Annotated in this window: 447 protein-coding genes, 1 tRNA gene, 25 pseudogenes and 1 riboswitch (2 of these 474 cut by a window edge); of the genes and pseudogenes, 272 read left to right on the top strand and 201 right to left on the bottom strand. The window is 65.5% G+C overall.

Going from position 1 to position 448,498, the window contains the following annotated elements; genetic code table 11:
* The 7 genes in view from KF941_RS08195 to hypE are tightly spaced (at most 15 nt apart) and all read left to right on the top strand, a layout consistent with a single transcriptional unit that may run on beyond the window.
* A protein-coding gene (locus KF941_RS08195; RefSeq protein ID WP_214273075.1) for a hydrogenase expression/formation protein HupK crosses the window boundary here: on the top strand, positions 1-271 show its end. 632 nt of this gene lie to the left of the window's left edge; the window shows 271 of its 903 coding nt (coding positions 633-903); the start codon falls outside the window, past its left edge; it ends in the stop codon at positions 269-271.
* Entirely contained in the window at positions 264-605 is a 342-nt protein-coding gene (hypA, locus tag KF941_RS08190) for a hydrogenase maturation nickel metallochaperone HypA (RefSeq protein ID WP_104494084.1), read from the top strand. Before KF941_RS08195 ends, hypA begins: the two co-directional genes overlap by 8 nt.
* Positions 605-1,528, top strand: a complete 924-nt coding sequence (gene hypB / locus KF941_RS08185) for a hydrogenase nickel incorporation protein HypB (RefSeq protein WP_028714002.1) — start codon at positions 605-607, stop codon at positions 1,526-1,528. The genes hypA and hypB overlap by 1 nt, the downstream gene beginning before the upstream one ends.
* A 3-nt stretch (positions 1,529-1,531) precedes the next feature.
* On the top strand, positions 1,532-3,013 hold the full coding sequence (locus KF941_RS08180; protein ID WP_028714001.1) for a sigma-54 dependent transcriptional regulator: 1,482 nt from the start codon (positions 1,532-1,534) through the stop codon (positions 3,011-3,013).
* A 2-nt stretch (positions 3,014-3,015) separates the two neighbouring features.
* Complete coding sequence (gene hypC, locus KF941_RS08175; protein WP_028714000.1) at positions 3,016-3,300, top strand: HypC/HybG/HupF family hydrogenase formation chaperone; 285 nt, start codon at positions 3,016-3,018, stop codon at positions 3,298-3,300.
* Positions 3,297-4,433, top strand: coding sequence for a hydrogenase formation protein HypD (gene hypD, locus KF941_RS08170; RefSeq protein ID WP_214273074.1), 1,137 nt, complete (start codon positions 3,297-3,299; stop codon positions 4,431-4,433). Before hypC ends, hypD begins: the two co-directional genes overlap by 4 nt.
* Before the next feature lie 15 nt (positions 4,434-4,448).
* On the top strand, positions 4,449-5,504 hold the full coding sequence (gene hypE / locus KF941_RS08165; protein WP_104494082.1) for a hydrogenase expression/formation protein HypE: 1,056 nt from the start codon (positions 4,449-4,451) through the stop codon (positions 5,502-5,504).
* A gap of 147 nt (positions 5,505-5,651) precedes the next feature.
* On the opposite strand, the pseudogene KF941_RS08160 reads toward hypE, so the two are convergent.
* The 3 genes and pseudogenes from KF941_RS08160 to KF941_RS08150 form a co-directional block, all read right to left on the bottom strand.
* Positions 5,652-6,724 (bottom strand): annotated as a pseudogene (locus KF941_RS08160) (IS3 family transposase); the annotation flags it as partial.
* A gap of 54 nt (positions 6,725-6,778) precedes the next feature.
* Positions 6,779-7,711 carry an IS5 family transposase gene (locus KF941_RS08155; RefSeq protein WP_214273073.1) on the bottom strand — a complete coding sequence of 311 codons (933 nt, stop codon included), beginning with the start codon at positions 7,709-7,711 and terminating at the stop codon, positions 6,779-6,781.
* Between the two features lie 185 nt (positions 7,712-7,896).
* Complete coding sequence (locus KF941_RS08150) at positions 7,897-8,541, bottom strand: ceramidase domain-containing protein (RefSeq protein WP_104494149.1); 645 nt, start codon at positions 8,539-8,541, stop codon at positions 7,897-7,899.
* A gap of 468 nt (positions 8,542-9,009) precedes the next feature.
* Between KF941_RS08150 and drt3a the strand changes: the two genes are divergently transcribed.
* Together drt3a and drt3b are read left to right on the top strand one after the other, a co-directional pair.
* Positions 9,010-10,515, top strand: a complete 1,506-nt coding sequence (drt3a, locus tag KF941_RS08145) for an antiviral reverse transcriptase Drt3a (protein ID WP_214273072.1) — start codon at positions 9,010-9,012, stop codon at positions 10,513-10,515.
* The gene (gene drt3b, locus KF941_RS08140; RefSeq protein ID WP_214273071.1) at positions 10,508-12,577 is read left to right on the top strand and encodes an antiviral reverse transcriptase Drt3b; all 2,070 of its coding nucleotides are present in this window, start codon (positions 10,508-10,510) and stop codon (positions 12,575-12,577) included. Before drt3a ends, drt3b begins: the two co-directional genes overlap by 8 nt.
* Before the next feature lie 357 nt (positions 12,578-12,934).
* Here the strand turns inward: drt3b and KF941_RS08135 are convergent, their stop codons facing one another.
* The 8 genes and pseudogenes from KF941_RS08135 to KF941_RS08105 all read right to left on the bottom strand — a co-directional run bounded on the left by KF941_RS08135 (position 12,935) and on the right by KF941_RS08105 (position 19,665).
* Positions 12,935-13,618, bottom strand: coding sequence for a UPF0149 family protein (locus KF941_RS08135; RefSeq protein ID WP_073061664.1), 684 nt, complete (start codon positions 13,616-13,618; stop codon positions 12,935-12,937).
* A 517-nt stretch (positions 13,619-14,135) separates the two neighbouring features.
* Complete coding sequence (gene chrA / locus KF941_RS08130) at positions 14,136-15,500, bottom strand: chromate transporter (protein ID WP_028713995.1); 1,365 nt, start codon at positions 15,498-15,500, stop codon at positions 14,136-14,138.
* Entirely contained in the window at positions 15,497-16,342 is an 846-nt protein-coding gene (locus KF941_RS08125; RefSeq protein WP_104494148.1) for a chromate resistance protein ChrB domain-containing protein, read from the bottom strand. Before KF941_RS08125 ends, chrA (KF941_RS08130) begins: the two co-directional genes overlap by 4 nt.
* Before the next feature lie 224 nt (positions 16,343-16,566).
* Positions 16,567-17,274, bottom strand: coding sequence for an arsenical resistance protein ArsH (gene arsH / locus KF941_RS08120; RefSeq protein WP_214273070.1), 708 nt, complete (start codon positions 17,272-17,274; stop codon positions 16,567-16,569).
* On the bottom strand, positions 17,271-18,344 hold the full coding sequence (gene arsB / locus KF941_RS08115) for an ACR3 family arsenite efflux transporter (protein WP_214273673.1): 1,074 nt from the start codon (positions 18,342-18,344) through the stop codon (positions 17,271-17,273). The genes arsH and arsB overlap by 4 nt, the downstream gene beginning before the upstream one ends.
* A gap of 12 nt (positions 18,345-18,356) precedes the next feature.
* On the bottom strand, positions 18,357-18,782 hold the full coding sequence (gene arsC, locus KF941_RS27925; protein ID WP_240540385.1) for an arsenate reductase (glutaredoxin): 426 nt from the start codon (positions 18,780-18,782) through the stop codon (positions 18,357-18,359).
* 30 nt (positions 18,783-18,812) lie between these two features.
* A pseudogene (locus tag KF941_RS27920) lies at positions 18,813-19,310 on the bottom strand (arsenate reductase ArsC); the annotation flags it as partial.
* Positions 19,303-19,665, bottom strand: coding sequence for a metalloregulator ArsR/SmtB family transcription factor (locus KF941_RS08105; protein WP_036749225.1), 363 nt, complete (start codon positions 19,663-19,665; stop codon positions 19,303-19,305). The gene KF941_RS08105 and the pseudogene KF941_RS27920, both read right to left, overlap by 8 nt.
* Positions 19,666-20,379: 714 nt before the next feature.
* Here KF941_RS08105 and KF941_RS08100 point away from each other — a divergent pair.
* From KF941_RS08100 to KF941_RS08050, 11 genes are all read left to right on the top strand, one after another.
* Positions 20,380-20,577, top strand: a complete 198-nt coding sequence (locus tag KF941_RS08100; protein ID WP_010400443.1) for a hypothetical protein — start codon at positions 20,380-20,382, stop codon at positions 20,575-20,577.
* 121 nt (positions 20,578-20,698) lie between these two features.
* Entirely contained in the window at positions 20,699-20,947 is a 249-nt protein-coding gene (locus KF941_RS08095) for a hypothetical protein (RefSeq protein ID WP_017998452.1), read from the top strand.
* A gap of 433 nt (positions 20,948-21,380) precedes the next feature.
* Complete coding sequence (locus KF941_RS08090) at positions 21,381-21,740, top strand: hypothetical protein (protein ID WP_010400439.1); 360 nt, start codon at positions 21,381-21,383, stop codon at positions 21,738-21,740.
* A 256-nt stretch (positions 21,741-21,996) separates the two neighbouring features.
* Positions 21,997-22,203 carry a cold-shock protein gene (locus tag KF941_RS08085; protein ID WP_028713990.1) on the top strand — a complete coding sequence of 69 codons (207 nt, stop codon included), beginning with the start codon at positions 21,997-21,999 and terminating at the stop codon, positions 22,201-22,203.
* 117 nt (positions 22,204-22,320) lie between these two features.
* Positions 22,321-22,611 (top strand): DUF982 domain-containing protein, encoded by a 291-nt coding sequence (locus tag KF941_RS08080; protein WP_010400435.1) that lies wholly within the window; start codon positions 22,321-22,323, stop codon positions 22,609-22,611.
* A gap of 552 nt (positions 22,612-23,163) precedes the next feature.
* Entirely contained in the window at positions 23,164-23,370 is a 207-nt protein-coding gene (locus KF941_RS08075; RefSeq protein WP_011749411.1) for a cold-shock protein, read from the top strand.
* Positions 23,371-23,424: 54 nt separating this feature from the next.
* Positions 23,425-23,625 (top strand): hypothetical protein, encoded by a 201-nt coding sequence (locus tag KF941_RS08070; RefSeq protein WP_011749412.1) that lies wholly within the window; start codon positions 23,425-23,427, stop codon positions 23,623-23,625.
* 387 nt (positions 23,626-24,012) lie between these two features.
* Positions 24,013-24,489, top strand: coding sequence for an Hsp20 family protein (locus KF941_RS08065; RefSeq protein WP_028713989.1), 477 nt, complete (start codon positions 24,013-24,015; stop codon positions 24,487-24,489).
* 83 nt (positions 24,490-24,572) lie between these two features.
* On the top strand, positions 24,573-25,076 hold the full coding sequence (locus KF941_RS08060; RefSeq protein WP_104494144.1) for an Hsp20/alpha crystallin family protein: 504 nt from the start codon (positions 24,573-24,575) through the stop codon (positions 25,074-25,076).
* A 102-nt stretch (positions 25,077-25,178) separates the two neighbouring features.
* Positions 25,179-25,544: an SPW repeat protein gene (locus KF941_RS08055; RefSeq protein ID WP_017998447.1), complete on the top strand. Its 366-nt coding sequence runs from the start codon at positions 25,179-25,181 to the stop codon at positions 25,542-25,544.
* Positions 25,545-25,642: 98 nt separating this feature from the next.
* Positions 25,643-27,019: a DegQ family serine endoprotease gene (locus KF941_RS08050; RefSeq protein ID WP_214273068.1), complete on the top strand. Its 1,377-nt coding sequence runs from the start codon at positions 25,643-25,645 to the stop codon at positions 27,017-27,019.
* Between the two features lie 97 nt (positions 27,020-27,116).
* Here the strand turns inward: KF941_RS08050 and KF941_RS08045 are convergent, their stop codons facing one another.
* The 3 genes from KF941_RS08045 to KF941_RS08035 all read right to left on the bottom strand — a co-directional run bounded on the left by KF941_RS08045 (position 27,117) and on the right by KF941_RS08035 (position 29,140).
* Complete coding sequence (locus tag KF941_RS08045; protein ID WP_214273067.1) at positions 27,117-27,908, bottom strand: phytanoyl-CoA dioxygenase family protein; 792 nt, start codon at positions 27,906-27,908, stop codon at positions 27,117-27,119.
* Between the two features lie 309 nt (positions 27,909-28,217).
* On the bottom strand, positions 28,218-28,904 hold the full coding sequence (locus KF941_RS08040; RefSeq protein ID WP_214273066.1) for a DUF899 family protein: 687 nt from the start codon (positions 28,902-28,904) through the stop codon (positions 28,218-28,220).
* A 2-nt stretch (positions 28,905-28,906) separates the two neighbouring features.
* Positions 28,907-29,140 (bottom strand): hypothetical protein, encoded by a 234-nt coding sequence (locus KF941_RS08035; RefSeq protein ID WP_214273065.1) that lies wholly within the window; start codon positions 29,138-29,140, stop codon positions 28,907-28,909.
* Between the two features lie 59 nt (positions 29,141-29,199).
* On the opposite strand from KF941_RS08035, the gene KF941_RS08030 reads away from it, so the two are divergent.
* From KF941_RS08030 to KF941_RS07970, 13 genes are all read left to right on the top strand, one after another.
* On the top strand, positions 29,200-30,426 hold the full coding sequence (locus KF941_RS08030) for a helix-turn-helix domain-containing protein (RefSeq protein WP_214273064.1): 1,227 nt from the start codon (positions 29,200-29,202) through the stop codon (positions 30,424-30,426).
* A gap of 9 nt (positions 30,427-30,435) precedes the next feature.
* Positions 30,436-31,077 (top strand): PQQ-binding-like beta-propeller repeat protein, encoded by a 642-nt coding sequence (locus KF941_RS08025; protein ID WP_214273063.1) that lies wholly within the window; start codon positions 30,436-30,438, stop codon positions 31,075-31,077.
* Between the two features lie 108 nt (positions 31,078-31,185).
* Entirely contained in the window at positions 31,186-31,593 is a 408-nt protein-coding gene (locus tag KF941_RS08020; protein WP_214273062.1) for a cupin domain-containing protein, read from the top strand.
* A 4-nt stretch (positions 31,594-31,597) separates the two neighbouring features.
* Positions 31,598-32,443: an aminoglycoside 3-N-acetyltransferase gene (aac(3), locus tag KF941_RS08015; protein WP_214273061.1), complete on the top strand. Its 846-nt coding sequence runs from the start codon at positions 31,598-31,600 to the stop codon at positions 32,441-32,443.
* 33 nt (positions 32,444-32,476) lie between these two features.
* On the top strand, positions 32,477-32,887 hold the full coding sequence (locus KF941_RS08010) for a VOC family protein (RefSeq protein WP_214273060.1): 411 nt from the start codon (positions 32,477-32,479) through the stop codon (positions 32,885-32,887).
* Positions 32,845-33,327, top strand: coding sequence for a class I SAM-dependent methyltransferase (locus KF941_RS08005; RefSeq protein WP_346428978.1), 483 nt, complete (start codon positions 32,845-32,847; stop codon positions 33,325-33,327). Before KF941_RS08010 ends, KF941_RS08005 begins: the two co-directional genes overlap by 43 nt.
* 90 nt (positions 33,328-33,417) lie before the next feature.
* Positions 33,418-33,735: an H-NS histone family protein gene (locus KF941_RS08000; RefSeq protein WP_214273059.1), complete on the top strand. Its 318-nt coding sequence runs from the start codon at positions 33,418-33,420 to the stop codon at positions 33,733-33,735.
* Between the two features lie 13 nt (positions 33,736-33,748).
* Positions 33,749-34,366: a plasmid pRiA4b ORF-3 family protein gene (locus tag KF941_RS07995; RefSeq protein ID WP_214273058.1), complete on the top strand. Its 618-nt coding sequence runs from the start codon at positions 33,749-33,751 to the stop codon at positions 34,364-34,366.
* 75 nt (positions 34,367-34,441) lie between these two features.
* A complete protein-coding gene (locus tag KF941_RS07990) occupies positions 34,442-34,810 on the top strand; it encodes a hypothetical protein (protein ID WP_214273057.1) in 369 nt (122 codons plus the stop codon).
* Positions 34,807-35,160: a DUF2200 domain-containing protein gene (locus KF941_RS07985; RefSeq protein WP_214273056.1), complete on the top strand. Its 354-nt coding sequence runs from the start codon at positions 34,807-34,809 to the stop codon at positions 35,158-35,160. Before KF941_RS07990 ends, KF941_RS07985 begins: the two co-directional genes overlap by 4 nt.
* A gap of 241 nt (positions 35,161-35,401) precedes the next feature.
* The gene (locus KF941_RS07980; protein WP_214273055.1) at positions 35,402-35,818 is read left to right on the top strand and encodes a hypothetical protein; all 417 of its coding nucleotides are present in this window, start codon (positions 35,402-35,404) and stop codon (positions 35,816-35,818) included.
* 532 nt (positions 35,819-36,350) lie between these two features.
* Positions 36,351-37,028: a DNA methyltransferase gene (locus tag KF941_RS07975; RefSeq protein WP_214273054.1), complete on the top strand. Its 678-nt coding sequence runs from the start codon at positions 36,351-36,353 to the stop codon at positions 37,026-37,028.
* 71 nt (positions 37,029-37,099) lie between these two features.
* Positions 37,100-37,390 carry a hypothetical protein gene (locus KF941_RS07970; protein ID WP_214273053.1) on the top strand — a complete coding sequence of 97 codons (291 nt, stop codon included), beginning with the start codon at positions 37,100-37,102 and terminating at the stop codon, positions 37,388-37,390.
* Between the two features lie 298 nt (positions 37,391-37,688).
* Here the strand turns inward: KF941_RS07970 and KF941_RS07965 are convergent, their stop codons facing one another.
* Positions 37,689-38,786 (bottom strand): DUF4062 domain-containing protein, encoded by a 1,098-nt coding sequence (locus tag KF941_RS07965; protein WP_214273052.1) that lies wholly within the window; start codon positions 38,784-38,786, stop codon positions 37,689-37,691.
* 1 nt (position 38,787) lies between these two features.
* The gene (locus KF941_RS07960; protein ID WP_214273051.1) at positions 38,788-39,543 is read right to left on the bottom strand and encodes a DUF4145 domain-containing protein; all 756 of its coding nucleotides are present in this window, start codon (positions 39,541-39,543) and stop codon (positions 38,788-38,790) included.
* A gap of 853 nt (positions 39,544-40,396) precedes the next feature.
* Between KF941_RS07960 and KF941_RS07955 the strand changes: the two genes are divergently transcribed.
* The 3 genes from KF941_RS07955 to KF941_RS07945 all read left to right on the top strand — a co-directional run bounded on the left by KF941_RS07955 (position 40,397) and on the right by KF941_RS07945 (position 41,812).
* A complete protein-coding gene (locus KF941_RS07955; RefSeq protein WP_214273050.1) occupies positions 40,397-40,804 on the top strand; it encodes a single-stranded DNA-binding protein in 408 nt (135 codons plus the stop codon).
* Between the two features lie 502 nt (positions 40,805-41,306).
* Positions 41,307-41,510, top strand: coding sequence for a hypothetical protein (locus tag KF941_RS07950; protein WP_214273049.1), 204 nt, complete (start codon positions 41,307-41,309; stop codon positions 41,508-41,510).
* A gap of 35 nt (positions 41,511-41,545) precedes the next feature.
* A complete protein-coding gene (locus KF941_RS07945; protein WP_214273048.1) occupies positions 41,546-41,812 on the top strand; it encodes a hypothetical protein in 267 nt (88 codons plus the stop codon).
* Positions 41,813-41,921: 109 nt separating this feature from the next.
* Here the strand turns inward: KF941_RS07945 and KF941_RS07940 are convergent, their stop codons facing one another.
* A complete protein-coding gene (locus tag KF941_RS07940) occupies positions 41,922-42,293 on the bottom strand; it encodes a helix-turn-helix transcriptional regulator (RefSeq protein ID WP_240540263.1) in 372 nt (123 codons plus the stop codon).
* A gap of 208 nt (positions 42,294-42,501) precedes the next feature.
* Here KF941_RS07940 and KF941_RS07935 point away from each other — a divergent pair, with 208 nt between their 5' ends.
* The 4 genes and pseudogenes from KF941_RS07935 to KF941_RS07925 all read left to right on the top strand — a co-directional run bounded on the left by KF941_RS07935 (position 42,502) and on the right by KF941_RS07925 (position 44,588).
* Positions 42,502-42,681, top strand: a complete 180-nt coding sequence (locus KF941_RS07935) for a DUF2285 domain-containing protein (RefSeq protein ID WP_240540383.1) — start codon at positions 42,502-42,504, stop codon at positions 42,679-42,681.
* 124 nt (positions 42,682-42,805) lie between these two features.
* Positions 42,806-43,114, top strand: coding sequence for a DUF6499 domain-containing protein (locus KF941_RS27915; protein WP_346428977.1), 309 nt, complete (start codon positions 42,806-42,808; stop codon positions 43,112-43,114).
* Positions 43,032-43,586 carry a DUF2285 domain-containing protein gene (locus tag KF941_RS07930; protein ID WP_346428976.1) on the top strand — a complete coding sequence of 185 codons (555 nt, stop codon included), beginning with the start codon at positions 43,032-43,034 and terminating at the stop codon, positions 43,584-43,586. The genes KF941_RS27915 and KF941_RS07930 overlap by 83 nt, the downstream gene beginning before the upstream one ends.
* 103 nt (positions 43,587-43,689) lie before the next feature.
* Positions 43,690-44,588 (top strand): annotated as a pseudogene (locus KF941_RS07925) (DMT family transporter).
* A gap of 183 nt (positions 44,589-44,771) precedes the next feature.
* Here KF941_RS07925 and KF941_RS07920 read toward each other — a convergent pair.
* Positions 44,772-45,170 (bottom strand): PIN domain-containing protein, encoded by a 399-nt coding sequence (locus tag KF941_RS07920; protein WP_214273047.1) that lies wholly within the window; start codon positions 45,168-45,170, stop codon positions 44,772-44,774.
* Positions 45,167-45,406: an AbrB/MazE/SpoVT family DNA-binding domain-containing protein gene (locus KF941_RS07915; protein WP_214273046.1), complete on the bottom strand. Its 240-nt coding sequence runs from the start codon at positions 45,404-45,406 to the stop codon at positions 45,167-45,169. Before KF941_RS07915 ends, KF941_RS07920 begins: the two co-directional genes overlap by 4 nt.
* Before the next feature lie 203 nt (positions 45,407-45,609).
* On the opposite strand from KF941_RS07915, the gene KF941_RS07910 reads away from it, so the two are divergent.
* From KF941_RS07910 to KF941_RS07875, 8 genes are all read left to right on the top strand, one after another.
* Positions 45,610-45,891: a helix-turn-helix domain-containing protein gene (locus KF941_RS07910; protein WP_214273045.1), complete on the top strand. Its 282-nt coding sequence runs from the start codon at positions 45,610-45,612 to the stop codon at positions 45,889-45,891.
* 10 nt (positions 45,892-45,901) lie between these two features.
* On the top strand, positions 45,902-47,014 hold the full coding sequence (locus KF941_RS07905) for a replication initiator protein A (RefSeq protein ID WP_240540261.1): 1,113 nt from the start codon (positions 45,902-45,904) through the stop codon (positions 47,012-47,014).
* 136 nt (positions 47,015-47,150) lie between these two features.
* Positions 47,151-47,666: a DUF2840 domain-containing protein gene (locus KF941_RS07900; protein ID WP_214273043.1), complete on the top strand. Its 516-nt coding sequence runs from the start codon at positions 47,151-47,153 to the stop codon at positions 47,664-47,666.
* Entirely contained in the window at positions 47,663-49,105 is a 1,443-nt protein-coding gene (locus KF941_RS07895; protein WP_214273042.1) for a DNA cytosine methyltransferase, read from the top strand. Before KF941_RS07900 ends, KF941_RS07895 begins: the two co-directional genes overlap by 4 nt.
* Complete coding sequence (locus tag KF941_RS07890) at positions 49,102-49,701, top strand: S26 family signal peptidase (protein WP_214273041.1); 600 nt, start codon at positions 49,102-49,104, stop codon at positions 49,699-49,701. The genes KF941_RS07895 and KF941_RS07890 overlap by 4 nt, the downstream gene beginning before the upstream one ends.
* Position 49,702: 1 nt before the next feature.
* Positions 49,703-50,038: a DUF736 domain-containing protein gene (locus KF941_RS07885; protein ID WP_214273040.1), complete on the top strand. Its 336-nt coding sequence runs from the start codon at positions 49,703-49,705 to the stop codon at positions 50,036-50,038.
* Positions 50,039-50,041: 3 nt separating this feature from the next.
* Positions 50,042-50,824, top strand: coding sequence for a lytic transglycosylase domain-containing protein (locus tag KF941_RS07880; protein WP_214273039.1), 783 nt, complete (start codon positions 50,042-50,044; stop codon positions 50,822-50,824).
* A 49-nt stretch (positions 50,825-50,873) separates the two neighbouring features.
* Positions 50,874-51,455 carry a hypothetical protein gene (locus KF941_RS07875; RefSeq protein ID WP_214273038.1) on the top strand — a complete coding sequence of 194 codons (582 nt, stop codon included), beginning with the start codon at positions 50,874-50,876 and terminating at the stop codon, positions 51,453-51,455.
* A 116-nt stretch (positions 51,456-51,571) separates the two neighbouring features.
* On the opposite strand, the gene KF941_RS07870 is transcribed toward KF941_RS07875, so the two are convergent.
* Entirely contained in the window at positions 51,572-51,919 is a 348-nt protein-coding gene (locus KF941_RS07870; RefSeq protein ID WP_214273037.1) for a DUF1801 domain-containing protein, read from the bottom strand.
* A 499-nt stretch (positions 51,920-52,418) separates the two neighbouring features.
* Between KF941_RS07870 and KF941_RS07865 the strand changes: the two genes are divergently transcribed.
* Genes KF941_RS07865 through KF941_RS07855 form a run of 3 tightly spaced genes read left to right on the top strand, consistent with a single transcriptional unit; the run spans position 52,419 to position 56,708 of the window.
* On the top strand, positions 52,419-54,212 hold the full coding sequence (locus KF941_RS07865) for a DUF3363 domain-containing protein (RefSeq protein ID WP_017998410.1): 1,794 nt from the start codon (positions 52,419-52,421) through the stop codon (positions 54,210-54,212).
* 32 nt (positions 54,213-54,244) lie between these two features.
* Entirely contained in the window at positions 54,245-56,245 is a 2,001-nt protein-coding gene (locus tag KF941_RS07860) for a conjugal transfer protein TraG (RefSeq protein ID WP_017998409.1), read from the top strand.
* Between the two features lie 13 nt (positions 56,246-56,258).
* On the top strand, positions 56,259-56,708 hold the full coding sequence (locus KF941_RS07855) for a CopG family transcriptional regulator (RefSeq protein ID WP_017998408.1): 450 nt from the start codon (positions 56,259-56,261) through the stop codon (positions 56,706-56,708).
* A 183-nt stretch (positions 56,709-56,891) separates the two neighbouring features.
* Here KF941_RS07855 and KF941_RS07850 read toward each other — a convergent pair whose 3' ends face one another.
* The 3 genes from KF941_RS07850 to KF941_RS07840 form a co-directional block, all read right to left on the bottom strand.
* Complete coding sequence (locus KF941_RS07850; protein WP_072462940.1) at positions 56,892-57,269, bottom strand: hypothetical protein; 378 nt, start codon at positions 57,267-57,269, stop codon at positions 56,892-56,894.
* A gap of 336 nt (positions 57,270-57,605) precedes the next feature.
* The gene (locus KF941_RS07845; RefSeq protein ID WP_072462939.1) at positions 57,606-58,031 is read right to left on the bottom strand and encodes a type II toxin-antitoxin system VapC family toxin; all 426 of its coding nucleotides are present in this window, start codon (positions 58,029-58,031) and stop codon (positions 57,606-57,608) included.
* The gene (locus tag KF941_RS07840; RefSeq protein WP_072462938.1) at positions 58,028-58,291 is read right to left on the bottom strand and encodes a plasmid stabilization protein; all 264 of its coding nucleotides are present in this window, start codon (positions 58,289-58,291) and stop codon (positions 58,028-58,030) included. The genes KF941_RS07845 and KF941_RS07840 overlap by 4 nt, the downstream gene beginning before the upstream one ends.
* A 278-nt stretch (positions 58,292-58,569) precedes the next feature.
* On the opposite strand from KF941_RS07840, the gene trbB (KF941_RS07835) reads away from it, so the two are divergent.
* Genes trbB (KF941_RS07835) through KF941_RS07785 form a run of 11 tightly spaced genes read left to right on the top strand, consistent with a single transcriptional unit; the run spans position 58,570 to position 68,403 of the window.
* Entirely contained in the window at positions 58,570-59,574 is a 1,005-nt protein-coding gene (gene trbB, locus KF941_RS07835; RefSeq protein WP_114536907.1) for a P-type conjugative transfer ATPase TrbB, read from the top strand.
* A complete protein-coding gene (locus KF941_RS07830; protein WP_072462936.1) occupies positions 59,571-59,903 on the top strand; it encodes a TrbC/VirB2 family protein in 333 nt (110 codons plus the stop codon). The genes trbB (KF941_RS07835) and KF941_RS07830 overlap by 4 nt, the downstream gene beginning before the upstream one ends.
* Positions 59,903-60,184: a VirB3 family type IV secretion system protein gene (locus KF941_RS07825; protein ID WP_072462935.1), complete on the top strand. Its 282-nt coding sequence runs from the start codon at positions 59,903-59,905 to the stop codon at positions 60,182-60,184. The genes KF941_RS07830 and KF941_RS07825 overlap by 1 nt, the downstream gene beginning before the upstream one ends.
* A gap of 12 nt (positions 60,185-60,196) precedes the next feature.
* Positions 60,197-62,827, top strand: coding sequence for a conjugal transfer protein TrbE (gene trbE / locus KF941_RS07820; RefSeq protein WP_214273036.1), 2,631 nt, complete (start codon positions 60,197-60,199; stop codon positions 62,825-62,827).
* Positions 62,824-63,609: a P-type conjugative transfer protein TrbJ gene (trbJ, locus tag KF941_RS07815; protein WP_181820543.1), complete on the top strand. Its 786-nt coding sequence runs from the start codon at positions 62,824-62,826 to the stop codon at positions 63,607-63,609. Before trbE (KF941_RS07820) ends, trbJ (KF941_RS07815) begins: the two co-directional genes overlap by 4 nt.
* Positions 63,610-63,629: 20 nt before the next feature.
* On the top strand, positions 63,630-63,926 hold the full coding sequence (gene trbK-alt, locus KF941_RS07810; protein WP_114536904.1) for a putative entry exclusion protein TrbK-alt: 297 nt from the start codon (positions 63,630-63,632) through the stop codon (positions 63,924-63,926).
* Between the two features lie 6 nt (positions 63,927-63,932).
* On the top strand, positions 63,933-65,258 hold the full coding sequence (gene trbL, locus KF941_RS07805) for a P-type conjugative transfer protein TrbL (RefSeq protein ID WP_072462931.1): 1,326 nt from the start codon (positions 63,933-63,935) through the stop codon (positions 65,256-65,258).
* Positions 65,255-65,944 (top strand): conjugal transfer protein TrbF, encoded by a 690-nt coding sequence (trbF, locus tag KF941_RS07800; RefSeq protein WP_114536903.1) that lies wholly within the window; start codon positions 65,255-65,257, stop codon positions 65,942-65,944. The genes trbL (KF941_RS07805) and trbF (KF941_RS07800) overlap by 4 nt, the downstream gene beginning before the upstream one ends.
* 20 nt (positions 65,945-65,964) lie before the next feature.
* On the top strand, positions 65,965-66,987 hold the full coding sequence (gene trbG / locus KF941_RS07795; RefSeq protein WP_072462929.1) for a P-type conjugative transfer protein TrbG: 1,023 nt from the start codon (positions 65,965-65,967) through the stop codon (positions 66,985-66,987).
* Entirely contained in the window at positions 66,987-68,147 is a 1,161-nt protein-coding gene (locus tag KF941_RS07790) for a TrbI/VirB10 family protein (protein WP_114536902.1), read from the top strand. The genes trbG (KF941_RS07795) and KF941_RS07790 overlap by 1 nt, the downstream gene beginning before the upstream one ends.
* A gap of 4 nt (positions 68,148-68,151) precedes the next feature.
* Positions 68,152-68,403 (top strand): DUF2274 domain-containing protein, encoded by a 252-nt coding sequence (locus KF941_RS07785; RefSeq protein WP_114536901.1) that lies wholly within the window; start codon positions 68,152-68,154, stop codon positions 68,401-68,403.
* A 4-nt stretch (positions 68,404-68,407) separates the two neighbouring features.
* Here the strand turns inward: KF941_RS07785 and KF941_RS07780 are convergent, their stop codons facing one another.
* Genes KF941_RS07780 through KF941_RS07770 form a run of 3 tightly spaced genes read right to left on the bottom strand, consistent with a single transcriptional unit; the run spans position 68,408 to position 71,146 of the window.
* Positions 68,408-69,325, bottom strand: coding sequence for a LysR family transcriptional regulator (locus KF941_RS07780; RefSeq protein ID WP_114536900.1), 918 nt, complete (start codon positions 69,323-69,325; stop codon positions 68,408-68,410).
* Between the two features lie 13 nt (positions 69,326-69,338).
* Entirely contained in the window at positions 69,339-70,115 is a 777-nt protein-coding gene (locus KF941_RS07775; RefSeq protein WP_114536899.1) for an enoyl-CoA hydratase-related protein, read from the bottom strand.
* A gap of 8 nt (positions 70,116-70,123) precedes the next feature.
* Entirely contained in the window at positions 70,124-71,146 is a 1,023-nt protein-coding gene (locus KF941_RS07770) for a zinc-binding dehydrogenase (RefSeq protein WP_114536898.1), read from the bottom strand.
* A 167-nt stretch (positions 71,147-71,313) separates the two neighbouring features.
* Between KF941_RS07770 and KF941_RS07765 the strand changes: the two genes are divergently transcribed.
* A complete protein-coding gene (locus tag KF941_RS07765; protein WP_114536897.1) occupies positions 71,314-72,480 on the top strand; it encodes an acyl-CoA dehydrogenase family protein in 1,167 nt (388 codons plus the stop codon).
* Positions 72,481-72,498: 18 nt separating this feature from the next.
* Here the strand turns inward: KF941_RS07765 and KF941_RS07760 are convergent, their stop codons facing one another.
* Entirely contained in the window at positions 72,499-72,924 is a 426-nt protein-coding gene (locus KF941_RS07760) for a MarR family transcriptional regulator (RefSeq protein ID WP_231486884.1), read from the bottom strand.
* A 163-nt stretch (positions 72,925-73,087) separates the two neighbouring features.
* Here KF941_RS07760 and KF941_RS07755 point away from each other — a divergent pair, with 163 nt between their 5' ends.
* The 17 genes from KF941_RS07755 (at position 73,088) to KF941_RS07675 (ending at position 91,276) form a co-directional block, all read left to right on the top strand.
* Positions 73,088-73,990, top strand: a complete 903-nt coding sequence (locus KF941_RS07755; RefSeq protein ID WP_309473605.1) for an SDR family NAD(P)-dependent oxidoreductase — start codon at positions 73,088-73,090, stop codon at positions 73,988-73,990.
* Between the two features lie 11 nt (positions 73,991-74,001).
* Positions 74,002-74,784 carry a 2-ketocyclohexanecarboxyl-CoA hydrolase gene (gene badI, locus KF941_RS07750; protein WP_024845471.1) on the top strand — a complete coding sequence of 261 codons (783 nt, stop codon included), beginning with the start codon at positions 74,002-74,004 and terminating at the stop codon, positions 74,782-74,784.
* Between the two features lie 34 nt (positions 74,785-74,818).
* The gene (locus KF941_RS07745) at positions 74,819-76,042 is read left to right on the top strand and encodes an ABC transporter substrate-binding protein (RefSeq protein ID WP_214273035.1); all 1,224 of its coding nucleotides are present in this window, start codon (positions 74,819-74,821) and stop codon (positions 76,040-76,042) included.
* A 60-nt stretch (positions 76,043-76,102) separates the two neighbouring features.
* Complete coding sequence (locus KF941_RS07740) at positions 76,103-76,975, top strand: branched-chain amino acid ABC transporter permease (RefSeq protein ID WP_167521706.1); 873 nt, start codon at positions 76,103-76,105, stop codon at positions 76,973-76,975.
* Complete coding sequence (locus KF941_RS07735; protein WP_214273034.1) at positions 76,972-77,943, top strand: branched-chain amino acid ABC transporter permease; 972 nt, start codon at positions 76,972-76,974, stop codon at positions 77,941-77,943. The genes KF941_RS07740 and KF941_RS07735 overlap by 4 nt, the downstream gene beginning before the upstream one ends.
* Positions 77,943-78,689, top strand: a complete 747-nt coding sequence (locus KF941_RS07730; protein WP_181820541.1) for an ATP-binding cassette domain-containing protein — start codon at positions 77,943-77,945, stop codon at positions 78,687-78,689. Before KF941_RS07735 ends, KF941_RS07730 begins: the two co-directional genes overlap by 1 nt.
* The gene (locus KF941_RS07725; protein ID WP_114536894.1) at positions 78,689-79,402 is read left to right on the top strand and encodes an ABC transporter ATP-binding protein; all 714 of its coding nucleotides are present in this window, start codon (positions 78,689-78,691) and stop codon (positions 79,400-79,402) included. Before KF941_RS07730 ends, KF941_RS07725 begins: the two co-directional genes overlap by 1 nt.
* An 8-nt stretch (positions 79,403-79,410) precedes the next feature.
* Positions 79,411-80,568: a cyclohexanecarboxyl-CoA dehydrogenase gene (gene aliB, locus KF941_RS07720; RefSeq protein WP_214273033.1), complete on the top strand. Its 1,158-nt coding sequence runs from the start codon at positions 79,411-79,413 to the stop codon at positions 80,566-80,568.
* 28 nt (positions 80,569-80,596) lie between these two features.
* Positions 80,597-82,252, top strand: coding sequence for a cyclohexanecarboxylate-CoA ligase (aliA, locus tag KF941_RS07715; RefSeq protein ID WP_114536892.1), 1,656 nt, complete (start codon positions 80,597-80,599; stop codon positions 82,250-82,252).
* Entirely contained in the window at positions 82,249-83,013 is a 765-nt protein-coding gene (locus tag KF941_RS07710) for an SDR family NAD(P)-dependent oxidoreductase (RefSeq protein ID WP_114536891.1), read from the top strand. Before aliA ends, KF941_RS07710 begins: the two co-directional genes overlap by 4 nt.
* Positions 83,014-83,022: 9 nt before the next feature.
* The gene (locus KF941_RS07705) at positions 83,023-85,071 is read left to right on the top strand and encodes a 3-hydroxyacyl-CoA dehydrogenase NAD-binding domain-containing protein (protein ID WP_114536890.1); all 2,049 of its coding nucleotides are present in this window, start codon (positions 83,023-83,025) and stop codon (positions 85,069-85,071) included.
* 7 nt (positions 85,072-85,078) lie between these two features.
* Positions 85,079-86,281 (top strand): 3-oxoadipyl-CoA thiolase, encoded by a 1,203-nt coding sequence (gene pcaF, locus KF941_RS07700; protein WP_114536889.1) that lies wholly within the window; start codon positions 85,079-85,081, stop codon positions 86,279-86,281.
* A 17-nt stretch (positions 86,282-86,298) separates the two neighbouring features.
* Positions 86,299-87,519, top strand: a complete 1,221-nt coding sequence (locus KF941_RS07695; protein WP_114536888.1) for an acyl-CoA dehydrogenase — start codon at positions 86,299-86,301, stop codon at positions 87,517-87,519.
* Between the two features lie 12 nt (positions 87,520-87,531).
* On the top strand, positions 87,532-88,290 hold the full coding sequence (locus tag KF941_RS07690) for an electron transfer flavoprotein subunit beta/FixA family protein (protein ID WP_214273032.1): 759 nt from the start codon (positions 87,532-87,534) through the stop codon (positions 88,288-88,290).
* On the top strand, positions 88,290-89,216 hold the full coding sequence (locus KF941_RS07685; protein ID WP_214273031.1) for an FAD-binding protein: 927 nt from the start codon (positions 88,290-88,292) through the stop codon (positions 89,214-89,216). Before KF941_RS07690 ends, KF941_RS07685 begins: the two co-directional genes overlap by 1 nt.
* An 84-nt stretch (positions 89,217-89,300) precedes the next feature.
* The gene (locus KF941_RS07680) at positions 89,301-90,962 is read left to right on the top strand and encodes an electron transfer flavoprotein-ubiquinone oxidoreductase (RefSeq protein WP_114536886.1); all 1,662 of its coding nucleotides are present in this window, start codon (positions 89,301-89,303) and stop codon (positions 90,960-90,962) included.
* An 8-nt stretch (positions 90,963-90,970) separates the two neighbouring features.
* Positions 90,971-91,276, top strand: coding sequence for a hypothetical protein (locus KF941_RS07675; protein WP_214273030.1), 306 nt, complete (start codon positions 90,971-90,973; stop codon positions 91,274-91,276).
* Positions 91,277-91,348: 72 nt separating this feature from the next.
* Here KF941_RS07675 and KF941_RS07670 read toward each other — a convergent pair whose 3' ends face one another.
* Positions 91,349-92,548, bottom strand: a complete 1,200-nt coding sequence (locus tag KF941_RS07670; RefSeq protein WP_080620383.1) for an IS701 family transposase — start codon at positions 92,546-92,548, stop codon at positions 91,349-91,351.
* 134 nt (positions 92,549-92,682) lie between these two features.
* On the opposite strand from KF941_RS07670, the gene KF941_RS07665 reads away from it, so the two are divergent.
* Positions 92,683-93,440 (top strand): IS5-like element ISPso2 family transposase gene (locus KF941_RS07665; RefSeq protein WP_101754952.1). Its coding sequence is split into 2 segments (ribosomal slippage): positions 92,683-93,007 and positions 93,007-93,440, totalling 759 coding nucleotides; the frame shifts between segments, so codons are not numbered across the junction.
* 154 nt (positions 93,441-93,594) lie between these two features.
* On the opposite strand, the pseudogene KF941_RS07660 reads toward KF941_RS07665, so the two are convergent.
* A pseudogene (locus KF941_RS07660) lies at positions 93,595-94,794 on the bottom strand (IS701 family transposase); the annotation flags it as partial.
* 145 nt (positions 94,795-94,939) lie between these two features.
* A pseudogene (locus tag KF941_RS07655) lies at positions 94,940-95,780 on the bottom strand (IS5 family transposase); the annotation flags it as partial.
* A 380-nt stretch (positions 95,781-96,160) separates the two neighbouring features.
* Between KF941_RS07655 and KF941_RS07650 the strand changes: the two are divergent.
* Together KF941_RS07650 and KF941_RS07645 are read left to right on the top strand one after the other, a co-directional pair.
* A complete protein-coding gene (locus KF941_RS07650; RefSeq protein WP_214273029.1) occupies positions 96,161-96,577 on the top strand; it encodes a CopG family transcriptional regulator in 417 nt (138 codons plus the stop codon).
* A 57-nt stretch (positions 96,578-96,634) separates the two neighbouring features.
* Positions 96,635-97,693 carry a PHB depolymerase family esterase gene (locus KF941_RS07645; protein ID WP_240540381.1) on the top strand — a complete coding sequence of 353 codons (1,059 nt, stop codon included), beginning with the start codon at positions 96,635-96,637 and terminating at the stop codon, positions 97,691-97,693.
* Between the two features lie 167 nt (positions 97,694-97,860).
* Here KF941_RS07645 and KF941_RS07640 read toward each other — a convergent pair whose 3' ends face one another.
* Together KF941_RS07640 and KF941_RS07635 are read right to left on the bottom strand one after the other, a co-directional pair.
* Complete coding sequence (locus tag KF941_RS07640) at positions 97,861-98,517, bottom strand: hemolysin III family protein (protein ID WP_346428975.1); 657 nt, start codon at positions 98,515-98,517, stop codon at positions 97,861-97,863.
* A gap of 177 nt (positions 98,518-98,694) precedes the next feature.
* Positions 98,695-99,426, bottom strand: coding sequence for a Crp/Fnr family transcriptional regulator (locus tag KF941_RS07635; RefSeq protein ID WP_214273026.1), 732 nt, complete (start codon positions 99,424-99,426; stop codon positions 98,695-98,697).
* Between the two features lie 161 nt (positions 99,427-99,587).
* Here KF941_RS07635 and KF941_RS07630 point away from each other — a divergent pair, with 161 nt between their 5' ends.
* Positions 99,588-99,821, top strand: coding sequence for a hypothetical protein (locus tag KF941_RS07630; RefSeq protein ID WP_214273670.1), 234 nt, complete (start codon positions 99,588-99,590; stop codon positions 99,819-99,821).
* A 10-nt stretch (positions 99,822-99,831) separates the two neighbouring features.
* On the opposite strand, the gene KF941_RS07625 is transcribed toward KF941_RS07630, so the two are convergent.
* Positions 99,832-99,987, bottom strand: coding sequence for a DUF3309 family protein (locus KF941_RS07625; protein ID WP_214273025.1), 156 nt, complete (start codon positions 99,985-99,987; stop codon positions 99,832-99,834).
* Between the two features lie 973 nt (positions 99,988-100,960).
* Here KF941_RS07625 and KF941_RS07620 point away from each other — a divergent pair.
* From KF941_RS07620 to KF941_RS07610, 3 genes are all read left to right on the top strand, one after another.
* Positions 100,961-101,824: a transglutaminase family protein gene (locus tag KF941_RS07620; protein ID WP_214273024.1), complete on the top strand. Its 864-nt coding sequence runs from the start codon at positions 100,961-100,963 to the stop codon at positions 101,822-101,824.
* A gap of 160 nt (positions 101,825-101,984) precedes the next feature.
* A complete protein-coding gene (nhaA, locus tag KF941_RS07615) occupies positions 101,985-103,259 on the top strand; it encodes a Na+/H+ antiporter NhaA (RefSeq protein WP_240540259.1) in 1,275 nt (424 codons plus the stop codon).
* A 175-nt stretch (positions 103,260-103,434) separates the two neighbouring features.
* Positions 103,435-104,301, top strand: a complete 867-nt coding sequence (locus KF941_RS07610; RefSeq protein ID WP_214273022.1) for a transglutaminase family protein — start codon at positions 103,435-103,437, stop codon at positions 104,299-104,301.
* 169 nt (positions 104,302-104,470) lie between these two features.
* On the opposite strand, the gene KF941_RS07605 is transcribed toward KF941_RS07610, so the two are convergent.
* The 3 genes from KF941_RS07605 to KF941_RS07595 all read right to left on the bottom strand — a co-directional run bounded on the left by KF941_RS07605 (position 104,471) and on the right by KF941_RS07595 (position 108,064).
* On the bottom strand, positions 104,471-104,617 hold the full coding sequence (locus tag KF941_RS07605) for a hypothetical protein (RefSeq protein ID WP_214273021.1): 147 nt from the start codon (positions 104,615-104,617) through the stop codon (positions 104,471-104,473).
* 825 nt (positions 104,618-105,442) lie between these two features.
* On the bottom strand, positions 105,443-106,969 hold the full coding sequence (locus tag KF941_RS07600; protein ID WP_214273020.1) for an aldehyde dehydrogenase (NADP(+)): 1,527 nt from the start codon (positions 106,967-106,969) through the stop codon (positions 105,443-105,445).
* Between the two features lie 84 nt (positions 106,970-107,053).
* Complete coding sequence (locus tag KF941_RS07595; RefSeq protein ID WP_214273019.1) at positions 107,054-108,064, bottom strand: ABC transporter substrate-binding protein; 1,011 nt, start codon at positions 108,062-108,064, stop codon at positions 107,054-107,056.
* 416 nt (positions 108,065-108,480) lie between these two features.
* Here KF941_RS07595 and KF941_RS07590 point away from each other — a divergent pair, with 416 nt between their 5' ends.
* The 4 genes from KF941_RS07590 to KF941_RS07575 all read left to right on the top strand — a co-directional run bounded on the left by KF941_RS07590 (position 108,481) and on the right by KF941_RS07575 (position 113,287).
* A complete protein-coding gene (locus KF941_RS07590) occupies positions 108,481-109,512 on the top strand; it encodes a tripartite tricarboxylate transporter substrate-binding protein (RefSeq protein WP_011749529.1) in 1,032 nt (343 codons plus the stop codon).
* Positions 109,513-109,622: 110 nt separating this feature from the next.
* Positions 109,623-110,525, top strand: a complete 903-nt coding sequence (locus tag KF941_RS07585; protein ID WP_049792393.1) for an amidohydrolase family protein — start codon at positions 109,623-109,625, stop codon at positions 110,523-110,525.
* Positions 110,526-110,561: 36 nt separating this feature from the next.
* The gene (locus tag KF941_RS07580) at positions 110,562-112,592 is read left to right on the top strand and encodes a tripartite tricarboxylate transporter permease (protein WP_011749531.1); all 2,031 of its coding nucleotides are present in this window, start codon (positions 110,562-110,564) and stop codon (positions 112,590-112,592) included.
* Between the two features lie 164 nt (positions 112,593-112,756).
* On the top strand, positions 112,757-113,287 hold the full coding sequence (locus KF941_RS07575) for a hypothetical protein (RefSeq protein WP_028717420.1): 531 nt from the start codon (positions 112,757-112,759) through the stop codon (positions 113,285-113,287).
* An 18-nt stretch (positions 113,288-113,305) separates the two neighbouring features.
* Here KF941_RS07575 and KF941_RS07570 read toward each other — a convergent pair whose 3' ends face one another.
* Positions 113,306-114,511 carry an MFS transporter gene (locus KF941_RS07570; RefSeq protein ID WP_214273018.1) on the bottom strand — a complete coding sequence of 402 codons (1,206 nt, stop codon included), beginning with the start codon at positions 114,509-114,511 and terminating at the stop codon, positions 113,306-113,308.
* A 278-nt stretch (positions 114,512-114,789) separates the two neighbouring features.
* Here KF941_RS07570 and KF941_RS07565 point away from each other — a divergent pair, with 278 nt between their 5' ends.
* On the top strand, positions 114,790-116,055 hold the full coding sequence (locus KF941_RS07565) for a LysR family transcriptional regulator (RefSeq protein ID WP_011749534.1): 1,266 nt from the start codon (positions 114,790-114,792) through the stop codon (positions 116,053-116,055).
* 50 nt (positions 116,056-116,105) lie between these two features.
* Here KF941_RS07565 and KF941_RS07560 read toward each other — a convergent pair whose 3' ends face one another.
* The gene (locus tag KF941_RS07560) at positions 116,106-116,957 is read right to left on the bottom strand and encodes an aldolase/citrate lyase family protein (RefSeq protein ID WP_011749535.1); all 852 of its coding nucleotides are present in this window, start codon (positions 116,955-116,957) and stop codon (positions 116,106-116,108) included.
* A gap of 26 nt (positions 116,958-116,983) precedes the next feature.
* Positions 116,984-117,958, bottom strand: a complete 975-nt coding sequence (locus KF941_RS07555) for a PhnD/SsuA/transferrin family substrate-binding protein (RefSeq protein WP_011749536.1) — start codon at positions 117,956-117,958, stop codon at positions 116,984-116,986.
* 252 nt (positions 117,959-118,210) lie between these two features.
* On the opposite strand from KF941_RS07555, the gene KF941_RS07550 reads away from it, so the two are divergent.
* The 5 genes from KF941_RS07550 (at position 118,211) to KF941_RS07530 (ending at position 124,148) form a co-directional block, all read left to right on the top strand.
* Entirely contained in the window at positions 118,211-119,242 is a 1,032-nt protein-coding gene (locus KF941_RS07550; protein WP_214273017.1) for an amidohydrolase family protein, read from the top strand.
* Positions 119,239-120,918 (top strand): thiamine pyrophosphate-binding protein, encoded by a 1,680-nt coding sequence (locus KF941_RS07545; protein ID WP_214273016.1) that lies wholly within the window; start codon positions 119,239-119,241, stop codon positions 120,916-120,918. The genes KF941_RS07550 and KF941_RS07545 overlap by 4 nt, the downstream gene beginning before the upstream one ends.
* Positions 120,919-121,168: 250 nt before the next feature.
* Positions 121,169-122,050 carry an amidohydrolase family protein gene (locus KF941_RS07540; protein ID WP_011749540.1) on the top strand — a complete coding sequence of 294 codons (882 nt, stop codon included), beginning with the start codon at positions 121,169-121,171 and terminating at the stop codon, positions 122,048-122,050.
* On the top strand, positions 122,047-122,964 hold the full coding sequence (locus KF941_RS07535) for a hypothetical protein (protein ID WP_011749541.1): 918 nt from the start codon (positions 122,047-122,049) through the stop codon (positions 122,962-122,964). The genes KF941_RS07540 and KF941_RS07535 overlap by 4 nt, the downstream gene beginning before the upstream one ends.
* A 242-nt stretch (positions 122,965-123,206) precedes the next feature.
* Entirely contained in the window at positions 123,207-124,148 is a 942-nt protein-coding gene (locus tag KF941_RS07530; RefSeq protein WP_036698964.1) for a porin, read from the top strand.
* A gap of 35 nt (positions 124,149-124,183) precedes the next feature.
* On the opposite strand, the pseudogene KF941_RS07525 reads toward KF941_RS07530, so the two are convergent.
* From KF941_RS07525 to KF941_RS07510, 4 genes and pseudogenes are all read right to left on the bottom strand, one after another.
* Positions 124,184-124,279, bottom strand: a pseudogene (locus KF941_RS07525) (IS5/IS1182 family transposase); the annotation flags it as partial.
* Positions 124,276-125,043 (bottom strand): annotated as a pseudogene (locus KF941_RS07520) (ISNCY family transposase); the annotation flags it as partial. The pseudogenes KF941_RS07525 and KF941_RS07520, both read right to left, overlap by 4 nt.
* Before the next feature lie 351 nt (positions 125,044-125,394).
* Positions 125,395-127,251 (bottom strand): recombinase family protein, encoded by a 1,857-nt coding sequence (locus KF941_RS07515; RefSeq protein ID WP_214273015.1) that lies wholly within the window; start codon positions 127,249-127,251, stop codon positions 125,395-125,397.
* 15 nt (positions 127,252-127,266) lie between these two features.
* Positions 127,267-127,410 (bottom strand): hypothetical protein, encoded by a 144-nt coding sequence (locus tag KF941_RS07510; protein ID WP_214273014.1) that lies wholly within the window; start codon positions 127,408-127,410, stop codon positions 127,267-127,269.
* 622 nt (positions 127,411-128,032) lie between these two features.
* On the opposite strand from KF941_RS07510, the gene KF941_RS07505 reads away from it, so the two are divergent.
* Together KF941_RS07505 and KF941_RS07500 are read left to right on the top strand one after the other, a co-directional pair.
* Complete coding sequence (locus tag KF941_RS07505; RefSeq protein ID WP_214273013.1) at positions 128,033-129,586, top strand: AAA family ATPase; 1,554 nt, start codon at positions 128,033-128,035, stop codon at positions 129,584-129,586.
* Complete coding sequence (locus KF941_RS07500; RefSeq protein ID WP_214273012.1) at positions 129,586-130,434, top strand: HNH endonuclease; 849 nt, start codon at positions 129,586-129,588, stop codon at positions 130,432-130,434. The genes KF941_RS07505 and KF941_RS07500 overlap by 1 nt, the downstream gene beginning before the upstream one ends.
* A 195-nt stretch (positions 130,435-130,629) precedes the next feature.
* Here KF941_RS07500 and KF941_RS07495 read toward each other — a convergent pair whose 3' ends face one another.
* From KF941_RS07495 to KF941_RS07470, 6 genes are all read right to left on the bottom strand, one after another.
* Entirely contained in the window at positions 130,630-131,415 is a 786-nt protein-coding gene (locus KF941_RS07495; protein ID WP_214273011.1) for a hypothetical protein, read from the bottom strand.
* The gene (locus KF941_RS07490) at positions 131,412-134,477 is read right to left on the bottom strand and encodes an N-6 DNA methylase (RefSeq protein WP_214273010.1); all 3,066 of its coding nucleotides are present in this window, start codon (positions 134,475-134,477) and stop codon (positions 131,412-131,414) included. The genes KF941_RS07495 and KF941_RS07490 overlap by 4 nt, the downstream gene beginning before the upstream one ends.
* Positions 134,477-134,932, bottom strand: a complete 456-nt coding sequence (locus tag KF941_RS07485) for a hypothetical protein (protein ID WP_214273009.1) — start codon at positions 134,930-134,932, stop codon at positions 134,477-134,479. The genes KF941_RS07490 and KF941_RS07485 overlap by 1 nt, the downstream gene beginning before the upstream one ends.
* A gap of 535 nt (positions 134,933-135,467) precedes the next feature.
* Complete coding sequence (locus KF941_RS07480; RefSeq protein ID WP_214273008.1) at positions 135,468-136,388, bottom strand: hypothetical protein; 921 nt, start codon at positions 136,386-136,388, stop codon at positions 135,468-135,470.
* Positions 136,273-137,070 carry a hypothetical protein gene (locus KF941_RS07475; protein WP_214273007.1) on the bottom strand — a complete coding sequence of 266 codons (798 nt, stop codon included), beginning with the start codon at positions 137,068-137,070 and terminating at the stop codon, positions 136,273-136,275. Before KF941_RS07475 ends, KF941_RS07480 begins: the two co-directional genes overlap by 116 nt.
* A gap of 627 nt (positions 137,071-137,697) precedes the next feature.
* Positions 137,698-137,883, bottom strand: coding sequence for a hypothetical protein (locus KF941_RS07470; protein WP_214273006.1), 186 nt, complete (start codon positions 137,881-137,883; stop codon positions 137,698-137,700).
* A gap of 366 nt (positions 137,884-138,249) precedes the next feature.
* On the opposite strand from KF941_RS07470, the gene KF941_RS07465 reads away from it, so the two are divergent.
* The 9 genes and pseudogenes from KF941_RS07465 to KF941_RS07430 all read left to right on the top strand — a co-directional run bounded on the left by KF941_RS07465 (position 138,250) and on the right by KF941_RS07430 (position 143,316).
* Positions 138,250-138,699: a DCC1-like thiol-disulfide oxidoreductase family protein gene (locus KF941_RS07465; protein ID WP_214273005.1), complete on the top strand. Its 450-nt coding sequence runs from the start codon at positions 138,250-138,252 to the stop codon at positions 138,697-138,699.
* 7 nt (positions 138,700-138,706) lie between these two features.
* Positions 138,707-139,906 (top strand): crosslink repair DNA glycosylase YcaQ family protein, encoded by a 1,200-nt coding sequence (locus KF941_RS07460; protein ID WP_214273004.1) that lies wholly within the window; start codon positions 138,707-138,709, stop codon positions 139,904-139,906.
* An 85-nt stretch (positions 139,907-139,991) separates the two neighbouring features.
* Entirely contained in the window at positions 139,992-140,300 is a 309-nt protein-coding gene (locus KF941_RS07455; protein WP_346428993.1) for an alcohol dehydrogenase catalytic domain-containing protein, read from the top strand.
* Positions 140,251-140,382, top strand: a pseudogene (locus KF941_RS27910) (AEC family transporter); the annotation flags it as partial. The gene KF941_RS07455 and the pseudogene KF941_RS27910, both read left to right, overlap by 50 nt.
* A 106-nt stretch (positions 140,383-140,488) precedes the next feature.
* Positions 140,489-140,845 (top strand): hypothetical protein, encoded by a 357-nt coding sequence (locus tag KF941_RS07450; protein WP_214273003.1) that lies wholly within the window; start codon positions 140,489-140,491, stop codon positions 140,843-140,845.
* A 757-nt stretch (positions 140,846-141,602) separates the two neighbouring features.
* Complete coding sequence (locus tag KF941_RS07445) at positions 141,603-142,013, top strand: single-stranded DNA-binding protein (RefSeq protein WP_214273002.1); 411 nt, start codon at positions 141,603-141,605, stop codon at positions 142,011-142,013.
* A gap of 544 nt (positions 142,014-142,557) precedes the next feature.
* Positions 142,558-142,761, top strand: coding sequence for a hypothetical protein (locus KF941_RS07440; protein ID WP_214273001.1), 204 nt, complete (start codon positions 142,558-142,560; stop codon positions 142,759-142,761).
* A 36-nt stretch (positions 142,762-142,797) separates the two neighbouring features.
* Positions 142,798-142,998, top strand: a complete 201-nt coding sequence (locus tag KF941_RS07435; protein ID WP_214273000.1) for a hypothetical protein — start codon at positions 142,798-142,800, stop codon at positions 142,996-142,998.
* A 105-nt stretch (positions 142,999-143,103) separates the two neighbouring features.
* The gene (locus KF941_RS07430; RefSeq protein ID WP_214272999.1) at positions 143,104-143,316 is read left to right on the top strand and encodes a hypothetical protein; all 213 of its coding nucleotides are present in this window, start codon (positions 143,104-143,106) and stop codon (positions 143,314-143,316) included.
* A gap of 20 nt (positions 143,317-143,336) precedes the next feature.
* Here KF941_RS07430 and KF941_RS07425 read toward each other — a convergent pair whose 3' ends face one another.
* The 4 genes from KF941_RS07425 to KF941_RS07410 form a co-directional block, all read right to left on the bottom strand.
* On the bottom strand, positions 143,337-143,786 hold the full coding sequence (locus KF941_RS07425; protein WP_240540258.1) for a DUF2285 domain-containing protein: 450 nt from the start codon (positions 143,784-143,786) through the stop codon (positions 143,337-143,339).
* 94 nt (positions 143,787-143,880) lie between these two features.
* Positions 143,881-144,147: a DUF6499 domain-containing protein gene (locus KF941_RS07420; RefSeq protein WP_214272998.1), complete on the bottom strand. Its 267-nt coding sequence runs from the start codon at positions 144,145-144,147 to the stop codon at positions 143,881-143,883.
* A gap of 146 nt (positions 144,148-144,293) precedes the next feature.
* Entirely contained in the window at positions 144,294-144,557 is a 264-nt protein-coding gene (locus KF941_RS07415) for a DUF2285 domain-containing protein (RefSeq protein ID WP_214272997.1), read from the bottom strand.
* Between the two features lie 185 nt (positions 144,558-144,742).
* Positions 144,743-144,958 (bottom strand): helix-turn-helix transcriptional regulator, encoded by a 216-nt coding sequence (locus tag KF941_RS07410; protein ID WP_041530016.1) that lies wholly within the window; start codon positions 144,956-144,958, stop codon positions 144,743-144,745.
* A 212-nt stretch (positions 144,959-145,170) separates the two neighbouring features.
* On the opposite strand from KF941_RS07410, the gene KF941_RS07405 reads away from it, so the two are divergent.
* From KF941_RS07405 to KF941_RS07355, 11 genes are all read left to right on the top strand, one after another.
* Positions 145,171-145,452 (top strand): helix-turn-helix domain-containing protein, encoded by a 282-nt coding sequence (locus KF941_RS07405; protein WP_214272996.1) that lies wholly within the window; start codon positions 145,171-145,173, stop codon positions 145,450-145,452.
* Complete coding sequence (locus KF941_RS07400; RefSeq protein WP_214272995.1) at positions 145,449-146,318, top strand: replication initiator protein A; 870 nt, start codon at positions 145,449-145,451, stop codon at positions 146,316-146,318. The genes KF941_RS07405 and KF941_RS07400 overlap by 4 nt, the downstream gene beginning before the upstream one ends.
* A gap of 240 nt (positions 146,319-146,558) precedes the next feature.
* Positions 146,559-147,059, top strand: a complete 501-nt coding sequence (locus KF941_RS07395; RefSeq protein WP_214272994.1) for a DUF2840 domain-containing protein — start codon at positions 146,559-146,561, stop codon at positions 147,057-147,059.
* Entirely contained in the window at positions 147,056-148,438 is a 1,383-nt protein-coding gene (locus KF941_RS07390; RefSeq protein WP_214272993.1) for a DNA cytosine methyltransferase, read from the top strand. The genes KF941_RS07395 and KF941_RS07390 overlap by 4 nt, the downstream gene beginning before the upstream one ends.
* Positions 148,435-149,037: a S26 family signal peptidase gene (locus tag KF941_RS07385; RefSeq protein ID WP_214272992.1), complete on the top strand. Its 603-nt coding sequence runs from the start codon at positions 148,435-148,437 to the stop codon at positions 149,035-149,037. Before KF941_RS07390 ends, KF941_RS07385 begins: the two co-directional genes overlap by 4 nt.
* Positions 149,037-149,372 (top strand): DUF736 domain-containing protein, encoded by a 336-nt coding sequence (locus tag KF941_RS07380; RefSeq protein WP_214273668.1) that lies wholly within the window; start codon positions 149,037-149,039, stop codon positions 149,370-149,372. Before KF941_RS07385 ends, KF941_RS07380 begins: the two co-directional genes overlap by 1 nt.
* A gap of 3 nt (positions 149,373-149,375) precedes the next feature.
* On the top strand, positions 149,376-149,858 hold the full coding sequence (locus KF941_RS07375; RefSeq protein WP_214272991.1) for a lytic transglycosylase domain-containing protein: 483 nt from the start codon (positions 149,376-149,378) through the stop codon (positions 149,856-149,858).
* Positions 149,859-149,907: 49 nt separating this feature from the next.
* Positions 149,908-150,489: a hypothetical protein gene (locus KF941_RS07370; RefSeq protein ID WP_214272990.1), complete on the top strand. Its 582-nt coding sequence runs from the start codon at positions 149,908-149,910 to the stop codon at positions 150,487-150,489.
* Between the two features lie 243 nt (positions 150,490-150,732).
* Entirely contained in the window at positions 150,733-152,469 is a 1,737-nt protein-coding gene (locus KF941_RS07365; protein WP_214272989.1) for a VirD2 family relaxase/mobilization nuclease, read from the top strand.
* A gap of 68 nt (positions 152,470-152,537) precedes the next feature.
* Positions 152,538-152,789 carry a type II toxin-antitoxin system Phd/YefM family antitoxin gene (locus tag KF941_RS07360; protein ID WP_214272988.1) on the top strand — a complete coding sequence of 84 codons (252 nt, stop codon included), beginning with the start codon at positions 152,538-152,540 and terminating at the stop codon, positions 152,787-152,789.
* Between the two features lie 3 nt (positions 152,790-152,792).
* The gene (locus KF941_RS07355; RefSeq protein ID WP_214272987.1) at positions 152,793-153,227 is read left to right on the top strand and encodes a PIN domain-containing protein; all 435 of its coding nucleotides are present in this window, start codon (positions 152,793-152,795) and stop codon (positions 153,225-153,227) included.
* Between the two features lie 263 nt (positions 153,228-153,490).
* On the opposite strand, the gene KF941_RS07350 is transcribed toward KF941_RS07355, so the two are convergent.
* Both KF941_RS07350 and KF941_RS07345 read right to left on the bottom strand, forming a co-directional pair.
* Positions 153,491-154,519, bottom strand: coding sequence for a methionine synthase (locus KF941_RS07350; RefSeq protein WP_214272986.1), 1,029 nt, complete (start codon positions 154,517-154,519; stop codon positions 153,491-153,493).
* 28 nt (positions 154,520-154,547) lie between these two features.
* Positions 154,548-155,528: a DUF1852 domain-containing protein gene (locus KF941_RS07345; RefSeq protein WP_214272985.1), complete on the bottom strand. Its 981-nt coding sequence runs from the start codon at positions 155,526-155,528 to the stop codon at positions 154,548-154,550.
* A gap of 126 nt (positions 155,529-155,654) precedes the next feature.
* Positions 155,655-155,855, bottom strand: a riboswitch (cobalamin riboswitch).
* 399 nt (positions 155,856-156,254) lie between these two features.
* Between KF941_RS07345 and KF941_RS07340 the strand changes: the two genes are divergently transcribed.
* Positions 156,255-158,279, top strand: a complete 2,025-nt coding sequence (locus KF941_RS07340) for a conjugal transfer protein TraG (RefSeq protein ID WP_214272984.1) — start codon at positions 156,255-156,257, stop codon at positions 158,277-158,279.
* Between the two features lie 3 nt (positions 158,280-158,282).
* Entirely contained in the window at positions 158,283-158,702 is a 420-nt protein-coding gene (locus KF941_RS07335; protein WP_214272983.1) for a ribbon-helix-helix protein, CopG family, read from the top strand.
* Between the two features lie 37 nt (positions 158,703-158,739).
* Here the strand turns inward: KF941_RS07335 and KF941_RS07330 are convergent, their stop codons facing one another.
* The 21 genes from KF941_RS07330 to KF941_RS07230 form a co-directional block, all read right to left on the bottom strand.
* Positions 158,740-159,048 (bottom strand): type II toxin-antitoxin system RelE/ParE family toxin, encoded by a 309-nt coding sequence (locus KF941_RS07330; RefSeq protein WP_214272982.1) that lies wholly within the window; start codon positions 159,046-159,048, stop codon positions 158,740-158,742.
* Positions 159,045-159,314: a CopG family ribbon-helix-helix protein gene (locus KF941_RS07325; RefSeq protein WP_214272981.1), complete on the bottom strand. Its 270-nt coding sequence runs from the start codon at positions 159,312-159,314 to the stop codon at positions 159,045-159,047. Before KF941_RS07325 ends, KF941_RS07330 begins: the two co-directional genes overlap by 4 nt.
* 162 nt (positions 159,315-159,476) lie before the next feature.
* Entirely contained in the window at positions 159,477-159,728 is a 252-nt protein-coding gene (locus KF941_RS07320) for a DUF2274 domain-containing protein (protein ID WP_214272980.1), read from the bottom strand.
* A 4-nt stretch (positions 159,729-159,732) separates the two neighbouring features.
* Positions 159,733-160,905: a TrbI/VirB10 family protein gene (locus tag KF941_RS07315; protein ID WP_214272979.1), complete on the bottom strand. Its 1,173-nt coding sequence runs from the start codon at positions 160,903-160,905 to the stop codon at positions 159,733-159,735.
* Entirely contained in the window at positions 160,902-161,861 is a 960-nt protein-coding gene (gene trbG, locus KF941_RS07310; protein WP_214273667.1) for a P-type conjugative transfer protein TrbG, read from the bottom strand. The genes KF941_RS07315 and trbG (KF941_RS07310) overlap by 4 nt, the downstream gene beginning before the upstream one ends.
* Positions 161,862-161,917: 56 nt before the next feature.
* Positions 161,918-162,607: a conjugal transfer protein TrbF gene (gene trbF / locus KF941_RS07305; protein ID WP_214272978.1), complete on the bottom strand. Its 690-nt coding sequence runs from the start codon at positions 162,605-162,607 to the stop codon at positions 161,918-161,920.
* Positions 162,604-163,929: a P-type conjugative transfer protein TrbL gene (gene trbL / locus KF941_RS07300; RefSeq protein ID WP_214272977.1), complete on the bottom strand. Its 1,326-nt coding sequence runs from the start codon at positions 163,927-163,929 to the stop codon at positions 162,604-162,606. Before trbL (KF941_RS07300) ends, trbF (KF941_RS07305) begins: the two co-directional genes overlap by 4 nt.
* Before the next feature lie 6 nt (positions 163,930-163,935).
* The gene (gene trbK-alt / locus KF941_RS07295) at positions 163,936-164,223 is read right to left on the bottom strand and encodes a putative entry exclusion protein TrbK-alt (RefSeq protein ID WP_214272976.1); all 288 of its coding nucleotides are present in this window, start codon (positions 164,221-164,223) and stop codon (positions 163,936-163,938) included.
* Between the two features lie 20 nt (positions 164,224-164,243).
* Entirely contained in the window at positions 164,244-165,014 is a 771-nt protein-coding gene (gene trbJ, locus KF941_RS07290; protein ID WP_214272975.1) for a P-type conjugative transfer protein TrbJ, read from the bottom strand.
* Positions 165,011-167,521 carry a conjugal transfer protein TrbE gene (trbE, locus tag KF941_RS07285; RefSeq protein WP_214272974.1) on the bottom strand — a complete coding sequence of 837 codons (2,511 nt, stop codon included), beginning with the start codon at positions 167,519-167,521 and terminating at the stop codon, positions 165,011-165,013. Before trbE (KF941_RS07285) ends, trbJ (KF941_RS07290) begins: the two co-directional genes overlap by 4 nt.
* A gap of 9 nt (positions 167,522-167,530) precedes the next feature.
* Positions 167,531-167,812 (bottom strand): VirB3 family type IV secretion system protein, encoded by a 282-nt coding sequence (locus KF941_RS07280; RefSeq protein ID WP_214272973.1) that lies wholly within the window; start codon positions 167,810-167,812, stop codon positions 167,531-167,533.
* The gene (locus KF941_RS07275; protein WP_214272972.1) at positions 167,812-168,144 is read right to left on the bottom strand and encodes a TrbC/VirB2 family protein; all 333 of its coding nucleotides are present in this window, start codon (positions 168,142-168,144) and stop codon (positions 167,812-167,814) included. Before KF941_RS07275 ends, KF941_RS07280 begins: the two co-directional genes overlap by 1 nt.
* Positions 168,141-169,124 carry a P-type conjugative transfer ATPase TrbB gene (gene trbB, locus KF941_RS07270; protein ID WP_214272971.1) on the bottom strand — a complete coding sequence of 328 codons (984 nt, stop codon included), beginning with the start codon at positions 169,122-169,124 and terminating at the stop codon, positions 168,141-168,143. Before trbB (KF941_RS07270) ends, KF941_RS07275 begins: the two co-directional genes overlap by 4 nt.
* Positions 169,125-169,325: 201 nt before the next feature.
* Positions 169,326-170,306, bottom strand: a complete 981-nt coding sequence (locus KF941_RS07265) for a formylglycine-generating enzyme family protein (protein ID WP_214272970.1) — start codon at positions 170,304-170,306, stop codon at positions 169,326-169,328.
* Positions 170,307-170,319: 13 nt separating this feature from the next.
* Complete coding sequence (locus KF941_RS07260) at positions 170,320-172,089, bottom strand: chloride channel protein (RefSeq protein ID WP_214272969.1); 1,770 nt, start codon at positions 172,087-172,089, stop codon at positions 170,320-170,322.
* Positions 172,090-172,104: 15 nt separating this feature from the next.
* Positions 172,105-172,875 carry an L-iditol 2-dehydrogenase gene (locus KF941_RS07255; protein ID WP_214272968.1) on the bottom strand — a complete coding sequence of 257 codons (771 nt, stop codon included), beginning with the start codon at positions 172,873-172,875 and terminating at the stop codon, positions 172,105-172,107.
* Positions 172,876-173,010: 135 nt separating this feature from the next.
* The gene (locus tag KF941_RS07250; protein WP_214272967.1) at positions 173,011-174,027 is read right to left on the bottom strand and encodes an ATP-binding cassette domain-containing protein; all 1,017 of its coding nucleotides are present in this window, start codon (positions 174,025-174,027) and stop codon (positions 173,011-173,013) included.
* A 13-nt stretch (positions 174,028-174,040) separates the two neighbouring features.
* Positions 174,041-175,504 carry a sulfatase-like hydrolase/transferase gene (locus tag KF941_RS07245; RefSeq protein ID WP_214272966.1) on the bottom strand — a complete coding sequence of 488 codons (1,464 nt, stop codon included), beginning with the start codon at positions 175,502-175,504 and terminating at the stop codon, positions 174,041-174,043.
* 105 nt (positions 175,505-175,609) lie between these two features.
* The gene (locus KF941_RS07240) at positions 175,610-176,935 is read right to left on the bottom strand and encodes a sugar ABC transporter substrate-binding protein (protein ID WP_072462323.1); all 1,326 of its coding nucleotides are present in this window, start codon (positions 176,933-176,935) and stop codon (positions 175,610-175,612) included.
* Positions 176,936-176,969: 34 nt separating this feature from the next.
* Complete coding sequence (locus KF941_RS07235; RefSeq protein ID WP_214272965.1) at positions 176,970-177,788, bottom strand: carbohydrate ABC transporter permease; 819 nt, start codon at positions 177,786-177,788, stop codon at positions 176,970-176,972.
* The gene (locus tag KF941_RS07230) at positions 177,788-178,546 is read right to left on the bottom strand and encodes a sugar ABC transporter permease (protein WP_214272964.1); all 759 of its coding nucleotides are present in this window, start codon (positions 178,544-178,546) and stop codon (positions 177,788-177,790) included. Before KF941_RS07230 ends, KF941_RS07235 begins: the two co-directional genes overlap by 1 nt.
* Before the next feature lie 236 nt (positions 178,547-178,782).
* Between KF941_RS07230 and KF941_RS07225 the strand changes: the two genes are divergently transcribed.
* Entirely contained in the window at positions 178,783-179,682 is a 900-nt protein-coding gene (locus tag KF941_RS07225) for a LysR family transcriptional regulator (protein ID WP_072462320.1), read from the top strand.
* 97 nt (positions 179,683-179,779) lie between these two features.
* On the opposite strand, the gene KF941_RS07220 is transcribed toward KF941_RS07225, so the two are convergent.
* The 11 genes and pseudogenes from KF941_RS07220 to KF941_RS07170 form a co-directional block, all read right to left on the bottom strand.
* Positions 179,780-180,217, bottom strand: coding sequence for a CopG family transcriptional regulator (locus tag KF941_RS07220; protein ID WP_214272963.1), 438 nt, complete (start codon positions 180,215-180,217; stop codon positions 179,780-179,782).
* A gap of 9 nt (positions 180,218-180,226) precedes the next feature.
* Positions 180,227-182,215: pseudogene (locus tag KF941_RS07215) on the bottom strand (conjugal transfer protein TraG).
* Between the two features lie 25 nt (positions 182,216-182,240).
* Positions 182,241-183,980, bottom strand: coding sequence for a VirD2 family relaxase/mobilization nuclease (locus KF941_RS07210; protein ID WP_214272962.1), 1,740 nt, complete (start codon positions 183,978-183,980; stop codon positions 182,241-182,243).
* A gap of 244 nt (positions 183,981-184,224) precedes the next feature.
* Positions 184,225-184,806, bottom strand: a complete 582-nt coding sequence (locus KF941_RS07205) for a hypothetical protein (protein WP_214272961.1) — start codon at positions 184,804-184,806, stop codon at positions 184,225-184,227.
* A gap of 46 nt (positions 184,807-184,852) precedes the next feature.
* Entirely contained in the window at positions 184,853-185,650 is a 798-nt protein-coding gene (locus KF941_RS07200; protein ID WP_214272960.1) for a lytic transglycosylase domain-containing protein, read from the bottom strand.
* A gap of 3 nt (positions 185,651-185,653) precedes the next feature.
* Positions 185,654-185,989 carry a DUF736 domain-containing protein gene (locus KF941_RS07195; protein WP_214272959.1) on the bottom strand — a complete coding sequence of 112 codons (336 nt, stop codon included), beginning with the start codon at positions 185,987-185,989 and terminating at the stop codon, positions 185,654-185,656.
* Position 185,990: 1 nt separating this feature from the next.
* Complete coding sequence (locus KF941_RS07190; RefSeq protein ID WP_214272958.1) at positions 185,991-186,590, bottom strand: S26 family signal peptidase; 600 nt, start codon at positions 186,588-186,590, stop codon at positions 185,991-185,993.
* Positions 186,587-188,086, bottom strand: coding sequence for a DNA cytosine methyltransferase (locus KF941_RS07185; RefSeq protein ID WP_214272957.1), 1,500 nt, complete (start codon positions 188,084-188,086; stop codon positions 186,587-186,589). Before KF941_RS07185 ends, KF941_RS07190 begins: the two co-directional genes overlap by 4 nt.
* On the bottom strand, positions 188,083-188,676 hold the full coding sequence (locus tag KF941_RS07180) for a DUF2840 domain-containing protein (RefSeq protein ID WP_240540257.1): 594 nt from the start codon (positions 188,674-188,676) through the stop codon (positions 188,083-188,085). Before KF941_RS07180 ends, KF941_RS07185 begins: the two co-directional genes overlap by 4 nt.
* Positions 188,677-188,922: 246 nt before the next feature.
* Positions 188,923-190,047, bottom strand: coding sequence for a replication initiator protein A (locus tag KF941_RS07175; RefSeq protein WP_214272956.1), 1,125 nt, complete (start codon positions 190,045-190,047; stop codon positions 188,923-188,925).
* A 5-nt stretch (positions 190,048-190,052) separates the two neighbouring features.
* Positions 190,053-190,334, bottom strand: a complete 282-nt coding sequence (locus KF941_RS07170) for a helix-turn-helix domain-containing protein (RefSeq protein ID WP_214272955.1) — start codon at positions 190,332-190,334, stop codon at positions 190,053-190,055.
* A 314-nt stretch (positions 190,335-190,648) separates the two neighbouring features.
* On the opposite strand from KF941_RS07170, the gene KF941_RS07165 reads away from it, so the two are divergent.
* Positions 190,649-190,975, top strand: a complete 327-nt coding sequence (locus KF941_RS07165; RefSeq protein WP_214272954.1) for a hypothetical protein — start codon at positions 190,649-190,651, stop codon at positions 190,973-190,975.
* Here the strand turns inward: KF941_RS07165 and KF941_RS07160 are convergent.
* Together KF941_RS07160 and KF941_RS07155 are read right to left on the bottom strand one after the other, a co-directional pair.
* Positions 190,962-191,528, bottom strand: coding sequence for a DUF2285 domain-containing protein (locus tag KF941_RS07160; protein ID WP_214272953.1), 567 nt, complete (start codon positions 191,526-191,528; stop codon positions 190,962-190,964). The two genes, KF941_RS07165 and KF941_RS07160, sit on opposite strands and share 14 nt — an antisense overlap.
* A 350-nt stretch (positions 191,529-191,878) precedes the next feature.
* Positions 191,879-192,139, bottom strand: coding sequence for a DUF2285 domain-containing protein (locus KF941_RS07155; protein WP_214272952.1), 261 nt, complete (start codon positions 192,137-192,139; stop codon positions 191,879-191,881).
* 501 nt (positions 192,140-192,640) lie between these two features.
* Here KF941_RS07155 and KF941_RS07150 point away from each other — a divergent pair.
* Positions 192,641-192,928: a DUF2285 domain-containing protein gene (locus KF941_RS07150; protein WP_214272951.1), complete on the top strand. Its 288-nt coding sequence runs from the start codon at positions 192,641-192,643 to the stop codon at positions 192,926-192,928.
* 67 nt (positions 192,929-192,995) lie between these two features.
* Here the strand turns inward: KF941_RS07150 and KF941_RS07145 are convergent, their stop codons facing one another.
* The 9 genes from KF941_RS07145 to KF941_RS07105 all read right to left on the bottom strand — a co-directional run bounded on the left by KF941_RS07145 (position 192,996) and on the right by KF941_RS07105 (position 198,551).
* A complete protein-coding gene (locus KF941_RS07145) occupies positions 192,996-193,262 on the bottom strand; it encodes a hypothetical protein (protein ID WP_214272950.1) in 267 nt (88 codons plus the stop codon).
* 82 nt (positions 193,263-193,344) lie between these two features.
* A complete protein-coding gene (locus KF941_RS07140) occupies positions 193,345-193,557 on the bottom strand; it encodes a hypothetical protein (RefSeq protein ID WP_214272949.1) in 213 nt (70 codons plus the stop codon).
* A gap of 101 nt (positions 193,558-193,658) precedes the next feature.
* Positions 193,659-193,859, bottom strand: a complete 201-nt coding sequence (locus tag KF941_RS07135; protein ID WP_214272948.1) for a hypothetical protein — start codon at positions 193,857-193,859, stop codon at positions 193,659-193,661.
* 97 nt (positions 193,860-193,956) lie between these two features.
* On the bottom strand, positions 193,957-194,160 hold the full coding sequence (locus tag KF941_RS07130) for a hypothetical protein (RefSeq protein ID WP_214272947.1): 204 nt from the start codon (positions 194,158-194,160) through the stop codon (positions 193,957-193,959).
* A gap of 547 nt (positions 194,161-194,707) precedes the next feature.
* Positions 194,708-195,118 (bottom strand): single-stranded DNA-binding protein, encoded by a 411-nt coding sequence (locus tag KF941_RS07125; RefSeq protein WP_214272946.1) that lies wholly within the window; start codon positions 195,116-195,118, stop codon positions 194,708-194,710.
* 768 nt (positions 195,119-195,886) lie between these two features.
* Positions 195,887-196,489, bottom strand: coding sequence for a hypothetical protein (locus tag KF941_RS07120; RefSeq protein ID WP_214272945.1), 603 nt, complete (start codon positions 196,487-196,489; stop codon positions 195,887-195,889).
* Between the two features lie 95 nt (positions 196,490-196,584).
* Positions 196,585-197,004 (bottom strand): hypothetical protein, encoded by a 420-nt coding sequence (locus tag KF941_RS07115; RefSeq protein WP_214272944.1) that lies wholly within the window; start codon positions 197,002-197,004, stop codon positions 196,585-196,587.
* Positions 197,005-197,509: 505 nt separating this feature from the next.
* Positions 197,510-197,800, bottom strand: a complete 291-nt coding sequence (locus KF941_RS07110; RefSeq protein ID WP_214272943.1) for a hypothetical protein — start codon at positions 197,798-197,800, stop codon at positions 197,510-197,512.
* A gap of 73 nt (positions 197,801-197,873) precedes the next feature.
* The gene (locus KF941_RS07105) at positions 197,874-198,551 is read right to left on the bottom strand and encodes a DNA methyltransferase (RefSeq protein ID WP_214272942.1); all 678 of its coding nucleotides are present in this window, start codon (positions 198,549-198,551) and stop codon (positions 197,874-197,876) included.
* Positions 198,552-199,493: 942 nt separating this feature from the next.
* Between KF941_RS07105 and KF941_RS07100 the strand changes: the two genes are divergently transcribed.
* Positions 199,494-200,798, top strand: coding sequence for a hypothetical protein (locus tag KF941_RS07100; RefSeq protein ID WP_214272941.1), 1,305 nt, complete (start codon positions 199,494-199,496; stop codon positions 200,796-200,798).
* On the opposite strand, the gene KF941_RS07095 is transcribed toward KF941_RS07100, so the two are convergent.
* Together KF941_RS07095 and KF941_RS07090 are read right to left on the bottom strand one after the other, a co-directional pair.
* Positions 200,795-201,259: a GIY-YIG nuclease family protein gene (locus tag KF941_RS07095; RefSeq protein WP_214272940.1), complete on the bottom strand. Its 465-nt coding sequence runs from the start codon at positions 201,257-201,259 to the stop codon at positions 200,795-200,797. The two genes, KF941_RS07100 and KF941_RS07095, sit on opposite strands and share 4 nt — an antisense overlap.
* Before the next feature lie 21 nt (positions 201,260-201,280).
* Positions 201,281-202,189 (bottom strand): HNH endonuclease, encoded by a 909-nt coding sequence (locus KF941_RS07090; protein WP_240540375.1) that lies wholly within the window; start codon positions 202,187-202,189, stop codon positions 201,281-201,283.
* Between the two features lie 482 nt (positions 202,190-202,671).
* Between KF941_RS07090 and KF941_RS07085 the strand changes: the two genes are divergently transcribed.
* Positions 202,672-204,393: an AAA family ATPase gene (locus KF941_RS07085; protein WP_214272938.1), complete on the top strand. Its 1,722-nt coding sequence runs from the start codon at positions 202,672-202,674 to the stop codon at positions 204,391-204,393.
* Entirely contained in the window at positions 204,393-205,211 is an 819-nt protein-coding gene (locus KF941_RS07080) for a hypothetical protein (RefSeq protein ID WP_214272937.1), read from the top strand. The genes KF941_RS07085 and KF941_RS07080 overlap by 1 nt, the downstream gene beginning before the upstream one ends.
* A 318-nt stretch (positions 205,212-205,529) precedes the next feature.
* Here the strand turns inward: KF941_RS07080 and KF941_RS07075 are convergent, their stop codons facing one another.
* Positions 205,530-206,360, bottom strand: a complete 831-nt coding sequence (locus KF941_RS07075) for a hypothetical protein (RefSeq protein ID WP_214272936.1) — start codon at positions 206,358-206,360, stop codon at positions 205,530-205,532.
* Positions 206,361-206,735: 375 nt separating this feature from the next.
* Here KF941_RS07075 and KF941_RS07070 point away from each other — a divergent pair, with 375 nt between their 5' ends.
* The 3 genes from KF941_RS07070 (at position 206,736) to KF941_RS07065 (ending at position 207,574) form a co-directional block, all read left to right on the top strand.
* On the top strand, positions 206,736-206,930 hold the full coding sequence (locus KF941_RS07070) for a DUF1127 domain-containing protein (protein ID WP_214272935.1): 195 nt from the start codon (positions 206,736-206,738) through the stop codon (positions 206,928-206,930).
* 78 nt (positions 206,931-207,008) lie between these two features.
* Positions 207,009-207,179, top strand: coding sequence for a hypothetical protein (locus KF941_RS28325; RefSeq protein WP_346428973.1), 171 nt, complete (start codon positions 207,009-207,011; stop codon positions 207,177-207,179).
* 71 nt (positions 207,180-207,250) lie between these two features.
* On the top strand, positions 207,251-207,574 hold the full coding sequence (locus KF941_RS07065) for a hypothetical protein (protein WP_240540256.1): 324 nt from the start codon (positions 207,251-207,253) through the stop codon (positions 207,572-207,574).
* Positions 207,575-207,683: 109 nt separating this feature from the next.
* On the opposite strand, the gene KF941_RS07060 is transcribed toward KF941_RS07065, so the two are convergent.
* A complete protein-coding gene (locus KF941_RS07060; protein WP_214272933.1) occupies positions 207,684-208,001 on the bottom strand; it encodes an H-NS histone family protein in 318 nt (105 codons plus the stop codon).
* A gap of 188 nt (positions 208,002-208,189) precedes the next feature.
* Between KF941_RS07060 and KF941_RS07055 the strand changes: the two genes are divergently transcribed.
* Positions 208,190-208,426 (top strand): DUF6429 family protein, encoded by a 237-nt coding sequence (locus tag KF941_RS07055; protein ID WP_214272932.1) that lies wholly within the window; start codon positions 208,190-208,192, stop codon positions 208,424-208,426.
* 144 nt (positions 208,427-208,570) lie between these two features.
* Here the strand turns inward: KF941_RS07055 and KF941_RS27905 are convergent, their stop codons facing one another.
* The 3 genes from KF941_RS27905 to blaOXA form a co-directional block, all read right to left on the bottom strand.
* Positions 208,571-209,089 carry an N-acetyltransferase family protein gene (locus KF941_RS27905; protein ID WP_346428992.1) on the bottom strand — a complete coding sequence of 173 codons (519 nt, stop codon included), beginning with the start codon at positions 209,087-209,089 and terminating at the stop codon, positions 208,571-208,573.
* The gene (locus KF941_RS28535) at positions 208,975-210,069 is read right to left on the bottom strand and encodes a LysR family transcriptional regulator (RefSeq protein ID WP_214272931.1); all 1,095 of its coding nucleotides are present in this window, start codon (positions 210,067-210,069) and stop codon (positions 208,975-208,977) included. The genes KF941_RS27905 and KF941_RS28535 overlap by 115 nt, the downstream gene beginning before the upstream one ends.
* Positions 210,070-210,131: 62 nt before the next feature.
* Complete coding sequence (blaOXA, locus tag KF941_RS07045; protein ID WP_214272930.1) at positions 210,132-210,938, bottom strand: class D beta-lactamase; 807 nt, start codon at positions 210,936-210,938, stop codon at positions 210,132-210,134.
* Between the two features lie 414 nt (positions 210,939-211,352).
* Between blaOXA and KF941_RS07040 the strand changes: the two genes are divergently transcribed.
* Both KF941_RS07040 and KF941_RS07035 read left to right on the top strand, forming a co-directional pair.
* Positions 211,353-211,790 carry a YbaY family lipoprotein gene (locus tag KF941_RS07040; protein ID WP_214272929.1) on the top strand — a complete coding sequence of 146 codons (438 nt, stop codon included), beginning with the start codon at positions 211,353-211,355 and terminating at the stop codon, positions 211,788-211,790.
* A 236-nt stretch (positions 211,791-212,026) separates the two neighbouring features.
* A complete protein-coding gene (locus KF941_RS07035) occupies positions 212,027-212,323 on the top strand; it encodes an I78 family peptidase inhibitor (RefSeq protein WP_214272928.1) in 297 nt (98 codons plus the stop codon).
* Between the two features lie 273 nt (positions 212,324-212,596).
* Here the strand turns inward: KF941_RS07035 and KF941_RS07030 are convergent, their stop codons facing one another.
* A complete protein-coding gene (locus KF941_RS07030) occupies positions 212,597-212,986 on the bottom strand; it encodes a cupin domain-containing protein (RefSeq protein ID WP_214272927.1) in 390 nt (129 codons plus the stop codon).
* A gap of 120 nt (positions 212,987-213,106) precedes the next feature.
* Between KF941_RS07030 and KF941_RS07025 the strand changes: the two genes are divergently transcribed.
* Positions 213,107-213,730, top strand: coding sequence for a TetR/AcrR family transcriptional regulator (locus KF941_RS07025; protein WP_214272926.1), 624 nt, complete (start codon positions 213,107-213,109; stop codon positions 213,728-213,730).
* Positions 213,731-213,833: 103 nt separating this feature from the next.
* Here the strand turns inward: KF941_RS07025 and KF941_RS07020 are convergent, their stop codons facing one another.
* The gene (locus KF941_RS07020; protein ID WP_214272925.1) at positions 213,834-214,532 is read right to left on the bottom strand and encodes a helix-turn-helix domain-containing protein; all 699 of its coding nucleotides are present in this window, start codon (positions 214,530-214,532) and stop codon (positions 213,834-213,836) included.
* 119 nt (positions 214,533-214,651) lie between these two features.
* On the opposite strand from KF941_RS07020, the gene KF941_RS07015 reads away from it, so the two are divergent.
* From KF941_RS07015 to KF941_RS07005, 3 genes are all read left to right on the top strand, one after another.
* Positions 214,652-215,920, top strand: a complete 1,269-nt coding sequence (locus KF941_RS07015) for an MFS transporter (protein WP_214272924.1) — start codon at positions 214,652-214,654, stop codon at positions 215,918-215,920.
* A gap of 333 nt (positions 215,921-216,253) precedes the next feature.
* Positions 216,254-218,428 (top strand): hypothetical protein, encoded by a 2,175-nt coding sequence (locus tag KF941_RS07010; RefSeq protein ID WP_214272923.1) that lies wholly within the window; start codon positions 216,254-216,256, stop codon positions 218,426-218,428.
* Between the two features lie 263 nt (positions 218,429-218,691).
* Complete coding sequence (locus tag KF941_RS07005; RefSeq protein WP_214272922.1) at positions 218,692-219,420, top strand: ATP-binding protein; 729 nt, start codon at positions 218,692-218,694, stop codon at positions 219,418-219,420.
* On the opposite strand, the gene KF941_RS07000 is transcribed toward KF941_RS07005, so the two are convergent.
* Positions 219,404-220,161, bottom strand: a protein-coding gene (locus tag KF941_RS07000; protein ID WP_114669439.1) for an IS5-like element IS1248A family transposase whose coding sequence is annotated in 2 segments (ribosomal slippage) — positions 219,404-219,840 and positions 219,840-220,161 — 759 coding nt in all. Because the reading frame shifts where the segments join, the coding sequence is not laid out codon by codon here. The two genes, KF941_RS07005 and KF941_RS07000, sit on opposite strands and share 17 nt — an antisense overlap.
* A gap of 147 nt (positions 220,162-220,308) precedes the next feature.
* On the opposite strand from KF941_RS07000, the gene KF941_RS06995 reads away from it, so the two are divergent.
* Entirely contained in the window at positions 220,309-221,535 is a 1,227-nt protein-coding gene (locus KF941_RS06995; protein WP_214272921.1) for a hypothetical protein, read from the top strand.
* A gap of 19 nt (positions 221,536-221,554) precedes the next feature.
* Here KF941_RS06995 and KF941_RS28530 read toward each other — a convergent pair whose 3' ends face one another.
* From KF941_RS28530 to KF941_RS06970, 5 genes are all read right to left on the bottom strand, one after another.
* The gene (locus KF941_RS28530) at positions 221,555-222,349 is read right to left on the bottom strand and encodes a hypothetical protein (RefSeq protein WP_214272920.1); all 795 of its coding nucleotides are present in this window, start codon (positions 222,347-222,349) and stop codon (positions 221,555-221,557) included.
* A 55-nt stretch (positions 222,350-222,404) separates the two neighbouring features.
* Positions 222,405-223,271, bottom strand: coding sequence for a hypothetical protein (locus tag KF941_RS06985; protein WP_214272919.1), 867 nt, complete (start codon positions 223,269-223,271; stop codon positions 222,405-222,407).
* Positions 223,272-223,596: 325 nt separating this feature from the next.
* Positions 223,597-224,907: a HipA domain-containing protein gene (locus tag KF941_RS06980; RefSeq protein ID WP_214272918.1), complete on the bottom strand. Its 1,311-nt coding sequence runs from the start codon at positions 224,905-224,907 to the stop codon at positions 223,597-223,599.
* On the bottom strand, positions 224,904-225,197 hold the full coding sequence (locus KF941_RS06975) for a helix-turn-helix transcriptional regulator (RefSeq protein ID WP_214272917.1): 294 nt from the start codon (positions 225,195-225,197) through the stop codon (positions 224,904-224,906). Before KF941_RS06975 ends, KF941_RS06980 begins: the two co-directional genes overlap by 4 nt.
* A gap of 447 nt (positions 225,198-225,644) precedes the next feature.
* Entirely contained in the window at positions 225,645-226,385 is a 741-nt protein-coding gene (locus KF941_RS06970) for a zinc ribbon domain-containing protein (RefSeq protein ID WP_240540373.1), read from the bottom strand.
* A 170-nt stretch (positions 226,386-226,555) separates the two neighbouring features.
* Here KF941_RS06970 and KF941_RS06965 point away from each other — a divergent pair.
* Positions 226,556-227,439 (top strand): annotated as a pseudogene (locus KF941_RS06965) (transposase); the annotation flags it as partial.
* A gap of 33 nt (positions 227,440-227,472) precedes the next feature.
* On the opposite strand, the gene KF941_RS06960 reads toward KF941_RS06965, so the two are convergent.
* Complete coding sequence (locus KF941_RS06960) at positions 227,473-228,834, bottom strand: transposase (RefSeq protein WP_214272908.1); 1,362 nt, start codon at positions 228,832-228,834, stop codon at positions 227,473-227,475.
* 84 nt (positions 228,835-228,918) lie between these two features.
* Here KF941_RS06960 and KF941_RS06955 point away from each other — a divergent pair.
* The 3 genes and pseudogenes from KF941_RS06955 to KF941_RS06950 all read left to right on the top strand — a co-directional run.
* A pseudogene (locus KF941_RS06955) lies at positions 228,919-229,269 on the top strand (integrase core domain-containing protein); the annotation flags it as partial.
* 165 nt (positions 229,270-229,434) lie between these two features.
* The gene (locus KF941_RS28310; RefSeq protein ID WP_276315847.1) at positions 229,435-229,557 is read left to right on the top strand and encodes a hypothetical protein; all 123 of its coding nucleotides are present in this window, start codon (positions 229,435-229,437) and stop codon (positions 229,555-229,557) included.
* 11 nt (positions 229,558-229,568) lie between these two features.
* Positions 229,569-230,297, top strand: a complete 729-nt coding sequence (locus tag KF941_RS06950) for an aspartate/glutamate racemase family protein (protein WP_036761204.1) — start codon at positions 229,569-229,571, stop codon at positions 230,295-230,297.
* 507 nt (positions 230,298-230,804) lie between these two features.
* Here the strand turns inward: KF941_RS06950 and KF941_RS06945 are convergent.
* From KF941_RS06945 to KF941_RS06935, 3 genes are all read right to left on the bottom strand, one after another.
* Positions 230,805-232,226: an alanine/glycine:cation symporter family protein gene (locus KF941_RS06945; RefSeq protein ID WP_036761195.1), complete on the bottom strand. Its 1,422-nt coding sequence runs from the start codon at positions 232,224-232,226 to the stop codon at positions 230,805-230,807.
* Positions 232,227-232,381: 155 nt separating this feature from the next.
* Positions 232,382-234,448, bottom strand: coding sequence for a TRAP transporter permease (locus KF941_RS06940; RefSeq protein WP_214272916.1), 2,067 nt, complete (start codon positions 234,446-234,448; stop codon positions 232,382-232,384).
* Positions 234,449-234,531: 83 nt separating this feature from the next.
* A complete protein-coding gene (locus tag KF941_RS06935; RefSeq protein WP_036761200.1) occupies positions 234,532-235,533 on the bottom strand; it encodes a TAXI family TRAP transporter solute-binding subunit in 1,002 nt (333 codons plus the stop codon).
* 254 nt (positions 235,534-235,787) lie between these two features.
* On the opposite strand from KF941_RS06935, the pseudogene KF941_RS06930 reads away from it, so the two are divergent.
* Both KF941_RS06930 and KF941_RS06925 read left to right on the top strand, forming a co-directional pair.
* Positions 235,788-237,062 (top strand): annotated as a pseudogene (locus KF941_RS06930) (inorganic phosphate transporter); the annotation flags it as partial.
* Positions 237,063-237,389: 327 nt separating this feature from the next.
* Complete coding sequence (locus KF941_RS06925) at positions 237,390-238,853, top strand: sodium:alanine symporter family protein (RefSeq protein WP_072463941.1); 1,464 nt, start codon at positions 237,390-237,392, stop codon at positions 238,851-238,853.
* A 570-nt stretch (positions 238,854-239,423) separates the two neighbouring features.
* Here KF941_RS06925 and KF941_RS06920 read toward each other — a convergent pair.
* Complete coding sequence (locus KF941_RS06920) at positions 239,424-240,308, bottom strand: MurR/RpiR family transcriptional regulator (protein ID WP_036760996.1); 885 nt, start codon at positions 240,306-240,308, stop codon at positions 239,424-239,426.
* 121 nt (positions 240,309-240,429) lie between these two features.
* On the opposite strand from KF941_RS06920, the gene KF941_RS06915 reads away from it, so the two are divergent.
* The 14 genes from KF941_RS06915 (at position 240,430) to KF941_RS06850 (ending at position 257,355) form a co-directional block, all read left to right on the top strand.
* Positions 240,430-241,170 (top strand): N-formylglutamate amidohydrolase, encoded by a 741-nt coding sequence (locus KF941_RS06915; RefSeq protein ID WP_214272915.1) that lies wholly within the window; start codon positions 240,430-240,432, stop codon positions 241,168-241,170.
* Positions 241,170-241,706 carry a TRAP transporter small permease subunit gene (locus KF941_RS06910; RefSeq protein ID WP_036761001.1) on the top strand — a complete coding sequence of 179 codons (537 nt, stop codon included), beginning with the start codon at positions 241,170-241,172 and terminating at the stop codon, positions 241,704-241,706. Before KF941_RS06915 ends, KF941_RS06910 begins: the two co-directional genes overlap by 1 nt.
* Positions 241,703-243,028 carry a TRAP transporter large permease subunit gene (locus KF941_RS06905; RefSeq protein WP_036761004.1) on the top strand — a complete coding sequence of 442 codons (1,326 nt, stop codon included), beginning with the start codon at positions 241,703-241,705 and terminating at the stop codon, positions 243,026-243,028. Before KF941_RS06910 ends, KF941_RS06905 begins: the two co-directional genes overlap by 4 nt.
* A 23-nt stretch (positions 243,029-243,051) precedes the next feature.
* Entirely contained in the window at positions 243,052-244,092 is a 1,041-nt protein-coding gene (locus KF941_RS06900) for a TRAP transporter substrate-binding protein (protein ID WP_036761014.1), read from the top strand.
* 53 nt (positions 244,093-244,145) lie between these two features.
* Positions 244,146-245,507: a glutamine synthetase family protein gene (locus tag KF941_RS06895; protein WP_214272914.1), complete on the top strand. Its 1,362-nt coding sequence runs from the start codon at positions 244,146-244,148 to the stop codon at positions 245,505-245,507.
* A gap of 37 nt (positions 245,508-245,544) precedes the next feature.
* The gene (locus KF941_RS06890; protein WP_214272913.1) at positions 245,545-246,933 is read left to right on the top strand and encodes an aldehyde dehydrogenase family protein; all 1,389 of its coding nucleotides are present in this window, start codon (positions 245,545-245,547) and stop codon (positions 246,931-246,933) included.
* Positions 246,930-248,075 (top strand): iron-containing alcohol dehydrogenase, encoded by a 1,146-nt coding sequence (locus KF941_RS06885; protein WP_214272912.1) that lies wholly within the window; start codon positions 246,930-246,932, stop codon positions 248,073-248,075. The genes KF941_RS06890 and KF941_RS06885 overlap by 4 nt, the downstream gene beginning before the upstream one ends.
* Positions 248,076-248,485: 410 nt before the next feature.
* Positions 248,486-250,447 (top strand): acetate--CoA ligase, encoded by a 1,962-nt coding sequence (gene acs / locus KF941_RS06880; RefSeq protein ID WP_214272911.1) that lies wholly within the window; start codon positions 248,486-248,488, stop codon positions 250,445-250,447.
* 108 nt (positions 250,448-250,555) lie between these two features.
* The gene (locus tag KF941_RS06875) at positions 250,556-250,813 is read left to right on the top strand and encodes a DUF4212 domain-containing protein (RefSeq protein ID WP_036760348.1); all 258 of its coding nucleotides are present in this window, start codon (positions 250,556-250,558) and stop codon (positions 250,811-250,813) included.
* 10 nt (positions 250,814-250,823) lie between these two features.
* Positions 250,824-252,635, top strand: a complete 1,812-nt coding sequence (locus KF941_RS06870) for a sodium:solute symporter family protein (RefSeq protein ID WP_214272910.1) — start codon at positions 250,824-250,826, stop codon at positions 252,633-252,635.
* Between the two features lie 59 nt (positions 252,636-252,694).
* The gene (locus KF941_RS06865) at positions 252,695-254,506 is read left to right on the top strand and encodes a DUF294 nucleotidyltransferase-like domain-containing protein (RefSeq protein WP_036760344.1); all 1,812 of its coding nucleotides are present in this window, start codon (positions 252,695-252,697) and stop codon (positions 254,504-254,506) included.
* Between the two features lie 7 nt (positions 254,507-254,513).
* A complete protein-coding gene (locus tag KF941_RS06860) occupies positions 254,514-255,011 on the top strand; it encodes a hypothetical protein (RefSeq protein WP_036760342.1) in 498 nt (165 codons plus the stop codon).
* The gene (locus KF941_RS06855) at positions 255,011-255,382 is read left to right on the top strand and encodes a response regulator (RefSeq protein WP_036760340.1); all 372 of its coding nucleotides are present in this window, start codon (positions 255,011-255,013) and stop codon (positions 255,380-255,382) included. The genes KF941_RS06860 and KF941_RS06855 overlap by 1 nt, the downstream gene beginning before the upstream one ends.
* A complete protein-coding gene (locus KF941_RS06850) occupies positions 255,376-257,355 on the top strand; it encodes a 3'-5' exonuclease (protein WP_214272909.1) in 1,980 nt (659 codons plus the stop codon). The genes KF941_RS06855 and KF941_RS06850 overlap by 7 nt, the downstream gene beginning before the upstream one ends.
* A 1,068-nt stretch (positions 257,356-258,423) precedes the next feature.
* Here the strand turns inward: KF941_RS06850 and KF941_RS06840 are convergent.
* Positions 258,424-258,564, bottom strand: a pseudogene (locus KF941_RS06840) (integrase core domain-containing protein); the annotation flags it as partial.
* Between the two features lie 84 nt (positions 258,565-258,648).
* Between KF941_RS06840 and KF941_RS06835 the strand changes: the two are divergent.
* The gene (locus KF941_RS06835) at positions 258,649-260,010 is read left to right on the top strand and encodes a transposase (protein WP_214272908.1); all 1,362 of its coding nucleotides are present in this window, start codon (positions 258,649-258,651) and stop codon (positions 260,008-260,010) included.
* A gap of 32 nt (positions 260,011-260,042) precedes the next feature.
* On the opposite strand, the pseudogene KF941_RS06830 reads toward KF941_RS06835, so the two are convergent.
* A pseudogene (locus tag KF941_RS06830) lies at positions 260,043-260,174 on the bottom strand (IS3 family transposase); the annotation flags it as partial.
* Between KF941_RS06830 and KF941_RS06825 the strand changes: the two are divergent.
* The 22 genes and pseudogenes from KF941_RS06825 to KF941_RS06725 all read left to right on the top strand — a co-directional run bounded on the left by KF941_RS06825 (position 260,149) and on the right by KF941_RS06725 (position 279,958).
* The gene (locus tag KF941_RS06825; RefSeq protein WP_346428991.1) at positions 260,149-260,661 is read left to right on the top strand and encodes a DUF2840 domain-containing protein; all 513 of its coding nucleotides are present in this window, start codon (positions 260,149-260,151) and stop codon (positions 260,659-260,661) included. The pseudogene KF941_RS06830 and the gene KF941_RS06825 overlap by 26 nt on opposite strands.
* Positions 260,658-261,203, top strand: a complete 546-nt coding sequence (locus KF941_RS06820) for a S26 family signal peptidase (protein ID WP_072464204.1) — start codon at positions 260,658-260,660, stop codon at positions 261,201-261,203. The genes KF941_RS06825 and KF941_RS06820 overlap by 4 nt, the downstream gene beginning before the upstream one ends.
* 36 nt (positions 261,204-261,239) lie before the next feature.
* On the top strand, positions 261,240-261,353 hold the full coding sequence (locus tag KF941_RS06815) for a DUF736 family protein (RefSeq protein WP_072464205.1): 114 nt from the start codon (positions 261,240-261,242) through the stop codon (positions 261,351-261,353).
* A gap of 32 nt (positions 261,354-261,385) precedes the next feature.
* The gene (locus tag KF941_RS06810; RefSeq protein WP_214272906.1) at positions 261,386-262,618 is read left to right on the top strand and encodes a DUF3363 domain-containing protein; all 1,233 of its coding nucleotides are present in this window, start codon (positions 261,386-261,388) and stop codon (positions 262,616-262,618) included.
* A gap of 309 nt (positions 262,619-262,927) precedes the next feature.
* Positions 262,928-263,449 carry a sigma-70 family RNA polymerase sigma factor gene (locus KF941_RS06805; protein WP_214272905.1) on the top strand — a complete coding sequence of 174 codons (522 nt, stop codon included), beginning with the start codon at positions 262,928-262,930 and terminating at the stop codon, positions 263,447-263,449.
* Positions 263,450-263,571: 122 nt separating this feature from the next.
* Positions 263,572-264,534, top strand: a complete 963-nt coding sequence (locus KF941_RS06800; RefSeq protein ID WP_214272904.1) for a FecR family protein — start codon at positions 263,572-263,574, stop codon at positions 264,532-264,534.
* A 189-nt stretch (positions 264,535-264,723) separates the two neighbouring features.
* Positions 264,724-267,210, top strand: coding sequence for a TonB-dependent receptor (locus KF941_RS06795; protein ID WP_214272903.1), 2,487 nt, complete (start codon positions 264,724-264,726; stop codon positions 267,208-267,210).
* A 143-nt stretch (positions 267,211-267,353) separates the two neighbouring features.
* Positions 267,354-268,529: a hypothetical protein gene (locus tag KF941_RS06790; protein ID WP_214272902.1), complete on the top strand. Its 1,176-nt coding sequence runs from the start codon at positions 267,354-267,356 to the stop codon at positions 268,527-268,529.
* Positions 268,530-268,799: 270 nt separating this feature from the next.
* Positions 268,800-269,990 carry an efflux RND transporter periplasmic adaptor subunit gene (locus tag KF941_RS06785; RefSeq protein WP_214272901.1) on the top strand — a complete coding sequence of 397 codons (1,191 nt, stop codon included), beginning with the start codon at positions 268,800-268,802 and terminating at the stop codon, positions 269,988-269,990.
* Positions 269,987-271,930 (top strand): ABC transporter permease, encoded by a 1,944-nt coding sequence (locus tag KF941_RS06780; protein ID WP_214272900.1) that lies wholly within the window; start codon positions 269,987-269,989, stop codon positions 271,928-271,930. Before KF941_RS06785 ends, KF941_RS06780 begins: the two co-directional genes overlap by 4 nt.
* A gap of 187 nt (positions 271,931-272,117) precedes the next feature.
* Positions 272,118-272,963: a LysR family transcriptional regulator gene (locus tag KF941_RS06775; RefSeq protein WP_240540254.1), complete on the top strand. Its 846-nt coding sequence runs from the start codon at positions 272,118-272,120 to the stop codon at positions 272,961-272,963.
* Between the two features lie 7 nt (positions 272,964-272,970).
* Positions 272,971-273,261, top strand: coding sequence for a DUF4167 domain-containing protein (locus KF941_RS06770; RefSeq protein WP_214272899.1), 291 nt, complete (start codon positions 272,971-272,973; stop codon positions 273,259-273,261).
* A 250-nt stretch (positions 273,262-273,511) separates the two neighbouring features.
* Positions 273,512-274,705, top strand: coding sequence for an FAD-dependent oxidoreductase (locus KF941_RS06765; RefSeq protein WP_214272898.1), 1,194 nt, complete (start codon positions 273,512-273,514; stop codon positions 274,703-274,705).
* A complete protein-coding gene (locus tag KF941_RS06760; protein WP_036757573.1) occupies positions 274,692-275,015 on the top strand; it encodes a DUF3817 domain-containing protein in 324 nt (107 codons plus the stop codon). Before KF941_RS06765 ends, KF941_RS06760 begins: the two co-directional genes overlap by 14 nt.
* On the top strand, positions 275,012-275,398 hold the full coding sequence (locus tag KF941_RS06755; RefSeq protein ID WP_036757570.1) for a YbaN family protein: 387 nt from the start codon (positions 275,012-275,014) through the stop codon (positions 275,396-275,398). The genes KF941_RS06760 and KF941_RS06755 overlap by 4 nt, the downstream gene beginning before the upstream one ends.
* Before the next feature lie 151 nt (positions 275,399-275,549).
* On the top strand, positions 275,550-277,538 hold the full coding sequence (locus tag KF941_RS06750; protein ID WP_214272897.1) for a conjugal transfer protein TraG: 1,989 nt from the start codon (positions 275,550-275,552) through the stop codon (positions 277,536-277,538).
* Between the two features lie 10 nt (positions 277,539-277,548).
* Entirely contained in the window at positions 277,549-278,043 is a 495-nt protein-coding gene (locus tag KF941_RS06745) for a CopG family transcriptional regulator (protein ID WP_214272896.1), read from the top strand.
* Positions 278,044-278,056: 13 nt separating this feature from the next.
* Positions 278,057-278,299: a DUF4160 domain-containing protein gene (locus KF941_RS06740; protein WP_214272895.1), complete on the top strand. Its 243-nt coding sequence runs from the start codon at positions 278,057-278,059 to the stop codon at positions 278,297-278,299.
* Positions 278,287-278,691 (top strand): DUF2442 domain-containing protein, encoded by a 405-nt coding sequence (locus KF941_RS06735; protein WP_036757567.1) that lies wholly within the window; start codon positions 278,287-278,289, stop codon positions 278,689-278,691. Before KF941_RS06740 ends, KF941_RS06735 begins: the two co-directional genes overlap by 13 nt.
* A 14-nt stretch (positions 278,692-278,705) precedes the next feature.
* On the top strand, positions 278,706-279,335 hold the full coding sequence (locus KF941_RS06730) for an NAD(P)H-binding protein (RefSeq protein ID WP_214272894.1): 630 nt from the start codon (positions 278,706-278,708) through the stop codon (positions 279,333-279,335).
* Positions 279,336-279,516: 181 nt separating this feature from the next.
* Positions 279,517-279,735, top strand: a pseudogene (locus KF941_RS27895) (P-type conjugative transfer ATPase TrbB); the annotation flags it as partial.
* A gap of 58 nt (positions 279,736-279,793) precedes the next feature.
* On the top strand, positions 279,794-279,958 hold the full coding sequence (locus KF941_RS06725) for a hypothetical protein (protein ID WP_208861634.1): 165 nt from the start codon (positions 279,794-279,796) through the stop codon (positions 279,956-279,958).
* 596 nt (positions 279,959-280,554) lie between these two features.
* Here the strand turns inward: KF941_RS06725 and KF941_RS06720 are convergent.
* Positions 280,555-281,358, bottom strand: a complete 804-nt coding sequence (locus KF941_RS06720; protein ID WP_214272893.1) for a hypothetical protein — start codon at positions 281,356-281,358, stop codon at positions 280,555-280,557.
* Between the two features lie 67 nt (positions 281,359-281,425).
* On the opposite strand from KF941_RS06720, the gene KF941_RS06715 reads away from it, so the two are divergent.
* On the top strand, positions 281,426-281,794 hold the full coding sequence (locus tag KF941_RS06715) for a hypothetical protein (RefSeq protein WP_214272892.1): 369 nt from the start codon (positions 281,426-281,428) through the stop codon (positions 281,792-281,794).
* A 169-nt stretch (positions 281,795-281,963) separates the two neighbouring features.
* Complete coding sequence (locus KF941_RS06705; protein ID WP_214272890.1) at positions 281,964-282,368, top strand: hypothetical protein; 405 nt, start codon at positions 281,964-281,966, stop codon at positions 282,366-282,368.
* Positions 282,369-282,531: 163 nt separating this feature from the next.
* Here KF941_RS06705 and chrA (KF941_RS06700) read toward each other — a convergent pair whose 3' ends face one another.
* The 10 genes and pseudogenes from chrA (KF941_RS06700) to KF941_RS06660 form a co-directional block, all read right to left on the bottom strand.
* Positions 282,532-283,731: a chromate efflux transporter gene (chrA, locus tag KF941_RS06700; RefSeq protein ID WP_214272889.1), complete on the bottom strand. Its 1,200-nt coding sequence runs from the start codon at positions 283,729-283,731 to the stop codon at positions 282,532-282,534.
* A 77-nt stretch (positions 283,732-283,808) separates the two neighbouring features.
* Positions 283,809-284,457, bottom strand: a pseudogene (locus KF941_RS06695) (IS5 family transposase); the annotation flags it as partial.
* Positions 284,458-284,632: 175 nt separating this feature from the next.
* Positions 284,633-284,920: a hypothetical protein gene (locus KF941_RS06690; RefSeq protein ID WP_214272888.1), complete on the bottom strand. Its 288-nt coding sequence runs from the start codon at positions 284,918-284,920 to the stop codon at positions 284,633-284,635.
* Positions 284,921-285,044: 124 nt separating this feature from the next.
* A complete protein-coding gene (locus tag KF941_RS28305) occupies positions 285,045-285,167 on the bottom strand; it encodes a hypothetical protein (RefSeq protein ID WP_276315846.1) in 123 nt (40 codons plus the stop codon).
* Positions 285,168-285,267: 100 nt separating this feature from the next.
* Complete coding sequence (locus tag KF941_RS06685) at positions 285,268-285,756, bottom strand: VOC family protein (RefSeq protein ID WP_214272887.1); 489 nt, start codon at positions 285,754-285,756, stop codon at positions 285,268-285,270.
* Between the two features lie 107 nt (positions 285,757-285,863).
* A complete protein-coding gene (locus tag KF941_RS06680; RefSeq protein ID WP_114536737.1) occupies positions 285,864-286,307 on the bottom strand; it encodes an SRPBCC family protein in 444 nt (147 codons plus the stop codon).
* A 1-nt stretch (position 286,308) separates the two neighbouring features.
* Positions 286,309-286,944 carry a TetR/AcrR family transcriptional regulator gene (locus tag KF941_RS06675; RefSeq protein ID WP_214272886.1) on the bottom strand — a complete coding sequence of 212 codons (636 nt, stop codon included), beginning with the start codon at positions 286,942-286,944 and terminating at the stop codon, positions 286,309-286,311.
* Between the two features lie 206 nt (positions 286,945-287,150).
* Entirely contained in the window at positions 287,151-287,375 is a 225-nt protein-coding gene (locus KF941_RS06670; RefSeq protein ID WP_214272885.1) for a hypothetical protein, read from the bottom strand.
* A gap of 14 nt (positions 287,376-287,389) precedes the next feature.
* Positions 287,390-287,584 carry a DUF1127 domain-containing protein gene (locus tag KF941_RS06665; protein ID WP_036757600.1) on the bottom strand — a complete coding sequence of 65 codons (195 nt, stop codon included), beginning with the start codon at positions 287,582-287,584 and terminating at the stop codon, positions 287,390-287,392.
* Positions 287,585-287,856: 272 nt separating this feature from the next.
* The gene (locus KF941_RS06660) at positions 287,857-288,555 is read right to left on the bottom strand and encodes a helix-turn-helix domain-containing protein (protein WP_214272884.1); all 699 of its coding nucleotides are present in this window, start codon (positions 288,553-288,555) and stop codon (positions 287,857-287,859) included.
* Between the two features lie 119 nt (positions 288,556-288,674).
* Here KF941_RS06660 and KF941_RS06655 point away from each other — a divergent pair, with 119 nt between their 5' ends.
* The 3 genes from KF941_RS06655 (at position 288,675) to KF941_RS06645 (ending at position 290,506) form a co-directional block, all read left to right on the top strand.
* Complete coding sequence (locus tag KF941_RS06655; protein ID WP_214272883.1) at positions 288,675-289,052, top strand: hypothetical protein; 378 nt, start codon at positions 288,675-288,677, stop codon at positions 289,050-289,052.
* On the top strand, positions 289,049-289,942 hold the full coding sequence (locus tag KF941_RS06650; RefSeq protein ID WP_214272882.1) for an MFS transporter: 894 nt from the start codon (positions 289,049-289,051) through the stop codon (positions 289,940-289,942). Before KF941_RS06655 ends, KF941_RS06650 begins: the two co-directional genes overlap by 4 nt.
* Positions 289,943-290,227: 285 nt before the next feature.
* Positions 290,228-290,506, top strand: a complete 279-nt coding sequence (locus KF941_RS06645; RefSeq protein ID WP_116222551.1) for an SH3 domain-containing protein — start codon at positions 290,228-290,230, stop codon at positions 290,504-290,506.
* A 315-nt stretch (positions 290,507-290,821) separates the two neighbouring features.
* On the opposite strand, the gene KF941_RS06640 is transcribed toward KF941_RS06645, so the two are convergent.
* Positions 290,822-291,313, bottom strand: a complete 492-nt coding sequence (locus KF941_RS06640; protein WP_036757551.1) for a hypothetical protein — start codon at positions 291,311-291,313, stop codon at positions 290,822-290,824.
* A 905-nt stretch (positions 291,314-292,218) separates the two neighbouring features.
* Between KF941_RS06640 and KF941_RS06625 the strand changes: the two genes are divergently transcribed.
* Both KF941_RS06625 and KF941_RS06620 read left to right on the top strand, forming a co-directional pair.
* Entirely contained in the window at positions 292,219-293,883 is a 1,665-nt protein-coding gene (locus tag KF941_RS06625; protein ID WP_214272879.1) for a thiamine pyrophosphate-dependent enzyme, read from the top strand.
* On the top strand, positions 293,843-294,163 hold the full coding sequence (locus tag KF941_RS06620; protein WP_214272878.1) for a transketolase C-terminal domain-containing protein: 321 nt from the start codon (positions 293,843-293,845) through the stop codon (positions 294,161-294,163). Before KF941_RS06625 ends, KF941_RS06620 begins: the two co-directional genes overlap by 41 nt.
* Before the next feature lie 117 nt (positions 294,164-294,280).
* Here the strand turns inward: KF941_RS06620 and KF941_RS06615 are convergent, their stop codons facing one another.
* The 5 genes from KF941_RS06615 to KF941_RS06595 form a co-directional block, all read right to left on the bottom strand.
* Positions 294,281-294,670: an NAD(P)-binding domain-containing protein gene (locus KF941_RS06615; protein WP_072463103.1), complete on the bottom strand. Its 390-nt coding sequence runs from the start codon at positions 294,668-294,670 to the stop codon at positions 294,281-294,283.
* 75 nt (positions 294,671-294,745) lie between these two features.
* The gene (locus KF941_RS06610) at positions 294,746-296,494 is read right to left on the bottom strand and encodes an iron ABC transporter permease (RefSeq protein ID WP_214272877.1); all 1,749 of its coding nucleotides are present in this window, start codon (positions 296,492-296,494) and stop codon (positions 294,746-294,748) included.
* Positions 296,495-296,496: 2 nt separating this feature from the next.
* Positions 296,497-297,588: an ABC transporter ATP-binding protein gene (locus KF941_RS06605; protein ID WP_214272876.1), complete on the bottom strand. Its 1,092-nt coding sequence runs from the start codon at positions 297,586-297,588 to the stop codon at positions 296,497-296,499.
* Positions 297,589-297,699: 111 nt separating this feature from the next.
* Complete coding sequence (locus KF941_RS06600) at positions 297,700-298,806, bottom strand: ABC transporter substrate-binding protein (protein WP_084197207.1); 1,107 nt, start codon at positions 298,804-298,806, stop codon at positions 297,700-297,702.
* 190 nt (positions 298,807-298,996) lie between these two features.
* The gene (locus tag KF941_RS06595; protein ID WP_208021395.1) at positions 298,997-299,878 is read right to left on the bottom strand and encodes a fumarylacetoacetate hydrolase family protein; all 882 of its coding nucleotides are present in this window, start codon (positions 299,876-299,878) and stop codon (positions 298,997-298,999) included.
* On the opposite strand from KF941_RS06595, the gene KF941_RS06590 reads away from it, so the two are divergent.
* Positions 299,877-301,511, top strand: coding sequence for an FAD-dependent oxidoreductase (locus tag KF941_RS06590; protein WP_214272875.1), 1,635 nt, complete (start codon positions 299,877-299,879; stop codon positions 301,509-301,511). The genes KF941_RS06595 and KF941_RS06590 overlap by 2 nt on opposite strands.
* Positions 301,512-301,591: 80 nt before the next feature.
* Here KF941_RS06590 and KF941_RS06585 read toward each other — a convergent pair whose 3' ends face one another.
* Both KF941_RS06585 and KF941_RS06580 read right to left on the bottom strand, forming a co-directional pair.
* Positions 301,592-302,371, bottom strand: coding sequence for a glucose 1-dehydrogenase (locus KF941_RS06585; protein ID WP_214272874.1), 780 nt, complete (start codon positions 302,369-302,371; stop codon positions 301,592-301,594).
* An 83-nt stretch (positions 302,372-302,454) separates the two neighbouring features.
* On the bottom strand, positions 302,455-303,846 hold the full coding sequence (locus KF941_RS06580) for an FAD-dependent oxidoreductase (protein ID WP_240540367.1): 1,392 nt from the start codon (positions 303,844-303,846) through the stop codon (positions 302,455-302,457).
* A gap of 146 nt (positions 303,847-303,992) precedes the next feature.
* Here KF941_RS06580 and KF941_RS06575 point away from each other — a divergent pair, with 146 nt between their 5' ends.
* The 3 genes from KF941_RS06575 to KF941_RS06565 all read left to right on the top strand — a co-directional run bounded on the left by KF941_RS06575 (position 303,993) and on the right by KF941_RS06565 (position 307,744).
* Positions 303,993-304,937, top strand: coding sequence for a 2-dehydropantoate 2-reductase (locus tag KF941_RS06575; RefSeq protein ID WP_214272872.1), 945 nt, complete (start codon positions 303,993-303,995; stop codon positions 304,935-304,937).
* Positions 304,938-305,222: 285 nt separating this feature from the next.
* On the top strand, positions 305,223-305,894 hold the full coding sequence (locus tag KF941_RS06570) for an FCD domain-containing protein (protein WP_036757535.1): 672 nt from the start codon (positions 305,223-305,225) through the stop codon (positions 305,892-305,894).
* A 239-nt stretch (positions 305,895-306,133) separates the two neighbouring features.
* Positions 306,134-307,744 carry an FAD-dependent monooxygenase gene (locus KF941_RS06565; protein WP_214272871.1) on the top strand — a complete coding sequence of 537 codons (1,611 nt, stop codon included), beginning with the start codon at positions 306,134-306,136 and terminating at the stop codon, positions 307,742-307,744.
* A gap of 167 nt (positions 307,745-307,911) precedes the next feature.
* Here the strand turns inward: KF941_RS06565 and KF941_RS06560 are convergent, their stop codons facing one another.
* From KF941_RS06560 to KF941_RS06550, 3 genes are read right to left on the bottom strand one after another with little or no spacing between them, the layout of a single operon-like run.
* Positions 307,912-308,838, bottom strand: a complete 927-nt coding sequence (locus tag KF941_RS06560) for a 3-keto-5-aminohexanoate cleavage protein (RefSeq protein ID WP_214272870.1) — start codon at positions 308,836-308,838, stop codon at positions 307,912-307,914.
* 16 nt (positions 308,839-308,854) lie between these two features.
* On the bottom strand, positions 308,855-309,718 hold the full coding sequence (locus KF941_RS06555; protein ID WP_036757527.1) for a fumarylacetoacetate hydrolase family protein: 864 nt from the start codon (positions 309,716-309,718) through the stop codon (positions 308,855-308,857).
* A 37-nt stretch (positions 309,719-309,755) separates the two neighbouring features.
* Positions 309,756-310,652, bottom strand: a complete 897-nt coding sequence (locus tag KF941_RS06550; protein WP_036757525.1) for a VOC family protein — start codon at positions 310,650-310,652, stop codon at positions 309,756-309,758.
* Positions 310,653-311,450: 798 nt separating this feature from the next.
* Between KF941_RS06550 and KF941_RS06545 the strand changes: the two genes are divergently transcribed.
* The 3 genes and pseudogenes from KF941_RS06545 to KF941_RS06535 all read left to right on the top strand — a co-directional run bounded on the left by KF941_RS06545 (position 311,451) and on the right by KF941_RS06535 (position 314,399).
* Positions 311,451-311,771: a hypothetical protein gene (locus KF941_RS06545; protein WP_240540253.1), complete on the top strand. Its 321-nt coding sequence runs from the start codon at positions 311,451-311,453 to the stop codon at positions 311,769-311,771.
* Positions 311,772-311,820: 49 nt separating this feature from the next.
* Positions 311,821-312,402: a hypothetical protein gene (locus KF941_RS06540; RefSeq protein ID WP_214272869.1), complete on the top strand. Its 582-nt coding sequence runs from the start codon at positions 311,821-311,823 to the stop codon at positions 312,400-312,402.
* Positions 312,403-312,650: 248 nt separating this feature from the next.
* A pseudogene (locus KF941_RS06535) lies at positions 312,651-314,399 on the top strand (DUF3363 domain-containing protein).
* A gap of 6 nt (positions 314,400-314,405) precedes the next feature.
* On the opposite strand, the gene KF941_RS06530 reads toward KF941_RS06535, so the two are convergent.
* The 4 genes from KF941_RS06530 to KF941_RS06515 form a co-directional block, all read right to left on the bottom strand.
* Positions 314,406-314,735, bottom strand: a complete 330-nt coding sequence (locus KF941_RS06530) for a hypothetical protein (RefSeq protein ID WP_036757520.1) — start codon at positions 314,733-314,735, stop codon at positions 314,406-314,408.
* A 75-nt stretch (positions 314,736-314,810) separates the two neighbouring features.
* Positions 314,811-315,344 carry an isochorismatase family protein gene (locus KF941_RS06525; protein ID WP_214272868.1) on the bottom strand — a complete coding sequence of 178 codons (534 nt, stop codon included), beginning with the start codon at positions 315,342-315,344 and terminating at the stop codon, positions 314,811-314,813.
* Between the two features lie 3 nt (positions 315,345-315,347).
* Positions 315,348-315,713 (bottom strand): type II toxin-antitoxin system VapC family toxin, encoded by a 366-nt coding sequence (locus KF941_RS06520; protein ID WP_214272867.1) that lies wholly within the window; start codon positions 315,711-315,713, stop codon positions 315,348-315,350.
* Entirely contained in the window at positions 315,710-315,904 is a 195-nt protein-coding gene (locus tag KF941_RS06515; RefSeq protein ID WP_072463131.1) for a type II toxin-antitoxin system VapB family antitoxin, read from the bottom strand. The genes KF941_RS06520 and KF941_RS06515 overlap by 4 nt, the downstream gene beginning before the upstream one ends.
* Positions 315,905-316,110: 206 nt before the next feature.
* On the opposite strand from KF941_RS06515, the pseudogene traG reads away from it, so the two are divergent.
* The 10 genes and pseudogenes from traG to KF941_RS06465 form a co-directional block, all read left to right on the top strand.
* A pseudogene (traG, locus tag KF941_RS06510) lies at positions 316,111-317,274 on the top strand (IncP-type conjugal transfer protein TraG); the annotation flags it as partial.
* A 26-nt stretch (positions 317,275-317,300) separates the two neighbouring features.
* Positions 317,301-317,738: pseudogene (locus KF941_RS06505) on the top strand (TonB-dependent receptor); the annotation flags it as partial.
* Between the two features lie 11 nt (positions 317,739-317,749).
* Positions 317,750-318,313: an ABC transporter ATP-binding protein gene (locus KF941_RS06500; RefSeq protein ID WP_240540252.1), complete on the top strand. Its 564-nt coding sequence runs from the start codon at positions 317,750-317,752 to the stop codon at positions 318,311-318,313.
* Between the two features lie 2 nt (positions 318,314-318,315).
* A complete protein-coding gene (locus KF941_RS06495) occupies positions 318,316-318,558 on the top strand; it encodes a hypothetical protein (protein WP_214272866.1) in 243 nt (80 codons plus the stop codon).
* A gap of 6 nt (positions 318,559-318,564) precedes the next feature.
* On the top strand, positions 318,565-319,353 hold the full coding sequence (locus KF941_RS06490) for an ABC transporter substrate-binding protein (protein WP_214272865.1): 789 nt from the start codon (positions 318,565-318,567) through the stop codon (positions 319,351-319,353).
* 424 nt (positions 319,354-319,777) lie between these two features.
* Positions 319,778-320,767 (top strand): iron ABC transporter permease, encoded by a 990-nt coding sequence (locus KF941_RS06485; protein ID WP_346428971.1) that lies wholly within the window; start codon positions 319,778-319,780, stop codon positions 320,765-320,767.
* Positions 320,764-321,567: an ABC transporter ATP-binding protein gene (locus KF941_RS06480; protein WP_214272863.1), complete on the top strand. Its 804-nt coding sequence runs from the start codon at positions 320,764-320,766 to the stop codon at positions 321,565-321,567. Before KF941_RS06485 ends, KF941_RS06480 begins: the two co-directional genes overlap by 4 nt.
* Entirely contained in the window at positions 321,557-322,564 is a 1,008-nt protein-coding gene (locus tag KF941_RS06475; protein WP_214272862.1) for an ABC transporter substrate-binding protein, read from the top strand. Before KF941_RS06480 ends, KF941_RS06475 begins: the two co-directional genes overlap by 11 nt.
* Before the next feature lie 62 nt (positions 322,565-322,626).
* Positions 322,627-323,418 carry a DUF364 domain-containing protein gene (locus KF941_RS06470; RefSeq protein ID WP_214272861.1) on the top strand — a complete coding sequence of 264 codons (792 nt, stop codon included), beginning with the start codon at positions 322,627-322,629 and terminating at the stop codon, positions 323,416-323,418.
* Positions 323,419-323,443: 25 nt separating this feature from the next.
* Positions 323,444-323,686, top strand: coding sequence for a hypothetical protein (locus KF941_RS06465; protein WP_214272860.1), 243 nt, complete (start codon positions 323,444-323,446; stop codon positions 323,684-323,686).
* A gap of 19 nt (positions 323,687-323,705) precedes the next feature.
* Here KF941_RS06465 and KF941_RS28295 read toward each other — a convergent pair whose 3' ends face one another.
* Positions 323,706-324,062, bottom strand: a complete 357-nt coding sequence (locus KF941_RS28295; protein ID WP_276315845.1) for an HPP family protein — start codon at positions 324,060-324,062, stop codon at positions 323,706-323,708.
* A gap of 157 nt (positions 324,063-324,219) precedes the next feature.
* Here KF941_RS28295 and KF941_RS06455 point away from each other — a divergent pair, with 157 nt between their 5' ends.
* On the top strand, positions 324,220-325,038 hold the full coding sequence (locus tag KF941_RS06455) for an arginase family protein (protein WP_214272859.1): 819 nt from the start codon (positions 324,220-324,222) through the stop codon (positions 325,036-325,038).
* Positions 325,039-325,045: 7 nt separating this feature from the next.
* Here KF941_RS06455 and KF941_RS06450 read toward each other — a convergent pair whose 3' ends face one another.
* From KF941_RS06450 to KF941_RS06390, 12 genes are all read right to left on the bottom strand, one after another.
* The gene (locus KF941_RS06450) at positions 325,046-325,465 is read right to left on the bottom strand and encodes an NUDIX domain-containing protein (protein WP_214272858.1); all 420 of its coding nucleotides are present in this window, start codon (positions 325,463-325,465) and stop codon (positions 325,046-325,048) included.
* A 121-nt stretch (positions 325,466-325,586) separates the two neighbouring features.
* Positions 325,587-326,366, bottom strand: a complete 780-nt coding sequence (locus KF941_RS06445) for an ABC transporter ATP-binding protein (protein ID WP_214272857.1) — start codon at positions 326,364-326,366, stop codon at positions 325,587-325,589.
* The gene (locus KF941_RS06440) at positions 326,353-327,171 is read right to left on the bottom strand and encodes an ABC transporter permease subunit (RefSeq protein ID WP_214272856.1); all 819 of its coding nucleotides are present in this window, start codon (positions 327,169-327,171) and stop codon (positions 326,353-326,355) included. Before KF941_RS06440 ends, KF941_RS06445 begins: the two co-directional genes overlap by 14 nt.
* 1 nt (position 327,172) lies before the next feature.
* Positions 327,173-328,144 carry an aliphatic sulfonate ABC transporter substrate-binding protein gene (locus KF941_RS06435; RefSeq protein WP_214272855.1) on the bottom strand — a complete coding sequence of 324 codons (972 nt, stop codon included), beginning with the start codon at positions 328,142-328,144 and terminating at the stop codon, positions 327,173-327,175.
* Between the two features lie 12 nt (positions 328,145-328,156).
* Positions 328,157-328,741: an NAD(P)H-dependent oxidoreductase gene (locus KF941_RS06430; protein ID WP_214272854.1), complete on the bottom strand. Its 585-nt coding sequence runs from the start codon at positions 328,739-328,741 to the stop codon at positions 328,157-328,159.
* A 32-nt stretch (positions 328,742-328,773) separates the two neighbouring features.
* Positions 328,774-329,235, bottom strand: coding sequence for a hypothetical protein (locus KF941_RS06425; RefSeq protein WP_214272853.1), 462 nt, complete (start codon positions 329,233-329,235; stop codon positions 328,774-328,776).
* A gap of 4 nt (positions 329,236-329,239) precedes the next feature.
* Entirely contained in the window at positions 329,240-330,403 is a 1,164-nt protein-coding gene (ssuD, locus tag KF941_RS06420) for an FMNH2-dependent alkanesulfonate monooxygenase (protein ID WP_346428990.1), read from the bottom strand.
* A gap of 502 nt (positions 330,404-330,905) precedes the next feature.
* Complete coding sequence (locus KF941_RS06415; protein WP_214272851.1) at positions 330,906-332,285, bottom strand: ABC transporter ATP-binding protein; 1,380 nt, start codon at positions 332,283-332,285, stop codon at positions 330,906-330,908.
* Positions 332,282-333,025, bottom strand: a complete 744-nt coding sequence (locus tag KF941_RS06410) for an energy-coupling factor transporter transmembrane component T (RefSeq protein WP_214272850.1) — start codon at positions 333,023-333,025, stop codon at positions 332,282-332,284. The genes KF941_RS06415 and KF941_RS06410 overlap by 4 nt, the downstream gene beginning before the upstream one ends.
* 6 nt (positions 333,026-333,031) lie before the next feature.
* Positions 333,032-333,610 (bottom strand): ECF transporter S component, encoded by a 579-nt coding sequence (locus KF941_RS06405; protein WP_214272849.1) that lies wholly within the window; start codon positions 333,608-333,610, stop codon positions 333,032-333,034.
* 25 nt (positions 333,611-333,635) lie between these two features.
* Positions 333,636-334,049: a DUF296 domain-containing protein gene (locus tag KF941_RS06400; RefSeq protein WP_214272848.1), complete on the bottom strand. Its 414-nt coding sequence runs from the start codon at positions 334,047-334,049 to the stop codon at positions 333,636-333,638.
* A gap of 852 nt (positions 334,050-334,901) precedes the next feature.
* On the bottom strand, positions 334,902-336,077 hold the full coding sequence (locus tag KF941_RS06390) for an MFS transporter (protein ID WP_214272846.1): 1,176 nt from the start codon (positions 336,075-336,077) through the stop codon (positions 334,902-334,904).
* A 420-nt stretch (positions 336,078-336,497) separates the two neighbouring features.
* On the opposite strand from KF941_RS06390, the pseudogene KF941_RS06380 reads away from it, so the two are divergent.
* A pseudogene (locus tag KF941_RS06380) lies at positions 336,498-337,502 on the top strand (AIR synthase related protein); the annotation flags it as partial.
* Between the two features lie 475 nt (positions 337,503-337,977).
* Here KF941_RS06380 and KF941_RS06375 read toward each other — a convergent pair.
* Positions 337,978-339,160: pseudogene (locus tag KF941_RS06375) on the bottom strand (IS110 family transposase).
* A 215-nt stretch (positions 339,161-339,375) separates the two neighbouring features.
* Here KF941_RS06375 and KF941_RS06370 point away from each other — a divergent pair.
* A complete protein-coding gene (locus tag KF941_RS06370; protein ID WP_214272845.1) occupies positions 339,376-339,618 on the top strand; it encodes an SDR family oxidoreductase in 243 nt (80 codons plus the stop codon).
* A 500-nt stretch (positions 339,619-340,118) separates the two neighbouring features.
* Positions 340,119-340,847 carry a YceI family protein gene (locus KF941_RS06365; protein WP_214272844.1) on the top strand — a complete coding sequence of 243 codons (729 nt, stop codon included), beginning with the start codon at positions 340,119-340,121 and terminating at the stop codon, positions 340,845-340,847.
* A gap of 375 nt (positions 340,848-341,222) precedes the next feature.
* On the opposite strand, the gene KF941_RS06360 is transcribed toward KF941_RS06365, so the two are convergent.
* From KF941_RS06360 to KF941_RS06330, 8 genes are all read right to left on the bottom strand, one after another.
* Positions 341,223-341,447 carry a hypothetical protein gene (locus KF941_RS06360; RefSeq protein WP_214272843.1) on the bottom strand — a complete coding sequence of 75 codons (225 nt, stop codon included), beginning with the start codon at positions 341,445-341,447 and terminating at the stop codon, positions 341,223-341,225.
* Between the two features lie 8 nt (positions 341,448-341,455).
* Entirely contained in the window at positions 341,456-342,838 is a 1,383-nt protein-coding gene (locus KF941_RS06355) for an SDR family oxidoreductase (protein WP_214272842.1), read from the bottom strand.
* Positions 342,839-342,868: 30 nt separating this feature from the next.
* Complete coding sequence (locus KF941_RS06350) at positions 342,869-343,645, bottom strand: hypothetical protein (protein WP_214272841.1); 777 nt, start codon at positions 343,643-343,645, stop codon at positions 342,869-342,871.
* A gap of 179 nt (positions 343,646-343,824) precedes the next feature.
* Positions 343,825-344,553: a LysR substrate-binding domain-containing protein gene (locus KF941_RS06345; RefSeq protein ID WP_346428970.1), complete on the bottom strand. Its 729-nt coding sequence runs from the start codon at positions 344,551-344,553 to the stop codon at positions 343,825-343,827.
* A gap of 23 nt (positions 344,554-344,576) precedes the next feature.
* A complete protein-coding gene (locus KF941_RS28525) occupies positions 344,577-344,756 on the bottom strand; it encodes a LysR family transcriptional regulator (protein ID WP_346428969.1) in 180 nt (59 codons plus the stop codon).
* 284 nt (positions 344,757-345,040) lie between these two features.
* Complete coding sequence (locus KF941_RS06340) at positions 345,041-345,715, bottom strand: DUF1028 domain-containing protein (protein WP_214272840.1); 675 nt, start codon at positions 345,713-345,715, stop codon at positions 345,041-345,043.
* Positions 345,716-345,719: 4 nt separating this feature from the next.
* Positions 345,720-346,136, bottom strand: a complete 417-nt coding sequence (locus KF941_RS06335; RefSeq protein ID WP_036760737.1) for a RidA family protein — start codon at positions 346,134-346,136, stop codon at positions 345,720-345,722.
* A 94-nt stretch (positions 346,137-346,230) separates the two neighbouring features.
* The gene (locus tag KF941_RS06330) at positions 346,231-347,502 is read right to left on the bottom strand and encodes an NAD(P)/FAD-dependent oxidoreductase (protein ID WP_214272839.1); all 1,272 of its coding nucleotides are present in this window, start codon (positions 347,500-347,502) and stop codon (positions 346,231-346,233) included.
* A 238-nt stretch (positions 347,503-347,740) separates the two neighbouring features.
* Between KF941_RS06330 and argE the strand changes: the two genes are divergently transcribed.
* From argE to KF941_RS06300, 6 genes are all read left to right on the top strand, one after another.
* On the top strand, positions 347,741-348,895 hold the full coding sequence (argE, locus tag KF941_RS06325) for an acetylornithine deacetylase (RefSeq protein WP_214272838.1): 1,155 nt from the start codon (positions 347,741-347,743) through the stop codon (positions 348,893-348,895).
* Positions 348,896-349,113: 218 nt separating this feature from the next.
* Positions 349,114-350,250: an ABC transporter ATP-binding protein gene (locus KF941_RS06320; protein ID WP_214272837.1), complete on the top strand. Its 1,137-nt coding sequence runs from the start codon at positions 349,114-349,116 to the stop codon at positions 350,248-350,250.
* Positions 350,251-350,341: 91 nt separating this feature from the next.
* Entirely contained in the window at positions 350,342-351,412 is a 1,071-nt protein-coding gene (locus KF941_RS06315; RefSeq protein WP_214272836.1) for an ABC transporter substrate-binding protein, read from the top strand.
* 107 nt (positions 351,413-351,519) lie between these two features.
* Positions 351,520-352,812 carry an ABC transporter permease gene (locus KF941_RS06310; protein ID WP_214272835.1) on the top strand — a complete coding sequence of 431 codons (1,293 nt, stop codon included), beginning with the start codon at positions 351,520-351,522 and terminating at the stop codon, positions 352,810-352,812.
* 5 nt (positions 352,813-352,817) lie between these two features.
* Positions 352,818-353,771 carry an ABC transporter permease gene (locus tag KF941_RS06305; protein ID WP_116222912.1) on the top strand — a complete coding sequence of 318 codons (954 nt, stop codon included), beginning with the start codon at positions 352,818-352,820 and terminating at the stop codon, positions 353,769-353,771.
* Between the two features lie 38 nt (positions 353,772-353,809).
* Positions 353,810-355,015 carry an FAD-dependent oxidoreductase gene (locus KF941_RS06300; RefSeq protein ID WP_214272834.1) on the top strand — a complete coding sequence of 402 codons (1,206 nt, stop codon included), beginning with the start codon at positions 353,810-353,812 and terminating at the stop codon, positions 355,013-355,015.
* 27 nt (positions 355,016-355,042) lie between these two features.
* Here KF941_RS06300 and KF941_RS06295 read toward each other — a convergent pair whose 3' ends face one another.
* Entirely contained in the window at positions 355,043-355,963 is a 921-nt protein-coding gene (locus tag KF941_RS06295) for a LysR family transcriptional regulator (protein ID WP_214272833.1), read from the bottom strand.
* A gap of 132 nt (positions 355,964-356,095) precedes the next feature.
* On the opposite strand from KF941_RS06295, the gene KF941_RS06290 reads away from it, so the two are divergent.
* From KF941_RS06290 to KF941_RS27885, 5 genes are read left to right on the top strand one after another with little or no spacing between them, the layout of a single operon-like run.
* Positions 356,096-357,250: an SRPBCC family protein gene (locus tag KF941_RS06290; protein WP_114536304.1), complete on the top strand. Its 1,155-nt coding sequence runs from the start codon at positions 356,096-356,098 to the stop codon at positions 357,248-357,250.
* 4 nt (positions 357,251-357,254) lie between these two features.
* On the top strand, positions 357,255-358,412 hold the full coding sequence (locus KF941_RS06285) for an aromatic ring-hydroxylating dioxygenase subunit alpha (RefSeq protein ID WP_240540249.1): 1,158 nt from the start codon (positions 357,255-357,257) through the stop codon (positions 358,410-358,412).
* Between the two features lie 37 nt (positions 358,413-358,449).
* The gene (locus tag KF941_RS06280) at positions 358,450-358,806 is read left to right on the top strand and encodes a 2Fe-2S iron-sulfur cluster-binding protein (RefSeq protein ID WP_214272832.1); all 357 of its coding nucleotides are present in this window, start codon (positions 358,450-358,452) and stop codon (positions 358,804-358,806) included.
* A 55-nt stretch (positions 358,807-358,861) separates the two neighbouring features.
* Positions 358,862-359,431, top strand: coding sequence for a hypothetical protein (locus KF941_RS27890; RefSeq protein ID WP_240540248.1), 570 nt, complete (start codon positions 358,862-358,864; stop codon positions 359,429-359,431).
* Positions 359,371-359,799, top strand: coding sequence for a recombinase family protein (locus KF941_RS27885; protein ID WP_346428968.1), 429 nt, complete (start codon positions 359,371-359,373; stop codon positions 359,797-359,799). Before KF941_RS27890 ends, KF941_RS27885 begins: the two co-directional genes overlap by 61 nt.
* Positions 359,800-360,372: 573 nt before the next feature.
* Here KF941_RS27885 and KF941_RS06265 read toward each other — a convergent pair.
* The gene (locus tag KF941_RS06265) at positions 360,373-361,419 is read right to left on the bottom strand and encodes a substrate-binding domain-containing protein (protein WP_214272831.1); all 1,047 of its coding nucleotides are present in this window, start codon (positions 361,417-361,419) and stop codon (positions 360,373-360,375) included.
* 147 nt (positions 361,420-361,566) lie between these two features.
* Between KF941_RS06265 and KF941_RS06260 the strand changes: the two genes are divergently transcribed.
* The 5 genes from KF941_RS06260 to ugpC all read left to right on the top strand — a co-directional run bounded on the left by KF941_RS06260 (position 361,567) and on the right by ugpC (position 367,276).
* Positions 361,567-362,841 (top strand): extracellular solute-binding protein, encoded by a 1,275-nt coding sequence (locus KF941_RS06260; protein ID WP_114536307.1) that lies wholly within the window; start codon positions 361,567-361,569, stop codon positions 362,839-362,841.
* A gap of 62 nt (positions 362,842-362,903) precedes the next feature.
* Complete coding sequence (locus tag KF941_RS06255; RefSeq protein WP_036758345.1) at positions 362,904-363,836, top strand: sugar ABC transporter permease; 933 nt, start codon at positions 362,904-362,906, stop codon at positions 363,834-363,836.
* Between the two features lies 1 nt (position 363,837).
* Positions 363,838-364,683, top strand: coding sequence for a carbohydrate ABC transporter permease (locus KF941_RS06250; protein WP_214272830.1), 846 nt, complete (start codon positions 363,838-363,840; stop codon positions 364,681-364,683).
* 2 nt (positions 364,684-364,685) lie between these two features.
* Positions 364,686-366,182 (top strand): argininosuccinate lyase, encoded by a 1,497-nt coding sequence (gene argH / locus KF941_RS06245; protein ID WP_214272829.1) that lies wholly within the window; start codon positions 364,686-364,688, stop codon positions 366,180-366,182.
* A complete protein-coding gene (ugpC, locus tag KF941_RS06240; RefSeq protein WP_214273663.1) occupies positions 366,182-367,276 on the top strand; it encodes a sn-glycerol-3-phosphate ABC transporter ATP-binding protein UgpC in 1,095 nt (364 codons plus the stop codon). Before argH (KF941_RS06245) ends, ugpC begins: the two co-directional genes overlap by 1 nt.
* Positions 367,277-367,416: 140 nt before the next feature.
* Here the strand turns inward: ugpC and KF941_RS06235 are convergent, their stop codons facing one another.
* Genes KF941_RS06235 through KF941_RS06225 form a run of 3 tightly spaced genes read right to left on the bottom strand, consistent with a single transcriptional unit; the run spans position 367,417 to position 370,609 of the window.
* Positions 367,417-368,799: a tripartite tricarboxylate transporter permease gene (locus KF941_RS06235; RefSeq protein WP_114536310.1), complete on the bottom strand. Its 1,383-nt coding sequence runs from the start codon at positions 368,797-368,799 to the stop codon at positions 367,417-367,419.
* A 1-nt stretch (position 368,800) separates the two neighbouring features.
* The gene (locus tag KF941_RS06230) at positions 368,801-369,259 is read right to left on the bottom strand and encodes a hypothetical protein (protein WP_036758353.1); all 459 of its coding nucleotides are present in this window, start codon (positions 369,257-369,259) and stop codon (positions 368,801-368,803) included.
* 57 nt (positions 369,260-369,316) lie between these two features.
* Complete coding sequence (locus tag KF941_RS06225) at positions 369,317-370,609, bottom strand: hydroxymethylglutaryl-CoA reductase, degradative (RefSeq protein WP_214272828.1); 1,293 nt, start codon at positions 370,607-370,609, stop codon at positions 369,317-369,319.
* A 153-nt stretch (positions 370,610-370,762) separates the two neighbouring features.
* Here KF941_RS06225 and KF941_RS06220 point away from each other — a divergent pair, with 153 nt between their 5' ends.
* Positions 370,763-372,136 (top strand): PLP-dependent aminotransferase family protein, encoded by a 1,374-nt coding sequence (locus tag KF941_RS06220; protein ID WP_214272827.1) that lies wholly within the window; start codon positions 370,763-370,765, stop codon positions 372,134-372,136.
* Positions 372,137-372,189: 53 nt separating this feature from the next.
* Positions 372,190-372,657 carry a hypothetical protein gene (locus KF941_RS06215; protein ID WP_346428967.1) on the top strand — a complete coding sequence of 156 codons (468 nt, stop codon included), beginning with the start codon at positions 372,190-372,192 and terminating at the stop codon, positions 372,655-372,657.
* On the opposite strand, the gene KF941_RS06210 is transcribed toward KF941_RS06215, so the two are convergent.
* From KF941_RS06210 to KF941_RS06200, 3 genes and pseudogenes are all read right to left on the bottom strand, one after another.
* On the bottom strand, positions 372,641-373,564 hold the full coding sequence (locus tag KF941_RS06210; RefSeq protein ID WP_214272826.1) for a BCCT family transporter: 924 nt from the start codon (positions 373,562-373,564) through the stop codon (positions 372,641-372,643). The genes KF941_RS06215 and KF941_RS06210 overlap by 17 nt on opposite strands.
* A gap of 40 nt (positions 373,565-373,604) precedes the next feature.
* Positions 373,605-374,621: a membrane dipeptidase gene (locus KF941_RS06205; RefSeq protein ID WP_214272825.1), complete on the bottom strand. Its 1,017-nt coding sequence runs from the start codon at positions 374,619-374,621 to the stop codon at positions 373,605-373,607.
* A pseudogene (locus KF941_RS06200) lies at positions 374,618-376,058 on the bottom strand (aldehyde dehydrogenase family protein). The gene KF941_RS06205 and the pseudogene KF941_RS06200 overlap by 4 nt, the downstream one beginning before the upstream one ends.
* 113 nt (positions 376,059-376,171) lie before the next feature.
* Here KF941_RS06200 and KF941_RS06195 point away from each other — a divergent pair.
* Entirely contained in the window at positions 376,172-377,002 is an 831-nt protein-coding gene (locus KF941_RS06195) for a LysR family transcriptional regulator (RefSeq protein ID WP_214272824.1), read from the top strand.
* A gap of 290 nt (positions 377,003-377,292) precedes the next feature.
* Entirely contained in the window at positions 377,293-377,901 is a 609-nt protein-coding gene (locus tag KF941_RS06190; RefSeq protein ID WP_346428966.1) for an NAD(P)H-binding protein, read from the top strand.
* 155 nt (positions 377,902-378,056) lie between these two features.
* On the opposite strand, the gene KF941_RS06185 is transcribed toward KF941_RS06190, so the two are convergent.
* Together KF941_RS06185 and KF941_RS06180 are read right to left on the bottom strand one after the other, a co-directional pair.
* Positions 378,057-379,451, bottom strand: a complete 1,395-nt coding sequence (locus KF941_RS06185) for an HlyD family type I secretion periplasmic adaptor subunit (RefSeq protein WP_214272823.1) — start codon at positions 379,449-379,451, stop codon at positions 378,057-378,059.
* Positions 379,448-381,190, bottom strand: coding sequence for a type I secretion system permease/ATPase (locus KF941_RS06180; protein WP_036758360.1), 1,743 nt, complete (start codon positions 381,188-381,190; stop codon positions 379,448-379,450). Before KF941_RS06180 ends, KF941_RS06185 begins: the two co-directional genes overlap by 4 nt.
* A 160-nt stretch (positions 381,191-381,350) precedes the next feature.
* On the opposite strand from KF941_RS06180, the gene KF941_RS06175 reads away from it, so the two are divergent.
* Together KF941_RS06175 and KF941_RS06170 are read left to right on the top strand one after the other, a co-directional pair.
* Entirely contained in the window at positions 381,351-382,079 is a 729-nt protein-coding gene (locus tag KF941_RS06175) for a VacJ family lipoprotein (RefSeq protein WP_072461899.1), read from the top strand.
* Positions 382,069-382,665, top strand: coding sequence for an ABC transporter substrate-binding protein (locus tag KF941_RS06170; protein ID WP_072461900.1), 597 nt, complete (start codon positions 382,069-382,071; stop codon positions 382,663-382,665). The genes KF941_RS06175 and KF941_RS06170 overlap by 11 nt, the downstream gene beginning before the upstream one ends.
* Positions 382,666-382,811: 146 nt before the next feature.
* Here KF941_RS06170 and KF941_RS06165 read toward each other — a convergent pair whose 3' ends face one another.
* Positions 382,812-385,142: a PBP1A family penicillin-binding protein gene (locus KF941_RS06165; protein WP_072461901.1), complete on the bottom strand. Its 2,331-nt coding sequence runs from the start codon at positions 385,140-385,142 to the stop codon at positions 382,812-382,814.
* A 256-nt stretch (positions 385,143-385,398) separates the two neighbouring features.
* On the opposite strand from KF941_RS06165, the gene KF941_RS06160 reads away from it, so the two are divergent.
* A complete protein-coding gene (locus KF941_RS06160; RefSeq protein WP_083539081.1) occupies positions 385,399-386,847 on the top strand; it encodes an ammonium transporter in 1,449 nt (482 codons plus the stop codon).
* A 70-nt stretch (positions 386,848-386,917) separates the two neighbouring features.
* Here KF941_RS06160 and KF941_RS06155 read toward each other — a convergent pair whose 3' ends face one another.
* The gene (locus KF941_RS06155; protein WP_036758418.1) at positions 386,918-387,919 is read right to left on the bottom strand and encodes a polyprenyl synthetase family protein; all 1,002 of its coding nucleotides are present in this window, start codon (positions 387,917-387,919) and stop codon (positions 386,918-386,920) included.
* 75 nt (positions 387,920-387,994) lie between these two features.
* On the opposite strand from KF941_RS06155, the gene KF941_RS06150 reads away from it, so the two are divergent.
* The 3 genes from KF941_RS06150 to KF941_RS06140 are packed head-to-tail and all read left to right on the top strand — an operon-like array spanning position 387,995 to position 389,181.
* Positions 387,995-388,207, top strand: coding sequence for a DUF2007 domain-containing protein (locus KF941_RS06150; RefSeq protein ID WP_024845043.1), 213 nt, complete (start codon positions 387,995-387,997; stop codon positions 388,205-388,207).
* Complete coding sequence (locus tag KF941_RS06145; RefSeq protein WP_214272822.1) at positions 388,200-388,958, top strand: methyltransferase domain-containing protein; 759 nt, start codon at positions 388,200-388,202, stop codon at positions 388,956-388,958. The genes KF941_RS06150 and KF941_RS06145 overlap by 8 nt, the downstream gene beginning before the upstream one ends.
* 58 nt (positions 388,959-389,016) lie before the next feature.
* Positions 389,017-389,181 carry a YdcH family protein gene (locus KF941_RS06140; RefSeq protein WP_072461905.1) on the top strand — a complete coding sequence of 55 codons (165 nt, stop codon included), beginning with the start codon at positions 389,017-389,019 and terminating at the stop codon, positions 389,179-389,181.
* 99 nt (positions 389,182-389,280) lie between these two features.
* Here KF941_RS06140 and KF941_RS06135 read toward each other — a convergent pair whose 3' ends face one another.
* From KF941_RS06135 to KF941_RS06125, 3 genes are all read right to left on the bottom strand, one after another.
* Complete coding sequence (locus KF941_RS06135; protein WP_214272821.1) at positions 389,281-390,006, bottom strand: beta-ketoacyl-ACP reductase; 726 nt, start codon at positions 390,004-390,006, stop codon at positions 389,281-389,283.
* Positions 390,007-390,092: 86 nt separating this feature from the next.
* Entirely contained in the window at positions 390,093-391,268 is a 1,176-nt protein-coding gene (locus KF941_RS06130) for an acetyl-CoA C-acetyltransferase (RefSeq protein WP_214272820.1), read from the bottom strand.
* Between the two features lie 289 nt (positions 391,269-391,557).
* Entirely contained in the window at positions 391,558-392,385 is an 828-nt protein-coding gene (locus tag KF941_RS06125; RefSeq protein WP_214272819.1) for an EAL domain-containing protein, read from the bottom strand.
* Between the two features lie 92 nt (positions 392,386-392,477).
* Here KF941_RS06125 and KF941_RS06120 point away from each other — a divergent pair, with 92 nt between their 5' ends.
* Positions 392,478-393,062, top strand: a complete 585-nt coding sequence (locus tag KF941_RS06120) for a DNA-3-methyladenine glycosylase I (protein WP_036758380.1) — start codon at positions 392,478-392,480, stop codon at positions 393,060-393,062.
* On the opposite strand, the gene KF941_RS06115 is transcribed toward KF941_RS06120, so the two are convergent.
* Positions 393,040-393,594: a TlpA disulfide reductase family protein gene (locus KF941_RS06115; protein WP_072461908.1), complete on the bottom strand. Its 555-nt coding sequence runs from the start codon at positions 393,592-393,594 to the stop codon at positions 393,040-393,042. The genes KF941_RS06120 and KF941_RS06115 overlap by 23 nt on opposite strands.
* Positions 393,595-393,616: 22 nt before the next feature.
* Between KF941_RS06115 and argH (KF941_RS06110) the strand changes: the two genes are divergently transcribed.
* From argH (KF941_RS06110) to KF941_RS06090, 5 genes are all read left to right on the top strand, one after another.
* Positions 393,617-395,026 carry an argininosuccinate lyase gene (argH, locus tag KF941_RS06110; protein ID WP_072461909.1) on the top strand — a complete coding sequence of 470 codons (1,410 nt, stop codon included), beginning with the start codon at positions 393,617-393,619 and terminating at the stop codon, positions 395,024-395,026.
* The gene (locus tag KF941_RS06105; protein ID WP_166435577.1) at positions 395,023-395,190 is read left to right on the top strand and encodes a hypothetical protein; all 168 of its coding nucleotides are present in this window, start codon (positions 395,023-395,025) and stop codon (positions 395,188-395,190) included. Before argH (KF941_RS06110) ends, KF941_RS06105 begins: the two co-directional genes overlap by 4 nt.
* Positions 395,171-395,446: a DUF2834 domain-containing protein gene (locus tag KF941_RS06100; RefSeq protein ID WP_036758391.1), complete on the top strand. Its 276-nt coding sequence runs from the start codon at positions 395,171-395,173 to the stop codon at positions 395,444-395,446. Before KF941_RS06105 ends, KF941_RS06100 begins: the two co-directional genes overlap by 20 nt.
* On the top strand, positions 395,446-396,711 hold the full coding sequence (lysA, locus tag KF941_RS06095; RefSeq protein WP_214272818.1) for a diaminopimelate decarboxylase: 1,266 nt from the start codon (positions 395,446-395,448) through the stop codon (positions 396,709-396,711). Before KF941_RS06100 ends, lysA begins: the two co-directional genes overlap by 1 nt.
* A 90-nt stretch (positions 396,712-396,801) precedes the next feature.
* Entirely contained in the window at positions 396,802-399,315 is a 2,514-nt protein-coding gene (locus tag KF941_RS06090; RefSeq protein ID WP_214272817.1) for a DUF4175 family protein, read from the top strand.
* 55 nt (positions 399,316-399,370) lie between these two features.
* On the opposite strand, the gene KF941_RS06085 is transcribed toward KF941_RS06090, so the two are convergent.
* On the bottom strand, positions 399,371-400,354 hold the full coding sequence (locus KF941_RS06085; RefSeq protein ID WP_214272816.1) for a zinc-ribbon domain-containing protein: 984 nt from the start codon (positions 400,352-400,354) through the stop codon (positions 399,371-399,373).
* Between the two features lie 124 nt (positions 400,355-400,478).
* Between KF941_RS06085 and KF941_RS06080 the strand changes: the two genes are divergently transcribed.
* From KF941_RS06080 to KF941_RS06060, 5 genes are all read left to right on the top strand, one after another.
* The gene (locus KF941_RS06080; protein ID WP_036760710.1) at positions 400,479-401,153 is read left to right on the top strand and encodes an ATP-binding cassette domain-containing protein; all 675 of its coding nucleotides are present in this window, start codon (positions 400,479-400,481) and stop codon (positions 401,151-401,153) included.
* Positions 401,150-402,079, top strand: coding sequence for a cell division protein FtsX (locus KF941_RS06075; protein WP_072461914.1), 930 nt, complete (start codon positions 401,150-401,152; stop codon positions 402,077-402,079). The genes KF941_RS06080 and KF941_RS06075 overlap by 4 nt, the downstream gene beginning before the upstream one ends.
* A complete protein-coding gene (locus tag KF941_RS06070; protein ID WP_036760708.1) occupies positions 402,079-402,843 on the top strand; it encodes a lysophospholipid acyltransferase family protein in 765 nt (254 codons plus the stop codon). Before KF941_RS06075 ends, KF941_RS06070 begins: the two co-directional genes overlap by 1 nt.
* 106 nt (positions 402,844-402,949) lie before the next feature.
* Positions 402,950-403,879 (top strand): ABC transporter ATP-binding protein, encoded by a 930-nt coding sequence (locus KF941_RS06065; protein WP_036760705.1) that lies wholly within the window; start codon positions 402,950-402,952, stop codon positions 403,877-403,879.
* The gene (locus KF941_RS06060) at positions 403,876-404,637 is read left to right on the top strand and encodes an ABC transporter permease (protein ID WP_036760703.1); all 762 of its coding nucleotides are present in this window, start codon (positions 403,876-403,878) and stop codon (positions 404,635-404,637) included. The genes KF941_RS06065 and KF941_RS06060 overlap by 4 nt, the downstream gene beginning before the upstream one ends.
* 4 nt (positions 404,638-404,641) lie before the next feature.
* Here the strand turns inward: KF941_RS06060 and KF941_RS06055 are convergent, their stop codons facing one another.
* Together KF941_RS06055 and KF941_RS06050 are read right to left on the bottom strand one after the other, a co-directional pair.
* Positions 404,642-404,950, bottom strand: a complete 309-nt coding sequence (locus KF941_RS06055; RefSeq protein ID WP_214272815.1) for a hypothetical protein — start codon at positions 404,948-404,950, stop codon at positions 404,642-404,644.
* A gap of 48 nt (positions 404,951-404,998) precedes the next feature.
* Positions 404,999-405,472 (bottom strand): hypothetical protein, encoded by a 474-nt coding sequence (locus tag KF941_RS06050; RefSeq protein WP_214272814.1) that lies wholly within the window; start codon positions 405,470-405,472, stop codon positions 404,999-405,001.
* Between the two features lie 91 nt (positions 405,473-405,563).
* Here KF941_RS06050 and rimO point away from each other — a divergent pair, with 91 nt between their 5' ends.
* From rimO to ettA, 3 genes are all read left to right on the top strand, one after another.
* Positions 405,564-406,940, top strand: coding sequence for a 30S ribosomal protein S12 methylthiotransferase RimO (gene rimO, locus KF941_RS06045; RefSeq protein ID WP_214273661.1), 1,377 nt, complete (start codon positions 405,564-405,566; stop codon positions 406,938-406,940).
* Positions 406,941-407,015: 75 nt separating this feature from the next.
* The gene (locus KF941_RS06040; RefSeq protein ID WP_240540246.1) at positions 407,016-407,876 is read left to right on the top strand and encodes a sulfotransferase; all 861 of its coding nucleotides are present in this window, start codon (positions 407,016-407,018) and stop codon (positions 407,874-407,876) included.
* Positions 407,877-407,949: 73 nt separating this feature from the next.
* Complete coding sequence (gene ettA / locus KF941_RS06035) at positions 407,950-409,605, top strand: energy-dependent translational throttle protein EttA (protein ID WP_214272813.1); 1,656 nt, start codon at positions 407,950-407,952, stop codon at positions 409,603-409,605.
* 47 nt (positions 409,606-409,652) lie between these two features.
* On the opposite strand, the gene KF941_RS06030 is transcribed toward ettA, so the two are convergent.
* The 4 genes from KF941_RS06030 to lysM form a co-directional block, all read right to left on the bottom strand.
* Complete coding sequence (locus KF941_RS06030; protein ID WP_072461963.1) at positions 409,653-410,471, bottom strand: glycosyltransferase; 819 nt, start codon at positions 410,469-410,471, stop codon at positions 409,653-409,655.
* A gap of 8 nt (positions 410,472-410,479) precedes the next feature.
* Positions 410,480-411,550, bottom strand: a complete 1,071-nt coding sequence (locus KF941_RS06025; protein ID WP_214272812.1) for a glycosyltransferase 61 family protein — start codon at positions 411,548-411,550, stop codon at positions 410,480-410,482.
* A gap of 170 nt (positions 411,551-411,720) precedes the next feature.
* A complete protein-coding gene (locus KF941_RS06020; protein WP_214272811.1) occupies positions 411,721-413,607 on the bottom strand; it encodes an acyl-CoA synthetase in 1,887 nt (628 codons plus the stop codon).
* Positions 413,608-413,746: 139 nt separating this feature from the next.
* On the bottom strand, positions 413,747-414,241 hold the full coding sequence (gene lysM / locus KF941_RS06015) for a peptidoglycan-binding protein LysM (protein WP_214272810.1): 495 nt from the start codon (positions 414,239-414,241) through the stop codon (positions 413,747-413,749).
* Positions 414,242-414,376: 135 nt separating this feature from the next.
* Between lysM and KF941_RS06010 the strand changes: the two genes are divergently transcribed.
* Positions 414,377-414,916 carry a CAP domain-containing protein gene (locus tag KF941_RS06010; protein WP_240540245.1) on the top strand — a complete coding sequence of 180 codons (540 nt, stop codon included), beginning with the start codon at positions 414,377-414,379 and terminating at the stop codon, positions 414,914-414,916.
* 138 nt (positions 414,917-415,054) lie between these two features.
* Here the strand turns inward: KF941_RS06010 and KF941_RS06005 are convergent, their stop codons facing one another.
* Genes KF941_RS06005 through tsaD form a run of 5 tightly spaced genes read right to left on the bottom strand, consistent with a single transcriptional unit; the run spans position 415,055 to position 419,607 of the window.
* Positions 415,055-416,857 (bottom strand): ABC transporter transmembrane domain-containing protein, encoded by a 1,803-nt coding sequence (locus KF941_RS06005; RefSeq protein ID WP_114535735.1) that lies wholly within the window; start codon positions 416,855-416,857, stop codon positions 415,055-415,057.
* A 41-nt stretch (positions 416,858-416,898) separates the two neighbouring features.
* Positions 416,899-417,324 carry an EVE domain-containing protein gene (locus KF941_RS06000; RefSeq protein ID WP_036756762.1) on the bottom strand — a complete coding sequence of 142 codons (426 nt, stop codon included), beginning with the start codon at positions 417,322-417,324 and terminating at the stop codon, positions 416,899-416,901.
* Positions 417,324-417,599, bottom strand: a complete 276-nt coding sequence (locus KF941_RS05995) for a YciI family protein (RefSeq protein ID WP_214272809.1) — start codon at positions 417,597-417,599, stop codon at positions 417,324-417,326. The genes KF941_RS06000 and KF941_RS05995 overlap by 1 nt, the downstream gene beginning before the upstream one ends.
* Positions 417,596-418,540, bottom strand: coding sequence for an NAD(P)H-dependent glycerol-3-phosphate dehydrogenase (locus KF941_RS05990; protein ID WP_036756759.1), 945 nt, complete (start codon positions 418,538-418,540; stop codon positions 417,596-417,598). The genes KF941_RS05995 and KF941_RS05990 overlap by 4 nt, the downstream gene beginning before the upstream one ends.
* Positions 418,537-419,607: a tRNA (adenosine(37)-N6)-threonylcarbamoyltransferase complex transferase subunit TsaD gene (tsaD, locus tag KF941_RS05985; RefSeq protein ID WP_214272808.1), complete on the bottom strand. Its 1,071-nt coding sequence runs from the start codon at positions 419,605-419,607 to the stop codon at positions 418,537-418,539. Before tsaD ends, KF941_RS05990 begins: the two co-directional genes overlap by 4 nt.
* Before the next feature lie 64 nt (positions 419,608-419,671).
* Here tsaD and KF941_RS05980 point away from each other — a divergent pair, with 64 nt between their 5' ends.
* From KF941_RS05980 to zapE, 9 genes are all read left to right on the top strand, one after another.
* Complete coding sequence (locus tag KF941_RS05980) at positions 419,672-420,346, top strand: uroporphyrinogen-III synthase (protein ID WP_214272807.1); 675 nt, start codon at positions 419,672-419,674, stop codon at positions 420,344-420,346.
* 128 nt (positions 420,347-420,474) lie between these two features.
* Positions 420,475-421,941: a hypothetical protein gene (locus KF941_RS05975; protein WP_214272806.1), complete on the top strand. Its 1,467-nt coding sequence runs from the start codon at positions 420,475-420,477 to the stop codon at positions 421,939-421,941.
* A 10-nt stretch (positions 421,942-421,951) separates the two neighbouring features.
* Positions 421,952-423,694 (top strand): heme biosynthesis HemY N-terminal domain-containing protein, encoded by a 1,743-nt coding sequence (locus KF941_RS05970; protein ID WP_240540243.1) that lies wholly within the window; start codon positions 421,952-421,954, stop codon positions 423,692-423,694.
* Positions 423,695-423,746: 52 nt separating this feature from the next.
* Positions 423,747-423,822, top strand: a tRNA-Thr gene (locus KF941_RS05965).
* Positions 423,823-424,033: 211 nt separating this feature from the next.
* On the top strand, positions 424,034-425,515 hold the full coding sequence (locus KF941_RS27880; protein ID WP_240540242.1) for a hypothetical protein: 1,482 nt from the start codon (positions 424,034-424,036) through the stop codon (positions 425,513-425,515).
* A gap of 193 nt (positions 425,516-425,708) precedes the next feature.
* Positions 425,709-427,019, top strand: coding sequence for an MFS transporter (locus KF941_RS05955; protein WP_214272804.1), 1,311 nt, complete (start codon positions 425,709-425,711; stop codon positions 427,017-427,019).
* A gap of 49 nt (positions 427,020-427,068) precedes the next feature.
* Positions 427,069-428,100 carry a hypothetical protein gene (locus KF941_RS05950; protein WP_214272803.1) on the top strand — a complete coding sequence of 344 codons (1,032 nt, stop codon included), beginning with the start codon at positions 427,069-427,071 and terminating at the stop codon, positions 428,098-428,100.
* Between the two features lie 411 nt (positions 428,101-428,511).
* Positions 428,512-429,117, top strand: coding sequence for a DUF6778 family protein (locus KF941_RS05945; protein WP_214272802.1), 606 nt, complete (start codon positions 428,512-428,514; stop codon positions 429,115-429,117).
* A gap of 71 nt (positions 429,118-429,188) precedes the next feature.
* On the top strand, positions 429,189-430,289 hold the full coding sequence (zapE, locus tag KF941_RS05940; protein ID WP_036756733.1) for a cell division protein ZapE: 1,101 nt from the start codon (positions 429,189-429,191) through the stop codon (positions 430,287-430,289).
* Here zapE and KF941_RS05935 read toward each other — a convergent pair.
* The gene (locus KF941_RS05935) at positions 430,286-431,773 is read right to left on the bottom strand and encodes a PLP-dependent aminotransferase family protein (RefSeq protein WP_214272801.1); all 1,488 of its coding nucleotides are present in this window, start codon (positions 431,771-431,773) and stop codon (positions 430,286-430,288) included. The genes zapE and KF941_RS05935 overlap by 4 nt on opposite strands.
* A 62-nt stretch (positions 431,774-431,835) precedes the next feature.
* Positions 431,836-433,215 carry a hypotaurine--pyruvate aminotransferase Tpa gene (gene tpa / locus KF941_RS05930; RefSeq protein ID WP_214272800.1) on the bottom strand — a complete coding sequence of 460 codons (1,380 nt, stop codon included), beginning with the start codon at positions 433,213-433,215 and terminating at the stop codon, positions 431,836-431,838.
* Between the two features lie 334 nt (positions 433,216-433,549).
* Here tpa and KF941_RS05925 point away from each other — a divergent pair, with 334 nt between their 5' ends.
* The 10 genes and pseudogenes from KF941_RS05925 to KF941_RS27860 all read left to right on the top strand — a co-directional run bounded on the left by KF941_RS05925 (position 433,550) and on the right by KF941_RS27860 (position 441,470).
* Positions 433,550-434,761, top strand: coding sequence for an ABC transporter substrate-binding protein (locus KF941_RS05925; RefSeq protein WP_116171105.1), 1,212 nt, complete (start codon positions 433,550-433,552; stop codon positions 434,759-434,761).
* Positions 434,762-434,825: 64 nt separating this feature from the next.
* Positions 434,826-435,680: a branched-chain amino acid ABC transporter permease gene (locus tag KF941_RS05920; protein WP_036756728.1), complete on the top strand. Its 855-nt coding sequence runs from the start codon at positions 434,826-434,828 to the stop codon at positions 435,678-435,680.
* A 2-nt stretch (positions 435,681-435,682) separates the two neighbouring features.
* Entirely contained in the window at positions 435,683-436,654 is a 972-nt protein-coding gene (locus KF941_RS05915) for a branched-chain amino acid ABC transporter permease (protein WP_240540241.1), read from the top strand.
* A 1-nt stretch (position 436,655) separates the two neighbouring features.
* Positions 436,656-437,423, top strand: a complete 768-nt coding sequence (locus KF941_RS05910; protein ID WP_036756714.1) for an ABC transporter ATP-binding protein — start codon at positions 436,656-436,658, stop codon at positions 437,421-437,423.
* On the top strand, positions 437,420-438,124 hold the full coding sequence (locus KF941_RS05905) for an ABC transporter ATP-binding protein (protein WP_214272799.1): 705 nt from the start codon (positions 437,420-437,422) through the stop codon (positions 438,122-438,124). Before KF941_RS05910 ends, KF941_RS05905 begins: the two co-directional genes overlap by 4 nt.
* Positions 438,125-438,135: 11 nt before the next feature.
* Positions 438,136-439,395: a Zn-dependent hydrolase gene (locus KF941_RS05900; protein WP_240540240.1), complete on the top strand. Its 1,260-nt coding sequence runs from the start codon at positions 438,136-438,138 to the stop codon at positions 439,393-439,395.
* Positions 439,392-439,907: pseudogene (locus KF941_RS27875) on the top strand (M81 family metallopeptidase); the annotation flags it as partial. The gene KF941_RS05900 and the pseudogene KF941_RS27875, both read left to right, overlap by 4 nt.
* Before the next feature lie 407 nt (positions 439,908-440,314).
* Positions 440,315-440,563, top strand: a complete 249-nt coding sequence (locus KF941_RS27870) for an MlrC C-terminal domain-containing protein (protein WP_346428965.1) — start codon at positions 440,315-440,317, stop codon at positions 440,561-440,563.
* Between the two features lie 201 nt (positions 440,564-440,764).
* Positions 440,765-440,905 carry a hypothetical protein gene (locus KF941_RS27865; protein ID WP_240540239.1) on the top strand — a complete coding sequence of 47 codons (141 nt, stop codon included), beginning with the start codon at positions 440,765-440,767 and terminating at the stop codon, positions 440,903-440,905.
* 256 nt (positions 440,906-441,161) lie between these two features.
* Complete coding sequence (locus KF941_RS27860) at positions 441,162-441,470, top strand: FCD domain-containing protein (protein ID WP_346428964.1); 309 nt, start codon at positions 441,162-441,164, stop codon at positions 441,468-441,470.
* A gap of 73 nt (positions 441,471-441,543) precedes the next feature.
* On the opposite strand, the gene ssb is transcribed toward KF941_RS27860, so the two are convergent.
* Positions 441,544-442,065: a single-stranded DNA-binding protein gene (ssb, locus tag KF941_RS05885; RefSeq protein ID WP_036756706.1), complete on the bottom strand. Its 522-nt coding sequence runs from the start codon at positions 442,063-442,065 to the stop codon at positions 441,544-441,546.
* Positions 442,066-442,272: 207 nt separating this feature from the next.
* Here ssb and KF941_RS05880 point away from each other — a divergent pair, with 207 nt between their 5' ends.
* Positions 442,273-442,920: a lytic transglycosylase domain-containing protein gene (locus KF941_RS05880; protein ID WP_036756703.1), complete on the top strand. Its 648-nt coding sequence runs from the start codon at positions 442,273-442,275 to the stop codon at positions 442,918-442,920.
* 56 nt (positions 442,921-442,976) lie between these two features.
* On the opposite strand, the gene KF941_RS05875 is transcribed toward KF941_RS05880, so the two are convergent.
* Both KF941_RS05875 and hemB read right to left on the bottom strand, forming a co-directional pair.
* Positions 442,977-443,549, bottom strand: coding sequence for a YSC84-related protein (locus KF941_RS05875; RefSeq protein ID WP_214272797.1), 573 nt, complete (start codon positions 443,547-443,549; stop codon positions 442,977-442,979).
* 70 nt (positions 443,550-443,619) lie between these two features.
* Positions 443,620-444,588 (bottom strand): annotated as a pseudogene (gene hemB, locus KF941_RS05870) (porphobilinogen synthase).
* A gap of 151 nt (positions 444,589-444,739) precedes the next feature.
* Between hemB and KF941_RS05865 the strand changes: the two are divergent.
* A complete protein-coding gene (locus tag KF941_RS05865; protein ID WP_072461940.1) occupies positions 444,740-445,306 on the top strand; it encodes a hypothetical protein in 567 nt (188 codons plus the stop codon).
* A 42-nt stretch (positions 445,307-445,348) separates the two neighbouring features.
* Positions 445,349-448,498: pseudogene (mfd, locus tag KF941_RS05860) on the top strand (transcription-repair coupling factor); it runs 317 nt beyond the window's last position.

Raw genomic sequence — 448,498 nt, 5'->3', positions numbered from 1 at the left:
CGGGGCTTTCCCGCCGCCCCGCCGGATGGCACAAGGGGCGGCGCTGGTGCCCTGTTCGCGTGGTCTCTGCGCGCTTGAACTGCGCGCGGCCGGCGGCATCGTGACCCGCTTTTCGCGCCGCACACCCACCGATCACCTGCTGATGCCGGGCGGGCTGCTGGCGGCCAGCCTTGCGACACTTCCGCCGCACAAGGCGGATCGGGCGCCTTTGCTTGCCATGATCCTTGATCCCTGTATCCCTCTGCATCTGGAGGCCGGACCCCATGCATGAGATGTCGCTTTGCGAAGGGATCCGCGGCATTGTCGAGGATCAGGCCCGCCGCCACGGTTTTTCCCGCGTGACCCGGATGCGGCTGGAAGTCGGGCGCTTTGCCGGGGTGGAAAAGGCCGCGCTGAGCTTTGCCTTTGACGTGGTCATGCGCGGCAGCCCGGCCGAGGGCGCGGCCCTGGAAATGATCGACCTGCCGGGCCGGGCAATGTGTTTCGACTGTGCCGAACAGGTGGAATTGGACGACCGCCTGTCGCCCTGCCCCCTCTGTGGCGGTGGCAGGCTGATGCCCGAGACGGGGGACGAAATGCGGATCAGGGATATGGAGGTGATCTGATGTGTGGGATTTGCGGTTGCGGCAGCACGGTGACGGTGGACGGGCGCGAGATCAGCCATGACGAGGCACACCGGCTGGGCCTGGCCCATGAGCACGCGCAGGATCACAGCCATGGCCACGGGCACAGCCATGCCGCGAATGGTCACGCGCATGACCATGGTTCCGGCGATCACCACCACCATCATCATCACGACCATGCGCCGGGCCATGGTCACCATCACGACTACGGCGCGGGCGCGGCGGGTCTGTCGGTGCCGGGCCTGACCCAGCAGCGGCTGATCGAGGTCGAGACCTCGCTTCTGGCCCGCAATGACGGGTTGGCTGCGGGCAACCGGCGGGTGCTTTCGGCGCTGCGAGCCTTTGCGGTCAACCTTGTCTCATCGCCCGGTTCGGGCAAGACCACGTTGCTGTGCCGGACCATCTCGATGCTGGAAGGCCAACCGCTGGCGGTGATCGAGGGCGACCAGCAGACCGAGAACGATGCCGACCGGATCCGCGCCACCGGCGCGCGGGCGGTGCAGGTCAATACCGGCAAGGGCTGCCATCTGGATGCGCAGATGGTGGGCGGTGCGATGGATGCGCTGCGGCTGGAACCGGCCTCGCTGCTGTTCATCGAAAATGTCGGCAATCTGGTCTGCCCCGCGGCTTTTGATCTGGGCGAGGATGCCAAGGTCGCGATCCTGTCGGTGACCGAGGGTGAAGACAAGCCCTTGAAATACCCGGATATGTTTACGGCCGCAAGGCTTGCCATCCTGAACAAGATCGACCTTGCCCCCCATTGCGATGCCGATCCCGAGGTCTATGAGGCCAATCTGCGGCGGGTGAACCCCGGCATAGACATCCTGCGCCTTTCGGCCCGCACCGGCGAGGGGATGCAGGCCTGGATCGACTGGCTGCGCGCCGGTCTGGCGACAAAGGCCTGAGCCATGCCCACGCCGCGCCCCTTTGTCCTGCTGGTGGATGACGAGCCGCATTCGCTTTCGGCGATGCGCATGGCGCTTGAGGATGAGTTCGAAATCCTGACCGCCCCGGACGCCGCCGCCGCCGCCCGGCTGATGGAAGAGGAATGGGTGCAGGTGGTGGTCTGCGACCAGCGGATGCCCGGCCAGACCGGGGTGGAGTTCCTGACCGGGCTGCGCGAGCGCTGGCCGGAAACGGTGCGGCTTCTGATAACTGGCTATACCGATCCGTCGGCCATCGTCGATGCGATCAATCTCGCCGGCATCCATCAGTTTATCGCCAAGCCATGGCATCCCGACCAGTTGCTGATGGCGGTGCGCAATGCGGCGCAACTTTTCCATCTCGCGCGCGAGAATGAACGTCTGGCGCTGGAAATGCGCCGTCTTGCCTCGACCTCCGAGAGCCGGCTGGAAAAGCGGCGGCGGGCGCTGCGTCAGGAGCAGGGCTTCGACAGCGTGCTGCGTGCGCCCAACTCGCCGATGAACGGCACCGTTGACGCGGCTCGGCAATGTGCGGCCTTCGATGTCCCGGTGCTGCTGACGGGCGAGCAGGGCACGGGCAAGGAACAGCTTGCGCAGGCGATGCATCTGGCCTCACTCAGGGCTGACCGGCCCTTTTACGCGCTGGATCTGACCGGAATGCCCGATGAACTGGTCATGATCGAACTGCTGGGCGCGCGGCGCGGGGCGGTGGCTGGAGGAACCAGCCGGATCGGCCTGATTCAAAAGGCGGATCGCGGGACGCTTTATCTGTCGGGGATCGAGACCATCACGCCCGAATTGCAGCTTGTGCTTTTGCGGATCCTGTCGGGGCGCGGCTTCACGCCGGTCGGCGGGCAAGAGACGCTGACCAGCAACCTGCGCCTGATCGCCGGGGCCGGCACGGATTTGGCGGCGCTGGTGGCCGAAGGGCGATTCCGTCCCGACCTCTATTACGCTTTGGCGGTGGCCGAGATTGCGGTGCCGCCCCTGCGCGCGCGACGCAGCGATATCGCCATGCTGGCCCAGCACATTCTGGCCGAACTGGCTGCCCGCCACGGCAAGCCGGTGCATGGTTTTGACGGACGCGCGCTGGAGTTTCTGGAGAACTATGACTGGCTTGGCAATTTGCGCGAGTTGTCGAATGAGATCACCCGGATGCTGATCCTTGCGCAAGACAGCGTTCTGGGTGCCGATTTGATCTCTCGCCGGATCCTTCAGGGGCCGCCGGGTGAAGACGGCGCCGGCCGCCTGACCCAAGCGGTGCTTGTCGGAGACGGCAGCCTGAAAGAGCGGGTCGAACTGATCGAAATGCGCATCCTGCGCGAGACGCTGACCCGCCACCGCTGGAACAAAAGCCGCGCGGCGGCCGAACTGGGTGTGTCGCGGGTGGGCCTGCGCGCCAAGCTGGACCGCTATGGCGTCAAGGATCCGGCCGAGCGTCATGCCACCCCGGAAGAGGAGGAATAGCCATGTGTCTGGGAATCCCGGGCCGCATCACAGCCATGACCGATCCTGCGAGGATGATGGCCGTGGCCGAGATCTCGGGTGTGCGCCGCGAGGTCAATATCGCCTGCGTGGCCGAAGGGCTGCCTGAGGGGTTGATCGGCCGATGGGTGCTGATCCATGTCGGTTTCGCCATGAGCCTGATCGACGAGGACGAGGCGGCGCGCACGCTGGCCGCGTTGCATGAACTGGGCGAGGCGCAAGAGGCGCTTGAACAGATGGCCGAAGCCGACCGGGAGATGGCACGATGAAATTTGCCTCGGAATTCCGCGATCCCAAGGCAGCGCGCGCGTTGCTGGCCGCGATTGCATGCCGCGCCGACCAGATCGGCGCCAGCCGCGAAAAGCCGGTGCATATCATGGAGATCTGCGGCGGCCACACCCATTCGATCTTTCGCTATGGTCTGGACAAGCTGGTGCATGAGGGCGTGGAATTCATCCACGGCCCCGGTTGTCCGGTCTGCGTTCTGCCGCGTGCGCGGATCGACGAATCCATCCAGATCGCCAGGCGTCCGGTCGTCATCTTCACCACCTTTGGCGATGCGATGCGGGTGCCGGGCCGGTCGCAATCGCTGTTGCAGGCGCGGGCGGCGGGGGCGGATATCCGCATGGTCTATTCGCCGCTGGATGCCCTGGCTCTGGCCCGGAAATACCCCGAACGCGACGTGGTGTTCTTTGGTCTGGGCTTCGAGACGACGACTCCTTCGACTGCGCTGGCCATCCAGCAGGCCGCGCGGGAAGGGTTGGGCAATTTCAGCGTCTTCTGCAACCATATCACCGTGCCCGAACCCATCCACGCCCTGCTGAAGGATCCGCATATGGTGCTGGACGGGTTCATCGGGCCGGGTCATGTCTCGATGGTCATCGGGGTGCATCCCTATGATTTCATTGCCCGGGATTTCCAGAAACCGCTTGTCGTCGCAGGGTTCGAGCCGACCGATCTTCTGCAATCGGTGCTGATGGTGCTGGACCAGATTGCCGAAGGGCGCGCCGAGGTCGAAAACCAATATGCCCGCGTGGTCCCCGATGAGGGCAATCCGGTCAGTCTGGCCGCCATTGCCGATGTCTATGAACGGCGCCCCAGCTTTGAATGGCGTGGCCTCGGCGAGATCGACGCCAGCGGATTGCGCATCCGCCCGAAATACGCAGCCTTCGACGCCGAGGAAAAATTCGGCATCGGCTATGCGGTGGCGCGCAACCCGGCGCCGGAACCCGAGGGCTGCGCCTGTGGTGCGGTCATGGCGGGGCGGCTCAAACCGACGGCCTGCCCGCATTTTGGCAAGGGCTGCACACCGGACATGCCGCTGGGGGCGCTGATGGTCAGCTCGGAAGGGGCTTGCGCGGCCTATTGGCAATATGGCGGCGCACGGGTCGCAGCGGAATAGGAGGCGGGCCAGACCATGAACGCAATTGCTTTCGGAGCGCTGCGCGACAGCCATGTGACCCTGTCGCATGGCGGTGGCGGCAAGGCGATGGCCGATCTGATCGAAACCGTCTTTTTTCCCGCCTTCGGCCCCGGATCGGGCGAGGATCAGGCGCGGCTGACGGCGGATGCGCTGTGTGAACCCGGTGCGCGGCTGGCCTTGACCACCGACAGTTTCGTGGTCACGCCGCTGGAATTTCCCGGCGGGGATATCGGCAAGCTGGCGGTCTGCGGCACGGTGAACGATCTGGCCGTCGGCGGGGCGCGGCCGCTGTGGCTGTCGGCGGCGTTCATTATCGAGGAAGGCTGCGAGATCGCGCTGTTGCAGCGCGTGGTCGCCTCGATGGCGCGCGAGGCGGTGCTGGCGGGGGTGCGGATCGTGACCGGCGACACCAAGGTCGTCGGGCGCGGATCGGCGGACGGGCTGTTCGTCACCACCTCGGGCGTTGGCGTGATCCCGGCGGGGCGCGATCTGGCTGCGGCGCGGATCAGGCCGGGCGATGTCGTGCTGGTCAATGGCGTGCTGGGCGATCACGGCGCGGCCATTCTGGCGGCGCGCGGCGATCTGGCGCTGTCGACGGATCTGGTCTCGGACTGTCAGGGGCTTGGGCATCTGATGGAGGCGGTGCTGGCCGCCGCCCCCGGCACCCGCGCCGCCCGCGATGCGACCCGCGGAGGGCTTGCCGCGGCGCTGAATGAAATGGCGCTGGCGGCAGGATGCGGCATCGAGATCAGGGAAGATGCGCTGCCCCTGCGCCCCGAGGTGCGCGGGGTCTGCGAGATTCTTGGCCTTGATCCGCTCTATCTGGCCAATGAGGGAACCATGGTCCTGTTCGTGCCCGAGGCCGAGGCTGAGGCCGCGCTAACCGCGATGCGTTCCCGCCCCGAAGGGCAGGGCGCCGCAATCATCGGCCGCGCTGTGGCCGCATCCGAGGGAGGCGCCCATACGGCCCGTGTGCAGATGGTGACCTCCTTCGGCGGGCGCCGCATCGTCGACCGCCTTGTGGGCGAACAGCTGCCGCGGATCTGCTGAAACGGACCCTTGCCGCCTTTGCGTGACCTCAGCAGTCCGAATGGGGCAAGCGCGGCCTCGGTGCCTCATTTGATCGGGCATGGGCGTCAGTCGCGACCTTGCCGTAGGCTTTGGTCTACGGGGGCGGGGTGACCTGCCCCTGAACTTTCATCCAGCCGCGACCGGAGCCCGGTTAGTGTTTACGCCAATTGGCGCAGGTTGAGCAATCGCCCAACGCGCGGAGCTTTCATCTCGCGCAGCGGGGCGGGCGATTGCGGCGGTCAGGGTCCGCGCGTAGTCAGCCGGGGCCTGGTAGTCCAAGGCCGAGTGCGGGCGTTCGGTGTTGTAGTCGGCAGCCCAGGCGGCGATCACGATACGGGCATGGGCCAGGTTGCGGAACATGGTCTCGTTGAGCAGCTCGTCCCGCATCCGCCCGTTGAAACTTTCCACAAATCCGTTCTGCATCGGCTTGCCCGGGGCGATGTAATGCCACTCAATGTCGCGATCGGCGGCAAAGGTTAAGATCGCGTTACTGGTCAGTTCGGTGCCGTTGTCAGAGACGATCATCCCGGGCTTTCCGCGGCGTTCGATCAGGGCGGCCAGTTCTCGCGCCACGCGCCGCCCCGAGATTGAGGTGTCCGGGATCGCCGCCAAACATTCCCGGGTCACGTCATCGACGATGTTCAGCACCCGGAATCTTCGCCCGCAATCGAACTGGTCATGGACGAAATCCAGCGACCAGCGTGCATTGGGCCGCGCCTCGACCAGGATAGGGGCCCGTGTTCCGACCGCCTTGCGCCGCGCCTTCCGCTTGCGCACCGTCAGCCCTTCTTCGCGGTAGAGCCGATAGATCCGATTGATCCCCGAGGGCTCGCCCTCGCGGCGCAGCAATACGAACAAGCGCCGGTAACCGAACCGCCGGCGCTCGTTGGCCAAGTCCCGCAACCGACCGCGTAACGCCGTATCCGGCGCGCGTCGGGATCGATAGCGGATCATCATTCGATCCGCGCCGACGATGTGACAGGCCCGCCGTTCCGAGAGGCCATGCTCGGCCCGAAGATACGCAACGGCTTCACGCTTCACGGCGGGCCCTACCACTTTTTTGCAACCAGGTCCTTCATCGCCACCAGATCCAGCATCTGCTCGGCCAGCAGCTTCTTCAGCTTGGCGTTCTCATCCTCGAGCCCCTTCAGCCGCTTCGCCTCCGACACCGTCATGCCGCCGAACTTGGCCTTCCAGTTGGCTCTGTTGCACAAATCGGCTTAAGGCCGAGGTTCCCCTTTCCCCGGACGGACTTATCCCACAGCTTCCGTGACGGGTATTCCGAGCGCGGTGTAGCCGTTCAGGACGGCGATGCGGACCTGGAGTTCGGCGACCTGTCGGTCGAAGTCCCGTGCCATGAGCCGCTGGCCCAGCAACTTGATACAATGCATCTTTGTCTCGACGCGGCTTCGGCGGTGGTATCCACTCCATCGTCGCCAGAGCGCGCGGCCCAGGTATTTCGCCGCGCGCAGGGCCTCATTTCGGGCTACGGCTCCGGCGGTGATCGTCTTCCAGGGCTTCGCGTTCTTGCGGGGCGGGATGACGGCATGGGCACCGCGATCTGCAATCGCATCGTGGCATTTGCGCGTGTCGTAGGCGCCATCAGCCGTAACGCTACCGATTTCCTGGTCCTGCGGGATTTGGTCGAGAAGGTGGGGTAGGATGGGCGCATCACCGATGTGGCTCCCGGTGACTTCGACGGCCCGGATCTCCAACGTTTCTTCATCGATCCCAAGGTGGAGCTTGCGCCAGACGCGCCGTTTCGGGCCGCCATGCTTGCGTGCGTGCCACTCGCCTTCACCTTCGACCTTGATCCCGGTGCTGTCGACCAGCAGGTGCAACGGCCCCTTGGAGCCGCGGTAGGGGATGTTCACGGCCAAGGTCTTCTGGCGGCGAGATAGCGTGCTGAAGTCGGGCACCGTCCAGTTCAGGCCGACCAGCCGTAGCAGGCTCTCGACGAACCCGGTCGTCTGCCGGAGCGCCATGCCGAACAGCACTTTCATCGAGAGGCACGTCTGGATAGCGGCATCGCTGTAGGTCTGCTGGCGGCCACGCCTGCCTGTCGGCGCGGCATCCCAGCTCATCTCGGGGTCAAACCAGATCGTCAGCGAGCCCCGGCGCTTGAGTGCTTCATTGTAGGCTGGCCAGTTCCTGGTCTTGTAGGTCGGGGGTATGGGTCTGCTCATGCATCCCAGCTACCACCCTGGATTCGCGAGATGAATCCCTCACGCGATTTGTGCAACAGAGCCATAAGCAATGGAAATCGCTGTGGAATAATCGGTGGTGAATGGCATGGGCCGGGATGCGGCAGGGCAGGGTGGCGTAAGGCAGCGGGTTCCGGCGTCGCGCAATGACTTGCCGGAATCCGGGATCAGCGCGACCGATGCCGGCGCCAGACCTCGATCATCCAGCCCAGCATCAGCGCATTGAGGACATGCCACAGGAAATGCGTGCCGAAGGGCAGGGCATCGCAGAGAGGCTGATCCAGCGTGCGGAAGATCAGCGAGACGATCAGGATCCCGGCGCCGATGGCGAGGCCGCGCGCCGTCTCGGGCAGGCGTTTGCGCAGCAGAGCCGCATAGATCAGGATCAGAAGCGGCACCGGCGCATAGCTTGCCGAGGAGCGGAGGCCGGGGATCGTCGAGAACAGAGGCACCGTCGCGGCGGCATAGGGGATGAAGCCCGCCGTCACCAGGGCGGCGAGGCACGGGCGCGCTCCGAAATAGTCGCGGGTGGCGGCGAAGACATAGAGCAGGATGAAGGCGACGATGGGCAGCACATCCATCAGCCCGGTCAACCGGTTCGCGTGGGTGTGGAACAGCCAGGAGCCGATGCCGATCACGAACAGCGCCGCCGCCAGCACCCGGCCCATCGCCATCTCCGGCCCCCTCAGCCGCGGCCACAGGACCAGGGCGGCGATCAGGAAGGCCAGGTTTGTCACCGCATTGATCGGCTCGGACCAGTATTCGGGACGGGTCCGTTCGCAATAGGCGTCAACAGGGGCAAGCCAGGTCATCGGAATCCTCCCGGACAAAGGTCAGGATGCAGCTGTGCGGGGCGCAGTGCCCGCGAGGCCGGGGCGATATCCGTGATCATCCATTGTCGTCCATCCAGGCTCATCGTCCCCGTGCAGGATACGGACCCAGGCGAAGGAAGGTAAGTGCTCCGCTGTTGTGAAGGTGGATCGCCGCACTGGGCGGAAAGCGGTCTGACAGCAGTGCGGCGTCGCAGGTGCGGCGAACTTAAGAAAGCAGACACCCATGCGTTACGCAGCGGTCACCCCGCGCTGGTGCCTGCAACGGGGCGGAAAGCGGACGTGCGGCAGCGCCGTAGGGCGATCGCGGCATAGGAGCAGCCGTTCGGGCGAACCGCGCCGAGATTACAGTCGATTCCGCCCCGAGGGGCGGAAAGCGGTCGTTTGCGGTGCCTTACGCGAATGACCGGAATGCGGCCGTTCCCTGCACTTCCGGTTCTGAATGCAAAAATGGATCAAGCTGCCGTTCGTTTGCGCCGCAGCAGATGTCAGCAGGAGCCAAAGAGCCCGACCATCGCGGTCTTGAATCCGCTTCCCGAAACCCGCAACTGTGGGATAACCACCTTCACGAACACTAGCGGAGCCGAACCCCAGGATGTCACTGTAACAATGCTCGATCAAATGTTTACAGCGGAGAACTTCCGTCGCATCTATGACGCCGAGAACCGCAAGGGTTTCGACCTGGCGAGCCGTTACTTCCCTTCGCTCGAACCGCTCACCCTCGCTGTCCGCGACAAGGTGCAGGATATCCGCGACCACCGCGCCAATCAGGCGAGCATGACGGCAGATGTGTTCGAGGCAACCTTACTCGACCTGAAAAAGAAGCTGGCAGACGCGAAAGCGGAAAAATCAACCGCCGTCGATGCGCTGATGGACGAAATCAGCCAGAAGGTACTCAAACCCACCTTTAAAATCGATCTGTCCAAAAAGGATGGCCCGAACGGGAAGCCGGTTTTCTGCATCGACGCCGAACCTGAATCTTTCTTCGTCATTAAGCAGCTCCAGCGCAACATCAACCGTATCTACGGCGTGAAGCAAGCGAACCGGCATGACCTTGTCTGTCAGGTTCGCGATATGCTGAGCGGTACTTTTCCCTTTGAGTTGGTCCGAACCGATATTTCTTCATTCTACGAGAGTATCGACAGGAAAAGACTGCTCGAAAAGCTCGACAGCGACCAGCTGCTAAGCCCGGCGTCGAAGAAGTACATTAAGCAGGTCCTGATTTCGTATGGCGTAAAGTCCGGCACCGCCGCCGGCGTGCCACGCGGGGTCGGCATCAGTGCCTACCTCGCCGAATTTTACCTGCGCCCCGTAGATAACGCCATCCGGGCGATCCCCGGCTTGGTTCTCTATTGCCGCTTCGTTGATGATATCGTGGCTGTTTTCGCGCGGCCCCCAGCAGGCAACAGCCTCGGTTCCTATAAGGATCGGATCATCGACATCTTCGGCCAGTACGCGCTGACGCACAATGCGGCGAAGACAAGTGAATTCGCCTGCCTGGGCCCGCACCCACAGGTCTTCGAGTACCTCGGCTACAAATTCACCATTGCCGCCGGAAAGTGCGAGATCGGTCCCAGCACTGCAAAGGTGGACAAATATCGCGAGCGCATGAAAGCGGCGTTTGAGGAGTATTGGCTGGAGCGCTCGCTGCGCACGAGGCGCGCCTACCGAGAGCTTATCTGGCGCATCAAATTCCTGACCGGCAACACGCGGCTGTCAAACAGCAAGTCGCAGGCTGCTACTGGCATATATTACAACAACTCGATTGCAACTGATATGACCAGCTTCGATCAGCTTGACCTGGAACTGAAGGCGCTCATCGCGACCCTGCATAGTAGTAGCCTCCAAAAGAAGTTGAAGAAGCTCAAATTTACCACTGGATTCGAGCAGCGTCGGTATCATCATTTCAGCGCGCGGGAATTGCAGACAATCGTGAGGGCTTGGAAGCATGCCTAAGCGCCGCGTCTCCCTAACGCACCGTAAACAACGCTCGATCCTCACGGATATGCTGCCGTTCGAGGTGCCCCCGACGTTTTCCAACCGGGGCTATTATCGCTTCCTGCGCGATAACAGCGTCGAGATTGAAAAAGACCAATTGTGCTGGGTTTGCAAGACGGACGCGCTCGACCGCACGATGCAACTTCTGTTTGGCATTAAGGCCGGAACGCCCATCACTGTTGAAGTCGTAACCGAATGGGGTAAGGAGAAGGTCAGACGATCGGTGCCCTACAACAAGTGCAAAATGGCGACGATCCCGTTTAACTTCCGGGTTGCACATAATTTGGACGGTCGTACCTTGAGCGTCGTCCATCCGCGAAATCAGGTGGCGGTAGCAAGCTTCTACGCGAACCATAGCGCGCTGATTATCTACTACACATCGGTAAGCGAATTTTCGATCCGCCGCCCGGTGTCAGTGTCACGCTATGCCTATTTCAAGGACAAGCTGCATGAAGAGCGGCTGGATTCCGTGGCGGGGCTGGAAGAGGAGGATCGCGAGTACGAGCAACTCGGCTCCTATTTCGTTTATCAGAAATACCGGAACATCCATCGCTTCTTCGAATCCTACCAATACCACCGCAGCGAGAAAAAATACGATGCGATGGTGCAGATCGATGTCAGCAAGTGCTTTGACAGCATCTATACGCACTCACTGCCTTGGGCAGTGCTGGGTAAGGATCAAACAAAATTTAAGCTGGATGCGTCAAAGCGCACCTTTGGAGGGCGCTTTGACGCCGTCATGCAGGATCTGAATCACAAAGAGACCAACGGCATCGTCATCGGCCCCGAGTTTTCGCGGATTTTTGCCGAGATCATCTTACAATCGGTCGATGCCGAGCTGCTGCGGCAGTTGGCAAAGGCCAACCTCCGCCACAAGGTGGATTACGAGATTTTCCGGTACGTCGACGACTTCTTCATTTTCTACAACGACGAGTCCACGCAGCTCAAGGTTTTCGAGACGGTTCAGGAGATACTCAAGGGTAAGAAGCTCAGCATCAACACCGCGAAAATCAAGCATTACAAGAAGCCCATCATCACCGAAATCACGATCGCCAAGGAGAGAATTTCTGCGCTTCTCAACGAAGAAATCAACCCGGCCTGTGAGGAAGAGCGGCTGGCCGATTCCGCCAAACCGCCCGGGAAAAAGCTGGTCTGCAGCATCAATGCGAACCGGTTGACCATCCGCTACAAGGCCGCGATCAAGGAAGCCGGCGTGACCTACGGCGAGCTGCTGAATTACACGTTCGCGATCATCGAAAACAAAATCGAGAAGCTCTTCAAGGCCTACGTTGAGAGCGACAAAACGGATCGGGACCGCAAGCGTCTGGCAAATGCTTTGCTGGCAATCATGGAATTTGCCTTCTTCGCCTATTCCGCGAGCCCGAAGGTCAATCACACTATTCGCATCTGTCGGATGATCGCAACCTCTGTGGACTTCGTCCATGCACAGGGGTTGCCCTACGAGCAGAAACACCTGCTTTTTAAGTACGTCCACGACAACGTGATGCACCAGCTCGAGAAAAACACGATGAGCCAGCATCGCGAGGTGGAAAGCCTCTACCTGCTGATATCGCTTTCGCAGATCGGGCGGGAGTATTGGCTACCTGTCTCCGTGCTGCTGCGGCATTTCCTTATCGAGGAAGAGAAGGGAACCGGCAACTACATCCGGCCATCCGGATTCATGAATCATTTCTCGATCACGATTCTGCTTTCCTATATCAAGCACAAGGTCAGGTACGCGAAGCTTAAAGCCTTCATCGAAGCGGAGATCCTAGCCAAGCTCCAATATATGAAAGTGCATTGCCCAGAAGACGCCGAGACCCTGATCATGCTACTCGATCTCATCATTTGCCCCTACATCAGCAGCCCTACCAAAGATGCCATCGGCACGATCTTCGGGCTGGATGCCGCCGGTCTGACCGCCGTTCAGGCGACCAACGACCACTGGTTCACAGCCTGGGGCGACAAATTCGACCTCGGCAAAGAGCTGGACGCCAAGCGCAGCCGTGAGGTATACTAAGGACGGCGCTCCGCTCTACCCTTAATGGCTGTTGGCAGCTCACACACAAGCGCCCACCTATCCTCTGTATTAATCGGGGGCCGGGTAATGGGACGGTCGGAGCGGGCCGTTTCCCGACCCATCATCATCGACCACTACCAAGAGCCCGTTGTGACCTTCCTCAGCAGTTTGAGATTGGTCACTTGGCCGAGATCGTTGATCATTGGGACGGTGGGGAGCTGCTTGCCCTTCAGGTTGCCGACAGCTTTCGATGTCAGCTTCAGCATCCCCGAACGACAAAAATGGGCGCGCGTTGCGGACATCGATCATAACGAACTCGAATGACCGGTAAGGGCCGTGAGAGACTTGGGCGATCGGTCAGTTCCGACCGCAACATTGCTTGTATTTGCGGCCCGACCCACAGGAGCATGGGTCGTTCCGCCCGGGCCGGGGACCGGCGTTGAACGGCATCTCGGAACGATTTGCGGGCTCCATGCGGGAAAGCTCGGGACGAGACTGATAGAGTATCGTCGCAACGCAGTTCGGGATCAGATTGGGTGCTTCAAGGTCGATTTCGTCGATCTCCTCATCCGTGAACTTGCTGTGGCCAGTGTATATTTCCTGAAGCGCCATCAAGAAGATCATCGTCGTCCGCGTCTCTTCGTCGGCCTGAGCGAGCAGTCGATCCCAAGCATCCGGTCTTAGCCCCATAGCGCGAGTGAAGCCATCGATCCAAGGCTCCCACATCACCTCATCACTGTTGGGGTCAACCTCGTAGATGGGTTCGATCCAAGGTGAGCGGGTCATCGCCTCCGCAACCGAGTTGTAGTGAGCCATGACCGCACCGACCGTGGCTTCGGCGGTTTTCTGATCGGGAAAATTTGCCTCACCTGTCTCTCCCCAGACATGGGACATCCATTCCGAGGGCGGGATCATATCCGGGCAGGCAAGAACACCGACTACATAGCCATCAAGTTCACTGAGCGTCATGGGCATGTTCTCGATGGGCAGCGCATGCAACAGCGCGCTGAGACGCTCGAGTTCCTGATCGGACTGGTCCATAAATACCTCCCGGTGTTGCTCGGAATTTTTTACTCTGCGCGACGCCAACCCGCAATCCGCGCGAAGCCTGCTTCAAGCTCGGACAGGAAGATTGCTGCAGGCACCCCGAATGTCCGCAGTGGTGAAGCCGCGACGTAGCATCAGATCGTCGCGCCAACGTCTGCAAAGGGCCGACCTTGCCTGTCCGGGGGCAGATCGCCCGGCTCAGCCGAACCTGCCACTTGCTGTCCCGCAGCATGTTGCTCGAGAGTCCATTGCTGCCGTTGGAACTGATCCGGCGCATGTGATCGGCCCTGGAGTTCCGTCCACTGTTCCCAGGTGTGGTCAACCCGCTGTACTCGCTACCGAGCTACAAGTCGGCGTCACGTTGCCCGTTACCATGCCGCCCGACCCTCCCCAGGTGATGCGAACCAGGGCAGGCACCACCATCAACTGACCGCGGGCGACCTGCATCCACCCTGGCATCGCGGATGGCCGGGTTTCTTCAGGGTTCGGGCAACGGCCTCGCCATCCGCCGTCAGATCGCCCCGGCCAGGTGCAGGCCGAGGCCAACCAGCGCCGCACCACCAAGCACGCGGCCGATGCCGAGCTTCAGACGGAACACCGCGAGGATCGCCAGCGCCGAAAGGGCCATCGCCCAGCCATCCAGTGTTTCCAGCACCGGAACGCTGGTCGAGACCGGCCCCCAGTCGAAAGGCTCGACCTCGCGCCAGACCACATGGATCGCGAACCATATCGCGAGATTGAGGATTACCCCCACGACCGCCGCCGTGACCGAAGCCAGCGCCGCCGCGAGCGCCCGGTTTTCCCGCAGCCCTTCCATGAACGGTGCCCCGAGCAGAATCCAGGCGAAGCAGGGCGCGAAGGTCACCCATGTCGTCAGGATGCCCCCAAGCGTTGCCGCCAGCAGCGGCATGGCCCATCCGGCCTCGCGCATTGCCCCCATGAAGCCGATGAATTGCAGCACCTTGATCAGCGGTCCCGGCATGGTTTCGGCCATGCCGAGACCGTCGAGCATCTCGCCCGGCTGCAGCCAGCCATAGCTGCCGACCGCCTCCTGCGCGACCCAGGCCAGCACGGCATAGGCCCCGCCGAAGGACAGCACCGCGAGTTTCGAGAAATAGAGCGCGATGTCGGTAAAGACGCTGCCCGGTACCAGGGCGACCAGCAGCAGCACCGGCAACAGCCAGAGCGCGACCGCCGCCCATCCCGCGCGAAAGGCGTTTCTGCGCGCCGAGGGCGGAAGATCAAGCTCTTCGCCAAGGATCGTGTCGGCGTCGCTGACATGTGCGCCACCTGTCGAGCCATGTCCGCCGCCGCCCCGGAAGGCAGCAATCCCGGCCTTTGTCCCCATCCAGCCGATGGTTGCCGCCAGCGCCACGATCACCGGGAAGGGTGCATCGAACAGGAAGATGGCCAGGAAGGACGCGGCGGCCAGGCCGAGCATGACCTTGTTCTTCAGGGCACGTTTGCCGATGCGGAACACCGCTTGCAGAACGATCGCCAGCACGGCGGCCTTCAGCCCGAAGAACAGCGCGGTCACAACCGGCACGTCGCCATAGACCGCGTAGACCCAGCTCAGCACCATCATGGCGATGAAGCCCGGCAGGACGAACAGCATCCCCGCGATCAGCGCGCCGCGCACGCCGTGCATCAGCCAGCCGATATAGGTCGCCATCTGCTGCGCCTCGGGTCCAGGCAGCAACATGCAGAAGTTCAGGGTATGGAGGAATCGCGCATCTCCGAGCCACTTGCGCTCCTCGACCAGTATCCGGTGCATCACCGCGATCTGGCCGGCCGGCCCGCCGAAACTCAGCGCGGCGATCCTGGCCCAGACCCCGGTGGCCTGACCCAGCGTTGGAAATCCATCACCCCGTTTCATGTCGCGCCCCGGCCCGGACCCCTGGCGTTGGCGGGCCAGTTGTGGATCTCGTCCGTGGCATCGCGCGCCCAACGGTAGAAGGCGTCATAGAGCTGCAATCCGGCATCGAGTTGCTCCAGATCGTCGGAATACATCCGCGACAGGCCCAGGGACGCCGCAAGCAGGCCCGCCGCTTCGGGGGCGAGGTCCAGGCGGGCGGTATCCGCGCCGCGCACGATCAACGCCAGCCGGTCGAGCGCCGGGATGCTCAACCGGGTTTCCTTCAGCAGCGCGTCGAAGGTGCAATCCTCGCCGCGATGGCTCCAGAACACGCCTTCGACATCGAAGGGCATGGCGCCGAACCGCTCGGCCACTGCGGGCACCTCGGCCGGGGCGACGAACAGAAACACCGCCCGTGGATCGATGAAGCGCCGGATCAGCCAGGGGCAGGCGATGCGATCGATCTTGGGCCGCGCCCGTGTCACCCACAGGCTGCGGCCCTGCGGATCATGGCCGGTGATCTTCGTGGTCGTGACGAGTGGCAGGCCGGCGGCGAGCCATGCCGCCATGCCTCCCTCCAGATACTCGGCTGCGACCCCTTCATGGCGCAGCCAGGCGGCGACGCCCTGACTGCGCCCGTATCCCTCGGCGCAAAGGACCACCACCGGACCGTCCAGGCTGCGGGCCAGCTCCGAAAGCGCTGCAGGGGCGATTTCATTCTCAGCCAGCCATCGGGCAGAGGGGATGAGACGAGGTTCGGTGTCTCTCGCATCCGCCCGGCGCAGGTCGAGGACGACGGGGCATCGTGCGGTGCCGATCAGCTTGGCGAGCTTGTCGCAGGTTATGGCGTCAGGCGCAGGCATCTGCGTTCCCTCCATTGAGTGAGTCGTCGGAATGGAACGCGAACTTCGGCTGGCGCCTCGTGGGGCGTCGCAAGACCCCATGCCGGAAAATTCCGACGACGACGATGGAATGTCAAGACGGTTACCCGGTTCAGACCCGGTTCAGACCCGGTTCGGTCGCCCTTCACGGCGCGATCCGGGTGCGTCTCGCGATCGCTCCCACCCGATATCGGGCCTCTCCGGCCTCATGTCGCAGCCTTGAGGTTTACCCGTTCCTCGAGCTTTGCGGCCGCTTCCTTGCGCTCGCTGTAGCGGTCGGTCAGGAAGGCCGAGAGGTCGCGGGTCAGCAGGGTGAACTTCACCAGCTCCTCCATCACGTCGACGATGCGGTCGTAATAGCTCGACGGCCGCATGCGCCCGGCCTCGTCGAACTCCTGCCATGCCCTGGCGACCGAGGACTGGTTCGGGATCGTCAGCATCCGCATCCAGCGGCCCAGCACCCGCATCTGATTCACCGCGTTGAAGCTTTGCGAGCCGCCCGAGACCTGCATCACCGCCAGCGTGCGGCCCTGCGTCGGACGGATCGCTCCCATCGACAGCGGAATCCAGTCGATCTGCGCCTTCATCACCCCGGTCATCGCGCCGTGGCGTTCCGGGCTGGTCCAGACCTGGCCCTCGGACCACAGGCACAGGTCGCGCAGCTCCTGCACCTTGGGATGCGACGGTTCGGCATCCTCGGGCAGCGGCAGGCCGTTGGCGTGGAACACCCGCGTCTCGCAGCCGAAATGCCGCAGCAGGCGCTCGGCCTCCAGCGTGGCGAAGGGGCTGTAGGAGCGTTCGCGCAACGAGCCGTAGAGCAGCAGGATGCGCGGCGGATGCGTCGCGCGGGGGATGGCTGGGATCGCGGGCGCGCGCAGGCAGTCGGGCGACAGGTTCGGCAGGTCGGGGATCATGCGCGGGCCTCTTGCGGGGTTGCTTCGGGAAACCAACGGCGGCCCAGCCACAGGGCGGCGTTGACCAGAAGGATCAGCACCGGCACCTCGACCAGCGGGCCGATCACGGTGGCGAAGGCCACGGGCGAGGCGAGGCCGTAGGCGGCGATGGCGACGGCAATGGCCAGCTCGAAGTTATTGCCGGCGGCGGTGAAGGCGATGGCGGTGCTGCGCGGATAATCCCTGGCGATCAGCCGGCCCATGGCAAAGCTGACCAGGAACTGGATGGCGAAATACAGCACCAGCGGCACGGCGATCCTGACGGTGTCGAGCGGTAGGCGCACGACATCGCCGCCCTTCAGGCTGAACATCGCGACGATGGTGAACAGCAGCGCGGCCAGCGTGATCGGGCTGATCCTCGGCAGGAAGACGTTTTGATACCACTCCTCGCCCCGGCGCCGGATCAGCACACGCCGGGTCAGGAAACCGGCGGCGAAGGGGATGCCCAGGTAGATCAGCACCGCCTCCGTCACCGTCCGGAAGCCCACCTCGATCACGCTGCCCTCCAGCCCGAACAAGGGCGGCAGCACGGTCAGGAACAGCCAGGCATAGGTCGAGAAGAATAGGATCTGGAAGATCGCGTTGAAGGCCACCAGCCCGGCGACATATTGCCCGTCGCCGCGCGCCAGCTGGTTCCAGACCAGCACCATGGCGATGCAGCGCGCCAAGCCGATCAGGATCAGCCCGGTCATGTATTCGGGATGATCGCGCAGGAAGATCACCGCTAAGGCGAACATCAGCACCGGCCCGATCACCCAGTTCTGCACCAGCGACAGCACCAGCACGCGCTTGTCGGCAAAGACCCGGGGCAGGTCCTCGTAGCGGACCTTCGCCAGCGGCGGATACATCATCAGGATCAGCCCGATGGCGATGGGAATGTTGGTCGAGCCCACCGCCATGGCGTGCAGCGCATCCGGCAGGCCGGAGAACAGCGTGCCCAGCAGGATGCCGAGCGCCATGGCCGCGAAGATCCAGAGCGTCAGGTAGCGGTCGAGAAAGGAAAGCCGGCGGGCCGGGCTGTCGGGGGTCATCATCTGTTCCTTTCAGGCCGGGCGGATACGGTTGCCTTGGGCATCCACGACTGACTCGCCGTCTTCCTTGCTGAAGGCGGCGCGCTGCGGCGGCAGCAGCTCCAGCACCTGCTCCGAGGGCCGGCAGAGCCGCACGCCCCTGGGGCTGACCACGATGGGGCGGTTGATCAGCACCGGATGCGCCAGCATCGCCTCGATCAGCGCGGCGTCGGTCAGCGCCGGGTCGTCCAGGCCAAGCTCGGCATAGGGCGTGCCCTTCTGGCGCAGCAGCTCGCGCGGCGCGATGCCCATGCGGGCGATCAGCCGCTCCAGCATCGCGCGCGAGGGCGGCGTCTTGAGATATTCCACCACATGCGGCTCGATCCCGGCATTGCGGATCATGGCCAGGACGTTGCGCGAGGTGCCGCAGTCGGGGTTGTGATAGATCACGACGTCCATGCCGTCCGCCGCCCCGTTCGCGCCTTCGGAGCGTCCGATCTCGTGCAGCCTGGAGACGAGGCTGGCGCGATCGAGGGTGCCGATCGGCAGGGCGGCAAAGGTTTGGATGCGCGCCTTCATGTAGCGCAGCGTCTCGATGAAGGCCATGTCGCGCTGCAACTCGCTGCCGGTCGCGGCTGCCGGGTCTGGAAGGCCCCAATGCGCCGTCATCGGCTGGCCCGGCCAATAGGGACAGGCCTCGCCCGCCGCGTCGTCGCAAACGGTGAAGACGAAATCCATCACCGGCGCGTCGGGCCCGGCGAATTCGTCCCAGCTTTTCGAGCGCAGCCCTTCGGTCGGGTAATGGTAGTTCTGCAGGATCTTCAGGGTCCGCGGATGCACCTCTCCCTTCGGCTGGCTGCCGGCCGAGAAGGCGCGGAACCGCTCGCCGCCCTCCTTGCGCAGCACGCTTTCGGCGATGATCGAGCGGGCGGAGTTGCCGGTGCAGAGAAACAGCACGTTGAAGACACGAGGCGAGGCGTCAGCCATGCAGGGCATCCTTGCTGGGTTCACAGGAACAGGACAGCGCGGCCGCGACCGGCGCGCAGATATCCGGGTGGCCGTCGCAGCAATCGCGCATCAGGAATGCGATCAGCCCGGCCAATGTCGCAAAGACGGCGCTGTAGATGATGAAGCGCCCCTCGCGCCGGGACCGGATCAGCCCGGCATGTTCGAGGTGGGTCAGGTGAAATGACAGCCGCGAGGTGCTGGCGCCCCCCAGGGCCTCGCCGATCGCCCCGGCCGCCATGCCCTCCGGCCCGGCCTTGACCAGCAGCCGGACGATGCGCAGCCGGGTTTCCTGCGACAGGGCCGCGAAGCCGGCAAGGGCGCGTTGCTCCTCCATCGAATCGACCCCTCAAGATATGTTGAGACAATGAAGGTGAGACCTGATGCTGTCAAGCCAGCAGGTGCGTCTCGACGACGGCTGTTCGGGGAATCCGCGGAAGGTCAACCTTGAAGCGGACGCAGTTCAGCATCTGTAAAGTCTCGTTACCCATGTCCTGGACGCGCGGAGGAAATAGCTGACGTGACATCATCGTATCTCGAGGGCGCGGACCCCGACGGTCGGTAACGACGCTGGCGGCGCTTTAGGTGCCACCAGACCGGCGCAACATTCTTTCCAGCCATATGACCAGCTTGCACGATAGTTTCGATCCGGAGGGCGCAATTCCACCCCTTCGACCCCATGTCTTGTTCATCCGAGCGGGATCTCCGGGCGGTGCCATGGAGGACCCCATTGTGGGCACCGGCCCAAAGAACGACACTCTGGACCCGAGGGACACCCGTCAGGGCCAGCAGGGCGAGCTGCCGGAAGCCCCGCAGCAGGGCGACAACGATCCGAAAGACGACCCCATGCGGAAGCCTGCTGACCACAGATGACGGCCGGCTGCCATTCGAAAGGCGAAGCGGGCGGAAACCTGCGGACCCCCGATCTTCCGGTAAATTGCCGCACCAAGGCGTGGTCCAAATCTGCGCTGGTATGCGGCATTCAAAAGCTGGAAGGTGAAGCGGCGGATCCAGGTCCGCCGTTTTCGCTCGTCCAGATAGCGAGGTTTCCATGACCAAACGTGTTGCCCTGACCGACGCGCTCACCGGAGCTACCGAAATCTTTGCTCAGCCGCCGTGGCATCTTGAGGGGATCCGCCATTTCCAGAATGGGGATCTGGTGAAGCTCGTCCATGACGACGGAACAACCCGGCTCATTCCGATCAGATCCTGCACGTCCGGGCTGTTCGAGCGGTTCCGGGACTGGTGACGCGACACGCGCCAGCCATGCTGACGGTCAAGCCGGCCGATACCGCTGCAAAACGGGTATCCGGTCTTCGTCCTTTGGGGCAACCAGCAATCGCCTGACACGAGTCGCCAGGCAGCAACCGATGGAAGGCAGGAAGGTGGCAATCGAAAGCCCGGATCAATACGAAGCCGCCATAGAGCACCTGCTGCAAATGCTCTTTCTGGCCACCGAGCGGCCCGGCCTGCTCATGACGACGGATCTGCGGGAACACCTCGCTCTCGCCGCCCAGAAGCGCGACAGGCACGGAGATTTCGGCGCAGCGCGATTGCTGATCGAATGGGCCGACCGGATCGACGCGGCAGCGGAAAGAACCGATCCCGCGCCTGAATAGGAATCGCAAAAGCCGACCGACGCAAAACTCGTCGTAACGGCCATCGACTGCGCTGACCTCATCCTGCCGTTGCAGAACCGCCTCGTCGTCACCGAGATTTCTTTCTCGGGCTTTCCGGAGGTTGGTCGATAGGCGCATGTCTCCTATGGCCTGCAGCCCCCTGACACCCCATATCAGCCGTGCCTGTTCGAATTTTTTCGTCCGGCAACAGGGAGACCCAGACCGTGGATTCCGCAGACATCGCCAGCACCCCCGAGAAACGACCCGAGCCGCAGCATGATGCAGGAGTGCGCCGGCGTCGGAAAAGGGACGGGAACGAGCGCGGCATGCCGGTTCGTGCTGCGAGCGGCATGGACGATCCGACGACCGATCAGGCGTGATCGATGGGCCGGCAGGCCCAAGAGGAGCGACCGCATAAAGGGAGGGGGCGAAAATGGTCTCATTGGTCGAGAACAGCGACAGAGATATCAAGGAACGGCTGAGCGATATCGAGCTCCGCTTGAGCGAGCTGGAACTGCAGGGCCTCCAGGGCGGGGTCTATTCCAACCCCGGCGGCAAGGAGCAGAGCCTGAGGGATGTCCTGGCCTGGCTGGAGCGGATGACCCCGGTGGTGCGCCGGCTCTACTGGGCGATCAAGGAGGCGGCTCCCCAATTCGATGGGCCGGACAGAAAGGCGCTCGACCAGGCCGTGGGCGCGCTCGATGCATGGCAATCCGCCCATTCGCGGCTGCATGAGACGATAGCGGAAACGAACGCCCGGGAACTGGACGGCAAGGAACAGGGCGAAAGCTGAGGTTTGGAGTCTGCGGTAAAAACGGCCTTTTCGGAATTTTCCGCCGATGCGGGTCGCAAATTCTTTCCTTGCCGAACAACGGGTAATGGGCCGAGATCGCATGATCCCCGGAATTTCCTCGTAAACTCAGCCGGCATGACCTATATAGGATCTGCATCTCTTGTTTTCGGACCCTGTTCCTTGCGGCTCAGCTTCGATCTTCAGCTTTGCCGAGCCGCTGCGCTGTGTGAGCGGTATTTTTGAAAGGAACAGCACGATGGCCAATGGCACCGTGAAATGGTTCAACTCCAATAAAGGCTTCGGCTTCATTGCCCCGGAAGCGGGCTCGAAGGATGTCTTCATCCATATTTCCGCGCTCGAGCGCGCCGGTATCCATCATCTGAACGATGGCCAGGCGATCGCCTATGATATCGAGCGTGACCGCAATGGCCGGGAATCGGCAACGAATCTCGTTCTCTCCTGAGAGCAGCGCCGAAGGGTAATACAGGCGGGGTCGGCTTCATGCCGTCTCCGCTTTTCCTTGAGGAGGGTGGGCATGCGTTGCCCGCCATTCCGACCGTTCCGACAGAAAAGTTTCATTATGGAAATTCACTGGGGTACGCCCCTTTCATTCGTCATTTCGTCTGCCGGCGAAGTGCAGAAGTTCAGCACGATCGAGCAGGCGAGATACTGGCTCCGCAGGAGGTGGCCGGTTTCCAATACGGCCCAGCACCATGCGCTGGAGCAGCTGGATGCCGCCCTGCACTGCCTTGTATCGGTGGGATCGGCGCGACGGGCTTTCATCGCTGCTGCAAAAGCTGCCGGTTTCGTGCCCGAAACCTCGATCGCACAATCCGCACGTCCCTTGTCCGCTTGCATGGCGACGATCTGAGACCGGGGTTGGTCCTGCTATGGCGGTGCCTGTGCGGGAATGGAAATGCTCCGCAGAGTGACCAGCCGAAAGCCAGCTGGTCGATCCTGAACAGGCTGTGGGGCCTCGGCCAAGAGCTATCGCAAGAAAGATAAGCTACCGGGACTTTCGAGTGCCTCGGATATTCCGATGCCCTTGGCGTACAAGCGCAACCCTGCGCTTAGTAGGTATACGCTATAGGTGCGTCCGAAGATGGGGGCAGAAGATAATGTCCCACCATTCTCATGGTCGGGTTCCAGTCGAAAATTCTCAGATCAATCGGTTTTCGAGCGATTCCGGGAATTTTTGTCTGGCCAAGTGGAAAATAGCCAGGTTTGGCTCCATTGATTCAGGCATCGGACAAATGCGATGCAAGAATGTTTTGCTTTATCCGGCGCGAAGGCGCATACAGGGGGCGCTACGTTGATTCTCTCTGCATCCTGTCTCCTTTCGGCTTCGGTCTGCTTTTGAACTGAACTGACCGGGCCGGGTTGCTGCATTCCGCGAGCGACAAATCCACAAGGAGATATCACGATGGCCAATGGCACCGTGAAATGGTTCAACGCCGCCAAGGGCTTCGGCTTCATCGCGCCCGAGCATGGCGGCAAGGACGTGTTTCTGCACATCTCGGCCCTCGAGCGGGCCGGGCTTAACAGCGTTGCGGATGGTCAGGCCGTGACCTTCGAAATCGAGTCGGGCCGCGATGGTCGCGAATCGGCCAGCAGGCTGGCGCTCGCCTGATCCTGTCGAACAGCCTGGCCATCTGGCCGGGCTGAACCCCTTCGGGAGACCCGTATGTTGGCCAAGGCGAGAAACCTTTTCCGCGACCCTGCGCCCCTGACGGCGATGGATCGCACCACTTCCGAGGCGAAGCTCATCGTCGATGAACAGGCCCGCAAGAGGAGCGAGCTGACGGCATCCCTCAAGGCTGCACGGTTGGCGAAAGAGGCGGCAGACGCCGCCACCGGCGTGCCTGCGAAAAAACGCAAGAAATAGCGGATGCGCGGGGGCACCTGCTTTCTTCGCTGTAACGCCGACTCTCACTACCGCCGAAACGCTGCGCGAAGATGTCTCGATCCATTTCCCATGATTCCGATTGGACGGGATGCAGGGGATATTCATCTTTTTTTAGGCCAGCGCTAGCCGGCTTGACGGCGGACAGTCTCCCGCGCTTTTCCTGTGCCTTTTATCAGCCAGACAGGGGCTTTCCGGGCGCACGAAAGAGGCCGCATTCGCGGTGCTTTCACCCCCTTGAACCGCCATTTCCGCGCCCTAAATCGTGGATCGCCGGAAGCCTCTGACGGGTCCGGCATGCCGGGGCGGATGCGATGGCACCGCACGGTGAAAGACTTGTATCCATGTTGCTCAACGGAGGATGTGGCTATGAGAACCACTTTCGACTTTTCCCCTCTCTACCGGTCGAGCATCGGTTTCGACCGGATGCTGAACGCGCTGGAAGCGGCAAGCCGGGTCGGGACGGTCGACAACTGGCCGCCCTATGACATCGCCAGGACCGGCGAGGACGATTATCGCATCACCATGGCGGTGGCGGGCTTCTCGCCCGACGAGCTGGCCATCACGCAGGAACGGACCGTTCTGACGGTGACCGGCCGCAAGGCTGGCGAGGACAAGGGCGAGTATCTGCATCGCGGCATTGCCGAGCGGAGCTTCCGCCGGCGCTTCCAACTCGCCGATCATGTGAAGGTGACCGGCGCCGAGCTGCTGAACGGGCTGCTGACGATCGAGCTGCGGCACGAGATCCCCGAAGAGATGAAGCCGCGCCGGATCGAGATCGCCCCGGCCAAGGCCCTGCCCAAATCCCAGCCGCAGCAGGTCGAGACCGGCAAGCAGGCCGCCTGAGGCCCTGTCACCGCACGATCCCTGCCGGCCGCCGGGCAGCGCCCGGCGTCTCCGGCAACCTGTTGCCATGAAGGAGGAAAATCATGAATGTCCGAGATCTGATCCCCTGGAACCGCAATGGCGGCAACCAGCTTCCCACCGCCTTCCGCGACGGCGACCGCGATCCCTTCCTGTCGCTGCATCGCGAGGTGAACCGGCTGTTCGACGACGTCTTCCGCGGCTTCGGCCTGCCCGCGGTCGGCACGGTCCCTGCCTTTGGCGGCGGCTGGCCGAGCGTCGAGATCTCCGACAACGAGAAGGAGATCAGGGTGACGGCCGAGGTGCCGGGCCTTGAGGAGAAGGACATCGAAGTCCTGCTGGATGACGGCGTGCTGACGCTGAAGGGCGAGAAACGCTCGGAGGTCGAGGATAAGGACCGGCAATTCTCGGAACGCTTTTACGGCCGTTTCGAGCGCCGTATCCCGCTGGGCGCCGAGATCCGCGAGGACGAGGTCGATGCGCATTTCAGGAACGGCGTGCTGACCGTGACCCTGCCCAAGACGGAAAAGGCGCAGTCGCAGGTCAAGCGCATCGCCATCAAGGGCTGAGCCATCGCGGCGGCGACAACCGCCGCCGCCGCATCCAGCCTTCCCCCGCAGGGGAAGGTCCATTGACGGGATCACCAAGCAACCGACAAGGAGGAGTGAACGATGCTGAAATCCCTGTCTCTTGATCGCCGGACGGCATTCGACATCGCCAATGTCGTTGCCGGTCTCGGTCTTCTGCTGTCGCCCTGGTATCTCGGCTTCGCGGCCGAGACCGCCGCGGCGTGGAACGCCTGGCTCGTCGGGGCCGCGATGACGCTGATCGCGCTGGCCGCGCTCTTCGCGTTCCACAGGCTTGAGGAATGGGCCAATGTCGCCCTTGGCCTCTGGGCGGTGATCGCGCCCTGGGTCCTGGGCTTCGCGACCCTCGCGGCGGCGATGTGGGTGCATGTGATCGCCGGTCTGGTCGTCGCGATCCTGGCGGGCGTCAGCCTGTGGTCGGGCGACGACCGGCCCTATTCGACAGCGTGACGTCCCGAACGGCCCGGCAACCCGCCGGGCCGTTTTCTTGTTCTCCGTCTGGTCTCGGGCGAGAAAGGAAATCACCACCGATCAAACGGAGATTGCCGATGTCGATGAAAATCCCCCGACTGCGCGCGGCCGTCATCACGCTGTGCACGATCCTGGCGCTGGTCGCGCCGTCCCCGGCGGCTGTCGGGCAGCCCATGCCCGAGGCTGGGGGCGGTATTCCCACCATCGCCCCGATGCTGTCGCGCGTGACCCCGGCGGTGGTCAATATCGCGGTGGTCTCGGAAACCCCGGCAGTATCGAACCCGCTTTACAACGATCCCTATTTCCGCCGCTTCTTCGATCTTCGCGACCCGCCGATGCGGCGGCAGATGAGCGCCGGCTCCGGCGTGATCGTCGATGCCGAAAACGGCTATGTGCTGACCAACCATCACGTCGTCGCCGAGGCCAGCGCGATCAGCGTCACCCTGAAGGACGGGCGCCAGTTCCGGGCCGAGCTCGTCGGCGCCGACCAAGCCACGGAAATCGCCCTGCTGCGGATCGAGGCCGAGGATCTGGTCGCGCTGGAGATCGGCGATTCCGACCGCCTTCAGGTCGGCGATTTCGTCGCCGCCATCGGCAACCCCTTCGGCCTGGGCCAGACGGTGACCTCGGGCATCGTCAGCGCGCTGGGGCGCAGCGGCATCAGCCGCGAGGGATACGAGGATTTCATCCAGACCGACGCCTCGATCAATCCGGGCAATTCGGGCGGCGCGCTGGTGACGCTGGACGGCCGGCTGGTCGGCATCAACACCGCCATCCTGACCCCGGCAGGGGGCAATATCGGCATCGGCTTCGCGGTGCCCAGCAACATGGCCGTCGCGGTGATGCAGCAGCTGATCGAGCACGGCGAGGTGCGGCGCGGCAGGCTGGGCATCGGCATGCACGATCTGACGCCCGACCTGGCCGAGGCGCTGGAGCTGGGCGGCATCCACGGCGCGGTGATCGCGAATGTCGAGCCCGGCTCGCCCGCCGAGAAGGCGGGGTTGAAGGCGGGGGACGTGGTGACCGCTGTCGACGGCGCCCCGGTGCAGGGCGCCACGCATCTGCGCAACCGGCTGGGCCTGACGCCCGTCGGCAGCACCATCCGCCTGACGGTCAGGCGCGAGGGGGATGCGCGGGAGGTCGCCCTGACCATCACCGCCGATGCGACCTCCTCCGGTGATTTCGCCGGCACGCCGCTGGATGGCGCCCGGCTGCGCAACGCCTCGGCGGAGGAGGCGCGCCGGGCGGGCAGTGCCGGGATCATGGTCGACAGCGTCGAGCCGGACAGCCTTGCGGCCTGGATCGGCCTGCGCCGCGGCGACATGATCGTCGCCGTCAACCGGACGCCGGTTTCCTCGGTCGCGGATTTGCGTGGCATGCTTGCCGGCCGCCGAGCCGTCGCGGCGCTGGAACTGATCCGCGACGGCAGCCGTCTTTTCATCGTCGCAAGGTGAACGACGGCGGCGGCATGGAGAGGGCCAGGAAGACGCAGGGTGTTGTCACCGATGCCTGGGCGTCGCTCATCTGACGCAGCCCCGGACCCTGCCGGTTTCAGAATGCCAGCCCGCAGGCCCTGCGGATGGCGATCTGGACGGGCGAGGGCGGCAAGGCCGGGTCGAACTCGCCCTTGGGCAGCAAGGGCGGCTGGGCCATGAAGCGGGGTCTTGTCCCCCGGTGCGGCTGTGCGGCATGGACCAGGAACGGATGGCACAGATAGACCGTGCCCGCCGCGCCGGTCGCCAGCACCTCGGGGCAGGTCTCGGTCGAGGCATAGCCGTTCGCCGACAATTGCCGTAGCGTCGCGCCTGCCGCCCCATGGGGCAGCAACTCGCGGGCAATGGCCATATGCGAGCCCTGCCTGATCCGGGTCGGTGCATCGCCGGGCCCGACATCCGAGAACAGGAACAGCATCAGCAACGCGCGGCCACTGCTTTTGACATTGACCCGCCACTCCATGAAATCCGGGCTGTCGCCGAAGCTCATGTCCACATGCCAGCCATCGTCGCCGGGGGCGATGGGCGAGGGGAAGCGGATCGGGAAGCTGCCGAGGCCCTGCGGCGCAAGCCAGCGCCCCGGCCCGGCAAGCTGGTCATAGGCCCGGTGCAGCAGCGGGGTGTTGGCGGCCTGGACGAAGGCGGGCGTGGACATCGCTGCGATCCGGATGACGGGTCGCGTCCAGCCCTCGGGCCGGTCGGGCGAGAGGCCCGCAGCTGCCCATAACTCGTCCCGGCATTGCCGGGCGAGGTCGGTGGGGAAGGCGCCGTCGATCCTGACGAAGCCGTCCTCGATGAAGCTCTGGACCTGACACTCGGTCAGGCCGGTGGGTTCGGGATTGGTCATCATGCATTCTCCGCTTGGCGCCCCAATCGCGGGCGCCGTGTCGATCTGATGGTGCGAAAGCGCCGGCGGCAGGGCCGGTCAGATCAGCGGGAAGAATGTAGACATGAACATCATGGTCGGAATTTAAGGCGGGCAGCCGGGGGCTGCAAGCCATGTTCCCTGGCCGCTTGCGACCTGTTTTCCCTGCTCGCGGTTATCGAGGGGCATTCATTGCCCGGCCAGCAGGCACCCCAGCCCATCGTCAGGACAGATGCCCTGATATCGTCCAGAGCGCCGGGAAGTGATCGCCCGCGCTGATCCTCTGCGTCCGGCTCAGTATTCGTCATGCAGCCTGAGCCAGCTCATGGCGCCGTTTTCATTGCGGCCCTTGGGGGTGAGGTCCAGCCAGTTGAACGCGCCCATCAGCAATTCCACGCCGCGGTGATAGGTGGAATAGCTGTGGAAGAGGGCGCCGTCCTGCCGCACGAAGATGCTGACCCCGAACATGTCCGGGCTCCTTTCGATCACCGTCCCGTAGTTGTAGATCGCCCGGCCGGCCGCGCGATCCTCCTCGGTGAACGAGACGCCGAAATCGTAGTTGAAATCGCCGTCTCCCGAGGACAGCCAGGGAAAGCGCCAGCCCATCCGCCGCCGGACCTCCTCGATCCGTCGGACCGGCGCGCGCGAGACGGCGGCGAAGGCCAGGTCGGCCTGCTCAAAATGCTGGCGGGCGGCATCCACATGATCGGCGACGAAGGCGCAGCCCGAGCAGATATGCTCCGATCCCGGCGCCAGCATGAAGTGATAGACGGCGAGCTGGCTGCGGGTCCCGAACAGATCGCCCAGCGTCACCTCGCCGTCGGGACCGTCGAAGCGATAGGGCTTGTCGATGCGGACCCAGGGCATCCTCCGCCGCTCGGCCCGCAGCGCGTCGAGCTGGTGGGTCATGTCGCGTTCGCGGGCCAGCAGCGCCTTGCGGGCCTCCAGCCATGCATCGCGGGAAACGATGGCTTGGGTCATGGTCAGTCTCCTTTCCGGGTTGGGTCTTGGCCTGCCATCAGCCGCAACCAGGGCGGCAGGTGGAACAGGCTCATCAGCAGATACATCATGGTCATGCCGTACAGCGGCAGCGGACCGGGCCCGGACAGGCAGAGCGCGGGCGAGGCCGCCGTGATCCAGGCCATGACGGCGAAGCAGGGCGCCGCCGCAAGGGCCAGCCAGCCTGCCGCGCCGGGCTTTCCCGTGGGCGTTGTCATTCCGGGCCTCCCGTCCGATGCTTTGCAGCAACGACTCTAGGACGGGGCGGCATCCGGGCGTGAGTAACAAGCATGACGGGATTGCGGCGGCTGCGCAGGCGCTGGCGGCGGGGGATGCGCTGACGGCGCTGAAACGGGTCGCCTTGCGCGACGATCCGCCCGCGCTGGCGCTGCGCGGCATCGCCATGGCGCAGCTGGGCGATCTCGACCGGGCGCGGGACCTGCTGCGCCGCGCCGCGCGAGGGTTGGGTGCCGATCCCCTGGACCGTGCCCGCTGCCGGCTGGCCGCGGCGGAAATCGCGCTGGTCACGCGCGACCTGGGCGGTCTGGAGCAGGCGCTTGGCGCGGCGCGATTGGCGCTTGCGGCGCAAGGCGACTGGGCGAACGCCGCCCATGCCGGTTACCTGCAGGCCCGGCTGCTGCTGCTGACCGGGCGTCTCGATCAGGCCGAGGCGGTGCTTGAGGGGCTGGATGCCGCCGCGCTGCCCCCGGCGTCGCGCCCCGGCTGCTGGCTGGTCGCCGCCGGCATCGCCATGCGGCGCATCCGGGCCGGGGAAGCACGGGCCGCTCTGGATTGGGCCGCCCGTGCCGCGCAGCAGACGGGCATCGCCGCATTGGCCGCCGAGGTCGCGCAGGCGCGCGCCGTCTTCGACGCCCCGGCCGGGCGGCTGATCGAAAGCGGGCGCGAGACCCTGCTGGACCTGTCCGGGGTCGAGGCGCTGCTCGGCTCGGACATGCTGCTGGTCGATGCCTGCCGCAACCTGCTGCGCGGTGGGGCGACGGCGGTACCGCTGGCCGGGCGGCCGGTGCTGATGGCGCTGCTGCGCGCCCTGGCCGAGGCCTGGCCCGGCGACGTGCCGCGCGAAACCCTGCTCGCGCGTGCCTTTCGCGCCCGCCAGGCCGACGAGTCGCATCGCGCAAGGCTGCGGGTCGAGATCGGGCGGCTGCGCGGGTACCTCGCCCCGCTGGCCGGGATCAGGGCGACCGGCCGGGGCTTCGTGCTGGAGCCTTGCCGCGGGCGCCGGATCGCCGTGCTGGCCCCGCCGGTCGAGGGTGACCATGCCGGGCTGCTGGCCCTGCTGGCCGATGGCGAGGCCTGGTCGAGCTCGGCGCTGGCCCTGGCGCTGGATGTCAGCCCGCGCAGCGTGCAGCGCGGGCTCAAGGCGCTGGAGCGGGCCGGCAGGGTGGAATGGCTGGGCCACGGCCGCGCCCGGCGCTGGATCGCGCGGAGCGTGCCGGGCTTCCCGACAAGCTTGTTACTCCCGGCGCCCGTGCCGATGCGCTAGGATGGCCCCATGAAACGCATGGCCGAAATCATCCGCGAATACGGCCCCTTTCCGGGGATCGAGGAGGTGCATGGCGTCAGTTTCGACGGAAGGCAGGTCTGGTTCGCCAGCGGCGAGCGGCTGCACGCGCTGGACCCCGACAGCGGCGAGCTGCTGGGCGCGCTGGAGATCCCCGCCGATGCCGGCACGGCCTTCGACGGCCGGCATCTGTTCCAGATTGCCGGGCCGGTCATCCGCAAGATCGACCCGGAGAGCGGCGAGGTCCTGGCGACCATTCCCGCGCCGGAGGGCGGCAATTCCGGGCTGGCCTGGGCCGAGGGCTCGCTCTGGGTCGGCCAGCATCGCGGGCGGCGCATCCACCAGGTCGATCCCGAGACCGGCAAGGTGCTGCGCAGCATCGACTGCGACCGCTTCGTCACTGGCGTCACCTGGGCCGACGGCGCGCTCTGGCACGGCACCTGGCAGGGCGAGGAAAGCGACATCCGGCGCATCGACCCCGCCACCGGCGCAGTGCTGGAACGGCTGGAGATGCCGCCGGGCACCGGGGTCTCGGGGTTGGAATCGGATGGCGGCGCCCGGTTCTTCTGCGGCGGCGGCAGCAGCGGCAAGTTGAGGGTCGTTCTGCGCAAGGCGGATCAGGACGCGACATAGGGCCTTCGGTTCTTGCTGCGCAAACCGGCCCCTCGCTCGGAACCTGACAGCGGGGCCTCGGCGGGCTATGCTGTCGGGGTCCTTTCCATCAGCCACCGGGAGGCAGCGATGAGCGACGAACACGCGGGCAAGGGCGTTCTGCACCTGCCGCCAGGTGCGGGACGGCGCTACGTCCTCGGCCGGATGACGGCGGTGTTCAAGGCCGATGAGGATGAGACGGCTGCGCGCTACAGCGTCTCGGAATGGTGGCTGGAGCCCGGCGCCGACGGTCCGGGCGCGCATGCGCATGAAGTGAATGACGAGATCTTCTACGTGATCGCCGGCACGGTCAGCTTCCTTGCCGGGGAGGACTGGCTGGACGCGCCGCAAGGGACGTTCCTGCGCATCCCCGCCGGCGTGACGCATGACTTCAGGAACCGCACCGCCGAGCGTGTCGGTCTGCTGAACGTCTTCATCCCCGGCGGGTTCGAGCGCGACATGCCCGCCATCACCGACTGGTTCCGGGACAATCCGTAGGGTCATGCGCGGCAAGGCCACGATCACGGCGGATCTTCGGCGGCTTGGCTTGCAGCCGGGCGATCTGGTGATGGTCCACGCCTCGCTGAAGGCGCTCGGCCCGGTCGAGGGCGGCGCGGCCGGGGTTGCCCAGGCGCTCATGGATGCCGTGGGGCCGGGCGGCACGGTGATGGGATATGCCTCCTGGGACCGCTCGCCCTATGAGGAGACCCTGAACGGTGCCCGCATGGACGAGGACCTGCGCCGCGACTGGCCCGCCTTCGATCCCCGGACCGCCGGGACATATCGCGGCTTCGGCCTGCTGAACCAGTTTCTTGCGGCGCTGCCGGCGGCCCGGCGCAGCGCCCACCCGGATGCCTCGATGGTCGCGGTCGGCCCGCTGGCCCAAACCTTGGTCGAACCGCACCGGCTGGGCCAGGCCCTGGGCGAGGGCTCGCCGCTGGAACGCTTCGTGCGCCTTGGCGGCAAGACCCTGCTGCTGGGCGCGCCGCTCGATGCCGTGACCGTGCTGCATTATGCCGAGGCCATCGCCGATATCCCCGGCAAGCGCCGCGTGAGTTATGAGATGCCGATGCTGGGCCCGGATGGCCGGACCATCTGGGAAGCGGCCACGGATTTCGACTCGAACGGCATCCTCGATTGCTTTGCGGCCGAGGGCCAGCCGGATGCGGTCGAGACCATCGCCCGCGCCTATGTCGAGGCGGGCCGGCACCGCGAGGGCATGGTCGGCGCAGCACGCTGCCATCTGTTCGACGCGCAGGATATCGTCGCCTTCGGGGTTGAGTGGCTTGAGCGGCAGTTCGGATCGGCGCTGCATCCGCGGTCACGCCGAGACGGCCGAGACATTTGACCGGGCATGGCCCCAATCTGACAGGAGGAACGCATGATGGAAGCTCCGCGCATCTACCCGACCTTCCGCTTCCGCGACGCGGCGGCGATGATCGAATGGCTGGAAAGGGCCTTCGGCTTCACCACCCACGCGAAATACATGGATGGCGACAAGGTCGCCCATGCCGAACTGGCCTTCGGCTCGTCCATGATCATGTGCGGCGACGACAAGGACGACGCCTATGGCGAGATGGTGGGCCGGCTCTCGGGGCAGGGCGGCAAGTCGCTCTATATCGTCGTGGACGATGTGGACGCGATGTTCGCCCGCGCCCAGGCCGCCGGCGCGGCGATCGAGGAAGGGCTGACCTACCGCGACTATGGCAGCCGCGAATTCATCTGCCGCGACCCCGAGGGCAACCTGTGGTGCTTCGGCACCTGGTGGCCGAAGGTGACCGACAAGGACTGAACATCATGGTCCAGCGGATTTCGAACCGCATCGCATCCTTCGTCGACGCCCTGCCGCTGGTGCCGGGCCTGAGGGTGCTCGAGATCGGCTGCGGGCCGGGGGTGGCCGCCCGCGAGGTCTCCCGCCGTGTCGGGAACGGCTTCGTCCTGGCCATCGACCGCTCGGCAAAGGTGATCGACAGCGCGGTGGCCGGATCGAAGGCGGAAATCGCCACCGGCCGCCTGCGGTTCCTGCAAGCGGCGATCGAGGATTTCGCATTGCCGCCGGGTGAAGAGCCTTTCGACATCGCCTTTGCGATGCGTGTCGGGGCGCTGGACGGTCGTCACCCGGATATCGAACAACGCGCCTTTGAACGATTGCGGGCGGCATTGAAACCGACGGGGCGGCTGTTCATCGACACGGGGCATCCGCTCAGGGAGGTCAGGTTGCGAGGACGGTGAGCCGCGAACTGCACGCTTCCGGAATGAGGATGAGATTTGCCGTTTGACCGCTATTGGATTAAACCGGCGCCATAACAACAGGGAACGCTTATGACCGATATCGACCTGAATGCCTTGTCGCTGGCCGAATTGAAGCAGCTGGAAAAGAACCTGGCCAAGGCCATCGCCTCTTTCGAGGATCGCCGCAAGGCCGAGGCCCGTGCCGCGGCGGAGGCGGTGGCAAAAGAGCACGGTTTCTCGCTGGGCGAACTGGCGGAAATGACCCCGGCGCAAAAGCGCGCCGCCGTGGCGCCGAAATACCGCCATCCGGAAAACCCCGAGATCACCTGGAGCGGTCGCGGCCGCAAGCCTGGCTGGATCGCCGAGGCTCTGGAGGCCGGGAAATCCCTCGAAGACTTCGCCATCTGACTGGGGAGGGGAGATGTTCCAGCCCTCGAACGCGGTGCGGCTGCATGTTTCACTGGCCGAGATCGAGCCGGAGATCTGGCGGCGCCTGGTGGTTCCCAGCGACTGGACGCTCGACCGGCTGCATCCGGTCCTGCAGGCGGCTTTCGGCTGGACCGACAGCCATCTGCACGAATTCCGCATCGGCGGGCTGCGCTATGGCGATTCATTCCTGCTGGACGATGGCTTCGGCGGCCCCCGCGTTTTCGACTCTACCGAGGTGCGGCTGCAGGATTTCGTCGGCCGCGACGGCAGTTTCACCTATGCCTATGATTTCGGGGACGACTGGCAGCACCTGATCCGGATCGAGGATTGGCTGGCGCTCGATCCGGCGCCGCGCCACGCGGTCTGTCTGGAAGGCGCACGGGCGAGACCGCCCGAGGATGTCGGCGGGCCGTGGGGCTATGAGGATTTCCTCGGGATCATCCGCGACCCGAAGCACGAGGAGCACCGCTCCACGCTGCGCTGGGCGGGCGGGCATTTCGATCCGGAATGGTTCGATCTCGACTTGATCAACAAGGATCTGCGCAATGCCTTTCGTGCGAACGCGCGGCGGCGGTTGCATCAGCCGAGGCCGAAGGCGCCGAAAGGTTAGCCGCGTCTCCCGTTGCGACCCTTCCCCGGCCTGTGCGAAGCTGACCATCCGCCCGACTCTTGCCACGACGCCCCCATGACCGAGATCGCACCGCACCCCCGGATCAAGTTGTCGAAGCTGCGCGATATCGGCTGGTCGCTCTGGGATCCCATCGGATTGCTGGACCCGGAAAGCCGGCCGGGCAGGTGGGACGACGAGGCCAACCTGTCCTTTGCGGACGAATATGACAGCTATCTGGTTGCGGCGGCCTCGCAACTGCGCCGGGGAACGTCCCCCGATGAGGTCGTTGCGTTTCTGGTCGAGATTGAGACCCAACACATGGGAATGGGCGACAACCAGAGCGCCGGGTCAAGGGCGGAAGCGGTCGTGGATGCGATCCTCGCCGACGACAGCATCTGGACATGGCCCGATGCGCAGGGGCGGTTCGGTCAGGAGGCAACATGACCAGGCACAGGATCTTCACCACCAGCTTCGCCAGCGTCTATCCGCATTACGTGGCCAAGGCAGAGAAAAAGGGCAGGACCAAGGCCGAGGTCGATGAGATCATCCTCTGGCTGACCGGCTACGGCCCGGAGGAACTGGCGGCCCGGCTGGCAGACCGGACGGATTTCGAGACCTTCTTTACCGAGGCCCCGCGCATGAATCCGGCGCGTTCCCGGATCAAGGGCACGGTCTGCGGTGTCCGGGTGGAGGAGGTCGAAGACCCGCTCATGCGGGAGATCCGCTATCTCGACAAGCTGATCGACGAACTGGCGAAGGGAAAGCCGATGGAGAAGATTCTGCGGCAAGGGTGAGCTGCTCGTGGAGCCGCTGTGCGCGTCTGATCCGGCGACACGCCGCCGGACACCGGCTTTTTCCCGGCACCTATCCGCATCATCTTCCCGGTCATCCGCCTGTCCGCTTGACCCTTCGCCGGGACTTGGGAATGCTGTTTGTCGCAGCAACGGCGTAGTGAACTTTGGTCGCAGGCGGAGCGCATCACCTTCTGGCAGCCTGACGTGATCGATCCCTGAACCTTATCGTTTGGAGGCTTCCATGACGCTGATCCTGCTTGCCGTCATGCTCACCGCGGTCACCTGCGTGATCGCCTGGTATCTGGCCATCTATGCACTGCCGGTGATGGTCGCGGTCGAGACATTCCGTCTCATTCATGCGACCGAAGCCGGATTCTTGCTCTCGGCCTTGGTCGCAGCCACCGTAGCGTTGCTGTCGGTGGGACTGGTGCTTCTGGTACTGTTCAAGGCGAAGAACCCGATCCTCTGCCTGCTGGCGCGGGCTGTCTTCGTGATTCCGGCGATGATCGCCGGATATGCCGTCGTCCATGGCGTCACCCATGACGCCATCGAGTCAACCGTCGCCCTGAAGCTGCTTTGCGGCACCGCCGGGCTGGTCACCGGCATCGCCGCGCTGATGAACCTGAACGGTTTCGGGGAGCTGGCGCCGCAAGCCTGATCCGAGGCTGTTTGGTCGTTGTTGGCGATATTGATCCGCCACTCCTTGCAAGGCAGGGATCACCGGATCGGCGTCGAAGGTCAGCGTGTCCTTGCAACTGCGTTCAGCCATTCTCGCCTGCCGCACCCTGTTTTGTCGCATTGATCCGATGTGATCCGCGCCGGGCGCGGATCGCGTCTATCCATAAGCCGGGCAGGGGGCTCGACCGGGCCGTGCCCGGCTCACCCCCGGCCCGAAGGCTTTCCCGTTTCCTGGATTTGTCCGCCACGCATCCGCCTGCCTGGCCGTCAACGGGCAGGCGCCGCCTTGGGGCGTCGTCGGGGCGCAGGGCCGTGTCCTCGCCTGCGGCTGCGGGCCGCCCCACCCCTGCGCCCCGACCCATGACCGCCAGCCATGCGGCCGCGGATCGGGCTGCGCCCTCGCCGCTCTGCCTCCGGGGAAACATGCGTTTCCCGAAGTCAGACCGGCGAGGCGCGGCCCATCGGCGGATCAGGGCAAGGGCCCTCCGCCCCCAACCCGAAAGGACAGAGATATGACCGGCAACACCAGCACCCCCCGCAACCTCGTCATCAATGCCGATTGCATTGAGGCGATGCAGGCTTTCGGCACCGGCTCGGTGGATTTCATCCTGACCGATCCGCCCTATGTGACCCGCTTCCGCGACCGGCAGGGCCGCACCGTCGCCAATGACGACAATGCCCGCTGGCTGCGCCCGGCCTTTGCCCAGATGCACCGGGTGCTGAAGCAGGGCGGTTTCTGCGTCAGCTTCTACGGCTGGAACAAGGTCGATTTGTTCGTGGACGCGTGGAAGGCGGCGGGCTTCCGCATCGTCGGGCATCTGGTGTTCCGCAAGCGTTACGCCTCATCCGCCCGTTTCCTGCGCTACGAGCACGAACAGGCTTATTTGCTGGCCAAGGGCGACCCGGCGCTGCCCGCTCGACCGGTGCCCGACGTGCTGGACTTTCCCTATACCGGCAACAGGCTGCACCCGACCCAAAAGCCGGTGGCGGCGCTGCGCAAACTGATCGGTGCTTTCACGAAGCCGGGCGATCTGGTGCTGGACCCGTTCAGCGGCAGCGGCTCGACCCTGGCGGCGGCGCATCTGCTGGGCCGCGACTGGCTCGGGGTAGAAATGGACGTGGCGCATTACCAGACCGCCGGCAAGCGGATGACGGCCCTGCAAGAGCGGGACCGGAAGGCGGCCGCATAGGCCCCCGAAACCCAAGGGCGCCCGCCCCCCGGCGGGCCGCAATCCCACAGCTTCAACGAAAGGATTTCGACATGCGTTGGATCGTCACGAAGGACCATCACGGCGGTTGCCTCGGACTGGGCGAGGACGAGGACGGCGTTCCCGCACGGGGCACCCCCGAAGATGGCGATGCGCTGCCGGTGGAGTTCCGGCTTTACACCGCGCGCGGCAGGCTTTTGTTCGAGGGCCGTTGCGGCGACATCGCGGCCGACTGGTGGCACGGCATGGAGCCGCTGCTTTACGCCTGGGCCACGTTCCGGTGCCGCCGGCTGACCTGGCGCCCGGCCGGGACGGATGAACCGTGGCGCCCGCTGCGACCATAGACCCCAAGTCAGCACACAACATCACGGCCGCCGATCCGATGGGACCGGCGGCCGTTGCGCGCGCGTGGTCCGCGAGCGGCGCCGAAAAAATCGCGCTCGCCGGGCATGGCCCGGCTCGCAAGACAGGACGAGGAAATCGGCAAATACGCTCATACCTGATACGACAGGCGCGAATGGCGCGGCAGGGTCCTGACGGGCGGAAACGCCGGATATCGGAGCCCGGCCGGCTCATGCCGAAGCACAGAAGGCGAAACGACGTTCACGGTCCCATAGCTGCCACAGGCAGAGCGCGAGGTGATTAGAATGGTATTTCGTCGCTCAAGTCCGTCCTTGGGGCGGTGGGGGAGGTCAACGTGATCTTCCCGCTAATCACCTTAAATGCGGACGGGCTGGCGCCCGCAATACTATGACGTCTAGCCACCCTCTGCGCGGTCTCGGTGAACGCCTGTTCCGCCCCCACCGCGTTCATTAGTCCGGCTTCTATATAATAGCTCATAAGGCGGTCCAGTGTCGATTTGCTGATTTTGTACGCCCTTGATGTATCAACTGCCTCCGCAACACCTGCTATGGCAGACCCGATTTCAACACAAGATTCGTCATCCTTGATGTAGTAGGCGTATTCGTTGTTCCAATCACTCGTGCTCCATTGAAGATTATTGAAGAATATAGGGAAAGCTGCAATCCATGTCGTGCTAATGGTTGCAGTGCTGCCGTACGCCGAACCGTAACCTCGCCCACCCGTGTTCGGCAGAAGATCAATGAAAATTGGATCGTCCGCCGCCGGGATCGGAGGTAGCGCCAGCTCTATTTCTAAGCTGCCGATTGCATCACGAAACTTGGCATTCTCTTTGCGGACTTCGTTTAGCTCTTCCAGCGCTTCCATACTAGCAATGGTGTCGCCCCGTACCCACCCCACCGCCGGTTTTGTTGCCTTAGCATGTTCCAGCGCCTCGCGGACAGCGAGCTTTAAGCCATCCGGGGTTACCCAAGTCTTCCGTAGGCGGTTTGTTTCAACTGCCGTGACGAATGCAGCTAGGCGCTTTTTGCCCTCCGCCGAGTTTTCACTCTTGTTTGCAGGAATGCTACCCTGATCCCCGTGCAGCATCACCAAAACCGGAACGCCCTTGGATACCGCATAGCGATACTCTTTTTCAGTGTAGCTCATACCGTCTTCGGCAGGGGCTCCATAGCGTCCCGCGACAATCAGCACATAGTAGTCGCACTTGTCTATGAGTGCTTTAATAAACTCAAACTGATCCTCGTCGGCGGCAGGGAAAGACTCCATCTGCACAGGAAAGTCACCTGCGCTGATCACCACATCCTGGACCGCCTGACGTTCGGCTTTGAGGTCTTCAAAGGTCGAGCTGATAAATACGGAATATCGCTTGTCATGCATGTCAGGGTTTCTTTGCCTTGATTTCATCGCGAATGCTTTGCGCAAGCTCTTTCATCTTCTTTGCGTTATTCTCGAAGAGCTCTTTGAGAACGTGGGAGTATATTTCCAAGGAACCAAAATAATGCTTCGGCTTCACTGATTCTCCATGCGACCCGATATTTCCAACTTCCTTGAGCGCAAAGCAAAGTTCCGCATGGTCTTTATCCGATGCCGCCCACGATTCCAGCCTGCTATGCAGTGTGATATAAACGGTTTCGCCCTTGGCGTTCTTTTTTTGATTTGGAATTTTAACTTCGTCCAACAATGCTTCAAGGCTTGCTCGCAGTGCATTTGCCGCCGCTGCGGTGTCAACCCAATATAGCGAAAAGCTCTTTTGTAGACATTCCTCTATCTTCGCAGGTGTGTCGGTTGGGATGTGGCACAATCGTGGGGCCGGAAAAAATGATTTAATTGAGAAGTGATCGTAATATTCAGGATGTCCGTCGTCGCCATACCTTTGATCGACAGACCCGGTGCCCGATACAAAAGCAAGCTCGCCGCAGTCCTTCTTCGTGCAGACACACGTTACGGTGAAGCGGTAAGTAATCCAGTCGGGATCCCATGCCTCATGCGAATGGGCATTTAGTGAGTATGCAGGTTCTATTGATTTGAATGTGTCCTGATCCGGCACAAGAAAACCTACGCCGCAGTGAGGGCATAGGTACTCAAAATCCGGCGTATCTGAAAAATACTTCGGGGCGGAAACCGCTAATGCCATGGTTGCTCTCTTCGCGAGGTGTGGCTCAATGTGGAGTGACCAGACAGAAGTTTCAATATCTACGGCGGGAAGACCGCACGGGCCCAAGAGTTCGCTTTGTCCCGCACGCGGCGCCATGTTGCGCGGGTGCGATCAGCCGCGGCAATAGGAAACCTGGCGGCTGGGAGCACCGGACTTCTTGCCCCCGGACAGGTTGAAATATCATCGCCAACGAACCGACCCGCGCCCCCGTCACCCGGTCCCGGCCCGCCGCACCCGGCACGGAAATCCGACCCGCCGCCAACCCCCCAGCCATACCGGGCCCCGCCTTCCGCATCCTGCCATTTCGTGCAGTTAAATGCCCGCCGCGATGCGACCGGCGTCCTGCCGGCCCCGCAATATTGCTGAACGGTCCGGCCCAGAGCCGGTGATGTGGCAGCCATGCCATCCCGCGCCCCCGACCCGACAGCCCGATCCTTCCCGCCCCGAACGACCCGGCCTTCCGGCGGCGGACGCAAGGACGACCAGCCAGCCGAAGCGAAGCGGCACCGCCGCGGGTGGTGCCGGTTCCGGGGGTTTTGCCGACCGGACGGCACCGGCAAGAACGCCGCCGTTCTGCGATCTGTCCCCGCCATACCCCCCGGACGAACCAACCCCTCCGCCTGTCCGAGTCCCTAACTCCGTGCGGTTTTCACCGGCAACCCCCAAGGCTCCGGACCGTGTTGCCGCGCGGGGCGCGGCTGCCCGCCCCACTCCGAAGCCTTGCGGGCAAGCTGCCGCCCGAAGGGGGCGTCAGTTGCAGGTGCCTCCCGACGGACTTTGCCGGGTCTCGTCGGAGGGAATGGTCCCTCCGGAGAAGCAACGGAGACAGACAATGCAGAACATCGTCATCCTCGCCGGCACCATCCGCCAGGCCCCCGAAACCCGCACCACCCGCACCGGCACCGATGTCACCCGCTTCAGGCTGGTCACCTCGCGCCCGCGTTATTCGGAAGGCCGCGTCGTGCGCGACGAGAAGGGCTATCGGGTCGAGGACGCGGAATGGCACCGCGTCGTCGCCTTCAGCGGCCTGGGCCGGACCATCCAGCAATATTGCGAGACCGGCATGAAGGTCCTGGTGCGCGGCCGCATCCACTACACGAAATGGCAGGATGCGGAAGGCCAGGACCGCTACGGCTGCGAGATCGTCGCCGAGACGGTGGATTTCCTCAGCCGGGCGCAGCAGTCCGAAAGCGACGAGGACGAGGGCCGGTTCATCGACGAAGACGACATCCCCTCCTGAGCGGGAGGCCGGAGGCCCGGTGGCTCCAGCCGCCGGGTTTGCCCGTGCTTGCAGCGGATCGCCCCGAGGCCGCGCTGGCGGAGGGCTTCGTTCTTTCCCCAGCCCCATCTTTCTCCCACGAAGAAGAAACAGGGGCTTGGGAAAAGAAGCTGTGGAGCGAGGCAGCGCCACAGCGCCACTGGCGGGCTTCGCATGGCTGTCGGCGCGTGGTCGGGAACGGCGCATTTTGCTTCAGGGCAGAAGGGGAACCGGCATCGCCCGATGAACGGGACGGCCATCCGTGGGTGTTTCAGCGGCTGCGGAAGAAAGCCGAAATCCAACTAGCAGGCTGAAAATAATGGATAAAAAGCCACAATCGACCTGCGTTGGAGCCTTGTTTTTGCTAGACTATTCTTAAGGTGCCAGGGTGGTCGACACCCGCCGGCGCCATGCTCCCCGCAACGCGGGGCCGGGGTGGTAGAAGGGGTCGGATGGATCGGCCCCCGAAACCGGAGACAAGCCGATGCACACCGCGACATTCGAGATCAACATCCCCGGCAACCCGCTGGCCGGTCGTATCAACCTCGAGGATATCGAGATAGGCATGGACGCCGATACCGGGGTCAAGGCCCGCGCCAGCCGCGACCGCATGACCCTGACGGTCAGGATTGCAGCGAGCGATGCAGCCGACGCCGCCAACTGGCTGCGGAAGGCGGGCCTGATCTGACCCAGCCAATCCACCACCCACCGGGAGAAACGGACATGACCGCAGCCGAACACACCGCCCGCCGCCTCGCCAATGCCGCGACCCTCGCCGCCGCCTTTGCCGAGGGCCGATTCCGCAAGGTGACGGTGAAGGAAGCAGGGGGCCTCGGATGGGACGCCGAGGCCGACGAGCCGGAGGTTTTCTGCGAGGGCGGATTGCACGCGATCCTGAGCGCCGATCGTACCGAGATCCAGATGATGGCCGACGACGAAGGCGAATGCTGGACCATCCAGATCGCGACCGGCGAGTTTCGCCCCGCCTGACCCTCACCGGGACCAGAGATCCCGCCGAGACAAATGGACTTGCGGACTCATGCATACGGCTTGTGCGGCAGGCAGGTGCCCGCTGGAAACGCAGCGGCGTCGCTCCGGGCTACTTGTCTGGCTTTGGCGGCTCCGCAGATGGCAGCCGTTTGCCCTCCGCAGGCCGCTTAAGCAGGTCCGACGCTTCCATTTCCAGAACCGAGGCCAGACGATCCACTACATCGATGCTGGCGCCGTAAACGCGGCGCTCCAGTGAGCTGATATAGGTTCGATCGATATCCGCACGATGCGCGAGCTCTTCCTGCGACAAGCCTCTGGCTTGCCGCGCGGCCCGCAGATTGTGCGCGAATATCTCCCGAATCTCCATCACCGACAGATCGGTGACTTGATGAGTATTTCGCCACGGAGTATTTTCTACAATCGACTGTGGATGTGTTTGTATTCGGATGCCCTGGTATTCGGAGTTGCAGGCGGCGGACATGCATGGCTATCGATGCGATATGGGATCGGACGGTGCGGATGACGATTTGTTGTGGAACACGGCCCGGCATGGAATAGTGCCCCTGCGGGAAAACATCGTAATCGCCGCCTGGACGGGGAGAGGGGATGTGACGGAAAAAGACTATCTCGAGGACGTGCCGACCGGCCCGGAACTGACCGATTACGACCGCCGGCACCAGAAGCTCTACATGCGGCTGCACGATTCCGCTGACGACGGAGCGGACTGGCGCGAAGCCGTCCAGATCCTCTTCGGTCTCGATCCAGAGCGCGAGCCGGAACGGGCGCGCAGGATCTACGATAGCCATCTTGCCCGCGCGCGCTGGATGAAAAAAGACGGTTACAAGCTGCTGTTGCGCGACGGCCGCTGATCGCAAGTAGAAATCCGCCGATTTGCCTCTGCCGCACCCTCCCTTGCCCGGAAAGGGGTTTTAGCGCAGACAAATGAGCCCGACCCTTGGTTGAACGCGCGAGAAATGGCTTCAACCTGGGGGTATGGACATGAAACCCGACCTGTCGAAGTGGCGATCCTCGCCGAGCTACGATTTCGTTGACGAAGTTGCAGCGCCCGATCTCGCCTGGGAATGGCTGCGGCGCAACGAGGACTATCAGCAGGACTATCGCGCCGTCGCGCGGCAAGAGGCAATGGATGCGTCGGGCATCCTTCGGTTCCGGAATCGCTGGGGGCTTACGTTTCCCGGTTCGGCCGGGACTGTCCTGCGTGGATACGCCGGTCTACTGGCTGCCGTCCTGCGAGACCGGCAGCCTCGTGCTGGATGCGCTACCCTCTATCCTGCCTGCTGAGGGCAACCTGGTCGACCTTTTGAGAGCGGCTGATGCCCGGGCGGACGCCGCCGGCACCTGGTTCCGCTATGACATCGGTGATGGCCGAAGCCTGCACCTGCTGCGGCTGGCGGGCGTCGAGGAACACGGGCCGCTGGCAATCGTCATCCCGCTCGATGCCGATGGGCTCGACCGGATCGAGGCCGCCACGCGCCTCCTCTGCTTTCTCATGCGGCGGAGCGTGCCGCCGGACCGGCGCTTTACCGAACGCCAGCGCCAACGGGCACGTCATATGCTGCAGGCCATCGACGGGCGCATGAGCGGGGCGAGCTATCGCGAGATCGCCAGCGCGATCTACGGTGCCGACCGTGTCGGCGCAGATGCCTGGAAGACTTCCGCCCTGCGTGACGCGGTCATGGGCTTCGTCAGGGATGCCCGCGCCATGATCGGGGGCGGTTATCGCCGCCTGCTGCGACGGCGACGGCGGAAGTAGCTGTCGGGGCTGTCGGGATGGTGGCCTTCCAATCCTTCGCGCAACGTCGCAAGGTCTGCTCCGGGCCAGATGCCCGCCTCAATTCCGCTTCCCGAGAACGATCATGACCAATACGCCGGATTTGCTACGACTGATCGCGACAGTCTTCATCGCGGTGACCTGCGTGGTCATCGGGGATACGGCGGGCAAACTGCTGACCGGCGGGGGCGTCGATCCGTTCATCGTGGCATGGTCGCGGTTTCTGCTGGCCGCGCTGATGCTGCTTCCCTTCAGCGGATTGACCAGGCAGGAACTGCCGGCCTTGCTGACCTGGCGCGTCCTGCTGAGGGCGGGGTTCATCGTTTGCGGGATATGCTGCATCCTGACGGCCCTGAAGACGGAACCGATCGCCAATGTCTTCGGAGCCTTCTTCGTCGGCCCGGTCGTGTCCTATGTCCTGGCGATCCTGTTCCTGGGTGAATGGCCATCGACGCAGAGAAGCCTCTTGCTGGCGCTCGGTTTCGCCGGCGTGATGCTTGTCGTCAAGCCGGGTTTCGGCAGTTCCGCCGGCATGGCTTTCGCCCTGGCGGCGGGAAGTTCTACGGCGCCTATCTGGTCATGACCCGTACCCTGGCGGGAACATTCCGGCCGCGCTTCCTGCTGATCTCGCAACTGTTGATCGGCGCTGTCGTCTTGACGCCCTTCGGGTTGCAAGCCGATTTTCCCGCGCCGGACATGCTCCTGCTTGCGCTTCTTCTGGTCAGCGCCGTCGGCTCGGCCCTAGGCAACTTCCTGCTGGTCACGGCCAGCAGGAAGGCCGAGGCCAGCCTGATCGCGCCCCTGGTCTACAGCCAGTTGATTTCGGCCACGGCGCTGGGGATCGTCGTATTCGGCGATTGGCCCGATCTCGTTTCGCTGGCGGGTCTGGTGCTGATCGCGATCTCGGGGCTGGGCTCGCTGCTGGTTCATCAGCGTGCCGGCAGGGGGCGCCTATCGACCCCGCCTTGCCCGCGCACGCCGTGATGTCGCTGGACGTCTGGAACCGCCAGCATGGAACCTCGGGAATCCTGCGCCGTCGGAAGGACGCGCGATCCCGCCGTCTTCCGCGGGCGCCTTTGCGCGATCAATCCGAAGCAGTCCTTGCCTGAATGAACCCTCCGGCGGCAATGCCCTGCTCGTTGGGGCGGCTGGGCTCGCAGCAGCCTGTCAGGATCCGAGCAGCCGCATGCCGGCATGGCTCGCGGCGCCACGGTCGAAGGTCACTGTCTCGGTGCAACCTGCCAGCCGTCCGCCATGTGCGATCAGCGCATCGGCGAAATCGGCCTTGGTGGAACTGTAGGTCGCTAGCGCCAGATAACCGGCCTCGCTGCGCTCGACGATCAACTCGCGCGACCGCAACAGCACCTCCACGGCGTCGGCGATGGCCTCGCGCGTCATCCGGTAGGCACGCGTCAGCACCCAGACGGTTTCCACCAGCACCACCTGCGAGACGAAGCCGGGCTCTTCCGGCGTAAAGCCCTCGACGATCTCCGTGGCGATGGCCGCCTGTGCGGCGTCGTCCTGCGCCAGATAGCGCACCAGCACATTGGTATCGATGCCGATCATTCGCCGGTCGCTTCGCCCAGGATCGCCGCCTGCATGTCCTCGAGGCTCACCGGCTTGTCGGGCCGGGGTACGATGCCCTTCAGCGCGCGGATCGAATGCGAGGCCGGCACGACGGCGTAATGGCCGTCGTCCATACGCACGAAATCCACCCGGTCGCCGGGCGTCAGGCCCATGTCGAGGCGGACCTTCTGCGGGATGGTGATCTGGCCTTTCGTCGTGATGGTCGCCGTGGGCATGTTCGTGATCCTTTCTATCAGTAAGGATGAAAGTAAGGCGCGCGTGGCATCGCGTCAAGTTTTCCGCGTCCGGAAGCGGGGCAGGGGGGTGAGATTTCAGCACCCCTGACTTCGCACTCCCTGCTGCCGTTTCTTCTCCGTCACCCTGTCCTCCATACGCCGCTGCCCGCCAGCGGCCCCGCGAACCGCACGGAGGCCCGACGATGAAGCCCGACCTTACCGACCTGCCGCCGCGCTTCCTGCGCACACCGGAAGCCGCGTATTTCCTCGGCCTCTCCGGCCGGACGCTGGAAAAGCACCGCAGCTTCGGCACCGGCCCGGTGTTTCACAAGCTCGGCGGCCGTGTCGTCTATGCCGTCGATGACCTGCAGGCCTGGGCCGAGCGCGGCGCGGTCACCTCGACTTCCGATCCGCGCGGCAGCGTGCTGCCCGCCAAGCGCCATGCCGTGGCGCCGCCGGCCCATGCCGGCCGCTACCGGCGCTGAGGGGGCAGGGATGAGAACGCTCCGTCGTCCCCGCCTCTCCGGCGAACGCCACCGCCTCAGCCCCTTCGTGGTGACGGGCGCGGGCGGCGACATCCGCCCGCGCGACCAGCGCGATCTGATGGAGCGGCCGTTCTTCTCGCTGGCCAAGACCCGGCGGGTGATCCCGATCCTCTACGAGGCCGGCGATGTTCGGGTCGAGGTCTACGGCTTTCCCGAGCACGGCATGGCGACCATCTGGGACGCCGATATCCTGATCTGGGCCGCCAGCCAGATCGTCGATGCCGAGAACGCTGGGCTCAAGACCTCGCGCTTTCTCCGCTTCACCCCCTACCAGCTTCTCACCGCCATCGGCCGTCAGACCGGGGCACGCGACTATCGCCTGCTGAAAGGCGCGCTGGCGCGGCTGCAATCGACCGTGATCCGCACCACGATCCGGCACGGCGAGCACTGGCGGCGGCACCAGTTCTCCTGGATCGGTGAATGGGAGGAAATGACCACGGCCTCCGGCCGGGTCGAGGGCATGGAATTCGTGCTGCCCGAATGGTTCTATCGCGGCGTACTCGACCGCTCGCTGGTCCTGACCATCGACCCGGCTTATTTCCGGCTCAAGGGCGGCATCGAGCGCTGGCTCTACCGCGTGGCCCGCAAGCACGCCGGCCGTCAGCCGCAGGGCTGGTGCTTCGACATCCCGCATCTGCATGCGAAGTCGGGCAGTCTGGCCAAGCCCGCCGATTTTGCCTGCGACATTCGCCGCATCGCCGCCCGGCAATCTCTGCCCGGATACCGGCTGCGGATCGAGCGCGACGGGCATGTCGAGATGTTGTGGATCCAGCCTGGAAGTTATCCACAGATACCTGTGGATAACTCGGTGAGCGGTATCGGGACTTCGGGCGTCGAAACTGTGGACGGTATCGGGACTTCAGGCGTGCCGATATCGGGACTTCGGGCGTGCCAGGAGCAGTTAAGCCTTTGGCCCGGCGACCGGAATCCGTCCCGTAACTTATCTAACTTAAAAGACTCTAACATAGTAGAGGCAAGCCGGGCGGTGGATAACCCCCGCCCGGGCGCCGGTACGGCCCCTCATTCGCGGACTCGGCGCGGACCGGAAGGGGGCGGAGAATGACCCCGCTCGCGCTTCCCCCGTCGCAGCCAGGAGCATGCATCCGCTTTTCGCGACGATACCACGATCCGCTGCGAGCACCTACGACATCCTTCGCTCCGATGCGCTTGTCCGCCGATCGCATGACTCGGTGGTCGTCATGACGGACAGGATCGCTGCATTCGGTGGAACAGGCATTGAGCCTGCCGAGAACCCGGCCCTCACCTTTGTCGACCTGATCTGGCAGGAGAAGCGGGCCGAGCACTGGCTGCGCTTCGGCCGCCTCCAATACGAGCACCGGCTCGACCGTCAGCGCCGGACCGTGGGCTTTGCGCCCGGCAGCGTCTTCGCGGTCGTGCGCTGGGCGGGCAACGATTACGGCACCGTGGTCTCGCGCCTCGATATCCTGCGGGCTGTCGAGCGGGGCGAGGCCTTCCAGACCCTGCCCTTCGTCAAACCGGGGGCGGAGATCCTGCTTCGCGTCGGCGGCTGGCCGAAGGTCGAGCGGGTGCTTCAGGCGGTCGATGCCGTCGAGGCGCTGGCCATCGATCCCTGCATGGTCTCGCCCGAGCACTGGCGGCATGTCCACAACCGGATGACGGCGGGAGAGCCTTTCCGGACCTACACCAGGGCTCAGCATGCCGCATCGCTGAAGCGCAGGAGGGTAGGGGCATGACCGCGGAACAGGCCTTCCTATCCCTGCCACTGCGCGTGCTCGATCTCTTCAGCGGTGCCGCGGGTGGCTGGTCGCTCGGCCTGCATCGCGCCGGCTTCGTCACAATCGCCGCCTGCGAGATCGTGGAATGGCGGCGCATCCTCTATTCGGAGAATTTCCCGCATGTCAGACTCTACGCCGATGTCCGCGAGCTCACGGCAGCTCGACTTGTTTCCGACCTCGGATGCCTGCCGGACATCATCGTCGGCTCGCCGCCCTGCCAGGACATCTCGAGCGCCAACACGAAGGGCAAGGGGATCGAGGGAGAACGCTCGGGTCTCTATCTCGAAGCGGTCCGCCTGGTCGGAGAGTGCCGCCCTCGCTGGTTCGCTTTTGAAAACAGCGCTAACTTGCGAACTCGCGGCGCCGACCGGCTGCTCGATGAGCTGGAAGCGCTCGGCTACGCCTGCTGGCCATGCGTGGTGGGTGCTGCGGATATCGGCGCCAACCACGTCCGCAAGCGGTCCTGGCTCATCGGCTGCGATCCCGAACAGCTTGCCGACACCCGTGTCGCAATCCCAGCAGGGCGGAATGCGGCTGGAGGGCGGATCGGGCGCGCGGAAGGCGATGAGGGATTCCGGCCTCACCGACCTGTTCCGCAACCGCCCCTTGCCGACGCCGATGGCCTCGGACGGGATGAGGAACGGCGCCGGCGGCGGTGCGGGATCGACATATCCGCTGCGGATGATCCTGGCGACGCCGCGCAAGGCGGATGCGGATCGCGGCGGCCGGGGCGACCTGTTGAGCCAGCTTCAGGGTCACAACAGCCGCCATGCCGGGATGATGGGCACGCCGACGGCGAATGCGGCGCCACGCGGCAGCGTGCTTCGCAGGCACAAGGGCCGGAGGACCTCGGATCAGGACCGTTTCGACCGCAGCCCGATGATCGGCGAGGCGCTGCATTTCGACAGGCAGGGCCCCGAGATCCTGCCCACCCCGACGAAGCGGGACTGCCGCATGGACGGCTGGAGTCCGGCTTACGACCGCCGGAAATCCCCGACCATGGACGCGGTGATGGACGGCGCGATGACGGATCGGGCGCCGGACAAATGGGCCGGGGCCCGGGCGCTGGCGGCGATGCTCAGGAGCCATGGCCTGACTGGAACGGCGGCCTTGCCCATCACCTACGCGTGGATGATGGGGTTTCCGCCTGGCTGGCTCGCACGCGCCTTGCGTTCGGCGGTCGCAAAAGGACGTCTGCGGCGAGCCTGATCGTCGAGGCCTTCGGCGATGCGGTGGTGCCGCAGATCCCCGAAGCTTTCGGCCGTGCCATCCTGCGCGCCGAGGCCGCGCTGAACGCGGTCCTCGGCGGCGCTTCGGTGGATGGCCCCGCTGCGGGCGCCGATCCTGCCAGCAACGCGCCCACCGATGATCCTGCGGATCACGGGGGTGTGTCATGACCCGCAGAACCCGCACGACGTATCTCGCCGCATCCGGCCTTGCCGTGCTGGTGATCGGCACCGTTTCCGCCACCGAGATCGCACCCCGGCTGATCTGGAACGCGTCCGCCAGTGTGCCGCTCGGGCTTTATGCGGTTCAGCCCGTCGGTGACCTGATCCTCGGCGATCTCGTCGCGGTCTCGCCGCCCGAACCGCTGGCACAGTTCGTCACCGCGCGCGGCTACGTCGGCCCCGGCGTGCCGCTGTTGAAGCGCGTCGCCGCGCTTCCGGGCACGCGGGTCTGCCGCGAGGCCACCACGATCACCATCCACGATCAGGCCATCGGCGAGGCACGCGAGCGCGACAGACTCGACCGGCCGCTGCCCACCTGGCAGGGCTGCCGGCTGATCGCCGAAGGCGAGGTATTTCTCATGAACCGGGAGACCGAAGACAGTCTCGACGGCCGCTATTTCGGCCCGCTCCCGGTCAGCAGCGTTACCGCCCGCATCGTCCCGATCTGGACCGATGCGGAGGGCGACGGCCGCTTCCGCCGGTCTTTGGTCGACACGGAAACGGCCCCTGAATCGACCACCAACCACCAGCACACGGAGAGATAACATGCCACAGATCGGAGAATTCACCCGCACCCAATCGGGCTACGAGGGCCGCATCCGCACCGTCACGCTCGACCTGAACCTGGTCTTCGTGCCGACGCACAACGCCGAGATCGAGAACGCCCCGGATTACCGGATCCATCTCGACTGCGAGGACGGTCCGGAGATCGGCGCCGGCTGGACCCAGAGCGGCGAGAAGGCCGGAATCTACATCTCGGTCGCCCTCGACGACCCCGCGCTCGTGCAGCCGATCCGCGCCCGGCTGTTCCAGTCCGACGAAGCCGGACGGTCCTGGGGCCTGCATTGGTCGCGCCCCAGAAAGCGCGACGAGCGGGATTGAGCCATGCCGTTCCTCACTCTTCAACGTGCCGACGGGCGGGCTTGCGCCGCCCGCCGCATCGCCGTCCTTCTCCTTTCCGGCCTGACTTTCGTTGTTCTCCCGGCTGCCGGCCCGCTGGCGCAGACCGTGCAGCCCATGCAACCTGTTGCGCAAGATGCCCGCGATCCCTTCGCCGTCCATGTTGCGGAAGCCTCGCTGCGCTTCGGCATCCCGCAACACTGGATCCGCGCCGTGTGCCATGTCGAGAGCCGGGGCAATCCCCACGCCGTCTCGCCGAAAGGCGCCATGGGGCTGATGCAGGTCATGCCGGAGACATGGGCGGCGCTGCGCGCCCGCCATAGTCTCGGCGGCGATCCCTTCGATCCGCGCGACAACATTTTTGCAGGCGCCGCCTATCTGCGCGAGATGCACGACCGCTACGGCAGCGTCGCCGGCATGCTGGCCGCCTACAATGCCGGTCCGGGGCGCTACGACGAACACCTGGTCTCGGGCCGGACCCTGCCGGCCGAGACCCGTGCCTATGTCGCCACGCTGGCGCCGCTGCTCGACAGCGCACCGCTTCCCGGCGCCGGTTTCGCCGCCGCAACGCCGCGCGACTGGCGCGAGGCACCGCTCTTCGCCAGCGGTATGACCAGCGGTTCGGATGCGGCACCGGTACAATCCGACAGCACACTAGTCGCGCAGACAGCGCAATTCGCAGAACCATCCGATGACGCTTCTTCTGCTCTCGTATCACAATCCGGGAGCCTGTTCGTTCGTAGGTCGGTCGCGGGGCCAGAGCAATGAAAAAATCTTCCATTCACCAACTCGCTCCACTCGACGGAGGGTTCGGCAAATGAAAATCGCCTATGCGGACCCACCCTATATCGGCTGTGCGCATCTCTACCGCGACCGTTCCGATTACGCCGGCGAGGTCGATCATGCGGCGCTGATCGCGCGGCTGGAGCGCGACTACGACGGCTGGATCCTGCACGCCGCCGCGACGCCGCGCTCGTTCGCAATTCTGGCGCCGCTGGTCGAAGCGACAGGTGCGCGATGGATGGCCTGGGTGAAGGGTTTCGCCGCCTTCAAGCGCAACGTGCCGGTCGCCTATGCTTGGGAGCCGGTGATCGTCAAAGCCGCCCGCAAGCCCGTGGTCAGCAAGCGCTTGGTGCTGCGCGACTGGGTGCAGGAAAGCATCACCCTGCGCCGCGGACTGACCGGCACCAAGCCGGAAGCCGTCTGCCATTGGGCCTTCGAGATGGTCGCCGCGCGGCCCGAGGACAGGCTCGACGACCTGTTTCCCGGCACCGGCGCGGTCGCCGCGGCGTGGCACTCATGGCAGCGCAAATTCACCCTGCCGGACGATCCGCAGCCTGCTCTGCCGCCATCGGACAGCACTCGCCGGGGACGATCCCGACTGAGGAATCCGTCATGACCGCATCCGTCCTTTTCCTGCACGCCGACAGCCGCGATGTCGTCCTGTGTGGCGATGAATGGCGAGGCGCCGCGGAGTCGACGGCGACGGTGGGAAGCGAAGCCGAGCGATCCTGTTCAGTTTCCGCACATCGGTCCGCCGCGAGCACGGATGTCCTGCAGCATTGCCCGCAGCAGGGCGAAGTCGATCTGATCGGCATTGCGATAGCGCACGCAGCCTTTGCCGCAATCGATGCCCGCAAGCCGTTCGCGAAACCGCTCGACCGTCGTGGGGCCGGCGTAAAAGGCGATGTGGCGCTTCTGGGCGTTGAAGCTGACGGTATTGTCCCGGCCGGACGGGCCATAGCCGGGCATGCCCCATTGCATTCGCTCCTCCCAATCGGCCAGTTCCTGGCGACAGGTCGTCCGCAATTGCTCGAAGATCGGCCGTTCGGCAACCGCGAGACCGTCGAGCCAATCGTCCACGCTTATTGCCTTCGATTGCACCATGAACGGTCCTTTCCCGCCATCGTTTGCCGCCATCGCCGCCAGACGGTGCCCGGCAGCCGCACCGCCAAGGCTATCATCCCCGAGCGACCGGGCGAAGGGATGAGATGCGCGCGCCGGTCGACCTCCGCCTCATCGGCGCCCGATTTGTTGCGCGATCCGCAGCCGGTTTTGCGTCCACCGGACCGCTCGCATGTCCTGCGATCCCGCCCGGGAGGCGTCCCATGAGCCCCAATCGCAGAAATCGCACTGTAGCGTATCCCAGCAAAGGAACGGGCGGCGCGGCCTTTTGGGCCACGCCGCCCTCAGGGCTATGGCAAGGTAAAAGCCCCGGCCCGTCAAAGACCTACGCCATTGACATGGCGGGTCTTTTTCGAGGCCGGTCGGACGGCGGCGGTGCCGCGTTTTTGGGGTTTTCACGCGATTTCAACGGTGTTTTTGGCACTGTTGCGCGGATCGCGGGGCAGGGAGGGCTGTCATGAGCAGCGACGACCGCGAATTCCGCATCCGTCCGGGCCGGCCGCGCTCGACCCGGGCACCGCGCAGCGGCAGCTTCGTCAATCAGGTGTTGCGCGCGGCGCGGAAGGCGGGGCCGGTCCGAAAGGCGGGACCGGCCGGGGGCTCGTCGTCCTCGGGACGACCCGTCCGCACCGGCCACTCGACCTTCGGGCGCGGGCGGGCGAGCTTCGGCCGCTCGCGGCTGTTCTCGCCGCAGCGCCGGGTGGTGGTGAAGGCGCGTGTGGTCCGGCACAAGGGGCGATCCTTCCGCTCCGCCCCGATGACGGCCCATCTCGCCTATCTCAAGCGCGAGGGCGTCCGCCGCGACGACAGCGACGGGCTGATGTTCGATGCCACCTCCGACGATGCCGACGATTCCGGTTTCGCGGAACGCTGCCAGGACGACCGGCATCATTTCCGTTTCATTGTCTCGCCCGAGGATGCGTCCGACATGACCGATCTGCGCGCCTTCACCCGCGATCTGGTGAAACAGATGCAGGCCGATCTCGGCACGAAGCTGGACTGGATCGCCGCCGATCACTGGAACACCGACAATCCGCATGTGCATCTGCTGGTCCGCGGCGCGGACGAGACCGGCAAGGATCTGGTCATCTCGCGCGACTATATCGGCTACGGCTTGCGCTCCCGCGCCGAGGATCTGGTCTCCCTCGAACTCGGCCCCAGGCAGGAGCACGAGATCCGCTTCGCCCTGGAACGCGAGGTGACGGCGGAACGTTGGACCCGGCTCGATGCCACGATCCGGCGCCAGGCCGACGAGATGGGATTCATCGACCTGCGCCCCGACGCCCCGATCCGGGGCGAACCCACCGGGCGCAGTCCCGAACCGCGGCGGTTGATGATCGGGCGGCTGCAACATCTGGAGAAGATGGGGCTCGCCACATCGGCCGGTCCCGGCGAATGGATGCTGGGGCTGGAGGTGGAGCGCACCCTGCGCGACCTGGGTCGGCGTGGCGACATCGTCAGCCGGATGCATCGGGCCTTCGCCGGGCGGGGCGAGGAACGGGGCGTTCTCGATTTTGTCACCGACAGCGGCCGGGACGGCCCGCCCGTCATCGGGAGGCTGGTCGATCTCGGGCTGCATGACGAGTTGACCGGCGAGGCCTATGCGGTGGTCGACGGTGTCGACGGCCGCGCCCATCATATCCGCCTGCGCGGGATCGAGGCCTTCGACCAGGCCCCGCCGCTCGGCGGCATCGTCGAGTTGCGCCGCTTCGGCGGGCCGGAGGATCCGAACCCGACGCTGTGGCTCGCCCATCGTTCCGATCTGGATCTGCAAAGCCAGATCGCCGCGCCGGGCGCCACCTGGCTCGATCACCGTCTGGTCGAGCGCCGGCCGATGCCGCTGGCCATGGGCGGTTTCGGCAAGGAGGTGCGCGAGGCGATGGATGCCCGCGCCGAGCATCTGGTCGGGGAAGGCCTCGCCCGGCGCGAGGGTGGGCGCATCCTGGTGCGGCGCCATCTGCTCGCCACCCTGCGCCGCCGCGAACTCGATGCGGTCGGTGCCGAGCTCGCCCGGAAAACCGGGCTGCGGCATGTGCAAGCCAGAGCTGGCGACAATGTCGCCGGCACCTGTGGCCGGCAGCTGTCCCTCTCGTCGGGCCGCTTCGCCGTCATCGACGACGGTCTGAGCTTCCAGCTGGTGCCCTGGTCGCGCGACCTCGAAGGCCAGATCGGCCGGCATGTCTCCGGCGTGGCGAAACCGGGCGACGGCATCGACTGGTCGCTGGGGCGCAGGCGCGACCTCGGGCTGTAACGCAAGAACCCTTGTTGAAAGGAGGTGTTTCCATGTCCGGCACGAAGATCCTCTGGGGCCAGATCAGCGTGGTCTTCCTGATCGTGCTGATCTTCGTCTGGTCCGGCACGCAATGGACGGCCTGGCGGCTCGGCTTCCAACCCCAGCTCGGGCCGCCCTGGTTCGAGGTCTGGGGCATTCCGGTCTATTACCCGCCGGCCCTGTTCTGGTGGTGGTATTTCTACGACGCCTATGCCCCGCGCATTTTTGTCGAGGGCGGTATCATCGCCGCCTCGGGCGGGTTCCTCGCCATCGGCATCGCCATCCTGATGTCGGTTTATCGGGCCCGCGAGGCTGCCGATGTCGACACCTACGGCTCGGCGCGCTGGGCGGGGCGGTCCGAGATCGAACGAGCAGGGCTGCTCGGTCTCGATGGGGTGGTGCTGGGCCGCTACGATCAGGGCTACCTGCGCCACGACGGGCCTGAACATGTGCTCTGCTTCGCCCCGACCCGTTCCGGCAAGGGCGTCGGGCTGGTGGTGCCGACGCTGCTGACCTGGCCCGGCTCGGCCATCGTCCACGACATCAAGGGTGAGAACTGGCAGCTGACCGCCGGGTTCAGGGCCAGGCATGGCCGGGTGCTGCTCTTCGATCCTACCAATGCGGCCTCGGCTGCCTACAATCCCTTGCTGGAGGTCCGCCGCGGCGAATGGGAGGTGCGCGACGTCCAGAACATCGCCGATATCCTGGTCGATCCCGAGGGCTCGCTGGAAAAGCGCAACCATTGGGAAAAGACCAGCCACGCGCTGCTGGTCGGCGTCATCCTGCATGTGCTCTATGCCGAGGAGGACAAGACCCTCGCGCGCGTCGCGGCCTTCCTCTCCGATCCGCGCCGCTCGATCGAGGCCACCCTGGCGGCGATGATGAAGACCCCGCATCTGGGCGAGGCCGGACCGCACCCGGTCATCGCCAGCGCCGCACGGGAACTGCTGAACAAATCCGAGAACGAGCGCTCCGGCGTGCTGTCGACGGCGATGTCGTTCCTCGGCCTCTATCGCGACCCGGTCGTGGCGGCGGTGACATCGCATTGCGACTGGCGCATCGCCGATCTGATCGCGGCGGAAAAGCCCTCGACGCTTTATCTGGTGGTGCCGCCCTCGGACATCTCGCGCACCAAGCCGCTGATCCGGCTGGTGCTGAACCAGATCGGGCGCAGGCTGACCGAGGATCTGCACGCGAAGGACCGCGGGCACCGGGTGCTGATGCTGCTCGACGAATTCCCGGCGCTGGGGCGGCTGGACTTCTTCGAATCCGCCCTGGCCTTCATGGCCGGCTATGGGCTGAAGGCTTTCCTGATCGCGCAGTCGCTGAACCAGATCGAGAAGGCCTATGGCCCGAACAACTCGATCCTCGACAACTGCCATGTCCGGGTCAGCTTCGCCACCAATGACGAACGCACCGCGAAGCGGGTCTCGGAAGCGCTCGGCACCGCCACCGAGATGAAGGCGATGAAGAACTATGCCGGCCATCGCCTCGCGCCCTGGCTCGGCCATATCATGGTCTCGCGCTCCGAGACCGCCCGGCCGCTGCTCACACCGGGCGAGGTGATGCAGCTGCCGCCGGAGGACGAGATCGTCATGGTCGCGGGCACTCCGCCGATCCGGGCCCGGAAGGCGCGCTACTATGCCGATCCGCGCTTCAGGGAGCGGATGCTGGCCCCGCCCGATCCGCGCGAGGTTGCTCCATCACCGCGACCAGACGACTGGACCGGGCTGAAGCCGCCGAAGCAGGCGGCGGATCGGGCAGGGGCCGGTGAAACGTCCAAGGCAAAACGCCAGGACAAGGCCAATTCCGGCCTGCGCCGCGAGCCGGAACTGCCCGAGCATGTCGAGATCGTCCACGAACGGAAGGAACCGTCGCCGGAGGACGAGTTCAGGCAGCTGCTCGGTGACGATCAGGCGGATGCCGCGCGCCAGCGCCAGGCGCTGCGCCGCAAGATGGCTGGTGTCGCCCGGCAGGCCTCGATGGATCCCGGCGACGATATTCCCATGTAAGGAGTCAAAAAACATGCGCCAACGACTGAACGTCTATTTCCCGCCCGCACTGCTGCGGCAGATCTCGGATCTCGCCGACAGCAGGAAGGTCTCGCGCTCGGCCATCGTCGAGGCCGCCGTCGCTTCCTTTCTCTCGCCCGACGATGCCGACCGGCGCGAGGCGGCCTTTACCCGCCGGCTCGACCGCATGTCGCGCCAGATCATGCGGCTCGAACGCGATGTCGGCCTCTGCGCCGAAACCCTGGCGCTCTTCGTCCGCTTCTGGCTGACCGTCACGCCGCCGGTCCCGGCCGAGGGCTACGCCGCCGCCCAGGCCAAGGGCCGCGAACGCTTCGAGGGCTTCGTCGAGACCCTCGGCCGCAGGCTGCAATCCGGCGAGAGCTTTCTCAAGGAGATACCGGAGGATGTCGCGGGGGCGGGGGATGAGCCGGCCAAACTCGACCCTGCCGAAGGGGCCGTATGACAACACTTTCTGTTCCGGCGGGGCGGTAGCCAGGACCGTTAAATGGCGAGGATTCTTATTCGAGGATCATTGCATCAAGAGCGGGAGCGTGTCGTTTCATCTCGAACACCCACCATGGCGGGCTCGCCGCTTCCCGCCAACACAGGCCTTTGTTTTGCGGGGAATTATTGCCATTGGGGATGGTTAAGGCGCGAGACGTTCCGCTAGCCTATCAATTTTCCCCTCATCGCCCGGCTCCATCGGGAGGACCTGGATAAGCACGTCCGTGAACCCCTCCTCGTGGAGGGCATAGATCCTATGCCGGCCGTCCATGACGTCGAAATCGTCCCCGCCCCTGAGACTCAGTTCCGTCGGCGTGACCTGGCCGCTAGTCCGGATGATGTTTTTCCAATGGGAAAGCTTTCCCGGTTTGAAGTCCGCATACTGACCAAGCCTTGCCTCCTTCGAAAGGGTCCAGCGATATGGATCCTCCCTCATCTTCTCGTCGATCTTTGCGATCGACGCCCAGAAGGTCTTCGCAGCCGGAAACTCAGCTTCGGTCCAGTGCGGGTATCGCGGCATCTGCTCCCCTTGAGAAAACGAACGTGGTCGGACAGCGTATGGTACGCCAGCCGGAGCGCAACCCTTGATTTCTTCCGCAGGCCCCTAACCTCCGAGAGGCTAGCAACGGTCAAATCCACGGGTAACAACTTACTGCCACAAGCACTCTCCCACGCCTCGCACTCCAGGGTTCCAGTTCGCCGGCTCATCCGAGGTATCGGCAAGGTCGCTTTTTCCCTCATTCGTGCGACCGCTAAAGGCTTTTCCCAGCGGCCCTCACGGGAGTTCCTTAGGTCAGAAAACTGACGGAAATATTCGGCATTTGACGAAAATGGCGGCCCGATACGGCTTCCGGGTTCATCTCGCCTCCTCCCATGGATTGATGACGGTGATGCCGGCAGCCAGGAACGGCGCGGTATCGCGCGTCGCGACGGTCAACTCGACGGCGGCGGCGATTGCGGCGATGAAGCCGTCCGCCTGGCCGATGATCGTTCCCCTGCCGCGCGCCTGCGCCATCAGGCTTGCGTAGCATTCCGAGGCTGCGAGACCGAAGGGCAGGATGCGGTCCTCGAACAGCGGCAGGATCTCTTTCTCGAAACGGGAATGCAGGCGGGCCTTGCGCTTGCCGTCGGGAAGCACAGCAATGCCGAACCGGATCTCGGCCACGGTGATGGCCGAAAGGTGCAGAGTCTCGATCGCCTGCTCATCGATCCAGCGGACGACTCCGGCATCCGGCGCGTCCCGCATCGGTTCGGAGACCACATTCGTGTCGAGCAGGATCATTCGTCGAAATCGATCGGTCGGGCAGGGGTCCGGTCACGCCGGATCGCAGTCTCGAACAGGGCGTGCTCTTCCTTGCTCATCCGCGCTTCGCGGCCGATCTCGGCCAGCAGCGACCCCAGCCGGACGCGGTTCTGCGGTCGCGCTGCCTGTTCGAGGATGTCGCGCACTTCGGCCTCGGTACTGCGCCCATGCTGCGCCGCGCGCATCTTCAGCGCCCGATGCGTCTCGGCGGACAGATTGCGGATGGTGATGGCGGGCATGGCGATTGCGACTCCCGGGAACTGACATCATTGATATCGTCACTGAAAAAATGATGTCAAGGTTAGTGGCTGGTGATGCTGATCCTACCGGAGTTGATTCGTCAGCCTGCCGCCACCTGCGCTGGTTTTCCCGAAAGGGCAAAACCGCCGTTCCCCTGTCTTTCTACGCCAGACTACGACGGCAGCTGAATAGCTGTTGCACTCTCTCGTTTTGAGGCTCTTTTAGTCGACCCCATCCGGGGCTTTCCTCTCGCCGCCCCGGTGGAACGGGGGACGGGATGGCAGGTTCGGACCACATCGAGGCAAGGGTGGAGCGCGGCGCCCGCATGCTCCGCACCGCGCTCGGGCCTGCCATCTCCGCCCTCTTGCGGGATCCCGATATCGTCGAGGTGATGCTGAACCCCGACGGGCGGCTCTGGATCGACCGGCTTTCCGAGGGTCTGAACGACACCGGCGAACGGCTGTCCCCTGCCGACGGCGAGCGGATCATCCGACTGGTCGCGCATCATGTCGGCGCCGAGGTCCATGCCCGGTCCCCACGCGTCTCGGCGGAACTGCCCGAGACAGGGGAACGCTTCGAAGGCCTGTTGCCGCCGGTGGTCGCCGCGCCGGCCTTCGCGATCCGCAAGCCCGCCGTGGCCATGTTCACGCTCGACGACTATGTCACCGCCGGGATCATGAGCCGGATGCAGGCCGAGGCGCTGCGGCTTGGCGTTGTGACCCGCGCCAATATCCTCGTCGCCGGCGGCACCTCCACCGGCAAGACCACGCTGACGAATGCGCTGCTGGCCGAGGTGGTGAAGACGCTGGACCGCGTCGTCATCATCGAGGATACCCGCGAGCTGCAATGCGCCGCGCCGAATTTGGTGGCGATGCGCACAAAGGACGGCGTCGCGACGCTTTCCGATCTGGTCCGCTCATCGCTGCGATTGCGGCCCGACCGCATCCCGATCGGCGAGGTGCGCGGCGCCGAGGCGCTGGATCTGCTCAAGGCCTGGGGCACCGGCCATCCCGGCGGGATCGGCACCATCCATGCCGGATCGGGCATCGGAGCCCTGCGCCGCCTCGAACAGCTGATCCAGGAGGCCGTGGTCACCGTGCCACGGGCGCTGATCGCCGAGACCGTGGATCTGATCGCCGTTCTGGCCGGACGCGGCAGCAATCGCCGTCTCACCGAACTGGTCCGGGTCGAGGGCCTTCGGCCGGACGGCGAATACCGCATCGCACCCGTGATTCCCGACACCGAGACCGACACCCATCAAAACATCGGAGATTCTCCATGATCCGACCTGCATTGAAGCTTCCCCGCCGTATCGCGGCATCCGCCAGCTTCGCCTATGTCAGCCTTGTATTGGCGCCCGCCGCCCATGCCGCCGGTTCCTCGATGCCCTGGGAGGCGCCGCTGCAATCCATCCTCGATTCCGTCGAGGGACCGGTGGCCAAGATCGTGGCGGTGATCATCATTATCGTCACCGGCCTGACGCTGGCATTCGGCGATACCGGCGGCGGCTTTCGCCGGCTGATCCAGATCGTCTTCGGCATCTCCATCGCCTTCGCGGCCAGTTCGTTCTTCCTCAGTTTCTTCAGCTTCGGCGGCGGGGCCTTGGTCTGATGACGCAGGGCTTCGAGCAGCTTTCCGACGTACCGGGCTTTTCCGTCCCGGTGCATCGCGCCCTGACCGAGCCGATCCTGCTCGGCGGCGCGCCGAGAAGCATCGCCATCCTGAACGGCACCCTGGCCGGCGCCGTAGGTCTCGGCCTCCAGCTCTGGCTGGCCGGCATCCTGATCTGGGCGGTCGGTCACATCGCCGCCGTCTGGGCGGCGAAGCGCGACCCGCTCTTCGTCGAGGTTGGGCGCCGCCACCTGCGTCTCCCCGGCCATCTCTCGGTCTGACGGAGGTATGCGATGATGAATCTCGCCGAGTATCGCCGCACCGCTTCCCGCCTCGCCGACTTCCTGCCTTGGGCGGCGCTGGTCGCGCCGGGCGTGGTGCTGAACAAGGACGGTTCGTTCCAGCGCACGGCGAAATTCCGCGGCCCCGATCTGGATTCCGCCGTGGCCGCCGAACTGGTCGCGGTGGCGGGGCGGCTGAACAACGCCTTCCGCCGCCTCGGCTCGGGCTGGGCCATCTTCGTCGAGGCGCAGCGGTCCGAAGCCGCCACCTATCCCGACAGCCGCTTCCCCGATCCCGCCTCGGCGCTGGTCGATGCCGAGCGCAAGGCCGATTTCGAGCAGGAAGGCAGCCATTTCGTCTCGGACTATTTTCTCACCCTGCTCTGGCTGCCGCCGGCCGAAGAGGCGGCCCGCGCGGAAAGCTGGCTCTACGAGGGCCGCGAGACATCTGGGGTGAATCCCTGGGAACTGCTGCGCGGTTTCATCGACCGCAGCGACCGGGTGCTGGCGCTGCTCGACGGCTTCATGCCGGAATGCCGCTGGCTCGACGATCCAGAGACGCTGACCTATCTGCATTCCACCATCTCCACCAACCGGCAGCGCGTGCGCCTGCCCGAGGTGCCGATGCATCTCGATGCGCTGCTGGCCGACCAGCCGCTGACCGGCGGGCTGGAGCCGCGCCTCGGCGAGCAGCATCTGCGGGTGTTGACGATCACCGGCTTTCCCACCGCGACCACGCCGGGCATTCTCGACGAGCTGAACCGCATCGCCTTTCCTTACCGCTGGTCGACGCGCGCCATCCTCATCGACAAGACGGACGCCACCCGGCTGCTGATGAAGATCAGGCGGCAATGGTTCGCCAAGCGCAAGAGCATCGCCGCCATCCTCAAGGAGGTGATGACCAGCGAGCCTTCGGCCCTGGTCGACACCGACGCCGCCAACAAGGCGGCCGACGCCGATCTGGCCCTGCAGGAGCTTGGCACGGATGTCGCCGGCATGGGTTATGTCACCGCGACCATCACCGTCTGGGACACGGACGCCCGCGTCGCCGACGAGAAGCTGCGGCTGGTGGAGAAGATCGTTCAGGGCCGCGACTTCACCGCCATGATCGAGACTGTGAACTCGGTGGACGCCTGGCTCGGCAGCCTGCCCGGACACGCCTATGCCAATGTGCGGCAACCGCCGGTCAGCACCTTGAATCTCGCCCATATGGTGCCGTTGAGCGCCATTTGGGCCGGCGAGGGGTGGGACCAGCATTTCGATGCACCCCCTTTGCTCTTTGGAAAGACTGAGGGCGCGACGCCGTTCCGCTTCTCGCTGCATGTCGGCGATGTCGGCCATACGCTGGTCGTCGGACCGACCGGGGCCGGCAAGTCGGTGCTGCTGGCGCTGATGGCGCTGCAGTTCCGGCGCTATGCCGGATCGCAAGTCTTCGCTTTCGACTTCGGCGGCTCGATCCGGGCATCGGCGCTGGCCATGGGCGACTGGCACGATCTCGGCGGCGGGTTGAGCGAAGACGGCGAGGCGCCGGTTTCGCTGCAACCGCTGGCGCGGATCCACGAGACCACGGAACGCGCCTGGGCCTCCGATTGGATAGCCGCCATCCTGCGCCGCGAAGGCATCGCCGTCACCCCGGAGGTGAAGGACCATCTCTGGACGGCGCTGACCTCGCTGGCCTCGGCTCCGGTCGAGGAACGCACCATCACCGGTCTGTCGGTGCTGCTGCAATCCAACGATCTGAAGCAGGCGCTGCGGCCTTATTGCATCGGTGGCGCCTATGGCCGGCTGCTCGATGCCGAGGCCGAACATCTGGGCTCGGCCTCCGTGCAGGCCTTCGAGATCGAGGGCCTGGTCGGCACCGGCGCGGCACCAGCGGTGCTGTCCTATCTGTTCCACCGCATCGGCGACCGTCTCGATGGACGCCCGACGCTGCTGATCATCGATGAGGGCTGGCTGGCCTTGGACGACGAGGGGTTCTCCGGACAGCTGCGCGAATGGCTGAAGACGCTCAGGAAGAAGAACGCCTCCGTCGTCTTCGCCACACAGTCGCTATCGGACATCGACAATTCCGCCATCGCGCCGGCGATCATCGAGAGCTGCCCGACCCGGCTGCTGCTGCCCAACGAGCGTGCCGTTGAGCCGCAGATCACCGCGATCTATCGCCGCTTCGGCCTCAACGACCGCCAGATCGAGATCCTGGCGCGGGCGACGCCCAAGCGGGATTATTATTGCCAGTCCCGGCGTGGCAACCGGCTGTTCGAGCTGGGCCTCAGCGAAGTCGGTCTCGCGCTCTGCGCCGCATCCGCCAAATCCGATCAAACGCTGATCGGTCAGGTCCTCGCCGAACATGGACGTGACGGCTTCCTCTCCGCCTGGCTGCGCGACCGCGACGTGGACTGGGCCGCCGAGCTGATCCCGGACCTCGCCAATCTGGCGCCGGAAGCCACCGGCATGCCTGTATCTGAACCGATCAGTTCAGAAACGGCACGCACTGATCACGGGGCGGGACCGGACGATGCCGGGTTCACCGACGCGGAGACAGGACCTGCCGGTGACGCGGTCGCGCCCGGCGACGCCAAGGCAGCATCCACCCTCGCAGAGGCAGGACCAGAAACAAGCACAGAAAAGGAGACCGCGCCATGACGCGCAGACCATCCATGATCACCCGTTCCGTCAGCACCACGGCACTGGTCCTTGCGCTGGCGGCACCGCTGGCGCTGGCCCCGGTCCTGACTCCGCCAGCCCAAGCCTTCTTCGGCGGCTTCGGTCGCATTGTCTACGACCCGACCAACCATACCGAGAACCTGCTGACCGCGGCGCGCACGCTGGAGCAGATCAACAACCAGATCGCCTCGCTGCAGAACGAGGCGCGGATGCTGATCAACCAGGCCCGCGATCTCGCCAGCCTGCCGCATAGCTCGCTGCAGCAGCTGCAACAAAATGTCACCCGCACCCAGCAACTGCTGGACGAGGCCCAGAACATCGCCTTCGAGGTGCAAGAGGTCGACCAGGCGTTCGAGCAGGAATACGGCACGCCCGATCTCTCGATGTCCGAACAACAACTCCTGGCCGATGCCCGGACCCGCTGGAGCAACACCATGGGCGGGTTGCAGGACGCCATGCGCGTCCAGGCCGGCGTCACCAACAACATCGAGGCGCAGCGGGCCGAGATGGCGACGCTGGTCGAACAGAGCCAGGGTGCCACCGGTGCCTTGCAGGCCAGCCAGGCCGGCAACCAGCTGCTGGCCCTGCAATCGCAGCAGCTTTCCGATCTCACCGCGCTCCTCGCCGCCACCGGCCGCGCCGAGGCGCTCGCCGAGGCTGAGCGCGCGGCGGCCACCGAACAGGGCCGCATCCAGCGCGAACGCTTCCTGACGCCCGGCATCGGCTACCAGCCCGGCAATGCCCGGATGTTCAACAACTGAAGCCCCGAGGAGGCGCAATCATGGGAGGCAAGGCGATGGCCCGGCTCATTGCCATCCTGTTCCTGGCGATCGTCATGACCGTCACCCTGATCCGGATGGAACGGACCGGCGATCTGCCGCCGCTTCCCGGGCAGCAGAGCCAGTCGCAGCCGGAAGATCCGCTGCGCGAGGGCCAGCGCCGCTGCCAGCGGTTGGGCGAAGCGGCGGCGGACGATGCCGACTACCTACACATCTGGGCCGAAACCCGCGATCGCTTCCTCGGGCGCAGTCCCAGCCCCGAGCCATCCCGCCCTGCCGTCTCCCCTGAAGCGGAGTGATCATCCATGGGCGGGTCTGGGGTCATCGACCATTTCCTGGCGGTCTTCACCAGCTATATCGACTCCGGCTTCGGCCTGCTGGGCGGCGAGGTCGCCTTCATCGCCACCACGCTGATCGTCATCGACGTGACCCTGGCCGCGCTGTTCTGGGCCTGGGGCGCCGAGGACGACATTCTGGCGCGCCTGGTCAAGAAGACCATCTTCGTCGGCGTCTTCGCCTGGCTGATCACCAACTGGAACAGCCTCGCCCGCATCGTTTTTGAGTCGTTCGCCGGGCTCGGGCTGATGGCCTCCGGCACCGGCTTCACCGCCGGCGATCTCATGCGCCCCGGCCGCGTCGCCCAGACCGGGCTCGATGCCGGCCGGCCGCTGCTGGAATCGATCTCCGACCTGATGGGCTGGGTCGCGGTCTTCGAGAACCTCCTCCAGATCCTCTGTCTGTTCTTCGCCTGGGCGCTGGTCATCCTCGCCTTCTTCATCCTCGCCGTGCAGCTCTTCGTCACCCTGATCGAATTTAAGCTCACCACGCTGGCGGGCTTCGTGCTGATCCCCTTCGGCCTCTTCGGCAAGACCGCCTTCATGGCCGAGCGCGTGCTGGGCAATGTCGTCTCGTCGGGCATCAAGGTTCTGGTGTTGGCGGTGATCATCGGCATCGGCTCGACGCTGTTTGGTGCGTTCACCAGCGGCTTCGGCGGCGTCGCCCCGACCGTGGACGACGCCATGGCCATCGTGCTGGCGGCGCTGTCCCTCTTGGGCCTCGGCATCTTCGGCCCCGGCATCGCGACCGGCCTGGTCTCCGGCGGTCCGCAGCTTGGCGCCGGGGCGGTCGCGGGGACAGGACTGGCCGTGGGCGGGGCGGCCATGGCCGCCGGTGGCGCCACGGTGCTCGGCGCGAAGGGCATCGCCGCGACCGCGCGCGGCGGGGCCGCCACGGCGGGCGCCGCCTCCGCCGCCTATACCCTGAACTCGGCCGGACAATCCGGGATCGACGGCGCCCTCTCCGGTGCCGCCGGCGTCGGCAAGGGCGCGGGCATCGCTGCCATGACCCCGCTGCGTCGGGCGGCGGCCAGTCTCAAGGCCAAGCGCGAAGCCGGCGTGAAGGCCGGTTTCACCAGCACCGGGGGATCGACCACGCAGGGCACGCTCGGTGGCCCCGCCGCTGATGCGGGTGGCGCAAACACCAGTGCCGGCGGCAATGCGCCCGCCTGGGCGCAGCGCATGCGCGGGCAGTCCCTTGGCCGGGGCGCGACCGTTGCCGCCCATGCCGTGCGCTCGGGCGACAGCCATGGTCCCGGGACATCCGTCTCCCTTTCCGAAAGCGACAAGCCATGAACCTGTTCAGACGTCCGACCACGCATTACGGCAAGACGCCGGAACCGGTCACGCCCTACCAGAAGGCCGCGCAAGTCTGGGACGAGCGCATCGGCTCCGCCCGGGTGCAGGCGCGGAACTGGCGGCTGATGGCCTTCGCCTGCCTGATCCTCGCCGCCGGTTTCGCCGGCGTCCTGGTCTGGCAATCGGCGCGCGGCACCGTCGTGCCATGGGTGGTGCAGGTCGACGATCTCGGCCAGGCCCAGGCCGTCGCGCCTGCCGCGGCCGACTATCGCCCCACCGATCCGCAGATCGCCTGGCATCTCGGCCGCTTCATCGAGCAGGTCCGTTCGATTCCTGCCGATCCGGTGATCCTGCGGCAGAACTGGCTCCGCGCCTATGACTGGACCACCGATCGCGGCGCCGCGGCGCTGAACGACCATGCCCGCGGTAACGATCCCTTCTCGAAACTGGGCGAGCGGCAGGTCTCGGTCGAGGTCTCCTCGGTCATCCGCGCCTCGCCCGACAGCTTCCGGGTCGCCTGGACCGAGAAACGCTATGAGAACGGCCAGCTGTCATCCACCGAGCGCTGGACCGCGATCCTGACCGTGGTGATCCAGACGCCCCGCACCGCCGAGGTCCTGCGCGCCAATCCGCTCGGCATCTATGTCAATGCGATCTCATGGTCGCGGGAGATGAGCCAATGACAATTGTTCTCACCGAAGGAATGATCGGCGCCCGGGCGAGAAGCTTGCCCCGATCCGTACTGGCCGTGGTCCTGCTGTCGGCCACCGCGCTGGCGGGCTGCGCCACCAGCAAGACTCCTCAGTTCAGCTATGACGACACCGTGCCGCCCCTGCCATCGCCTCCTGCCGCCGTTGCAGAACCAGCTCCGAAACCGCTGCATGTGCCGCCGGGCTGGACCCCGGCAAAGGGCGGCAACGCGGCGGAAAACCCGGAAAGCCGGGTGACGAACGCCAATCTCGCCGCGCGGGTCGAGCCGCGCCGCGAGGGCTACTATAACGCCATCCAGGTTTATCCTTGGTCTGAGGGCGCGCTCTATCAGGTCTATGCCGCGCCCGGACAGGTCACCGATATCGCGCTGGAGCCGGGCGAGCGCCTGACCGGCACCGGACCCATCGCCGCCGGCGACACCGCCCGCTGGATCATCGGCGAGACCGAGAGCGGCAGCGGCGCGTCGCGCCGCGTACATGTGCTGGTCAAGCCGACCCGGCCCGAGATCAGCACCAATCTGGTGATCGCCACCGACCGGCGCCGCTATATGCTGGAACTGCGCGCCGACGAAGAAACCTGGATGCCGGCGGTGTCTTGGCACTATCCGGAAAGCGCGTCGTCTTCGGCAGCGGTGCAGCGACAGGCGCCTCCTGCAGCACCGGTAATCCCTGGGAAATCGGCGCGCAACCATCGCTACGGCTTGCAGGTCCAAGGCGCGAGCCCGCCCTGGCGGCCGGTCTCGGTCTTCGACGACGGTCGCCGGGTCCATGTGGTCTTTCCGCCCGGCATCGCGCAGGGCGAGATGCCGCCGCTCTTCGTCATCGGCCCGGACGGTGCGCCCGAGATCGTCAACAGCCGCGTCCACGGCAACGTGCTGATCGTGGACCGGCTCTTCGGCGTGGCCGAACTGCGCCTCGGGTCCGGCAAGCGCCAACAGGTGGTGCGGATTATCCGTATGGAACAGACACGGGCGGTCGCCCAACCGACCCGCGCACCGACGAAAGGCTCGTCCTGATGAGCGACAGGAACACCTCTGCCGCGCCGATGCGGCTGCGCGCCGAACCGCCGCGCGTCACCCGGCTGTCGCGCAAGGTGCTGGCGGGGATGGCTGCCATCGCCGCGCTCGGCATCGGTGCGGCGCTGATCTTCGCCCTGCAGAGTAAAGATGTGGAACGTGGCGGCGAGGAGCTGTTCTCCACCGAAAACCGCGCCACTGCCGACGGGCTGGCGGAACTGCCGCATGATTATAGCGGCCCCGCCCTCGGCCCGGCGCTGCCCGGCGATCTCGGCAAGCCGATCCTCAATGCCCGCAATCGCGGCGCGCCGGTGCCCGCGCCCGCCACGCCCACCGTCACCACACCCGCCATGGGTGCGGTGGAGCAGCAGCGGTTGGCGGAAGAAGAGGCCGCGCGGCTCAGCGGCGTGTTCTTTCAGGGCGGCTCACGGCCGGCGGGCGGGCCGGATGCCGGTGCCGGGAGTGCTGGACCGGTGCCCGGCGGGTCCGGTTCCGTCGGACAGATGCAAACCGCAGGGCCGCAGGACCGGCATGCGGCGTTTCTGGGTGCCGCCGCCGACCGGGTGACGGTGGCGCCGGATCGAGTCGAGGCACCGGCCTCGCCCTACCTCCTGCAGGCCGGATCGGTGATCCCGGCGGCGCTGATCACCGGCATCCGCTCCGACCTGCCCGGCCAGATCATCGCCCAGGTCACGCAGCCAGTCTACGACAGCCCCACCGGCTCGATCCTGTTGATCCCGCAGGGCACCCGGATCATCGGCGAATACGATGCCGGCGTCGCCTTCGGCCAGCGCCGCGTTCTCCTTGTCTGGAACCGGCTGATCTTCCCGGACGGCCGCTCCCTGGTGCTGGAGCGCCTGCCCGGCACCGATGCCAGCGGCTATGCAGGGCTCGAGGACGGTGTGGACTATCACTGGGGCGACATGGCCAAGGCCGCCGGTCTCTCGACCATACTGGCCATCGGCACCGAGATCGGCCGTGAGGACGACGATCCCTTGGTGCGTGCCATCCGCGAAGGTGCCGGCGATACCATCGCCGATTCCGGCCAGCAGATCGTCCAACGCCAGTTGCAGGTGCCGCCGACGCTGACCATCCGGCCGGGATTCCCAGTCAGGATCCTTGTCGGCAGAGATTTGGTCTTCGAGAACGCAGGAGGATGACAGCATGACGAAGCTGAAGCTCGGGCCGATCACCGACGATAGCCCGGTCAAGATGACCGTCGAACTTCCGGCGAGCCTGCACAGGGATCGGCCCCTGTATGGCGAACTGCTCGGCCGCAGCGGCACGGGTGGGCAGGGCGTTGCTGTCCCGCCGCAGAAGCTCGTCGTGCCGATGCTGGAGCGGTTTCTCGCCTCGGATCGCGGCTTCGCGAAGGCGCGGAGAAACGTCGGTGCCGGGAGTCGACCTGGCGACTGATTCACTACGCCTTGCCGTCTTGCGCCGACAGGGTCCGCGTCAGGCTGAGCAAGCGGCGCAGGGCCGGATTGTCGTTGCGTGGCGACCAGACCGCGCAGAAGGGCAGGGGCTCCGTTGCGAGCGGCCGGAAGACGACGCCGGGAAAACTTACGCCTGTCGTTGCCTCGCTGGTAAGCGTCAGCCCTTTGCCCAGGGCGACCAGTTGCATCAGCGTGTCGCGGGAGACTGGGCAGCGCTCGACACTGGGATGATGACCCAGTTCCGACAGATACCGGACCAGATAGTCGTGGATCTCCGGTCCCGGACCGGCCTCGCTGACGACGAAATGCCTGTCGCGCAATTCGGACCAGGCAATCCGTTTCCGCATCGTCAGGTCGTCGTCCTTCGGAAGCGCCACGAACACCCGCTCCTTCCAGAAGACTTCGACATCGCATTCCGCCGCCTCGGGGGTGCCGGTCAGGAACGCCACGTCCATGCAATGCTGACGCACGGCGGCGATGTGATCGCTTGGGCTGCCTTCCACGATCACGCATCGCACACCGGGATGATCGTCAGTATAGCGGCTCAGCAGATCGGCCGGAAAGCCCGAGGCCAGTGAGGCGAAGATGCCGATCCGCAGCATGCCGTGTTCCACCCGGCCGGCCGCGCCGACATCCTTGATGGCAAGGTCGAGTTCGTTGAATACCCGGCGGGCATGGGTCAAAAACCTCTTGCCCGCATCCGTCAATGTCACGCCGCGCTTGTGGCGGATGAAGAGCGCCGCGCCGGTCTCGTCCTCCAGATCGCGGATGCGCCGGCTGATCGCGGATTCCCGCACGCCGAGTTCCCCCGCTGCTGCGCTGAAGCTGCCATGCTCAACCGCCGCGATGACATAGCGGAGATGGCGCAGCTCGATTATCGTTCTGCCGGATCGCGGTACCATTCGCAGGCGTCCATTAGCGATTCGTAAACTGTGGTGCACGTTTTTCCGCGAAGGCAGTCATCCCCTCGCGACGGTCGTCCAGGGCGAAGGTCGCGTAGAGCAGGCGGCGTTCGATATAGAGGCCCTCCTGCAGATGGGTCTCATAGGCCTTGTTCACTGCCTCTTTCGCAAGTTGCACCACGGGTCGTGACGAGGTGGCAATCTGGGCGGCCAGTGCCACCGCCTCTGCCAGATGGATGCCGGCAGGGACGACCCGGCTGACGAGCCCGAAGGACAGCGCCTCGGCCGCTGACAATGCGCGACCAGTCAGGATCATGTCCATCGCGACCGCCTTGCCGGCGATCCGGGTCAGGCGCTGCGTGCCTCCGGCGCCGGGAATGATGCCAATGCCGGTTTCCGGCAGCGCGAACCGGGCGGTCTCGGACGCGATGATAATGTCGCACATCAGTGCAATCTCGCAGCCGCCGCCGATCGCATGGCCGGAAACAGCCGCGATGACCGGCTTGCGCACCCTGCTGATGCCCTCCCAGGTCGCGGTGATCAGCTGTTCCTCGTAGACCTCGGCAAAGGTCTTGTCCTTGATTTCCTTGATGTCCGCGCCGGCGGCGAAGGTGCGCTCGGATCCGGTGACGACGATTGCGCCGATTTTGGGATCCGCGTCGAATTCGGCTGCAGCCTGTGACAGTTCTGTCGTCAGCTGCCGGTTCAGCGCATTCAGGGCCTCGGGGCGGTTCAACGTGATGATCCCGACGGCGTCTTGGGTCGAGACAAGGATGTTTTCATAGGTCATGGCATGTCTCATGCGATGTGAACAAGGATCTTGCCCATGCGGGCGGGATCTTCGAGGTGGTCGAAGGCCGCCGACATCTCGGCCAGCGGAAAGGCGCGGTCGATCAGCGGAACGAAACCTCCCGCCTCCCAGGCGCGGATCAGCCGGCGGAACTCCTCCAACGAGCCCATGGTCGAGCCGTGGACCGCCAGCTGCCGCACGAAAAGCCGCTGGATGTCGGCCGACGGATGCGCCCCGGTGGTGGCGCCGCAGGTCACCAGATGACCGCCGCGCGCCAGGCTGCGCAGCGAGCCGGCCCAGGTTCTTTCACCGACATTGTCGATGACGAGGTCGGCGCCCTCGTTACCCGTCAGGTGCAGCACCGCCTTCGGCACATCCTGGGCGCGGTAATCAATGGCCTCGATCCTGAGAGCGCGAAAATGCGCCAGTTTCTCGTCACCTGTGGTGGTGACGATCACTCGCGCGCCCGCCATGCGCGCCAGTTGCATCGCCGCATAGGCGACGCCGCCGCCCGCGCCTTGCACCAGAACGACACGGCCGGGCGCTGCCGACATCTGGCCGAAGACCATGCGCCAGGCTGTAAGATAGGCCACGCCCAGAACCGCCGCCTGGTCCATGTCGGCATGAGGCGACAGCCTGACCAGCGACCGTGCCGGCAGGACCACCTGTTCGGCGAAGGTGCCGTGGCGATGCTCGCCCAGAATGCGGGCGGAATGGCAAAGCGGCTGGTCCCCGGCAAGGCAGGGCCGACAGGCGCCGCAGAACTCGTAGGGATAGAGGATGACCCGGTCCCCCGACGCCAGCCCGGAATCGCCCGGCGCCTCGATCACCTCGCCCACGCCATCCACGCCCATGATCAGCGGAAGGTCGTGGGTGATGCCGGCACCATTGTCGCGCATGTAGAGATCGACCCGATTGACCGAGGCCGCGACCATGCGCACCCGCGCCCAGCCTTGCGGACAATCCGGGGCTGGCAGGTCGTCCAGGCTGACCCCGTCGAGACCCCGCTTATGCAGAACGATAGCTTTCATGCAGATTCCTCCCCCTCTGGCGGAAAGGTAAATGCATTGTCACAATATGGCAATGGGTTGCATATCGGCGCCACAAACTTTGACAGCTAATGCTTATAAATTCTGGCTTGATGGATGTTCTCCATGAGATTATATATAAATATATTGTCATAAATGCGGAGGATGAGATGGCGATGGATCCCGATACGCTCGCGCAGCTTTGCGCAACCTTGCGCCGCTTCGTGGACGAGCAGCTGATCCCGGGCGAGGCCGAGGTTGCCGAAACCGACGCCATTCCCGAGCGGATCGTTGCCGGCATGCGTGAGCTGGGCCTGTTCGGGCTGACCGCACCCGAGGAATACGGCGGGCTGGGCCTGACCATGGAGGAGGAGGTCATGGCCATCTTCGAGCTCGGCCGCGCCGCGCCGGCCTTCCGCTCGATGTTCGCGACCAATGTCGGCATCGGCATGCAGGGCATCGCCATTGACGGCACGCCCGAGCAGAAGGCGAAATACCTGCCGCGGCTGGCCTCGGGCGAGTTGATCGGCTCGTTCGCGCTGACCGAGCCGGATGTCGGCTCGGACGCCGGTTCGGTCAAGGCGACGGCCCGGAGGGACGGCGACTTCTATGTGCTGAACGGCACCAAGCGTTTCATCACCAACGCCCCCCATGCCGGGCTGTTCACCGTCATGGCGCGCACCGATCCCGGGCAGAAGGGCGCTGCCGGCGTCTCGGCCTTTGCGGTCGAGCGTGACACGCCCGGCCTGTCCCTGGGCAAGCCGGAAAAGAAGATGGGCCAGCAGGGCGCCCATGTCTGCGACGTGATCCTGGACGATTGCCGCGTGCCGGCCTCGGCGTTGATCGGCGGGGTCGAGGGGCAGGGGTTCAAGACGGCGATGAAGGTGCTGGACAAGGGGCGGCTGCATATCGCGGCGGCCTGTGTCGGCCTGGCCGAGCGGATCATCGACGACATGCTGGACTATGCCGTCGCGCGCCGGCAGTTCGGCCGGCCGCTGGCGGATTTCCAGCTGCTGCAGGCGATGTTCGCCGATTCCCGCGCCGATGCCTATGCGGCACGCTGCATGGTGCTGGACGCGGCGCGCAAGCGCGACGATGGCCGGGATGTCGGGGTCGAGGCCTCCTGCGCCAAGATGTTCGCCTCGGAGGCGGTGGGCCGGATCGCCGACCGCAACGTGCAGGTGCATGGCGGCAATGGCTATATCCGCGAATACCGGGCCGAGCAGCTCTATCGTGACGCGCGGCTGTTCCGCATCTACGAGGGCACGACGCAGATCCAGCAGATCATCATCGCCAAGGCGATGGCGGCAGAGGCGCGGGCGCGGGCCGGTCTCTAGCGTGGCCGGGGCGGCGGGCTATTCCGCCGCCTTCCTGTCCGGCCCGGCCTCCGGGTCGATATCCTTGAAATTGCGCAGCATCTTGTCGAGGTAATGGATCATGTGGATCCGATCCTCGGTCGAGAAGCCGCGCAGCGCCTTGTCGTAATAATCCGAGATCACCGGCCGCATGTCCTCGTCCCACAGGCTGCGGCCCTTGTCGGTCAGGCGGATCAGGCGCGAGCGGTTGTCGTTTTGGTCCACCGCGCGCTCGATGTAATCCATCGCCTCCAGCCGCGTCAGCACACCGGTCAGGTTCTGCCGGCTGACCAGCAGGAAGGCCGCCAGATCGCCCACCGGGACGCCGTTCTCGAAGGCGGGGCGGGTCAGTGCCCCCAGCACCGCCCATTGCTGCGTGGTGACGTGGTGCTCGTCCAGCGCCCGGGTGCCGGTCTTGTGCAACATGTTGGCGCATTGGTAGAGGCGGAAAAAGAGCCGATTGCTCAGCCCCGATCCCAGATTCCCGATTTTCCTGCCACTTTTCGCCATGCCGCCAATCTGGCCGCAGTCGGGGCCAAGGTCAAGCCGTGCCGATGCGGCAAAATAAAGTAAATATATTGACATAAATTTGCGACTGCTGCAGGATGCTGTCAGGGAGGCCGTCCAGGGATTCGGACAAGGCAATTCAACAGAAATATCGCAAGAAAATGCGATTTCTCTGGCCGAGACCCTGTGGCCTGAAGTCAGGAAGGAGATCGCTTTGCGTGGCCTGAAAGGGAAAGTAGTTGTCGTAACTGGCGGCGGTGGTGGCATCGGTTCGGCCACCTGCCTGCGCTTCGCCGAGGAGGGGGCCCGGGTCGTCGTGGCCGATGTCGGTGCCGAGGCGGCCGGTCAGGTCGTCGAAGCGATCCGCGCGGTTGGAGGCGAGGCTACTGCGATGGTGGTGAACCTGATCGATTACGAGGCCTCCGCCGCCGCTGTCGCCCGGGTCGAGGCCGAGTTCGGCCCCATCGATGTGCTGGTGAACAATGCAGGTTGGGATCTGTTTACGCCGTTCCTGAAATCCGGCCCGGATTTTTGGAACAAGATCATCGATATCAACCTGCGCACGGTGCTGAACATCACCAAGCCGGTGCTGGAATCGATGGTTGCTCGCGGTGCCGGCGGACGCATCGTGTCGATCGGATCGGACGCCGGCCGGGGCGGTTCGTCGGGGGAATCCGTCTATGGCGCCTGCAAGGCGGGGGTCATCGCCTTCATGAAGACCCTGGCGCGCGAACATTCCCGCCACGGCATCACCTTCAACACCGTCTGTCCGGGCGTGACCGAAACCGGGATGCTGGAAAACTTCATGGAAGCGGCCGGCGACAAGGAAAAGCTGCGCGTGGCATTTGCCAAGGCTGTCCCGCTGGGGCGGCTGGGCAAGCCCGAAGATCTGCCAGGCGCGATCCTGTTTCTGTCCAGCGACGACGCGGCCTTCATCACCGGTCAGGTGATCTCGGTCTCGGGCGGCCTGACCATGCACGGATGAAAGGGAAAGCCATGACCTATGAAGACATCATCTATGAGGTGAAGGACGGCGTCGCCACCATCACCATCAACCGCCCCGACAGGATGAACGCCTTTCGCGGCCAGACCTGCGAGGAACTGATCCACGCCTTCAACAAGGCCGGCTGGGACAAGTCCATCGGGGTTATCGTGCTGACCGGCGCCGGGGAGCGGGCTTTCTGCACCGGCGGCGATCAATCCGCCCATGAGGGGCAGTATGACGGGCGCGGCACCATCGGCCTGCCGATGGAGGATCTGCATTCCATCATCCGCGACGTGCCCAAGCCGGTGATCGCCAAGGTGCGCGGCTTTGCCGTGGGCGGCGGCAACGTGCTGTGCACGATCTGCGATTTCACCATCGCGGCGGAAAGCGCGCAGTTCGGCCAGGTCGGACCCAAGGTCGGCTCGGTCGATCCCGGTTTCGGCACCGCCTTCCTGGCCCGCGTGGTGGGCGAGAAGAAGGCGCGCGAGATCTGGTACATGTGTCGTCGCTACAAGGCGGCCGAGGCTCTGGCGATGGGCCTGGTGAACACGGTTGTCCCCGATGACCAGCTGGACGCCGAGGTGGACCGCTGGTGCGCCGAGATCATGGAGAAATCGCCCACCGCCATCGCCATCGCCAAGCGCAGCTTCAACATCGACACCGAGCATCAGCGCGGCATTGCAGGGCTCGGGATGTATGCGCTCAGCCTCTACTACGACACCGAAGAAAGCAAGGAAGGCGGCATTGCGTTCAAGGAGAAGCGCAAGCCAGATTTCCGAAAATTCTCAAGATAAATAAATGGTTATCAAGCAACTTGGGGAGGAGTTCATGCTTGAGAAGAACAAGAAAACCGTTGTCGCTGCGGTGCTGGCAGCCCTGGCCACATCTGCCGGGGCGCAGGACGGGCCGGTCAAGGTCGGCTTTGCCGCCGACCTTACCGGGGCCTGCGCTGCCCTGTCCGAGGACGGGCTGAACGGCGCGAAGATCGCCGCCGAGGAAATCAACGCGGCTGGCGGCATCCTGGGCCGTCCGGTCGAACTGATTGTGCGCGACACCCAGACCAAGCCCGACGAGGGCGCCAAGGTCGCGCGCGACCTGATCACCAAGGACAGGATCGACGTGTTGACCGGTGTCTGTTCTTCAGCGGTGATGCTGGCGGAAAGCGCGGTCTCGGCCGAGTTGAAAGTGCCGTTCTATGCCGCCATCGGCTCGACCCAGCGGGCCAATATCGAACTCTACCAGCCTTATTTCTGGCAGGTGCAGGCCAATGCCACGATGGAGGCCTATGCTGCGGCCGAATATGTGGCGAAGAAGCCCGAATGGAAGAAGATCTCGGCGCTTGGTTCCGACTACGAATGGGGCCATACCTCGGTCGCGGCCTTCACCGAGCGACTGAAGGAGCTGCGCCCCGATATCGCCTTTGCCGATCCGATCTATGCCAAGGTCGGCGAGACCGCGATGGCGCCCTATATCACCGCCACGCTGGCGCAGCAGCCTGATGCGGTCTTCGCCCCGCTGTTCGGTCCCTCGCTGGGCGGGACGCTGAAGCAGGGGCAGGGGTTCGGCTTTTTCCAGAAGACCAATCTCGTGACGCTGATGACGGTGGACACGTTGCAATCGCAAGGCGCCTCGATGCCCGCCGACAACGTCTATGGCATCGCCCGCGCACCGTTCTTTGCGCTGGAACAGTCGCCAGAGGTGACCGCCTTCATCGAGACCTATCGCGCCGCCTATGGCGAATATCCGACCGACTGGGCGATCAATGCCTATGACGGGCTGAACTTTTACGCTGCCGTGGCCGAAAAGGCCGGCACCGTCGAAGCCGATGCGATCATCGCCGCGCTGCCGCAGGTCAGCTTCGACGGGCTGCGCGAAAAGGGCCTGACCATCCGCGCGCTGGACGGCCAGATGAACGCGCCGGTCTATGTCGGCAAGGCGGCCAAGGTCGAAGGCTACGATTTCCCGATCCTGACCGAGGTGGAAAAGTTCGAGGGCGCGCCGCTGATGCCTGCCGAGGATCTGATCCTCCAGGCCCGTGGAGCTGCCAGGTAGGCCACTCTGCGAACCCGTCCCGGCGGGATGATCCGCCGGGACCAGCCAGAGGAAATCCAGATGGTTCTGATCCAGCTCGTCAATGGGCTCATGGAAGGCATGACGCTTTTCCTGATCGCCTCGGGCCTGACGCTGATCTTCGGCGTCACCCGCATCATCAACTTCGCCCATGGCTCTTTCTACATGCTGGGCGCGTTCCTGACCTATGAGCTGGTGCCGTTGATCGCGCCGGGCACGCTCTGGGGGTTTTTCGTCGCCGTGGCGGCTTCGGCGGCGGCCGTCTCGGCCCTGGGCGTCCTGTTCGAGACGACTGTGCTGCGCCGCATCTACGGCAAGGATGGTATCCTGCAGCTGATCGTCACCGTGGCGCTGGTGCTGATCATCCGCGACCTGGTGCGCATGACCTGGGGCGCGAACAGCGTCTCGGTGCAGATGCCCGATGCGCTGATGGGGGCGCTGGTGGTGGGCGACACCTATTTCCCGCTGTTCCCCATCGCGATCTTTGCCGCCGGGCTCATCGTGGTGCTGGCGATGATCTGGGTGATCTACTTCACCCGGGCGGGCATCCTTCTGCGCGCCGGCACCGATGACCGCGGCATGGTCGCGCTTCTGGGCGTGAACGAGAAGCTGATCTTCACCGCGGTCTTTGCCGCCGGGGCGTTTCTTGCCGGTCTGGCCGGGGGGCTGAGCGCGCCCTATGGCGAGGTGAATTACCTGCTCGATACCACCATCATCGTCTCGGCCTTCATCGTCTGCGTGATCGGGGGGCTGGGCAACCTGTACGGCGCTTTGGCCGGTGCGTTGGTGGTCGGCGTCACCAAGGCGATCGGGGTGATGTACTTCCCCCGCCTGTCGATGGTCCTGATCTTCCTGATCATGGCCGCCGTTCTCATCGCCCGCTCGATGGGCCGTCAGGGAGGCCCGGCACGATGACCGCGCAGGATCTGAAAACCCTCTGGGCCAGAGTGGCCCGTGCCACCGTCAGCTGGCAATTCGTGGTCCCGGCGCTGGCCGCGGTCCTGGCGATCAACTGGATGGCGTCGACCTCGACCTCGACCATGATGACCGAGATCATGATCATGGCGCTGTTCGCCTCGTCGCTGAACCTGCTGATGAGCTTCGGCCACATGGTCAGCTTCGGCCATGCCGCCTATTTCGGCCTTGGTGCCTATGGCTTCACCCTGGCCGTTGTGCGGGGCGGGGTGCCGCCGGAACTGGCGCTGGCTATCGGCCCGCTGGCCGCGGCCCTTGGCGGGCTGGTCTTCGGCGCGCTCTGCGTGCGGCTGACGCAGATCTATTTCGCGATGCTGACGCTGGCCTGCGCGCAGATCACCTATACCGTGCTGTTCCAGTGGTATGACTTCACCGGCGGCGATACCGGCATCACCGGCTTCATGATCCCGCGCTTCGGCCTTTCCGAAAAGGGTTATGCGACGGCGGTGCTTGTCGCGGTCACGCTCTGCCTGCTGGCGCTGTGGGGGATCGTGAAATCCCCGCTCGGCCTGTCGATCCGCGCCGTGGGGCAGGATCGCTACCGGGCCGAGGCGCTTGGCCTGGGTCCGCGGCGGGTGCAGCTGGTGGCCTTCGTCATCGCCGCCTTTTTCGCCGGGGTCGCGGGCACGCTTTATTCGGTGCTGCATGGCGCGGCCTTCCCCGACTATGCCGGTCTGGGCATCACGCTGGACGGGCTGATCATGGTCGTCATCGGCGGCTTAAACAGCTTTGCCGGCGGTATCTGGGGCGCCATCATCTACGAATTGCTGGCCACCTTCGTCTCGAAGGTGATCCACGAATGGGAACTGGTGCTGGGCCTGATCCTGCTGGCGATCTGCCTGGTGGCCCCGGCCGGCTTCGCCGGTGTCTCGGCCCGGCTGCGGGCGATGCTCGGGGGGATCCGCTGATGCAGCCGATCCTCTCCGCCCGCCACATCCGCAAGGCCTATGGTGCCTTCATCGCGCTGAAGGACATCTCCTTCGACATCCCCAGGGGTGAACGCCACGCCCTGATCGGCCCGAACGGGGCGGGGAAATCCACCTTCATCGCCTGCATCGCCGGGCAACTGCCGGGGGTGGAGGGCGAGATGATCTTCAAGGGCGAGAACATCCTGGCGCTGCCGCCGGCGCGGCTGGCCAAAAGGGGGATCGGCCGCACTTTCCAGATCAGCCGTGCCTTTCTGTACATGTCGGTGCTGGAAAACATGATGGCGGCTTACGTCATCGCTTCGAGCAAATGGGCCTCGCTCTCGGGCCGGGTCTATGCCGAAAAGATCGACCGTGCCCACGCCATGCTGGAAACCGTGGGCCTGGCCGAACGGTCGCGGGATACGGTCGCGGACTTGAGCCTCGGCGACCGCAAGCGGCTGGAATTCGGCATGGCGCTGGCCGCTGACCCGGACCTGCTGCTGCTGGACGAGCCCACCGCCGGCATGTCGATCAAGGAACGCCACTTCCTGATGGAGATGGTGGCCGAACGGGTCGATGCCACCGGCAAGACGCTGATCTTCGTCGAACACGACATCGACGTGGTGATGAAGATCGCCCGGCGCGTCACCGTCATGGTGCGCGGCGCGATCCTGGCCCAGGGCAGCCCCGAGGACATCAAGGCCAATGACGAGGTGCAGGCCGTCTATCTGGGAGGGGGGCACTGATGATGCTGCGCATTTCAGACCTGCACGCCGCCTATGGCAAGGCCGAGGTTCTGCACGGGATCGACCTGGAGGTCGCGCCTGGCGAGGTGGTCTGCCTGATCGGGCGGAACGGGGTCGGCAAATCCTCGACGATGAAGTCCATCGTCCGTGACCAGATTGCCGTGACGGGGGGCGAGATCGTCTTCGACGGTGCCCCGCTGGCCGGGATGCGCCCGCATGAGGTGATCCGCCGCGGCGTTGGCTATGTGCCCGAGGACCGGCGCGTCTTCGCCTCGCTTTCGGTACTGGAAAACCTGAACGTGCCGCGGCCGGTCGCCGCCGCCGCCGGCCGCCGCCGCTGGACGGTGGACGAGGTGTTCCGCCTGTTCCCGCAATTGCATGACTATCGTCACCGCAAGGCAGGGGTGATGAGCGGGGGCGAGCAGCAGATGCTGTCCATCGCCCGGTCGCTGCTGACCTGCCCGAAGCTTCTGCTGCTCGACGAGCCGCATGAGGGGCTGGCGCCCAAGATCGCCGAGGAGGTGGTCGACGCCATCGTCGCGCTGAAACGCGAGGGGGTGTCGATGATCGTGTCCGAACAGGCGCTGAACACGATCCGTCGCTGCGCCGACCGGGTCTATGTCATCGACCGGGGCATGACGGTCTGGAACGGCAGCGTGGACGGCTTTTACGCCGACCCGGAAATCACCCGCAAATATCTGATGGTTCAATGAGGCAGCCCATGTATCCCACCATCTTCGACACCGAGGAACTGAACGCACTGCGCGACCTCGCCCGCAAGTTCGCCGCCGAGAAACTGGCCCCCGGCTATCAGGCGCGTGAGAAGGCGGGCGGCTTCGGCCCCGATCTTCTGCGCGAGATGGGCGGCCTTGGCCTGATCGCGCCGGAGCTGCCCGAGAAATTCGGCGGCCTCGGCTCCGGCGCCATCTATTCCGGCGTCATCATCGAGGAAATCGCCCGGGGCGATTTCAACATGGGCTATGTCAACATCCTCGCCTCGCTGAACGGGCAGATCCTCGCGAATTTCGCCAATCCCGAGATCAAGCGCGAATGGTTGCCCAAGCTGATCGGGGGCAAGTTGATCGTCGCCATCGCCCTGACCGAGCCGCGTGGCGGTTCGGATGCCGCGAACCTGGGCTTGCGGATGGAACGCGACGGCGACCATTATGTGATCAACGGCGAAAAGACCTCGATCTCCTGCGCCGATCAGGCGAAAGGCGCGGTGGTCTTTGCCCGCACCGGCAGGCCCGAGGACAGGGCGCGCGGCATTTCCGCCGTCTTCGTGCCGATGGACACGCCCGGCATTTCCACCACCCGCTTCACCGACCTGGGCCAGCACGCCATCGGCCGCGGCTCGATCTTCTTCGACAACGTGCGCGTGCCCGCCGATCACCTGCTGGGAGAGGAGGGCAAGGGCTTCGTCCAGGTCATGCAGGGCTTCGACTTCTCGCGTTCGCTGATCGGGCTGCAATGCCTGGGCACCGCGCGGCAATCGCTGGACGAGACCTGGGACTATATCGGCGGGCGCAGGGCTTTCGACAAACCGCTGGCCGCCTTCCAGGGCATCACCCACCAGCTTGCCGATTTCGACACCAAGGTCGAGGCGGCGCGGTTGCTGTCGCTGAACGCGCTGTGGCTCAAGGACAACGGTCTGCCGCATGTGGCGGAGGCTGCGATGGCGAAATGGTGGCCGCCGCTGCTGGCCTACGAGGCGATCCATGCCTGCCTGCTGATCCATGGTCATGCCGCCTATTCCAACGAATTGCCGTTCGAGCAGCGGCTGCGCGACGTGCTGGGCCTGCAGATCGGCGACGGCACCGCGCACATCATGAAGAACATCATCGCCCGCGAGCGGGCCGGCAAGGCCGTCACCGGCTGAGCCGGGAGAAAAAGGGGAGGAGGAACCCATGAAATTCGATGCCGTCCTGATCGAACCGCGCCGCGCCCGGATGGAGGCCGAGGGTCTATGGCCCGGCAAGACGCTGCTCGACTATTTCGAGGATTGTCTGCGCGAAAAGCCGCAGGCGGTGGCGCTGACCAGCATCGTGACAGCGACCGGCGACCGCCGCGACCTGACCTGGACCGAGCTTGACGCGCTGTCCTGGCGCGTGGCGGCGGGGCTGCGCAGGCTCGGCCTTGGCCGCGACGACGTGCTGGCCTGCCAGCTTTCCAACAGCTGGGAGTTCGTCGCGCTCTACATCGGCTGCCGCAAGCTGGGCGTGGTCTTCAATCCGGTGATGCCGATCTTTCGCGAACACGAGCTGCTGTTCATGCTGAAGCATGGCGAGGCCAAGGCCTTTGTGGTGCCGAAACTGTTTCGCGGCTTCGACCACGAGACCATGGCCGAGAGCATGCGCCCCGATCTGCCCGACCTGCGCCATGTCATCGTTGCCGGCGGCGATGGCCCGAACAGCTTCGATGCGCTGTTGCTGGATCCGGCGCTGGAGGTGGGCGCGGATCTGCGCGCCGTCTCGGCTCGTGACCGGGGCGATGCGAACGACGTTTGCCAGCTGATCTACACCTCGGGCACCACGGGCGAGCCGAAGGGCGTGATGCATACGGCCAACACGATGTATTCCAACCTGGTGGCCTATGCCGACCGGCTGCATCTGGGCGCGGATGACACCGTGCTGATGTTCTCGCCGATGGCGCACCAGACCGGCTTCATGTATGGGTTCCTGATGCCGGTGATGCTGTGCGCCCGCATGATCCTGATGGACAGCTGGGACAAGGATCTTGCCGCACGGCTGATCCAGGACGAGCGGGTCAGCTTCACCATGGCCTCGACCCCTTTCCTGATGGACCTGACCTCGGCGGTCGAGGAAGGCGCCACCGATCCTTCCTCGCTGCGCATCTTCCTTTGCGCCGGCACCGCGATCCCCGGACCCCTGGTCGAACGGGCGCAGCGGATATTGGACGCCAAGGTCATTTCGGCCTGGGGCATGACCGAGAACGGCGCCGTCACGGTGGTCGCGCCCGAGGATCCTGACGAGCGTTCGGTCCAGACCGACGGCTTTGCCCTGCCGGGGATGGAGCTGCAGATCCGCGACCCCGACGGCATGCCGCTGGGCCCGGGGCAGGAGGGAGAACTGTTCGTGCGCGGCTGTTCGAACTTCGCCGGTTATCTCAAGCGTCCGCAATGGAACGCTACCGATGCCGAGGGCTGGTTCGATACCGGCGACATCGCGCGCATGGATGAGCAGGGCTATATCCGGATCTGCGGCCGTTCCAAGGACGTGATCATCCGGGGCGCCGAGAATATTCCGGTCGTCGAGGTCGAGGCGCTGCTTTACAAGCATCCGGCCGTGCAGCAGGTCGCCATCGTTGCCTATCCGGACGAAAGGCTGGGCGAGCGTGCTTGCGCCTTCATCGTGCCGAAGCCCGGCCAAAGCATCGACCTCCCGGCGATGGTGAACTTCCTGTCCGGCCTTCATCTGGCCAAGCAGTATTTCCCCGAGCGGCTGGAAATTCGCGACCGCCTGCCTTCGACCGCATCGGGCAAGATCCAGAAATTTGCGCTGCGCAACGAACTGCGGGCCGAATACGAGGCCATGAAGAAATGACCCGTATCGCGGGACCGCGTGTCGTGCTGACAGGGGCAGGCGGCCCGATGGGTCGCGCCGTCGCCCGGCGGCTGTTGCAGGACGGGGCAGAGGCTCTGGCCCTGACCGACATCTCGGGCACACGGCTGGCGGAAACCGTGGCGCTTCTGGGCACCGAATATCCTGCCGCGCGCATTGTTTCGTTGCGTTGCGACATTACCGCCGCAGCTGAGGCCGAGGCGTTCTGCGCCCTGGCGCAGGAAGGCTTCGGCGGCGCCGATGTGCTGGTCAATACCGTGGGCGGCATCCGCTCGCCCCGGCTCTACACTCCGTTCCTGGAAATGGACGAGACGCAGTTCCGCTCGACCTTCGAGCTGAACCTGATGGGCAATTTCCACCTGATCCGGGCCTTCGCGCCGGGGATGGTTGAGCGCAGGTTCGGCCGGATCGTCAACTTCGCGACGGTGGTGTTCGGCGGCGAGGCGGGGCAGGTGGATTACGCAGCCGCCAAGGCCGCCATCGCCTCGCTGACACGCAGCCTTGCGGCCGAACTGGCCCCCGCCGTGACCGTCAACGCCGTCGCGCCGGGGCTGACCCGCACCTCGGTCACGCAGAACATGCCCGAGGCCGAGGCGGCGCGGCTGACCGCGCTGGCCTTCAATCGCCGCATGGCCGAACCCGAGGAAATCGCCGAAGCGGTGGCCTTCTTCGCCTCGGACGCGGCCCGCTTTGTCACCGGCGAAATCATGGCCGTCTCCGGCGGCATCCACCCGCATCTCTGAAAGGCAGACATGAGCGACGCGGTTCACCTTTCCCTTGCCGACGACATCGCGGTGATCACCATCGACAACCCGCCGGTGAACGTCGCCTCGCGCGCGGTGCGCGCGGGGCTGATGATGGCGCTGGACCGGGCGGAAGCCGCCGGCGTCGCGCGCGTGGTGCTGACCGGCGCGGGAAAAACCTTTGTCGCCGGGGCGGATGCGAAAGAGTTCTCGGCCCCGCCGCGGCCACCGCATCTGCCCGATATCGCAAACCGGATCGAGAGCTTCCCGGTGCCGGTCGTGGCCGCGATCAACGGCGCGGCACTGGGTGGCGGGCTGGAACTGGCGCTGGCCTGCGCCGCGCGGGTGGCGGCGCCCCGCGCGACCCTGGGCCTGCCCGAGGTGACGCTGGGCGTGGTCCCCGGCGCGGGCGGCACGCAGCGGTTGCCGCGGCTGGTCGGGCTGGAACAGGCGCTGTCGCTGATCCCCGAGGGCCGGGTGATCGGCGCGGCCGAGGCGCGCCGGATCGGTCTGGCCGATACGGTGGCCGAGGATCCGGTCGCGGCCGCCCGCACGCTGGCCTTACCCGAACGACCCGCCACCGGCGCGCTGCCCGCACCGCCGATGCAGCCCGAAGCCATCCAGGCCGCACTCAAATCCGCGGCCAAACGCAGCCCCAGGCAGATCGCCCCCCTCAGGGCCATCGACCTTATCGAGGCGTCTACCCGTCTGCCGCTTTCCGAAGGGCTGGCCCTGGAACGCGAAACCTTCCTCGACCTCAAGACCGGCGATCAGGCGGCGGCCCTGCGCCATGTCTTCTTCGCCGAACGCGCGGCGATGGCGCAGGGACGCGCGGACGGGACCGAGATCCGTTCCGCCCTGGTGGTGGGGGGCGGCACCATGGGGGCAGGGATCGCCTATGCGCTGGCGCAGGCGGGCGTCACCGTCGCACTAGTCGAAACCGATACGGCCGCGGTCGAGCGTGCGCGCGCAAATGTCGCGCGGCTCTATGCCGAGGCCGTGGCGCGCGGCAAGTCCTCCTTCGAGGCGGCCGAAGCCGCCCAGGCCGCGCGCCATTTCTTTCATGCAGGCTATGACGGCCTGCCCCAGGTGGACATCGCCATCGAGGCGGTGTTCGAGGATCTGGAGGTCAAGCGGCAGGTCTTCGCCGCGCTCGACGCCGCCCTGCCGGACACCGCGATCCTCGCCACGAACACCTCCTATCTCGACCCCGACCGGATCGCAGAGGGATTGCGCAATCCCGGCCGCTTCCTCGGCCTGCATTTTTTCAGCCCCGCGCATGTCATGAAGCTGGTCGAAGTGATCCGGGCCGGAAAGACAAGTCCCCAGACCCTTGCCACCGCCCTGCGTCTGGCGGCGCGGCTGAAGAAGATCCCTGTGCTGGCCGGCGTCTGCGACGGTTTCATCGGCAACCGCATCCTGACCCGCTACCGCCAGACCTGCGACGTGATGCTGATCGAGGGTGCGTTGCCGGCGCAGGTCGATCAGGCGATGCGCGGCTTCGGCATGGCGATGGGGCCTTACGAGGTGCAGGATCTTTCGGGCCTCGACATCGCCCATGCCAACCGGAAGCGGCTGGGATGGCGGACGAAGCCCGGCTTCCGCTACATCCCCATCGCCGACCGCATCGTCGAGGAAACCGGCCGCCTCGGCCGCAAGACCGGCGCGGGCTGGTATGACCATGACGGCGGCAAGGCCAGCCCCTCGCCCCTGATCGACGCCATCGTGGCTGAGGAATCCGCCCGGGCCGGCATCGCGCGGCGCGACTTTGCGGATGACGAGATCGTGGCCCGCGCCACCGCCGCCATGGTCGAGGAAGGCTTCCGCATCCTGTCCGAGGGCATCGCCACCCGGTCGGCCGACATCGACCTGGTGCTGGTCCACGGCTATGGCTTTCCGCGCTGGCGCGGCGGGCCGATGCATTGGGCGGGCCGCACCGGCCTGACCGAAATCCTGCGGCGGATCGAGGGTTATGCCGCCGAAGACCCGCTGTCCTGGGCCGTGCCCGCCTTGCTGGCGCGCGCCGTGGCCGACGGCAAGACCCCCGAAGAATTGTGAGAATCCGATGACCGACGCCTTCATCTGCGACTATATCCGCACCCCCATCGGCCGCTACGGCGGGGCGCTCGCCCCGGTGCGGGCCGACGATCTGGCCGCCTTGCCGCTGGCGGCGCTTCTGGCGCGCAACCCCGGCCTCGACCCTGCTGTGGTCGAGGAGGTCTGGCTGGGCTGCGCCAACCAGGCGGGCGAGGACAACCGCAACGTTGCGCGCATGGCGCTGTTGCTGGCGGGCCTGCCGGACACCGTGCCGGGGGCGACGGTGAACCGCCTCTGCGGCTCGGGGCTGGAGGCGGTGGCCGCCGCCGCCCGCGCCGTGCGGTCGGGCGACATGGATCTGGCCATCGCCGGAGGTGTCGAAAGCATGACCCGCGCGCCCTTCGTGATGCCCAAGGCATCCGGCGCCTGGGCGCGGGCGACCGAGATCCATGACACCACCATCGGCTGGCGCTTCGTCAACCCCCGGATGCAGGCGCAATACGGCACCGATTCCATGCCGGAAACCGCGCAGAACCTGGCGGACGAGCACGCCATCAGCCGCGAGGATCAGGACGCCTTCGCCTTGCGCTCGCAGGAAAAGGTGGCGGCGGCGCAGGCGAACGGGCGGCTGGCGCAGGAAATCCTGCCGGTGACGGTCGCCTTGGGGCGCGGCAAGACGGCCGAGGTGACGCAGGACGAACATCCCCGCGCCACCACGCTGGCCGATCTGGCGAAGCTGAAGCCGATCACCCGCCCCGACGGGTCGGTCACGGCAGGCAATGCCAGCGGCGTGAACGACGGCGCGGCGGCGCTGATCGTGGCCTCCGCCGCGGCAGTCAAACGGCATGGCCTGACGCCCCGCGCGCGCATCGTCGGCGGGGCCTCGGCGGGCGTCGCGCCGCGGGTGATGGGGTATGGCCCGGTGCCTGCGGTGCGCAAGCTGCTGGAGAAGGCCGGCATCGGCCTCGACTCGCTGGCGCTGATCGAATTGAACGAGGCTTTCGCCGCGCAGGCGCTGGCCGTGACCCGCCGCCTCGGCCTTGCCGACGACGACCCGCGCGTGAACCCCAATGGCGGCGCCATCGCCCTTGGCCATCCGCTGGGCATGTCGGGCGCCCGCATCGCCGGCTCGGCCGCGCTCGACCTGTCGCTGGGCGCCGGCCGCTACGCATTGGCCACCATGTGCATCGGTGTCGGCCAGGGCGCAGCGCTGCTTCTCGAACGTGTTTGATCCCCGGAGGATTTCTGATGACCGATAAACCGAAACTCAAACCCAAGGACGCCCCCGATCTGGGCCGCTTCGACTGGGAAGACGCCTTCCGGCTGGATGGGCAACTGACCGAGGACGAGCGGATGCTGCGCGACGCGGCGCGCAGTTTCTCGCAGGAGAAGCTGCAACCGCGCGTCATCAGGGCCTTCGCCGACGAGGAAACCGATCCGGCGATCTTCCGCGAGATGGGTGAGATGGGCCTTCTAGGCGTGACGGTGCCGGCGGAATATGGCGGGCTGGGGGCGAGCTATGTCTCCTACGGGTTGATCGCCCGCGAGGTGGAGCGGATCGACTCGGGCTATCGCAGCATGATGTCGGTGCAGTCCAGTCTGGTGATGTATCCTATCTATGCCTATGGATCCGAGGAGCAGCGCCGGACATACCTGCCAAGGCTCGCCTCGGGCGAGTTCATCGGCTGCTTCGGCCTGACCGAGCCGGATGCGGGGTCTGACCCGGCGGGCATGAAGACTGTCGCGAAGAAAACCTCCTCGGGCTATGTGTTGAATGGCACCAAGACCTGGATCTCGAACAGCCCGATTGCGGACGTGTTCGTGGTCTGGGCGAAATCCGAGGCGCATGGCGGCAAGATCCGCGGTTTCATTCTCGATAAGGGCATGAAGGGTCTCTCGGCGCCGAAGATCGGCGGGAAACTCTCGCTCCGCGCCTCGATCACCGGCGAGATCGTGATGGAGGATGTCGAGGTCGGCGAGGATGCGCTGCTGCCGCATGTCGAGGGGCTGAAGGGGCCGTTCGGCTGCCTCAACCGCGCCCGCTACGGCATCTCCTGGGGCGTGCTCGGTGCGGCGGAGTTCTGTTTCCACGCCGCGCGGCAGTATGGCCTGGACCGCAAGCAGTTCGGGCGACCGCTGGCCAACACCCAGATCTATCAGTTGAAGCTGGCGAACATGCTGACCGAGATCAGCTTGGGTCTTCAGGCATCCTTGCAGGTCGGACGGCTTCTGGACGACGCGAACGCCGCGCCCGAGATGGTTTCCATCGTCAAGCGCAACAACTGCGGCAAGGCGCTGGAGATCGCGCGTATTTCCCGTGACATGCACGGCGGCAACGGCATTTCCGAGGAATTCCAGGTCATCCGGCATATGGTGAACCTGGAAACCGTCAACACCTATGAAGGCACCCACGATGTCCACGCCCTGATCCTGGGCCGGGCGATCACCGGCCTTCAGGCCTTTTGCTGAGGAGCGTAGCCGATGAAAATACTTGTCCCCGTGAAGCGCGTGATCGACTACAACGTGAAGGCGCGCGTGAAGAGCGACGGGTCTGGTGTCGATCTGGCGAATGTGAAGATGTCGATGAACCCGTTCGACGAGATCGCGGTGGAGGAGGCGATCCGTCTGAAGGAGGCGGGCCAGGCCGAGGAGGTGATCGCGGTCTCGATCGGCGTGAAGCAGGCGGCCGAGACGCTGCGCACCGCGCTGGCGATGGGCGCCGACCGGGCGATCCTGGTGGTGGCCGCGGACGACGTGCACCAGGACATCGAGCCGCTGGCGGTGGCCAAGATCCTCGCCGCGGTGGCCAAGGCCGAGGGCACCGAACTCATCATCGCCGGCAAGCAGGCGATCGACAACGACATGAACGCGACCGGCCAGATGCTGGCGGCGCTGCTGGGCTGGGCGCAGGCGACCTTCGCCTCGAAACTCGAGATCGACGGGGGCAAAGCCAAGGTGACGCGCGAGGTCGATGGGGGCCTCCAGACCATCGTGGTCAGCCTGCCGGCGGTGGTCACCGCCGACCTGCGGCTGAACGAGCCGCGCTATGCGAGCCTGCCGAACATCATGAAGGCCAAGAAGAAGCCCTTGGAGGAAAAGACCGCCGCCGACTACGGCGTCGACGTCGCGCCGCGGCTGGAGGTGGTCTCGGTGCGCGAGCCCGAGGGCCGCAAGGCCGGCATCAAGGTGGGCTCGGTGGACGAGCTGGTCGGCAAGCTGAAAGAAGCGGGGGTGATCTGATGGCTGTTCTGCTGCTTGGGGAAGTGACGAACGGGGTGCTGAACCGCGACGCGACGGCGAAGGCGGTGGGCGCGGTCGGGTCCTTGGGCGAGGTGACGGTGCTCTGCGCCGGCGCCTCGGCGAAAGCCGCCGCCGAGGAGGCCGCGAAGATCGCCGGGGTCGCGAAGGTGCTGGTCGCAGAAGACGCCCTCTACGGCCACCGCCTGGCCGAGCCGACGGCGGCGCTGATCGTGTCGCTCGCGGGCGATTACGACCACATCGCGGCGCCTGCGACGACGGACGCCAAGAACGTGATGCCGCGCGTCGCGGCGCTTCTGGACGTGATGGTGCTGTCGGACGTCTCGGCGGTGATCGACGCGGATACGTTCGAGCGGCCGATCTACGCCGGCAACGCCATCCAGACCGTGAAGTCGAAGGACGCCAGGAAGGTCTTCACCATCCGCACGGCGAGCTTCGACGCGGCGGGGATCGGCGGTTCGGCCAGCGTGGCGGAGACCGCCGCCGCCGCCGATCCGGGCCTGTCGGCCTGGGTTGCCGACGAGGTTGCCGAGAGCGACCGCCCCGAGCTGACCTCGGCCAAGCGCGTGGTCTCGGGCGGCCGCGGCCTGGGCTCGAAGGAGAGCTTCGCGATCATCGAGGCGCTTGCCGACAAGCTCGGCGCCGCGGTGGGGGCAAGCCGCGCGGCGGTGGACAGTGGCTATGCGCCGAACGACTGGCAGGTCGGCCAGACCGGCAAGGTGGTGGCGCCCGAGCTTTACGTGGCGGTGGGCATCTCGGGGGCGATCCAGCACTTGGCGGGGATGAAGGACAGCAAGGTGATCGTTGCGATCAACAAGGACGAGGAGGCACCGATCTTCCAGGTCGCCGATTACGGCCTCGTCGGAGACCTGTTCACGACCGTCCCCGAACTCACCGAAAAGCTCTGACAGCTTCTTCGTTGCTCAAATACCCAATGGCGCCCCCGCCCGTCCGGGGGCACCCGATCCGGCCCCAAGCCAGCGGAGTTTCCCATGCCCACCCCCACCCGCGAGTCGATGGACTACGACGTTGTGATCGTCGGCGGTGGACCGTCGGGGCTGTCTGCGGCGATCCGGCTGAAGCAGATCGACCCGGACCTGCAGGTTGTGGTGCTGGAGAAGGGCTCCGAGATCGGGGCGCATATCCTGTCGGGCGCGGTGCTGGATCCGGTCGGGCTGGACCGGCTGATCCCGGACTGGCGCGAGCGTGGCGCGCCCGTGACCACCGAAGTCACCGACGACAATTTCTACGTCCTCGGCGCGGCGGGCCAGGTGCGGGTGCCGAACTGGCCGATGCCACCGCTGATGAACAATCACGGCAGTTACATCGTCAGCATGGGCAATGTCTGCCGCTGGCTGGCCGAGCAGGCCGAGGAGCTGGGCGTCGAGATCTTCCCCGGCATGGCCGCCAGCGCCATCGTCTGGGAGGGTGATCGGGTCAAGGGCGTCGTGGCCGGCGAGATGGGGCTGAACCCCGACGGCGCGCCGGGCCCGATGTATGAGCCCGGCATGGAACTGCACGGCAAATATGTCTTCATCGCTGAGGGAGTGCGCGGCAGCCTTGCCAAGGAGATCATGGCGAAGCTGAACCTGTGCGAGGGCCACGAGCCGCAGAAATTCGGCATCGGCATGAAGGAGATCTGGGAGGTCTCGCCCGAGAAGTTCCAGAAGGGCCGGGTGGTGCATACGATGGGCTGGCCGCTTGGCAGGAATGCCGGGGGCGGGTCCTTCATCTATCACTTCGAGGACAACCAGGTGCTGGTCGGCTTCGTGGTGCATCTGAACTACGAAAACCCCTACCTCTATCCCTACATGGAGTTCCAGCACTTCAAGCATCACCCGATGGTCGCGGAACTCTTGGAGGGCGGCAAGCGCATCTCCTACGGCGCCCGCGCGATCTCCGAGGGCGGCTGGCAGTCGATCCCGGAACTGTCCTTCGACGGCGGGGTGCTGCTGGGCTGCTCGGCGGGTCTGGTGAACGTGCCGCGGATCAAGGGCAACCACAATGCGATGCTGTCGGGGATCGCGGCGGCCGAGGCGGCGGCCGAGGCCATCGCCGCGGGCCGCGAGGGCGACCGGCTGGAGGCCTATGACGCGGCGGTGCGGACCGGCGAGATCGCGAAGGATCTGAAGCGGGTCAGGAACGTCAAGCCGATCTGGTCGCGGCTGGGGCTGTGGCCCTCACTGGTGCTGGGGGGCTTCGACATGTGGGTGGCGAACCTGACCGGCTGGAACCCGCTGGGGACCTGGAAACACGGCGAGACGGATGCGCAGGCGACCGGCAAGGCGGCGGATTACACGCCGATCGACTATCCCCGGCCCGACGGCAAGCTGAGCTTCGACCGGCTGACCAACGTGGCGTTTTCCTTCACCAATCACGTGGAAAGTCAACCCTGCCACCTGCGCTTTCGCGACCCGGCGATCCCGATCGCGGTGAACCTGCCGGAATATGCCGAGCCCGCGCAGCGCTATTGCCCGGCGGGGGTCTACGAGGTGATCGAGGATGCCGCCAATCAGAACGGGGGCGGCCCGCGCTTCCAGATCAACTTCCAGAACTGCGTCCACTGCAAGACCTGCGACATCAAGGACCCCAGCCAGAACATCAACTGGACCACGCCCCAGGGCGGAGACGGGCCGAATTACCCGAATATGTGAGGAACTCAATGATAGAGGCTTTTGTCTGGCAACGACGTGTCGGTTTCGGCGACTGTGATCCGGCATTGATCGCCTATACTGGAAGGATCGCCGATTTCGCGTTGGAGGCCCTCGATGCCTTCTGGGACGATCTGCTGGATGGACGAGGATGGTATCACATGAACGTACACCAAGGGTACGGAATGCCCTTCGTGCGGATGGAATACGAATTCGCGGCACCGATTACCACTAGCATTACAGTTGCACGTTTCTTCGAAGGTGTGCGTGCCTTGCTGCGGCTTGATGAGCCCTTCGCCACATCGACCAAGCGATAATATAAGCCGGTTCAATCTGACGTTGGGCCAGCCGATTGGCGATGCGTCGGATCTCCTGAATTGACCAGCGGATCAGCTTGGGTTCCTTGGCAGCCTGCGCATCGTTTTTTTGGGCGGTTCGACATTGGCGTGATGGCGAATGGTAGCCATCATGGCGAAGGCCAGCATGACCAGCGATACATGGCGGTGCCACCCGTGCCAGGAACGGGTCTCGTTGTGATCGAGGCCGAGTTCATTCTTTGCGGTCTCGAAGCTGTCCTCGATTGCCCAGCGATGTCCTTCGACACGCACCAGTGTTTCCATGCCCGTGCCCTCCGGACACCATGTGGTGAAGAACGCCAACTCGCCATCGGAGATATTGCGTCGGATCAGCAGGCCCCGGGTCCATACGCCGCTGAGATCAGCATTGAATTCGCCAGCATCGAGATCGGCGAGATCAAGGTAGGCCCAGTCGTGAAGCCGCTCGCCCTTGGTGCCCGCGCCGGCCGAAAGACGCTGCCAAGCCTCGGGCGGCAAGTCTTCCGCGATGCTCCCGGCCGTCCCGCTGACGGCATAGGCTTTCCCCCAGGAATTGAAGGCGTGCTTGGAACTGACACCCAGGACATAGCCTTTTCCAGCGCGGCGCAGTGCTATTTCGATATCGCCAACGCCATAGACGCTGTCGGCGGCCACCCAGGAAAATGGAACCTTGGTCGAGAGCACGCGCTCGATCATGCTGCGGGCGATGGCAGGTTTAGTGGCGAACTCCACCGCCTCGGGCACATGGGCCCGGCTTCGTCTGACCGGGGCTTCAGCCCATGCTTTCGGCAGATAGAGGGCCCGATCGATAAAAGCATGTCCGTGCTGCGAGACGTAGCTGGCGAAGACGCCGATCTGGCAATTGGTGATCTTTCCTGCCGACCCCGTATATTGGCGCGCGACCCCACAGGAGGCGTGGCCCTGCTTCAAAAAACCGGTTTCATCGATCACCAGCACCGCCTCGGGATCAGCCAGCGTTTCCACGGCGTAGTCCCGCACAATATCGCGCAGCGCGTCGGCATCCCAATGGCCACGACCCAATATCGCCTGCTGACGCCAGGGGCCCGGATCTCCAGCCGCTTCGGCCCGCATCCAACCCGTCTTGCGCCGTTCCTCACCCAACAAGCCGTCGAGAAACTGACCGGCCGATGCCGCAACCCGTTCCTGCGTAAACAGCGGCCGAATTCGAGCCTTTACTTCACGGAGTGAGGAAGCCCAAAGCTCCAGCGTCTCTTCGACCGACAACCCCGCCATCCATGATCCCTAACTTAGTCATGGTAGCGCATTGATTCAGAGCGGAGAAAAGAATGCAACTGTAATGCTAGGGTCAGGATGCATTGATTTCTGTTGCGCTGCGTGATTCACGCCTCCGAAAACGGAGCGGTGACATGAGCGATCTCTTCTGGCTGACCGACGCGCAGATGGCGCGCCTGGCTCCCTTCTTTCCCAGGTCGCACGGGAAGCCCCGGGTTGATGACAGACGGGTGCTGAGCGGGATTATTTTCATCAATCGCAATGGCTTGCGTTGGCGCGATGCGCCCGCCGCGTATGGCCCACATAAGACGCTCTACAGCCGGTGGAAGCGTTGGAGCGAAAAGGGCATCTTCGCGCGGATGATGGCCGGGCTGGCGGCGGAACACGGCGAGAAAACGACCGTGATGATCGACGCAACATACCTCAAGGCCCATCGAACGGCGACCAGCATGGCCGCCAAAAAGGGGGGCGTGGTCGCCTGATCGGTCGAACCAAAGGCGGTATGAACACCAAGCTGCACGCCATCTGCGACAGTCAGGGGCGACCGATCGACCTGTTCGTCACCGCTGGACAGGTCAGCGATTATATCGGCGCTCGGGCCCTGCTGAGTGGCCTGCCAAACGTCAAATGGCTACTCGGGGATCGTGGCTATGACGCTGACTGGTTCAGAGAAGCGTTGCAGGACAAGGGGATACGTGCCTGCATCCCAGGCCGGAAGAAACGCAAGACGCCGATCAAATACGATAAGCGGAGATACAAGCGGCGTAACCGCATCGAGATCATGTTCGGCAGGCTCAAGGACTGGAGGCGCGTCGCGACCCGCTATGACCGATGCCCCAAGGTCTTCCTCTCAGCCATCGCCCTCGCGGCTCTCGTCATCTATTGGTTATGAATCCTGACCCTAGCACTACTTTGGCAGAAGTCTGTTGAGCATTTTTCGCCACTTCCTACGGCAGTGGGGACAGTTGGGCGGCGGCTGACTGAACTGGATCAAGATCGTCTGCCTGATAGCTGGTAGGCTCGGTTGCGGCGGGGGAGCTGGGGCCTTTTTTTTTCCGACCCGCTGCCTTCAGGCGTCGGGCTTGCAGGAAGGAGAACGCAATCATGGTCATGAGCGCATGTCGGTGCAGGCCCTGCCATGATCGGCCCTCGAAGTGGTCAAGGCCCAACTCTTCCTTGAGCTGCTGATGGGCTTGCTCACAGACCCAACGGGCCTTGATGGCCCCGGCCAGTTTCTTGAGCGGTGTGTCGGCCGGCAGGTTGCTGAGGTAGTATTTGCGCTCGCCGGTGGAACGGTGCTCGCCGACCAGCCAGACCTCCTCGCCGGGCAGATGCTGCTGGCCAAGATTGCCAATGCGCTGCGGCGGTCCGTCGGCGACACGGACACGCATGGCAGCGAACCGGGCTGAGAGCCTGCCTTTCGTGCCGCGCCGCCAACTCACGACCTGCCACTTCGCATTCTCAAGTATCTCCTGCGCCGGGCGAGATGGGACATCGGGGACATGGTTCTTGCGCGGTCGCCCGCGACCGGCGACCGGGAAGATCAGGGCAACGTTGGCCGGGTAGACCTTCTGCTTGTGAGGGATGCCAACGGCCCAGGTCAGTCCACGCTCGGTGAGCGCCTGCCGGAACGGGCCAGACAGGCCATAGCCGGCGTCGGCCAGGATGCCGCCAAAGCGCGCACCTGCGCTGCGCACACGGTCGATCTCGGCCAATGCGATCTCCGGCTTGCTACGGTAGGTGCGCGCCTCGTCAGGAACCTTTGCCCGATCCATGCGCGCCGGATCACTGGTCCAGCTCTCGGGCAGAAACAGCCGAAGCCCGATCATCACGGGCACTTCGCCTGATGCCAGCGTCACCGACACAAGGGTTTGACAGTTGGCGTTCTTGCCGAGCGCCGACGCGTATTGCGGTGCTACCCCAACCGAGGCACGCCCCTTCTTGGGCAACGCGGTATCATCAATAATCAGCCAGGCATCGCTGCCACCAACCAAGGCGTCTGCCTGCCGGCACAGTTCCTTCTCCAGCGGCGCGCTGTCCCACAGCGCGGCACCAATAAAATGATGAAGTTGATCATAGCCAATCCCGGGCGAACGCATCGCCATGGGCTGCACGCTCTTGCGATCGCCAGGACCAATCAGCCCCTCAACGTAAGCCGGACACATCCGCGCCCGGCGACGGTCGCCCAATGTTGCTACAAAGGGACGAAGCCACTCCGTCAGATCGTCCCGCCAATCATCCGCCATCGCCAGCCTCCACAAGCTGGCACTCTATGAATCACTGCAAGTGACTCTTGGGAATCCTGAAAATGCACTTCTGCCAAAGTAGTGCTAGGCGCTGGAGCCGGTCTATTCGGTACATTATTCCGACTATGCCGCGCAGTTCCAGGGTGCCCTTTGAGATGCAGTCCACCTCGGGCTCATGCAGGGAATAGAGCTTGTCTTTGCTCTTCGGCCCCCTGTTCCAGCAGGCGCCCGACCAGCCAGAGCGCGTCCAGAACCTGTCTGCGCAGGGGGCCTTGCGGGATGTCCTGCAGGTGACGGCGAAGATCGCGACGCACCCGGCCGACATAGCCCCTGAGTTGGCGCAGCGCCTTGCGCATGCGCTTGAACTGGCGGGCATGGGCGTAGCGCCCGACCTGGATGGCCAGCCGCGGTGCAAGACGGGCATAGCTCTGGCGCAGATCGATCCCGGCCTTCTTCGCCAGGCCGACCAGCAGGGCCCGGGCCCGCTCGTAAAGCCGGGCGTCCGTCGGATGGGCGATGTTCTTTTCCATTACGGTGGTATCGACCGCCACCCGCTTCAGCGCCTTGTCCGTGATCGTCCCCGAGGATCGCCCCGCTTTGATCGTCTTGGTCAGCAGCCATTCCACCCCTTCTTCACCGATCCTCTTGCGCCAGCGCACCAACGAGGAGGGATCGATCGGCGGGCGGTGCTGAAAGAAGGTTTCGCCGGTGAAATGCTGGTAGTAGGGGTTCTCCACCCAGCGGGCGACAACCGCCTCGTCCGACAGCTTGAACGCATGCTGCAGATACATCAGCCCGGCGATCAGGCGCGGCGAAGTCGCCGGCCGGCCCGGCGCCGAGGGGAAGAACCCAGCCCATTCCCGCTCGAAGAACTCCCAGTCGATCAGGTCGGCGAGCTTCACCAATTCGTGGCGGGCATCGATCATGTCCACCAGCCTGGGGCGCAGGAGATCATTCTGTTCGTGGGCGCGGGAATGGGGCTTCATAGGTGATCGGAATTTGCAGGATTTCTGGGGCCAGATTACGAAACCTTGCAGGACAACGCCAACAAAACCGTAGAATAATTACGCAAAATCAATGATTTCCGCGTTGTTCAGAGCCGACTTCTTGGGCTTCTTCTCGTCGCGTTTTCGTTTGTTCATGCCTTTGGCCATCTTGCGGCTCCTCTGCTCGCCGCCGGCAACCGGCGGACTGTGCAGCGTAAACCTTTGCGCGGGAATAGATACACAATTCTCCGCGACCGGGAGCTGCCTGCCGGCGCGCTCGCAGGACGCCGGAAGCCGCGCCGGGCGTCAAAAATCTACGGTAACATCTTGAATGCCTCGAAAAGACATCCATATACCATCCGTGTGGATGGAGAAATGCGGTGCCAAAGACACGCCAGTTTCGCGAGAAGACGCCGGAGAGCGAAAAGATCACACTGAACCTGGGCTTTGTCGATCTCGGCCGGATCGACCTGCTGGTGCAGGAGGGTTTCTACTCGAACCGGAGCGATTTCATCCGCACGGCGATCCGCAACCAGCTTGACGGCCATGGCGAGGCCGTCGCCCGCACGATCCAGCGCAACACGATGGAGCTGGGTTTGTGCGATTACAGCCGCGCCGAGCTGGAAGCCCTGCGCGATGCAGGCGAGGTCCTGCATGTCAAGGTCGTCGGCCTGGCACGGATCGCGTCCGACGTGCCGCCGGAACTTGCCGCTGCCGTCATTGGCTCGATCACCGTCCTGGGCGCGCTGCAAGCGAGTGCCGAGGTCCGGCAGGCCCTTGCCGGTCGTATCCATTAGCCCCCACAATCAAGGAATATCCTTATGAAATCCTTAGACATCGGCGCCTTGCGCCGGATGATCGCCGATGCGCGGGCCGGTGTCGCCCACGACTCCGCCAGCGACCTCGTGCGCCGGACGCTAGCGCAGCATGGGCTGATGGCGGAGGGCGGTGAACTGCCTGCGCAGAGCCCGCTTTCCGCCATGAGCGGCATGCTGAACAGGCAGGTCCGTCCTTCGCCCGCCCCCGAGCCGCTGGTGCTCGGCGCCAGTTTCAGGACCGAGCGCTTCAACTGCGAGGCGGGTGCCCGCGACTACCTGACCTATGTTCCCTCAAGCGCCAGCAAAGGCGCGACCGCGCTGATCGTCATGCTGCATGGCTGCACGCAGACCAATGCCGATTTCGCGGCGGGCACCGGGATGAACGCGCTGGCGGAACGGCACGGCTTCATCGTGGTCTATCCACAGCAGTCGCGCGGGGACAACGCCCAGTCTTGCTGGAACTGGTTCAGCCCCGGCGACCAGCGTCGCGACCGCGGAGAGCCGGCGATCCTTGCGGGTATCGCCACCCATGTCGCCACGGCCCACGGCATTCCGGCCTCGGACACCTTCGTGGCCGGTCTGTCGGCGGGGGCGGCGATGGCCGTGATCCTGGGGCAGAGCTATCCCGACGTCTTCGCGGCCGTCGGCACCCATGCCGGGTTGGCGCATGGCAGTGCGCGCGACCTGCCCTCGGCCGTTGCGGCGATGGCGGGGAACCCGGCTGCCGATCCGTATCGCCCGGCGAAGCGCCGCCCGACCCCCACCATCATCTTCCAGGGCAGTGCGGACAACACCGTCAACCCTGCCAACGCCGACCGGATCGCCCGCGACGTCCTGAGTGCCGGACCCGAGGTAACCTTGTTCGACACGGCGACCGGGCAGCAGAACGGCCGCAGCTTCGTCCGCGAGACCACGACGACGGGCGATGGGACCGTGCTGCTGGAATACTGGAAGATCGAGGGATTGGGTCATGCCTGGTCCGGCGGCAATCCGGCCGGCTCCTATGTCGATCCGGCGGGACCGGATGCCAGTACCGAGATGGTGCGGTTCTTCCTAAGGCTTGGGCAGGAACCCGGCGCTGCATCCGGAGGATGATCGATCAAGCTGCCGGGGATCACCGGCCCCGGCAGAGGCCAGTTCGGGTCCATCCCGCTCTTGCAGGCCGCATATCCAACAGGTTTCGGACCGCGCAACGGGCACTGTCGGTCAGCTACTCGGGCCGGCGGTCGTTACCGCCCTTTTCGAAGTCGCGCGCGTCGCGGTCAAGCGCGTCCCAGAACATGCGTGGCAACCGCCAGAAAGAAGACGGCGCTCGCGATGATGACAAACAGATGCCAGATCGTTCGATGAAACGGGAGGCGCGGCAACAGGTAGAAGGCAAAGCCGACTGTGTAAAGAATTCCTCCGCCCAGAACCAGAGCGAAGGCACGTGAAGACATCTCGTCGAAGAGGGCGCCGCCAGCGACCACCCCTGACCATCCCATGACGAGATAAAGGCCGATCATGGCGGCACGCCAACGATCCTGTGCGAAGCTTCGGAGTCCAGCCCCAAGCGCGGCACAGGTCCAGATCCAGATGAGGAATCCTCCTGAAGGGTTGGGCGAAAGGATTGCAAAAGGCGTGTAGGTGCCCGCAATCTTCAAGTAGATTGCGGAATGGTCGAGCCGGCGCAGCACACCGCCTCCGTTTTCCCGGTGCGTCATGTTGTAGAGCGCGGAGCACAGGATCATGGCGATGAGCGTCGCGCCATAGATCGCGACTCCGGCGGTGACGATTGCGTCGCCGCCAAGGGACCATGTCCGGGTTATCAGGATCGGGACTGCCATGACAGCAGCCGTCAGGCCAAGTGCATGAACGGCGACATCCGAGACGACCTCAGTGCGGCTGTAGGCGATGCGGTGCGGCAGTCGGATGGTCACGAGCATGATCCCTGGGGATGTTTGATATCAGATGGGACCGCCTGCCACTTGCCGGAAGGGGTACCCGCGCCGAACGCCATCACGAGGCCATGAGTTCGAGAAGGACCGTGACCTGGCGAGGGCCGAAGCACAGCATCGCAGCCTGGCCGGTGCCGGCAGTCGATGAGGCATAGCCGATCAGCGCAACAGCGGCCCTTCCTGGTCCAGATAGCCGGTATCGAAGCCTGCGAGATCGGTGAGGCGGCCGAAATCGTCGAATGTCACGCGCCCCTTCTGGAAGGTGACGAAGCCGTCTTCGCGCAAGTGACGAAGAACCCGGTTCACATGCACGGCGCTCAGCCCCAGCGCATCGGCAAGATGATATTGCGTCAGCGGACAGTCGAAGCCCGTTCTGTCGCCCATCCCCACCAGGTTCAGCCGGGCGCTGAGTTCGAGCAGGAAATGCGCCATGCGCTCTTCGGCCGAGCGGCGGCCCAGATTGACCAGATGCTCCACCACCATCGCTTCATCCCGTGACGCCGCCCAGAGAACGGCGGTCGCAAGGCGTGGCGCATCCGAGAAGGCGTCCAGAATATCGGATGCAAGCACCTCGGAAGCCTCGATCGGGGTGACGGCCTCGATACTGTGATCGGAGGTGCGGAACAGGATACTGCGCAGCCCCAGGAAATCGCCCGGAACCTGGAAGTCCACGATCTGCCGTCCGCCATCCGGCAGCATCTTGAAGGAACAGGCCCAGCCCTCGGCCAGCACGTAGGCGGATGCGTTCACCTGTCCCTCATGGATCATTTCATGTCCCGACAGGAAAGTCCGGCGGCGCCGATGAAAGCGCGCCAATGTTTCCAGATCGGCCTCGGAAAGGGCGACGAAGGCGGAAAGTTTTCGGGTCAGCGGGCTTTGCAGGATCGACATACAGGCTTCCAGACGGGATCGGCGCATTATGCAAATAGTCGAAAAAGGACCATCTCGCGCTGCTCTGGATCAGTCGAGCATAGCAGTTTGCGGCTATGATCGCGACAGGTTCCGACGGATCGATGCCGGACCCATTCCCTGACGTGAAAGCGAAGCCGATCATGACCGTCTCCAACGACATCGCCGGAACCGCGGCACTGGCCATTTGCGAATCGCTTCTGCTGGCGCTGAATGACCACAACATACTTCCGGAAAAGGAGATCGTCGGCGTCCTGAAGGATGCGGCCGCGGCCCATGAACATGCCGCGGCAGGCGATCAGGACGCCCTGCACGCGGCGGTAGCCGCCTTGATCAACGGCATCCTCGCCGGCGGCAACTCGGTGCGCCGGCGCTGAGGCCGCGCCGTCAGAGGCGACCCGTCAGAACCAGCACGAGCAGGATCAGCAGGACGACTCCGACAATGCCGCTGGGGCCGTAGCCCCAGGACCGGCTGTGCCCCCAGGTGGGAAGCGCGCCGACCAGCAACAGAACAAGCAGGATGATGAGAATGATGCCAAGCATGGCTTTCTTTCCTTGGTCTGGTATTCGGGAAGCGGTCGCCCCGCCGGATACGCTCCGATCACACATCCTTGCGGATTTGGGGCGGACCTGCGCTAACCTGTATCAGCGCAACCAGGATGATTTTGATTAAATATATGGAATATAATGGAGAAATGCAGGGGCGAAGAGGCAGGTCGCTTCCCGTTTCCTCCCCTTCGTGGAACACCCGCGACCGGACCGGGCTGCACGGCAGCGGCAACAGACCCGAAGAGGTTGCAGGCACTCGGTCCGGGCAGGTTCAGCATTCCGGGACAACCGGAAGACTGGCCGATGAGGCCCCTCAACCCGATACGAATCGGTGCGAAGGCTAACCCCGATCAGTTTTCCGGTATGCGCGGCGTTGTAGGGTTGCTCCACGCGCGATCATTACATCGAAAGCTCGATGGAGGATAGGGTGCCGCAGAATCCGCCCCATCAACTCTCCGGAGCGACCCCTGTCGAAGGAGGTCTGCCGGCGCAAGAGCGGATAGCGCGATCATCGACCGGCCCTCGGTTGCGGATCAGATCACGGGTTCTGGACTGGCTGGGGAAAATATTCGCCGAATCGAGGAAGGTATCGAGGAAGTCATCCCATCACGCCGAGACGGACGACGACGCCGAAGAGTTCACTCGCGCGGTGGCTGCCTTGGATGAGGCGGAAAGAACCGGGGTTTCCGATCACCGTGAGGATGATTCGGATCAATCGCTTGCGCGTCGGAAGCGACAGTGCCGTCCGCGCGATGCAGCCGCTTTGGACACGGCAGGGAACGACGGCATGCGGGCGCGTTCCGGCCGTTCTGCGCTGGAAATGAAACCAAAGAACCCGCGAAGTCCTGTCCGGCGCTGAAGTTTTTCGATTGCGCGCGGCCTCGGGGCGAAAGGGGTTTCCATCTCTCGGAGAACCACTCATGCACTTTTTTCCCATGAATGATGCAAATACGAACCGGGGGGCGCCATGCTGATCAGCATAGGGTGCCGATTGCGATTCACCTTTCCCCAGCCGACGCCGCTGATCGCCATGCTCAACGTGCATCATACGCGCTTCACCGATCTGGAACGCCCGGACTATCTTGTGACCTCGCCCAGCGTCCCGTTCGAAAGCTACCGCGACGGCTTCGGGAACTGGTGCACGCGGATGGTCGCGCCCGCCGGAGATTTTGTCCTGTCCACGGACGGAATATTCCGCGATTCCGGGCAGCCCGATCCGATAGCTGCCGACGCAAGGCAGCAGGCGGTTCAGGACCTGCCCTTCGAGAGTCTCGTCTTCCTGCTGGGCAGCCGATACTGCGATACCGACATCCTGTCCGACGAGGCCTGGCGACGCTTCGGCAATACCGAGCCGGGCTGGGCGCGGGTTCAGGCGATCTGCGATTTCGTGCATGAACAGATATCCTTCGGCTATCATCACGCAAAAGCCACGCGGTCGGCATCGCAGACACTGGCCGAAGGCCATGGGGTCTGTCGCGATTTCGCGCATCTGGCGATCACCTTCTGCCGCTGCATGAACATCCCCGCCCGCTACTGCACCGGCTATCTCAGCGATATCGGTGAGCGCGGCCCTTATCCGCCAGGAGATTTCGCCGCCTGGATGGAGGTGTTTCTGGACGGTCGATGGTGGGTTTTCGACCCCCGGAACAATGCCCCGCGCGTCGCCAGAATACTCGTCGCCCGCGGCCGCGACGCCGCCGATGTGCCCCTGACGCATAGTTTCGGCGCGAGCACGATGACGGCATTCGAGGTTTGGACGACCGAGGTAGAATCCGACCCAGAAAGCGCGGACGAGAACCGGGAAAGCAGCCCATGCACGCCTGCCTGCTGAGAGAGGCGACAAGCAGCGGAAGGAGCGACCGCCATCGCATGGGAATCACAGTCCCGCAGCCTCGAAATCTGCCCGGAATTTCCAGGGCGCCGCGATTGCGATGAGCGAAAACCTGTCGCGCCTTCCGAGAGAGCCAGCCGACCGCTTGACCAGACCTTTCATGCGCTTTCTTCGCATCGAAGCCATGGCCGGGGCTGTGTTGCTGGTCAGCACCCTGGTGGCGCTGGTGCTTGCGAACACGTCCTGGTCGGCCTCGTTTCTGGCGTTCTGGGAAATCCAGGCCGGCATTCGCCTGGATACCATCGAGATATCCAGGTCGTTGAAGCACTGGATCAATGACGGATTGATGACGCTTTTCTTCTTCGTCATCGCGCTGGAACTGAAACGCGAGCTGGTGATCGGCGAACTGCGCGATCCCCGGGTGGCCGCACTGCCCATTGCGGCGGCGATCGGCGGCATGGCCATGCCGGCCGCTGTCTTCCTGCTGATCGTCGGCGATGGGCCCGGCGCAAGCGGATGGGGCACGGTCATGTCCACCGACACCGCTTTCGTCATGGGCAGCCTGGCAGCACTCGGATCACGCATTCCGATAAGCTTGCGCCTTTTCCTGCTTTCTCTGGCGATCTTCGATGATGTCGGAGCCATCCTGGTCGTAGCCATCGGCTACGGTGAGAGCCTCGACTGGATGCCGCTCGGCATCGCCGGTCTTGGATTTGTCATCGTGTCGGTCGCCGCCCGGCTCGGCATACGCAATATCCCGGTCTATTTCGCGATAGGCCTCGGCATCTGGGCAGCGATGGATGCGTCCGGCATCCACGCGACATTGACCGGGGTGATCCTCGGCTTGATGACTCCGGCCCGGAGCTGGATAAGCGACACCCGCCTGCATGCGATACTGGACAGGGTCATTGCCTACCCCCCTGGCGACCATTGGAGCGGCGACCCCTTGGCGCAGGCCGATCTCCATCGGGCAGGTGTTGCGACACGGGAGGCGCTTTCCCCGATCGAGCGGTTGGAGATCGGCCTCCATCCCTGGGTCGCGTTTGCGATCCTGCCGCTATTTGCCCTGGCCAATGCCGGTGTGCCCCTGACGAACATAAATTTCGACACGCCCCTCACCCTGGCCATTTTTGCAGCCTTCGTGGCCGGCAAGCCTTTGGGAGTGATCCTCTTCAGCCTTCTTGCCGTAGCTTCTCGCCTGGGTGTTCGTCCGGCGGATCTGTCATGGGGCCTGATCGCGGCCGGTGGAATGTTGACGGGTATCGGCTTCACGATGGCATTCTTCATTGCCAATCTTGCCTTCGAACCCGAGCTTCTGAACTCGGTCAAGCTCGGCATACTCGGTGCCTCCGTCCTGTCGGCCCTGTTGGGACTCCTCATGCTGGCGTGGCTGACATCCGATGGACGAGGACCCCGTCATGTTCCCGCGATGTGACGGCGGAGCGCAAATGACGGTGCCGCAGAGGCCCCTTGGGGCAACGATTCGGGCGGAGCATCCGTCCGGACAGCAAGGCTTCGGTGTCGCGGGGTCCCGCTCCCCGGATCGGCGCTCTGCATTGCGAGAATGCGGTGCCGGTGAAGCAATACTCCCAATCTGATCGGACAAACTTATGCCTATGCTCAGTATTTTCCACCGAACGGTCTATCGTTACCCCGCCTCCGTGGCATTGGGGCCGCACAGGCTGATGCTGCGCCCGCGCGAGACCCGCGAGTTGAGGCTGGTTTCGTTCGATCTGACCCTTTCGCCGAACGCGACCATTGGCTGGGCGCATGATGTCGCCGGCAACGCCGTGGCTTCCGCGACTTTCGAAGGCACGACGAGCATCCTGTCGATCGAGAGCCGGGCCACTCTCGAATTGACCGCGCCGCTATGGCCGGTCTTCGCGATCGCCGCATCGGCAATCACCTATCCTTTCCTGTACTCGGCAGACGACTGGACGGACCTGGGTGCGCTTGCGACACCGCAATATCGCGACGAGGCCGGACGGCTGTCGACCTGGGTCGAACGGTTCGTGATGCAAAGACCGACCGATACGCTGTCGCTCCTGAAGGATGTCAGCAACGGCGTGTCCACACAGATCGCTTATCAAAGTCGCGAGATGGAAGGCACGCAGGGCCCGCTGGAAACGCTGGACAGGGGTTGGGGATCCTGCCGGGATCTCGCGGTTCTCTACGCGGAGGCCGTCCGAACGCTCGGTTTCGGGGCGCGGATCGTATCGGGCTACCTGCTCGACCTCGCGAGGGATCGTCTGGGCTCGGCCGGGGCGGGATCGACCCATGCCTGGGTCGAAGTGTTCCTGCCCGGTGCCGGCTGGGTTTCCTTCGACCCGACGAACCGGGCCGTGGGGTCCGGCAACCTGGTTCCTGTCGCCGTTGCTCGGCACATCGCACAGGTCGTGCCGGTGGCGGGCAGTTACCACGGTACCCATGCCGGCTGGGTGGAAATGGAGGTGGAGGTCAGGGTCGAAGCCATGTGAGACTGCTTCTAGTCCGCTAATCTGATATCTGGTGGCTGTGGACGATGGCCAATCCCATCACGTGGATTGCTGGGCCAAAGTCCTCGGGTGAAGTTGAACCCATAGCCGGTGCGGCTGTGTGCGAGGGGGAAGAGGCTGGTCCGGTGTCCTTTCCGTTTCGGGTTCCCTGTCAGCGCGGCGACCGCTCGCCGACCTGGCGGACCGGGGTTCCGGTGCGCTGGCGCGTTTGCCACCCTTCGGTCAGCCCGACCTTGGCGTTCGAGGCGGACAGCAGGGGCCGCCCCCGGATCATGTCCGAGGCGCGCTCGGCCAGCATGATCGTCGGCGCGTTCAGGTTGGCGTTCGGCGTGTTGAGGGGCGACTGCGTTGCCGTCGAGGCGCGATGACTTGCATACCCTAGCCGACAAAGGCTATTTCAGCGGTGGCGAGATACTCGCCTGCCACGAGCGGGGCATCACGTATAAAGCCGCAACGAGCAGACGCCGCCCGGCTTTGTGCAGGTCGGATGTAAGCGCGACGACGTGGCCCTATGCGGCGAGGCTTGACGTCTGGTGCGCCAGCCCAGATCCAACCCGACGATCCCGTCCCGCTCCGCAAGGTCGAAAGCGCGCTGGCCCAGGCTGTCCAGCATGTCGTCATGGTAATTGCCTACCGGTGCCCAGACGACAAGCTGTCCGGCTCGGTCGTGCAGGAGCATCTCCGCGATGGCTGGTTCCGCGTCGACTTGAAGCTTCTCGTGCCGGTGACGGGAGCAGCTTGGCGGCAAGATTGCGGATAGGTTGGAAACGAACTTCTGGGTAGCCAATGATTGGTAGCGCGAATGTCTTCGTGTGGCTGATTAGGTTTTTCGCCGAGATATCGGGAAGGCAATGACGGAACTTCAAGTACAAGTCGGGCGAGGCGCGCGTCGGCGCCGCCCGCCATTTGCTACCGGCACTGGCGTCGGGCTAGGCTGGTTCGACATGATGCGCACCGGCCCGGCACGGCGAACTTGATCCAGGCGCAGCGCGCCCTCTTCGACGCGCATGGCTTCGACCGACTGAACGGCCGTCACGGACCCTAGGGCGGGAGAGGCTGAAGCGGGTGAGGCGAAGCTTCAAGCTGCCACCCCGCGCGCATCATGCCCTTCGGAGAAAACCGCCTAGCGCAGGTCCCTTGGCATGAGCGCTTCTGGAAAGTTCTGGTAGGCGACGGGACGCAGGAACCTTCGGATGGCCATGGTTCCGACCGAGCTGGCGCCGAAATTGGTCGAGGCGGGATAGGGGCCGCCATGGACCATGCTGTCCACCACCTCGACGCCGGTGGGAAAGCCGTTGACCAGCACCCGGCCCGCCTTGCGCTCCAGCACGGGCACCAGCCGGCAGGCGATCTCGGCATCCGCGGGCTTCATGTGGATGGTGGCGGTCAACTGGCCCTCGAGCCCGCGGGCCAGGTGCAGCATTTCGTCGACCGAGGCGGTGCGCACCACCAGGCCCAGCGGGCCGAAGACCTCCTCGGACAGGGCGTGGTCCTCGAGGAACTGCCCGGCAGTGGTCTGGTAGAGGTTGGGGCTGGCGCTGCGGCCCTCGGACCTGGTCTCGTGGATCGGGGTCACGTTGTTGCGGGCCTGCATCCGCGCCTGGCCCTCGCGATAGGCGCGGGCGATGCCCTGGGTCAACATCACCTGCGGGCCGACCTTCGCCAAGGCCTCGCGCGTTGCCTCGACGAAGCGGTCGGCATCGGCGCCGTCCAGGACCACTGCGATGCCGGGATTGGTGCAGAACTGCCCCGCCCCCATGGCCAGCGACCCGGCCCAGCCGCTGCCGATCTGTTCGGCGCGCGCGGCGATCGCCTCGGGCAGCAGGAACATCGGGTTGACCGAGCCCAGCTCGCCGAAGAACGGGATCGGCTCGGGCCGTGCGGCGCAGAGGTCGAACAGCGCCCGGCCCCCGGCGAGGGAGCCGGTGAAGCCGACCGCCTTGATCAGCGGATGCTGGACCAGCGCCTCGCCCACCTTGCGGTCGCCGCCCTGCACCAGGCTGAAGACGCCCGGATGCGTGCCGGTCCTTGCGATGGCGGCATGGATGGCCTCGGCGACGATCTCGCCGGTGCCGGGATGGGCGCTGGGGCCCTTGACCACCACCGGGCAACCGGCGGCCAGGGCGGCGGCGGTATCACCGCCCGCCGTCGAGAAGGCCAGCGGGAAGTTCGAGGCGCCGAAGACCGCCACCGGGCCGATCGGCCGCTGCACCATGCGGATGTCGGGGCGCGGCAGCGGCTGGCGGTCGGGCAGCGCCGGGTCGTGGCGGCGGTCGAGATGATCGCCCTTGCGGATATGCGCGGCAAAGAGCCGCAGCTGGCCCCCGGTGCGGCCGCGCTCGCCCTCGAGCCGCGCCTCGGGCAGGCCGGTTTCCTGGGTGCCGATCTCGGTGATCGCCTCGGCGCGGGCCTCGATCTCCTCGGCGATGGTGTCGAGGAAGGCGGCACGCTCTTCGCACGTGACCTGGCCGTAGCTCCAGAAGGCGTCCTCGGCCGCCTCGCAGGCCCGGTTCACCAGCGCGACCGTGCCTATGCTGAACTCGTGCGCCCGGCCATGGGCGGGCTCGCTGGCGAAACGCTGCTCGCTGGCGACCCAGTCGCCACCGATCAGGTGCTTGCCGTGGGGGGTGAAACTATCTTGCTTCGTCATCGATCCTAGACCCAAGAATGTTGATTTCAGAAAATGATCGTTTGTCCCGCCGGGACAATAGATCCCGATCCTGCGATGGCGCGCTCACTTAGCGGAAAGTATTTTGAAGGCTTCATTCGCAGGCCGCATGTCGGCAACATCGCGATACGGCAAGACTTGTGACATTGCGCCGAGGCCAACGAACATGCGTTGCTGATATGTGATCTCCTCTTCGGAGATTGAGAGATTTCGGGAATAGGGACGCTGTTCCTGATTGAATTCCCAAACCGCGTTTGCCGATAGGATATCAAATTTCTTCTGCGCGCTCCTTCGCGCGGAGAGGAATGCCTCGCGGGCCTCTGGCTTCATCAAATAGCCATAAAGGGCGCCATAGGCGGCCATGACCGGAACCAGCCCGTCCCGCTTGTCCCGTAGGGCTGCCTCCGACGCGTAGGCGGTTTGAAAGACATATTTCGGCAGCGCTTCCCACATCTTGCCGTCGGACAGGATGACAAGCCCATCGCGGTCGTTCAGGTGCGATATGCTGGAGCAGCAGGCGTCCGCCTTGCCTTCGACGACCGAATGATAGGCTTGGTCGTTGCTGCCTGCATCGAGGAAAGTCACGCGGGAGGCGTCGAGACCCTTTTCTTGCAAGAGTTGCAGCATGAGTGCATGCAGGAGACCAAGCTTCGGCCCTACCGCCACCGTTTTTCCTTCCAGGTCTGCCAAGCCGTTGACCCGGTCCGGCCTTGCAAACACGGCGAGGGCAGCCTTGCGCATGGCCGCGCCAGCAATCCTGACGGGCGCGCCTTGCGAAATCCGCGGAAGAGCCATGTTATAGCCAGAAACCATGCAGACATCAGCGGCCCCGCTAACGATCGCATCGAAGGGGCCGGCCGGGCCCTCGGCCAGAACCATCGTTGTTTCCGCCCCATATCTCTTGAGAAAACCCTGCTCTTCCATCAGTCGATTCAGCGTCGCATTCTCGAGTCCAGGATTGCTGACGATGGTAATCCGGGCTGCGGCAGCCCGCGCAACATGCGGCGCGCCAAGTCCGCTAGCGGCGAGGGTGAGACCGAATATCCCAGCACTTCCAAGAAAACGGCGGCGATCCATCGTTGATTTCCTCCCTATCCGGTGGCGATCATGGCGGTCTCGCACAGCGTCGCCGCCGGGTGCCAATCCAAAACCACGCTGCGGGCATCGGAAATCGGACCAGAAACGCCTGCCCACAAGCCAGACGTCCGGCAAGAACAAGGCGCAGATCATATAAATATATATTAAATTCAATTATTTGAAAGATATCCCTTTGGGCGGCTGCAATATCGGATCTCGGCCGAGGGCATTGATTTTCGATGCGGTGCTATTCTCGCCGCAACCGAAAGAGGCTAGGGTCACGGCATATCCACATATGCGTCCCGGCGCCCGAGGGGTGTCTCGGCGAACGGGACGCAGCCGCAAGAGGAAGCGGGCGGCCCTGCAGCCAAGGAGCACTGCATCGGGATCGCGCAAAGTTCAAGGGAGGACATGGAATGAAGATCATGCGCGGGATAGTGTTGTCGGGACTTGCCGTCGTCACGGCTTCGGCGATCGCGGCACCGGCCTATCCGCAGACCGCGGAGGAGTTCTACAAAGGCAAGACGCTGACCATTCTGGTCAGCGCGCAATCGGGGAGCCTGACGGACTTTATCGCTCGCCAGTTTGCGCAGGCCTATGTGAAACATATCCCGGGCCAGCCCGAGGCAGTCGTGATGAACGTCGTCGGGGCAGGGGGAATGGTGGCGGCGGCCTCGCTGCAATCCAAGCAGCCCAAAGACGGCACGGTCATCGGCTTCCTGCAGCGCAACAACCTCTATGTGCCACTGGTGGATCCGTCGCAGAATGCATTTGACCCGCGCGAGGTGGCCTGGATCGGCAGCGTAGACAAGACTTATTACAGTCTTGTCGCGATGACGCGCTCGGGCGTCACCACGGCCGACGATCTGTTCCAGAAGGAACTGGTGGTCGGAGCCACGGGATTTTCCAATGAGAACCGGACGCTGCCGGCCGTTTTGAACCAGTATCTGGGGACCAAGCTGACGGTCGTTCCCGGTTATACCGACCGGGGCGAGGTCTATCTTGCGATGGAGCGCGGCGAGGTCGATGGCTGGGCTTCGACGCTTGACGGATTGACCTATGGAGAGCCCAAGCGAATGCTCGCAGAGGATTCGATGAAGGTGCTCTTGAACCTTGGCTGGGACAGCCCGGAGGAGTTCCAGGACATCCCGAACCTCAGCCAGTACGTGACGGATCCCGAGGCGAAGTCGATCCTTGATTTCTTCATCCTGCCCTTCCAGGCAGGCAGGCCGCTGGCCGCGCCGAAGGAGGTGCCGCAGGACCGGATCGACGCCCTGCGCAAGGCCTTCGACGAAACCGTGCAGGATCCCGAGTTCATAAAGGCGATGACCGATCAGAACTATGCGGTCGATCCCATTTCGGGTGACGAGGTGGCCGAGATCGTCGCAACGCTGTTCGCTACGCCCGAGACGGAACTCGAGGCCGTACGCAAGATCCTGAAACCCTGAATCTGACGAAAACTGGCGCGGGCATGGTTCTGAACGGCCTGGCATACCAAGACCGTCTGCGGGCGCCTGATGCGTCGCGCCATCCGTCCTGTTTCCAAGGTAAGACCGACATGACCTACGAAATCATCGACATTCATCCGCACATCATCTCGACCGATACCGGGAAATACCCCATCGCGCCGCAGGCCGGACATCGTTCGAAATGGTCGGCCTCGCGCCCGGCCGATTTTGACCAGTTGGTGGCGGCGATGGACGAGGCGGGGATCGCCAAGGCCGCGATCGTTCATTCCTCCACGACCTACGGGCATGACAATTCCTATGTCGCGGATTCGGTGGCCTCGCAGCCGGATCGCTTCACCGGTGTATTCTCCTTCGACCTGCTGGCCCGGGACGCGCTGGCGACTTTCGATTATTGGCTGGGCCGGGGGATGGGGGGTATCCGGCTTTTCACCGGGGGCGCGACCCATCAGACCGACGGCAGCTGGCTCGTCGACCCGGCGACCTTTCCGGTCTGGGAACGCTGCGCCGAGAACGATCTGACCATGGTGATTCAGACGACACCTGCGGGGTTGGGGATGGTCGCGGACCTCGCCCACCGCTTTCCATCGGTCCGCATCGCTCTTGATCATTGCGCCCGCCCGGTCCTTGCAGGCGGCCCGCCCTATGACGCCTGTGCAGAACTGTTCGAGCTTGCGCGTTTCGAGAATGTCTATCTGAAGATCACGCCGAAGACCTTCGATCTGGCGCAGGCTGCCCCCGGTGGGGCCGAGGCATTCTTCCCGCATCTGGTCGCGGTCTTCGGTGCGGACCACCTTGCCTTCGGCTCGAACTACCCGGCCTCTGCCGGTTCGCTGACTGAATTGATCGCTCAGGGAAATAAATGTTTCGAAAGCCTCGGCGATAAGGACCGGGCGTGGATCTGGGGGCGCACGGCAAAGGTTCTCTATCCTATGCTGGCCAACCAAGGCACAGCGCGGCCCTGCACTTCCGAAGACCGGAGGGCGGCGCAATGACAGGCGGCGATCAGGCCGTGAAGGCAGGGCTGTAGCATGGAATTTCTTCAAGACTCCGTGATTCTCTCCGCCGCGGGCGATGCGCTCGGCCTCATTCTGCAGCCAGAGCGCATCATGTTCCTGTGGCTTGGCGTGATCGTGGGACTGGCGATCGGGCTGCTGCCCGGCGTGGGCGGGCTGACGGGCTTTGCGATCCTGGTGCCCTTTACCTACACGATGGACCCTTATTCGGCGTTTGCCATGCTGCTTGGGATGGCGGCGGTCACGACAACCTCGGACACCATTCCCGCGGTGCTCTTTGGTGCCGCCGCGCAAGCGACAGTGCTTGACGGCCTGCCCATGACCAAGCGGGGCGAAGCCGGGCGCGCGCTCAGCGCAAGCTACCTCGCCAACATGATGGGCGGCTTGATAGGCGCGATTATCCTGGCGGTTTCGCTGCCCGTGGTGCGCCCCTTCGTGCTGGCCATAGCCACCCCCGAACTGTTGGCGATGACCATTCTGGGGATCGCGATGGTAGCGACGCTCTCTGGAAAATCGCCGCTGAAGGGCTTGGTCGTCGCCTGCTTCGGCATTCTGGTCGGGATGGTCGGCACCGATACGCAGACGGGTCAGATGCGCTGGACGGGCGGGCTGCTATATCTGCAAGACGGCCTGCCGATGCTGCCGATCCTGCTGGGCCTTTTTGCGCTGCCCGAGCTTTGCGATCTTGCCATCCAGCGGACCTCCATCGCCCAGGACATGAAGTTCAGCCCGCGTCAGGGCATGCTTCAGGGCATCAAGGATGTCGCGCGGAACTGGTTTCTCGTCCTGCGCTGCAGCAGCCTCGGCGCGGTCCTGGGCGCGATTCCCGGCATGACCGGCTCGGTCGTGGACTGGATCGCCTATGGCCATGCGCTCCAGACCGAAAAGGGCGCGAAAGAGAGCTTTACCAAGGGGGACGTGCGGGGCGTCATCGCGCCGGAATCGGCCAACAACGCCCGCGACGGCGGCAGTCTTGTGCCGATGCTGGCTTTTGGCGTGCCGGGCGGTGCAGCGCAGGCGATCCTGCTCGGGGCGCTGATGGTGCACGGTTTCACGCCAGGCCCTGACATGCTGACGAAGAATCTGGATCTGACCTATTCGATGGTGTGGTCCATTGCGCTTGCCAACATCTTCGGGGCCGGCACCTGCTTCCTGCTCAGCGGTCAGTTCGCCAGGATCTCGACCCTGCGCTACACATTGGTCCTGCCGATCATCATGTCCATCGTCTATGTCGGCGCCTTCCAGGGCTCGCGGAGCTGGGGTGACATGTATGTGCTGCTGATCTTCGGCCTGATCGGATGGAGCATGAAGCGGCTGAGATGGCCTCGTCCGCCCCTGATCCTGGGGCTCGTTCTGGGCGCGTTGATCGAGCGGTACATGTCGATCTCGTTCCTTCGCTACGGTATGGACTGGGCGCTGCGTCCGGGGGTCATGGTGCTTTTGGCTTGCGCGGCCCTCATCATGTTCAGCCCGGTACTGCGGCTGCTTCGCAAGGAGAACCGGGCGGGCGTCGTGCTTCGTCGCCGTCCCTATCTGGGGCTCGACGATCTGGCCTATGGGCTTTTCATCGCGATCGGCGTCTACGTGCTCGTCACCTCGCGGGACTGGCTCTTCAACGCGCGGATCGGGCCTGTGGTCGTTGCCTCGACGATGGTCATCGCTGGCGGGCTGAGCCTGATTCACAAGACCTTCTTCAAGGAGGTCCGGGCGGCCGCAACGAACGGCGTTCACATGGACATCGGCGGCGACCCCGAGGAGGAGCTGCCCAGGCGGCTGGTGCTCGTCAGGGCGGCGCGGTTCTACGGTTGGTTCGTGCTGTTTCTGTTGTCGATGGCGGTGATCGGTCTGCTTCCGACCGTGCCGCTGGTCATCATGGCCTTCATGCGGATCGAGGGGCGGGAACCCTGGCGTCTCAGCGCGATCCTCGCGGCATCGGTGACACTGCTTCTCTATATCGTGTTCCACCGGATCATTCACGTGCCCTGGCCCACCAGCCTTATGGGAGACTGGTTCCCGATCCTGCGGGAGGTGGTTCCCTCGATGTAGGCCCGCTCCAGAGAAAATCACGGGAAATGCCAATGGCGGGCTTACGGGTCCGCCATCATGTTTTGGTCCGGTTCAAACTTCTATCGCCCGGGCAACAAGCTCGATTGGCCGGGAACCCTGGAAAGACCGATCTTGCCGGCATCATGACCCATCAGGAGAGCGACATGACCCAAGACCGACTCGCGCGGATCAGCCCCGATCAGGCGAACGCTGCCCAGAAGCGTGTCATCGACAGGCTGGGTGCCGGCAGAGGCCGGATTCCTACGCCTTTCAATATCTGGCTTCACAGTCCACGGCTTGCCGAAGGCATGGAGATCATCGGCACCCATATCGACGCCGACTCCACCCTGACCGAGGCAGAAAGCGAGGTCGCGATCCTGTCCACGGCCGTCCACTGGAACGCACCCTATGTCATCGCGAACCACCAAAAGCACGCGCTGAAAGCTGGTCTCGGTGAGGAAGTGGTTGCCGCCATTCTCGACAGGCGGCGACCTGACGGACTGTCCGGACGGCTTGGCGTGGTCGCTGATGCCGTCTGGGACATCCTGAACGGGGGGATGGTTGGAGACGTTGCCTTCGTCCGCTACGATACGGAACTCGGGCGCGAGCTCATCGCCGAGCTTCTTGTCACGATCGGCTATTTCACCTCGGTTTCGCTGGCAATGAGCCTGCATGCCCTCGCGCCCAAGGCTTGAGGGTAAGACCGCACACGGTCAGTCGGTTTCCTCGACCGTGCTTGCGGCGCCTCGGATCAGGGGGGCAAGCAGAAGGAAGCAGAAGGTCAGCATTGCCGCCGCGATCAGCGTCGCGGCGGCAATGCCGATCCGGTCGGCGAAAAAGCCGATGACGAGCGCGCCGAGTGCCGGACTTCCCCTGGCGATCAGCCCGTGCAGGCTGAGGATGCGACCATGCAGATCGGGGGGCGTCGTGATCTGCACGAAGGTTTGGGTCGAGATCAGCCCCCGGGTTGTCGCGGCGCCCAGAAGGGCGGCGGCGGCCACGGCGAGTCCCGGGATGGTCGCCCAAGTCATGAGGATCGCTGCCCCAGCGCCCAATCCCCACAGGACCATAACGTCATAGAGAAGCCGCACCGCCGATCGCGGCCGGATCGTCAGGCCCGAGACGATGGCGCCGCAGGCCGCCGACCCGGTGAGCAGCGCAAGCCCCATCGCGTTTCCGGGATAGGTGCGGACCGCAATCGCCGGCATGAGTTCGAGCATGGATCGCACGATCATCCCGCCGAGCAGCATGACCAGCAGGATCAGCCACAGCGCCGGGGTGGCGACGACATGACGGAAGCCCTCGGCCATTTCGCGCAGGAACGGCTGCGGCGCCGAGAGCTTTTGCGGAAAGGCCAGCGACAGCCGGCCGAGGATGAGGACATAAAGCGCCGTCACGGCAGCGTTGACAGCGAAGACCCAGATGATGTCCAGCCGCACGATCATCATTCCGGCGAGGGCGGGCCCGATCAGGCGGGCCAGGTTCACGGTGACGGAATTCAGCGCGACCGCCGCACCAAGGTCCGCGCGCCCGACCATCTGCCTGACCATCGCCAGTCGCGCGGGCTGGATCGCTGCGGAGAGCGTGCCTTGCAGAGTCGTCAGGGCGATCACCTCGAGCAGTCCCAAACGGCCGATCGCAAGAAGCAGCGCCATCAGCAGCGCCAGCAGCGCCGAGACAGCCTGGGCCCGGATGTTCTGGCGCAGCCTGTCCCAGCGATCGGCCGCGACACCGGCGAATGGCCCGATCAGCATGACCGGAAGCAGGTCTCCCGCCGCAAGCACGCCCAGCCAGAAGGCCGACTGTGTCCATTCCCAGATCAGCCAGCCGCAGGCGATGCGCTGCATCCAGGTTCCGACCAGCGAAAGTCCGTTGCCAAGACAGAAGGAGCCGAACTGCGTGCCGGTCAGGACGCGCAACGAGGTGGGGATCTGGCCTGTCCTGTTCATCACCGTGTCGCAGAGCGGGAAAGTTATGGGGTTCTCTTAGGGAATTTTGCCCGTATTGGGGCTGGGCACCATCCACGAGCGCGAATTTCTTATGGGCTGGGCGCAGTTTCTATTGGTCCCCCTACGGTCCAGCCGCTAGCCTTGTCAGCAGAGAGGAGGACGCCCGCCGGATCGCGGATCCAGCACGGGCGCGCCGGAGCGTGTTTCCGCAGCGCGGAATAGCCGCATCGAAGACAAGGGAGGAAAACATGTTTCGCCTCGCGGACATTCCGAACCTGCGCCATCTGCGCATGGTCCAGGTCATCGGCAAGCTCGGCGGGGTAAGCTGCGCCTCGCGCGAATTGAGCACTTCGCAGCCAGCCGTGACCCAGGCCGTGGCCAATATCGAGGCCGAGATCGGGCTGCCCATCTTCGAACGTTGCGCTACCGGCACCTATCCCACCACGATCGGGAAGCAATTCCTGCTTCGTATCGACCGCTTCTTCGATACGCTCGATACGGCGCTGGCACAGGTTCTCGGCCGGCCCGATGGTGCGGCGGACCGCATCCCGCCCCGGATAGAGCGGCTTGCGACGGGAACCCAGCTCCGCGCGCTGATCGTGACCTGCGAGCAGGGCCGCGTCAGCGAGATCGCCGATTCACTGGGCCTGTCGCCGGCATCGCTCTTCCGCTCGGCGCGGAGCTTCGAGCGAGCGCTCGGCAAGCAGCTTTTCGACCGGACGGCGCAGGGTCCGATTCCGAACCGCACTGGAAACTACCTGGCCCGCGAATTCCGCCGCGCGGTGCGCGAATTGGAGCTGGCACGGGGCGAGGTGCTGTTGGCCGCCGGGACCGAGAGTCTCGAGCTGGTCATAGGCACGCTTCCCATGGCGGGATCGCACGATCTGGCCGAGGCGACGCGGCGGTTCATGTCCGCCTATCCCTCCACAAAGGTGCGGCTCGTCACCGGCGAATATCACAAGCTTCTCAATGATCTTTCAAACAGCCGGATCGACATGATCTTCGGCATGCTGCGCCGTCCCGAATGGGCCGACGATGTAAGCGAGGAAGTGCTTTTCACCGACAACTACTGTCTGGTTGCTCGTGTCGGGCACGCGTTGACGCGGCTTGAGAACGTCACCCCCTCGGATCTGGCTGGCTATGAATGGGTGGTCCCGCAGAAGGGCACGCCGCGGCGCAACCGGATCGAGCAGATCTTCGCAGATGAGCCGGTGCGGCCGAAATTTCATCTCGAAACTTCGTCCCTGACGATGATCCGCTCGCTGTTGCTGAATTCAGAGACGGTTACCCTGATGACCCGGTCAGAGTTGCAGAACGATGTCGAGTTGGGCGTTCTCAAGGTTCTGCCCTGCAGGTTTCTTGACAATGTGTTGCTGAAGGGCGTGACGACGCGCAGCGACTGGCTGCCGACCGCGGCGCATAACGCGTTTCTCGACTGCCTGCGCGAGGTGACAGGAAAGACCAACCACGCGGGAAAGCCGGATTCGGGATCTGACATCCGAATGGCCTCCTGAAGAGGCCTTATCGGAAGGCAAGGCCCGGAGCTTGTGCTCCGGGCCCCTTTTCACATCAGCGATTTCGCCTTTTCCAGCGTGGCATAGCTGCGCGACGGACTGGTGAACAGAATGTCGTAGCCCTCGGCAATCACTTCACCTGCATTGGCCAGGGTGACATGCGGATGGGCGACGCGCATTCCCGCGGCCTTGGCGGCGGCCAGGATGCTGCGCTTGGCCTCGGCGACGACCGGGTGCTCGTACTGGCGCGGATAGCCCAGTTGCTGGCTCAGGTCGCCCTCTCCGATCATGATCGCGCCGATACCGGGGACCGCAAGGATATCCTGCAGGTTCTCCATCGCCTCGACGCTTTCGATCATGACGATGACCATGATCTCGCCTTCGGGGACCAGGGGCCAGACATCTGCGCGCGCGTAATATTCCGGCACAGTCAGCCCCCAATAGCGCGAGGCCGTGTTCGGCGCATCGCCGCGCAGCCCTTTGGGCTCGTAGTTCGGTGCATCCTTGGGGCGGGCATATCGGCAGGCGGCGACCGCGTTGCGGGCCTGTTCGGCCGTCGCGATATGCGGGAACACGACGCCGTAAACGCCCTGGTCCAGGACCTGCTTGGCCATCCAGGTGTTCATCTCGGCCCCGTTCGCGGGAATGCGGACAAAGGGGGTCACGCTGGGACGCAGGCTGGCGCCCTCGATCATGCGCCGCCGGTTCAGCATGAACTGCAGCGCGTCCCGCAGTTCGGAGGGCGAATAGGGCGTGTGCTCCATCTCGAAAAGCACGCCGTCGAGTTGTGACATCCCAAGCTGGATCGCTTCCTCGCGCTCGGCGCGGGCAAAGGCCATGGTCGGCTTGCGGCCCTCTTCCAGTGCCGCGATGATGCCGTTCAGGCGTCCGGTCTTGTCCATATCTTTCTTATCTCTCTTTCGTGGGCTCAGAACGGCAGGAACATGTCTTCGGCCTTGTAGGGCCGGGGGATCAGGCCTTGCTGGTGGCCGTAGCGGATCAACGCCTCGATCGAGGCTCGGTTGGCCTCCAGCCCATAGGGCAGCGGGTCGTCACCGACGATCTGCATCAGCTTGCGGTCCTTCTCGGCCTGCTTGCCCGTGGCGGTGCCGGCGCGAAGCGCCTGCAGATAGGGGGCCTTGGCCTCGACAAAGGCATCATAGAGCGAACGGGCAAGCCCGGGATTTGCCTGCAGCACCTCTTCCTTGATCGCCAGCGTGCCGTGGATCGGATAGACGCCGTTTCGGGCATAGACCTCGCGGTCGAGTTCTGCGGCATTGGGGAAAAGCTGGCGCAGGTCGTCGGGCAGGGCAGGGCCGCTCTCGTTCCAGCCCGCGCCGGGCTTGCCGGCGCGCCCGATTCCGGCATCCCCGGTGCAGGCGGCATCCAGCTTGCCCTCGGCCATCATCGCGACCAGCGAGGAATCCTCGGCAACGTGCCGGACGTTTGCGGGCAGCTTCAGTGCCGCGACATGCTCCTCGTCGTCAACCCACCAGTTCACCTTGTCGATGTCGACGCCGTATTCGTTCTGCAGCAGGCCGCGTTTCCAGACGCCGGTGGTCACCGAATAGGCGCGGACGCCGAAATTCTTGCCCTCCAGATCCTTCGGCGCTTCGATGCCTGCGCCCGGCCGCACGACCAGGCCTTCGTGATGAAAGCGGCGAACGAAGAAAACTGGCAAGGCGATGATGGGCACGCCATAGGCGCGTGCGATGATATAGGTCGTGGGGGCGATTTCGCAGGCATCGAAGGCCAGGTCGCGCACCATCCGGCGGAAGGCGGCGATATGGGGCTTTACCTCCTCGAATTCGAGCTTGGCGCCGGATACGGCGACCGTGCCGGATTTCAGCGCCTCGGTATAGGGATAGGTGCGCAAGGCCACCTTGAGGGTGGGCGTGGACATGCGGATTCCTCTCTGATCGGAAACTGTCATCCCCGTTGCATACGGGGCCGTCCTTCTTCTAATCCCGCGCCACGCCAATTGTTTAATAGGAGATCGCACCTTTCCCATAGGATTGCCGCTGCGGTATAGGCCCGTCCGGTTTCATATATGCGCGGCACGAATTCCAATTGGCACCCTGAAGCCCGCCTAGGCTAGGCAGTTGGCAGGGAACGATGACGTTCCACGAACTTCCCTTTCAGAGGTGCTGCCGACATGATTATCGACTGCCACGGTCATTTCACCACCGTCCCGGGTTATTTCCGCGACTATCGCAATGCCCAGATCGCCGATTTCAAGGCCGGCAAGACCTCGGATTTCTCGCCCGCCCCGCAAATCTCGGATGAGGAACTGTGCGAAGGGCTGGAGAAGAACCAGATCCGCCTGCAGAAGGAACGCGGGATCGACATGACGCTGTTTTCGCCCATCGCCGGGCTGATGGGACATCACCACGGCAATGAGGCGCTGAGCAGGCATTGGTCGCGCACCTGCAACGACCTGATCCATCGGGTCAGCACCCTTTACCCGGACCGGTTTGTTCCCATCTGCCAGCTGCCGCAGAGCCCGGGCGCAGACCCGCGCGGCTGCATCGAGGAACTGGAGCGTTGCGTCCTCGAGCTGGGCTTTGTCGGCTGCAACCTCAATCCCGATCCGACCGACGGCTACTGGACCGACCCGCCGGTGACGGACAAATGGTGGTATCCGCTTTACGAGAAGCTGGTCGAGCTGGACGTGCCGGCCATGATTCACGTCTCGGGCTCGTGCAACCCGAACTTCCACGGAACGGGGGCGCATTATCTGAACGGCGACACCTCGGTCTTCATGCAGCTTCTGCTGTCGGATCTGTTCAAGGATTTTCCGACCTTGCGGATGGTAATCCCGCATGGCGGCGGTGCGGTGCCTTACCATTGGGGCCGCTATCGCGGCCTTGCGAATGACCTTGGCCGGCCGCCGCTGGCCGAAGCGCTGATGAACAACGTCTTCTTCGACACCTGCGTCTATCACCAGCCAGGCATTGATCTGCTGACCGAGGTGATCCCGGTCCGGAACGTACTCTTCGGTTCGGAAATGGTGGGCGCGGTGCGCTCGATCGACCCCGAGACCGGCCATGCCTTCGACGACACCCGCCGCTATGTCGAGGTGCTGGAGCTTTCGCCCGAGGACCGGCACGCGATCTTCGAAGGCAATGTGCGCCGCGTCTATCCGCGCCTCGACGCGCGGCTGAAGGCGATGGGAAAAGCGGCATGAAGGGGCCGCGCACTGCCGCCCGCATCCTCGTCGACCAGCTGTTGCTGCAAGGTGTGGACCGCGTCTTCTGCGTGCCGGGCGAAAGCTTCCTCGCCGTTCTCGACGCGCTGCATGACTGCCCCCAGATCGAATTGGTGACCTGTCGGCACGAGGGCGGGGCCGCCATGATGGCCGAGGCCTATGGCAAGCTGACCGGCCGGCCGGGCGTCGTCTTCTGCTCGCGCGGCCCCGGGGCAACCAATGCCTCCTCGGGGCTTCATGTCGCCTTTCAGGACAGCACGCCGATGATCCTGTTCATCGGCCAGAACCCGCGTGACGTGATGACCCGCGAGGGGTTTCAGGAGATCGACTACCGCTGCACTTTCGGCACGCAGGCCAAGGCTGTGCTGCAGCTCGAGGACGCCGCACGGACCGCGGAATTCGTCACCCGCGCCTTTCAGCTGGCCATGTCCGGCCGTCCCGGTCCCGTGGTCATTCCCCTGCCGGAGGACGTGCTGACCGAAATCGCCGAATGCGCCGATGGCCGCCCTGCGGCGCGCTTTGCGAATGAGCCCTCGCCGGAGGCCGTGTCGGCGGTGCGGGCATTGCTGACCGAGGCGCGCCGTCCGGTCGTGATGCTGGGCGGCTCCGGCTGGACCGGCGAGGCGGTCGCCGCCTTCCGTCGCTTTGCCGAGGACAGCGGGCTGCCCGTCACCGCCTCGTTCCGGCGGCAGGACCTCCTCGACAATGACAGCAGCAGCTATATCGGGGAACTCGGCCTCGGCCCCAATCCCAGGCTTGTGCAGATGGTGGCGGAGGCGGATCTGATCCTCGTCATCGGGGCGCGGTTGGGCGAGATCGGAACCAATGGCTACACGATCATGGACATTCCCTGTCCCCGGCAGCGGTTGATCCATGTCTATCCCGGTCCTGATGAGATCGGCCATGTCTATCGACCCGAACTGGGCATCGTCAGCGATCCGGCAAGCTTTGCCCTGGCGCTCGCCGCGGGCGGTGCTGTCCGCGGTGATTGGGACGACTGGCGCAAGGCCGCACGCGCGGATTTCGAGGCATGGACCGCCCCTCGGACCAGCCCCGGCGCGATCCAGATGTGCGAGATCATGGCCTGGCTTGATGAGAGCCTGCCGGAGGACACGATCTACACCAACGGCGCAGGGAATTTTACCGTCTGGCTGCACCGCTTTCACCGCTATCGCCGCTTTGGCACGCAGGTCGCGCCGATCTGCGGCTCGATGGGCTACGGCATTCCGGCAGCCTTGGCCGCCAAGTTCGCCCGGCCAGAAGCCTCTGTTATTTGCATCGCAGGGGACGGCGATTTCCAGATGACCTGCACCGAGTTGGCGACGGCGGCGGCGCATGGGCTGAAAATCCGTATCCTGATCCTGAACAACGGGATGCTCGGCACGATCCGCATGCATCAGGAGCGGCATTATCCCGCCCGGGTCTCGGGAACCGATCTCGCGCGCGGAAATCCCGATTTCACCGCATTGGCGCGGTCCTATGACGCCCATGCCGAAAGGGTCGAGCGGACCACGGATTTCGCCGCAGCCTTCGCGCGCGCCGACACCCATGACGGGCCCGCGGTCATCGAAATCATGATCGATCCCGAGGCTCTGACGCCCGGCGCCTCGCTCAGCCAGATCAGGCAGGCGGCGCTGCAGACGCTGCCGGGCTAAATCCAGGGACCATATTGGAAGTCAACCTGCGACCATTGGAATTGAGCTTGCCCTTATTCTCGGAGATGCCGGGCAGGCCTAACCTGAAAGACATGAAGTCAATCGCAGACGGAACAACCTGGACGGGCCTGACCCGACCAAGGGGAGAAGCCTTGCGCCGCGCCAGAGGAGGAGGCGCCGCGTCGGCCGCGGAAACCGGCGGAGATGTCTCCGCCCCACCTTACCGGCAATCCTTCAGGACAAAGCCAACATGACCCAGAAGATCATCGACATTCACCCGCATATCATCTCGCCCGACACGACGGCCTATCCCTATAACCCGCTGGGCGGGATCCGGTCCGATTGGTCGGCCGAGCGGCCTTTCACCTTCGAGCAATATGTCGAGGAGATGGAGGCGGCTGGGGTCTCGCAAGCGGCGATGGTGCATTCCTCGACCACCTATGGCTATGACAATTCCTATGCCGCCGACAGCGTCTGTCGCGACCCTGAACGCTTCGTCGGCGTCTATTCGGTCGATATCGCCGCACCGGATGCAGTCGCCATCATCGAGAAATGGCGGCGCCGCGGCATGGCCGGCTTGCGGCTTTTCGGCGCCGGTTCGACTGTCCAGACCGACGGACGCTGGATGATCGCGCCCGAGACCTACAAAGTCTGGGAACATATGGCCGAAATCGACATGACAGTGGCCATCCAGACCACCTCCATCGGCCTGCCCGCGGTCGAGGAGATCCTCGAGCGCTTCCCCGAAGTCAGCATCATCCTCGACCATCTGGGCCGGCCGGATCTGACGGACGGCGCGCCCTATGCCAAGGCCGCGCCGCTCTGGAAACTGGCGCAGTTCGGAAATCTGTTTCTCAAGATCACGCCGCGGACGTTCGATCTTGCGGAAAAGGCACCTGCCACGCCCGCGAGCTTCTTTGCGAAGCTGGTCGCGGAATATGGTGCGGACCGGCTGGCCTGGGGGTCCAATTTCCCCGCCAACAACGGCTCGCTGAAGGAACTGGTTGCGCAGGGGCATCGCTGCTTCGCAGCCTTGTCAGAGGCGGATCGGGCCCAAATCTGGGCGGGAACGGCAGAACGGCTCTATCCGCAACTCTTGGAAGCAGCCCTGGACAAGGCAGCCAACGCATGACCCGTATGGAAAAGATCTTCCCCGCCGAGGGTCCGGTGACGCTGTCGGCCAATATCACCCTCTATGAGCCGACGCGCGCGCTGATCGAGGGCAAGGTTGCCTCGGACCTGATCAGCCTCGAATTCGCCGGGTTGAAGAATGCCCATGCCGGGTTCAAGGACATGTTGCGCAAGGGACGCTACGACATCAGCGAGATGGCGACCGCGACCTTCTTGCAGGCGCATCAGTTCGGCAAGCCTTTTACCCTGCTGCCGATCGTGCTGCTGGGACGCTTCCAGCATCACTGTATCGGCTTCAATACCGACGTGCATCCCGGCATGACCCCGGCGGACCTGCCGGGCAAGGTGGTCGGCGTGCGGTCCTATACACAGACCACGGGTCTGTGGGTCCGCGGTATCCTGCAGAACGAATATGGCGTCGACCCGGACAGCGTGAAATGGCTTTGCTTCGATCAGCCGCATCTGGAGGAATATGCCGACCCGCCCTCGGTCATCTGGGGCGATCCGGCAAAGGATCCGGTGAACATGCTGCTCGACGGCGAGGTCGATGCCGCGATCCTCGGCATGAACATGCCCAAGGATCCGCGCGTGCGGACGCTGATCGAGAACCCGCATGAAGCCGCGCTCGACTGGCACAAGCGGGAGCGTTTCGTGCCGCCGAACCATTATGTCATCGTTCCGAACGCGCTTTGCGACCAGAGACCCGACCTGGTGCGCGAGGTCTGGCGGATGCTTGTCAAAAGCCGCGCGGCCGCAACACCCGAGGGCAGCATTGATCCATGGCCGGTGGGGATCGCGGCGAACCGCAAGGCGCTTGAAGCGGCGATCCGGTTTGCGACGCAGCAGCATATGATCACCAAGCCTATCACGGTCGAGGAACTGTTCCATCCGCTGATCCGTGACATTGCGCCGTGAAAATCGGCCCTGCATGGGAAATGAGGAAAGGGGGGCTGCCCCCCTTTTTTCTTTTTAGATTTCCTGTTTCCAGGCGGACGTGATTGCCGTTCACACAAGTTATGGCCTTTGGGCATTTTACGATTATCTATGACGACTTTCCGCAGGCAATTATGAGGTGGTCGTCGCGAGTTCGGTTTTCAAAATAATAGCGTCGATTGTACGGTCGGGCGTGGAGGCGTCCGTTTTTTATGGGGGGGATAATGAAGTTTTTCAGCATGATTGCAATGACGGCCGCGCTTGCGCCTTGTGCGGCCTTGGCCGATGTGAGCTTGTCCGGCTTTGGCCGATTTGGTCTGACCTATTCGGAGGCGAAGAAACAGGACGGAGAGAACGGCACGTTCCTCCAGAGTCGATTGCGGCTGGAGATCGATGCATCCGTCGAGACCGATATCGGCTTGAAATTTGGCGCAAAAACCTGGGTTCAGGGCGATCACAACAGCCCTTCCTGGGGCTTCAGTCCCGCGAATTTCTATGTCGAGTATGAAAACTGGTCGCTTGAGATCGGCAATGTGCTTCCGGCTTTCGATGGAGCTTTATTGCTGAAACAGACGCGGCTGGGGGTTCATGCTGTTTCCGTCGGCGGGGATCCGTTGGGGGATTTCTTCATTCTGGCCTATCGCGGATATGGCCGCCTTCCTGATCGGACCGGGGTGGCCTTGAATTATGGCACGCGCAACTTCGACGTGAAGCTGTCCGTGGTGGACCCGGATCAGATCGGCAGCGGCACGGGAGGGGATCTGACCCGAGAGGTTTCCGCCTCGGTTTTCTATCGGCTAAACGACTGGGAGTTTTCTGCTGCAACGGCGCAGAGCGGGGCTGGGGTCAGGGATAACGATCTTTATTTCGTGGGAACGCGTTACAAGGTCAACGATGACCTTCGCATCGGCCTGAACATCAATGACAACGGGTTTGCCGAACTGGGAACGTCTTACGCCCTGTATGGCGACTACAAGTTTAACCGATTCACGTTGGGTTCCTATGTCGCGTATAATGACGGCGATTGGGCGGAAAAGGTGACCGACAGCTCTTATGGTGTCGCCCTCAGATATGATCTGGGTCCAAGTATCTTTCTTGCGGCCTCAGTTCAGCGCGATTACGAGCGCATGACCCTTGCCGATATGGGTGTGCGGTTCGACTTCTGAATAACGCCGCTTTTGTTCACCGACACATATCTCCGCAACCATATGCGGATGGAGGCGAGTTGTACGGATGCGAGGAAATTGCCGTCTCGCTTGTCGTATCGCGTTGCGATGGACCGGAAATGTTTGAGCCGATCGCGCTGCGCTCGTGGTCGCTGTCGTCGAGAATGAACTTCCGACGCTCGTAATGCACGACGAGATTGCTGCCCACTTGGCGCTGGTCGCGCAGGCAGAGGATGTCGCTCAGGCGGGATGCCGGCAGGTTCAGCGGCCGGTGCAGGTCGTCGGACCGGGCAGGGGCCTGGGCAAAGCGCAGGTTGTGGGCCTCGATGAATCCCGGCAGGAAGGCGTTGGCGGCGGCGATGTCGCGGATGCCCGCCAGGCGCAACTCCTTGACCAGCCGGTCCTGCAGCGTGCGATTGGCCCGTTCGACCCGGCCCTTGGCCTGCGAGCTGTTGGCGCAGATGATCTCGATGTTCAGCTCGCAAAGCGCGCGGCCGAACTGCGTCATGCCATGGCAGGTGCGGGCCTCAGTGCGGTTCACCCGGAAGATACTGCGCTTGTCGGAATAAAAGGCGACCGGGCGACCATGCGTCTGCAAATAGTCCTGCAGCGCCGCGAAATAGGCCTGAGTGCTTTCCGAGTCAACGAAGCGCATCTGCATCAGCTTGCCGGTGGCATCGTCGATGAACACCAGGAGCGTGCAGACCGGGCCGCGATCCTCGAACCAACGGTGTTCTGAGCCGTCGATCTGGATCAGCTCGGCCAGGGATTCGCGCCGCAGCCGCGGCTGGTGCACCCGGCGTCGCTGGGCTCGGCTCTGCCAGAGCCCGGCCGCCATCATCCATTGCCGCAGGCTCTCCGACGAGACTCGGATGCCATGCCGCTCATGAAGCTTGCGCTGCATCATCGGTGACATGGTCTGGACGTTCTGCGGCATCTGTCGTCCGAAACAGCCAATGCGCCATGGCACGCGCCAGCTATCTGGTAAGCGCGCGCGCCATGGCGCCGGTCACCGCCGCGTGGCCGGATTTTACTCCGCCGCGTGGCCGGATATTGCACCGCCGTTGACAACAGGTACCGCCATCCCGTGAACGAAGATTGCCACTGAGGCCGCGATAAATGTCTACATTCAGGTACAGCTACATGTGCCGATAGCTGGCGACCACGAAGTTTCAGGCTCCAGTTGTCGAGCCAAACCTATTTGCTAATATAGCCTCGTGAAGCCTCATGGGAAGGCATGCGAGAATTACGCTGCGACACGAAACAGGCTATGACAGCTATGTGGCGTACGCTTGCTTTTTGTGGGGTGGCTGGTTGGAGTGGATTGTGAGTATTGGTGGATGCGTATACCTGCAACCATCTTTGCTTGCTCCGGTCGCAAGTAAAGATCATAGCTTGCCCCCGCAACCAACGATAATTGCGAAACCTCCGTAGCATAAAGCGCGGAGGTTTTTGCGTTTCTACGCCCGGGCTTCCGCGATACCGCCATCCGACCCAGAAGATTGTCCAGCGCCTCGGCCTCCGACAGGAAATCCGGGTTCTTGCGGCCCGCGGCGAAGCGCAGGATCGCGCCGAGATCGCCGCGCAGCACGATCGCCAGTTCGCCATCTTCCGGCACCAGCGTCACCTGATCGACCAGAGACCGCAGGATCTCCGCCGCCTGTGTGCGGCTGTCCTCGTGCCGCAGGCTCTCGGTAAGTTCGGCGATCCGTTGGGCATAGAGCGCCGCCATGTTCGGGTGCAGCAGGGGAGGCGGCTCATCGGCATTGGCCAGCTTCTCCGTCAGCTCGGCCTTCCGTGCTTCCAGTTGTGTGATCTTGTCCTTGAGCGTCAGCGGCGGGACGCCCTGCAGGATGGCGTCGATGGCCTTGTCGAGTTCGCGGGTCGTGCGATCCAGTTCCCGGCGCGCGACCTCGAGATCGGCGCCACGTTCCAGCCGCAGCCGGTTCACCTCTTTGGTGAACTCGGCGCAGAACTCCCGGAACAGCTCCGGCTCCATCAGGTGTTTTTTGAGCCCGTTGAGGATCGAGGCCTCCAGCGCATCGCGACGAATGTTGACCCGGTTGTCGCAGGTGCCCTTGTTGCGCGCCGTCGAGCAACCCAGCAGGTCCTTGGAGATCATCGAATAGCCGCCACCACAGCAGCCGCATTTGACCAGGCCGGCGAAAAGGTGCTTCGGGCGCCGCCGGTCGTTCAGCGGATTGCCTTCCTGTCGCGTGCGGGTCGAGAAGGCGAGTTCGCCCTGCCGGGCCTTGACCGCGTCCCACAGGCCTTGGTCGACGATGCGCAGATCCGGCACCTCCTGTGTCACCCATTCGCTTTCCGGGTTGAGCCGCGACACCCGCCGGCCGGTATCGGGGTCCTTGACGTAGCGCAGCCGGTTCCAGACGAGGCGGCCGACATAAAGCTCGTTGTTGAGGATGCCGGTGCCGCGCTCGCGATTGCCATGAATCGTCGACGGCCCCCATTCCCGGCCCATGGGCCCGGGGACGCCTTCGCGGTTCAGCGCCATGGCGATGGTGCGCGAGGAGAGGCCGGCATTGTAATCGGCGAAGATGCGGCGGATGACGGCGGCCTGTGCCTGGTTGATCATGCGGTCGCCGCGGATCGGCTCGCCATGGGCGTCGAACTGCTTCACCACGTCGTAGCCGTAGGAATTGCCGCCGCCGGACTTGCCGTCCTCGACCCGGCCGCGCAGGCCCCGCCGGGTCTTGTCGGCCAGGTCCTTGATGAACAGCGCGTTCATCGTGCCCTTGAGGCCGACATGCAGCTCGCTGATCTCGCCCTCCGACAGCGTGAACATCCTCACGTCGGCATAGCGCATGCGCTTGTAGATGCCGGCGATGTCCTCCTGATCTCGGCTGACGCGGTCCAGCGCCTCGGCCAGCACCATGTCGAAGCGGCCGCGCGTGGAATCCATGACCAGCGCTTGGAGGCCGGGACGCCGGATCATGCTGGAGCCGGAGATGGAATGGTCGGAATATTCCTCGACCACTTGCCAGCCCTCCTTCTCGGCCCGCAGCCGGCACATGCGGAACTGGTCGGCGATCGAGGCCTCGCGCTGCAGGTCGGAGGAATAGCGGGCGTAGACGGCAACCTTCATACGCGGGCCTCCTGGTCAGTCGCGATGTTGGTTGCGCCCCTCGCGCTCCTCGGCCTCGACGAAATCCCGCGCCGCCTGCCGGGCCAGCAGGCGGACCAGTTCGGCAAGGCGCGGGTCGGGGGCGGGCAGGGGTGCGGTTCGGGCCGGTTCTGCGACCACCCGGAGCCGTTCCGCAACTGTCTGTCTCCGCCGTGCCATTGCCCCGTTCCGCTTCCCGCGCGGCAGGACCCGCGCCAGCACAAGCGTGGCGCAGGGCGAGGCGGAATCACAGGCGGGTTCGGGCGCATCGCATCAAGCCTCGGCGCAGCACAGCGTAAACCGGCGCTGCCGCGCCTGCTGCAGGGGGCGCTGCGCGGCGGCACCTTCGTAGGGTGGCGTAAAAATACCGGAATGTCGCAGGGAATTTGGCGACGAGGGATGAGATCGGCGGGGTTCCGCAGCTCGGATGGAGCATTGCAGGAAGGTGGGACCGTCGCAGAGGGCGGAAAGCCGTCTGACGGCAGTGCGGCATGGCAACTGCGGCGACCTCGCGAGAGCGGTCACTCGAACAACTCGCAGCGCAACTGGCGAATGCTTGCCGTGAAGCCTCCTTCGTTTCGATCAGCGAGGATGGGCAGCCCCCTCGCCACCTACGAAGAGCCACGACAACCGCAGACACGTTGGATATGTTGATGTCGCAGGCCAACCTTTTTGGAGGGATTCGTCTTTGGAAATCAGCTCGGTTAGGAGTTTCTCGCACTATGCCTCGGACAAGCCATTGTTGATCAGCATCGACGGCTAGATGCCCTATTTTCGTATTCTTGCACATGGCACGCGACCGCCAGCTCAGGCAGAGAACAAGGCATATCTGCTTACAGACAACTGGGACGATTGGTTCAAGTTCTCCACGCTCTATTCGCTTGTAATTTTTGACGAGGATGGCGAGCGCCATTCGGTCGGTGGGATAAAGATCGGCCAGTTTGGCATGGAAGAAGGCCAGCGTAGGGCAGATCTACCGGAATACTTCGACTTTCTGGATGAACGCTTTTTTTCACTTGGACAAGACGACAGCTATTATGATCACCTGAATCGACTTGGCGGGGCGACACGTGATCGCATATTGCGTGGCCTGCGCGATGTTGCATTCGATCCACAGCTTTTCGAGCGTGCGCTCAACGAGAAGGTCACTGGAACATCTTTGCTGCGGTCCGTCGATAGGTCGACAGTAACGGGACAGTTCCATCGCATGGCCCTCGGTGGCGTGCGTCTTACCAGCTATGAATTTACCTACACCGCCCGTAGGCGGTCGCGGCGTATAGACCCCCTGACCCTGACATTCAGCGTCTCGCCGGAGTCCAACCCCCCAACGAATGTCCATGTTCTGATTGGCCGCAACGGTGTAGGCAAGACGACTCTTCTAAATGACATGGCGAGAGCAATTGTCGACAATGATGCAGATCCGCAGGAGGTCGGCGCATTCTCAGCTGAGTTAGACGATTTCGATGAGGATCTCTTCACAAGCCTCGTGTCGGTGACCTTCAGCGCGTTCGATCCGTTCGAGCCGCTACCCTCGCGCCAAGATAAATCGGAAGGCGTTCGCTACGCCTATATTGGTCTGAAGCACGTCGGTAAGGATAAGGACGGTAAAGCGAAGCCGCCTAAAAGCCCTGATGCGCTGTCCGGCGATTTTGTCAGCAGCGTTCTGATCTGCCGCCAAGGCGCTAAGGTAGCGAGGTGGCAACGCGCATTGGAGATGCTGCAAGCGGACCCGATTTTTCGGGATGCGAAGGTATCATCGCTTGCTCGCAGCGGTATCGATATTGACGAGGTAAAGAGCGAGGCGCGCGCCCTTTTCAAGAAACTGAGCTCCGGACACAAAATCGTGCTTTTGACGATTACGCGGCTAGTGGAGGCAGTCGAGGAGAAGACCCTTGTGTTGCTTGACGAGCCCGAAGCTCATCTTCATCCGCCTCTTCTTTCAGCATTCGTTCGCGCACTGTCGGACCTCCTAATCAATCGCAACGGTGTCGCTTTGATAGCGACACACTCTCCCGTGGTTTTGCAAGAAGTACCAACAAGCTGCGTCTGGATGATCAGGCGTGCCGGCACGCGTGCGGTGGCAGATCGTCCAGAGATACAGACTTTCGGTGAGAACGTCGGGCTGCTGACGCGGGAAGTATTCGGGCTGGAGGTGACTCAGTCTGGCTTTCATAAAATGCTTCGAGATGCAGTCGCGGAGCTTCCAAATTATAATCGTGTTGTGCGTCGCTTTAGTGGTGAGCTTGGTGATGAGGCACGCGCGATCGTTCAGGCGCTTTTGGCCGCGCGCGAAGATTTAGACGATGAGGATCTTTGATGTGGTCGCTTGAGAAACCAACTCATTCAGCTCAGTCGACCTTTGTTAGGTGCATCAGTCGGGTTCGCAATGGCGGCCTTGCAGCGCGATTGGCAGACGCGACGCAAACCGTCACCACCGCATCGGCCCGATTTGACCGCGCAGCGCGTAGCGGGCGGCTGCACGAGATTGCTCGCCACGATATTGTCGCGCCTGACATCAGCATCGATGAAATGGGAAAGGTCTATACTCAACGGATGGCCAAGATTGGCGCGCCGGGGCGCGACATCTACGATGAGATCTTCGCCTCAGCGCCATTGGGTCGATGCCCGTACTGCATGCAGCGCTCTGTAGCGACGCTTGATCACCACCTTCCCAAGGCCCATTTTCCGTCGCTCGCCGTGGCACCGTTAAATCTGGTCCCAGCATGCTCGGACTGTAACAAAGCTAAACTCGACGCGCTCCCGATAAGGGCGGAGGAGGTGACTCTCCATCCCTATTATGATGATTTAGGTGATGAAATCTGGCTTCATGCTAGGGTCGTGGAGGTCCGCCCGACGGCACTCAGGTTCACGGTTATTCCTCCCATTGGTTGGAGCGAGGTCCTAGCCGAACGCGCCCGGAACCACTTCCGAATGCTCGGGCTGGCGGCGCTGTTCGCGTCGGAAGCAGCCGAAGAGCTTTTGAACATTCGCCACCAGCTCGCGATGCTGCACGAGGCGGACCCAGAAGACGCAGTCAAGGATGAACTGGAACGGCGGGCATTAAGCTGTGCCGACGCAAGGCCCAACGGGTGGAGGGCGGCGGCGTACCGGGCATGGCACGGAAGTGCGTGGTTCTGCGGCGGGGGATTTCTACCGGCCGTTTGAAACTACACGAGTAGTACGCCCCGCGCTTCAGGCATTATTTGGAGGGTTAAAAGGATCTACGTTACGTGTATTTTCGTACGTGTATTTCCACTCGTAAGCCTGATGCCTTCATACCTTCATCACTCGCGATGACAGCCTGGCCCCATAAGAAACTCTGGCTGGTGCCCCTAGCCGCTTACTTGAGAACGTCGAAGCTCACATTGGCGTAGCCTCAGGCGCAAACACCAGCTCGAAATGCAGGATGGCGACCGGATCCAGATTCAGGGTCGTCCTGTCGTGTCGCGAGCAGGCAAAGCCGCTTCCCGTGCTGAGCATCGCCTCGTCCAGACTGAGCGGTGTTGGCGCGAACGCGGCCAGCGCGGACCGGATCTGGGGACCATACGATTGGCCGCTGCTGTCCACCGTATAGGCCAGCATCGCCGCCACGGGGCGGGTCGAATAGGTCGAGTCCGGGGTGAAGAAGCATCCGATCCCCTCCTCGCCGAGATATCGTCCGGTAACGTCGCCGAGCGACAGCAACGGTTTAGCTTCTATGGCCAGCTCCGGAGCGTCTATACCGATCTGGGAATAGATCAGGAAATCGACCTTACGCGAGTGCCTACCGGCTCGGTCGCTGCTGAGAATATGGTGTTCGACCTCGAAGGCGACGTCATGGAGCCGGAGGAAATGCCCGGCAGGAAGGGTTGCGCGGAGACGCCGCGTAATATGGCCGAGTTCGGTAGTGAGGGCGTCTTCGAGCGGAACGCGCTCGACAACCTTTCTTCGTCTCCGAGTCTTCGGCGCGCCAAGAGCCCCTCTCTTCAGGCCAAAGGCGGCCCAAGCATCCGGCGTTCTCAGTTCGTCGGCCGCCTCATGGAGGATGGCCACTGCTGCCTCGATGAAATGCGCCCAGAGTTCTGCCTTCGCCGCGCTGAACCCGTATCCTGTCAGGAGCTCTGGCAAAGGCGTCATCGCTGACGGCGCGGACGTCAAGCCGCTCAAGAGCCACCTCCCACGAAGGCATTCATGATCTGGCGGCTATCGGCAAAAGCGCTGTCGATGGTCCAACGGAAATGCTCCAGTGGCTTCACCACGGTCACGCTGCTCTCCTCTTCTGCGTAGGCGATCGCCAGGCTATCAGTGAAACTGTTGGCCGCAGACGCGGCGTAAGACATCAGGGCATCGTGACACAGGTCGGATTGATCCGTTCGAGTGGGCGTCAGCCCCGGTGGATTGAAGCGAGCACTGACAGCAGCCACACCCAAGGAGGCGTCCGCATGCGTCGACACTTCGAAAGCCCTCTCTCGCCCGATGAGCCCGTCGAGCGTCCGGCTGACGACGTCGATATAGTCGCTGATCCCTGCTTGGGTTGGCAGGGAGAACGCGTCGGCTGGCACATCTCCATCCCGGAACCCCATGCGGAAGTTGAGAAACTCCTTGATGGCGCGTTTCAGGTCTCCGCTCAGGCCCAGGCATTCGAGCAGATAAGAATCCAAGTCTTCCCCAGATGCAGCGAGGATTCCGTCGATCCGCTTATCGTCCAGCGCGGTGATAGGCGTCGGAAGAGCCTTAAGATCCTCCGGCTCTATGTTTCGGCGATCGATCAACCATCTGCGTCCGGTCACCGCCACCAAGTAGAGGGCTGTGCGGGACCTGAGATAGCGGCCCATCGCTTTCAGCAGCGCCATCTCGCGCTCGGTAACCTTTTCGGCCGGCTTGTCGTAGAACAGAGCCGTGGTGCTGGAGGTGAAGGCGAGCGGCTTGTCTATCACCCGTATGTTTTTCAGATTCCGTGGGATCAGCAACACCCGGCCGCCGAAGCGGTTCTGATACGAGGCCCGAACATTGCGCCACTGTTCCGCAGGCAGCATCTGTGGGAGTTCAGTGTCCCTGTGGAACCCCAGAAGGTCTAGCTGACGATCATCCTCTATGATGTCCTCATTTGGCGCATCGACGAGGAAGCGCGCATCAAGCCCGGTCTCGGCGGGATTGCCTCCGCGCCGGATGCCCGCGCCTAGCACTTTGCAGAGCCCCTCAAGTGTCGCGATCTCTCCTGTAAGGACCCGGTCCTCCAGCAGCTGCCGGATCTGGTGGTCGACGGGTCTCAGGATGAAGGCGTCGAACCAGCCCCGGGGATTGCGGGCGATCTGGTCATGCCTGACGAAGGCGACATCAGCACGGTCGAAAATGATGGTCCAAGGGCGTTGCTTCCGCGCCAGCGGCTGGCCGGTTGACAGCGGTGAGAAAACCCAGGTTTGATCCGTCGGCCGGGGCTCCCGGGCGCGCAGGAACACAGCCATCGCTGCATGTTTGGCGTTCGCGAAGAGCCTGTGCCGCAGATGGGCGAAGTTGGCGGCTCCCACGATCGCATGACGCTGAGCCAGCGTTCGCCTGAACGTCCACGACGTCGGATTGATGAAGGACTTGGTGGGTATGAGAAACGCTAAGACGCCGTCGGGATGCAGGTGGCGCTGCAACGCCTTCCAAATGAAGAGTTCCGCCGCTTGGTCGAAGCCGATCGGAGCGTTGGCGGCGTTATCATCACGCCAGCGCTCGCCATCGGGAGATTTGAGCCTGCCGACCTTCTGCCAGGGCGGATTGCCGACGATGCAGTGGATATCATCCGGCAGGTGGGTTAGCTGCACGTCCTGAGAGAAGAAATCGCATGCTAGGAGATTGCTGCCTAGGAGGGCGGGAAACAGCTTCTCCTGCGCATGCCCCTGGGCGACCCTGCTGAGGTCGCGCGGGTCGACATAGTCAAGCATGGTCAGATACAGGCTGAACGCAGCGACGTGACAGGCGTCACGATTGCGCTCAACGCCGAAAATGTTGCGGGTCAGCAGCCCTCGAAGATCGTCAAGCTCCAGTCGAAATTCCGCACTGGTCCATCGTGCGCGTTCGACGATCCGGCGGTAGGCTCCAACCAGAAACACGCCGGAGCCAGCGGCGGGATCAAGGACGGCCGTGCCGTCGAGAAGCGGTTTGGTCTCCTCCAGCCGGTCCAGCATGAAATCGACAAGGAAGGGCGGCGTGTAGAAGGCGCCCGACGTGCGACGCTCGCCAGCCTGTAGATTCTCCAAGAACTGTTCATATACCGACGATAGGGTCTCGGTGCGCAGGGCGCCAAGATAGAAGTCGAGGAAGCTGAGCTGAACTCCGCCCGAGTGAAGCGGTTCGGCCCCGTGTTTCATCACACGGCGGACGAGATTTACGTGACTGTCGTCAATCTCTTCCCGTTCGGCTGTACCGAGCGGGAAGATGCTACCGTTGAAGATCGAGTCAAGGTCGTCGAAAAGCGTCCAGGTCGCGGCGACCGGCCAGTCGATTTGCTGGTCGGTCAGATCGATCTCGACATGGCCTCGCGACCGGACCCAATCTTGGTTGATGATCCCGCGGTCGGCCAGGAAGAAAACGTAGAGGAACCGTCCGATCAGACTATTCGCCGCCGCCGGCGACAGGGCTTCGGACACCCGTCCGCCGCGCGTGAGGACCTCGCTGAGCGCCTCCAAGCTGTCCAGGAGTCTCCGGTCCACCCGACCGTCGACGTCAATTGCGTGGTCCCGCCAAAATAGGGAGGTTCGCAATCGCGTCGCTCTCAGATCCCAAAGCTCAGCAGATGATGGTTCGGCGACGACGGTGATCGGCGAATCCGGAAGTGTCTCGACTGCGGACCAACCGAAGGATTTGACGAGTTGCCCCCAGTCCTTCTGCGCGTAGGAGAACCCGGGGCACAGGAGGATGGCGTCCGGCGTCGCAATGAGCAGGAAGGGTGCAAGGCCTTGGCTCCAGACCCTGCGATGGAGTTCCTGCGCCTGAGTCACGGACGATGCGGTCGCCACGTAGACGAGCGGGGTCGAGAACTGCGCACCCGCCTCCCCGGCGCGCATCAGACAAAAGGCGCCGACAGCGTTCATCTCCAGCCGAGCCTGCTGTAGGGCGAAGCGGTGGGTCGTGAGAGTGTCGAAAGCCCCCGCCGAGATCCAGCCGGAAGCCGGCGTGTACCCAAGCTTGTTCAGCAGGGTGCCCAGAGGTCGGTCGAGGTCGTGAGCGAGAGTCGGCGTCATTACAGGCCGACAGCCGGAAACAGCGGGAGTTGGGCTATCGGTTCGGGAATGCCGAAGCCATGCATGACAGCTGCCAGATGCGGTGCTAGCTTAACCAGAACGACGGGTGCATCGACGGCTTCAATCAGGTCAGAGGTCCGGCGAAGCGACGCCCGTTGACCGCCGATTATCACCACGACGAGGTTACTGACCGCGTGAAACGGCTGGCCCGCGAGACGCTCCTGCAATTCCTTGAAGAGCGCGCGGTGCGCGCCCAACTCCACATGCAGATCGGCCTTCAGGGCTCCAGCGATTCTCAAGACGACCAAGGTTTGCCAAGAAAACCGCGCCTGGCTTCCCTTACCGGATGCCGGAACGTCTGGTGCGACGAGACCGCGCCGACCGGCCCATTCCCGCAGCTGATTCGCTGACAGGCCGGTCACGGCCTGTGCTTCTTTTGATCCTACAAGTCGCATCCCGGACCCCTAACAGCTGAGCGATGACGCCCACCGTCTACCGAATGGGTATCACGCCCATTCTGACGAGTAAACCATTGCCCGCTGAAGACGACCGGCCCATCTAAGTGGTCGAAAGGTCGAGCGTTGAACCCTGGGACACGCCATCTCGGCGAGCCTTAGCACGTGCGATATGATGGATTTCTTTGCCCCGCATCGCGAGCATTGCTCGGCACCATTCGCTGCACCATGCCTAAGCGACCGGTTTGGGACGCCGCACCACGGCACCGCTGTGATGCCCACCGGCTGTTAAGGGCCGAACGCGCGGGTCAGAGGCTGACTGGCGCCGTCGTTCCCGTCACCAACACCGGCAGATCGACGAGAAGAGCCCAGGCTGAACGGACAGATGGGCTACGATGCTGCATATGCAGCCGAACCGGTCATCGGCCCGAATTCGTAACAGCCATCTCGAAGGGAGCTACAGCTTTCGCATCCTGCAAGCGTCCCGTGAGGCCGCAGTTACCTGAAACAACTCAGTGCGAGATGCCGCCAGACGTTACATTCTGTCTAGGAGCTCATTGATCTGAAAGGCGCGCAGTTCTTCCGTGGACCGCAACTGCTTGAGGCCGTCTTGCTTGGAATCTGTCGCACTATGCATCATGAGATAGCGTGTTGTAGTGTTGTTCCAGGTGGTCGGGGCCGGGCGACCCATCTGAAGGTGGTACTGCTGCATCAGTTGCTCGCCTTCGGGCGTCATGACGTAGATGTCACGCGCCGCGTCGTTGGCAACGAGAGGCAGTTCGGCCACTAAAGGGTCGACACCCATGCTGCGGAAGCCCGCGTCGTAGCTGAGCAGCCCATAGCGCGTGGAGAGCAAAGTGTCGCCTGCTTGCAGCGCCAGCGCAGCGTTCTCATTCGCATAAAACGACGCGGCGCCGAAATCGCCCCGATCCAGCGCGTCGAGGAGCGCCAACTGGTTGTTCTCGCCGAGCTCTCCCAGCGCCGAGAAGACACTTTCGGGCGCTGCGAGCGCGACCTCGATTTGGTCCGCGTAGACTACTTGGATGCCGCCTATATCGGCCGTCATGCCGCCGTCGAGTGGGTCCACTGGATCCTGCGTCCACCAAGCCTGACCATCGTATTTCCGGTCGAGGAAGGCGATATAGGTGTACATTCTCGCCGGAATCTGCACCTCCGGCGTGTCACAGGGGTAGAACTTGTCCTCGTACTCGTACTGGCGGGAGATGAGGGCGACTTTGAAGGTGATGTCTTCGTTGCAGGCCTCGATCATGAAGTGATGGGCCGTGTCACCGACGATCCTGTAGTCAGGCTCCGCAATCTTCGTGCCGCCGCGGTAGATGTCAATCCGGGAGGCCACCGCCGTCCCCGGTTTGTCGGCCCGGACCACCGAGACCTTCACCTCCTCCTGCGCGAGGCTCGGCAGGGGCAGCGCGATATACAAGATCAAGACAAACAAGCTGCCTCTCATTGTCAGGCTCCTTTGACCAGATTAGGGATAGGGTTGCCCGGCCCGCGACGATCAGCGCGAAGATGGCTAGAAGCAGGCAGGAGACAACCATCGCCCAAGCGATCACGCTGAAATAGTGCTGCACGAGGAAGCCGGTGATCGTTCTGGCATCGAGGAAGACCGGGGTCGGAGGCGCTTCCGACGGGTCGGCCAGTGCATCGGCTATGGCATAAAGTCCGGTTTTCGGCGGGGGGGCCGGTGGGTCGGCAGGGCGCTGCGGGAAAGTCTTGAAGAGCAGGCCGGTCTTGTTACCGGGGTCGCTTCCGACGCTGTAGCTCACACGAGCGCCAGGCAGCAGGGACACCTCGAAATCCACAGTGCTTGCATCAACCAGAGGCCTCAGTATCTCACCCTTTATGGGCACATGGTATTCAGGGAGCCTTGGAGCGTCCGGCCGGAAGCAGTCAGCGTTCTCGACGTCGTTCACGCAGCTCATGCCGATCGGAAGTTCCGTCACGCTGGCGGAGCGCGACGCGTTGTAGATCGAGAGCCGGGAGGTCTCGTCCGTGCGCTCCACGTCGTAGACCAACGCCACGCCGGAGCGGATCTCTTCCACCACGGTCGTGACGTAGAAGCCGACGATAGCGGTAAATACGGCCGTAAGGGCGGAAGCGAATTGGAGACGGAACATGGGCTGGGGCTGCAAATGAGGGAGATGTGGGCGTCCTTAGATGACGAAAGAGTAGCACACCCATTAACTGATGGGGATGATTTTTACCCTCTGGTTTCTGCAGTCTGCCTTTCTGGAGATGCCCCCAATGGGGCCGAAGAATCTACTTAGCCCAGCAGTTCGCTGTTCCATCAGCGGACACAAGATAGCCCGCGCCACACGCGAGCGGCATCCGCGTCATGCTTTTGTACGTTTACAGCTTACGTTCCGAGCACTCCGTGCTATCGCTCGCGGATCTCGCGGAGGTGATATCTCGCTCGGACATTAGCGGCGCCACGATCTGCAGCTCCCTGCTCATTGCCGCCGCTCCGGACATATCACGCTGCACACTCAGCGAAGGTCCGAAGGTCCCGCTCTGCCATCGTCCGCCCAGCGGAAATGCTGCACATTGCACAAATGGCCGGTCTGGTGAATCTGCATCGCAACATTCTACCAGCCCGCGGATGACCGGTTAGGGCCGACCTCGCCTGACCTGGGAAGCGAGACTGCTGAGGGAGCCAAATCTCCCGGTTGCTGTGCTGCGGCTTGTTGCTTGGAGCCCATCAGCGACATTCATCCATCGTGCAGTGGGTTGGTTAGCCGAGCACGCTATCCTACTGCCCGCCAATCGTTTAGGTCATTCCGGATGTTCTTATAGGCCGCGACCATGTCCCTGCTAACCTGCTTCGTCGAGATGTCGAGCACGATAGCAATTTCTTCGACATTGAGCCTGGCCGCCTCTTTCGACAGCCTGAGATGCGTGGTCCGGCGCGCAATGCTGCGTGTGCCGTCCATCCCGATTTCGTTGGCCTTTGCCATGAGAGTCCGGGACGTCAGCGGCGCGTCAAAGCCCAGCCCGAACCGGGCGGCCAGGATGAATCTCTGGCGCGGCGGAAGCCGGGACAGCGAAGCTTCGATTTGATCCCCGAGGGCTGATCCCCGGTTTGCGCCTCTGCGATCGGGCCGAGGACACCGAAAGCATCGTCTTCCGGCAGTTCGGCCTCCACGTCCGTCTGCCGTTTCGCACGCCGGTTGTGGCTGCGCGCCACGCCACCCTGACATCCGATCACGCGCCGGAATGCAGTCCGGTTTTCCGATGGCCCGATCCCCTTTCCGCCGATTGATCTTGCCCAACCGGCGGCACCCTTCGATACTGGCGGCATGACCGCGCCCTATTCCTTTCGCGACGACCCGCTGGTGCCGGGATTCGACGATGCCGCGCCGCTGGCCGTCATGGACGGGGAATGCGCGCTGTGCAGCTGGGGCGCGCGGATGATCCACCGCCTTGATTGCTCGGGCACGGTGCGGATATGCCCGGTTCAGTCGCCGCTGGGGGTGGCGCTGCTGCGCCATTACGGGCTGGAGGCGGAGGATCCGCCGAGCTGGCTCTTCATCGAGAAGGGCGTCGCGCATTCCGATTGCGACGCGGTGATCCATGCCGGGCGGCGGCTCGGCGGTCCCGGCAGGCTGGCCGCGCCGCTGCGGATCCTGCCGCGAGGGCTGCGCAACTGGCTTTACCGGCGCTTCGCGCGCAACCGTTACCGCCTGTTCGGCAGGGCGGACATGTGCGCCCTGCCGGATCCGGAGTTTCAGCGCAGATTGCTGCGCTGAGGGGGCGATGACCATCCGCGCCCTGCTGAAGAACCGCGCTGCTCGCCGGCTGTTTCTGGACCGCCACCTGCTCTTGCGGCCCGGCTCTGGACCGGGAAAGGGCGCGGACCTGTCCGGCGTGCTGGATGATCTCGGCTTCGTGCAGGTGGACAGCGTCAACACGCTGGCCCGCGCGCATGACCTGATCCTGTGGTCGCGGCGCGGGCGCTACAAGCCGCAGGCGCTGGAGGGCCTGGTCGCCCGCCACCGCGCGGCCTTCGAACACTGGACCCATGACGCCGCCGTGATCCCGATGCGCTTCTACCCGATGTGGCGGCTGAAATTCGCCCGCGATCAGGCGCATATGCGCCGCCGCTGGCCGAAATGGCGGCGCGAGGGCTGGGATGCGGAAATCGACGGGGTGCTGCGCCATATCGCCGATCACGGCCCGGCCAGCGCCTCGGATCTGGGTGGGGACGAACCCAAGGGCTCGGGCGGCTGGTGGGATTGGCACCCGTCCAAGACCGCGCTGGAATATCTGTGGCGCTCGGGCCGGCTGGCGATCCGGCACCGCCTGGGCTTTCGCAAGGTCTACGACCTGGCCGAGCGGGTGATCCCGGCCGAGCACCTGAATGCGCGGCTGGACGACGCCGAGATCATCGACTGGGCCATGACGGCGGCGCTGGAGCGGCTGGGCTTCGCCACCAGCGGCGAATTGGCCGGTTTCTTCGCCATCGCCAGCCGCGACGAGGCGAAGCTGTGGTGCGCCGAGGCGCTGGCGGCGGGCCGGATCGTGGAAATCGGCGTAGAAATGGCCGATGGCTCGATCCGCCGCAGCTTCTCGACGCCCGCGCTGCTAGAGATGGTCGCCGCGCTGCCCGAGCCGACCTCGCGCGTCCGGCTGCTGTCGCCCTTCGATCCGGCTTTGCGCGACCGGGCACGGGCCGAGCGGCTGTTCGGCTTCCGCTACCGCATCGAGATCTTCGTCCCCGCCGAGCGGCGCCAATACGGCTATTACGTCTTTCCGGTCATGCAGGGCGACCGGGTGATCGGGCGGCTGGATGCCAAGCGCGAGAATGGAGCACTTGTCGTCCGTGCCTTCTGGCCCGAGCCGGGCGTGCGCATGGGCCGGGCGCGTCTCGCCGCCCTCATGGCCGAACTGGAGCGCATCGCACCCCTGGCCGGCGTGGACGAGATCCACTACGCACCCGGCTGGCTGCGAGGGTGAATCGCGGTCTTCTCTGCGCAGCTGCAGAGCTGAATTGAACGCCCGGACAATCGTTAAGACTGTCGGAATCAACAATTTTTCGGCAATGAAGTTCGCTGCGCGACACCCATCCGCTACGCATCGAAACCCTTGCATGATCCGCGACCTCGGACAAATCTTGCACCAAAGGAGATCCGACATGACCATTCTCGCTTATGGCGCCCCCGCCGCCGACCAGCCGGTCTCGCGCATGGAGATCACCCGCCGCGCGCCCGGCCCGCATGACGTGCGGATCGAGATCCTCTATTGCGGCATCTGCCATTCCGACCTGCATCAGGTGCGCAGCGAATGGGCCGGCACGCTTCATCCCGACCGCACCGACCTCGTATATCCTGACCCGCCAGCTGGGCGGTGACGCGACGCTGATGGCCGGCATCGTCACCTCGCAGACCCTGCTCTCCACTGCCACGATCCCGGTGGTGCTGTGGTTTGTCTGATCGGTGCTGGATGATGGTGTGCTGTTGAGGAATGATGTGAAGGGCGGGGTCCTCATCCTGCCGGCTGTCGAGCGGATGCCGGCAGAACATCGAGGAAAGGTATGAGATGATGACAGGTCGACTCACCGCCGGAGCTCTCGCTATCGTCGTTGCCTGCGTATTCGGGTCATATGCGCAGGACTTCAATCATGTCCCCGGTTGGGCGAATACGACCAACCATAGATATAAAGGCGGCGCAGGCACTGGGGAGTGGGCTGAAAAGGAAGAGCTTTTCGGGATATTGGGCACTCTGGGCCCCGACGCGGAATGCACGCTTCGGAACCTGTCGGAGCAGGACGGAAACGTGATCGTCAACCGGTACAGGCGCCAGCTACGGCGCGCCGGAGAGCAGTCCGCCTTGCAGGAAGCGCAGCGAGAACTGGCCGCCCACTATGAGCAACTCAACGCGCAGGGGCGATGCTGAGGGAAGGCCCCCGCGAATGGTCATCATTTGATGTGGCACCCCACGATCAGCCGCGCCCATGAGAAAACCCGACGGCTGGTGCTGCCGGACCTCGTGCCTCCGGTGCAAGGGGAACGGCATCGCCGATGAACCAACCCTCGTCGGTCTCGGCCCGTCGCACCCGGCACGGAAATCCGACGCGCCGCCGACCCCGCTGCCCTAACGGTCCCCGCCGTCCGCATCCTGCCATTTCGTCTAGTGCATGCCCGCCGCGATGCGACCAGCTTCCTGCCGGCCTCGCAATACTGCCGGACGATCCGGTCCAGAGCCGATGCAACGGCAGCCATGCCATCCCGCGCCCCCGGCCCGACAGCCCGATCCTTCCCGCCCCGAACGCCCCGGCCTTCCGGCGGCAGCCGCAAGGCTGACCAGCAAGCCGAAGCGAAGCGGCACCGCTGCGGGTGGTGCGGGTTCCAGGGGCCATACAGACAGGACGGCACCGGCGAGAACGCCGCCGTTCTGCGATCCGTCCCCGTCATGCCCCCCGGACGAACCAATCCCTCCGCCTGTCCGATCCCCTAACTCCGTGCGGTTTTCACCGGCAACCCCCAAGGCTCCGGACCGTGTTGCCGCGCAAGGCGCGGCTGCCCGCCCCACTCCGAAGCCTTGCGGGCAAGCCGCCGCCCGAAGGGGGCGTCAGTTGCAGGTGCCTCCCGACGGACTTGGCCGGGTCTCGTCGGAGGGAATGGTCCCTCCGGTGAAGCAACGGAGACAGACAATGCAGAACATCGTCATCCTCGCCGGCACCATCCGCCAGGCCCCCGAAACCCGCACCACCCGCAGCGGCACCGATGTCACCCGCTTCAAGCTGGTCACCTCGCGCCCGCGCTATTCGGAAGGCCGCGTCGTCCGCGACGAGAAGGGCTATCGGGTCGAGGACGCGGAATGGCACCGCATCGTCGCCTTCAACGGCCTGGGCCGGACCATCCAGCAATATTGCGAATCCGGCACGAAGGTGCTGGTGCGCGGCCGCATCCACTACACGAAATGGCAGGACGCGGACGGCAACGACCGCTACGGCTGCGAGATCGTCGCCGAGACGGTGGATTTCCTGAGCCGGGCGCCGCAGTCCGAAACCGGTGACGAGGACGAGGGCCGGTTCATCGACGAAGACGACATCCCCTCCTGAGCGGGAGGCCAGAGGCCCGGCGGCACCAGCCGCCGGGTTTTCCCATGTCCGCAGCGGATCGCCCCGAGGCCGCGCCGGCAAGAGAAGGCTTCCCGGCCGGATCGACCGGCCGGAAAGCCTCCGGCGGGGGCTGCTGCCTTTCCTCGGCCTCCGTCCTTTTCCCGTGAGGAAGAAACATGGGCTTGGGAAAAGGGCTGCGGAACAGGCAGCGCACAGCGCCACCAATGGGCTTCGCATGATCGTCGGCGCGTGGGCGGGAACGGCGCATTTTGCTTCGGAGCAGAAGGGAACGGGTGCCCACCGGCGAACGGGGTGGGCATCGTGGGCGTTTCGGAGGCTGCGGGAAAAGACTCCAATCCCCGCTAACAGGCTGAAAATAATGGATAAATAGTCATAATCCACTTGCGCTATGGCCTTGTTTTTGCTAGACTATTCGTAAGGCGCCAAGGTGGTCGCCATCCGCCGGCGCCATGCTCCCCGCAATGCGGGGTCGGGGTGGTGGAAGGGGCCGGACGGATCGGCCCCCGAAGCCGGAGACAAGCCCATGCATACCGCGACATTCGAAATCAACATCCCCAGCAACCCCCTGGCGAGCCGCATCAACCTCGAGGACATCGAGATGGGCATGGATGCCGATACCGGGGTCAAGGCACGCGCCAGCCGCGACAGCATGACCCTGACGGTCATTGTCCACGCAACCGATGCCGCCGATGCCGCGAACTGGCTTCGGAAGGCGGGTCTGATCTGACCACCATGAGCCCCACGCCCCGACCGGAGAATGTCCGTGACCTGTGAAACCGAAACCACCGCCCTCGCGGCGAAGATCCACGCCGAATGCGAGTTCGGCTTCGACCGCAACGACATCCACGAAGCCCTCGAATTGCTCGGCCAGATGGTCGAATACGGTTCGACCACCCCCGCGGAGATTGAGGCATTCCTCCGCATGCGCCGGGAACGATACGAGGCCGAGCTCTACGGCATCTGAATGCGCCAGCGGGATCGGAAACCCCGCCAAGGCAAACGCCTGGCGAGGCTGCGCCAGTGGAAGGGGCCGAATGGGTCAGCCCTGCAACCCGACCGGAGAACAACCATGAACAACCCGACCACGGTGACCGAACTGATGGCCGAAGCCGCCGACGCCCTGCTCCGCCGCGATCCGCACCGGCTCGAAGAACTGGAGCGGATCAGCAGGGGATGGATGCAGACCCAGGACGAGGAACTGGCCCAGATCCTCCTCCTGCAGGCGATGACCGAAGCCGCCGACCTCCTTCTCGACACCCCGAGCGAGATCGAAAGCGCCTGACGCCGCGAGCGGACGTCGGTTCAGCGCCGTCGGCGGGTCTCGCCCCGCAGCAAGGTCAGGTATTCCCCGCCGACCATGGCCCGTGCCTCGGCGAGGATGCGGGCCAGCTGCCGGCGCTCGGAGGCCGATTTCCACTCGGCGGCGCTCAGCCCGCTGAAATCCGTCCGGAACAGGACGCCGGCGATGTCGCGGCGGGAGGCCCCGGATTCGGCCCCGTCCCAGGCACGCAGCATCAGGGTGGCGCGGTACCGCTCGGATGCCGAAAGCGCCAGCAGGGACGGGATCGGCCTGACCGGCCTGCCGGTCAGCAGCCGGTGGAACCGCCGGATGCTGTTCAGCCGGATCATCAGATCCTCGTCGAGCGGCACCAGGACCGCCAGCCGGATGCGGGCCACGCCTTGCGGAAACCAGAGCCGGTGATCGCCGCCCGCATCGTCGACGATGCCATGCAGCCCATCTCTCGCCCGCAAGACAGGGACCAACGGCAGATCGTCCGGCCCGAGCAGCATTGGCCGGTCGTAGCCTTCGGGTGCCGCAGTAAGGATCAGGGCGGCGGGAAACGCATCAGGCTGCCAGAGTGGCCGCGCCTCCGATGCCGGAAGGGCCGGATCGACCGGGAAACATCAGCCCCCAGCGGCGGGCTATCCGGGCGATCTCCTCTCTTGCGCTGTCGGCAACGGGCGCCCCGCGCCCGATATGCTTGCGGATCCTGGAATACTCCGCCCGATAGCGGCGGTTGCGGCGCAGGAACTGGAAGGTCATCCGGGCACGGTCGAGCGTCCGGAACCGGTCGTCATAGCCCGGAGACCTCCAGTCGGTGGAAGACGGCATGGCTCTGTTCTCCATCGGAAGGAAAGGCGGGTCGGATGCCGGGAGTATGCGGACAACCGGCAATTGCGCGAAGATCGCCGCCGGGAATATGAAGCAGGCCGCAACCGACCTAAAAGCGCAGACAAATACGACTGCCGTTCCCTGCGTCAGCGCAAGCCGGGTTTCAGAAGTTGGCGGTAACCGGCCTCGGTCATCCAGCGCGCCCGGGCCAGATGGCTGTCATGGATGCGATTCGCCCGGTCCGGATCGGCGTCCACGTCGAGGCCGAAGACGATCCGGGCCACCTCGCGCCAGTCGGCGCCTTCCTCCTCGGCGTCGAGCAGCCGCAGGTAGGTGGTCAGATGGGCCTCGTCATAGCCGGTCAGCCGTTCCGACTGCGGCGGGGTCTCCTCGAAGGCGTCAGCGGCCATGGGGCTCTCCTGTATCCGGCCCGCGTCCAGGATGGGGGACGCGGCGTTCCCTTTCTAGGGGAAAGAACGATACCGGGTATCGGGCATTTCGGAATGCACGGATTCCGGAATGGGCATGAGCGTATCCCGGCGATCGGCGCAAACCTGCGAATTGTCGCGCAAACGGGCGAACAGCCGCCGACCGCCTAATCCTTGTCGCGGCGCAGCAGCTCCACCGGATCGACCTCGAGCACCGCGGCGAGCTTTTCCAGCATGTCGACCGTCGCCGCGTTCTCCTCGCGCTCCAGCATCCCGACATAGTTCCGGTTGATGTCCGCACGGTCGGCAAGCTCCTCCTGCGACAGGGATTTCTCCTGTCTCAGCCGGCGCAGATTCCTGGCAACTCGCTCCCGCAGTCTCATGCCGGAGGAGTCGCCGGGCACCCGATCCGGCGCCACCCAGTATAATGGGGATTCGTGGGCCGGGAAAGCTTTTCGTCAGCCGGCCGTCGACTCCCCGCGAAGGGGGGTGACAAAAACCGGCTCGTCATTCTGTCACTCCGGCCCGGTGCCGCTTTTGCGCCATCGTCGCCGCAACCCCGCCTCTCCGGCGGGTCCTGCGACGGAGACCGACGATGCAGAACGACCCCGATCCCGCCTGGCCGCGCTTCGTGCGCACCGAGGAAGCCGCCCGGCTTCTCGACCTCTCGCCGCGCACCTTGGAAAAGCACCGCTGCGGCGGCACCGGCCCGGTCTACCGCAAGCTCGGCGGCCGTGTCGTCTACACCATCGCCGATCTGCGTGCTTGGATCGAGGGCTCGGCGCGCCAGTCCACCTCGGAAATGGCGACGGCGGCACGCCGTCCCGATGGGCGAGTCGCTGGCATCATAGGTGCTGGACGGGGAAAGGCGCGATGACCCCTTCACTGTCCCTGCGCCGCATCTGCGACGGCCGGCAGATGAACCTGTTCCGGCCGGTTGCCCGCGACATCGCCGCGCGCGATTCCCGCGACCTGATGTCCTGGCCGTTCTTCTCGCTGGCCAAGTCGCGCCGGGTGGTGCCGATCGATTTCCACATGGGTGCGGTTTCGATCCGCGTCGAGGCGACGCCGGAACACGGCATGGCGACGATCTGGGATGCCGACATCCTGATCTGGGCCGCCAGCCAGATCGTCGAGGCCCGCAACCACGGCTTGCGCACCTCGCGCCTGATGGCCGCGACGCCGTACGAGATTCTGACCTTCATCGGCCGAACCGATTCCGGTCTCGGGTATCGCCGCCTGAAGGCCGCCCTCGACCGGCTGCAGTCGACGACCGTCGCCACCTCGATCCGCCAGCCGGCGGAGCGGCGGCGGCACCGCTTCTCCTGGATCAACGAATGGAAGGAACTGCTCGACGATCGGCGCCGGCCGCTGGGGATCGAGTTGATCCTGCCCGACTGGTTCTATGCCGGGGTGATGGACGATGCGCTGGTCCTGACCATCGACCGGGCCTATTTCGACCTGAAGGGCGGGCTGGAGCGCTGGCTCTACCGCCTGGTGCGCCGCCATGGCGGCCGGCAGCCCGGCGGCTGGAGCTTCGACCTCCGGCACCTGCACCTGAAGTCCGGCAGCCTCTCGCCGTTCAAGCGCTTCGCCTTCGAAGTCCGGGCCATCGTCCAAAAACAACCGTTGCCCGGTTATCGCCTGTCGCTCGCTGTCGGTTCCGACGGGCTGCCGCGGCTGCATTTCCAACCCGATGACAACGATCCGCGCCGGCCCTCGGGCGGCGGGATCAGACTGTGAACAAGCTGTGGAACCTCTCGTACTATCCGGAACCCCTCGACCCGTACTATCGGGAACCCGATCCTCGTACTATCGGGAACCCGGAGGCCGTGTAACCCTGCTGAATCCGAACAGGAATTCGGCCCCTCCTAATTTACCTAACTTAAGGAATCCTAACATTGTAGGGGCGCGACAGGCGGTGGATAACGCCGTTTTGTCCCTTGAATCGGAGACTGACCGCGCCATGAGAGGGGGTGGCGAATGAGCGCGCGTCCCTCCGAAATCGTAGGATCCGCGCCGGTCCCGATCACCGAGGCGGACCTGATCTGGCGGGAGAGGCGGGTCGAGCATTGGCTGCGCTTCGGGCGCTTCTGTCACGAACACCGGCACGACAGCCAGCGCCGGACCGTCGGCTTATTGCCCGGCAATGTCTTTGCCCTCGTGCGCTGGGCGGGCAACGACTACGGCACCGTGGTCTCCCGGCTCGACATCCTGCGCGCCGTCGGGCGGGGTGAGCCGTTCCAGACGCTGCCCTGCGTCCGCCCGGGCGCCGAGATCCTGCTTCGGATCTCCGGCTGGCCGAAGGTCGAGCGGGTGCTGCAGGCGGTGGATGCCATCGAAGCGCTGGGCATCGATCCCTGCCTGGTCTCGCCGGAGCACTGGCGGCATCTTCACAACCGCATGGCGGCGGGAGAGCCGTTCCGGACCTACACCAGAGCCCAGCATGCCGCCTGGCTGAAGCGCCGGAGGGTGGGCGGATGACTTCGCATCGCTCTCACCTTTCTCTACCCCTGCGCGTGCTCGACCTCTTCAGCGGCGCCGCGGGCGGCTGGTCGCTCGGGTTGCACCGAGCGGGCTTCGTCACCGTCGCCGCCTGCGAGATCGTGGAATGGCGGCGCATCCTCTATTCGGAGAACTTCCCGCATGTCAGACTCTACGCCGATATCCGCACCCTCACGGCAGCTCGACTTGTTTCCGACCTCGGCTGCCTGCCCGACATCGTCGTCGGCTCGCCGCCCTGCCAGGACATCAGCAGCGCCAACACCAAGGGTAAGGGGATCGAGGGTGAACGCTCGGGGCTCTATCTCGAGGCCGTGCGGCTGGTCGGAGAGTGCCGCCCTCGCTGGTTCGCTTTTGAAAATAGCTCTAACCTCAGAACTCGCGGCGCCGACCGGCTGCTCGATGAGCTGGAAGCGCTCGGCTACGCCTGCTGGCCATGCGTGGTGGGTGCTGCGGATATCGGCGCCAACCATGTCCGCAGGCGGTCCTGGCTCATCGGCTGCGACCCGCAGCAGCTTGCCGGCGCCCGTGTCGCAATCCCGGCAGGGCGGGATGCGGCTGGAGGGGGGATCGGGCGCGCGACGGGCGATGAGGGAATCCGGCCTTTACGACCTGTTCCGCAACCATCCCTTGCCGACGCCGATGGCCTCGGACGGGATGAAGGACGGGGCCGGAGGCGGCGCGGGCTCGACATATCCGCTGCGGATGATCCTCGCCACGCCGCGCAGGACGGATGCCGATCGCGGCGGCAGAGGGGATCTTCTGAGCCAGCTTCGGGGCCACAAAAGCCGTCATGCGGGTATGACCGCGAGCAATCCGAATGCACCGGAAATCCTGCCGACGCCGATGAAACGGGACAGCCGCATGGACGGCTGGAGCCCGGCCTACGACCGGCGCAAATCGCCGACGATGGATGCGGTGATGGACGGGGCCATGACCGACCGCGCGCCGGACAAATGGGCCGGGGCGCTGGCGCTGGCGGCAATCTTGCGGAGCCATGGCCTGACTGGAACGGCGGCATTGCCCATCACCTACGGCTGGATGCAGGGCTTTCCGCCTGGTTGGCTGGCACGCGCATTGCGCTCGGCAGCCGCAAGGGGACGTCTGCGGCGAGCCTGATCGTCGAGGCCTTCGGCGACGCGGTGGTGCCGCAGATCCCCGAGGCCATCGGCCGCGCCATCCTGCGCAGCGAGGCCGCGCTGAATGCGGTGCTTGGCGGCACACCGGCGGATGATTCCACTGCGGGCACCGCATTCACCAGCGCAGACGGCGGTGATGCCGGTGCCGACGACCATGCAGGCGCCGGTCGCACCGACGATACATTCACCGATGATCATACGGATCCCGGGGGTGCGTCATGACCCGTCGGATTCGCACCGAATATCTCGCCGTGACTGGCCTCGCCGTGCTGCTGATCGGCGGCATCTCCGTCACCGACATCGCGCCGCGGCTGATCTGGAACGAGTCCGCCAGCCTTCCCATCGGCCTCTACCGCCTTGAACGGCCGACCACACTCGCCGTCGGCGATCTGGTCGCGGTCGCGCCGCCCGAACCGCTCGCCCAGTTCGTCACCGCGCGCGGCTATGTCGGCCCCGGCGTGCCGCTGCTGAAGCACGTCGCCGCGCTGCCCGGCGCGCGGGTTTGCCGCAGCGGCATCACGATCACCGTCGACGGCCAGGTCCTCGGCGCGGCGCGCGAGCGCGATCGGCGCGGCCGGCCGCTGCCGGTATGGCAGGGCTGCCGGATCGTCGCCGCGGACGAGGTCTTTCTCATGAACCGGGAGGCCGGGGACAGTCTCGACGGCCGCTATTTCGGCCCGCTCCCGCTCACCAGCGTCACCGCCCGCATCGTCCCGCTCTGGACCGATGCGGATGGCGACGGCCGCTTCCGCAGGCCTGTCGCCGGTGCGGAAGACGGCCCCCTGAACTTCGCTCCAACTGCAACCGAAGGGACCAAATGATGCCACAGATCGGAGAATTCACCCGTACGGAAGACGGCTACGAGGGCCGCGTCCGCACCGTCACGCTCGACCTGCAACTGGTCTTCGTGCCCACTCACAATGCCGATGTCGAGAAGGCCCCGGATTACCGCATCCATCTCGATGGCGAGGACGGCCCGGAGATCGGCGCCGGCTGGATCCAGAGCGGCGAGAAGGCCGGAACCTACATCTCGGTCGCAATCGACGATCCCGTCTTCGGGCAGCCGATCCGCGCCCGGCTGTTCCAGTCGGACGAGCATGGCCGCAACTGGGGCCTGCACTGGTCGCGCCCCAGAAAACGCGACGAGCGGGATTGAGCCATGCCGGTTTCCGTCCTTCACCATGCAGACGGGCGGGCTGGCGCCGCCCGTCATGCTGCCGCCCTTCTTCTTTCCGGCCTGGCCCTCGCCGCTGTCCCGGCTGCCGGCATGCTGGCGGCCTACAATGCCGGGCCGGGGCGCTACGACGAATACCTGGCCTCGGGCCGGACCCTGCCGGCCGAGACCCGCGCCTATGTCGCCGCGCTCGCGCCGCTGCTCGGCGGCGAGCCGCTTCCCGGCGCCGGTTTCGCCGCAGTGCCGCCGCGCGACTGGCGCGAGGCCCCGCTTTTCACCGGCAGCAAGTTTGACAGCCCGGACGCGAAACGAACGCAGCCCAGCGGCACATCGGCTGCAGATTCAATGCCGTCAGATGAGCCAGCCGTCGAAAGCCTGGACACCCGGTCTGCGGGCGATGGCTTCGCCCTCGCACCGCAATCCGACGGCCTATTCGTTCGCCGGTCGAATGCGAGATCCGTGCAATGAAAAATCATTCCAAACAACACTGCGCCTGCGCAGACAGGAGCCCGCAGCCATGAAGATCGCCTATGCCGACCCGCCCTATATCGGCTGCGCGCATCTCTACCGCGGCCGCCCCGATTACGCCGGCGAGGTCGATCATGCGGCGCTGATCGCGCAGCTGGAACGCGACTACGATGGCTGGATCCTGCATGCCGCTGCGACGCCGCGCTCCTTCGCCGTGCTCGCGCCGCTGGTCGCGCCGACGGGCGCCCGCTGGATGGCCTGGGTGAAGGGATTCGCCGCCTTCAGGCGCAACGTCCCGGTCGCCTGGGCCTGGGAACCGGTCATCGTCAAAGCCGCCCGCAAGCCCGTGGTCAGCAAGCGGCTGGTGCTGCGCGACTGGGTCCAGGAAAGCATCGCCCTGCGCCGCGGGCTGACCGGCGCCAAGCCGGAAGCCGTCTGTCACTGGTGCTTCGAAATGGTCGCGGCGCGGCCCGAGGACAGGCTCGACGATCTGTTCCCCGGCACCGGCGCCGTCACTGCGGCGTGGCACTCGTGGCAGCGGAAATTCACCTTGCCGGACGATCCGCTGCCCGCTCTGCCGCCATCGGATCGTGCCCGCCGGGGGCGATCCCTTCCGGGAGGTCCGCCGTGAGCATCCATCGGAAAAATCGCAGCATAGGATACTGCAGAGTAGTGCCGGGCGGCGCGGCCCCTTGGGCCACGCCGCCCTTGAAAAACATGCAAGATAAAAGCCCGCGATGTGCGGATCGGGCGGTCGGGGGTGTTGCCGGGTTTTCGAGGGTTTTGCGCACATCGCAGCGCCGATCCGCACCTCGCAGTTTTCCGGATTATGCAGGTTTCCGAACAAATCCTGCACCTCGCAGGAGATCGGCCCATGAGCAACGAGGAGGAGTTCCGCATCCGCCCGGGCCGCATCCGCTCCAGCCGCAACCAGCGCGCCCGGCCGTTCGTGGCCCAGGCGCTTGCCGCCGCCCAGAAGGCCGGCGGGCGCGTCTCGCGCAGCGGCAGGATCGTGTCGCCGGCTGCGTCGCGCTTCGGACGGGGCCGCAGCGCCGCCGTCCGCGCCAACAGGCTGATCACCCGCCGCACGCGGCTCTGCACCGTCAAGGTCCGGGTGGTCCGCAGAACCGGGCAGGCCGCCGCGCTGCCGCGGCATCTGGGCTATCTCGGCCGCGACGGTGTCACCCGCGATGGGGAAAAGGCGCGGATGTTCGGTCCGGAGACCGACAATACCGACATCAAGGAATTTGCCGAGCGCAGCGAGGACGACCGCCATCATTTCCGCTTCATCGTCTCGCCCGAGGATGCCGCCGACATGGCGGACCTGAAGCGGTTCACGCGGGAGTTGATGGCGCAGGCGGAAAAGGATCTCGGCACCGAACTGGACTGGATCGCCGTCGATCACTGGAACACCGACAATCCCCATGTCCATGTCATCCTGCGGGGACGCGCCGATGACGGCAAGGATCTGGTCATCTCCCGCGACTACATCCGCGAAGGGCTGCGCGACCGGGCGCAGAACCTGATCACCCGGGAACTGGGGCCGCGCCATGACCACGAGATCCGCCGCAGCCTGATGCGGCAGGTCGAGGTGGAACGCTGGACCGCGCTCGACCGCCAGCTGGTCCGGGATGCCGGCAAGGCCGGCATCATCGACATGGCATCGGGCATCGACGGTGCCCGCGACGATTACCTGCCGCAGAAGATCGGGCGACTGCGGCATCTGGAACGCCTCGGCCTGGCCGATCAGGTCGGGCAGGCGCAATGGGTGATCCGGCCCGAGGCCGAGACCGTGCTGCGCGAGATCGGCGAGCGCGGCGATATCATCAAGCGCATCCATCGGGCGCTGTCGGGGCAGGGGATCGATCGCGGGGTCTCGGACTATGTCTTCGCCGGCGAGGCCGATGGGCCGATCCTCGGCCGGCTGGTCGAGCGCGGCCATGACGACGAGCTGAAGGGCAGCGCCTATGCGGTGATCGACGGCGTCGACGGCCGCACCCATCACATCCGGTTGCCGAGTTTCGATGCCGCCGGCGACAGCGCGCCCGGCTCCATCGTCGAGCTGCGCAGATACGAGGATGCGAAGGGCGTGCGCCGCACCGCGCTGGCGGTGCGCTCCGATCTCGATCTCCGCGCCCAAGTCACCGCCGGCGGCGCCACCTGGCTCGACCGGCAGGCGGTGGCCCGCGATCCCGCGGCGCTGTCGGAGGCTGGCTTCGGCATAGAGGTCCGCCAGGCCATGAAGCGGCGCGCGGAACACCTGATCGAGGAAGGGCTGGCCGAGCGGCAGGGCAGTCGTGTCATCTTTGCACGCCGGCTGCTCGACCGGCTGCGCGAGCGCGAGGTTGGCGACGTGGCTGAGAAGCTTGCCACCAAGACCGGCCTGTCGTTCGAGCGCACAGCCGGTGGCGACACCATTGCGGGCACCTATCGCCGGCGCTTCATCCTTTCCTCCGGCCGCTTCGCCATGATCGACGACGGGCTGGGCTTCAAGCTGGTGCCCTGGACGCCCTCGCTCGAACGGCATCTGGGTCAGCACGTTTCCGGCGTCGCGCGCGGCGATGGCGGCGTGGACTGGAGCTTCGGCCGCAAGCGCGGGCTGGGATTGTAGGGCCGATCACCTTGACGGCCTGCGCGGCAATCCCATATGACTACAGATAGTCATAACGAGGATCGGCCATGAAGGAACTCCAGTTGCGGGATGCGAAGGCGACACTTTCCGCCGTGGTCGACCAGGCCGTGGCCGGCGAGCCGACGGTGATCACCCGGCACGGCCGCAAGGAGGCGGTGCTGCTCTCCTTCGAGGAATGGCAGCGCATCTCCCGGGTGCCGGATTTCGCCGATCTGCTGCTGGCCTTCCCCGGTGAGCCGGAGGACATTCCCGAACGCACCCGCAAGCCGGCGCGGGGGCTGCGGGATACGGACCTCTGACCCTTGTACCTGCTCGACACCAACATTCTCTCGGCCTCCGCGCCGAGCCGGCGCGATGCCGATGCGGAGGCTCTTGCCGCCTGGATGCGCGCCCAGAGCGACCGGCTCTATCTCTCGGCCATCACCATCGCCGAGATCGAGGCCGGCATCGTCCGCGCGGTCAGGATCGGCGCCAGCAGCAAGGCCCCGGCGCTGCGCCGCTGGCTCGCGGCCGTCGAGCATTTTTATGCCCGTCGGATTCTGCCTTTCGGCATCGACGAGGCCCGTCAGGCCGGCGCGATCCTCGACCGGGCGCGTGCCCATGATCCGGGCTTCGAGGACATCGCCATCGCCGCGACGGCGGCCGCGCATGGCCTGACCGTGCTGACCGCCAACGAACGGCATTTCGCACCGCTCGGCGTGCCCTACGCCAATCCGCTAAAGGAACTGCCCGCATAGCGGCAGCGGTGAGGGGAGGCATCGCTTGATGAGATTCCGGGAACCGGAGAGCACCGGTCGATGGAACCGGGTATGACCAGCAGGACCGCTCTGCGGGACGGAGCGGACGGTGGCCACAATGATGGGGATCGATGATCAGCCCGAAACGGCGAGGCGCGGGCAAACCATGACCAGGCCAGGATCGCACCCAAGCCCGTCCCCGGCAAACCCCACGTCCAGATAGCCGCTTGCGGAGGACATGCCTACGCTTCGGAACATGAGCATCACGCCGAAAGCTCTCGCCGCACGATATCGGCACCAGCGCTCAACGCCGCCAGCTTCCGCCTTGCCACGTTGCGCGACAAGGGCGCCATCCCGCAATTGGTGCAGGGATAAAGCCTGTCGGCCTCCACGAATTGCAACGCCTTGCGCAAGACCTCGGCAACCTCTTCGGGGGTTTCGATCGTGTCGGTCGCCACGTTGATGGCCCCGACCATCACCTTCTTTCCCCGCAGAAGCTCGATCAGATCCATCGGAACGTGGGAGTGCTGACACTCCAACGACAAGATGTCGATGCTGGATGTCCGCAGTTTGGGGAAGACTGACTCGTATTGCCGCCATTCCGCACCCAGAGTCCTCTTCCAGTCCGTATTGGCCTTGATCCCGTAGCCATAGCAGATGTGAACGGCTGTTTCGCATGTCAGACCTTCGGCCGCCCGCTCCAGCGCTGCAACCCCCCAGTCGTTCACCTCGTCGAAGAAAACGTTGAAAGCCGGCTCGTCGAACTGGATGATGTCGACACCGGCCGCCTCCAGCTCCCGCGCCTCTTCGTTGAGGATACGGGCGAATTCCCAGGCCAGCTTTTCACGGCTTTTGTAATGGCCGTCGTAGAGCGTGTCGATCATGGTCATCGGACCCGGCAGGGCCCATTTGATGGGCTGATCGGTCTGTGCACGCAGGAATTTCGCATCTTCGACGAATACCGGCCTGTTGCGCGATACGGCGCCGACGACGGTCGGGACACTGGCATCATAGCGGTTCCGGATCCGGACGGTTTCGCGTTTCTCGAAATCGACGCCTTCCAGATGCTCGATGAAGGTGGTGGCGAAATGCTGGCGCGTCTGCTCGCCGTCGCTGACGATGTCGATGCCCGCCTGCCGCTGATCATGCAGGGCCACGCGCAGGGCATCCTGCTTGCCTTCAAGCAGCTCCTCTCCTTGCAGATTCCATGGTGACCAGAGTTTTTCCGGCTCGGCGAGCCATGACGGTTTGGGCAGGCTTCCTGCGGTGGAGGTGGGCAGAAGTTTGTTCATTGCGCGTTTTCCTGGCTGGTTCGGATGATCAGGCGGCGTATTGGCCGGACCATTCTGCAAGAATGTCCCGGCAGGGCGTGATGAAATGTTCCTCGGCAAATTCGCCCTGCTCGACCGCCAGCCGGCTGCGTTCCTCGCGGTCATAGGTGACCCGCGTCAGCGAATAGTCCCGATGCGTCAGGCTCGGCCGATATGTCGAACCCGCAGGAGAGTTGGCGTTGTAGATTTCCGGGCGATAGATCCGCTGGAAGGTTTCCATCGTGCTGATCGTGCCGACAAGCTCCAGCGTCGAATAGTCATTGAGCAGGTCGCCCGTGTGATAGAACGCCAGTGGCGCAACCGCGTTCGGGGGCATGAAGTTGCGGACCTGCAACCCCATCTTGCCGAAATAGCGGTCGGTGAGGGATAAGTCGCCCTGCCGGTATTCGACGCCCAGAACCGGGTGTCGGTTCTCAGTTCTGTGATATGTCCGGCTGGTCGAGACGCTCAGGCAGATGACCGGCGGTTTCCCGGAGCATTGCCGATAGGCTGCCGAGTGCAGGAAGCTCTTGAACAGGTTGCCGTGCAGGTCTCCGAAATCTTCCGGCGTATCAAGATCCTTGCGATCCCGATTGTGCCGGGGCAGCACGATGCTGAAGTCGTAATCCCGCACATAGGACGAAAAGTTGTTCCCCGCGATACCCGCGATCCGTCGACCCGACAGGCGGTCGAGGATGGTCGGCTTCAAGATCTCGATCAACGGAAAGGCATCGACATGGCGTCCACCGCCGATGCTGACTGCGACCGAGATGATGTCGAGCTCGACCGAATAGCGGTCACGGCCCGGATTGTCCCAATCCGCCAGCGCATTGAAACGGTTGTCGATCATCGTGATCGCGTTGCGCAGATTGTCCTGCCGCGCCTCGCCCCTGGCCAGATTGGCAAAATTGGTTGTGGCGCGAGTGTTGTCCGACGGGCGATAGGTGTCGTCGAAACGAACGGTTGTAATGGAATAGGCGAGGTCACTCATCCTGGCATGCCTTCCGAGCGGCCCGCGGTCACGGGCCATGAAAACCAAACGATCCCCGTGACGGTTGTCACGAAGCGGCGATTTCACCTTGCGGATAGGCCGCTCCCGACGCGCCCACCGCGGCCGGAACAGGTGAAAGATCGAGGCAGGTTTCCTGACTTGCGGGTCGTCACCTGGACCGGCCTTCCCGACGCGAAATCCGCGCCAGTGGCATGTCGGACAGGCTCTCCGCCAACAGTTGCGGGGGCAGTTCCGGAATTGGCGAAAGCCTGACCGGATTCCCTTTTACCCGGGGTTTCCCCCGGCACCTTGATCTGTCGGCAGGGTCGGCTGGATCCGCGCCCAAGTCAACCTGGCGGAGGCATCGAAATTCTCATCTAGATTATGAGGATGACACAGGAGAGAGGTAAAGCGACGACGGCAGCTCGGTCAGGAGAACCCCATGTCGATCCTCGTAGAGTGATTGTCCGCCAAGGGCTCTTCGCATCGTATGCGCTGGTGGCAATCAGCGTTAATAGGAAGCGGCGGGGCCGCTCTCTTGGCCGAAGCTGGCCAATCTTGTGATGGTGGTTGGCAACTTGCGCTGGCGGTCGGGGCACCGCATTCCGCAAGTATTTCTACGCCAAAGTGTGCCAGCTTGCGATCAGCCCAAGCATAGCCGTTGAATCCCGCGACAGGCGGGTTTTCCTCATTGCATCGGATACCTGCAGGGAGGCTGGAACCACCTTGTCCGGCACGAAGATTCTCTGGGGCCAGATCAGCGTGGTCTTCCTGATCGTGCTGATGTTCGTCTGGTCCGGCACGCAATGGACGGCCTGGCGGCTCGGCTTCCAGCCCCAGCTCGGCCCGGCATGGTTCGATCTCTGGGGCATCCCGGTCTATTATCCGCCGGCCCTGTTCTGGTGGTGGTATTTCTACGACGCCTACGCCCCGCGCATCTTCATGGAGGGCGGCATCATCGCCGCCTCGGGCGGTTTCCTCGCCATCGGCATCGCCATCCTGATGTCGGTCTGGCGTGCCCGGGAGGCGGAGGATGTCGAGACCTATGGTTCGGCCCGATGGGCGGGCCGGGCCGAGATCGAACGGGCGGGGCTGCTCGGTCCCGACGGCGTCGTGCTGGGCAAGCTCGGTGTTGACTATCTGCGCCATGACGGGCCGGAACATGTGCTCTGCTTCGCGCCGACCCGCTCCGGCAAGGGCGTCGGGCTGGTGGTGCCGACACTGCTGACCTGGCCGGGCTCGGCCATCGTCCACGACATCAAGGGCGAGAACTGGCAGCTGACCGCCGGGTTCAGGGCCAGACACGGCCGGGTGTTGCTGTTCGATCCGACCAATGCGGGTTCCGCCGCCTATAATCCGCTGCTGGAGGTGAGGCGTGGGGAATGGGAGGTGCGCGACGTCCAGAACATCGCCGACATCCTGGTCGATCCCGAGGGCTCGCTGGAAAAGCGCAACCATTGGGAAAAGACCAGCCACGCCCTGCTGGTCGGCGTCATCCTGCACGTGCTCTATGCCGAGAAGGAAAAAACCCTGGCGCGCGTCGCCGCCTTCCTCTCCGATCCGCGCCGCTCGATCGAGGCGACGCTGGCGGCGATGATGAAGACCCCGCATCTGGGCGAGGCCGGGCCGCATCCGGTCATCGCCAGCGCCGCGCGGGAACTGCTGAACAAGTCCGAGAACGAACGCTCCGGGGTGCTGAGCACGGCGATATCCTTCCTCGGCCTCTATCGCGACCCGGTCGTGGCGGCCGTGACATCGCATTGTGACTGGCGCATCGCCGATCTGATCGCGGCGGAAAAACCCTCGACGCTCTACCTCGTTGTGCCGCCTTCGGACATCAACCGCACCAAGCCGCTGATCCGGCTGATCCTCAACCAGATCGGGCGACGGCTGACAGAGGACCTGCATGCCAAGGACGACCGCCACCGCCTGCTGCTGATGCTCGACGAGTTTCCGGCCCTCGGGCGGCTGGACTTCTTCGAATCTGCCCTCGCCTTCATGGCCGGCTACGGCATCAAGTCCTTCCTGATCGCGCAATCGCTGAACCAGATCGAGAAGGCCTACGGTCCCAACAACTCGATCCTCGACAATTGCCATGTCCGGGTCAGCTTCGCCACCAATGACGAGAGGACCGCGAAGCGGGTCTCCGACGCCCTTGGCACCGCCACCGAGATGAAGGCGATGAAGAACTATGCCGGGCACCGCCTCGCGCCCTGGCTCGGGCATATCATGGTCTCGCGCTCCGAGACGGCCCGGCCCCTGCTGACCCCCGGCGAGGTGATGCAGCTGCCGCCCGAGGACGAGATCGTCATGGTCGCCGGCACGCCGCCGATCCGGGCCAGGAAGGCGCGCTATTATGCCGATCCGCGCTTCCGCGAGCGGGTGCTGTCCCCGCCGGATCCGCGCGGGGTTGCGCCGGTAGCGCGGTCGGACGACTGGACCGGGCTGAAGCCGCCACAGCTGGATGCCGTGGGGCAGGGGGCTGATGCCGGAGCAGCGCCACATGCCGGCGCTGCACAGGCCGATGCGCAATCGTCCGCGGACTCGGACGATGCCGGGTTGCGCCGCGAACCGGGGTTGGAGCCGTATCAGGACATCGCCCCGGAGCCGGCTGCGCCTCCCGAGAACGAATTCGATCCCGACTTCGATGCCTCGGAACAGCAGGCGGGCCGCAACCGGGGGTTGGTGCGCGACATGCGCCGGGTCGCGCGCCAGATCTCCATGGACCAGAACGATGGAATGGAGCTTTGAGCCATGCCGCAACATGCCGACAAGAAGAAACGCCTCTCGGTCTATCTCGACCCGGACCTGATGCTGCTGCTGGCCGATTATGCCGACCGGCGCGGCAAATCCCGCTCGCTCATCGCCGAGGCGGCCATCGCCTCCTTCCTCACCCCCGATGCCGACGAACGGCAGGAGGCTGCCACGACCCGCCGGCTCGATCGTATCGACCGCAGCATCCAGCGGCTGGAACGCGATATCGGCATCGCCAACGAGGCCTTCGCGATCTTCATGCGGTCCTGGCTGACCGCCACCCCGGTGCTGCCCGAGGCGGCGCAGGCCGCCGCGCAGGCGCAGGGCGGCCAGCGCTATGACCGCTTCCTCGAAGCTCTCGGCCGCCGCCTCGCCAGCGGTCCTAAGCTGCGGCAGGAGGTGCCGGAGGAGCGAGAGTAGGTAAAGCACGTCGGCGCACCCACCTATGCGTTCCGGGTCAGTGCGGCCAGTCCTCATCGGCCCAGTCCCGCGACGTATGGATGACGCGCAGGATGACGACGCTTTCCCGGCCTGCTATGGTCCGCAACTCGTAGGCGATGATATAGGGCAGGCGGCTGACGGATTTCTCGTAGCTGCCGGTGACCCGGCCGGGGCGCCCGGTTGCCATGTCTCCGAGAGCTGCGCCGGTGTCCCGGAGCCGATCCGCAACCCGCCTTGCGGCGGCCGGGTTGTCCAGCGCGATGAAGGCGATCTGTTCCTTGATGTCGTCCAGGGCGGCGCGCGCCCAGGTCACCGGCCGCTTCACGCGTTTCCTGCGCGCTTCGCTTCCGCCGCGTCGATCACGGCATCGATCTCGGCCATGGCCTCGTCATGCGGCACAACGCGGCCGGTTTCCGCATCGGCCATGCCGCGCCGGATGCCGTCGATGATTTCCAGCTCGCGCTCGACATAGGTGGAAACGGCCTCGGCCGCGAGGAACGACTTGCTGCGCCGGGTTTCGCCGGCGATCCGCTCCAGCTTCCGCTTGGTCTCGGGGGAAACCCGAATCGTCATGGTGGTGCTTGCCGTCATAGTGAAGGCCTTGTGTTGTTCTGTGCACAAGATAGCACGACCGGGTCGGCCATGCCACAGTTCAGAGGTAAGGTGTGAAGACGTTATGCGACAACCCGGCCCTGCGCCGGCTGCTCAGCCTGGCGCGGACCCTGTCCGCGCAAGACAGCAAGACACGATGAGTCAGTCGCCAGGTCGACGCCCAGCACTGACGCCCCGTTTTGCCTTTGCGAATCCGCGATCCGAGGCCAGAAACCGCTCCAGCATCGGCACGACGAGTTTCTGCGGCGGGACCGCGGCACCCTGTGCGCCGGGTGCGGTGCGACCTAGCAACTCGCCATACAGGGTCAGATCCCTGTGCAGGCTCGCGGGCAGTTCGAGGGTGAGCTTCACGGGCGTATCGTCGGCGATCGGCTCAAGCTTCAGCTTCGTCATGGCGTCATCCTCCTGTCTGCTCGAACACAAGATCCCGGCTCACGACAATCCTGACCGGGAATCCCGGCCGGATGGTCAGCGTCGGCGCGACCTGCAGCTGGCGCTGGACGATCTGCTGACCGGCCTGGTCGACGGTATCCTGGGCGCCGTCGCGGATGGCGCGGATCAGCCGGTCTTCCTCGTCGTCGGCGGCGAGTTCGGTGCCCACTGCCAGCAGCGTCGAGAGCCCGGCAGCCTTCATCAGATCCCACCAGTGGTAATCGACGCCGTCCTCGAGCCCGGCGTAACCGGACGCATCGGCGCCCGGCAGACGCTCCAACACCAAGGAGCGGCCATCAGGGAAGATCAGCCTGCTCCAGACCAGCAGCACGCGTCGCTGGCCGAAACTCACGCCGGCATCGTATTCGCCGATGATGCGGGTGCCCTGCGGGATCAGCAGAATCGAGCCGGTCGGGCTGTCGTAGACGGGCTGGGTGACCTGGGCCACGATCTGGCCGGGCAGGTCGGAGCGGATGCCGGTGATCAGCGCCGCCGGGATCACCGATCCGGCCTGCAGGATCCAGGGCGAGGCCGGCGGTTCGACACGATCCGGGGCCACCGTGATGCGATCGGCGGCAGCGCCCAGGAACGCTGCGTGCCGGTCCTGCGCCCCCATGCCCTCCGGCTGTCCCATGGTGCCGAGCCCGCCCGAGGCCCGAACGGAACTGCCTGCGCCCATGTCCGGCCCACCCGCAGACCGTGGCCCGGCTTGAAAGAACACGCCGCTGACCCGCGCCGCTTCCTCTTCCGCCAGCCGCTGCTGCTCGGCCGCATCCATGGCGGGCGCGGGTTCGAGCGGTGCGGAAATGTCCGGCGCCGGGATCGGTTCGCCGCGATTGCGGGCATTGAGGATCGGCTTGCCGAGATCGCCGGGCAATGCCGGGCCGAGGGCGGGACCGGTATAGTCGCGCGGCAGTTCGGCCAGCCCGTCGGCGGTGGCGCGGTTCTCGGTGGAAAACAGCTCCTCGCCGCCGGTTTGCCCCACGTCCTTGCCCTGCAGCGCATAGATCAGCGCCGCGCCGACGCCGAGCGCGGCGATCCCGGCCATGCCCGCCAGCACTTTTCGCGACAGCCGGGTGACGCGCGGCGGTTCGGCGCGCAGGCGCATCGGGGCGGCGGCGGCTTCCCTGTCGCTCATGACGGCACCCTCCCCTGTGCCGCCGACTGCAACCGATGGATCCGCACCACCTGCTGGCGCTTGCCGCTGCCAAGGCGCAGTTCGGCGACACCGAAGAGCCGGTCGACGATCAGCACATTGCCGTGCACACGGCTGTTGACGATCTCCGGCTCACCCTCCGGACCGATGACGAAGAGCGGCGGCATCTCGCCCTGCGCGATGCCGGGTGGAAAGACGACATAGACCCGGCGGCCGTCGTCGAAGACCGAGACGGGGCGCCAGGGCGGGCTCGTGCCCTCGATCTGCAAGCCGTAGCGATGGTTGCGCGCGGCAGCGGCCGGGATCGCCGGCGCCCCGGGAACCGCCCGCCGCTGTGCCGTTACCGACGAAGTTTCCGGATAATGCCATGACACCGCCGGCATCCAGGTCTCTTCGCCGGCGCGCAGTTCCAGCATGTAGCGGCGCCGGTCGGTGGCGATGACCAGATTGGTGGCGATGTCCGGCCGGGTCGGCTTGACCAGCACATGCACGCGGCGGGACGCACCACTGCCGCTCTCGGTATCGCCGATGATCCAGCGGGCGGTGTCGCCGGCGGCGATGGGGCCGGTTCCGGTCAGCCGCTCGCCAGGCTCCAGCGCGATATCGGTGATCTGTCCCGGCGCGGCATAGACCTGATAGAGCGCGCCATCGCTCCAGGGATAGACCTGAATGGCATTGTAATAGCCCTCGCGGCGCGGCTCGACCCGCGCCGCGAGATTGGCATTCGCCACCCGGCCGGTGGGGCTTTCCGCCGCATTGCCGCCTTTCGCTGGCGTCCAGCCCGGTGGCACATGCAGCGGTTTCGGGGCAGGGTCAGCCTGAACGGCAGCGGGCGGCGACGGCAGCGGCGGGACATGGTCGTCATAGCTGAACTGCGGGGCCTTGCTGGTAGCGCAGCCCGCCAGCACGGTGGCCGACAGCAGGACCGCGGCCAGCATGCATCCGGGCAAACGCTTCACCGGCTTCCAGTTCATTCCTTCGGTGAGAACGATGCTCATTGGCTCATCTCCCGCGACCATGAGATCGCATTGACGTAGATGCCGAGGGGATTGGCGCGCAGGGCCTCGGCACTGCGCGGCGTCTGGATGACGATGGTCAGGATCGCGGTCCAGCGCTCGGTGGCCGAAAGCTGGCCGTTCTCGTAGCGCTTTTCCGTCCAGGCGACCCGAAAACTGTCGGGCGAGGCGCGGATGACACTCGACACCTCGACCGAGACCTGCCGCTCGCCCAGTTTCGAGAATGGATCGTTGCCGCGGGCATGGTCGTTCAGCGCCGCGGCGCCACGATCGGTGGTCCAATCATAGGCCCGAAGCCAGTTCTGGCGCAGGATCACCGGATCGGCGGGGATCGACCGGACCTGCTCAATGAGCCGGCCGAGATGCCAGGCGATCTGCGGATCGGTGGGGCGATAATCGGCCGCGGCCGGGGCGACGGCCTGGGCTTGGCCGAGATCGTCGACCTGCACCACCCATGGCACGACGGTACCCCGTGCCGATTGCCAGACCAGTGCGGAAGCAAACCCTGCAGCGAGGATCAGACAGGCGAAGGCCATCAGCCGCCAGTTCCTGGCCTGGGCGCGGGCCGAGCCGATGCGCTCGTCCCAGACCTGCGCCGCTTTCTGATAGGGGGTCGCGGGGTCCGGCACCTTGCCGTAATGCGTAGTCGGTCGTCTGAACAGGTTCATGGCTTGTCGCTTTCGGAAAGGGAGATGGAGGCGCCGGGGCCATGGCTGTCGCCGGAGCGGACCGCATGAGCGGTCACGGTGGCGCCCCGGGCAAGCGACTGCCCGCGCATGCGCTGCGCCCAAGCCGGTGCATTGCCGCCGGCATCGGCATTCGAGCTACCAACACCGACGCTCGTGCCGCCGAGCGTACCCTGCGTGGTGCTGCCCCCGGTGCTGGTGAAACCGGCCTTCACGCCGGCTTCGCGGCTGGCCTTGAGACTGGCCGCCGCCCGGCGCAGCGGGGTCATGGCGGCGATGCCCGCGCCCTTGCCGACGCCGGCGGCACCGGAGAGCGCGCCACCAATGCCGGACTGCCCGGCGGAGTTGAGGCTATAGGCGGCGGAGGCGGCCCCCGCCGTGGCGGCCCCGCCGCGCGCGGTCGCGGCAACGCCCCTGGCGCCGAGCACCGTGGCGCCGCCAGCGGCCAGCGCGGCGCCTCCCACGGCCAGCCCGGTGCCGGCGACGGCGCCCGCGCCGAGTTGCGGCCCGCCGGAGACGAGGCCGGTGGCGATGCCGGGGCCGAAGATGCCGAGACCGAGCAGCGACAGTGCGGCCAGCACGATGGCCATGGCATCGTCGACGGTGGGGGAAACGCCGCCGAAGCCGGTGGTGAACCGGCCGAACAAGGTGCTGCCGATGCCGATGATCACGGCGAGGACCAGGACCTTGATGCCCGAGGACACGACATTGCCCAGCACGCGCTCGGCCATGAACGCGGTCTTGCCGAAGAGGCCGAAGGGAATCAGCACGAAGCCCGCGAGCGTGGTCAGCTTGAATTCGATCAGGGTGACGAAGAGCTGGATCGCAAGGATGAAAAAGGCCAGGATCACCAGCGCCCAGGCGAAGAACAGGCAGAGGATCTGGATCAGGTTCTCGAAGACGGCCACCCAGCCCATCAGGTCGGAGATGGATTCCAGCAGCGGCCGCGCGGCATCGAGCCCGGTCTGGGCGGCGCGGCCGGGGCGCAGCAGATCGGCGGCGGAGAACCCGGTGCCGGAGGCCAGCAGCCCGAGCCCCGCGAAGCTTTCGAAGACGATGCGGGCAAGGCTGTTCCAGTTCGAGATCAGATACGCGAAGACGCCGACGAAGATCGTCTTCTTCACCAGCCGGGCGATGATGTCGTCCTCGGCGCCCCAGGCCCAGAACAGCGCGGCCAAGGTCACGTCGATGACGATCAGCGTGCTGGCGATGAAGGCCACCTCGCCGCCGAGCAGACCGAAGCCCGAGTCGATATAGCTGGTGAAGACCGCCAGGAACTCGTCAATGACCCCAGACCCGCCCATGCGCCTCTACTCCTCGCGGCTGGGGGTTGTGGCAGATTGCGCCGGATCGCGCCCGAGGAAGCGATCACGGGTCTCGGCCCAGATTGCGAGGCACTCGGCATCCTCGGCTGCGGCCTCGCCCATCCGCTGGCAGCGGCGCTGGCCCTCGCGCAGCGAATCTTCCTGCCGCGCAGGTGCCTCGCTCCCCGGCAGCGGCGGCAGATCGCCGTTCCGTTCCATGCGGATCAGCGTCACGATCATGACGATCGCCAGGAACAGGATGGCAACGAGCCGGGCCATCGCCTTGCCTCCCATGATAGGGCCTCCCCGGACGGTCAGTTGTTGAACATCCGGGCATTGCCGGGCTGGTAGCCGGTACCGGAGGTCAGGAAGCGTTCGCGCTGGATGCGGCCCTGCTGGGCAGCGGTGGCGCGCTCGGCCTCGGACAAGGCATCGGCCCTGCCATTGGCCGAGACCACGGCGATCAGATCCGAGATCTGCTGTGACTGGAGCGCGAGCAGTTGATTGCCGGCCTGGGTGGCCTGCAGCGCGCCGACGGCATTCTGGCTCTCGCTGACCAGATCGGTCATCTCGCTGCGGTTGGCGTCGATATTGCCGACCACGCCGGCCTGCACCCGCATGGCATCCTGTAGCCCGCCGACGGTGTTCTCCCAGCGGGAGCGGGCATCGGCGACCAGTTGGGCGTCGGTCGACGAGAGCGCAACATTGCCATACTGGTTCTGGAAAGCCTGGTCGATCTGGCCCACGTCATAGGCAAGATTCTGTGCCTCGCCGAGAAGCTGCTGGGTGCGGCTGACGTTCTGCTGCAACTGCTGCAGCGAACTATGCGGCAGGCTTGTGAGATTGCGGGCCTGATTGATCAGCATCTGCGCCTCGTTCTGAAGCGAGGTGATCTGGTTGTTGATCTGTTCCAGCGTCCGTGCCGCGGTCAGCACGTTCTGGGCGTAGTTCGACGGGTCGTAGACGATACGCCAGGCATGGGCCGGGCTGGTCAGTATGGGCGTGAGCGTGACGGGAAAGGCCAGCGCCAGTGCGAGCATGGAGGCGCCGGCCATCCGGGAGATCGGGTGCATCCTGCGTGTCATGGGGTCGTCTCCTTTTCTTTCAAGGTGGGTTCGAGGTCGCCAGCCTCGGCGAGGATGGCCGGAACGTCCGTTGCTTCCGTCGCGAGATTGTCGAGATCCGGGATCAGATCCGCCGCCCACTCGACGCCGCGCGCCTTGAGCCAGGCCGCGAGAAAACCGTCGTGGCCATGTTCGGCGAGGATGTTCGAGATCAGCGCCTGATCGGATTTGGACGAGGCGGCACAAAGCGCGAGGCCGACTTCCGTCATTCCCAGCTCGAACAGCCGGTTGCCTCTGCGGCTTTGGCAGTAATAGTCGCGCTTGGGCGTCGCCCGCGCGAGGATTTCGATCTGGCGGTCGTTGAGGCCGAAGCGGCGATAGATGGCGGTGATCTGCGGCTCGACGGCCCGCTCGTTCGGCAGCAACAGCCGGGTCGGGCAGGACTCGATGATGGCCGGGGCGATGGCGGAATTGTCGATGTCGCTCAGCGACTGCGTGGCGAAGATCACCGAGGCGTTCTTCTTGCGCAGCGTCTTCAGCCATTCGCGAAGCTGTTCGGCGAAGGCATCGTCGTCCAGCGCCAGCCAGCCCTCGTCGATGATCAGCAGCGTCGGGCGGCCGTCTAGACGGTCGCCGATGCGGTGGAACAGGTAGGACAGGACCGCAGGGGCTGCGCCGGTGCCGACCAGCCCCTCGATCTCGAAGGCCTGAACCGAGGCACTGCCCAGATGCTCGCTCTCGGCATCGAGAAGCCGGCCGTAAGGCCCGCCGACGCAATAGGGCCGCAGCGCCTGCTTCAACTCGTTGGACTGCAACAGGACCGCAAGGCCGGTGATGGTGCGCTCCCCGACCGGCGCCGAGGCCAGCGAGGTCAGCGCCGTCCAGATGTGTTCCTTCACCTCGGGCGTGATCTCGACGGTCTCGCGCCGGAGGATGCCGACGATCCAGTCGGCGGCCCAGGCGCGTTCCGCCGTCTCGTGGATACGGGCCAGTGGCTGCAGCGAAACCGACGTCTCGGCTGCCTCGGTCAGCTCGCCACCGAGATCATGCCAGTCGCCGCCCATGGCGAGCGCGGCCGCACGGATGCTGCCGCCGAAATCGAAGGCAAACACCTGCGATCCTGCGTAGCGGCGGAATTGCAGCGCCATCAGTGCCAGCAGCACCGATTTGCCCGCGCCGGTCGGTCCAACCACGAGGGTGTGGCCGACATCGCCGACATGCAGCGAGAAGCGGAACGGTGTCGATCCCTCGGTGCGGCCATAAAGCAGCGGTGGGGCATCGAAATGCATGTCATGCGCCTCTCCCGCCCACACCGCCGAGAGCGGGATCATATGGGCGAGGTTCAGCGTGCTGATTGGGGGCTGGCGGACATTGGCATAGGCATGTCCGGGCAGGCTGCCCAGCCAGGCATCGACGGCATTGACCGTCTCGATCATAGCGGCGAAATCTCGGCCCTGGACCAGTTTCTCGACCAGCCGCAGCTTCTCGTCGGTGACGCGCGGGTCAGCATCCCAGACAGTGATCGTCGCGGTCACATAACCCATGCCGGCGATGTCGGCGCCGAGTTCCTGTAGCGCCATGTCCGCATCCACGGCCTTGTTGGCGGCGTCGGTGTCCACCAATGCCGACGGCTCGCTGGTCATCACCTCCTTGAGGATCGCGGCGATGCTCTTGCGTTTGGCGAACCATTGCCGCCTGATCTTCGTCAGCAGCCGGGCGGCTTCCGGCTTGTCGATCAGAATGGCGCGTGTCGACCAGCGGTAGGGAAAGGCGATGCGGTTCAGGTCGTCGAGAATTCCGGGCGTGGTCGCCGTCGGAAAACCGTTCAGGGTCAGGATGCGAAGATGCTGCGCGCCGAGACGCGGCTCCAGCCCGCCGGTCAGCGGCTGATCGGCCAGCAGCGCGTCGAGATGCATCGGCACCTCGGGCACGCGCAGCCGCTGCCGGTTGGTCGAGATGGTGGAATGCAGGTAGGTCAGCGTCCCGGCATCGTCGAGCCAGCGGCATTCGGGCATGAAGCCGTCGAGCAGCGCCAGCACCCGGTCGGTGCGGTCGATGAAGCCGTGCAGGATATCGCGCGCGTTGACGCCGGATCGTTCGCGGCCTTCGTAGAGCCAGCTTTCGGCGCGGGCGGCCTCCTCGGCCGGGGGCAGCCAGAGGAAGGTCAGGAAATACGCGGAGATGAAATGCATGCCCTGTTCTTCGAATCCGGCCTTGCGCTCGGCGTCGAGCAGGGCCGAGGCCGGATCCGGGAACAGGCTCTCGGGATAGGTGGAATCCTCGCGGCGTTGCGCCTCGACGAAGATCGCCCAGCCCGAGCCGAGGCGGCGGAAGGCGTTGTTCAGCCGTCCCGCCACCGCAACCAGTTCGGCGGCAACCGCGGAATCCAGATCGGGACCACGGAACCGGGCGGTGCGCTGGAAGCTGCCGTCCTTGTTCAGCACCACGCCGGGCGCGACGAGCGCCGCCCAGGGCAGGAAGTCGGCGAGGCGGCTGGCAGTGCGGCGGTATTCCGCGAGATTTATCATGGTTCGTCCTCACACCGAGAGATGTCCGGGGATGCGCAGATGCCGCCGCCCGACCTCGACGAAGAGCGGATCGCGCTTCGCGGCCCAGACAGCGGCCAGATGGCCGACCGCCCAGATCAGGATGCCGGCCAACCAGAGCTGCAGCCCGAGGCCCACGGCTCCGGCCAGCGTGCCGTTCAGGATGGCAATGGCGCGCGGCGCCCCGCCGAGCAGGATCGGCTCGGTCAGGGCGCGATGCACCGGGACCGAGAAGCCCGGAACCTCGGACAGCTGTTCGAAGCTCTGGGCCATCAGACCAAGGCTCCGCCGCCGAAGCTGAAGAAGGATAGGAAGAAGCTGGAGGCCGCGAAGGCGATGGAAATGCCGAAGACGATTTGGATCAGGCGGCGGAAGCCGCCGCCGGTATCGCCGAAGGCCAGCGTCAGCCCGGTGACGATGATGATGATCACCGCGACGATGCGGGCGACCGGCCCTTCGACCGATTGCAGGATGCTGGTCAGCGGTGCCTCCCAGGGCATCGAGGACCCGGCGGCATGGGCGGTCGGGGCCAGCACAAAGCTGACATAGGCGGAGCTGGCGGCCACCGCGACGTGGCGACGGACCTTCAAGGCGTGACGGATCATTCGGAATCTCCTGTTTCGGGCGGTATGATTGGGGCGATGCGGTAATCGCCATCCGGGCCGAGCCCGTCCACGCGGGCGAGTTCGACCAGCCGCCGGGATGCGCCACGGCCAGCGAGGACGGCAACGATGTCGATGGTTTCCGCGATCATGGCGCGTGGCACGGTGACGACGGCTTCCTGGATCAGCTGTTCGAGGCGGCGCAGGGCGCCGAGACCGGTTCCGGCATGGATGGTGCCGATGCCGCCGGGATGGCCGGTCCCCCAGGCTTTGAGCAGATCCAGCGCCTCGGCGCCGCGCACCTCTCCGATCGGGATGCGGTCGGGACGCAGCCGCAGCGAGGACCGGACCAGATCGGACAAGGTCGCGACGCCGTCCTTGGTCCGCATGGCAACGAGGTTCGGCGCGGCGCATTGCAACTCGCGGGTGTCCTCGATGATCACCACGCGGTCCTGCGTCTTGGCTACTTCGGCCAGCAGCGCATTGGTCAGGGTGGTCTTGCCGGTCGAGGTGCCTCCGGCGACGAGGATATTGGCGCGGGTCGCGACCGCGAGCCGCAGCGCCTCCGCCTGCATCCGGGTCATGATGCCGGCGGCAACGTAATCGTCGAGGGTGAAGACGGCCACGGCCGGCTTGCGGATGGCGAAGGCTGGGGCGGCGACCACCGGCGGCAGCAGACCCTCGAAGCGTTCGCCGGTTTCCGGCAATTCGGCCGAGACGCGCGGCGACCGGGCATGGACCTCGACACCGACGTGATGCGCGACGAGGCGCACGATCCGTTCGCCGTCGGCGGGAGAGAGCCGCTCGCCCGTGTCGCTCAGGCCCTCGGAAAGCCGGTCGATCCAGAGCCGCCCGTCGGGGTTGAGCATGACCTCGACAATGGCGGGATCTTCCAGAAACCGGGCGATGGCAGGTCCGAGCGCGGTGCGGAGCATGCGGGCGCCGCGTCGGATCGCTTCAGGTTTCTGGTGAGCAGCCGCCATCTCGTCCTCGTTCCGTCACGGGCACCCGCGACGGGCGGCCCTGGATCGGGGACAAGGAGAAGAGACAGAAAACCGGCACTGGCAACAAGCGAAACGGGGGCGGCGTACTGGAGCGCAGGAAAAGAAGGGAAAGGGATGGTTGGTAGTCCGTGGCAGTGATCGAAACTGCCAAGAAAAGCGCTTCTGGGATGAGAATGAACCTTAACCGTCTGCTGCTACCCGAAACCCGGCATTGCCGGTCGAACTGTCCGGATCGTTCCGGGTGCGGGAATGGACGTGATAGCGGTCGCAATAGCTCGCATGGCACAGATACGAGCCTCCGCGCTGCACGCGGGCATAGCCCAGTTCTGAACCGGTTGGGTTTTGGGCTGGCAGGCGACCGGCATCGGGCAGCGGCCCGAAACGGTCGGCGACCCATTCCCAGACATTGCCGCACATGTTGTAAAGGCCATAGCCGTTCGGACGAAACGCATCCACGGGCGCGGTACCGGGATAGCCGTCCTCGGCGGTGTTCACGTGCGGGAAATCGCCTTGAAAGGTGTTCATGGCAAAGGTGCCCCTTGGCATCAGGTCGTCGCCCCAGGGAAACTTGCGATTGCCGAGGCCTCCGCGTGCGGCCCGTTCCCATTCGGCTTCGGTCGGCAAGCGCAGTCCCGACCAGTTGCAATAAGCCAGAGCATCATACCAGGCGATATGCACGGCAGGATGATCCGCGCGCCCTTCGACCGAACTGCCCGGACCTTCGGGTGCATACCAGCACGCTCCATCGACCTTGCGCCACCAGGGCAGGCCCGGTGGACTGGCGGGAAACGCCGCAGGATCCGGCAGTAACAGGTGAAAGACGAAGCTCCAGCCCTCTTTCTCAGCCACACTGCGATAGCCGGTTTCGTGAACGAAGCGCGCGTATTCGGCATTCGTTATCGCAAAGGGGGAGATCAGAAATCCATCCAGTCGGACCTTCCGGCGGGGGCTGTCCAGATCGCCTGCATAGGTCGAACGGCGGGCTCCCATTTCGAAAATACCGCCGGGGATCGGGCGCAGGCGGGCTTGTAATTCCGCGATCACATCTGCCGATGCCCGCGGGATCGAGGAGGCGGCACGCAAGAACGCCTCGTCGCGGCCTGGCGTCGATGTTCCGGATGAGGCGCCGCAGCAGGATTTTCGAGGGCCGTTTTCGCGCATCACGCTTTCCTGTTTACTCGACCAAGCCAATCATGGTGCGGCGCTGCTTGTCGAGTTCCTCGCTGTAGCGCCGCAGGGTGTGGGCTTCCGACAAGAGGCCGATGACCCGCCGCTCGATCCGGTCGCTGACGACAGCCAGCGCCTCGGTCTGGCTCGTCTCGAACAGGCTTGCGGCCTGGCGGGCGTTCATCCCGGGCAGGAGGATGTCGCCCTGATGCCGGAAGAATGCCGAAAGCTGCTGGCTTGGCTCGGCCGCGCTGGCATCGGCGTGGATCTCGGGCACCGAGACCATGGCCACATAAGCACCGTCTTGATCGGTGACGATGACACGCTGGGTAGAGCCAAGCGGGAAGCTGCGCCGGAATTCGTCGGGCGATATGGCCGCGGGCGCCGTCCGCAGGTCGCGCCGCATCAGCCGACCCACTGTCAGGTTGCGGATCCAGCCCACGTCATGGGCGCTGCGGATCGTCTCGCCCCGCAGATGGAAGCGCCAGGTCGAGAAGGAATAGCCGAAGCTCTGCCGCACCACCAGCGACGAGGTCATGGCGGCGGCAAGCACCAGAACGGCGATGGGGAATTCGCCGGTGACCTCCAGCGCCAGGAAGGTCATCGCCAGCGGGCCGCCGATCACAGCGACGCCGAATGCGCTCATGCCGATCACGGCAAGAGCCGGGGCCGACAGCATGCCCGGCACCAGCCAGTCCAGCGGCACCGCCAGCGCCTTGCCGACCAGCCCGCCCAGCAGCAGAGAAGCGAAGAACAATCCGCCCCGAAAGCCCGAGCCGATGGTCAGCGCCGATGCCGCGGCCTTCAGCACGAACAGCAGAATCAGTGCCGGCAGTGCCACGTCATGTTCAAGGTTCAGGTGCAGCGCGCCATGTCCTGCCGACAGTACCTGCGGCGTGATCAGCGCCAGCAGCCCGACCAGAAGTCCGCCCGCCGCCGGGCGCAGCCAGACCGGCAGGCCGCTTCGGGCGGCCAGCCGCTCGGTGCGCACCACGCCGATCATGACCAGGATGCCAAGCACCGCGCAGATCACGCCCAGCATCACTGCAGGCATCACGTCCAGCGCCGAGATCCCCCAGAGCTTGCCGACATCGATGACAAAGATCTGGCCGCTCATCGCCCGCGCGCACAGCCATGCCGCGATCGCGGCCGAGACGACCGGGATCAGCGACCGGCTGGTATAGGTGCCGATGATCAGTTCGAAAGCATAGAAGGCGCCGGTCAGCGGCGCGCCAAAAGCCGCAGCGATGGCTCCTGCCGAGCCGCAGCCGACCAGCACCCGCATATCCTCGCGCCGCAGCTTCAGCTTCACCCCCAGTTTCGAGGCGATGCCCGAGGAAAGCTGGGTATAGGCCGCCTCCAGCCCCGCCGACAGGCCGAAGCCGTTCGAGGCAAGGTTTTGCAGCGTCACCCAGATGCTGTCGGTCAGGGACATGCGACCGCCGTAAAGCGCGTTGGCCTCGATCGGGTCGATGATACTGCCGCGACGGCGGCGCAGGTGGACAAGAACCACGGTCAGGAGCCCGCCGCAGACCGGGACGACGACCAGCGGCCAGCCACGCGCAAGATCGGCGCCGCTGAGCCCTTCGGCAAAGCCGACGCCGTAAAGCAACGTGTGCATCAGGCTGGACAGGCCGCTGACGGCGCAGACCACCAGCCCCGCCATCCCGCCGGCAGCAATGCCCAGCAGGATCAATCCGATCTCGTTGCCGCGCGAAAAGACCCGCCTGCGAAGCCAGTTCAGGCGGATGGTAAGGGCCGGTCGATAGCGTTTCACGGGCAAGCTTCGGCCTCAGGCCATCCAGTTGCCGCCGTCCACGCCGAAGCATTGGGCGACGATGTAGTCGGCTTCGGGCGTGGCAAGGAAGATCGCCATGCCGGTCAGGTCCGAGGCCAGTCCCATGCGGCCAAACGGCACGGATTCGCCGACGATCCGCTTCTTCTCGCCCGGGGCACGGCCTTCGTATTTGGCGAAGAAGGCATCGACCCCGTCCCAATGCTCGCCATCCACGACGCCGGGGGCGATGGCGTTGACGTTGATGCCATGCGCGATGAGGTTCAGCCCGGCGCTTTGCGTCATCGAAATCACCGCCGCCTTGGTCGCGCAATAGACCGAGACGAGGCCCTCGCCGCGCCGGCCGGCCTGCGACGCCATGTTGATGATCTTGCCTCCCTGACCCCGCGCAATCATGTGGCGCGCCGCGGCCTGCATGCAGAAGAAGGTGCCCGAGGCGTTGACGGCAAAGACCCGGTCGTAATCGGCGCGGGTAACCTCGGCGAAGGGGGCGGCGGTAAACAGGGCGGCGTTGTTGATCAGGATGTCCAGATGGCCCAGCTCTTCGATGGCTTCGGCAAAGCCCCTGTCGATGCTGTCCTGCGAGGTTACGTCCATCTGCACGGCGATGGCGCGCTCGCCCAGTTCGGCAGCAGCGGTGTGGGCGGCATCGGCATTGATGTCGGCCAGCGCGACGCGGGCGCCCTCGGCGATATAGGTGCGGGCGAATTCCAGCCCGATGCCGCGCGCCGATCCGGTGATGAGGGCAGTCTTGTCTTGCAGTCTCATGTCAGGTTCTTTCCTGGTTGGGCAGGCGGTCGCGGCGCTGCGCGCAGGCAGGACCGGGGCCACGCATGTAATGATGTTCCGGCCGGTATCCCCGGCCCAAAAGGTGCAAGAGCCGGCGCAGGCGAGCGGCCAGCATCATTGCGGCAGCAGATCCGGCGCGGCGATGCGCGCGCCGTCGCGAAACAGGTGCAGCTTGCCGGGCAGCGCCGTGACCCGGACCGAGCCGTCGGCGGCCTGCGCCAGATCGCGACCGCAGCGCACGATCATCAATCCGTGGTCGGTGACGACATGGGCAAGGCTGTCGCTGCCCAGCTGCTCGACCAGGGTGATGCGGCCCTGCCAGCCCGCGCCTTCAGCAGCCAGCCGCAGATCCTCGGGGCGGATGCCCAGGGTATCGCCGTCCAAGCTGCGCGCCACCGCCTCGTCGATGAAGTTCATTCGCGGCGCGCCGATGAATCCTGCGACGAACGGCGTCTGCGGCGTGTCGTATAGCTCCAGCGGAGAACCGACCTGTTCGATCCGGCCCTTGTTCAGCACCACGATGCGGTCGGCCATGGTCATCGCCTCGACCTGGTCGTGAGTGACATAGATCATCGTCGCGCCCAGACGCTTGTGCAGTTCCATCAACTCGACCCGCATCTGGCCGCGCAAGGCGGCGTCGAGATTCGACAGCGGCTCGTCGAACAGGAAGACCTTGGGATGGCGCACGATGGCGCGGCCGATGGCGACGCGTTGCCGCTGGCCACCGGAAAGCTGCTTGGGCTTGCGATCCAGCAGCGGCGTCAATTGCAGGATCTCGGCTGCCTCGGCCACACGGGCGTCGATCTGCGCCGGGTCTGCCTTAGCGAGCCGCAGCGAGAAGCTGATATTGTCGCGCACGGTCATGTGCGGATAAAGCGCATAGCTTTGGAACACCATGGCGATGCCCCGTTCCGACGGCACCTTGCCGCTGACGTCCAGCCCGTCGATCTCCATCCGGCCCGAACTCGGCTGATCAAGCCCGGCGATCATGCGCAGCAGTGTGGACTTGCCGCAGCCCGACGGGCCGACCAGCACCGTGAACGAACCCGAGGGCACGGTCAGGTCCAGTTCCGGGATCACCTCGACGGAACCGAAAGTCTTCCTGAGCTTGCTGATCTTGACTTCTGCCATGACAGTTTTCCTTTCAGTAATCGGAGATGCGTTGCGGGCCGGCACCCGAAACCAGCATCATCGCCGAGAAGTGTTTCAGCAGCAGATCGGACTTCAGCGCAGCATGGTCGGCGCTGTCCCACAGGTCATGCAACTCATCCGGGTCGGAGGCCAGATCGAACAGCTCGCCCTGCGCGGCATCGTGATAGACGCAGATCTTGTAGCGACCGTCGAAATACATCGAGCCGCGCGAGCCCACGCTGCCCGGAAAGCGCAGCGCGTCCATGTATTCGCAAAGCACGTAATCCTTGTGACGCCCCGGATCGGCTGCGCCGGTCAGCAAGGGCATCAGCGACCTGCCCTGGTCCTGCACCGGCTTTTCCAGCCCCGCCGCCTCGCAGATCGTGGCGGGAATGTCGACCAGTTCGACCAGGGCGTCCGAAACCAGTCCCTCGCGCACCCGACCGGGCATCGAGACGATCATCGGCACATGCACCAGCCCTTCATAGAAGCGGCAGCCCTTGTAGAGCAGCCCGTGATCGCCGAGCATCTCGCCATGGTCACTCATGAACAGCACCAGCGTGTCGCGGCGTTGGCCGGTTTCGTCCAACCGCGCGACCAACTTGCCCACCATATCGTCGATCTGCGCGATCATCGCCATGTAAGCGGCGCGGATGCGCCGGATGTCGTAGCTGTCGGGCGGGGTGTCGTGGCTGTAGTCGCCCAGTTGCGATGCGTCGGGAACCAGGGTCGGATCAACCGGCTTTCGGGTCTGCTGATCCACGCCTGCCAACCTGCGATGATGCTCCAGATCCGAGGGCGCAAAGATGGGCGCCGGCATTTGCGCCGGGTCGAAGCGCTCGAACCAACTGAGCGGCGGATCGAAGGGCGGATGCGGATCATAGACGTTGATCGACAGCAGCCACGGCCGGTCGTCTTCGGTTCGGTCGATGAAATCCAGCGCCCGCTCCGTGGCCCAGGCGGTCTGGCTGTGTTCGGCCGTGACGGGATGGGTCACGATGTCCTCTGCCGGGGCATATGCTTGGGCGGCATCTATCCCCTTGGCCCTGAGCCAGTCCTGATAGTCGTGCCCCTCCGGCCAGTCCGGTTCGGGATGCTGTGACCAGTAGAACTCTTCGTAGCCGTCGGCGGTCGGACGCTGTTCGACCCGGCCCTGCGCCGAGGACAGGTGCAGCTTGCCGATCAGCCCGGTGCGATAGCCGGCTTGGCGAAACACTTCGGGCACCAGAACCAGGTGGTCGGGAAAGCCGGTATTGCCGTTGCGCTGCACCTGATGCGCGATCGGATACATGCCCGTCAGGAACGAGGCGCGGCTGGGGGTGCAGATCGGGCTCTGGCAATAGGTGCGGGTGAAGGCCGTGCCCTGCTCGGCCAGCGCATCCAGATGCGGGGTCTGCGCGGCGGGAAAACCCAGACGGCGGATGGTGTCCCAGCGTTGCTGATCGGTGCAGATCCAGAGGATATTGGGTCGGGTCATGGTCGCAGCCTTCCTTGCCGCTCCGCGACCTGCGGGGCAGCCTTCAAGAAATCGGTCGGGTCGGGGGCGGCGAGCGATGTTCTGAGGCACCGCCCGCCGGGATCGTCAGTCGATGTAGCCCGCGCGGCGGAACATCCGCTCGGTATCGGCCTGGGCCGCATCCAGCGCCTCCTGCGCCGAGCGGCGGCCGGTCACCACCTCTTGCAGGGCAAGGCCGACGCGATCGCCCACGGCGCGGAATTCGGGGATCGGCAGGCGATAGATCGGGTCGCCATCGGCCAGCGCCTGGGCATAAGCCTTGGTGAATTCGCCGAAGCCGAAGTCGTAGCCGTGCTTTTCGGTGAATGCCGGATCGTTCCAGACCGACTGGCGCGTCACCGCCAGGAACGAACTGTTCAGCGTGACATCGGTGACAGTCTCTTTGGAAGTGGCCCACAGCACGAAAGCCTGCGCGGCCTCGACATTCTTCGAGCCGGCGCCGACGGCCCAGCCCTGGGCGTTGAAAGGTGCGAAGCGACCCGCCGGCCCGCCGGGAGGCGGTGCGAAGCCCAACTCGCCTTGCACCTTGGAAAGCGCGGGGTCAAGAATGCGGCCCGCCAGCGGCGCGCCTTCGATCGCCATGGCGATATTGCCTTGCTGCATCGCCACCACGACCTCGTCATAGCCCGCCGAAACGGAACCGGGGATGCTGTGCTCGTTCAGCAATTCGGCATAGATCTCGGTCGCGCGCACCGCTTCGGGCGAGTTCAGGGTGGGGGTCATGTCCTTGGGATAGTCCTTGACCCAATGCCCGCCCTCGCCCAGCATGATCTGCGTCCAATACCAGACGTTTTCCGAGGTGTTGGGCTTGCCGCGCAGCGCCGTGCAGGGCGCGACGCCCTTTTCCTTCAGCGCCTTGCAGATCGAGAGCATGTCCTCGAAGGTCTCGGGGGCCTTGTCGAAGCCCGCTTCCGCCAGGACCGGACCGCGCCAGTAGTTCAGCTGGGTGGCGGCGAAATAGGGCACCCCCATCTGCTTGCCCTCGTATTTGAAGGCCTCCAGTGTCGTCGGGATGAAATCTGCGCTGTCGAAGCCTTCCCTTGCCGCGATGGCATCGTCGAAAGGCGCCAGCCTGTCCGCCGCCGCATAGCGCGGCACGTCCGATGCTTCGAGGAAGAACACGTCATAGGCCGGCGAGCCGGTCGAAAGCTCGACCCCGATCTTTTGCACCGCCTGCCCGAAGGCATAGAGATCGAACTGCACATCTGCGCCGGTTTCTTCCTCGAAGGCGGCGACGCGTTTCTCGATCTCGGCGTCCCAGGGCTGCTGGGTGCTGAGGACGCGCAGCGTCACGCCCTCATAAGGCTTGTCCTGTGCCAGCGCGGTGGTGGCAGCAAGGCCGGCCAGCACGCTCGCGGCGGCCAGCAGTCTTGCAGTGGTCGGAATGCGCATCTCGTTTCCTCCTGTTGGATGCGATGGGCGGCGCTTATCCCTTCACCCCGCCGGCGGCGGTCTGGATGAAGTATTTGCGGATGGCGACGGCGAAGACTGCGACGGGCAGCAGGATGATGATGCCGGCTGCGGCGATCTTGCCCCATTCGGTGCCCTGATAGGCCATGTAGTTCAGGATCGCGACGGCGGCGGTCTTGGCCTCGACCTGTGTCAGGGTCAGCGCGAACAGGAATTCGTTCCACGAGAAGATGAAGACCAGGATCGCGGCTGAGACGATGCCCGGCGCCGCCATGGGCAGCGATACCCGCAGGAAGGTCTGCCAGCGCGTCGCGCCGTCGACGACGGCCGCCTCCTCGATTTCCAGCGGGATAGCGTCGAAGAAGGCTATCAGGATCCAGATCGCCAGCGGCGCGGTGAAGACCGTGTTGATGACGATCAGCCCGATCCGCGTGTCCATCAGCCCGATCTGGGTGAAGGCGACGAAATAGGGGATCACGAAGATCATCCCCGGTGCGGCCCGGACCAGCAGCACCCAAGACAGAAGCCCCGCCTTGGCGACCGAGCGCAGTCGCGACAGCCCATAGGCCGCAGGCAGCGCCAGCAGCATCGAGGCCACGACCGTCCCCGCCGAGACCAGCACCGAGTTCAGGAACGAACGCATGAAGGTCGAGTCCGACAGCACCTGGCGATAGTTTTCGAGCGTGACGTCTCCGACCAGCACCGGCGGCTTGGCGAAGATGTCGAGCGGTCCCTTCAAGGACGAGGACAGCATCCACAGGATCGGTGCCAGCAGGAAGGCGATGAACAGCGCCGCCACGCCGTAGCAGAAAAGCTTTTCGCGGGTTCGCAGCATTACCTGACCTCCTTCGCTTCGCGCCGGGCAATGCCGACCAGGAAGGGCGCGCACAGCGCCATCATCACGATGAAGAAGCTGACGATGATGGTCGCCGCATAATCCACCCGCAGGTATTCGAAGCCGTTGACATAGGCGAGGTAATTGACCGGCTCGGTGGACCCGGCCGGCCCGCCGCCGGTCAGCACGAAGATGATCGGAAAGATCGCCAGCGCCTCGAGGATGCGAAACACCGTCACCGTGATGATCGCCGGGCGCAGTTCGGGCAGCGAGATGTGCCAATGCGACTGGAACCAGCTGGCACCGTCGATGCGCGCCGCTTCATATTGGTCGTCGCCGATGGATTCCAGCGCCGACAGGAACAGCAGTGCGACGAAGGGCGTGCCCGTCCAGACCGAGGCGACGATCACCACCGCCAGCGCACTCGACGGCATGCTGAGCAGGTCAAGCGACATGTCGGCTCCAAAGAGGCCGCCCAGCCAGGCCAGCCCTCCGGCATCGGGCACGATGAACAGCTTCCAGATCAGGCCACTGACAGCAGGCGGAATCACCGCGGGCAGCAGGAAGGCCATGCGCATCCAGCGCGTCCCTGCCAGCTTTTCCTTCAGCACCATGGCCAGAAGCAGTCCGATTGCCACTTGGGCCGCGACCGGGATGAAGATCAACTCGGCCGTAACCACCACCGAGTTCCAGAACCGGCTGTCGGCCATCAGTTCGGCATAGTTTTCCAGCCCGACGAACATCGGGGCGCCGGGCATCGTCAGGTTGATATAAAGCAGGCTGATGCCGAAGGTTGCAAGAATAGGCGTAACCGTGATTGCCCCAAGCGTTAGAAACGTCGGCAAAATGAACGGCCACAGCCCTTTGTTGGAGCTGACGGACATACGGCTTCCTCCCTCGGCATTCTCCCTGCGACGAAAAGCCACAGCAGAGGTGTTTATGCAAATGCCAAAACTGGATAAGGTATCAGGAAATTGAATGATCGGACGATAGGATGGACGATTACCTGCGCTTCCTTGCCGTAGCCGAACACCGCAACATTTCGCGCGCGGCCGAGGCGCTGAACATCTCGCAACCGGCACTGTCGCGTACCATCCGGTTACTCGAGGACCGTTATGGCACCCCCCTGTTCGAGCGCACGCCGCAGGGGGTCGAACTGTCCGATGCCGGCAAGACGCTCTACATCTATGCAAGCCGGGCGGTGCGGGCCTTGAAGAACGCGCGCGAGGACATTGATCACAGCCTGCACCAGACCCGGTTGATCCTGCCCATCTGCTCGGGTGACAGCTGGGGTTACGGCATCCTGCCGCATGTCATCGAGAGCTATCGCCGAGAGAATCCCGAGGTCTCGATCCATCTCGACGTGATCGAGCACGATGCGCGGATGCGCGGGTTGGAAACCCGACGCCACGACGTGGCCTTCGGCGTGATCTCGCCGGAATATCTGGAGGGCGGCGCCTACAGCTTCGAGCCGATCATCTGTGCGAAATACGACATCTATTGCGATGCCTCGCATCCGCTTCTGCGGCAGCAGCGCATCACCGAGGCCGACCTTCTTGCGGAAAGCTGGATCAATCACAAATTCGAATACGACTACGATCCTTCCTCTGCCTTGCGCTCGAGGCGACGCTATGTGCTGCGCACCAACGCGCTCGTGCCCGCCATCGAGGCGCTACGCGGGTCGCGCCTGCTGATCTCGACCGCCAAGACGCTGGGGGCGTTGTTCGCGCGGTCGGGGATCGTGCGCCTGACCGAGGACGGCGAAAGCCCGGATTTCGTCTCGGGCGTGATCAGTCAGCAATCCGCACCACTGCGCCCGCATACCCGACGCTTCATCGCCGCTGTCAGGGCCTATTGCCAGGCGCAGGGTTTTCGAGCTGATGCCAAGTCCTGAATGGGGAAGAAAACGGAAGAACCCGATTGCACGCCCCGCGGCTGGAGGCTGACAAGATGAAACGAAAGTTTTGCACGACACCCTTGAACCTGAGCTGCTACAAGCTTTTCTCCTCATTCCCCTCCACCTCCTCCGCGACCTCCTGTCTAAGCTTCGGCCCCTGCGCCAGCCTTCGCCCCAGCGTGGTGACGAAGGCGTCGTAGCGCTTGGTGGCGCTGGCACGGGCGGCCTGCTGGGCCGGCTCTGGTAGGGGTGGGCTGGTGGTGAGCCAGAAGCGCACGAAGACCGCGAGCGTCTCGACGGCAATGCCGAGGTCACGCTCCAGCCGGGTCAGGCGGCGGTCCATCTGGTCGAGACGCCGGATCAACGCGGCCTCCTGCCGTTCCGCCGCATCGGGCGACAGGAAAGAGGCGATGCCGGCCTCGGCGATCAGCGACAGGGACTGGTTGCGCCGCGCGGCATGGGCGGCGAGGGCCTGCATGATCTCCGGCTCCAGATAGACCGAGAGGCGTTGCTTGCGGGGTGATCTGGCCATGACGTTCTCCTAGAGGTCGATACCGTCGCCTTTGTCCATCGACGCCTGCCGGGCGACACTCAGCATTTTCCGGGTCATGCGGCTGCTGCGGGCGATGTCCTCCTGCGCGTCGTCGGCGGGCTCGCCGAAGTCGAATTCGTTCTCGATCGGCTGCTGGCGCTCGACGGTGCCGGTCCGGCTGAGTTCCGGCTGCTGGCGCTGTTCGGATTCGGTGCTGTCCTCGCTGCCGGTGCCGTCGGACATGGGCGCGACATGGACCTCCGGCGTTGCCGGGATCGCCAACCCGCTCCAGTCGTCGGCCCGCGGTTCTGTTGCCGACACCAGCCTCGGCGGATCGACCACCCGTTCGCGAAACCTCCCGTCCTGATAATAGCGCATCTTCTTCGCCCGGATGGGCGCGGTGCCGGCGACCATGACGATCTCATCGTCCGGTGGCAGCTGCATGACCTCGCCGGGGGTGAGCAGCGGCCGGGCGGTCTCGGAACGCGAGACCATGATATGTCCGAGCCAGGGCGCCAGCCTGTGCCCGGCATAGTTCTTCATCGCCTTCATCTCGGTGGCGGTGCCGAGGGCGTCGGAGACCCGCTTCGCGGTGCGCTCGTCGTTGGTGGCGAAGCTGACCCGGACATGGCAGTTGTCGAGGATCGAATTGTTCGGGCCATAGGCCTTCTCGATCTGGTTCAGCGACTGGGCAATGAGAAAGCTCTTCAAGCCATATCCTGCCATGAAGGCCAGCGCGGATTCGAAGAAGTCCAGCCGCCCCAGCGCCGGGAACTCGTCCAGCATCAGCAGCAGGCGGTGGCGGTCGTCCTTGCCGCGCAGGTCTTCGGTCAGCCGCCGGCCGATCTGGTTGAGGATCAGCCGGATCAGCGGCTTGGTGCGGTTGATGTCCGAGGGCGGCACCACGAGATAGAGGGTGGTCGGCGCGGAGCCGGTCACCATGTCGGAGATGCGCCAGTCGCAGCGGCTGGTCACCTGCGCCACGACCGGATCGCGATAGAGACCCAGAAAGGACATCGCCGTACTCAGCACGCCGGATCGCTCGTTCTCGGATTTGTTCAGCAACTCCCTCGCCGCGCTGGCGATCACCGGATGCGGCCCGCCCTCGCCCAGATGCGGTGTCTTCATCATCGCCGCCAGCGTCGCCTCGATCGAGCGGCGCGGATCGGAGAGGAAGGCGGCGACCCTCGCCAGGGTCTTGTCCTCCTCGGCATAGAGCACATGCAGGATGACGCCGACCAAGAGGGCGTGGCTGGTCTTTTCCCAATGGTTGCGCTTTTCCAGCGAGCCCTCGGGATCGACCAGGATGTCGGCGATGTTCTGGACGTCGCGCACCTCCCATTCGCCACGGCGCACCTCCAGCAGCGGGTTGTAGGCGGCGGAGGCCGCATTGGTCGGATCGAACAGCAAGACCCGGCCATGTCTGGCCCGAAACCCTGCGGTGAGCTGCCAGTTCTCGCCCTTGATGTCGTGGACGATAGCCGAGCCGGGCTAGGTCAGCAGCGTCGGCACCACCAGCCCGACCCCCTTGCCGGATCGGGTCGGGGCGAAGCAGAGCACATGCTCCGGTCCGTCATGGCGCAGGTAGTCCTGTTGGTATCGGCCCAGCACCACGCCGTCGGGGCCGAGCAGCCCGGCCCGCTCGATCTCGGCCCGCCCTGCCCATCGCGCCGAGCCGTAGGTCTCGACGTCCTCGGCCTCGCGTGCCCGCCAGACCGACATCAGGATGGCGACAGCGATGGCCAGAAACCCGCCCGAGGCGGCGATGATGCCGCCGATGTTGAACACCGTCGGGGCATAGGCGTCGTAAAAATACCACCACCAGAAGAAGGCCGGCGGGTAGTAGACCGGGATGCCCCCGATCTCGAACCAGGGCGGGCCGAGCTGCGGCTGGAAGCCGAGGCTCCAGGCCACATATTGCGTCGCCGCCCAGATGAAGGTGAGCACGATCAGGAAGACCACGGTGATCTGGCCCCAGAGAATCTTCGTGCCGGTCATTTTGGGTTCCTTTCTCTTTGCCGGGTCACAGCCCCAGCCCGCGCTTGCGGCCGAAGCTCCAGTCGACGCCGCCATCGCCGCGGGCTTTGCCGGAGACATGACGGTCGCGATGGCGCTCCAGCGAGGGCGTCCAGGGCACCAGCCTGAAGCTGAGCCCGTCGTCGATCATGGCGAAGCGGCCCGAGGCCAGGAGGAAGCGGCGGCGATAGGTGCCGCTGATATGCTCGCCGGCCGCCGCGCGATCGAAGGGCAGGCCGGTCTCGGCCGCGAGCTTTTCGCCGAGCGCCTGGACCTCGCCGTCGCGCAGGCGGTTGAGAAGGTTGCGGGCAAAGATCACCCGGCTGCCTTGTCGCTCGGCCAGACCATCCTCGATCAGGTATTCGGCCCGCTGCGTCATGGCCAGGCGCACCTCGACACCAAAACCATCCTCTCCGAGCGCGACGGGATTGCGGGCCAGCGCCTGCCGGTCGAGCCAGGTCGCGCCCATGGCGGTCGCCTGCGCCCGGATATCGAGATCGGAGCGCACGGCCAGCGCCACCCGCCGCCGGCCGTTGGCATCGTCGAACTTGCGCAGCTCGACGATGGAACCGGGCGCACTGTCGCCGGCGGCATCGAGATCGGGCAGGCGGATGTGATGGCTGCGCCCGTCGACCCCATCGACCACGGCATAGGCGCTGCCCTTCAGCTCGTCGTCGAGCCCGCGCTCGACCAGCCGGCCGAGGACCGGATCGTCCAGGCTCTCGCCGGCCAGCACATAGCTGGCGCTGCCGCGCTCGATGCCGCGCTCGCTGAGGCCGCGATGGATGCGCTTGATGATGTCGCCGCGCATGCCCATCTCCCGCAGCACCACCTGGGCATTCTCGGTCAGCACCCATTGGCCGGGGCTGAGCTGCTCGGCGAGGCCGAGGGTTTCCAGCTTGCGCAGCCGGGTCACCTTGAAATTGGCATAGGCATCGGGCTGCCGGTCGGGATGCGGGGCGAGATCGATGATGCCGCCGCGGGCGGCATCGCGGGCCAGCTGACGGTCGAGTTCGGTCCAGCGCTCGGCATCGAGCTGACGGACAAGGGCGGCGCGGATGTCGATCTCGCTGCGCGGTCCCAGTTCCAGCGTGACCAGGTCGCGGGCGCGGTCGCGCATGCCTTCCTTGATGTAGTCGCGGGCGATGACTAGGTTCTCGCCGTCGTCGCGCACGCCGCGCAGCAGCAGATGGACATGCGGATGGCCGGTGTTCCAGTGATCGATGGCGACCCAGTCGAGTTCCGTGCCGAGATCGGATTCCATCTGTTTCACCAGATCGCGGGTGAAGCCGCGCAGGTCGGTCATGTCGGCGGCATCCTCGGGCGAGACGATGAAGCGGAAATGATGCCGGTCGTCCTTGCAGCGCTCGGCGAAACCCTCGTGATCCGCCTGATCGCTTTCCGGCCCGAACATCCGCGCCTTGGCGCCGTCGCGGGTGACGCCCTCGCGGTTGAGATAGCCCAGATGGGCGGGCAGGGCGCCCGAGCGCCAGCCATTGCGGACCACGCGGGCCTTGATGACGACGCCGCGGCTGCGCGAGGTGATCAGCCGGTTGGCCTGCACGGTGGCGCGCTGGCCGCGCCCGAAGCGGGAGCGCGAGCCGGAGCCGATGGAGCCCCGGCGCGAGACGGTGCCGCCGGCCTTCTGCGCGGCGGCGAGCGCCTGGGCGATGAAGGGCCGGGCCTGCTGGGCGCGGGTCGAGCGGATCCGGCCCGGACGGATGCGGAAATCCTCCTCGTTGCTCATGGCAGCGGCTCCGCACATCGCGTCAAGAGGATGAAGGTATTGAAAAAGCCCAAAAGTCGCACATCGCGCATCAGGCGCGCACATCGCGGAGACGCGGCATAACCCCTTGAAAACCTACGACCGCCCAAGCCCGCACCTCGCGGGCCTTTATCCTGCCTCTCCAAGCCGGGCGGCGCGGTCCGCAGGGCCGCGCCGCCCGGCTCTTTGCTGCAGTATCCTCTGGTGCGATCCGGCCGCCGATTGCTCAAGACGGCCCCCTTGGAAGGACGCGCCCCCGGCGGGCGCTGTCCAATGGTGCCAAACCGGGCATCGGATCGTCCGGCAGGGTGAATTTCCGCTGCCAGCTATGCCATGCGGCGGTGACGGCGCCGGTGCCGGGAAACAGGTCGTCGAGCGTATCCTCGGGCCGTGCGGCGACCATCTCGAAGGCCCAGTGGCAGACGCCTTCCGGCTTGGCGCCGGTCAATCCACGGCGCAGGGTGATGCTTTCCTGGACCCAGTCACGCAGCACCAGCCGCTTGCTGACCACGGGCTTGCGGGCCGCTTTGACGATCACCGGCTCCCAGGCCCAGGCGACCGGCACGTTGCGCTTGAAGGCGGCGAAACCCTTCACCCAGGCCATCCATCTTGCGCCCGTCGACTCGACCAGCGGCGCAAGGGTCGCGATGGATTTGGGCGTCGCGGCGGCATGCAGGATCCAGCCGTCGTAGTCGTATTCCAGCCGCGCGATCAGCGCCGCATGATCGACCTCGCCGACGTAATCGGGACGGTCGCGGTAGAGATGCGCGCAGCCGATATAGGGCGGGTCCGCATAGGCGATCTTCATGGCTACGGCCTCCCGAGATAGGCGGAAAAGCGAATGGAATGTTTTTTCATTGCACGACTCCTGCATCGGATCGGCGGATGAACAGGCCGCTAGATTGCGGCGAGAGGCCGGAACCATCACCCGCAGGCTGGACGTCAGAGGCATCGAGGCTTGGTGAATCTGGCGGCATTGAACTTGCAGCCGAGGTGCTGGTGGGCTGCAGCCGTTCCGCATCCGAACCGCCGGCCATGCTGCCGGTGAAGAGCGGTGCCTCGCGCCAGTCGCGCGACGGAACTGCGGCAAAACCGCTACCGGGAAGCGTCTCGCCGCCGAGCATCGGCGCGAGCGTGGCGACATAGGCGCGGGTCTCGGCCGGCAGGGTCCGGCCCGAGACCAGATGCTCGTCGTAGCGCCCCGGTCCGGCATTGTAGGCCGCCAGCATGCCGGCGATGCTGCCGTAGCGATCATGCATCTCGCGCAGATAGGCGGCGCCCGCGAAAATGTTGTCGCGCGGGTCGAACGGATCGTCGCCGAGAGCATGGCGGGCGCGCAGCGCCGCCCATGTCTTCGGCATCACCTGCATCAGCCCCATGGCGCCTTTCGGTGAGACGGCGTGCGGATTGCCGCCGCTTTCGACATGGCGCACGGCGCGGATCCAGTCCGGTGGGATGCCGAAGCGCAGCGAGGCTTCCGCGACGTGGGATGCGAATGGATCGCGGGATTCTCGCACGACCGGCTGCACGGTCTGCGCCAGCGGGCCGGCAGCCGGGAGGGCGGCAAACGCCAGGCCGGAAAGAAGAAGGATTGCGGCACGACGGGCGGCGCAAGCCCGCCCGTTTGCACGGTGAGGGACGAGGAACGGCATGGCTCAGTCCCGCTCGTCGCGTTTTCTGGGGCGCGACCAGTGCAGGCCCCACATCCGGCCCTGCTCGTCGGACTGGAACAACCGGGCACGGATCGGCTGCACGAGAGCAGGATCGTCGAGGGAGACCGAGATATAGGTCCCGGCCTTCTCGCCACTATGCGTCCAGCCGGCGCCGATCTCCGGGCCGTCCTCATTGTCGAGATGGATGCGGTAATCAGGCGCCTTCTCAACAGCCGCGTTGTGGGTCGGCACGAAGACCAGTGCGAGGTCGAGGGTGACGGTGCGGATGCGGCCCTGGTAGCCCGATTGCGTGCGGGTGAATTCTCCGATCTGTGGCATGTTACTTCTCCGTGGGGTGGTTGTTGGTGGTGGGATCGGGGAGCGCTTCCGCGCCGGCGACAGGCCGGCGGAAGCGGCCGTCGCCCGCCGCATCGGTCCAGAGCGGGATCGCGCGGCCGATGACGGAAGTAGCGGAGAGCGGGCCGAAATAGCGGCCGTCGAGGCTGTCTTCGGCCTCCCGGTTCATGAGAAAGACCTCGTCCGTGCCGACGACCTGGCAGCCCTGCCAGCTGGGCAGCGGCCGGCCGAGGCGGTCGCGCTCGCGCGCCGCGCCGAGGACCAGGCCGTCAACAGTGATCGTGGCACCGGTGCGGCAGACCCGGGTGCCGGGAAGCGCGGCCACGCGCTTCAGCAACGGCACGCCGGGGCCGACATAGCCGCGCGCGGCGACGAACTGGGCGAGCGGTTCGGGCGGATCGACCGCGACCAGATCGCCGAGGGCAAATGTGGTCGGCGGTTCGACACGGTAGAGGCCGATGGGCAGGCTGGCGCTGGCGTTCCAGATCAGCCGCGGCGCGATGTCGGTGGCGGAGATGCCGCCGATCACCAGCACGGCGAGGCCAGTCGCGGCGAGATATGCGGTGCGAATCCGACGGGTCATGACGCACCCCCATGATCCGCGGGATCGTCAGCGGGTGCGATGTCGGCGGCATTGTTGTCGGTCGTGGCATCACCCGCGACTGTGCTCATGGGCGGACAGTCGTTATCGGCCACTTCGCACGACGACGCGCCCCCGAGGACCGCATTCAGCGCAGCCTCGCTGCGCAGGATGGCGCGGCCGATGGCCTCGGGGATCTGCGGCACAACGGCGTCGCCGAAGGCCTCGACGATCAGGCTCGCCGCAGACGTCCCCTTGCGGCTGCCGAGCGCAATGCGCGTGCCAGCCAGCCAGGCGGAAAGCCCTGCATCCAGCCGTAGGTGATGGGCAATGCCGCCGTTCCAGTCAGGCCATGGCTCCGCAAGATTGCCGCCAGCGCCCGTGCTCCGGCCCATTTGTCCGGCGCCCGGTAGGTCATCGCGCCATCCATCGCTCTGGCCATCACCGCATCCATCGTCGGCGATTTCCGCCGGTCGTAGGCCGGGCTCCAGCCGTCCATGCGGCTGTCCCGCTTCGTCGGCGTCGGCAGGATCTCCGGCGCCCGTCCGTCGAAATGCAGCGCCTCGCCGATCGTCGGGCTGCGGTCGAAGCGGTCCTGATCCGAGGTCATCCGGCCCTTGTGCCTGCGCAACACGCTGCCCCGTGGCGCTGCGTTCGCCGTCGGCGTGCCCATCATCCCGGCATGGCGGCTGGCATGGCCCTGCAACTGGCTGAGAAGATCCCCCCGGCCGCCCCGGTCGGCATCCGTCTTGCGCGGGGTCGCCAGGATCATCCGCAGCGGCCAGGTCGATCCCGCGCCGCCGCCGGCGCCGTCCTTCATCCCGTCCGAGGCCATCGGCGTCGGCAGGGGCCGGTTGCGGAACAGGTCGTAAAGCCCCGAATCCTTCATCGCCTTCCGTGCCGCCGATCCGCCCTCCAGCCGCATCCCACCCTGCTGGGATTGCGACACGGGTGTCGGCAAGCTGCTGCGGATCGCAGCCGATGAGCCAGGACCGCTTGCGGACATGGTTGGCGCCGATATCCGCAGCACCCACCACGCATGGCCAGCAGGCGTAGCCGAGCGCTTCCAGCTCGTCGAGCAGCCGGTCGGCGCCGCGAGTTCTGAGCACAGGGCTGTTTTCAAAAGCGAACCAGCGAGGCCGGCATTCTCCGACCAGGCGGACGGCCTCGAGGTAGAGGCCCGAGCGCTCGCCCTCGATCCCCTTGCCCTTCGTGTTGGCGCTCGAGATGTCCTGGCAGGGCGGCGATCCGACGACGATGTCGGGCAGGCATCCGAGGTCGGAAACAAGTCGAGCTGCCGTGAGGCTTCGGATGTCGGCGTAGAGTCTGACATGCGGGAAGTTCTCCGAATAGAGGATGCGCCGCCATTCGACGATCTCGCAGGCGGCGAGGGTATTGAGCCCGGCGCGGTGCAGGCCGAGCGACCAGCCGCCGGCGGCGCCGCTGAAGAGATCCAGCACGCGCAGCGGCAGCGAGAGGCGGGTGCGAGCCGCGGTCATCGCGTATGTCCCTCTGGACGCATCACAGGGGCTTCCTGTCCATTCCGGAGACCGGACATCACTGCGCGGCGCTTCAGCCATGCGGCATGCCGCAGGCGCGTGTAGCGACGCGGCGCCTCGTTGGCGGAAAGCCGGTGATGGAGATGCCGCCAGTAATCCGGAGCGACCTCGCCGGGCGGAATGCCGATGGCCTCGATCCGGTCGATGGCCTCCAGCACGCGCGCGACGCGCGGCCAGCCATGCAGCTTCAGCAGGATCTCGGCGCCGGGCTGGATATGGGGGACGGTCTGGCAGGGCTGACCGGCCTCCACGGCGCGCAGGATGTCGATGCGGGAGGCGGTGGTGCCATAGCCGTTCGCCGTCCAGCGGACGAAGGCGAAGACGCTGCCGGGCGCGAAGCCGAGCGTCCGGCGTTCGCGGTCCTGGACCCACTTGAAGCGGTAACGGCCGAAGCGGATCCAGTATTCGATCTCGCCCTTGCGCCAGATCAGGTCGACCAGCGTGCAGCCGGAAGGCGGAACCGAGGCCGCGCAGCGGCTGCCGGGTTCCGGCCCGGCACCGGTCGCCGGGTTCATGGGACGATCCGTCATGCCGGCCTCCCGTGATCGGATGCGGCTGTGAGCCAGTCGCATGATCCGGGACCACCAGTCTCACCGATTAGGGCCAAGGCCGTAGGCTCTTGAGGTTGCGCATCCGTCTCTTGGCCAGAGCCACGATGACGAAGAGCGTTGTCGTTGCAGCTCGGCGTCGGTGCCGCTTCGGACCGCCAGTCGACGATTAAAGGGAAATCCCGGTCTACGATTAAAGGGAATCCGTTCCACGATTTAAGGGACAACTCAGCCATCGGAGCGCCCCGATTTCCCGGCCTTTTTCGGCGATTCCAGTTCGCGATTCCTGGCCCCGTTTCGCGAAACCTGGCCCCTCGGGGAGGGTTCTCCACAGCGGGCGCGGTGCCTGCTACAGTTAGACTCTATGTTAGATTCTAAGTTAAGGGCCGGAATCAGCGTTTCGGGCCAAAGGGTTAACTTGGTCTCGTGCGCCCGAAGTACCGATAGTGCTGCGCCTGAAGTACCGATACCATTTGCGCCCGAAGTACCGATACCTCCCACAGAGTTATCCACAGGTTCTGTGGATAATTTGGCGGGCCGGATGCGCAGCAGCTGGTGGCGTCCGTCGCGCTCGATGCCGAGGCGATAACCCGGCAGCGGCTGGCGGGCGACGACGCGGCGGATGTCGAGGGCGAAATCGGACAACCGGGCGAGGCTGCCGGACTTGGCGTGCAGATGCGGGATCTCGAAGCCCCAGCCCGAGGGCTGCCGTCCGGCATGTTTCCGTGCCACGCGGTAGAGCCAGCGCTCAAGCCCGCCTGTGAGGCGGAAATAGGCCGGGTCGATGGAGAGTACCAGCGAGCGGTCGATGACGCCGCGATAGAACCATTCGGGCAGCACGAGCTCCATGCCCTCGGTGCGGCCGTCGCTGGTTTCGCATTCCTCCCATTCGTTGATCCAGGAGAACTGATGCCGCCGCCATTGCCGGCCATGGCGGATGGTGGTGCGGATCACCGTCGATTGCAGCCGGGCCATCGAACCCCGCAGCAGCTGGTAGTTGCGCGCGCCGGTATTCCGGCCGATGGCGGTGAGCAACTGATAGGGGGTGAAGCGCAGGAAGCGCGAGGTTTGCAGCCCGGCATTCTCGGCCTCGACGATCTGGCTGGCGGCCCAGATCAGGATGTCGGCGTCCCAGATGGTCGCCATGCCATGCTCGGGAAAGCCCTGGACATGGACCTGGACACCGCCGGATTCGTAGTGGATCGGGGTCAGGCGCTTGGTCTTCGCCAGCGAGAAGAAGGGCCGTTCCATCAGATCGCGCTGGTCGCGCGGGCTGGCATCGCCGCCGGAGACCACGAAGGGGCTGAGCTTCGCCCGTTCGCCGGTGAGCCGTTTGCGGTTACGGGAAGACATGGCGATCACCCTTTCTGCCCGGCCGGGTGCGGCCGGTGCAGGCGGTATTTCGGCAGGGCGGGAAGCACGGGCGGCGTGGGATCGGATGTCGAGGTGACGGTGCCGCGCTCGGCCCAGGCCTGGAGGTCGCGGACGGCGTAGACCACGCGGCCGCCGAGCTTCTTGTAGGTCGGGCCGGTGCCGTAGACGCGGTGCTTTTCCAGCGTGCGGTCGGAAAGGCCGAGGAAACGGGCGGCTTCCGGGGTGCGCAGATAGCGATGGGGCAGGGGCGAATGGTCATAAGACATGGCTGCAGTTCCGTGTTCTCGAAGGGCTCCGCCGCGGGGGCGGCTCGTAGTCACGGACAGCCTGGCGCAAAAAACGGCCGGGGGTGGATGTCGAAGATTTTCGCGAATTTTCGACACCCCGCGCGGCATCGGCAGAGGAGGGCTGGGCGCGGTAGCACGCTCGCAGCGTGGTATGTCGTTGGCTGTCGCCATCCTGGTGCCCGGGCCGAGCGTTTCACTCAAAGGACGCGGATGATAAGGAGGGCGCTTGCAATTGTTGGAAACCAAGCGAGGCCGGGATGGTGCAGGATGCCGGACATGACATGAAGGCCCGGATGCGGGCGGACCTGCGGGCGGCGATGAAGGAAGGGCGCGGCAGCGACGCGAAGCTGATCCGTACGCTGATCGCGGCGATCGACAATGCCGAGGCGCCGCCTGCCCGTGCGGGCGGCGGCGCGGCGGAACAGCACCGATTCCTGTCGGGTTCGGCGGAGGTCGAGCGGCTGTCGCTGGATGCCGAGCGGGTGCGGGCGATCCTGCTGGCGGAGATCGATGAGCGGGAACAGGCGGCCGCGGAGATGGACCGCCTCGAACGGCCGGACCGCGCCGATGCGATCCGGGCCGAGGCGAGGGTTGCCGCCTCCTATCTCAGCCGGTCCTGACGGCCTGGCTCCTGCGCTTTCGGCCATGCCGCCGGCGATGCAGGAGCGACCTGTATCCGCCGGCGACGAGTTCGAGCCCGTCGCGCGCGAGCCGGATGACGGTTTCGCGGAGCGCGTTGCTCTTCCAGGTGGCCAGGGTGATGCGGTGCCCCGGGAACAGCACCTGGGCGATCACCCGGTAGCTGGCGCCGTCCTTGCGGCCGTCGACGGCGCGCAGGGACTTTCCGGCGCGTTGGCGCTTCTGTTTGGACATCTGGCGGCGCTCCGGCGGAACCTTGTCGCCGTTGAGCGCGGCCCAGAAGCGCTCGACTGCTTCCAGCCGATCCAGCGCCAGGTGGTCGGCGAGGACGACCGCCGCGACCGGCTCGTCTGGCCCGCCCGCGAGAAACAGCAGCGGGAACTCCACGCCGCTGACGCTGGCGGTGCAGAACCCGTCGTTGCCGAGGCCGCCGACGATCACATCGTCGCGGGCGGCGAGGCGGGGACCGTCCATGCCGGGCGGGCAGGGGCGCAGCAGGATGCGGGCCGGATCAACGGCAGGAGACCAGATCACCCGCTGCCTTCGTGCCGGGCGGCTCGGGTCGGCGGGGAAAGCACAACCCCCATCTTGCGGCGAAGGCCCGGCCAGCCTCGGTATCGAGCTGGCCTGCCGCCGCAAGACGGAAGTACTCCTCTCTGTAATCCTCGTTCCTGCGCAGGAATTCCCAGGCGAGTTCCGCAGGCGTCAATGTGTCGATATAGTCGTAGGCGGATCGAGACCGCCACTCGGCGTATCGTGGCATTGCAACGTCTCCCTCATCGCGCGCTCCCCCAAACCGGAGAGGGGTCAGGATCGAAAGAGACCGGGGGCAAATGAAGCACGAAGCCCGCCCAAGCTCGTGCCATGCGTGCAAATGGATCTTATTACCCGCGCCCGGCGATCAGCAGGTCGAGATAACCGCTTGATGCGAGCCATTTCGCACGGTCGAGATGCGAGGTGAAGACCTCCTCGGCCCGCACAGGTTGCGCGGCAGGATCGATTCCGAAAATGATCTCAACCGCTTCCCGCCAGCCGGCGCCGTCGCGATCGGCGTCGAGCAGGCGCAGATAGAGCGTCAGCTGCTCCTTGTCGTAGTCGGTCGGCTGGTCGCCCGCCGACGGCTGATCCTGAAACTCCTGGGCCATTGCAGGTCCCCTGTCCCTCGATTTCGGTCATCACTGGATATGGTGGTAGCGGAACTGTGCCGATCTGTGAACGCCAAATTCGGCGGCTTTCGGCCTGCAATTTCTCAGAGGCCTCGAACGTGTATGTCGTAATCCGACGGTGATCGCGCCGGACCATCAGGCGCGACTGGCGTTTCCGCTGCGACGTTGCCCTCGCACCACGGATCACGAAGCGTCGATTGGCGAAGACAATGCCATGCCGATCCTTTATGTTGGCACCCGGAGCAGACGCGCTGCTCTGGGGCGTCGAAACCCCTCTGTTACCGGTTGGTGCCGGCCGAAACGGCACCACACACCTCGAACCTTACGGTCGGGGAGCCCATGGCGTATGTCCAGGGCTACCCGCCTAAAGGTCATGGGGCCGGGTAACAGCGGTCTTCGAACTCCCCGATCACCAGGGTCAGAGGGCAATTGCGGGGGCGTACCGCAAGCCATGCCCACCGGAAAAAAGGGGGATTTGCCATGAGCGCTCCCATTGATCGCGATCCCGTCGTGGATGACGAGGCACCGGTCTCGGACAAGATCACCGCCTATGACGAGCAGCATTACGTGACCTATCTGCGGCTGCTCGACGCCAGTGCCGAGGATGCGGATTGGAAGGAAGTGGCGCGGATCGTGCTGCGCCGCGATCCCGACGCGGAAGAACTGCGCACATATCGCTGCTGGCAAAGCCATCTGGCGCGGGCGGAGTGGATGACAAAGAACGGCTACAAGCAGATGCTGAGGGGCGCCGCTGCCAACAAGGGCTGAACCCGGCGCCCTTGCAGACAGGCCCGCCGGGCATTTGTATCGGCGGGATGCCGTTTCCGCTGGCGGGTCAGGCGGGCCGAAACTCGCCGCTGGCGATCTGGATGGTCCAGCATTCGCCGTCATCGTCGGCCATCATCTGGATCTCGGTGCGCTCGGCGTTCAGGATTGCGTGCAACTGGCCTCCGGCGAAGACTTCCGGCTCGTCAGCCTCGGGGTCCCATCCGAGGCTCCATGCTTCCTGCACCGTCACCTTGCGGAACCGGCCCTCGGCAAAGGCGGTGGCGATGGTTGCGGCATCGGTGAGGCGGCGGGCGGTCCGTTCGGCTGCGGTCATCTTCGGTTCTCCCGGTGGGTGGTCTTATGCTGTCGCGCCCCCTTCGATGGCGGCGGGGCCGGTCCGGTTTGCACTTGCAGCGTCAGGCATTCTCGATCTCGCTCGGGGTGTCGAGGAGGAGGTCGGCGGCCTCGGTCATCGCCTGCAGGAGGATGATCTGGGCCAGTTCCTCGTCCTGGGTCTGCATCCATCCCCTGCTGATCCGCTCCAGCTCCTCGAGTCGGTGCGGATCGCGGCGGATCAGGGCGTCGGCGGCTTCGGCCATCAGTTCGGTCACGGTGGTCGGGCGGTTCATGGCTGTTCTCCGGTGCGGTTGCAGGGCCGAACGATCCGGCCCTTTCCACTGGTGCGGCCCCGCCGGGCGTTTGCCTCGGCACTCTGATCCCGCTGGCGGTATCAGCTGCTGGCAAGATCCGCCTCGTATCGCTCCCGGCGCATGCGGAGGAACGCCTCGATCTCCGCCGGGGTGGTCGCGCCGTATTCGACCATCTGGCCGAGCAGTTCGAGGGCTTCGTGGATGTCGTTGCGGTCGAAGCAGAACTCGCATTCGGCGTGTATCTTCGCCGCGAGGGCGGTGGTTTCGGTTTCGCAGGTCATGGTCGTTCTCCTGTCTGGGTGTGGGGCTGAGCAGTTCGGCCCCTGCTGCTGCCGCGAGCCCCGCACGGCGGGACCGGGCCGCTTCCGCTGGCGGTGATCAGATCAGTCCCGCCTTCTGAAGCCAGTTCGCGGCGTCGGCGGCATCGGTTGCGTGGACGATGACCGTCAGGGTCATGCTGTCGTGGCTGGCACGGGCCTTGACCCCGGTATCGGCGTCCATGCCCATCTCGATGTCCTCGAGGTTGATGCGGCCGGCCAGCGGGTTGCTGGGGATGTTGATCTCGAATGTCGCGGTATGCATGGGCTTGTCTCCGGTTTCGGGCGCCGATCCATCCGGCCCCTTCCACTGACCCGACCCCGCGTTGCGGGGAGCAAGGCGCCGGTGGAGGCGACCACCGTTGCGCCTTGCGAATAGTCTAGCAAAAACAAGGCTCTAACGCAAGTGGATTGCGGCGTTTTATCCATTATTTTCAGTCCGTTAGCCGGAATCTTAGCCCTCTCGCAGAGCCGCCGACACGCCCACGGATGACCGCCCCCTACACCAGCGGACGCTAGTTTTCCCCTCTGCTCTGAAGCAAAATGCGCCGTGCCCGCCCACGCGCCGACGGTCACGCAAAGCCCCTCGGTGGCGCTGTGGCGCTACCTCGCTCCCCAGCCCCTTTTCCCAAGCCCCTGTTTCTTCTTCACGGGAGAAGGATTGGGGGCCGGGGGAAGGCAGCCCCCGCCGGAGGCTTTCCGGCCGGTCGATCCGGACGGGAAGCCTTCTCTTGCCGGCGCGGCCACGGGGCGATCTGTCGCGGACATGGGAAAACCCGGCGGCTGGAGCCGCCGGGCCTCTGGCCTCCCGCTCAGGAGGGGATGTCGTCTTCGTCGATGAACCGGCCCTCGTCCTCTTCACCGGTCTCGGACTGCGGCGCCCGGCTCAGGAAATCCACCGTCTCGGCGACGATCTCGCAGCCGTAGCGGTCGTTGCCTTCCGCATCCTGCCATTTCGTGTAGTGGATGCGGCCGCGCACCAGGGCCTTCGTGCCGGACTCGCAATATTGCTGGATGGTCCGGCCCAGGCCGTTGAAGGCGACGACGCGGTGCCATTCCGCGTCCTCGACCCGATAGCCCTTCTCGTCCCGGACGACCCGGCCTTCCGAATAGCGCGGGCGCGAGGTGACCAGCTTGAAGCGGGTGACATCGGTGCCGCCGCGGGTGGTGCGGGTTTCGGGGGCCTGGCGGATGGTGCCGGCGAGGATGACGATGTTCTGCATTGTCTGTCTCCGATGCTTCTCCGGAGGGACCATTCCCTCCGACGAGACCCGGGAAAGTCCGTCGGGAGGCACCTGCAACTGACGCCCCTTCGGGCGGCAGCTTGCCCGCAAGGCTTCGGAGTGGGGCGGGCAGCCGCGCCCGGCGCGGCAACACGGTCCGGAGCCTTGGGGGTTGTTGGTGAAAACCGCACGGAGTTAGGGGATCGGACAGGCGGAGGGATTGGTTCGTCCGGGGGGCATGGCGGGGACATATCGCGGAACAGCGGCGTTCTCGCCGGTGCCGTCCTGTCTGTATGGCCCCCGGAACCCGCACCACCTGCGGCGGTGCCGCTTCGCTTCGGCTTGCTGGTCAGCCTTGCACCCGCCGCCGGAAGGCCGGGGCGTTCGGGGCGGGAAGGATCGGGCTGTCGGGCCGGGGGCGCGGGATGGCATGGCTGCTGCTTCATCGGCTCTGCGCCGGACCATCCAGCAATATTGCGAGTCCGGCATGAAGCTGGCCGCATTGCGGCGGGCGTCCCCAGCACGAAATGGCGGGATGCGGACGGCGGGGGCCGGTATGGCTACGCGGTTGGCGGCGAGGTGGATTTCCGTGCCGGGTGCGGCGGGCCGGGACCGACGGGGGGCGAGGGTTGGTTCATCGACGAAGACGACATCCCCTCCTGAGCGGGAGGCCAGAGGCCCGGCGGTTCCAGCCTCCGGGTTGTCCCGTGGGCGCGGCAGATCGCAGGTGCCCACATCGAATAATGACCATTCGCGGGGGCTCCCCCCTCAGCAACGCCCTTGCGCGCTGAGTTGCTCATAGTGGGCGGCCAGTTCTCGCTGCGCTTCCTGCAAGGCGGACTGCTCGCCGGCGCGCCGTAGCTGGCGCCTGTACCGGTTGACGATCATGTTTCCGTCCTGCTCGGACAGGTTCCGTAGCGTGCATTCCGCGTCAGGGCCCAGAGCGCGCAATGTCTCGAACAGCTCTTCCTTTTCCGCCCATTCACCCGTGCCTGCACCGCCTTTATACCTATGGTTGGTCGTATTCGCCCAACCGGGGACATGATTGAAGTCCTGCGCATACGCCCCGGATATGCAGGCAACGATGATGGCGAGAACGCCGGCGGTGATTCGACCTGTCATCATCTCATTTCCTTGTTTGACATCTGCACGGCGTTTGCGCGACGATCGGCAGGACCATACGCTGAATAGAGGCCACACCCGCCATCGATTATGGTGGATATGCCACGACGGCACCGCCCCGGAAAGGCGGAAGGTTCGACGATCGGCGCTGCGCAAACGGGCTTTCGGCTTTGTTGCCGCCCGCGCAGGATTTGCCGCAACCCGGACCACGCTGGCCGCCAGCCGACGCGAGAGGATCGTGACCGGCATCGGCCGAAACCGCCTGCGGGTTCGGTGAGCGCCCCGCGGGGCGCGAGTAGAGCCGACCCCCACAAGGGGGCTCGCCCGGATTTTTGGATGCGTGATCAGATGCGCGAGAAGAAGGCCACGCCGATCGCGTTCAGATGGGCCATGGCCGATCCGCCGATGACGATGCCGCCGATCCCGCCGAGAATGTTCAGCGCGACGCTGGAATCTATGGCGTTCTTGGCAATGCCGTAGATCAGCGCATAGCCCGCGATCGTCGCGGGGATTGCGAACAGCCCGAGGGCGACAAGGCGGACAAAGGGATTGCTGGCGAAGGCCAGCACCGCGATGACGAACACCACCGACGCGATGGCGCCGCCGAAAGCGGCCAGCCCCGGCAGGAAGATCCCGGTATCGCTGCCATACATGTATTGGAACACGCTCATGGCGACCCAGAAGGGCAGGGCGAAGACGGCCAGCTTGAAGGCGATGAAGCCGGCGGCGATGGTCAGGGAAATGGCGAGCATGATCAGAAACATCGAAGCCTCCATGGAGGTTGACGGGGTGGATCACGTCAGGCGGCCAATGGAAATACGCTCTCGCCTGCGACGACTTGGCAATTCACCGGTTCTTCGAGTGCAATCATCATGCCGGCTGCGGGCATGATGCGTCAAGCTAAGCAGGGCCGCGCCGGCATATACCCGCCACGGCAGGGCGGTGTTGTTGCTGTGGATGTGGGCGTAGCTCTTGGGCATTTGCATCGGGTGCTGGCGGGGCCGCGAAGCGGCAACATCCTTTCCCGCCTTCGGCATGATCCGGCCGGGCTCCGATATCTGGCGTCTCCGCCCGTCCGGATCATGCCGCGCCATTCGCGCCCATTGCGTCAGCCATGAGCGCATTTGCCGATGTCTTCGCCTTACTTTCGCGAGCCGGGCCCTGCCCGGCGAGCGCGATTTATTCCCCGCTCTTCTTGCGGCCTTGCGCGCGCGACGACCGCCGGTCCGATGGACCGGCGGTCGTGGTGCTGTGGGGCTGGCTTGGGGTCTATGGGCGCAGCGGGCGCCACGGTTCATCCGTCCCGGCCGGGCGCCAGGTCAGGCGGCGGCAGCGGAAAGTGGCCCAAGCGTAAAGCAATGGCTCCATGCCGTGCCACCAGTCGGTCGCGATGTCGCCGCAACGGCCCTCGAACAAGAGCCTGCCGCGGGCGGTGTAAAGCCGGAACTCCACCGGCAGGGCGTCGCCGTCTTCGGGCTTGCCGCGTGCGGGAACGCCGTCGGCGTCCTCGCCCAGTCCGATGCAACCGCCATGATGGTCCTTCGTGACAATCCAACGCATATCGCAGTCCTTTCCTTGAAATTGTGGGGTATGGCGCCCGCCCCCATGACGGGCGCCCTTGGGTTGCGGGGGTCTATGCGGCCGCTTTCCGGTCCCGCTCTTGCAGGGCGGCCATCCGCTTGCCGATGGTCTGGTAATGCGCCACATCCAGTTCCACCCCGAGCCAGTCGCGGCCCAGCAGATGCGCCGCCGCCAAGGTCGAGCCGCTGCCGCTGAACGGGTCCAGCACCAGATCGCCGGGTTTCGTGAACGCGCCGATCAGCCTGCGCAGCGCCGCCACCGGCTTCTGGGTCGGATGCAGCTTGTTGCCGGTATAGGGAAAGTCCAGCACATCCGGCACCGGACACGCGGGCAATTCCGGATCGCCCTTCGCCAGCAGATAAGCCTGTTCGTGTTCATAGCGCAGGAACCGCGCGGATGAGGCGTAACGCTTGCGGAACACCAGATGCCCGACGATGCGGAAACCCGCCGCCTTCCACGCCTCCACGAACAGATCCACCTTGTTCCAGCCGTAGAAGCTGACGCAGAAACCGCCCTGCTTCAGGACCCGGTGCATCTGGGCGAAGGCGGGACGCAGCCAGCGGGCATTGTCGTCATTGGCGACGGTGCGGCCCTGCCGGTCGCGGAAGCGGGTGACATAGGGCGGATCGGTCAGGATGAAGTCCACCGATCCAGTGCCGAAAGCCTGCATCGCCTCGATGCAATCGGCGTTGATGACGAGGTTGCGGGGGGTGCTGGTCGTGCCGGTCATGTCTCTTTTCCTTTCGGTTATGGGGTTCAGGGCAGCGAAGCGCCTGCTCCTGAACCCTTGCCCGTCGGCGAGACCGGGGGTGTAAGGCGCAAGAGAAGTCTTTGGCACCGTGGAATAATTGGAGGGGACCCGCTTGCGGGGAGGGGGCCGTTTATGCCGCGAAAGGCCGAAGAGTTTTCTTGCGGCGCGCCTGGGGCAGCGCCCCAAGCCTCTTCATCTCAAGGAAAAATCTCTTCTTCGATCTACGAAAGCCGGGCGCTCGGAGTTGGTCAGGTCGGATGCCCGGCGAAGTCTCCGGCTATTATTCTGAACCAATATCCGTCGATAACGTGGAAAGCGGCAAAGGACGTATTGCTTCTGGGAGGGTGATGCAACTACCCATTTACGGTCGGTAGGCTGCCGCCCGGAAATAGCGCTGGATATTTGCGCCGCCGGTTCCGCAGCTCCTCTTGGGGGCGTTGCGGGGATCTCCCCGCAGAAGGGGGTGCGCCGGCAACACCGTGCCGGCCAGGGGGAAGACTTTCCCCCTTCAACCTGCACCATCGCCGGCTATGCGGACCTAGCTGCCGTTTGCAGATGCCGCGCGACCAGACACAACATCGCACCCGGACCGTCCCTCAGGGCGGAGAGCGGTCTGACGGCAACACCGCATGGCTGCCGCAGCATCCAGCCAAAGCGGTCGCTCATTTTCCGCGCAGCATTTTTCTCATGAAATCAGCGGAAAAGGGCAGCATCGGCCCCATCACATTAGAAGCCAACTTGGCATAACGACATGGGTGGCCGATGAAGATAATCTGAGGAGGCAGACCGAGGCGTAGCGGCGCACCTCATCACACCCGCCTTCATACCCGAATCCCGGGTGAATTCCCCTTGACTAGCATGCCGTCATCCGAAGCGCTTGATTCCTCAACCCTGACTAGTAGTTTGGGATCAGGGGGAAAAATGACTATCAGAAAACTTGCCTTGAATGCACTGGTCGTAAACCGCGCAAACGACCGTCACGGGGAGCTTGAAAATGAAACGGCCGCGATTGCGTGGCTCTTCAACGAGCGCGAAGCGCACATGCGAAGTCTGGCGAAGGATATCGTGGAGCAGGGCGAAATTTATGAGTACCCCCTTGTTTCTCCCGAAAAATCCAAGTTCATCGTCTTCGACGGCAACCGTCGCGTGACGTGTCTTAAACTTCTCGATGATCCGCGCCGGGCGCCGACTACAGAGCTCCAAGCATTCTTCCGCGAACAGAAAGCGCTCTGGAAAGGCACATTCCCGACGGAAATTCTGTGCCAGGTCGAAACCGACCGCGACCGAATCGACGAGATCCTTTTTCGTCGCCACACCGGCTCACAGTCCGGCGTCGGTCAGAGCACTTGGGACGACCGGATGAAGGCAACCTTCGTCACGCGCACCGGCAAGGGCAGCGGGCCGAGTGTTGCAGACGAGATTGAAAAGCGGCTGGCAGAGGCGAACCTCCTACCCTCCCGCCGCAAGATTCCGCGGTCAACACTTAACCGCTTGCTGTCCGCGGAACCTTTCCGGCATCGCGTTGGCATCAGTATGAAAGGCGGCCGCTTCCAGTTCACGCGTGACGAGCCAAAGTCGCTCGCCGCGCTGGCTCGTATCGCGAAGGACATGGCCGAACGCGATTTGGTACTCGGGGACATCTGGGACATCGACGGCAAGCAGAGCTATCTCGATCAACTTGAGCGCGAGGGCGTCCTACCCAAGGAAACAGACATAACGAACACAGTCGAGCCCGCGACGCCGACTAATAGGCCCGCAAAGGTGAAACCGAGTGCCAAGGCAACACCGACCGTTCGCACGACGCTTATTCCAAACAAAGACTTCGATCTGAGCTGGCCAGGGCGGCTTCAACGCCATCACCGAATCTGGGAAGAGCTACAGTTTCACCTCGATCTGCGCACCCATCCCAACGCGATCTCGGTTCTCATGCGCGTGCTCATCGAGCTCGCGCTGGAGAACTACATCACAGCTGCGAAGGTCGTGGTTCACGAAAACGATAAACTCGCGACCCGGCTTGAGAAAGCAGGCCTGCACCTTCAGACGGCTGGAAAGATCGACGCGAAGCAGGTCGAGGTGCTGAAGAAATTCAAACAGGGCGACAAGCTCGTGTCTGCCGACACGTTGAATAGGTACGTTCATTCAACGAACTTCGCGCCTTCTCCCGAGCACCTGATGTCGATCTGGGATAGCTTGGCCGATGTAGTCGTCGAGATGTTGAAAGCCTAGTCGATCTTCTTCTGAACATCGGATTCCTGCCGCTGGAACTTCGGCAGGGTCAGATTGAGGCGGTCCATCTCGATCTGCAATTCGAGCATGCCGTCATGACACCAGTAGATGAAGTTGACCGAGTTCATGTCGGGATATTCGTCGCTGAAGGCATTAAAATTGTCTATGAACCACTCGCGCATTTCGTCTTCGCCTTCGAAGCTGAACCACTCGCCCGCGTACCAGAAACGGGAGAAGCCTGCATGTAGCAGCCGCTCATTATGCGACATGTCCCAAAAGGGTTTGAATCCGATCAACTCCATGTCGGGCAACCACGTCTTCGCAGCTTTGAGACGCTCCTTCGTTGATCGGGTTTTTCCGATTTTTAGCCGCCCCTTGTCTTCGATCACATAGAGATACCCCGGATCAACGCGCTGAACCTGCCATACGGGCATGATGGTGCCGGCGTTCGTGAAGATCATTCTATCTCTCCAACTGGACCCTTATTCATCCCACAGGCCTTCAACGCCCTGAGCCAGATCGAAGTCGATACCGGCTTGCAAGGAGGGCTGCCCTATCAGTCGGGTCGCATCCGCGTCCGTCTCGAGTCTCAACCCAAGCCGCTCAATTAGGGGGCTGAGGCCCGGATGCTCCTCAAGCCATTCCTCATAACCTTTGATAGATGGGCCGCCCAGGTTCAGTGCGAACTCATAGCCGTAGAAGATGAATACGATGTAGTGCTCGCGCCGCCTAGTCAACAGTAAGTCGATGATGTAGCCGGCCTGAACCCAGTCCCCTGATACGGGATGAGTCATCAGCGTCTCTTCCGGATAGACCTGCCGCATATGGAAAGGCCAGTGATCGGGGGTATCGCCAACGCGTACCCATCGACGAATCCGGTCCCAGTGGAGGTCATCAATCAGGCATCCGACCCCGACTGGGGTCTCCGACAGACGCAATGCGAATACCTCCAGCGCAATCTTGGCTAGGAGCCGAGACATTTCGCGCTCTGGAGGTCGCATGTCGTGCGGGAAGAGGATGGCCGTAAGACCATTCTCACCCGCGCCTTCGAGATGGGCGTGAATGGCCGCCGCGTCGCCACTCCGTTCGAGTTGGAGTTCTGGACCGTCCTGGCCGATCCGAAAGTTCACCCCAATGTCTAGCCCCGGGATAATGCCGAACAGACTGGCGTGCCTGCCCCGTTTGTTGGGGATGCGATACCAAGCCCGGAGGTTTCGGAACGACTCGTGGGCGAGAAGCGGCTGTTCGATTTTGCGGGCGATGTAGTTATTACAGGGGTCACAGATCATACCCCGCGGCAGGATGACCTGGCTGTTGCCCAAAGACTGTGGGATGACATGCTCCACGCTCGTTGCCGCGTCCGACGGGGCTTTGCAGAATAAACAACGCATCGCTTCAGCCCTTAGATCATGGGGACCGTTAATGGACGCCTTCATCTCTGCCAGCAGCTCAGATCGACAGCTTCGTCCGCATGGCTGCCATCTTGGCCGGGTGCTTGTTGCGAGGCAAGACGTACGGCAGCTTTTGGAGAGTGCGGCGAAGCAGCTCCTGTCCGTGCGACCGGCAGGTAAGGGCCGGCCTAGCCTGTCAGGGCCAAGGGCACGGCTGGGGCGCCAACCTGCCGGATGCTATTCTGCAGCATGTTGCTGCACGCCTAGGCTAGGCGACTGAACTCTGGACCTTGCAGCCGTTTCCGATGGCCGAAACTAGAGACCGCTTTCAGATAAATCGGCAAATTGCAGGGATTCGGAAGGGTCAGGAAACGTGCGCATCTGTCCGATTGTTGTTTGGTAGCTGTCGAGCTAAGTAGCTGTAAAGATAGATGTGGGCAGATTTTCTGGTCTAGAATCTGCTCCCAAGCTGAGGGACCTAAATGCCGCGTATTCCTGTCGATTCCGATGTGCCAGTGTATCTCGCATTGTCGCTCGATGCGGCGCTGCGGCGTCCCATTGACGGTCGCGCACTAGTAATTGTTCCGGATGCCGATAACTGGAATGATTTCGGGTTCAAGCTGCGGGCCGACTTGTACCTTATCGGGGTCGAGGGCGCTGAAGGTCCGCTTCGTATGCGACTATTGATCGATGGTTGGGAGCAGCTGCAAACGTATCTCATCGATGAGCTCAACCTAAGCGAGGCCGAACAACCACGGAGGCGGTCGATCCGTCGGATCACCCAGCAGCTCGTTTCGGTATTGGAGAGCGAAAACGACTACCGCGCGCTCGTCGAGCTGCTTGGCTTTAATGATACCATCGGTTGCCTACGGCGCATGCATGATGCGGTGCTTGCGAAGCTGGAGAATGAAGAGAAGGACTGTGCTACACTCGCGCTTGCCGGCACGATCGGCTTCCATCAGGGTGCACTGCGCAACGAAGCCACCTGGGTCGCCTTTCGTCAGGCAGACCGCTATTTGACACCCAATCGACCACCTGATGTCGAGGAGGCGGCGAACTCGTTTGCGGTCGAAGCCAATCTCCGTGGTATCGCGGGCATACATATGCTTGATGCCGATTTCGGCGAAGCCTTTCCGCTGTCACGCCGCGCGCTCGTGTTGGTCGGTCAAAATGGCACGGGCAAGACACGATTGCTCAAGGCAATGATTGATGGTTTGCGGGTCGCTCCCCCTTGGGAAGCTGAGCTCAAGGTTGATCGTGCCGCCATCTTCGAGCCGAGGCCGAATTTTTCGCGATTGATAGTCTTTTCGTCGGTGGCGTCGGATCCGTATCCACAATCGCTTCCGCCCTGGGAGGGGATCGACTATCGCTATCACCGAATGATCGGCGCCTTCGGCGGCGAGGGCGGCGGCCTGACGATGGCACTGGTAGATTGTCTACGCGCCGACAGCGATACGCAGGGCTTCCGGCGAACGGGAGCAATGGCTCTGTTGAACTCCGTGCTTGAGCCGCTTGGCATTTCCGAAAATCTGTTGGTCGAGCTGAACGACGCGATAGAGCCCGACAGTCTGCCATCGCCGACGCGCATCGAAGGTCGTGACTATTTCCCCGTTTTGCGTAGCATGAACGAGAAGCGCAATCTTGAGCTCTATGCCCGTATTAACACCGACCGTCCGCCCATAGTCATGACCGATCGCATGCGTCCGCGCAATTTAAGTAGCGGCGAAGTCGCGTTGCTCCGGTTTGCAGCCTATGCGGTCGCCTCGCTGCGCCGCGGGAGCATTTTCCTATTCGACGAACCGGAAACGCATCTCCACCCTAACTACATCTCTCAGTTCATGGAAATACTGGACCGCTTACTTGAACAATCGGGATCTATTGCTCTGATCGCGACCCATTCAGCCTATGTCGTACGCGAAGTGCCGCGGCGACGTGTACGGATAATCACGCGCTCACCCGGCGACGAGACGATCACAATCGATCCGCCAGTGATGCAGACGTTCGGCGCAAGCATCGATACGATATCGCAGTTTGTGTTCGGCGACGTTGGCCCAAAACACAGATTCCAAAGCGTTATCGAGCAATATATCGATGAAAATCCAGACGTAACCCTGAAGCAAATCCGCCAAAGATTTGATGCCGATCTCAATCCGGAGACGCTGTCCTATATTGCCGAGCTCCTCGCACAGCGGGATCTATTGTAATGCAGTACCTTCCATTACCTCCCGGTGCGGGCATTGGTACCATCCTGCGACAGTGCCGCAAGAAGGGCTGGAGTGGTCGCCAAGCACTCTGGCTAGCTGCGGCAGCGAATTACAAAAAATTCTGCGGCAATCCTTGGCGTGTGCAGCCAGCCGGTTTCATCGGTGCGGATGCGGATGCTCTCTACGGGTTGTATGACAGCCGTAGAAGCTCGGGTCCTATTGAGCGGATACGGCGGCCAGCAGAGCCGTTTCAAAGCTGCCCGATGTGTGGTTCTCTCGGTGGACGCTCGCTCGATCATGCACTGCCTCGCGGTCGCTATCCCGAATTCTCGATTCTGCATGAGAATCTCGTGCCGGCCTGCACGATGTGCAACACTGACGAGAAGGGGGGAACCTATCGCGGCAGTCGTCGCCAAGAGCGATTCATCCATCCGTATTATGATCGTTGGGCATCGCGCGCGCTGTGGCGTATTCAGTTTGGTCCCGACCTCGATGCATTGCAATTCAAAGCCGTCGCGCTGCCGACGCTTCGCCGCCGCCATCGTCTTATTGTCGAATTCCATGTGCAGACGTTGCTCGGCAAAGAATGGCGCGATTCTGTTCGACGGCTTTGGGGGCCTTTGCCAGCTAAATTGCGAAGGCGTGTGAGCGCAGCGCCGACCGTGGAAGCTATGCGAGCCGAGCTTAAGATCCAACTAAAGGACGCCGTCGAATGCCATGGCGTAAATAGCTGGGATGCTGGATTCCTGCGTGGCGTGCTTGCTGATCCATTGGTAGTGGCAATGTTGATGCAACGGGTGCGGGCACTTCCACCCTGAGCATCTGCGAAGCCGCTACGATTGCGTGGTCTGGTCGTCGGCGGTCGGCGTCTCTGGTTGGCTGGTGCGATCCAAAATCCGGAGCAAGCGTCTTTGCTGCGGCGCAAGACGAATGGCAGCTTCCAGGGATGCGGCAGAGCAGCATTTGTCGAGGTCGACCGGCGTCTTTGGGCCGCGCTTTCCGCTGCGCGAGCGAACGGCGTGCGTTGCTGCGGACTGATCGAATGTCGCTGGTGGGCTCGTGGCGACGAGTCTGCGCGGCACGATATGCTCTACGGATCATGCGGAGGTTCGGGATGCGGGGGAGCGCAAGCCTGGTTATTCCTCGGCGATATGGCATAGCGGCGGGCGCGGCTGACCCTTGCGTGTGAGGCTTGTGCCTTCATACCAGTCGGCGGCCATCGCCATCATCATCAGTTCCAGCCAGCCCCAGGCGTTCCGATAGCGGCCATCGGTTATCTTCGTCATGAAATCCGGCCGCTCCATATTCATCAACGACGCCCCTTCGTCACACGGGACGGCGGTGGCGGTATCGCGAATGAGCGCATCGAGATGGCGCATCATCAGCGTGTGATCCTCGCGGATTACATCCATTCCCGGCACCTCGCCGCAGATGCCGGTTGTCAGTGCAAAGCCGACGGGAGTGCGCAGGGGATCGTCCGTGTGAAAGGCCAGCTCACCGGATTGCAGCCCTGTTCCCACCAGCTGCAAATAGGCGGTGAAAGCTCGCTCCGCATCCCAGCCACGACTGTCTTGCAGGGCGGATCTCAGCTTGTCGCCGTCCAGGAAGCAGCCGTGGTCACCATGCTGGGCGTAGGCATCCACCGCAGAAAAGCTTGCCCGCACCTCGGGATCATCCAGCGTCAGTTCGCTCTCGATCAGCGGGAAGGTGATGCTGCAGAGGTCAGGCGCGACCACCAGCCATTCGCCTGTCTGACGGCTGCCTGGCATTTGGACGGCCCGGGCTGCAAATTCTTCAAGCGCGGCGGCAGTTATGCCCTCTGCCTCGGCCTCTGCAAGCGTGCCCGGCCCGATCACACAACCACGCTGGCCAAGGAAATCCGCCACATCCGGTTCGGCCGCCCTGGCAAAAGCTGGTCCCGCCAACAGGAGTCCTGCCAAAGCAAGCGTCTTTGCCGGTTTGCGCATGTGCCCCTCCTGGCCTTGTCTGCTGGTCAGTTGTTCCAGTAAACCGCCGCGCTGGCAATCGACCGATCAGCTTCGAACCGAACGGCGACAATGGGTTCGGGGGCGCTCAGGCCTGCCCTCAAGAAGCAAGGTGTGGACTGCGCGGACGCTCGACCGGTCGGCCTGCCTTACCTCAGGGAGACGTGTAATCGATCAGCCGGATCATCTCGCCCCGGTCGGTCGGTGGACCATCGCGCCCGTTCAGGCACCCATGCTGCGGCGCAGAATGCATAGCGGCCTTGTCGGGATCACGGCTACTTTCCACGATTTGCCCGGCATATATCCATCGTGTCCGAAACAAGCCCAATGATTGGGCAAGATGAAAAAGGTGCCGAGATGTCCGCTGTCGAAATGAGCCATAACCATGCTGCCGCTGGCTTTGGTGGGGTCTTTGCACGCGTGACCGCGATGATTGCCGCCTGGAACGACGCCCGCATCACCCGTCGCGAGTTGAACGCGCTGACGGATCGCGAACTGGCCGATATCGGCCTGGCCCGCGGTGATATCGAGCGTGTCGCACGCGGCCTCTGAAGCCATCCCGATCGATGAACGGACCCCGTGGCGGTGCTGCGGGGTTTTTTCATGTGCGCATGAAACGAAGCGTTCGGAGTGCTTTCGCGATCATCGCGCCGGCTGACGACAATCTTCTTGGCGCTGCTGGAGCCGCTGTTCTCTGTGGAAAAGGGCATACGGCTGCTGGGCGTGACGCTATCCTCGCTGGAACCGCAAGGGGAGAATGGCGGAGAGGAGCAGCTCGGCCTCGGCCTGCCGGGGCTGTGAGAGAGATTGATCGGGAGGGGCGAATGAAGCGGAAGGACGAGGAAAGGGCCGCAGCCCGGCTGGCCAAGGCCATGGCGATGATCTGCGTGCGCAACAGCATGCTGGAGGATTTGCATGCCGGGCTGGTGCCGGTGACCAAGACCGGGGATTTCTCCGACGTTGTCGTCGTCGATGGCGCAGGCAGGCGTATTCCCTGGACGGAACTGTCGCGGCTCGACGATGGTGAGATGCGCGACCTGATGCGCCAGGTGGTCAATCGCCTCTATACCTTCCTGCTGCGCATCGAAGAGCCGGCGTTTCGGGATTCCATTGATCCCTGGATGAAGGCAGCGGCCAGATGGGATGATCCCATTCTCGATCCCGGCCTGGCGCAGACCGGATCATGCACGGAGTGATCCTGCCGCCAGAACGGGCGATGATGCACTGGACAGCAGGCTGGATCGTTCAGGACCGGGAGGACGTGCGGACAGGCCCAAAAGCATGGCCCCACGTCCCGCTTGTCATTCAGATGGCGAAATCCTCAAGGGATTTCCCGGCCTCCAGACCTTCGGCGATCCAGGCAGGCTTGCGGCCACGACCGCTCCAGGTGATCTCCGGGTTCTCCGGATGGCGATATTTGGGAGCCACGGCTGCGGATTTTCTGGCAGAGGCGACGTCGACCAGATCGCCCAGGGAAAAACCGTGCTCCTTTGCCACCGCTTCCGCCGCAGCGCGGGCCTCGGCTTTCCGGCGATCCTCGAAGGATGCGATAGCTTTCGCCACGTTCTTTTCCAGCTGCTTCAATTCGGCCAGCGACAGGGCATTCAGATCGATATCGGTCATGGAGTTCCTCACTTTTCGGTTTTCGGCCTAAACTATTGAGCGCGATCAGGCAATTTCTTTAGTTGGCCATTCTCTTGGCAAGATCGCGATTCCCTGTCAGCCGTGTTGCCTCCATCTTCGTGGCCGAGCGCCTTATCGGATACCATGGAGCATAAAAGGTGCGGGTGTTATCGGTAGGAGATCACGCAATGGAGATCGATGAAGACAAGATAGACGACGCGGTCCTCGCGCTGCTTTACCTGACGCTCGACCGCAACGGCCGAGCATGGAAGGGACACGACTGGGGTGCGATGAACCGGCTCTACGAGAAGGGCCTTATCGGCAATCCGGTCAACAAGGCAAAATCGGTTTGGCTTACCGACGAGGGGATTGCTCGCTCTGAGCAGCTCTTCCGAGAGATGTTCGCAAAAGGGGAAGGGCGGTAGTCGGCTGATGATGGAAGCAAGACCCTTGAATAAGCCGCCTTTCCGATCGGTGCGCTGCGGCCGGACTCGGCTTACGCTTCGCGATATCGCGGTGCAGATCGCGATAGAGGAAGGGGCCTGATGCGGCCGGTCGGTCGACGCTGATCAGGGAGCGTTCCGATCAGGCGCCTCGCGCTGGTCCAGTGTCAGTTGCAGGAAGGCCAGGTCGAGCCATTTGCCGAACTTGGCGCCGACCTGTTTCAGGTTGCCGGTCTGTTCGAAGCCCAGCTTCTCATGCAGCCGGATCGAGGCATCATTGCCAGCCTCGATCCCGGCCACCATCACATGCTTGCCGAGGGCGCAGGCACGCTCGATCAGCACCAGCATCAGGGCGCGGCCGATCCCGACACCACGCTGGTCGCCGCGCACATAGACGGAATGCTCGACGGTATGGCGATAGCCGTCGAAGGCCCGCCAGTCGCCGAAGGAGGCGTAGCCCAGCACCTGGCCATTTTCGTCCACCGCCACCAGCACCGGATAACCGGCCTTGCGGCGATCCGCGAGCCAGGTCATGCGATTGGCGTCGTCGACCTGCGTCTCGTTCCAGATCGCCGTCGTATGGGCGACGGCATCGTTGTAGATCGCGGTGATCCCGTCGATGTCGCGTTGTTCGGCGTCGCGGATGTCCATGCCGTCCCTCGGAGTGTAGAATGCTGCCGTAACTGTCCGTCTACTCTGTCGGAGCCCTCATTGCATCCCCGGCCTTGCCGACGACAGAGCATTGCCAGCAGAAACCAGACCATATGCGGAGAATTCGACATTGCGTCGGCACATAGGGCCCATACCTGTCTGGCGCGGCGGGACGCGCGGGGTGCGCAAAACAGGGATATGACATAGTCCATGCTTGCGTTGGTGTGCCTGACGGCCAATCGTCCCGCTGCAATATCCGCCTCCACCAGGGATTCCGGCAGGACGCCGCGCGCCCGCCCGGCAAGGCAATGCGCCCTGATATAGGCCGCCATGCCGTGGGGCACCTCATCGGTTGCCGGCAAGGGAATGCGGCTGGCTTCCCACATCCGGCCGATATAGGTCAGGGGATGCGGGACATGCAGGGGCAGCACCGCATCCCCGGCCTCGGGCGGTTCCACGACCACCAGCCGGTCGGTTGCGATATCGGCTGGCTGGAACACGGTGAAATCCTCGTCGATGGGAACCTGGGGGTGGCGCGTGACGATGGCGAGATCGGTATCGGATCGGACCAGCAACCGCGCCGCAGTGTCGTGATTGGCGATGCGGGGCGCGAAATGGATGCCGGACATCCCATGCGAGAGCCGTTCCCGGAACCGCGGAAACACTGCCACTGTAGCGCTATGTGGCATGACGATGGAAATACCGCCCTCACTTGGACTCCAGGGTGCCGAGCCGCCCCTGAAGGCGTCGATCTCGAAAAGGACCTGCCGGGCCTTCGGCACGAAATCCTCCCCCGCCGGGGTCAGGGAAACCGGGCGGCTGCGCCGGTCGATCAGGATGCGGCCGAGATAGGTTTCCAGGGATCGCAGCCGTTTGCTGAGGTTCGATTGCGTCGTATTCCGCCGATCCGCGGCCAGTGTCAAATTCAGCGTTTCCGCAACGCAGAGGAAATCGCGCAACTGCTCGATATTCATGGGTCCGCCGCTCCTTGCCTCAGGGCAAGAGGCACCTGTCGGGATGTCCCGTCAAGGCAGCTTCAATCCAGCGCGCCGTCCGACGCGAACAGAACCCTCAACAGGCCTTCACGCGCCACCGCGCCGGGCGATGCGTCCGGGCGTTCTGCGAACCAGACCAAGCGGGCAAAGACGATCCGGCGGTCGTCCCGTTCCGCCCATCCGACATACCAGCCGAATGGCTGGCCTTGCAGCAATTCGCCGTCGGACCCGAAGGGCAGCCCCGCGCCCGTCTTGCCGTAGACGTGCCAGCCGCCGGGCCGCTCCCCGGTATCCATTAGCGCCTTCGTCTGCTCGACGGCGGGGGCGGAGACCGGCAAATCGCCCCCGATCATGCGGGTCAGGAACGCGACTTGCTCCGCGGGCGAAATCTGCAGGGAGGAACTCAGCCAGGCATTGGTCAGGCCGTTGCCCTTGTCGCTGTCGCCCGAAAGGTCCTTGTTGCCGTAGTCGAATGCATCGACATAGGCCGCGAACCGTTCCGCCCCCAGCCGCTCGGTGGCGCGCTGCGAATACCACACGACCGAATCCCGCATCCAGCTTTCCGGCGTCGTCGCCTGCCTCCATTGGGGGTTCCAGTCGGCGTAACCTTCCTTGAAGGGCCATTCCGGTTCTCCCGGTGCGGCGAAGATCCCGGCGTCAAATGCCATCAAGCTGATCGCCACCTTGAAGGTCGATGCGGGCGAGATCCGCTCGTCGCAGTTTCCCTCATGCAGAAGCGGCTCCGCCGATCCGGCTTCGACGGCGAGGGTGCAGACCACGCGCTCCTCGGCGGCAACGGGCATGGCGAGCGCCAGAACGGACGCCGCGACGAAGATCAACTTGCTCATGGGATTATTCCTTTCCTGCCTTGTCCGTGCATACCTTCCGGTCGGGGCCATGGTCCAAGTCATCTTCCGACTGGTGGCGTCGAGATCTGGAATGATGCGATTCCGTATGCGGTCGCCCGGCTCGATCAACGTGCAGACCCGTGGCGTCTCGGATGCCGGCACATCGACAAGCCGGCGCGCTTTTTTGGTCCCGAACGGGGGAATCTCGTAGAAGTAGATCAGGCATTGAAGTGGCCCACGCCGGACGAGCGCGTCGAAACAGGCTGGAAATTCATATCTGGTTGGAGGCGGCCCGAGTTGCGAGGTATCGGATTCCCGGCCCGCTTGCCCAGACGCAGGGCTTGCGGCAGGGTGTACCAACAGCGATGAACTTTTATCATCGTCTCTTGCGAGCCCTGCAGAATGGATACAGGCATGATTTTTCAACAGCTGGCCCGTGCGACCTGTGCGGCGATGCTCATGATTCTGGCCGCCTGCGAGGCGCCGAACGCAACCGGCGCAGAAGGAAGCGCGATGCCCGCCCATATGGACACCATCCGTGGCACGGTAACGTGGCGCGAGCGCATGGCCCTGCCGCCCGAGGCCCGGATCGAGGTTTCGTTGGTCGATGTATCCCTGGCGGATGCGCCCTCGACCACGATTGCGGTGACGGAAATCCGGCCGCAAGGGCAGGTTCCGGTACCGTATGCGCTTTCCTACGATCCGGGACGGATCGAGGACAGGCACAGCTATGCCCTGCAGGCGCGGATTACCTCCGGCGACGAGTTGCTGTTCATCACCACGACCATGAATCCCATATTGACCGGCGGGGCGGACAATACCGAACTCGTGCTGGAGCGGGTCGGCGGCTGAAATAGCCGACGGGTGCCGGCGTCCGGGCGGCTGAGGCATCGAGAGGCTCAGGCTTGTCGGGTGTCGAATGCAGGAGGAAGGGGTATTGATGCTTCCGGCTTCGATGCGGCGGGATCGGATCGGCGCTCGCATGATGCCTCGGCCCCATTGGCATTCCGGCGCCGCCCCGGCTAATCTTGCAGCCAAACCTGATGTCGCGGATGCTCCGCGACCCTATTCAAGGAAGGATCGGCCAGATGAAACCGAAGTTGATCGCCGCCGCCATGCTGTCGGTGGCCGCCGTCACCCTTGCCGCCTGCGAAGAGGGAGCGCAGCAGGCCGAGGCTGCGCCGGGAGTCTGTCGCCCGGATGCCGCCGAGGCCTTGGCGGGCAAGGATCGGCTGACCGACGAACAGGCCATGCAGCTGACCGGCGCCACCATCGTGCGCCAGATCCAGCCCGGGCAGGGCGTGACGATGGATTATCGCCAGGAGCGCGTGACGGTGGAAACCGATCCGGCGACCGGCAAGATCCTTCGCGCGAGCTGCGGCTAGCCAAGGGCTGCAGCAGATAGCTGTTATAGGTCATCTGCTCGGTAAGGCCCCGGATCAGCGGCCGGACCAGCACGGCATGGAGCGTCGGCGCCAGCGGCAACCGCGAGGACCGAGCGCGCGACCAGCTCACCGCCGGGCCGTATGCCGGCATGCCGGCCCGGAGCCGGTACTCGATGGCGGGCAGGGGGGCTCCCGATCGTCCCCCCGCGCCTGGAAGGGCCTTCACTCATGGTTTTCCCGGTCGTTACGGGCCTGGGCAGGCCGCGCCCCGGTCTACGCCTCGCGATCCTTGCGGCGCTGCGTACCGCTCCGGTGGGTAATCGCCATCAGCACCGATGGTTCCCTGAGCCGCAGCCGATGCCAACTGCCCGCTGGCACGACCTGGCCGGTCCTCGGCGTCAGTTCGACCGTGCGGAGGCCGCTGGCATTCTCGATATCAAGCTCCAGCCTGCCGGAACAGAGGATCAGCAACTCATCGCCACCGGGATGCATCTCCCAATAGTCCGGGTGAACATCCTCGGGCCGTTCGGCGGAAAAGACGGCGAGTGTCTTTCCCTCCGCCGGACCTCCGCCGGACGCCAGCGAAACCGGGCGTATTCGCGGTCCATCCTCAAGATGCAGATGGAAGCGGCTCAGGTCGAGAGCGGAATTCGTATCGGTCATGGCGTTTCTTCCTTTCCGGCCGCAGTGTCCGCGACCTTGCTTGCGTTGACGCCTGGAATATGTGACGAATTCCTCATGTTTTGTATTCGCATTCCCGTTCAGGACGGGAGGACGGTGCAGATGGATGTGAATCCACGGAAAATTCCGCGCCAAAGCCGGGCGCAGGCCACGATTCGCGCCATCATCGAGGCGACCGCTCAGGTTCTGGCGCATGCCGGGTTCGAGCGGATGACCACCGCGATGGTGGCGGAGCGGGCAGGGGTCAGCATCGGCTCGCTCTACCAGTACTATCCGAACAAGCAGGCGCTGGCGGCCGCGGTGGTCGATCATTACGGCGAGATCTTTGCTGCGCGTTTCGCCCAGGCGATTGCGGCAGGACCAGGCGATACGCTGGCCCGGACGGTCGACGCGCTTGTCGCGACCGCTTTCGAGAGCCACCCGCACGATCCACGGCTCCACAAGGTGCTGATCGAGATTGCGCCACGCGTCGGTCGTGGCGATCACAGGAAGGCGTTCAGCGCCCGGATCGCGGCACTGATCGAGACCCGGTTGCGGCGCCATGCGGGCGAACTGGCCGCCGATCTCGATCCCTCGGAGGCAGCGGTGATGCTGGAAGCCCTGCTGGAAACCGCCGCCCACCGCGCGCTCGAGCAGCATCCCGCCAGCCTGTCGACAGCGAGATTTGCAGGCGAGTGTCGGAGGATGGTCATGGCCTACCTCACATGCCCGGCGGGGCGCTCCTGAGGGAAGCTTTCATGGTGGCCGCCCACTCGCGAGCAGCCCCTTGCCGCGGTGCGCCCCCCGCCGCGGCCATGCGGATATGCCGGACGCAAGCGGCCAGCCCTGATCAGCCGGCAGCTTCCGTGACCCCGAACGCCTGCCGGAAACCGATCCTGCCTGCCGGGGTGATCTCCAGCGCCCTCGTTCCGGCGCGGCGCCGCACCCAGCCCCGATCCAGGGCATGGGTGCAGATGGCGGCGCCCAGAGCCCCGGCCAGATGCGGGCGGCGCTCGCTCCAGTCCAGGCAGGGACGGCAGAGCGGGCGGCGGCCGTGCATGTCGCGATCCGCCGCCAGAATGCCGAGGGCCTGCATCCTGGCCCGGCCGGCCTCGGTGAGGGCCGCGGCATCGCCGGCGATCTCGACCGCGCCGTTGGCCTGCAGCGCATCGGCGATGCCGACGCCCAATCGACCGGCCAGGTGGTCGTAGCAGGTGCGGGCATGGCGCAGCGCCGCCTCCTTCGGGCCGGTGCGGGGCGGGGACAGCACGAGACCGCCGGCGATCTGCATCACGCTTTCGATCATCCGCGCGACCTCGGGGCTGGCGAGGCGGTGATAGCGGTGGCGGCCCTGCTTCTCGGCGGCGACCAGCCCCACGGCCGCCAGCCGCGAGAGATGACCGCTGGCGGTCTGCGGCGTGATCGCGGCGACCTCGGCCAGTTCGGTCGCGATCAGCGCCCGGCCATCCATCAGCGCGGCCAGCATGGCGGCGCGGGCAGGCTCGCCCACGGCGGCGGCGACCTCGGCGATGCGGTTCGATGTGGCCATGGCGATCCCTCCGGCTGCCGGCATCCTAGCGCGGAAATGCGGGGAATGCTTCGGCCTTTACCGAAGCATCGCCGGCGGGTTCGCGGCCATAAGCGGCAGGACATCATCGAGAGCGTCCCATGACCCTGCCTGCATCCCCCGCCCCACCTTTCTTCGGCTGGGATGTCGTCGCCGCAACTTTCCTGCTGGCCGCTTTCGGCTGGGGCGTCGGCTTCTACGGCCCGCCGGTATTCCTCTATGCCGTCGTGGCGCGGACCGGCTGGCCGGTGCCGATGGTCTCGGCGGCGGTGACGATGCATTTCCTGATTGGGGCGGTCGTCGTCGCCAATCTGCCGCGCCTGTATCGGCGCTTTGGCGTGCCGGTGGTGACGGTGCTGGGCGCCGTGCTGCTGGCGCTTGGCATCGCAGGCTGGGCGCTGGCGGTCGAACCCTGGCAGCTGCTCGCGGCCGCGCTGGCCAGCGGCGCCGGCTGGGTCGCGATGGGGGCCGCCGCCGTGAATGCGCTGATCGCGCCCTGGTTCATCCTGCGCCGACCCGCCGCGCTCGGCATGGCCTATAACGGCGCGAGCCTGGGCGGGGTGATCTTCTCGCCGCGGTGGATCGCGCTGATCGCGGGCATCGGCTTTCTGCCGGCGGCCCTGGCCGTCGGTGGCGTCATGGTGGCCGTGGTCGCGACCCTGTCGGTGCTGGTGTTCCGGCACACGCCCGAAAGCATGGGGCAACGCCCGGATGGCGTGGAGGGGGCCGATCCCCGGCCACGAGCGCCGCGAGGCGGTTCGCCCGCGCGCCGCCGGTTCTTTGCCGACGGCAAGTTCGTGACGCTGGCCGCCGGCATGATGCTGGGGCTGTTTGCCCAGATCGGGTTGCTCGCGCATCTGTTCTCGCTGCTGGTGCCGGTGCTGGGCGAGGGCATGGCGGGGCTGGCGATGGGCGGCGCGACGCTCGCCGCGATCCTCGGGCGTTCGGTGGTGGGCTGGATGATGCCGGTCTCGGCCGACCGCCGCCTGGTCGCCTGTGCCAGCTACGGCGTGCAGGTGGCCGGATCGCTGCTGTTCCTGCTGGCGGCGGGCGAAGGCGGGGCATGGCTGATCCTTGGCATCGCGCTCTTCGGGTTGGGGATCGGCAATGCCACCTCGCTGCCGCCGCTGATCGCGCAGCAGGGGTTCACCCCGGCGGAGGTGGCCCGCGTGGTGCCGCTGATCGTCGCCATGGGCCAGGCCGGCCATGCCTTCGCGCCGGCGGCGTTCGGCCTGCTGCGCGGGGATGGCATGATCGACGGATCCGGTTCCGCGCTGCTGTTCGCCTGCGCTGCGGCGATACAACTGGCCGCGATCGGCTGCTTTCTGGCGGGGCGGGTTGGAAGGCCGGGCCGCCGGGAGCAGGGGTGACGAGGATCGAGGTCGGGACAGATGCTTCCCGCAGGACAGGCGCGCGCAGTGCATCGCACGCGGCCCTTTGCGGACTTTCGACCACCCTCGGCAGCGACGTCCGCTTAGCAACCCGATCTCGGTCATTCAACGGCCCGACGCTAACCCTGAAAGCCGACGTTTGTTCATGCAGCAAGGACGGCAACGACCTGCAGAGCAGCGACCTGTCCGCTCCCGGGCACTTGCAGATCCTCGTTCAAGAGATTGCTACGGCAGCTAACTGGGAAGGGACTAGCGCGCGATAGGCTTGTGCATCATATACTCTGCCGCGTTGGTCGAAGCAAAGAAGGTAAAATGGTCCAGTCGTCGCTAGTCTCGGACCTCATAGGCCGCCTGCTTTCCGTCAAGACCCAAGCGTCCATGGTGTCGCTGCTTCGCACGGAGGCACGCCCTCCCGCGACAAAGGCGCTTTCGGCGGATGTTAAGGCGCACATCTCGGTGCTCGCGGGGCACCTGACTGAAAAGCGGCCGCGCGAGGCGATAGCGACCGCTATGGCGATGATCTTCCTCGACCCCGACCACGCCATTTCCTGCATGCGGCGCAATGGCGTGCTACGCGCGTCGCGATACGGATACAGGGGATTCCTAATTGGCAGGATCGCCAAGGCCGCACTCAGCATCTGCGACTTTCTCCCCATATCGCCGCCCCGCGTTGCTTACCTTGAATCAGTCCACGCGCTGTCGCGCGTCGCGGGAAACGCACTGAAACTGAAACAGGGGATTGAGTCGACTGTGCGGGCGCGTCGTTCCGTGGTGCTGAAAACCGTCTTCGTCATGGTCAACAGTCTTTTCTATCATGAATGGATTAACGACCATGAAGCCAGTTCGCTGGATGGTAAACGTTACTCGTCTGAGGAGTACGCCGAGGCTGTCTCGTTCTTATTACATACCTACGCGTCGATGTTTCCGGTCGACGGCCTCTCCTTCGTTCATGTAGACACTGAGGCCGTCGGGAAGAACGCGCTCGTCTACGAACGGCTGTTGGTCGCCGCGATTCGACTTACGAAGTTCAGGGAGGCGGAGCTGTTTATTGACGGATTGCCATACCGCGCAGACCGTGACGGGGAGGCGGTCACGATCTCCTCGATCGATCCCGACGTCGAGCGTGCGGTCCGCCTTGGCTTCATACAGCAGCGGAATCAGGCGACTATCCGACAGATCCACCTGCATGAAGAGGATCCAGCGATCTCCATCCGGAGCGTCATAGACGATGGCTTTGACCGCGGCAGCTTCGACCAACTGCTTGAGATCAATGATCAGATCGTAAGACGCTTGGTCTTGCGGCTGCCCGCGATCCCGGAAGTATTCGATGCCTTGTTCGGGCGGGACGAGCTGTTCCGCGACGAGATCCAGATGCTTCTGACGCTAGATGTCGACAACTTCGGAAGTTTCGATGACCTCATCTTTTCGATCACCGACTGCATCTCATCGATGGACGTGTTCAAGGTGCAGCGCTACTTCAACTTCATAAGTTGCGCGTACCAGCGCAGGCTGGCGGACCTCCAGGACCCAGCCGAGCGCGGAACGTTGACTCTGACTTCGACGCTCTTGGTTATCCCGCACGATGCGATTGTGGAGCAGATGCGGCTGATCTTCGGCGACGAGGACAAGGCGCGTGAGATCATCAAGCTGTTGAAGATGGATCCCAGAGATCAGCATCTCGATCTCCAATACCGTCCGTTCGTAGATGTCGGTGGCTACTACGTGATTGCCCCGCATGTGGTGGCGGCCTCCAACCTCGTCCGCAACATGATCGTCGCCAACCGCCTTAGGTCGGCCGCGATCGGTCGGGCAGACCTCATGGTTCACTCTGTCACCGAGGCGCTCCGCTCCGCAGGTTTCGAGGTCGAAAGTGACTTGAAGGTAAAGATCGCCGGACAGAATTTGGAACTGGATATCGTCGCAAGACGCGAAGACGTGCTCATACTTCTCGAATGCAAAAATGCTTATCACCCAGTGTCTGTACATGAGATGCGGAACAGCTGGGACCACATCCGCAGCGCCAGAAAGCAGCTCGACAAGCGACGTGACGTTCTTGCGAAGCCCGCGAACCAGTCGCAGCTATTCCAGAGGCTCGGCTGGGAGGTCGGTTCAAGGTGCGCGGTTCACACCGGCATCGTCATTGCGAACCGGGTATTCCACGGAGCTAGTCTCAACGGGCACCCGATCCGGCAAGCGCACGAACTCATCAACGTGCTGACAAGCGGGCGGATCGCTGCCAAAGATGAAAGCCTGTCGTTCTGGCTTGGGGCTGATTTCCAAACCGCCGATCTCACTGCCTATCTCGGCCCCAAGTCCATCGCCTCCGAGCAGTTGGCGGCGCTCGACGCGCGCCAGTGGTGCTACTCAATGGGATCCCGCGATCTCGTTTTCTCGTCCTACATCCTCGACATGGTCAAGTGGGACCAGGAATTGCGGGAGCGATATGGACCGCCAGTAAAAGAAGGTCGCCGGCGAAGCTTGAGGTAGACACCTCTAGCTAAGCTCTGCGGCCTGCCATACACTCAGAAGTCCGTCGAGATGATCGTGCAGTTCGGGCGGGCGGAGAGGAGCCGGGGGTGCGGAGTTCTATCGGCTGTGGCGGTGCCGGCACGCGGCAAGGCAACATTTTGGACGCACCGACTTCGACCGATCTCGCGATGAAACGAGGGAGGAAGCTGTTCTTTCAGGTTGAAAACGCGGTCGGTACATGGGACTAATTCAGGACTTGAACGCACCCCGAGGCCCGATCAATGCAGCAAATTGAAGTTAACGTTGAAAATGACCATATTCAGCGAATTACTACTGCGAAACCTCTGGCAGCCATTTCGGAACTCATCTGGAATGCCTACGATGCGGATGCGCGCGAAGTAAAGGTTGAGTTAGAAGCGGGTCAGCTAACAAAGCTCGGCGTCATTCGAGTTGTCGACGATGGAATCGGCATTCCCGCCGACGAGGTCGAAAAATTCTTTAAATCATTGGGTGGATCTTGGAAGAAGCGTGCAATTAAGACCGATGGTGGTAGGGCAATTCATGGAGAAAAGGGGCAAGGACGCTTCAAGGCATTCGCACTCGGCGAGCGTGTAACGTGGGTTTCCTATCATGCCGGCAAGAAATTCTCGATCAGTGGTGAAAAATCGGATCTGAAGCGCTTCACAATTTCAGATACAATCCCGTCTTCAAGCACAGGCTGCACTGTGGAAATCGAGAATGTGGTTCGAGATTTTGAAATATGGTCGGCAGACGGGTTCGCCGAGCATGTTCGGGATGTGTTCGCGCTCCAGCTCTACGAGGACCCTGCTTTCCGTATCATCTATGACGGAGAAGAAATCGACGCACGAGACGCAATTCGTGACGTGACGCCTTATGAAATTTCAGCGACCACCGAAGATGGGCATGAGTACAAAGCCACGCTCGACATCATTGAATGGAAAAAGAAGGTCGAGCGGAAGCTAGGGTCAGGATTCATAACCAATAAATGACGGTTGCCGCGAGCGCGATGGCCGAGAGGAAGACCTTCGGGCATCTGTCGTATCGGGTTGCCACGCGCCGCCAGTCCTTGAGCCTGCCAAACATGATCTCGATGCGGTTGCGCCGCTTGTATCGGCGCTTGTCGTATTTGACCGGTGTCTTGCGCTGCTTTCGGCCGGGGATGCAGGCTCGTATCCCCTTGTCCTGCAAGGCTTCCCGGAACCAGTCGGCGTCATAGCCGCGATCCCCGAGCAGCCAATCGACCTTTGGGAGGCTGCTGAGCAACGCCCGCGCCCCGATGTAGTCGCTGACCTGCCCTGCGGTGACGAACAGGTCGAGCGGTCGGCCCTGGCTGTCACAGATGGCATGCAGCTTCGTGTTCATGCCGCCCTTGGTCCGGCCGACGAGGCGTCCACGCCCCCCTTTTTCACGGCCAAGCTGGTCGCGGTGCGGTGCGCTTTCAGATAGGTCGCGTCGATCATCACGGTCTTTTCCTCGCCGTGGTCGGCGGCCAGCCCGATCATCATCCTGGCGAAAATGCCTTTCTCGCTCCAACGCTTCCACCGGCTGTAGAGCGTCTTGTGCGGCCCATACTCCCTGGGGGCATCTCGCCAGCGCAAACCATTGCGATTGATGAAGATAATCCCGCTTAGAACACGCTTGTCATCGACGCGTGGCTTGCCGTGCGACTTCGGGAAGAAAGGGGCAAGCTTGGTCATCTGCTCGTCGGTCAGCCAGTACAGGTCGCTCATGTCACCGCTCCGTTTTCCGAGCCGTGAATCACGTAGCACACTGAAAATCAATGCATCCTGACCCTAATGCTTTGCCTACCCGGCCGTTTCAGTTTCCACGAAATGGCTCCGGGAATTCATGCACGTGGCTTTGACTTCACCACATACTTGACCGCAGACCATTTTCAGGACCTTGCGGACGATAATACAGAAGGGCTGGTAGAGCTCGATCCGCCGTCCATGGCACTTGTCGAGGCGGCGAAAGCCAAGTTACGCGAGCACTTTCGTGAGCGCGAAGCGGCGCGCTCACGTGGAAAAATTCAAGAATGGAAAGACGCAAAGATCTATCCCTATGAAGGGAGAACGTCTGATCCCATCGAGATAAACGAAAGACAAGTATTTGATGTCGTCGCATTGAATTTGGCCGACTACAGCCCTGATTTCGATAGGGCCCCGTCCAAGCAGCAAAAGCTGATCCTTCAGCTCGTCAAGGCAGCTATTGAAACCGGACCAGGTGCCCTGCCTGCAATTCTGGAGAGTGTCGTAGACCTTCCCAAGGCGAAGCAGGAGGAGCTGGCAGACCTTCTTCGAAAAACTTCGCTTACAGCTGTTATCAATGCCGCAAAAGCTGTCACCGATCGCCTCGAGTTTTTGCGAGCCCTGCAAATTCTGGTTTTTGACCCACGGTCCAAACGTCAGCTGCTCGAACGGTCGCAGCTTCACCGGATTATTGCACAAGAGACATGGATTTTCGGAGAAAAGTTCAACCTGATGAACGACGACGAGGATCTGTCCGCGGTATTGCGAAGCCATATCGAATTGCTGGGGAGTGACAGTGACGTTGGCACTGCTCGGGATACACTCGCGCCAAATGCACCAGTTCTCGACGCCGAAGGCAAAGCCGCTATTGTTGATTTGATGCTGTCTTGCCGGATGCCTACGGCCACCGACGAAGAGCGCAAACACCTTGTCATAGAACTAAAGCGCCCAAGTCAGAGCCTCAATGAAGACGTCATCAACCAAATCAAGAAGTACGCAAAGGCCGTGGCGCTTGATGACCGCTTCAAGCACTCGAACGTGGAATGGGACTTCGTCGCGGTTGCAAACCGCTTCACAAAAGACGCAGAGTTCGAGGCGCGGCAAAAAGACAAGCCTCGTGGATTGGTCCTCGAAATCGATGACCCGATCAAGATCCGTGTTTGGGCCAAGACTTGGGGAGAGATCATCCAGGAGGCCGAAGGGCGTTTGACTTTTTACAAGCGCCGCTTGGAGTATCAGGCCAATGACAAGGAAGCTTTGCGGTATCTGCGCACGATCAACGCAGACTACCTGAGTGAAGAGGTCAAGGAACGAATTTCGGCCCTTGATGCAGAAGAAGGCGTGGCGGCGGAGTAGGCTTCGGGCAGAGCTTTGTTCAGCTGTACCAGGACCTATCGTCGAAATGATGGGCAACCAAAGTCAACTTGGTAGGCTTTTCAACTGGCGCTTCGAACCTCAGCCAGAATGGAAAATCGTGCTGGATTTCCGCTGTGTCGTGTTTAGAGCCATAGTGTAAGATGACATTTGCGACACCTGAAAAGCGCACAGCGATCACCCGTGAACGCAATGCTTCAACTTCGATTTCGGCATCGTCGATCCAAGGGTCGATTTCGTATCCTTTGCCTGCCAGAATATCGATATTGTCGAAGGTCTGCTCGATCAACGCGTCCGACATTGCGCGATAGACATCGTCCGCCAAGGCCTCTTTAACGGCGCTTCGTCCTTCAGAAAATGATACAAGGAGGCCCTCAAGCGCCACCAATGCTTCATCGATGAATGACTTGATGGTCGCCTCGTCATTTACCAGCGTGTCAGGCCGAACATGTGTTGCTTTGTTCAGGGATTCTATCGATCTGATCGCCGCGCGGTGCAAATCGTCGACGTCCAATCCTAACTGTTCAACAAATGCGTCTGATAGGCCACCCTGCGTGGAATAGATGGCCTTCTGGTGCCGTGTAACGGTCCTCGTGTTTGGTTCTTGTTTAAACCAATCGCATGCCCGTACTTCATCGTCCGGCGCATCCACATTCAGGATATGTCCAAATAGCTCTCGCAATCCAGCCGCTGCAAGATGCAATCGAACAGGATTGTTCTGATCGTTTGCGACCATGAGACTGCCCGCAAGTAAGTCGCGGGAAAACTGATCCGGAAGACGATCCTCGACTCTCACATGGTTACCCTTCTAGTTGGATCTGAGCAATATCATTTCGTCGGCAGGGTAACCACTAATCAAGCCGTCGATTTACCGCCTGATGGATGCCTTCAACAAAATCTTTGATCAAGTCGGCTGTGTCCTGGACGAACGCCTTAGTGAATATGTCAAGTTCGTTGCCCTCATTATCGTAGCCATTCCGGTGGACGCAATCGTGGCGAAGCAACGCTGCTTTGAAGATGCTCGCCTTGTCGGAGGTAAGATCGAAAATTCGAATGCCAAGAGCAATGTTGTAAAGAATATCCACCTTCTTGAAGTTGTGGTACAAGACCTTGCGCAAGTGCGTGCGAACTTTGCGCTCGACTAGGTCTGGATCCCTCGAGACTTCGAAAAGTGTGAATTTCTCTCTCCCCAGGTCCTCGTCCTTCTCGATTAGTCGTTGCATGGCCTCCTTATCGCGCAAGACTTCATTGAGCAGAGTGTCGCCGAGATAGGCTTCCAGCGCGGTGATCTGTTGGGAAAAAATCATTCGATTGACGAGGTCATTACCACGCACGCCGCCGTGGTCTGCGAGCAAATCGCCAGTGTGATGATATGACGCCATGAAAACCTGATAAGGGTCCGCAGGCGCTTTGTAGTCGAGCCAGTCGTCGGGTTCTGGCTCGCCGTGTTCAAGACCGTAATCGAAATCCTCAATGACCTCGTGCTTGCCGGCATCGGTGATGTGATGGTTTTCGATGCCTATAGGGTATTCCCAAAGCCCCCAAGTCAGATCGCCAAGTTCCGGATGGTCGATCGTCGCCTCATAATGGATCTCAGATCCCATCGAGCGATCGTCGCCGCCAACGGCATCCCAGTCTAGGTCGTGGCTTTCTATTTCAAATACTTCGTCGGTCGACGCATGACGAATGCGCGCCACTCCTCTGCAATAAACTTCCATGTGCCCTCTGGCTAACTCGCTCTCATAAGCTTAGGCGTGGCAGAATGGTTGCGAAATTAGCGGCGGAGCGCGGAATTTCACAGTGGAAATTTAACCTCTGCGCGCTCTTGCTTCCGAGCGGGCATGGCTTTGAGTAGATCAGCGTATACATGTCTGCTTCCTGCGCTGCCCGCCCCGGCCACGGCGGGCGCACCAATCGTCAGACTACTGCGAAGTGCGGTCGTTCGTGGTGAGCACAGCGAGCTTCTGCTTCCCGCCCTTCGGTGCAAGCCGTTTTGGACGCGCTGCGCAGTGCGTTGCTACCCGGAAAAACGTCTTTAACGAGCTATCCGAGCCTCCCGGCGATGCGGAGCGCGTTAACCTCGATCAGTTCAGCGGCTTGCTCGACATATCCCGATGTGGCCCCCGGCAGGCTGGCCACGGCCCCGGCAACCGTGACACGATTGGCGACCATGGCGTCCACCAATTCCTGCACCCTTTGGCGCAGGTCGGCGGGGCGGTAGCCCATGTCCTCGGCGATGATGTCCCAGTGGCGTCCGGCCATGGCCTCGGGACGGCGGCGCTTCGCAGCAAGGTTCTGCGCGAAATACTGCGTCACATGTGGCCAGGGCAGCACTGTCGAGACATCGTAGAGCGGGGCGAGCCTTGGCTCGCCTCCGACCGGCAGCAGAATCGAGTAGTTCTTGGCATGGGCGTCGGTATTCGCGACCAGGATGTTGAAAATCACCTGGTCCAGCAGCGCCAGGGCGTCCATGGGTGGCAGCGCGCGCCCGGTGGCCAGCAGCGTCGTCAGACCGGGGCCGGCGATGGTGCGGCGCTCGTATTTCCGACCGGGCGGGATGGCGTTCGCCTGGGCGAAGTCCTCCTGGTGAACCCGCTGAAGTTGTCCCGCCCGGCCGACGCGCCGGTCATAGCGCAGCGCACAAATGGCCGTGCGCTTCCCTGTCGTCAGGATCGTCGTCTGCGCAGCTGCCATCCCGATGGTTTGGGCCAGATGCAGGCAGAACACCTCGTTTTCGGTGATGCCGGGCAGGTTCGGATTGTCGGGCTTCACGATGATGGTGGAGGGTGCGCCATTGCGTGGCACGGCCAGGACGTCACCCGGCTGCGGCAGTCGCAAAACGGGCGTGCCGTCGGGCGAGAGCACCGCAAGCGCCGATTTCTTCTGCCCGCCGGCCAGCGATTGGCGGACCCCTTCCTCGCCGACGAGAAAGGGGCGGCGGCCGAGATCCTCGAAATGCCGCTCCAGCGCCTCCTGCGGATCGGCGGTATCGTAGAGGTCGGTAAGCGGTGTCCAGGTCCAGACGTTGCGATCCGTCGGGGAACCGAACGACAGCGCACCGGCGGTATCGCCACCGATCTCAGCCAGAACGGCGAGCGTGTCTGCCTTGTCGAGTCCCAGGGACCGGGTCAGGATCTGAAGCTGTTCCTCCTCGGGCAGCAGGTTCGCGAGCCAGGGCGAAATGATCTCTGACGGATAGGGCGTGTCGGCAAGCGGCATGGTCAGGGACAGAGGGAAGGCTCCCTGGGTCGCAAGCCAGCGAGCAGCGTAGCGGAACGACAGGCTGCCATCATCGGCGACTGCCACGTCGCCGATATGGAGCGCTTCGAACCAGACGGGCACCGCGCCGCTCAACTGTAATCTCCGAGATCATAACCCTCGTCTTCGGGCGAAGGAGGTGGCTTCATCCTTGCCGCGCCCGGCGGACTTTCCAGCAGATCGGCCAAGGGAAGCCGGAGGGCCGCAGCAATCTTGCCAAGCGTCGTCAGGCGCGGATCGCGCTTTCCCGTCTCGATGAGTGAGAGGGCAGGGGCGCTGATGCCGGTCAGCCGCGCCAGTTGATGCAGGTTCAGGCCGCGCGCGAGGCGAGCCTGGCGGAGCCTTTGTCCGACCTTGGCGAGGATCTGGCTATCCTGATCTTCCATGATGCGGCGCCTTTACTGAATACGGTAAATATAAATGGTGCCGCAGGCGCAGTCAATGATTTTATCGAAAAGGGTAAATTCTTTCGCAATCATGCTGCTGACCTATGGATTTTATCTAATAAGGTAAATCCCCGGATTGCGGTCGACTGCTCTTCGAGACAGATTGCTTGCCATGCCATTGCTGGGGGATCGAACGCAATAAGGGGCTATCTGATCGCAGCGCAGTGGGGATCGGGAAAAGCTGATGGGGCGGGTCCAAGGAGGTATACCGGGCCGACCTCAGCAACTTAAGAAAGCCGTGGGCAGACCATATGTCTGGGCATGGCTATTGACAGATCGGCACATTCAGTTCCTGATTGACTTAACGGTCGCTGGTTCGAGGCTTGTCTGGTCAAACAGCATTATGGGCGGTGTGAGAGAAGTGACGAATCCGACCATTTATTGTTTTTAAACAAAGACTTCGAGCGAGTGTTGGTCTCGGTGGTTGCGTGCCCCCGCAACCACTGAAACCAACACTCCCGAGCGGATCCCGCCGGGAGTTTTGCTTTTTGTGCCGGTCTTTCCCTCCTGACGCGAAACCCATTCCAGAATGGTCGCCAGATCGCCGTGCAGGCGGGCGTAAACCTCGCCGCGGTTCGGGCCGGGGGTGAGGACGATCTTCTCGATCAGCACCCGCATCGTTGCAGCAGCCTCCTGTCGCTCCTCGGGCTGGTTCAGGGCCTCGATCAGCCGGGCGATCTTTCTGGCATAGAGCGTGGCCGCATTCGGCAGCATGTCGGGCACGTCGCGCGGCGCCTCGGCGAGCAGGGCGGCCAGTTCCTGCTTGCGGGCTTCCAGCCCACTCATCTTCTCCTTCATCGACGGATGATACATGCCGTCGGCGATCGCCTCGACGATCTGGGCGATCTGCTTCTCGATCCTGCCGAGTTCGTTCTCCCATCCGGCGGTGTTGGCGCGATGCTCGCGGTTGAGCCGGTTCAGTTCCTCGGCATAGCTGCGCACTGCTGCCTCGGCGGCCTCCGGCGTCATCAGCCGGTCTTTCAGCCCGGCCAGAACCCGGTCCTCCAGCACCTCGCGCGGGATCGTGCGGTTGTTGGTGCAGGTGCCCTTGGTGCTGTAGGTCGAGCAGGCGAAGCGGCCGGAGCCGCGAATGGCGTAAGGCCCGCCGCAGCAGCCGCAGAACACCAGACCCGAGAGCAGGGTCTTCGGCCGATGGGTGCCGTTCAGCCGGTTCTCCCGGAAATGCCGGCGGATGCCCTCGCCGACATTGTGACCTGCCCCCCGGAAGTTCCCTCGCCGTGATGTAGCGTCTGCCCAATCTGAAGGAGCAGACGAGATGAGGAAGAGCCGTTTTACCGATGAAGAGGGGACCGTGGCCCCAGTGGGGCCGCGTAAGCCCCGATGAACAGATTATCGGGATGATCAAGGAACAGGCGGCTGGTTTGCCCACGTCCGAGCTTTGTCGGAAGCATGGGCTGAGCCCCGCGACATTCTACAAGCTGAAGGCGAAATATGGCGGCATGGACCTGTCCGACGCCAAGCGGCTGAAGCAGCTTGAGGACGAGAATGCGAAGCTCAAGCGCCTGCTGGCCGATGCCATGCTTGACAACGTGGTGCTGAAGGATCTGCTGGGAAAGCCTTGACGACGCTGGTGCAACGGCGGGACGCGGTGCTGCGGGCGCTGAGGGATCATCCGATCTCTCAACGTCGCGCCTGCGTTCTGATCGGTGTCGATCCGAAGACGGTGCGGCGCAAGCGGCCGCCCGACAACCCGGAGATCCGTGAGGAGATGCACAAGATCGCCGAGCAGCGCCGCCGCTTCGGCTATCGGCGCGTGGGCATCATGCTGGAGCGCAAGGGCATGGTCATGAACGAGATCGGAGCCCGTAAAGCAAACGATCCGGGGGATCGTTTGTAGGGCGAAGGGCTCTACCGGATTTACCGGGAGGAAGGTCTGTCGGTGCGGCGCAGGCGCGGTCGCAAGCGGGCGCGTGGCAGTCGGACCCCCATGCCAGTGCCGTTGCTGCCGAACCAGCGGTGGTCGCTGGACTTCCTGGCCGACACGTTCGGGGCCTGCCGCAGGTTCCGCATTCTGGCCGTGAACGACGATTGCTGCCGCGAAAACCTCGCCTTGATCGCCGACACCAGCATCTCGGGGGCCAGGGTGGCGCGGGAACTGGATGCGCTGGTCAGGATCTACGGCAAGCCGGCCTGTGTCGTCAGTGATCGACGAGGATCAGAAAACGATCCGGGGGGGGCTGTTGAAAAAGTTGTTTCAGGCTGCCGCCGGGTTTGGTCGGACTGCGCGCATTTCGATGATCGAACAGAGCAACAGCATCATTGCGGCTGCCAGTTTCTTGAGGTTCATGGCGATGGCCGTCAGGAGGGCCTGTATCCTCATGTTCTCGAGCCCCCTGCGGATGGCTCTGGCAAGTCCGTGGAGCGTCTTGGCGGTGCCGTGGGTGCCTTCGACGCGCCAGCGATGCCGGGTGTATATCGCATGGCCGTCCTTTCCCCATGCCAGCCGTTTGCGTCGAGCGCGCAAGATGGCCGCGTGGTTTGTCACGATATGCACCCTGCGGGATGGCGCGCCCCGGGGCAGGCATTGCGCCTTGAGAGGACAGCGCGCGCAGTCATGCCGGTCGGCGCGATACCATTGCCCGGATTTTGTGACGTTTCTCGGGGTCAGCCGCCTCCTCGCCGGACACCGGACCACATCATGATGGGGATCGAACTTGAACCGCTCGGTCGGAAAGCCCTGCGCCCCCTTGCGACGGGGGGCACGAAGAGGCGGGATGACGGCTGCTATCCTGCGGTCTTCAAGGGCGGCGTAAATCCGGCCAATGCCATAGAGCCTGTCCGCCGTGATCCGGCCCGGGGTAACTCCAAGGGTCGCTTCGATCGCTTCCAGGCGCTCGTCGAACCGGCCCGTGTCATGTTCTTCGCCGGTCACAATCTCCACATCGACGACGACGCCCGCAAAATCGTCAACGGCCGTGTGCTGCTTGTAGGCCGGGCGCAGCGGCGCCTTGGAGGATGTAGCCATGGTCGCGTCCGGGTCTGTGCGGCAGAGCTTCTTGAACTTGCCGCTCGTGCGCGCGTCCCGCTCGGCGCCATTGGCGTCGTCGTGGGCGGCCTCGACCGCATCCAGATGGCGCGAAACCAGTGCGTCCATGCTGACATTCGCCCGGATCAGGCTGGCGTCAATGTGGACGGTTTCAGTCGAAATCAGGCCCGCCGCCTGGCACTGTCGCACGACATGTATGAAGATCTGGCGGAAAACATCTGCGCCCCAACGCTGCCGGATGCGCGTCAGCGAGGAGTGATCCGGCAAGGCCTCGTGCAAGGCGTAACCGACGAACCAGCGGATCGCGAGATTGACCTGCGCTTCACGCATCAGCCGCCGGTCTTGAACGATCCCAAGCAGGAAACCCGCCAGCATCAGCCGCATGGCTACCTCGGGATCGATACCGGAACGGCCATTGTCGGCACAATAGAGATCGGCCACTTCAGCGCGCAGCCATCCAAGATCAAGAACCTGATCGACCCTCACCAGCACATGGTCATCAGGGATCAGCCCCCGCAGCGACCCCGTGATGAAAAGCTCCTGTTGCCCGCGTTCTTTCCGACCCAGCATCGCTGCCCCAATATCTCTGTTCAGCCAAGTGAATCAGAGACATCGGACTTCTTCAACAGCCCCCAGTGAATCGATTGCCCGAGGAGCGGCACCGAGTTCACCAGCAAGGCGATCCTGAAGTGGGCCAACGAGGCCGGCGTCGAATGGCATTATATCGATCCGGGCAAGCCCCGGCAAAATGGCTACATCGAGTCATTCAATGGCAGCCTGCGCGACGAATGCCTCAACGAGGAGATCTTCGAAAGCCTGGCCGATGCCCGCCGAAAGCTGGCCCTCTGGCGCTACGACTACAACCACGTCAGGCCGCATTCCTCGCTCGGCAACCAGACCCCGGCAGAAGCGCGCAGGGCGCTTGAGCAAACTGGGGGCTCCGCGCCCGACCCGCTTGCCCAACCCGAAACCGACCAATATCAACCCAAAGGACTCTCGTTGTGAACGAGGGACGACCGGGGGGCAGGTCACAAGTCTCGAACATGGTCTTTTCCTTAAAGGCCGGGAACGTCCAGCAGGTGCTGGAAGATCACGTGGACAATGCCGGTCATCGCGAGGCTGAGGATCAGCAGCCGGACCGGGAAGCCCAAGGTCCGGGGGCCGAAAGGGGTGCCCAGCCCCAGCATCAGCAGGAATACCGCCGTCGCGCTGATCTATTTCGTCGTCGCCTTCCCGCGGACGCGGCTGGTGACAGGGCTGGAAAAGCGCATCCTGAAACGCTTCGCGATCTGATGGGGGCGAAGATGTTCCAGATCCGTCGAAAATCCCAGTCATGGTATGGGGAAAGCATCGGTATCCTGATCCTCGATGCCGCCTATCCCTGCATTCCCGGCAATGTCGGCAATGCCAGCACCTATCCCTTTCCGGTGCGCTATCACCAGGTCGAGGGGGCGTCGATCGACCGGCTGCTCAATCAGGCCGATCCGGCGCTGGTCGCGCCCTTCATCGAGGGCGCCCGGAAATTGCAGGCCGAGGGGGTCAAGGCCATCACCGGCGCCTGCGGCTTCATGGCCCTTTTCCAGCGCGAGGTTGCGGCGGCGGTCGAGATCCCCGTCCTGCTGTCGCCGCTGCTGCAGATCCCGTTCATCGCCCATATCACCGGCCGCCCGGTCGGCGTGATCACCGCCAACGCATCCCGCCTGACGCCGGCGCATTTCGCGGCTTGCGGAGCCGATCCCAAGGTTGCGCTGCATATTGCCGGGATGGAGGATCAGCCGGAATTCCGCAGCGCCATTCTGGAGGAAAAGGGGACACTCGACAGCGCGCGGATCGAAGAGGAGATCATGACCGTCGCCGCCGGTCTGGTCCAGCGCCATCCCCGGATCGGCGCGATCCTGCTGGAGTGCTCGGATCTGCCCCCCTATGCGCAGGCGATTCAGGCCGTGACCGGAAGGCCGGTTTTCGATTTCAACAGCATGATCCGCCATGTCGAACGCGCCTGCGTCGCCTGCCGCTATCAGGGGGCGATGTAGTGCCGGCTTTCCGGGCCGTCGCCCCGACGCGGTCATTCCCGACGGGCATGAGGTCAGCCCCATTCAACGAAAGCTGCCCCGGATGCCGGAACAGCGCGCTGCGGTTGCGAGGGGGAAATGAAAGAGTTTCGGTGTATTGGCCGTATTGTGGCCAAGGTGCTTTCTGAACCCCGGATGGCGGGCACGAGGTCGATGGCAGGGGAATACCTGACAATCGCTTTGTGGCCAGCTTTATGCTGACGCCCGGTGTAAGACAGGAATAGCCCCGAGACGCACAATCGGTCATGCGGTATCCAGCCCGCGCATCAGAGCTTGTTCACCGACGTCTTCAGACCTTGTGCCCACCTTTGGGCGTCCAGATCGCAATAAACGCCCCGGCGTCCCCGATCGCGTGAGAAAACCCTTGAAAAAGACATCAGAGCGGTCACTGGACACCACCTTCCGGTCCTGTGCCTGATCGTCTCAATGGAGTGTTGTGCCATCCCAGTGCGCCATAGGGCGCCTCGATTAGGACCAGATATCGGCGTCGACGCCCTTTGCCATTTCGGGATGTTCGCGAATGCTGAACTTCGGGATGCGTCCCGCTTCGCGTTGCGCGAAATAATGCTGCGTCAGCGCCACAACCGTTCCCGACAGGGCGACAATGGCGATCAGGTTGATCGTCGCCATCAGCCCCATCGAGGCATCGGCAAGATCGAACACCGTCGTGACCGCCTGCAGCGCTCCCCACAACACCATGACCAGTACCAGGCACCGCAGGGTGGTAAGCCCGGCCTTGTTGCCGATGCCAAGAAAAGTCATCGCCATTTCCGAATAGGCGTAATTGCCGATGATCGAGGTAAAGGCGAAGAAGAAGATCGCCACCGCCACGAATAATGGGCCGGCGGTTCCGATATGGTCGGCCAGGGCAGACTGGGTCAGTTGCGTGCCCGTCAGTTCACCCCCCGGCACATAGACCCCCGAGAGCAGGATCATCAGTGCGGTGCAGGTGCAGATCAGGATGGTGTCGATGAAGACACCGAAAGCCTGAACAAAACCCTGACTCGAGGGATGGTGAGGGTTGGGCGTTGCCGCTGCCGCGATATTCGGTGCCGAGCCCATCCCGGCCTCGTTCGAGAACAGCCCGCGCTTCACCCCGTTCAGCATGGCGGCGGCGATGCCGCCCGTGATGCCGCCGGCCGCCTCGGTCAGGCCGAAGGCGTTGGACACGATATGGCCAAGCATTCCCGGAACCGCGCCCAGGTTCATCAGCACGACGATGATCGCGACCAGCAGATAAATGCCGGCCATGAAGGGCACGACATATTCCGCCACGGTGGCGATCTGCCGGATGCCGCCGAAGATCACCACGCCGGTCAGCGCGGCGATGGCAATTCCGGTCGCCAGCTTGGGCATGCCGAAGGCCCCCTCCATCGCATCCGCGATCGAGTTCGCCTGTACCGCGTTGAACACCAGCCCGAAGGACAGGATCAGGCAAACCGAAAACACTGCGCCAAGCCAGGGCAGGCCAAGGCCGTGCGCGATGTAGAAGGCGGGACCGCCGCGATAGACGCCGCCGGGCTCGCTGCTGTCCTTGACCTTGTAGAGCTGGGCCAGCGTCGATTCCGAATAGGCGGTCGCCATGCCGACAAAGGCGACCATCCACATCCAGAAGATCGCCCCCGGACCGCCAAGGACCAGCGCCACCGCGACCCCGGCAATGTTGCCGGTCCCCACGCGCGAGGCCAGGCTCGTGCAAAGCGCCTGAAACGGGGAAATCCCCTGACGGTCTGCCGCAGGGGCGGCGGCGATCGACCGGATCATCTCTCGGAAATGCAGAATCTGCTGGAAACGCAGCCGGATGGTGAAATAGATCCCGACGGCCAGCAGGCCGTAGATCAGGACATATCCCCAGAAGATCGTATTCAGAAAACCGATAACTGCCGTCACCTTGGGTTCTCCAGTTCGGAACGGATAGGGTTGACGCCTGTATGGAAAGACTAGCCTACGTCCGGGGATTGGGCAATTCCGATGGTCTTTCGGACTGCCCGCCTCCCGGCATCGCCGGGATCAGTGCCGCGCGGAAGGGCGAGAAAGGCTCCGGCTCATCTGGCCGCTTCCGGGCTCGGGCCGGAGCTTGCGGCGAGATACTGCCGCAGGACGACCGCGGCCAGGATCGCCGCGCCGATCACGGTCGAGACGATTTCCGGCGCGATCATCATCAGCGCTGCGACGGGCAGCAGCAGCCGCTCAACCAGCAGCAGCGGTCCCAGCAGCCAGTTCGTGATCGCCGCCGACAGCGCCACGATGCCCAGGACCGCGCCGGTGAAGGCCAGCAGGAAGTCGGGCAGGGTGAACGACTGCGTGACCAGCAAGAGCGAAGGTGAGAAGACGAAGACGAAAGGCACCAGCGCCTTGCCCATCGACAGCCGGAAGGCGGTGTTGCCGGCCTTGAAGCCGTTCGCTCCGGCGATCCCGGCGCCCGCATAGGCGGCCAGCGCGACCGGCGGCGTCACATCGGCCAGCACGCCGAAATAGAACACGAAGAAATGCGCCACCAGCGGCTCGACGTTCATCATGCCCAGGACCGGGGCGGCCACGGCCACCATGATGATGTAATTCGCCGTCGTCGGTACGCCGCAACCCATCAGCACGCAGACGACCGCGGTCATCAGAAGCGTGAAGAGCAGCGTCAGCGTCTGGATGCTGAGCAGTTCAAACGGCAGCACAGCCAGCAGGCCATGGAAGGACGTGGCCCAGTTCTGCGCCACGCTCGTCACCATGAAGGCGATCTTGAAGCCGACGCCGGTCAGGGTGACGACGCCGATCACCACGCCGACAAGCGCCGCCGCCGCCGTCACGGCCAGCGATTGCCGTGCGCCTGCGACGAAGCCCTCATAGATGCCGGCGGCGGTTTCTTTGATGCCGTCGACGGCGCCGGCCGCCATGACCCGCTGGATCAGATAGACGATCATGCAGGCGGTGATGGCCCAGAAGGCCGACAAGAAGGGCGTGCGGCCGGACATCAGCATCCAGACCAGCAGGACCAGCGGAAAGACCGACAGCCACCCCTCGCGCAGGACCTTGCCGGCTTTCGGCAGTTCCTCGCGGCGCAGGCCGCGGATGCCAAGACGCTTGGCTTCCAGATGGACTTGAACCAGCACGCCGAAGAAATGCATGAAGGCCGGGACGACGGCGGCGATCAGGATGGTGCGCAGCGGGATGCCCAGATATTCGACCATCAGGAAGGCGACCGCGCCCATGACCGGCGGCGTGATCTGCCCGCCGGTCGAGGAGGCCGCCTCGACCGCGGCGGCGAAGTGGCGCTTGAAGCCGATCTTGATCATGGCCGGGATCGTCAGCGCGCCGGTGGTTACGGTATTGGCGATCGACGAGCCCGAGATCGTGCCCAGCATCGCCGAGGACACCACCGAGACTTTGGCCGGTCCGCCGGCGAAACGCCCGGTCAGCGCAGTGGCCAGGTCGATGAATAACTGCCCCAGGCCGATCTTTTGCGCCATCACCCCGAAAAGCACGAAGTGGAACACATAGGTGGCGATGACGCCGAGCGCGGTGCCGTAGATGCCCTGCGAGGTCAGGTAGAGGTGGTTGACGATATTGGCCCAGTCCGCGCCCGGATGCACCAGGATGCCGGGCATCGACTTGCCGAAATAGGCGTAGGCGATGAACAGGATCGCGATGACCGGCAGCGGCCAGCCCATCGAGCGGCGCACCGCCTCCATCAGCGCCACCAGCAGCACCGTGCCCATGGCGATGTCGATGGGCAGCGGATTGCCGACGCGGAAGGCCAGCTGGTCATAGATCCACGGCACGTAGAAGGCACTGACGGCGCCGCCTATGGCCAGCATCCAGTCTGTCACCGGCACGCCGAGGACGGCGAAACCGTCCGTCCTGTGGCGGTTGCGCGCCAGCGACGAGAAGCTGAGATAGATGATGAACAGCGACACGCCCATGTGCAATCCGCGATGCGTGGTGGCGCGCGGGATGCCGAAGCCTGCCGTGTAGAAGTGATAGACCGACAGCAGGAACAGGATGATCCCGGACAGGATCGCGATGGGGCGCGTGACCGTGCGGAAACGCGCCTCAGGATCGTATTCCTCCTCCAGCGCGCGAAGCTCGTCGTCGGAGAGCGGGCGTGTTTTCTCGGTCATGTCGTTTTCCTGCCGTTCGGTTCAGGACCAAAGGACGCGGACCGGGGTCCGGCCGCGTCCTTTCCGTCAGTTCTTGGCCATGCTCATTCGAGCTTGCCGGCTTCCTTGTAGAAACGCTCGGCGCCCGGATGGAAGGGGATGCCCGCGCCCTGGGTCGCATTCTCCAGCGTGATCTGCTTGCCTTTGGCATGGCCGGCCGCGAACAGCTTTTGCGTGTTCTCGTTGTATAGCGCCTGGGTGATGCCGTGGACCAGCTCCTCGGGCTGATCGGCGCTGGTCACCAGCTGCGCCCCGACCGAGATCGTGGCGACATCGGTGTCCTGTCCCTCGTAGGTTCCGGCCGGAACCGTGTCGGCGGCGAAGAAATTGTAGGTCTCGCGCAATGTGTCGACCTCGGGACCGGTGATCGGCACCAGCGCCACGTCGTGCTGGCTGGCCAGTTCGGCGATGGCGCCGGCCGGATAGCCGCCGACGAAGAAGAAGGCGTCCATCGCCCCGTCGCGCATGCGGTCCGCCGCCTGGTCGGGCTTGAGATATTCCGGGGTGATGTCGGATTCCGAAAGGCCGAAGGCCTCGAGGATGATCTTGGCATCGACCAGCGTGCCCGAGCCCGGCTCGTCCAGCGACACCCGCTTGCCCCTGAGATCGGCCACCGAGGCGATGCCCGCGTCCTTGCGTGCCACCAGATGGATGCTTTCGGGGTAGAGGTTGGCGATCAGCCGCAGCTTTTCGACCGCCGGCTGGCCTTCCCACAGCCCGGTGCCGGTCTGCGCCCAATAGGCCACGTCGGATTGGCTGAAGCCCGCCTCCATCGCACCGCCGTTGATCGCGTTCACATTGCCGACCGAGCCGTTCGAGGCCACGGCGGTCGCCACCAGCCCCGGCACGCCGCAAGAGCCGCCGTCCTCGCAGGCGCGCGAGCCGGGCGGGTTCGAGATCGCATTCGCGATCAGCCCGCCGATCGGGTAGTAGGTGCCGGCGGTGCCGCCGGTGCCGATGCGGAAGAATGACATCTCCTGCGCCACCGCGGCCTGGCCGAAGGAGGCGGCGACGGCGAGGGCCGCCAACATTGTCCTGAATTTCATGTGCATGTCCCCTGTTTCCCAGATCGTTTAGGTCGAGGTTAGGCAGAGCCGCCACGCAAGACAACCGCCGGGATGCGCGAAAATGCGCGGGTGTCGTTGCGTCCCGAAGGCCGAGCACGCCCTTGCCGTCCGGCTTTGGAGGGTGCCGGCGGGAATTTTCGTCGCCCTCGGCCAGCCGCCTTTCGCCGCAGCCGCCCAGCTCGTGGCGTTCGAGCCCAGGATGCCGGACATGTTGCAACGATGTCTTTGATGTGTTTGGCGCCTACATGGCGCTGAACATCGGGGCCAACGATGTGGCCAACAACATGGGTCCTGCGGTGGGGGCGAACGCGCTCAGCATGGGGGGCGCCATCGTCATCGCGGCGGTGTTCGAAAGCGCGGGCGCGCTGATCGCCGGGGCCGACGTGGTCTCGACCATCGCCAAGGGCATCGTCGCGCCCGAGGCGCTGGACACGCCTGCGACCTTCATCTGGGCGATGATGGCGGCGCTGCTGGCGTCGGCCCTGTGGGTCAATCTGGCGACATGGATCGGGGCGCCGGTCTCGACCACGCATGCGGTGGTCGGCGGGGTCGTGGGCGCGGGCATCGCCGGGGCCGGCTTCGGCGCGGTCAGCTGGGACCAGATGCTCGCCATCGCCGCCAGCTGGGTCATCTCTCCGGTGATGGGCGGGGTCGTGGCGGCAGGCTTCCTGTGGCTCATCAAGTCCCGCATCGTCTATCGCGAGGACAAGATCGCCGCGGCCCGCGTCTGGGTGCCCATCCTGGTCGGCATCATGGCGGGCACCTTTGCCGCCTATCTGGTGATGAAGGGGCTGAAGCAGCTGGTCGAGGTCTCGATGGGCGCTGCGCTGCTGCTGGGCCTGATGGTGGGGCTGGGCTGCTGGTTGCTGATGATTCCGGTCACCCGCCGCCAGTCCGAGGGGCTGGAGAACCGCAACAAGTCGGTGAAGGTGCTGTTCGGCATCCCGCTGGTCGCCTCTGCAGCCTTGCTCAGCTTTGCCCATGGCGCCAACGACGTCGCCAATGCCGTCGGCCCGCTGGCGGCCATCGTGCAGACGGTGCAGACGGGCGATTTCAATGGCGACGTGACCATTCCCCTGTGGGTCATGCTGATCGGGGCCTTCGGGATCTCCTTCGGGCTCAGCCTGTTCGGCCCCAAGCTGATCCGCATGGTCGGCAGCGAGATCACCAAGCTCAACCCGATGCGCGCCTATTGCGTCGCCCTGTCGGCGGCGATCACGGTCATTCTGGCAAGCTGGCTGGGGCTGCCGGTCAGCTCGACCCATATCGCGGTGGGGGCGATCTTCGGCGTGGGCTTCTTTCGCGAATGGGATGCCGAGCGGCGGCTGAAACAGGCCCGCATCGCCGTTCCTCGGCCGGAATACATACCCGCGGACGAGCGCCGCCGCCGCAAGCTGGTCCGCAGGCTGCATGTGCTGACCATCGGGGCGGCCTGGGTCGTCACCGTTCCTGCCGCGGCGCTTCTGTCGGCGCTCCTGTTCCTGCTCCTGCGGCAGATACCGGCCTGATTCGCGCCCCGGCGCGGCAGATCGAAACCCGTGGCGATGGCGTCGGGGCCATCGCGCCCCTTGGCGCCGATGGGGCCGGGAGCAATCCCTGCCGCGCCAAGGCTTCGGCTGCTTGCGCAAGGGGATCCCGAGCGAGCTGCCTTTGCGCTGCGGCGCCAAGCAAACCCGACCTCGCCGGTCTCTGTCCCTGTCCTGGTGGGAACGTCTTTCGCGCCATGGCCGTCTTTCCCCCCCTTCGCTGCGGCAAGGGCCGTGCCCCGGCCGAACTTGACATCCGGGACCGGACGGTTCCGTTTGCGGCCATTGCAATCACGAGAGGCGGCATCGATGGGACTCGACCAGATGGAAGCAATCCTGGGGAAAATCGGCGGGATCGTCTGGGGGCCTTACCTTCTTGTCCCGCTGCTGTTGGGCACCGGGCTTTACCTGACGATCCGGTTGCAGGGCATCCAGCTGGTCCGTCTGGGCGCGGCCCTGCGGCTTGGCCTGCTCAAACGCAGGGATGACGATGCCGAGGGCGACATCTCGCAATTCCAGGCGCTGACCACCGCGATGGCCGCGACGGTCGGCACCGGCAACATCGTCGGGGTGGCGACGGCCATTGCGGCGGGCGGTCCGGGGGCGCTGTTCTGGATGTGGGTCACGGCGATCCTCGGCATGGCATCGAAATATGCCGAGGCCTTCCTCGGCGTGCGCTTCCGCACCACCGACGAGGTCGGCGAGAAGAACGGCGGCCCGCAGTATTACCTGGAGCGCGGCATCCCGAACGGCTTTGGCAGGTTCCTTGCGCTGTGCTTTGCGATATTCGCCGTCTGCGCCTGCTTCGGCATCGGCAACATGACGCAGGGCAACTCGATCGCCTCGAACCTCGAGCGCAGCTTCATGATCCCGACCTGGATCACCGGCATCGTCCTGGCCGGCCTGACGCTGGTGGTGCTGGTCGGCGGGATCAGGTCCATCGGCAAGGTGACTGCCGGGCTGGTGCCGGTGATGATCCTGTTCTACGTCCTGGGCGCGCTTTACATCCTGCTGGTCAACATCCGGTCGGTGCCCGCCGCCCTGAGCGAGATCTTTTCGCAGGCCTTTACCGGGACGGCGGCGACGGGGGGCTTCCTGGGCTCCACCATCATGATCGCGGTGCAGTTCGGCGTGGCGCGCGGCATCTTCTCGAACGAATCCGGCATGGGTTCCGCCGCGATTGCCGCCGCTTCGGCGCAGACCACGCATCCGGTGCGGCAGGGCCTGGTGTCGATGACTCAGACCTTCATCGACACGATCATCGTCGTGTCCTGCACCGGCCTGGTGATCATCACCACCGGCGTCTGGACCGAGATCGACCCGCAGACGGGGCTGCAGATCTCGCCCTCGATCATGACCGGACAGGCGTTCAGCCACGGCCTGCCGGGACAATGGGGGCATTGGGTCGTGACCGTCGGCCTGGTTCTTTTCGCCTATTCGACCATCCTGGGCTGGGCCTATTACGGCGAACGCAACCTCGAGCGCCTGGTGGGTCATCGCGGCGTCATGCCCTTCCGCATCCTGTTTTCCCTGGTGGTGCTGCTGGGCTGCACGGTCCAGCTGGGCGTCGTCTGGAGCTTTTCGGACGTGATGAACGGGTTGATGGCCATCCCGAACCTGATCGGGCTGCTGATCCTGTCGGGCCTGATCGCGCGCGAGACCCGCTTCTATCTTCGCCACGACCCCCGGCTGGAGGCCGACCGCCAGCAGATCGAGGGCTTCATGAAGGGCCAGCCGAGCTGGGACGAATGGAAGGCGAGCGAGCGGTCGTAAGCCTTGCCGGCCGCTCCGCCGGTGCCGGCGGGGTGGTTCGCGGGCCGGGTGCTTTCTGCTGGCGCCCCCAGCGGCCGACAAGCGCGCCCGCAGGGCCTGGCGGTAAGGCACCGCCGGCGCGGCCCGACCGGCGCGCGCAGCCGGGCGACCGGAAGGGCCGGCATCCTCCGGCTGCGGACAGCCGGTCGAGCCGCTGCAATCGGAAGGGCTTAGCAGGCTGCTGAAAAAGTCCTTGCGACAGGACAGCGCGGGCGGGGAACCAGGAAATCCGCCTCAAATTTGCCGAAAACACCCCATTTTCGGGCCGATATCAGCTGGCTCCAGAACGATTTCCGCTGCGTCGCCCTCTCAAAATCCTTTTTCAGCAGCCTGTTAGGACCATTCTCAGAGCCGCCCGGAACTATACCAAGCGCGTCCTGAATGAAATTGCAGCAGCTGAGGTGCGGCTGGAAATTTCGCTGCGCCGGATCAAGGGGGGGCAATATCGCACAGCGCACCTGAGCCATTCTCCGATGCGCTTTCAGTGAATGCCAGCCTCCGCCAGGTCAATCGAGGCTTGGCGCCGCGGGTTCAACCCTTCCCGCGCCGGAACATGCTGGCGCGTTCATACAGCGCCTCAAGCCGCGTCATGCGGTCCTGCGCCTGTGGCCAGTTCAGTTCCTGCACCGCCGCAAGCAAGGTCTCGATCAGCACCATCAGTGCCGTGCTGCTGTCCCAGGCCGAGGGCACCTCGATCTGTGCAGCGAAGCGGAAGCGGGCATAGGCCGATATCGGGCTGATCCAGGGATCGGTGATCAGGACGACTTCTGCACCCCGCTCGGCTGCCATTTCGGCCAATTGCAGGGTCGCTCTTTCATAGCGACGGATGTCGAACACGATCAGCACGTCGCCGGGACGCATCTCCAGTAGCGCCGAGGGCCAAGCGCTGGACTGGCTGGGCAGCGCGGATACTCCCGGCCGGACAATTCCCAGCTGAGTCACCAGATAATCCGCCAGCGCATGGGTGATGCGCCCGCCCGTCACCAGAACCCGGCGTTTCGGATCGGCCAGCATCTCGGCGCATGCATCGAAATCGGCGTGGTCGATCCGGCTGAGCGTCCGGGTCAGATTGGCCAGAACGGCGTCTGCGAAACGATTCAGGATATGGGTCTGGGGCACCCCGTCGGTCCAGCGCGCGTGCTTGGACAGGGGCGATTCCAGCCGGGCCTCGATCTCATTGCGCAGTTGCGCCTGAAATTCCGGATAGCCGCGAAACCCCAGCTTCTGAACCAGGCGCAGCACCGTGGGCGTCGAAACCCCCGCTTCTTTCGCAAGATAGGTCATCGAGGCCAGCCCCGCGACGGGAAAGTTCCGCGTCAGGTGGCCGGCCAGCAGGCGCTCGGTCGGGGTCAGGGTGCCGAAGCGCTGCATCAGGCGGTCCTCGATAGTGCCCGCGGCTTCATGTTCCTGCGACATCGACGGCCCTCCCGACAGCGTCACCGTGTTCGTAACATTCTTAACAGGAAAAACACACTCTGAAAAATAATTGACAGACTCGCCCCGGCTGCTTCAACCTGAGCAGCAATGGAGCGCGCGCATGTCTGATCCTGCATTCTTTTTCCAGATAGATAACGCGGAAGGCAGCGGTGATGCGGTCATCGTGTGCGAGCATGCCTCGAACGATCTGACGGCTGCGGCCAATGCGCTTGGGCTGAGCGTCGATCAGCGCCAGGCCCATATCGCATGGGATCCCGGCGCGCTTGGCGTGGCGAAGGGGCTGTCCTCCGCGCTGGACGCGCCGCTGATCCACGCGACGGCTTCGCGCCTGATCTACGACCTGAACCGCCCCCCCGATTCACCAGGCGCGATGCCTGCGCGTAGCGAGGCATATGACATTCCCGGCAATCGCGATCTGACCCCCCGGCAGCGGCTGGAGCGGACCAGGGCGCATTACATTCCCTTTCATGCGGCGCTGTTTTCCCTGTTGGCCCGCAGGCTGGCCGGCGGCAGGCCGACCGCGCTGATTACCGTCCACAGCTTTACTCCCGTCTATTTCAGCATAAGGCGAGAGGTCGAATTCGGCATCATCCACGAGGCCGACGACAGGTTGGCACGAGCCATCCTGGCACGCGACGTCGGGCTTCTCACCCGCCTGAACGATCCCTACAGTGCCGCCGACGGCGTGACCCATACGCTGGCGCTGCATGCCACGCCCCTTGGGCTGGGCCATGCGATGCTGGAAATCCGCAACGACCTGATCGCGACGCCGGTGGCGCAGCAGGCCATGGCGAACCGTCTGGCCCCGGCGATCCGCGAAGCCGTGAAGGAGTGCCTGTGATGCCGAACTGGGCGATCTGCTATGTCAGGCGCATCGAGGCGCTGAACTACCGCCTTGGCCGCATCGTCATGTATCTGCTGTTCGTGATCATGGGCGTCCTGCTGTGGTCCTCGTTCACCAAGGTGATCAGGATGCCGTCGCTGTGGACGCTGGAGGTGGCGCAATTCACGCTGGTCGCCTATTACCTTCTGGGCGCACCCTATTCGATGCAACTGGGCGCGAACGTGCGGATGGACCTGCTCTATGCCCGGATGCCGGTGAAGCGGCAGGCGATCTGGGACATCTTCACCATCTTCTGCCTGTTGTTCTATCTGGGCGTGATGCTGTGGGGGGCGGTGGACAGCACCGCCTACAGCTTTCGGATAGGCGAGCGCGCGCCAAGCGCGTGGCGCCCTCCGTTATGGCCGATCAAGGTCGTCATCACGATCAGCTTTGCGCTTATGATCCTGCAAGCCATCGCCCATCTGATCCGCGACATCGCCATTCTTCGCAACGTCGACATTCCCCGCCCCTTTGTCGGCGAGGTCAACAGATGAGCCATGAGTGGATCGCCATCCTGATGTTCTCGACGATGCTTCTGATGATGATCACGGGGCAGCGGGTCTTCGGGGCCATCGGCTTCGTCGCCGTGGTGGCGGCGCTGCTCTTGTGGGGGCCGGGCGGCACCGACATGGGCTTTTCGGCGGTGATGAAGGTGATGCGGTGGAACGCGTTGCTGACGCTGCCGATGTTCGTCTTCATGGGCTATGTCATGTCGGAATCGCGGCTGGCCGACGACCTTTATCGGATGTTTCACGTCTGGTTCGGGCCGCTGCCGGGCGGGCTCGCCATCGGCACGGTGCTGTTGATGGTGATGATCTCGGCCATGAACGGGCTGTCGGTCGCCGGCATGGCCATCGGCGCCACCATCGCCCTGCCCGAGCTGGTCAAGCATCGCTATGACAAGCCGATGATCTCGGGCGTCATTCAGGCGGGGTCCAGCCTCGGCATCCTGATCCCGCCTTCCGTCGTTCTGGTGCTGTATTCGCTGATCGCGCGCCAGCCGGTCAGCCAGCTGTGGCTGGCGGGGATCGGGCCGGGGTTGCTGATGGCCGCGCTGTTCATCGCCTATATCCTGATCCGCACCTGGCTGAATCCGGCGCTGGCCCCCCCGATGCCGGCCGAGGAACGCGCGGCCATCACCTGGCCGCAACGGTTTCGGCTGTTGCGCGCGGGCATCCTGCCGATCATCATCTTCGCCGCCATGATGATCCCTTTCGTCAAGGGCTGGACCTCGCTGACCGAAAGCAGCGTCATCGGTGCCGTGTCGTCGGTGGTCGCCGCCGTCCTCAAGGGCCGCTTCACCCGGCACGTGTTCGAAATCGCGACCCGCCAGACGCTGGCGATCACCTGCATGTTCATGCTGATCATCATGGCCGCGCTCAGCTTCGGTGCGGTCTTCGACGGGCTGGGCGCGGGCCGCGCCATCGGGCGGCTGTTTCTGGGCGAGATGCATCTGACGCCCTTGCAGGTGCTGCTGATCATGCAGGCATCCTTCCTGATCCTGGGGATGTTCCTGGACGACACCGCGATGCTGGTGATCGTCGCGCCGATCTATGTCACCATGGCGCGCAGCCTCGGCTTCGATCTGGTGTGGTATGGCATCCTTTATACCATCACCTGCCAGATCGCCTACCTGACGCCCCCGTTCGGCTACAACCTGTTCCTGATGCGTGCGCTCGCGCCTCGGGATTTCACGCTTGGGGTGATCTATCGCTCGGTATTGCCCTTCGTGATGATCATGCTGCTGACGCTCGGGCTGGTCATTGCGTTCCCCGGCATCGCCATGTGGCTGCCCCAGTCGATCTATGGACAATGACAACCGGCAAGGAGGTAAAGACGATGAACACGACCAGACGAGAGCTCTTGACCAGCGGCGTCGCCGCGGCCGGGGTCGGCGCCCTTGCCGCCCCCGCCATCGCACAGGGCGCACCGCTGAAATGGCGGATGCAGACCTATGCGGGTGCGGCACTGGGCGAGCATGTCTGCAAGCCTGCGGTAGACGCCTTCAACAAGATCGCCAACGGCCAGATGGAGATCGAGCTTTACTATGCCGACCAGATCGTGCCCACGCCCGAGCTGTTCCGCGCGCTTCAGAACGGCACCATCGATGCGGTGCAGTCCGATGACGATAGCATGGCCTCGCCCACCGAGGTGACGGTCTTCGGCGGCTATTTCCCCTTTGCGCTGCGCTATTCTCTGGATGTGCCGGCGCTCTTCAACCACTATGGTCTGGACGAGATCTGGAAAGAGGAATACGCCAAGCACGGCATCCAGCATATCTCGGCAGGGTCTTGGGATCCTTGCAATTTCGCGACCAAGCAGCCGATCAACAGCCTGGCCGACCTTCAGGGCAAGCGCGTCTTTACCTTCCCGACGGCGGGACGGTTCCTCGCGCAATTCGGCGTCGTGCCCGTCACCTTGCCCTGGGAGGATATCGAGGTCGCGCTGCAGACGGGCGAGCTGGACGGCGTCGCCTGGTGCGGCATCACCGAGGACTATACCGTCGGCTGGGCCGAGGCGACGGGCCATTTCCTGACCAACAACATCTCGGGCGCATGGATCGGCCATTTCTTTGCCAACCAGCAGCGTTGGGACGAGGTGCCCGACCATCTGAAGGAGCTGATGAAAGCCGTCTTCGACCAATCCCATTACTATCGCCAGCATTGGTATTGGGCGGGCGAGGCACGGCTTCGCGTCGGCGGCGACAAGATGCAACTGACGACGATTCCCGCCGAGGAATGGGCCACCGTCGAGGAGGCCGCCAAGAAATTCTGGGACGAGATCGCCGCGGAATCCGAGGTCAAGGCCCGCGTCGTCGCCCAGATCAAGGAATACAACGAAGCGATGGAGAAGGCAGGTCCACCCTATCGCTATTCGTGATCACTGCGACTGGGCGCATCCGCGATGGTGCGCCCTCCTTACCGGAGTCACCCATGCCTGCCAACCTTTCCTTGAAAAACCTCGAGCAGGCGGTCCAAGCCGGCGAAATCGACACCGTGATCGTCGCGTTGGTCGATATGCAGGGCCGTTTGATGGGCAAACGCTTCCACGCCGCCCATTTTCTCGATAACCACGACGAGACGCATTGCTGCAACTATCTGCTGGCGACCGATCTGGAGATGAACACGGTGCCGGGCTATGCGGCGGCAAGCTGGGCGGCGGGCTACGGCGACTACGTGATGAAGCCGGACCTTTCGACCCTGCGCCGCCTGCCCTGGGCGGCGGGAACCGCGCTGTGCATGTGCGATCTCTACGACCACAAGACCCACGAACTGGTCCCCCACGCCCCGCGCAGCGTGTTGCGCCGGCAGGTCGAACGCGCCGCCGCCCTGGGTTTCCAGCCGATGATGGCGACCGAGCTTGAATTCTACCTGTTCGAGCAATCCTTCAAGCATCACTTCGACAGCGGCTATCGCTGCCTTGTCCCGACTGCGCGCCACAATGTCGACTATGCCCTCAGCGGAACCTTCGGTGAGGAACCCGTGATGCGGGATCTGCGCAACGGTCTTTACCGCGCCGGCATCCCCGTCGAGAATTCGAAGGGTGAAGCCAACGCCGGCCAGCACGAGATCAATGTCAGATATTCGGATGCGCTGGATACCTCGGACATGCATGTCGTGGTCAAGGCTGCGACCAAGGAGATCGCGAGCAGGCACGGCCTCTCGGCCACCTTCCTTGCGAAAGTCGCGCATGGCCAGGCAGGCTCGTCCAGCCATGTGCATCAATCCCTGTTCAGGGACGGCGAGAACGCCTTTTTCGACGAGAGTGCCGAACATGGCATGTCCGACCTGATGCGGCATTACATGGCGGGCCAACTGGAACATGCGCGCGCGCTGACCTTTTTTCTTGCCCCCTATGTCAACAGCTACAAGCGTTTCGTGACCGGCCTTTTCGCACCGACGAATGCGATCTGGTCGGTGGACAACCGCACAGCAGGTTTCCGCGTTTGCGGCGACAACACCAGGGGCGTGCGCATCGAATGCCGGATCGGCGGATCGGACCTGAACCCCTATCTGGCCTGCGCCGCGCTGCTCGCCGCCGGGCTGGAGGGGATCGAGCGGAAACTGGCGCTGGAGCCGGAATTCACCGGCGACGCCTATGCGGCCCAGGATGCCCGGCAGGTGCCCAAGATCCTGCATGAGGCCGCCGATGCCCTGGAGGGCTCGGCCATGTTGCGCGCGGCGATGGGCGATGGGGTCATCGATCACTATGTCCACGCCGCCCGCTGGGAAGTCGAGGAATTCAACCGCGCCGTCACCGATTGGGAACTGGCCCGCGGGTTCGAGCGCGCCTGACACGATCCGCCGGAACCTCCGCCAATACGAGGAAGAGATGAGCAAGACCATCGCCCTGATATCGCCCACCACCGGCAAGACCCTTGTTGAAAGGCAGACCCTGGGCATCGAGGACGCGCGCGCCGCCGTTGCCCGCGCCCGTGCCGCCCAGCCCGGATGGGCGGCGCTGCCGCTGGACGAGCGGGTCGCCCGCATCCGCGCCGGGATCGCGGCGCTGAACGCCATGAAGGACGCGATAGTGCCCGAACTGGCCGATCAGATGGGCCGCCCGATCCGCTACGGCGGTGAATTCGGCGGCGTCAACGAACGCGCCGACCATATGATGAAGATCGCGGCCCAGGCTCTTGCCCCGACCATGGTCGAAGACAGCGATCATTTCGCGCGCGAGATCCGGCGCGAGCCGGTGGGCGTGGTCTTTGTCATCGCGCCCTGGAACTATCCTTTCCTGACCGCCGTCAACACGGTCGTGCCCGCCCTGGTCGCCGGCAATGCCGTGGTCCTGAAACATGCAAGCCAGACCCTGCTGGCGGGCGAGCGTCTGGCCGAGGCGCTGCATCGAGGCGGCGTTCCCGCCGACATCATGCAGAATGTCGTCTTGGACCACGAGACGACCGAGGCACTGATCGCCGGGCGCAGCTTCGGCTTCGTGAACTTCACGGGCTCGGTCGCCGGAGGGCGTGCGATCGAGCGGGCCGCCGCGGGGACCTTTACCGCGACCGGGCTGGAGCTGGGCGGCAAGGATCCCGGCTATGTCCGCGCCGATGCCGATCTGGATGCGGCGGTGGATGGGCTGATGGACGGCGCCATGTTCAACAGCGGCCAGTGCTGCTGCGGGATCGAGCGGATCTATGTCCACGAAAGCCTCTTTGACGCCTTCGTGGCCAAGGCCGCCGATTGGGTGAACGCGCAGAGGCTGGGCAATCCCCACGACCCGGATACGACGATGGGGCCGATGGCGCACCGGCGCTTTGCCGATCTGGTCCGCGCGCAGGTCGCCGAGGCCGTGGCGCAGGGGGCAAGGCCGCTGATCGACCCGGCGCACTTTCCCGCCGATGATGGCGGCGCCTATCTTGCGCCGCAGGTGCTGGTCGACGTGACCCACGACATGCGCGTGATGCGAGAGGAAAGCTTCGGCCCCGTCGTCGGCATCATGCCGGTTCGCGACGATGCCGAGGCGATCCGGCTGATGAACGATTGCGACTATGGGCTGACCGCCTCGATCTGGACCGCCGATGCCGATGCCGCCGCCCGGATCGGCAGCCGGCTTGAAACCGGCACCGTCTACATGAACCGCTGCGACTATCTGGACCCGGCGCTGTGCTGGACCGGCTGCAAGGACACCGGACGCGGCGCGGCGCTGTCGGGCCTTGGCTATCTGGCCGTGACGCGGCCGAAATCCTACCATCTGAAAAAGGTGACGAAATGACGCTTCGGGCGAACTGGTCCTATCCGACCACCATAAAATTCGGCGCGGGCCGCGTCACCGAACTGGCCGAGCATTGCAGGGCCGCGGGCATCGCGCGTCCCCTGCTTGTGACAGACAAGGCACTGGCGAGCCTGCCCATAGCCGCGCAGGCCCTGGATATTCTGGATGCCTCCGGCCTTGGCCGCGCGGTCTTTTCCGAGGTCGATCCGAACCCCCACGAGGGCAATATGGAGGCCGGCATCGCTGCCTACAAAGCCGGCGGACATGACGGCGTGATCTGCTTTGGCGGCGGCTCGGCGCTGGACCTGGGCAAGATGATCGCGCTGATGGCGGGCCAGACCGTATCCGTTTGGGACCTGGAGGACATCGGCGACTGGTGGACCCGCGCGGATGCCGGCAAGATCGCGCCCATCATTGCCGTGCCGACGACGGCGGGCACGGGCTCCGAGGTCGGGCGCGCCGGGGTCCTGACGAACTCGGCCACGCACAAGAAGAAGATCATCTTCCATCCCAAGCTGATGCCGGCCGTCACTGTCTGCGACCCCGAACTGACCGTGGGCATGCCGAAAGTCATCACCGCCGGCACCGGCATGGATGCCTTCGCCCATTGCCTCGAAGCGTTCTGCTCGCCCCATTACCACCCCATGTCGCAGGGCATCGCGCTTGAGGGGCTGCGGCTGGTGAACGAATACCTGCCCCGCGCCTATGCCACGCCCGACGACATCGAGGCCCGCGCGAACATGATGAGCGCCGCCGCCATGGGGGCCGTCGCCTTCCAGAAGGGGCTGGGCGCGATCCATAGCCTGAGCCATCCGGTCGGCGCGGTCTATGGCACCCATCACGGCACCACGAATGCGGTGGTCATGCCGATGGTGCTGGACTTCAACCGACCGGCCATCGAGGACCGGCTTGCCCGCGCCGCCGACTATCTCGGCATCAAGGGCGGCTTCGACGGCTTTCGCGCGCGGGTGATCGAGCTGCGCAGCGAGCTTGCCATCCCCCAGAACCTGACCCGGTTGGGCGTCCAGTCCGAACGTCTGGACGAACTGACCGAGATGGCGCTGGAGGATCCGAGTTGCGGCGGAAACCCCGTCGAGATGACGTGCGAAAACACTCGCGCGCTGTTTGAAAGCTGCATGTGAATATATCGCGCGGCCCCGCGATCCTCCAGGGGCCGTGCCCGTCCCTGCCTTCGCAAACGCAGTCCCTGCGACGAAGCCGGGATCATCGCACGGTGCAGCTGCTTGGCTGCCCCGATGCGCTGTCGGCGAATGCTCGCCCCCGGATGCGCTGGCGGCGTTCTCTCGGACCGCTGTCACGGTCGGGAAGACGATTCCGGATGACGGATCAAGCCGGCATGTAAAATATTTACAAATCGCATATCCAACCTGTCAATTTATTAACAAAATTTCCTTTATATATAAACGCTTAACATGGATGCGGTGATCGGTTTAACATCGTTCTCGAGCTTTCTTGCAGCGGCCCGACGTGGAGGCGTCGATATGGCGCCGCAGGGAAGGGGAAAAGATGCGATTGCTTATGAGGGGGAGCCATGTCCGTTGAAAATGTTGCGAAACATCCCATTCCGCCCGGCTTCGAGGATGCCCTGGTCCAGCCGGCCGATTACGCCCGCATGTATGCCGAATCGATCTCGGACCCCGACGGGTTCTGGGGCCGCGAGGGCAAGCGGCTGGACTGGATCCAGTCCTATACCAAGGTGAAGAACACCGATTTCACCATGGGCCAGGTCTCGGTCAAATGGTTCGAGGACGGCATCCTGAACGCCTCGGTCAACTGCGTCGACCGCCACCTGCCCAAGCGCGCGAACCAGACCGCGATCATCTTCGAGCCGGACGACCCCAACCAGCCGGCGCGCCACATCACCTATGCCGAACTGTCGGAAAAGGTGAACCGCTTTGCCAACGTCCTGCTGAGCCAGGGGGTGATGCGCGGCGACCGGGTGGTGATCTACATGCCGATGATCCCCGAGGCGGCCTATGCCATGCTGGCCTGCGCGCGGATCGGCGCCATCCATTCCATCGTCTTCGCCGGCTTCTCGCCCGACGCGCTGGCCAACCGCATCAACGATTCGGGCGCCAAGCTGGTCATCACCGCCGACACCGCGCCGCGCGGCGGCCGGCGCACGGCGCTGAAGTCGAACGCCGACGCGGCGCTTCTGCATTGCTCGGACCGGGTGCGCTGCCTGGTGGTCAAGCATACGGGCGACCAGACCAGCTGGATCGAGGGCCGCGACGTCGACGTGCTGAAGCTGATGGACGAGGTCAGCCCCGACTGCCCGCCGCGGCCGATGAATGCCGAGGATCCGCTGTTCATCCTCTACACCTCGGGTTCGACCGGCAAGCCCAAGGGCGTGGTCCATACCACCGGCGGCTACCTGCTGTTCGCCGCGATGTCGCATCAATACGTCTTCGACTACAAGGACGGCGACGTGTTCTGGTGCACGGCCGACGTGGGCTGGGTGACGGGGCACAGCTATATCGTCTACGGCCCGCTGGCCAACGGCGCCACCACGCTGATGTTCGAGGGCGTGCCGACCTGGCCCGATGCCGGCCGCTTCTGGGCCGTCTGCGACAAGCACAAGGTCAACCAGTTCTATACCGCGCCGACCGCCATCCGCTCGCTGATGGGGCAGGGGCCGGAATGGGTCGAGAAATACGACCTCTCCAGCCTGCGCGTGCTGGGCACGGTGGGCGAGCCGATCAACCCCGAGGCCTGGGTCTGGTATGACAAGCATGTCGGCAAGGGCCGCTGCCCGATCGTCGATACCTGGTGGCAGACCGAGACCGGCGGGCACATGATCACCTCGCTGCCCGGCGCCATCGAGGCCAAGCCGGGCTCGGCCACGCTGCCCTTCTTCGGCGTCAAGCCGGTGGTTCTGGACGCGCAGAGCGGCGTGCCGCAGGACGGCCATGGCGAAGAGATCGACGGCGTGCTGTGCATCGCCGACAGCTGGCCGGGGCAGATGCGCACCGTCTGGGGCGACCACCAGCGCTTCATGGAGACCTATTTCCAGCAATATCCGGGCTATTACTTCACCGGCGACGGCTGCCGGCGGGACAGGGACGGCTATTACTGGATCACCGGCCGGGTCGACGACGTCATCAACGTCTCGGGGCACCGCATGGGCACGGCCGAGGTGGAATCGGCCCTGGTCGCGCATGAGAAGGTGGCCGAGGCCGCGGTCGTGGGCTATCCGCACCCGCTGAAGGGGCAGGGCATCTATGCCTATGTCACGCTGATGAACGGGGTCGAGCCCAGCGACGAGCTGCGCGCCGAGCTGGAGAAATGGGTCCGCACCGAGATCGGCCCCATCGCCAAGCCCGACCTGATCCAATGGGCGCCGGGCCTGCCCAAGACGCGTTCGGGCAAGATCATGCGCCGCATCCTGCGCAAGATCGCCGAGGACGATTTCGGCGCGCTCGGCGACATCTCGACGCTGGCCGACCCCGGCGTCGTCGACGAACTGATCGAGAACCGGATGAACCGCGCCTGAACCCAGGCGCGGAACACGCTCCCGGCCCTTTTCGCCGGGAGAAACGGAGGAGCAAACACGTCGAAAAAGACGGAACGACATGTCTGGAAAAGGGAGGATTTTAAGGACATGAGTGACAGACAATCGTCAAACGCATACTGGCAGGCCAATCTCAAACTGATCTGGCTGTGCATGATCATCTGGGCCCTGGTGTCCTATGGCTTCGGGATCATCCTGCGGCCGATGGTGGCGGGCATATCGGTGGGAGGAACCGACCTGGGATTCTGGTTCGCGCAGCAAGGCTCGATCCTGGTCTTCATCGTGCTGATCTTCTTCTATGCCTGGCGCATGAACAAGCTCGATGCCGAACACGGCGTGGACGAGTGAGGAGCATCCCATGAGCCAATTTACCCTCAATCTCCTGGTCATCGGCGCGTCCTTCGCGCTTTACATCGGCATCGCGATCTGGGCCCGCGCCGGGTCCACGGCCGAATTCTATGCCGCCAACCGGGGCGTCAGCCCGGTCATGAACGGCATGGCCACGGCGGCCGACTGGATGTCCGCCGCCTCGTTCATCTCGATGGCGGGCCTCATCGCCTTCACCGGCTATGACAACTCGACCTATCTGATGGGCTGGACCGGCGGCTATGTGCTGCTGGCGATGCTGCTTGCGCCCTATCTGCGCAAGTTCGGCAAGTTCACGGTGCCGGAATTCATCGGCGACCGCTTCTATTCGGGCACGGCGCGGATCATCGGCGTGATCTGCCTGCTGATCATCTCGATCACCTATGTGATCGGCCAGATGACCGGCGTCGGCGTGACCTTTTCGCGCTATCTGGAAGTGTCCAGCTCGACCGGGCTGTGGATCGGCGCGGCGCTGGTCTTCGTCTATGCCGTGTTGGGCGGGATGAAGGGCATCACCTATACCCAGGTGGCGCAGTATATCGTGCTGATCATTGCCTATACCATCCCGGCGATGTTCATCGCGCTGCAACTGACCGGCCATGTGCTGCCGCAGACCGGGCTGTTCGGCACGCTGAACGCATCGGACACCAAGTTCCTGGCGACACTGGACCAGGTGGTTACCGATCTGGGCTTCCGCTCCTATACCGGCCATCACCAGTCGACGCTGGACATGGTGCTGTTCACCATGGCGCTGATGATCGGCACGGCGGGCCTGCCGCATGTCATCATCCGCTTCTTCACCGTGCCGAAGGTGGCCGATGCGCGCAAGTCGGCGGGCTGGGCGCTGGTCTTCATCGCGCTGCTCTATACCGTCGCTCCGGCGGTTGGCTCGATGTCGCGCTTCAACCTGACCGCGACCATGTGGCCGGGCGCCGAGGCAGGCCAGACCTTCAGCCAGCCGGCCGTGTCGCTGAGCGATATCGAGACCCGCGAGGACCTGAACTGGATGCGCAACTGGCAGCTGACCGGGCTGCTGAACTGGGAGGACAAGAACGGGGACGGCCTGATCCAGTATTACAACGAGGCCGGGGCCGCCAATGCACCGGTAGCGGCGATCGTCGCCGAGCAGGGCCTGATGGGTAACGAACTGACCACCGTGAACAACGACATCATGGTTCTGGCCAACCCGGAGATCGCCAACCTGCCGGGCTGGGTCATCGCCATCGTCGCCGCCGGCGGCCTGGCGGCGGCGCTGTCCACCGCGGCGGGCCTGCTTCTGGCGATCTCGGGCGCGGTCAGCCACGACCTGATCAAGGGCGCGATCAACCCCGGCATCAGCGAGAAGGGAGAGCTGCTTGCCGCCCGCATCTCGATGGGGGTGTCGATCCTGGTGGCGACGATCCTGGGGCTGAACCCGCCCGGCTTTGCCGCGCAGACGGTGGCTTTGGCCTTCGGCCTGGCCGCAAGCTCGATCTTCCCGGTGCTGATGCTGGGCATCTTCTCGACGCGAATGAACAAGGAAGGCGCGATGGCGGGGATGCTGGCCGGGGTCATCTCGACGCTGGTCTATATCTTCACCTACAAGGGCTGGTTCTTCATCTCGGGTACCAACATGCTGCCGGACACGGCCGATGCGTGGCTGTTCGGCATCTCGCCGGCCTCGTTCGGGACCGTCGGCGCGCTGATCAACTTCGCGGTGGCCTATCTGGTGTCCAGCGTCACCAGGGAGCCGCCTGTCGAGGTGCGTGAGCTGGTCGAGTCGATCCGCGTCCCGCGCGGCGCCGGCGCGGCGCAGGCCCACTGACGAACGGTCGCGTCCCTTCGTGGGGGCGCGACCTTTCCGCCAATCGGCAGGGCAGAACCATGACCGACATCGCTGCATTCATCGCCTCGGTTCATCCCTATGACAGCCTGCCGCAGGACGAGCTGGAGCGGGCCGCGGCGTCGTTCAAGCGCAGGACCTATCCGGCCGGCAGCGTGATCTATCGCCACGGCGACAGGCTGGCGGGGGTTTACCTGATCGAGAGCGGTTTGGTCCGGGTCTCGGATGCCGTGGGAGATTCCGTTTCCGAACTGATGACGCGCAACTCCTTTGGCGAAAGGGGACTGCTGCGCGACGGGGTGGCGGTTACCACGGCGACGGCCATCGAGGATTCGACCGTGCTGATGCTGCCCCGTGCCGAGCTGATGCGGCTGATCGGCAGCCATCGCGCGGTGGCGCGCTTCTTCGACCGCGGCGGCTTGCCCGGCAATCGAGAAGGCGATCTGGCCCTGCTGAAGGTCGGCGACCTGATCGGGCGGCAGGCGCCGCTGACCTGCACCCCCCAGACCCCTGCCATCGAGGCCGCCCGCGCCATGCGCGACGCCCGCGTCAGCAGCATCGGCGTCCTGGACGGGGATCGGCTGGTCGGGCTGGTCACGATCCGCGACATGTCGAACCGCATCGTCGCCGAGGGGCGCGACGGAAACGTGCCCGTCGCGCAAGTGATGACGCCCGAGCCGATCACGCTGTCGCCCTCGGAACTGGGCTATGACGTGCTGAACATCATGCTCGAGCGCCGCATCGGCCATCTGCCGGTGGTCGAGAAGGGCCGCTTCGTCGGCATGGTCAGCCAGACCGACCTGACGCGGGTGCTGGCGATCTCGGCCTCGGCGCTGATCCGCGATATCGCGCAAGCGGCGGATGTCGCCGAGATGGCGGTGGCGACCGGCCGCATTCCCGCGCTGCTGGTGCAACTGGTCAACGGCCATCACCGGCACGAAACCATCACCCGGATGATTACCGACATCGCCGATGCGGTGACCCGCCGCCTGCTGGTCATGGCCGAGGCGCGGCTGGGTCCGCCGCCCGGCCCCTGGCTATGGGCGGCCTGCGGCAGCCAGGGGCGGCAGGAACAGACCGGCTTGTCGGATCAGGACAATTGCCTGATCCTCGGCGACGATTGCGACTCGGACGATCCGTGGTTCGCCGAGCTTGCGCGCTTTGTCTGCGACGGGCTGAACGCATGCGGCTATGTCTATTGTCCGGGCGAAATGATGGCCATCACCCCGCGCTGGCGCCAGCCGCGCAGGGTCTGGCGCGGCTATTTCCACGACTGGATCGCCCATCCCAGCCCCGAGGCGCAAATGCTGGCCTCGGTCATGTTCGACCTGCGCGCCATCGGCGGCGATGCCGCGCTGCTGGACGGGCTTCAGGCGGAAACCCTGCACATGGCGGCGAAGAATTCGATCTTCGTGGCGCATATGATCTCGAATGCGATGAAACACCGCCCGCCCTTGGGGTTGATCGGCGGCTTCGCGACCGCGCGCACGGGCGAGCATCGCCACCATATCGACATGAAACTCAATGGCGTCGTGCCCGTGGCGGATCTCGCGCGGATCTATGCGTTGCAGGGGCAGCTGACCCCCGTCAACACCAGGGCACGGCTGGTCGAGGCGCAGGCGGCGGGCGTCATCTCGGGTAGCGGCGCGCGCGACTTGATCGCGGCCTATGACCTGATCCAGACCACGCGGTTGGAAAACCAGGCCGCGCAGATCCGCGGGGGCGAACGGCCGGGGAACCACCTGTCCCCCGCCGCGCTGCCCGACTTTCAACGCAGCCACCTGCGCGACGCCTTCGTGGTGGTGCGGGGGATGCAATCGGCGCTAGGCCACGGCAAGGGGATGTTGGGATGAGGGGCGTATGACCGGGATAGGGGTCGAACTGCTGGGCGTGATCGCGGTCGGCGTGGGCGCGGCGGCGCTGCTTTATGCCGGAATGCACCTGTTGCGCAAGCTGGGGTGGGCGCCGGCGCGCTGGCTGCTGCCGGCGGGCATCGGCCTTGCTATGGTCGCTTATGCGGTCTGGAACGACTACGCTTGGTATGACCGCGCGGTCGCCCGGCTGCCCGCGGACGCGCAGATCCTGCTGGTGGGCCGCGACAGTCAGCTCTGGGCGCCCTGGACCTATCTGGCACCGGTCGTGATCCGCTTTGCCGCCCTTGATCCGGCCGGCATCTCGGAGACCGCCGAGGGCATCCGCCGGGCCGGGATCACGCTGGTCGAGCGGCGTGGCCCTACGTTGGTCGTGCCGCAGGAATTCGATTGCGCGAAGGGGCTGGTCCGGCCGGCGCGCGGCGCATGGTCGCCCCCCGGCCCATCGGACCCGGCCTATTCCGTCGTCTGCGGGGGAGGAGGCTGATGGCAGATATCCTTGTGGTCGAGGATGAGGACAATATCGCTACCGCCCTGGATTTCCTGCTGTCGCGCGACGGCCACAAGCACCGCCGCATGGCCACGGGTGCCGGCGCGGTCGAGGAGATCCGGGCCAACCGTCCCGATCTGGTGCTGCTGGACGTGATGCTGCCCGACGTCTCGGGCTATCAGATCGTGCAGGATGTGCGCGCCGATCCGGCGCTGAACGACGTGCGGGTGCTTTTGATGACCGCACGCGGCTCGGTCGTGGAACGCCGCAAGGGGCTGGCGCTGGGGGCGGACGGCTTCATCGCCAAGCCCTTCGAGCTGTCGGAGCTGCGCGCGGAACTGGCGCGGCTGCTGGGGGGACGATGCTGACGCAGCTGTCGCTGAGGGCTCGGGTTCTGCTGATCTTTGCCGGGCTTGCGGGGGCCGTCCTCGCGATCCTGGCGGCGGCGCTGTGGGTGGCGGGGGCAAGCCTTACGGGCCGGGGCGTCCCGGTCCAGGCGATGCTGGACGCGCTGGCGCTTGCGGCGCTGATCGCGGGGTTCGGCGCGTTGGGGATGATCGTCTGGATCTGGTTCCTGTTCGACCGCAACGTGGCCCGCCCGATCGAACTGCTGGCCGGGGGCTTGCGCACCGGCCAGACCCCCGAGATCGAGGAGGCCCGCTATCTTGCCGATCTGGGCCCCGCCGCGCGCGACGCCGCCGAGGCGCGGGCGCGTTCGGCCGAGGCGCTGGCCGATGCGGTCGCCGAACATGCCGCCGACCTGCAACGCGAGAAGGAGACGCTGGAATCCATCCTTGCCGATATCGGTGCCGGCGCGGTGATGACCGATCCGGCCGGACGGGTGATGTTTTACAACGCCTCCGCCGCGCATCTCTTGCCGGGCATCGCGCTGGACCGCCCCATCGAGCGCCATCTGCCCGGCGGCGCGTTGGAGGCCGGGGCGGCGCGTCTGGCGGCGGGGGCGGCGGCGACGGACCTGACCTGCCTGACCTCGGCCGGGCAGCGGCTGTGGGGGCGCATGCGACGGGTCGATGGCGGCACGCTGCTGATCCTGAACGACCGTCCGCCGCAGCATCCCGCGCCGCGCGACCTGCTGGAGACTCTGCGCCGCCATGCCGCGACCCTGGTGCCGATGCTGGGTGCGTTGGAGGGACCGATCCCGCCCGCTCTGGCGCAGGCGATCCAGAGCGAGGGGCAGGGATTGGCCAATGTCCTGCGCGCACTGACCGAGGCGATGAGCGGTGACGCCCCGCGCGGAGGGGCTGGGCTGAACGAACTGGCCGCCGGGCTGGACCTGGCGCCCGACCAGCCTCGGCTGGTGCTGCTGGCTGACGCGGCCGGCGTGAACGGGCTGCTGCGCCATCTGGACCGCCGCCTGCGCGAACAGGGTGCGGCCCCCCGTCTTGCCGCCGAGGCCGAGGCCGGGGCCGAGGCGTCCGAGGCGCGGCTCTTGCTGCTCTGGACCGGGGCGGCGCTGCCCATGGACCGGCTGGAGGCCTGGCTGGCCGAACCGCCCGATCCGGCGCAGCCCGAACTGACCGGGCACGAGATCCTGGCCGCGCATGCCACCGGCATCTGGACCGAGGCGCGGGACGGTCAGGCGCGGCTGGTTCTGCCACTGCCGATCGCGCCGGGCCGGCCGGACAGCGCCGGGCTGACCTATGACTTCGCCCTGTCGCGGCGCGGCGCGGCCTCGTCGCGGCTGGCCGATCTGACCTGCGTGGTCTTCGACACCGAGACGACCGGGCTTGACCCCGCCGCCGACCGCATCGTGCAGATCGCCGGGCTGCGCATCGCCCGCGGCCGCCTGACCGGCGAGCGTTTCGACACGCTGGTCGATCCCGGCCGGCCGATCCCGCCTGCCTCGACCGCCGTGCATGGCATCACGGATGCGATGGTGGCCGGTGCCCCCGACATGACAGCAGCACTGACCGCCTTTCACCATTTCGCCGAGGATACGGTGCTGGTCGCCCATAACGCACCCTTCGACATGGGCTTCCTGCGCCGCGCCGTGCCCGAGACCGGGGCGCATTTCGACAATCAGGTGCTGGATACGGTGCTGCTTTCGGCGATGCTCTGGGGCCAGTCGGCGCCGCATTCGCTGGATGCGCTGACCGAGCGGCTTGGCATCATAATCCCGCCCGAGGCGCGCCACACCGCCATGGGCGACGCCCGCGCAACGGCCGAGGCCTATTTGCGGCTGATCGCGGCACTGGAGGCCAAGGGGCTGGAACGATTCGAGGACATACTGGCCGAGGCTCGCCGCCACCGCCGCCTGATCGACAACGCCAACAAGCCGGCAGGCGAGACCGCCTCCGACCCTGGGCCGGGGGCAGGCTGACCGCCCGACCTTCTGCGCGGCCATGGGGCGGACCGAATATCCGCCAGCCGGCAATTCCGCCGGCCGGCGCCGTCGGAACGGATAGGCCTGCCCGCCCGTTCCGATGCGGCGCTTCCGGTTCACCAGCCAATCCCGCAACGCCACTGCTGTGGCGTGTCCAAAGAGGAGTGCACCACCGGAAATACTTTAAGAAGCGTTAAGAGGTCCATGTGCGAATCGTCAAGCTGAAGCGTCTTGGTGTGGCGACAATGGCAGTGGGGCGGGCAGTGAAGCTGCGAGATCGTTGAGCGAATAGGTAGATCGCGTTGTTTTTTCTGGCGCGGGACAGATGGTATGAATTTTGTACGCTATCACCCATGCACTGGGTTGGTTGAGCCGATAGACTATTAGTATTGTGGCATAGTTGCTTTGCGTGATGACAACTACGCAGCAGTTCGAAACAGACCATAACTGCCATATGGTGGAAGTGAGCCTTTGGTGAGATGATTGGTTGAAGTAAACTGCCAGGATTGATGAATGCGCACACCTGCAACCACCTTTACTTGCTCCGGGGGCAAGTAAAGATCATAGCGTGCCCCGCAACCAACGATAATTGCGAAACCTCCAAAGCCCCGGCTGCGGAGGTTTTTTGCTGCCTAGGCGACGGCCTCCGCGACGCCTCCATCCGCCCCAGAAGATTGTCCAGCGCCTCGGCCTCCGACAGGAAATCCGGGTTCTTCCTGCCCGCCGCGAAGCGCAGGATCGCGCCGAGGTCGCCGCGCAGCACGATGGCCAGTTCGCCATCCTCCGGCACCAGCGTCACCTGCTCGACCAGCGAGTGCAGGATCTCCGCCGCCTGCGCACGGTTGTCCTCGTGCCGCAGGTTCTCGGAAAGCTCTGCGATGCGTTGAGCATAGAGCGCCGCCATGTTCGGGTGCAGCAGGGGCGGCGGCTCGTCGGCATTGGCCAGTTTTGCGGTCAACTCGGCCTTGCGGGCTTCCAGCCGCTTCATGTCGTCGACGATGGCCTGGATCGGGCCGCCGGCCTTCAGCGCGGCCAGCAGCTTCGACAGTTCCCGGTCGATACGGGGAGGCATTCGTCGCGCAGGCTGCCATTGAATGACTCGATGTAGCCATTTTGCCGGGGCTTGCCCGGATCGATATAATGCCATTCGACGCCGGCCTCGTTGGCCCACTTCAGGATCGCCTTGCTGGTGAACTCGGTGCCGCTCCTCGGGCAATCGATTCACTGGGGGCTGTTGAAGAAGTCCGATGTCTCTGATTCACTTGGCTGAACAGAGATATTGGGGCAGCGATGCTGGGTCGGAAAGAACGCGGGCAACAGGAGCTTTTCATCACGGGGTCGCTGCGGGGGCTGATCCCTGATGACCATGTGCTGGTGAGGGTCGATCAGGTTCTTGATCTTGGATGGCTGCGCGCTGAAGTGGCCGATCTCTATTGTGCCGACAATGGCCGTTCCGGTATCGATCCCGAGGTAGCCATGCGGCTGATGCTGGCGGGTTTCCTGCTTGGGATCGTTCAAGACCGGCGGCTGATGCGTGAAGCGCAGGTCAATCTCGCGATCCGCTGGTTCGTCGGTTACGCCTTGCACGAGGCCTTGCCGGATCACTCCTCGCTGACGCGCATCCGGCAGCGTTGGGGCGCAGATGTTTTCCGCCAGATCTTCATACATGTCGTGCGACAGTGCCAGGCGGCGGGCCTGATTTCGACTGAAACCGTCCACATTGACGCCAGCCTGATCCGGGCGAATGTCAGCATGGACGCACTGGTTTCGCGCCATCTGGATGCGGTCGAGGCCGCCCACGACGACGCCAATGGCGCCGAGCGGGACGCGCGCACGAGCGGCAAGTTCAAGAAGCTCTGCCGCACAGACCCGGACGCGACCATGGCTACATCCTCCAAGGCGCCGCTGCGCCCGGCCTACAAGCAGCACACGGCCGTTGACGATTTTGCGGGCGTCGTCGTCGATGTGGAGATTGTGACCGGCGAAGAACATGACACGGGCCGGTTCGACGAGCGCCTGGAAGCGATCGAAGCGACCCTTGGAGTTACCCCGGGCCGGATCACGGCGGACAGGCTCTATGGCATTGGCCGGATTTACGCCGCCCTTGAAGACCGCAGGATAGCAGCCGTCATCCCGCCTCTTCGTGCCCCCCGTCGCAAGGGGGCGCAGGGCTTTCCGACCGAGCGGTTCAAGTTCGATCCCCATCATGATGTGGTCCGGTGTCCGGCGAGGAGGCGGCTGACCCCGAGAAACGTCACAAAATCCGGGCAATGGTATCGCGCCGACCGGCATGACTGCGCGCGCTGTCCTCTCAAGGCGCAATGCCTGCCCCGGGGCGCGCCATCCCGCAGGGTGCATATCGTGACAAACCACGCGGCCATCTTGCGCGCTCGACGCAAACGGCTGGCATGGGGAAAGGACGGCCATGCGATATACACCCGGCATCGCTGGCGCGTCGAAGGCACCCACGGCACCGCCAAGACGCTCCACGGACTTGCCAGAGCCATCCGCAGGGGGCTCGAGAACATGAGGATACAGGCCCTCCTGACGGCCATCGCCATGAACCTCAAGAAACTGGCAGCCGCAATGATGCTGTTGCTCTGTTCGATCATCGAAATGCGCGCAGTCCGACCAAACCCGGCGGCAGCCTGAAACAACTTTTTCAACAGCCCCCCCGGATCGTTTTCTGATCCTCGTCGATCACTGACGACACAGGCCGGCTTGCCGTAGATCCTGACCAGCGCATCCAGTTCCCGCGCCACCCTGGCCCCCGAGATGCTGGTGTCGGCGATCAAGGCGAGGTTTTCGCGGCAGCAGGGGAACGATCCCGCCGGTGCAGCGCCAGTCACCACCCTGGTCGAGCTGACCTTCCAGCGAAAGAAGATCGAGCGCTGGATCAGGTTCGGCCGCAAGAGCTATGAGCAGATCATCGACCGCCGCCGCAGCCTCGTCGGTTTCGCGCCGGATGCGGTCCTCGCCTTCGTCCGCTGGGCCTCGAACGACTACGGCACGATCGTTTCCCGCATCGACATTGTGCGGGCAATCGGTCGCGGCGAGCCGTTCCAGACGCTGCCCTTCGTCCGCCCCGGCGGTGAAATCCTGTTGCGCCTCAGTGGCTGGCCGAAGGTGCAGCACGCCTTGCAGGTGATCGACGCCGTGGAGGCGCTTGGCTTTGATCCGACGGAAGTATCGCCGGACTATTGGCGGCACGTCCACAATCGCCTGACCGCCGGTCTGGAGCCGCATCCCTATACGCCCGAACGCCATGCCGCATGGATCGGCCGCCGGAGGATCGACCCATGACGTCCGCCGGATATTTCTGGGCAACATATCTGACGGCGCTGACCGTCCTCGGCCTTTCGCTGCTCGACATCGCGCCGCGGCTGATCTGGAATGCCAGCGCCAGCGTGCCGGTCGGGTTCTACATGCTGCGCCCGGAGCCGCAGCCGGCCATCGGCGATCTGGTCGCCGTCATGCCGCCTGAACCGCTCGCCGGTTTCATCGCCGAACGCGGCTATGTCGCGACGGGCGTGCCGCTCCTGAAGCGCGTGCTCGGCCTGCCGGGACAGCGGGTTTGCCGTGACGGTCTGACGGTCACGTTGGACGGGATCGGGATGGGCGAGGCGCTGGCGCGCGATCGGCTCGGCCGCGATCTGCCCGTCTGGCAGGGCTGCCGCGTGATCCGCGAGGGCGAGCTGCTCCTGATGAACCGGGAGGTCCGCGACAGCCTCGACGGCCGATATTTCGGCGCCATCCCCGCAAATTCCGTCATCGGTAGGGCGATCCCGCTCTGGACCGATGAGGAAGGCGACGGCCGCTTTGAATGGCGCGCGCCGACGCAGTGACTTCGCACTTCAACCATCAACCACAGGAGACTTGCCATGCCCCAGATCGGTCAGTTCACACGCGGGAAATCCGGGTTCGCCGGCCGCGTCCAGACCCTCACACTCGCCTTTGATCTGGCGATCAGACCCGCAAGCTCACCGACGAGATAGATCAGGATCGGTTCACGCGGCTCGACCGCGCCATGGCCGAGGAAGCCGATGCGCGGCATCTCGATCTGCGCCATGACCCGGCAGAACCGAGGCGGCAGTTCGAGCGGACGCTGCGCCTGCGCAGGCTTGGCAAGCTGGAGAAGATGGGGCTGGCGACCGAACACGCGCCCGGCGTTTGGGAATTGAGCAAGGATATGGAGCCGGCCCTGCGCGAGCTTGGCGAGCGCGGCGACATTATCCGCACGATGCAGAAGGCGCTCGGCCCGCAGGGTGGCGAACGCGATCCTATGAGTTTCCAAATCCATGACGGAGCGCCCGAGACGCACATCGTCGGCCGCGTCGCGGACAAGCATTTGTCCGACGAGCTAGGCGAGAACCTGACAATCGTGGTGGACGGGATCGACGGGAGGACGCACCACATCGCCGGCATCGCGCCCGAGCGGCTGGAGGATGCCCGTATCGGCGGCGTCATCCAGATCGGCCCGGCCGAGGTGGCAGCCCGGCCGTCCGACCGCACCATCACGGCCATCGCCGAGGACGGTATCTATCGGCCGAGCCGCCATCTGGAGCAGGCGAAGTTCGAGGGCCGCGTTCCGGGCGGCGACTATGAGGGCTATGTCGATGCCCATGTCCGCCGACTGGAGGCGCTGCGCCGCGCCGGGATCGTCGAACGCATCGACACCGATCAATGGAGCATCCCCGATGATCTGGTCAGCCGCGCCGCCGTCTATGACGCCGGCCGCGACCGGCAGGCCAGCGTGCGCGTCCTGTCCCCGGTCGGTCTGGAAAAGCAGATCGGATCGGACGGCGCGACATGGCTGGACCGGCGATTGATCCATGGCGGAACGGCGGACCTTGCACCGGCCGGTTTCGGCCAGCAGGTGCGCGAGGCGATGGACCAGCGCCGCGAGCATCATATCGAACAAGGCGACGCCACCCGTGCGCGGAACGGCCGCATCTTCTATCGGCGCAGCCTTCTCGCCACCTTGCGCGAGCGCGAGGTTGCCCGCGTCGGCGCGGAGATGGCCGAGAGCAAGGGACTGCCGTTCCGCGCCGCCACGGACGGCGAAAACGTCAGCGGCAAGTTCACCGGTACCGTGCAGCTATCGAGCGGCAAGTTCGCCGTGGTCGAGCAATCCCATGAATTTACCCTTGTCCCGTGGCGGCCGATCATCGACCGCCAGCTCGGCAGCGAGGTCATGGGCGTCGTGCAGGGCGGATCGGTGTCGTGGCAGTTAGGACGGCAGCGGGGGCTGGGCCTGTAGGTTGACCGCATCAGGCCGTGGTGCGGCGTGCAGACCTTGGCGCCGTGAATCCTCCTTGATGCGTCGGTGTTTATCTGTGGATGTGCCGTTGCCTCTTGCCGAGGCACACAATAGTGTGATGCGCGGGTCAGCTACCAGCCAGCTCAGTTGTTCAGCGTCATGTGTCGCTGTTGATGGTTGGAGAGCGGAATTCCGGAATGACCCCAGAGGAAAGCGACAGTCTCAGGCAGTTTGCAGTCATGTGGCATGGCCATATGCAAGGAATGGCTGTCCGGGGGCTGCCGCCCATGTCGGCGAGGGACGCGGGACATGGGCGAGCGTGACGATCCACATGGGGTCTTCGGCGCTTTGATGAGCGGCTACGACAGGTTGACGCGCCGTCTGACGCGACGGCTGGGCACCGTAGCCGATGCCCAGGACGTGATGCAGGATACGTGGCTCAAGCTCGCCAGGGCGCAGGATGTTCAGGACATATCGAGCCCCGGCGCCTATGTCGGGCAGGTGGCGGAAAATCTGGCGATAGACCGACTTCGCGCGCAAGGGGTCCGCGAGAGGTACTTCACGACGGCGGAGTTCCATGACCGGCCTGCCGACCTTCCTTCGGCAGAACGTATCGTCGATTTTCGTCAGCGCGTGGCGCGTCTGGAATCGATCATCGCTGACCTGCCGGCCCGGCAGCGACAGGTTTTCCTCATGCACAAGTTCGACGGGCTGAGCCATTCCGACATCGCCTCCCGTCTGGGGATCAGCCGAAGCGCGGTGGAAAAGCTGATCATGAAGGCGCTCGCACAGTGCCGTGACGGTTTGGGTGACCTGCTTGATGACCTCTGATATGCGAAATCCACAACCGGGGGTGAGGTGGTGGGGTTCCTCATCCGTCTTGGATAGAGAAGGATCGCTCCACCTCGTCCCCATTTCCGTCCGGAAGACATATCCATTAGCCGGTGACCCCGATGGCACGAGCCAAAGATAGTCCAGACCTGCAAGGCCACGGAGGCGATGTCCGTGACGAGGCGCTTGCCTGGTTCGTGCGCATGAACTCGGGGGATGCCACAGAAGCCGACCGTGCCCGCCATGCCGCCTGGCTTGCCGCCGATCTCCGGCACCGGCAAGAATATGCGAAGCTCGGCGGAATCTGGAGCGACCTTGATGCTGTCCGGGATCCGCGGTCGATTACCCCGATGCCGCCGGTTACTCCGGTAATATCCCGACGCATGGTGCTGTCAGGCAGCATCGCGGCGGGGTTGGCGGGGGGGTACCTGGCGCTGAACGGCCTGCCGGATTTCTTGCAAAGCGACGAATACACCGGCACGGGCGAAACCCGTCGTGCCACGCTCGAAGACGGCAGCACCGTCGATCTTGATGCCGATACGGCCTTTGCGCTGGAATTCGACAATCAAGTCCGAGGTATCCATCTGCAGCGAGGGCGGGCGTTTTTCGACGTTGCAGCAGACCCTCGTCCGTTCCGCGTGCGGGCGGAGGGCGGGAACATCACTGCGCTGGGCACCCGTTTTTCCGTCCATCTCTGGGATGGCAGCACGACCATCGCGGTCGAGGAGCACGCCGTCACCGTGCAATCGACCGGGCTGGGCGAGGTCCGGGTTGAAGAAGGCGAGCGCATCTCCTTCGGCAACGGTGCGCCCGGCACAGTGGAGCCTTTCGATGCCTATATCGAAACCGCATGGCTGCGCGGCAAGCTGATCTTCGAGGATCGACCGCTCCGCCAGGTTCTGGCCGACGTCAATCGTTACCGCAGCGGAACCATCCAGGTCACCAGCGACAGGCTGCTGGACATGCGGGTCAGCGGCATCTTCGACATCTCCAACCCCGATGGGGTTCTGGAGGCCATCGAGAACACCCTTCCGGTGCGCAGCACTCACGTAACGCGCTATCTGGTCGTGCTGCGTCCCGCCTGACCGGGCTGCAGCCGATTTCCCGACAAAAAAGTTAAGAAAGTTTGCCGGAGGGGGGTGAGGTGCACCCGCCTGACAGCCGTCTAGGGGATATCAGGCATCGTTTCGGGTGCCGCCTCAACCATATGGACGGGAGTTTTTGATATCATGAGGCAGAGTTTCCCCCGCAGCCAGGCCAAGACGGGTCTTGGCATGCGCATCACCCTCGCGCTGTTGACGTCGACAGCCATCATCTCGGGCGGCGGGCTTTATCTTCCCGCAGCAGCCCAGGAGGCATCGATTACTTATGCGGTGCCTGCCGGACCGCTCGGCTCGGCCATCACGCGTTTCGGTGAACGCTCTGGCCTCCAGATCCTCTACCCGGCCGATCTCGTGCGCGGCAAGCAGTCGCCGGGTGTGTCCGGAAATCTGACAGCGGATGAGGCGCTCTCCCGTCTCCTTTCGGGCAGCGGTCTGACGTATCAATACACCGCCGCCAATACGGTGACGATCGTGCCGATCAGCGCAGGGGCATCGGGCGTGGCTCCGGATGGCTCCATCATGCTGGACACGATTACGATTCAGGCAGGCGGTGCGAACACCGAGGGTAGCAACAGCTATACGACGACGGCCAGTACCATCGGGAAAACCGACGAGACCCTGCGGGAGACGCCGCAATCTGTCACAGTGATCACCACGCGGCAGATTAAGGATCGCGGTCTGACGGACCTTGGCGCCGCCATGAACAGCGCGACTGGTGTGACCGTGAGCCCGGATCAGTACTATGGCGCGGGCCGATTTTTCGCGCGTGGCTTTGAAATCAGCAATTTGCGCATCGACGGCGGCGCGGTCGGCGTGACCAGTTCCTACGATGCGATCGGCAGTATCGGCTTATCGCGCTATGATCGCGTTGAGGTGCTGCGTGGGGCCGATGGGCTGTTCTCGGGTAATGGCGAGGCGGGCGGTGTCATTAGCCTGGTACGCAAGCGGCCGCTGGACGAGCGGGCAAGCACAGCCGAACTGTCCTACAGCAACTGGAATCGGGCGACGGTAAGCTATGACTACAGCACCCCGTTAACTAAGGATGGCGACGTGCGGGCGCGTATGATCCTTTCTGCGGAAAAGGGCGACACCTTCTATAACGGGGGCGAATTGGACAACCGGTCGTTCTACGCGATCATCGAAGCGGACCTAGGCGACAGCACCGTTCTAACCTTCGGTGGTAGCTACGATCGGCAGCGCAGTGCTCCCTGGTGGGCTGGTATGCCGCGCTATCTGGACGGTTCTGATATCGACCTTCCAGTCGAAGCCAGCCTCGGCACCGATTGGGCCGATCTGGATCATAAGGGCTGGGAGATTTTTGCGGGTTTGCGGCATGACTTTGCCAATGGTTGGGTTTGGAATAGTAATCTTACTTATGCCGAGCATAAATACCGCGGCCTCTATGGCTACCTGGCAGGTGCGGTTGATCCGCTGACCGGCGATGGCTTGATCTATAACGGGTCACATAATTGGGCCGATGGTTATCAGATCCAAGCTGATACGAATATCTCTGGCGCTTTTGATCTGCTTGGGCGTCGCGCAGATATTGTTATTGGCTTAGACTATGCAAAGCACAGCTCAGACGTAAACCGCAGCGAATTCACCGGACCAGCAGTCAATCTGGACGATGTGGGCGATGCGAATTGGCCGATTGCGACTATACCGGATTTTCCTGGAGACTATTATTTCAATTTCCACCCATACACGGAAACGCGCTATGGTGTATACGCGCGTGGAAAGTTCGAAATGAGCGATCAAACCCGGATCATCCTTGGCGCGCGTTATGGAAATTACAAGTATTCCTTTCATCGAGCGAGTTACAATCGCGACGGGTCGGTGAATTGGCGTGAGGCTATTGATTACAGCGATAATGGGGTGCTGACGCCTTTTGCTGCGGTATCGCATGACCTCAACCGGGATTGGACAGCATATGCAAGCGTTGCAACGATTTATCAATCGCAATCACGCTATTTGCGTGGCCCTGAGCCGGGATCTCCGTTAAACCCGATTACCGGACGCACCTTCGAAACTGGTCTTAAGGGAGAACTTCTGGGGGGAGCAATGAACGCAAGCCTCGCGGCTTACTATACTAAGCGCGAGGGCGAGGCCGTTCGGGATCCCCGTTACGCTGGTGCGTCTAACCCAGGAAATGGTAGTAGTTGCTGTTATCTTGTCGACGGTGAGGTAACTAGCAGGGGGTTGGACATAGAGGTTTCAGGTGAGGTCGCGTCAGGGCTTCAACTATTCGCCGGCTATACGCTTAATATCAACAAAAATAAAGAAACTAACGGTGTTTACAGCGCCATCACCCCAAGACATCTGGTGAAGGTATGGGCGAACTACAACCTTCCTAATGATTATTCGAAGTGGACGATCGGCGCCGGCCTGCGCGCGCAAAGCACCACCAAGGTTAGTGGGACGGAGTGGGTTGAGCGTGCCGGTGGGGAGTGGAGCGAGGTACCCTTCAATTTTGGGCAAGGTGGATATGCCGTAGCGGATCTGAGTGTACGCTATGATTTCAGCGACGACGCGTCACTGACATTGAATATCAACAACGTCTTTGATAGAGGCTATTATGCGCAGCTCGGCACCTTGTCCAAGAACAATTTCTACGGCCCCCCGCGCGAGATCGCGTTGACGTTCCGCAGTACATTCTGAGGTAATCGTATTCATGTGAGGGTTCGGGAGTTTCAGAGTCTCGTGAGAACCCGAACCAATTCGTAATGGATGCGGTCATTGCTGGTCGTTTCCGCCCCTTCCCTTGAACCACCGTACTTGCGGCTCGAAACAGGAAGATACTGATGATCCCCTTAACTATCCGCACAGACTTGCTCCGTATGGTGCTGCCAGTGGCTTTGGCACTGACCTTAGCGATGCCCGCTGTCGCACAGCAGGCGCCGAATGAACCCGCACCGCTGACAACGGCCGAATTTGCCCCCGCCATGATCCGCACCGACACGATCCCCGGCGCCTATGAGGTCGTGCATTGGATGGAGGAAGGGCTGGCCTTCGTCGCGTCGGTGCCGTCCTTCGATGAAGGCACGGCGGGCTTCATCCATGTGCTGGACGCCGATGACCTGCACCCCATTCGCCAGATCCAGCTGCCCCGCCGGCCCTTTGCGCTGGCCTTGGACCGCAGAACCGGGCGGCTCTACGCCGGCAATACGCTGGACGGCTCGCTGACCGTGATCGACGCGAAGGGCGGGCAGATTCTCGACACCATCCAGCTCGGATTGGAAAAGGAGGAGGGCGGCTTCGAACACACCCGCATGATCACGCTGGACGAAGACAGGGGCCTTGCCTTCGTCACCAGTCCCGGCCGCGAGGGCGTGGTCTGGATTGTGGACCTGAAGGCGGGCGAGTTGCTGCACCGGATCGAGGGCGGGCTATGGCCGGCCGGTGCGGCTTATAATGCGAGTGCGGGACGTTTCTACGCCAGCGGTGGCGGGATCGAGGAAATCTCGGTCATCGACGCGGTCAGCGGCGAGCGGGCAGGCATGATCTCGACCGGCGATACGACCGAGGAGGCGGCCGAGGCTTCACAGCATTTCTTCCTCAATCTGGCGATCGACACCGAAGGCCAGCGCCTGTTTGCGGCCGACGCGAACAAGGGCGCGATTTACGTCTTCGATATTGCCAACGGCAAGGTGGTCAATCAAATCCCTGTCGGCCCCGGCACGCTGGACGTGGCGTTCAATCCTGCCCGGTCGGAGATTTATGCCACCTGGCGGGGCACGACACGGAAGGAAAACGCAGGCACCGGCGGGCTGGTGGTGATCGGTGCGCAGGACTATGCGGTAAAGCAGCGCATTCCGCTGCCCGTGCACCCCAACAGCCTTGAGGTCAGCAAAGACGGCCAGACCCTGTTCGTGACCGTCAAGGTTCCGCATGACAAGGAGCATCCCGACTATCGCGAAGGCGCGCTGGATTCGGTCATTCGGGTCGATCTGGAGAAGCTGCCCGCTGCGGATCGATGAGAGTTTGAACGCGTGGTGCAGCATCCTGTTGCACCACGATTTGCGGTATGGGACATGAGCCTGGGCATGTGCCGGGGCTGCTGTCCGGCGCCGGAGCGTCCTGAGCCAGCCCTGCCGGCTGCCGGCCTCGCTATCTGCGAGCGCCCGGCACCGGGCCGCCAAGCCAGGTCAAGACGTATAGGATCGTGTTCGGGTCATCCGGGCAGGTCACACCGAACCATCGCAAGCCGTCGCCGCCAGCCCCGAACGGATCAAGGATGGGTTTGCCGAATGAATGCCCTCAATCACGGCACGGAGATCCCTGCGCCATGGCAGGAATCGTCCCCGATCCGGCGCCCCGGCAAGCGGTGGGTCGCGCTGGCCGTGCTGGCGCTGGCCGCCCTGGCGGGCGCGGGGCTGTGGCATCTGCGCGGCGGGCCGCCCGCCGTCGCCTATGACACCGCGCCGGTCATGCGCCGCGACCTGGAAAACGCCGTGACCGCCTCGGGCCGGATCGAGCCGCATGCCCATGTCGATGTGGGCGCGCAGGTCTCGGGGCAGTTGCGCCGGCTGCATGTCGCGGCCGGCGACCGGGTCGAGGCGGGGCAGCTCTTGGCCGAGATCGACGCCGAGGTGCAGGCGGCGCAGGTCGAGGGCTTGCAGGCCGAACTGGCCCGCCTGGCCGCCGAGCGCAGCGAATTGCAGGCGCAGCTGGGCTTTGCCGAACGCCAGGCCGGGCGGCATTCCTCGCTGGCCGGGCGCAGCAGCAGCCGGGTGACGCTGGAAGAGGCCGAGCGCGACCGCGACGTGTTGCGCGCCCGGATCGAGGCGCTGGACGCCACCATCCGCCGCAGCCGCGCCGAATTGCGTGCCGAGGAGGCGACGCTGGCCCGCTCACGCATCACCTCGCCCATGGCCGGCACCGTGGTCGCCGCCCTGGCGCGCGAGGGGCAGACGCTGAACGCCAATTACGACACGCCGCTGATCCTGCGCATCGCCGACCTGGCCACCATGACGGTGCGCAGCGACGTCTCCGAGGCGGATGTGGTGCATCTGCGCCCCGGCATGCCGGTCTGGTTCACCACGCTCGGTTTTCCCGACCGCAAGCATCGCGCCACCCTGCGCCAGGTGCTGCCCGCGCCGCCGGTCAAGGAGGGCGAGGAGGCCAATTCCGTCGTTACCTACGTGGCGCTGTTCGACATCGCCAATCCGGGCGGCGCGCTGCTTTCGGGCATGACCGCGCAGGTCTTCTTCGTCACCGAAAGCGTGGCGGACGTGCTGGCCATCCCGGTCTCGGCGCTGGACGAGGACGGGGCCGTGCGGGTTCTGAACCGCGCCGGCATGCCGGAAACCCGCCGCCCCCGGACCGGAATGCGCACCCGCTCCCATGTCGAGATCACCTCGGGGCTGGAGGAAGGCGAGCTGGTGATCACCGGCACCCGCCCCCCCGAGGGCGAGCCTTTGCTGAGGATCGCACCGTGACCGCCCCGGCGGATGACCTTCCGCTGATCCGCATCCGCGGGTTGCACCGGGTCTTCGGCGAGGGTGCGGCGCGCGCCCATGTGCTGCGCGGCATCGACCTCGACATCCGCGCGGGCGAGTTCGTGGCCATCGTCGGCACCTCGGGGTCCGGCAAGTCGACGCTGATGAACATCCTCGGCCTCTTGGACCGGCCGACGGCGGGCAGCTATCACCTGGCCGGGCAGGACGTGGCGCGGCTGTCGCGCGACGCGCAGGCGGGGCTGCGCAATCGCCTGTTCGGCTTCGTCTTCCAGCAATACAACCTGATCCCGACGCTGACGGCGCTGGAGAATGTCGCGCTGCCCGCCAGCCATGCCGGGGCCGCGCGCGAGGCGCGGCGGGCGCGGGCGGCGGCGCTGCTGGAAAGCCTCGGGCTGGGGCACCGGATGGGGGCGCGTCCCGCGCAGATGTCGGGCGGCCAGCAGCAGCGCGTGTCCATCGCGCGGGCGCTGATGAACGGCGGCGCGGTGATCCTGGCGGACGAGCCGACCGGCGCGCTCGACGCCGAAAGCGGCCGGCAGGTCATGCGGCTGCTGTCGGATCTTGCCGCCAAGGGCCATACGGTGATCCTGATCACCCATGACGCCGACATCGCCGCCCGCGCCGGTCGGGTGATCCGCGTGGCCGAGGGGCGGATCGCCGGCGACAGCGGCTTTGCCCCGCCGGCCGAGCCGGCCCCGGACCTGCCGCCGCCGGTCCACCGCCGCCCGGCGCTTCTCTCTACCCTGCGCGAGGCCGCCCGCGCGGCCTTTGCCGCCATCGCCGCCAGCCCGGTGCGCACCGCGCTGACGCTGTCGGGCATCGTCATCGGCGTGGCCTCGGTCGTCGCCATGCTGGCCATCGGCCGCGGCGCGCAGGAGGAGTTCATCCGCCGCGCCTCGGCCATCGGCACCAACTGGGTCGTGGTCGGCTCGGACCAGGACACGCGCATGCCGCGCCGGCCGCTGACGCTTCAGGATGCGATGGCGCTGAAGGGCCTGCCCAATGTCGCGGGCGTGATGCCGGGGCGGTGGGAACAGGCGAGGGTCGCCGCGGGCGGGCTGTCCATCGACAGTGACATCCTGGGCACCGACCGCGATTTCCGCGGCGTGCATGGCTGGGACGTGGTGCGCGGCAGCTTCTTTTCCGAAACGGACGAGCGCGGCGGCAGCCCGGTGCTGCTTCTGGGCGCGACCGTGGCGCGGACGCTGTTTCCCGACACCCGCGATCCGACGGGCGAGTTCGTCATGGTCAACATGTCGCCCTTTCTGGTCGGCGGCGTGCTGGAGGCCAAGGGGCTGAGCCAGGACGGCAGCGACCGCGACAAGGTGGTGGCCATGCCGCTTGCCAGCCTGGAAAGCCGGGTCTACGGGCCGGGCGAGCTGTCGGTGATCGTGGTCGCATTGCAGGACATGGCGCGGCTGGACGAGACGAACGCGCTGCTGCGCCAGGTGATGACCCAGCGCCACGGGGCCGAGGATTTCTGGCTGGCCGATGCCGCGGGCGCCTTTGCCGCAGCCGAGGCCGAGCGCGCCTCGCAGAACCTGCTGCTGGGCGCCATCGCGGCGATCTCGATCTTCGTCGGCGGCATCGGGGTGATGAACATCATGTTCATCACCGTGCGCGAACGCACCCGCGAGATCGGCATCCGCGCCGCCACCGGCGCCTCGATGCGCGACATCCTGGTGCAGTTCCTGACCGAGGCCACGGTGCTGTCGGCGCTTGGCGGCCTGGCCGGGCTGGCGCTGGCGGGCGGGATCGGCGCGGTCGCCGCCTCGGGCTTCGGCATGCCGGTGGTGTTTTCCGTCACCGTGGCGCTTGGCGCGCTGGCCGGCGCCACCGCCATGGGCGCCGCCTTCGGCCTGGTCCCCGCCATCCGCGCCGCCAGGCTAAGCCCCGTCGAGGCGCTGGCCAGCCAATGAGGAATTGAACCACCAACCGATTTTGCCTTTGCACGCCTGCCATCCGGATCTCCGCGTTCTCGTCCGGTCAGCCAGCCAGAACCATGGGCGGCAAACACGACGAGGGACAGGGCAGTAAGAGGAGGAACAGCATGGTCCGGGATTTTTTGCAGCCTCTGCAGGCATGTGGGTGTGAGGAGAATGGCCCATGAGCCGTGATGAATCCTCAGATCAGCGGATGACCGCCCGCAGCAGCGTTGCCCGCGTCGGGCGGCGGATATCGCTGCTGTCGCTGACGCAGGTTCTCGCGGTGGCCGAACACCTGAACTTCCGTCATGCGGCCGAGGCGCTCGGCATGAGCCAGTCCAGCCTCAGCACGCGGATCCGCAACCTGGAAGAAGAGATCGGCATCATCGTCTTCGAGCGCCGCCACAGGGGCGTGCGTCTGACGGAGGCCGGGCGGGCCTTCGTGGCCGAGATCGCCGCCGGTCTCGGCCAGATCGACCACGCCGTCACCGAAGGGCCGGTCGAGGAAGCGGTTCCCGCCGTCATCGGGGATCATGTCGATATCGCCCTGGTGGTCGGCGATCCGCGTGCCCCGCAATGCCACAGCCGGTTGCTCTGGTCGGAGCCGCTGGTGTTGATGCTCGGCGAGAGCCATCGGCTTGCCGGAAGGGATGAGATCTTCTGGCGCGATCTGGACGGCGAGACCTTTCTGATCAGGCACGGTGGGGCAGGGCCGCTGGTGCGGGACCATGCCGTGCGGCGGATGGCGGAACATGGAATAACCCTGCATTTTCGCCGCGTCGACGTGGAACGGGACACGCTCATGCAGATGGTCGCCCATGGCGAGGGCGTCACTTTTTCCGGCACCAGTCTGAAGGCCTCGGTATCGGAAGGTCTGATCTGGCGCCGGATCGCGGATGACGACGAGCCGGTGCGGCTCTACGCGCTCTGGTCGCCGCAGAACCGCAGCAAGACCCTGCGCGATCTGCTCGCGCTCGCCGGAAAGACGCGGGCACGTTATCGCCCCGAAGATCGGTGCGAGCCATAGAGGCAGGATGAATCAGCAACGACACCAGCAGTATTTTCGGACTGGACAGCGCCGGCCGTCGAATATCGGCAGTCTCGTCAACCGGATCTTTGAGAGTTCCGGCCCGGCAGGGAAGCTCCGCGGCAGGGCGCAGGACCTGGTCACCACATATCTGTATCACGCACGGGAGGCGGCAGCGCGCAACGACGGCGTAGCGATGGAGGCCTGTCTGCAATATGCCGAGCATTACCGGCGGATCATGAACGGGATCAGGGAGGAGAGTGAGGAACGCCACCGGCAAGCGGCCCGGGACATCTGATCGCCCGTCGACCCGGTTTTTTCCGGACAAGCGACCGCTGGCCTGGATGTCCGCCTTCCCATCCCAGGCCGGAGCTGCGACGAATGGCCCGGATTCGGACAGCGATCTGCGTCATGGCGGAGGTGGTCATTACAGAGGCGGGGCGGTAAAACGAGGCATCCGATCCATCCAGCCGGCGGTTTGCGACGGGATCGCCGCTACCGCCAAGCCAGAGACCATATCGGCAGAGATTCCTGGCTGGTGGTTTTCGATGACTGAAACATGGCAGGATTGCGTGGTCGCGGGCGGCGGGCCTGCGGGGATGATGGCGGGGCTTTTGCTGGCCCGCGCCGGTCTGCGCGTCACCGTGCTTGAACGGCACCCGGATTTCCTGCGCGACTTCCGCGGCGACACGATTCACCCCTCGACCCTGCAACTGATGGCGCAGCTGGGCTGGCTGGACGAGTTTCTGGCCCTGCCGCATCAGAAGGCCGCCGACCTGCATGCCGAGATCGCCGGGCGGCAGGTCACCATCGCCGATTTCAGCCGCTTGCCGCTGGAGTGCCGCTATATCGCCTTCATGCCGCAATGGGATTTCCTGAATTTTCTGGCCGCGAAGGCCGCCGGTCTGCCCGGTTTCACCCTGATGATGGGCCATCGCGTCACCGCCCTGCTGCCGGGCGGCGGTGTCGCGTGGGAAAGCGATAGTGGCACGGGCGAAATCCGGGCGCCGCTGGTGATCGGCGCCGACGGGCGGCATTCCGTGGTCCGGGCGCAGGCGGGGCTTGAGGTGATCGACTTCGGCTCACCCGTCGATGTGGTCTGGCTGCGGCTGTCGCGCCTGCCCGACGATCCGGCCCCGGCGATGAGCCATGCCGGGCCGCAGCAGGGGCTGGTGCTGATCGACCGGGGCGATTTCTGGCAATGCGGCTATGTCATCCGCAAGGGCAGCTTCGACGACGTGAAGGCCGCTGGCCTGCCGGCCTTTCGTCAGGCGCTGGCTGCGCTGGCGCCTCTGCCCGCGGATCGGTTCGAGGAGATCGCCGATTGGGATCAGGTGCATCTGCTGTCGATCCGCATGGACCGCTTGCGGCGCTGGTGGGCGCCCGGCGTGCTGTGCATCGGTGATGCCGCCCATGCGATGTCGCCGGTCGGCGGCTTCGGCGTCAACCTTGCCATCCAGGATGCGGTGGCGGCGGCGAATATCCTCGCCCGCCCGCTGCGCGAGGGGCGGCTGCGCGATGCCGATCTGGCAAAGGTGCAGGCGCGGCGGATGTTCCCGACCCGCGCCACCCAAGGCTTGCAGCGGATGATGCGCCGCAAGCGCAACGCGAAGGGCGAGGCCGCGCCGCGCCCGCCGGGCTTCGTGCGCCTGATCGCCCGCTGGCCGGTGCTGTCGCGGCTGATCGGTATGGGCTTCCGCCCCGAACGCATAAGGAAGGACCCGAGCCATGAGCCAGGCTGACGCCCGCCCCGTTTCTAACCGGCTCTTCGACCTCTTCCGGCTGGTCGCCGTAGTCGAGGGCGTGACGACGATCCTGCTGTTCCTAGTCGCGATGCCGGTGAAATACGCGCTGGACAATCCCGCGTGGGTGCAGGTGATGGGGCCGGTCCACGGCTATGCCTTCCTCGCCTATGTCGCGCTGATGATCGCCGCGCTGTGGGGGCGGGGGTGGAGCGTGACCGACTGGCTGCGCACCTTCGCCGCCTCGCTGTTCCCCTTCGGCACCTTCCTGAACGAGCCTTTCCTGAAGCGCCGACGGACCCGCGCATGACCCGTCCCGCGCGGCAATCGACTGCCCTGCGCTGGCTGTTCCTGGCGCTGGGGCTGTTCTTCACCGGGCTCGGCTTCGTGGGGGCCTTCCTGCCGGTGCTGCCGACGGTGCCCTTCCTGATCTTGGCAGCGGCCTGTTTCGCGCGATCCTCGCAGCGGCTGGAGAACTGGCTTCTGGCCCATCCGCGCTTTGGCCCGCTACTGCGCGACTGGCGCGAGCGCGGGGCGATCCCGATGCGGGCGAAATGGATGTCGCTGGGCGGCACCATGCTCGGATTCGGGCTCTTTCTTTGGGGCGGTCGTCCGGGCTGGCTGCTGATCGCACTCGTCGGCGGGCTGATGGGATTCGGGCTGGTCTATGTGTTCACAAGGCCGACGGCATGAAGGGCGAGCATTGCAGCCGGATGCCCGCCGCAACCCGTCCTTTTTGCCGCCGATAGTATCCGGCAGCCCTCCCGGGTGCGATTTCCGGTTGATATCCGTGGGGGCACCCATCCTCTGATCGGCTTAGTATCATTTGATGATCGGAGTCCCGATGCGCGGAGGACGAATCCTTTGGGGCCAAATCGCTGTCGTCTTCACCATCGTTCTGGTGATGGTGTGGGCAGCGACGCAATGGACGGCGTTCCGCCTCGGCTTCCAGCCGCAGCTTGGAGCACCATGGTTCGAGCTGGCGGGCCTGCCGGTCTATTATCCGCCGGCCTTCTTCTGGTGGTGGTTCTCCTTCGACGCCTATGCGCCCGCGATCTTCGTCGAAGGTGCGATCATCGCAACGTCCGGCGGCTTCCTCGCCATCGCCGCCGCCATCTTCATGTCGATCATCCGGGCGCGGGAAGCGCGCAACGTCGCCACATACGGATCGGCGCGATGGGCCGAGGAAAAGGAAATCCGCAGCCCCGGCTTGCTTGGCCTCGATGGCGTGGTGCTCGGCCGTTACGACAGGGACTATCTGCGCCATGACGGTCCCGAGCATGTCCTATGCTTCGCCCCGACCCGCAGCGGCAAAGGCGTCGGGCTGGTGGTGCCGACGCTGCTGACATGGCCGGGAAGCTGCATCGTCCACGACATCAAGGGCGAGAACTGGACGCTGACAGCGGGCTTTCGCGCGAAGCATGGCCGCGTCCTGCTGTTCGATCCGACCAACGCCGGATCGTCCGCCTACAACCCGTTGCTGGAGGTGAGACGGGGCGAGTGGGAGGTTCGGGACGTTCAGAATATCGCGGATATTCTGGTCGATCCCGAAGGTAGTCTCGACAAGCGCAACCATTGGGAAAAGACCAGCCATAGCCTGCTGGTCGGCGCGATCCTGCATGTTCTCTATGCGGAGAAGGACAAGACGCTGGCGGGCGTCGCCAACTTCCTGTCCGATCCCCGCCGCCCGGTGGAAGCCACCTTGCGCGCCATGATGGACACGCCGCATCTCGGCGAGGCGGGCGTTCATCCCGTCATCGCGTCGTCCGCCCGCGAGCTGCTGAACAAGTCCGAGAACGAACGGTCGGGCGTCCTTTCGACAGCCATGTCCTTTCTCGGCCTCTATCGCGATCCCGTGGTGGCGCGGGTGACGGCACGATGCGACTGGCGCATTGCCGATCTGGTCGGCAGCCGCCAGCCGGTCACGCTCTATCTGGTCGTGCCGCCGTCCGACATAAACCGCACCAAGCCGCTTATCCGCCTGATCCTCAACCAGATCGGCAGGCGGTTGACCGAGGAATTGACCACCTCCGGCACGCGCCATCGCCTGCTGTTGATGCTGGACGAGTTTCCGGCGCTCGGCCGGCTCGATTTCTTTGAATCGGCGCTCGCCTTCATGGCGGGCTACGGCATCAAAGGCTTCCTGATCGCGCAGAGCCGCAACCAGATCGAGCGCGCCTATGGGCCGAACAATGCCATTCTCGACAACTGCCATGTCCGCGTCAGCTTCGCCACGAACGACGAGCGCACCGCCAAGCGGGTGAGCGATGCGCTCGGCACCGCGACCGAGCTGCGCGATTCCACCAACTATGCCGGGCACAGATTGGCCCCGTGGCTCGGGCATCTCATGGTGTCGCGGCAGGAGACGGCCCGGCCGCTGCTCACGCCGGGCGAGATCATGCAGCTTCCGCCCACAGACGAAATCGTGATGGTTGCGGGCACGCCGCCGATCCGCGCGACCAAGGCCCGCTATTTCGAGGACGCGCGGTTTCAGGAACGCATCCTGACCCCGCCCGAATTGGTCGCCGCTCCGCTGGCGTCCAGCCCATCCGCCGATGATTGGTCCGGCCGCGTGGTCGCGGCGGAAAGCCGTTCCGCGACCGACGCCGCAGACGGAGCCGAGGGCGATCCGGCCAATGCCGGCATACGCCGCGAGCCGGAATTGCCCGAGCATGAGGAAATCGTCGCCCCGCCGCCATCTCCCGAACAGGAGTTCGAGTTTCTGGACGACGAGCCGGACGTTGACGCGGCCAAGGCCCGCGCCATGCGCCAGCGCATGAGGATGGTGGCCCGGCAGGTGGCGATGAACCCCGATGATGGAATCGAGCTTTGAGGACACGCCCATGACCACACGCACCCGCCTGAATATCTATTTCGACCCCGCGCTCATTCCGCAGATCGAGGCGATGGCGCTGCGCCGCTCGGTGGCGCTGCGCCGCAATGTCTCGAAATCCGGCATCGTGGAGGCGGCGGTCATGTCCTATCTGTCCGGCGATGCCGACGACCAGCTTGAAGCGGCCATGTCGCGCCGCTTGGACAAGCTCGGCCGCCAGATCGACACGCTCGACCTAGATCTCGCCGTCCTCGGCGAGACGGTCGCGCAGTTCATCCATTTCTGGATGACCATCACACCGCCGCTTACAGGAGCCGCGCAATCCGCTGCCCGCGCCAAAGGCGCGGAGCGGTTCGAGGGCTTCATGCAGAATCTCGGCCGGCGTCTGGCGACCGGCGACAGGTTCCTCAAAGAGCTGTCGCGCGATATGCCTGCATTCTCCACACAGGATGAGCCGTCGCGCGGAGCGAGCATCGACGACATCTTGAAAAACCCATCACGATAGGTTATCTGATCCCATGGTCACCATCCACCGCGCGCATGGGCTGCGCATCGTCATCTATACCGACGACCACGAGCCGGCGCATGTGCATGTGTTCGGCGACGGTCACGCCAAGATCAACCTGGCCGGACCCGAGGGCGGGCCGGAACTGGTCTGGGCGGAGGACATGAAGCGGAACGAGCTGCGGCGCGATGGCTGTCGTGACCGAACACAGGGACGCATTTCTGGCTCGATGGAGAGAGATACATGGCTGACCTGACCGATGCCGCAATCGACGCCGCGCTGGAGCGGGGCCGCATGGCGCGCGCCAATGAGCCACGCGCCGCCGCCGCACGCTACGACCGGGCTTCAGGCCGGGTGATCGTCGATCTTGAGAACGGCTGCACCTTCGCCTTTCCGCCGCGTCTGGCGCAGGGGCTTGAGGGGGCGACGGACGACCAGCTTGCCGCTGTCGAAATCCTCGGTCGGGGCTATGGGCTGCATTGGGAGGAACTGGACGCCGATCTGTCCCTGCCGGGACTTATGGCGGGCATTTTCGGCACGAAGGCATGGATGGCCCGGCGTGCCGGACAGACCACCTCTGCCGCCAAGGCCGCCGCGGCCCGTGCGAACGGAGCCAAGGGCGGCCGTCCACGCAAGGCGATGCAGTAATAAGGATAATCCACATGCGGCTGTTCGTGCTCGGCGCGTCGGGAGGGGTCGGCTCCAGCCTGCTGGAACAGGCGGCGGCGCGCGGCCATCGCATCACGGCGCAGACCCGGACGGCGGGAAGGATCACCGAGACGGCGGCGGTGCGGGTGGCCATCGGCTCGCCGGTGAATCGGGCCTTTCTGGAGCGGCATATCGGCGGACAGGATGCCGTGGTTCAATGCCTCGGCATCGACGGCATCGGCCCGACCAGCCTGTTCTCCGACGCGACCGGGGCGCTGCTTCCGGTGATGAAGGCGGCCGGGGTGAACCGACTCGTCGCCGTCACGGGCGTTGGTGCTGGCGAGACGCACGGCCACGGTGGCTGGCTCTATAATCGCATCATCTTTCCGCTGTTTACCCGGAACCGCTATGCCGACAAGGACCGGCAGGAGGCCCTGATCGAGCAAAGCGATCTGGACTGGACGATCATCCGGCCAGCCCCGTTTGCGACGAAGGCCGTCCCGGGGTCATTGCAGGTTTACACGGAAATCCCGCCGGGATTACAGCTTAGTTCGATTACCCGCGCCGAAGTCGCCTCGTTCATTCTGGACAGTCTGGAGAAGGGCAGCTTCATCCGGCAAAAGCCGTTCGTCGGTCACGCCTGATCCGGGTCCGGGGGTGAACAAAGAGCCGGCGGGTCATTTGCGACCCGTCCCATTCACCGCCGATTACCGCCGATGCCCGCACGGGCACAGATACTTGTTGAAGCTGCTCATTTCCGGGCTTTCTTAATCGACCCCATCGCCGGGGTCGTCTGTCGCGTCGCCGCCGGAAGCCGGGGCCGACATGACCATCAACCACCACAGACAGGAAGCGATTCAGCGCGGCGCGCGCATGTTGCGCACCGCGCTCGGCCCCGCCATTGCCCGGCTGCTTGCAGACCCGGCCGTGGTCGAGGCGATGTTGAACCCGGACGGCCGCCTTTGGGTGGACCGGCTGTCCGAAGGGCTTTCCGACACGGGCGAACGGCTGTCCGCCACTGACGGCGAGCGCATCGTCCGGCTGGACGAAGCAAGGGGCAATCGAAGGGTTGCTGCCGCATGGGCCTCACAACGTCCGGGACGTGCTGGCCGCCCATATCCTCAAGCAGACCGGCTCGTACGAGCAGGCAAGCTATGCGATCCAGGACATCCCCGAGATGGTCGCTCAGCACTACGGCCGCTTCCTGCCCCAAGACAAGGCGGAGATCGCTGCGAGAATCCTCAATCAGGTCTGGGCGGCTGCATAGAGTGATGAAGGAACTAACTGATAGTTGGGTAACGAGAATGGCGGAGAGCGAGGACGATAAGGGTTACGAAGGAGGAGTGGGGGCTTCGAGCGCCCGGATCGCAGATATGAAGCCCGATGAGGGCGCCATCTCGCAGAATCCGGCAGTTGCCGGAACTCGGCCTGGAGAGGTCTTTGGAATGCTTGGGTTTGGGGGAAAGGCTCGAACTCTGGAAGAGATGGAGCTTGGGATTCTGACTGAAGCTAGACATCATAGGCGGTGAATGCCACAGGACAACCTTTGAGTTTGGGCCTCATGCCTTTAAATGGGTTGCGAAGATGAGGGCCTTGGATCCTATTTTAATAAACAGAGGCTTCAAGCGAGTGTTGGTCTCGGTGATCGCCTGCTTCCGCGACCACTGAAACCAACACACCCATAGCGTCCGCTGTGGGTGTGTTAATTTTGCGTTGCAGCGGGCCGAAACAGGTTACCTGCAGCAGCTTCATTACGATTTATACGGTCTTGTGCTGCTTTTGTGTCATAGTGGTCCTCCTTCATGGTTAAAACTGTACTTCCAGGTGAGCTCCTTCAATGAGGATGGACCAGAGAGGCGCCCTTTAGGCCGGATCGTAGCGTGGATTGTCGAGGAAATAGTCCTGACGCCGTTCCACCAGTGCAGCGACGGCAGCAAGCAATGCGCTGTTTGATTTTGCGCCAGACTGTGCCGCGCGGCATAGCGGAAACCAGGTTCCGTGCGCGACATCGAAGAGATTTTCATCATTGGGGCCGAGATATGCAGCCACAAGGCCGATGGGCTCCGGTGCGGTCGCCTGCATGCGGCCAAACGAGCGCTCCATGAGATCGGCGGGCAGCCAATCCGTCTCGATATCGGGAAGTTGCTCCGCCAGGCCGTCAGGCCCGATTATCCGCACAAGACCAGCCGGTCTCCAGGCTTCGCGTGGGCTTTGGTCGGAAACGATGAGGTGCGCGATTGCGACATAAGGAAACCCGAGCTTCTGAAGGGCGGTTGCCTGGGTAACCCCAAAATCATTCGGCGACTTGCCTTGTTTGGCGAAGCTTGCCCTGACGATCTTGATTTCGATGGCTATCGTTCTATCCAGAACAAGCTCGTTCTCCTCGTAGGGAACGATGAGGAGATCAATGTCGCCTGGGAATGTTGCGCCAGGAACTAATTCGGCAATCGGCACAGCCGGGCGAACGAGTACACCGCTGTCCTGCGGCATTCGATCAAAATAGCCGGGCTGTAGGCCCCAATATGATAGTCCAAATAGCTTACGCCGCGTAATAAATGAAATTGTCGCCGCCAGCTCATGGCGTTGGCGAAGCATCTTCACTGGAATGGCGAACGCCGGCTCGCCGTCTTGCAGGGGCCGTGCCCGATTCGTTAAACGGTATCGCATCGGCGGTATGCTCAGGAAAGCCAACATTCTTGGCAGGTTTGCCGTACATTCGGAGGGTAGCACCAAAATGTGGAACCTTCCCGACCTTTTCTTCGTACCCTTTGATACAGGCGCCATCTTGCGCCGCGCGTCGCTGCCGGTTGGCGCCCAGCCTGAGCTCGAGGCGATCACGCTGGAAGAGGCCGAGACGGTGCGGGGGCCAACCCGGCGGGTGGGGCGGTTCCGCAGCATTCCTGCATCTCCTGTTGGCTTACCGGTTGATCGCCTGTTGGAGTGCCGCAATCCTGACAAGAATTTCACCGAACGATGGCGGAGCCTGATTGAACATCATCGGTGCCATCGCCCGATAGTCCGCGCGCAAGTCCTTGATCCGGCCGTCGTCCGGCATAAGCCGCAGCGTCCCCGGCCGAGCCGTGTCGTAGCTGGATCAGCCTGACCGAAAGAAGGTCGCCTTGTGCTTCGCCACCTGCGCCAACAGATCGAAGTTGCGGACAGCGGCCTGACCCTCTCCTGTGTCGAGGAGCATGGCCAGGTCGTAATAGTGCCGCGAGAAATACTGCGGCGTTGGCAACTGGGCCGGACGATGCGCTTCCGTGTGGAGGGCAGTGGCCTTCTATTATCATTTCCGCAGCAAGGACGATCTGATCGCCGCCTGGCTGGAGATGCGGGACCGGCCCAATCTGGCGGCTTTCCAGCATTGGTTCGCGAGGGCCAAGGGCGATCTGGCCGACAAGGTCCAGGTCATCTTCGACAATCTGGCCCGTTCCGCCCGCCGCCGCGCATGGAAGGGCTGCGGTTTCGGCCACATGCTCGGCCACGGCCTGCCACAGCGTTTCCTTGGTCGGAAAATGTCGAAACAGCGCAGCCTGCGTTTCACCCCAATTGCCGATGCGACCGCTCCTGTCGTCACCCGGTCCGGGCCGATCCCGTCGGCTAAATCCAGGACGGCAGCAACAATCTCGGCCTTGCGAAGCTCCGCTGACTTGCGCACGCGGCACCTCTTTAGTTAGCGATCAATCACAAACATACTCAGGCGGACTCATGCGATGCGTCAATCATCGGGCATCTTCTTCTGCAAGAAAGAGGCCGGCCCGCCTCGGCCCTCGACGTGGCGAGTATTCAGCTTTGTTCGATCAATGCCCTCGGGTCTGACAGAATGAGCACGCCATCGCCTTACGTCGTCAGGCCAAGGGCAGCTCCACCCACGGCCGCCAGCAAAACCACAACCCACGGCGGAGCTTCCCAGGCCATCAGCGCCACGAAGCAGATCATGGCAAGTGCGAAGTCCGGCATGCCGCCGATCGCGCTTGTGAAGACAGGTGAATAAAGCGCAGCGCCGAGGATTCCGACGACGGCGGCATTGGCGCCCTGCATGGCCGACTGCGCCCATGTCGTACGGCGCAACTGATCCCAGAAGGGAAGTGCCCCGATCAGGATGAGGAAGCCCGGAAGGAAGAGTGCGGCAAGAGCGATTGCCGCGCCAGTGACGCCGTTCGGGGCCGGTCCCATGACCGCCCCGAGCCAGGCGGCAAAGGTGAAGAGCGGCCCCGGCACCGCCTGCGTGGCGCCATACCCCGCGAGGAAGGCGTCATCCGACACCCACCCCGGCGCGACGGTTTCGGCCTGCAACAACGGCAGCACGACATGCCCGCCGCCAAACACCAGCGAGCCGGCGCGATAGAAGCTGTCGGCCAGCGCCCATCCCTGCGCCTGCCCGGCCAGGAGCGGGAGACCAAGCAGCAAGATGGCGAAGAGTAGAAAGGCCATGAGGCCGGCTGTCCGTGAAACCGGCACAGGCAGATGCCCGCCGGTCGCAACCTGCCCCTTGCTCAAGGCGAGCCCGGCGATCGCGCCAAGGAGAATGGCGGCCATCATACCCATGGCGCCCGGCGCCCAGGCGAGCAGAAGCACGGCTGCGACCGCGATCGTGGCGCGCTCTTTGTCGGGACAGAGGTTTTTGGCCATGCCCCACACGGCCTGCGCGACGATGGCGACGGCGACGATCTTGAGGCCATGCAGGACGCCGAGCGCAGGCGGGCCTTCGAGGCGTGTTGCGGTCATGGCGAGGCCGAGAAGGATCAGGGCAGATGGCAAGGTGAAGGCGAGGAAAGCCGCAAAGGCGCCGCCCCAACCCGCCCGCGTCAGGCCAAGTGCAAAGCCAACCTGGCTGGAGGCGGGACCCGGCAGGAACTGGCATAGTGCCACCAGATCGGCATAGGCGCTCTCGCTCAGCCATTTTCGCCGTGTCACCAGTTCGTCGCGAAAATAGCCCAGATGCGCGATCGGGCCGCCGAAGGAGGTGAGCCCCAGCTTCAGGAAGACGCGGAACACTTCGGAGACGCTTGCCTGCGATTGCCGGGGGCTGTGGTTCATTCGGGAGGCCTCGTTGGTTGACCATTTTTGCGAGCGATGATGCATGATCGGCACGGTGGGCGTATTCAGGTGATCGTTATCCGGTTGCGCCGCCGATAGCGACGCCTGTCGTAGCGGATCGTCTTGCCGCGCGACTTCCGGCCGGGAATGCAGGGCTTTATCCCTTTGTCTTGCAATGCATCCCTGAACCAGCCGGCGTCATGGCCGCGGTCGGCGATCAGCCATTCGGCGGCGGGCAAGCGGTCCAGGAGCGCCGCCGCACCGGTGTAGTCGCCGACCTGGCCAGCCGTCATGAAGAAGCCGAGGGGGCGATCTTTCGGGTCCGCGACGGCGTGCAGCGTCGTGTTCAGCCCGCCTTTCCTTCGCCCGACCAGACGCTCGCGTTGATCGTCGAGCCCCCTTTTTCCGACCGCAGGCTCGAAGCCGTGCGATGCGCCTTCAGGCAGGTCGCGTCCATCACGACCTTCTCCTCGCCCCCCTCGGAGGCCAGTCCCTCCATCGTCCGGTCGAGCACCCCCATGTCGCCCCACCGTTTCCAGCGGTTGTAGAGCGTCTTGGGCGGGCCATGCTCCCGTGGAGCATCACGCCACCGCAACCCATTGCGGTTGATGAAGATGATCCCGCTCAGCACCCGCGGGTCATCAACCCGCGGCTTGCCATGGCTCTTCGGAAAAAACGGCCGGGCCGCTCCATCTGCTCGTCGGTCAGCCGGAAAAGGTTTCTCATCAGCACCCCCGTCAGCTCGGGTGCTTGAATCATCCAGGCCCGGCGGCATCAGGAAGATCAATGGGGCCTGACCCTATGAGCGGGCGATGGTCCTATCTGGCCCCAGGCCCGCAATTCGCGAGCGGCCTGCAGCCGATCGCCATCGTGGTGGCGATGCCATTGTTGCTGATCGGCGTCATCCTGGCACTGATGATCGCGGGCAGCATACTTGATGATCGGACGCATCATGCTGATGGGGCTGGTGGCCAAGAAAGGCATCCTGCTGGCCGATTTCGCCAATCAGAAGCGCTAGCGCGGGCTGGAACGGATCGCTGCGCTGGTCAGCGCCGGCGTGGCGCAGTTCCGGCCGATCATCATGACGACGCTCGCAATGATCTTCGGGATGATTCCCCCTGGCCATCGCCATTACGGGCGGCGGCGCACAGCGTGCGCCAATGGCCCATGCGATGATCGGCGGGCTCATCAGTTCCACCATCCTGACGCTGGTCGTGATGCCGGTGATCCTGTCCTATCGACAGCGTCCCGGTTCATCCGGCCTTGCCCGTCGAAAGCGCTTGATGATCACGAGCATGAGCAGGGTGGGATGTTCACCCGCGCCGCAAACCGTCCCGCCCTTGCGCATCGGGACAGCCCAGAACCCGACCGCCCATGTCCATGCCCAGGGCCGAACTCGACCCGGCCTTGCCGTCCTCACCGGTCCAGATCGCCATCCTCAGGGCCTGCGGGCTGGCGTTCCGAAGCCGGCAGGGTTCGGTTTCGTGCCGCGGCAGGACAGCGATGCACGGTCGTTCGTCGCCGTCCCTTGCCCGGTCACGCCGTCCCGGCAGACGCGGCCGCCTCGATCCGGGCGATGTCGATTTTCCGCATCGTCATCATCGCCTCCATCGCGCGCTTGGCCTTGGCGCGGTCGGGATCGGTCGTCAGCTCCATCAGCCGCTTCGGGGTGATCTGCCAGGAGTGACCCCAGCGGTCCTTGCACCAGCCGCAATCGCTCTCCTGGCCGCCGTTTCCGACGATCGCGTTCCAGTAGCGATCGGTCTCTTCCTGGTCTTCGGTCAGAACCATGAAGCTGACCGCTTCGTTCGGCGTGAAGGCAGGACCGCCGTTGAGGCCGATGAACCTTCGGTTGAGGACGGTGAACTCGACGGTCAGCTCGTTGCCCGCCTGGCCGCCGGGATAGTCGGAGGGAGAGGCGTTCACCCGGTCGACATGGCTCTCGGGAAAGGTGGCGGCATAGAATGCGGCCGCCTTTCCGGCTTCGCCATGGTCGAACCACAGGCATGTCACGAGATCGGTCATCTCTGGTCTCCTTTGGTCTGGGGGTTTCGTGCGGGATCGAGTGGAGTTTTCGTTTCGGGGGCCGCACGGTTTGCGCATGACGCTTTGCCGACGGCGATCCGTCGTCGCTATTGGTCGATTTCGGGCTGAACCAGGCTCGCAAGCTTGCGCAGGCTCTGCTGCCAGCCAAGGTAACAGGCCTCGGCCGGGATCAGGTCCGGCACCCCGGCCTGCTCGACGATCATCTCGGTGCCCACCGACACGGGCTTCAGCGTGACGGTGACCCGCATCTCGCCCGGCAGGTTCGCATCGTCGAACCTGTCCGTGTAGACCAGCCGCTCGCCGGGAACGAGTTCGACATATTCGCCGCCGAAGGAATGGCTGTCCCCGGTGGTGAAATTCCGAAAGGACATCCTGTGCTTGCCGCCGACCCTGGCATCCAGCTCATGCACGGTGCAGAGGAAGCCGAAGGGCGGAAGCCAGCTGGCAATGGCATCCGGTTCGATGAAGGCCCGATAAACCTTTTCGGGCTTCGCCGCGATGACGCGGTGCAGGTTGATGGTGCTGGGCATGTCAGTCTCCTTTCGGGTTCGGGGTGTTGCCGCCTGCGCGAAACAGCAGCGTCAGGTAGCGGGTCAGATGGTCCATGCTGTCGGCGGCGACCTGTGGCCCGCCCTTCGCCTTGGCGAGGATGAAGGCGCCTTGCAGGACCGCCTGGATGTGGAGGGCGAGCGATTCGGGCGTCCAATCGGGCGACATGGCCCGGTCGCGCATCGCCGCCTCGATATCGGCCTCGAGTGTCTTGGCATGGGTGCTGATGCTGCGGTCGCAGGCGTCACGAATGGCCGGAGCCGTCTCATAGCTCTCCTGCACCATGGTGCCGACGAGGCAGGTAAAATCGGGCACGCCGCCTTGCAGCAAGGCCTTGCGGAAGGCGAGGTAGCCGAGCACGCGGTCGAGCGGATCGGCATGGTCGTGATAGGGCGCAGCGGCGAACAGGGCGCCTGTCACCTCGGACCAATGCCCGGCAGCTGCGACGCCCAATTCGTCCTTGTTCCTGAAATGATGGAAGAAGGCGCCCTTGGTCACACCGGCGGCGGCGCAGAGCTCGTCGACCGTCGTGGCGGAATAGCCCTTGGCGCGGATCATCGACAGGGCGGCATCGAGCAGCTTGGAACGAGCATTGGGTTTCGCGGTCGGGGCGGGCATGTCACTCTCCTTGAGGATTAAAGATACCGACTGGTTGGTATGTAATCAAGGGTAAAGTGACGACGTGATGATGGAGAGACACCATGATGCGTTCACGAGCCGACTGATCAGGCGCATCACCTTCTCTCGGCCAGCATTCCAGAAAGGGGTTGCTTGGACTCGCTGCGGCGAGATCCGTGCCGAAACAGTGGCAATGCGGACTGGGGTTATCGCCGCAAGGACAGGGTGCCGCCGCCCACAATCAGCAACATCCCGAGGATCGAAATCGCGTCCGCACCTCCGAAAAGAGCGGCGAACCCTGCATAGGCGAAGTCGAAGGCTCCGATCATCGCTGATGCGGCGATGGCGATGACAATGAGCGAGCCGAGCTTCGGATTTCCATCACCCGCGCATGAAAAAACCCCGCAGCCACCGCCGCGGGGTCGGTTCATCGATGGGGATGGCTTCAGAGGCCGCGGGCGACGCGCTCGATATCGCCGCGGGTCAGGCCGATGTCGGTCAATTCGCGATCCGTCAGCCGGTTCAGTTCGCTGCGGGTGATGCGGGCGTCGTTCCATGCGGCGACCATCGCGGTCACGCGGGCAAAGACCTGGCCCAGGCCGCGGGCAGCATGGCTATGGCTCATTTCGACAGCGGACATCTCGGCACCTTTTTCATCTTGCCCATTTGGCGGGCATGTTTCGGACAAGGCGGATATAGGCCGGGCACCGGATGGGAAGTAGCCGTGATCCCGGCAAACCGGCCATGCATTCCGCGCTGCAGCATGGGCGGCCAGTCGGACGGATAGGAGCCATACCCCGACCCATTCCGCCCACTCGCGAGCCGCCGCCGCAGTGCGCTCCCCTCGACGCGGCCGTTCGTGTTCCCCGCCGCGGCCATGCGGATATGCCGGAGGCGAGCGATCGGTCTTGGTCAGCCGACAGGATCCGCGACGCCGAACGCCTGCCGGAAACCGATCCTGCCTGCCGGGGTGATCTCCAGCGCCCGCGTTCCGGCGCGGCGCCGCACCCAGCCCTGATCCAGGGCATGGGTGCAGATGGCGGCGCCCAGAGCCCCGGCCAGATGCGGGCGGCGCTCGCTCCAGTCCAGGCAGGGACGGCAGAGCGGGCGGCGGCTATGCATGTCGCGATCCGCCGCCAGGATGCCGAGGGCCTGCATCCTGGCTCGGCCGGCCTCGGTCAGGGCCGCGGCATCGCCGGCGATCTCGACCGCGCCGTTGGCCTGCAGCGCATCGGCGATGCCGACGCCCAATCGACCGGCCAGGTGGTCGTAGCAGGTGCGGGCATGGCGCAGCGCCGCCTCCTTCGGGCCGGTGCGGGGCGGGGACAGCACGAGACCGCCGGCGATCTGCATCACGCTTTCGATCATCCGCGCGACCTCGGGGCTGGCGAGGCGGTGATAGCGGTGGCGGCCCTGCTTCTCGGCGGCGACCAGCCCCACGGCCGCCAGCCGCGAGAGATGACCGCTGGCGGTCTGCGGCGTGATCGCGGCGACCTCGGCCAGTTCGGTCGCGATCAGCGCCCGGCCATCCATCAGCGCGGCCAGCATGGCGGCGCGGGCAGGCTCGCCCACGGCGGCGGCGACCTCGGCGATGCGGTTCGATGTGGCCATGGCGATCCCTCCGGCTGCCGGCATCCTAGCGCGGAAATGCGGGGAATGCTTCGGCCTTTACCGAAGCATCGCCGGCGGGTTCGCGGCCATAAGCGGCAGGACATCATCGAGAGCGTCCCATGACCCTGCCTGCATCCCCCGCCCCACCTTTCTTCGGCTGGGATGTCGTCGCCGCAACTTTCCTGCTGGCCGCTTTCGGCTGGGGCGTCGGCTTCTACGGCCCGCCGGTATTCCTCTATGCCGTCGTGGCGCGGACCGGCTGGCCGGTGCCGATGGTCTCGGCGGCGGTGACGATGCATTTCCTGATTGGGGCGGTCGTCGTCGCCAATCTGCCGCGCCTGTATCGGCGCTTTGGCGTGCCGGTGGTGACGGTGCTGGGCGCCGTGCTGCTGGCGCTTGGCATCGCAGGCTGGGCGCTGGCGGTCGAACCCTGGCAGCTGCTCGCGGCCGCGCTGGCCAGCGGCGCCGGCTGGTCGCGATGGGGGCGGCCGCCGTGAACGCGCTGATCGCGCCCTGGTTCATCCTGCGCCGTCCGGCCGCGCTCGGCATGGCCTATAACGGCGCGAGCCTGGGCGGGGTGATCTTCTCGCCGCTGTGGGTCGCGCTGATCGCGGGCATCGGCTTTCTGTCGGCGGCTCTGGCCGTCGGCGGCGTCATGGTGGCCGTGGTCGCGACCCTGTCGGTGCTGGTGTTCCGGCACACGCCCGAAAGCATGGGGCAACGCCCGGATGGCGTGGAGGGAGCCGACCCCCGGCCACCAGCGCCGCAAGGCGGTTCGCCCGCGCGCCGCCGGTTCTTTCACGACCGCAAGTTCGTGACGCTGGCCGCCGGCATGATGCTGGGGCTCTTTGCCCAGATCGGGCTGCTGGCGCATCTGTTCTCGCTGCTGGTGCCGGTGCTGGGCGAGGGCATGGCGGGGCTGGCGATGGGCGGTGCGACGCTCGCCGCGATCCTGGGGCGTTCGCTGGTGGGCTGGATGATGCCGGTCTCGGCCGACCGCCGTCTGGTCGCCTGTGTCAGCTATGGCGTGCAGGTTGCCGGATCGCTGCTGTTCCTTCTGGCGGCGGGCGAGGGCGGGGCATGGCTGATCCTCGGCATCGCGCTGTTCGGGTTGGGGATCGGCAATGCCACCTCGCTGCCGCCGCTGATCGCGCAGCAGGAGTTCACCCGGGCCGAGGTGGCCCGCGTCGTGCCGCTGATCGTCGCCATCGGCCAGGCCGGCTATGCCTTTGCTCCGGCGGTATTCGGCCTGCTGCGAGGAGATGGCATGATCGGCGGATCCGGTTCGGTGCCGTTGTTCGCCTGCGCTGCGGTGATACAACTGGCCGCGATCGGCTGCCTTCTTGCGGGGCGGGGTGGAAGGCCGGGCCGCCGGGAGCAGGGGTGACGAGGATCGAGGTCGGCTCCGATGCTTCGGGCAGGGCAAACGCGCGCAGTCATCGCACGCAGCCCAGAACCGCCGGTCTGGCTCATCCCATGCTGCGTGGCTGCATTCTCCGAAGCTGCCGCTGACTGGCGCCGCGGCGAAATCCTGACCAGAATCGCCGCTCTATGGGACGGAACGGGCCTTCAATGGCAGGTCTTGTGCAACCCCTTATCCGCGTCCGGCACCTGCCTGCTGTCATTTCGCGCGATGGTGTCGTAGTGATGGCAAAACGATTCAGGTCAGATCATGCGCACTCATTTTGCCGCTCTTCTCGCTCTCGCTATCGCTACCGGCTGCGCGGTCGGTTCTGGTGCAGTGGTCAAGGGCGTCGGGCCGGACGATCTCCTGAAGCTGCGCGAAGGCCCTGGCCTCAACCACAACATCATCATCGGCCTGCCCGACGGAACGCGCCTTACCCGCCAGAACTGCGTCACGAATAACGGCAAGGTCTGGTGCAGAGTCTCGCTCACCGACAGGCCCGGTATCTCGGGTTACGTTTCAGCGGATTATCTGGCGCATCGCTGACAGCAACATTTCGCCCCGACGCTGCCGGTCGGCCTCGATGAATGCTGCACGCAAGGCTCCCGAAACCACCACCCAGACGAGAGTACGGCGTTGTCCGCACATTAGGGTAAAGATGCGGGATAACCTGTCACCGACGGCATGTCGGATGGTTGTGCAAAGCTGAGACCTCCACTAGGCGACGTCCTGCCATGCAATGCCGGCGGACTGGTATAGCAGGATAGGGTCAAACATATAGGCAGACCTGCTGCGGATGATCGAGAATAGCAGCAGACGGCACGCGATTTCCCCAAGGTCTAGGGAGATACCTTAGCCAATTCACCCTGCGTTGGTGGTCCTCGTGGTGTGGTTCGGATTCGTTGCCACGTAAACGACGTCGCGAAGGCCATCGTCCGCATAGGCGTTCGCATTGGTGACATGGCCGTCATAGCCACCGACCTTGGTCAGCGTCCGGCCGTCGCGCCAGACCAGCAACAGGCCATGCTCTTCTTCCCAGGCGCAATTCGCTTCGACCATGACATACCAGCTGCTGTCGTCGCCGCGGCCTTTTCGCAGATCGAGAGTGGTCGGCGTGACATGTTTCCAGATGTCGGCAGGCGTTTCGGGAACACCCATCTGCTCGTCCAGCCAGTCTTGGCCGCCGACGGCTTCGCGGAAATCCCTATAATAGGCGAAGACATGGCGGGAATCCACGATCCGATCGGCGGGCGTGAGCATCAGGAACGTCTCCAGTGCCATTTCAGCGCCAGGATCCTCGGGATCGTCGATCAGCTCAACTTCGGCATTGTCGAAATACGGTATCCTGATCATGGCGCTATCTCCCTGGAATCATGCGTCGTGGGATCTTGGGGCAAAAAAACATGATCCGCTTGGGCGGCGCAAGACGTCGGGTGCATTAGAGTTGCACAAAAAACCAGCATGCAGGGAAAATTCTAACGAATCGCGTCAATCCGGCCCCCGGAAATTCGAGGGCGCATTATATCAGTGGTTCGAGAAGAACTGTTCGCGATCCCATGCTCACTTTGTATGGAAAAGTGGCGGCCTCAGTGATCGAAGCCTGGCGCCTGGCATCATTTGCGAACAATAAACTGCCCTTATCTAAACCGGTATAGCTGTAGAGTGCTTGACCCGACGCAGCACGAAGATTGACGACGAACTCGCAATGGACTCATGATCCAATATTCCACGCATGAGTATCTTCTCGTAATCGGATACATCCTTTGCGACGATGTGCAATAGGTAGTCCCTCTCGCCACTGATTGAATAGCACTCTACAACATCTTCTTGCAGATCGATGAACTGCTCAAACGCAGCGCGCATGGCGCGAGCCTGGGCGTTCAATCGGATTTGGCAAAATACATCCAGGCCTCTCCCGAGTTTTTGGTCGCACGGCGGGCCCTAACACTCCGGCTTTCTCAAGGGCTTTGACGCGGCGCCAGCAGGATGCCGCAGACGAACCGACAGTTTCCGCCAGTTCCTGGCTGGAAAGATTGCCGCGCTTCTGAAGCGTCCGGATGATTCTCTGGTCTATCGGGTCTATCGGGTCTATCGGGTCTATCGGGTCTATCGGGTCGATCTGGTCCAGATGTTTCCGATTCTTCCAATTTTGTGAAATGAACATTTCAATAATGTAACCATACCCGGATGGGCTGAAAGAAGTTTTCAGCTCGCAGATGCAAAACATGTCAGGAAAAGGCGTGCGAGAGGGAGGTCCGATGGCCAGAAGTTCGCTTAGCATTGCGCGACGCAACGCTCCTGACGTTTCCGTCGATTGGGTCGAGGTTCTGCGCCACATGGCCCTGAGCCGCGCGCTGGACGAGTTGGAGGAAACCCGTCTGGTTCCAGAAAAGAAGGTGCTCTACCAATTCTCTGCGCGTGGACATGACATGGCGCAGATCCTCCTGGGCATGCGCCTGGACGCACCTCATGACGCTGTTTGCGGCTACTATCGGTCGCGACCGATGCTGTTGTCGCTGGAGGTGGACCCTGAAGAAGCGCTGGCTTCGGCCATGGGTCGCGCCGGCGGCTATTCGGGCGGCCGCGACATCGGTGTCGTCTTCAACTCTCCCAATCCTCGTGGTGCGACGGCGCTTCCCATGTGCGGTGGTGTCGGTGCGCAGTACAGCCCCATCGCAGGCTGGGCTCAGGCGATGGAATATCACGCCGAGGTGCTGGGCTCCGAGGGTCATGGGCGTTCAATCGGCGTGGTGCTGGGCGGGGACGGTTCCGTCGCCTCGAACGGGTTCTGGTCGGCTCTGACGATTGCGACGACGCAGAAGCTGCCGATGTTGTTCTATATCGAGGACAATGGCTTCGGTATTTCGGTGGCTTCGACGTTCCAGACCCCAGGCGGCAATATCGCGGCGAACCTGGCTGCCTGGAGAGGGCTCAAGATATTCACCGGCGACGGCACTGATCCTGAGGAGGCGGCGCTGCTGACCGCCCAAGCCCTTGCTTTCGTCCGCGAGGAACGTCTGCCTGCCATGCTGCGCCCGACCGTGCCGCGACTTCAGGGGCATAGCTTTCAGGACACCCAGACATACAAGACTCCTGAGGTCGTTGAGGCGGAATGGGCACGCGATCCCTGGGCCAAGCTCAGGAATTACCTCGTGCCGGCGCTGATGAGCGAGGATGGCTGGAGGAAGGAGCTGGAAGCAGCCGCAGATCGCGCCGAAGCTGCGCGTGAAGCGGCCGAGGCTCGGCCTGTCGCCAAACCTGAAACCGTGCTGCGCAACGTCTTCTTCGAAGGCGAGATGCAGGCGACGGGCGGTCTGATGCCTCAGGGCTGGGCCGCTCCTGCCAGCACCGATCTGGCGCGGCCCGAGGGGCAGCGCATCAATATGGTCACGGCGATCCGTCGCGTTCTCGATCAGGAACTGGGGCTGAATCCCCGCATGCTGGTCTTTGGCGAGGATATCGGTCCCAAGGGTGGCGTCCACGCCGTAACGCTGGGGCTTCAGGAGAAATTCGGAACCGATCGCGTCTTTGACACATCGCTGTCCGAGGAGGGTGTCATCGGCCGTGCCGTCGGCATGGCCCTTGCCGGCCTGTTGCCTGTCCCGGAAATCCAGTTCCGCAAAATATGCAGAACCGGCGACCGAACAGCTCAACGACTGCGGCTCGATGCGCTGGCGGACGAACAACTGGTTCGCGGCGCCTATGGTCGTGCGTATGCCAGTCGGATTCTTCAAGTGCGGCGATCCCTGGCACAGCCAGACCAACGAGGTTGCCTTCATCCACAGCCTCGGCTGGAAGGTGGCTTCGCCCTCCAACGCCGAGGGCCTTCTGCGGACCAGTCTGCGCGGCAACGACCCGGTGATCTTCCTGGAACATCGCGCGATGCTGGACCACGCCTGGGCACGACGCCCCTGGCCGGGTGAAGATTACGCGATTCCCTTCGGCAAAGCGAAATTCGTGGCCGAAGGTAACGACGCGACCATCGTCACCTGGGGCGGGATGGTTGATCGTTGTCAGGAAGCGGCCGAAGGGTTCTCGGTGGATGTGATCGATCTGCGCACGCTGGTTCCCTGGGACCGGGAGGCGGTGTTGAACTCGGTCACCAGGACGCATCGTTGCCTGATCGCTCATGAAGACCTGCAAATCGCTGGTTTTGGGGACGAGATTGTTCCGCATGACCAGATGCGGCTGGCTATTGCGTGAAACATGCTGAAATCCGTATCTGAAGCGCCTCAGGTGACGGCGGTCTTCGATGCCGATTTCAGCGCCGTCATCGCACACCGCACTCATCGTAAAACGAAGTTCGAGGCCGATGGCATCTCACTGTCCTATGCTGCCTATATCGTCAGGGCGGCCGCAAAAGCCATGCTGGCCATGCCGCAGGTCAACAGCCGTTGGCATGCCGATAGGCTTGAAATTTTTAATGATGTGAACATCGGGATCGGCACTGCCCTGGGCGAGAAAGCCCTTGTGGTTCCGGTTAACGGCGTCGCGAACCGCGCCGAGGGATGGCAAGGACAGGACCACCGTTTCGCAGCGCTCCACGATTTCACGCGCCGGCCCCGCCTGTTTCGCGCCCTGCGCTGCCAGCGCCTCGACGGCGCTTTTGCGGATGTCGAAGGCAACCAGGTCGTAACCGCCCCGGATCAGGCGCATTGCCATCGGACGGCCCATGGCTCCAATCCCGATAAACCCAACTTCGGTCATCATATCCGCCTTGGTCGAGAGGTTATTCCTTCAGGGTCGATCCAGGGCCAGCCTTGGCCCCGGACCAGCGCGTCCGCACTACGCCTTATTCAGGTTCTTGTGTTCCAGATAGATCTGGATCGGAATCACCAGCGCCGACAGCGCAAGAACCAGCATCATGCACAGCGCGGCGGTTCCCGGCAGGTCGGGATAATTCCAGCGCTGATAGATCGCTGTCGCGACAACCACGTTGCTCGAGGTCAGCAGGAACAGCGGAAAGGTCAAGTCGCGCGCGCTATGCGCCACGATCCACAGCCAGGTATTGAGGATATGTGGCCAGATGATCGGGAACAGCACCTTGCGCAGGCTGGTTCCCCAACTCGCGCCGCTTACCGTGGCGGCATCTTCGAGCTCTCGGTGGATCTGGATCAATGCCCCGTTCATCGCCCGCGTGCCGAAGGACAGATACATGGCGATATGCCCGATCACCATCACCCAGATGGTTCCATTGAGCGGTGTCCTGAGGAACATCATCAGCAGCGCGATGGCCATGACGATTGGCGGGATCGCGGTGGGGGCGAAGGATAGCAGGTCCATGGCCCGGCCGCTCTTGCCGCCCAGCCGCACCGCGAACCAGCTGACCAGACAGGACAGCACGATGGCGAGGGTGGAACTCGTCAGGAACAGCAGTACGGTGTTGACGATGACGCGGAAGGTCTGCGGCTCGCTGAACACCCGGAAGTAGGCCGCAAAGCTGGCATCCGCGAGGGCGGCGAAGGACGGGAGCCTGTAGTAGGGGAACAGGCTGGCCCAGGCCAGCGTCAGCAGCGGCATTAGCATTAGGGCGAAGTAACCGCCCACCAGCAGGATCGCGAACACCTTCTGAAGCCCACGCAGGTGCAGCAGCTTGGGGCGGAAGCTCTTGCCGGTGACGGTGCGATAACGCTCGCTTGCATGAACCACGCGGAAGTACATGAACATCAGCGCTCCGGCCAGGATCGCCAGGAACACGCCGAAGGCCGCCGCTAGCCCATAGTTCGGCAGGCCGAAATCCGGTGCCGCGGCCATGTAGATGCTGGTGGACAGGACCGGGGTCTGCGCGGTCAGGCCGATGATCATCGGCAGATCGAAATGCTGCACCATCGTCATGATCAGGTAGATCGAGATCGACAGCGTGCCGGGCGTCAGCAATGGCGCGGTGATCTTGCGCAGGATCACGAACCGGCTCGCCCCCGAAACGAACGCTGCGTCCTCAAGCGAGGGATCCATGTTGCGCAGCAGCCCGCTGACCATGATATAGGCCGTCGGAACTGCGCCAAGGCCGGCAATGACGGTGAGGGCCTGCATTGAATAGGGCGTGAATGGCGCCTGCTCGAGGTTGAAGATCGCCTTCACCATCACGTTGATGATGCCGTTGCCCGGGTTGAGCAGCAGGATCCAGCCATAGCCGAAGACCAGCGCCGGAACCGCCATCCAGGAAAACATCAGAATACGGACGGCGGTCCGTCCCGGCAGGTCGGTCCGCTCGGTCAGATAGGCGAAAGAGATGCCCAGAACGATGCCGATGGCAGAACTGCCCACGGCAAAGATGATCGTCCGCACGAACAGCGCGACGGTGCCCGAGCCGGTGAGGATCGAACGATAATTATCCAGCGTCAGTTCAGAGCCCGACAGGGGAACCGCGCCGGGGGGGAGAAAGCTGGTATAGATCAGCACCAGAAGCGGAAGCGCGATCAGCACGACCAGCAGGATCAGAAGCCCGTTGCGGACAACGAGCCGCGCGGTGCTTGAGGTATCGGGTTCCCACACCGCCTCCGTGGTAGCGCTGCTTGTGCGTGATATGCTCATGTCTACCCCCTCCTGCCGGCGGATTCGGCTGGAACCGCAATGCAGCATTCGGCTGGAAGCTGGACTTCAACCTCCTGGCCATTCGCAAGCGGCGCATAAGGATCTAGCGCGACGCGCATGACTTGCCCGCCAAGGATCACATCGGCCTCGATGAGGTCACCCAGGAAGGTTTGGCTTTCGATCCGCCCCACGAAGGTATTCTGGCCGCGCGTCGCATTTCTGGCGGCCACGGTGCGGACGACGTTCGGACGCACCACCAGCGCCACATCGGCACCGGGCGTCAGGCCGGAGGCGACGTTGCAGGCGACTTCACCGAATGAGGTCGTCACATGCCTGCCCGAGGCCGAAAGCTTGCCGGGGATCAAGTTGCTGCGCCCCATGAAATCGGCGGTGAATTCGGTGTTCGGGCGCAGAAAGACCTCCTGCGGGCTGCCCTTCTGGACGATATGACCGCCGCGCAGGAGCATGACCGTGTCGGACATCGACAGCGCCTCGAGCTGGTCATGGGTCACAAAGATCGTGGTGATCCCCATGGACTTCACCAGGTTGCGGATCTCGATGCGCATCACGTCGCGCAGCTTGGCGTCGAGGTTGGAAAGCGGTTCGTCCAGCAGGAGCAGTTCGGGCTGGTGGACAAGGGCGCGGGCCAGCGCAACACGCTGCTGCTGACCGCCGCTGAGGAAGGGGGCGGGACGTTGCGCGTAATCCTGAAGCTTCACCATCTCCAGCGCGTGCATGACGCGCTTGTCGACGTCCTGCACGCGCTGCCGCGCTCCATGGACCAGCGGAAAGGCGACATTCTCGAAAACGGTCATATGCGGCCAGATCGCATAGGACTGGAACACCATCCCCAGGTTGCGGTGGCTTGCCGGTACGAACAACTTCTGGGCAGAACTGTAGACGACCTTTCCGGCCATCTCGATCGAGCCCGCCGTCGGGGTTTGCAACCCTGCGATGCATTGCAGGATCGTCGTCTTGCCGCAGCCGCTGGGGCCGAGCATCGTAAAGAAGTCGCCCGCTTCCACCTCGAACGACACATGGTCGATCACGGTATGATCGCCGAACGACTTTAAGAGACTATCGACTTTCAGCATGTAATTCTCCTCTCCCCGAAGGAGGGCGCACTTTATCCTGGCACGGGCGCGAGCCGGCATGGCCAGGACGCGCCCGTGTGGTGGATCACGCGGTTTTCCCGGGTGACCCGGCTATTTCCCGGCGACGATATCCGCGAGGGTCTTGTTGACGCGCTCCGAGGTTTCCAGGTCTTCAGGGCCGCTCACCTGCGAGACCTTCGCGCCTGTGGCCGCGACACGCTCCTCGATCATGCGCACCAGATCCGCGCTCTTGTCGCCCGGACGAACCATCGGCTCATAAGCGTCGCCGACCGTTGCGCCCTCGACCGCCATCCAGGCGGTGAACAGCCGCGCGGTGTTCGGGTGTGGTGCGCCTTCAGGCACATAGATATGGAGGTTGGACAGGGCGATGATGTCGGACGGCAGCTTGAACTTCAGCGGTTCGCCGGTCCGTTCGCTGGTAAACGCGCCGATAGAGTTGATGACGCCGAAGGGAACAGCACCGGAAATGACCGCGTTCTGCACGGCGAGGGTGCCTTTCTCGAACACGGGCTGGTTGGCGAACAGCGCCTTCGCATACTCTACCGCGCCGTCATAGCCGATGACATAGCTGTTGATGTTGATCGGCGCGAAGAACGAATTGAACCCTATCTTGCCCTTCCATTTCGGGTCGAGCAGATCGTCGTAGGTCTCGGGAACGTCCGCGTCGTCTATGAAGTTGGGATTCCAGCCAAAGCCGTACGCGATGACATAATAGGGAAGCGCCACGTCGCGATATTCGTCGAACATCTGCTCTTCGAGATCTTTGATTGCGGGCAGTTGTTCGCCGAACACTTCCGTCCACGGGAATTTCGTGATCAAGCCTTGGTCGGCCATCAACACGGTGTCCTCCATGGAGGAACCGGCGATGATGTCCATGCTGACCGAGCCGCCGCCCGCCTTTTCCGTCAGTGCGCGCGAGTTCGAGGTTATCGGCGGGTTCGGAACCCATTCCAGTTGGGTTTCCAGACCGAAGCGTTCGTTGAATGCCTTGATCAGCGCCGCGTGGGTTTCGGTCTTTTGCGGGAACGAACCCCAGACTGTCAGCTTCCCTTCGGTCTTCGCGCCCGCGAGGATTTCATCGAAATTCGTCCCCGCTGCGGTTTCAGCGCTGGCCATGCCCGCGGGCGCCAGCATCGCGATGGGAAGGGAAAAGATAATCTGCCTGGTTCTGTGAACCCAACCCTTATGATTGCTCATGCTTTCCTCCTCTGTGCATTTCGCATTTGCGTTGCTTGTTCTTCCCCGGCGGCGTCGGACCCCTGGACATCCAGGCCGACGTGGCATGTTCAGCGGTCCACCTGGTCAGTCGCGGGTTGCGGTCCCGAACATGGTCGAGGGCACTTTCGGGGCCGCCAGGGCCTTGCTTCGCAAGGCCGATCTTCGGCGATCACGCCTCTTGCGCGACCACCGGGTTCCGCAGCGTGCCGATCCGTTCCACGCTGACCTCGCAGACATCGCCCGGCTTCATGAAAACCTTGGGAGAGCGCGCCATCCCCACACCCGAGGGCGTACCCGTCACGATGATGTCGCCGGCCTCCAGCGTCATGCCGATGCTCAACAGTGAAACCAGCTTGCGGATGTCGAAGATCAGATCGTCGGTATTGGCGCGCTGCAAGACCTGATCGTTCAGACGCGTTTCGATCCGCAACCCCGCCGCGCCTGGCGGCAATTCGTCTGCGGTGACGAAGATGGGGCCAAAAGCACCCGTCCCGTCGAAGTTCTTGCCCACCGTCCACTGCGGCGTCTGCAACTGGAAATCGCGGATCGAGCCATCGTTGAAGATCGAGTAGCCGCATACATGATCTAGCGCCTCGGCCTCGGGGATTTCGCGCCCGGACTTGCCGATCACCGCGACCACCTCGCCCTCGTAGTCGAACATTTCCGAGACGCGGGGCCGGACAAGCGGCGCGCCATGCGCAACGAAGCCGCTGGGAAAGCGCGCGAAAACCGTAGGGAACGGCGGCACTTCCATGGCGCTTTCGGCGGCATGGTCGGAGTAGTTGAGGCCCACGCAAAGAACCTTGCCGGGATTGGCCAGCGGCGTGCGAAAGGTCACGGCATCGAGATCGAGCGGTGCGCCCGACCGAAGCGCCTGGGCGGCTGCCGCGAAATCATTGCGCCGCACGATCTCGTCCAGCGTGCCCGGAAAACCGCTGTCGGAGGCAAGGAGGCCGCGATATCCGTCGCCCTCCGTGGCAACGGCCAAGCCGCGTATCCCGGCGTTCTCGTAGCTCACAAACCGCATGCATTCCTCCCCGAACGCCGACATGCTTTCTGACAGCACAATCCCCAAAATAAAAGATTCTGTCAACTTAAATATATATTTTTTGCGAAAGATGGTGATATGGGTCGCTTACGAACAGAAGAGCGAATCCGACTGGCTTCCTGCCCGCCAGGGCATGACGGCCCGCCCCTGCGAGCAGCCGCGCAACCGCCCCCGGCACTCAATCCTGCTTGGTCGGATCTCTGAAATCACATGCAGAAACTGCGAGGTATCGCCAATGAACGTCGAGGTGCAGAATGATGGTCAAGCTGACGGGCAGGGGGCCGATGTAATCGTGATTGGCGGGGGCCCCGCCGGCCTGATGGCTGCGATAGAGGCCAGCGACCTCGGAGCCGAGGTGGTTCTTCTCGAATCGGAAAACCAGCTCGGCGGCGGCATGCTGCCTGCGACGGGTCATGTCACCCTGTGCGAAACGAAATTCGCGCCCGAGCCGCGTGCCCTTCTGTTGCAGGATCTTGCCCACGCCCATCCCGACGCCGATCCGGCCCTGTTGCAGGTCTATGTCGACAGGTCCGGCCGCAGCTTCGCCCGGCTTGAGGAACTTGGCGTCCGGTTCGCGAAATCGGTGCAGCTCGCGCATATGAGCGCGCCCTGGGCGCATGAGATGCCGTTGCAGAACCGGGGCGGCGGGGCGCAGATCGTCGATGCCCTGGTGGCCGCGGCCCAGTCCCGGCCCATCAGGATCCTGCGCAGGGTCCGGGCCAGGCGCCTTGTCCGCGATCAACAGCGCGTCACCCATGTCGAGGTCGAGACGGAGGGCCGGTGCCGCCGATTCGAGGCGCGGCGGGCGGTGGTGTTGGCTACGGGCGGGTTCAGCCGGAATCCCGATCTCATCAAGCATTTCGGAGGCCCCGGAACACAGCGCATCATGCCGGTCACTGCGCCGGGTTCGCGCGGGGACGGCCTGTTGATGGCGATGGCGCTTGGCGCCGGCACCCGCTTTCTGACCGCCGGAATTGCCGCATCTGGCCCGGTCGATCGCCACACCGGCGTGACGTCCATCATCAACTATTGCGGCGCCATCCTGCTCAACAAGGCGGGCAGGCGCTTCTGCGACGAATCGGAACCCTATACGGACATCACGCTGAAAGGACTGTCCCAGCCGGAGTCGCTGATGATCCAGATCTTCGACGCGAAGGTGAAGGACAATTTCAGCAAGACCATGTGGTCGAAAGTCTATGCCGGGGCGCGGGAGTTCACGGCCGACACGCTGGAGGACCTTGTCACGCGTCTCCGCCAGGAATGCGGGCTCGACCCCGAAAAGGCCCTTGAGACGATCCACGGCTATAACGCCGCCATCGGATCGGGGCAGGACGCTTTCGGACGAAAGTGTCTCGTCGGCTCGGTCGGCGCGCCCCAACCGATCACGGCGGCGCCCTTCCATGCGATCATCGCGGTGCCGGGGACGACCCATTTCAACGGCGGCCTGGCCCTCGATGCGCGGATGCGGGTGCTGGATGTGTTCAACGAGCCTGTCCCTGGCCTGTTCTCGGCCGGAGAGGTGACGGGCGGTTTTCACGGCACCGGCTACATGTCGGGATCCCATATCGGGATGGCGCTTGTCTTTGGCCGGGAAGCGGGGATCAACGCCGCCGCACATTCCGTCGGGCAGGGCTGACAGACCGCCCGCAAATGCCACGGCGATCAGAAAGTCGGGCCGGATGAACGGAAACGCAACCGTTCATCCGTGCGCATCCCTCAGGGCCGGCAGCGCCTTCCGCCATCGACGATCAATTCGGACCCGGTGACGTTGCGCGCCTCGTCCGACGCGAAATAGACCGCGGGCCAGGCGATGTCGTCCGGCTCGATCATCCGGCCCAACGGGACTTCCGCGGTCATTACCTTCAGCGCCTCTTCCTCGCTGCCATAGCGGGCAGAGGCCGAAGCCCGGACGAAATCCGTCCAGACATAGCCCGGATGGATGATGTTGACGCGGATGTCGTAGCCGTGGATGGCAAAGCTGTAGGCGGCCTGCTTGGTCAGCGTCCGCAGCGCCCCCTTGCTGGTCCCGTAGGCTGCGCCGCCATTCGTTCCCGACAATCCTGCCGTTGATCCGATATTCACGATCGAGCCTCCGCCCGTCCGGTGCATCGCGCGCGCCGCGGCGGACATGCCAAGGAAAACACCGTCCAGGTTGACCGACATGACCCGCCGCCAGTCCTCGAATTCGATGGCGTCATAGGGTTGCCCCGTTCGCGCCGCCACGCCCGCGTTGTTGACGAGGACGTCGAGACGCCCGAACCGCTCGCAGGTCCGGCGGACCACCTCTTCCCAGCTTGTCGCATCGGCAACATCGTGCTGGAGCAGCAGGGCTTGATCGTCGGGCAGGGCCAGCCTGTCGCAAAGCCGCTCGACCGCCTCGAGGTTGTAATCGGTGAGGCAGAGCTTTGCACCGCTTTCGGCAAAGCGTCGCACGAGCCCCGAGCCGATGCCACCGCCCGCGCCGGTGATGATCGTGACCTTGTCGGCAAGACGCATGGTGTTTGTCCTTCAGTTGGCCCGGCAATGGGCATGATGCTGGAAATCGTTGCCGTATCGCAACGGGACCGCAAGGCGGCCCTTCATCGGGATGTGGCGACCTGGTCGATATTCGAGTCGTCGCCCATGGCCGCCGACCGGCCCGCGACGCGCCCGAAGATCAGGGCCTTTCCGACCTGTGTCGCCGACATGTAGTTCGGGCCGTGGAAGCCGCCGATGATCTCTCCCGCCGCATAGAGGCCAGGGATCACGTTGCCAAACACATCCTTGACCTCCATCCGCGTAGTGACCTGCACGCCGCCGTTGTAGTGGCTGGTGCCGGGCCGGGTGATGGCCGCATAGTAGGGTGCGCTGTCGACGGGCGTTGCCTGACCGCTGTCCCCGACCAGATGGCGGCGGCCGAGCCTGTCGCCATCGGGCAGGCTCCGGTTGTAGTCCGCGATGGTCTCGGCGGCGGCGGCGGCGTCAAGCCCGCATTCCTCTGCGAGCTTGTTCAGCAGCGACGGCAGATCCGGTGCTGCATGCTCGACAAAGCCCGTCAGGGCGCGCGCCCACATGGTCGTGGCGAAGTAGTCCTTTGCCCGCTGGTCATAGACCTGGATCATCAGGGTATCCGGCTGCGACATCCCGGCTTTGCTGATGTCGCTGTAGAGATCGGATTCGCGATGAAAGCGCTGCCCGTCCCTGTTGATCATCACCGCGCCGGCATAGATCATCAGGACACCCTTGCCGGTCACCGGATCGGCCGGTCCGGTCGGGGAAATGCCGGGTGCCATGTAGGCGGTGCCACAGCCAAGCGCGAGCGCCATCGTCAGCCCGTCGCCGCGCGACCCCGCACCGGTGAAAGGCACGATCTTGTCCGCCCCCTTCGGTCCCCAGTTGCGGATCATTTCGGCATTGCGCGTGAAGCCGCCAGAAGCCAGCACGATCCCGCGCGCGGCGCGGATGCGGAACGCGCCCTCCGGACCGTTGCCGTCGAGCATGGTCACGCGATCCCCCTCCAGGTGCAGGCGCCGCGCGCGATGTCCCGGCAGGATCTGTGCTCCGGCCTTCCTTGCTGCCTGTTCCAGCCCTTCTGTGATCTGTGCCCCGCCCCCCTTGCCGGACAGGGGCATCTCATGCGCCCAGGGGCGGCTCATCTTGGCCAATTGCACGCTTCGGGCGAAGTGGATCCCTCGCTCGGCAAGCCATTCGCAGGTGGCGCCGGCCTCATCGACATAGAGCCGCGACAGCCCATGATCGCCTTCGCCGTCATGGGCCGCGATGAGGTCGGCATAAAGCGCTTCTCGGCCACCCGGCACGATGGTCGTGTCGCAAAAGGCAGTATGGCCCGCCGAAAGTGCGGTGCTGCCCCCAGTCGCACCTTCGGATTCAAGCAGAACGGTCCTTGCGCCCCCTTCGGCGGCCTCGACCGCGGCGGCGAGCCCGGCCCCGCCCCCGCCGACGACCACGACATCTGCCAACATGACTTCCATATCGTCCACGACCTCCTTCGAACCGCAAAGCGCAGCGATCCCGTCCAGATAAGGACCAACCGCATCGCAGGTCAAACAAAAAGAATATTATCTTGTAAATCGTATATGATTAATCCTACACCTTCCTCCAGGTAGGGAGGGCAATCATGGAATCACAACGCATTGTCGTCGTGGGCGCTGGCGCCATGGGGTCGATGTTTGGAGGACGCCTCGCCGAGGGCGGCGCCGACGTCACCCTTGTCGACGTGAACCGCGACCACATCGGGGCCATCCAGCAGAACGGCGGCCTGATCCTGACGGGACATGGTGGCGACCGACACATCCCGATCAGGGCCACCACCGATGCCTCGACCATCACGGGGCCCATCGGCATCGCCCTGTTTCAGTGCAAGGCCATCTACAATCCCCAGGCAGCAGCCTCGGTTCGCCATCTTTTCGCCGGGTCCGGCGCGGTCGCCGTCAGCTTTCAGAACGGACTCGGCAACGAGGAGGTCATCGAGGGGATCCTTGGAAAAGGCCGTGTCGTTGCAGGGCTGACGTCGCAATCCGCGATGATGGAAGCTCCGGGCCGCGTCCGCCATGTCGTCGACCTGCCGACGGATATGGGCGAGATCGGCGGCGGGCTGTCCGACCGTGTGACGCGCTGGGCCGATTTCCTGTCGCGCCACGGCCTGTCCGTCACGGCAAGCGCGGATGTGACGAGGGACAAGTGGCGCAAGCTGCTGGGCAATATCGGCCTTTCGGCGATCAGCGGGGCCACGAACCTGACGGCGGGGCAGATCGTCGATGACCCCCAACTGCGCGCCGTGGCGCTGCGGGCCATCGATGAAGCCGCTGCGGTCGCCAGTGCCTCGGGCATCCCGATCAACCAAGCCGAGGCCTATGACATTTTCTACCAGATCGCGCTGCCGCCCGAAAACCGCCAGATGAAATCGAGCATGCGCCGCGATCTCGAGGCGGGCCGGCACAGCGAGGTGCAGCAGATCTATGAGTCGGTCGTGGGTCTCGGAGAACGTCACGGCGTGCCGACGCCGACGCTCCACACATTGGCCGCCCTCATCCGGGGTCTTGAAAAGCACTTCATCGCCTGAAGATCAGCCAACCGATGTCCGGCTCTCGGATACCGGAACATCCGTGCCGAAATCCTGCGATTCCGACTTGGACCGGCATCTGCGGCGTCGCGTTTTCGCGACGCTCCGCAGGCGGGCTGGCAGCGGCATGGCCATCTGCCGCCATAATAATTTGCATATCGCAGACAAATCTATACATTCTGCTAACAACCGACATGTTTCATCTATGTCGCACAAACGAAGAATGTAGATTCAACGGGCGCATCACGATTATTATTCGATGCGGATTGCTGAGAGAGGATACCTATGCCCAAGACAACCGGTCAGAGTATGGCCTCTGTCGCGTATGACCAGATCAGAGCCGACATTCTGGGCGGTAGGTTTCTGTCCGAAGAAAAGGTCAAGATCTCTGATCTGGTCAAGGAACTCGGCTTCAGCCTCGGCGCGGTCCGCGAGGCGTTGTCCCGGCTGAGTTCCGAAGGGCTGGTGGTCGCGGAAACCAACAAGGGATACAGGATCGCCAAGATCACCGAAAGTGAGCTTGCCGATCTGACGCAGACAAGGGTGATGATCGAAAGCGAATGCTTGGCGAATGCCATCCGCAACGGCGATCTGAAATGGGAGACGAATATCGTGGCCGCCGAGTTCGAGCTGTCGCGCCTGCCGCTTCATGACCCGGCCAATCCCGAGCGGTCCAATCCGGCCTGGAACGCTGCGCACAAGCGGTTCCACGAGGCGCTCGTCGCAGCCTGCGACAGCCCCTGGTTGCTGCGCCTGCGGGAAATGCTGTTCGTCCAGGCCGAACGCTACCGCGCCGCGACACTTCCTTATGAGCGGCAAAGCCGTGATCTGGAGGGGGAGCATCGTGCGTTGGCGCAAGCGACGATCGCCCGCGATGCCCCAGCGGCCACCCAGCTTTTGCGCGACCATCTGAACAAAACGCGGCAGATTCTGATGGACACCGTGGTTGGAAGGTAAGGGCGTCTCCTACGGCATAATGAATCTATTTACATAAAGAAGATATATTTTATCTTGCAATGTCTACTAATATCCGCTCAACTCCAGCCACGGAGAGGAGCCTGCGCGACTCTCGCGGATCCGGCAACTTCAGGAGATGCTGGTTTGCCTGCCTGAAATGCGCGCAGACAAGGCCGGGCTGACTTCGTTGCAGGCGATCTGGCGGGGGTGGCCCACGCCCGGCAAGAGAGGAGAGATTAATGCCTTCGCAGTTGTTCGATGCCGATGTGCTGATCATCGGCGCCGGGCCTTCGGGTCTTGCGCTGGCGACCGAACTGGATTTGCGCGGTCATAGCTGTATTCTGGTTGAGCGGAACGAGCGGACAGGCGTGCAGCCCCGCGCCAAGACCACCAACGTGCGCAGCATGACCCAGATGCGCCGCTGGGGCCTGGCCCCCGAGGTGCGCCGCCTGTCGCCGCTGACCGACGGCTTCCCGCGCGATGTCACTTTCACCACCGGCCTGTTCGAGCCGCCGATCTTCACGTTCCACGACGCCTTCTGCGCCGAACCCGACCGGCGGGATGCCTTTCCCGAAAACGCCGAGTTCATTCCGCAATATGTGGTCGAGGGCATCCTGGCCGAGCATGTCCGCAGCCGGCCGCTCTGCGACCTGCGCTTCCGCACCCGGATGACCAGCTTCACCCAGGACGAAACCGGGGTGACTGCCACCGTGACGCAGCCCGACGGGACCGAGCGTGAGCTGCGCGCCCGCTATATGGCCGCTGCCGACGGCGGGCGCAGCAAGGTGCGCGAGGCCCTGGGCTACAGCATGCAGGGTCAGCGCGATCTGATGACCTTTGCCACGCTGATCCTGCGGATCAGTGGCCTGAACGACGCGCCCGGCCTGACCCGGGCATTGTTCCACTGGATCGTCAATCCGGAAGCGACCTGCAATATGGGACCTATGGACAAGGACGACCTTTGGTTCTGGATCAAGCCCGCCGCGCCCGATACCCCCGTGGAAAGCCTGCTGGCCGAGGTGCGCCTGGCCATCGGCCGCGATTTCCCGATCGAGGTGATGACCCGCGACAACTGGGTGGTCAATTCGCTGATGGCGGACCAGTATCGCAAGGGCCGGGTGTTCCTGCTGGGCGATGCATGTCATCTGCATTCGCCCTTCGGCGGGCATGGGATGAATCTCGGGATCGGCGATGCCGTCGATCTGGGTTGGAAGCTTTCGGCCAGTCTGGAGGGCTGGGGCAGCGAAACGCTGCTGGACAGCTACAACACCGAACGCAGGCAGGTCCATGCGGCGGTAATCGAGAGCTCCACCCGCAATTTCGCCTCGCTCAGTGACCAGTTCGCCGATCCGCGCCTGATGCAGAAAGGCCCCGAGGCCGATGCCGTCCGCACCGCCACCGCCGAGGCGGTGGAGCGGCTGAAAAGCCCCGAGTTCCGCTCGCTGGGGCTGGTGCTGGGCTATCGCTATACGGACTCTTCCGCCATCGTGGCCGAGCCCGGCGACGAGCCGGAGCTTCTGGTCAGCGACTATCGCCCCAGTGCCCGGCCGGGGCATCTGTTGCCCCATGCCTGGCTGGCCGATGGCCGTTCGCTCTATGATCGGCTGGGACGGGGCTACACGCTGTTGTGCCTGACCGGCGGCGCCGAGACTGGCGCGCTGGTCGATCAGGCTGCCGCACGGGCAATCCCGCTGGAGGTGCTGGTCCTGGACGATCCGACACTGCCGGCCTTGATGGGTGCCGGCATGGTCCTGGTGCGGCCCGACCAGCACGTCGCCTGGCGCGGCGACAGCCTGCCGTCGGACAGCCGGTTGCTCGACGCGATGCAGGGAAAACCCGTCGCCGCGTAATGGTCTGCCGATTTCGGCCAGTGGTGCGCCGTTGGCCGACATCCCTCTCGGCAGATCGCGCAGGTGGTGACGGAACATATCGAATACCCAGGACGAACGGCCCGGCCAACAAGTTGGCCGGGCCGCAAATGTTCCGGTAAACGCCCATCCGTATCGGCGGCCGACGATCAGAAGTTGACGGCCCCGGCGCCTTTCGTGCCCAGCATCTGCCGCGCCTCGTCCGCCGTGGCGATTTCCAGCCCCAGTTCCTCGACGATACGGCGGATCTTGGCGACCTGCGCGGCATTCGACGGCGCAAGCTCGCCCCGGCCCAGATAGAGGTTGTCCTCCAGCCCAACCCGCACGTTGCCGCCAAGGATCGCGCCCATGGTGACCAGCGGGAATTGGTGCCGTCCGGCCCCCAGAACCGACAGCAGGTAATCCTTGCCGAACAGGCGGTCGGCGGTGGTCTTCATATGCATCAGGTTTTCTGGGTCGGGCCCGATGGCGCCGGTGATGCCGAAGATGCACTGGACGAAGAACGGCGGTTTCACCAGGCCAAGGTCGACGAAATGGGCCAAGTTGTAGAGATGGCCGACGTCGTAACATTCGAACTCGAACTTGGTGCCAAGATCGCCGAGTTCGCGCATTCCGCGTTCGATCTGGGTGAAGGTGTTCGACAGGATCATGTCGCGCGTCCCTTCCAGATAGGGCCTTTCCCAATCCCGCGGTTCGCCCTTCAGGGCACGCACGGCACCCGAGATGTTGAAGTTGAACGAGCCCATGTTCATCGACGCCAGCTCCGGTGCCGCGTGAAGCGCCGGTGCCATCCGCTCCTCCAGCGTCATGCCAAGGCCGCCGCCGGTGGTGATGTTCAGGATCGCGCCGGTCTGCTGCTTGATGCGCGGAAGGAACTCCATGAAGCGCGCGGGCGACTGGTCGGGCCTGCCGGTTTCCGGGTCGCGGGCATGCAGGTGGATGACCGCCGCCCCTGCTTCGGCCGCCTCGACCGAAGAGCGGGTGATCTCGTCGGGGGTGACGGGAAGATGCGGTGACATCGAGGGGGTATGAATCCCCCCGGTAATCGCGCAGGTGATGATGATCTTGCGTGCCATTGCGGTCCCCCCTGCCTCAGGCCTCGGCCACGACGATGTTTTCGATGGCACCGATTTCCTCGATCTCGCAGCGGACCACGTCGCCCGGCTTGAGGAAGCGCGGCGGATTGAACCCGGCGCCGACGCCCCCCGGCGTGCCGGTGAAGATCAGGTCGCCCGGTTCCAGCGTCATGGCCTGCGACAGTTCGGCGATCTGGTCCCAGACGTCGAACACCAGATGCTTCAGGTTCGAGTCCTGGCGCAGTTCGCCGTTCACCCAGCTGCGGATCGCCAGCCGATGGGGATCGCCAATCTCGTCCGAGGTGACGATGACTGGTCCGATGGGACCATGGGTGTCGAAGGATTTGCCCAGCATCCACTGCGCAGTCTTGCGCTGCCAGTCGCGCACGCTGACGTCGTTGCCGACGGTGAAGCCGAAGACATGCTTCGGCGCATCCTCGCGGCTGATGTGGCGGCCGCGCTTGCCGATCACCGCGACCAGTTCGACCTCGTAATCGAGTTGATCCGAGACGCGGGGCAGTTCGATCCCGTCGAACGGCCCTGCGAGCGAGTTGGGCTGCTTGCAGAACCAGACCTGCTCCGTCGGGATGGTCACGCCCAGATGCTTCGCCTCTTCGATATGGTCGGCGTAATTCAGGCCGATGGCCGGCATTTTCTGCGGCGCCTCGACCGGGGCCAGCAGGCGAACCTCGGACAGGGACAGGCCGGGGGCATCGGCGATCCCATCCAGGTGGGGGGCGATGGTCTCCCACTCGGCGATCACCGCCAGCGCCGTGGCCGGGGCATCAGGCAGGACGCTGGCCAGCGGGACAATCTTGTCTCCGAACAGCAGGCCGGTTTCCGCGCCGCCACCGGCGCGGGTAAAGCGGATGAGCCGCATGGGGTTTCCTTTCGTTTGGGTCGCGGGAACGGGGCGGTCAGGCCTGGGCGAGGTTGAATTCGAAATCGGTGCCCCAGGCGGACAGTTCGCTCAATTTCCAGTTGCGCGGGCGCATCGGGAGATGTTCGTGCCAAGGCCGCGCCTCGCACATGTCGAGTTCAGGGATGTAGACGTCCATGTCGGTGTAAAGCTCGATCAGCACGCGGTCGGGGTCGAAGTGATAGCCGGCCAGGTTATGGCCTGCGGTGTGGCGGGCCGGGCCCCATTCCACCTTGACCCCGCGTTCGCGCAGCACGTCGCTGGCCATGGCGTGCGAGGCATTGCCCTTGAGCTGGAAAGCGATGTGGTGGATGCGGTCCTCGGGGGCATCGACGATGTTCAACACATGGTGATCGCGGTTGCAGGTGTAGAAGTTCGCGATGCCCTCGATCGTGTCGGTAAAGCGAAAGCCCAGGAAATCCTCGATGAAGACCATCAGCCGCTTGGCATCGGAACTGATGATGGCCACGTGGCCCAGCCGCAGGGGCGCGATGCCGGTGCGCTTGAAGCCCGGCGCCGGGGTATCGATGTCGGTGTAAAGCTGCACGGCGATCTTGCCCGGCGCCTCGATCTCCAGCATCTCGCGGATGCCGGGCTGGCTGTCGGTCTTGATCTCGGCCTTCAGGCCCAGGTTCTGCGCCTCCTTGCGCAGGGCGGCCAGATCGCTGTCGGGCTTCAGTTGCAGGCCGATGTTGCCCAGTCCCTTGGCCGCCGTCTGGCGCAGGATGATGTTGTGATGTTCGTAGCCGACCGACAGGTAGCTTGCGCCGTCCCCGCGGTCGGTTTCGGTCATGCCGACGGTTTCGCCGTAATAGTCGAGGGCGCGGGCGAGGTCCGGCGTATCCACGCCGACATAGCCCAGTTGAAACACCTTGGGGGCATAAGGCTTGAGCATGATTTCCTCCCTTCATGCAGATCGTTCGGTCTCGGTCGCCGACAGTGGGCCGCGATTTGCATTCGGCCGGTCGTCGAGGGGAGTCGGCTTTCCAACAGCCATAGAGCCGAAGGCAAGTCATGTCCATAAAATATATTATTATAGAAAAAATAATTTATGAAATGGTGCCCCGGGCCGGTGAGGTCGCCCGCGCTGGGAAAGCGCCCAACAAGCAGGATGGACCCGTCATTGGGAGCAGGCCAAGGTGAGCCATCCCCCGATCGTTGGACAGATTTCCGGCCGATTTAAGCAACTGCCTGCGCCCGTTGATCGGTTTCGATGCCGTTCCACCACGGCGGGCGGCTGGATGACGACGCGCGGCACGCGCTGCGCTTGCTCATTGAACGGCAGGCAGGCAGGTGCCGGGCGGACGCAAAGCATGGAAAAACCGTTGGCGCCGGGATGAGCGCGGATTAAGCCCGCGTCGATCCCCGGGGACGATATCAGCTCGTCTCGATCCGCGTACCACGCGCGGATCTCCTTGCTGTCTTGGGCTGGGCAAGGGGCGAGAACAGATGCCACGTTCGGAATCCCGCCTTTCCGCATACCATCTGCGATCAGGCACCCGCCGGCGATACGGCTGAACAGGAAGTCACTTTGGCCGCCGAATGCGTCAGGGAGCATCGCCCGGATCGGCTCGGGTCCGGCTGAAGACCGGACTGAAGACCTAGAACGGGCTGCTGGATCCATCCAGCTGGTGGTTCGCCTACCTGGTGGAACCGCCATGCCAGAGCCTGCATCGGAAGAAATCTTCGGCAGGTGACATGCGATGCCGCACTCGCCTCCGGCGCCACGATCAGCGTTGCCGACCAGACCATCGGTTCGGTCTCCACGCCGCCGTCCGACTGGCGGGAGGCGCCACTCTTTGCCGGCAGTATGACCGGCGGTCCGGATGCGGAACTACCCCAGCCCAGCGGTCTGTTCGTGCGCCGGCCCGATGCAGAACCTGCGCAGTCCGATGGCGCATTGGCTGCCGATCCGGAACCGCATGCCGAACGGGCCGACACCGCTTCAGACGCCCTCGCACCGCAATCCGGGGGCCTGTTCGTGCGCCGTTCCGATGCAGGAGCCGTGCAATGAAAAAACATTCCAAATGCTACTTCGCCCGCACAGACAGGAGGCCGCAGCCATGAGGATCGCCTATGCAGACCCGCCCTATATCGGCTGCGCGCATCTCTACCGCGACCGTCCCGATTATGCTGGCGAGGTCGATCATGCGGCGCTGATCGCACGTCTGCAGCGGGACTACGACGGCTGGATCCTGCATGCCGCCGCGACGCCGCGCTCCTTCGCCGTGCTCGCCCCGCTGGTCGAACCGACGGGCGCGCGCTGGATGGCCTGGGTGAAGGGGTTCGCCGCCTTCAAGCGCAACGTCCCCGTCGCCTGGGCCTGGGAGCCGGTGATCGTCAAACCCGCCCGCAAGCCCGTGGTCAGCAAGCGGCTGGTGCTGCGCGACTGGTTCCAGGAAAGCATCACCCTGCGCCGCGGGCTGACCGGCACCAAGCCGGAAGCCGTCTGCCACTGGGCCTTCGAAATGGTCGCCGCGCGGCCCGAGGATGCACTCGACGACCTGTTTCCCGGCACCGGCGCGGTCACCGCAGCCTGGCATAGCTGGCAGCGGAAATTCACCCTGCCGGACGATCCGATGCCCGATTGGGCGCTATTGGACAGCACCCGCCGGGGGCGTGCCCTTCCGAGGAGCACGTCATGATCTTTTTTTCGTCAGATCGTAGCATGGGCGGTTTTAGCGTAGAGCCGGGGGGCGCGGCCCTGCGGACCGCGCCCCCCGGCTTGGAGAGGCAGGGTAAAGGCCCCGGCCCGTCAGACCTACGCTATTGACATGGCGGGTCTTTTCCGGGGCCGGTCGGTCGGCGGCCATGCCGCTTTTTGGGGGCTTCGCCGCGATTTCAGCGCCGATTTCGGCACTGTTGCGCGGATCGCGGGGCACGGAGGTTCGGCATGAGCAACGACGACCGCGAATTCCGCATCCGCCCGGGCAGGCCGCGCTCGACCCCGGTGCCGCGCAGCGGCAGCTTCGTCAATCAGGTGCTGCGCGCGGCGAGGAAGGCGGGGCCGGTCCGAAAGGCGGCACCGGCCGGGGGCTCGTCGTCCTCGGGGCGCCCCGTCCGCACCGGTCACTCCACCTTCGGCCGCTCGCGGCTGTTCTCGCCCCAGCGCCGGGTGGTGGTGAAGGCGAGGGTGGTCCGGCACAGGGGCCGGTCCTTCCGATCGGCGCCGAGGACGGCCCATCTCTGCTATCTCCAGCGCGAGGGCGTCCGCCGCGACGACAGCGCCGGGCTGATGTTCCACGCCCGCAGCGATGATGCCGACGATCCCGCCTTCGCCGAGCACTGCCAGGACGACCGGCACCATTTCCGCTTCATCGTCTCGCCGGAGGATGCCGCCGACATGGCCGATCTGCGCGGCTTCACCCGCGATCTGGTCAGCCGGATGGAACAGGATCTCGGCACCGGACTGGATTGGGTCGCCATCAATCACTGGAACACCAGCCATCCGCATGTCCATCTGCTGGTGCGTGGTGTGCGCGACAATGGCGAGAACCTGGTCATCGCCCGGGACTACATCAAGGAAGGCATGCGCGACCGTGCCCGCGACCTGGTCACGCTGGAACTGGGACCGCGCAGCGAGATTGACATCCGCGCCTCTCTCTCCCGCCAGATCGATGCAGAGCGCTGGACCGAACTCGATCGCCAGCTGGCCCGCGATGCCGCGCGCGGCGGCATCATCGACCTCGCCCCGCATCCGGACCGGCAGCCCGACGCCTATGCGAACTTCAAGGTCACCCGGTTGCGCAAGCTCGAGACCTTCGGCCTCGCCGAGCAGCTCGGTCCCGGCCAATGGGTGCTGACCGAGATCGCCCGGGCGGTGCTGCGGGAGATGGGCCTGCGCGGCGACATCATCAAGCGCATCCATCGCGGCCTCAGCGAACGCGGCATCGAGCGCGGCAGCGCCAGCTATGTGCTGGCCGGCGAGAGCCTCGACGATCCGGTCCTCGGCCGGCTGTCCGAGCGCGGACTCGACGACGAGCTGAAGGGCACCGCCTAGGCCGTGGTCGACGGCGTCGACGGGCGCAGCCATCACATCCGTTTGCCCGATCTCGATGCCGCCGGCGACAGCATGCCGGGCTCCATCGTCGAGCTGCGCAAGTTCGACGATGCCCATGGCCGGCGGCGGGTTGCGCTGGCCGTGCGCTCTGATCTCGATATCCGGGCGCAGGCAACCGCCACGGGTGCCACCTGGCTCGACCGCCAGGCCCTTGCCCGCACCCCCGTCGCGCTTGGCGAGGACGGCTTCGGGGTCGAGCTGCGCTAGGCCATGAAGCAGCGGGCCGAATACCTGATCGAACAGGGTCTCGCCCAGCGCCAGGGAAGCCGCGTGGTCTTCGTCCGCAACCTGCTCAATCGCCTGCGCGACCGCGAGGTCCAGGCGCTCGGCGAGAAGCTCGCGGCCGAGACCGGCCTGCCCTTTGATCGGGCGGCGGCCGGCGAGCATGTCACCGGCACCTATCGGCGCCGCTTCCTCCTCGCCTCGGGGCGCTTCGCCATGATCGACGACGGGCTCGGCTTCCAGCTGGTGCCCTGGACGCCGTCGCTGGAACGCCATCGCGGCCGCCATGTCTCCGGCAAGGCCCGCGGCGATGGCGGCGTGGACTGGAGCTTTGGCCGCAAGCGCGGACTCGGGCTGTGACGGTGATCAGTAGGGGCAGTCGACGCCCAGCCTGGCTATGCCTTCGATGACGGCGAGGCCGTCCCCGACCTCCTGCCCATGCCGGGTGATTTCGGCAACTTTCAGATCCTGTACCTGCGATATTGCGATCAGCCCGCGCGCCGCGAGGTGATCAAGACAATCCCTCAACGTTACGCGACTGGATGGCATTCCGAGTTGGTCCAGCCAGGACGACAGGATTTCCTCGTTGCTTTTCCCGCAAGGTGACCGCGAAAGGGCACGGAGGATGGCCAGGGCGCGATGCGCGGATGTGATGGTTTCCAGCGTCCCGGTCTGGTTCGATCCGTAGTCCGGCATTGGTTCCCTCATGGATGGTTTCAGAAAACGACGTTGCCGACCCCGGGTGGCATCGCGGCCCGCCCAACCGACTTTCTATCGGATCAGTGCCGCCACCTCTCGGAAGCGGGGATGCGCCGCCGTGCGCAGCCACTCGAACAGCACCATCTCGGTGGTGACGATCTCGGCCCCGTGGCGCTCCATCCGGCGGATCGCGGTTTCCTTGCTTTCCGGCTGCCGCGATCCGATCGCGTCGGCCATCACATGGACCTGATGCCCAGTTTCCAGCAGTCCCAGCACCGTCTGCAGCACGCAGACATGCGCTTCCCAGCCTGCGACGATCACCTGCGCATTCGCAGGAATGCGATCCGCGAAACCTTCCTCGCCACAGGCCCCGAAGGATTGCTTCGCCACCACCGGGGCATCGCCGACCGGCAATTGCCCGACGGTCGGGCCAAGACCTTTCGGGTTCTGCTCGGTCAGCAGGCTTGGAACATCCAGCATCCCGGCTGCTTCCAGAAGCCGGCCGGCATTGCGCAGGGCAGCTTCGGCCTCATGAATGGCAGGCATCAGGCGGGCCTGGAAGTCGATGAGCAGAAGCAGCGAACGGGCGGAGTCGATCAGTGGCATGGGTCATCCTTTCGGAGGGAAGTCGATATGTTTTGCTGCCGCGCTCAGGCGACGGTCGCGGGTCCAGAGCGTCGTGCCGGGGGCGAGCAGGGTGGCGGCGATCAGATGCGCATCGACATAGCCGATGCCGAGGCTGAAAAGCCGCCGCGCGTCGATCAATGCCATCACCTCGGCATGGCTGGCCATGGGCGCCTGCGGCAGGCCCTGCATCGCGGCGATGACGGTTTCCCGGTCCTTGAGGCTGCCGAGCGCCAACTCGCCGATGATGAAGGGATGCGCCAGCACCTGTTCGGCGTTCAGGAGATCGACCAGTTCCGTATCGCCCGCGCGTAGATGGTCGATCCAGATCGAGGTGTCGACGAGGATCACGGCGCCGGCTGCCGGCGCGGGGCCACCGAGGCCCGCTTGTCGGTGCCGCCGAGCAGGGCGAGCCGCCGGGCGCTCTCGCGCTCGATCAGGGCCTTCAGCCCCTCGCGCACCAGAACGGCCTTCTCGCCGATGCCGGTGAGCTCGCGGGCCTGCTGGAGCAACTCGTCATCGAGGTTCAGGGTCGTGCGCATGGCCATGTTTCCGAAAGTGACGCATCCAATGTAGCATCATTCGGTGCCGATTACGATGTATTGCACGGAACCTGCCCGCGGCAGCCTGCCGGTATTTTTACGCTTCCCTACGCTGAACTGCGATCAGCCCAAGCATAGCCGTTGAATCTTGCGGCGGACGGGTTTTTCTCATTGCATCGGATACCTGCAGGGAGGCCGGTGCGACCTTGTCCGGCACGAAGATTCTCTGGGGCCAGATCACGGTGGTCTTCCTGATCGTGCTGCTCTTCGTCTGGTCCGGCACGCAATGGACCGCCTGGCGGCTCGGCTTCCAGCCGCAACTGGGTCCCGCCTGGTTCGAGATCGGAGGCATCCCGGTCTATTACCCGCCGGCCCTGTTCTGGTGGTGGTATTTCTACGACGCCTATGCCCCGACCACCTTCAACATCGGCGGCATCATCGCCGCCTCGGGCGGGTTTCTGGCCATCGCTGTCGCCATCCTGATGTCGGTCTGGCGGGCACGCGAGGCCGAGGACGTCGAGACCTACGGCTCGGCGCGATGGGCAGGGCGGGCCGAGATCGAGCGGGCCGGGCTGCTCGGCCCCGACGGCGTGGTGCTGGGCCGATACCAACAGGACTACCTGCGCCATGACGGACCGGAGCATGTGCTCTGCTTCGCCCCGACCCGATCCGGCAAGGGGGTCGGGCTGGTGGTGCCGACGCTGCTGACCTAGCCCGGCTCGGCTATCGTCCACGACATCAAGGGCGAGAACTGGCAGCTCACCGCAGGGTTTCGGGCCAGACATGGCCGGGTCTTGCTGTTCGATCCGACCAATGCGGCCTCCGCCGCCTACAACCCGCTGCTGGAGGTGCGCCGTGGCGAATGGGAGGTGCGCGACGTCCAGAACATCGCCGACATCCTGGTCGATCCCGAGGGCTCGCTGGAAAAGCGCAACCATTGGGAAAAGACCAGCCACGCCCTCTTGGTCGGCGTCATCCTGCATGTGCTCTATGCCGAGGAGGACAAGACCCTGGCGAGGGTCGCCGCCTTCCTCTCCGATCCGCGCCGCTCGATCGAGGCGACGCTGGCGGCGATGATGAAGACCCCGCATCTCGGCGCGGCAGGCCCGCATCCGGTCATCGCCAGCGCTGCACGCGAACTGCTGAACAAGTCCGAGAACGAACGCTCCGGGGTGCTGTCGACGGCAATGTCGTTCCTCGGCCTCTACCGCGATCCGGTGGTGGCCCAGGTCACCAGCCGCTGCGACTGGCGCATCGCCGATCTGATCGCGGGCGAGATGCCCTCGACGCTCTATCTGGTGGTGCCGCCCTCGGACATCTCGCGCACCAAGCCGCTGATCCGGCTGGTCCTCAACCAGCTCGGGCGGCGGGGCCGCGCTACAGATCCTTCAGCAACAGATCGCAAAGCCTGGTGCTGGGTGACAGCATCACCTTCAACGAACGGTGGTCGGCCATCCTGTCGGGCAGCTACACATGGTTCGACGTCAAGAATTATGACGAGACCGGCACGGTCACGCAGAGATACAACAAGAGTGGTTTCAGCTCCAGCGTGGCGCTGACCTACAAACCTGTCGCGAGCGTCGCCACCGATGCCGACTCGCTGCAAAGCGGCGGTATCGCGCCGACCACGGCCGCGAACGCCGGACAGGTGCCCGCACCCGAGCACAGCAAGCATGTCGAGGCTGGGGTCAAGGCCGACCTAGGCGGCCTGGATGCTTTGGTGGCGGTGTTCCGTATCGAGCGACCCTTCCCTTTCACCGGCGAGAACAATGTCTATCCTGATCGTCTGAATGCTGGGCCGCGCGCTGGACGCAATGTCGATGGGCGACGATGAGGCCCATACGCTTGGCGTTCCGGTGGCGCGACATCGCCGCTGCCGTCGCCTATGTGCCCCAGCATCATACGCCGCCCTTTCCCTATACGGTGGCGCAGGTCGCGGGGCTGAGCAGGCTGGTGACCTCGGGCCTGCTGAAACTTCCCGGCGCGCGGGACGAGAAGCGGGTCCAGGCGGTTCTGGAACGGCTCGGGATCGCGCATCTGGCACAGCGCGACTACACCGGCATCTCGGGCGGCGAGCGCCAGCTTGTCCTGATCGCGCGGGCGCTGGTCCAGGGCGCCCGCATCCTGCTGATGGACGAGCCGGACGTGGGCCTCGATTACGGCAACCAGCGCCGCTTGCTCGACCTGATGCGCTCGCTCGCGGCCGAGGGCCATACGATCGTCTTTACCACCCACCATCCCGATCACACGCTCTATGCCGCCGACCGCGCGGTGCTGATCGACGGCGGGAAAATCCTCGCGGATGGCGGGCCTGCCTCGGTCCTCACGCCGCAGGTCATCCACGCGGTCTATGGGGTCCGGGTCGCCCGGGTCGGTCACGGTCCCCACATTATTTTTGTCCCGGCATGAGGATGTTCCGGATCCGGCATCTGGCCGCCTGCATCGCCTGCGCAGTTGCCCTTCTGTCTCAACCCGCATCGGCCGAGATCATGCGCGAGGTGGTCTATTACGGCGACCGATCCGTCAGCCTGCCGCCCGAGATCGACCGGATCGCCACGAATTGGGAGGCGCAGAACTCGATCCTGACGATGCTCGGCTATGGCGACCACATCGTCGCAACCACGCGCATCGCGCGCTCGATGCCGCTGATGTAAAAGTTCGTGCCCTCGATCAAGGATGCGGCGCTGACCACGCTCGGCGACGGCACCGTCAATGTCGAGGAACTGATGGTGCTGAAGCCGGACATCCTGTTTTCCTCGTGTGCGTTACCCGACGCTGTTTCCAGGCAGCTTCGGGGGGCGGGCATCGCCGTGGCGTCCTTTCGCAGCAATTCCATCGACGCGCTGGTCGAGCGCGTGTTGATCACCGGCGAAATGCTTGGGCCGGATGCGCTTGAGATCGCTAGGAAATATCAGGGCTATTTCGACGACAACCGCCGCCGCGTCGCCGAGCGGCTGGAAGGCATCCCGCCTGATCGGCGCGTGAGGGTCTACCTGGCCTCGGGCGCGCCGCTTTCGACCTCGGGACAACCGTCGCTGAACCAGGACTGGATGGATCTGGGCGGGGCGATCAATATCGCGGAAAGCTGGTTCGGAGACATGCCTTATGCCTCGGACACTGCCTCGCTTGAGGATATCATCGCCGGGAACCCCGATGTCATCATCTCGATGAATGCCGAGGACGCCGAGGAAATCCGCACCAGGCCGCAATGGCGCAACGTCAAGGCGGTGCGCGAGGGCCGGGTCTACGCCAATCCGCGCGGGCTGTGCTGGTGGTGCCGGGGAACCTCGGAAGAAGCGCTTCAATTCCTCTGGCCGGCCAGCACGCTCTATCCGGACGCCTTTGCCGATATCGACATGCGCGAGGAAACTCGGCGTTTCTATCGCAACATCTACGGCATCGAACTGGTCGACGACGAGATCGCCGAGTTCCTGAAGTCGACATACTGACGCAGCAGTCCGGGATGATCATAGAGACAGCAGTGATGAGTTCGCGGACCTTTGAACCAAGCTTCTTTCGAAGTGGATGCCTTGGTCGGTGGCGCAATCTTTCCGCCGACCCGCGCGCGAGAGTTTCGTCGCATCGGGCAATATGCCGCAATATACCCTTTGCTTTCCTTTCGTTATGCTTGAATGAATATAACGATTCGATGGGATGCGAGGAGGAGACGGGGGTGGTGGTTCGTATCGGCAAAGGACCGGCCGCATTGGCATCGGCACGGTCCATCCCGGCCATCGCCCGGGCACTGGCGCAGGGCCCGACGGGAACGGATCGCTCTGGCCCCTCCCGGCGGCAGGGGTGATGCGGATGGGCAGGCCGGCCCCTCTTGCGCCCGCCCGGCAGGTTGCACGGCCGCGACGCTGGCGCCTGACGGTGATCCCTGCGCTGGGGCTGGCCCTGCTGGGATTGGCGGTGTTTTCTCTGGGACTGGGGCGGGTGCCCATTCCACCGGGCACGGTGCTGGCGGTGCTGGCCTCGCAGTTTTGGGAGGTTCAGGCCGACTGGTCGCCTGCGGTCGAGCAGATCGTGACCAATGTCCGCCTGCCGCGTATTCTTGCCGCGATGCTGGTGGGGGCGGGGCTGGCCGCGGCCGGCGCAGCCTACCAGACGCTGTTTCGCAATCCCATCGTGGCGCCGGACGTCCTGGGGGTCTCGGCCGGGGCGGGCTTCGGGGCCTCGCTTGCCGTGACGCTGAACCTTGGCGCCTGGGCGATCCAGGCGGGTGCATTCGCCATGGGGCTCTGCGCCGTGGGGTTGGTCTTTGTCGTGGGGCAGGCCATCAACCGCCATTCGCTGATCGTGCTGGTGCTGGTCGGCGTGGTGATCGCGGCGTTCTTCCAGGCGATGATCTCGGTGCTGAAGATCGTGGCGGACCCCGTCGACGTGCTTCCCGCGATCACGTTCTGGCTGCTGGGCGGGCTGAACCGGGTGACGCCCGGCGACCTGCCCTTGGTGGCGCTGCTGGTCGGGCTGGCGCTGGCGGTGCTTTACGCCCTGCGATGGCAGGTCAACGTGATGAGCGTCGGCAGCGAAGAGGCGCGGATGCTGGGCGTGGACACCGGCATGATCCGCATCGCGCTGATCCTGTCGGCCACGCTGATGACGGCGGCGGCCGTCTCGATCGCCGGGATCGTCGGCTGGGTCGGGTTGGTGGTGCCGCATATCGCGCGGCTGCTCGTCGGCTCGTCCTTCGACCGGCTGCTGCCCGTCTCGGCCCTGACCGGCGCGCTGTTCCTGCTGCTGGTGGACAACCTGTCGCGCGGCGCCACCACGATGGAGATCCCGCTGGGCATCACCACCAGCGTCATCGGCGCCCCGCTGTTTCTGCTGCTGCTGTTGCGGGCAAGGACGGGCTGGTCATGAGGCTGGCGGTATCCGGCCTGTCCTTTGCCCATGGTGCCGGCGCGCAGCGGCTGGAGAATATCGGCTTCGTGCTGGATCCGGGCGAGGTGCTTTGCGTGCTGGGGCCGAACGGTGCGGGCAAGACGACGCTGCTGCGCTGCCTGATCGGGGCGCTGACGCCTTCGGGCGGCTCGATCCTGCTGGACGGACGGCCGGTGGCCAGCCTGTCGCCGCGTGCGCTTGCCCGCGGCATGGCCTATGTGCCGCAGGCGACGCAGCCGGCCTTCGGCCATCTGGTGGGCGAGATGGTGGTCATGGGCCGCTCGCCGCATCTGGGGCGGCTGGACATACCGGGCCGGGCGGACCGGGCCATCGCCATGGACTGCCTGGACCGGGTCGGATTGGCGCATCTGGCCGAGCGTCCCTTTGCCGCCATCAGCGGCGGCGAGCGGCAGCTTTGCCTGCTGGCGCGCGCGCTGGCGCAACAGGCGCGATTGCTGATCCTGGACGAGCCCGCGGCCAGCCTGGATTTCGGCAACCAGCTGCGGCTGCTGGATCTCGTCGCCGGGCTGGCGCGGGACGGGCTGGGCATCCTGATGGTCACGCATCACCCCGACCACGCCCTGCATGTCGGCAACCGCTTCATCGCGCTGCGCGGGGGGCGAATGCACGGGGCGGGGCCGGTCGCCGATCTGGCGCGGCCCGGCTATCTGAGCGCGCTTTACGGCCGCGGCATCCGCATCATCCGCGATGCCGACGGCACGCTGGCCTGCGCCCCGCTTTTCCATTCCCCGCAACCGGAGAGTAACCATGTTCTTTAAAGCCGTCCCCATCCTGTCAGGGATGCTCGTCCTTGGCCTGTCGGGCGCCGTGCTGGCCCGCGACATCACCGACATGGCCGGCCGCATCGTCACGGTGCCGGACCGGATCGACAGCGTCGCCACGCTGGGCTCGGTGCCGGTCATCAACAGCTTCGTCTTTGCCGCGGGCCAAGGCGCGCTGATCGCCAACGACCTGCCGCCCTGGGCGCGGCAATCGGGCCGCTGGGCCTGGCAGGACGTTTTCGCGCCGCAGCTTGCCCAAAGCCCCCGCGTCGAGGATGCCGAGCGCAACCTGGCGCTGGAGGAACTGCTGACCCTCGACCCGGACGTGGCGCTGACCTTCGCCCAGGACACAGCGGACCTTTTGGATCGGCACGGCATCGCGACCGTGGTGCTGCGCATCCAGACGCCCGAGGACGTCAAGGACGGCGTGGCGCTGGTCGGCGACCTGCTGGGCAATGCCCGCATCGGCCCGGATTATGCCGCGTGGTTCGACGGCACGCTGGTCGACGTCGCGGCGCGGGTCGAAGGTGTGGCGGACCGGCCCTCGGTGCTTTATCTCAATCCGGTCAACATGACCCAGCCGCATCTGGTGGCGGAATGGTGGATCACGGCTGCCGGCGGGGATTCCGTCACCGACGACGGCCGCAGCGAGGAAACCCTGGCGCTGACCACCGAGGTCGTGCTGGCCGCCGATCCCGACATCGTCATCGTCGGCGGCCCGACCCATGTCGCCCGCCTGGACGAGGACGCCAACCTGTCGCAACTGCGCGCGGTGCAGGAGGGTCGGATTCTCGTCGCGCCGATGGGGGCGCATATCTGGGCCAATCGCACGGTCGAGCAGCCGCTGACCGTGCTTTGGGCGGCCTCGCATTTCCACCCCGAGCTTTTCCCCGAAGCCGAGTTGATCGCGACGGTGCGGGACTTCTACAAGAGCTTCTTCGGCACGGAACTCGACGACGGGCAGATCCGCGCCATCCTGGGGGGCAGGGTATGAGCGTCCCCCGCCCAAAGGACAGTGCCGTAAGCGCATCGTATCTTGAACGGACCTATGATGCCGTGACCGGGATACTCGGCGCCGAGGCCGAGGCGCGGACCGTCGGTCGCGCCACGCTGGGGCTGTTCTTCGTCGCCGTCACGCTGGACAGCGGCCATACCGGGCTGTGTGCCACGCCGCTGAAAGACATCCCCGAGGCGGTGTGCTGCCCCTCTTCGGCCATGGCGATGCCCTTTCCCGGCAAGCTGCGCGGCATGGGTGCGCTGCGGCTGGCGCAAGAGGCGCTGTCGCATGCGGGGTTGCGCCGCGCGCTCGGCATCGCGGCGCTGAATGCGCTGGCCCATATGGCGGCCGAGCGTCGCGGGCCCCAGGGTTATCGCGTCGTCGAAGATGCCGACGCCTTCGACATCGCCCGCATCCGGCCCGACGAGACGGCGGTCGTGGTCGGTGCCTTCGGCCCCTTCCTCAAGGCGCTGCGCGGCATCGGCGCGCGGCATTTCGTGCTGGAAAAGGATCCGGCCACCCTGCGCCCCAACGAGATGGAGCATTTCCGCCCCGCCGAAAGCTATCCCCGGATCGTGCCCCAGGCGGACGTGTTGCTGATCACCGGCACCACGCTCGTCAACGACAGCCTGCCTGGGCTGATCGCCTGCGCCCGCCCCGAGGCGCGGGTGGTGCTGGTCGGCCCGACCGTGCCGATGCTGCCCGACGCCTTTCTTGCTCGCCGGGGCATGATCCTGGGCACCGTGCGCGTCGCCGATGCCGATGCGCTGCACGAGGTGCTGGCGCAAGGCGGCTCGGGCTATCACTTCTTCGGAAAATACGCGCCCAAGATCGTTCTGGCGCAGGATTGAACGCAACGCTTGAAAGGACATGCAGATGAGCGACGATGCAAGGACCGTGACACTGACCAAGATGTGCCTGAAGCATGGCATCGGCATCCCGCGCGAAGGCGCCTTGGCGGCGCGCTTCCAGGCGGCCTTTCCGGCGGCGCATTACGACGACGAGGCCGGCGAATGGCGCATGGAATGGAAGAAGGGCGGCTTTGCCGAATCCAATGCCCGGCTCGAGGCGTTCTTCGCCGAAAGCGGGGTGAGCGTGGTCCATGTCGACAAGTGCTGAGCCGCCTGCTGCCCTCGGCTTACCCCGGATAGGCGCGCAACGAGATCAGCCGGTGATAGGCGATGGCGGCCGCCACCAGCGTCACCGTTCCCGCCAGGATCGGCACGGCCAGGAAGGACCAGCCCGCGCCGGCCAGGATCACCACCAGCGGATCGCCGCCCGCGGGCGGATGCAGGGTTCCGGTCAGCTGCATGACGGCGATGGCCAGGCGGGCCGGCAGGTGCCGGGCGATGTCGGGGCTTCCCTCCCTGGATGCCTCGGGGGTTGCACGAGGTGTCTTGTGGACAGGGCCGAGCCTGCATCCCGTCGCATGCAATCGCAAATCGGAGTTTTTCAACGATCCATAGACGGCTTCGATGATACCGCCCGGCGGCATGCGATTTTCCTGCGGTTCCGGCGGGTTGGGAGCGGGCTTCGCATCGGTCGCCAGCCAGTGCCGCGCCGCGAAACCTTGCTCAGCCGGGCGGGCTTGACAGCTGGCGCGGTTCCCATCACCCCGGCGAACGATATGTCCATATGGAAATAACGAATCGATGCGCCCAGCTTCCAGCGTCCTGCTTTCCCAAGGCCGCCTTGCCGACCGCACGCCCGGCGCCATTCCCGGCGCCCAGGCCGTCGCCGAAGCCTTGGCCGCGCAAACCGGGCTTTCCGTGCAGGCGGTCGGAACGCCTGCGCCGGCGGCCGAGGACGGCTGGCAGGACGCATTGCGCGAGGCCGGCCCCTGGCTTGGGCAGCTTGCCGACGCGGTCCGGCACCGCATCGGGACCGGCGAGCGCCCGCTGGTCGTCGCCAATACCTGCTCGGCCAGCATCGCCACCTTGCCGGCGGCGGCGCGGATGATCGACGGGCTGAACGTGCTTTGGGTCGATGCGCATGGCGATTTCAACACGCCGGCGACCACCGAGACCGGCTATCTTGGCGGCATGGCGCTGGCCGGGGCCTGCGGCCTGTGGCGGACCGGATATGGCGGCGAGGTGTCGCCCGCGCGCGTCGCCCTGTTGGCCGCCCGCGACATCGACCCGCCTGAAGAGGCCCTGTTGGTGCAGGCCGGCGTGCGGCGGTTTGCAGCGGGGGCCGAGCCGGAAACGGTGCTGGCCGCCCTGGGTGAGGGGCCGATCTGGTTGCATGTCGACTGGGACGCAATGGAGCCCGGCACGGTCCCTGCCGCCTATTCCGTTCCCGGCGGGCTTGTCCCCGACCGGCTGCGCGCCTTTCTTGCCGCCATCCCGCCGGAGCGCATCGCCGGGGTCGAACTCGCCGAATTCGAGATACCGGGGACGGCGCAAGCGGCGCAGGGGGCCATCGCGACCATCCTGGACATCGTCGGTCCGCTGCTTCCCGCCGGGCGATGAGCCTGGGCTAGCCGGCTTGCAGCCGGGCGAAGGCGCCCGAGACCCAGCGCGGCAGGATCTCCTCTGCGGTCAACGGCGCGAGGGGGATGTCGTCGCATGCCGGATCGACCCAGCGCGCCTCGGCGATCTCGGCGCCGGGGACGATTTCGACCCCCTCAGGCAGATGCAGCAGGAACAGGTCGGCGACCACCTGCCGGCCGGGCTCGTTCGCAGCACGGGCGCGAAACCGGCCCAGGGCGCGCATCTGCCCCGCATCCACCCGCAAGCCGGTTTCCTCGGCAAGCTCGCGGCACAGGGCGGCCGCGGCAGTTTCGCCGGCGCTGATCCTGCCGCCGGGCTGCTGGAAGGCGTGCGTTCCGGCCTTGCGCACCAGCAGCGTTCGGCCGTCCGGGCGCAGGACCAGTCCCGCTGCGATCATGATGTCCATCCGGCTCTCCATTCTTGATCCGACGGGGCCGGACCAGCCCGCCCGCATGGCAACGCCGCTGCGCCAGAGACCTTGCCGCCTTCGATCCACCATCCCCGTCCGGCGGGCGCAGCCGCTGGCCTCATGCGGCAAAGATCGCGTCGAGGATTTCCGCCTCGATGGCGGCCAGCTCGGGGCTGCCGCGGCGGGTCGGGCCGACGCGCAGGATCGCGGTTTCCTTCAGGATGCCGCCTTGCCCCAGCACGATGATGCGATCCGACAGCGCCACCGCTTCGGCCACGTCATGCGTGACCAGAACGGCGGTGAAGCCGGCGCGATCATGCATGTCGCGGATCAGGTTCTGCATGGTCAGCCGGGTGAGCGCATCCAGCGCGCCCAACGGCTCGTCCAGCAGCAGCAGGCCGGGATGGCTGACCAATGCGCGCGCCAGGGCCGCGCGCTGGCGCTGGCCGCCCGAAAGCTGCGCCGGCCAGAAATCCGCCTTGTCGGCCAGCTGCACCGAGGCAAGCGCCTCGGCCACCGCTTCGGGATCGGGGCCGCGGCGCAGCCCGACGGCGACATTGCCGGCGATGGTGGCCCAGGGCAGCAGGCGCGGCTCCTGGAACATGATGCGCAGCCGGTCGCCGGCCCGGTCCGCCGGCAGCCCGTCCACGCCGATGCTGCCCGAGCTGGGCTGGTCCAGCCCGGCGATCAGCCGCAGCAGGGTGGACTTGCCGCAGCCGCTCTTGCCGACGATGGACAGGAACTCGCCCGGCCGCACCTCGAGGTCGAGGTCGGCCAGCACCCGGTTGCCCGCGAAGCTGCGGCCCAGGTTGCAGGCCCGCACCGCCGCGCCGGCCCCGTCCGGCCGCAGCATGGGCGGGATGGTGATGGCGCGCGGCAGGATCTCAGTGATTGGCATAGGCGGGGCTCCATTTCAGGGCGCGCCGCTCCAGCGCGCGGGTCAGCGTGTCGGCCAGCTTGCCGAGAGCCGCGTAAAGCAGGATCGCCAGCACCACGACGTCGAGGATCATGAACTCGCGCGCCTGCATCGCCATGTAGCCCAGGCCCGACGAGGCCGAGAGCGTTTCGGCCACGATCAGCGTCAGCCACATGATGCCGAGGCCATAGCGCAGCCCGACGAAGATCGAGGGCAGGGCGCCCGGCAGCACGATGCGGCGAAACAGCGTGCGCCCGTTCATGCCATAGGCGCGGCCCATCTCGATCAGCTGCGGGTCGACGTTGCGGATGCCGTGCAGGGTGTTGAGATAGATGGGGAAGAACACGCCAAGCGCGACCAGGAACAGCTTTGCCCCCTCGCCGATGCCGAACCACAGGATGACCAGCGGGATGAGCGCCAGATGCGGGATGTTGCGAATCATTTGCAGCGTGGCGTCGGTCAGCAGCTCGCTGCGGCGCCAGACGCCGTTGGCGATGCCAAGCGCAAAGCCGATGCCGCCGCCCACGGCCAGCCCAGCCAGCGCGCGGGTGGCGGAAACGCCAAGGTGGTTCAGCAATTCGCCCGAGGCGGTCATCCGCACCGCCGTCGCCAGGATGGCCGAGGGGCGCGGCATCACCGTATCCGCGATCAGCCCGGCCGCGCCGGCGATTTCCCACAGGATCAGGATCGCCGCCGGCACGGCATAGGGCAGCAGCGCGGCGGGCTGCGGCAGGCTTGGCCGCCAGCCGGCCAGGCGCTGCACTTTCAGGGTTTCGGCAAGGCTCATGTCACGCTCCCTGCTTGGCGGCGGGCGTCCAGACGACCGAGGCGATGTCCAGCTGCCGGGGGATGATGCCCAGCTTGAAGAACTCGTCCGCAAGCTCCTGCTCATAGGCGACGTGCCTGGGCTCGATGAAGCCGACCAGCCCGAGGTCGCTGCCCTTGCGGGTCAGGAAGCGTTCCATCACCGATTCCGGCAGCCCGGTGGCCTTCGAGAGGGTGGCGATGGTGCCGGGCAGGTCGGCCTGGCCCTGCTTGCCCACGGCCTGCACCGTATCGATCAGCGTGGCGATCAGGTCCGGGTTGTCGCGGGCATAGTCGCCGTTGGCGGAATAGAAGTTGAACTCGGGCGCGAGCTGCTCGGTCGTGACCAGGACGCGGGTATTCGGGCGCGCCTCGGCCGAGGCGAAATAGGGATCCCAGATCGTCCAGGCCCCGATGGCGCCCGCGTCGAAGGCGGCGATGGCGTCCGGCGGCGACAGGTCCTGCGGCTTGATGTCGTCCAGCGTCAGCCCCGCCGTGCGCAGAAGCTTGATCGTCGCATAATGCGCCGAGCTGCCGCGCTTGAAGGCGACGGTCTGGCCCTTCAGATCCTCGACCTTCCGGATCGGGGAATCCTTGGGCACCAGGATGGCATGGCCTTCGCGCGAGCCCTGGCCCGCGCCGACAAAGACCAGGTTGCCGCGCGCGGCATGGGCAAAGATCGGCGGCACGTTGCCGGTATAGCCGAAGTCCAGCGCATTGGCCGACAGCGCCTCGAGCAGCGGCGGCCCCGAGGTGAACTCGGACCAGCTGACCCGGATGCCCTGGTCGGCCAGCGCCTGTTCAAAGGCGCCCGACCCCTTGACGAGGCCCAGAAGCCCGCCCTTTTGCCAGCCGACCCGCAGCTCCGTCGCGGGGGCGGCGCGCAGGATCGTCGGTGCGGCCAGCGCGGCAAGACCCAGGGCCAGCGTGGCGCGGCGCGAGAATGTGATGCTCATGACGATATCCTCTCAGAAGGCTTGCAGCAGCGGCGCGGGCTCGGCGGCCGGCTGGGGAACGGTATAGGGGGACAGGAAGGGTGCGAACTGTTCCACCGCCCGGTCCAGCCGGGCATGGGCGGCATCGTCGGCCAGCTTGCCGCCGGTGAATTCGCGGTCGGCGACATAGACGCCGGTGGCCAGCGTCTGCGCCTCGAAAAAGGCCATCAGCGGGCGCAGCTGGTGTTCGATCACCAGCGCATGGCGGTCGCCGCCGCCGGTCGCGGCCAGAAGCACGGGCTTGCCGGCCAGCATGTCGGGATCCAGGAGATCGAGGACATGCTTGAACAACCCGGCATAGCTGCCCTTGTGGACCGGGCTTGCGATCACCAGCGCGTCGGCATGGATCAGCTCGGTCAGATGCGACAGCGCCTCGGGGTCGAGGTCGCCGATGTGGCGAGCATGGCCCAGCGAGGGGCCCAGATCGGCAAGATCGAAGACATGGCCGACGGCGCCGAAGCGGTCGGCGGCCAGATCCACGGCGGTCTGGACCAGGGCACGGCTGCGCGAGGGCGCAGAAAGGCTGCCGGCAAAGCCGGTGATGGTCAGGGCGGTCATGATGATCTCCTGTTCTGTTCGGTCCCGATGGGTCAGGACAGAGGGGACGTGGGGCCGGCGACGGAGGGTCGTGTCGCCGCCGGGGGCAGGATAGGGCCGGGCAGGGCATGGCGGGCGATCTCGCGCGCGACCCGGACCTGGCGCACCGCGCCCGAGGCCAGCTGCGGCGCCAGCCGCCCGGCAACATGGCGGCCGCACCGCGCGGTCCGGACATGCGGATCGCCATTCGGCGCGGTCGCCTGCGGGTCCGGCAGGCCTGGATTCCCGGCCAGCCCGTCTGCGAAATCGGTGCGGATCTCGGGGTCGATCGGCATGCGAAGCGCGTTTCGCCGAGGCGCCGGGTCAGCGGCGGAATGGGCCGAGCCGCGGCCCGGTTCCGGCCGCGGCTCGGCCACGGTCAGGCGCACCGGCAGCCGCCTCCGCGCCGGTTGCCATGCCAGCACGGCGCCGGCGCGACCGTCCTGCGGGATGGCGATGCGCAGGGTCGCGGACATGGTCTCAGCCTCCAGCTGCGGCAAGGCGTGGCGCGGGCTGGGCCGGGCGATAGTCGTTGCCGACCGTCTCGCCAAAGGGGCCCATGTTGGCCGCAAGGCTGGCCTGCGGCAGCGGGTGTTCCAGCGGCAGCAGCGGCAGGACGCGTTCGCCGAAGCTGTAGGCCTCCTCCAGATGCGGATAGCCCGAGAGGATGAAGGTATCGATGCCGATGCGGCGATATTCGTCGATGCGCTCGGCCACGGTTTCGGCATCGCCGACCAGTGCCGTCCCGGCCCCGCCGCGCACCAGCCCGACACCCGCCCAGAGGTTCGGGCTGATTTCCAGCCTGTCGCGGCGCCCGCCATGCAGCGCGGTCATGCGCGCCTGACCGACCGAATCCATCCGCGCAAAGGTTTCCTGCGCCTTGGCTATGGTGGCGTCGTCCAGCCGGCTGATCAGTTGCTCGGCCGCCTGCCAGGCCTCGGCATTGGTGTCGCGCACGATGACATGCAGGCGGATGCCGAAACTGACCTCGCGCCCCTCGGCGTCGGCCAGCCGGCGCACGGATTCGATCTTGTCGCGCACCTGCGCCGGCGCCTCGCCCCAGGTCAGGTATTTGTCGATCTGCCGCGCCGCCACCTTGTTTGCCGCATCGGACGAACCGCCGAAATACAGCGGCGGGCCGTTCTTCTGCAGCGGGTCGAACAGCAGCTTGCCGTCGTCGATCTTGAGGTGCTTGCCGTGGTGATTCACCGTCTCGCCGGCCAGCAGCGCCTTGTAGACGTTCAGGAATTCCTCGGTCACTTCGTAGCGTTCGGCATGGCTCAGGTGGATGCCGTCGCCGGCGTTCTCGACCGGGTCGCCGCCGGTAACCACGTTGATCAGCAACCGCCCGCCCGACAGCCGGTCCAGCGTCGCGGTCATGCGCGCGGCCAGCGTCGGCGATTGCAGCCCCGGACGCACCGCGACCAGGAAGCGCAGCTTTTCGGTCTGCGAGGCCAGCGCCGCCGCCGTGACCCAACTGTCCTCGCAACTGCGGCCGGTGGGCAGCAGGACGCCGAAATAACCCAGGGAATCCGCGGCTTGCGCCACCTGGCGCAGATAGGGCATGTTGACCGCCCGGCCGCCTTCGGCCGTGCCAAGATAGCGGCTGTCGCCATGCGTCGGCAGGAACCAGAGCACGCGGATCTTGTCGGGGGTTGGAATGCTCATGTTGGGGTCCTTTCGCTGATATCACGGCCGGGCGCCGGGATGCCGGTCGTCCTTGCGACCCAAGAAAGCACTTAAATACGATCAGGCATATAGTGATTTGCGGTGAGATGGGAATTTGGGCTGAAACCAGCGTTTCGTGCAGCGGATTTGGAAGAATTCGCTAGAGAGGCGACGTCCGAGGGACTGATATTCTCTGTCCGGCGGGGCTTGGGATCGGCACGTCCAGAAGGAAGATGCTGCCCGAGGCAGTGGTGCGCATGATCGCCGCTTGTGCTGCCGCCGCGAATAGACGCCGACGCCTGCCATAAGCAGAAGCACCACCCCATCCGGCCGGCGACTGCGAGGAGCGTAGCCTGCGAGGCTTCGTCGCACGATGTGATGCTGGGCTTGGGCGCGAATGCATGGTGGTCGAGGGAACTTCGGACGGCAAAAATCGGAGAGCAACCGCTTTTCATGTGTCCGCTGCGGTTCTGGCCGATCAGAAACGCGCGGTTTCCCCGATTTCGGATAGCCGGCTAAGACCGATCTCACCACCCGATACCGCCAGCCGGTGGCTGGCGTTGCGCCTCACGAATCCCTCGTCATGGCAGACGAACAGCACCGTTCCGCCGGATTGCGTGAACTCGGTGATCGCGCGCTCAAGCCGGTGCTGATGACGGGGATCGAGGCCGCGTTGGGTTTCGTCGAGGATCAGCAGGCGCGGGCGATGGGCAATGGCGGCGGCCACGGCGGTCAGTCTGCGCGCGCCGTTGTGCTGGTCCAGCGGATGGGCGAGGGCCAGGGTCTCCAGCCCCAGTGCGGCCAGCGCCCGCAGGGCCAGCCCAGGCGGATCGGGCAGGCGATGAAGGCGGGGGGCCATCATCGCCTCGTCCAGCAGCGTGGCGGCAAGAAACTGTCGGTCGGAATTCTGGAGCACCATTCCCAGAACCGCCGCCAGTTCCTTCGGCTTCGCCCGGCCGACCTGCACGCCCGCGACCGTGATCCGGCCCTTCGAAGGCCGCTCCAGGCCGGCGATCAGCCGCATCAGCGTCGTCTTGCCCGCGCCATTGGGTCCGGTGATCGCGACGGCCGCCCCTTGCGGCAGGTCCAGCTCCAGCCCCCGGAACAGCGGCCTCGCCGGGCCGTGGGCGAAGTCCAGGTCGCGGATCGTGATCATGTCCGCGCTTGTCGCAGGGCGGGCGGCGAGTGGCGAGGGTTGCGGCATATCCTGGAACGGGTGCAGCCTGCCGTCGCGCAGCTGCATCAGCTGGAAACCCTGCGCGCGCCAGGCCCCTGCGCCGACGTCCAGCGCAAGCACCGACATGTCGGGCGCAAGCCGGGTCAGCCGCTGGGTCAGCCCCTCGCGCGCCTCGTGGTCCAGATCGGTCAGCGGCTCGTCCAGGATCAGCAGGGCAGGCCGCATCGCCAGCGCACCGGCGATGGCCAGTCGCTGCGTCTCGCCGCCCGACAGCCGCCTTGGATCGCGCAGGGCCAGGGCCGTCAGCCCCATCGCTTCCATGGCCGCCTTGACCCGGTCCAGGACCTGGCTGCGGGGCAGGCCAAGGTTTTCCGGCCCGAAGGCGATCTCGGCCCGGACCGTGGCCGCCCGGCCCGACCGTTGCAGGTCCGGCCTTTGCCCGACCAGTTGAACGGTCGCCACGCGCTCGGTCCCGGCCAGGGCAGACAGTGGCCGCCCCCGCCACAGCACGGCCTCGCTGCCGGCAAGGCCCGCGGCACAGCGGGCCAGCGTGGACTTGCCCGCCCCGTTGCCGGCGATCACCGCGACCCGGCCACCGGGCGGAAGGTCGAGGTCCAGCCCGTCGAGGACGGCTGGCCCGCCCGGCCAGGAAAAGCGCAGGCCCCGCAAAGACAGGCTCATGCCAGCATCCCCAGGATCAGGATGCAGGCGGCCAGCAGCGCCGAGGCCAGCCGCAGCCGGTATTGGCCCGGCGTGTCGGGCGGGGGCGCCAGCAACGTGCGGCAGGGTTGGCTGCGAAAGCCCCGTGCCTCCAGCATCTGCGCGCGCGGGGCTGCCTCGACCAGTTGCAGGCGGATCAGCGCGATGGCGATATGCGAGATCGCGCACAGGCGTTGCCGTGGTGATCCGCTCAGCGGCAACCCGCGCAGTTGCAGCGCATCGCGCAGCGCCGCCCCTTCCAGCGCCAGCCCCTGGGCCAGGCTCAGCGGCGCGGTCAGCAGATAGGCGATGCCAGAGGGCAGGCCCTTGTCCTCGAGCCCGTCGGCCAGCTCGCCGGGCGCGGTCGAGCCGACGATCATCAGCCCCGCCGCCAGCAGTGCGGCAAGGCGCAGCAGGATCATGCCCGCATGGGCAAGGCCGGCGGGATAGATGGCGACGGGGCCAAGGACGGTCGCCGGCCCCCGCGCGATCAGCAGGCCATGCACCAGAGCCAGCGCCAGGGCCACGGGCAGAAGCAGCAGCGCCATGCGGCGCAGCACGAAGCAGCCCAGCCCCGAGGCCGCCGCGACGGCAAGGCAGGCGAGGGTCGCGAATGCCAGGGCGGCCGGTCCTCCCACGGGCAGCAGCGCCAGGACCGGCAGGCAGAGCGCCAGCCGGGTCACGGGATGCAGCCGCCTCGGCGGGTCCGGCACGGCGGCCATACGGGTTCAGGCGCGGCTGTGGCGCAGGAATGGCCAGTCCCCGGCCATGCGCAAGGGCAGGCCGCGCAGGATCGCCCAGGCCAGCAGAGCGGTCACCACCTTGTCGGCAAGGTTCGAGGTGATCACGGTGATGAGGGTCGCGCCGAACAGGTCGCGCCCGGTTTGCAGCATCCATGCGGTGATGAAATCCGCGCCGCTGCCGGTCACGCCGCCGAACAGCCAGACCCGGATCGGCACGGCGACCAGCGACAGCGCAACGGCGATGACGACGCCCGAGATCACCGCCTGGACCGGGCCGCGGAACATGCCCGCTCGCGCCAGCAGCCCGGCGGCCAGGCCGATGACGCCCGCGACCGGGGCGAAGGCGGCCGCGGTCGGCGACAGGATCAGGCCCCAGATCAGGTTGGTGGCGACGCCGGTGATCAGCCCTGCCAGCGGCCCGGCCATGACCGCGACCACCATCGTCCCCAGGGCATCGAGGAAGATCGGCAGCTTGATCGCCTGGGCGATCTGGCCAAGGGCCATGTTCACCGCGATGCCGACCGCCATCAGGACCAGCATGCGGGTGGAAAACACTGGATTCATCGGGATGTTCCTTGATTGCTGCCCATCATGCGTCTTGCGTCACGACAAGTTCGTCATAGCCGGACAGGGGGCAGGACAGGCGGGTGAAGGCAAGCTCGGGCAGGGCCAGGACCACGATCTCGGCGGTGGTGTAGATGGCCGATCCCTCGGGCATCAGGTGCCCTCCGAAGCAGCGCCCCTCGCTGTCCGAGATGGTCAGGTGCAGATGCTCTCCTGCCGCGTCGATGGTGCCGACGAGAGAGGTGATCTCGAAATGGCCGGAATAGGCCGTCGCCTCGGGGCTGTTGGCATGGCGGATGCGGACATCGGTCAGGCTGCCGACGCAGGTCACGAGCGCCATCGCCCGTGTCCCCGATGCATCGAACGCCGCCCGCAGTCCGGCAGTCAGGTTTTCACCCGGCTTCAGGCGGAAGGCATGGAAAACGCCGGATGAAATCATGTCCATCTATCCTGCGCATTGATGCTGTTGACCACCTTCATCCCAGAAAAGACCATCTCCCTCAACAGGTTTTGCGGAATACGCGGCCGTTCGGGGCTACCGGGCCGATGCCTGGGCTTTTGCGCGAGCGTGTCGAATGCGGATCACCGGGTTGCCACCGGCATGGAGCAGGATGGCATCGGCCCCTTTCTCGATGGCCGCCCGGATGAATGCGCCCTGATGGGCCAGGAGGGTCGCGAGTATCCGAATCCTTGGCCCGATGCAGAGGCGGCATCCACTGGCCCGCTGCCTCTCGCAGATCGCTGAAGCACTGGAAACGGGGCGAGACTCTTCAATCGCGGGGACGGCCGGGAAGATCCGGGATCTCGCCCAGCCATGGCAGGGCAGAGCCGCACCAGATTTGCGATGTCGGGGTCAACTGGTCGCGCTGGTTCACGGTGCCGACGCGGATGCCGATCTCCTCTGTCTCCGCGCCCTCGCCGGTGGTGCAGATCGGAGAGCCGCATTCCGGGCAGAAGAACTGCCGCCTTCGCTTGCCGTTGTCCGCAACCTTGACAGAGCAGCGTGGAGCGGCGCCGGTCAGCCGGAACGCCTCGCGGGGGGACCGTGGCGGTCCCGCGAAAGGCGCTGCCGGCCAGCTGTTGGCAGTCGGTGCAATGGCAGATCGATACCCGCCCAGGGGCGATCTCTGCCTGGTAGGTGACATGGCCGCAATGGCAGCGCCCGTCGACTTTCATCCCTGTGCCCGCCTGTTCGTTGTGGCCTCTTCAGCCATCCTGCCGCTTGCGCCGGGCGATGGAAACCTCGGCCGCCTTGAAACCGGACCGGCGCGGCGAGGGGGGTCGAAGGCGCCTATGTCGCCCGTGGCCGCACCGCCCCGGCCACGGCAGCGGCGGCAAGGATCAGCGCCAGGACCAGCAGCATGGCCATGCGCAGCCCATATGTCTCGCCGATGAGCCCGAGCAGCGGAGGCCCGACCAGGAAGGCGATATAGCCGCAGATCGTGACCGTGCGCACCCGGCCGGTCGCATTTGGTCCCGATGCTGCTGCTGCCGAGATGGCGATGGGGAACCCCAGCGAGGCGCCAAGGCCCCACAGGACCACCGATGCCGCGGCCAGCGCCGGCACGGGCGCCAGGATCACCAACGCCAGCCCGGTCGCGCAAAGCGCCGCAGTCACGCGCATGACCGCCGCCGGACCATGGCGGCGCAGGAAGATCCCGCCCGCGAACCGGCCCAGCGTCATCGCCGCGGAAAAGCCCAGGTAGACCAAGGACCCGATGGCGGGCGAGAAGCCGTGCTCGTCCACCATCAGGATCGGCAGCCAGTCGTTTGCCGCCCCCTCGGCCAGGGCCACCGCCAGCACGACCAGGCCGATCAGGTAGAGCCGCGGATCGCGCCAATAGGCATCGTGGCGAAGGGCAGGGGCGGTGCCAGCTTTGGTCCTGCCGGCGGCAAGGCCGGTCCCTTCCGGTATCCAGCGGCCAAACCACAGGACCGGCGGCGCCGCGGCTGCGGCGACCAGGCCCAGATGCCATGCAACGGGCAGGTCGATCCGGGCAAGGGCTGTGCCGGCCAATGCCCCGAAGACGGTGCCCAGGCTGAAGCAGCCATGCAGCGCGTGCATCAAGGGACGGCCGGAAAGCCGCTCGACCTCCGCCCCCTCGACATTGATGGCGATCTCGCCGGCACCCATGCCCAGCCCGAAGAAGCATAGCCCCAGCGCAACCACCGGGGCGAGGCCCAAGCCGGTGCCCGCGGCCATGACCGCCACGCCGAAAAGCAGCAGCCAGGTGCCCGAGATCGCGACCTGCCTGGTTCCCCGGCGGCCCACCAGCATGCCGGCCAGCAGGATGCCGCACATCGACCCGGTCGAAAGGCCAAGCAGCACCAGCCCCATCTCGGCAAGCGAGGCGTCGATCCCGTCGCGAATGGCGGGCGTTCGCGTGACCCAGGACGCCAGCGCCACGCCGGGGATGAAGAAGAAGGCGAAAAGCGCGAGCCGCCGCCGCCTGAGGTCGCCGGTCATCGGCCGGGCTCCGTGCATGGGATTGCATTCGGGGGGCATATGGGCACAGGTTTCAGGCAAGGGGAAGCGGGCCCCGGGGGATTTCCCGTGGGAGAGCCCGCGACCGGGGCCGGTGCGCTGGATCGCTGCCCTCTGCGACCCGGCACCTGCGCCAAGGGCGAGTTGCCGCTGAGCCAGAGCTTCCGGCATCAGGACATTCTCGGCAACGCTGATACTGGGCGGCTGGTCTGGGAGGCCAAGATTGCCCGCCGCCGCGTGGTGTTGGAAATCTCGGGGGTCGGCTGGATCCACGGCCTCAACCTCCTTGCGCCGGACCGCGGTCCTTAACAGGTCGCTGAAATAGTCGTGAAATTGGGGCGGGTTCCCGATGTTTACGCAATTCAGCGTCCGGTGCCGAGTTGGTTTCGGCAGGAGACATGCCTGCCCGCCATTGCCCCGATCACGGCGCTGAAGGCGCTGATCGGCAGCCCCAGCTACGCCCACAAGGGCTGGGTCTGGGAACAATACGACACCCAGGTCGGCGCCGACACCATCCGCCGCCCCGGCCTGGGCGCCGGCGTGGTGCGGGTGCATGGCACGAAGAAGGCGCTGGCCTTCACCAGCGACGTGACCCCGCGCTATGTCCGGGCGAACCCCTATGAGGGCGGCAAGCAGGCGGTGGCCGAGGCTTACCGCAACCTGACCGCCTGCGGCGCCCTGCCGCTGGCCACCACCGACAACCTGAACTTCGGCAACCCGGAAAAGCCCGAGATCATGGGCCAGCTGGTCGGCGCCATCAAGGGCATCGGCGAGGCCTGCGCGGCGCTGGATTTCCCCATCGTCTCGGGCAACGTCTCGCTTTACAACGAGACCGACGGCAAGGGCATCCTGCCCACGCCCACCATCGGCGGCGTCGGGCTGATCGCCGACCTGGACGGGCTGATCGCCGGCCTGCCGGCCGAGGGCGACCTGGCGCTGGTCATCGGCGAGACGCGGGGCCACCTGGGCCAGTCGGCGCTGGCCGCCGAGGCCTTCGGCATCGAGGCCGGCGACGCGCCGCCCGTGGACCTGGCCGCCGAGCGCCGCAATGGCGAATTCCTGCGCGCGCATGGCGGGCTGGTCCGGGCCGCGGCCGACCTGTCGGATGGCGGGCTGGCGCTGGCGGCCTTCGAACTGGCCGAGGCGGCAGGCCTGGGCGTGACGCTGGACAGCGCCGGGATCGCCCAGCTTTTCGGCGAGGACCAGGCGCGCTACCTGGTCGCCTGCACCGCCGGGAACGCGGCCAAGCTGGCCGAGGCGGCCGCGGCGGCCGGCGTGCCGCTGGCGACGGCCGGCAGCTTCGGCGGCGAGACGGTGGTCCTTGGCGGCGATACCGTACCCCTGGCCGAGCTGTCGCAGCTTTATCGCACCGCCTTCGAGAAAAGCCTGAACCTGGAACTCGCCTGAGCCCGGAAAGCGGCCCTTGGCCGCTGCCTCCGGCGGGGAGTATTTGGGGAACAGAGAAAGCGCTAGCCGGCGGTTTCGTCGTGCCGGCGCCGGCCCCTCGCAGGCTGCTGCATGCGACAGGAGAGCTTGGGCCGGGGACCGGGAAAGTCGCCTCGATTCTGTCGGAAATGCCCGGTTTTCAGGCCGGTCGCCGCCGAATCCAGAACGAATTCCGCCACGGCGCCCCGTCAAAACCCTTTTTTCAGCGGCCTGTTCTCATGATCGCTGTCAATCCTTTATTCCATGGCACTTATTCCGGTTTGACGGGGTGCGCCGTGATGTGGATGCGCATGGCAGGAGGCGGAACCGAGACGACGGTTGAGCAGCTCTCATGCGCGGGTTGGTCGACCCCCATGACGTGGTTTCGTCCTGGGGCTGCCTTGGTCTAGGGATCGGGCATCGACAGTGTCGGCCCATAACAGGGCACGAGGGTTCCTCACCGTGTTCCACCCCCGGCTTTGCGCATCAGCCTGCCGGAGGAATGTCCTTTCCTCCACGCATTCTGTCCGGCGGTGTGGGCCGGAGCCGCCGTCACCATCTTTGCGATCGCCCAGATGAAGCCAGCCATCTCGCGCACGATGGCCCTGGTGACCACCACCTTGGCTTTTCCTGCCGCAACCAGATGGCGGGATCGCTGGCACATCCGCAGTTGCCCCCTCCAGGCGGTGTCGCGAACCGTCGCCGGAAGTGCTTCGAGCCGGTCGTGCGGCTTGCGGCTGACACGCATCTGCATGCGACAGCTCCAGGCTCCCTCGATCAGCGCCCTGCGCGCGAGACCACTGCCTGCCTTGGTGATCCCGCCGCGGCGCACCGAGGAACCGCTGGAATGCTCCGAGGACGCGAGGCCGAGATAGGCCATCAATTGCCGCGGGGTGCCAAAGCGGCGGAAGTCGCCGACCTCGGCCACCACGGTTACGGCGACGATGAACCCGACACCGCGCATCGCCTGAACGGCTTCCACGACGGGCGCGAGGCTCCAACTCGCCAGAAGCGCCGCAATTTGCCCCGTCAACCGCTCCACCCGCGCCTCGGCATCAGCGACCGCGTCGATGTAATCCTGCAGAACGATCTGTTGCGCCGGATGCGTGAAGCGCACCAGCGCGAGCCAGCGCCGATAGGCTCCGGTCCAGCCCTTCCTGCCAGGATAGATCCGGCCGTGGCGCAGCAGAAAGCCCTAGATTCTGGCGCGCCTTGCCAGTGACGCGCATCGCCGCCCGTGCCCGGACCAGGTCGCGCATTGCCTCATGGGCTGCATCCGGCACCCAGACCGCCGTCAGCTCACCCGCCCGGTGGAGCTTGGCCAGCATCAGCGCATCGCGGCGATCCGTCTTCGCCCGGTCCCCGGCCTTCAGCGGGATCAGCGAGGGCGCGACCACGATGCAGTCATGCCCCATCTCGACCAACTGGCGGTGGAGGCCATAGCCGCAGGGGCCAGCCTCATAGCAAAACCGCAGCCGTGTCCCGCTGGCCGAAAGCTTCTCGATCAGTTTGCGGACATGATCGGGACGATGCGGCGCGGTCCCCCAGTGGCGGACCTCGCCACCGCGTTTGCCCCGCGCAACCGCAACAGATATCGTCGCCTTGCGGACATCAGGCCCGATGAACACGTTATTCTGCATTCGGCCTCTCCCCCCAATCCCTGAAGCTCGGCGCAAGCCCGTCTGGTGCAACCCTCGAACGGAGAAGGTCGCAGGAGAGACCACCAGCCCAGGCAACTCAAACCGCGATATGGGGGGCTAGGTTTGGCACGGATTCCCAAGTGATCGAGGTACTCGCCCAATCTTGGCGGAATATGCTGGTCGAACCCCTGCGTAAACGCAAAATGTGAACTGGCATGAACGCCATCGTTGTGGCCGAGGTGATGACGCCGCTCTATCGACGCTGGCTGGACACCATGCCCGACTCCGAAGCGGCGCTGTCGCGCATCACCGAACGCATCCCGCTGGGCCGGCGGATGACGACCGCAGGGGAAATTGCCGATTGCTGCCTGTTCCTGCTCTCGGACCGGGCCAACCACATGACGGGTCAATGGCTGTTCCCCGACGGCGGCTATAGCCATCTTGACCGGTCTGTCTGACCGGCCGCTCCAACGTGGTGATCCGCACCTCATATTCCGCCACCGGTTTGGCGGCCGCCCCGTCTTCATCAAGGCTCCCGCTTTCGCCGTTTCGATTCGGATGCGGATCAGGCTGCGCAAAAGGTCGTGGCGACGGTCAAGCGCATGGAGCGTCGCTTCGCGATCGTCTTCAATATCCCGCATTGTGCCCTTCTGGTGATCCCGAAGCATCATGACCGTCGGCGTAAGAGGGCAGTTTTGAGGCCCGACTCGATTTTTGTGGTGCCATCAGGTGGAATGCTGCAGGCGCGTAAGCAGCATACATTTGCCGTTTCAGCAGCTTCAGCCGATTTACCTGCCCTTCGGTCTGGCTGTTGGCAAAGACCCTAGCCTGATGTGCGATGGGGGGAATTTGGTGTCGCGGCCACGATCGCGTCGCACGAATGCGATGTGCTGTCGCACTAATCCAACGGTAAGAGAGTGATGCTCCCTTGATATGCGTCAATGCACATCGACGGCGAATGGCTAGACTGGCGTCTGAAGCTGCTTCCCAGCAAGAGGACATCACCGATATGACATTCACCAGGCAGAGCATCGTTTCGGCATTCGTTATTTCTACCCTGCTCGGGACAACGGCCGGTTTCGCGATGGCCCAAACCACGCCGCCGAACATCGAGGTGAAAGCTCCCGCTGGCATTTATAAGCTTGATCTCACGCATGCGGTATTACTCTGGTCGGTCAAGCACAACGGGATTTCCAATTATACGGCACGTTTCAACGATATCGAAGCTGCATTGAAGCTCGATCCGACAAAGATCGAGGATTCCTCGATTGAAGTCACCATTGACCCGAAGTCCGTCGAAACTGGATATCGTGGCAACTACAAGGCTACGCATGCAGATTCCGGTTTTGAAACCTGGGACGAAGAAGTTGCTCGCTCGCCGAAGTTTCTGAACGGTGACACTTATCCTACGATCGCGTTCAAGTCGACAAAAGTGATGCCTACGGGGCCAACAACCGCAGACGTCACGGGCGATCTCAGTTTCCTCGGCGTCACCAAGTCCGTAACGCTCAAGGCAACATTCAACGGTGAGATCGAAAAACACCCTTTCAGGGACGTCCCAACTGTAGCGTTTGCGGCTGAGGGTGTATTTGATCGTACCGAATTTGGCCAACCGAAGGGGTCAGTCGGTCCCGAAATCACCATCCGCTTTGATGGCGAATTCATTCAGGATACGGTCGCAAATTAGACCTGCCAATTGCGCAGATCGCATCGACGGCCGGAGTCGATGCGATCTGTCTTTGAAGTTCGCCCTGACCGGTTGACGCAATCTTTCTCGTGGGGATCGGGCGCAAATGCCGAAGGCTCGCGCGCCCTCGGGCCCAGTTCCAGATCTCGCCCAACTCATCGGCGTTCGCGGTTCTCGGGCCGCAAGCCCGCACGCCACCCGCAGCCGCTGCGACCAGCGCCGCATTCGAGGGGGCAAGTGTGCCGTCCGTCGGATGGAGATCGTGCCCGAAGCTGCCCGCCGCGCCGTGCGCCGGCGCCGATCCAGGCGGCCTCGCGGCGGCCGGAGGCGCATAACCTGCTGTGCAGCCGTGCTTTCCTTTCCCCTGACCGTGTTTCAGCTCTGTTTCCTGCCCTTGATCGCTGGCAGGGATCTGGTCAGCGGCACCGCCTCGACGCCATAGCAGTCTGCAAGGCTGACAGGCATCGCTGCGATGCAGCCAAGGCCGAAGTTCAGCCCATGAAATGGTGAAGCGATCAACCCGACGCTGCCTCGCAGCAATTGCAGACCATGTATCCTGCCAGGGACATCCGCCTGCGACTGAAGGCCGGTCGTAATCATCGAACCCTCTAATACGCTTTCAGCGAGGCGGGCGCATAGTCGATGGCCGCGTTCTTGGTCAGCCCGTTCACCGCATGTTTCGAGGCGACATAGGAAGGCGTGCCGCCAAAGCCGCGCAGCCCGACAACCGAGGCGACGTTGACGATGCTGCCGCCGCGGCCCTGGGCCAGCATCTGCCGCAGCTCGGCGCGCAGCGAGCGGAAGGTGCCGGTCGCGTTCACCCGCATCACCACGTCCCAATAGTCGTCGCTGGCCTCGTCGATGCGCGCCATGACCAGGTCCTTCTGGCTGGCATAGTCGATGGGATCGCCCGGAAAGATCGCGTCCATCACCCCGGCATTGTTCAGCGCGCAGTCCAGCCCGCCGAAATGCCCGACCGCCGCCTGCACCATGGCGTCGCAGACCGCGGTTTCCGAGATGTCGCCCTGCACGAAAGCCGCCTTGCCGCCCTCGGACAGGATCGCGTCGATCACCGCCTGCCCCTCGTCGGCGATCCAATCCACGCCGACGACATTCGCGCCTTCGCGTGCCAGCCGCATCGCCGCCAGGCGCCCCATGCCGCGGGCGCAGCCAGTGACCAGCGCAGTCTTGCCGGCGAAGCGGCCCGGAACGAAATAATCCTCGGGGACCGGCACGATGTTCTGCCGCCCAGGCAGGGCCGGGTCCGCCGGATCCCAAGGCATCGCATAGGCGCCAAGGGTCGTGGGCATGGCCGCCGGTTGCGCGGTCTCGGCCGCAAGCGGGCTGGCCAGACCGCCGGTCATGGCCGCCGCGCCAAGGACTTTCAGCAGCGCGCGACGCTCGAGGTTTTCAGCGCTGTCATGCGGTTCACTCATCGGTATTCCTCGTTTCTGTGGTGATGGAGGGGATCGGCCGCTCGCTCGGAAGGCGTAGCGGACGAAGGCCATGACGCTGAGCCAGTCCTTGGCGCTGCCGCCAAGCGCGGCCTTGGCGGCCGATCCCGGCACGGTGTAGGCGACATGGCCGTGGATGTAGGTGTTCTTCGACTTGAACCACTTGACCGTGACATTGGCCTCGTAGCCCGGCTCGTCATCGCTCAGCACGGAGAGCGCCGGATTGCCGCCGATATTGTTCAGTTCGTCGGCCCGGAACGCCCAGAACTGCGGCACCACCTCGATGCGCGGCGACATCTTGAAGCGGGCCTGGATGTGATGGGCGACGACATTGCTGTCCTGCACCACCTTGAAATGGTTGGCGCCCTGCACCCATTGCTCGCCCGTGCCGCCCGAGAGCAGCGGATCCCAACGCTCATAGGCGGAGGTGGCGGGATCGTCGCCCGAAAAATAGGACACCCGATAGCTGATCGTCGGCGCCCAGCGGGCATCGGCGAAATGATAGCCGAGTTCCGCCCAGCCCGCGCGTGCGTCCATGTCTAAGTTGCGGTTGGTCTGACGGGCGATTTAGGCCCCGAAGAACGGCCCCGAGGCGCCCGCCGGGTTGGGTTGATAGGCAAGGCGCAGATCATGCACCCGCAGCCCTTCGCGGCTGCCGGCGACAGAGCCGTCCGGCCCGAAGTAATTGGCGCCGGATTTCGGTACCGCCAGATAGCTGGCGCCCAGCGACAGCCCGGACAAGGGCGTTGCCTCCAGGTTCAGGCCGCCGATCCGGGTGTCGGTGTCCAGCAGCGGCAATTCGTCGGGGTCCAGATAGAACGCCTCGAGCTTCACGTCGTTATGGGCGATCTGGCCCAGCGCCAGCAGATCCGAGGACCAGCGCGCATTGGCCTGGAGTGCGGCCCGCTCGCCGCCATTCGCTGCGGTGTTGGCGATCAGGAAGCCGTTGGCCAGGGTAAAGCGCTGGCGTCCGGCGGTCAGGTTGAAGACCAGCCGGTTGCCCCGCCCGTCCACATGCCCGCCAACGATGCCCAGATAGGCGTCCTCGACCTGGGTGTGGCTGCGGGTCTTGTCGGTGAACAGCTCCTGTCCTTGCGACCAGGTGGTCATGGCGCTGAGCCCGCCATAGAACGACAGCCCTTCGCCCAAGGGGGTGATGCCGTAGAAGCCGTAATGCAGATAGGCTTCGGCCCAGTGGTCATAGCCGCGGCCGGCGGCCTTGCCCTGCATCAGCGGATTGCCGGCCAGCATCAGGTCGGGCCGGCCATACCAGGCATTGTCATTGCCGTAATACAGGCTGAAGGCGTCGAGCTTGAACCGCAGATAGGTTCCGTCCCGGTCCATCAGGATCGGAAAATCGCGCCGGTCCCCGGTCAGGCCATGCCGCGGCCGGCATCCGGCTGGGCATCCTCTCGCAGCGTGACCAGGACGCTCACCTCGACGCCGCCCGCGGCCGAGGGCAAGGTCTCGTGATCGAGCGTGGCGATCCCCGCGATGTCTCGTCGGCAAGAGCCTATTGGCTCTTACGGGTCGGTGCCCAAAAGCTGGCTGCTCTGCGTCTCGATCCAATCGCGGGCATGGCTGATGAAGGCGCGGTGCAATCGGGTGCGCTCGGTTCCCTTGCCCATCATCAGGCCCAGGGTCATGGGCCGCGGCCTGCCGGTAAGGGGGATGAAGCGCATGGGCTTGCCGTCCGGCGCCACGTCATGCAGCGGCCGGACATTCACGATGGAATAGCCGAAGCCGTTGGCGACAAGGCTGCGCATCACTGCCATGTCCCGTGTCCGCTCGGCGATATTGGCGCGCAGCCCGGCCTTGGCAAAGAAGGACAGGAAATAATCCGAGCTCAGCGGCAGGTCGAGCAGGACCATCGGATAGGGGGCAAGCTGCTGGACCGAGACCTCGGACAGCTCCGCCAGCGGGTGGTCCTCGCTGATGGCGACCAGCGGCGGCAATGCGACGATCGGGAAGAACAGCAGATCGGCCGGCAGGTCGAGGTCATAGCTCAGCGCCAAGTCGATCTTGGCCTGGCGCAGCAGGCTGAAAAGCTCGGCCTGGTCGGCCTCGACCTGCGAGATGCGGACCTCGCCGTGCTGCTCGACAAAGCTGCGCCGCAGGCCGGGCAGGACGATCTGGGCGAAGGTGCTGAGACAGCCGATCGCCAGCGGGCCGCGGATCGAACCGGACAGATCCCCCGCGAGATCGCGCAGAGCCGCCGCCTGGCGCAGCACCGTCTGCGCATGATCCAGCAATTTGCGCCCCGCCAGCGTCGGCGTCAGCCCCTGCGCATGATACCGGACGAAAAGCTTGACCCCAGCTCCTCCTCGAGTTGCGAGATCCCGGCCGAGATCGAGGGCGACGAGACATTCACCTGCTGCGAGGCGGCGGCGATGCTGCCGGTTTCTCCCACGGCGACAAAATATTCCAGTTGCCGCAGCGTATAACGAAGGGGCATGTTTCTTCCGGCTCGGTGTTGGCATCGTGGCGAAAGCCTTCGCCGCCGTCCTTGCGCCATCGGCTGGAGGCCCGCGCAGACGTGGCCGGAGTATTGCCCCAAAACAACCGGCGCCGCAAGCAATGTGGCATGATGACGCACCAAAGTCGCATGGAAATCCCGCCCTCCCAAGCGCTGCCAAGGGCAATGCGCGACGGGCCCGGCCGGGCCGGGGGCGGAGCTTCGACCGGATGGGCGGTCATGCGGCATGGCTGGCGGCCGCACGGGCCCCCAGCCACAGGGGTTCACTCGTCGCCGGGCACGCCGTAGGAGGGCGCAGCGCGCGGGTCCAGCGCACGCTGGACATAGGCGTCGAGTTGCGGCTTGTAGATCTCCCACAACCGGGCCACGGCCTCGATCGGGCACGCCTCGGTCCAGTCGCAGCGCAGATCGGCCACAGGCCAGCTGACCTTGTCCACGATCATCATGCCCGCCGAATGCACCGGGCCTGCTTCGCCTCCGGCGGCGAGCCCGGCGCGCATCGCGGCGATCAGCCGGTCGCCGATATGGCCCGAGGCCGCCAGATAGCCCTCGACGATGGCCTGCGGCACGCCGTCATTGGCCAGAAGGTTGCCACCGGAGGCGACGTTTTCCGATTGTGCCTGCGTCCAGATGCCCAGCGAGTTCGGCCCGGAATGGATCGCCGTCATGCCGTTGCGGTCCACGGCCAGGACCTGCCGGTATTCGATGAACCGCCCCCGCCGCCGGACCTCGGCCACGGCATCGGCCGCCGAGAGGCCGCCTGCCATCAGGTCCAGCGCCAGAGGGCCGAGCGCGGGATCGGTCACGTTCTGAGAGGCGACCGCGCCCACGCCCGCGCGGGCATGGGAGCAGCGCGCCGCCACCGCTGGCGAGGACGAGGATATGGCGATGCCGAACATGCCGGTCTCGGGGCAGCGCGCCACCAGCGAGAAGGTCATCGTCTTACTCCGGGATGACGGCGGTGCCGTCGATCTCGACCAGCCATTCCGGCCGCGCCAGCGCCTGCACCACCAGCCCGGTCGAGACCGGATGCACGCCGCGGAGATATTCGCCCATGGTGCGATAGACCGCTTCGCGGTGCCGTACGTCGGTGATATAGACGACGACCTTGACCAGATGCTCCATCTGGCCGCCGGCCTCCTCGATCAGCTGCCGGATGTTCTGCATGACCTTGTGGGTCTGCTCGACCGGATCGTGGCTGTCGATGTTGCGGGCCGTGTCCAGGTCCTGCGGGCACTGGCCGCGCAGCCAGACGATGCGGCCGCCCTGGGTGACGACCGCCTGGCAGAGATCGTTGTCGAGCCGCTGCTCGGGATAGGTGTCCTTGGTGTTGAATTTGCGGATGCGGGTGTGGGCCATCCTGGTCTCCATGGCTGTGGCGCGCATCGTCAGGGCGCCGGTTGAAAGGGCTCTCCGACTTGCTGCCGGCAAGGGATCGGCGGGGATCGCATGGTCAGGCCTCTTGCAGCATCCGCTGGGCCTTGCCCTGGTATTCGCTATACTTGCGCTGGATCGTGATCTGCTCGGCAATATGGCGGGCATCGTGCCAGACACCCCAGATGAAGCTGGAGCCGCGCCGCGACTGCCAGGGCAGCCCCAGGAAATACAGCCCCGGCTCGATCGAGACGCCGCGCTGGTGGATCGGGCGGCCGCGTTCGTCAAAGGCATCGGCCTTGATCCAGCCGAAATCCACCGCAAAGCCCGTGGCCCAGATGACGGTCGCGATGCCCGCATCGGCAAGGTGCAGGTCCGGGATCGGCTTCGTCACGCAGTCCGGGTCGGGCTCGCGCCTGCGGGCTTCGGGATCCTCGGGCAGGTCAAGGCCGTTGCGGCGGATATAGGCATCGGCCTCGTCCAGCAAGGAAAGGTAGTTCTCGTCGCCCCGGTCGAGATTCTGGCGCAGATCCGGGGCAAAGCTCAGGCGGTCGTCGCGATAGGCTTCGGTCCTGCCCAGCAGCACCATGCCTTGATTGCCCAGGCGGCGGAAATCCACCGTCTCGCCGCCGCGCGCGCCGCTGACGGCGATGGTGACATGCTCGGTGCCCGGCGCCGGGGCGGCCATGTCCCATTTGCCGAGCACGCCCAGCCACCAGCAGAAATCCCGGCCGCGATAGGCGCGCGGCGGCCGGTCATGCGGGCCGACCGACAGATAGACCCTGCGCCCCGCCCGCAGCAGTTCATCGGCGATCTGCACGCCCGACGATCCCGCGCCGATCACCAGCACCGCCCCCTCGGGCAGCTGTGCCGGGTTGCGATAGGTGCTGGAATGGATCTGCATGAGGCCGGCGTCGTCGGGGACCAGAGGGGGAATGATCGGTTTCTGAAACGGGCCGGTGGCCGCGACGATGCGCTCGGCCTCGATCACGCCTTGCGAGGTGGTGACTGTGAAGCCGGGACGACCCGCATTGCGGCGCACCGCGCGCACCTCGACGCCGCAGCGGATCGGGGCGTTGATTTTCCTGGCATAGGCCGCGAAGTAATCGGCCACCTCTTCCTTGGCGACGAAGCCGTCGGGATCGCCCGCAAACTCCATGCCGGGAAAGCGATCATGCCAGGCGGGGCCGTTGGCGACCAGGGAATCCCAGCGTTCCGAGCGCCAGCGCTCGGCGATCCGACCGCGTTCGAGAACCAGATGCGGCACGCCGGCCTCGCCCAGATGCTCGCTCATCGCGACGCCGGCCTGACCGGCGCCGACAATCAGCGTGTCGATCTTCTCAACTGACATTCTTGCGTCCTTCCGTGGATTTCAGGGGTTCTGGCGGCGCGTGCCTTGCCTTTCCCTCGGTCTACCGTCGGGCCGGAAAGGCGAAAATTATGATTTCGTGCAGCAACGGTTAGGCTGATCCTAAATCGGCAGGGGACAGGGTGGATTAGGCTCGGCCACAGCAATGGATCGGGAAACGCTTGTTTCGCCCCACAGACGAGCGGCCATAACCGTCCCGGACCAACCGGAGGAGCTGCACATGACCGGACCCCATCCCGAGACGCTGGCGCTTCTGGCGCGCCTGATCGCCTTTCCGACCGTCAGCGCCGAAAGCAACCTGGCCTTGGTCGATTTTGCCGAGCATCATCTGCGGCAGGCGGGGTTCACCACGCATCGCCTGGCTTCGCCGGACGGGACGAAGGCGGGGCTCATGGCCCGGCTGGGCGAGGGGCAGGGCGGGGTGATGCTCTCGGCCCATAGCGATGTCGTTCCGGTCGCGGGGCAGGATTGGAGTCGGCCCCCGTTCCGGCTGACGCGGGAAGGGGCCAATCTTTACGGGCGGGGCACGACCGACATGAAGGGCTTTCTGGCCGCAATGCTGTCATCGGCCAGCCGCGCCGGCAAGACGGGGCTGGCGCGGCCGCTCATGCTGGCGATCTCCTATGACGAGGAGCTGGGCTGCACCGGCATCCGCCACATGCTGCCCGGCATCGAGGCCCTGGGCTGGCAGCCTGCATTCTGCATCGTGGGCGAGCCGACCGGAATGCGGCCGGCCATCGGGCACAAGGGCAAGGCCGCGCTGGTCGCGACCTGCCACGGCACGGCCGGGCATTCCTCGCTGGCGCCGCGCCATGTCAACGCGCTGCATCTCGCGGCCGAATTCGTCGCCGCGCTGCGCCGCATCCAGTCGGATTACGCCGGGTCGGCGCTTGCGGATGACGCTTACGGCATTCCCTATTCCACCGTCCATGCCGGCAGGATGCAGGGCGGCACGGCGCTGAACATCGTCCCGGACCGGGCCGTCGTCGAATTCGAGTTCCGCCACCTGCCAGGCGATGCGCTGCCCGATTTTCAACGCCGGCTGCGGGCCGAGGTCCAGGCTATCCTTGCGCAATTCCCCGACCCGGCGGCCGATATCCGCATCGCGACGACGAACACCTATCCGGGACTGGACATCGTGCCAGACCACCCGGCGGTGGAGGAGGTCGCCCGGCTTTGCGGCCATCCGCAGCGCATCAAGGTCACCTATGGCACCGAGGCCGGATATTTCCTGTCGCTGGGGATACCGACGGTGGTTTGCGGGCCGGGCGACATGGAGGCGCAAGGCCACAAGCCCGACGAGTTCCTGACCGCGCAGCAGCTTGCGGCCTGCGACCGGATGCTGGACGGGGTGCTGGCCAGGCTTCGGGCGTGATGCGGGCCGGCTCCGGCCCGGCGCGACAAGGGGCTTAGGATTCGCCGAAGCAAAGTTGCGGAAAACTTTAATTTACGAGACGCCGCCGTTTCGGATGATTGGGACACGCAACGAACAGGGGTGGTTGGCCGACAATTTGACGCCGCGGGCCGGGTTAAGGCCATGCCGGCGCAGCTCTGCCGTCGGGACAGCCGCAGACAAGACCTAGGGAGCCAGAGTTGAACCAAGCTACCGCAGCCGCCCGGCTCAGGACGGGCGCGGCCGTCGCCGGCGACGCGTTCGTCGCCTTTGAGCGCGTCCAGAAAAGCTACGACGGGGAAACCCTCGTGGTGAATGATCTGAACCTGGCCATCGCCAAGGGCGAATTCCTGACGCTGCTGGGGCCTTCGGGATCCGGCAAGACCACCAGCCTGATGATGCTGGCGGGGTTCGAGACCGCCACCTCGGGCGAGATCCGGCTTGCCGGGCGGCCGATCAACTCGGTGCCGCCGCACCGGCGCGGCATCGGCATGGTGTTCCAGAACTACGCGCTGTTCCCGCATATGAGCGTGGGCGAGAACCTGGCCTTTCCGCTGAAGGTGCGCGGGCTCGGCAAGGCCGAGCGCGAGGCCAGGATCATGCGGGCGCTGGACATGGTGCAGATGGGCCATTTCGCAAACCGCCGCCCGGCGCAGCTTTCCGGCGGCCAGCAGCAGCGCATCGCGCTGGCCCGCGCGCTGGTCTTCGATCCCGAGCTGGTGCTGATGGATGAGCCGTTGGGTGCGCTCGACAAGCAACTGCGCGAGCATATGCAATACGAGATCAAGCGGCTGCACGACCAGATCGGCATCACCGTCGTCTATGTCACCCATGACCAGGGCGAGGCGCTGACCATGTCCGACCGGGTGGCGGTGTTCAACGACGGGCGGATCCAGCAGCTCGCGCCGCCGGCCGAGCTGTATGAGCGGCCGCAGAACAGCTTCGTCGCGCAATTCATCGGCGAAAACAACACGCTGTCGGGAACCATCGAGGATTTCGACGGCACCAGAGCGACGGTGAGGCTGGCGACAGGAGAGCTGATCGACGCCACCCCGGTGAACATCCGCGCGCGCGGGCAGAAGACGCTGGTCTCGATCCGCCCCGAGCGGGTGGAGTTCAAGCCCGAGATGATGCCGCCCGGCGCGCACCGGATCCCTGCCCAGGTGCTCGAGGTGATCTATATGGGCGACGTGCTTCGCATCCGCATGCAGGTCGCGGGCACCAGCGACTTCGTGATGAAGTGCCGCAACGCGCTGGGGCAGCGCAAGCTGCCCCCCGGCGAGACCATCGAGATCGGCTGGCATCCCGAGGATGCGCGCGCCCTCGATCCGATCTGAAGCCGACCCTCGGCCTTGAACGACCACAGACCAGTCCGGAAGAGCCGCGAGAGGCGGCCACCGGCCAGAAATTCAACAGGGAGTCCCAACGATGAAGAAAATGCTGATCCTGACCACCGCGCTTGCCGCGGCCGCATCCGCCGCCCATGCCGATATCACGGTCATCAGCTGGGGCGGCGCCTGCGAGAAATCGCAGGTCGAGGCCTATAACCGGCCTTTCACCGCTCAGACCGGCATCGCCGTCAAGATGCTTGCCGCCGACAACCCGGCCGCGCCGATCAAGTCGATGGTGGAATCGAACAACGTCGGCGTCGATGTCGCCGACGTGGAATATACCGATGCGATCCGGCTTTGCGACGACGGGCTGCTGGAGGAGATCGACCCGGCCATCCTGCCGCCCGCCCCGGACGGCACGCCCGCGACCGAGGATTTCCTGCCGGGGGCGCTTACCGATTGCGCGGTCGGCTCGATGGTGTTCTCGACCGTCTACGGCTATGACGTGACCAAGTTCCCGGACGAGAAGCCGAGCACGATCGCCGACTTCTTCGACACCGAGAAATTCCCCGGCAAGCGCGGAATGCGCAAGAGCGCCCGCGCCAACCTGGAAATGGCGCTGATGGCCGAAGGCGTGCCCGCGGCAGAGGTCTATGACGTGCTTGCCACGCCCGAAGGCCTGGACCGCGCCTTTGCCAAGCTCGACACCATCAAGAGAAACGTGGTCTGGTGGGAGGCCGGCGCCCAGCCGCCGCAGCTGCTGGCCGATGGCGAGGTGGTGATGACCACCGCCTATAACGGCCGCCTGTTCACGGCCGTGGTCACCGAGAACAAGCCCTTTGCCATGGTCTGGGACGGGCAGGTCTATGAATATGAGCTGTTCGTGATCCCGAAGGGCGCGCCGAACAAGGACGCGGCGCTGGAATACATCAAGTTCGCCACCGACACCCAGCGCCTTGCCGATCAGACGAAATGGATCAGCTACGGCCCGGCCCGCAAGTCCTCGCTGTCGCTGGTCGGGCTCTACGAGGACGGCAAGACCGAGATGGCGCCGCACATGCCTACGGCAGAGGCCAATCTCGCCAATGCCTTGCGTTCCTCCTACGAGTTCTGGGTCGACCGCGACATCGAGATCAACGAGCGGTTCAGCACCTGGCTTGCGGAGTGAACCGGGGCCGCCGGCCCCGACGGCCGGCGCAGGGCTTCATCGCCCGGAACAAGGGATGCGGCGCGGGTCTCGCGCCGCCCCGTTTGACGCGAAGCAGAGGCAGCAATATGGCAGATATCTCGGCAAATGACGCGGCGCTCGTTCCTGCGGGGCCGCGGCAAGCGGGTCTTACCACATCGGACGGTCGTCCGTTGAAGTCTGCGCTTGCGCGGAGTTCGCGTCGTGCGCGTCGGCGGGCGTTCCTGCTGGTGCTGCCGCTCCTGCTGTTCATCCTGATCACCTTCGTGGTGCCGATCGGGCAGATGCTGCAGCGCTCGGTCAAGAACGACGGCTTCTCGGCCAACATGCCGCAGCTCTCGGCCTGGTTCCACGACAACCCCCGCGGCACCGAACCCGACGATGCCGCCTGGGCGGCGCTGGCCGCCGACCTGACCGCCGCCGCCCAGGCGCGCACCGTCGGCGTCGTCGGCACCCGCATCAACTACGACATGCCGGGCACGCGCTCGCTGTTCACCTCGGCCGGGCGCCAGGCCCGCGGCGGCATCGAGCCGCCCTATCGCGAAGCCATCCTCGAGATGGACGCGAAATGGGGCGATCCCAGGCTGTGGTCGGTGATGCGCGAGGCCTCCTCGCCCTATACCAGCAACTTCTACCTGGCGGCGGTCGACCGCACCCGCGACGACCAGGGCGAGGTGGTTGCCGCCCCGGCGCAGCAGCAGATCTATGTCAAGCTGTTCATGCGCACCTTCTGGCTGTCGCTGGTCATCACCTTCACCACCTTCCTTCTGGGCTTTCCGGTCGCGCATCTGCTGGCGACGCTGCCGATGCGGCAGTCGAACCTGTTGATGATCCTGGTGCTGCTGCCGTTCTGGACCTCGCTGCTGGTCAGGACCACGGCCTGGATCGTGCTGCTGCAGCAGCAGGGCGTGGTCAACGACGTGCTGGTCTGGCTGGGGGTGATCGGCAACACCCAGCGGCTGCAGATGATCTTCAACCAGACCGGCACGATCATCGCCATGACCCATATCCTGCTGCCCTTCATGATCCTGCCGCTCTATTCGGTGATGCGCACGATCAATCCCAGCTATGTGCGCGCCGCGCGCAGCCTGGGGGCGACCAGCTGGACCGCCTTCCGCCGGATCTATTTCCCGCAGACCCTGCCGGGGCTGGGGGCGGGGGCGCTCCTGGTGTTCATCCTGGCGGTGGGCTACTACATCACCCCCGCGCTGGTCGGCGGCTCGTCGGGGCAGCTGATCTCGAACATGATCGCGATGCACATGACGCAGACGCTGAACTGGTCCATGGCGGCCGCGCTGGCGGCGCTGCTTCTGGGCGGGGTCCTGATCCTCTACTGGGTCTACGACCGGCTCGTCGGCATCGACAATCTGAAACTGGGGTAATCGCCATGGCGCTTCCGACTTACGCATCGCCCTTGGAGAAGGTCTGGCACTACGCCTATCTGGTGATCTGCGGCGCGATCTTCTTCTTCCTGATCGCGCCCATCGTGGTGGTGATCCCGCTGAGCTTCAACGCCGAGCCCTATTTCACCTTCACCGACCGGATGCTGTCCTTCGACCCCGAGGGCTATTCGCTGCGCTGGTACGACAGCCTGCTGACCTTCGGCATGGCGCGGCCGGACGCGCCGCGCGACCTGAGCTGGTGGGCGGATGCCTGGCAGAACGCGAAATGGGTGAATGCGGCGAAAAGCTCGATCATCATCGGCTTTTTCTCGACCATCCTGGCCACGGTGCTGGGCACGCTGGCGGCGCTGGGTCTGTCGCGGCCCGAGATGCCCTGGCGCCGGGCGATCATGGCCATGCTGATCTCGCCGATGATCGTGCCGATCATCATCACCGCGACGGGGATGTTCTTCTTCTACTCGAACCCCTGCGAGCCGCTGAGCTGGATCGGGCTGGACCCGGAATGCGGCCGGCTGGCGGGCACCTACCTGGGGGTGATCCTGGCCCATGCCACGCTGGGCATTCCCTTCGTCATCATCACGGTGACGGCGACGCTGATCGGCTTCGACCAGTCGCTGAACCGGGCGGCGGCGAGCCTGGGGGCGAACCCGCGCACGACCTTCTTCCGCATCACCATGCCCTTGATCCTGCCCGGCGTGATCTCGGGGGCGCTGTTTGCCTTCGTGACCTCCTTCGACGAGGTGGTGGCGGTGCTGTTCATCGCCGGGCCGGACCAGCAGACCATACCGCGGCAGATGTGGAACGGCATCCGCGAGCAGATCTCGCCCGCCATCCTCGCCGTCGCCACGCTGCTGGTCATCTTCTCCATCGCGCTCCTCACCACCGTCGAGCTCCTGCGCAGGCGCTCGGAACGGCTCAGGGGGCTGACCCCAAGGTGAGGGCGGTTCACACATCAGACAGCCTGAGAGGAGAAACCATGTCGCATGTCGTCGTCATCGGTGCGGGCCAGGCCGGGGCCGCCCTGGCCGCCAAGCTGCGCGCGCTGAAATTCGAGGGGGAGATCACGGTGATCGGCGACGAGCCCGCGCCCCCCTATCAGCGGCCGCCGCTGTCCAAGGCCTATCTGCTGGGCGAGATGGAGGAGGAGCGGCTTTGGCTGCGGTCCGCCGATTTCTGGGCCGAAAACCGGATCACCCTGAAACTGGGGCAGCCGGTGACGGCCCTCGACCCCGCGGCGCGAAGCGTGACGGTCGGGGACGAGGTGCTGGTCTATGACGAACTGGCCTTGACCACCGGCTCGGTTCCCCGCCGCCTGCCGGCCGAGATGGGCGGGACGCTTGGCGGGGTCCATACCGTTCGCACCCTGGCCGATATCGACGCCATCCGCGCCAGCTTCGCCCCCGGCCGCCGGCTGGTGGTGATCGGCGGTGGCTATATCGGGCTGGAGGCCGCTGCGGTCGGGCGCAAGCTGGGGCTGGAGGTCACGGTGGTCGAGATGGCGCCGCGCATCCTGCAACGCGTGGCCGCGCCCGAGACCTCGGCCTATTTCCGCAAGCTGCATGCCGGCCATGGCGCGGCCATCATGGAGGGCATGGCCGTCGACCGCTTGCTGGGCGAAGGCCATGTGACCGCCGTGCGCCTGACGGATGGCAGGGAGCTGCCGGCGGATTTCGTCATCGTCGGGGTCGGCATCGTCCCCGCCACCGCCCTGGCCCAGGCGGCGGGGATCGCGCTGGACAACGGCATCCGCACCGATGCGCAGGGGCGCACCTCGGCACCGCATGTCTGGGCGGCGGGGGATTGCGCCTCGTTTCCGCTGAACGGTGTCCAGATGCGGCTGGAATCGGTCGGCAACGCCATCGACCAGGCCGAACTCGTCGCCGCGAACATCATGGGCGCGGACAGGGATTACCTGCCCAAGCCCTGGTTCTGGTCGGATCAATACGATTGCAAGCTGCAGATCGCCGGCCTGAACGTGGGTTACGACCGGGTGGTCACGCGCCCCGGCGACGGGGAAGCGGTCAGCATCTGGTATTACTCGGGCGAGCGGCTGCTGGCGGTCGATGCCATGAACGACCCGCGCGCCTTCATGGTGGGCAAGCGGCTGATCGAATCGGGCCGGACCGCAGTCCCCGATCTGGTGGCCGATGTGGCCACCGATCTGAAGACGCTGATGCGGTAGGCCAGCCCGTCCGGCAATCTCCTTGCGTCAGGCTGTCGCCTCGTGGCGCGCCGCAAAGAACGCGACCGCATGGTCCGTGAAGCGCCGGGCGATGAGCCCGCGATGCACGCCCTCGCGTGAGGCGAGCACGATGCGCAGGGGCTGCAGATCATCCTCGATCTCCAGGGTCTTCACCGCGCCGCCGTCATAGGTGGTCGCGGAAGGCGGGCGCATCACCAGCAAGGTGAAGCCGAAGCCCGACGCCACTGCGCTGCGCACCGACTCGAGCGAGGTGGAGACATAGGAGATCGGCGGGTTGATGCCGCTTTCCGCCAGCAGATCCTCGAAATATCGGCGGCTGCCGGGACCGTCGAGCATGACATAGGGCTCATCCGCAAGCGTGGCCAGGCGCACGGAGCCTTGGCCCGCCAGCGGATGATCGGCGGCAACGACCACCATCGGCCGCAACTCCGCCAGTTCCACGAAGGCCAACCCATCCGGCATGCTGCCCCGGTCATAGGTCAGCGCCAGGTCGATCGACCCATCCCGCACCGCATCGGCCAGATCGGCCAGCGCCATCTCTTGCTGCCGGACGATCACGCCGGGGGTCGCGTCGTTGAAGCTGCGAATCAGGCCGGCGGCGTAGAAGGGCGACAGCGTCCAGAACACGCCCAGCCGAATCTCTCCGGCAGCCTCGGCAGCCAGCGCGGTGGCCTCGCGCTCGACCTGCCGCGCCTGTTCTTCCAGGCGCATGACATGCTGAAGGAACAGCCGGCCCTGGAGCGTCAGCGTGAGCCCGCGCGCGTGGTGCCGCTCGAACAGCACCAGGCCGGTCACATCCTCGAGCTTGTCCAGCGCCTGTGCCACCGAGGGCTGCGAGATGTTGAGCACGCGCGCCGCCTGGGCGATGCCGCCCTGCTCGGCGACGGCGCGGAAGTAGGCGCATTGGCGTAGGGTGAAACGAACCATATAAAAGCTGGCTTAAACCTCGGATATTCGAGTTTTGATATTCCTTGGAAAAAGGTCAAGCTGATTTCCGACCGGCGGCCCGCTTGGCCGGCTGCCAGGACTTTTCCCCATGCGAAGACAAGGAGCACCCTTATGTCACTAGCCCAGCCCGTTTCCGAATTGCTCGAGGCCGTCAACCGCCCGCTCGAAGACGCCCATGCGATGCCGCCCGCCGTCTATACGAGCCCCGATTTCCTGGCTTGCGAACTCGAAAGCATCTTCTCGCGGGAATGGATCTGCGTCGGCCGGTCGAGCGGGCTGCCCAATGTCGGTGACTATCTGACCTATGATCTGGCCGGCCAGCCCATCGTGGTGCTGCGCGGCAAGGACGGACAGATCCGCGCCTTCTCGAATGTCTGCCTGCACCGCATGTCCACGCTGGTCGAGGGTTGCGGCAACAAGCGCCTGCTGGTCTGCCCCTACCATGCCTGGACCTATGATCTGGACGGCAAGCTGCGCGGCGCGCCGTTCATGACCAGGACCACCGGCTTCTGCAAGGAGGACTATGCCCTGCCGCAGATCCGCTGCGAGGAATGGCTCGGCTGGATCTACATCACGCTGGACAAGGATCGCCCCAGCCTCGCCCCGGCTCTGGCGCCGCTTGAAGAGCTGATCGCCCATTATGGGGTGGAGAACTATGTCGAGTGCTTCCGCGAAACCCATGTCTGGGACACCAACTGGAAGGTGCTCGCCGAGAATTTCATGGAGAGCTATCACCTGCCGGTCTGCCATGCCGCGACCGTGGGTGGCCATTCCAAGCTGGAGGAAATGGAATGCCCGCCGGGCCTGGAAGCCTTCAACTATCACTGGATCACCAAGGAAGCCTCGCTGCCGATGGGCAACGCGCATCCCGACAACACCCGGCTCGAGGGGCGCTGGCGCAAGACCACGGCGCTGATCACGCTTTATCCCAGCCATCTGATCACGCTGACCCCCGGCTATTTCTGGTATCTGTCGCTGCATCCCAAGGGCGCGGGGCAGGTGGCGATCGTCTTCGGCGGCGGCTTGGCCCCCGAATTCATGGCCGATCCGCGCGCCGAGGAATATGTCGCCACGCTCAAGGGCCTGCTGGACGAGGTCAATGCCGAGGATCGCGGCTGCACCGAGAAGGTATTCCGCGGCCTCAGCGCGAATGCGGCCCGGCCGGGGCACCTGTCCTATCTCGAGCGGCCGATCTACGACTTCATGCATTACATCGCCGAACGCACCGCGGGCTTCGACCGCTCTGCCGCCCTGGCCGCGGAGTAGGCCGATGACGACCGCGATTTCCGATATCCCGTCGATGAACGACAGGTTGCGCGTCGTCGCCGGCCTGCCGGAGCATGACGCGCAATGCCTGCCGGGCCGGTTCTATACCGATCCCGACTATTTCCGCCATGAGGTGGAGACGTTCCTGTCCAGGGAATGGCACTGCCTCGGCCGGGCCGACGAGATCCCCGGTCCGGGGGACTATTTCACCGGCCAGCTTTTCGACGAGACGCTGCTGGTGGTGCGCGGCGACGACGGCGCCGTGCGCGTGCTGTCCAATCTCTGCCGCCACCGCGGCATGCCGCTGGCCGAAGGGTCGGGCTCCACGCGCCGCTTCGTCTGCTCGTATCATGCCTGGAGCTACGGCCGCGCCGGCGAGCTGGTCAACGCCCCCAGGATGCGCGACAAGGGCGTCACCAGGGAAACCTGCAGCCTGCCGTCGTTTCCCTGCGAGGTCTGGAACGGCTTCATCTATGCCAACCTGGATCCCGAGGCCCGCCCGCTGGCGCCGCGCCTCGGCCAGCTCGGCGATCTGCTCGGCCACTATCGCACCGGGGAAATGCGGATCGTGCGCAGCTTCGAGGAGGAGTGGCGCACCAACTGGAAATGCCTGGTCGAGAACTTCATGGAAGCCTACCATCTTTCGGTGGTGCATCCCGAAACGCTGCATCCCTACACGCCGACCGGCCTGAGCCGGAAGTCGATGTCCGACGACAGCTTCACCTCCTATTGCGCCAACTATCCCGAGACCGCGGGATCGCGCGGCACGGGGGCACCGGGCCTTACCGAGGAGGAGCGGCGCCGCTCGACGCTGTTCTGCCTGTTCCCGACGCAGATCGCCAGCCAGGCGGCGACCTTGCTGGTCTCCTTCTCGATCCAGCCCCTGGCGGTCGATCGCATCCGGGTGCGGTGGACCATGTCCACCTGGGGCGACGAGCTCACGCAGGACGAGCTGGAGGACAGGATCGCGCTTTGGCATGAGGTCAATCGCGAGGATCGCGAGAAGCTGGAAAGGATGCAGCGAACCCTCGCGTCCCGCCACGCGCCTTCCGGCCCGCTGGCGCCGCGCGACTACGAGGGCACGATCTGGGACTTCTATCGCTATCTCGGCCGGCAGGTTCCCCCGGAAGAAACGCCCTTGCGCGCGGTCAGTGCCTATTGATGCTTCCCACGCCTTTGCGAATTCCACCCGGGCGCGGATGCGCGCCTGGCGAAATACACGGAGACCAACAGTGCCTCTCATAACCTGGCGTGATGCCGATGGCCGCGAAATCAGCGCGAATGTCGCCTCGGGAACCAACTTGATGAGGGCCGCGTGCGATGCGGGCGTGCCGGGCATCCATGGCGATTGCGGCGGCGCGCTTGCCTGCGCGACCTGCCATGTCGCAACCGATCCCGTTTGGGCGGAACGTCTCGGCCCGCCGGGCCCGCTCGAGGACGAGATGCTGGACATGGTCGACGGAGAGCGGACTCCGACGAGTCGGTTGAGTTGCCAGATCCTTGCCAGCGAGGAACTGGAGGGGCTCATCCTCATCGTGCCGCCCGCCCTGCTGTAGCACCAGCGGGCTGCGATGATCATCTCTGGAGTCGCTTCGATGGGACGATGCAGGATTGATCGCCGAACCTTCCATCGCGCTGGACGCGATCACGCATCGGCAATCGACGTTCACGCATCGGCACAGCGCCGGCATCGACCAGTTCAACGAGGTCATGGGCGCGATGCGCGGTTCGCCCGATCTGGTCGAATTGGGTAAGGACGGACACGGCGAAGATCGCCTCACCACCCGCGACATGATCGAGGCCGAACAGCGGCTCCATCGCGCGGCCGAGATGATGGCTTTGCTCGACGGCGCTGTTCCTGGAATGCGAGGCGGCGCTGAGCCGGGAGGAAACCCGGAAGGTGACGGGACACAGTCTGGAGGATGTCGCAGCGGTGATGGGCGCGCTTGCCGCCGTGTCCGAGGGCGTCGATATCTCGTTCAGAACGCGGCCGATGCTGTCCGATGTCGCGGAGAGAAGGGCAAGGCGGGCGGCGGTCTCAAGGTCGTCAAGAAGCTTGACGCCAGCGGCGAGCCGATCCGGGGCGACCGGGAAATCATTCCCGAGGAAGCCGAGGTCGCGTGCTACATCTTCCGCGAGTTCGCGTCGGCAAAAGCCCGACGACCATCGCTGTCGATCTGAACAAGAAGGGCATCCCCGGCCCGCTGGGCCGGGGATGGGGCGATACCAGTACTCGAGGCCACCGCAATCGTGGAACCGGCATCGTCAACAACGAGCTTTACGCGGGCGTTCTGGTCTGGAACCGGCTCCGCTTCGTCAAGGATCCCAGCACCGGCAAGCGGGTATCGCGCCCGAACCCGGAAGCCGCATGGATCAGAGCGCAGGTCCCGCATCTGCGGATCGTGAACGATGCGCTCTGGAACGCGGTGCGCGAATGCCAAAAGCAGATCGCGGAAATCTTCGGCCTGAATCCGGCCAGCACGCGTGGGAGGGGAGGGCGAGGCGGCTGCATCTGGCGAACCGGCCTGTCTCTCTCCTTTCCGGCCTGATGACCTGCGGATGCTGCGGCGGGAAGGTTGGGATCATCTTGTCCAATCGTCTCGGGCGCCTCAATCCTCATCGGCGCGGCACCTGCACCAACAACCGGGTTCCCATTTCCTTTTCGCGCCCCCGTGGCGATCCTGACGGCCTGCTTGATCTGCGGAAGCCGGGGGGCGTCTCGCGAATGTCGTGCTCAGCGGCGCCATCAAAGGGCAGCTCGACGTGGTGGCTATGGTCGGAATCGATACGCTGGATGTCGACGTTGACCTGATCACGCCCATAGCCGTCGAGACTGCGAATCTGATAGATGTGGGCGTAACCATTGAGACATGGAAAGTATGCTCGGCCGTGCCTTTGAAAGCTGTCTGAGGGCGGTTCTGTCGTTCGGTCAGGACGGTAGCGCCGATTCAGGGTCTTGAAGCCGGGATTTCGTTATGAGGTTGAAAGGGCTGGTCTAAGCAGCGCGTCTCGGGACGCGTCGTTCGGCCAATCGCAAGCATCGTGGGATGCGTGCCCGCGACCGCGACCTGCGCTAGAGCGCGTTGAACTAGGATAAACTCTTTCGGCGGCTGAGGCTGCAATCACCGGCGGCCCACCGACTCGCGCAAAATCAAATCGGGGCGGGATACTTCGCCGACGGGGTCGTCGCCCAGCTTGCCCTCGATCCGGTCGATCAGGATCTCGGCCAGCCGGCGCCCGGCCATTTCGACCGAAAGCTGCGTGGCCGTCAGCGCGGGGACGAAATCCGCCGCCGAGATCCCGCGCAGCTGGTCGTCATGGGCCACGACCGACAGGTCGCGGCCGATCTGCAGCCCCGCCTCGGCCGCGGCGCGATAGACCCCCTTCGCCAGGAAGATGGACCCGCAGATGATCGCCGTCGGCGGCTCGGGCAAGGACAAGAGCCGGGCGGCGCATGCCACCCCGTCCTCTTCCGTCATCGCGGTTTCCAGCACCAGATCCGGGTCGACGGGCTGACGGCGGCTGTCCATCGCGGCGCGATAGCCCGCGGCGCGGGCCGCGGCATAGCGAAACCGCCGATAGGAGTTCAGCGTCGCGATGCGGGTGTGCCCGTAGTCCAGCAACAGCTCGGCCAGCCGCCTGAAGATCTCGAAATTGTCCACGTCGACGTAGGAATAGGGAATGTCCACGTCGCTGCGGCCATGCACGACGAAGGGGATGCCGGTGTCGGCCAGCAACCGGATGCGCGGGTCATGGACCAGCGGCCGGGTGATGATCAGCCCGTCCACCATCCGCGATGTCGCCAGGCGGCGCAGCACCGAGGCTTCGTCGTCGCGAAACGGCGACAGCAGCAGGTTGTAGCCGCGTTCGGTCACGACGTCGCTGATCCCGCTGAGCACATCGACGAAATTCGTCTGGACCAGGCGCAGGCGTTCGAGCGGAAAGACCAGCCCGATCGCCTCGGTCCGGCCGATGGCCAGGCCCCGTGCCCGCGCGTTCGGGGCATAGCCCATGCGCTTGGCGGCCTGTGCCACGCGCTCGCGCGTGGCGGCGGGGATCGAGGGGTGGTTCCGCAAGGCGCGGCTGACCGTCGATTGCGACAGGCCCAGTTCGTCCGCCACCGCCTTCAGGCCGATGCCCTGTCCCTGATTCGGGCGATCATTGGCCATGTGGTTCCCTTCGCTTGCGCAACGCGACTTTATGAAAATAAGGATATTTGCTGAATTTTTCGGGGTCAATCCCCGGTCGACCTCGGCAGTTTACACAAGCGCTTGCGCATGCTATGCAAGCGCTTGCGTAACCTCGGGAGGAGACCCATGACCCGCATCGCCCTGACCGGCCGCGCAAGGCTGCGCCTTGCCGCCGCCCTTGCCTGCGCCACCGCGCTTGGCCCGACCCTCGCTTCGGCGGATGTCGAGATCGAATATTGGCAATATGTCTTTGACGCCCGCGTGAAGGCGATGGACACGCTGATCGACGCGTTCGAGGCCGAGAACCCCGGCATCACCGTGAAGCAGGTGACATTCCCCTATGCCGACTACCAGACCCGCGTGGTTGCGGCCCATGCCGCCGGCAAGGGCCCCGACGTGGTGCAGCTTTTTTATGGCTGGATCGACAATTTCGTCGATGGCGGCATCCTGCAGCCGCTGCCCGGGGACGCCTTTCCCGCAAGCGCGATCGAGGCGGAGTTCTTTCCGATCGTCGGCGCGATGAAGCGCAACGAGCAATATTACGCGCTGCCGACGGCGGTGCGGACCATGGCGCTGTTCTACAACAAGAAGCTGTTCGCCGAAGCCGGCGTGACCGAGCCGCCGAAGACGCTGGACGAACTGGTCGAGGTCGCGAAAAAGACCGCCAGGCATGACAATGGCGGCAACCTGGTCCAGGCCGGGATCGCGCTGGACATCGCCCGGCAGGACCATCACTGGTGGCGCACGATCCTGACCGCGCAATATGGCGGCGCACCCTATTCCGACGACGGCACCACCGTTACCTATGACAGCGAGGCCGGGCTGAAGGCGCTGGACTATTACCTGGCGCTGCAGACCCAGCACAAGGTCGGCAAGGAAGGCTTCATGGACGAGGGCCAGGCCGCCTTCCGCGCCGGACTGGCGGCGATGGTGGTGGACGGAACCTTCCGCCTGGCCAGCTATGGCACCATCGGCAGCTTCGAATGGGGCGTGGCCGAGCTGCCGGCGGCGGCGGACGGCACCCGCGCCAACTATGCCAGCTATTTCGCCAATGGCATCGGCGCCTCGGCCTCGGGCGAGGAACTCGAGGCGGCCAAGAAGTTCCTGGCCTATATCTCGTCGCCCGCCGCCATGGAGCTTTGGCAGAAGGAGGTGGGCGAGCTGCCCGCCCGCAAGGACGTCGCCATGACCGAGGCGAACCTGGCCGATCCCGTCTTCGGCCCCTTCATCCGGGCGCTGGACTATTCGCAGACCACCCGTTTCGTGGACGAGGCCGCGCAGCGCCAGATCGCCATCGACATGGTGAACCGGGCGCTGCTGCAAGGCCAGAGCCCGGCGGATTCTGTGGCCGAGGCCGCCAAGGCGGAACAGGCCCTGCTGGACAAGCATTTCGCGAAATGACCCGCCGGCCCCGGCCGAAGGGCCGGGGATCTTGCGTGGCTTCAAGCATCGAGGACCATGTTATGACACCATCCGACCATTCCGGCGGAGGGACGGGTTCCCTGCGCCTGTGGGACAGGCTGTCGGTCACGACCAAGCAGATCGTCTGGGCATGGCTTTTCCTTGCCGTCCCGATCCTGTTCTTCGGCGTCGTCCGCTTCTATCCCACCCTGCAAGCCTTCTGGCTGTCCCTGACCGACTGGGACCTGCTGAACGAGGCGAATTTCATCGGCCTCGACAATTACCGCAAGATGCTGGCCGACCCGCTGTTCTGGCAGGTCTTCCGCAACACCTTCGCCTATCTGCTGATCGGCACGCCCATCAGCATCGCGATATCGTTCGTGATCGCCTATTACCTCGACCGCGTGCGCTTCCTGCATGGCGCGATCCGGGCGCTGTATTTCCTGCCCTTCCTGACCACTGCCGCGGCGATGGCCTGGGTCTGGCGGCTGTTCTACCAGCCGCCGCCCATCGGCATCATCAACGGCTTCATCGGCATGCTGGGCTTCGAGGCGCAGCCCTTCCTGCGCTCGACCGAACAGGCGCTGCCGGCGATCATGGTCACGGCGATCTGGGCGGGCCTGGGCTTCCAGATCATCATCTTCCTGGCCGGGCTGCGCGCCATCCCGACGACCTATTACGAGGCCGCGCGCGTGGACGGGCTGGGCGAGTTCACCATCCTGCACCGGATCACCCTGCCGCTGCTGAAGCCGACCACGGTGTTCCTGGTCGTGTTCTCGTCCATCGGATTTTTGCGGATCTTCGACCAGGTCTACAACATGACCAGCAACGATCCGGGCGGGCCGCTGAACTCGACCAAGCCGCTGGTGCTGATGATCTACCAGACCGCCTTCTCGTCATACCAGATGGGCTACGCCGCGGCGCAGACCGTCGTCCTGTTCACCATCCTGCTGGTCATCACCATGATCCAGCTCTGGATCCTGCGGAGCCGTTGAGATGAGCCGATCCGCAACCGCCCCTGTCCCGCGCAGCATCCGCCCCGGCGCGATCATCGCCTGGACCTGCCTGTTCATCGGCGGGGTCATCATGATCACGCCGCTGTTCTTCATGTTCTCGACCTCGCTGAAATCGGCGGGCGAGGTCTTCGACCTGCGCCTGGTCCCGGCCAACCCGACGCTGCAGAACTATGTCCGCGTGCTGTCGGACGGCCGCTTCCTCGGCTGGTTCCTGAACTCGACCCTGATCGCGGTGATCACCACGGTCTCGTGCCTGTTCTTCGACAGCCTGGTCGCCTACACGCTGGCCAAGTTCCGCTTCCCGGGCCGCAAGCTGGTTTTCCTGGCGATCCTGTCCACGCTGATGATCCCGACCGAGATGCTGGTCATCCCGTGGTATCTGATGTCGAGCGGCCTGGGCTGGACCGACACCTATTGGGGGATCATGTTCCCCGGCCTGATGACCGCCTTCGGCGTCTTCCTGATGCGCCAGTTCTTCGAAACCGTGCCCGACGATTTCCTCGAGGCGGCGCGGATCGACGGGCTGAACGAATTCACCATCTGGTGGCGCATCGCCATGCCGCTGGTGACGCCGGCGCTGTCGGCCCTGGCGATCTTCACCTTCCTCGGCAACTGGACGGCCTTCTTCTGGCCGCTGATCGTCACCACCGACCGCGACCTCTATACGCTGCCGGTCGGGCTTTCCAGCTTCGCGGTCGAGCAGTCGATCCAGTGGGAGATGATCATGACCGGGGCGGCGCTGTCGACCATCCCGACCCTGCTGATCTTCCTGTTCTTCCAACGCTATATCGTCCGCGGCGTCATGCTGGCCGGCGTGAAGGGCTGACCATGACCCATGTTTCCGACACCTTTCCCGATCCGGTCTATCGCGACACGGTGCTGGCGCCGCTGTTCGACGGCGCGCGCACGGGCCATGCCCATGCGCTGCGGCAGGTGGACAAGGCCCATCTGGTGATGCTGGCCGAGACCGGCATCCTGACGCCCGCGCAGGCGGGCGCCATCGCGGGCGGGCTGCGCGCCGTCTGGGCCGAGACCGACCCCGCCGCCATGCGCTATGGCGGCGATGTTGAGGATTTCTTCTTCGCCATGGAAAAGGCGCTGAAGGCCAGGATCGGCCCCGACCTGGGCGGGCGGCTGCACACCGCGCGGTCGCGCAACGACATCGACCACACGCTGTTCCGGCTGGCCCTGAAGCCCAGGGTCGAGGCGGCGCTGGCCGAGGGCCGCGCGGCGCTGGCCCAGCTTCTGGCCACCGCCGGGCGCGAGGCCGAGACCCTGATCGTCGCCTATACCCACGGCCAGCCGGCGCAGCCGACCACGCTGGGCCATTACCTGGCCGCCGTGGCCGAGGTGATGCTGCGCGACCTGGCCCGGCTGGAGGCGGCGCTGGAAATCGTCGACCGCTGCCCCCTGGGCGCGGCGGCGATCACCACCACCGGCTTTCCGACCGACCGCCATCGCGTGGCGCAGCTCCTGGGCTTCGCGGCGCCCCTGCGGAACTCCTATGGCTGCATCGCGACGGTGGACTACATCTCGGCGACCTATTCGGCGCTGTCGCTTCTGTTCCTGCACCTGGGCCGCCCGGTCCAGGACCTGCAATTCTGGAGCAGCTTCGAGGTGGGGCAGATCCGCCTGCCCGGCGGGCTGGTGCAGATCTCCTCGATCATGCCGCAAAAGCGCAACCCGGTCGCCATCGAGCATCTGCGCCACCTGGCCAGCCAGACCTGGGCGCGCAGCAATGCGGTCCTGGACATCCTGCACAACACCCCCTTCACCGACATGAACGACAGCGAGGGCGAGACGCAGGACTTAGGCCACCAGGCCTTCGACGCCGCGCTGCGCAGCCTGCGCCTGTTCGGCCGGGTGATGGCGGCATTGCAGGTCGATGGTGCCCGCGTGGCCCGCAACCTGCGCCTGTCCTGCGCCACCGTGACCGAGCTTGCCGACATGCTGGTGCGCGAGGCGGGCCTGTCCTTCCGCGCCGCGCATGAGATCGCCTCGGAGGTTGCGGGCGCGGTCGTTGCGGCGGGCGAGGATCTGTCCTCGGGCGGCTATCCGCATTTCCGCCGCGCCTATCAGGCCGCGACCGGCCAGGCGCCCGAGATGGACGCCGCGGCCTTCGCCCAGGCGACGTCTGCCGCGCATTTCGTCGCCCTGCGCGACCGTTTCGGCGGCCCCGCCCCGGCGGCGCTGCAACCGGCGCTGGCGGGCTACGGGGCGGAATTGCAGGCCCTGGAAAACCGGGCCGCGGCCCGCGCGGCGCAAGACCGCGCGGCGGCTGAAGCCCTTGAACAATCCTTCAATCAGCTCTCGGGAGGAGCATGATGGCGAGCATTACCCTCGACAAGATCGTCAAGACCTACGGCGCCTCGACCGCCGTCCACGGCATCGACCTGCAGATCGCCGACGGCGAATTCGTGGTGCTGGTCGGCCCTTCGGGCTGCGGCAAGTCCACCACGCTGCGCATGATCGCCGGGCTGGAAAGCATCTCGGGCGGCACGCTGAAGATCGGCGCGCGCGTGGTGAACCAGATGGAGCCCAAGCAGCGCAACATCGCCATGGTGTTCCAGAACTATGCCATCTACCCGCATATGACGGTGCATCAGAACATCGGCTTCGGGCTTTACACCGCGAAACTGTCCAGGGCGGAAAAGGACGCCCGCGTGCAGGAGGTGGGCAGGATCCTGGGCCTGTCCCACCTGCTTGAGCGCCGTCCCGCCGCGCTGTCGGGCGGCCAGCGCCAGCGCGTCGCCATCGGCCGCGCCATGGTGCGCGACCCGCAGGCGTTCCTGTTCGACGAGCCGCTGTCGAACCTCGACGCCCAGCTGCGCGGCCAGATGCGGCTGGAGATCAAGCAGCTGCACCAGCGCCTCGGCAGCACCATCGTCTTCGTGACCCACGACCAGGTCGAGGCCATGTCGATGGCCGACCGCATCGTGGTCATGCGCGAGGGCCGCATCCTGCAGGTCGGCGCGCCGATGGAGCTTTACAACCGCCCCGCCGACATGTTCACCGCCCGTTTCATCGGCAGCCCCGAGATGAACATGCTGGATGCGGAGCTGTCCGGCGACGGCCTCGGCTTCGGCGCCAATGCGGGCCGGGTCGCGCTGGTCCCGGATGCGCTGCCGCCGGGGCTGCGCCAGGCGTCCTCGCCGCGCGTCGCCGTCGGTATCCGCCCGCAGGATCTGGCGCCGCTTAATGCCGGGGCGACCGGCGCGGCGCTGGTGCTGCACGGCACGGTCCGCGTGGCCGAGCCGCATGGGTCCGAGACCTTCGTGCATCTCGACCTGCCCTCGGGCAGCGTGATCGCGCGGGCCCCGGCGGCGGCGACCTATCGGCCGGGCGACGCGGCCAGCTTCAAGGCGGATCGGGACAGTATCCGCTATTTCGACCGCGAGACCGAAAGGCTGGTCGCCTGAGGCCGGGTTTCGGTTTGATAGCCATCAGGCGGTGATGATCGCCTGATGGTGCCAAAGGCCCGGCGCATCGAGGGCATGCCCGAGCATTTGCTTGCCGCGACGTGGTGATGCCGCCCCGTGATGGCGGGGCGGCGCGGTGCTTATCCAAGCAGCTTGAGGATCGCCGGCACGCTGAGAACGGCGGCGTAGTAGCCCATGAACTGCACCCCGGTATTCATCCCCAGCACGCGATAGAGCAGCCCGCCGACCAGGCCCACCGTCAGGATGACCAGCAGCGCGATCACGCCGCCCTCCCATAGGCCGATCACCAGGATAAGTCCGACGAAGGTGGCGATGATGGCTTCGTGGCTGATGCGCTTGGCGACGAAGGCGGCGGCGCTGCGGGCATGGTTCATGGCGAAGGGATAGGCGATCAGTGTCGCGATCACCACCGAGACCAGGCCCCAGATCAGGAACTCCGGGACCGACATCAGCGTATGCAGGTTGTTGACCACGCCCGTCTCGGAATTGACGGTGAAGCGCGGCGGCGCGTTGAACAGCGGCGCGGCAGGGCCGGCGGCCACCGGGCTGAGCGGCAGGCCGAATGCGATCAGCGGGATGAGCGCCTCGGCGATATAGGTCGATTCCGTCACGCCGTTGCGCACCGCCAGAACCGAGGTCAGCCGGTGATAGGCGTGCTTGATGCGCGCGCCGACGATTTCGCCGGCGATGACGGTCATCGCCACCGGGCTGAAGACGAAGGTTCCGCTGGTGATCGCTGCGGCGGTCGCCGTCGCCCGCACCTGGCTGCGATCCAGGACCCGGAACGGGTTCGGGAAGTATCCGCCCCAGCCCTTCACGTCGGGGGCCAGCGTCGTTTCGCGCGGCTCGCTGCGGTTCATGCGCTTGCGTTCCAGCGGCGAGGCCGCGGAGATGAGTTCCGCGACAAGCGGGCCGATCGCGATGCCCAGGAAATAGCTGACACCCAGCTTGACCTCGTGCGCGCCGGTGAAGCTTTGCAGCGCGACGATGAGCAGGGTGAACGGCACAAGCGCGATGACCGAAGCCCAGCGGCCGGCCGAGAAATAGGCGATCAGCACCGAGGCCACGATGAAGAGCCACGGGGCCGAGGCGGTGATATAGGTGCCGAAGGGGGCCAGGATGACCGCGAAGAGCACGGCAAGCGGCACGGCGATGAAGGCCGAGATGACCGAGCCGGCCAGCATCTTGCGCAAGGCGATATGCGGGGCGCCCAGGTTGCGCAGGGCCGAGGCCTGCTGCAACAGGGGCAGCGCCATCGTGTCGCCGGGAATACCAAGCAGCGCGGTCGGGACCGCATGGGTCATGTGCTTCGAGATGGCGGCGCACATCCAGAAGGTGAACACCCCCGCCGGCGGTGCGCCCAGCAGAACGACCAGCAAGGTCACGGGCGCGATGGTGGTGGTCTCGTCCGTCCCCGAGATTAGGCCGATGGCCGAGAACAGCACCGCGCCAAGCAGCCCCAGTCCCAGGGCGACCAGGATATCGTAAAGCAAGGGGTCCATCTCAGCCGGCCTCCCGGTTGCGCGCGCGGTCTTGCTCATAGTCCTGGAAGACGGAATAAAGCCCGACCTCCCGCATTTCCTGCGCGACGGCGGGCGGCAGATCCTCGACGCTGCCGATGGCACCGCCCTCGATCGCGATCTGGTCGAGGACTTCGGTCTGCCAGATGGCGCCCGGCGCGATCTGTTCGACCACCCGGCGCTTGGGCTGGAAAAGGCGGGCGCAGATCGCCCCGCCCAGGATGCAGCCGATGATCCCTGCCAGCATGGCTAGCGCCTTGCCGATGGCCGGCGTGCTGGCCAGGGGCGCGATGGTGGCCAGGGCTACGGCATAGACGGCCAGGCTGACGACCGCGCCGATCAGAATGGCCTTGCCAAGCTGGGGCCGCGAAACGACATCGCCCCAGATCTCGGCAAGCTGCCCGTCCGGCCCCGAAGCGGGCGCCGGGGTTGGATTGTTCATGATGTCCTCCCAGATACGAACCCCCGGCGAGGTGTCATCCCCGCCGGTGTTGGATGTTCAGCCCTTGCGGATCTCCGCCAGGATTTCCTCGGCGCGCGCCGCGCGCACATCGTGGTCGGCCGCCAGGCGACGGGCGACGATGTCGATCTCCTCGCCGGTCGCGCCGGCGCCGATGGCGATATTGCGCGCATGCAGCGCCATGTGGCCGCGCTGGATGCCCTCGGTCGCCAGCGCCCGCAAAGCCGCCATGTTCTGTGCCAGCCCCACGGCGACCGTCACCTCGGCCAGTTCGACGGCCGAGCCGACGTTCAGGATCTTCAGCGCCGCCTGCGCAGAGGGATGGGTCTTGGTCGCCCCCCCGACCAGGCCAAGCGCCATCGGCATCTCGATGGTCCCGACCAGGGTTCCCCTGGTGCTGATTTCCCAGGTCGTCAGCGAGGTATAACGCCCCCCGCGCGCGGCATAGGCATGCGCCCCGGCCTCGATGGCGCGCCAGTCGTTCCCGATGGCCACGACCACGGGGTCGATGCCGTTCATGATGCCCTTGTTGTGGGTGGCGGCGCGATAGGGATCGACGGCGGCGAATTCATAGGCGTCGACGATGCCTTCCATCATGCGGCGTCCCGAGAAATCCTTGGTGGCAAGCGCCTCTTCGGTCACTTCAAGCCGGGCGCGGGCGATGCGCAGGTCGGCGAGGTTCGACAGAATGCGCAGCCGCACCTCGCCGCCGGCGACCCGCTCGACGATCGGCGCGATGGCCTCGGCCATGGTGTTGACGGTGTTTGCCCCCATGGCGTCGCGCACGTCGACCAGAAGGTGCAGGACCACCATCGCCCCGCGTGAGGTCTTGGGGAAGACATGCACCTCGATGTCGCGGCAACCGCCGCCGAACTTGACCAGGACGGGGTCTTTCGCGTTCGCGGCCGCAATGATCTCGTCGCGCGCGGCAAGGATCGCCAGCCGTGCGCCGAAGGGATCGGTCGTGCCGACCAGTTGCACCTGCGCCCGCATCACCGGGGCCGTGGACGAGGTCTGGAACCCGCCGCAATGGCGCACGATCCGCGCCATGTAGGAGGCGGCCGCGACGACCGAAGGCTCTTCGACCGCCATCGGGACCAGGTATTCGCGGCCGTTGACCAGGAAGTTCGTGGCCACGCCCAGGGGCAGTTGGAACGTGCCGATCACGTTCTCGATCATGCCGTTCGCACGCTCGACCGGCAGGGCGTCGGCCGAGGCCAGGGCCGCGCGCGCCTGCTCGTCCAGCCCACTCGCGGCCGCCACCTTCTCCAGCCGCTCGGCGGGCAAGAGATTGCGCATGTTTTCAATCCGCGACGTTGCGGTTTGTTTCATTCCGGTCGTCAAGGGATCCTCCCAAATTCACGGCAGATTGCGCAGGCTGGGCTTGCGCTGGCCATAAACTGTCTTAACATTCATAATGTCATCAAGGGACAGTTGCCGATTTTATGGCCGGGACTGTCCCAGTAAAACTTCCGGGACGGGACCATGAGCAGGGTGGACGCTATCGTCGCGCAGATCAGCGGGCAGATCGCCTCGGGCTTCTATCGTGCCGGGCAGAAGCTGCCATCGGTGCGTGGCGGCGCCGGGCAGTTCGGCGTCTCGAAGAACACCATGGCCGAGGCTTACGACCGTCTGGTGGCGCAGGGACTGGCGGTCGCCCGACAGGGATCGGGCTATTTCATCACCGGCAATCGTCCCCCTCCCGCGCCTCGACTTCGCCCGGATGTGACCGAGGCGACCAGCATCGTCTCGCTTTTGCGCGAACAGCTCGACCAGCATTACGAGACCCGCCCCGGCGACGGGCGTCCACCCGCCACATGGACCGAAGTCGCCGAGATGCGTCGCATCCTGCGTGCCGGACGGCGCAGCGACGGGGCGATCGACTTCGGCTATGGCAGTTCCTGGGGGCTTGGCGCGCTAAGGGATTGGCTGCGCATGTCGCTTGCGGAACGCTCGATCCTGACCGAGCCGGACGGCATCATGCTGACCAGCGGCGTGAACCACGGGCTGGACCTGATCATCCGCCAGCTGCTTGAGCCCGGCGACACGGTGTTCGTGGACAGCCCCGGTTATTATCCCCTGTTCGCCAAGCTGCGCCTGGCCAAGGTCACGGTCGTCCCCGTGCGCCGGATCGAAGACGGGCCCGACCTGGACGATCTTCGGGACAAGCTTGCCGACCATCGTCCCAAGGTTTTCTTCACCCAAAGCCAGGCGCATAATCCGACCGGCGGGACATTGTCGCCGGCCACGGCCTTCGGCCTGCTGCAACTGGCCGACTTGCACGACTTCCGCATCGTCGAGGACGATATCTTTGCCGACCTGCTTGCGCCGACCCTGCCCAGGCTTGCCGCCTTCGGTCGGCAAGAGCGCGTGCTTTATGTCGGCTCGTTTTCCAAGACGCTGTCGGCCAGCCTGCGCTGCGGCTATATCGCGGGCTCGCCGGATCTGGTCCGCGGTCTCGTCGACCTGAAGATGATCACGACCGTCGCCACCTCGGCGCATGTCGAACGGCTGGTGACGGACATGATCGAGAGCGGGCAGTATATCAAGCATTTGCGCCGGCTGCGAACCCGAATGCAGGAGGGGGCGAAGGCGACGGTCCAGGCGTTGTCCGAGGTCGGGCTGGATGTGAGCCTGCCGCGGGTGCAAGGCTTCTACCTTTGGGTCCCCCTTCCCGAGACGCTGGACGAAGCCGCCTTTTGCCGCCGTGCGGCCGCGGCAGACATCTTCATCGCCCCGGCCAGCGTCTTCCATACCGAGCGGGATGCCTGCAGAAGGCCCGCCATGCGGGTCAACGTGGCTTATGGGGCTGATCCACGTTTCTGCGCCTTCCTGCGTCGTGAACTCAAATCTGACTGAAAGAGGCATTTCATGACACTATCCGCACCGTCGAGGTCGGTCCTCGCGACGGTTTGCAGAACGAGGCGCGGCCCCTTGGCGTTGATGACCGCGTGGCCATGATCGAGGGCCTGATTTCCGCGGGTCTGACCACCATCGAAGCCGGCAGCTTCGTTTCGCCGAAATGGGTGCCGCAGATGGCCGGCTCGGCCGAGGTGCTGGCGCGCCTGCCACGTCGCCCCGGCCTGACATATCCGATGCTGGTGCCGAACCCCAAGGGCCGGGAAGCGGCGCTGGCTGCCGGTGCCGAGGAAATCGCGATCTTCGCCTCGGCATCCGAGAGCTTTTCGCAAAGGAACATCAACTGTTCCATCGACGAAAGCTTCCAGCGGTTTGCGCCGGTGATGGACGGGGCGCGTGCGGCAGGGGTGCGCGTGCGCGGCTATGTCTCCTGCGCGCTGGGTTGCCCATACGAGGGCAAGGTAGCCCTTTCCGCCGTTCTCGGCGCCTGTATGATCTCGGCTGCTATGAGCTGTCCCTGAGCGACACCATCGGCATCGGCACGCCTAGCGTCGCCCAGGTCGGGCCGAAGAGCAGGATGAAGACCAGAAGGCCGAAGGCGAGGATCAGGTTCCAGCGCGACATGAACTGGATGCCGCGCTCGAGCCCGGTGATGGCCGAGATGGTGTAGATCGTCACCAGCAGCAGGATCAGTGTGCTTTGCGTGGCGAAGCTGTCGGGCAGGCCGAACAGCGCGTTCAGGCCATAGGACAGCTGCAGGCCCAGGAAGCCGATGGGTCCGACCGTGCCGGCCACCACGGCGATCACGCAGCAGGAATCCGCCACGGTGCCGATCCAGCCGTGGATCGCGCGCTCGCCGAAGACCGGATAAAGCAGGGTGCGCGGCGCCAGCGGCAGGCCCTTGTCGTAACGGTAATGCATCAGCATCACCGTGGTCAGCGATCCCAGGATCGCCCAGGCCAGGAAGCCCCAATGCAGATAGGCCTGCGCCAGTCCGATGGTGGCGAGCGATTGCGGATCGGCGTCCGGCCCGGCGAAATAGGGTGGGGTCGAGATGAAATGCGCGATCGGCTCTCCTGCCGCCCAGAACACGCCGCCGCCGGCAAGCAGCGTGGTCATGATCATGGCCGCCCATTGGAAGGTGGTGAGTTCCGGCTTGTCGAGCCCGCCCAGCTTGACGCCGCTGCCCGGCATGAACAGCAGCACGATGCTGATCGCCAGCGTCGCGAACAGCAGGATCTGCCAGTAAAGGCCGAACAGCCGGGCCGAGACGGCGAAGCCCCAGTCGATCATCGCGCTGAGCCGCGCCAGATCGGCGACGGCCAGCAGGCAGAACAGCAGGATGAAGCCTGCCGTGATGCCCAGAAGCGGCAGGTTGACCCGGCGCCAGGTGCCGGAGATCCCCCGCGGAATGTCGAGATTGCTCATGTCCTTCCTCCCTCGGACAAAGAAATCCGTGCCGGCGGCGCTATTCGGCCGCCCGCCGGATCGGTGTGCGGGCGTCGAGCGGCCCGAAGCTTTCGGCATAGAAACGCGCCCAGTTGCCGCCCATCACGCCGTCGATCTCGGGCTGGGACAGGCCGGCCTTGCGCAGCCCCTCGGCAAAGCCCGCCAGATCGCGATTGTCGCTGTGCCAGGTCACCGGCGCGGGAAAGCCCGGCGCCTCGGCGCTGCCTTCGCCGTAATCCATGCCCTTGGTCCAGCGCCCGACCCGCATCCATTCGACGATGGAATCCGGCTGGTCCTGGCACAGGTCGGAGCCGATGCCGATGTTCTGTGGCCCGGTGATGTCCGCCGTGCGGGCGATCATGTCGCAGAAATCCTGAAGCGTGCAGGCGCTGCCGTCGCGCAGGTGATGCGGATAGGTCGACACCCCCAGCATGCCCCCTGATTGGCCAAGCGCCCGCAGCACCGCGTCGGGCTTGTTGCGCAGCGCCGGATGCCAGCTTTTCGCATTGGCATGGGTGATGGCGATGGGGCGGCCGGAATGCTCGATGGCCTCCAGCGTCGAGCGGTCGCCGGAATGGCTCATGTCCACGACCAGGCCGACCCGGTTCATCTCGGCCACCACCTGGCGGCCCATGCGGGTCAGGCCGGTATCCTCCGCCTCGTAGCAGCCCGAGGCGAGCAGCGACTGGTTGTTGTAGCTCAGCTGCATGAAGCGCAGGCCCAGCGTATGCAGGATCTGGACCAAGCCGATATCGTCCTCGATGCAGGACGGGTTCTGCGCGCCGAAGAAGATCGCCGTGCGCCCGGTCTCTTGCGCCAGCCGGATGTCCGCGGCGCTGCGGCCGTGCAGGATCAGTTCGGGGAAACGCTCGAACCAGCGGTTCCAGCGCTCGATGTTCAGCACCGTCTCGCGGAAGGTCTCGTGATAGGTGATGGTGACATGCACGGCGTCCAGCCCGCCCTGGCGCATCTGGCGAAAGATGCCCTCCGACCAGTTGGCATATTGCAGCCCGTCGATCAGCGGCGCGCGGCTCATTCCGGCACCCCCGCCGCGACATAGGCGGTCTTCACGGTGGTGTAGAACTCGGCGGCATAGCGGCCCTGTTCGCGTGGGCCGAAGCTGGAGGCGCCGCGACCGCCGAACGGGACGTGATAGTCTGTGCCCGCCGTCGGCAGGTTCACCATCACGCAGCCCGCCCGCATGTTGGCGCGGAAATGGCTGGCGCGAGCGAGGCTGCGGGTCATGATGCCCGACGTCAGCCCGAAGGCGCTGTCATTGGGGATGGCGAGCGCCTCGTCATAGCTGCCGGCGCGGATGACGCAGGTGATCGGCGCGAACATCTCCTCGCGGTTGATGCGCATGTCGTTTCGGGTGCCGGCAAGGACGGCGGGGGCCATGTAATAGCCCGGCGTGGCCTGCTCCAGCCGGTCGCCCCCGCAAAGCAGTTCGGCGCCTTCCTCCTGGCCGATGCGGATATAGTCGAGGTTCTGTTGCAACTGTCCTTCGCTGACCACCGGACCGATCTGCGTGCCCTGTTCCAGCGCATGGCCGACCTTCAGCGCCCTGGCCGCCGCCACCAGCCGCTCGATGAAGGCGTCGTGGACCGCCTCATGCACGATCAACCGCGAGGCGGCGGTGCATTTCTGCCCGGTGCCGCCGAAGGCCGCGTTGGCCGCATGGGCGACGGCCAGGTTCAGATCGGCATCCTCCATGATGAGCATCGGGTTCTTCGAGCCCATCTCCATCTGCAGCTTGGTCATGTTGGCAGTGGCCGCGGCGGCGATGCCGCGCCCGACCGGGGCCGAGCCGGTGAAGCCGATTGCATCGACCAGCGGGCTTTCGACCAGCCGCTGCCCGACCTCGCGGCCCGGACCGGCGACAAGATTGAAGACGCCTTTCGGAATGTCCTGCCGGGCGATGATCTCGGCCAGCATGACGGCGCTGGCCGGGGTCAGGTTCGCCGGTTTCCAGACCACGGCATTGCCATAGGCCAGCGCCGGGGCGATCTTCCAGGCCGGCGTGGCGACCGGGAAGTTCCAGGGCGAGATGATCGCCACCACGCCCACCGGCTCGCGCCGCACGTCGATCTCGATGCCCGGCCGGACGCTTTCGGCCAGGTCGCCCTGGTGGCGCAGCCTCGGCCGCCGAATAGAACTGGCCGGCGCGATAGACCTCGCCCTTGCCCTCGGCCAGCGGCTTGCCCTCTTCGCGCGCGATCATGCGGCCGATCTCTTCGGCCCGTGCCATCAGCTCGGTGCCGATGGCCATCAGCACGCCGTGCCGTTTCTGGATGCCGGCCGCCCACCATGCCGGCTGCGCGCGGCGCGCCGCCGCCAGCGCCTCGTCCAGCTGCCCGGCGCTGGCCTGCGCGAACTGGCCGATCACATCGCCCAGGTCCGAGGGATTGCGGTTTTCCACCGTGGTCGCGCCGGACTGCCATTGGCCGTCGATGTAGAGTCTGGTCTCGGTCATGGATCTGTCTCCGGTCTGCATTTGCCGAAAACAGATAGACTTCCGGGTTGTTTCAATTAATCTTAAATAACTGAAGTTTATTTCAGGATTTCTGAATATCGATCAAGCTGGAGATGCTGCGCGTCTTTCAGGTCGTGGCCGAGGCAGGCTCGCTTGGCCGCGCCTCGGCGGTTCTGGGCCGCACACCCTCGGCGGTCTCGATGATGCTGTCGCAATTGCAGGACAATCTGGGGGCCGACCTGTTCGAGACCGACCGCAAGAACCGCCTGACGCCCCTGGGCGCGCTGGTGCTGGAAGAGGCGAACCGGGCGCTGGACGCCTTCGACCGCAGCGCCTCGGCGATCCGCCGGCATGCCAAGTCCACGGCGGGCCTGGTGCGCATCGCCGCCGTGCCCTCGGCGACCATGGACCTGCTGCCCGAGATCATCGCCCGCTTCCGCCGCCAGCGGCCCGATGTGCGGCTGGAGATCAGCGATGTCGATACCGCGACCGTCCGCCGTCGCATCAAGCTGGACGAGGCGGATATCGGCATCCTCTCGACCTCGGCCGAGGACCAGCAGATCGGCGAGGTGATCCGGCGCGACGCGCTCGGCATCCTCTGCCGGGCGGGCGGGTCGATCTCGCAGGCGGTCGGCTCGGGTGCCGCCCGGTCATGGGAGCTGCTGGAACTGGAGCCGCTGATCGAGAACCCGCTTTGCCACCTGGTCGCGTCCGAGCTGGTTTCCGGCCTGCTGCTGCATTGCAATCTGGAAGCGCGCAACACTACCGCCCTTCTGGCCTTCGTCCGCAGCGGGCTGGGCGCCACGGTCCTGCCGGAAAGCGCCATCTATCACAGCCCCGAGCAGCTGGAATTCGTTGTCCCACGGGACCCCGAAAGCTGGCGCGAGCTGAGGAAGATGCACAGCAGGGACCGGCACCTGAGCCCCGCCGCACAAGCCTTCTGAGACCTGATCGGCGCCTGATCTGGCTTCGGGCAGGATCCGGGCCTGCGTTCCGGATTTCAGCCGGCGGCAGCCCAGCTCGTGTGGGCAACGCCTCGGCCCCGCGTCGCTGCCGGCCCCGCCGGACGCATCGCTGGTCCCACAGGTCCGGCGGTCCGGGTTTTTTCGTCCGTGGCACAGGTGGCAAGTCGGGACCCAGTCCAGCCCGGTGGTCCGGGCCGATCATGTGACGCCGGGCTGAGTCCGGGATCGGCCGGCAGAAAGTGCCCGAGGGGCGGGGCTCGACCAACGATGTGGAACTCACCGCCGCTTCCTTCGCTGACGCAGGCCCGCTGTCACAGGTTTGCGGGGTCGACGGGCAGATCAACCCCGGCGGTCCGGGATGTTTTCCGTCATCGAATGATGGCAGCATTCCCTGGATCGCCGTGAAACCCGTCCATTCCCAGAAGGCGATATGCAATTGTTCGTTCTGGGAGCCTTGGGCGGCGTGGGTTCCTGCCTGCTGGAACAGGCCGTCATTCGGACATCGCGTCACCGTGCCGACTCGCGGCGCAAGCAAGCTGACCGAGATCGAAGCCGTCGACATTGCCGTCGGCGCGCCCACCGGCGCGACATTCCTGCGCCAGCATATCGTCGGACAGGATGCCGTGGTGATCTGCCTCGGGATCGACATGCCGGGCAGAACCACCCTGTTCTCCCAGACCACGCAAGCGGTTGTCGGGGCCAAGAAGGCGGCCGGTATCCGGCGGCTTGTCGCGGTGACCGGGGTCGGCGCCGGTGACAGCAAGGGCCAAGGCGGATGGCTTTGCGACCATGCCAACCATCCGGCGGTGGAATGGCGGTCTCTGGAGATGGTCCGGGATTGCCATCGCCCACCGCCATACGCAGTCTCGACAGGCTGATCCACGTGCCGAACGGCGAAGCAACCGGCAGTTACATCATGCTGATGCCCCTTGCGTTGGTGGCGGGCAAGGCGGGGGCTCTGCCCCCGTCGCGCTGGTGCGCGACTCCCCCGGGATATTTGGGCAAGGAAGAATGACGGGGGTCGGGGGCCTTTTCAGTTCTCGCGGAAGGCGCGGGTGAAGTAATCCGTCAGGGGCTTGACCAGATAGGCCATCGGGCTGCGTTCGCCGGTTTGGACATAGACCTCGACCGGCATGCCGGGCACCAGTTCCAGACCCTTCAGCTTTTCGGCCTCGACGGCGGGAATCGTCACCTCGCCGCGGTAATAGGGCACATGCGTCGCCGGGTCGACCAACGTGTCGGGCGAGACGCGGCTGAGCATCCCGTCGATCTCGGGCGTGGTGCGCGAGGAGAAGGACGAGAAGCGCAGCACCACCTTTTGTCCGGCGTGGACCTCGTCGATGTTGATGGTGGCGATGCGGGCGGCAACCAGCAGCGGCCGGTCTTGCGGGATGATGAACAGGATCGGATCGGCCGGGCGGATCACCGAGCGCGGGGTGGTGATCTGCAATTCCTGCACCACGCCCGAGACCGGGGCGCGGATGTCCAGCCTGGCGATGCGCTCGGCCAGCGCGCGGCGGCGCTCGGCCAGTTCCAGCTCGCGATAGCCCAGCTCACGCAGCTCGGTTTCGGCGGCTTCGCGGCGGGTCGCGGTCTTTTCCAGCCGCGACAGGTCGATTTCGGCCAGCTGCGTCACCGCGCGGGCGCGCGTCGCCGTCGCCTCGCCCAGAAGCCCGTCGAGCCGGGCGGCCTCGCGTTCCAGCGCCAGCACGCGCGGGGCCTGCGCCAGGCCCTTTTCCAGCAAGGACCGCTGGTCGCGCAATTCCTGGGCGATGAAGCCGCGCTGCTGCTCCAGCGCCTGGGTCTGCGCGTCCACGCCGCCGATCTGCGCCTGCACCTGTTCGGATTGCTTGGCCAACTGGCCCAGCGATTGCTCCAGCGTGTCGAGCCGGGCCCGGAACAGGCTGGCCTGCCCCTCCATCAGCGCGGCGAGTTCGGGGCGGCTGGCGGCGGCCTCGACCAGTTCGGGCGGGAAGGCGATCTGCTTGCGGTCGGCGCGCTCGGCCTCGAGCCGGCCGCGGCGGGCGAGGATCTCGAAATACTGCCCCTCGACGATGGCGAGTTCGGTGCCCAGAAGCGCGCCGTCCAGCCGGATCAGCGGCTGGCCGGCGGTCACGCTTTCGCCGTCGTGGATCAGGATCTCGGCCACGACCCCGCCATCGGGGTGCTGGACGACCTGGCGGCGCTGCTCGACCTCGACCTGGCCGGGCGCGACCACGGCGCCGGCGATGCGCGCGGTCCAGGACCAGAGCCCGAAGCCGCCGACCAGCACCAGCATCGCCGCCAGGCCCAGGATGACCGGGCCACGCGCCGACCAGTCGGGGCGGCTGGACGGCGGTGGCGCCGGGGCCGGATGCGGGGCCGGCGCGGCGGTCGGCTGGGCGCGCAGATGCGGCGTGGCCTCGGCGGGCTGATTCGGATCGTTCATGTCACCCCTCCGCCGTGGCCCTGGGCACGGGCGATCTGCTCGGCGTTCTTGACCAGGGATTTCAGCACCTCGTCGCGTGGGCCGAAGGCGCGGCGCAGGCCCTGGTCCAGCACCAGCAACAGGTCGCATTCGGTGATCGCTGCCGGGCGATGCGCCATGATGATGACCGCGCCGCCGCGGGCCTTGATGGTGCGGATGGCGAGGTTCAACGCCGTCGATCCCTCGTTGTCGAGGTTCGAGTTCGGCTCGTCCAGGACGAAGATCACCGGGTCGGCGTAAAGCGCGCGGGCCAGGCCGATGCGCTGGATCTGGCCGCCGGAAAGCTGTCCGCCGGCCTGGCTGACGCGGGTGTCGTAGCCCTGCGGCAGGTCCAGGATCATGCGATGCGCGGCGGCGGCCGTGGCTGCGGCGACGACGCGCTGCGGATCGGGCTGGGGCGAGAGGCGGGCGATGTTTTCCGCGATGGTGCCGTCGAACAGCGTGACCTGCTGCGGCAGATAGCCGATCAGCCGGCCAAGCGCGTCCGGGTCGTATTGGTCCAGCGTCGCGCCCCCGAGCCGGATCGAGCCCGAGGCGACGGGCCAGGCGGCGATCAGCGCCCGCGCCAGCGTGGTCTTGCCGGCGCCCGAGGGGCCGATCACCCCCAGCGCCTGGCCGGGGGCAAGGTCGAAGCTGACCCCGCGCAGCATCGCCGCCCCCTGGCCGGGGGGCACGACGGCCAGGTTGCGCACCTCGAGCCGGGCCTCGGGCCGGGGCAGGGGCGTGCGCTGCACGACAGGCGGGCGGCGCGAGAGCAGTTCGGCCAGCCGCTTCCAGCCGTCCTGGGCGCGCTGGACGATGGACCAGCCGCCCACCACCTGCTCGACCGGGGCCAGCGCCCGGCCCATCAGGATCGACGAGGCGATCATGGCGCCCGGCGTCACCTCCTGGCGCAGCACCAGCCAGGCGCCGGCGGCCAGGAGCGCGCTTTGCAGAAACAGCCGGAAGGTGCGGGAGAACACGGTGAAGCTGGTGGCGCGATCGCTGGCGCGCAGCGTCGCCTCGGTCGCCTTGTCGCGGGCCGCCTGCCAGCGCCGGAAGGCCGCCGCCCGCATGCCGAGCGAGCCGATCAGCTCGCCCTCGTCGCGGTAGAGGTCGGACATGCGCTCGGCCGACTGGCCGGCGATGCCCGCCTGCTGCAGCAGGTCGCGGCTGAGCCATTGGTTCAGCAGCGTCGCCGCGACCAGCACCGCCATGCCGGCCGTCGCTACCGCGCCCAGGATCGGGTGGAAGATGAAGACCGCCGCCAGGAAGAACGGTGCCCAGGGCAGGTCGAACAGCGCCATCAGCACCGGCGAGGCGATCAGCCGCTGCACCGCCTCGAGATCGCGCATCCCGCCGCGCACCACCAGCTCCGAGCCGGCGGCCTGGCCGTCCTGCAAGGCGGCGGTGAAGACCCGCCCCTCCATCCGTTCCTGGAAGCGGGCGGCGATGCGGGACATGACGCGGTTGCGCGCCAGGTCGATCACCCCCATCAGCGCGAAGAGAAAGGCGACCAGCAGGAACAGCGCCGTCAGCGTCTCGACCGAGCGGCTGGCCAGGACGCGGTCATAGACCTGCATCATGAACAGCGGCCCGGTCAGCATCAGCAGGTTCACCGCGAATGAGAACAGGCCGACCATGGCATAAAGCTGCCAGGCCAGTCCGCGCGCGGATTTCAGCTCGCTTTGGCCGTCATGTCGCATCGGCGGCAAGGCCATGCCGGTTCCTTCCTTGTCATCCTGACCGGGCTTGCCCGGAATCGCCCCAGCGCATATCCCAAAGCGCAGCCGTGAAACAGTCCGCCGCCGCCCCGCCGTCTGCCCCGAGGCGAATCGCCGCTGGTCCGCCGAGTCTTAGCTTCAGAAGGTTATCAAAAGCTTGTCTGCATGGAACTTTTCCCTTCTCCTTGTCGCGACCGTGACGCTGGTGGCCTGTTCGGACCGCGACGGCGACGGCATCCATGACCCCTATGAGCCGATGAACCGCAAGGTCCATGCCTTCAACCGCGGGCTGGATGCGCGCGTCGTCAAGCCGCTGGGCGCCGGCCTGTCGGGCGGCGAGGGCGGCGGGATCGGCAGCCATGCCGTTGCGGGGCTTGGCAATTTCGGCGCGAACCTGGCGCAGCCGGGCAGGGTGGTGAACCACCTGCTGCAGGGCAGGCCGGGGCCGGCGGCGCGCAGCACCCTGCGCTTTCTGGTGAACACCACGGTCGGCATGGCGGGTTTCCTCGACCCCGCCGCCAGCGATTTCGCCCTGCCCGAGGAGGATACGGATTTCGGCCAGACGCTTGCCCGCTGGGGCGTCGGCGAGGGGCCCTATCTGGAACTGCCGCTGATCGGCCCCTCGACCGGGCGCGATGCGGTGGGCCGCGTCGTCGACCTGGCCATCGACCCGATGCGCGGCTGGCTCAACCGCGACCAATACCTGATCGGCATGGGGGCGCGGCTCGCCTCAAAAGCCAGTGAACGGGGCCGTTTCGGCGATTCCGTCGATTCCATCCTGCATGAAAGCGCCGATAGTTATGCCCAGACGCGGCTGATCTGGTTGCAGCATCGCCGCCACGAACTGGGCGAGGAAGGAGAACACATTGACCCTTATGCCGAATGACACCCGCCGCGGGTTCCTGGGCCTGGTCGGCGCGGGACTGGCCATCGCCGCCCGGCCCGCCTGGGCGCTCGACACCGGCGAGGCGCGGGCGCTGATCGAGAAATCCCTGGCCGAAGTCTATGCCGTCATCAACTCCGGCCAACCCCCGGCGCAGATGTATCGCGCCTTCGAGGCGATCTTCGCGCGCTATGCGGATGTCGAGATCATCGCCCGCTCGGCGCTGGGACCGGCGGCGCGCCAGGCGGGCGGGGCCGAGTTCGCCGCCTATCGCCAGGCGTTCCAGGGCTATATCGGCCGCAAATACGGCAAGCGCTTCCGCGAGTTCATCGGCTCGAAGATCGAGGTGACGGGCGCCAAGCCGGTGAAATCCTTCTTTGCCGTGACCTCGGTCGCCTATCTCAAGGGGCGCAGCCCGATGGAGGTGGAGTGGCATGTCTCGGACAAGTCCGGGAAAAGCCGCTATTTCAACATCATCATCGAGGGGGTGAACATGCTCGCCTCGGAACGGGCCGAGATCGGGGCGATGCTGGCGCGGCGCAAGGGCGATCTGGCGGCGCTGACCGCCGACCTGCAACAGGCGGGCTGAGCCCCCGCCGCCCAGGATCGTGAAAAAGCGCTTCTTCGTTCCTTAAATACTCGCTGCAACGGTGCAAACCCGCGCAAGCGCGGCAGAAAGGGGCCAAACCCATCCACCAAAGGAAAAGGCCGGTCCCCCAGGGGCCGGCCTTCCTGCTATTGCTGATAAACCCCTTCGATGCCGCGCAGCGCCTGGGTCAGCGCGTCGTCGGTGCCGGGCGGCGGCATCTCGGCCTCGGGGCCGCTGGTGACGGTCTCGGCCGGGAAGGTCGGCGGGCCGCCGGGCGTCTGCACGCCGGGGTCGGGCAGGGCGCGCCCGGCCTCGGCCGAGGGCTGGGCCTGGCCGCCTTGCGGCGAAGGCTGGCCAAGCGCCTCGGAAAGCGCGGCGGCCAGCGGATCGGCCGCGCCCTCGCCGCCGGTGCTGACCACCTGCGGCACGGCGCTGTCGGGATCGAAGGCGAAATTGCCCAGGGGCTCGACCGGCAGGCCCTCGTGGATCTCGGTCATCACCGCCTGCCAGATCTCGGCCGGCAGCCCGCCGCCGGTCACGCCCTTCAGCGGCGTGTTGTCGTCATAGCCCATCCAGACCCCGGTCACATATTGGCCGGTGAAGCCGATGAACCAGGCGTCGCGATAGCTCGAGGTGGTGCCGGTCTTGCCCGCCGCCGGACGGCCGGGCAGCCTGGCGCGGGTGCCGGTGCCGCGCTCGATCACCTGCTGCATCATGCCGATCAGCTCGCGCGACGCCTTTTGCGAGATCACGCGCTGGCCCATGCCGCCGACCTGGCCGATCAGCGCCTGGTCGTCGCCCTTGATGCGCAGCTCGACCAGGCCATAGGGGCTGACGGCGGTGCCGCCGTTGCGGATGCCGGCATAGGCGCCGGTCATCGCCAGCAGCGTTGATTCCGACACGCCGAGCCCCAGCGAGGGGCCGCTGGCCAGGTCGCTGGCAAAGCCGAAATCCTGCGCCACGCGGCGCACGGCATCGCGGCCGGCGATTTCCTGCAGGCGGATGGTGGCGGTGTTCAGCGATTGCGACAGGGCGCGGGTCAGCGTCACCTCGCCCGAATAGCGGCGGGTGTAGTTCTGCGGCGACCACGGCCCCGAGCCGCGCACGTTGATGGTCAGCGGCGCGTCCAGCACCGTGTCGTTGGGGCTGTAGCCCTGGTCCAGCGCGGCGGCATAGACGAAGGGCTTGAAGCTGGAGCCGGTCTGCCGCTTGGCCTGGGTCGCGCGGTTGAAGGTGCCGGTCGCGGTATTGTCGCGCCCGCCGATCATGGCGCGCACCGCGCCGTCGGGCGACATGACCACCACGGCCGCCTGCGCCTTGGAACCCTCGGCGACCTTTTCGTCGAAGATGCGCTTCAGCGCACGCTCGGCGGCGCGCTGCACGCGCTGGTCGAAGGTGGTGGTGATGGTGACGTCCTCGGTCGTCTCGCTGGTCAGGAAGCCGGGGCCGGATTCCATCACCCAATCGGCGAAATAGCCGCCGGCCCGCGCCGCCGCCGCCTTGGACAGCACCGCCGGCTGCGCCTTGGCCTCGGCGAATTGCTTGTCGTCCAGATAGCCCTGGTCGTGCATCAGCCCCAGGATCACCGTGGCCCGGTCCTGCGCCCGCTGCAGGTTCGAGGTCGGCGCGAAATAGCTGGGCGCCTTGAGCAGGCCGGCCAGCATCGCCGCCTCGGCCGCGTTCACCTCGGCCGCCGACTTGTCGAAATAGCGCTGCGCCGCCGCCTCGAAGCCGCGCGCCCCCGCGCCCAGGTACGAGCGGTTCATGTAGATGTTCAGGATGTCCTGCTTGGAGTATTTGAACTCCATCGCCAGCGCATAGGGCACTTCCTTGACCTTGCGCCAGATCGAGGACTTGCGGCATTCCGCCTCGAAATCGGCCTCGGACTTCCAGCGGATCGGGTCGAAGGTCTCGCCCAGGCACAGAAGCTTGGCAACCTGCTGGGTGATGGTCGAGCCGCCGTTGCCCTCCAGCGGGCCGCGGCCGGCGGCCATGTTGATCTTGATGGCGCTGGCGATGCCCTGCGGGTCCACGCCCGGATGGCGATAGAATCGCTTGTCCTCGGTCGCGACCACCGCGTCCTTCAGCACCGGGGCGATCTTGTCGGCGCTGACCATGCCGAAAGTTTCGCCACGCCAGGCGAAGACCCGGCCCTCGGTATCCTGCATGGTGACGGAACCGCGGGCACGGCCGTCGAAAAGCGCCGCAGGTTCGGGCAGCGTGGTGTAGAAATAGAAGCTGGCGGCCAGCAGAATCAGCGCCACCGTCAGCCCCAGCCGCCAGAACGAACCCCAGACCACCCGCCACACCAGCGCGATGATTCCCGCGATTCCCCGCGTCACCACATTGCCGCCGCGCTGCCGCCTGGGCGGCTTGCCAGGGGACGATCCGCCGGTTCGTTTCTGCGCTTTCTGAGGGGCTTGGTCGAAATTGCGCTTGTCCGCGACAATGCGGCCCTTGCCGGTCGGTTTCTTCATGCCTGCTTTCCTGCCCGGCCGATTGCTCCGGCCCGTTGGCGCGCAACATACATCAAAGCCAAGGGCTTGAGAACCGAGATGACCTATCAGTGAACTGCCGCCTCAGGCTGCAAAACCCGGCATTCCTGCCCCAAATTCAGGCAGGCGAGGGGCGGGATGGGCCGAAAGCTGCACAAACCTTGTGCCTGGGCGTGGCCGGCGGGTTTCCTGACCGGGACATGGAACTGCTGCAACGCAGAAAGAAGGTGCAGGAAACATGATGAGACCTACCGCGATCAAACCCATGATCCCGGCGCTCGCCCTCCCGCTGATCGGGCTGGCGGTGCCGGCCCTGGCGCAGGATGCCGAGGCCCCGGCGGCGACCGTCGAAGCCGTCGTCGAGACCCTGGCGCCCATCGTCGACAAGGGCGACACCACCTGGATGATGATTTCGGCCATCCTGGTCATGGCCATGTCCATTCCGGGGCTGGCGCTGTTCTACGGCGGGCTGGTGCGCGCCAAGAACATGCTGTCGGTGCTGATGCAGGTCTTTACCGTCTTCTGCATCATGTCGATCCTGTGGGTCTGCTTCGGCTATTCGCTGGCCTTCACCGGCGCCGGCTCGGCCGAGGAGGCGACCTGGCTGACCCCGTTCATCGGCGGCTTCTCCAAGGCGTTCCTGGCCGGCGTCGACACCTCGTCCCTGGCCGAGACCTTCACGACGAACGTCTATGTGCCGGAATATGTCTTCATCATCTTCCAGATGGCCTTCGCCTGCATCGCGCCGGCGCTGATCGTCGGCGCCACGGTCGAGCGGATGAAATTCGCGGCCATGCTGGCCTTCGTGGTGATCTGGTTCTTCTTCTCCTACCTGCCGATGGCCCATATGGTCTGGTGGTGGGGCGGCCCCTCGGCCTTCGACGCGCCCGGCGGCTTCCTCTTCGGCCATGGCGACCTGGACTTCGCCGGCGGCACGGTCATCCATATCAACGCCGGCGTCGCCGGTCTGGTCGCCGCGCTGGTCGTCGGCCCGCGGCTGGGCTACGGCAAGGAGCTGATGGCGCCGCACAACCTGCCCTTCACCTTCCTGGGCGGCTGCCTGCTGTGGATCGGCTGGTTCGGCTTCAACGCCGGCTCGAACATGGAGGCCACCGGCACCGCCGCCATGGCGATCCTGAACACCACCGTCGCCACCGCCGCCGCCGCGCTGGCCTGGGCCTTTGGCGAATGGCTGCTGCGCGGCCATCCCTCGCTGCTGGGCGGGGTCTCGGGCGCCATCGCCGGCCTGGTCGGCATCACGCCCGCCGCCGGTTTCGTCGGCCCCATGGGCGCCATCGTCATCGGCCTGGCCGCGGGCTTCCTGTGCATGTGGTTCGTCATCAGCCTGAAGGCCAAGCTGGGCGTGGACGAAAGCCTGGACGTGTTCGGCATCCACGGCGTGGGCGGCATCGTCGGCGCCATCCTGACCGGCGTCTTCGCCGCGCCCTCGCTGGGCGGCTCGGGCATCTACGACTATGCGACGGAATCGGTCTCGGCCAGCTATGACATCGCCGGCCAGGTGATGACCCAGACGCTGGGCGTGATCGTGGCGGTGGTCTGGTCGGCCGTGGTCTCGTTCATCGCGCTGATGATCGTCAAGGCGGTGATCGGCCTGCGCGTCTCGGGCAATGACGAGCGGCAGGGCCTGGACGTCACCACCCATGGCGAGAACGCCTATAACAACTGAGGCAGCGCTTCAGGCAAAGGAAAAGCCCGGCACATGCGCCGGGCTTTTTCATTTGCACGGGGGGCCTTGGTCAGGACAGGCGCGAGACCACGAAATCCGCCAGGTCCGCCAGGATGCGGCGCAGGGGCTGGTCGGGCGCGGCTTGCAGCGCGGCCTTGGCACGGCCGGCCCAGGCGATGGCATCGGCGCGGGCGGCCTCCAGCGCCTCGCGGCGGCGCAGGATCTCCAGCGCGGTGGCAAGGTCGGCCTCGTCCTGCCGGCCCTGGCCGATGGTGCGTTCCCAGAAGGCGCGCTCGGCCTCGTCGGCGCGGGCGATGGCCTTGATCACCGGCAGCGTCAGCTTGCGCTCGCGGAAATCGTCGCCGACGTTCTTGCCGATGGTCGTGGTCGAGCCGCCGTAATCCAGCAGGTCGTCCACGATCTGGAAGGCGATCCCCAGCGCATCGCCATAGTCGAACAGCGCCTGCTGCACCGCCGGGTCGGCGCCGGCCACCACCGCCCCCGCCTCGGTCGCGGCGGAAAACAGCGCCGCTGTCTTGCCGCGCACGATCTGGATATAGGTGTCCTCGGTGGTCGAGACGTCCTGCGCGGCGGTCAGCTGCAGCACCTCGCCCTCGGCGATGGTGGCGCTGGCATTGGCCAGGATGCGCATGACCTGCATGCTTTCCGTATCCGCCATCAGCTGGAAGCTGCGCGCGAACAGGTAGTCGCCGACCAGCACGCTGGACTTGTTGTCCCACAGAAGGTTGGCCGTCGGCCGGCCGCGCCGCTGCTGGCTTTCATCGACCACGTCGTCGTGCAGAAGCGTCGCGGTATGGATGAACTCGACCGCCGCGGCCAGCAGCACATGGCTGTTCCCCTGATAGCCGCACAGCCGCGCCGCCGCCAGCACCAGCATCGGCCGCAGCCGCTTGCCGCCGGCCTCGACCAGATGCGCGGTCACTTCCGGAATGCGGGGGGCGTGGCGGCTGGCCATGCGCTCGCGGATCAGCGCATTGACCCGGTCCATATCCCCGGCCAGTTCCACGGAGAGCCGGTCGAGCGGCTTGGAGACGTTTTCGTTCATGCCCATCAGCGATCCCCTTTCGCCGCCAGCCATTGCCACGCCATGGACACATGCGCAACAGCCGCGTAACTTTCCCATGTCATGAAAGAGCTTCTGCGCACTACCGACCCGCTTCTCATCACCCGCGCCGCCGACCTGCTGGCGGCCGAGGGGATCCATGCCTTTCCGCTGGACCAGCACATGAGCGTGCTGGAGGGTTCGCTGGGCATCTTGCCGCGGCGGCTGATGGTGGCGGACCGCGACCTGTTCATGGCGCGCGCCATCCTGCGGGACAATCGCATCCACCATGACTGAACTGCGCGAGGACGGGTTCCTCGGCGGCCGGCTGCGCATCCTTCAGCCCGCGCGCGGCTATCGCGCCGGGGCGGATGCGGTGATGCTGGCGGCGGCTTGCCCGGCGCGGCCCGGCGACAGCGTGCTGGAACTGGGCTGCGGGGCGGGGGTGGCGATGCTCTGCCTGGGCGCGCGGGTGCCGGGTCTGCGGCTGGCCGGGCTGGAACTCCAGCCCGCCTATGCCGAGCTGGCGCGACGCAATGCCGCAGCCACTGCCATCCCGGCCGAGCTGCATGAGGGCGACCTGGCCCGGATGCCCACCGCCCTGCGCGGCCAAAGCTTCGACCATGTGATCGCCAACCCGCCCTATTTCACCGGCGGCCCGCCGGCGCCCGATGCCGGCCGCGGTCGCGCCCGGCACGAGGCGACGCCCCTGCCGCTGTGGATCGAGGCCGGGCTGCGCCGCCTGCGGCCCGGCGGCTGGCTGACGCTGATCCAGCGCGCCGACCGGCTGGCCGAGATCCTGGCCGCGCTTTCCCCCCTGGCCGGGGCGATCACGATCCTGCCAGTCGCGGCGCGCGAGGGGCGCGAGGCGGGGCGCGTCATTGCCTGCGCCCGCAAGGGCGCGCGCGCGCCGCTACGCCTGCTGTCGCCCTTTGTCATGCATGCAAAACCGTCACATTCCGGCGACGAAGAGGATCTGACAAAGGCCGCGCAGGCGGTTTTGCGCGAGGGTGCGGCACTTTCGCTCGGCGGGCCGAATTTCCGGTGACAATGTGACGATTCTATGCTGCAATCCCTTGGTTCGATCAATCCAAGAGGAGGACGGAATGTCGGTTGAATCCCATGTGCAGGAGCTTCGCCGCAAACATCAGTCACTTTCGAACGCCATCGAGGCCGCGCATCGCAGCCCCGGCACGGATGACCTCACCATCGCCCGGATGAAGAAGGAAAAACTTCGCCTCAAGGAAGAGATCACGCGCCTGTCGCATTGACCTGCGGCACGGGCGGGCCTGGCCCGCCCGAAGGCCACGGCCATGGAATGAGAAACGGCCCGCGACATCTCGCGGGCCGTTGCCTGTCGGGGGGGCGGCTCAGACGAAGAACTGGCCGCCGTTCGCGCTGATGGTCGAGCCGGTGATGAAGCCGGCATCCTCCGAGGCCAGGAAGACCACGCAGCGCGCGATCTCTTCGGGCTCGCCCAGGCGGCCGACCGGGATCTGGGGGATGATGCGCTCGTTCAGCACCTTCTCGTCGATGGCGCGGACCATCTCGGTGCCGATATAGCCGGGGCAGATCGCGTTCACGGTGATGCCGGCGCGCGCGCCTTCCTGGGCCAGCGCCTTGGTAAAGCCCAGGTCGCCCGCCTTGGCCGCCGAATAGTTCGCCTGGCCGGCCTGGCCCTTCTGGCCGTTGATCGAGCTGATGTTGACGATGCGGCCGTATTTGCGGTCGCGCATGCCCGACCAGACCGGATGGGTCATGTTGAACAGGCCCGTCAGGTTGGTGTCGATGACCTCTTTCCACTGCTGCGGCGTCATCTTGTGGAACATCGAGTCGCGGGTGATGCCGGCATTGTTGACCAGCACGGCGATGGGGCCAAGCTCTTCCTCGACCTGCTTGATGCCCGCTGCGCAGGCGTCGTAATCCGCCACCGACCATTTGTAGGTCTTGATGCCGGTTTCTTCGGTAAAGGTGCGGGCGGCATCGTCATTGCCGGCGTAATTCGCCGCGACCGTATAGCCGGCCTCCTTCAACGCCTTCGAGATCGCCGCGCCGATGCCGCGCGACCCGCCGGTCACAAGGGCCACTTTTGCCATTTTTCGTCCCCCTTTGAAAATGGTCGTGAAATTGTGTTACCGAACTGGCGTGGCGCGCGCAAGATAGTTGCGCGCGCCTTTTCGGCTCAGGGACGCTCGAGGCACAGGGCGACGCCCATGCCGCCGCCGATGCACAGCGTGGCCAGGCCCTTTTTCGCGTCGCGGCGCTGCATTTCGAACAGCAGCGTGTTCAGGATGCGGCAGCCCGAGGCGCCGATGGGGTGGCCGATGGCGATGGCGCCGCCGTTCACGTTCACGATCGAGGGATCCCAGCCCATGTCGCGGTTCACGGCGATGGCCTGGGCGGCAAAGGCCTCGTTCGCCTCGACCAGGTCCAGGTCGCCGACCGACCAGCCGGCCTTTTCCAGCGCCTTGCGGCTGGCGGGGATCGGGCCGGTGCCCATGATCTGCGGGTCCACGCCGGCGGTCGCGTAGGAGGCGATGCGCGCCAGCGGCGTCAGCCCGCGCCGCGCCGCCTCGTCCTCGGTCATGACCAGCACGGCAGCGGCGCCGTCGTTCAGCCCCGAGGCATTGGCGGCGGTCACGCTGCCCTCCTTGCTGAAGGCGGGGCGCAGCTTTTCCATCGCGTCCAGCGTGGCGCCGTGGCGGATGTATTCGTCGGCATCGACCACGGTCTCGCCCTTGCGGGACTTGATGGTCACGGGCACGATCTCGTCGGCGAACTTGCCGGCCTTCTGCGCGGCCTCGGCCTTGTTCTGCGAGGCGACGGCGAACTGGTCCTGCTCGGCCCGCGCGATCTCCCATTTCGTGGCGACGTTCTCGGCCGTGGTGCCCATGTGGTAGTCGTGGAAGGCGTCCCAGAGCCCGTCCTTGATCATGGTGTCGAGCATCTTCATGTCGCCCATCTTCTGCCCGGCGCGGATATAGGCGGCATGGGGCGCCAGCGACATGGATTCCTGACCGCCGGCCACGACGATCCGGGCGTCGCCCAGCAGCACCTGCTGCGCCGCCAGCGCCACTGTGCGCAGGCCCGAGCCGCAGACCTGGTTGATGACCCAGGCCGCCGATTCCTGCGGGAAGCCGGCCTTGATATGCGCCTGGCGGGCGGGGTTCTGGCCCTGGGCGGCGGTCAGCACCTGGCCCAGGATGGTTTCGGACACTTCGGAAGGATCGACCCCGGCGCGTTCGACGACCGCCTTCAGGACGATGGCGCCAAGCTCATGCGCCGGCAGGTTCGCAAAGGACCCCAGAAAGCTGCCGACGGGGGTGCGGGCGGCTGAAACGATTACGGCTTTGGTCATGACGGGGCTCCTTCCCAGATAGGCCGATAATATCGGTGACAGGAAGACTGTTTGCCGTTTCGTTACCCGAGGTCAAGCGGACTTGCGGCTGCGTCGCCCCCGACAGGCCCCGTCGCCGCGGCGGCTGAGCGCCCGTCCGCCCAGGCGGGCCACGCGGCGGCGCCGGCAAGCCCGCCTGCCGATCCGCGCAGGCCGGCCGGTCGGTCGGGAAATCTCCACCCCCGCCGGCAGGGCCGCGGGGACGGTTGTCGCGGGGGCCAAGGCGTTTCTACTGCCGGGTGAATCGGGTTTAGCTGCGCCGGGCGGCTGTGTTGGGCGATTTCCAGGGCGGCACGATGGTCGGGGCGCCGAAATAATAGCCCTGCAGGCAGTCGATGCCCATGTCGATCAGGAAGGCGGCGTCCTCGGCCGCCTCGACCGATTCTGCGACGGTGAACATGTCGAAATGCCGGGCAATGGATTGCAGCGCCCGCGTCAGCACCTGGTTGTCGCGCTGCATGGCGATGTCGCGGACGAACTGCCCGTCGATCTTGACCATGTCGAAGCAGAAATCGCGCAGGTAGCGGAACGAGGTATAGCCGGCGCCGAAATCGTCCAGCGCGAAGCTGACGCCCTGGGCCTGCAACTCCTGCATGAATTGCTCGACCAGTTCGGGCATGCCCATGGCCGAGCTTTCGGTGATTTCCAGGATCAGCCGCTCGGCGATGCTGACATCCCCGGCGATGCCTTCGTGCAGCGTGCGCAGCCAGGCCGGATAGCCGATGGAACGCGCCGACATGTTGATCGAAAGCCTGAGCGAGGGCTCCTCGGCCAGGGATTTCAGCCCCAGCGACAGCGCCAGGCAGTCGATCTGCCGCCCCAGTTCCGTCGTCTCGGCCAGCGGCAGGAAATCGCGCAGCGGCACGATGCGCCCGGTTTCGTCGATGATTCGGATCAGCCCTTCGTGGAAGGCCGCGTGGTCGGTGCGATCCGCCTGCACCACCGGCTGATAGGCCAGGACGGCGTCGCCGCGCGATACTGCGCGCCGCACCGTCGCCATTGTCACCCGCGACTGCCGGTTCACGGCGAAATCCAGCGGAGAGCCCATTTCCAGTCGCGAATCGATATTGTCGGTCATGCCAAGACTCCTGTCATCGACGGCACTCTGGCGATCATGTCCTAAGATCGCGTAAACTGGAGCCGCATTCTCGACTCGAGGTTAACGGATCCTTGCCCGACCTGACCGAACGCTGCGCCTGGTGCGGCTCCGACCCGCTTTACGTCGCCTATCACGACCATGAATGGGGCGTGCCGGAATATGATTCGCGCGCGCTTTGGGAAAAACTGGTGCTGGACGGTTTCCAGGCCGGGCTGAGCTGGATCACCATCCTGCGCAAGCGCGAGGCCTTTCGCGAGACCTTCGAGGGCTTCGACCCCGAGCGCGTCGCCGCCTGGGGCGAGGCCGAGGTGGGGCAGGCCCTGCAAAACCCCGGCATCATCCGCCATCGCGGCAAGATCGAGGCGGCCGTCAAGGGCGCGCGGCTGTTTCTGGAGATCGAGGGATCGCAGGGGTTTTCGCCCTTCATCTGGTCCTTCGTCGGCGGCCGGCCGATCCAGAACCGCTTCACCGCGCTGAGCCAGGTTCCCGCCAGGACGCCGCAATCCGAAGCCATGGCCAAGGCGTTGAAAAAGCGCGGCTTCAACTTTTGCGGGCCGGTGATCACCTATGCCTTCATGCAGGCCTGCGGGCTGGTCAACGACCACGTGACCCATTGCCCGGCCCATGCCCGCGTCAGGGCGCTGTCGCCTGCCTGACCAGTTCCTTCGCCGCCTCCGAGGACCAGTCGGCGCCGCCGATCAGCCGCGCGATCTCGTTGCCGTCGCGGTCGATCAGCACCGTCACCGGCATGCCCATCACCCCCATCTCGCGCGCTAGCTGCTGGCGCGGGTCCAGATGCACCGGCAGATGGGCGATGCCTTCCTCGTCCAGGAATTTCCTGACCGCGGGCGGCGGGTTGTGGCCGGCGGCGATGGCCAGCACCTCGAAATCCGCGCCGCCCATCTCGGCCTGCAGGGCGTCGAGCGAGGGCATTTCCTCGCGGCAGGGGGCGCACCAGGTCGCCCAGAAATTCAGCAGCACCACCTTGCCCCGCCAGTCGGCCAGGCTGTGGGTGCCGCCCTCGGGGTCGGTGAAGGTCGTGGCGGGCACCGGGGTCGGATCGGTCGGCGCCAGCTTGGCCAGCCCGCCGTCATGCGCGGCCTGCCAGTCGATTTCGCCGGCAAATGCCGGGCCGAAACCCGCATTTGCACCGATCAGCAGCGCCGTATAAAGAACCAGCCAACGCATTCCACCCCCCGAAGGACAAGTCATGACCGAGCAGCCCACCACCGCCAACCAGATGTGGGGCGGACGTTTCGCCGCAGGCCCGGACGCGATCATGGAGGCGATCAACGCCTCGATCGGCTTCGACCGGCGGCTTTATGCCCAGGACATCCGGGGCAGCCGCGCCCATGCCGCGATGCTTGCGGCACAAGGCATCATCAGCACTAGCGATGCCGAGGCGATCGGGGAAGGGCTGCTCACGGTCTTGTCAGAGATCGAGGCGGGCGAGTTTCCCTTTTCCACCGCGCTGGAAGACATCCACATGAACGTGGAATCGCGGCTCAAGGAGATCGTCGGCGAGCCGGCGGGGCGGTTGCATACGGCGCGAAGCCGCAACGACCAGGTGGCGACCGACTTCCGGCTGTGGGTGCGCGACCAATGCGACGCGGCCATCGCCGGCCTCGACGCGCTGATCCGCGTCGCCCTGTCGCAGGCCGAGCGCGGCGCGGATTGGGTCATGCCGGGCTTTACCCATCTGCAGACCGCGCAGCCGGTGACCTGGGGCCATCACATGATGGCCTATGTCGAGATGTTCGGCCGCGACCTGTCGCGTTTCCGGGACGCGCGCAAGCGCATGAACGAATCGCCCCTCGGCGCCGCCGCCCTGGCCGGCACCGGCTTTCCCATCGACCGCGAGGCGACGGCGCGCGCGCTGGGCTTCGACCGGCCGATGGCCAACAGCCTCGATGCGGTCAGCGACCGCGATTTCGCGCTGGAGTTCCTGTCCTCGGCCGCGATCTGTGCCGTCCACCTGTCGCGGCTGGCCGAGGAGCTGGTGATCTGGTCCTCGGCCCAGTTCCGCTTCGTCACCATGTCGGACCGCTTCTCGACCGGCTCGTCGATCATGCCGCAGAAGAAGAACCCCGACGCGGCCGAGCTGATCCGGGCCAAGATCGGCCGCATCCTGGGCGCGGCGGTGGCGCTGTTCGTGGTGATGAAGGGCCTGCCGCTCGCCTATTCCAAGGACATGCAGGAGGACAAGGAGCAGGTCTTCGACGCCGCCGACAACCTCATGCTGGCGCTGGCCGCGATGGAGGGCATGCTGTCGGACCTGACGGCCAACCGCGAGCGGCTGGAGGCGGCGGCGGGCTCGGGGTTTTCGACCGCGACCGACCTGGCCGACTGGCTGGTGCGCGAGGCCGGGCTGCCCTTCCGCGACGCCCATCACGTCACCGGCGCGCTGGTCGCCCTGGCCGAGAAGGCCGGGATCGACCTGCCGGCACTGACGCTGGCGCAGATGCAATCGGTCCATCCGGCGATCACCGCGGATGTCTATAACGTGCTGGGCGTGCATAACTCGGTCGCCTCGCGCATGTCCTATGGCGGCACCGCGCCCCAGCAGGTCCGCGCCCAGATCGCCCGTTGGAAACAGAAACTGGAGGAGAAATCCGCATGACGCAGCACCTGCTTTTGGCCGCCTTCGCGCTGATCCTGGCCACCCTGGCCGCCTGTGGGGTCGATGGTGCGCCGACCCGCCCCGAGCCTGCCCGTGAAGCCATCCGCGAACCCGGCGTGCATATCAGCGGCGAGGCACGTTTCGGTGTCATCAAGCAGCTCTGAGCTGACGCCCCTGCGGCTGGCCTGGGCGGCGCTTGCGCTGGCCGGCCTGGCCGTGGCGCTGTGGCGGGGCGAGGCGCTGTGGCAGGGCGCCGGCGGGTCCGAGCTGCTGGCGCAGGCCACGCTGGCGCTGTGGTGCCTGGTCGAGACCATGCTGCGCCGCAACTGGGCGGCGCTGCTGACGCTGCCGGCGCTGGCGCTGGGGATCGGCTTTGCGCTGCCGCTTTATCTGTTCATCCGCTCTCGCAGGATCACCTGATGGATCACTTCAACTATGTCGACGGCTGGCTTCATGCCGAGGAGGTGCCGCTGGCCCGCATCGCGGCCGAGGTCGGCACCCCGGTCTATGTCTATTCCACCGCCACGCTGACCCGGCATTTCAAGCTGTTCCAGCAGGCGCTGGATTGGACCGATCACCTGGTCTGCTTTGCGGTCAAGGCCAATTCGAACATCGCCGTGCTGAAGCTTCTGGGCGACCTGGGCGCGGGCATGGACATCGTCTCGGGCGGGGAATACGCGCGGGCGAAGGCGGCGGGCGTGCCGGGCGAGCGGATCGTGTTCTCCGGCGTCGGCAAGACCGAGCCCGAGATGCGCATGGCGCTGGAAGGCGGCATCCGCCAGTTCAACGTCGAATCCGAGCCGGAACTGGAACTGCTGTCGCGCGTGGCCGCCGCGATGGGGGTCGAGGCGCCGGTCGCCGTGCGGGTGAACCCCGACGTCGATGCAAGGACGCATGAGAAGATCGCCACCGGCAAGTCCGAGAACAAGTTCGGCATCCCCATCGCTCGCGCGCGCGAGGTCTATGCCCATGCCGCGCGGCTGCCCGGCATCAAGGTGGTCGGCATCGACATGCATATCGGCAGCCAGCTGACCGACCTGGAGCCCTATCGGCTGGCCTATGCCAAGATGGCCGAGCTGACCCGCGCCCTGCGCGCCGACGGGCATGCGATCACCCGGCTCGACATGGGCGGCGGCCTGGGCATTCCCTACCGGCGCGACAACAATGCGCCGCCCTTGCCGATCGAATACGGCCAGGTGATCCGCGATGCCGTGGGCGACCTGGGCTGCGAGATCGAGATCGAGCCGGGACGCAACATTGCCGGCAATGCCGGCATCCTGCTGTCCTCGGTGATCTATCTGAAACAGGGCGAGGGGCGGGATTTCCTGATCCTCGATGCGGCGATGAACGACCTGATCCGGCCGGCGATGTATTCGGCGCATCACGACATCGTGCCGGTGCGCGAGCCGGCGCCGGGGGCCGAGGTCGCGCCCCATGACGTGGTCGGCCCGGTCTGCGAGACCGGCGACACCTTCCAGAAGGCGGTCGATCTGCCGGTGCTGGGTCCGGGCGACCTGGTGGCGCTGCGCTCGGCCGGGGCCTATGGCGCGGTGATGGCCTCGGAATACAATTCCCGGCCGCTGGTGCCCGAGGTTCTGGTCAGCGGCGATCAATTCGCCGTCATTCGGGCGCGACCGACGCTTGAGGAAATGCTGGGACGCGATACCATCCCGGAATGGCTTTAGGTATCGCTTCCTGCTGCGTGGTCGCCGGGGGTTTCACACCCCCGGACCCCCGTGGGATATTTGTCCACGGAAGAACGAGGGGGCGGGGCCATGGATCCCGCTGAGCCGCGCCGGATCCGCTGGGCGGTCGGGCTGACCCGCGCCGGCATGTGGTGGGAGGCGCTGGCCGCCGCCTTCTGGCCCCTGGGCGTGGTCCTGGCGCTGGTGCTGGCGGCGCTGGCCTTTGGCGCGACCGATCTTTTTTCCTCGCGGGCGCTGATCTGGCTGATGGGCCTGGTGGCCCTGGCCGCGGTGCTGGCCTTCGGCTGGGGGGTGCGGCGGTTCCGGCGGCCCTCGGCCGCGGCGGCGCGGCTGCGGGTCGACCTGACCCTGCCGGGGCGGCCGCTTTCGGCGCTGCGCGACCGTCTGGTCCTGGGGGCCGGGGACGGCGGCACGGATGCGCTGTGGCGCGCGCATCTGGCGCGGATGGAGCAGGTGGCCTCTGCCGCGCGTCCGGTTGCGCCCGATGCGCGGCTGCGCTGGCGCGATCCGGTCGCCTTGCGGCTGGCCGGCATGGTGGCGCTGGTCATGGCGCTGGTCTTTGCGCCGGCGGGGCAGCTGGGGCAGGGCCTTGCCGCCCTGGGCGCGACCTTCCGGCCCCTGCCCGAGGCGCGTCCCGGCGCCGAGGCCGGGCCGTCATGGGAGGGCTGGGCCGCGCCCCCCGCCTATACCCGGCGCCCGACGCTTTACCTGAACGCCCTGCCCGAGGGGCGGGGGCTGGAGCTGCCCAAGGGTTCGAAGCTGAGCTTCCGGCTTTACGGCGAGGGCGCCGAAATCGCGCAGGATATCGGCGCGGCGGTTCCGGGCGGCGATCCCGCGGCGCCCGAGTTCATGGCCGAGCGCGACGGGGCGATCGAGGTCGCCGGGCGGCGCTTCGACGTGACCGTGCTGCCGGATGCGGTGCCGGTGGTGGCGCCCGGCAAGGCGCCCGAGCGGCGCGCCGACGGAAGGCTGGTGCAGGAATTCACCGCCAGCGACGACAATGGCATCGCGGCGGGCCATGCGGTCATCGCGCTGGACCTGGATGCGGTGGACCGCCGCTTTGGCCTGGCCCTCGATCCCGAACCGCGCGAGGCGGTGGAGCTGGAACTGCCCCTGCCCGCGACCGGCAGCCGCAAGCAGATCCGCGGCCGGCTGGTGGGCGACCTGGCCCGCCATCCCTGGGCCAACCTGCCGGTGACGGTTTCGCTGAAGGTCGAGGACGGGATCGAGCAGCAGGGCGTCTCGGCCCCGATGCGCATGGTCTTGCCGGGGCGGCGCTTCTTCGACCCGCTGGCGGCGTCGCTGATCGAGGTGCGGCGCGACCTGCTGTGGTCGCGCGACAATGCCGCCCGCAGCGCCCAGATCCTGCGTGCGGCGAGCTGGCAGCCCGAGGGCTTCATGGAGGAGGAGCTTTATCACGGCCTGCGCGGTGCCGTCGGTACGCTGGAATCCGGCAACCTGGGCGAGGAGGCGCGCAACAAGCTGGCGCAGCTGCTGTGGGATGCGGCCGTCGCGCTGGAGGATGGCGGGCTGGCCGATGCGCTGGAGCGCATGCAGCAGGCGCAGGAACGGCTGTCCGAGGCGATCCGCAACGGCGCCAGCCCCGACGAGATCCAGCGCCTGATGGACGAGCTGAAGCAGGCCACCGACGATTACCTCGATATGCTGGCCCAGCAGCAGGGGCAGGATCCGGCCGAGCGTTTCGACCGCTCGCCCCAGAACCGCCAGCAGATCACCGGCGACCAGATCCAGCAGATGATGGACGAGATCCAGCGCCTGATGAACGAGGGCCGCATGGCCGAGGCCCAGGAATTGCTGGAGCAGTTCAACCGCATGATGCAGAACATGCGGGTGACGCAATCCGAGGGCGGCGAGGGCGGCCGCCAGCGGCCGATGAACCGGCTGGCCGAGACCCTGCGCGACCAGCAGAAGCTGGCCGACGAGGCCATGCGCCAGATGCAGGACCGGTTCGGCCAATGGCAGCCGGGCGAGGAGGGGCAGGAGGGCCAGGGCGACCAGCAGGGCCAGCAGCTTGCCGACCGCCAGCGCGAGTTGCGCGAGGATCTGGGCCGGCAGCGCGGCTTGCTGCCCGGCCGCGGCACCCCGCAGGGCGAGGAGGCGCGGCGCCAGCTGGACGAGGCCGGCCGCGCCATGGAGGATGCCGAGCAGGCGCTGCGCGAGGGCGATGCCGCCGGCGCGATGGAGCGCCAGGCCCAGGCGATCCAGTCCATGCGCGAGGGGATGCGGGCGCTGGGCGACATGATGGCGCAGGACCAGCAGCAGGGCCAGGACGGCCAGCCGCAGCAGGGCGGGCAGCAGGACGGCCCCGAGGGCCCCTCGGGCGATCCGCGTGGGCAGCGCGGGCTGGCGCAGCCCTATGATCGCCAGCCGCAGACCGATCCGCTGGGCCGGGCGCTGTCGGGCGACGGCGGTTCGATCACCTCGGGCGATCCCTTGGCCGAGGGCGGCGATCCCTCGCGCAAGGCCCGCGAATTGCAGGACGAGATCCGCCGGCGCAGCGGCGAGCGCGAGCGGCCGCGCGACGAGCGCGACTATCTGGGGCGGCTGCTGGAGAATTTCTGAAAAGGGGGGCCGCCGGCCCTGGCGGCGCGCCGTTCGGATCGCGCGGCGAGGCCCCCTATCGGCCCAGGATGCGGTCGTGGAGCCAGAGCCGGACCTGATCGACCTGCTGGCGCCAGTCGGCGAGCCAGCCGCCGCCTTCCTCGGCCGGGATCTGCGGCGCCAGCGCATAGAGGATCACCGCCCCCAGCGCCAGCATCGCGGCAAGGCCGAAGCCCATGCCGTAGCCGCCGCTGCGCTGTCGGCGCACCGGCACCAGGGCGGGAACCGGCGCCTCGCGCGGGGCGGGGGCCGCGGCGGGCTCGGCCGGGTTGGCCGCGGCCGGGGTTTCCGGCAGGGCGGGACGGATCAGCGGCGCGATGGCCGGGGGCGCTTCCCCCGCCTCGGGGGCCGGGTCGGGCAGCGGCGGACCGCTGCGGGTCAGGGTCGCGGCCAGTTCCTCGGCATCGGGCAGGGCGGGGGCGACCGGTTCGGGCCATTCCGGCGGCGCGGGGTTGGCGGCAGGGGCTTCCGCGACCGGGCTTTCGGGCTGGGGCTCGGGCGGCGTTTGCGGGCTGGCGGGGGCCGGCTCGGCGGGAGCGGTTTCGGGGGGGGCGGTTTCGGCGGGCGCCGGGGCGATGCCCGGCTCGGTCACGGTGGCGGCCGGCCAGTCGATCGGCGGTTCGGCGGGGGCGCGGCCGTCGCTGGCGGCGGGCTCGGTCGCCGCTGGCGCCGCCTCCGGGGCCGCTGTGGCGGCGGCCGTCGCGGGAATGTGATCGGGGGCGGGCTTTCGCACCGGCGCCTCGCGGGCGCGCAGCTCGCGGGCGGCTTCCTCGCGCAGGATGGCCAGCACCGATTCGTCCAGCGGCCGGTTCAGGACCGGGCGCGCCTGCGGATCATAGGGGCGGCGCGGGGCGGGATCGGCTGCCTGGGCGGATTTTCCCGTTCCGGGCTGGCGCCACACATGGCCGCAGGCCGAGCATTCGACCTCGCGCCCCGAGGCGGGAATGGCGGATTCCGCGATCTCGTATTGGGCAGCGCAGCGGGGGCAGGTCAGGCGCATGGGCTGGTCTTTCGGCTCCGGTCGGGGGTGGTTTCGATCATGCGGGCGTCTCGCAATCGCCGCGCGACTGTTCTATCAAGCCACGAACCGCGCGCCAAGCAGCCCGCTCGGAAAGGGACCACCAGTGATCGAGATGCAGAACCTGTCCTTCGGCTACAGCGGCAACGATCCGCTGCTTGCCGACATGTCGCTGACGCTTCAGCCGGGTTCCTTCCATTTCCTGACCGGCCCCTCGGGCGCGGGCAAGACCACCTTCCTGCGGCTGTGCTATGCCGACCTGCTGCCCAGCGGCGGGCGGATGACCGCCTTTGGCCAGGATGTGCAGGGGCTGTCGCGCGACGGCATCGCCGGGCTGCGGCGGCGGGTGGGGGTGGTGCATCAGGACACGCAATTCCTGGACCACCTGCCGGTGGCGGAAAACATCGCCCTGCCGTTGCTGGTCTCGGGCGAGCAGGTCGACATGCCGGCCCTGGGCGAGTTGCTGGCCTGGGTGCAGCTGTCCGGCCATGCCCGCGCCATGCCCCCCGAACTGTCGGGGGGCGAACGGCAGCGCGCCGCGCTGGCCCGCGCCGTCATCATGTCGCCCGACCTGATCCTGGCGGACGAGCCGACCGGGAACCTGGACTGGGACATGTCGATGCGGCTTTTGCAGCTGCTGATCGAACTGAACCGTTCTGGCAAGGCGGTGCTGATCGCTACCCATGACCTGAACCTGATCCGTGCCGCCAAGCAGCAGGTGCAGGCGCGGGTGCTGCGCATCGCGGGCAAGAGGCTGCAACTGGCGGGGGCGGACCTGTGAAGAAAGCCGATCTGAAATCGCTCGACCTGGCGACGCTGTGGCGCGGGCTGACCCGACCCGACCCGGCGGGGACGGACCGCGTGGTGCCGCCGACCGGCTTTACCGCGCAGCTGACCGTGTTCTCGGCCGCGGCCATGGCCTTTCTGGCGGTCTTTGCCCTGGCGCTGGCGCTGGCCACCGGCCGGCTGGCCGAACGCTGGTCCAGCGAGCTGGCCCAGACCGTGACCGTGCGCATCTCGGCCCCCGAGGACCAGATCGACGAGCAGACCCTCACGGTGATGGAGGCGCTGAAGACCACCCCCGGCATCGCCGAGGCGCGGCTCTTGCCCGATGACGAGGTGGAAGGGCTGCTGGAGCCCTGGTTCGGCCCCGATGTCCCGGTCGAGGCCCTGCCGGTGCCGCGCCTGATCGAGATCACCGAGGCGGCCGAGGGTTTCGATGCCGAGGCGCTGCGCCTGCGGCTGGAGGGCGAGGCGCCGGGCGCGGTGCTGGACGACCATACCCGCTGGCGCCAGCCGCTGGTCTCGGCCGCGAACCGGCTGCGGGTGCTGGGCCTCGTCTCGCTGTTGCTGATCGCCGCCGCCTCGGGGGCGATGATCACGCTGGCGGCCAAGGCGGCGCTGGCGGCGAACGGGCAGGTGATCCGCGTCCTGCGCCTGATCGGCGCGCGCGACATCACCATCGCCACCGCCTTCGTGCGCCGCTTTACCCGCCGCGCCGCCATGGGTGCGGCCGGCGGCACCGCGCTGGGGATGGCGGCGATCTGGGCGCTGCCCGCGATGGACCAGGCGGGCAGCTTCCTGACCGGGCTGGGATTCCAGGGCTGGGGCTGGCTCTGGCCCTTGCTGATCCCGCCGCTCGCCGCTGCCATCGGCTTCGTCGCGACCCGCTGGGCGGCGCTGAAGATGCTGCGCGAGGTGCGCTGATGGCCCTCTATCATCCGCGCCGGGCCTCGGTCCTGGATTGGCCGCGCACGGTGCTTTATTACCTTTATGCGGCGCTGGTGACGCTGGTGCTGGGGCTGTGGGGCCTGCCGCAGGTGCTGGTCCACCCCGAGCGCGCGCATCGCGTGGCCAGCCTGTGGCTGGACCAGATGCTGGGCGCGGCACGGCTGATCCTGGGCGTCCGGGTCGAATACCGCGGCACGCCGCCCGCCGGCGACTGCATCGTCGCCTCCAAGCATCACAGCTTTCTCGACATCCTGGCGCTGGCCCGCGCCTGCCCGCGCCGCGCCTTCGTGATGAAGCGCGAGGTGCTGCGGGTGCCGGTGATGGGCTGGTTCGCGCGCAAGGTCGGCTGCATCCCCATCGACCGCGCCCGCGGCAAGGAGGCGATGAAGCAGATCATCGCCGGGATCGAGGCCGCCCGCGCCCGTCCCGGCGGGCTGGGCCAGCTGATCATCTATCCCGAGGGCACCCGCACCCGGCCGGGGCAGAAACTGCCCTACAAGCACGGCGCCGGCACCATCCAGCGCGCGACCGGCCTGCCCATCCACCCGGTGGCGGTCAATTGCGGCCTGTTCTGGCCCCGGCAGGGCATCCCGATCCGCGGCGGCACGGCGGTGATCGAGTTCCTGCCGCCGATCACCGCCGGCCCGCGGTCGGGGGCGGTGATGGAATTGCTGGAGGACCGGATCGAGAGCGCCAGCGACCGCCTGCTGGCCGAGGCGGGCGGCCTGCCGCCGGCCTGAGGGCTGACGCAAGGTCAGGGGCGTTTTCGCCATTGCGCCCGCCCGCGGTTGCGGTCCAACCTGCCCGGCGGATTCGCGGGCCTTCGGGCCAGAACAGGGGGACGGTATGCGTCCGATCATCGACATCGACCATGTTTCCAAACGCTACGGCAGCGGCACGGTGGCGCTGAAAGAGGTCTCGCTGCAGATCGAGGAGGGCGAGATCCTGGCGCTGCTCGGCCCGAACGGGGCGGGCAAGACCACGCTGATCTCGATCATCTGCGGCCTGGTGGTGCCCAGCGGCGGCACGGTGCGCGTCGGCGGCCACGACATCCGCACGGATTGGCGCGCGGCGCGCAAGCTGATCGGCCTTGTCCCGCAGGAGATCGCGCTGGAGCCCTTCGAGACGGTCATCGACTGCGTGCGCTTTACCCGCGGGCTTTACGGCGAGCCGCCGGACGACGCCTATATCGAGCAATTGCTGCGCAGCCTGGCGCTGTGGGACAAGCGCGATGCCAAGACGCGCGAGCTGTCGGGCGGCATGAAGCGGCGGGTGCTGATCGCCAAGGCGCTGTCGCACCGGCCCAAGGTGCTGTTCCTGGACGAGCCGACCGCCGGGGTGGACGTGACCCTGCGGCGCGAGATGTGGCAGGTGGTGCGCGAATTGCGCGCCGAGGGCGTGACCATCATCCTGACCACCCACTACCTGGAAGAGGCCGAGGACATGGCCGACCGCATCGGCGTCATCAACCGCGGCGAATTGCTGCTGGTCCGGTCCAAGGACGCGTTGATGGGCGAATTCGGCAAGAAGCACCTGACCATCTCGCTTTACGAGCCGCTGGCGGCGCTGCCGGCCGACCTGGCCGGGCGCGGGCTGGTGCTTTCGGCCGACGGGCGCGAACTGGGCTATGACTACGACACCAGGGCCGAGCGCACCGGCATCGCCCACCTGCTGGCCGAACTGGCCGAGCGCGGCCTTGCCGTGCGAGACGTCTCGACCAAGCAGAGCAGCCTGGAAGAGATCTTCATGTCGCTGGTCGAGGAGGAAACCGCATGAACTGGCGTTCCGCCCGCGCCGTCTTCGGCCATGAGATGGCGCGCTTCTTCCGCACGGTCTGGCAATCGCTGGCCTCGCCGGTGCTGTCCACGGTGCTTTACTTCGTCGTCTTCGGCGCGGCCATCGGCGGGCGCATCCAGGCGGTCGAGGGCGTGCCCTACGGCGCCTTCATCGTGCCGGGGCTGATGATGCTGACCGTGTTGCAGCAATCCGTGGCCAATGCCAGCTTCGGCATCTATTTCCCGAAATTCTCGGGCACGATCTACGAGATCCTCGTCGCGCCGACCGGCTGGATCGAGGTCACGCTGGGCTTCGTCGGCGCCGCCGCCGCCAAGGCGGTGATGATCGCGCTGGTGATCCTGGCGACCAGCTTCTGGTTCACCGGCGTCCATATCGCCCATCCGTTCTGGATGCTGGCCTTTCTGCTGCTGACCGCCGTGGCCTTTTCGCTGCTGGGCTTCATCATCGGCCTCTGGGCCAAGAATTTCGAGCAGTTGCAGATCGTGCCGATGATGGTCATCACGCCCCTGGTGTTCCTGGGCGGGGCCTTCTATTCGGCCTCGATGCTGCCGCCCTTCTGGGAGGGCGTGGCCAAGCTCAACCCGGTGCTTTACCTGATCTCGGGCTTCCGCTGGAGCTTTTTCGGCTTTGCCGACGTGCCGGTCGGGCTGTCGCTGGGCGCGGTCGCGCTGATGATCCTGGTCTGCATGGGCGCGATCCGCTGGATCTTCCTGACCGGCTGGCGGCTGCGCGAATGACGGCTCAGGCCGGGCAGGGCGCCGCCGCCTTGCCCATCCGGGCCGCGTGCAGGTTGTAGGCGGTGGTCTGCTGCCGCAGCCAGCTTTCCGCCGTGTCGCGGCCATGCGTCTGCGCCAGCTGCCGATAGGCCGGGGCAAGCCGCTCGCGGTCGGCCCAGATCGCGCAGTCGAGCAGCCCCGGCGCCGCCTGCGCCGCGCTGCCGGCGCCTTGCCGCAGCGGCTGCGGGGCCTCGGTTGCCGCGTCCTGCGCCCCGGCCGCCGTCGCCCAGAAAAGGGCTGTGGCGGAAATGAAAATGCAATGTCGAATCATCATGGCTCCTCCCTTGCAGACAAATGTGACATATGGCCGTTGAGCTGTCATCTAGTTCCGGCACAGCCGCGTCTGCGGATCAAGCCGGACATATTCGCGGGCCGAGATCTTCTGCATCTTCAACGAATGTTTCCAGCGCGCGTTCCACATGTGCAGGATGCCGTTGCGGTAATATTGCGCCATCAGCTCGTCCACGATGGGCGGGATGATGGTGGTGCCGGGGATGCGGGGCGCGTGGAAGCCCACCGTCGCCCTGGGCCCCAGGCAGGCATTGGGCAGGGTGATATAGATCGTGCAGGCCGAGCGGCAATAGCCGCGCACCTCGACCGGGCGGCCGCTGGCGGCCAGCTTGTTGCGCTGGCGGATCGCCTCGACGACATTGCCGCCGCGGTTGTTCACGATGACGATGGGCTTGCCGCGCGGCTGCGCCTCGGCCGTCGCGGGCAGGCTGGCGACGCCGGTGCCAAGGGCCAGCGCCAGGACAAGCGCCGAAGAAAGGCGGGTCAGGAGGGAAGGCATGCTCATGTCCCCTGCTATGCCTTGGCGAACGCACAAGTCCAAATGACGTTCCGGCGAGCCGCGCTTGCGGCTTAACAAGCGCCGCGACCCGCATTATATGCCGGCCATGAGCCAGAACCCGCCCCTGTTGCGCCCCGATCTAGCCCCCAGCCCGATCTTCGACACCACGCGAAGGGACGGGCAGCCCACCATCGGCATGGTCAGCCTCGGCTGTCCCAAGGCGCTGGTGGACAGCGAACGCATCCTGACCCGCCTGCGGGCCGAGGGCTATGCGATCAGCCCCGACTACAAGGGCGCCGGCGCGGTGATCGTGAACACCTGCGGTTTCCTGGACAGCGCCAAGGCGGAAAGCCTGCAGGCCATCGGCGAGGCGCTGGCGGAAAACGGCAAGGTGATCGTCACCGGCTGCCTTGGCGCCGAGCCGGAATACATCACCGGCGCGCATCCCTCGGTGCTGGCGGTGACGGGGCCGCAGCAATACGAGCAGGTGCTGGACGCGGTGCATCACGCCGTGCCGCCCAGCCCCGATCCCTTCGTGGACCTGCTGCCGGCCTCGGGCGTCAAGCTGACGCCGCGCCATTACAGCTACCTGAAGATCTCCGAGGGCTGCAACCACGCCTGCAAGTTCTGCATCATCCCCGACATGCGCGGCAAGCTGGTCAGCCGCCCCGCCCATGCCGTGATCCGCGAGGCGGAAAAGCTGGTCGAGGCGGGGGTGCGCGAGCTGCTGGTGATTTCGCAGGACACCTCGGCCTACGGGCTCGACCGCAAATTCGCCGAGGAGCGTGGGCATCGGGCGCATATCACCGACCTGGCCCGCGACCTGGGGTCGCTGGAGGCATGGGTGCGGCTGCATTACGTCTATCCCTATCCGCATGTGCGCGACCTGATCCCGCTGATGGCCGGGGGGTTGGTGCTGCCCTATCTCGACATCCCCTTCCAGCATGCGCACCCGGACACGCTGAAGCGCATGGCCCGGCCGGCGGCGGCGGCGCGGACGCTGGACGAGATCGCTGCCTGGCGCGCCGCCTGCCCCGAGATCACCCTGCGCTCGACCTTCATCGTCGGCTATCCCGGCGAGACCGAGGCCGAGTTCCAGACCCTGCTGGACTGGCTGGACGAGGCGCAACTGGATCGCGTCGGCTGCTTCCAATACGAAAACGTCAAGGGCGCGCGCGCGAACGACCTGCCCGACCACGTCCCGGACGAGGTCAAGCAGGACCGCTGGGACCGCTTCATGCAGAAGGCGCAGGCGATCTCGGAAGCCAAGCTGGCGGCCAAGGTCGGCCGGCGCATCGAGGTGATCGTGGACAGCGTGGACGACGAGGGCGCGACCTGCCGCACCCAGGCCGATGCGCCGGAGATCGACGGCAACCTGTTCATCGACCAGGGTTTCGAGGCGCTGGCGCCGGGCGACATCGTCACCGTCACCGTGGACGAGGCCGGCGAATACGACCTTTGGGGCCGGCTCTAGGCGGCGACAATCGCGCAGGTTGTGGCGCCCGCGCCGCTGGCTTAATCAGGCGGCAGCGCGACGCAGCAAGGCGGCATGATGAACTGGGATCCCGAAGGCAAACCCCGCAAACCCGATTTCCTGGGCATCGGCGCGCAAAAGGCCGGCACCACGTGGCTGTCGCAGATGCTGGGCCAGCATCCCGATGTCTGGACGCCTCCGTTCAAGGAGGTGCAGTTCTTCAACCACCGCTTCATCGAGGAGCATCGCAAATGGCTGCCCTGGCATTTCCGCCGCGGCCGCCAGAACATCGAGAAACGCTGGGCCGCCCGCGGCGAAGAGATGCCGCGCGAGATGGTGCGCTACCTGGACCGCGTCACCCGCGAGCCGATGTTCACCAACCATTGGTACAAGCTGGTCTTCGCCCCGGCGCCCCAGGGGGCCAGGACCATCGACGTGACCCCGGAATATTCGACCCTGCCGGTCGAGGGCGTGGAGTTCCTGGCGAAATTCCTGCCGCAGGCGAAGTTCATCTATATCATCCGCCACCCGGTCGATCGCGCCGTCTCGCAGCTCAAGATGAACCTGACGCGGGCGCGCCGCAAGCCCGCCACCGTCGAGGACTGGCTGGCCGAGGTCGAGGCCCCCGAACTGATGGATCGCGGCGACTACATGACCTATGTGCCGCGCTGGAACGCGCATTTCGGCCCCGACCGGCTGCTTTACCTGCCCTTCGGCATGATCGCCCGCGATCCCCTGGGCTTGCTGCGCCGGGTCGAGGACTTCCTGGACCTGCGGCCGCATGACTATCGCGACCTCGGCAAGAAGGTCTTCGCCTCGGACAATGCGCTGGTGGTGCCCGACCAGGCCCGCGCCCGGCTGCGCGACAAGCTCGAGCCGCAATTCGCCTTTCTGGAACAAAGCTTCGGCCCGGAATTCACCAAGGCTTTCCGCTGAGCCTTCCCCTTTCGTTCCCGCTCGACTACATAGCGGCCAAGTTTCACACGGATTTCAGAGACGGGGAAAGATCATGGCCTCCTACCAGTTCGTTTACCACATGGACGGGGTGTCCAAGACCTATCCGGGCGGCAAGAAGACCTTCGAGAACATCCGCCTGAACTTCCTGCCCGGCGTCAAGATCGGCGTCGTCGGCGTCAACGGTGCCGGCAAGTCGACGCTGCTGCGCATCATGGCCGGCATCGACAAGGACTTCACCGGCGAGGCCTGGGCCGCCAAGGGCGCGACCGTCGGCTACCTGCCGCAGGAGCCGCAGCTGGACCCGGCGTTGAACGTGCGCGGCAACGTCATGGAAGGGGTCAAGGCCAAGCAGGCCAAGCTGGACCGCTACAACGAACTTGCCATGAACTACTCGGACGAGACCGCCGAGGAAATGGCGAAGCTGCAGGACGAGATCGACGCCGAGAACCTGTGGGATCTGGACAGCCAGATCGACGTGGCCATGGAGGCGCTGCGCTGCCCGCCGGATGACGCCGACGTGGAAAGCCTGTCGGGGGGCGAGCGTCGCCGGGTGGCGCTGTGCAAGCTGCTGCTGGAACAGCCCGACATGCTGTTGCTGGACGAACCCACCAACCATCTGGATGCCGAGACCATCGCCTGGCTGCAAAAGCACCTGATCGAATATCCCGGCACCATCCTGATCGTCACCCACGACCGCTATTTCCTGGACGACATCACCGGCTGGATCCTGGAACTCGACCGCGGCCGCGGCATCCCCTACGAGGGCAATTATTCCGCCTGGCTGGAACAAAAAGCCAAGCGGCTGGAGCAGGAAGCGCGCGAAGACAAGGCCAAGCAAAAGACGCTGGAGCGGGAACTGGAATGGATCCGCGCCGGGGCCAAGGCGCGCCAGGCCAAGCAAAAGGCCCGGATCAACGCCTATAACGAACTGGCCGGCCAGTCCGAGCGGGAAAAGCTGTCGAACGCCCAGATCATCATCCCCAATGGCGAGCGGCTGGGCAACAAGGTGATCGAGGTCAACGGCCTGAAAAAAGCCATGGGCGACAAGCTGTTGATCGAGGATCTGACCTTCAGCCTGCCGCCGGGCGGTATCGTCGGCGTGATCGGCCCGAACGGCGCCGGCAAGTCGACGCTGTTTCGGATGCTGACCGGGCAGGAACCGCCCGACGCGGGCGAAATCAGCTATGGCGACACGGTGAAACTGTCCTATGTGGACCAGTCGCGCGATGCGCTGGACCCCAACAAGACCGTGTGGGAGGAAATTTCCGGCGGGGCCGAGCAGATCGAGCTGGGCGATGCGACGATGAACAGCCGCGCCTATGCCTCGGCCTTCAACTTCAAGGGCGGCGACCAGCAGAAAAAGGTCGGGCTGCTCTCGGGCGGCGAGCGCAACCGGGTGCATATGGCCAAGCTGCTGAAATCCGGCGGCAACGTGCTGCTGCTGGACGAGCCGACCAACGACCTGGACGTGGAAACCTTGCAGGCGCTGGAAGCGGCGCTGGAGGATTTCGCCGGCTGCGCCGTCATCATTTCGCACGACCGTTTCTTCCTCGACCGGCTCTGCACGCATATCCTGGCCTTCGAGGGCGATGCGCATGTGGAATGGTTCGAGGGCAACTTCGAGGATTACGAGGCCGACAAGATCCGCCGCCTCGGCCCGGATTCGGTCGAGCCGAAGCGGGTGAAATACAAGAAATTCACGCGGTAAGATGAAGGAAAGGGGGCAGATCTGCCCCCTTTTTTCTTCGCAGGCTGTTATCGAAACCCGGCGGCCTTCATGCCCGTTTCCGACAGGTAGTCGAAATGCCGCGTGATCAGGCGATCCAATTCGTCCCGCGGCGCTTTCTTCATGCCCCTTTTGGCCAGGATTTCCTTGGCGTGCCGCGGCGTGTCGTTCATCCCATAATGGGTCACGATGCTGGGAACCGAGGGGTCGGTCAGGGCGACCATGACCGTCGGGATGCGATAATGGGCAAAGCCGAACACCGTGCGTTGCGGATGGCGCACGGCGACACCCACGCCGAGGAAGGGGTTGAACCAGCGGTAAAGCCCTTGCGTCGGCCCGTCGATGACCGAATAGATCACCGAGGGGAAGCTGACGGCGAAGGCGCCATGCGCCTTCCACAGGGTATCGCCATGCTTGCGCAGCTTCCTGATATAATCCTTTGAAAGGCAATCGTCGTCGTCGAGGCGGAATTGCAGGCAATCCTGCAATTCCAGCCCGATTTCCTTGAGCGTCTGGACCTGGGCATCGGCGACATGCATCGGCGGGACAAAGCGCAGCACCACATAGGGGCGCGCGTCGCAAAGCCTTTGCAGCTGGTCGCGATAGACCTTGGGCATCCGGTCCGAAGAGATGACGAGCAGCTTGAAATCAGGGTCGGTCTGCGCGTCCAGGGACGCCAGCGTCAACTGCTCGAACGTCACGAAACGGGCCTTCATCCGCTCGTCGCCGAAAAGCTCCTGCTCCTTTTGCTTGTAGATCGGTTCCAGGTCGTTTTCTTCGACGTTGCGATAGGCTTTCCAATCGCCGCGGCCGATCATGGAAAAGCGGCAAATCCCGACTATGGTCATGGTGTTCTTCATTGTGCGAACCGTTTCGTGACCGGCGTGTAGGCAAGGCTTCCCTTTGCGCGCCGCTCGGCCTCGGCGACGTCGGCCTGAATGATTTCGGCCGAAGGAATGTCCCAGGCCGCATCCGCGTCCAGATAGCCATGCTCCAGCAATGTCGCATGGATTTCCCTGAAATCCACCTGGCCCCAGCTGTTGTGGTTCGGCTTCTTGCCGGGCACCAGATATTCGGCGACCAGGCTGTTGATCAGCAAGGGATCCTTTCCCATCATTCCCCTGAGCTGCAGGCGCATGCTATGGTGTTCGGCATTGTTCCTGCGCAGGATGACGGCAATATCCTTGTCCGGGTCGGCCGCCATCCCGGCCATGTGAAGGGCGGATGTGTCCAGGCTGATGATTTTCCGGGCGGCGCGGTAAAGCGCGAACTGATCCTTCCAGGACAGCTGCTCGGGGAAAACGGGGACATAGCCCGAGCGCCTCAGGTTTTCCTCGAGGATCGCTTCAGCCAGCAGCCCGCCGTTTGCAATATATTTCGTTCTGGAGATATAGATCTTTTCCGGCCCGTTGGCGGGAAGCTTTCCTACGGTCTCGCGCAGGAAATTTCGGAACTCTTCCGTGCCGGCGGCGATTTCACCAAGGCCAAATCCCTGGCCGGGGATGGTAAGGGTTTCGACCAGCGAAGGCTGCTTGATGACCAGGGTCGGGCATTTGATGCCGAAAATCTCGAAAATCTCTCGATGCGGCTTCTTGAAATGCGTCAGGGTCGGATGCTTGGGAGTAAACAAGACCCCGTCATAATCGTTGTTTACCGCCCAAAGCCTGCTGATCGTTTCGGTAATGAAATGCCCGAAATGACCATAAAACATCCCCGCGAAGAGGAAATGCCCTTCGAGTTTTTCAACCGGCTCGGGGGCCTCTTCAAGCGCAAGCGACATGCGTCCGGCGCCACGCCAGGCGGCTGCCTCTGCAATGTCGCCGTCCTTCCAGACACCGCTTGGTGTCCGGGGGCGGGATTCCCACGGAGGGACCACAATCGCATCTTGCAGGGTAATCGTTTTTCTGGACCAGCCCTGATCGGGCAATGGAGGACAAGGCTCGTTCAATTTACACTCTCAAACACATACACGGCGATTCGCCTGCCAGGCGAACACTCCCAATCTTGGCCTTGTTTGGCAACACCTCCTTGACGATGCAAGCTAAACCGGCCTGCGACGGCATTCCGCCGAAGGCCGGTTGAAAGAGCCGGCGGGCCCTATTCCCATTCCCAGGGCAGGGCGTATTGGCCAAGCAGCTGGGCGACGGCGTCGCGGTCTATCTCGTCCCTGGGGCGGATGCGGGCGACCAGGCCGCGCTTGCGGTCGTCGACCACCTCGGCCACCTCGGCGGCCAGCCCGGCCTCGGCCAGGGCGGCGTCATAGACGCGGCGGATCGCCAGCTTGCGCAGGTCGGGCTTGAAGATCTTGCCCACCGCGGTCTTGGGCAGTTCGGGCAGGATCCCGATATGCTTGGGCACCGCGGCGCGTTCGTGGATATGGGCGCGGGCATGGTCCATCAGCTCGTCCAGCGAGACCTCGACGCCGGCGATCAGTTCGACATAGGCGCAGGGCAGCTCGCCCGCAAAGGAGTCGGGCTGGCCGATGGCGGCGGCGGCGGCGACCTTGGGATGGGACAGCAGCGCGTCCTCGATCTCGGCGGGGTCGATGTTGTGGCCGCCGCGGATGATCAGATCCTTGGCGCGCCCGGTGATCCACAGATAGCCGTCGCCGTCCATCCGGCCCAGGTCGCCGGTGCGCAGGAAGCGGCTTTCGGCGAAAAGGTCGTGGTTCTTGTCGGCCTCGGTATAGGTCGAGCCCTCGAAGACGCCGGGGTTGGCCACGCAGATCTCGCCGATCTCGTCGATGGCGCATTCGTGGAAGCCGCCGTTGCGGCGCTGCAGGATGCGCACATGGGTATAGGGCAGGGGGATGCCGACCGAGCCGACCTTTTTCAGCCCGTCCATCGGGTTGCAGGAGACGAGGCAGGTCGCCTCGGTCAGCCCGTAGCCCTCGGCGATCTCGACCCCGGTCGCGGCCTTGAAGCGGTTGTAAAGCTCGATCGGCAGGGGCGCCGAGCCCGAGATCGCGGTCTTGAGCGACGAGACATCGGCATCGACCGGCCGCTGCATCAGCGCGGCTATGGCGGTGGGCACGGTGATCAGGAAGGTCGCCTGCCAGCGTTCGATCAGCTTCCAGAAATTGTCGAACACCCCCTCGCCGCGATAGCCCGCCGGCGTCGGCATGATGAGCTGCGCGCCCGAGATCAGGCAGGACATCAGCACCGGATAGGCCGCGAAGACGTGAAACATCGGCAAGGGGCACATCAGCACGTCGGTTTCGCTGAACAGCAGCGTGCCGCCCAGCCAGCCGTTGTAGATCATGCCCGATTGCTTGTGCTGGGCGACCTTGGGCATGCCGGTGGTGCCGCCGGTGTGGAAGAAGGCGGCGACGCGGTCCTCGGCCGGTTCGTCGAAGGTCAGGCGGTTGTGCTTGCAGGCGCTGGCGGCGGCCTCGAAATCCATGACTTTGGCATGGTGGCGGGCGGGCACCTTGGGCCGCATCAGCGGCACCAGCATGCGCTTGAGCCCGGTCAGGTAGCCGCGCAGGTCGACCTCCAGCACGGTCTGCACGTTCGGGGCCTGCGCCACCGCCTCGGCCGCCTTCTGCGCGACCTCGGACTTGGGGAAGCTCTTCAGCGTCACCAGCACCTTGGCGCCGGTCTCGCGCAGGATGGCGGCGATGTGGTCGGGCTCCAGAAGCGGGTTGATCGGGTTCACGATGCCCGCCGTCGCGCCCGCCAGCAGCACGATCGGCGCCTCGATGCAATTGGGCAGCAGGTAGGCCACCACGTCCCCCGGCCCGACGCCAAGGCTGCGAAACAGGTTCGCGGTCTCGGTCACGCGCTCGTGCAGCTCGGTCCAGGTCAGGGTGCGGGCCGGCGCCTTGGGGTCCGAGAACAGCTGGAAGCTGATCGCCGGGCGCTGGGGATGGCGGTCGCGGGTCTGGGTCAGCGCCTCATAGACGGTGCGCGGCACCTGACGCTGCGCATAGGGCATCTCCGCCTCGACCGCATCGCGGTCTGCGACGCTCGCGAACCTGGCCATTCCTTACCTCCCGTTCTCCCTTTCGGGGTCGTGCCCCGCCGACAGGCAGAATGGTCCAACAATCAGCATGCTGGCAAGCATTCCGCCACGCCACGCCGGGGCCAAAACGCAGCGTCGCGCCCTGGGATCAGCCCTGGGCTCAGCCCTGGGGGATGCGCAGGGTCTGGCCGGGATAGATCTTGTCGGGATGGCTGAGCATGGGCTTGTTGGCCTCGAAGATCTCGGGGTAGCGGCTGGCCTTGCCCAGGTATTGCTGCGCGATGGCCGAAAGCGTCTCGCCCTTCCTGACGGTATGGAACAGGGGCTGCGCCGCCGCTGCTGCGGGGGCTTCGGTGCCGGCACCCTCGCCCAGCTCGACATGGGCGATGCCCTTGATGTTGCCGACCGCCAGGATCAGCTTTTCCAGGGTTTCCTGGTCGCGCGCCTTGCCCGAGATGACCACGGTGTCGCCGCGCAGCGTCAGATGCACGTCCTTGCCGGTCAGGCCCAGGGCGGACAGCTCGGCCTTGAGCGCGGCCACCTTGCGGTCGGTGTCGCTTTGCGGGGCTTGGGCGGCGGCGGGTGCTTCCAGCGCCTCGGCCTCGGATCCGAAAAGCGATTTGCCGGCGTCCTTCACGAAATCCCAGATAGCCATGATCTCTCCTTTCAGGCGGTGTCTGGGGCGGCAACGATTCGCCGAAAGCGGCGGTTCCAGACAAATTTCAGCAATCGGAGGTTGAGGAATGCCTGCCCGATCCCTAATTTTCGCAGGTCTTAGGGGATAGAGAAGTTGAACAAATCCTGCAAATCACTGATCCTGGCGTTTTTTCTTGGCCTGGTGGCGCTGCCCGCCCTGGCCGAGGACGGGGTGCGAATCTCGACGAAGTCCGTCGCGGGGGATGCGGTCCGTCCGGGAACCGTCACCTGCTTCCAGACCTCGATGCGCGAAAATGAGGCAGCGGTCCGCGCCACCAATGCCACGCGCCAGGCGCGCGGCCTGGCGCCGCTGCGATCGAACCGCGACCTGGCCGAGGCCGCGGCGCGCCATGCCTGCGACATGGCCAAGCGCGGGGTGATGTCGCATCAGGGCAGCAAGACCAAGGGGCCGATGCAGCGCCTGAAGAAGGAAGGCTACCGCCCCAGCATCGCGGCCGAGAACATCGCCGCCGGTCCCTGGGGGCAGGACCGCGTGCTGGTGGAATGGGCGCGTTCCAGCGGGCACCTGGCCAATATCCTGATCCCGCAGACCCGCCATTACGGCATCGGCAAGGCGCTGGGAGCGGATGGCAAGACCGTCTTCTGGGCAGCGGTCTATAGCGCGCCGCGCTGAGCACCGGCACGCTGAGGCCCTTCGCGGCGTCCTGCGTCCCCGAGGCACCTGCCGGGGCGGGTCGCGTCGTCCGTTGCCTGTTCAGGGCGGCCCGCAGTCGGGGCCGGGCCGCGATTTCTGCTCGCGCCCGCCGGCCTGTCAGGCGACGCCTTCCGCCGCTTCCATGGCGCCTTCGGTGAATTGCAGCCGCGCCAGCCGGGCGTAGAGGCCGCCCTGCGCCACCAGTTCCTCGTGCCGGCCCTGGGCCACGATGCGGCCATGGTCGAAGACGACGATGCGGTCGGCCTTCTTCACCGTGGCCAGCCGGTGCGCGATGATGATCGTGGTGCGGGTGCGCGCCAACTCGTCCACCGCATGCTGCACCAGCCGCTCGGATTCGGCGTCCAGCGCCGAGGTCGCCTCGTCCAGAAGCAGGATCGGCGCGTCGCGCAGGATGGCGCGGGCGATGGCGATGCGCTGCTTCTGCCCGCCCGACAGCATCACCCCGCGCTCGCCGACGAAACTGTCATAGCCTTCGGGCAGCAGGTTCAGGAACTCGTCGGCATGGGCGGCGCGGGCGGCGGCCTCGACCTCGGCATCCGAGGCATCGGGCCGGCCGAAGCGGATGTTCTCGCGCGCGGTGGCGGCAAAGATGACCGGATCCTGCGGCACCAGCGCGATGGCCTGGCGGAAATCGCCCCGCGCCATGTCGCGCAGGTCGATGCCGTCGATGCGCACCGCCCCGGAATCGGGGTCCCAGAAGCGTAGCAGCAGCTGGATCACCGTGGTCTTGCCGGCGCCCGAAGGCCCGACCAGCGCCACCGTCTCGCCGGGGCGGATGTCCAGCGTGACCCCCTCCAGCGCCGAGCGGTCGGGGCGCGAGGGATAGTGGAAGGTCACGTCGTCAAGCCGGATCGCCCCCCTGACCGGCCGGGGCAGGGCCAGGGGCTGGGGCGGATCGGCCAGCATGTCCTGCGCGGACAGCAGTTCCGTCAGCCGCTCGGTCGCGCCGGCGGCGCGCTGCAATTCGCCCCAGATCTCGGACAGTGCGCCCACGGCGCCGGCGACCAGCACGGCGTAGATGACGAACTGCACCAGCTCGCCCACGGTCATGATCTCCAGCCGCACGTCGCGGGCGCCGATCCACAGCACCCCCAGCACGCCCGAGAAGATCAGGAAGATGACGATCACCGTCATCACCGTTCGCGTCCTGACCCGGTTCAGCGCCGAATCATAGGACCGCTCGGTCACGTCGTCGAAGCGCGCCCGCGTCGGCCCCTCTTGCGTGAAGGCCTGCACGGTCTGCGCCGAAAGCAGGCTTTCCGAGGCCGCGCCCGAGGACAGCGCGATCCAGTCCTGGTTCTCGCGCGACAGCTTGCGCAGCCGCCGGCCCAGCACGACGATGGGCACCACGACCAGCGGCACCAGCAGCAGCACCAGCCCCGACAGCTTGGCCGAGGTCCAGACCAGCATCACCATGCCGCCGACCAGGATCAGGAAATTGCGCAGCGCGATCGAGACGGAAGAGCCGATCACCGACTGGATCAGCGTGGTGTCGGTGGTGATGCGGCTGATGATCTCGCCGGTCAGCACGCGCTCGTAGAAGGCCGGGCTCATGGCGATGACGCGGCTGAACACGGCCTTGCGGATGTCGGCCACCACCCGCTCGCCCAGCCGGGTGACGAGGTAGTAGCGCATCCCCGTCCCCAGCGCGAGCAGCGCCACGATGGCCAGCGCCGCGCCGAAATACTGGTCCAGCAGATGTGCGCCGGCGTCGAACCCGTCCACCACCCGACGCACCGCCAGCGGCAGGACCAGGCTGATCGCCGCCGTCACCGCCAGCGCGACCAGCGCCGCGGCCAGCAGCCCGCGATAGGGGCGCAGGAAGGGCCAGAGCGCCCGCAGCGCGCCGATGCGTTTCGTCGTCGGCCGATCCACGATGGGTTTGGGTCCGCGTGCCATATGTCCTCCCTGGGTGGCCGGTTGGCTGCCTGATGGCGCGTTCACAGCGGCTCGCTGCCGCCGGCCAGCTCCAGAATGATCTCCCATTCCGCATCCGAGACCGGCTGTACCGAGAGGCGCGAATTATTGACCAGCACCATGTCCTTCAGCCGCGGCTCGGCCTTGGCCTCGTCCAGCGAGATCGGGCGCTTGATGCGGGCGACGGCGCGGACATCGACGCATTCCCATTTCGGGTCGGCGGCGGTCGTGTCGGGATGCGCCTCGGCCACCACCTCGCAGATGCCGACGATCTCCTTGCCGATGTTCGAGTGATAGAAGAAGCCGCGCTCGCCCTTCTTCATGGCGCGCATGTTGTTGCGGGCCTGGTAGTTGCGCACGCCGTCCCATTGCTCGCCCGTCTCGCCCCTGGCGATCAGGTCGTCGAAGCTGAAGACGTCCGGCTCGGATTTGAACAGCCAATGCGCCATCAGCCGATTACCTTCTTCCACTCGATCACCTCGACCGAGGCGAACAGTCCGGCCGCGTTGTAGGGATCCTGCGCCGCCCATTCCTTGACCTCTGTCAAGCCGTCGCCCTCGACCACCAGCAGCGAGCCGCAGGGCTGGCCGTTCTCGACCAGGGGGCCGGCCAGCTTGACGCCGGGCTGCGCGCCCAGGAAGGCCAGGTGGCTTTCGCGGGTGTCGAGACGGGTTTGCAGCTTGCCGGGATGGTCGCGGCAGATGACGGCGAAAAGGGGCATCATTCCTCCTTGAGCGGGCGGTTGAGCAGAAAATCCAGCGCATGTTCCATGGCGATGCTGCCTTGGGCAAGCCCCGCGACCAGATTCGAGATCGGCATCTCGATCCCCAGCCTTTCGGCCAGCCGGGTGACGGCGCGGGCGGTGGCGGCGCCCTCGACCGTGGTGCCGGCGGCGAAGTCGCGCCCCGTCCCCAGCGCCAGCCCATAGCGGAAGTTGCGCGATTGTTCCGAGGTGCAGGTTAGCACCAGGTCGCCCAGGCCCGACAGGCCCGGCAGCGTCTCGGGCCGGGCGCCGAGCGCGGTGGCCAGGCGCAGCATCTCGGCAAAGCCGCGCGTCACGATGCTGGCGCGCGCGCTGTCGCCATAGCCCGCGCCGATGGCGGCGCCGGCGGCGATGGCGATGATGTTCTTCAGCGCCCCGCCCAGTTCCGCCCCGGTGACGTCGGTGGTGCGGTAAAGCCGCAGCGTGGCGGTCGAGAGCCGGCGTTGCAGCGCCTCGGCCGTGCCGGCATCGGCGCAGGCGAGCGTCAGTGCCGTGGGCAGGCCGCGGGCGATGTCGGCGGCAAAGCTGGGGCCGGTCAGCACCGCCACCCGCGCCTGCGGACAGGCGGCGGCGATCAGCGCCGAGGGGCCGGTCAGCGTGGCCAGGTCGATGCCCTTGGCGCAGCTGACCAGGTTGCGGCGGTCGAAGCGTGCGCCATGCTCGGCCAGGAACCCGCCCAGCACCTGCGCCGGCAGGGCCAGCAGCACGGTCTCGGCCGCGATCTCGTCCAGCCGGTCGGTGACGTGCAGCGCCGGCGGCAGGGTCACGCCGGGCAGGCGCGGGTTCTCGCGCGCCTCGGCCCAGCCGATGTCGCGCCCCCACAGCGTGACTGGGCCCTTGCTGGCCAACGAAACCGCCAGCGCCGTGCCGAAGGCGCCCGCGCCGATGATCGCCACGCTCATGCCTTGGCCCCCCGCTTGCCGGCGCCCAGCATCGGCGCGGCGCCCTGGTCCAGCGGCCAGCGCGGGCGCGCGGCCAGCTCCATCCCGTCGCGCTTGCCGGCCTGGTAGGCCTCGATCCCGGCCCAGGCGATCATCGCGGCATTGTCGGTGCAAAGCCGCAGCGGCGGCGCCAGGAAGGTCGCGCCGGCCTCGGCCGCGACCCGCTGCAAGGCCGCGCGCAGGGATTCGTTGGCCGCGACGCCGCCGGCCACCGCCAGCACCGGAGCGGGGGCCAGCGCCAGGGCGCGGCGGGTCTTTTCGGCCAGCACCTCGGCCACCGCCGCCTGGAAGCCGGCGCAAAGATCGGCGCGGTCCTGTTCGTGCAAGCCCCCTTGCGCCGCCGCCAGCGCGTCACGCTGGCGCAGCACGGCGGTCTTGAGCCCGGAAAAGCTGAGGTCGCAGCCCGGCCGGTCCAGCAGCGGCCGGGGCAGGGCAAAGCGGCGCGGATCGCCCGCGCGCGCCGCCGCCTCGACCGCGGGACCGCCGGGCTGCGGCAGGCCCAGAAGCTTTGCCACCTTGTCGAAAGCCTCGCCCGGCGCGTCGTCGATGGTGCCGCCGAGCCGGGTGAAATCCGCCGGGCCCTCCACGCGCAGGAACTGGCAATGCCCGCCCGAGACCAGCAGCATCAGATAGGGAAAGGGAATGCCGTCGGTCAGCCGCGGCGTCAGCGCATGGCCGGCCAGGTGGTTGACGCCGACCAGCGGCAGCCCGCTGCCCGCCGCCAGCCCCTTGGCCAGCATGACGCCCGACAGCACGCCGCCGATCAGCCCCGGCCCGGCGGTGACGGCGATCCCGTCCAGGTCGGACAACCGCAGCCCGGCCTGGGCCAGCGCCTCCTCGACGCAAAGATCCAGCTTCTCGGCATGGGCGCGGGCGGCGATTTCCGGCACCACGCCGCCGAAATCGGCATGCAGCGCCGCCTGGCCGGCCACGACCGAGGCCAGGATGCTGCGGTCGTCGCGCACCACCGCGGCGGCGCTGTCGTCGCAGCTGCTTTCGATGCCCAGAAAGGTCAGTCCCATGCTCATCCTTGTTCCCGCGCCGCCAAGGGCCTAGGCAAGGGGGGAGTAGCATCTTGTCAGGCCGATTGCCATGCCGCCGAACCCCGCGCCCATCCTGCTTCTGACCCGGCCCGAGCCGGCCTCGCGGCGATTTGCCGCAGGTCTGGCGCATCTGGGGCTTGAGGTGCTGATCTCGCCCGTGCTGCGCATCCGGCCGGTCGCGCATGATGCCGCGCGGCTGGCGGCGGCGCGGGGGCTGGTCTTCACCTCGGTCAATGCCGTGCCGGCGGCGGGGGCGGGGCGCGGGCGGCCGGCGATCTGCGTCGGCCCGGCCACGGCCGAGGCGGCGCGGGCGGCAGGCTTCGACGTGACCGAGGGTCCCGGCGACGCGGCGCGGATGCTGCCGCTGATCAAGGGGCTGGGGCAGGGCTGGCTGCATCCGCATGGCGCCCATGTCGCCAAGGAACTGCCGGTGCCGGACATGGTGGTCTATGACCAATTGCCCGAACCGCTGAACGCGGCGGCGCTGGCGGCGCTGGCGGGGGCCAGGCCGGTGATCCTGCCGCTGTTCTCGCCCCGCTCGGCGCGGCTTCTGTCCGGCCGGGCGGCGGGTGCGCGCGCGCCCCTGTGGCTGGCGCCGATCAGCGCCGCGGCGCAGCAGGCCTGGCAGGGCCCGGCCGCGCGCAGCGTGCCGGCGCCCACCCCGGATGCCGAAGGGGTGCTTTGCGCCGTCGAGCGGTTGCTGGCCACGGAACAATCCATATGAGGGCGGGTTGAGGCGCCACGCACCGCCGACTAGACTGCCTGCGGGAGCCAATCATGATTGCGGGCGGAAGGGGCGGATCTTGCCCCGTGGCAGCCGGGCCGCGATGCGAAAGGGAACGGGGAAGAATTGTGAAGAAGCCAGAAACCAATTCCAGCGAGAACAAGGCAAGCCCCGGAAAAGACGGCAAGAAGAAGGCGGTTTCCGGCTCGGTCATCGACAGCCGCCCGGTCAGCGCCGGTGAGGGCGCCCCGGCGGCACGGCCCGAGCCCAAGCCGCAGGTCGAATCAAGGCTGGTCGGCACCGGCACCGGCCCCGAAGCCGCCGCGCCCAAGCGCGATGCCGGCAAGACGGCGGCCGAATCGAAGCCCGCCCCCTCCCAGCCCGCCGCCGAGGTGAAGCAGGGCGGCGTGCCGCCCGTCGCCAAGCCCGAGGCCGCGCCCGCGCAGCCCCAGCCGGCCAAGGTCGAGACCCGCGTGGTCGAGGTGCGCAAGGCCGGCTTCATGCCGACCTTCCTGGGCGGCGTCGTCGCCGCCGGCCTGGGTGCCGCCGCGGCCTGGTGGGCGATCCCGCATCTGCCGCCGGCCTGGCAGCCGCTGGGCGCCGACCCCGCCCCGACCGAGGCGCAGATCGCCGCCGCCCGCGAGGCTGCCGTCGAGGCGGCGCGCGAAGAGATCCAGACCCAGGCCGAGGCCTTTGCCAACCGTGCCTCCGAGGCGGGTGCGGATGCGGCGCGGCAGGCCCTGGCCGATACCGAGGCGCAGGGCGGCGACGCCGAGGCGTTGCAGGCGCAGCAGGAAAAGCTGGCCGCGCTGGAAAAGGCCGTGGCCGATCTGGCCGCGCGGCCCGTGGTGGCGCCCGTGGTCTCGGGCGAGAACAGCGACGGGCTGCAGCAGGTGCTGAACGAGCTGACCGCGCGGCTGGCGGCGCAGCAAGGCCGCATCGACGCGCTCGCCGCGCGCCCTGACGCGCAGGCGGCGACCGGGCAGGTCCAGGAACTGGCCGCGCAGGCCGAGGCGCTGCAAGCCCGCATCGCCGCCGCGGCGGACGAGGCCGAAAAGCGCATCGCCGCCGCCCAGACGCAGGCATCCGCATTGCAGGAGACGGCCGAGGCGGCAAACCGCCGCGCCCAGGCCGCCACCGCCGCCGCCGCGCTGCAAGCCGCGATCGAAACCGGGGGCGCCCGCGACCAGGCGCTGGCCGACCTGCGCGCCGCCGGGGTCGAGCCGCCGGCTGCGCTGACCGGCGAGGTGCCGACGCTGGCCCAGCTGCGCAGCGGCTTTCCCGCCGCCGCGCGCGAGGCGCTGGCCGCCGCCCGCCAGGAGGCGCCGCAGGACGGTGCGCTGGGGGCCATCGGGAACTTCCTGCGCGTGCAGACCGGCGCCCGCTCGGTCGAGCCGCGCGAGGGCAGCGATCCCGACGCCATCCTGTCGCGCGCCGATGCCGCGGTGAATGCCGGCGACATCAAGGGCGCGCTGGCCGAAATCGCCGCCCTGCCGCAATCCGGCCAGGCGGCGATGGCCGGCTGGACTGCCGCGGCCCAGGCCTGGGTCGAAGCCAATGCCGCGCTGGCCGCCCTGGCCGCGGGCAGCATGTAAGGGGTGCGCCATGCTGCTTTCGGCACTGAAAATCCTGATCTTCTTCGCCATCGTGCTGGTGCTGACGCTGGGCGCGATGCAGCTTTCGGAAACCGGCCAGGGCCTGAGCATGGTCTATGGCGGCACCGAATACACGCTGGGGCCGGTGCAATTGGTCATCGCGGCGCTGGTCGTCGTGCTGCTGGGCTGGATCACCATGCGCCTGCTGGGGCTGCTTCTGGCCTTCATGCGCTTCCTTCTGGGCGACGAGACGGCGATCAACCGCTATTTCGCCCGCTCGCGCGAGCGCAAGGGCTATGACGCGCTGTCCGAGGGCATGCTGGCCGTCGCCTCGGGCGAGGGCAGGCTGGCCCAGGACAAGGCCGCGAAGGCGGCCAAGCTTCTCGACAAGCCGCATGTCACCGACCTTCTGGCCGCGCAGGCCGCCGAGGTCGCGGGCGACCGCCGCAAGGCCGCCGAGGTGTATCGCCGCCTGCTCTCGGACGAGCGGACGCGTTTTGTCGGCATCCGCGGGTTGATGCGCCAGAAACTGGACGAAGGCGACACCGCCACCGCCTTGAAACTGGCCGAGAAAGCCTATGCGCTGAAGCCCAAGCATACCGAGTTGCAGGACACGCTGCTGCAATTGCAGACCCGCGAGGGCGACTGGAAGGGTGCGCGCGCCGTGCTCAAGGACAAGCGCCAGCAGGGCCAGCTGCCCAAGGACGTGCATGTCCGCCGCGACGCGGTCCTGGCGTTGAAGGAGGCTTCCGAGGTGCTGGCGCATGGCAATTCGATCAGCGCCCGCGAGGCGGCGATTTCCGCCAACCGCGCCAGCCCCGACCTGATCCCGGCCGCCGTTCTGGCCGCGCGCAGCTACATCGCGCAGAACGATCCCCGCAACGCCAGCCGGGTGCTGCAAAAGACCTGGAGCGTGCGCCCGCATCCATCGGTCGCCGCGACCTATGCCGAGATCGTGCCGGACGAAAAGCCGGCCGCGCGGCTGCGCCGCTTCGAGGATCTGATGCGGCAGAACCCCGAGCACGAGGAAACCCGGCTGCTGCGCGCCGAGCTGCTGCTGGCGGCCGAGGATTTCCCCGGCGCCCGCCGCGCGCTCGGCGACCTGGCCGAGAAGCATCCGACGGTGCGCTCGCTGTCGATCCTGGCCGCCGTCGAGCGGGGCGAGGGCTCGGACGACGCGGTGGTGCGCGGCATCCTGGCGCGGGCGCTGGTCGCCAGCCGCGGCCCGCAATGGGTCTGCGACAAATGCCACAACGTCATGGCGGACTGGTCGCCGACCTGCGACAGCTGCGGCGGCTTTGACACGCTGACCTGGCGCGAGCCGGACACCCCCGCCTGGGGCGCCACCGCTTCGAACGGGGTCGAGATGCTGCCGCTGCTGGTCGGCACCGCGCATGGCGAGGGGGCGACCGGGGTGGCCACGCCGGCCGCGCCCCCTGCCTCCACCTCCGGCACGGTGGGTTCGCAGCCCGAGCCGCGCAAGCCGGACGAGGACGCGGGTCCGGTCGAGATTGCCGATGTCTCGCCCGGCATGGTGCCGCGCGAATCGGATTATCGCCGCGTCTCTCCGGCCGTGGCCGGGTCCGAGCCGGCGATGACCGTCACCGACCCCGAGCCGGTGGTGGCCGCGCCCGCAGCACCCGTGTCGGCGCCCCGGCCGGTGCCTGGCGGCGAGGGCGATCTGCTGCCCGTGCGCCCCGATGTCGAGCCGATCGACCGGGAAGAAGTGAAGATTGCGGGGAAAAATCGCTGATCCCCCCTTTTCGCCCGCGCCGGAACCTGCTATCCGGCGCGGCACATGAGAGGCCGGTGTAGCTCAGCTGGTAGAGCACGTCATTCGTAATGATGGGGTCGGGGGTTCGAGTCCCTTCACCGGCACCAGAAACCCCAGAGAAATCGACGCATTGCGCTGATTTCTCTGGGGTTTTTGCGTTTCTGCCCCGCGACCGGCCCAGTTTGCCGGCCTGATCCCCTGACAGCGGCCGTTGCAGCCGGCCTTGGCGCAACGGCTTTTCCCCTCCCCGATAATGCGGCGCCATTCGGATGAGGAGAGGGTGAGATGCCGAACAAAGCCACAGTCAGGGGCGTTTTGATGGATGCGACGCTTGCGCCGATCGCGGCGGGCAAGATCGTCGCGACGCTTCAGGGCTCGGACATATTCGACGGCGGGCTGCGGGTGGTGACGCAGAAGGTCGAGGCGACGACGGATGCGCAGGGCGGCTGGTCGCTGGATCTGATCGTGAACGGCGAGGGCGAGCGGGCGGGCACGACCTGGACCATCGAGGGCTACAACCACTATGTCGCCAAGGTGTTCGAAGTGAAATCGCTGTTCCTGGCCTCGGCGCTGGCGACGACGCTGGGCGAGCTGGAGCGGACCAGCGCGCAGAACCTGCGGGCCGCGCGCGAGGGCAACGTGGCGCGGCTGATCAGCGTTTCGGACCATGACCGCTACCTCGCCCTGCCCGAAAGCCAGCGCCGCCCGAACGACCTGCTGGTCCTGGACGGGCGGGACGTGCCGCCGGTGATCCATGGCACCATCGAGGGCAGCCTGTTCCAGGGGGTGCAGCAGATCTATCTGGGCGGCGAGCCGGCGGCCTTGCTGGACGCGAGCGGCGCGGTGCTGATCGGGGCGCAACCCCCCGAGCCCGCGGTGGCCCCGATGATCACCCGCCAGCCCGCGCTGCTGCCCGAAGGGGCCGGGCTGGGCGACAGCATCACCCTGGACCTGGGCGCGGCCGAGGGCGCGCCGCCGCCGGCCGCGGCATGGGATCTGACGCTGGGCGACAGCTCGATTCGCGACCAGGTCGACCCGGACCAGCTGAGCATGGAACTGTCCGAGCCCGGCGAATATGCGCTGGCGGTCAACTGGAGCAATGCCTCGGGCGCGGTCGTCGCCGCCCCGGCGCTGCTGACGGTCGCCGAACCGGGGGCGCCGGGCCTGGATTACGCGCGGGCGGCGGGGTATTTCCACGCCGGTTCCGCGTTTTCCGGCACGGCCGATGCCGTCTCGGGGCTGGTGAACGGCGGCAATGGCGGCTGGGATCTGGCGCGGGTCGGCTCGGGGCAGGCCATTGCCATGACGCCCGCGGGCATCCGCTTCGACGGCGGCGGCTTCCTGCAGGCCTCGGGGATCTCGACCAGCGGCATCGGCGGGATGTTCGTCGTCCTGCGCCTGGCGATCGAGCATCACAACTCCGGGGTGGCGCAGCTTTTCGCGACCAATCCCGCCGGCGGCCCCGTCTCGATCACCAGCAACAAGGGCAAGCTGCAGGCCTATTACCACGACGGGGAAACCTCGCGCGTGGTCAATCTCGGGGGGGCGCCCGCCGCCCCCGAGGCCTTCGTGGTGGGGATCGAGATCGACAATGCGGCGCAGATGGTGCGTGCCTATACGCGGGGGGGAAGCATCGCGACCTTCAGCGTGCCGGGCATTCCGGGCGTGGAATACGCAACCGTCGCCATCGGCCAGAGGCTGCACGGCACGGTGATGCGCGCGGCGCTGTTCGGCCGCCCGGCGGGCGGCAGCTTTGCCGCCAGCTTCGAGCAGGTGATCGAGGATTTCCTGTCCGCCTGACTGTCCCGCGGCCCCGTCCGCCCCGCCAGAGGTCGCCCCGCCGGGGCGGCCTTTTTTCATGCCCGCTTTTCATGCCTGCGTCGTCCGCCCCGCATCGCCTTGCGCAAAACCGCTTGTCGGCGGGCGTTTTCCTGTGGGACATGGCGGTGATCGCCGCAAGACCGCGGCGCAGGCGTCAAGGCGGAGAAGACCCATGAACCTGACCATCGACGAGGCCCTGACCCAGGGCGGCGCGGGCCGTTTCCAGCAGCGGCTGCTGGGCATCTTCGGCCTGGTCTGGGCGGCGGATGCGATGCAGGTCATCGCCATCGGCTTCACCGCCGCCTCGATCGCGGCCAGTTTCGGGCTGACCGTGCCGCAGGCCCTGCAGACCGGCACGCTGTTCTTCCTGGGCATGTTCGCCGGCGCGACGCTGTTCGGGCGCATCGCCGACCGGATCGGGCGGCGCAACGTGCTGCTCTTGACGGTGGGCTGCGATGCGGTCTTCGGCCTGGCCTCGGTCTTTGCGCCGGACATCTGGTCGCTGATGCTGCTGCGCTTCCTGACCGGCATGGCGGTGGGAGGCACGCTGCCGGTCGACTACGCCATGATGGCCGAGTTCCTGCCGCCGCGGAACCGCGGCCGCTGGCTGGTCTGGCTCGAGGGGTTCTGGGCCATCGGCACCATCGCCATCGCCCTGACCGCCTGGATCGCGCATCTGGCCGGCGCGGCCGAGCCCTGGCGCTGGATCTTTGCCGTCGCCGCGCTGCCGGCGTTGATCGGCATCTGGCTGCGGCTCTGGGTGCCGGAATCGCCGATGTACCTGCTGCGCAAGGGCGACGAGCCCGGCGCGCGGGCGGTCGTGGACCGGGTGCTGACCGCGAACGGCGCCCGCGCGCTGCCGCAGGGCGCCCGGCTGACCGCGCCGCCCGTCACCGCCGAGGCGCGGCTGTTCGGCCCCGAGCTGCGCAACCGCAGCCTGGGCATCTTTGCCGCCTGGTTCCTGGTCTCGCTGTCCTATTACGGCGTCTTCGTCTGGCTGCCGGCGGAGCTGGCCAAGGGCGGTTTCGGCTTCGTGCGCGGCTATGGCTTCCTGGTGCTGATGGCGCTGGCGCAGCTGCCCGGCTATGCGCTGGCGGCGCATGGCGTGGAACGCTGGGGCAGGAAGCCCACCTTGCAGGTCTTCCTGCTGCTCAGCGCGGCGGGCTGTTTCCTGTTCACCGTCGCAGGCAGCCCCTGGCTGGTCGCCGCCTCGCTGCTGCTGATGAGCTTTGCGCTGCTGGGCACCTGGGGGGCGCTTTACGCCTTCACCCCAGAGCTTTACCCGACCGGCCTGCGCGGCACCGGCATGGGCACGGCCAGCGCGGTGGCACGGGTGGGCGGGCTGCTGGCGCCCTCGCTCATGGGCTATGTCGTGGCGCGCGGCTTCGGCGTCGCCATCGGCGTCTTTGCCGCGCTGCTGCTCCTGGCCGCCATCGGCACGCTGTTCATCCGGGCCGAGACCCGCAACCAGTCCATCGTCTGAATGCCAGAGGGAAGGGATATTGATATTGACGCCCCGACAGCGTTTCGACATGAAGGGCATGCTTGAATGGAGGTTAGTTGTGGCAATACCAGAACTGTGTATCGTCGGCGGCTCTAACTGCCTTTTGTCGCAAGGCTGGGTCCGGCAGCTAAAAGCTGTGAATCAGGAAGCTTTCGAGATTCGCAACCTCTCGATTGGGGCGGCGACGTCGCTTATCGGGATATACCGGATATTGAACGGTGAGATTCCCAACGGATCTATCGTAATCTGGGAATATGCCATCAACGAGGCAAATCATCACAAATCTGGTCAGTCGGCAGAAACGCTGTTCTACTATCTCGATTGGTTTTTGGAACTTTGTGCTCTTCGCGATATTAGCGTTCTGCCACTTCTGTTCTGGAATCTTGACGAACAGCTTTCCAATAAGCCCAGTCAGTATCGCAGGGAAATCAATCGTCGCTTTGCCAGCCGTGGACTTGAACCCATTGATTTTGGACCCAAGCTGAAAGAGTTTGCAGGCGAGAAAAAGCAGGACGTAAAGGCCCTGTATAGAGATCGCGCCCACTACAAGCTCGGGACTGGTTTTCCGCGCCGAATCGCTCTCCAAGTGTTTGGCAACCTCCGCGCGGCTCGAATACCCCAGCGCCTTACATCATTCGCCGGGAGGGAGCTACGCCTTCTGCGGCCAGAAGTGCTTGAGACCGGGCGTTTCAAGAATAGCATATTAGATGCAGGAATCTATGATTTTTCGGCGCCGATCCGTATCCGGGCCAAAGGAAAACTTTTGGCCGGTTTCGTGATTGCCGCCAAAACAGGAGGTGCTGTCGATGTTTTTGTGGATGAGCACAATATCGGGGCATTCTCGGTGCAGTCTCCCCCCAGCGTTCAGCAGCCAGACCGTCTCTTGAAGCACCTTGTTTTTTGGTCCAATGGAGTTGCTCCCATAGAGGTCGAGCGGGAAATCGATATCTCCAGAAGCCGTTCGGAGGAAAAGCCCATCGTGCAGAATCTGTTTTCTTGGCATGCTGCTGAGGGAAGCGGCGAGCAGGATGCGTTGGTCGCCATCCTCATCGAATCTTGAATCAGGCCACTGCGTCTTAACGGTATCCGGCGGTCACGTTCGACGGATCAGATCCTTGTGTGCCTTGGAGATTGACCGCAATCGCGACATCGGGCGATTGCGATGATGCCGGCATCGTTCACTGGAGTCATGGCAAACGCATTCAACCCCCATCTTGAAGGCTGCTCGACACGATTCCCGCCCTGTGGCTGAAATTCTCTTGCACTATGAAAAATAAAGATTATTCTCTCTCTGGGCCGGGGGAGAGTTGCTGCACACCCTGCGCGGCGCAAGCCGGCCTGTTTGCGAAAGGCGCTTTTCTGATCCATCCGATTTTCCAGGCCACGATCATGCCCAAAGACCCTGGCGCAATTTCAGCGGCCGGCCTGTCGCCGGCCTTCCATTCATTCGATTTTAACGAGGAACCACCCCATGTTGAAACCTGCGCTTCTGGCGCTTGGCCTGGCCCTTGGGCTCTCGGGCTGCGCCAGCACCTGGGAAACCGCCTACGAACAGCTTGATCCGGCGCAGACCGCCGGCTGGCGCCTTGCCGCGGTCGAGGTCGCGGTGCCGGACGAGCTGACCACCTCCGAGGCGAACAGCTACATGCCCAATGTCGACATCGTCTGGCATGGCGAGCCGGCGGGCGACCGGCGCGCCCAGGTGGCCGCCATCCTGGAGGAAGGCATCGAACGGGGCGCCGCCGGGCTGAAGGGCAAGACGGGCGTGCGCATCGTCGCCACCCTCGACCGCTTCCACGCCATCACCCCGGTGGTGCGCCAGCGGTTGCAGAACTCGGGCGTCCACAACATCCACTATACCGTGCAGGTCTTCGACGCCCGCAGCGGCGCCGCGCTGAGCCAGCCGCAACTGGCCAAGGCCGAGTTTCCCGCCCTCGTCGGCCGGGCCGGGGACGAGGCCGATGCCAAGGGCCTGACCCAGCGGGTGCAGATCGTGAACCAGATCGCCGCGGTGACGCAGAACTGGCTGGGCCGCGGCACCGATCCGCGCGGCAGTTTCCAGCGCCGCGGGCGCTGAACCCGACGAAATTCATGGGAATTGCCGGGCCGGCCCTTGCGGGCCGGTCCTTTCTTTGGCAGGGGGCGGATATGGCAAGCGTATCCGAACTCTACGAGGCCCGCGTGGCGGCGGGGCGGCTGGAACCCGACGCGGCACAGCGCGGCGTCCTGCCGGTGCTGGACCGGCTGGTGCGGGAATTGGCCGCAGCCCCGGCGCCCGCGCCGCAGAAGAACGGCTGGCTCGCGCGGTTGCGGGGCGCGGCCCCCGCGCCTGCGCCGGCGGTGCGGGGCCTTTACCTGTGGGGCGGCGTCGGCCGCGGCAAGTCGATGCTGATGGACCTGGTGATGGAGGCGGCGCCGGTCGCCGCCAAGCGCCGGGTGCATTTCCACGAATTCATGCAAGAGATCCAGGGCGCGCTGGAGGGCGTGCGCAAGACCGGCCAACAGGATGCCGTCCGCCCGGTCGCCAAGGCGGTGGCGCAGCAGGCGCGGCTGCTGTGTTTCGACGAGATGCAGATCACCGACATCGCCGATGCGATGATCGTCGGCCGGCTGTTCCAGGTGCTGTTCGAAGAGGGCGTGACCGTCGTCACCACCTCGAACCGGGTGCCCGAGGATCTTTACAAGAACGGCCTCAACCGCCAGCTTTTCCTGCCCTTCATCGCCCTGATCCGCGAGCGGCTGGAAGTGGTCGAGCTGGCCAGCGCCACCGATCACCGCCAGAATCGCGACGAGGGCGGGCAGGTCTGGTTCATCCCCGCCGATGCGGCGGCGCGGGCGCAGATGGATGCGTTGTGGCAAGCCGAAACCGGCGGCGCGGCGGCCGCGCCCCTGCTGCTCGAGATCAAGGGCCGCAAGGTCGAGATCCCGCGGCATGTCGGCCGCATCGGCCGCGCGGGTTTCTGGGATCTTTGCGGCAAGCCCCTGGGTCCGGCGGATTACCTGGCCATGGCCGAGGCGCTGGACCTGCTCTTCATCGACGCCATCCCCCGCCTTGGCCAATCGAACTACAACGAGGCCAAGCGCTTCGTCACCCTGATCGACGCGCTTTACGAGGCCAGGGTCCGGCTGATCGCCAGCGCCGCCGACGAGCCCGAACAGCTTTACGCCGAGGGCGAGGGCGCCTTCGAGTTCGAGCGCACCGCCAGCCGGCTGCGCGAGATGCGCGACGCCGATTGGGGCCGGGGCTAGCTCTCGGGCGGCGGCGCTCCCCGGTCCTGCTCTTGCAGGGCCTCGGCGATGCGGCGGATGCCTTCGGGAATGCGCTCGGCCGCGATCGAGGAATAGGCGAGGCGAAAGAAGCCCCGCCCCCGCGCCGGCTGGGCAAAGAAGGCCGCGCCGCCCTCGATCAGCACGCCGCGCGCCTTGAGCCGGAGTGCAAGCGCCGAGGAATCCACCCCCTCGGGCGTCGCCAGCCAGAAGCTGGAGCCCCCGGTCGCCTCGGGCGAGGCGAGCCGCAGCCCCTCGCGCGCGATGGCGGCCAGCATCACCTCGCGCCGCCGGGCATAGGCGCGGCGCATGCGGTTCGCTTGCGCGTCGTAATGGCCCAGCGACAGGAAATGCGCCAGCGTGCGCTGCATATGGCCCGGCGGGTGGCGCAGCACCATGCCGCGCAGGGCGCGGGCCTCGGCGATGACGCGCGGATCGGCCACGACATAGCCCAGCCGCACGCCGGGAAACACCGATTTCGAGAAGGAGCCGATATAGATCACCGCCCCCGCCCGGTCGATGGCCTTGAGCGCGGGCGAGGGCGCGCCGGCAAAGGACATCTCGAATTCGTAGTCGTCCTCGACCACGGCGAAGCCTTGCGCCTGGGCGCGGGCCAGCAGTTCCTTGCGCCGGGCCAGCGGCATGGTGGAATTGGTCGGGCACTGGTGGCTGGCGGTGGTGAAGACCGCCGCGACGCCGGGCGGGATGGCATCGGGGGGCAGGCCGCGCGCATCGACGGGAACCGGCAGGATGCGTGCGCGGCTGGCCAGCAGGATTTCGCGCTGGCCGGGATAGGAGGGGTCTTCGACGGCGCAGGAGGCGCCGGGGCGCAGCAGCACCTGCGCCACCAGCCACAGCGCGTTCTGCGCCCCCATCGTCAGCAGGATCTCGTCGCGCCCGGCGCTGATGCCGCGCCGGGGCAGGATCTGGCGGGCGATATGGTCGACCAGCTCCGGGTCGTCGGCGTCGTAGAGATCGCCGGTCAGGCTGTCGAACTCGCGCCGGCCAAGCGCGCGCATGGCGCAGTCGCGCCAGGCGGCGTGATCGACCAGCGCCGGATCGGCCTGGCCATAGACGAAGGGATAGGCAAAGCGGCGCCAGTCGCGTTCGCGATCCGTGCGCTGGGCGCGGGCAAAGCGGCCCTCGATCTGGCTGTCCCAGTCGAAGCGCGGCGTCGCCGGGGCGGGGGCCTCGGCCTCCAGCCGCCGCTCGATGCTGTCCGAGATGTAATGGCCCGAGCGGTCGCGGCTGGCCAGGTAGTCGGTCGAGACCAACTCGGCGAAAGCCTGCGCCACCGTCACCCGCGCCACGCCCAGGTGCCGGGCCAGCGCGCGGGTCGAGGGCAGCTTCTCGCCCGCGCGAAAGCGGCCGGCCGTCACCGCGGCGATGATCTGGCGCCGCAACTGGACCTGCAAGGGCAGGCCGGCGGCGTGGTCCAGGAAGAAGGCGTCGGGGGGAATCGGCATGGGGTGATCCGCGGCGGCTGGCGGGGTCCATCACTCCCCCGAATGCCGCCGCGGATCAAGGGTCAGGCAAAGACCCTGGTCAGCGCGTTGTCGATGGCATCGGTGATGCGGTCGATGTCGTCCGTCGTGGCGATCAGCGCCGGCGACAGGCAAAGCGTGTTGTTGAAGCCCGGCAGCGAGCGGTTGGTCGCGCCGATGATGACGCCCTGCGCCAGGCAGTCGGCGACCACGGCCTGCACCTTCTTCTCGTCCATCGGCTCCTTGCTGGCGCGGTCGGCGACCAGTTCGGCGCCGCAGAACAGGCCCTTGCCGCGCACATCGCCGATGACCGCGTGCTTCTCCATCAGCGCGCGCAGGTTCGAAAGCGTGCGCTCGCCCATGGCGACGGTATTCGCCAGCAGCCCCTCGTCCTCGATGATGCGCATGTTCTCGATCGCCGCCACCGGCCCCGAGGTGCAGCCGCCGAAGGTCGAGATGTCGCGGAAGAAGCTCATGCCGTCTTCGGGCGCGTCCTTGAACATGTCGAAGACGCGCTCGGTGGTGACGGTGCAGGAAATCGCCGCATAGCCCGAGGCGACGCCCTTGGCCATGGTCACGAAATCCGGCTCGATGCCGTATTGCTGATAGCCGAACCAGGTGCCGGTGCGGCCAAGCCCGCAGACCACCTCGTCGATATGCAGCAGGATGTCGTATTTGCGGCAGATCTCCTGCACGCGCTGCCAATAGCCCTCGGGGGGCGTGATGACGCCGCCGCCGGCCGTCACCGGCTCCAGCACGATGGCGCCGACGGTATCGGGGCCTTCGCGCAGGATCACCTCCTCGATGGCGTCGGCGGCGCGCTCGCCGTAGTTCTCCACGTCCCATTGCTTGCGGTATTCCAGGCAATGCGGCACGCGCACGAAGCCGTCGGGGAAGGGGCCGTAGGCGATGGCGCGCTGGTCCTGGCCCGAGGTCGCGAGCGTGGCGATGGTGGTGCCGTGATAGTCGCGGTCGCGATACAGGATCTTCCATTTCTTGCCGCCATGGTGGCGCGCCGCGATCTGGCGCACCATCTTGTAGACCTTCTCGTTCGCCTCGGAGCCCGAGTTCGAGTAATAGACCCGGCTCATGCCCGGCATCTTCTCGATCAGCTTCTGGGCGAAGATCGCGCCCGGCACGGTGCCGGCGGCGCCGGCGTAATAGTTCAGCTTGACCAACTGGTCGCGGATCGCATCGGCGATGCTTTCGCGGCCATAGCCCACGTTCACGGTCCAGACGCCGCCCGAAACCGCATCGAGGAACTCGCGCCCGGTCGCATCCCAGAGCCGCATCCCCTTGCCCTCGACGAAGACGCGCGGGTCGATGGTCTCATATTGCTTGTGCTGGCTCAGGTGGTGCCAGACATGGGCGCGGTCGGCCGCGACCACATGGGACATGTCGTTGGGGTTCAGATCGAGCGTCATGGCCGGACTCCTGCGGGCAAAGGGCGTTTCCTCCTGACTGCGCCCGAATGCGGAAAAGGGATAGAGCCAGATCGCGCCCATAGATGGGGCCAGTTCTGCGCAGGCAGGGCCGAATCGGGCTGGGTGGCATGCCCTTGCCGCGGGTTTTCCCGCTGCCTTTTCTGCGGGCGCGAAGCTATAGCTGCGGCGCAGAAACGATCAGATCAATGATTTAAAAGGGAAATATTTGGAGGGCGAGGCGAAGCCGCTTATAGACAGATAATCCTATCTATACGTATAGTTTTGAAAGTTGCCTCCCCAAGAACCAATGCAACGCCAACAACAGGGTTTCCCCATGATCAATCGTCGTCGTTTCCTGACCACATCCACGCTGGCCGCGGCCGCGCTTGCCGCGCCGGGACTTGTCACCCGCGCCCTTGCCCAGGGCGAGGCGCTGAAGATCGGCGTGCCGGTGCCGATCTCGGGCGCCTTTGCCGCCAACGGCAAGTTCGCCACCATCGGCGCGGTGATGGCCGCCGAAGAGGTCGCGGCCGCGCATGGCGTGCAGGTCTCGACCCTCGACCTGGATACCGAGGGCAAGCCCGCGACCGCGGTGCGCAAGGTGCAGGACGCGCTGGCGCAGGACGGGGTCAAGCTGTTCGCCGGCGGCATCCTGTCGTCGGAATCGCTGGCCATGGGCAAGGAGGTCGAGCGCGGCGGCGGCGCCTTCATGACCACCGCAGGCGCGGACGAGATCACCGGCGTCGATTGCAACAAGGCCACCTTCCGCTGGTCGGTGCCGACCTATGGCGCCATCAACGAGACCGTGCGCCCGATCATCGACGCGCTGCCCGATGCCAAGAAATGGTATACGATCACCCCGCAATACGTCTTTGGCGACGGGCTGCTGAACGCTGCCAAGGATGTGTTCGCGGAAAAGGGCATCGAGCATGTCGGCAACAGCTATCATTCGCTGACCGACAAGGAATTTTCCGGCTACCTGACCAATGCCATCGCCGCCCAGCCCGACGTGTTGCTGCTGCTGAACTTCGGCGCGCAAAGCTCGGACACGCTGCGCCAGGCGGTCAGCTTTGGCCTCAAGCAGCGCATGACCATCGTCGTCGCCTGGGCCTCGGGGCTCGAGCAGTTCGAGGCGCTGGGGCCGGACATCTGCGAGGGCGTCTATTTCGGCGCGCAATACTGGCATGGCGCCGATACGGCCCTGAACCGCGAACTGGTGGCCAAGGTGCAGGAAAAGCACGGCTTCAACCCGAACTATTCCTTTGCCGGCAGCTATATCTGCGCGAAACTGCTGCTGGAAGCCGCGGTCAAGGCCGGCTCGCCGGATGGCGCGGGCGTCGCCGCGGCGCTGAGCGGGTTGAAATACCAGGGCCTGACCGGCGAGGAGGAGATCCGCGCCGCCGACCACCAGGTCATCAAGGACTATTACCTGCTCAAGGGCAAGGCCAAGGCCGACATGGCCGACAAGGACGACTACGCCGAGGTCATCAGCGCCGGCAAATCGTTCCTGTCGCCCGAGGATGCCGGCTGCAAGATGCCCGCCTGAACCCCCGCCTCCCCGCGCGATCCCTGTCGCGCGGGGCCTTTTCGCCCGGTTTCAGGAGAAGCCCGTGATCTACCTTTTCCAGGTTCTGAACGGCATCGGTCTGGGGATGCTGTATTTCCTGCTCGCCGTCGGCCTCAGCGTCATCTTCGGCCTGTTGCAGTTCGTGAACTTCGCCCATGGCGCCTTCTACCTGCTGGGCGCCTATCTGACCTATGACCTGACCATGCGCGGCTTCAGCTTCTGGGCCGCCATGCCGCTGGCCACGCTGATCGTGGCCGGCATCGCCGCGCTGATCGAGGCGGTGCTGCTGCATCGCATCTACAAGCTGCCGCATACCTTCCACATCCTGGTGACGGTCGGCCTGGCGCTGGTCGTGCAGGAGCTGGTCATCATCGCCTGGGGGCCGCTGGGCGGCTCTGTTCCCGCGCCGGACGGGTTGCAGGGCGTCGTCATCCTGGGCGATTTCATCTATCCGCAATACCGGCTCTTCACCATCGGCTTCACCGCCGTCCTGGCCGGGCTGCTGTGGTGGCTGCTCGAAGGCACGCGGCTGGGCGCCATCGTGCGCGGCGGGTCCGAATCGCCGGCGAACATGGCGCTCTTGGGCTACAACACGCTGCGCATCAACACGGCCGTCTTCGGCTTCGGCGCCGGGCTTGCCGGGCTTGCGGGCGCGCTTGCCGCGCCGATCCGGGGCGTCGAGCCCTTCATGGGGATCGAGGCGCTTTCCGTCGCCTTCGTCGTCGTCGTGATCGGCGGCATGGGCAGCTATACCGGCGCGCTGGTCGCGGGCCTGCTGGTCGGCGTGGTGCAAAGCGTCATGACCACGCTCTGGCCCGAGGGCGCGCGGCTGATGATCTATGTCGGCATGGCGCTGGTCATCGCGCTGATGCCCCGCGGCCTGTTGGGGAGGGCATGAGCATGAACCCGCTCGACAAACCCTATGCGCAGCTCGCGCTGGCGCTGCTGACCGTCCTGGTGCTGCCGCTGTTCCTGAAATCCGGCATCCTGGCGACCGAGATCCTGATCTTCGCCATGGTCGTCGCGGCTTGCAACCTGCTTCTGGGCTACACCGGCCTGCTGTCCTTCGGCCAGGGCATCTTCTTCGGCATCGGCACCTATGTCGCCGGCATCTGCCTGACGCGCTGGTCGGTCCCGGTGCCGCTGGTGCTGGCCGGCGCGGCGGTGCTGGGCGCGGCCACGGCCACGCTGGTCGGCTGGCTGTCGATCCGCCGGCAGGGGGTCTATTTCGTCATGCTGACGCTGGCCTTCTCGCAGCTGTTCTACTTCGTCGCCTATACGTTCAGCGGCGTGACCGGCGGCGACAACGGCCTTTTGGGCGTGCCGCGTCCTTCGGTCGGCGGCACGGCGCTGAACAGCCCGTGGTCCTATTACACCTTCGTCGCCGTCTGCTTCGTCGCGGTCTTTGCATTGCTGGTCATGGTCACGCAATCGACCTTCGGCCGCACCCTGCTGGCGATCCGCGAGAACGAGGGGCGGGCGGCCGCCATCGGCTTCCCGACCAAGCTGTTCAAGCTTGAGGCTTTCGCCATCTCGGGCGCGGTCACGGCCTTTGGCGGCGCGCTGCACGCAATGCTGATCGGCGTCGCGCCCCTGTCGAATATCGAATACCACACCAGCGAGCTGATCCTGATCATGACCATCATCGGCGGCAGCTCCAGCCTGTTCGGCTCGGTGCTGGGGGCGGGGTTCTACCTGCTCTTGGCCGATGCGCTCTCGACCGTCTGGCCGCGCTGGCTGCTGCTCTTGGGCCTGGTGCTTGTGACGGTGGCGCTGTTCCTGCAACGCGGGCTCTGGGGGCTGGTCGAGCGCGGCTACGACCTGGTCTTCCGCCGCGAGCGCGCGCCCGAAACCCCGGCCGAGGAGCATTGAGATGACCGACATCGCATTGCAGACCCGCGGCCTGGGCGTCAAATACGGCAACTTCCACGCGCTGGCCGAGGTCGACCTGCAGATCCGCCGCAACTCGGTCCATTCGATCATCGGGCCGAACGGCGCGGGCAAGACCACGCTGTTCCACGCGCTGACCGGGCGGGTGCGGGCATCCTCGGGCCGGATCGAGCTGGACGGGCGCGACATCACCGACACCTCGGACGACGACCGGGTGCGGCTGGGGATCGCGCGCTCGTTCCAGGTCACGAGCCTGTTCCCGAACCTGGCCCTGCGCGAGAACCTGCGCCTGGCCGCCCAGGGGCGCACGCCCTGGCAGGCGCTGGCGCCCTGGCGGCGGGCGGAAGCCAATGCCGAGGCGCTGGCCATCGCCGACGAGGTGATCGAGCGGCTGGCGCTTGCCCCCGTGTCGAACCGGCTGGCGGGCGAGCTGTCGCATGGCCAGCAGCGCCGGCTGGAGGTCGGCATGGCCATGGCGGCGCGGCCGCGTGTCATCCTGCTGGACGAGCCGACATCCGGCATGGGCATCGACGACATCGAGGCGATGAAGCAGCTGATCCGCGACCTGGGCCGCGACCATACCGTGCTGTTCATCGAGCATAACATGGGCATCGTCATGAACATCTCGGACATGGTCACGGTGATGCGGCTGGGCCGCAAGCTGGTCGAGGGGCCGCCCGCCCAGGTCCGCGACGACCCCGAGGTGCAGCGCGCCTATCTGGGCAACATGATCACGGGGGACATCGCATGAGCGCCGCGCTGCGACTGACCGATCTGCATAGCTATTACGGCAAGAGCCACATCCTGCAAGGCGTCACGCTGGAGGTCGGGCCGGGCGAGATCGTCACCCTGCTGGGCCGCAACGGCGCCGGCAAAAGCACGACGCTGAAGACCGCCGTGGGGCTGATCGTGCCGCGGCAGGGCCGGGTGGAACTGGCGGGCCGCGACGTGACCGGCCAGCCCGCGCACCGCATCGCCGCGGCCGGGCTGTCGCTGGTGCCCGAGGACCGCGGCATCTTCCAGCTGCTCAGCGTCGAGGAGAACCTGCGCATCGCCGTGCGCCGCGGCTCGCCCTGGTCGCTTGGCGACATCTACCGCATCTTTCCGCGGCTGGAAGAGCGCAGGAAGAACGGCGGCGGCCAGCTTTCGGGGGGCGAGCAGCAGATGCTGTCGATCGCCCGCGCGCTGCTGAACGGCCCCAAGGTGCTGATGCTCGACGAGCCGGTCGAGGGCCTGGCCCCGATCATCGTCGAGGAGATCGTGGCCCAGATCCGCCTGATCCGCGAGGCCGGCGTGCCGATCCTGCTGGTCGAGCAGAACCTGGCCGTGTGCAGCCAACTGGCCGACCGGCACTACATCCTGGAACTGGGCCGCATCGTGCATTGCGCCAGCGCCGAGCAGTTCCGCAGCGACCCCGATACCATCGACCGCTATCTGGGCGTGAAGGCATGAAGGAAACCACCATGTCCAACCTGACGATCGACGCCGAAAGGCTGTGGGACAGCCTGATGGAGACGGCGCGCATCGGCGCCACGCCCGACGGCGGCATCGCCCGGCTGACGCTGTCCGAGGACGACCGCCGCGTGCGAGACTGGCTTGGGGCGCAATGCGACGCGCTGGGGCTGAGCATGACCGTGGACGAGGCCGGCAACATGTTCGCCACCCGCCCCGGCGTCCGCGCGGACCTGCCCGCCATCGCCATGGGCAGCCACCTGGACACCCAGCCGACCGGCGGCAAGTTCGACGGCGTGCTGGGGGTGCTGGCGGGGCTCGAGGTACTGCGCACGCTCGACGCAGCCGGCTACCAGACCGAGGCGCCGCTGATGCTGGTCAACTGGACCAACGAGGAGGGCTCGCGCTTTTCGCCGGCCATGCTCGGCTCGGGGATCTGGGCCGGGGTCTATAGCCGCGAATACGGCGACGGGCGGGCGGACGCCCGCGGCGACACCTTCGGCGCCAGCCTGGACCGCATCGGCTATCGCGGCGAGGCCAAGGCCGGCGCCGTCCGCTTCGGCGCCATGTTCGAGCTGCATATCGAGCAGGGCCCGATCCTGGAGGCCGAGGGCATCCAGATCGGCGTGGTGCAGGGCATCCAGGGCATGCGCTGGTTCGAACTGACCCTGACCGGCACGGCGGCGCATACCGGCTCGACCCCGATGGAAATGCGCCGCAACGCGCTTCTGGGCATGGCGCGGGTGATCGAGGGCATCGACCGCATCGCCAAGGCGCATCAGGACGCGGTGGGCACCATCGGCTTCCTGGAGATCAGCCCCAATTCGCACAACGTCATCCCCGGCGAGGTGCGGGCGACCATCGACCTGCGCCACCCCTCGGACGCGGTGCTGGACCGGATGCAGGCCGAGGTCGAGGCACTGGTGCAGGATGCCGCCGGGGCGGTCGGGCTGGAAAGCCGGCTGGAGCAGATCTCGCGCACCGCGCCGGTGGTGTTCGACGCCGAATGCATCGCCTCGGTCAGGGCGGGGGCGCAGGCGGCGGGCTATTCCACGCGCGACATCGTCTCGGGCGCCGGCCATGACGCCGCCCATGCCGCGGCCAAGGCGCCGACGACGATGATCTTCGTGCCCTGCAAGGACGGGCTGAGCCACAACCCCGCCGAATCGACCGAACCCGCGGAATGTGCCGCCGGCGCGCAGGTGTTGCTGGAGGCGGTGCTGGACTATGACCGCCGCATGGCTGAGAGCCGCAAGGGGGCCGCCGCATGACCCGCCTTGTCCTGGCCCGGCTGAACCACGAGACCAACACCTTCTCGCCGCTCAAGACCCCGCTGGCCGCCTTTGCCCCGAAATGGGGCGCGGACGCGCTGGCCGCGGCCGAGACCTATCCCGCCGCCATCGGCGCCTTTTACGCCTTCGCCCGCCGCATCGGCGCCGAGGTCGAGGTGCCGCTGATCGCCCATGCCATGCCCTCGGGGCCCGTCGAGGACGATGCCTTCGAGGCCATGGCGCAGGCGATCCTGGCGGCGGTGGAAAAAGGCTGCGACGGCATCCTGCTGGACCTGCACGGCGCCATGGTCACGCGCAGCCATGACGACGGCGAGGGCGAACTGCTGCGCCGCGTCCGCGCCGCCGCGCCGGGCGTGCCCATCGGCGTGGCGCTGGACCTGCATGGCAATATCACCCAAGCCACGCTGGACCATTGCGACGTGATCGCCGGCTTCAAGACCTATCCGCATGTGGACATGGTCGAGACCGGCGAACATGTCGTGCGCCTGTTCGAACCGCTGCTTTCCGGCGCCCCGCGCCCGGCGATCGACTGTCACCCGCAGCTGGCGGCAATACCTGCATCCGCGACCGACTTCGCCCATGACGACCTGCGCGCTGCGCGGCAGGCCAGGCGCGCCGGCGTGCGCGGGCGCGCGCTTTTCCGCCGGCCGAACGCCGCCTCGCATGTGCGAACAGCATGCGCGCGCGGTCGCGCAGGAGCTTGGCCGCGAGGCATGGCACCGGCGCGCCGAATATGTCTATGCCGAGGAACCCCTGGCGCAATCCATCGCCCGCGCCGCCGCGCTGGCGATGCCGCCCCGGTGCTGCCGACCATGGCGAAAGCATGCGGCGAGCTGCGACGTAATGGACGGCGACTGCTGGCCGCCGGGCAGCGATCCCGGCCGCGCCGACCGAGACCGTGGCGCAGCTTTTCGCCGCAGGCGAGGGAGCCGAGGTCGAGATCCGGCTGGGCGACAAGACCCCGGCCGAGGGCCTGCCCGCGCCGCGCCCGCCGCTGCGGCTGTCGGGCCGGGTCACGGCGCTGTCGGACGGGCGCTATCGCGTCGCCGGCCCGATCTATCACGGGCAGGAGCTGTCGATGGGCCGCGCCGCCGCTTTCGACACCGGCGCCGCGCGCATCGTGATCGCGAGGCCGCCGCGCCGCTGACCTGGGCGCCGCCTCGGCCTCGACGCCGGAAGCGCGCGCACCTGTCGCGCATGTATTGCCGCCCGGTCTTCGAGCCGCTGGCCAAGGCGGTGGTGGAATGCGCCAGCTCGGGCGTAACCGCCTCGGATTACGATCGTTTGCCGCTCGCCCGGCCCATATATCCGCTGGACCTGGGGACAACCTGGCAGGATTGAGGACCGCATGGATCAGGACGCGCCGGCAGGCAAGGAACGCAGGCTTACCCGCATCAAGCTGTCGGACCAGGTGGCCGAGGACATCCGCCGCCGCATCGCCCGCGCGGCATGCATCCCGGCGACCGATTGCCGCATGAGCGCGCGCTGATGGAGCATTACGGCTGCTCGAAAGGCACCATCCGCGAGGCGCTGAAGCGCGGAGGTCGGGGGCTGGGCGCAGCTCTCGGTCCGGCGGGCCCGGTTCAGCCGTCGATCGCTGCCAGCCATGCTGCGGTCCTGCATTTCGTCGCTTCGCCCAGGTCTACGAGCTGCGCAGTGCTGGATCGCCTGGCGCGCAAGCCATCGGCGCTGCGCCCCGGCGCCGGCGGCATCCGCATCTGCGGCGCGCGGCCCGCCGCGCCGTGGTGCGCCGGGCCGAGACCGAGTTCCACGACATCCTCTGCGAGGCCTCGGACAACGTGATCCTGGCCTTCATGTGCCGCTTTCTGAACAGCCTGCTGCGCGACCTGGTCAGCTATCGCAGCGAAAGCATGCGCGAGCACGAGATCTTCGGCGAGGCGAATATCGAAAGCCACCGGCAATTGCTGGCCGCCTTTCGCGCCGGGGACGGCGATGCCGCCGCCCGCATCATGCACGACCAAATGTGCTGTGCCGAAAGCTACATGCGGCGGCTGGACGCCTCGTTCCGCTCGGACCTGCTGAGCCGGTTCTGAACGCAAGATCCCGGCCGCGAGGGGCCGGGACCGGGATTCGTGGGGCCAGGTTCGCGGGCCCAGGATTCGGGGATCAGAACGGGATGTCGTCGTCGAAATCGGGACGGTTCTGCGACTGCCCGCCGCCTGAGGAGCTGCCGCCCGAGGAGCTGCCGCCCGACGAGCCGCCGCCGCCATAGCCGCCGCCCCCGTAACCGCCGCCGCCATAGCCGTCATCGCGGCCGCCGCCCGCCGCACCGCCGCCGCGGCTGTCGAGCATGTGCAGCTCGCTGCGGAAGGGGCGCAGCGCCACTTCGGTCGAATAGCGGTCGTTGCCGCTCTGGTCCTGCCATTTGCGGGTCTCCAGCTGGCCCTCGACATAGACCTTGGAGCCTTTTTTCAGGTATTGCTCGGCCACGCGGACCAGGGGCTCGGAATAGATGGCGACCGTGTGCCATTCCGTGCGCTCCTTGCGCTCGCCGGTGTTGCGGTCCTTCCAGGTCTCCGAGGTCGCGATACGCAGGTTGGCGACCTTGCCGCCGCTGGGAAAGCTGCGGATCTCCGGGTCTTGGCCCAGGTTGCCGACCAGGATCACCTTGTTCACGCTGCCAGCCATGCTGCGGTCCCTTTCGTTGGCTTCGTTCCCGCGGGGGTGTAGCGCGTGAGGGGGCGGGGGGGCAAGTGGAATGGCATCGGCTGTCATGGGCGGAAATCCGCCGATGGCGGTGCCGCCCGGCGCGCGGCAAAATCCTCTTGCGGCGCGCGGCCCGCTTTGCGCTATAGTGCCGGCAAAAAAGAAGACGCCATGCATGAGGGACCAAGGATGCTTTCACGCGATCGGGCGATGATGCGCCAGCTGGGCCGGGCCGTGATGGCCCTGGCTCTTTCGGCCGGGCTGGCTGCCCCCGCCACGGCAGACGGGCTGCGGCTGCAGGCGAAAAGCGGCAAGTCGCGGCTGGCCCAGTTCGAGCGCCAGACCCGGCTGATGGATTCGCGCCTGGCCGCGCAATACCAACAATCGGCCCGGCTGCGCCCCGGCGGCACCTCGACCAAGAGCGTGGTGGAGCTGGACATTCCCACCGCCATCCCCGCCTATCGCGGCAACCGGCGCAGCCAGTATCTGCCCCATGCCCGCGCCGTCGCGCGCAAGCACGGCATCCCCGAGGATCTGTTCCTGCGGCTGGTGCAGCAGGAATCGGGCTGGAACCCCTCGGCCCGCTCGCACAAGGGGGCGCAGGGGCTGGCGCAGCTGATGCCGGGCACGGCGGCCAAGCTGGGCGTCGATCCCAACGACCCGATGCAGAACCTGGAAGGCGGCGCGCGCTACCTGCGCATGATGTACAACACCTTCGGCAGCTGGCGGCTAGCGCTGGCGGCCTATAACGCCGGGCCGGCGGCGGTGGCGAAATACGGCGGCGTGCCGCCCTATCGCGAGACGCGCAACTACGTCCGCATCATCCACGGCAGCTGAAAGGCTGGGCCGGGCAGGGCGTCCGGCCTTGGCGTTTCCCCTCAGAAGGTCGAGGGTCAGAAGGTCGAGGGGATGACGCGGCTGTATTTCGTCCCGGCGATCGAGGCGCCGGCCATCAGACCCGACTGGCCGAAGATCATCGCCACCACCGGCTGCTGCGCGGTGATGGTGTCGGTGCCCATCGAGACGCCCCCGGCGGGCAGCGCGTAATAGGCCCCGGCCTCGGCCACCCAGCCCGGCGCGCGGCGGAAATCGGCCAGCGCGGCATCGGTCTGGAAGATCAGCACATGGGCATATTGCTGCGCGCCGATCTGGAAGCCGACGCTGGCCTGCGCCGCCGAATAGTAATCCACCGTCACGTCGTTGATGCGCAGCGCACCCTGGCCATAGGCGCCGCCGACGCCGAAGCCCGCCTCGGTCATCAGCGGCATGTAGAGCACGCCCTTGGCGTTCTGCACCATGGGCGCGACATTGGGATAGCTGCGCAGCAGGAAGTCCCGCGTCGCATCGACGCGCGCGTCCAGCCGCGAGGGCGCATCCTGCCCGATCGCGTTCGAACAGCCCACCAGCCCCAGCGCCGCGCCGCCCAGCAGCAGCAGGTGCCGGCTCATCCCGTTGGAATACATCATCCTAGCCCTGGTTCCCTGTTCGGCGGTTGCCCCGCCTGTCAAGGCCGCGATGATAGACGGGCGCGCGCCCTCACGCCAGCCTTTCGGCCACCTGCGGCGCGTAATAGGTCAGGATGCCGTCGCAGCCGGCGCGGCGGCCAGCAGGTCGTTTCCACCACCATCGCGCGCAGCGCGGGCGTGCGGCGCGCCGGCGCAGCGGCTGACTGATAGGAAGGGGCGCCGCGATCGGGGTCGCGGACATGGCGGGGCCAGATGGCATGCCCGGCTTGACCATGACCATGTCGGCGCCCTCGGCCAGGTCGCGGGCGACGCAGCGCATCGCCTCTTCGCGGTTGGCGGGGTTCACCGGATAGGTCTTCTTGTCGCCCACCAGCCGCCCCGAGGCGCCCACCGCTTCGCGGAACGGGCCATAGAAGCCGCTGGCGAATTTCGCCGCTTAGGACAGGATCGCCACGTCCTTCTGGCCGTTTTGCTCCAGCAGTCCGCGCAGCGCGCCGATCCTCCCGTCCATCATGTCCGAGGGGCCCAGGATGTCCGCCCCCGCCTCGGCCTGGACCAGCGCCATGCGGCCAAGCGCCTCGACCGTCTCGTCGTTCAGGATCACCCCGTCGCGCACCAGCCCGTCATGGCCGTTGGCGTTATAGGGGTCCAGCGCGATGTCGGTCATCACCGCCAGCTCGGGCGCGACCTCCTTGATGGCGCGGATGGCGCGGTTGCCGATGTTGTCGGGATCCCAGGCGCGCTCGCAGCTTTCGGCCTTCAGCTCAGGGTCGGAATGGGGAAAGATGCAGATCGCCGGGATGCCCAGCCGCATCGCGGTTTCCGCCGCGCGCTTGGCGCCGTCCAGCGTCAGCCGCTCGACGCCCGGCATCGAGGGGATCTCGCCTTCGCCGCCGGCGATCTCGGTCACGAAGATCGGCCAGATCAGGTTGGCGGGGGTCAGGGTCGTTTCCGTCACCATCGCGCGCAGCGCGGGCGTGCGGCGCAGCCGGCGCAGGCGGCTGGCGGGGAAGGGGGCGGTGATCGGGGTCGGGGACATGGGCGGGGCCTGTGGCTTGCAAGGATCTGGCCCGAACCTGCACCCATGCCCCGCGCCGCGCAACCCCTTGCCGCCCAGCGGCGAAAATCGAGGTTTTCCTTTGCCCCAGGCCCGGTTAGTTTGCCCTGCGCAACCGCTGCAAGGAGAAGACGTGCCCCGACCCGAGGGAATCCTCGCCCTGCTGGACAGCCGGTCCTTCGGCTCGATCTGGTTCTGGGTGATCCTGACTCTGGCCTGGACCATGGCGGGGCGCCGCATCCTGGGCGTGCCCTCGGACGTGATTTCCGGGGCCGTCGGCGCCGAGCCGGGCCCCAGGGACGACCCGGCCGCCCTGGTGCTGCTCGACTGGCTGTCGCTGACCCTGCCGCGCTGGCGCATCGACCGGCGCGAGGGCGCGATCCTGCTGGGGCTGGGCTCGTTCCTGCTGACCACGCTGGCCATCCTGGGCTTTGGCTACGGGCTGGAGATGGCGCAGGCGCTGGTGCTGCTGGTCCTGCCCTTCGCCCTGCTTTTCGGGCTGGAGCTGCGGCTGGCGCGGCGCCTGCGCGCGGTGCTGGCCCGCGCCGAGGTGGGCCAGCCGGTCAACGAGGCCGGGGCCGAGGCCGCGCGGCTGATGCGCCGGCACCGGATGGTGATCCTGGCCATGTCGGTCCTTGTGGTGGCGCTGACCGCCTTTTACGGCGCGCTTTGGATGATCGTGCATCCCTTCGGCTTCTGAACCGCTCTTGACTTCGCCGATGCCGGCTTTACCTCGGGGCGCATGGCACCGCTTCCCGAACACCTGACCCTGTCCGGCGCGCCCGAGGGCATGGACGCCGCGCTGGTCGCGCGCGAACTGGCCCGCGGCAATCCCGTCATCCACATCGCCCGCGACGACCGGCGCATGGCCGCGATGCGGGCGGCGCTGGGCTTCTTTGCGCCCTCGGCCGCGGTGCTGGAGTTCCCGGCCTGGGACACCACGCCCTATGACCGCGTCTCGCCCGCGCCGGGGGTGATGGCCGCGCGCATGGCGGTGCTGACGGCGCTGGCCCATGGCGCGCTGAAGGGGCCGTTCGTGGTGCTGACCACGCTTTCGGCCGCCATGCAGCGCGTGCCCGCGCGCGAGGTGCTGCGCGATGCCGGCTTCTCGGCCGCAGTGGGCGACCGTATGGACGAAGGCGCCTTGCGCGCCTTCCTGGCCCGCATGGGATTCTCGCAGGCCCCGACCGTGACCGAGCCGGGCGATTTCGCCGTCCGCGGCGGCATCATCGACATCTTCCCGCCCGGCGAATCCGGGCCGATCCGGCTGGACATGTTCGGCGACGTCCTGGACGGTGCGCGCAGATTCGATGCAGAAACACAGCGTTCCATCGAAAAGCTTGACCGCGTCGAGCTTGCGCCCATGTCCGAGGTGATCCTGGACGAAGCCGCCATCACCCGCTTTCGCCAGAACTACCGCGCCGAATATGGCGGCGGCGCCAACGATCCGCTTTACGAGGGCATCAGCGCCGGCCGCAAGATGGCGGGCATGGAGCATTGGCTGCCCTGGTTCCATGCCCGGCTGGAAAGCCTGTTCGACTATCTGCCCGGCGCGTCGGTGGTGGCGGACGACCATCTGGAGCAGGTGCGCGACGCGCGCTGGCACACGATCACCGAGCAGTTCGCGGCGCGGCGCGAGGCGCTGGCCCGCAAGGGCGGCACCGACACGGTCTATCGCCCCGTGCCGCCCTCCGGCATGTTCCCGGACGAGGCCGAATGGGCGCGCTGGCTGGCCGCGCATCGGGTGCTGCGCCTTTCGGTTCTGCCGCAGCCGCCGGGTCCGGGCGTGCTGGATGCCGGCGGTCGCGTCGGGCGCAATTTCGCCCCCGAGCGCCAGGCCGAGAAGGGAAATCTTTTCAAGGCTCTTGCCGATCATATTCGAAACCTTCAAGCCTCGCGCAGGGTGATCATCGCCAGTTTCTCGGAAGGGGCGCGCGAACGCCTGGCCGGGCTGATCGCCGACGAGGGCATCAAGGGCGCCCAGCCCATCGCCGACCTGCGCGAGCTACCCGACCAGCCCGGTGCGCTTGGCCTGGCGGTCTGGCCGCTGGAGGAGGGCTTCACCTCGGACGGCGCGGCCACCGGGGCGCTGGCGGTGATCTCGGAACAGGACGTGCTGGGCGACCGGCTGATCCGGGGCGCCAAGCGCCGCCGCAAGGCCGAGAATTTCCTGCGCGACACCACTACGCTAAGCCCCGGCGACCTGGTCGTGCATGTCGAACACGGCATCGGCCGCTATACCGGGCTGGAGACCGTCCAGGCGCTTGGCGTGCCGCATGATTGCGTGGCGCTGGAATATGCCGGCGGCGACCGGCTTTACCTGCCGGTCGAGAATATCGAGCTGCTGAGCCGCTACGGGCACGAGGAGGGGCTGCTCGACAAGCTGGGCGGCGGCGCCTGGCAGGCGCGGAAAGCGCGCCTCAAGGAACGCATCAAGCTGATCGCCGACCGGCTGATGCGCGTCGCGGCCGAACGCCTGCTGCGGCCCGCCCCGGTGCTGGAGCCCGAGCATCACGAGATCGAAAGCTTCGCCGCCCGCTTCCCCTATGCCGAGACCGAGGACCAGGCCGCCGCCATCGCCGACGTGGCCGAGGATCTGGCCGCCGGCCGGCCCATGGACCGGCTGGTCGTGGGCGACGTGGGCTTCGGCAAGACCGAGGTGGCCATGCGCGCGGCCTTCATCGCCGCTTCGCAGGGCCGGCAGGTCGCCGTGGTCGCGCCGACCACGCTGCTGGCGCGCCAGCACTTCCGCACCTTTGCCGAGCGTTTCCGCGGCACGGCGATCAACGTCCGGCCGCTGTCGCGCTTCGTGTCCGCCAAGGACGCGGCCGAGACCCGCAAGGGCCTGGCCGAGGGCACGGTGGACATCGTCGTCGGCACCCATGCCGTGCTGGCGAAACAGGTGCGCTTCAAGAACCTGGGCCTGCTGATCGTCGACGAGGAGCAGCATTTCGGCGTCGGGCACAAGGAGCGGCTGAAGGAGCTGCGCAGCGACATCCACGTCCTGACCCTGACCGCGACGCCGATCCCGCGCACCTTGCAGCTGTCGCTGACCGGGGTGCGGGATCTGTCGATCATCGGCACGCCGCCGGTGGACCGCCTGGCGATCCGCACCTATGTGTCCGAGTTCGACGGCGTGACCATCCGCGAGGCGCTGCTGCGCGAGAAATATCGCGGCGGGCAGAGCTTCTTCGTCGTGCCGCGGCTGGCCGACCTGCCCGAGGTCGAGGAATGGCTGCGCGAGCATGTGCCGGAAGCCAGCACCATCGTCGCCCATGGCCAGCTGGCGGCGGGCGACCTGGACCAGCGGATGAATGCCTTCTACGACCGCGGCGCCGATGTGCTGCTGGCGACCAGCATCGTCGAATCGGGGCTGGATATCCCGACCGCGAACACCATGGTGGTCTGGCGCGCCGACATGTTCGGCCTGGCGCAGCTTTACCAGATCCGCGGCCGGGTCGGGCGCTCCAAGACGCGGGCCTATTGCTACCTGACCACCAAGCCGCGGGTGCCCTTGACCCCGCAGGCGATGCGGCGGCTGAAATTCCTGGGCGCCATCGACAGCCTGGGCGCCGGCTTCAACCTGGCCTCGCAGGACCTGGACCTGCGCGGTGCCGGCAACCTTCTGGGCGAGGAGCAGTCGGGCCATATCAAGGAGGTCGGCTTCGAGCTTTACCAGCAGATGCTGGAGGAGACCATCGCCAAGCTGAAATCCGGCGAGATCGAGGGCACGCCCGAGGACGAATGGGCGCCGCAGCTGAACCTGGGCGTGCCGGTGACGATCCCGGAAAGCTATGTGCCCGACCTGGACGTGCGGCTGGGGCTTTATCGCCGCCTGGCCGAGCTGACCAGCAAGGTCGAGCTGGAGGGTTTCGCCGCCGAGCTGATCGAC

The sequence above is a fragment of the Paracoccus sp. pheM1 genome (assembly GCF_018499825.1).
Lineage (GTDB): Bacteria > Pseudomonadota > Alphaproteobacteria > Rhodobacterales > Rhodobacteraceae > Paracoccus > Paracoccus versutus.
Note: the sequence above shows the minus strand (reverse complement) of the source record. Positions and strands in the feature narration are given on the sequence as shown.

Excerpts from the sequence above, each read along its gene's own strand:
- KF941_RS08050 (WP_214273068.1), top strand. The coding sequence starts at position 25,643 with ATGTCGATGAAAATCCCCCGACTGCGCGCGGCCGTCATCACGCTGTGC.
- KF941_RS06985 (WP_214272919.1), bottom strand. The coding sequence starts at position 223,271 with ATGGAAGTTTATTGCAGAGGAGTGGCGCGCATTCGTCATGCGTCGACC.
- KF941_RS06195 (WP_214272824.1), top strand. The coding sequence starts at position 376,172 with ATGCTGCGCGTCTTTCAGGTCGTGGCCGAGGCAGGCTCGCTTGGCCGC.
- KF941_RS07345 (WP_214272985.1), bottom strand. The coding sequence starts at position 155,528 with ATGAGTGACCTCGCCTATTCCATTACAACCGTTCGTTTCGACGACACC.
- KF941_RS06055 (WP_214272815.1), bottom strand. The coding sequence starts at position 404,950 with ATGATGATTCGACATTGCATTTTCATTTCCGCCACAGCCCTTTTCTGG.
- KF941_RS07790 (WP_114536902.1), top strand. The coding sequence starts at position 66,987 with ATGAGCGACAGGAACACCTCTGCCGCGCCGATGCGGCTGCGCGCCGAA.
- KF941_RS08155 (WP_214273073.1), bottom strand. The coding sequence starts at position 7,711 with ATGAGCAGACCCATACCCCCGACCTACAAGACCAGGAACTGGCCAGCC.
- trbL (WP_214272977.1), bottom strand. The coding sequence starts at position 163,929 with ATGGGCGGGTCTGGGGTCATTGACGAGTTCCTGGCGGTCTTCACCAGC.
- KF941_RS08105 (WP_036749225.1), bottom strand. The coding sequence starts at position 19,665 with ATGGAGGAGCAACGCGCCCTTGCCGGCTTCGCGGCCCTGTCGCAGGAA.
- aliA (WP_114536892.1), top strand. The coding sequence starts at position 80,597 with ATGAAATTCGATGCCGTCCTGATCGAACCGCGCCGCGCCCGGATGGAG.
- KF941_RS06310 (WP_214272835.1), top strand. The coding sequence starts at position 351,520 with ATGGCAGATATCTCGGCAAATGACGCGGCGCTCGTTCCTGCGGGGCCG.
- KF941_RS07115 (WP_214272944.1), bottom strand. The coding sequence starts at position 197,004 with ATGTTTCTGATCATGCTCGCCATTTCCCTGACCATCGCCGCCGGCTTC.
- KF941_RS07580 (WP_011749531.1), top strand. The coding sequence starts at position 110,562 with ATGGAATTTCTTCAAGACTCCGTGATTCTCTCCGCCGCGGGCGATGCG.
- KF941_RS07400 (WP_214272995.1), top strand. The coding sequence starts at position 145,449 with ATGACCCCTTCACTGTCCCTGCGCCGCATCTGCGACGGCCGGCAGATG.
- KF941_RS06660 (WP_214272884.1), bottom strand. The coding sequence starts at position 288,555 with ATGGCCACATCGAACCGCATCGCCGAGGTCGCCGCCGCCGTGGGCGAG.
- KF941_RS07365 (WP_214272989.1), top strand. The coding sequence starts at position 150,733 with ATGAGCAACGAGGAGGAGTTCCGCATCCGCCCGGGCCGCATCCGCTCC.
- ssb (WP_036756706.1), bottom strand. The coding sequence starts at position 442,065 with ATGGCTGGCAGCGTGAACAAGGTGATCCTGGTCGGCAACCTGGGCCAA.
- KF941_RS07060 (WP_214272933.1), bottom strand. The coding sequence starts at position 208,001 with ATGACCGATATCGATCTGAATGCCCTGTCGCTGGCCGAATTGAAGCAG.
- KF941_RS08055 (WP_017998447.1), top strand. The coding sequence starts at position 25,179 with ATGCTGAAATCCCTGTCTCTTGATCGCCGGACGGCATTCGACATCGCC.
- KF941_RS07670 (WP_080620383.1), bottom strand. The coding sequence starts at position 92,548 with ATGGCGGGGTTGTCGGTCGAAGAGACGCTGGAGCTTTGGGCTTCCTCA.
- KF941_RS06690 (WP_214272888.1), bottom strand. The coding sequence starts at position 284,920 with ATGAGCCCGCCGATCATCGCATGGGCCATTGGCGCACGCTGTGCGCCG.
- hypA (WP_104494084.1), top strand. The coding sequence starts at position 264 with ATGCATGAGATGTCGCTTTGCGAAGGGATCCGCGGCATTGTCGAGGAT.
- KF941_RS07915 (WP_214273046.1), bottom strand. The coding sequence starts at position 45,406 with ATGCCCACGGCGACCATCACGACGAAAGGCCAGATCACCATCCCGCAG.
- KF941_RS07895 (WP_214273042.1), top strand. The coding sequence starts at position 47,663 with ATGACCGCGGAACAGGCCTTCCTATCCCTGCCACTGCGCGTGCTCGAT.
- KF941_RS06405 (WP_214272849.1), bottom strand. The coding sequence starts at position 333,610 with ATGAATCCAGTGTTTTCCACCCGCATGCTGGTCCTGATGGCGGTCGGC.
- KF941_RS07250 (WP_214272967.1), bottom strand. The coding sequence starts at position 174,027 with ATGGCAGAAGTCAAGATCAGCAAGCTCAGGAAGACTTTCGGTTCCGTC.
- KF941_RS06740 (WP_214272895.1), top strand. The coding sequence starts at position 278,057 with ATGGTCACCATCCACCGCGCGCATGGGCTGCGCATCGTCATCTATACC.
- KF941_RS07220 (WP_214272963.1), bottom strand. The coding sequence starts at position 180,217 with ATGGCCAGATCACCCCGCAAGCAACGCCTCTCGGTCTATCTGGAGCCG.
- zapE (WP_036756733.1), top strand. The coding sequence starts at position 429,189 with ATGGCAAGCGTATCCGAACTCTACGAGGCCCGCGTGGCGGCGGGGCGG.
- KF941_RS06570 (WP_036757535.1), top strand. The coding sequence starts at position 305,223 with ATGCCCAAGACAACCGGTCAGAGTATGGCCTCTGTCGCGTATGACCAG.
- trbK-alt (WP_114536904.1), top strand. The coding sequence starts at position 63,630 with ATGGGAGGCAAGGCGATGGCCCGGCTCATTGCCATCCTGTTCCTGGCG.
- KF941_RS06610 (WP_214272877.1), bottom strand. The coding sequence starts at position 296,494 with ATGAGCATATCACGCACAAGCAGCGCTACCACGGAGGCGGTGTGGGAA.
- KF941_RS07770 (WP_114536898.1), bottom strand. The coding sequence starts at position 71,146 with ATGAAAGCTATCGTTCTGCATAAGCGGGGTCTCGACGGGGTCAGCCTG.
- KF941_RS06050 (WP_214272814.1), bottom strand. The coding sequence starts at position 405,472 with ATGAGCATGCCTTCCCTCCTGACCCGCCTTTCTTCGGCGCTTGTCCTG.
- KF941_RS06550 (WP_036757525.1), bottom strand. The coding sequence starts at position 310,652 with ATGCTCAAGCCTTATGCCCCCAAGGTGTTTCAACTGGGCTATGTCGGC.
- KF941_RS07015 (WP_214272924.1), top strand. The coding sequence starts at position 214,652 with ATGACCCTGCCTGCATCCCCCGCCCCACCTTTCTTCGGCTGGGATGTC.
- KF941_RS06595 (WP_208021395.1), bottom strand. The coding sequence starts at position 299,878 with ATGTCGGCGTTCGGGGAGGAATGCATGCGGTTTGTGAGCTACGAGAAC.
- KF941_RS07560 (WP_011749535.1), bottom strand. The coding sequence starts at position 116,957 with ATGGACAAGACCGGACGCCTGAACGGCATCATCGCGGCACTGGAAGAG.
- KF941_RS07090 (WP_240540375.1), bottom strand. The coding sequence starts at position 202,189 with ATGCGTTGTTTATTCTGCAAAGCCCCGTCGGACGCGGCAACGAGCGTG.
- KF941_RS06585 (WP_214272874.1), bottom strand. The coding sequence starts at position 302,371 with ATGCGTCTTGCCGACAAGGTCACGATCATCACCGGCGCGGGCGGTGGC.
- KF941_RS07550 (WP_214273017.1), top strand. The coding sequence starts at position 118,211 with ATGATTATCGACTGCCACGGTCATTTCACCACCGTCCCGGGTTATTTC.
- KF941_RS08040 (WP_214273066.1), bottom strand. The coding sequence starts at position 28,904 with ATGACCCAAGCCATCGTTTCCCGCGATGCATGGCTGGAGGCCCGCAAG.
- KF941_RS07405 (WP_214272996.1), top strand. The coding sequence starts at position 145,171 with ATGCAGAACGACCCCGATCCCGCCTGGCCGCGCTTCGTGCGCACCGAG.
- arsH (WP_214273070.1), bottom strand. The coding sequence starts at position 17,274 with ATGATCCCCGACCTGCCGAACCTGTCGCCCGACTGCCTGCGCGCGCCC.
- KF941_RS07470 (WP_214273006.1), bottom strand. The coding sequence starts at position 137,883 with ATGGACGGCACACGCAGCATTGCGCGCCGGACCACGCATCTCAGGCTG.
- KF941_RS07205 (WP_214272961.1), bottom strand. The coding sequence starts at position 184,806 with ATGAAGATCGCCTATGCGGACCCGCCCTATATCGGCTGCGCGCATCTC.
- KF941_RS06365 (WP_214272844.1), top strand. The coding sequence starts at position 340,119 with ATGGCTAGACTGGCGTCTGAAGCTGCTTCCCAGCAAGAGGACATCACC.
- arsC (WP_240540385.1), bottom strand. The coding sequence starts at position 18,782 with ATGGACGTCGTGATCTATCACAACCCCGACTGCGGCACCTCGCGCAAC.
- KF941_RS06730 (WP_214272894.1), top strand. The coding sequence starts at position 278,706 with ATGCGGCTGTTCGTGCTCGGCGCGTCGGGAGGGGTCGGCTCCAGCCTG.
- KF941_RS06220 (WP_214272827.1), top strand. The coding sequence starts at position 370,763 with ATGAGCAGGGTGGACGCTATCGTCGCGCAGATCAGCGGGCAGATCGCC.
- KF941_RS06020 (WP_214272811.1), bottom strand. The coding sequence starts at position 413,607 with ATGGCCAGGTTCGCGAGCGTCGCAGACCGCGATGCGGTCGAGGCGGAG.
- KF941_RS07105 (WP_214272942.1), bottom strand. The coding sequence starts at position 198,551 with ATGACCGGCACGACCAGCACCCCCCGCAACCTCGTCATCAACGCCGAT.
- KF941_RS07780 (WP_114536900.1), bottom strand. The coding sequence starts at position 69,325 with ATGGTACCGCGATCCGGCAGAACGATAATCGAGCTGCGCCATCTCCGC.
- KF941_RS08135 (WP_073061664.1), bottom strand. The coding sequence starts at position 13,618 with ATGGACCAGTCCGATCAGGAACTCGAGCGTCTCAGCGCGCTGTTGCAT.
- KF941_RS07210 (WP_214272962.1), bottom strand. The coding sequence starts at position 183,980 with ATGAGCAACGAGGAGGATTTCCGCATCCGTCCGGGCCGGATCCGCTCG.
- KF941_RS07680 (WP_114536886.1), top strand. The coding sequence starts at position 89,301 with ATGCCCACCCCCACCCGCGAGTCGATGGACTACGACGTTGTGATCGTC.
- KF941_RS06525 (WP_214272868.1), bottom strand. The coding sequence starts at position 315,344 with ATGCCACTGATCGACTCCGCCCGTTCGCTGCTTCTGCTCATCGACTTC.
- hypD (WP_214273074.1), top strand. The coding sequence starts at position 3,297 with ATGAAATTTGCCTCGGAATTCCGCGATCCCAAGGCAGCGCGCGCGTTG.
- KF941_RS06410 (WP_214272850.1), bottom strand. The coding sequence starts at position 333,025 with ATGGCCGCCGTGCCGGACCCGCCGAGGCGGCTGCATCCCGTGACCCGG.
- KF941_RS06125 (WP_214272819.1), bottom strand. The coding sequence starts at position 392,385 with ATGACCGACAATATCGATTCGCGACTGGAAATGGGCTCTCCGCTGGAT.
- KF941_RS07500 (WP_214273012.1), top strand. The coding sequence starts at position 129,586 with ATGTGGTCGCTTGAGAAACCAACTCATTCAGCTCAGTCGACCTTTGTT.
- KF941_RS08010 (WP_214273060.1), top strand. The coding sequence starts at position 32,477 with ATGATGGAAGCTCCGCGCATCTACCCGACCTTCCGCTTCCGCGACGCG.
- KF941_RS06875 (WP_036760348.1), top strand. The coding sequence starts at position 250,556 with ATGAGTGACAGACAATCGTCAAACGCATACTGGCAGGCCAATCTCAAA.
- KF941_RS06180 (WP_036758360.1), bottom strand. The coding sequence starts at position 381,190 with ATGGCCTTGCCGCCGATGCGACATGACGGCCAAAGCGAGCTGAAATCC.
- KF941_RS08100 (WP_010400443.1), top strand. The coding sequence starts at position 20,380 with ATGACCAAACGTGTTGCCCTGACCGACGCGCTCACCGGAGCTACCGAA.
- KF941_RS07845 (WP_072462939.1), bottom strand. The coding sequence starts at position 58,031 with ATGATCCTGCTCGACACGAATGTGGTCTCCGAACCGATGCGGGACGCG.
- ettA (WP_214272813.1), top strand. The coding sequence starts at position 407,950 with ATGGCCTCCTACCAGTTCGTTTACCACATGGACGGGGTGTCCAAGACC.
- KF941_RS07695 (WP_114536888.1), top strand. The coding sequence starts at position 86,299 with ATGACCGATAAACCGAAACTCAAACCCAAGGACGCCCCCGATCTGGGC.
- KF941_RS06915 (WP_214272915.1), top strand. The coding sequence starts at position 240,430 with ATGTCTGATCCTGCATTCTTTTTCCAGATAGATAACGCGGAAGGCAGC.
- KF941_RS06140 (WP_072461905.1), top strand. The coding sequence starts at position 389,017 with ATGTCGGTTGAATCCCATGTGCAGGAGCTTCGCCGCAAACATCAGTCA.
- KF941_RS06450 (WP_214272858.1), bottom strand. The coding sequence starts at position 325,465 with ATGGACATCATGATCGCAGCGGGACTGGTCCTGCGCCCGGACGGCCGA.
- KF941_RS28535 (WP_214272931.1), bottom strand. The coding sequence starts at position 210,069 with ATGAATATCGAGCAGTTGCGCGATTTCCTCTGCGTTGCGGAAACGCTG.
- KF941_RS27880 (WP_240540242.1), top strand. The coding sequence starts at position 424,034 with ATGGATGCGACGCTTGCGCCGATCGCGGCGGGCAAGATCGTCGCGACG.
- KF941_RS07890 (WP_214273041.1), top strand. The coding sequence starts at position 49,102 with ATGACCCGCAGAACCCGCACGACGTATCTCGCCGCATCCGGCCTTGCC.
- trbB (WP_114536907.1), top strand. The coding sequence starts at position 58,570 with ATGGCAGGTTCGGACCACATCGAGGCAAGGGTGGAGCGCGGCGCCCGC.
- trbG (WP_214273667.1), bottom strand. The coding sequence starts at position 161,861 with ATGCTGGCCGCGGTCCTGCTGTCGGCCACCGTGCTGGCGGGCTGCGCT.
- KF941_RS07555 (WP_011749536.1), bottom strand. The coding sequence starts at position 117,958 with ATGTCCACGCCCACCCTCAAGGTGGCCTTGCGCACCTATCCCTATACC.
- KF941_RS07860 (WP_017998409.1), top strand. The coding sequence starts at position 54,245 with ATGTCCGGCACGAAGATCCTCTGGGGCCAGATCAGCGTGGTCTTCCTG.
- KF941_RS06530 (WP_036757520.1), bottom strand. The coding sequence starts at position 314,735 with ATGCCGGACTACGGATCGAACCAGACCGGGACGCTGGAAACCATCACA.
- KF941_RS06515 (WP_072463131.1), bottom strand. The coding sequence starts at position 315,904 with ATGCGCACGACCCTGAACCTCGATGACGAGTTGCTCCAGCAGGCCCGC.
- KF941_RS06300 (WP_214272834.1), top strand. The coding sequence starts at position 353,810 with ATGTCGCATGTCGTCGTCATCGGTGCGGGCCAGGCCGGGGCCGCCCTG.
- KF941_RS07460 (WP_214273004.1), top strand. The coding sequence starts at position 138,707 with ATGACCATCCGCGCCCTGCTGAAGAACCGCGCTGCTCGCCGGCTGTTT.
- KF941_RS06895 (WP_214272914.1), top strand. The coding sequence starts at position 244,146 with ATGCCTGCCAACCTTTCCTTGAAAAACCTCGAGCAGGCGGTCCAAGCC.
- KF941_RS06155 (WP_036758418.1), bottom strand. The coding sequence starts at position 387,919 with ATGGGCATGAACGAAAACGTCTCCAAGCCGCTCGACCGGCTCTCCGTG.
- KF941_RS06605 (WP_214272876.1), bottom strand. The coding sequence starts at position 297,588 with ATGCTGAAAGTCGATAGTCTCTTAAAGTCGTTCGGCGATCATACCGTG.
- KF941_RS07200 (WP_214272960.1), bottom strand. The coding sequence starts at position 185,650 with ATGCCGTTCCTCGTCCCTCACCGTGCAAACGGGCGGGCTTGCGCCGCC.
- KF941_RS06290 (WP_114536304.1), top strand. The coding sequence starts at position 356,096 with ATGTCACTAGCCCAGCCCGTTTCCGAATTGCTCGAGGCCGTCAACCGC.
- KF941_RS06440 (WP_214272856.1), bottom strand. The coding sequence starts at position 327,171 with ATGAGCCTTGCCGAAACCCTGAAAGTGCAGCGCCTGGCCGGCTGGCGG.
- KF941_RS07315 (WP_214272979.1), bottom strand. The coding sequence starts at position 160,905 with ATGAGCGACAGGGAAGCCGCCGCCGCCCCGATGCGCCTGCGCGCCGAA.
- KF941_RS06655 (WP_214272883.1), top strand. The coding sequence starts at position 288,675 with ATGACCCTGCCTGCATCCCCCGCCCCACCTTTCTTCGGCTGGGATGTC.
- KF941_RS07905 (WP_240540261.1), top strand. The coding sequence starts at position 45,902 with ATGAGAACGCTCCGTCGTCCCCGCCTCTCCGGCGAACGCCACCGCCTC.
- chrA (WP_028713995.1), bottom strand. The coding sequence starts at position 15,500 with ATGAAACGGGGTGATGGATTTCCAACGCTGGGTCAGGCCACCGGGGTC.
- KF941_RS07980 (WP_214273055.1), top strand. The coding sequence starts at position 35,402 with ATGACGCTGATCCTGCTTGCCGTCATGCTCACCGCGGTCACCTGCGTG.
- KF941_RS07375 (WP_214272991.1), top strand. The coding sequence starts at position 149,376 with ATGCCGGTTTCCGTCCTTCACCATGCAGACGGGCGGGCTGGCGCCGCC.
- KF941_RS07175 (WP_214272956.1), bottom strand. The coding sequence starts at position 190,047 with ATGTCTTCCCGTAACCGCAAACGGCTCACCGGCGAACGGGCGAAGCTC.
- KF941_RS07335 (WP_214272983.1), top strand. The coding sequence starts at position 158,283 with ATGCCGCAACATGCCGACAAGAAGAAACGCCTCTCGGTCTATCTCGAC.
- KF941_RS06960 (WP_214272908.1), bottom strand. The coding sequence starts at position 228,834 with ATGCTGGGTCGGAAAGAACGCGGGCAACAGGAGCTTTTCATCACGGGG.
- KF941_RS08080 (WP_010400435.1), top strand. The coding sequence starts at position 22,321 with ATGGAAATTCACTGGGGTACGCCCCTTTCATTCGTCATTTCGTCTGCC.
- KF941_RS06645 (WP_116222551.1), top strand. The coding sequence starts at position 290,228 with ATGCGCACTCATTTTGCCGCTCTTCTCGCTCTCGCTATCGCTACCGGC.
- KF941_RS06565 (WP_214272871.1), top strand. The coding sequence starts at position 306,134 with ATGCCTTCGCAGTTGTTCGATGCCGATGTGCTGATCATCGGCGCCGGG.
- KF941_RS07005 (WP_214272922.1), top strand. The coding sequence starts at position 218,692 with ATGCAGCAAATTGAAGTTAACGTTGAAAATGACCATATTCAGCGAATT.
- KF941_RS07690 (WP_214273032.1), top strand. The coding sequence starts at position 87,532 with ATGAAAATACTTGTCCCCGTGAAGCGCGTGATCGACTACAACGTGAAG.
- KF941_RS07325 (WP_214272981.1), bottom strand. The coding sequence starts at position 159,314 with ATGACGGCAAGCACCACCATGACGATTCGGGTTTCCCCCGAGACCAAG.
- KF941_RS27865 (WP_240540239.1), top strand. The coding sequence starts at position 440,765 with ATGGATCAGGACGCGCCGGCAGGCAAGGAACGCAGGCTTACCCGCATC.
- KF941_RS06765 (WP_214272898.1), top strand. The coding sequence starts at position 273,512 with ATGACTGAAACATGGCAGGATTGCGTGGTCGCGGGCGGCGGGCCTGCG.
- KF941_RS07255 (WP_214272968.1), bottom strand. The coding sequence starts at position 172,875 with ATGAGACTGCAAGACAAGACTGCCCTCATCACCGGATCGGCGCGCGGC.
- trbF (WP_214272978.1), bottom strand. The coding sequence starts at position 162,607 with ATGAACCTGTTCAGACGACCGACTACGCATTACGGCAAGGTGCCGGAC.
- KF941_RS07095 (WP_214272940.1), bottom strand. The coding sequence starts at position 201,259 with ATGATCTTCACGAACGCCGGCACCATCATGCCCGTATGGCAGGTTCAG.
- KF941_RS06685 (WP_214272887.1), bottom strand. The coding sequence starts at position 285,756 with ATGACCGATCTCGTGACATGCCTGTGGTTCGACCATGGCGAAGCCGGA.
- KF941_RS28295 (WP_276315845.1), bottom strand. The coding sequence starts at position 324,062 with ATGCCGCCGGGCGGTATCATCGAAGCCGTCTATGGATCGTTGAAAAAC.
- KF941_RS07850 (WP_072462940.1), bottom strand. The coding sequence starts at position 57,269 with ATGCCGCGATACCCGCACTGGACCGAAGCTGAGTTTCCGGCTGCGAAG.
- KF941_RS06760 (WP_036757573.1), top strand. The coding sequence starts at position 274,692 with ATGAGCCAGGCTGACGCCCGCCCCGTTTCTAACCGGCTCTTCGACCTC.
- KF941_RS07955 (WP_214273050.1), top strand. The coding sequence starts at position 40,397 with ATGCAGAACATCGTCATCCTCGCCGGCACCATCCGCCAGGCCCCCGAA.
- KF941_RS08060 (WP_104494144.1), top strand. The coding sequence starts at position 24,573 with ATGAATGTCCGAGATCTGATCCCCTGGAACCGCAATGGCGGCAACCAG.
- KF941_RS06305 (WP_116222912.1), top strand. The coding sequence starts at position 352,818 with ATGGCGCTTCCGACTTACGCATCGCCCTTGGAGAAGGTCTGGCACTAC.
- KF941_RS07855 (WP_017998408.1), top strand. The coding sequence starts at position 56,259 with ATGCGCCAACGACTGAACGTCTATTTCCCGCCCGCACTGCTGCGGCAG.
- KF941_RS05980 (WP_214272807.1), top strand. The coding sequence starts at position 419,672 with ATGCCGCCGAACCCCGCGCCCATCCTGCTTCTGACCCGGCCCGAGCCG.
- KF941_RS07180 (WP_240540257.1), bottom strand. The coding sequence starts at position 188,676 with ATGACGGATCGTCCCATGAACCCGGCGACCGGTGCCGGGCCGGAACCC.
- KF941_RS06085 (WP_214272816.1), bottom strand. The coding sequence starts at position 400,354 with ATGCGCCTGACCTGCCCCCGCTGCGCTGCCCAATACGAGATCGCGGAA.
- KF941_RS06225 (WP_214272828.1), bottom strand. The coding sequence starts at position 370,609 with ATGAAACAAACCGCAACGTCGCGGATTGAAAACATGCGCAATCTCTTG.
- KF941_RS07775 (WP_114536899.1), bottom strand. The coding sequence starts at position 70,115 with ATGACCTATGAAAACATCCTTGTCTCGACCCAAGACGCCGTCGGGATC.
- KF941_RS07995 (WP_214273058.1), top strand. The coding sequence starts at position 33,749 with ATGTTCCAGCCCTCGAACGCGGTGCGGCTGCATGTTTCACTGGCCGAG.
- KF941_RS07055 (WP_214272932.1), top strand. The coding sequence starts at position 208,190 with ATGGAGATCGATGAAGACAAGATAGACGACGCGGTCCTCGCGCTGCTT.
- KF941_RS07975 (WP_214273054.1), top strand. The coding sequence starts at position 36,351 with ATGACCGGCAACACCAGCACCCCCCGCAACCTCGTCATCAATGCCGAT.
- blaOXA (WP_214272930.1), bottom strand. The coding sequence starts at position 210,938 with ATGAGCAAGTTGATCTTCGTCGCGGCGTCCGTTCTGGCGCTCGCCATG.
- KF941_RS07575 (WP_028717420.1), top strand. The coding sequence starts at position 112,757 with ATGACCCAAGACCGACTCGCGCGGATCAGCCCCGATCAGGCGAACGCT.
- KF941_RS07410 (WP_041530016.1), bottom strand. The coding sequence starts at position 144,958 with ATGAGACTGCGGGAGCGAGTTGCCAGGAATCTGCGCCGGCTGAGACAG.
- KF941_RS07070 (WP_214272935.1), top strand. The coding sequence starts at position 206,736 with ATGTCCGCTGTCGAAATGAGCCATAACCATGCTGCCGCTGGCTTTGGT.
- KF941_RS06555 (WP_036757527.1), bottom strand. The coding sequence starts at position 309,718 with ATGCGGCTCATCCGCTTTACCCGCGCCGGTGGCGGCGCGGAAACCGGC.
- KF941_RS07155 (WP_214272952.1), bottom strand. The coding sequence starts at position 192,139 with ATGGCCCAGGAGTTTCAGGATCAGCCGTCGGCGGGCGACCAGCCGACC.
- KF941_RS06165 (WP_072461901.1), bottom strand. The coding sequence starts at position 385,142 with ATGAAGAAACCGACCGGCAAGGGCCGCATTGTCGCGGACAAGCGCAAT.
- trbK-alt (WP_214272976.1), bottom strand. The coding sequence starts at position 164,223 with ATGGGAGGCAAGGCGATGGCCCGGCTCGTTGCCATCCTGTTCCTGGCG.
- KF941_RS06475 (WP_214272862.1), top strand. The coding sequence starts at position 321,557 with ATGTTCTTTAAAGCCGTCCCCATCCTGTCAGGGATGCTCGTCCTTGGC.
- KF941_RS06480 (WP_214272863.1), top strand. The coding sequence starts at position 320,764 with ATGAGGCTGGCGGTATCCGGCCTGTCCTTTGCCCATGGTGCCGGCGCG.
- KF941_RS07625 (WP_214273025.1), bottom strand. The coding sequence starts at position 99,987 with ATGCTTGGCATCATTCTCATCATCCTGCTTGTTCTGTTGCTGGTCGGC.
- hypE (WP_104494082.1), top strand. The coding sequence starts at position 4,449 with ATGAACGCAATTGCTTTCGGAGCGCTGCGCGACAGCCATGTGACCCTG.
- KF941_RS06255 (WP_036758345.1), top strand. The coding sequence starts at position 362,904 with ATGACACCATCCGACCATTCCGGCGGAGGGACGGGTTCCCTGCGCCTG.
- KF941_RS06815 (WP_072464205.1), top strand. The coding sequence starts at position 261,240 with ATGCCCCAGATCGGTCAGTTCACACGCGGGAAATCCGGGTTCGCCGGC.
- KF941_RS06210 (WP_214272826.1), bottom strand. The coding sequence starts at position 373,564 with ATGAGCAATCTCGACATTCCGCGGGGGATCTCCGGCACCTGGCGCCGG.
- KF941_RS06235 (WP_114536310.1), bottom strand. The coding sequence starts at position 368,799 with ATGGACCCCTTGCTTTACGATATCCTGGTCGCCCTGGGACTGGGGCTG.
- trbJ (WP_214272975.1), bottom strand. The coding sequence starts at position 165,014 with ATGACACGCAGGATGCACCCGATCTCCCGGATGGCCGGCGCCTCCATG.
- KF941_RS06750 (WP_214272897.1), top strand. The coding sequence starts at position 275,550 with ATGCGCGGAGGACGAATCCTTTGGGGCCAAATCGCTGTCGTCTTCACC.
- KF941_RS06425 (WP_214272853.1), bottom strand. The coding sequence starts at position 329,235 with ATGTCCGCGACCCTGCGCATCGCCATCCCGCAGGACGGTCGCGCCGGC.
- KF941_RS06720 (WP_214272893.1), bottom strand. The coding sequence starts at position 281,358 with ATGCGATACCGTTTAACGAATCGGGCACGGCCCCTGCAAGACGGCGAG.
- KF941_RS07360 (WP_214272988.1), top strand. The coding sequence starts at position 152,538 with ATGAAGGAACTCCAGTTGCGGGATGCGAAGGCGACACTTTCCGCCGTG.
- KF941_RS07885 (WP_214273040.1), top strand. The coding sequence starts at position 49,703 with ATGCCACAGATCGGAGAATTCACCCGCACCCAATCGGGCTACGAGGGC.
- KF941_RS06745 (WP_214272896.1), top strand. The coding sequence starts at position 277,549 with ATGACCACACGCACCCGCCTGAATATCTATTTCGACCCCGCGCTCATT.
- KF941_RS06205 (WP_214272825.1), bottom strand. The coding sequence starts at position 374,621 with ATGAGCCGCGCGCCGCTGATCGACGGGCTGCAATATGCCAACTGGTCG.
- KF941_RS06560 (WP_214272870.1), bottom strand. The coding sequence starts at position 308,838 with ATGGCACGCAAGATCATCATCACCTGCGCGATTACCGGGGGGATTCAT.
- KF941_RS07240 (WP_072462323.1), bottom strand. The coding sequence starts at position 176,935 with ATGCGCATTCCGACCACTGCAAGACTGCTGGCCGCCGCGAGCGTGCTG.
- trbJ (WP_181820543.1), top strand. The coding sequence starts at position 62,824 with ATGACGCGCAGACCATCCATGATCACCCGTTCCGTCAGCACCACGGCA.
- KF941_RS07265 (WP_214272970.1), bottom strand. The coding sequence starts at position 170,306 with ATGCGCGAAAACGGCCCTCGAAAATCCTGCTGCGGCGCCTCATCCGGA.
- KF941_RS05875 (WP_214272797.1), bottom strand. The coding sequence starts at position 443,549 with ATGATGTATTCCAACGGGATGAGCCGGCACCTGCTGCTGCTGGGCGGC.
- KF941_RS05925 (WP_116171105.1), top strand. The coding sequence starts at position 433,550 with ATGATCAATCGTCGTCGTTTCCTGACCACATCCACGCTGGCCGCGGCC.
- KF941_RS07740 (WP_167521706.1), top strand. The coding sequence starts at position 76,103 with ATGGTTCTGATCCAGCTCGTCAATGGGCTCATGGAAGGCATGACGCTT.
- pcaF (WP_114536889.1), top strand. The coding sequence starts at position 85,079 with ATGACCGACGCCTTCATCTGCGACTATATCCGCACCCCCATCGGCCGC.
- KF941_RS07675 (WP_214273030.1), top strand. The coding sequence starts at position 90,971 with ATGATAGAGGCTTTTGTCTGGCAACGACGTGTCGGTTTCGGCGACTGT.
- KF941_RS07370 (WP_214272990.1), top strand. The coding sequence starts at position 149,908 with ATGAAGATCGCCTATGCCGACCCGCCCTATATCGGCTGCGCGCATCTC.
- KF941_RS07920 (WP_214273047.1), bottom strand. The coding sequence starts at position 45,170 with ATGATCGGCATCGATACCAATGTGCTGGTGCGCTATCTGGCGCAGGAC.
- KF941_RS06160 (WP_083539081.1), top strand. The coding sequence starts at position 385,399 with ATGATGAGACCTACCGCGATCAAACCCATGATCCCGGCGCTCGCCCTC.
- KF941_RS06340 (WP_214272840.1), bottom strand. The coding sequence starts at position 345,715 with ATGACCTTCTCGCTGGTGGCGCGCTGCCCCGAGACCGGCATGTTCGGC.
- trbB (WP_214272971.1), bottom strand. The coding sequence starts at position 169,124 with ATGGCGGCTGCTCACCAGAAACCTGAAGCGATCCGACGCGGCGCCCGC.
- KF941_RS06575 (WP_214272872.1), top strand. The coding sequence starts at position 303,993 with ATGGAATCACAACGCATTGTCGTCGTGGGCGCTGGCGCCATGGGGTCG.
- KF941_RS07910 (WP_214273045.1), top strand. The coding sequence starts at position 45,610 with ATGAAGCCCGACCTTACCGACCTGCCGCCGCGCTTCCTGCGCACACCG.
- KF941_RS06590 (WP_214272875.1), top strand. The coding sequence starts at position 299,877 with ATGCTTTCTGACAGCACAATCCCCAAAATAAAAGATTCTGTCAACTTA.
- KF941_RS07455 (WP_346428993.1), top strand. The coding sequence starts at position 139,992 with ATGAAGTTCGCTGCGCGACACCCATCCGCTACGCATCGAAACCCTTGC.
- KF941_RS06890 (WP_214272913.1), top strand. The coding sequence starts at position 245,545 with ATGAGCAAGACCATCGCCCTGATATCGCCCACCACCGGCAAGACCCTT.
- KF941_RS06390 (WP_214272846.1), bottom strand. The coding sequence starts at position 336,077 with ATGACCGGCGACCTCAGGCGGCGGCGGCTCGCGCTTTTCGCCTTCTTC.
- KF941_RS27915 (WP_346428977.1), top strand. The coding sequence starts at position 42,806 with ATGGACATGAAACCCGACCTGTCGAAGTGGCGATCCTCGCCGAGCTAC.
- KF941_RS06130 (WP_214272820.1), bottom strand. The coding sequence starts at position 391,268 with ATGACCAAAGCCGTAATCGTTTCAGCCGCCCGCACCCCCGTCGGCAGC.
- KF941_RS06600 (WP_084197207.1), bottom strand. The coding sequence starts at position 298,806 with ATGAGCAATCATAAGGGTTGGGTTCACAGAACCAGGCAGATTATCTTT.
- KF941_RS06105 (WP_166435577.1), top strand. The coding sequence starts at position 395,023 with ATGACGCAGCACCTGCTTTTGGCCGCCTTCGCGCTGATCCTGGCCACC.
- KF941_RS07135 (WP_214272948.1), bottom strand. The coding sequence starts at position 193,859 with ATGACCTGCGAAACCGAAACCACCGCCCTCGCGGCGAAGATACACGCC.
- KF941_RS06465 (WP_214272860.1), top strand. The coding sequence starts at position 323,444 with ATGAGCGACGATGCAAGGACCGTGACACTGACCAAGATGTGCCTGAAG.
- KF941_RS07565 (WP_011749534.1), top strand. The coding sequence starts at position 114,790 with ATGTTTCGCCTCGCGGACATTCCGAACCTGCGCCATCTGCGCATGGTC.
- KF941_RS07245 (WP_214272966.1), bottom strand. The coding sequence starts at position 175,504 with ATGACCCGACCCAATATCCTCTGGATCTGCACCGATCAGCAACGCTGG.
- KF941_RS06900 (WP_036761014.1), top strand. The coding sequence starts at position 243,052 with ATGAACACGACCAGACGAGAGCTCTTGACCAGCGGCGTCGCCGCGGCC.
- drt3b (WP_214273071.1), top strand. The coding sequence starts at position 10,508 with ATGCCTAAGCGCCGCGTCTCCCTAACGCACCGTAAACAACGCTCGATC.
- drt3a (WP_214273072.1), top strand. The coding sequence starts at position 9,010 with ATGGATCAAGCTGCCGTTCGTTTGCGCCGCAGCAGATGTCAGCAGGAG.
- KF941_RS05970 (WP_240540243.1), top strand. The coding sequence starts at position 421,952 with ATGCTGCTTTCGGCACTGAAAATCCTGATCTTCTTCGCCATCGTGCTG.
- KF941_RS07620 (WP_214273024.1), top strand. The coding sequence starts at position 100,961 with ATGCTGATCAGCATAGGGTGCCGATTGCGATTCACCTTTCCCCAGCCG.
- KF941_RS07725 (WP_114536894.1), top strand. The coding sequence starts at position 78,689 with ATGATGCTGCGCATTTCAGACCTGCACGCCGCCTATGGCAAGGCCGAG.
- KF941_RS07230 (WP_214272964.1), bottom strand. The coding sequence starts at position 178,546 with ATGCCCGGCGCCCCGATGTTCGTCGGGCTGGAAAACTATGCCGAACTG.
- KF941_RS06865 (WP_036760344.1), top strand. The coding sequence starts at position 252,695 with ATGACCGACATCGCTGCATTCATCGCCTCGGTTCATCCCTATGACAGC.
- KF941_RS06115 (WP_072461908.1), bottom strand. The coding sequence starts at position 393,594 with ATGCGTTGGCTGGTTCTTTATACGGCGCTGCTGATCGGTGCAAATGCG.
- KF941_RS06355 (WP_214272842.1), bottom strand. The coding sequence starts at position 342,838 with ATGGACGCACGCGCGGGCTGGGCGGAACTCGGCTATCATTTCGCCGAT.
- KF941_RS07880 (WP_214273039.1), top strand. The coding sequence starts at position 50,042 with ATGCCGTTCCTCACTCTTCAACGTGCCGACGGGCGGGCTTGCGCCGCC.
- KF941_RS05905 (WP_214272799.1), top strand. The coding sequence starts at position 437,420 with ATGAGCGCCGCGCTGCGACTGACCGATCTGCATAGCTATTACGGCAAG.
- KF941_RS06785 (WP_214272901.1), top strand. The coding sequence starts at position 268,800 with ATGAATGCCCTCAATCACGGCACGGAGATCCCTGCGCCATGGCAGGAA.
- KF941_RS07190 (WP_214272958.1), bottom strand. The coding sequence starts at position 186,590 with ATGACCCGTCGGATTCGCACCGCATATCTCGCCGCGACTGGCCTCGCC.
- KF941_RS06680 (WP_114536737.1), bottom strand. The coding sequence starts at position 286,307 with ATGCCCAGCACCATCAACCTGCACCGCGTCATCGCGGCGAAGCCCGAA.
- KF941_RS06975 (WP_214272917.1), bottom strand. The coding sequence starts at position 225,197 with ATGGAAGATCAGGATAGCCAGATCCTCGCCAAGGTCGGACAAAGGCTC.
- KF941_RS07590 (WP_011749529.1), top strand. The coding sequence starts at position 108,481 with ATGAAGATCATGCGCGGGATAGTGTTGTCGGGACTTGCCGTCGTCACG.
- KF941_RS07530 (WP_036698964.1), top strand. The coding sequence starts at position 123,207 with ATGAAGTTTTTCAGCATGATTGCAATGACGGCCGCGCTTGCGCCTTGT.
- KF941_RS05935 (WP_214272801.1), bottom strand. The coding sequence starts at position 431,773 with ATGCCGATTCCCCCCGACGCCTTCTTCCTGGACCACGCCGCCGGCCTG.
- KF941_RS06835 (WP_214272908.1), top strand. The coding sequence starts at position 258,649 with ATGCTGGGTCGGAAAGAACGCGGGCAACAGGAGCTTTTCATCACGGGG.
- KF941_RS06920 (WP_036760996.1), bottom strand. The coding sequence starts at position 240,308 with ATGTCGCAGGAACATGAAGCCGCGGGCACTATCGAGGACCGCCTGATG.
- KF941_RS08000 (WP_214273059.1), top strand. The coding sequence starts at position 33,418 with ATGACCGATATCGACCTGAATGCCTTGTCGCTGGCCGAATTGAAGCAG.
- KF941_RS07275 (WP_214272972.1), bottom strand. The coding sequence starts at position 168,144 with ATGATCCGTCACGCCTTGAAGGTCCGTCGCCACGTCGCGGTGGCCGCC.
- KF941_RS07195 (WP_214272959.1), bottom strand. The coding sequence starts at position 185,989 with ATGCCACAGATCGGAGAATTCACCCGCACGCAATCGGGCTACCAGGGC.
- KF941_RS06350 (WP_214272841.1), bottom strand. The coding sequence starts at position 343,645 with ATGGACCGGGACGGAACCTATCTGCGGTTCAAGCTCGACGCCTTCAGC.
- KF941_RS06495 (WP_214272866.1), top strand. The coding sequence starts at position 318,316 with ATGTTCCGGATCCGGCATCTGGCCGCCTGCATCGCCTGCGCAGTTGCC.
- KF941_RS06185 (WP_214272823.1), bottom strand. The coding sequence starts at position 379,451 with ATGAACGATCCGAATCAGCCCGCCGAGGCCACGCCGCATCTGCGCGCC.
- KF941_RS06820 (WP_072464204.1), top strand. The coding sequence starts at position 260,658 with ATGACGTCCGCCGGATATTTCTGGGCAACATATCTGACGGCGCTGACC.
- KF941_RS06665 (WP_036757600.1), bottom strand. The coding sequence starts at position 287,584 with ATGTCCGCTGTCGAAATGAGCCATAGCCATGCTGCCCGCGGCCTGGGC.
- KF941_RS07900 (WP_214273043.1), top strand. The coding sequence starts at position 47,151 with ATGACGGACAGGATCGCTGCATTCGGTGGAACAGGCATTGAGCCTGCC.
- KF941_RS07490 (WP_214273010.1), bottom strand. The coding sequence starts at position 134,477 with ATGACGCCGACTCTCGCTCACGACCTCGACCGACCTCTGGGCACCCTG.
- rimO (WP_214273661.1), top strand. The coding sequence starts at position 405,564 with ATGCCGGCCATGAGCCAGAACCCGCCCCTGTTGCGCCCCGATCTAGCC.
- KF941_RS06775 (WP_240540254.1), top strand. The coding sequence starts at position 272,118 with ATGAGCCGTGATGAATCCTCAGATCAGCGGATGACCGCCCGCAGCAGC.
- KF941_RS06230 (WP_036758353.1), bottom strand. The coding sequence starts at position 369,259 with ATGAACAATCCAACCCCGGCGCCCGCTTCGGGGCCGGACGGGCAGCTT.
- KF941_RS07280 (WP_214272973.1), bottom strand. The coding sequence starts at position 167,812 with ATGGCCCAGAGCTTCGAACAGCTGTCCGAGGTTCCGGGCTTCTCGGTC.
- KF941_RS06135 (WP_214272821.1), bottom strand. The coding sequence starts at position 390,006 with ATGGCAAAAGTGGCCCTTGTGACCGGCGGGTCGCGCGGCATCGGCGCG.
- KF941_RS06445 (WP_214272857.1), bottom strand. The coding sequence starts at position 326,366 with ATGCCAATCACTGAGATCCTGCCGCGCGCCATCACCATCCCGCCCATG.
- KF941_RS07035 (WP_214272928.1), top strand. The coding sequence starts at position 212,027 with ATGAAACCGAAGTTGATCGCCGCCGCCATGCTGTCGGTGGCCGCCGTC.
- KF941_RS06065 (WP_036760705.1), top strand. The coding sequence starts at position 402,950 with ATGCGTCCGATCATCGACATCGACCATGTTTCCAAACGCTACGGCAGC.
- KF941_RS06675 (WP_214272886.1), bottom strand. The coding sequence starts at position 286,944 with ATGCCCGCCCCGACCGCGAAACCCAATGCTCGTTCCAAGCTGCTCGAT.
- KF941_RS07965 (WP_214273052.1), bottom strand. The coding sequence starts at position 38,786 with ATGCATGACAAGCGATATTCCGTATTTATCAGCTCGACCTTTGAAGAC.
- KF941_RS07185 (WP_214272957.1), bottom strand. The coding sequence starts at position 188,086 with ATGACCGCGGCTCGCACCCGCCTCTCGCTGCCGCTGCGCGTGCTGGAT.
- KF941_RS06370 (WP_214272845.1), top strand. The coding sequence starts at position 339,376 with ATGAACGCCATCGTTGTGGCCGAGGTGATGACGCCGCTCTATCGACGC.
- KF941_RS07630 (WP_214273670.1), top strand. The coding sequence starts at position 99,588 with ATGACCGTCTCCAACGACATCGCCGGAACCGCGGCACTGGCCATTTGC.
- KF941_RS08045 (WP_214273067.1), bottom strand. The coding sequence starts at position 27,908 with ATGATGACCAATCCCGAACCCACCGGCCTGACCGAGTGTCAGGTCCAG.
- KF941_RS07990 (WP_214273057.1), top strand. The coding sequence starts at position 34,442 with ATGACCGAGATCGCACCGCACCCCCGGATCAAGTTGTCGAAGCTGCGC.
- KF941_RS07600 (WP_214273020.1), bottom strand. The coding sequence starts at position 106,969 with ATGACGAAGCAAGATAGTTTCACCCCCCACGGCAAGCACCTGATCGGT.
- KF941_RS05910 (WP_036756714.1), top strand. The coding sequence starts at position 436,656 with ATGACCGACATCGCATTGCAGACCCGCGGCCTGGGCGTCAAATACGGC.
- KF941_RS07960 (WP_214273051.1), bottom strand. The coding sequence starts at position 39,543 with ATGGCATTAGCGGTTTCCGCCCCGAAGTATTTTTCAGATACGCCGGAT.
- KF941_RS05950 (WP_214272803.1), top strand. The coding sequence starts at position 427,069 with ATGAAGGGCATGCTTGAATGGAGGTTAGTTGTGGCAATACCAGAACTG.
- KF941_RS08025 (WP_214273063.1), top strand. The coding sequence starts at position 30,436 with ATGAAACGCATGGCCGAAATCATCCGCGAATACGGCCCCTTTCCGGGG.
- trbE (WP_214272974.1), bottom strand. The coding sequence starts at position 167,521 with ATGATAAATCTCGCGGAATACCGCCGCACTGCCAGCCGCCTCGCCGAC.
- KF941_RS07830 (WP_072462936.1), top strand. The coding sequence starts at position 59,571 with ATGATCCGACCTGCATTGAAGCTTCCCCGCCGTATCGCGGCATCCGCC.
- KF941_RS07385 (WP_214272992.1), top strand. The coding sequence starts at position 148,435 with ATGACCCGTCGGATTCGCACCGAATATCTCGCCGTGACTGGCCTCGCC.
- KF941_RS07120 (WP_214272945.1), bottom strand. The coding sequence starts at position 196,489 with ATGCCGGTCACGATCCTCTCGCGTCGGCTGGCGGCCAGCGTGGTCCGG.
- KF941_RS07235 (WP_214272965.1), bottom strand. The coding sequence starts at position 177,788 with ATGCTGCGAACCCGCGAAAAGCTTTTCTGCTACGGCGTGGCGGCGCTG.
- acs (WP_214272911.1), top strand. The coding sequence starts at position 248,486 with ATGTCCGTTGAAAATGTTGCGAAACATCCCATTCCGCCCGGCTTCGAG.
- KF941_RS06850 (WP_214272909.1), top strand. The coding sequence starts at position 255,376 with ATGCTGACGCAGCTGTCGCTGAGGGCTCGGGTTCTGCTGATCTTTGCC.
- arsB (WP_214273673.1), bottom strand. The coding sequence starts at position 18,344 with ATGACCCCCGACAGCCCGGCCCGCCGGCTTTCCTTTCTCGACCGCTAC.
- hypC (WP_028714000.1), top strand. The coding sequence starts at position 3,016 with ATGTGTCTGGGAATCCCGGGCCGCATCACAGCCATGACCGATCCTGCG.
- lysA (WP_214272818.1), top strand. The coding sequence starts at position 395,446 with ATGGATCACTTCAACTATGTCGACGGCTGGCTTCATGCCGAGGAGGTG.
- KF941_RS07705 (WP_114536890.1), top strand. The coding sequence starts at position 83,023 with ATGAGCGACGCGGTTCACCTTTCCCTTGCCGACGACATCGCGGTGATC.
- KF941_RS07635 (WP_214273026.1), bottom strand. The coding sequence starts at position 99,426 with ATGTCGATCCTGCAAAGCCCGCTGACCCGAAAACTTTCCGCCTTCGTC.
- KF941_RS08090 (WP_010400439.1), top strand. The coding sequence starts at position 21,381 with ATGGTCTCATTGGTCGAGAACAGCGACAGAGATATCAAGGAACGGCTG.
- KF941_RS07165 (WP_214272954.1), top strand. The coding sequence starts at position 190,649 with ATGCGGGCGGACCTGCGGGCGGCGATGAAGGAAGGGCGCGGCAGCGAC.
- KF941_RS05990 (WP_036756759.1), bottom strand. The coding sequence starts at position 418,540 with ATGAGCGTGGCGATCATCGGCGCGGGCGCCTTCGGCACGGCGCTGGCG.
- KF941_RS06400 (WP_214272848.1), bottom strand. The coding sequence starts at position 334,049 with ATGATTTCATCCGGCGTTTTCCATGCCTTCCGCCTGAAGCCGGGTGAA.
- KF941_RS07970 (WP_214273053.1), top strand. The coding sequence starts at position 37,100 with ATGCGTTGGATCGTCACGAAGGACCATCACGGCGGTTGCCTCGGACTG.
- KF941_RS07110 (WP_214272943.1), bottom strand. The coding sequence starts at position 197,800 with ATGCGTTGGATTGTCACGAAGGACCATCATGGCGGTTGCATCGGACTG.
- KF941_RS06360 (WP_214272843.1), bottom strand. The coding sequence starts at position 341,447 with ATGATTACGACCGGCCTTCAGTCGCAGGCGGATGTCCCTGGCAGGATA.
- KF941_RS07475 (WP_214273007.1), bottom strand. The coding sequence starts at position 137,070 with ATGTTCCGTCTCCAATTCGCTTCCGCCCTTACGGCCGTATTTACCGCT.
- KF941_RS06715 (WP_214272892.1), top strand. The coding sequence starts at position 281,426 with ATGTGGAACCTTCCCGACCTTTTCTTCGTACCCTTTGATACAGGCGCC.
- KF941_RS07685 (WP_214273031.1), top strand. The coding sequence starts at position 88,290 with ATGGCTGTTCTGCTGCTTGGGGAAGTGACGAACGGGGTGCTGAACCGC.
- KF941_RS06925 (WP_072463941.1), top strand. The coding sequence starts at position 237,390 with ATGGGACTCGACCAGATGGAAGCAATCCTGGGGAAAATCGGCGGGATC.
- KF941_RS05900 (WP_240540240.1), top strand. The coding sequence starts at position 438,136 with ATGTCCAACCTGACGATCGACGCCGAAAGGCTGTGGGACAGCCTGATG.
- KF941_RS06905 (WP_036761004.1), top strand. The coding sequence starts at position 241,703 with ATGAGCCATGAGTGGATCGCCATCCTGATGTTCTCGACGATGCTTCTG.
- KF941_RS06810 (WP_214272906.1), top strand. The coding sequence starts at position 261,386 with ATGGCCGAGGAAGCCGATGCGCGGCATCTCGATCTGCGCCATGACCCG.
- KF941_RS07765 (WP_114536897.1), top strand. The coding sequence starts at position 71,314 with ATGGCGATGGATCCCGATACGCTCGCGCAGCTTTGCGCAACCTTGCGC.
- KF941_RS06670 (WP_214272885.1), bottom strand. The coding sequence starts at position 287,375 with ATGAACCGACCCCGCGGCGGTGGCTGCGGGGTTTTTTCATGCGCGGGT.
- KF941_RS07540 (WP_011749540.1), top strand. The coding sequence starts at position 121,169 with ATGACCCAGAAGATCATCGACATTCACCCGCATATCATCTCGCCCGAC.
- KF941_RS08020 (WP_214273062.1), top strand. The coding sequence starts at position 31,186 with ATGAGCGACGAACACGCGGGCAAGGGCGTTCTGCACCTGCCGCCAGGT.
- KF941_RS06280 (WP_214272832.1), top strand. The coding sequence starts at position 358,450 with ATGCGCGCCTGGCGAAATACACGGAGACCAACAGTGCCTCTCATAACC.
- KF941_RS07710 (WP_114536891.1), top strand. The coding sequence starts at position 82,249 with ATGACCCGTATCGCGGGACCGCGTGTCGTGCTGACAGGGGCAGGCGGC.
- KF941_RS07415 (WP_214272997.1), bottom strand. The coding sequence starts at position 144,557 with ATGGCCGCTGACGCCTTCGAGGAGACCCCGCCGCAGTCGGAACGGCTG.
- KF941_RS07350 (WP_214272986.1), bottom strand. The coding sequence starts at position 154,519 with ATGAACAAACTTCTGCCCACCTCCACCGCAGGAAGCCTGCCCAAACCG.
- KF941_RS07445 (WP_214273002.1), top strand. The coding sequence starts at position 141,603 with ATGCAGAACATCGTCATCCTCGCCGGCACCATCCGCCAGGCCCCCGAA.
- chrA (WP_214272889.1), bottom strand. The coding sequence starts at position 283,731 with ATGAACCACAGCCCCCGGCAATCGCAGGCAAGCGTCTCCGAAGTGTTC.
- KF941_RS07730 (WP_181820541.1), top strand. The coding sequence starts at position 77,943 with ATGCAGCCGATCCTCTCCGCCCGCCACATCCGCAAGGCCTATGGTGCC.
- KF941_RS07145 (WP_214272950.1), bottom strand. The coding sequence starts at position 193,262 with ATGACCGCAGCCGAACGGACCGCCCGCCGCCTCACCGATGCCGCAACC.
- KF941_RS06755 (WP_036757570.1), top strand. The coding sequence starts at position 275,012 with ATGACCCGTCCCGCGCGGCAATCGACTGCCCTGCGCTGGCTGTTCCTG.
- aliB (WP_214273033.1), top strand. The coding sequence starts at position 79,411 with ATGTATCCCACCATCTTCGACACCGAGGAACTGAACGCACTGCGCGAC.
- argH (WP_072461909.1), top strand. The coding sequence starts at position 393,617 with ATGACCGAGCAGCCCACCACCGCCAACCAGATGTGGGGCGGACGTTTC.
- KF941_RS07130 (WP_214272947.1), bottom strand. The coding sequence starts at position 194,160 with ATGCATACCGCGACATTCGAGATCAACATCCCCAGCAACCCGCTGGCC.
- KF941_RS07170 (WP_214272955.1), bottom strand. The coding sequence starts at position 190,334 with ATGTCTTATGACCATTCGCCCCTGCCCCATCGCTATCTGCGCACCCCG.
- tpa (WP_214272800.1), bottom strand. The coding sequence starts at position 433,215 with ATGACGCTCGATCTGAACCCCAACGACATGTCCCATGTGGTCGCGGCC.
- KF941_RS08180 (WP_028714001.1), top strand. The coding sequence starts at position 1,532 with ATGCCCACGCCGCGCCCCTTTGTCCTGCTGGTGGATGACGAGCCGCAT.
- KF941_RS06540 (WP_214272869.1), top strand. The coding sequence starts at position 311,821 with ATGAGGATCGCCTATGCAGACCCGCCCTATATCGGCTGCGCGCATCTC.
- KF941_RS07040 (WP_214272929.1), top strand. The coding sequence starts at position 211,353 with ATGATTTTTCAACAGCTGGCCCGTGCGACCTGTGCGGCGATGCTCATG.
- ugpC (WP_214273663.1), top strand. The coding sequence starts at position 366,182 with ATGGCGAGCATTACCCTCGACAAGATCGTCAAGACCTACGGCGCCTCG.
- trbF (WP_114536903.1), top strand. The coding sequence starts at position 65,255 with ATGAACCTGTTCAGACGTCCGACCACGCATTACGGCAAGACGCCGGAA.
- KF941_RS06030 (WP_072461963.1), bottom strand. The coding sequence starts at position 410,471 with ATGACCATAGTCGGGATTTGCCGCTTTTCCATGATCGGCCGCGGCGAT.
- KF941_RS08095 (WP_017998452.1), top strand. The coding sequence starts at position 20,699 with ATGGAAGGCAGGAAGGTGGCAATCGAAAGCCCGGATCAATACGAAGCC.
- KF941_RS08065 (WP_028713989.1), top strand. The coding sequence starts at position 24,013 with ATGAGAACCACTTTCGACTTTTCCCCTCTCTACCGGTCGAGCATCGGT.
- KF941_RS07875 (WP_214273038.1), top strand. The coding sequence starts at position 50,874 with ATGAAAATCGCCTATGCGGACCCACCCTATATCGGCTGTGCGCATCTC.
- KF941_RS06260 (WP_114536307.1), top strand. The coding sequence starts at position 361,567 with ATGACCCGCATCGCCCTGACCGGCCGCGCAAGGCTGCGCCTTGCCGCC.
- KF941_RS06430 (WP_214272854.1), bottom strand. The coding sequence starts at position 328,741 with ATGACCGCCCTGACCATCACCGGCTTTGCCGGCAGCCTTTCTGCGCCC.
- KF941_RS06435 (WP_214272855.1), bottom strand. The coding sequence starts at position 328,144 with ATGAGCATCACATTCTCGCGCCGCGCCACGCTGGCCCTGGGTCTTGCC.
- KF941_RS05955 (WP_214272804.1), top strand. The coding sequence starts at position 425,709 with ATGAACCTGACCATCGACGAGGCCCTGACCCAGGGCGGCGCGGGCCGT.
- KF941_RS08125 (WP_104494148.1), bottom strand. The coding sequence starts at position 16,342 with ATGCCTGCGCCTGACGCCATAACCTGCGACAAGCTCGCCAAGCTGATC.
- KF941_RS07420 (WP_214272998.1), bottom strand. The coding sequence starts at position 144,147 with ATGCCGTCTTCCACCGACTGGAGGTCTCCGGGCTATGACGACCGGTTC.
- badI (WP_024845471.1), top strand. The coding sequence starts at position 74,002 with ATGACCTATGAAGACATCATCTATGAGGTGAAGGACGGCGTCGCCACC.
- KF941_RS06795 (WP_214272903.1), top strand. The coding sequence starts at position 264,724 with ATGCGCATCACCCTCGCGCTGTTGACGTCGACAGCCATCATCTCGGGC.
- KF941_RS07825 (WP_072462935.1), top strand. The coding sequence starts at position 59,903 with ATGACGCAGGGCTTCGAGCAGCTTTCCGACGTACCGGGCTTTTCCGTC.
- KF941_RS06415 (WP_214272851.1), bottom strand. The coding sequence starts at position 332,285 with ATGAGCCTGTCTTTGCGGGGCCTGCGCTTTTCCTGGCCGGGCGGGCCA.
- KF941_RS06615 (WP_072463103.1), bottom strand. The coding sequence starts at position 294,670 with ATGATGACCGAAGTTGGGTTTATCGGGATTGGAGCCATGGGCCGTCCG.
- KF941_RS28525 (WP_346428969.1), bottom strand. The coding sequence starts at position 344,756 with ATGCCCCTTCGTTATACGCTGCGGCAACTGGAATATTTTGTCGCCGTG.
- KF941_RS07760 (WP_231486884.1), bottom strand. The coding sequence starts at position 72,924 with ATGTTGCACAAGACCGGCACCCGGGCGCTGGACGAGCACCACGTCACC.
- KF941_RS06295 (WP_214272833.1), bottom strand. The coding sequence starts at position 355,963 with ATGGTTCGTTTCACCCTACGCCAATGCGCCTACTTCCGCGCCGTCGCC.
- KF941_RS07535 (WP_011749541.1), top strand. The coding sequence starts at position 122,047 with ATGACCCGTATGGAAAAGATCTTCCCCGCCGAGGGTCCGGTGACGCTG.
- KF941_RS07080 (WP_214272937.1), top strand. The coding sequence starts at position 204,393 with ATGCAGTACCTTCCATTACCTCCCGGTGCGGGCATTGGTACCATCCTG.
- KF941_RS07125 (WP_214272946.1), bottom strand. The coding sequence starts at position 195,118 with ATGCAGAACATCGTCATCCTCGCCGGCACCATCCGCCAGGCCCCCGAA.
- KF941_RS07030 (WP_214272927.1), bottom strand. The coding sequence starts at position 212,986 with ATGACCGATACGAATTCCGCTCTCGACCTGAGCCGCTTCCATCTGCAT.
- KF941_RS07100 (WP_214272941.1), top strand. The coding sequence starts at position 199,494 with ATGACTATCAGAAAACTTGCCTTGAATGCACTGGTCGTAAACCGCGCA.
- KF941_RS06455 (WP_214272859.1), top strand. The coding sequence starts at position 324,220 with ATGCGCCCAGCTTCCAGCGTCCTGCTTTCCCAAGGCCGCCTTGCCGAC.
- argH (WP_214272829.1), top strand. The coding sequence starts at position 364,686 with ATGACCCATGTTTCCGACACCTTTCCCGATCCGGTCTATCGCGACACG.
- KF941_RS06000 (WP_036756762.1), bottom strand. The coding sequence starts at position 417,324 with ATGGCGCATTGGCTGTTCAAATCCGAGCCGGACGTCTTCAGCTTCGAC.
- KF941_RS07025 (WP_214272926.1), top strand. The coding sequence starts at position 213,107 with ATGGATGTGAATCCACGGAAAATTCCGCGCCAAAGCCGGGCGCAGGCC.
- KF941_RS07505 (WP_214273013.1), top strand. The coding sequence starts at position 128,033 with ATGCCCTATTTTCGTATTCTTGCACATGGCACGCGACCGCCAGCTCAG.
- KF941_RS07745 (WP_214273035.1), top strand. The coding sequence starts at position 74,819 with ATGCTTGAGAAGAACAAGAAAACCGTTGTCGCTGCGGTGCTGGCAGCC.
- KF941_RS07595 (WP_214273019.1), bottom strand. The coding sequence starts at position 108,064 with ATGGATCGCCGCCGTTTTCTTGGAAGTGCTGGGATATTCGGTCTCACC.
- KF941_RS08035 (WP_214273065.1), bottom strand. The coding sequence starts at position 29,140 with ATGACAACGCCCACGGGAAAGCCCGGCGCGGCAGGCTGGCTGGCCCTT.
- KF941_RS06910 (WP_036761001.1), top strand. The coding sequence starts at position 241,170 with ATGCCGAACTGGGCGATCTGCTATGTCAGGCGCATCGAGGCGCTGAAC.
- KF941_RS07985 (WP_214273056.1), top strand. The coding sequence starts at position 34,807 with ATGACCAGGCACAGGATCTTCACCACCAGCTTCGCCAGCGTCTATCCG.
- KF941_RS06040 (WP_240540246.1), top strand. The coding sequence starts at position 407,016 with ATGATGAACTGGGATCCCGAAGGCAAACCCCGCAAACCCGATTTCCTG.
- KF941_RS06580 (WP_240540367.1), bottom strand. The coding sequence starts at position 303,846 with ATGGAAGTCATGTTGGCAGATGTCGTGGTCGTCGGCGGGGGCGGGGCC.
- KF941_RS06790 (WP_214272902.1), top strand. The coding sequence starts at position 267,354 with ATGATCCCCTTAACTATCCGCACAGACTTGCTCCGTATGGTGCTGCCA.
- KF941_RS06800 (WP_214272904.1), top strand. The coding sequence starts at position 263,572 with ATGGCACGAGCCAAAGATAGTCCAGACCTGCAAGGCCACGGAGGCGAT.
- KF941_RS06315 (WP_214272836.1), top strand. The coding sequence starts at position 350,342 with ATGAAGAAAATGCTGATCCTGACCACCGCGCTTGCCGCGGCCGCATCC.
- KF941_RS08085 (WP_028713990.1), top strand. The coding sequence starts at position 21,997 with ATGGCCAATGGCACCGTGAAATGGTTCAACTCCAATAAAGGCTTCGGC.
- KF941_RS07075 (WP_214272936.1), bottom strand. The coding sequence starts at position 206,360 with ATGCGCAAACCGGCAAAGACGCTTGCTTTGGCAGGACTCCTGTTGGCG.
- KF941_RS06005 (WP_114535735.1), bottom strand. The coding sequence starts at position 416,857 with ATGGCACGCGGACCCAAACCCATCGTGGATCGGCCGACGACGAAACGC.
- KF941_RS08070 (WP_011749412.1), top strand. The coding sequence starts at position 23,425 with ATGTTGGCCAAGGCGAGAAACCTTTTCCGCGACCCTGCGCCCCTGACG.
- KF941_RS05880 (WP_036756703.1), top strand. The coding sequence starts at position 442,273 with ATGCTTTCACGCGATCGGGCGATGATGCGCCAGCTGGGCCGGGCCGTG.
- KF941_RS06860 (WP_036760342.1), top strand. The coding sequence starts at position 254,514 with ATGACCGGGATAGGGGTCGAACTGCTGGGCGTGATCGCGGTCGGCGTG.
- tsaD (WP_214272808.1), bottom strand. The coding sequence starts at position 419,607 with ATGAGCATGGGACTGACCTTTCTGGGCATCGAAAGCAGCTGCGACGAC.
- argE (WP_214272838.1), top strand. The coding sequence starts at position 347,741 with ATGACCGGACCCCATCCCGAGACGCTGGCGCTTCTGGCGCGCCTGATC.
- KF941_RS07485 (WP_214273009.1), bottom strand. The coding sequence starts at position 134,932 with ATGCGACTTGTAGGATCAAAAGAAGCACAGGCCGTGACCGGCCTGTCA.
- KF941_RS28305 (WP_276315846.1), bottom strand. The coding sequence starts at position 285,167 with ATGGCGATCTGGACCGGTGAGGACGGCAAGGCCGGGTCGAGTTCGGCC.
- nhaA (WP_240540259.1), top strand. The coding sequence starts at position 101,985 with ATGCGCTTTCTTCGCATCGAAGCCATGGCCGGGGCTGTGTTGCTGGTC.
- KF941_RS06145 (WP_214272822.1), top strand. The coding sequence starts at position 388,200 with ATGACTGAACTGCGCGAGGACGGGTTCCTCGGCGGCCGGCTGCGCATC.
- KF941_RS06060 (WP_036760703.1), top strand. The coding sequence starts at position 403,876 with ATGAACTGGCGTTCCGCCCGCGCCGTCTTCGGCCATGAGATGGCGCGC.
- KF941_RS05945 (WP_214272802.1), top strand. The coding sequence starts at position 428,512 with ATGTTGAAACCTGCGCTTCTGGCGCTTGGCCTGGCCCTTGGGCTCTCG.
- KF941_RS06620 (WP_214272878.1), top strand. The coding sequence starts at position 293,843 with ATGCTGGACCACGCCTGGGCACGACGCCCCTGGCCGGGTGAAGATTAC.
- hypB (WP_028714002.1), top strand. The coding sequence starts at position 605 with ATGTGTGGGATTTGCGGTTGCGGCAGCACGGTGACGGTGGACGGGCGC.
- KF941_RS07390 (WP_214272993.1), top strand. The coding sequence starts at position 147,056 with ATGACTTCGCATCGCTCTCACCTTTCTCTACCCCTGCGCGTGCTCGAC.
- KF941_RS06330 (WP_214272839.1), bottom strand. The coding sequence starts at position 347,502 with ATGTCAGTTGAGAAGATCGACACGCTGATTGTCGGCGCCGGTCAGGCC.
- KF941_RS06150 (WP_024845043.1), top strand. The coding sequence starts at position 387,995 with ATGAAAGAGCTTCTGCGCACTACCGACCCGCTTCTCATCACCCGCGCC.
- KF941_RS07140 (WP_214272949.1), bottom strand. The coding sequence starts at position 193,557 with ATGAACCGCCCGACCACCGTGACCGAACTGATGGCCGAAGCCGCCGAC.
- KF941_RS06735 (WP_036757567.1), top strand. The coding sequence starts at position 278,287 with ATGGCTGACCTGACCGATGCCGCAATCGACGCCGCGCTGGAGCGGGGC.
- KF941_RS07645 (WP_240540381.1), top strand. The coding sequence starts at position 96,635 with ATGATCGCCGATGCGCGGGCCGGTGTCGCCCACGACTCCGCCAGCGAC.
- KF941_RS05915 (WP_240540241.1), top strand. The coding sequence starts at position 435,683 with ATGAACCCGCTCGACAAACCCTATGCGCAGCTCGCGCTGGCGCTGCTG.
- KF941_RS07935 (WP_240540383.1), top strand. The coding sequence starts at position 42,502 with ATGCGGCTGCACGATTCCGCTGACGACGGAGCGGACTGGCGCGAAGCC.
- KF941_RS07450 (WP_214273003.1), top strand. The coding sequence starts at position 140,489 with ATGATGACAGGTCGACTCACCGCCGGAGCTCTCGCTATCGTCGTTGCC.
- KF941_RS07940 (WP_240540263.1), bottom strand. The coding sequence starts at position 42,293 with ATGTCCGCCGCCTGCAACTCCGAATACCAGGGCATCCGAATACAAACA.
- KF941_RS08150 (WP_104494149.1), bottom strand. The coding sequence starts at position 8,541 with ATGACCTGGCTTGCCCCTGTTGACGCCTATTGCGAACGGACCCGTCCC.
- KF941_RS07515 (WP_214273015.1), bottom strand. The coding sequence starts at position 127,251 with ATGAAGGTTGCCGTCTACGCCCGCTATTCCTCCGACCTGCAGCGCGAG.
- KF941_RS06770 (WP_214272899.1), top strand. The coding sequence starts at position 272,971 with ATGAATCAGCAACGACACCAGCAGTATTTTCGGACTGGACAGCGCCGG.
- lysM (WP_214272810.1), bottom strand. The coding sequence starts at position 414,241 with ATGGCTATCTGGGATTTCGTGAAGGACGCCGGCAAATCGCTTTTCGGA.
- KF941_RS07950 (WP_214273049.1), top strand. The coding sequence starts at position 41,307 with ATGCACACCGCGACATTCGAGATCAACATCCCCGGCAACCCGCTGGCC.
- KF941_RS07065 (WP_240540256.1), top strand. The coding sequence starts at position 207,251 with ATGGCGATGATCTGCGTGCGCAACAGCATGCTGGAGGATTTGCATGCC.
- KF941_RS07610 (WP_214273022.1), top strand. The coding sequence starts at position 103,435 with ATGCCTATGCTCAGTATTTTCCACCGAACGGTCTATCGTTACCCCGCC.
- KF941_RS06950 (WP_036761204.1), top strand. The coding sequence starts at position 229,569 with ATGTTCCAGATCCGTCGAAAATCCCAGTCATGGTATGGGGAAAGCATC.
- KF941_RS07785 (WP_114536901.1), top strand. The coding sequence starts at position 68,152 with ATGACGAAGCTGAAGCTCGGGCCGATCACCGACGATAGCCCGGTCAAG.
- KF941_RS07020 (WP_214272925.1), bottom strand. The coding sequence starts at position 214,532 with ATGGCCACATCGAACCGCATCGCCGAGGTCGCCGCCGCCGTGGGCGAG.
- KF941_RS06265 (WP_214272831.1), bottom strand. The coding sequence starts at position 361,419 with ATGGCCAATGATCGCCCGAATCAGGGACAGGGCATCGGCCTGAAGGCG.
- KF941_RS06935 (WP_036761200.1), bottom strand. The coding sequence starts at position 235,533 with ATGAAATTCAGGACAATGTTGGCGGCCCTCGCCGTCGCCGCCTCCTTC.
- KF941_RS07010 (WP_214272923.1), top strand. The coding sequence starts at position 216,254 with ATGGTCCAGTCGTCGCTAGTCTCGGACCTCATAGGCCGCCTGCTTTCC.
- KF941_RS06625 (WP_214272879.1), top strand. The coding sequence starts at position 292,219 with ATGGCCAGAAGTTCGCTTAGCATTGCGCGACGCAACGCTCCTGACGTT.
- trbG (WP_072462929.1), top strand. The coding sequence starts at position 65,965 with ATGATCGGCGCCCGGGCGAGAAGCTTGCCCCGATCCGTACTGGCCGTG.
- KF941_RS06855 (WP_036760340.1), top strand. The coding sequence starts at position 255,011 with ATGGCAGATATCCTTGTGGTCGAGGATGAGGACAATATCGCTACCGCC.
- KF941_RS07225 (WP_072462320.1), top strand. The coding sequence starts at position 178,783 with ATGGACGATTACCTGCGCTTCCTTGCCGTAGCCGAACACCGCAACATT.
- KF941_RS06170 (WP_072461900.1), top strand. The coding sequence starts at position 382,069 with ATGCCGAATGACACCCGCCGCGGGTTCCTGGGCCTGGTCGGCGCGGGA.
- KF941_RS06335 (WP_036760737.1), bottom strand. The coding sequence starts at position 346,136 with ATGGCCCACACCCGCATCCGCAAATTCAACACCAAGGACACCTATCCC.
- trbL (WP_072462931.1), top strand. The coding sequence starts at position 63,933 with ATGGGCGGGTCTGGGGTCATCGACCATTTCCTGGCGGTCTTCACCAGC.
- KF941_RS05995 (WP_214272809.1), bottom strand. The coding sequence starts at position 417,599 with ATGATGCCCCTTTTCGCCGTCATCTGCCGCGACCATCCCGGCAAGCTG.
- KF941_RS07395 (WP_214272994.1), top strand. The coding sequence starts at position 146,559 with ATGAGCGCGCGTCCCTCCGAAATCGTAGGATCCGCGCCGGTCCCGATC.
- KF941_RS07440 (WP_214273001.1), top strand. The coding sequence starts at position 142,558 with ATGCATACCGCGACATTCGAAATCAACATCCCCAGCAACCCCCTGGCG.
- KF941_RS07865 (WP_017998410.1), top strand. The coding sequence starts at position 52,419 with ATGAGCAGCGACGACCGCGAATTCCGCATCCGTCCGGGCCGGCCGCGC.
- KF941_RS07945 (WP_214273048.1), top strand. The coding sequence starts at position 41,546 with ATGACCGCAGCCGAACACACCGCCCGCCGCCTCGCCAATGCCGCGACC.
- KF941_RS07735 (WP_214273034.1), top strand. The coding sequence starts at position 76,972 with ATGACCGCGCAGGATCTGAAAACCCTCTGGGCCAGAGTGGCCCGTGCC.
- KF941_RS06940 (WP_214272916.1), bottom strand. The coding sequence starts at position 234,448 with ATGACCGAGAAAACACGCCCGCTCTCCGACGACGAGCTTCGCGCGCTG.
- KF941_RS06090 (WP_214272817.1), top strand. The coding sequence starts at position 396,802 with ATGGATCCCGCTGAGCCGCGCCGGATCCGCTGGGCGGTCGGGCTGACC.
- KF941_RS08075 (WP_011749411.1), top strand. The coding sequence starts at position 23,164 with ATGGCCAATGGCACCGTGAAATGGTTCAACGCCGCCAAGGGCTTCGGC.
- KF941_RS07430 (WP_214272999.1), top strand. The coding sequence starts at position 143,104 with ATGAACAACCCGACCACGGTGACCGAACTGATGGCCGAAGCCGCCGAC.
- KF941_RS07840 (WP_072462938.1), bottom strand. The coding sequence starts at position 58,291 with ATGCCCGCCATCACCATCCGCAATCTGTCCGCCGAGACGCATCGGGCG.
- KF941_RS06885 (WP_214272912.1), top strand. The coding sequence starts at position 246,930 with ATGACGCTTCGGGCGAACTGGTCCTATCCGACCACCATAAAATTCGGC.
- KF941_RS06805 (WP_214272905.1), top strand. The coding sequence starts at position 262,928 with ATGGGCGAGCGTGACGATCCACATGGGGTCTTCGGCGCTTTGATGAGC.
- KF941_RS07465 (WP_214273005.1), top strand. The coding sequence starts at position 138,250 with ATGACCGCGCCCTATTCCTTTCGCGACGACCCGCTGGTGCCGGGATTC.
- trbE (WP_214273036.1), top strand. The coding sequence starts at position 60,197 with ATGATGAATCTCGCCGAGTATCGCCGCACCGCTTCCCGCCTCGCCGAC.
- KF941_RS06285 (WP_240540249.1), top strand. The coding sequence starts at position 357,255 with ATGACGACCGCGATTTCCGATATCCCGTCGATGAACGACAGGTTGCGC.
- KF941_RS07320 (WP_214272980.1), bottom strand. The coding sequence starts at position 159,728 with ATGACGAAGCTGAAGCTTGAGCCGATCGCCGACGATACGCCCGTGAAG.
- KF941_RS07585 (WP_049792393.1), top strand. The coding sequence starts at position 109,623 with ATGACCTACGAAATCATCGACATTCATCCGCACATCATCTCGACCGAT.
- KF941_RS07085 (WP_214272938.1), top strand. The coding sequence starts at position 202,672 with ATGCCGCGTATTCCTGTCGATTCCGATGTGCCAGTGTATCTCGCATTG.
- KF941_RS07150 (WP_214272951.1), top strand. The coding sequence starts at position 192,641 with ATGAGCGCTCCCATTGATCGCGATCCCGTCGTGGATGACGAGGCACCG.
- KF941_RS06870 (WP_214272910.1), top strand. The coding sequence starts at position 250,824 with ATGAGCCAATTTACCCTCAATCTCCTGGTCATCGGCGCGTCCTTCGCG.
- KF941_RS07545 (WP_214273016.1), top strand. The coding sequence starts at position 119,239 with ATGAAGGGGCCGCGCACTGCCGCCCGCATCCTCGTCGACCAGCTGTTG.
- KF941_RS06640 (WP_036757551.1), bottom strand. The coding sequence starts at position 291,313 with ATGATCAGGATACCGTATTTCGACAATGCCGAAGTTGAGCTGATCGAC.
- KF941_RS06250 (WP_214272830.1), top strand. The coding sequence starts at position 363,838 with ATGAGCCGATCCGCAACCGCCCCTGTCCCGCGCAGCATCCGCCCCGGC.
- KF941_RS06070 (WP_036760708.1), top strand. The coding sequence starts at position 402,079 with ATGGCCCTCTATCATCCGCGCCGGGCCTCGGTCCTGGATTGGCCGCGC.
- KF941_RS07380 (WP_214273668.1), top strand. The coding sequence starts at position 149,037 with ATGCCACAGATCGGAGAATTCACCCGTACGGAAGACGGCTACGAGGGC.
- KF941_RS07605 (WP_214273021.1), bottom strand. The coding sequence starts at position 104,617 with ATGCTGGCCGAGCGCGCCTCGGACATGATCCGGGGGCGGCCCCTGCTG.